Raw genomic sequence first — 451,509 nt, 5'->3', positions numbered from 1 at the left:
AAGATGCCGCCGATCCAGTCCGTGTACTGCGCGAGCAGCGGCTGGTTCAGGCCGAGCGATTCACGGAGCGCGTCGACCTCGGCGGGGGAGGCCTGGGTGCCGGCGATCAGTTGGGCCACGTCTCCCGGGAAGACCCGCAGAGTGAGGAAGATGAGCACGCTCGACACGAGGAGCCCTGCGATGAGCAGGGCTCCTCGGACGAGCGCATAGCGGATCACGAACGGGTGACCGCTCGCTACTTCTCAGCGGAGACGGTCACGCCGGCGAGGTTGATCCGGGAGTTGATCGAGTCCTCGGGGAAGCCGGCGACGATCGGGGCCACGGCCGTGATGGTCTCGCCGTTGTACAGCCAATCCGCCGCGTGGTCCTCCGACACGATGCGCGCGGCCTGCGCGAGCAGCTCGGCGGACTTGTCGGGATCCACCTCGGCCAGTGCCTTCGAGTACAGGTCCTGCACCTCGGCGTTGTCGTAGCCGAAGTAGTAGTCGGGGTTGGCGAAGTTGCCGAAGTCGCGCGGCTCGACGTGCAGCACGAAGCTGAGGTCGTAGTCCTTGTTCGTGTACACGTCTTCGAGCCAGGTCGGGAACTCGACCGAGTTGACCTCGAGGGAGACGCCGACCTTCTTGAAGTCGGAGATCAGCACCTTGGGCACCGTCGTCCCGTAGAACGCGGGAATCGTGAGCGTGAGCTCCAGGTCTTCCTGTCCCGCTTCGGCGAGCAGCTCCTTCGCCTTCTCCGGGTCGTACGAGATCACGTCCGACAGATCTTCGTAGCCGGGGTCGAGTTCGGGGATCGGGCCGAACAGCGTGGTACCGGCGCCGACCGCCTCGATGAGGGCGTCGTGGTCGATGGCCAGGCGGAGCGCCTCGCGCACGCGGACGTCGTCGAGGGGCGCCTTCTTGTTGTTGAACGCCAGCGTGGCCTTGTCGGTGGTGCGGCCCTTCGTCAGGGCGAACTCGCCGGAGTCCTCGAGCTGCGGCGCGAGGTTGGGATCGACGGCGGTGAGCACCTCGACGTCGCCGGCGAGGGCGGCATTGACGCCCGCCGTGAAGTCTGGGATGTACTGGAACTCGACCTGCGCGACGCCGGCCGGGTCGCCCCAGTAGTCGTCGTTGCGGGCGAAGGTGATGGTGCTGCCCTTGTTCCAGCGAGTCAGCGTGAACGGCCCGGTGCCGTTCTCGGCCGACTTCAGGTCGGTGGTGTCACCGGTCTTGAAGACCAGCCCCGCCGGACCCGTCAGGGCGAACAGGAAGTTCTGGTTCGGCTCGGTGAGCACGATCTGCACCGTGGTGGCATCCGGCGCCGTGATCGACGCGACCGCTGCGAAGTCGGCGTTCCCCTGCACGGTGGCGTCGGTGCGCACGGTCTCGTACGAGGAGACGACATCGGCGGAGGTGAGCGCGGTGCCGTCGTGGAAGAGGATGCCCTCGCCGAGGGTGAAGGTGTAGGTCAGCCCGTCGTCGGAGACTTCGTAGTCCGTGGCGAGTCGCCCTTCGATCTCGTTGTCCTGCGTGCGCGTGACAAGGCCCTCGTAGATGTTGTCGATGAGGATCTGTTCGAGAGCCGCACCGCTGGTGTGGCGGATGTCGAGGTTGGTGGGTTCGAGCACCAGTCCCACGTGCAGGGTCGCGTCGGGGTCGGGCTCACCGGTGCTCGCGGAGGGCCCGGGATCGGGGGAGCCCGCGCAGGCGCTGAGTATGACGGCGGTGGCCGCGAGCGCGGAGATCAGCGCGAGGCGTCGGGTGCGTCGGAACATGGGCGTTTCCTCTCGGTGCGGCAGTTGCTGTGTGCCGTTGTGTCGAGCCTAGAGTTGCGTGGCGGGGTGCGGGTCGGGTGTGGAACGGAACGTCACAATCCGCGAACGGCGGATGCTGTGGCGATGAGGGCGGCCAGCTCGACAGGTGCGGTCTCCTGCACGTTGTGCGTCGCGTCCAGGGTCACCACGCGGGCGGCGGGCACACGACGCTGGAGGTCTTCGGCATCGGCCTCGCTGACGAAACCGCGGGCGGCGCGGACCAGGGTGATCGGGGCGCTGACCCCGGACAGGTCGTCCCACCCGGTCTCGTGAAGGACCGAGGGGGCGGTGGGCGAACCGGGATCGTGCGCGGCGAGGGCCTGTGCGGCGAGGTGTGCGAAGTGGTGCTTCCACTCCACCCGCCCATCGGGCCGCACGCGGGTGTTGAGGAAGACACCGCGCTCGGTCTCGGGGCGGCTGCCGCCGAAGCCGAGCGACATCGCCTTGTCGACGAGTTCGTCCCGAGAGGCGAAGTCCGTGGGGCCGGCGTAGAACTCGCGCAGCGCGGCCGGCCCGGCGGTGACGTCGATCCCTGGCGTGATGTCGACGATCACGAGCTCGGAGACCAGATCGGGTCGGGAAGCGGCGAGGGCGGCGCCGGTGAGTCCGCCGAGCGACTGTCCGACGACGACCTGCGGCTGCGTCGCCCAGGCATCGAGTGCCGCGGCGACATCGCGTGCGAGGGTGCGCGGGGTGTAGTCGACGTCGTCGCGCCAGGAGGAGTCGCCGTGGCCGGCCAGGTCGATCGCGAGCAGCGGCAGCTGGAGCGCGAGCGAGGTCGTGTCCCACGTGTGCGCGTTCAGGCCCGCGCCGTGCAGCAGCGTGACCTGCGGCGCGTCTCCGCCGAACCGTAGGGCGCTCACGGAGCGTCCGTCGGCGAGGGGGAGGGTGAGGCGCTCCACTTCCGGGAGCGGAACGCCGAGCGCTTCGGCCTGTGCGGGAAGATAGCTGAACTCGCTGATGTCGATCGCCACGTGCATATTCTGCTCCACCCCAGCGACACAGAAGAAATGGCGGAGCATTCTGGCAACCATGCCCCCGTAGTTGATTGTGAACATGTTTATCAATCAATGCATCAGCATGTCACAGTGCATTTCCTTGCGTCGGGGTGGACAGAGGCCGGGAGGGTGGTCGCCGAATATCATGGAGTCATGAGTGAGACGCGAGTGCACCTGTCCAAGACCGAGCCGACCGCGTATCAGGCGCTCGATGCGTTCTCGAAGACCGTCGGGCAGATCTGCGCGGCGAACGGCATCGACGATCGCCTCAAAGAGATCGTCATGATCCACTGCTCGCAGCTCAACGGGTGCGCATACTGCGCCCGCATCCACGTCGACCGCGCCGTCGCCGCCGGCATCGACACCGACACGCTCACCCAGATCCCGACCTGGCGCGAGAGTGGCGTGTTCAGCGAGCGCGAGCGCGCGGCCCTCGAACTCGCTGAGGCGTTCACCTTCATCTCCGAAGACGGCGTGTCCGACGAGGTGTACGACCTGGTCGGCAGTGTCTTCACTGAGAAGGAGTACGCGGCGCTCAGCTGGGCATGCGTCTCCATCAACGCGTTCAACCGCGTCGTGATCGCCGGACGCTATCCAGTTCCCGCCCGGACTCCGCAGGCGCAGGCATGACGATCCTCGACGTCGACGGCGTCACCAACGTCCGCGATGTCGGCGGTATCCCGGCGTCCGGTGGCCGCATCCGCGCGGGAGTGCTGCTGCGGTCGGGTCAGCTCTCCGGCGCCACGACGAGCGGGGCCGCCGTGCTCCGTGCGAAGGTGCAGCACATCGTCGACCTCCGCGACGGCGAGGAGGTGGCGGCGGAGCCCACCGAGATCGAGGGGCCGGACACCACGCACCTCCCACTGTTCCTGGGGTCGGTGCGGTCGTTCTTCGAAGCCGACACGAGCCTCGACGACCTCTACCTGCATCTGCTGGAGGAGAGTGGGGAGCGCCTGGTCGAGGCGATCCGCATCATCTCCGCGGGCGCGCCCACGCTCGTGCACTGCACGGTCGGCAAGGACCGCACAGGCGTGACGGTGGCCCTCGCGCTGTCCGCCGTCGGCGCTGATCGTGAGGCCGTGATCGCCGACTACGCGCTCACGGAGTCGCAGCTGCCGGCGGAGCGCTCGCAGCGCATCGCCGCGTACCTCCGCGCCGAGCACCCCGAAGCGGTGCATGCGGTGGCCCTCGCGACGCAGTCGCCTGCTTCGGTGATGCGGAGTCTGCTGGAGCAGGTCGATGAGCGCTGGGGTTCCGCCGCGGGCTACCTGCGGGCAAACGGGATGACCGAGGCGGAGCTCGCCGCGTTGACCGCTGCGCTCGTCGAGCCGGCCGAGTAGCGCACAACGGGACCGCGCTCTTCCCGGCGGAGGCAAGGTTAGGCAAGCCTTCACTTGGTGTACGATGAAGGCATCATGAACACCTCGCTCGAGACTCGCAGCACGCGCGCAGCACGCCGCGCAGCACGTCAGCGCGCGCACCACCTGGTGACGGCCGACGAACAGTCCCTCACCGAGCTCGAGGTCTTCCTGACGACGCTGCCGCTGTGCGCGTCCGGCCGGATCTTCATCGAGGTGCCCTCGGTCGCCGACATCGGCGTGATCGAAGCTCCGGGGCGGATGACCGTCACGTGGCTCGCGCGTGAGCAGCGTTCCGGTGCTCCCGGCAGTGGCCGCGCCTGCGCACCCGGTCAGGCCCTGGCACGCGCGACCTGCGCGTGGGCCGACGAGATGATGTGCGACGACGAGATCGAGACGCGCGTCACGCTGCTCGGTGGCTACCTGGGCACCGCCGACATCGTCGAGCACCTGACGAGCGCGCTGCAGGTCTCGCCCGCACTCATCCACACCCCCGAGCGCTTCGGCCTGCTGCCCACCGTCCGCTGACCGCGCGAGCGCGGCGTCAGCGCGACCGGCGCACGTAGTTGCCGTCTTCCAGTCCCGCCTCGATCTCGAAGCGGTTGCGCAGCGGATCCCGGCCGGCGAACAGATAGAGCACCGGCATCAGGAAGCCGTAGCGGAGCCACTGCTCCTTGTGCACGGCTTCGTGACGCAGGACGGCATCGCTCGGGCGGGCGTCTCCGGTGAGGAAGCACCCGCCGACGCATACTCCACCACGGTTGAAGGTCCAGGTGGGCATGCCCCGGAAGATCCACAGCCCCGCCCGCCTCTCGACGGGGCCGGTGCTCCAGAGCGATCCCCAGAGCCACCCGACAGCCGTGCCCCAGGCGTAGCCGAGACGACTGATCGGCGAACGCAGGAGGAACGAGGGGATCCGGCGGTCGAAGCGTCGCCCCCGGGCGAGCGCGGCTTCGGCCTCAGGACGCCAGTCCGCCGCCGTGCTCATGCCACGGCTCCGACCAACCGGAGCAGCGCACCGAGGTCGTCGACCGCATCCGCCGGCGTTCGGGGCGCGAAGCCGGCGATCGTCGCGCCGGCCAGCGGGATCTCGGTGCGCAGCGCGCGGATGGCGGTGCTCAGAGCCGCGGGGGAGAGCCCGAACGGCACGGAGGAGGAGACGCCGGCGAAGTCGGAGGGGTCGAGCACATCCACGTCGATGTGGACCCAGACTCGCGACGCCCCGGTCGCTCTGACCGCGTCGAGCAGCGCATCGGGTCGTTCGAGGTCATCGACGGAGAGGTTCGTCAGGGCCCCAAGAGGGGCGGCCTCTGCGTCGTCGAGATTGCGCACGCCCACGGTGACCACCCGGTCGGCGCGGATCGCGGGGGAGAGGACGAGCTGCTCCTCGCCCTCGCCGAGCAGGGCGCGCAACGCCATTCCGGAGAAGGCTCCGGAAGGAGAGGTCTCGGGCGTGTGGAGGTCGGCGTGGGCGTCGCACCACACGACGGCGAGATCGTCGGTACCGCCCGGGAGCGCATCTATCGCGGCGACGGTGATGCTGCAGTCGCCGCCGATCACGACAGTGTCCGCGTCGATGTGCCCGTGGGTGAGTTCGCGTGTGCGCAGCAGCGCGCTCAGGCGGCGGACCCCGGTGCCGAGGGATTCCCCCGCCTCGACCGGCACTTCCAGCACGGTCGTCGCAGCCCGGGGAAGGTCTCCCGCGATGGCGGCAGCACCGTCGACGAGGAGCATCGCGCGCGGTGCGGGCGAGCCCTGCCACTGCGGGATGACGAGGAATCGCACCATGGGTGCCTCCGAGAAGAAGAGCGCGGATGTCCCGGGCGCAGGGCCCGGGACATCCGCTGGTGGTGTCAGTTGCCTTCGATGGCCTGACGGGGAGCGCTGCCGCCGGCCTTGAGCTCGGCGAGACGAGCCTCGACCTCGGTCAGTTCGCCGAGGTCTTCCAGGCTCTCGAACTGTGCGTCGAGGCTCGACGCCGCGAGCTCGATCTTGCCCTGAGCGATGGCCTCCTGGCGGCGGACCTTGTCTTCGAACCGGCCCAGCTCGCTGGTGGGGTCGAGCACGTTGATCGAGCCGACAGCGTCCTGCACCTTGGTCTGCGCCTCCGCGACCTTGGCGCGCGCGAGAAGCTCGCTGCGCTTGTTCTTGAGCTCGACGAGCTTGTCCTTCATGCCGTTGAGGCCGCTCTTGAGCTTGTCGACGATCTCGGTCTGGGCGGCGATCTGAGGCTCGGCGCCGGTGGCCTCGCGCTCGGCACTGATCTGGCGCTGCAGGGCGATCTTGGCGAGGTTGTCGAACTTGTCGGCGTCCGTGGCATCGCCGCTGTTGCGCATCTCGTCGGCCTTGCGGCTGGCGGCGAGGGCCTTGTTGCCCCACTCGGTCGCGGCCTGGACGTCTTCCTCGTGGTCACGCTCGAGGAGTCGCAGGTTGCCGATGGTCTCGGCGATCGCGGACTCGGCGTCGGCGATGCTGTTCGTGTAGTCGCGAACGAGCTGGTCGATCATCTTCTGCGGGTCTTCCGCGGAGTCCAGGAGGGAGTTGATGTTCGCGCGGACGAGGGTCGAGATACGTCCGAAGATGGACTGCTTGGTCATGCGTGGTTCCTTTCAGAGGGCGTCTTCGAGAGCTTGGCGTAAATGTCTGTGTGGCGGATCAGAAGCGTCTACCTCCGGATCGGCCGCTGCGGCCTCCACCGCCGCGGGATCCCCCGCCGCCGAAACCGGAGCTGCGGAAGCCGCCGCCCCCGGAGGAGCGCCAGCCGCTGCTGCTGCTTCGACGGGACGACCCGCCGCCACCGCCGGCGAGGAGGCCGCCGATGATGCCGCCGAGGATGTCCCCGCCGATTCCGGAACCGCCGGACGAGGAGTTGGATCCGCCGAACGGGCTGCCCCAGCCGCTGTCGTACCCGGGCGGGTTGTACGCCTGGACGTCGGATTGCGCGGCGGAAGTGGCCTGGCCGGCGAGGGCGAGTGCGCGGTTGGCCTCGGCCAGAGACGCCTCGGGGTCGGTGGCGCGCAGGTTCAACGCCTGGGTGAGACTGGCCTCGGCGTTGGCGAGTCGGGTTCGTGCGGTCGAACCGACGGTGCCGCGGCGGGTCTCGATGAACTCGCGTGCCGCACGGATCTCGGAATTCGCCTGTGCGAGGGTCTGCTCGAGCATCTGCTGCACGCGGCGCGAGCGCTCGACGCCTTCTCGGCCCTGGGCGATTGCCGCATCGATCTGGGCGTTCGCGGCGCTGAGCGCCTCGAGCACCCGCTGCGGATTGCGCTTCGTGCTGGCGAGGTCGGCCTGCGCCAGCTGGAGCTGCTGCGCGGTCGCGGAGGAGGCCGCCGCGATCGCACCGGTCGTGTCGGGCAGCTGCTGTGCCGCGGCGAGGTCGGCCTGCAGTTCCGTGACCAGTGCTTGCGACTGTGTCTCGATGGCGGCCAGTTCGGCGCCCAAGGTCGAGACCGCCTGGGCGAGCTGGCCGGCCTGTGCGACCGACTGCTCGGCGGTGCGGATCGCGAAGGCGGCCTCGCCGGATCGGCCGGCCGCGATCGCCTGGGCGGCCGCCTCGATCGAGCGGTCGGCCAGGTCGGCGCGCTCCTGTGCCTGCGCGGGGTTGTCGGCGACCGTGCTCAGGGCCGCCGGGTCGTACGTCGCCGACAGCGCGGACAGAGCCGGTGCGGCGGCGGCGAGGATCGGGGTCAGTGCCGCGCGTTCGCCGCGGACCCTCTCGAGTTCCTGCGGCGCATTCTGCTCGAGTTTGCGAAGGGCGTCGAAGGCCTCGGTGTTGTCGTCGAGCACATCGTCGATCTCTTCGGCGATCCGGATGATGCGGATGTGCCAGGCCCGACGGTCGTGGATCGTGTCCTCGATCTCGTCGTCGAGCTTCTGCTTGAGGTCGAAGGCCTCAGCGATCTTGGCCTTCGCCGCGTCGACGACGCGGGTGAACTCCTCGGTCGCGCCCTCGCCGAACTGTGCGACCGCGAAGCCGAGCTCCTCCTTGCTGGAGGTGATGGCGTCATCGGCCTGCACGAGTGCGAGCCCGGCCTGCGTCTCGACCTGCTCGTCGGTGAGGGTGGAGAACGGATCAGCGGGGTCGGGTGTCTCCGGCATCGCGCCGCGTCGGCGGATCTCGGCCTTGCGCCGCGCGCGTCGGACGAGCGCGACGATGAGCCAGATGAGCAGAGCGGCGGCGATGACGGCCACCACGATCAGCGTGACACGGAGCGCTCCGGCACCCCCGTCGCCCTGGATCTCGTCGGCGGCGAGAGTGATCGCCCCGACCCAGTCGCCGTCGGCGGCGAGCGGGACCATCTTGTCTTCGATGGCGTCGAGCTGGTCGAAGCTCACCGGCCCGTCGGGCGCCGCCGAGATGTAGTAGCTGCGGCCGTCCACCGCGATCGCGAGGAGATACTGCTCGCTGCCGAGGTTGTTGCTGTCGGCGACGGTGTCAGCCCATTTGACGTTGTCGCTCGGATTGGTGAAGTCGTCGACGAGCACCACGAACAGGTCGGCGTTCGAGTTGGCGGTCAGCTCCTCGAGCCTGGTCTCGACCGTGGCCTCTTCATCGGCGCTGAGCACGTCGGCCTGGTCGGTGACGTATCCGGAATCGAGGGTGAGCGGATCGGTGGCGGAGGCGACGGACGCGGTGAACGCTCCTGCCACGGCGGCCAGCGCGAGTGCGGCCAGCGTGAGCCACCGTTTCGTCATCGTGTTCCCTCCGACCGGCAGCCGAGCCCCATGCCATGAGTCTATGCACAGAGCCCGACACGCGACAGCACCAGCGGCGGGTTCGCCGTTCGCCCTCAGCGGAGGCACATACCCTGGAAGGCATGGACGACATGTACGGTTCGGATGTGCTGGCGACAGGCTGGCGCGACCGCGGCGCGAAGAAGGTGCCGCAGGTCGCGGCGGAGGCGGATCTGGTCGTCGAGGTCGCCGATGACGGTTTCTGCGGCGCGGTCACCCGCGTGCAGGGCGGCAACGTCGAGCTGGAGGACCGCGTCGGCCGTCGACGGCTGTTCCCGCTCGGCGGCGGGTTCCTCATACACGGCGCACCGGTGCGCCTCGTCGTGCCGGCGGCGAAGGGCCAGGGTCCGCGGCGCACCGCATCCGGATCGTTCGTCGTCGCGGATCAGCGCGCACGCGTCGCCCTGCCCAGCCGCATCCTCGTCGAGGGCAGGCACGATGCCGAGCTGGTGGAGAAGGTCTGGGGCGCCGATCTGCGTGTCGAGGGTGTGGTCGTCGAGTTCCTGCAGGGAGTCGACCTGCTCGACGACCTGCTGACCGCCGAGCCGCCCAGCGCCACCCGCAGGTACGGCGTGCTGGTGGACCACCTCGTGCCGGGTTCCAAGGAGACCAGGATCGCGCAGGCTATCGCGCGCGGCCCGCACGGCCGACACCTCCGCATCGTCGGGCACCCCTTCATCGACGTCTGGCAGTGCGTCACCCCGCGTGCCCTCGGCATCGCGAAGTGGCCGGAGATCCCGCGCGGGATCGAGTGGAAGGTCGGGATCTGTCGGGCCTTCGGGTGGCCCCATGAGACACAGGCCGACATCGCTCGCGCCTGGCAGCACATCCTCTCGAAGGTGACCACCTACCGGGACCTGGAACCCGCACTGCTCGGCCGTGTGGAGGAGCTCATCGACTTCGTCACGGCCCCGACGGGTTGAACGCCGCCACCGCGGACGCAGGGAGCGCGGGGCGCCGACGACTACCCTGGAATCATGCCCGAACCCCGTACCTTCCGAGACGAGCCGGTGTCGTTCGTACGCCGCAGCGGCCGGATGTCCGAGGCGCAGGAGCGCGCCTTCACCGAGCTCGGCCCGCACTACCTGCTCGACGTCCCGCGCGACGTCGCCTGGACCTCGGTGCACCCGGAGGCCCGCCTCGATCCCGCGACCGAGTACGGCCGTGCCGCCGACCTCTACGTGGAGATCGGCTCCGGGCAGGGACACGCGATCGTCGCGGCGGCCTCGTCCCGCCCCGATGATGACTTCCTCGCCGTCGAAGTCTTCCGCGCCGGCCTCGCGCGGACGATGCTCGATGCGGACAGGGAGGGCGCCCGCAACGTCCGGGTCGTCGAGGCGAACGCGCCGGAGGTGCTGTCGTCATACCTTCCCGAGGCTGCGGCCCGCGAGGTCTGGATCTTCTTCCCCGATCCGTGGCACAAGAAGAAGCACACCAAGCGGCGCCTGGTGCGGCCGGGTTTCGGTGACACCGCGGCGAGGGCGCTGAACGACGGCGGCCTGCTGCGTCTCGCGACCGACTGGGAGGACTACGCGCTGCAGATGCGCGAGGTGCTCGACGCCGAGCCGCTGTTCGAGCGCGCGTTCGACGGGGAGTGGGCTGAGCGCTTCGATGGCCGGGTGATGACCGCGTTCGAGCGCAAGGGCATCGCGAAGGGGCGCGACATCCGCGATCTGGTCTACCGGCGCAGGGCGCGCGCGTGACCGAGGTGCGGCGCGAGACGACGCTGCGCCTCGCCTTCGTGCCGGCGTTACTCGTCTGTGCCGCTGCCCCGGCGTTCTTCGTGCTGGAGATTCCGTGGCTGGGCTGGGCGCTGCTCGCCCTGGGGATCGTGATCGCCTGGCTGCTCGAACGCGGGCGGCCGGCTGAGGACCAGGTCGTGAGCATGGGCGCACGGCGGGAGACCGCGAGGGTGATCGGCGTGCATCGGCCGCCCTCGCTCACCAGGGACCTTTCCCTGATCGCCGTCGGTCTGCTGATCGTCAGCATCATCCCGCTCGCCGCAGAACTCGACAACCTCGCGATGCTGCGTTTCACGCTCGCGCTGGGTGGTGCGGTCGCTGTGCCTTACGTCATCTCCCGGTTCGTCTACCGCGACCGCGCCATCAGCTTCCCGTGGCGCACGCACCGTCGATGGGGTCGTCTGCAGTGGGGATGGCTGGTGGCGGTGCTGATCCTGGGATGGCTGATCCTGCCCTTCTACTTCATCACCAGCGGCGTCTACCAGAACTGGCCGGTCGTCGACACGCCCGAGCTCATCGCACGGCTGTTCGTCGGCGTCGGCGCTGTGGGCATCTGGGACGAGCTGTTCTTCATCTGCACGGTGTTCGCGCTGCTGCGTCGTCACTTTCCGAACCTGGTTGCGAACCTGCTGCAGGCGATCGTGTTCGTCTCGTTCCTCTGGGAGCTGGGATACCGCGAGTGGGGCCCGTTGTTGACGATCCCGTTCGCGCTCCTGCAGGGCTACATCTTCCTGCGCACCCATTCGCTCGCCTACGTCGTCACCGTGCACCTGCTGTTCGACGCCGTGGTGTTCGCGGTGCTCGTGCACGCGCACAACCCCGGGCTGCTGCCGATCTTCCTGGTCTGACAGAATCAGCACATGCTCATCGTCGGTCTCGTCCTCGCCGCAGCCGCCGCTGCGTTCCACGTCTTCATCTTCGCGCTCGAGTCGCTGCGGTGGACCGAGCCGGAGACGAGGAAGATCTTCGGCGTCGCCAGCGAGGCGGATGCCGTCACGATGAAGCAGCTGGCCTTCAACCAGGGCTTCTACAACCTCTTCCTCGCACTCACGACCCTGCTCGGTATCGGCCTCGTGATCGTCGGTTCGGCCACCGTCGGACTGACCCTGGTGTTCGCCGGCACTGCGATGATGCTCGCCGCCGCCCTGGTGCTCATCCTCTCGGACCGCGCGAAGGCGCGTGCCGCACTGATGCAGGGGACGCTTCCCCTGCTCGCCGTGGTCGTCACCGCGATCGGCGTCGCGATCGGCTGATCGCCGACCGACCGGGAGCCCGGAGCGGGGTGACACGCGCGCTTCCAGCCGCCACACTCGTTGCATGGTCGACTGGGTGCTGCACGTGGACATGGATCAGTTCATCGCCGCGGTCGAGGTGCTGCGCAGACCGGAGCTCGCCGGGATCCCGGTGATCGTGGGCGGACGCGGTGACCCCACGGAGCGCGCCGTCGTGTCGACCGCATCCTACGAGGCGCGCGCCTACGGCATCGGCTCGGGGATGCCTCTCAAGATCGCGGCACGCAAGGCTCCGAAGGACGCCGTCTTCCTGCCCGTGGACCAGGAAGCGTACGCGGTCGCCTCCGGCGAGGTGATGGCCGCGCTCCGGTCGCTGCCCGACGTGGTGCTCGAGGTCATCGGATGGGATGAGTGCTTCCTCGGCGTGACGACGGAGGACCCGGAGCGGATCGCCACCGCTGCACAGGCGGCCGTGCTGGCCGCGACGGAGCTGCACTGCTCCGTCGGCATCGGGGACAACAAGGTGCGTGCCAAGATCGCGACCGAGTTCGGAAAGCCGCGGGGGATCTTCCGGCTGACGGCGGATAACTGGTTCGAGGTGATGGGCGACAAGCCCACCCGTGACCTGTGGGGCGTCGGCTCCAAGGTGCAGAAGCGACTGGCCGCGCACGGGATCACGACGGTCCGAGAACTCGCGGACGCCGACGAGCAGGCGCTCGTCGCGGAGTTCGGTCCGCGGATGGGGGTCTGGTATCACGGGCTCGGCTCGGGCCAGGGGCCGAGTGTCGTCGACGACACCCCGTGGGTGGCACGCAGCCACAGCCGTGAGACCACCTACCAGCAGAACCTCACGACGACCGAGCAGGTCAACACCGCTGTCCGGGAACTCGCCGTTCAGGCCTTCGACGACTGCGCCGCCGAAGGAAGACCCGTCGTCCGCGCGCATCTCAAGGTGCGGTATGCGCCGTTCGAGACGAAGACGCTCGGGCGCAAGCTCTCTGCACCGACGACCGATCCGGAGGAATTCGTGGCGACCGCCCTCGCGCTCGCCGAGACCCTCGACTCTGAGCGGGAGGTCCGTCTCCTGGGCGTGCGAGCGGAGATGACGATGCCGGACGAGGGAGACGCGGCGGAGCGGACGCCGGTCCGAGGGAGGACCTGAGTCGGCGGCCGGGACGTGGCGCCGGGCCCGGGGGATCAGCCCCGGATGACGGCAGCCACCGCGCTCACCTCGATGAGCGCACCCGGAACACCGAGTCCGGCGACGAGAGCCGCCGTGACCAGAGGCGGTGCGCCTTCTCGCGCGAGCCTGGAGGCGACCGCCCCGTAGGCCGCGCGGAGGTCGGCGTCTTGATGGATCAGGACCGTCCAGCTGATCACGTCGTCGAGACCTGCGCCGGCGGACTCCAGCGCGATGCGGGCATTCTCGACGGCGCGCAGCGATTGCTCGGCGGCATCGGCGGAGACGATCGCCCCCGTGGAATCGACGCCGTTCTGGCCGCCGACGTAGATCGTGGTCGCGCCGGGTGGGACGACGGCGACGTGGCTGAAAGCAGGACTGACGACGAGCCCCGCGGGGCTGGCGAGTGTGATCTCCATGCCCATACTCTGCACCGGGGCTCCGACGTGCGGAACCCCGATGTCGAGGCGTGGATCAGAAGCGCAGCAGCACCTTTCCGATGCGTCCGGCGGTGTTGCTCGCCTGCACGGCTGCGCCGATGTCGGCGGCGTCGAAGATGCCGGCGACCGGAAGGGTCAGGGTGCCATCGCTGACGCGCTGGACCAGCTCGCCGAACAGTTCGCCCCGGGTTGCGGGGTCGAGGCTGGGCATGACCTTGCTGCCCCAGAAGCCCTTCACGGTTGCCTGCTTGAAGATGACGTCGGAAGAGGCGATCTCCATCGTGGGGGAGTTCATGGCACCGAAGGCCACGAGGGTACCGCCCTCGGCGAGGAGTGACAGCACGTCGCCCGCCGAAGACCCGCCGACGGAGTCGACTCCCGCGACGATCGGTGCGCCGCCGGTGATGCGTGCCACCTGCTCCCGCCAGTCGTCCTGATCCGTGGCGACGACGCCCTCGATGCCCTGGGTCCGGAGCTCTTCGATACCCGCCGTGCGGCGGACGAGTCCGAGGACGTTGATGCCGCGTGCGGCACCGAGCTGGGCGAGCATGCGGCCGACCGCGCCGTTCGCCGCGTTCTGCACGATCCACTCGCCCGGCTTCACGTCGAGGAAACGCAGCAGGGTGATCGTGCTGAACGGCATCGAGACCAGCTGCGCCGCATCCTCGTCCGAGAGTGCGTCGGGAACCGGGATCAGGCCGGCGGCGTTCGCGAGGAAGTACTCCGACCATGCGCCGAACGTGCCGCCCATCGCGACGCGCTGACCGACGGCGAGGTGTTCGACGCCCGAGCCGAGAGCATCGACGACGCCGAGCGCCTCGGTGCCCGACGCGGCCGGGAGGTCGGGCTTGAAGCCGTACGTTCCGCGGACGGTCCACAGGTCGTGGTTGTGGATGGGGGAGAGGAGCGTCCGAAGGCGAACCTGGCCAGCGCCGGGCTCGGGCAGGGGGCGGTCTTCGATCCGGAGGACCTGCTCGGGATCGCCGAACGTCGGGTGGATGAGTGCGCGCATGGGATTTCCTTTTCGGGTGGCGGGGTTCAGAGGGTGTCGTCCGCGGGTGCGGACTCGGCGAGACCTGCGGTGAGGCGCTGGAGCCGTTCGGTGATGTCGTGCAATTCACTGATGAGCTCGCGGCGACGGTCGTCGTCGCTCAGGCCGGCGGCTTCGGCGACCGCGCTGTGGATCGGGGCGACCTCGGAGCGAAGCGCCTGACCGCGCGCGGTGAGCTGTACCGTGACGACCCGCTCGTCCGCCGCGCCGCGGACCCGAGTGACGAGCCCTGCCTGTTCCAGGCGGCGCACGAGGGGCGAGAGCGTGCCGGAGTCGAGGCGCATCACCGCACCCAGCGAGCCGATGCTCTGCTCGCCCTCGATCCACAGTGCAGCCAGCACGAGGTACTGCGGGTAGGTGAGCCCCCAGGGCGCCAGAAGTGTGCGGTACGCCTGCGTGGTCGCGCGTGATGCGGAGTACAGCGAGAAGCACACCATCTCATCGGTCATGGCCATGCACTGAGTATTGCACGCCATTCAATTGTGCACAACTTAACTGGACGGTTCGATAGCTTGGAGGGCCACCCGGGCAGGGTGAGATGCGGTTCATGGCGAGTCTCCGCCGCAGTACGCTCGGCCAGACGATCACACGGAGGCAGGAGGATGCAGTGACCAGACCGTCCTGGCTGTTCAGCACGCTCGCGGGTTACCAGACCAGATGGGTCGTCCGAGACGTGGTCGCCGGACTCTCCGCCGGTGCCGTGGTGATCCCGCAGGCGATGGCGTACGCGACGATCGCGAACCTTCCCGTCCAGGTGGGCCTGTACACCTGCATCGTGCCGATGGTGGTCTATGCAGCCCTCGGAGGCAGCCGGGCGATGAGCGTCTCGACGACGTCGACGATCGCGACGCTGACTGCGACGACGCTCGTCTCCGCGGGGGTGGCGGCCGGTGCGGAGGACGCGATCGGCTCCCTGATGATGCTCACGCTGCTGGTCGGGGTGATACTGCTTCTCGCCCGGCTCGGCCGACTCGGCTCTCTCGTCGAGAACATCAGCGGCGCCACGGTGCTCGGACTCAAGATCGGCGTCGGCGCCACGGTGGCCGTCGGCCAGCTGCCGAAGCTGCTGGGGGAGACCTACAACTTCTCGGGGCACGGGTTCTTCCGATCGCTCGCCGCCGTCGGAGAGGCGTTCGGCAGCGTCAACTGGCCGACGGTCGCGCTGTCGGCAGGCTCAGTGGTGCTGCTGGTGGTGCTGAAGCGCTGGGCGCCGAAGGTCCCGGGGACACTCGTCGTCGTGGTCGGCGGCATCCTCCTGGTCTGGCTCGGCGGGATCGACCGACTCGGAGTGGGTCTCATCGCCGCCGTGCCGAGCGGACTGCCCGTCCCCGGATTGCCCGACCTGGCGCAGGTCACCGCGCTCGTTCCCGGTGCCCTCGCGATCGCCGTCATGGCCTTTCTCGAGTCCGCAGCCGTCGCCCGAAGCCTGCGCACCGCGGACGAACCGCAGATCGACAGCAACCAGGAACTCTTCGCGACCGGTGCGGCGAACACGGTCGGCTCGTTCTTCGGCACCATGCCCGCGGCGGGTGGTTTCTCGCAGAGCGCGGTGAACCAGAGTGCCGGGGCGCGATCCCAGCTGGCGACGGTCGTCACGGTCGTGCTCGCCATCCTGGTCGCCCTGTTCCTCGGCCCTGTCCTCAGTCTCATGCCCGAGGCCACCCTGGCCGCCATGGTCTTCGTCGCGGTTGCAGGGCTCATCAACGTCCCGGAGCTGGTGCGATGGGCTCGGATCAGCCGAGTCGACTTCTGGATCGCGCTGTCGGTCGCGATCATCGGGCTCACCGCGGGATTGTTGTCGGCCGTCGCCGTCGGCGTCGTGGTGACGCTGATCCTCGTGCTGCGCGAAGTGAACGTCCCGAAGCTCCGCGTGGTGGGAAGGATCGCCGGCGTGCTCGGCATCCACCTGGAGCGCGGGCTGTACACCGCGAATGCGCTGGTCAACGAGCGCAGGCTTCTCGAGATCGTCGACGGCGAGGAAGAGGAGGTCGCGGCTCTCGTGCTCGGGATGAGGCAGCAGGAGGTCATGACCATCACCGTGCTCGAGGCGCTCGAGAACCTCGACCGGGAGCTCGCGCAGCGCGACACGGAGCTTCACCTGGCCGCGCTCCCTGAACCGGCCGCCGCTGTCGCCGGACGCACTCCGTGGTTCACGGCGCTGCGCGCGGCCGGTCGCGTGCACGACACCGTGCGGGAGGGGATGGAGGCGGCCGCCACCGCCCATTGCCCAGAGGCGGCGGGAGGCGGCGTTCACCCTGGTGAAGTCGATGATGCACGCTGACGGCTGATCGAGCGGTGCCTAGGCTGAGCCGTGAGGGCGAATGGCGGGAGACCGCCGTCGGCGAACAAGGGGGACGGGCATGCGAAGAGGCATTCGGATCGCGTCGGCGAGGCGGTCGGGGTGGATGACCAGGCCGGCCTGACCTGGCAGTGGGCGAGGTTCGGTCTCGGTATCGCTTTCGCCCTGCCCGCCATGGTCGTCACTCCCTTCAGCCCGACGCTCGGTCTCGCTCTCGCCGTCGGTGTTCTTCCCGCGGCGGCGTTCCGGCTTCCGCCTCGGCGACGCGGTCGCGCGGTCATCCTCCTCGTCGGAGGTCTCAGTGCGATCGGGCTGCTCGTGGGTTCGCTGCTCGCCACCGTGCCCGCCGTCGCCGTCGTCGCGGTTTTCGGCGCGGCCGTGCTCGCGTGCATCAATGCGGTGCATGGGCGCCTGGCGCAGCTCGTGCTGATCCTCGTCCTGCCGATGATCGGCATCGGTCTGAGCTTCCCCTGGTCATCGGCAGCCGTCGGGCTCGCGGGAAGCATGGTGGCGGGATCGCTGTACGCGTGGCTCGTCTCCCTGCTCTGGCCGGAGCGAGATGGCCCGCCGCCGCCCGCAGCCCCTGTGCCGCGAGGTCGGGCGATGCTGGTCTACGGGCTCCTTCTCGGTGCCGCAGCTGCGATCGCCGCCGCTGTGGGCTTCCTCCTCGATCTGCAGCACGTCGGCTGGGCGACGGCGGCGGTGCTGCTGGTGATGCGTCCCGTGCGCGGGCAGCTCATATCGCGCAGCATCGGCCGGGCGATCTCGGTGCTTGTCGGTGCTTTCGCCGCCGCCGCTTTCGCAGTCCTCGCGCCGGGAGATCTCCTCATCGGCCTCGTTGCCGGCGTCGTGGTCGGTGCCCTGTGTGCTACCCAGGGGAGCCGCTGGTATGTGGCCCCGGGCTTCACGACGTTCATCGCCCTGACCTTCATCTTGGTGAACTCCACGGAGCAGCCCGGAGCACGCTTCCTCGAGCGGGCACTGGAGACGCTTCTCGGCGTCGGGCTGGCGCTCTTCTTCGGGGCAGCCGTGCCGTCTCTCCTGTCGTTGCTCGCTCTTCGACGGAGGTCGACCTCGGTCTAGACATTCGTCCTCTCGGAAGCGCTTGAGCCCTTATCTGCGCGGTGTCATACTGCGGATATCTGCTGGCCTGGCGTCGAACGATGGACCGGGGGGGTCCCATGACGGAGAGCATCGGCGACGACGATGCACCGAGGACGTTCGTCCCCGAGGCGGGCGAGGATGACGTCGCGCGTCCACGACTGCTCGACCGGCTCACGGCCGCAATGGACGAGCCCTGGACCTTGACGCTCGTCACCGCCCCGGCCGGAGCCGGCAAGACCAGGCTCCTCGCCCGCTGGGCGGAGATGATCGACGCGGAACCGGACACCGAGGTGGTGTGGGTCTCCTTCCAGCGCGGCGACCGTGAGCTCTCTCTCCTTCGCGCAGCGCTCGAACGGATCGCGGATGCGAGGCTTCGCGAGAGCCTGGCCACGGTTCCGCGAGCGGCGTCGGACGACTCGGCGCGCTCGCTCGCGCGGGTTCTGCGGGCAACGCCGCGACGGATCGTGATCGTCTTCGACGACGTCCACCTGATCGGGACACCCGAACTGGCCGACATGCTGTCGGCGTTCGTCCAGGCTGTCCCCGGCAATGCGCACGTCGTCCTCTCCGGGCGCGGCACGCGGCTGATCCGCGTGGCGCGGCGTCGTATCGCCGGAATCGCGCTCGAGCTCGACAACGCCGATCTGGCGTTCACCCCCGCCGAGGTGCGTTCCTTCTTCCGGGTCAACGGGATCACGGTCTCGCAGGGGGAGATCACGACGATTCTCCAGCGGACCGAGGGCTGGGCCGCGGGGCTCCGCCTCATGGTGCTCGCCGGGCTGCAGCACGCCGACATCACCGACAGACCTCTCCGCGGGGATGCGCCTGCGCTGGTCGACTACTTCCTCGAGGAAGTCTTCGCCGACCTGGATGAGGAGCTTCGCGAGTTCCTCCTCGTCACGTCCGTCCCGGAGGCGTTCTCGCTCGATCTCGCGTACCGGCTGTCTCCCGGTGCTCCCGCCGCGGCCCTCGTGGAGAGGCTCATCCAGCTCAGTGTGCTGATGGGCCGGCACGGTAGCGATCCCGTCTGGTACCACTATCACCCGCTGCTGCGGGAGTTCCTCGCCGCACGCCTGCGCGATCGGGGGCGGGCCGTCATCGACCACCTCGAGAAGGACACCGCCGAATGGTTCGCCGAGCAGCAGGAGCATCTTCCGGCGCTGCGACACGCCACGCAGAGCTCGGATCCGGCGTGTATCTCCGTGGTTCTGCGCCGGTGCGGGATGCAACTGATCCTGACGGGGCACGCCTGCGCCGTGATCGAGGCGATCGGGACGATGCCCGCTCCGCTGCGGTCGGACGCCGCGGTGCAGATGCTGGTCGCCGCCGCGGAACTCGCCCGCGGCGATGCCTCGGCGGCGGCAGCCGTCCTCGCGACGGTACGCGACCAGGACACGTCGCCGGCGACCCGTCAGTGGCTGACGGGACTCGATCTGCACACGGCCGTGCGCCGCGGAGGGATCACGGAAGCCCTCGCGCGGCTCGGGCGTGCGTTCGACACCGTCACGGGAGAGACCCAGCTCGACACGTATGCGTTCCTGCAGGCGGCGATGGGGGAGTTGTATGTCGGTCACCTGGACCGCGCCGAGCGCTATGCGCGCTCCGCTGCCGATCAGGCGCGAGCGGTCGACGCGATCACGGCGGAGCTCCAGGCATCCGCCGTCCTCAACACCAGCGCCCTCTTCCGAGGCAGGATGCGCGACGTTCTCGCCTCGGGGGCGCGACTGGACGCCCGATGGCGCGAACTCGGAATGCCGGACGATCCCTTCTACGAGGTGACCCGGGTGTGGCGGTACTGGGTCCCGTACGAACGTCTGCAGGCGGTCGACGCAGAGCAGACCTTCCGCGCGGCGGAGGCGATCATCCATTCGGGCTCCGAGCCGGCGATCTCGCGAGGTCTGCAAGGGCTGATGGCGCTGCTGAGCGCCGAAGCCGCCCCCGATCCGCATGAGGCGGCCGGCACGCTCCTCGAAACCCTCCTCCCTCGGGATGACATGCCGCTCCCTCCGCACTGGTATGCGATGCTGGGCGCCTTCGCCGTGCACGCGTTCGACCGCCTGGGCGAGCCGAATCTGCGGGACCAGTTCATCGCCGAGACCGAGCGCGCGTTCGGCACGAGTGGTGAACTGGTGGTCCTCCGCGCGATCGCGGCTCTGCACGACCATCGGCACGCGGTCGCACGCGAGACGCTCGCCCCCGTCCTCGACGGTTCGATGACGTGCGCGCTGCCGGCCTCGATGGTGGACGCCTGGCTGGTCGCTGCCGCGATCGACGTGCACACCGGTGACTCCGAGCGGGCCCAGGCCTCGCTCTCCCTGGCGCTGTCGCTGGCCGAGCCGGAGGAGCACGTCCGCCGTATCGCCGCGGCCGATCCCGCCGTGCTGCGTCTACTGGGCGCGCGCGCGACCGCCGGTACCCGGACACGCTTCGCCGACACCGTCCGGGAGCGGCTCGTCACGGCGGGACTGCTCATGGACGCGGAGCTCACGCATCGAGAACGCATCGTGCTGCTGGCGCTGAGCCGCAACGCGACGCTGCGTCAGATCGCGCAAGAGGAGTTCATCTCCCCGAACACCGTCAAGACCCACGTGCGCAACATCTACCGCAAGCTCGGCGTCTCGGACCGAGACAGCGTGACGGCGGCCGCGCACGCCCTCGGGATCGAGTAGCGCACGCGGCCGCCGTCGGGGCGGGAACCGCGTCAGTCGCGTGCCATGGCCGCTGCCAGATGTGCCTCGAGGTCGAGGTAGGCGTCGTCGGCGATGTCGAACACGACCTTCGTGATCTCGCCGCCGGCGAAGTCGAACCCGTAGCCGTACAGCGACGACACCGGGTCCGCGCTGTCGCGGCCGATCGTGAGCCCTTCGCCGCACAGGGAGAAGTGTCCGAGGACCGTGCGGATCTGCTTCTCGCCGACGACCTGGTCATCGATGTACAGCTTCACCGGGCCGACGCCTTCGCGGTGCTCGCCCATGCCCTCCTTCGTGAATTCGACCCCGATGATGTGCTTCCCCGACGTCGGCACGGGCGCGGAGACCCGATCCTCCGGAGGGATACCGAGGAAGTTGTACACGTAGTGCACCTGGCCGTCCTTCACGACGAGAGCGTGCCCGCCGAAGCGGGAGCCGTGCGCGAAGATGACGCCCTCCGTGTCGGGCGTGAACTCGACCTCGGCGGCGATCTTGTACGAGACGCCGTGCGTGTTCGCCGCAGACCTCTCCGGGACCTCGCTGGTGTTCGGGTAGTAGACGAACCGACCCGAGGGCGGAGCCGGCTGGTGGAACTCCATCCCGATGAACGTCTCGAAGTCCTTCGGGTTGCCGATGATCTGCAGGTCATTCAGCGGCAACACGTTGTTGGTCTTCGCCTCGTCCATCCAGAGCGCCTTGAGCTCTTCGAGCTTGTCGGGATGTTCCTCGGCGAGGTTCTTCGCCTCGGCCCGGTCGACGTCCGTGTGGTAGAGCTCCCACTCGTCCTTGTCGAAGTTGCTGATGCCGCTCATCGGACCGTGGACCGCGACGGCCTTCCAGCCCTCGTGCCAGATGCCGCGCTGGCCGAGCATCTCGTAGTACTGCGTCTGCTTCTGCGTCTGACCCTCCGGCTCGGCATCGAACGAGTACGCCATCGACACGCCGGACAGGGGCGTCTGCTCGACACCGTTGTAGACGTCGGGGAACTCCACCCCACAAGCCTCGAGGATCGTCGGGACGATGTCCGTCGAGTGGTGGTACTGATGGCGCACCTCACCGCGGGCCTTCATACCGGCGGGCCAGTGGATCACGAGCGGATCGCAGACGCCGCCCTGATAGGTGTAGCGCTTGAACATCTTGTAGGGCGTGGAGAACGCCGCGGCCCACCCGGTCGGGTAGTGGTTGTAGGTGTCGGGCGAGCCGAGCTTGTCGACGAGGCGAAGGTTCTCCGCCTCGTCGTCGGGGTAGCCACCGAAGATCTTGCCCTCGTTGACCGAGCCGTTCGGGCTGCCCTCGCCGGACGCGCCGTTGTCGGCGCAATACAGGATGAGCGTGTTGTCGAGCTGACCCGATTCTTCGAGGTAGTCGACGATGCGGCCGACCTGCGAATCCGTGTACTCGCTGAAGCCCGCGTAGACCTCCGCCATCCGGGAGAACATCGCCTTCTCCTCGGCATTCAGCGAGTCCCAGGGGCGCACCTCATCGGTCGGGTTGAAAGTGCCGTCGGCCATGGGGTTCAGCGCGGTCAGGTCGGTGTCGGCCGGAACGATGCCCTTCTCGACCATCCTGGCGAGAACCCAGTCGCGGTAGGCCTCGTAGCCGTCGTCGAACTGACCCTTGTACTTGTCGATGTACTCCTGCGGGGCGTGATGGGGAGCGTGGTTGGCCCCGGGGCAGAACCAGAGGTACCAGGGCTTGTCCGGCTCGGTCTGCTTGACGTCGCGGATCATCGTGAGCGCCTGATCGGCCAGATCCTTCGACAGGTGGTAGCCCTGCTCGGGGAGGTACGGCTGATCGATGTAGTGGTTATCCTCGGCCAGCGACGGATACCAGTTGTTGGTCTCGCCGCCAATGAAGCCGTAGAACCGGTCGTAGCCCTGTGCCAGCGGCCAGTGCTTCTTCGAGGCGCCGGCGGTCCACTCGTCGATCGGCACGTTGTGGTTCTTGCCGACCCAGAAAGTCGACCACCCCGCGTCGCGGAGCACGTGCGCCATGGTGACGTTCGACTCCGGGATGTGGGAGTTGTAACCCGGGAAACCCGTCGACGACTCGGAGATCGTGGCGAAGCCGTTGAGGTGGTGGTTGCGTCCGGTCAGGAACGTCGATCGCGTCGGCGAGCAGAGCGCGGTCGTGTGCCACTGCGAGTAGGTGAGGCCGTTCTGCGCGAGCCGATCCATGGTGGGCATGTTGATCCGCCCACCATACGGCGACCACGCCGCCATGCCGGTGTCGTCGTAAAGCACGACCAGGACGTTCGGTGCACCTGTCGGTGGCGTCGACGCCCGATAGGCGTCCCAATCCGCGACGGAGTCGCGCACGTCGAGTTCGATCTTGCCCTGGAAGTCGCGAGCCATCTGCTGGTTCCCTTCGCCTGTCGGAACGATGCCGTATCCGCACAGTACTGCGGCGTGATGGTTGTTGTCACCGGTGGAACGCGACGCTCATCCGGGTGATCCCCGTCACCTCGCAGCGAGGGACCCGTCGGGAGACGCTCCCCGTCACTCAGATCAGCGCCGCGAGCGCCTTCTGCAGCTGGAGAGCACCGATCACGAGGAGCAGAGCCGCGTTGAGCACGTGTGTGTTGCCGGCGATCCACGTGCGGACGCGGTCGAGCAGCGGCTGCGCGTCGCGGCCGCGCACGACGACGTACACGACGGGAAGAGCGATCGGGAGGGTGCCCACCACGACGAAGGCGGCTGCGACCCAGAGTCCCGCGGCCGGATCCACGTCGGACAGGGTGATGTCGACCGCGGCGAGGATGGCGCAGGACGCGTCGACCGGGTTCAGGACGAAGAGCCCGATGCCGAGGAGGAGCGTGCGCCCGGGGCGGAAAGACTCCACCGAATGCAGCCAGCCGGGGAGCTGGGGTGACGCGGCCACGACGTCGCGGGGCGTCGACGCCGCCGCCATCCGCTGGATGTGCACCCGGCCCTTCCGGTAAACCCAGACGGCGGAGGCGACGAGGAAGAGACCGACGAGAAGGCGGACGAGCGGCACCCACAGGGGCGGTTCGCCGCGTTGATGAACCTGGAGCACCGGGAACAGCCACAGGAAGAGCGCCATGAGTCCGGCGAGGCCGAGGAACCACCCGAGCAGATACGCGATCCCGTTGGCCCTGGCGTTCTGCGACAGCAGCACCGCGACGAGAGCCATGATCGCGAGCGGGCTCAGCACGACGCCGAGCGCGACCGGAATGAGATCCAGGATCAGTTCGCCCATCTCCGTGCCTCTCTTCCGTCTTCCCGTCCCGTGCGGTGACGGTTCTAGAAGCTCCCGATGCCTTTGCCGATCATCGATACTCCGATCACGAGCAGCAGCACGGCCATGATGACGGTGTTCTCCTTGGCGAGCCAGCCGCGCAGGGCGTCGAGCGGTCCGCGGAGGCGATCGGCGGCGAAGAGATAGCCGACCACGGGGACCAGGACGGTCGATGCGGCGATGAGCGTGTAGATGACGATCACGAGCACGACGGATCCGGCCGGAAGCGCCGCCGCGCCGATATCGGTGCCGGCGCCGGCCGCCATGATCAGGTTCTTCGGGTTCACCGCCGACAGCAGGAAGCCGAGCCCCAGGGCGACCGGGAAGGTGATCGTGTCGATGGCCTTCATCCACTTCGGCAGCGCGGCCTCTTCGCCGGCCTTCGGCCGCTTGCGCCATTGTCCGAATGCGAGGAGGAAGAGAAGCAGGCCGAGTACGAGCTGCACCACACCGCGGATCGGGTGAGAGATGTCGGGGTCGTCCTCGGGGAGGATCGACGACAGCAGCGTGAACACGGTGACCGCGACCACGATGCCGACGAGCCAGCCCAGGAGGAAACCGACGCTCGTGACACGTGCCCTCGGCGAGAGCAGCATGAGTATCGCGGCAATGATCGGTATCGGGCTGATCGCGACGCCGAGTGCAAGCGGAAGCATGTCTCCGATGACGGTGCCCATCACTGGCCTTCTCTCTCTGATTGCGGCGATCGCGGCGTGGTTCGGGTGAGATCGCTGATTGCGGCACGGTTGGTCGCGTAGACCTGCTCCGACACGAGGAGACCGAGGCCGGTGAGTCGGTGCAGCGTATTGGGACGGACCCGGCTGAACGCGAGCGAGACCGAGCGGGCGGCGAGCCACTCCTTGAGCGATGCGAACGATTCGGCGCCCGTGACGTCGACATCGGTCACGGCCTCCATGTCGACGACGAGGTGCTGGACGGCCCCGTCGCCCGCCGAACGGATGGCGTCCTTCACCGCGCTCGAGAAGACTGCTCCGTTCGCGAAGAAGAGCGGGGCGGCCAGGCGGATGACGATCACCCCCGGAGCGGTCACGGTTCCGGCGGGGGCGTCCTCGAGCAGGGACTCGCCCGGATCGCCGCTGGATTCGAGCACGTCGATGGCCGGATTGGAGGCGCGCCGCGCGATGTTGATGAGCGCGAGCACGAACGCGACCAGGATGCCGGGGATGGACCCGATGAACAGGGTGACGAGGAAGCACGTGGCGCCGATCAGGAATTCGAACCGGTCCTTGCGCCACAGATCGATGAAGTCACGGATCCCGAGGAGTGGGATGATCGCGACCCCGACGATGGCGCCGATGGCGGGCGACGGGATGTCCGCCAACAGAGCGGTGCCGAAGAGGAGGAGCAGGAGCGTTCCGACGGCGAGGATCAGGGCGGGGAACTGCGTCCGTGATCCGGCCTGGTCCATGGCCGCCGTGCGTGAGGTCGATGATCCGACGGCGAAGCTGCCCTGAGCCCCCGCGGCGACGTTGGCGATGCCGAACGCGAACAGGTCCCGGTTGGCATGGAACGGGTAGCCGTGCTTCTCGGAGTACGAGCGAGAGACGAGGAGTCCTTCCGCGGTGGTGACCAGCGTCAGCGCGATCGCGGACGGCACGAGCGCGAGCCAGAGCGACCAGTCGATCATCGGCCAGGTGAGCACGGGCGGGCCTGCGGGCACCTCGCCGAGCACGTCGACACCGCGTTGATCGAGACCCGTGAGGACGACCACGAGCGTCGTCGCCACGAGGACGATCAGCGCCCAGGGGACGGCGTGCAGGTACCTGCGCCCGAGCAGCAGGACAGCCACCGAGCAGACCGAGATCAAGACGGCCCAGCCGTTGAGGGTCGTGAAGCCTCCGATGAGGTCGGCGACCTTGCCCGTGAACTCCTTGCCGGAGTCGATCTTGACGCCGAGCATCTTGGCGACCTGGCTGACCATGATGTCCAGCGCGAGGCCGCCGACGAATCCGACCAGGATCGGCTTCGACAGGAAGTTCGCCAGGAATCCGAGCTTGAACACGGCGAGGAGCACGAACATGCCGCCGCAGATGATCGCCTGCGCGAGGGCGAGCGTCGCGTAGTCGGCGCTACCCGCAGCGGCGAGTCCACCGATCGAGGAGGCGACCAGCGCGGCGGCCGCCGCGTCGGGGGAGGCGACCAGCTGCCGGGAGGAGACGACGAGGGCGTACACGATCGTCGGCACGATCAGGGCATAGAGTCCCGCAGTCGGCGGGAGTCCTGCGATCTGCGCATATCCGATGTTCAGGGGGATGGCGATGGCGAGCAGCGTGACGCCGGCGGTCAGCTCCGTGACGAAGTTGCGCCTGGTCAGACCCGCGAGCGGACGTTGCACATCGTCTCCCTTCGGGAGCGCCCCGAACGAGCGCGTTCGCGTTCACGATCCCACCGCGTGGGTCGCTGCGCCCACGTCTCGGGCGCAACCTCCTCCGGGTGATTTACGGCGATCACGGCTGCCCTCCTGTCAGGCACGGCGGCCCCCACGTCGCCGGCGTCGTGTGCGCACGACGGGAAGCTGCTCGGGCTCAGGTTCCGGAGGTACGGCTGTGCGGTCTCCCGAAAGCCAGCGCACCCACGTCGCCTCGGGGTCTCCCTCGAAGACGAGAGCGCGTGCGAGCAGCGTGAGGGGGATGGAGAGGATCGCGCCGAGCGGCCCGATGATGAACGTCCAGAAGATGACCGAGAAGAAACTCAGCGTGAGGCTGAGGTCGACGGCGTCGCTGACGAACTTCGGCTGCACGAGCACCTGGAGCACCACGTTGACGACGCTGTATACCACGATGACGCCGAGCAGAAGCGGCCAGCCGCCGACCACGAAGGCGAGGATCGCCGGGGGGACGAGCCCGACGACGAAGCCGACGTTCGGGATGAAGTTCGTGACGAAAGCGAGGATCGCCCAGACCATCGGAGCCGGGATGCCCATCCACCACAGAGCCAGGCCGTCGATGACCGCGACGATCGCGCCGAACGTGGCATTGACGATGTAATAGCGCCGGACGCCGGAGTTGAGATGCGAGATCCGCGCGAGCACGGCGCCCTTGGTCGCGCCGAACAGAGCCGGTGCACGACCGTAGCGTGCCGCATCGATCGCCATGAAGATGATGTAGGCGCAGACGAAGAACAGGGCCGTCGCGACGCTGAGGACGGTGCCTCCGATGCTGCGCGCAACGCCGAGCAGCGTCTCCGGATCGAGGATCGAGGCCGCGGCGTCCGAGGCCTCCTCATCCAAGCCGAGCGTCTTCAGCCATCCCACCAACTCGGCGGCGGTGTTCTCCAGACCGCCCTGCGACACCAGGTCTGCGATGAGCCGGGCGAACTGCGTTCCGGCGAGCCAGAGCAGCGCGCCCATCGCCAGCAGTATCAGATACGCGACGACGATCACCGCGGTCGTGCTCGCCCACTGCGGCCAACCGTGCCGATCGAGCGGGCGGCGGAGCGGCTCGCAGATGACCACGATCACGATGGCGAGGGCGATCGGTCCGAACAGATCGCGTGCGAGATAAACACCGGCCAGCGTCACCACGCTCGCTGCAAGCAGAAGAAGCACGCGCAGGCTGGGGGAGAGCGAGCGGTCGGTGGCGCGCTCGGGCGCAGGCGAGGTCATCACGCGGCCAGCGTAGCCCCCGGTCGGATCGGCGCCCGGTCGCCTCGCGGGCGGCGACCCGGCGGCCCGGGCGCTCAGAACGGCTCCGGCGGCACGAGGGGCGGCACACCCTGCTGCGGAGTGACTACGGCCTGCAACCCGACCGCCTCGATCGCCTCGGCGACTCCGCGAACGGTGTCGGAGACCACCGCGCTGCCGTGCAGCGGGTGGTGCCAGATCTGGAGGGTGAGCGTCCAGCGAGTGGGTGAGATCGCGGCGATGCGCACGTTCGGATGCTCTCGTGCGTGCACGCCGTCGACACCGCTCGCCGCACCCGTGATGGTCGTGATCACCTCGTCCAGGTCGAGCCCAGCCGATCGCGCGATGCGGATGTCGACGTCGCTCCGGCGCGCGCCGTGACGCGAGTCGTTCACCAGGACCCCGGTGAGCAGCGCGGCGTTCGGCACGTGCACCGTGCGGCCGTCGACCGTCGTGAGGATGACCGAGCGACCGTTGAGCTCCTGCACGGTGCCTCGGATCACCCCGTCGGGGCCGTCGATGCCGATCTCCTCGCCGATCTTTACCGACTGGCGGGACTGGATCAGGACACCGGCAGCGAAGTTGTCCGCGACACCGCGAAGCACCAGCACCAGGACGATCCCGGCGATCACCGTCATCGCGAGCAGCGGCTGCACGTTCGCCCCGAGGAACGCCAGCCCGACTCCGATCCCGACCAGGAGCAGCCCGTACTGCGTGAAGCGCGCGGCCAGCTGCGACACGGAGTCGGAGATCCCCGGGGTCCGCGCCGCCAACTTCAGCACGCCCTTGCGAGCGAGCCGCGACAGCAGCCAGCCGATGAGTACCGACAGCAGCGCGAGCACGATCTGCCACCCCGACAGGCCCTCCGGGAACAGATCGCCCAGCGTCACGATCGCCGTCCGCTCGACGTCTGCCCCCGGCTCCTCGACCTCATCCGACAAGCATGCGCGACGCTACTCCTCGGTGCCCACGACACTCATCCTCAGCGGGTGAGCATCGCGCGTCACGCGCGCCGCAGGGCAGGACGGCCCGCTCGGGGAGTCCATCGAAGCACGCTTCGCGGAGCCGCATCGCCCCGAAGGGATGAGCCGCTCTCGCCGGTGGTTCAGCGGAGAAGGAGACTGAGCGCATGTCGTCGACGCCATCAGGACAGGACCTCCTCACGGAGGCCCGCTCGCGCGGGGCCACACGCGAGCGTGCTCGCGAGGCCATCGGGCTTCAGATCTCGATCTTCTCGTTCATCCTCGCAGCGCTCGTCGCACTGCCCGTCTTCCGGCTGCACGCCGCGCCCATCGCGGGTCCCGACTCGCTCGGACAGTTCGCGGCGCTGATGTCGGCGGTGACGGCGATCGTCGTCTTCGTCCTGGGACGCGTGATCGCGGCCGATCCCGCCCATCGGAAACGGCTCGGCGTGCTCGACATCGTCGACATCGCCGCCTTCGCCTTCGCCCACGCCATCATCGCCCTGCTCGGGTGGACCCTGGCAGCCACGATCGTCGAGGCGGGCCTCATCGGGGCCGTCGTGTACCCGGTGCCCGTGCTCATGTTGGCCGGTGCCGCAGCGGCCCTGACCGCGTACGTGACCTACTACTCCGCCACGCACCTCGACCTGCAGCTGCTGGCGACCGTGCTCGCCGTGTTCCTCGTGCTCGGGGTGCTGGCGAGCATGCTCACGGCGAGCGACCCGCAGTGGTGGAAGGAGAATCTGAGCGCCCTCGGCATGACCGACGACCTCTCCGCCCGTGCTTTCAACCTGACCCTGATCGTCGCGGGGATCCTCGTGACGACCCTCGCCCGTTACGCGACGAAGGGAATCCCGACGACCCACCCCCGCGGAGCGGCCTCGGTGCGCACGTGCCTCGTGATCGTCGGTATCTTCCTCGGTCTCGTGGGGGTGTTCCCCGTCGACGAGCACTTCGCCCTGCACACCGGTGTGGCTTCCGGAATGGTGGTGGCTTACGCGGTGCTCATCATCGCCGTCCGCCGGTGGGTGCCCGGCGTCTCTCGTACATTCCTGCTCGTCGGATACGTCTTCACGCTGCTTATCCTGCTGCTCTCGGTGTTCTTCGCCGTCGGCTATTACACCCTGACGGCGGTCGAACTGGTGGCGGGAACCGTGGTGTTCACCTGGATCATCCTGTTCATTCGCACCGCCGATGCGCTCAAGCGTGATGCGAGGAAGGGTGGGGAGGACTGAAAGATCACCCGGAGGATGCCCTTGAGAGCGGGTCGTCGACGCCACTAGCTTTGGTGCCATGTCGCCCCCCGTACGATCGACGACGCCGGGACCCACAGTGCGCTTCCGCCCACCGGGGCCCCAACCGGGTGCCATCCGCCGTGAACGGGTGAGCACCGCGATCGCCGATGCAGTGGCGATCGACCCACTGACGGTCATCAGTGCGCCGAGCGGTTTCGGCAAGACGACCGCGGTTTCCGACTGGGCATCGGGGCTCGAGCAGGTCGCCTGGCTCGGCCTCAGCTCCTTCGACTCCGACCCTTCGCGTCTGACGCAGGGCGTCGTGCATGCGCTGCTCGCCGGTGCCGAACGTGCGGGGCGTCCCCTCGCACTCGCGCGCGATCTGGATGACCCCGAGCACGCCTACCAGGAGATCTGCGGCGCCCTCGACGCTCTCGACGCCCCCGTGCACCTGATCGTCGACGACGCGCACCGCGCAGGGGAGTGCTGGCGCAGCGGGCTCCTCGGGATGCTCGCCGAGCAGGCGCCGGAGAATCTGAGGGTGGTGCTGGTCGGCACGACGCTGCTCGAGGTCACCCTCTCCCGGCATCGGATCACGCATCCCGATTCGTTCGTCGGAGCGGAGACCCTCAGCTTCACCGCCCCGGAGGTGGCGCTCCTCCACAAGGCGGGAGCGAGCGGGCTCGCCGCCGACACGATCTTCGCAGAGTCTCGGGGATGGCCGATCGCCGTCCGGCTCCTGATGATCGGCGGAGCGCGGCCGGACTCCCGCGCGCAGAGCGCGTCGAGCTTCCTCGGGACTTACGTGCGCGAGCATGTGCTGGCAGCGCTGCCCCCCGACATCGCCGACTTCGTGCTCGACGGCAGCGTCTGCGGCGAGCTGACTCCGGAACTCGCTGCCGCCGTGACCGCTCGTCAGGATGCCGCGGAGCTGCTGGAGACCTGCGTGCGGCTCGGTCTGTTCCTCGATCGGTTCGAGGGTCCGCACGGCGTCGTCTACCGATGGCACGCCTCGTTCGCCAAGCAGTGTGCCGACATCGTCGCGCTCGACACCGCCCGAGCTGCGGCCTGCCACCGTCGTGCCGCTATCGCGCTCGAGGCGACGGATCCCACCGCCTCGATCGCGCACTCCCTCCGCGCGGGGGATTCGGATACCGCGAGGAAGACCCTGCTGCACCGCTGGCTCGGGCTCGTGGTCGGCGCCCGCGCAGCAGAGGTCGAGCGCACCGCGACCGAGATGCTGCGACGCACACCCGACGATGCTCAGGTGCTCCTCGTCCGTGCCTGTGCGAGCGATGTGCTCGGCGACCACCGCGTCGCGCGCGAGCTCTTCCGGCGAGCAGAGGCGACGATCGGGCGGACAGGGAACGGGACCGAGCCCGCCGTACTGCAGATCGCCCGTCTGTTCATCGCCGACGAGCGCGACGAGGTCGCCGAGGCGAGTGCGAAGGTGCGCCGGATGCTGCTCGACGCGGATTCTACCGAGCTCGGAGATCGCGCGGCCCTCAACTACCTCCTCGGCTGGACCGAGATCCGGCACCGCGGCAATCCGATGATCCCGCTCGAGTACTTCTCGGCCGCCGCCAGGGAGGCACAGAGCTCCGATGACCGCGAACTCGCGAAACGGTCGCTCGGGCACCTGGCATTCGGGCAGACCTGGGCCGGACGCTTCATCGACGCGCGCGCATCGCTTGCGGCAGCACAGGACGAGGAGGATGTGAGCCTTCCCTGGAGCACCTATGCCGGAGGAAGCGCCGCGGCCGCCGCCGGGTACGTCGCGTACTGGTCGGGCGAGTTCGACGAGGCGACCCGGGCGTTCGGGGCGGTGATCTCCAACGGAAGCTCCGACCGCTCCTTCACGGGCGTGGCGCGGATGATGATCGCGTACACCGCGGCCGAGACCGGTGATGTCCCGGCATGCCGTCGTGCGGCGATCGGCGTTCAGGAGATCCCGCTCGAGGTCGTCCACGGCGTCTCGTGGCCGGCGTTCCGCGAGTCGTCCGTCGCCCTGCTGGAAGAGGCGGTCGGTCGGCATGATCGGGCGATGCGGATCGCCAGGAAGTACATCCACTGCCCTGATCTGCCCGTCGTGAACGTCGCGCTCGCCGGGCTGCTGCGCCGCGCCGGCGACTACCCGGCGGCACTGGAGATGCTGAGATCACTGCGGGCTTTCGGCGAGGTGTCGTATGTGAAGTCCGCGACGCTGATCACCGCCGCGGTCCTGCGTCGCCATGCCGGGCACCACGACGAGGCTCACGAGCTGTGCGAAGCGGCCGTCGCGGTCGCGTCCGGCGAGAACATCCGGCTGCCGTTCGGGCCTCGCGAGGCGGCGGTGCGCAAGCTGCTGGGCGAGCACGTGCACTTCGGTACGCAGTTCGAGGACTTCATCGGCCGGTGCCTCGCCAACGACGCCGCCGGCTCGCTGGTGGAGACGCTCTCGGAGCGAGAGCGCGATGTGTTCCAGCAATTGCAGACGGCACGCACACTGCACGAGATCGCAGGGGAGCTGGCCGTGTCGATCAACACGGTGAAGACCCACCAGCGCGCCATCTACCGCAAGCTCGGTGTCTCCTCTCGTCGAGAGGCTGTGCGGACGACGGTCTGACCCGCGGAGGGCGGTCGCTCGCTCGACGCGGTCTCGGTGCGAGTGGCGTCAGTCTTGGCGCAGCGCCGATGCGAGGACGGTGTTCGCGATCGCCGCAGGGATCGGCTGGGTTGCGAGGATGCGATCACCTCGTCGGTCGACATCGCGGGAGAATCGCTCGCTCCACGTCGGCTCGACGAGGATGAGCGCCGCGAGCGACCCGATCGGAAGACCCGAAGCGAAGTGACGGGCGTCCTCTTCGCAGACGAGGCCCGGGGTGTCCAGCCCGAGACCGGCGAGGGTGAACTCATCGGCGTCGATCTCGATGAGGCGCCAGTCCTCCACATCGAGCCGCCGGATGAGAAGGAAGTCCAAGAGGCGGATGGCGCCGCTCTCGACCTGCCGGAGCAGGGCCTCGAGGATATCGGGGCTGAGGCGGTCGTCCTCCAGGCGCACGACGACGAATTCGACGTCGCCGAGCGCCTCCAGAGTCATGTCGACCACCTCAGCCACGATGTCAGCTCAGTGCGCGCGTCTTGATGGCGGCGAACTCGTCGGGAGTGATGGTCCCCGCGGCAAGGAGCTTCGACGCCTTGTCGATCTCATCGCTGGGACTGGATCCGGCGACGCTGCGGATGTAGGAGTCGGCAGCGTGCTGCTGCTCCCGGTACGACGAGACGCTGCGTTCGCCCATTCCCTTGCCGCGTGCGATCAGGTAGACCAACGCCGTGAGGAAGGGGACGAAGATGAGGAAGATGATCCACACGGCCTTCCACCACCCGTTGAGAGCGTGATCGCGGAACAGGTCGGCCACGATGTTGAAGAGCACCATCAGGTAGGAGATGAACACGAAGACCCAGAAGAACCACCAGATGATGTCCCAGAAGCTTTCCCAAATGGACACTTCGGACCCCTTTCGTTGAGTTACTGCGTACGGTGATCGTGACAGTGCGACCATCGGCGTGGGAAAGCCGCTCACCCCTAGCGGGCGACCCCGTGTCGATCGGCGCCGCGACGGTCATCACGAACGGGTGAAGGGGGCGGGGCTTCCGTCGGCCTCCCCGCGTAGCGTGCCCCTCGTGGAAGCGAACCGGCAGGAGCACGACGCAGAAGACGGCGGGGGGCGGCGACGCTCCAGGATTCAGCTCGTGCTGCCGGCGAAGCCGCTGCTCTCCGGTTTCTCCATCGCCATCGGCGTCCTCTTCGCGATCGCCCTCGCCGCCACGATCGCCGGCATCTCGACGGTGCTGATCTCGATCTTCCTCGGCATGTTCCTGGCACTCGGACTCGATCCGGCCGTACGCGCCCTCGAGCGTCGGGGGATGAGCAGAGCGGCGGGCGTGACGATCGTCGCGATCATTTTTCTGGGGATCGTCGCGGTGATCCTCCTGGTTCTCGTGCCGGCGACCATCCGCCAGATCGCCGTGGCGATCGGGGCCGCACCGGAGACGATCGCCGCGATGCAGCAGAGCGAGTGGTATCGGGCGTTGGAGGCCGACCTCGGAGTCGACCTGTCGGCGGTCATCGCCGACAGTATCCGCTCACTCACGACGTTCTCCTCCTTCCTCGCGATCTCCGGAGGGGTGCTGAAAGCAGGATTCGGCGTCATCGGGGCCGTCTCGAGCTTCGTGATGGTCACCGTCCTCACGCTGTACTTCGTCTCCTCCCTGCAGAGCATCAAAGGGGCGCTCGCGAACCTCCTGCCGTTGTATCGGCGGGCCCGATTCGCCGGGGTCCTCGATGAGATCACGCAGTCCGTCGGGGGAGTGGTCGCCGGCGGCGTCACACTGTCTGCGATCAACGCGGGCGTCGTCTTCGTGATCCAGCTCGTGGTCGGCTCGTCGATACCCGCGGTGATGGCGATCGTCGCCTTCTTCGTGACGCTGGTGCCGATGATCGGCTCGTTGGTGTTCCTTGTCATCGGCGGCATCGCCACGCTGTTCGTCAGCCCGACGGCGGCCCTGGTCTTCGTGATCGCCTACCTCGTGTACATCCAGGTGGAGGCCTACGTCGTGACCCCGCGCATCATGGGGAAGGCGGCGGCCGTTCCCGGTGTGCTGGTGATCATCGGCGCGATGATCGGGGCCACCCTGCTGGGGCTGCTCGGAGCGCTCGTCGCGATCCCTCTGACGGCCTCGATCCTCATCGTCATCCGCCAGGTGTGGATCCCGCGCCAGAATCGCCAGACCGAGCCGCCGGACGGCGAAGTTCTCATCCGATAGGGGTGAGCGCGGCCATGACCTCGAGCGCGACGGTGCGAACATGGCGGCAGAGTCCCGGTACGTCGCCACCGTGAGAAAGGACAATCCATGAATGACTTCCGATTCGGCCCCGCCGAGTTCTACCTCGTCGGGTTCGAGGGCGAGCGTCCAGACCCGTCGACGTTCCGCGCGCTGACCGACCTCATCGACAGTGGGGTCGTGCGCCTGCTCGACTTCGTTCTGTTGTCGAAGTCGGCCGCCGGGGAGGTCGAGATCGTCGAACTCGACTCGGACGGCGGCTCACTCGGGCTCGATGACTTCGAGCCGCTCGCCGCTGGGCTCGCCGGCGAAGAAGACGTGGAGGCTCTGGCGGGTGCCCTCGCCCCCGGTCAGTCCGCTGCCGTCGTCGTCCTGGAGCTCGCCTTCGCCCGCACTCTCGCGCAGAACCTCGCCGCCTCCGGTGGTCAGGTGCTCCGCAGCGAGCGTGTGCCCGCCCCCGTCGTGAACGCCATGATGGACATCCTCGATCAGGAAGGTGAATGACATGCCCTTGAGAAGATTCGGTCGCCCGGGACTGATCGGACTGGCCGCCAGGACGGCGGTGGTCGCGGGAACGGCGTCGGCTGTCGGTGGTGCGATGTCCCGGCATCAGCAGGAGCGTGCGCAGGGGCAGTACGAGCAGCAGCAGTATGAGGCCGCGCAGCAGCAGGCGCAGGTCGACGCCGCGGCGCAGAATGCGGCCTCTCAGTACGCGGCCCCACCGGCCCCGGCGGGTGCGACGGGCGGAACAGACGATCTGATCGCGAAGCTGCAGCAGCTGGCGTCGCTGAAAGACGCAGGTGTGCTGTCCGAGACGGAGTTCGCTGCGGCGAAGCAGAAGCTCCTGAGCTGAGGGGAGCGATCGGCGGGGACGGACGCGTGTGATGCGACGCATAGAGGAGGAGAGCGAATGAGCGAACTGGATGATCTGCGAGCGCGGGTGCTGCTCCTCGAGCAGGAGAACCAGACGCTCAAGATCGAGACGCGCGAGAAGCCTCGTCGCCGACCCGTCGGCCGGAGCATCGTCGCCGGAATCGTGCTCGCCGTGGCGGTGCTGCTGGCACCGATCGCGGCGATGGGCACGTGGGCACGCCTGCAGCTCGTGGACGCCGATCGATTCGTCGCGACCTTCGCGCCCCTGGCCGAGGATCCCGACGTGCAGGACTTCATCGCCGCTCAGGCCAGCGCCGCGATCCAGGAGCAGGTCGACCTCACCGCCGTGGTCGGCGAGGTGTTCGATGGACTACGCGAGCTCGATCTCCCTCCGCGTGCGGCATCGGCGCTGACCCTCCTGGAGGCACCGGCGGCGAGCGGACTGACATCGCTCGTCGACGGGGTGATCCACGACGTCGTCGCCTCGGATCAGTTCGCCGACATCTGGGCGCAGTCGCTGCGTTTCACGCATGAGCGTGCGGTGGCGATCATGCAGAACAGCCCGGATACCGCTCTGCAGCTCGCGGACGACGGGGTGCTGTCGATCGACCTCGGGCTCGTCGTCGAGCGGGTCAAGTCCGTGCTGACGGAGCGTGGTGTCGGCTTCGCCGATCTGATCCCGGAGATCGACCGATCGATCCCGATCGCCCAGGCGGATGCTCTGGTGCTCGTCCGGACCATCTACCAGATCGCCGTCGCCGCGGGGTTCTGGCTGCCCTGGGTCGTACTCGGACTCGTGGTCGCCGGCATCCTGATCGCCCGCAACCGTTCGCGTGCGCTCTTCTGGACCAGTGCCGCGTTCGCGGTCGCCTTCCTGCTGCTCTCCGCAGGCATGGGGATCGGACGGACGTTCTTCATCGGGGCCGTGAGCCCGTCGATCATGACGTCGGCCGCCGCTCAGGCCCTGTTCGACGAGGTGACCTCGCTGCTGAGCTCGACGATCGTGGCACTGGCGATGGTCGGCGTGCTCATCGCGGTGTGGGCCTGGCTCGCCGGTTCGAGCCGCAGCGCCAGGGCCGCGCGCGGCATCCTCGACTCCGGCTTCTCCGCGGTACGCGGAACCTGGGAGCGACGCGGGTTCTCGACCGGACGATTCGGGCTCGCGGTCGAGAGGTTCCACGGCCCGATCGTCATCGTCGGGATGGCCCTCGCACTGCTCATCCTGATCGTGACACGACCCGTCTCATTCGGGAGCGTGATCGGCGTGACGATCGGGCTGATCGTGTTCATGATCCTGATCGAGCTGCTGCGGCGTCCGACCGCGGTGGCGGCTCCTCCGGAAGAGCCGGGGACGCCCGAGACGGATGGCGTGGGGATCGAGACCGCAGACCCGGAATCTCCGGTGGTCACCGCCGCTTCGTGAGTAGCCACACGGAGGATGCCCGGAGAGACGTGCTCTCCGGGCATCCTCCGTTGCGGTTCAGGCGCCGTCGACTTCTGAGGCGGCCTGGGGGAATACGGTCGCCCAATCGTCTCTGACGCTCACGACGGTGTACCCACTGTCATCGGCTGCCGCGAGCGCCTTCTCCGCACCCGCGTCGTAGGGCGCGTCGCCGCGGTCGGGGTCGTCGTGGTGGACCAGGATCGCGAAGCCGGGGCGCGGGCCCTTGCGGGCGAAGTCGAGCATGGCCGTGTCGCCGTTCGAGTTGCCCCCGGCGAACAACGGTCGCCGACCGATGCGGCTCCAGATACGCACCGGCTTCTCGGGCCCGTCGTCGAAGAATGCGAGGGATGACGAGTACTTCACGGTCGCGTCGGCGTCGTCCCAGGTGAGACCGAATGCCGAGCCCACGACGCGCTCCGGCGGGATGCCGTAGTTGGCCTGCGTCATGGGGCGCATGAAGTCGCGCTCGCCGCCCGACACGATGTAGCAGGTGAAGCCGTGCCCCTCCAGGTACCGGAGCAGCTCGACCATCGGCTGGTACACGGCGTCGGCGTACGGCCGCTTCAGGGCCGGATGCTGCGCCGTCCGATAGAACTCCCCGACGGAGAGCGCGTAGTCCTCCACACTCATCCCGTCGGTGAGCCCGACGAGCGCCTGGATGATGGTCTTCAGGTCGGAGTCGTCCCCGCTGTAGTGCTTGTCGATAGCCGTGCTCAGCCAGCCGAAGTCGCCGCTCACCGCGGCGAGGTACGGTTGTCGCTCCGCGAGTTCCGGCGAGCGTTCCGCGGCCGAGCGCCATTGCTCGACCACGTAGTGCAGTTGCGTGGGCATCGGCTTCTCGGACCACAGCGTGCCGTCGTTGTCGAACACGGCGATGCGCTCCTCGACAGGCACCGCATCCGGGCCCTCCGTGACAGAGGCGACGAAGGCCTCGATGGCTCTGCGCGTCGTGGTGTCGCGCCAGGAGGGGAGAGAACTGTGATCGGTCATGTCGGGTCCTCGCGTCTCGATGAGTGGGCGGCCATCGCCTCCAGGGTCGCACCCGCGGTGTCATCGCGCAGTCATCGGTCACCCGGTGGGGGCGATGCCGTCGACCGTAGGGCCGCGATGTGTACCTCCAGCCGGGTCACCGTCGGTCGAGGACCCGTACTGAATCATCGCGAGGCCGAATTCGCAAGGGGGTCACGTGTGGGAATGGCTCGACCTAGTGTGAAAGCGCCGCCACGGACCCGGCGGCGAAGCAGCCGGACGAGTCCAGGGAGTGACCATGAAGACGCTCATCACCCAGGTCGGAAGCTATCTGACCGGCGACGCGACGGCCGATGCGGTGGTGCAGTACTGGCTGGCATTGACGGAGGAGCGACGTAACGACGTCGTCGAGATCCCCGTCGTCGGCTCGGGTGGTGAGCGCTCGAATGTCCGCCTGGCGCTCGGAACGATGCTTCCCATCGCCGTGGTCGACGCGGGCCTCGCACCGGAGATCGATGACGACGAAGGCGCAGCGAGACGACTCCTCGCGCGTGCGCACGCACTGACACCGAAAGCCGGACCGGCGTTCGAGCCGGGCGAGGAGCCGGAGCAGCCCGACGGGTACGACTCATCCCTGATGTGACGATGCGGGTGACGTGATGAAGGAGGAGGAGAGAGATGGAATCGACACCGGAAGGCGTTTCTGACGGCGTGAAGCGAGTCGTCACGAGAGCGAAGAACGGCCAATGGGTGAACGAGGTCGAAGGTGCGCCTGATCTCTCGCGCAGCTACAGCAGCCGCGACGAGGCGATAGAGGAGGCGGACGCCCTCGCCCAGGTGCACGGCGTGACGCACGTCGTTCAAGACAGCGAGCCGACGGGAACGATCACCGACGGCGGTGGACCGGACGACGATGTGGCTGTCGTGGGGGAGAAGCCCCTCACCGGGGCGGGGACGGACACGACCGACGAGAACGGTTTCCCGCTGGAGAATCCCTCCGGCTGAACCGCCTGAAGCGAGTGCGTCCGGCGTCGACTCGTCCGCTCGGCGCCGCCACGCCCGCAACGACGAAACCCCGCCTGGATCAGGCGGGGTTTCGTCGTTGTGCAGTTGGTGTGTGTGCCCCCGACAGGAGTCGAACCTGCGACCTACGGTACCGGAAACCGGCGCTCTATCCACTGAGCTACGGAGGCGTACCGATCGACAATATCACTCGTCGGGGGTCGTCTCCGACCCACCGGCTTCGGTGACCGGCGCGGCGCGCAGCTCTTCGAGCGCTGCGGCGAGTTTCTCGGCCAGATACCGGTGCCCGTCGGTGGAGGGATGCTTGCGTCCGACCTCGACGTCGATCACGTCGAGATAGTTCTGCTCGGTGATCCAGCTCCGGGCGATGGGGGAGATGTACCACCAGCCGCGGGCTCCGGCGAGCTCGCCGAGATCTGTGTCGATGCGCGCGGTCGCAGCCCCGACCGGCAGCTCGTGCGGTGCCGGGCCCAGCACGACGATGACCGCATCCGGATATGTGGCGGCCAGGGCGTCCCACGCGGAGGTCACGGCCTCGCGGTAGCCCTCGACGCCCTGCGCCCGGTCGTTGATCGAGCCCTGGATGATCACGAGGTCGGGCGCGAGCGAGGGGTCGAGTGCCGCGATGCGCTCGCCGAAGGTCGGGCCGTCGAGGCCGGGCTTCAGATAACCGCTGCCGCGGACACCGTTCACGATCGTCTCGCCGTCGATCAGATCGGCCAGGAGGTACGCGTAGCCGAGCGTCGGGACGGTCGCCGCCGAGCCGTAGGTCCAGCTGTCTCCGAACACCAGCACGGTCGGGTGGTCCGGCAGTGTGAGGGGAGCCGGCGCGATGGCTTCGGAGGCCGCGCCGGCGGCCGCGACCGGGGCGCCGATGGGGGCGGCGGAGGGCGGCGATGTCCACGGCCGCCACATGCCGAGGACGCCTGCCGCGACGGCGAGGAGGAGTGCGATGGCGACCCCTGCGGTGCGCAGTCGACGACGGGTGGCGGGGGCCTTCATGGGTTGAGAGTAGATCACTGCGCGCCGATTGCGAATTCCGCGCGCCCCGCGCCGTCGGACGGCCTGTCCCCGACCCGTAAACTGAGGGGGCTATGAACCCCGAAACCCTCGCCGCCGCTGTCCTCGCCGTCCTCGCTCCGATCGCCGAGGAACGACGTCCCGGCGAGCCGCTCGGAGTCTCCGCAGCCGACATCGTGCTGGAGCGCCCGCGCAACCGTGACCACGGCGACTGGGCATCGAACATCGCCATGCGGCTCGCGAAGCCGTTCGGCACGAACCCGCGCGAACTCGCGCAGCAGATCGCCGACGGTCTCGCCGCTGTCGACGGCATCGCGAGCACCGAGGTCGCCGGTCCGGGGTTCATCAACATCCGTCTCGATGCCGCCGCCGCGGGCGCACTGGCGAAGGTCATCGTCGACGCCGGCACCGCCTACGGCACGAATGCGTCGCAGGAGGGAGTCAGCGTGAACGTCGAGTTCGTCTCCGCGAACCCGACCGGTCCTCTCCACATCGCGCACACCCGCTGGGCGGCGCTCGGCGACTCGATCGTGCGTCTGCTGTTGGCGAGCGGCGCGCATGCGGTGCGCGAGTACTACATCAACGACGCCGGCGCGCAGATGGACCGCTTCGCCGTCTCCATCCTCGCGGCTGCCAAGGGCGAGCCGACTCCCGAGGGCGGCTACCCCGGTGCGTACATCGCGACGCTCGCCGGCCGGGTGCTCGAGTCGCGTCCCGACCTGCTGCAGCTTCCCGAGAGCGAGCAGTCGTCCGTCGCGCTCGAGCTCGCCTACGAGTTCCAGCTCGCCGAGATCAAGAGTTCGCTCGATCGGTTCAACGTGCCGTTCGACGTCTGGTTCTCCGAGCGCACCCTGCACGCCAAGGATGCGTCCGGCACGAGCCTGATCGACCAGGCCGTCGACCGTCTGCGCCAGCAGGGGCACGTCTTCGATGAGGATGGCGCCGTGTGGGTGCGCACGACCGACTTCGGCGACGACAAGGACCGCGTGATCCGTCGCTCGAACGGCGAGTACACCTACTTCGCCGCCGACGCCGCGTACTACCTGAACAAGGGTGACCGCGGGTTCCAGAACAAGATCTACGTCCTCGGCGCCGACCACCACGGCTACGTGCACCGTCTGAAGGCGGTCGCGGGAGCAGCGGGTGAAGACCCGGAGAAGAACGTCCAGGTGCTGATCGGGCAGATGGTCTCGATCAACGGCGCCCGCCTCAGCAAGCGCGCCGGCAACATCATCGAGATGGACGACCTGCTCGACTGGCTGGGCACCGATGCGCTGCGGTACTCGCTGGAGCGGTCGCCCGCGGACTCGCCGCTCGACCTCGACCCCGAGCTGCTGCAGAAGCGCACGAACGACAACCCGGTCTTCTACGTGCAGTACGCCCACGCCCGCACGCACAACGTCGCACGGAACGCCGCCGACTCGGGTGTCGATCGCTCGGAGTTCGCCCCCGAGACGCTCACGCACGAATCCGAGGCCGCTCTGCTGGGCGCACTGCAGGAGTTCCCGCGCATCGTCGCTTTCGCCGCCGAGGTCCGCGAACCGCACCGTGTCGCCCGCTACCTCGAGGAGCTCGCCGGGCTCTACCACCGGTGGTACGACAACTGCCGTGTGATCCCGCAGGGGGACGACCCGATCGAGACTGTGCACCGCACGCGTCTGTGGCTGAACGACGCCGCCGGCCAGGTGTTCCGCAACGGTCTCGATCTCCTCGGAGTGAGCGCCCCCGAGCGCATGTGATGCGCGCGTCGCTCCGGTCGGGTACGGCAGGATGGCAGGCATGAGCGACGACAACCACACCCTGCCGTATCCGGACGCCTCGGCCGATCATCCGACGCTCGTGATCCCGGGGAACGTCGCCGATCAGCCTGCCGATGCTGCGCCGCGCACCCGCCGCCGCTGGCCGTGGGTGCTGCTCATCGTGGTGGTCGTGCTGGCACTGCTCGTGGTCGCCGCCGAGTTCATCGCCCGCGCGGTGCTCCCGGGGATCGTGCGGTCGATCGTCATCGAGCAGCTGGATCTCCCCGCCGACCAGCAGCTCGACGTGGAGACGCAGGGCCTGCTGCTCCCGCAGCTGATTGGCGGCTCCCTCGACACCCTGCACCTGTCGACGGACTCGGTGACGCTGGAGGGCATCACGGGCGCGGCCGACGTCACCGCGACCGGAGTTCCGCTGCGCGGCGGCGACCTCGGCGGAGCCGCCGGAACGATCCGCATCGATCAGGCGGAGTTCACCTCCCTGCTCGCCGGCGCCGAGCTGCCCGTCGAGACGGTCGAGTTCGCCGCGCCGAACGCGACGGTGAGCGGATCCTTCACCGTGTTCGGGGCGTCCGTGCCGCTCTCGCTGACGCTCACGCCCGGCGCGGTGGAGGGCGACCTGGAGCTCACGCCGGTCGCGGCGAGCATCGGCGGACTCGACATCGACCTCGACCAGGTCGGATCCACGCTGGGCTCGCTCGGCGAGAGCCTGACGCAACCGCAGCGGGTGTGCATCGCCGATCAGTTGCCGGCCGGGCTCACCCTCACCGGACTGGAGATCGTCGACGGTGCGGCCGTGATCGACATCGACGTGAACGGCGCGATCGTCACCGACGAGTCGCTCCAGGAGAAGGGCGTCTGCCCGAGCTGAACCGCTCGCGCAGCACTGTCATCCGCCGCGGGCCCCCTCGATGCGCTGCGCGAGCCATTCGGGTCGCTGCAGCGGGATACCGTGTCCGCAACCGTCGACGACCTCGAGCGTGCTGTGGGGGAGTGTGGCGTGCAGCGCCACGGCCGAGCGCCTCATGAGCTTCTTCTCTGCGGCTCCGACCAGGATCAGTGCGGACCCGGGGAATGTCGACCACCCGGCGGGCGGCACGAATCGCAGGTTCTCCTCGACCGAGGTGAGCAGCGTCTCCCGGGAAAGTGACGACGACGTCTGCAGGTAGTCGGCCATGTGCGACTCCGGTACGAAGAGCTCCCGGGCCTGCAGGCGCGCGAGGCTCTCGTTCTTCGCGAGCCCGGCGGTCGCGCCGAGGAGCGCCAGTGTCGGTCCGACCATGCGCAGAGGCACGGCCTGTGCGCTGATGACGACGGCTTGTTCGACGAGGTCGGGTCGCAGAGCCGCGAGCAGCACGGAGAGCTGCGCCCCGAGCGAGAAGCCGACGACCGTGGCCGGGCGGCCCTCGTCCTCGAGAATGCGCGCGAGCAGGTCGACGGTCGCGCGGTGGGAGGTGTAGTTCTCCGATGCACTGCGGCCATGACCCGGAAGGTCCGGCACCAGCACCCTCGCGTGAGGGGGCAGGTGGGCGCGCATCGGCTCCCACATCCATCCGGCGACGCCCCCGCCATGCAGGAGCAGCAATGGCGGCTCGGTGGTGGACCCGAAGGTGTCCAGGTGCATCATCGCTCCGTCTCGAAGGTCGCGGCCATCCGCCCGATGGTGTCGATCGTTCCCTCCAGCAGTGCGGGGTCGAGCGGGCCGAGCAGCCGTGCCGCCGACAGGAGTCCGATCGTCGTGCTCGACAGCGCCAGAGCGAGTGTGCGCGGATCGACATCTGCGACGATCAGGCCGCGCTCCTGCAGCTCGCGGAACCAGTCCACGACCCGCCGATGACGCTCGCGGTAGCGACCATCGGTCTCTTCCATCACGTGGGAGCCGAGGATGCCCCGATCGTCGAGGAACGCAGCGGTCATCAGCGGGTCGTCGAGCAGCGCCCGAGCCGTCGCCCGACAGGCGTCGCTGAGACGAGGATGGTCACCCAGCTCGCCGCGGACCCGGGCGGCCATGCGCATGTTGCCCTGCAGCAGCAGGGCGTCGAGGATGTCACGCTTGCCGGCGAACTCCAGGTACACGGCACCCTTGGCGATGCCGGCGCGCTCGGCGATCGTGGCGACGCTCATCGCGTCGAACCCGTGCGCGAGCACGAGTGCTCGGGCCGCATCGAGGATGCGCTCGCGTCGCTCAGGAACGCGTGGTCGAGGCATCATCCCTCCTCAGCTGCTCGAGCATCGCCGGGATGACGAGGTCGGGTCGGTCGCGCTGCACCCAGTGGCCGGCGCCGGGGATGGGTCGGAGCGAGCCGGACGGCAACAGTGCTGCCGCCGTCTCGATGCGAGCGAGGGGAACTCCGGTGTCACGATCGCCGTGCACCAGCAGCGTGGGTGTGCGGATGCCCGCAAGCTGATCGGTGTAGACCGTCCGCAGGCGATTCCACAGCACCTGATCGCGCTGCCACTGTCCGAACGTCTCCAGGCTCGATCCCCCGGCGGCTTCGGCGAGGACCGCATCGACGAGCTCAGGCGTGCGCGCCTCCGGGTTGCGTACGAGATCACGCAACCCGCGCTCCAGTGCGGAGCGGTTCCGTGCGTAGGAGCGGGTCATCGCGGCCAGTAGCCCGGAGCGCAGCAGGAGAAACGATGTCAGATGGGTGACCCGTCCGCGGAAGCCGTCGGCGAGGCGGGGCATCAAGCCGTAGCAGCCCAGCAGTACGGCGGTTCGAGCGCGGCCGGGCTGATCGAGCAGGTGTCCGACCGTCATCCCCCCGCCGAGGGAGAGCCCGGCGATCGCGTAGTCGGTGAGGTCGAGAGCGTCGACGAGCTCGCCGACGTGTCGGACGAGAAGCTCCTGAGTGAGTGGCCATGCGGTCCGGGGGCTGTGTCCGAAGCCGGGAAGGTCCGGCGCGACGACGCGGTGTCCTGCCTGTGCGAGGGCCGGTCCGACCTCGCCCCACGAGAGCTCGGCGCTGTCGGCTCCGCCGCCGTGCAGGAGCAGGACGGGAAGCCCGGTCTCGGCGGTCGGTCGCCACTCCAGGGCGGAGACGGTGGCGTGCGGAAGATCGATGATCGTGCGGCGGGCGTCCATGGCGTCCTCTCGTTGTGACCAGATTAGCTCCTCTGGTCACAACGAGGGTCGATACGGCTAGGCGGACTTCTCGGCGGACGCGGCCTCCTGCGCGGCACGCAGCTCCGCGGTGGCGACCTGGACGTCGACCTCGGCGCGCTGCAGACGCCGCTGGACGAAGGTCGTCGCCGCGAAGCGGGCGTGCACGCGGTCGGCCTTCTCCTCCTCGGCGGTCACGATGTACGCGCACGCGAACAGCATCACCTGCGCCGAGAAGTTCAACCAGATCAGCAGCGCGAGCAGCGAGGCGAAAGAGGCGAGAAGGGGGTTGCTCGTCGCTCCTCCCACGAACAATCCGGACAGCTCCTGCAGGACCAGCAGGCCCACGGCGCCGAGCAGTGCTCCCGACCAAAGTGACCGCCTTGACGGTCGTACCCCGGAGAGGAGGAGGAACACGCCGATGATGATCGCCGTGTCGAGAGCGAAGACGACGACGAGGGAGAGCAGGCGCACGGTCCAGGCCACGACCGGCGCATCGGCCGGCAACCCGAGCAGGTCTGCGATCCAGGAGACCCCCAACTGTCCGGCGAAGGTGACGGCCGCCGAGAGGACGAAGGCCAGGCCGATGCCGATCGCCAGCGCGAGGTTGCGGAGGATCACCCAGATCCAGAGGATGTCATCCTGCAGCGTGCCCGCGAGAACCCGCACGGCCGTGCGGAGCGACCCGATGGCACCGAGGGCCGCGCCGACGAGAGCGATCAGCGAGATGATCCCGGCGAGCGACAGGGACGCCGGAGCCTGGAGGTCCTTCGTCTTGATCACACCGTCCTCACCGATGAGCCCGGGCACGGCCGACTGTACGGCGTCGATGATCGCCTGCCATGCCACCGGGTTCCCGGCGAGCCACAGAGCCGCGATCGAGAAGCCCAGCAGCACCCCCGCGAACACGCTGAACAACGCACGGTAGGTGACGCTGTCGGCGAGCATCGGCCCGCGGCGCTCTGTGTACAACAGCGCCGCGCGCACCGGCCGGCGCGCGAGAGCCCACGCGATGACCGGTCCGGTGATGCGGGGGATCAGACCAGGACGCGCGGAGGAGTCTTTCGTCGTTTCAGTGTTCGCCACGCCCCCACCCTAGGAGGCGGAGACGGGCTGCCGCAGGGGCTTGACGCGGCGCGTCACCATGACCAGGGAGACGCGACCGGTGCCCTAGAATCGGGTCAACCTCGATGTGCGCGACCTGCCCGAGATCCTTCCCACGATTGGTGATCAGTGCTTCTCTCTGCCGATTCGCTCGCTCCGGAATGGCTCGCCGTGCCCGATGACGCGAACGACCTCGCCGACGGCGTCTGGCCGGCATCCGCAGTGCGCGATGCCGATGGGGTACTCGACATCGCCGGTGTCAGCGCCACCGCCCTCGCCCGCACCTATGGCACGCCGCTGCTCGTGCTCGACGAAGCTGAGGTGCGCGGTCGTGCGCGGCGGTTCCGGCTGGCCTTCGACCGTGCCGCCGCGGAGCACGCCACCACGGCCCAGGTGTACTACGCGGGTAAGGCGTTCCTCTGCACGACGGTCGCGCGCTGGGTGGTCGACGAAGGCCTGCGCGTCGACGTCTGCACCGGGGGAGAGCTGGCTGTGGCCCTCGCCGCCGGCGTCGCACCCGCATCGCTCGGGTTCCACGGCAACAACAAGTCCGTCTCCGAGGTCGAGCGTGCCGTCGAGGTCGGCGTCGGGACGATCATCGTCGACAGCGCCATCGAGATCGAACGGCTCGCGGCGATCATCGCCCGCACCGGCGCGACCCAGCGGGTGCTGGTCCGTGTCATCAGCGGCGTGCACGCCGAGACCCACGACTTCCTCGCCACGGCCCACGAGGACCAGAAGTTCGGCTTCCCGCTCCCGGAGGCCGAGACGGCGGTCGCCCGCATCCGCGAGATCCCGGGTCTGGTGTTCGCCGGGCTGCACTGCCACATCGGTTCGCAGATCTTCGGCGTCGCCGGCTTCCGCGAGTCCGCATCCCGCGTGCTCGATCTGCACGCCACGCTGCTCGACGGCGGTCCGGTCCCGCAGCTCAACCTCGGCGGCGGCTTCGGTATCGCCTACACGCGCGTCGACGACCCGACCCCGATCGAAGAGCTCGCGGATGCGATCGTCACCTCGGTCGCGGAGGGCTGCGCCGCACGCGGCATCCCCGTTCCCGCCCTGTCGTTCGAGCCGGGCCGTGCCATCGTCGGCACCGCGGGCGTCACGCTCTACGAAGTCGGCACGACCAAGGACGTGACCGTCGCGACGGGTGCCGTGCGCCGGTACGTGAGCGTCGACGGCGGCATGAGCGACAACGCGCGTCCTGCGCTGTACGGCGCCCAGTACTCGGCGCGCCTCGCCTCGCGCGCGGGATCCGGTGAGCCTCGCCTCAGCCGGGTCGTCGGCAAGCACTGCGAATCCGGCGACATCGTGGTCGACCACGAGTACCTGCCGGAGGATCTGGTGCCGGGCGACCTGCTCGCCGTGCCGACCACCGGTGCGTACTGCGTGCCGCTCGCGAGCAACTACAACCATGTACCGCGTCCGCCGGTGATCGCCGTGCGCGACGGACACTCGACGGTCATCGTCCGAGGCGAGACCGTCGACGACGTGCTGGCCCGTGACGCGGGCATCGACGGGGCGAAAGCCCCCGAGGGAGACCAATGACCCACCTCCGAAGGAGCAACCATGACTGAATACCGACGACTTCGTGTGGCACTGCTGGGTGCCGGAGCGGTCGGCTCGCAGGTCGCGGCGCTCCTGCTGCGCCACGGCGACGAGCTGGCCGACCGTGCCGGTGCCGAACTCGAGCTCGCCGGCATCGCCGTGCGCGACGTCGATGCGCCGCGTGACGTCGACCTGCCCAAGGAGCTCTTCACCACCGACGCCGAGACGCTGATCCTGGGCGCCGACATCGTGATCGAGCTCATCGGCGGCATCGAGCCGGCCCGCACAAGCATCCTGCAGGCGATCGGCTCCGGCGCCGACGTCGTCACGGCCAACAAGGCCCTCCTCGCCACGCACGGCCCCGAGCTGTTCGAGGCCGCCGACCGCGTGGGCGCGTCCGTCTACTACGAGGCCGCAGCCGCCGGCGCGATCCCCATCATCCGTCCGCTGCGCGACTCGCTCGCCGGCGACCGGGTGGTGCGCATCATGGGCATCGTGAACGGCACCACGAACTACATCCTGGACCGGATGGACTCCGAGGGCGCCGACTTCGCCGACGTGCTCGCCGACGCCCAGCGCCTGGGCTACGCCGAGGCCGACCCGACCGCCGACGTGGAGGGCTACGACGCCGCGCAGAAGGCCGCGATCCTCGCGAGCCTCGCGTTCCACACCGCCGTGCCGCTCGAAGCCGTCTACCGCGAGGGCATCATCTCGATCACCCCGTCGATGATCGAGGAGGCCCGTGCTGCGGGGTTCGTCATCAAGCTGCTCGCGGTGTGCGAGCGCATCGAGGCCAACGGCGCCGAATCGATCTCGGTGCGCGTGTACCCGGCGCTGGTGCCCAACTCGCACCCCCTCGCCTCCGTGCACGGAGCCAACAACGCGGTCTTCGTCGAGGCCGAGGCCGCCGGCTCCCTGATGTTCTACGGCGCGGGTGCGGGTGGCGTCCAGACCGCCTCCGCCGTGCTGGGCGACGTCGTCTCCGCAGCCCGCCGTCACATCGCCGGGGGCGTCGGAGTCGGCGAGTCGACCAGGGCCAACCTCCCGGTCGTCCCGATCGGACACGTCACCACCCGCTACCAGATCACCCTCGAGGTCGCGGATGCGCCGGGCGTGCTCGCCACGGTCGCCGGAATCCTCAGCGATGGCGGAGTCTCCGTCGCGACGGTCGTGCAGACCGTCGAGGGCGAGGACGAGCCGACCGCACGACTGATCATCGGCACGCACCGCGCGACGGAGCAGGCGCTCAGCGCCACGGTCGACGCTCTCGCCGACAGTGCGGTCGTCGCCCGAGTCGTCTCGGTGCTCCGGGTGGAAGGCGAGTGACGATGGCGTCAGCCCTCGCCCCCGTCGAGGGCAGCCCGGTCGAAGGCCGCACCGTCGAGGTGCGGGTGCCGGCCACGAGCGCGAACCTCGGCCCGGGATTCGACACGCTCGGCCTGGCGCTCAGCATCTACGACACCCTGCAGGTCACGGCACTGCCGGCTGGTGAACTCGAGATCGAGGTGACCGGTTCCGGTGCCGCCGAGATCCCGCGCGACGAGTCGAACCTCATCGTCCGCACGATCGCGTACGTGTTCGCGGATGCGGGGCGTCTGGTCCCCGGCCTGCGCATCATCGCTGAGAACGGCGTGCCGCACGGTCGCGGACTCGGCTCCTCGGGTGCCGCTGTCGCTGCCGGAGTGCTCGCGGCGAAGGGACTGCTCGACGGCGACGTCGAGATCGACGATGCCGACCTGCTCCGTCTCGCCACCGAGCTCGAAGGTCATCCCGACAACGTGGCCCCGGCACTGTTCGGCGGGCTGACGATCGCGTGGGTGGGGGAGCGCGGGCCGCAGCACAAGAAGCTGCTCGTGCACCGCGGCGTTTCGCCCCTCGTGCTCGTCCCCGCGTACACGATGTCGACCTCGCAGGCGCGTTCGCTGCAGCCTCCGCAGGTGTCCACGGCGGACGCGGTGTTCAATGTCTCCCGCTCGGCGCTGCTGATCGCGGCCCTGATGCAGAGCCCGGAGCTGCTCCTCGACGCGACCGCCGACCGGCTTCACCAGGACTACCGCGCCGAGGCGATGCCCGAGACGCAGCGGCTCGTGCAGGCGCTGCGCAAGGCGGGCTTCGCGGCCGTCGTCTCCGGCGCCGGCCCCAGTGTGCTCGTGCTGGCCGACGGGCCGGGCAGCCGTCAAGACGCGGTGGAACTGGCCGATCGAGTCACCGACACCCCGTGGGAGGCGCTCCTGCTCGCAGTCGACGTGCGTGGTGGTACAGTGGGGACTCGAGCGGAGGGCTCCACGTAACTACGTGAATCTGGCCCCATTGCAACTCTTGCAAGACCCGCACGCAAATCCCTGTGGCACAAGTGCCGAGGCTGGCTGGCGCCGAGCGTCAGCCCGTGCGATCGCGCGCAGCACCCGTTGTGTGCGTTCAACGCTCATTCCCCATGACATATAAGGGAGTACTCGTGGAGAACCTCTCCGAGACCCAGAACGACCAGTCCGCTTCGGTGTCCGAAGCACCCGCAACCGAGGCCGCACCGGCGCGCAAGCGTGCACCGCGTCGCGCCAGCACCGCCACCGCGGCCGCGAAGGCCGAGAAGGCCGAAGCAGCGAAGGCCGAGAAGCCCGCGTCGAAGACCGAGACCGCGTCTAAGACCGAAGCCGCGCCCGCCGAGGCGTCGGCCGAGACCACCGAGGCCGCGCCGAAGGCGAAGGCACCGCGTCGCAGCCGTGCCAAGAAGGCCGACGCCGAGGCCCCGGCAGCAGAAGCCGCTCCGGCAGAGACACCGGCCGCGGATGCCGCTCCGGCAGAAGCTGCGGCGGAGTCGGCACCCAAGTCGACCGGCCGCGGACGACGTGGCGCCCAGAAGACGGCAGCCCCCGAGGCCGAGGCCACGGATGCAGCGCCTGCTGCGGATGCCTCGTCTGACGCCGCCGGCGAGCCCGCCCAGAGCGGCAACGCACGGGGCCGCAACGCTCAGAACAACAACGCGCAGAACAACAACAACGCGCAGAAGAACGATGCGCAGAAGAACGACGCGCAGCACAACGACGCGCAGAACAGCAACAACGGCGACGACGACTCTGACGGTGGCGAGGAGCAGGGTGGCCGCGGTCGCAACCGCAGCCGCAGCCGCAACCGTGGACGTGGCCAGAACGGTGCCGCGCAGGAGCAGCAGGCACAGCCCGCGGCCGATGACGACCAGGCCGGCGGCAACAACCGCAACCGTCAGCGCAACAAGCGCCGCAGCGGTGTCCCGACCGATGAGTTCGACACCGAGATCGGCGAGGACGATGTCCTGATCCCGATCGCCGGCATCCTCGACGTGCTCGACAACTACGCCTTCGTGCGCACCACCGGCTACCTCGCCGGCCCCAGCGACGTGTACGTCTCGCTCGGCCAGGTGAAGAAGTACAACCTCCGCAAGGGCGACGCCGTCGTCGGCTCGATCAAGCAGCCCCGCGAGGGCGAGCAGCAGGGGCGCCAGAAGTACAACGCGCTGGTCAAGGTCGACTCGATCAACGGTCTGTCGGTCGACGACGCGGCCACGCGTGTGGAGTTCGGCAAGCTCACCCCGCTGTACCCGCAGGAGCGTCTGCGCATGGAGACGGCCCCCGAGAAGCTGACCCAGCGCATCATCGACCTGGTCGCCCCGGTCGGCAAGGGCCAGCGCGGTCTCATCGTCGCGCCGCCCAAGGCCGGCAAGACGATCGTCCTGCAGCAGATCGCGAACGCGATCGCGCAGAACAACCCCGAGGTCCACCTCATGGTCGTGCTCGTCGACGAGCGCCCCGAAGAGGTCACCGACATGGAGCGCTCGGTCAAGGGCGAGGTCATCGCCTCGACGTTCGATCGTCCGGCCGAAGACCACACCACGGTCGCCGAGCTCGCCATCGAGCGTGCGAAGCGCCTGGTCGAGCTCGGACGCGACGTCGTCGTGCTGCTCGACTCGATCACCCGCCTCGGCCGTGCGTACAACCTGGCTGCTCCGGCATCGGGCCGCGTGCTCTCCGGTGGCGTCGACGCGTCGGCGCTGTACCCGCCCAAGCGGTTCTTCGGCGCGGCGCGCAACATCGAGAACGGCGGATCCCTCACGATCCTCGCCACGGCGCTGGTCGAGACCGGCTCCAAGATGGACGAGGTCATCTTCGAGGAGTTCAAGGGCACCGGCAACAGCGAACTGCGTCTCTCCCGCGCCCTCGCCGACAAGCGCATCTTCCCGGCGGTCGACGTGAACGCGTCGAGCACCCGTCGCGAAGAGATGCTGCTCTCGGCCGACGAGGTCAAGATCACGTGGAAGCTGCGTCGTGCCCTCGCCGGCCTCGACCAGCAGCAGGCTCTCGAGGTCGTCCTCGGCAAGCTCAAGGAGACGAACTCGAACGTCGAGTTCCTCGTGCAGATGCAGAAGTCGATCCCGACGCTTCCCTCGGGCGCTCACGGGCACGACAACAACATCCGCTGAGCGGCTGAGCCGTGTTCGAGTCCGTCCAGACTCTGATCGACGAGCATCGCCGGGTGCAGGAGGAACTCTCCGACCCGGCGGTGCACGCCGACGCTGCCCGCGCCAAGCGCGTGAACCGTCGCTACGCCGAGCTGTCTCGCATCGTCGCCGCGTATGAAGCGTGGATCGCCGCGACCGATGATCTGGAGACCGCGCGCGAGTTCGCGCGGGAGGACGAGTCGATCGCGGCCGAGATCCCGGCGATGGAAGAAGAGCTGCAGTCCGCGCAGGAACGGCTGCGGCGTCTGCTGATCCCGCGCGACCCGGACGATGCCCGTGACGTGATCATGGAGATCAAGGCGGGGGAGGGCGGTGCGGAATCCGCGCTGTTCGCCGCCGACCTGCTGCGCATGTACATCCAGTACGCGGCGTCCAAGGGCTGGAAGACCGAGCTGCTCGAGCGGAACGAGTCCGACCTCGGCGGGTACAAGGACGTCCAGGTCGCCATCAAGGGATCCTCGTCCGACCCCGCGCAGGGCGTGTGGGCCCACCTCAAGTACGAGGGCGGCGTGCACCGCGTGCAGCGGGTGCCGGCGACGGAGTCCCAGGGGCGCATCCACACGTCGACCACCGGGGTGCTCGTGTTCCCCGAGGTCGACGAGCCCGAAGAGATTCACATCGACCAGAACGACCTCAAGATCGATGTGTTCCGCTCATCCGGTCCGGGTGGGCAGTCGGTGAACACGACCGATTCCGCCGTGCGCATCACTCACGTGCCGACCGGCATCGTCGTGTCGATGCAGAACGAGAAGTCCCAGCTGCAGAACCGTGAGGCGGGCATGCGTGTGCTGCGCGCCCGGCTGCTCGCGCGTCAGCAGGAGGAGCTCGACGCCGCGGCATCCGATGCCCGCCGATCGCAGATCCGAGGCATGGACCGTTCGGAGCGCATCCGCACCTACAACTTCCCCGAGAACCGGATCGCTGATCACCGCACCGGCTTCAAGGCGTACAACCTCGATCAGGTCATGGACGGAGCACTCGATCCGCTGATCGAGAGCGCGATCACGACCGACGAGGAAGCACGGCTCGCCGCGGTCGGGTCCGACTCCTGACAAGCCGCGCGAGCGCTATGCTCGGGCCGTGATCACACTTCTGTTCCGCGGCCTCATGTACGTCGTGTCGGCCGGTCTCGGCCTGATCGCCGCCGACCTCGCCCTCGACGGGTTCCAGATCGAGTGGGACAAGTGGTGGGGCTTCGTCATCTGCATCCTGATCTTCGCGATCCTGCAGAGCGTCCTCGCGCCGTGGGTGGGCAAGATGGCCACGCGCTACGCCCCCGTGCTCATGGGCGGCATCGGCATCTTCTCGACGCTGATCTCCCTCATCATCGTGGTGCTGCTGCCCATCGGCGGACTGCGCATCACTGATCTCACCGGCTGGCTTCTCGGCTCGGTCATCGTGTGGCTCATCACCGCGCTCGGCAGCGTCCTGCTTCCTCTCATCTTCCTTCGCAAGAAGGTGGAGGCCGTCAAGACCAAGCGCCGTTAGGCCGTTTCGGGTCGGCGTCGCTCAGATCGCGTAATCCGGCGCGGCGAGCAGCGCTCGGGTGTCTTCACCGGTGTGACGCTGGCGCGGCTTCGCCGGAACCCCGACGAGGATGCTATCCGCCGGAGCGTCACGGGTGACCACAGCGTTCGCGCCGATGACCGAACCGGGGCCGATGGTGATGGGGCCGAGGACCTTCGCACCGGCACCGACGGCCACTCCGTCGCCGAGGGTGGGGTGGCGTTTGCCGGAGGTGCGCGTCCGTCCGCCGAGAGTCACGCCGTGGTAGAGCATCACGTCGTCGCCGATCACGCTGGTCTCGCCGATCACGACACCCATACCGTGATCGATGAAGAACCGACGACCGATGTGTGCGCCGGGATGGATCTCGATCCCGGTCAGCCAGCGCGACAGCTGTGAGCCCGCGCGCGCGAGCAACCGCAGTCGACGTCGCCAGAGCGCGTGCGAGACGCGGTGCGCCCAGATGGCGTGGAGCCCCGGGTACAGCAGCGCGACCTCGACGGCGCTGCGTGCGGCGGGGTCACGAAGACGAGCCGCCGCGACGTCTTCGCGCATTCGTCCGATCATGCCCATCGACGTCTCAGTCTTCGCGCAGATCCTCGAACAGGGCGGTGGAGAGGTAGCGCTCACCGGTGTCCGGGATCACGACGACGATCGTCTTACCGTCGTTCTCAGGGCGCGCGGCGACCTTCAGCGCCGCAGCGACGGCCGCGCCGGAAGACATGCCGACGAGCAGCCCCTCCTTGGCGGCGAGCTCGCGGGCGACCCGCAGCGACTCGTCGAACTCCGCGGTCATGATCTCGTCGAGCACATCCCGGTCGAGCACGTCGGGGACGAAGTTCGGCCCGATTCCCTGGATCTTGTGCGGACCGGGGTGGCCCTCGCTGAGCACGGGGGAGTCCTTGGGTTCGACGGCGATGACCTGGACGCCGGGCTTCGCCGCCTTGAGCGCCTGTCCGGTCCCGGTCACCGTGCCGCCGGTGCCGACCCCGGCGATGAAGATGTCGACCGCGCCATCGGTGTCGCGGAGGATCTCCTGCGCCGTGGTCTCGCGGTGGATCTGGGGGTTGGCCGCGTTCTCGAACTGGCGGATCCAGATCGCGCCGGGCGTCTCCGAGACGATGCGCTTGGTCTCCTCGATGGCACCGCTCATACCCTTGGTGGGATCGGTGAGCACGATCTCCGCACCGAATGCCTTGAGCAGCACGCGGCGCTCCTTCGACATGGAGGCGGGCATCGTCAAGATGACCCGGTAACCGCGGGCGGCGCCGACCATCGCGAGGGCGATGCCGGTGTTGCCGCTCGTCGACTCCACGATCGTGCCACCGGGCTTCAGCTCGCCCGATGCCTCTGCCGCGTTGATCATGGCGATGCCGATGCGGTCCTTCACGCTCGATGCCGGGTTGTAGTACTCGAGCTTGGCGAGCACGGTGGCCCCGAGGCCCTCGGTCACGCGGTTCAGACGCACGAGCGGCGTGTTGCCGAAAGCGGTCGTGATGTCGGAGTGGATGCCGGGCATGAGGAGCCTTCCTGTGCGGGGTTCGCTGCCGGTCCAGCCTAGGGGAGGGCCCTATGGGCGGGGGCATTGTGACGGCCCAGCGCGCTCTACGCTGGAACCCATGTCCGACACCTCTCTCGCGGCCCTCGTGCGCGCCGCCGCTCAGCGCCTGGCCGACGTCGGCGTGCCTGATCCTCTGGTCGACGCGGAGCTGCTCGCGGGCCACGTCCTCGGTCGGCGACGCGGCGAAGTGCAGGCCGCGATCATCCGCGGCGACGACGTCGACGACGAGGCAGCGGGTGCGCTGGATGCTCTGGTGACGCGCCGTGCTGCGCGCGAGCCGCTGCAGCACATCACCGGGACCGCTCCTTTCCGTCACCTCGAGCTGGCGGTCGGGCCCGGGGTGTTCGTGCCGCGGCCGGAAACCGAGACGGTGGTGCAGTACGCGATCGACGCGCTGCTGAACTCCGCCGAGCCCGAGCCGATCGGCGTGGACCTCGGCACCGGCAGCGGAGCGATCGCCCTCGCGATGGCGACGGAGGTGCCGCACGCCCGCGTCTTCGCCGCCGAGCTGTCCGAGGATGCGCACGCGTGGGCGAGTCGGAACGTCGCCGGCGTCGACAACCTGACGCTCGTGCTGTCCGATCTGGGAGAGGCGTTCCCCGAGCTCGACGGCACAGCATCGGTCGTCATCTCGAACCCGCCCTATGTGCCGGATGCCGCGATTCCGCGCGATCCTGAGGTGCGACTCTTCGACCCCGCGATGGCGCTGTACGGGGGCGAGGACGGTCTCGACATCGTGCGAGTGCTCAGTTCTCGGGCGCTCGCGCTCCTGCACCCCGGTGGTCTTCTCGTCATCGAGCACGGCGAGCTGCAGGGGGAATCGATCAGGGACATCCTCGCCGCGGACGGCTGGCGCGCACCGGCGACGCATCGTGACCTCACCCTGCGGGACCGCACCACCACAGCCCTCAGGCCCTGATCAGCACCCTCTGAGCATCTGCCGCCCCCGCGCCGCATAGAATCGAACCGTCATGTCAACCATCTTCGACTGCCGCGATGACTCGCAGCTGCTCGCCGGCATGCGCCATGCGCGCCAGGCGATCGGCCGTGGCGAACTCATCGTCATGCCCACAGACACCGTGTACGGCGTCGCTGCCGACGCGTTCTCTCCCGCCGCCGTCCAGCGGCTGCTCGATGCGAAGGGGCGCGGCCGCGATCAGCCGCCGCCCGTTCTGATCGGTACGAAGGAGACGCTCGCCGCCCTGGCCGAGTCCGTCCCGGAACCGGTCGAACGTCTCATCGAGGCTTTCTGGCCCGGCGGTCTCACGATCGTGCTCCCCGCCCAGCCCTCTCTGGTGTGGGACCTCGGCGAGACGCTCGGGACCGTCGCGGTGCGGATGCCGGAGGGGCGTGTGGCACTGGAGCTGCTGGCCGAGACCGGACCGCTCGCCGTGTCCAGCGCCAATCTCACCGGCCAGCCCGCCGCGATCTCGGCATCGGACGCGGAGCAGATGCTGGGTGACAGCGTCGCCGTGTACCTCGCCGACGGTCTGAGCAAGGACGGCATCGCCTCCACCATCGTCGACGCCACGTCTCTGGTCCGCCGCGGTGCGGACGCCGAACCCGGCACTGTTCGCATCCTCCGAGACGGTGCGGTGACGCGCGAACAGCTGCAGGAGGTGCTCGGCGATCTGCTCGAAGCCGAGGAGCCGCAGGACGCGGAGCATGTGCATGCGGAGGAGCCGCAGGACGCGGATTCGTGAAGCAGTATCTCGCCACGGTCATCCTCACGGCAGCGATCACTTTCGCGCTGACCTGGGCGGTCTGGCGACTCAGCCTCCGGTTCAAGCTGTACCCCGGCATCCGCGAGCGAGACGTGCACACGACGCCGACCCCTCGCCTCGGCGGTGTGGCGATCTTCCTCGGCATCGCCGCCGCCTTCGGGTTCTCGGCGATCAATCCGTTCTTCCAGAGCATCTGGATCCCTCCGCAGACGATGTGGTCGATCCTGGGCGCCTCGCTCCTGATCGCGATCATCGGCGTGGTCGACGACCTCTGGGACATCGACTGGATGATCAAGCTCGGCGCGCAGTTCCTTGCCGCCGGACTCATCACCGTGGGCGGCGGACTGCAGATCCTGTCGTTGCCGTTCGGCGACCTCATCGTGGTATCCAGCTGGCTGAGCATCACGATCACCATGTTCGCGATCGTCATCGTGATGAACGCGGTGAACTTCATCGACGGACTCGACGGACTGGTCGCCGGGGTGTGTCTCATCTCGAACGGCGTGTTCTTCGCGTACTCCTACATCTTCACGCGTGACTCCGGAGCCTCGAGCTACTTCAACCTCTCCACTTTCCTCGCCGCGGTCCTGATCGGCGCCTGTCTCGGTTTCCTACCGCTGAACTGGAGTCCGGCGAAGCTGTTCATGGGCGACTCGGGTGCTCTGGTGATCGGCCTGCTGATGGCGACGTCGGCGATCTCCATCACCGGCCAGATGGATCCGTCGGCTCTGGACCCCGAGCGCCTCGGCCGCTCGCAGCTGATCGGTGCGTTCCTCCCGATCCTCCTGCCGCTGCTGGTCGTGCTGCTGCCGCTGCTCGATTTCGGTCTGGCCGTGCTCCGGCGCATGAGCGCCGGCCGATCTCCGTTCTCACCCGATCGCAAGCACCTCCATCACCGGATGCTGGACCTCGGCCACCGCGACCGCGACGCGGTCCTCATCTTCTACGCGTGGACCGCCGTCATCTCGCTCGCCGTCCTGCTGATGTACGTCGGTGCACGGGAGGACTGGCCCGGCCAGTACCTTCCCGGCGTCGGCTTCGGCGTGGTGGGCATCGCCGCCTGCCTCGTCGTCACCCTGAGCCCCACCCGCCGCAGGAAGAGCGCAGCGGCCGCCGACACCGACCCGACACCCGTGGAGTCCTGATGAGCCCGAGCCCCGTTTCCAGCACGCCGATCCTGCGTCGCACCCTCATCTGGTCGGCGGTCGCCACCGCGGCACTCGCGATCGTCGCCGGCGGTGTCGGCTACGCCGTCGCCGGGGGAGAGGGCCTCATCAGCGGGCTGCTGGGAGTGCTGCTGGCCGCCGTGTTCCTGGCGATCACCGGCATCAGCATCCTCATCGCCAACCGCTGGTACGGCGACCCGATCTACGTGCAGCTGTTCTTCGCCATCGTCCTGGGCGGCTGGCTCCTCAAGCTCGGACTGTTCGTCGTCGCGATGATCCTGCTCGCCGGCCAGCCCTGGCTGGAGCCGATGGTGTTCTTCCTCTCGATCGTGGCCGGCGTGCTCATGTCGCTCGCGATCGATGTGATCGTGCTCACCCGCATGCGACTGCCGAATGTGAGCGACACCACGCTGCCGACCGAGGTGCCAGAGGACCGCGCACCCGGCAACGCGAATCACATCGATGAAGGTCCCGTCGACGGCGGCCCGCGGTCTTAGGTGACCCTCAGATTCTGATACTGTTGAAACGTGCCCGCCGCTCGCCCGCGAGCGCTTGCGCTGTGTAGCACACCGACCATCGTCGCCCCGGTTTAGACCGGTGCCCCGAAGCTGGAGCCCGCGCTGTTTAATCTTGCTGCGACCCTGACCCCTCGACTTGCCTCCGACGGCGAGTTCCACGGCCCTTCGATCGACGATTTCTTCCCGGAGATCCTCTTCCACGTAGGCCCGATCCCCGTCAACCGGATCCACCTGGTCCAGTTGCTCGCGGTGATCGCCGTGGTTCTCATCCTCTGGCTCGGCACCCGCCGCATGAAGGTCGTCCCCGGACGCTTCCAGAGCCTGGTGGAGATGGGGCTCGGCTTCGTCCGCACCAACGTCGCCCACGACATGCTCGGGCGCAAGGACGGCGATCGCTTCCTGCCGATCCTCACCACCATCTTCTTCATGGTGCTGTTCATGAACATCACGGGCATCATCCCGTTCCTGAACATGCCGGGAACGGCGATCGTCGCGGTGCCGCTGACGCTCGCCGTGGTCAGTTACGTGACCTTCATCTACGCGGGCATCAAGCGCCACGGCCTCAAGTTCTTCAAGAACTCTCTGTTCCCGCAGGGCGTGCCGGTCGCCGCGATGCCGATCGTCGCGATCATCGAGCTCATCTCGACATTCATCCTGCGTCCGGTCACGCTGACGCTTCGTCTTCTCATGAACCTCGTCGTGGGGCACATGATCCTGGTCCTCGCGTTCTCCGCGACCCAGTTCTTCTTCTTCACCGCAGGCGGCGGCTGGGCCGCGCTCGGTGTCGGAACCCTCGCCTTCGGCGGCGCCTTCACTCTCTTCGAGATCCTGGTCGCCGTCCTCCAGGCATACGTCTTCACCGTCCTCACCGCGGTCTACATCCAGCTCGCGGTCGCAGAAGAGCACTGAGCGGGCAGGCATCAGCCTTCCCACCCAACGAAAGGAAAACCCCGTGGACGCTACTACGGTTCTCGCTGAAATCAACGGTCACCTCGGAGCTGTCGGCTACGGCCTCGCAGCCATCGGCCCGGCCATCGGCGTCGGCATCGTCGTCGGCAAGACCATCGAGGGCGTCGCCCGTCAGCCCGAGCTGGCCGGTCGTCTCCAGGTCCTCATGTGGATCGGTATCGCCTTCACCGAGGCGCTTGCGTTCGTCGGCATCGCCGTCGCATTCATCCCCTTCCCGTAATCCTCACCGACTTCTGAAGGAGACAGGATGCTGAACGCTCTTGTCACGAACCTCGCAGCAGAGGGTGAGCCGAACAACCCCCTCATCCCTGCGTGGTACGACATCATCTGGTCGGGCCTCTGGTTCATCGTCATCCTCATCGTGGTCTGGAAGGTCGCCCTTCCTCGGCTCACGAAGATGCTCGACGAGCGGTCCGCCGCCATCGAGGGCAACATCGCCAAGGCCGACGAGGCGCAGAAGCAGGCGGAGGCGGCACTCGAGGAGTACACGCGTCAGCTCGCTGAGGCGCGTACCGAGGCCGGAGAGATCCGCGAGGCCGCCCGCGAGGACGGCAAGAAGATCGTCGCCGAGGCGAAGGATGCCGCGTCCACCGAGGCCGCACGCATCACCGCCACCGCGCACACGCAGATCGAGGCTGAGCGGCAGACCGCTCTCGTCTCGCTGCGCAGCGAGGTCGGAACGCTCGCCATCGACCTCGCCGGCGGCGTGGTCGGCGAGACGCTCTCCGACGACGCACGTGCGACGGCTGTCGTCGACCGCTTCCTCGCCGACCTCGAGGCATCCGAGAAGGCGGCTCAGTAATGGGCAGCGCGACCACTCAGGCACTCGCGGCATCCATCAAGACGCTTGCCGCAGCGAAGGACGTCTCCCTCGACACCGCACGGGAGCTTCTCGCTGCCGCGCGTGCCGTGAGCGAGTCGTCCCAGCTGAGCGGCGCGCTTGCTGATGCTGCCGCTCCCGCCGAGGCGCGACAGTCCGTCGTCGCCGCGGTTTTCGGTGGGTTCTCTGCAGACGCTCTCAGCGTTCTGAAGACCGCTGTGGCGGAGCACTGGTCGAATGCCGGCGAGATGGTGGACGGTATCGAGGAACTCGCGATCCGCGCCGCCGCGATCGCGGAACCCGGCACGGACATCGAGGGAGAGCTGTTCAGCTTCTCCCGCGTGATCGCGGCCAACCCCGAGCTCGAGCTCGCCCTGGGCAGCAGCCTCGGGGGAGAAGACGCCAAGGGTGCTCTCGTCGAGCGCCTCCTGGCCGAAGGCTCCACGAGCGCTTCGTCGACGCTGATCATCACGTCGCTCGTGCGTCAGCCGCGTGAGCGCCGCGTACGGCGACTGCTGAACCGAGCGATGAGCATCGTCTCGAGCCAGCGTGGTCGTGTGGTCGCCACGGTGCACACCGCGGCCCCGCTCACCGACGCACAGCGCGCCCGTCTCAGCGACTCGCTTTCGCGTCGCTACGCCGGTCAGGTATCCCTCAACGTCGTCATCGACCCTGCCGTCGTCGGAGGTCTGCGCGTGCAGATCGCCGATGACGTCATCGACGGCAGCATCTCCGCACGACTCGCAGATCTTCGCCAGAAGCTCGCGGGCTAACACGACTTCGCGCGGGGAACCGCGCACCCAGATACAAAGGGAAGACAATGGCAGAACTATCGATCAGCCCCGACGTCATCCGTGACGCGCTGAAGGACTTCGCCGCAGCATACGAGCCCTCCGGGGCCGGGGCGACCGAGGTCGGCACCGTCATCGACGCCGCGGACGGAATCGCGCACGTCGAGGGACTGCCGGGCGTCATGGCCAACGAGCTCGTGATTTTCGCCGACGGCACCAAGGGCCTCGCGCAGAGCCTGAACGAGCACGAGATCGGTGTCGTCGTCCTCGGCGAGTTCACCGGTGTCCAGGCAGGTCAGGAAGTCACCCGCACCGGCGAGGTCCTCTCGGTCCCCGTCGGCGATGGCTACCTCGGCCGCGTGGTCGACCCGCTCGGCAACCCGATCGACGGCCTCGGCTCGATCGCCACCGAGAGCGTCCGCGCTCTCGAGCTGCAGGCGCCCGGCGTCATGCAGCGTAAGTCGGTGCACGAGCCGATGCAGACCGGCATCAAGGCCATCGACGCGATGATCCCGGTCGGCCGTGGTCAGCGTCAGCTGATCATCGGTGACCGCCAGACGGGTAAGACCGCCATCGCGATCGACACGATCATCAACCAGAAGGCCAACTGGGAGTCGGGCGACGTCAACAAGCAGGTCCGCTGCATCTACGTCGCCATCGGTCAGAAGGGCTCCACCATCGCTTCGGTGAAGGGTGCGCTCGAAGAGGCCGGTGCTCTGGAGTACACCACGATCGTGGCAGCTCCGGCATCCGACCCCGCCGGCTTCAAGTACCTGGCGCCGTACACCGGTTCCGCCATCGGTCAGCACTGGATGTACGGCGGCAAGCACGTCCTCATCATCTTCGACGACCTGTCGAAGCAGGCCGAGGCCTACCGTGCCGTGTCCCTGCTCCTTCGTCGTCCGCCGGGCCGCGAGGCATACCCGGGTGACGTCTTCTACCTGCACTCGCGTCTGCTCGAGCGTTGCGCGAAGCTGTCCGACGAGCTCGGCGCCGGTTCCATGACGGGTCTCCCGATCATCGAGACCAAGGCGAACGACGTCTCGGCGTACATCCCGACCAACGTGATCTCGATCACCGACGGCCAGATCTTCCTGCAGTCCGACCTCTTCAACGCCAACCAGCGTCCGGCGGTCGACGTGGGTATCTCGGTCTCGCGAGTCGGTGGCGACGCTCAGGTCAAGTCGATCAAGAAGGTCTCGGGAACGTTGAAGCTGGAGCTCGCGCAGTACCGCTCGCTCGAGGCCTTCGCGATGTTCGCATCCGACCTCGACGCGACGTCGCGTCGTCAGCTCTCCCGTGGTGCGCGTCTGACCGAGCTGCTCAAGCAGCCGCAGTACTCCCCGTACCCCGTCGAGGAGCAGGTCGTCTCGATCTGGGCAGGAACGAAGGGCAAGCTCGACACTCTCGAGGTCTCCGACGTTCTGCGTTTCGAGCGCGAACTCCTGGACTACCTGCGCCGCAACACTCAGGTTCTCGAGACCCTGCGCGACACCAACGTCCTCGACGACGACACGGTTGCAGAGCTCGAGAAGCACACGGACGCATTCATCCTGGAGTTCCAGGGTGGCAAGGGCGCCGGCATCGGCGCTCCCGGCCACGAGGAGCACGCTGCAGCCGAGGCTGAGGACGTCAACCAGGAGAAGATCGTCAAGGGTCGTCGCGCGTAACCGCGTGAGGTACTGACATATGGGCGCTCAACTCAGGGTCTACAAGCAGAAGATCTCTTCTGCTCAGACGACCAAGAAGATCACGAAGGCGATGGAACTCATCGCGGCTTCGCGCATCCAGAAGGCGATGGCACGCGTCAAAGCGTCCACACCCTTCGCGCGAGCCGTGACGAGGGCTGTTTCGGCCGTCGCGACGCACTCGAACGTGGATCACCCGCTGACCCGCGAGTCCGAGAACATCACCCGCTCCGCGGTCGTGATCTTCTCCTCGGACCGCGGTCTCGCCGGAGCCTTCAACTCGCAGATCCTCCGTGAGGGTCTCGAGGTGGCGGAGCTCCTGCGCGAGCAGGGCAAGGAGCCGGTCTTCTACCTCATCGGTCGCAAGGCCGTCGGATACTTCCAGTTCCGACGCCTCGCTGCCGCTGCGGAGTGGACCGGCGACACGGACACCCCGTCGTTCCACACCGCTGAGGAGATCTCCGCGACCCTGCTCGATTCCTTCTCCCGCGGGGGACAGGACGGCGGCGTCGACGAGATCCACCTCGTGTACAACCGTTTCGTCAGCATGATGACGCAGTCGCCCGAGTCCGTGCGTCTGCTCCCGCTGGAGATCACGGAAGCCGATGAGTCGGAGGCAGGTAACACCGTTTACCCGCTGTACGAGTTCGAGCCGGATGCCGAGACCGTTCTCGATGCGATCCTGCCGGTGTACATCCAGAGCCGCGTCTTCAACGCTCTCCTGCAGTCGTCTGCTGCCAAGCAGGCCGCGACGCAGAAGGCGATGAAGTCGGCCAGCGACAACGCCGACAAGCTCATCACCGACTACACCCGTCTGCGCAACAACGCGCGCCAGGCGGAGATCACGCAGCAGATCGCCGAGATCGTCGGCGGCGCCGACGCCCTCTCGAGCAAATAGACCATCAGGAAAGAGACGAAAATGACCCTCACCGCTCCGGCTGACCAGCCGGCGACCGCGGTCGTCGGGCGCGTCGCACGCGTCAACGGTCCGGTTGTCGACATCGAGTTCCCTCATGACTCGATCCCCGACATCTACAACGCGCTGAAGACCACGATCGCGATGGGCGAAGAGTCCACCGAGATCACGCTCGAGGTCGCACAGCACCTCGGCGACGACCTCGTCCGCGCCATCGCTCTGAACCCGACCGACGGCATCGTCCGCGGTCAGGAGGTCCGCGACACCGGTGAGGCCATCTCGGTCCCCGTCGGCGACGTGACCAAGGGCAAGGTGTTCAACGTCATCGGCGAGGTGCTCAACCTCGAGCCCGGTGAGACGATCGAGGTCACCGAGCGCTGGCCCATCCACCGCAAGGCGCCGAACTTCGACCAGCTCGAGTCCAAGACTCAGATGTTCGAGACCGGCATCAAGTCGATCGACCTTCTCACCCCGTACGTGCTGGGTGGAAAGATCGGTCTGTTCGGTGGCGCCGGTGTCGGCAAGACCGTTCTCATCCAGGAGATGATCCAGCGCGTCGCGCAGGACCACGGTGGTGTGTCGGTGTTCGCCGGTGTCGGTGAGCGCACCCGTGAGGGCAACGACCTCATCCACGAGATGGAAGAGGCGGGCGTCTTCGACAAGACCGCCCTCGTGTTCGGCCAGATGGACGAGCCGCCGGGAACGCGTCTGCGCGTCGCCCTGTCGGCCCTGACGATGGCGGAGTACTTCCGTGACGTGCAGAAGCAGGACGTGCTGCTCTTCATCGACAACATCTTCCGCTTCACGCAGGCCGGCTCCGAGGTCTCCACGCTGCTGGGCCGTATGCCCTCCGCTGTGGGTTACCAGCCGAACCTCGCCGACGAGATGGGTGTGCTCCAGGAGCGCATCACCTCGACGCGTGGTCACTCGATCACCTCGTTGCAGGCGATCTACGTGCCGGCCGATGACTACACCGACCCGGCTCCGGCGACCACGTTCGCCCACCTCGACGCGACGACCGAGCTCTCTCGTGAGATCGCCTCGAAGGGTCTGTACCCGGCCATCGACCCGCTGACCTCGACGTCGCGCATCATGGACCCCCGCTACTTGGGCGAGGACCACTACCGCGTCGCCACGACGGTCAAGCAGATCCTCCAGAAGAACAAGGAACTGCAGGAGATCATCGCCATCCTCGGTGTCGACGAGCTCTCCGAGGAAGACAAGATCGTCGTGTCGCGTGCACGTCGCATCCAACAGTTCCTCTCGCAGAACACCTACATGGCGAAGAAGTTCACCGGTGTCGAGGGTTCGACGGTCCCGCTCAAGGAGACCATCGAGTCCTTCGATGCGATCACGCGCGGTGACTTCGACCACGTCGCCGAGCAGGCCTTCTTCAACGTCGGTGGCATCTCCGACGTCGAAGAGCAGTGGGCGAAGATCCAGAAGGAGAACGGCTGACCATGGCGCTCCACGTCAGCCTCGTCTCCGCGGATGCGGAGGTCTGGACGGGAGAGGCGAGCCTTGTGGTCGCCAAGACCGTCGAGGGCGAGATCGGCTTCATGACCGGCCACGAGCCGGTGCTGGCCATCCTCGCTGAGGGCCAGGTCCGCATCACGCAGTCCGATGGCACGAAGGTGCTGGCCAACGCGCAGGACGGGTTCCTCTCCATGGAGGGCGACACCCTGACGATCGTCGCCGGCAACGCGGCTCTCATCGCCTAGCAGTTCCGTTTCGACGCGTCCGCCTCGGTACCCACTCGGGTCCCGAGGCGGACGCGTCTGCATTCACCGAGGTTCCATGAAGATCCTGCTTCCGCCGTCGGAGACGAAGCGCGAGGGCGGTCACGACGTCCCGCTCGACATCGCGTCCCTTTCGCTGCCGTCGCTGAGGGTGCATCGATCCGCCGTGCTGGACGCCCTCGTCGACCTCGCCGCCGACGAAGAGGTCTCGCGACGCGTGCTCAAGTTGAGCGACCGCCAGATGGGGGAGATCGCGCACAATCGTCGGCTGTGGACGGCGCCCACCATGCCGGCGGTCGATCGCTACACGGGTGTCCTCTTCGACGCTCTGGATGCGCGGGGTCTCTCCGCGGCATCGCGTCGCTGGCTGGGGGAGCACGTCTGGATCCACAGTGCACCTCTCGGACCGGTCGGCGCGCTGGACCCGGTACCCACCTATCGATTGGCCGCCGGGACGTCGCTGCCGCGGTTCCCTGCATTGAGGAAGCACTGGGCGGAACCCACGTCAGCGGCGATCGCGGAGGCGTCACCGTCGTTCGTGCTCGATCTGCGCAGTGAGGCGTATGTGGCGCTGGGTCCTGTGCCCGACACCGTGCCTTCCGCCTATGTCCGGGTCGTCACCGAGCACGGCCGGGCGCTGAACCACTTCAACAAGAAGTCAAAAGGGCTGCTCGTGCGCGCCCTGGCCGAAGATCGGCCACGCGTCGCCTCACTCCGCTCTCTTCGGCGCTGGGCCGAGAGCCGAGGCGTCGTACTGCGTGACACGGAGCAACCGAGTGTTCTGGAGCTCGTCGTCGCCGAGTGAGCACGCAAGTCCGTGCATGACCGCTTCCGCGTGGGTCTTTGCTCGCCTGTGGTGTCCCCGCTATGGTTATCACGCGGCGCGACCAGTGCCGCATATTGGATCCGGAGGGGACCATGTACGACTATTACGACACAGGCTCGTTGGCCGTTTTCGGCATCCTGATCGTCTTCGGCTTCATCTTCGCGATAGCGGGGTACGTTCTCTCATCGCTGTTCCTGATGAAGATCTTCGAGAAAGCCGGAGTCGAGGGCAAGTGGCGGGCGTGGGTTCCCGTCTACAACGCCATGATTCTCGCGAAGCTCGGTGACGTGTCCCCATGGGTCATGCTCGGCGCCATCGTGATCAACGTCATCCCGGTCCTGAACTACATCGCCTGGATCGCCTACGTCGCCGTCATCGTGATCGTCGCGTGGCGCGTGGGTCTCAAGCTGCAGAAGGACGCCGTCTGGATCCTCTTCGGCCTGATCCCCGGTATCGGTGCGCTGATCTGGCTCGGCATCAACGCTTTCGACAAGTCGCGGTGGAACCCGAACATCGTCCCCGCGCCGTGGGCGAACAACGGATTCCTCGGCGACAACACGGTCTGGCAGGGCATTCCGGTCCAGCCCAAGCCTGCCGCGTCGGCTCCGGGATACGGCGCACCGCAGGGGTACGCGCCTCCGGTACCTCAGGGCTACGCACCGCCGGCTCAGCCCGGCTACGCTCCGCCCGCGGGACCCGCGGCTCCCGCCACGGGTGCACCGGTGCCGCCGGTTCCGCCCACCACCCCGCCGGCACCTCCGGCAGCACCGCCGACCACTCCGCCTGCGCCGCCCACGGCACCGCCGGCTGCTCCGCCGGCACCGCCGAGCGATCCCACTCAGCCTCCGGCATGATGACCTGACACAGAGCCCTCGACTTCGGTCGGGGGCTCTGTGCTGTCCTGGCTGGCCACTGTTCCGACGCGCCCGCTAACGTGGAGGACATGGTCTTGTCTCAGCGCCGGGTCGGCGCTTCCGGTCTGCTCGTGTCAACCACCGGCCTCGGCTGCAACAACTTCGGTCGCGCGGGGACGGTGACCGAGACTCTCTCCGGAACGCGCGAGGTGATCGATGCGGCACTCGCGAACGGCATCACCTTCTTCGATACCGCCGACATGTACGGTGCGGTCGCCGGTGCGAGTGAGACGCTGATGGGTGAAGCCCTCGAGGGTCGCCGAGATCGCGTGGTGCTGGCCACGAAGTTCGGGCAGGAGCGCGACATGGGGTACGAGTTCCCCGCGGCACGTGGTTCCCGCCGCTACGTCCGGCGGGCGGTGGAGGAGTCGCTGCGACGCCTGCGCACCGACTGGATCGACCTGTACCAGCTGCATCTGCCTGACCCGGAGACGCCGATCGCCGAGACGACGGACGCCCTCGATGAACTCGTGCGCGAAGGAAAGATCCGCTACTACGGGCACTCGAACTTCACCGGATGGCAGATCGCCGAGGCGGAGTTCACGACCCGTGCGAGGTCTTCCGGCCGATTCATCTCTGCACAGAACCACTATTCCCTGCTCGCGCGCGCGGCCGAACGCGAGGTGCTGCCGGCCGTGGAGAGATACGAATTGGGTTTCTTCCCGTACTTCCCGCTGCACAACGGACTCCTCACCGGCAAGTTCACGCGTGAGGGGGGACCGGCCTCGAGCCGCATCATGTCGGCACGTCGCCATGTCTGGGAGAACGCGCCCTGGGATGCTATCGACGCGTTCCGCGGCTTCTGCGACGAGCGGGGCATCACGATGCTGGAGGCCTCCTTCGGCTGGCTCCTCTCGCGGCCGGCCGTCTCCAGTGTCATCGCCGGCGCGACGTCACGGGAGCAGGTCGAAGCGAACGCGGCGGCGGGCGATTCCTGGCGCCCGAGCGCCGAAGAGGAGAAGATCATCGACGACTTGTTCCCTCTGCCGGCCGACCCGGGCGCCCGAGTGTGATCGCGGTGCGGGGGAGTTCTACTACGATGTGTGAGTATCCTGCGGACGCCCGACCCGTCGCAGATCCATCGGAGGCAGCACGTGGCTGAGACGAAGACGCATCGCGTCACGGTTGCGCAGCGCCCATTGCTGCTGTCCTGGGCAGGGGTCACCGATCTCGGTCGTCGTCGGGAGACGAATCAGGATGCGTTCCTCGCCGAGTTCCCCCTGTTCGTCGTCGCAGACGGCATGGGCGGTCACGCCGGTGGAGAGATCGCGAGCCGCAGCACCGTCGAGCGACTCCAGGCCGTGGTCTCCGCGGGCGATGTCAACGGTCCTGCGATCGAGAAGGCGCTCGAACGGGCGGTGGGCGACATCGCCGACCACCCTGAGACGACCGACGAGGGCACCGGTACCACTCTCACCGGCGTCTTCTTCGCGAGCACGGGCGATCACGCCCAGTGGGTGGCTCTGAACATCGGGGATTCCCGCGTCTACCTTCTTCGCGATGACCGTCTCGTCCAGGTCACGACAGATCATTCCGTCGTGCAGGAGCTGATCACCGCGGGCAAGCTGAGCCCGGAAGAGGCCGAGGGGCACCCGTACAGCAACGTGATCACGAGGGCGGTGGGTGCGAGTGAACTCACGGCCCCGGACTACGTGACGATCGACGTACGCGCCGGCGACCGGTTCGTCATCTGCTCCGACGGGCTCACCAAGGAGCTCACCGATTACGGGATCCAGCACTTTCTCCGGGAGCACCGCGATCCGGGCCAGAGCGTGGATGCGATGCTCGCCGCCGCCTTGGAGAACGGCGGGCGTGACAACGTGACGCTCATCATCGTGCAGGTCGACGAAGAGGGCGACTCGTCCTCCCCAATCGAAGACACGACGGAGTAGCCGCTCGGCGCTGTGGACAGCGCCGTTCCCTCGAGAGGCATGCGATCCACTGGACGCATGGAAACCCTCCCGCTCGTGCTCCCTTCGGCGCCCGTACCCTCGCGCCGTGCCCCACTGCCTTTCATGGCGGCGATCGTGCCGATAGCCGCAGGGGTGGTGCTGTGGCTGGTCACCGGATCCGTGTTCGCACTGTGCTTCGCGGCGCTGGGACCGTTGATGATCGTGGCATCGCTCGCTGACGCGGCTCGCAACCGCCGACGCGAACGTCGGCGGGGCGCTGCACAGTCCGAGCAGGACTGGGCGGCGGCCGAGGCCGAGCTCGCACTCCGCCACCAGGAGGAGCGTGAGGCGCGGTGGCTGCGTCACCCAGATACCGCGGCGAGTCTCCTGCAGCCACCTCTCCGCGGCGTGGAGCCGCCGGATGGGGCGACCTCCCTCGTGGTGGGTGCCGGGAGTGCGCCGAGCGGAATCCGATGCAGCGGTGGCGAAGACGGTCGTGGTCGCGAGTTCCGCGAACGTTGTGGAGTGGTCGACGACGCCCCGATCGTCGTGCCGCTGGGCGGAGGAGTGTGTCTGCGCGGTGCGCGGCCGGTGATCCTCGCTGCGGCGCGCGCGCTCCTGCTGCAACTGAGTCTCCGCTTCAGCGCGGCGCAGCTGTCGCTCGTGGGCGCTGAACTCCGCGAGTGCGGGCTGAACGCGCTGCCGCATGCGCGGCGCGCGCGCAGGGGTGGCTTCCGGGTCGGGGTCGGCTCGGGCGAAGCGAACCGGATCGACGCGGATGCCTTGATCTGGCTGGCGTCGGCCGACGCCGAGGTTCCGGAAGGAATCACGACGGTGATCGACATCATCGAGCCAGGGTGTGCCCGGCTGCGCACCCCTCAGGGCACCGCCGTCGTCGCGGTCGAGTGCGTCTCCCTTGCACAAGCGGGGATCATCGCTCGCGAGCATGCGACGACGGGAGGCGAGATCGACGTGCTTCCGGACTCCGTGGCTCTGCACGACCTGGAGCAGCCGCAGCCCGGCAGCGGGCTGGCCGCCGCGATCGGTCGGAACGAGCGCGGACAGACGATCGTCGACATCGTCGAAGACGGTCCTCACGCCCTCGTGACCGGAACGACGGGCACCGGCAAGAGTGAGCTTCTGGTCAGTTGGGTCACGGCCATCGCCGCGGCCAACGGGCCGGACCGAGTGACATTCGTGCTTGCCGACTTCAAAGGGGGGACCGCATTCGAGCCGTTGCGCGGGCTGCGCCAGGTCGCAGCGGTGATCACGGATCTCGATGAGGACGGTGCTCGGAGAGGCGTTTCCAGTCTCACAGCCGAGCTTCGCCGTCGGGAGGGCGTTCTCGCCGACGCCGGCGCCAGAGACGTGCGAGAGGTCGGGATGCCGCGCTTGGTCATCGTCGTCGATGAGTTCGCGGCTCTGCTGGCGGAGCATCCCGATCTGGGGGCTGTCTTCACGGACGTCGCCGCACGGGGTCGTGCGCTGGGCATGCACCTCATCCTCGGCACACAGCGTGCTGCCGGTGTCGTGAGGGATGCGCTGGCGGCCAACTGTCCGCTCCGCGTCAGTCTGCGGGTCGGAGATGCTGCCGACAGCAGGCTCATGATCGGGACGGACGCCGCGGCGGAACTCCCCGGCGGAGCGGAGTCGCGGGGCCTCGCTCTCGTGCGCCGTCCGGCCGATCCCGAGCCGTCGGCGATCCGGATCGCGCTGACGAGTCCCGCGGATCTGCGAGCCGTCGGGCTGCGGTGGGCGGCGGCCGACCCGCCCCGCAGCCCGTGGCTCGCTGCTCTTCCCGCACGGATCCCGCTCACGGACCTCGTCGATTCTGGCGTGCCGGGTCCGGATGTCATCGTGCTCGGGCGTGCCGATGACCCCGCCCGCCAAGCTCAGCCACTCGAGCTGTTGCGCTGCGGACAGGATCGCGGAATCGTGCTGCTGGGCGCGCCGGGGTCAGGTCGCTCCACAGCGTTGCGTGCGCTGGCCGTACAGCGCCCTGATGCGTCGTGGGTGCCGAACGACCCCGAGGCGGCCTGGGACCTCCTCACCGCGTGGGTGTTGGGGAGTGAACGGATGCCGTCGCTCGTCCTCGGCGACGACGTCGACGGGGTCCTCTCGGCACTGCCACCCGAGTATGGTCAGCAATACGCGCAACGGTGGGAGCACCTTCTCCGTGCCCGTGCGGAGACGACCTTCGTGCTGGCGGTGAGCAGAGCGGCGGGACCGCTGGGACGCATGATCGACGCTCTGCCGCGACGGGCGCTGCTTCGGCAGCCGAGCAGAGTGGAACATCTCGCGGCCGGGGGAGAGGCCTCGTCCTTCATCCGCGACCGTTCCCCGGGGCGTGCCCACATCGGCGACCGCGAGGTGCAGCTGGCATGGGTCCCGGAAGGCGCGGGGGTTCCCCCTGCTCCCGTCACACCTCCGGACTGGGCGCCGTCGTGCGCGATCACCGCCGTCGTGACCGCCGGAGCTGCCTCGATCTCGGCGATGCTGCGTCAGGCGCATCCGGAGTCCGAGGTGATCGATGCCGGCGCGGAGCCGACGCAGCGCGACCGTCCCTGCCTCGTCGTGGGGGACGCGGAGGTGTGGCAGCGCAACTGGTCGTTATGGCAGCGCATCCGAGGGGAGGGGGAAGTGCTGATCCGTGCCGAGCAGCAGTCCGATCTCCGACAGCTTGCTGGCGTGCGGGAACTCCCGCCGTATGCGCGCACCCACGCCGGTCGGGCCTGGTCCCTGCGCGGTGCCGAAGCGCCGCGTCGCGTCGTCCTTCCGGAACTGTCTCCGCGATGAGCAGTGAGTATCGCGGCTCGGCTCGGGCGGACGGACGTGTTAAATACCCGCGCCGGGACGGATCGCACCGACGATCGAGCCGCCGCCCGAAACGGTGAGGGGAAGCGCCTCCGCCAGCATGGCGACCTCGGCGCTGCTCAGGCCCCCTGCGCGCTCGAGGAGCGTCGCTGCCACGATCGTCGAAGCGCGCGTCGCGCCGTCCAGCATCTTCAGCGCGACGGTCGTGCCGTTCGGGGCGACCATCACCATGACGCCCTCGGCTCCGTGTTTGGTGAAGACTCCGAGCTTCTCGATCGCGATCGTGTCGGGGCGGCCGGGCCCTTCGATCGTCCAGGGACTCTCCCGTACCGCTCGCACCAGCGAACCGGCGACGCGATGAAGGGCGAAGGGCGAGCGGTCGGAGGCGGTGCCGATGCGGTGGATGCCTCGCGCGAGGGCGGTGAGGGTCATCGCGTGGACAGGGGCTCCGCACCCGTCGATCGCCGTGTGGGCGACCTTCTCGCCCGTGAGACGCTCGACGACATCGCGAATGTGCACCTGCAGCGGATGTGACGGGTCGAGGTAGCCGGCGGTCGGCCAACCCGTCGCCACGCACGCACGCAGCATCGCAGCATGCTTTCCGGAGCAGTTCATCCGCACGCGCGTCGGCTCACCGTGCTCGCGGACGAGGTCATCGCGCGTCGCCGAATCAGTCGGCCAGGACGCCGGGCACGCCAGGTCGTCCTCGGTCAGCCCCCCTTCGGTGAGGATGTCGCGAACGACGGAGGCGTGCCGGTCCGTACCGACATGGCTCGCCGTGGAGATCGCGAGCTGTTCGCCCTCGAGCACCGCACCTGCCGTGATGCAGGCCACCGCCTGCAGGGGCTTGAGGCTCGAGCGGGGCAGGATCAACGCGTCGGGGTTGCCGTGGCGGGCGACGATGTCACCATCGGACGAGAGCACGATCGCTGCGCCGGCGTGACGCGATTCGACGAATCCACTCCGTTCGACGACGGCGAGTTCCACGGAATCCTGAACGGTGAGAGTCTCCAGCACCCGTCAACTCTAGCGCCGGGCACGCCATCGCTCACCTCGGGTCGGTGGCCCCTGGCAGACTGAAGACATGGCAGAGTCGACCCCCCGCGCCCTCGGCGAACATCACTACGCGCTCACCTCGGTCTGGACCGGAAACACCGGCACCGGGACCTCGGGCTACCGGGACTACCGCCGCGAAGTCACCATCGAAGTCGACGGCAAGCCGGAGCTGCTCGCATCGGCGGACAAGCCGTTCCGCGGCGATCCCTCGCGATGGAATCCGGAAGATCTCCTGCTCGCCTCGCTCTCGGAGTGCCACCTGCTCTCGTACCTGCACGCGTGCGTGACGGCCGGCGTGGTCGTCGTCTCCTACCGCGACGACGCGAGCGGGATGATGCGCGAAGACGGCAAGGGCGGTGGGGCGTTCGTCGAGGTGATGCTGCGGCCCGAGGTCGTCGTCGCGGACGCATCGATGATCGAGGCGGCCGAGCGCGCCCACGCGCAGGCGAACGAATGGTGCTTCATCGCGAACTCGATGAACTTCCCGGTGCGCCACGAGGCGACCGTCCGCGCCGTCGAGTGAGTCAGCGCGGCACGGGCGTCAACGGCGCTCGTGCGGCAGGGCCTGCTTGATCTTCTCGATCGTGCCCTGCGCAGGAGCCTCGTTGTAGGCTCCGGCGAGTTCCTGACCGGACAGACCGTGGATGGCTGCCATGATCTCGTCGGTCGCCAGGCGACGCGCACGCCCGCTGGTCGCAGGTCCGTGCGGCGACAGATCCAGCGGTGCGCCGAACCGGACCGTGATGCGCTCCTTGAGCGTCGGCACCTTCGCCCCGACCGGCATCACCTTGTCCGTCCCGATCAGCCCGACCGGCACGACGGGGGCGCCCGTCTGGAGGGCGAGGAACGCGACCCCGGTACGCCCCTTGTAGAGGCGGCCATCGGTGGAGCGCGTGCCCTCCGGGTAGAGCGCGACGGCGAGTCCCTCGTCGAGGAGCTGACGCTGCAGTTCGAGAGCATCCAGAGCCGCTTGGCCGGCACCGCGGCGCACAGGGATGGCACCGATCGACTCGAAGAAGGTCTTGCTCATCCAGCCCTGGAAGCCGGTGCCTTCGAAGTAGGTCGACTTCGCGAGGAAGTGCACGGGCCGGGGTGCGGCGACCGGGATCGCGATCGAGTCGATGAATGACAGGTGGTTGCTGGCGAAGATGACGGGCCCGGTCAGCGGAACGTTCTCGCGGCCCTCGATCTTCGGCCGGTACACGAGCCGCGCCAGCGGCGTGATGAGACTGCGTCCGAGTGTGTAGGCGAACCCGGCGTGACGGGGCTTGGCAGTCTCATCTGACGACGAGGATTCCTCTTCTGACGAGGATTCGGGCTCGACGGACTGCTCAGAGGTCATCAGAGCAGGTTACTCCCGGATCCATGCCGGCGTGGGAATGAAGGGTCGCGCCGTGCCTCCCAGCGGGGGCAAAGGGCTATACGGCAGGATGGAGGTTCCCACCCGCGATCCCGAGGTCTCACTGTGCGCAAGCGTCCGCTCATCGTTCTGTCCACCGTCGCCGCGGCGACTCTGCTGCTGGCAGGCTGCTCCGGCAGTTCCGCGCCGTCGAGCTCCGGTACGCCGAGCCCGACCGCGTCGAGTGCGTGCGCGCTGGACGCGCAGCCGGGGAAGACCTCCGATGCCGTGGTCGTCGAGGGCAAGGGAGCGGACACGAAGGTCACGGTCCCGGCCGATGCCGCGTTCGAGGGAGTCGAACGGACGGTCGTCTCCGCCGGCGATGGTGACGATGTCTTCGTCAACGACCTGGTCTCGGTCGAGTACCAGATCGTCGATGCGACGACGAACAAGGTGCTGGACTCGTCCGCCCGTGGTGAGGGGGGCGTGCTGCCTGTTCTTCTCGACACCAATCAGTCCTCGCTCTTCGTCGCCGCGCTCGAGTGCGAGCCGGTCGGCTCGCGCATAGTGCTCGCCCTTCCCGGCAGCGCTCTCGGCGAGGGCGCGAGCAGCGTGGTCGTGTACGCCGAGGCCGTCGAGCAGCTCCCCGAGGTGGCGACCGGCAAGGACGTCGACCCGACCCCGGGCATGCCGACCGTCAAGCTCGATGACAACGGCAAGCCCTCCGTCAAGATCCCCGACGGAGATGCACCGACCGAGACGAAGGTCGCCGTCCTCAAGCAGGGCGACGGACCCACGGTCGGCTCCGGCGACCTCGTGGTCGTGCAGTACCTGGGCGTCAAGTGGTCGGACGGCAAGGAGTTCGACTCCAGCTGGAGCCGCGACGCCGCGCCGACTCAGTTCCAGACCACGGGTGTGGTCGCGGGCTTCCAGAAGGCGCTCGAGGGACAGAAGGTCGGCTCTCAGGTCGTCGTCGTGATGCCGCCGTCGGATGGTTACGGGGCAACCGAGGGACACGAGCTCCAGAAGGAGAGCCTCGTCTTCGTCGTCGACATCCTCGCCACCACCCCGGTCCAGCAGTAGCAGCGGCGGCGTCGAGGGCGTGTCCTAGGCTGGCGTCATGCGTCGCATCATCGTCCTCGGCTCCACCGGCTCCATCGGCACCCAGGCGTTGGATGTCATCCGCGCCAATCCCCGTCGGTTCGAACTGGTCGGCCTCGCCGCCGGCTCGAACGCCGAGATGCTGGGTGAGCAGGCCGCGCAGTTCCAGGTCGAGGACACGGCGCTCGGTGCGGACGAGGCCGAGCAGCTCGTCCGCGATGTCGAGGCCGATGTCGTGCTCAACGCCATCACCGGCTCGATCGGACTCGGCTCGACTCTCGCGGCGCTGAAGGCAGGCCGCACGCTGGCCCTGGCGAACAAGGAGTCGTTGATCGTCGGCGGGGGCCTGGTTCTCGCCGCCGCCGCGCCCGGACAGATCGTCCCGGTGGACTCCGAGCACTCGGCGCTGGCGCAGGCCCTGCTCGCCGGCACTCACGCCGAGGTGCGCCGGCTCGTCGTGACGGCATCCGGCGGTCCGTTCCGTGGTCGCACGCGTGCAGAACTGTCCGATGTGACCCCCGCGGAGGCCCTCGCGCACCCGACATGGGACATGGGCCGTATGGTCACGACGAATTCGGCCACTCTCGTGAACAAAGGGCTCGAAGTCATCGAGGCGCACCTCTTGTTCGATGTCGCCTACGACGACATCGAGGTGGTCGTGCATCCGCAGTCCATCGTGCACTCGATGGTCGAGTTCATCGACGGCTCCACGATCGCCCAGGCCTCTCCGCCCGACATGCGACTCCCGATCTCGCTCGGTCTGGACTGGCCGCACCGCGTCGGAGGCGTCGGACGACCGCTCGACTGGACCACGGCGTCGTCCTGGACCTTCGAGCCGCTCGACGGCGAGGCCTTCCCCTCGGTCGCACTCGCGAAGGCCGTCGGTCGTGCGGGCGGCACTTTCCCCGCTGTCTACAACGCGGCGAACGAGCAGGCTGTCGACGCCTTCCACGAGGGTCGACTGTCGTTCCTCGGCATCGTCGACACGATCGCGCGCGTCGTCGACGCCCATGACGCACCCGACGCGCTCACCGTCGAGACCCTAGCCGCGGCCGAGTCCTGGGCGCGCACGACCGCAGATCGGATGATCGCGGCGAGCTGAGACGACGCCGGAGCGGCGTCTGCCGCCCCAGCCGACCGGGTCAGTCTTCGTCGGGGTACGGGACGGGCCAGCGGGGTTCGGGAACCGGCCAGCCTGCGGCGCGGAGAGCTCTGCGTGCCAGCTCGCGCGCCGAGTACGGCGTGCGCACCCCGCGGATGTCGCGGTAGTCCTGGTGGCCCGGGCCTGCCCAGAGGATGGCGTCGCCGTCGCCCACGAGTCCGACCGCGGTGATGATGGCGTTCTCGGGCGGCGAGGCCTCGTGGATCTCGGCATCCGGTCTCGCCGTGCGCGCGCCTTCGATGAGGGTCGCGCGGATGGAGGCCGGATCCTCGAAGCGCGGGTGATGGTCGGTGACGACGAGGATGTCGCTGCCCTCGACCGCGGTGCGCGCCATGTCGAACCGCTTGCTCGCGTCGCGGTCGCCGTCGGCGCCGAAGAGCATCAGCACCTTGCCCGGTGTCACGCGGCGCACAGCGGCGAGCGTCTTCTCGAACGCGTCGGGGGAGTGGCCGAAATCGACGAACACCGCAGGCCCGCGTTCCCCGGACACCAGCTGGGTACGGCCGGGGAGATAGGCGCGGATGCCTTCATCGCGGGCGAGAGCATCGACGATGCGCTGCCAGTCGTAGCCGCCCTCGAGGAGCATCACGATCGCGAGCGCGGCGTTCGCGGCCATGTGCGGGCCGATCACCGGAACCGTGGTCGTGAGGGAGCCTGCGGGGCCGGTCATCGTGAAAGTCGTGCCCGCCGCACGCTCGTCGTCGATGACGACGACCCAGTCCGCGGCGGCCGCCGCCTCGGGGTCGGCGGCGATCGAGGGCGTCCCCACCGTCACGACGGGGATCTCGGAGCGGTCGACCACGATCGCGCCGGACGGCGAGTCGAGGCAGATGACGCCGCGCTTGGCGCGGTCCGGCCGGAAGAGCGGGAGCTTCGCCTCGAAGTACTCCTCCATGTCGGCGTAGTCGTCGAGGTGATCGTGGCTGAGGTTGGTGAAGCCGGCGACGTCGAATCGGATCCCGTCGACCCGGTGGCGTGACAGAGCCTGAGCGCTGACCTCGACCGCGACGGCTTCGACCTCGCGCTCGCGCATCAGGGCCAGGAGCGCGTGCATCTCGGAGGCCTCGGGGGTCGTCAGCCGCGAGACGATGACTTCGCCGGCGATGTGACGTTCGGCGGTCGACGAGAGCCCGGTGACGACACCGATCTGGTCGAGGATGCCCTCGAGCAGGTGGGAGACGCTGGTCTTCCCGTTCGTTCCCGTCGTGGCGAAGAGTAGGGGAAGCGGATCATCCGCCCCTGTGCCGTACACCCAGGCGCTCAGGTCGCCGAGCACCGCTCTCGGGTCGTCGACCACGAGGATCGGCAGCCCCGCGGATCCGGCGATCGCAGCGCCGGGCTCGTCCGTGATGACGGCGACGGCGCCCTTCTCGGCCGCGGCGACGGCGAAATCCGCACCGTGCCTGTTGACGCCCAGGATCGCGACGAAGGCCTCGCCCGGACGAAGGTCCGCAGTGGCGAGTGTGATGCCGGAGAGGGCGATCCCGTCGATGTCGCCGCGCACACTGCGGGCGAAACGGGAAGCGAGTTCGGACAGCTCACGCCGGGGCGGGTTCGCGGGGCGGAGCACGGGAGGCAGGCTCGGTTGTTGTTCAATCGACATGTCGGATCCATGATCTCATGACGGCACGGTGAACACCTCTCCGCGGCACGACTCCTCGTGCGCCCGGGTGAGCGGGGCACGAGGAGTCGGACGGCGTCAGGCGCGGCGGCGGTAGGCGAGGACGGCGACGATCAGCGCGGCGATCCCGGCGACGAGTCCGCCGGCTCCGAGCGCGATCCCCAGCGGATCGGTCGTCGTCGTCGCCGCTGCCTCGTCGGTGGATCCGGCGGAGCCATGATCACCGTGCCCGTCGGTCGCGGCGTCGGTGACGGAGACCACCGGTGCCGGGGCGTCCAGGCTGTGCGGGTCCTCACCCTTCTCGGCGAGCTGGGTCCACTCGGTCGCGCCGTCGACGCACTCCTGCACGACGGGGAAGGCCAGCGTCTCCGGGGTGCTCTCGTCGAGCCCGACGGACATGCTCACCGCCCCGCGGAGATCGTTCGGTACGGGCGTCAGCGCGGTGTAGGTGACTGCGCTCACGAGGCCGTCGTCACCGCGCTCGACCGCGATGTTCCAGTCGCCGTCCATCGTCGGCGCCACGGAGGCGAGTCCGTCCGGCATCGTGATGCGGAGGGCCGTGGTGGGGGAGTTGTCGCATCCGTGCGAGAACGAGAAGGTGAGTACGCCATGGTCTCCGGCGGCGAGTTCATCGGGGCTGACGCCGACGTGCGCGCCCGCCATCGTCGGGGCGGCGAGGGCGAGGACGGCGCCACCGAGGATGCCGGCGGTGGCGAGGGCTGCGCGGTGGGTGCGGGTACGGGTGGTACGGGACATGAAGAATCTCCTGGTGCTCGAAAAAGCGGGCGCGCGACGACGGCGCACCCGGCGAGGGGGTTGTTCCGCCAGGACGGCGGCCGACTCCGGTGCGACGGATCCGTGTGGATCAGTCGCGGAAGAGCGCAGGAGGCCCGCGTCGGGGCACAGCAGCCGCGACGGCGGCATTGAAGGAAGGCAGGAGAGTGGAGCGCAGGCGGGGCGGTCGGCGGTGTTGTGCGGGCGCAGTTGCGGCGGCACGCCGGAACATCGCCTCGACCCACCGCACGATGCTCCCCAGGAGTGTCTCGCCGTGCCAGACCAGCACAGTGGTGAGCACGGCGGCGGCGAAGTGCGCGAGCAGCATCGTCGCGCTGAGGGACGTCTGCGAGGTCGCGGGCCCGAGCAGATCGAGATTCAGGTGGTGGGCGTGGCCGACGCCGCCGAGCGTGTCGGCGCCGGTCGGCGATCCCAGCGCCTGGAACAGCACATGAAACGCGGCCTGCGCGACGAAGACGGCGGATGCCACGCGACCGCGTGACTGTCTGGTCCCCACGAGCAGGGCCGAGAACGGTGTGAGCAGGGTCGCGACCGCGAGGATCAGCAGCGGATGCGGTGCGGCACCGCCGCCGAACGTGTGCGAGAGCGCGGCGAGCAGTGTCGCGACGGATGAGACGGCGGCGGCGCGTACGAGTCGCAGCTGCCGGGCATTCACGGTTCCACCCTAGCCGCGCCCGCGTCGTCGGGCGGATTCCTAGCTGGGGGCAGTAGCGTTGGCACGTGGAATTCCTGCTCTATCTGGGCGGCATCCTCTTCATGCTGATCGGCCTCGGCCTTTCGATCGGTCTGCACGAGGTCGGCCATCTCGTCCCCGCGAAGCTCTTCGGCGTGCGCGTCGGCCAGTACATGATCGGTTTCGGACCGCGTCTGTGGTCGAAGCGCATCGGCGAGACCGAGTACGGATTCAAGATGCTGCCGCTGGGTGGCTTCATCTCGATGTCCGGGATGTACCCGCCCTCGAAGAGCTCGGGCCCCGCATCCGGTCTCTTCCGGTCGCTCATCCAGGACGCCCGATCCGCCAACGACGAGACCATCGCCGACGGCGCGGAGGATCGCGTCTTCTACCGCCTGCCGGTGTGGAAGCGAGTGATCGTGATGCTCGGCGGGCCGGTGATGAACCTGCTGCTCGCGACCGTGATCTTCACGATCCTGCTTTCCGGGATCGGCCTCCAGCAGGGCACCACGACGATATCCGCGGTGAGTGAGTGCGTGGTGCCTTCCGCGTCCACGGCCACCGAGTGCTCGCCTGACGACCCTGAGTCTCCGGCTGCCGAGGCCGGAGTGCAGCCCGGCGACGTGATCCTCTCCGTCGACGGACAGCCGGTGTCGACGTTCGCCGATGCGACCGCCATCATTCAGGCCTCGCCGGGCGAAGTGCTGGATGTCGTCGTGCGCCGTGACGGCTCCGACGAGTCGCTGAGCCTGACTCCCATCGCCGCCGAACGCACGATCACGGACGCCAGCGGCCGGCCGCTGCAGGACGAGAACGGCGACCCGGTGGTGAAGGAGGTCGGCTACGCGGGGATGTACTCCCAGATGGGCTATATCCAGCAGCCGCTCTCGGCCGGACCGGAGATGGCGGTCGATTCCGCCGGACGCGTGGCGACCATGATCCTCAACCTCCCGGCGCGCCTGTGGGACATCGGCGCATCGGTGTTCGCGGGCGCGGACCGTGACCCGAACGGTCCGCTGAGCGTCGTGGGCGTCGGCCGACTCGCCGGAGAGGTCGCCTCCGTGGATGCGCCCGTCCTGGATCGATGGGCGGGTCTCCTGAGCCTGATGGGCATGCTCAACATCGCGCTGTTCGTCTTCAACCTGATACCGCTGCTTCCCCTCGACGGCGGCCACATCGTCGTCGCGCTCTGGGACGGCATCCGCAGGATTTGGGCGAAGATCTTCCGTCGACCGCCTCCGGCGCCGGTGGACGCCACGAGCCTCGTGCCTCTCACGGTGGTCGTCTCGGTGGTGCTCATCGCGATGGGTGCGCTCCTCCTGATCGCCGACATCGTGAAGCCGGTGTCCCTGTTCCAGTAGCCGGTCGCCGTGATCGGCGTCATGGGTGGCAGAGTGAAGCGTGGATCGACCGAACGCTCCCCGGAGGCACCCATGCACGGATACTCACTGCGACCATACGACCCCCAGTCCGAGGCGGAGATGGCGGAGCGTCTTCGTGACCCCGAGGCCTGGCAGCCGAACAACTGGTTCGGCTTCGGATACACCCAGGTGCCGCCGTTCGGGCCGCAGAGCCCGGGGCTGGGGATGATCACGCCGGACGGCGGTCGGATGCGTCTGGTGCGTGATCGCGCGACGATCGGCCAGGTGAGTTGGTTTCCCGGGTACGACTACGGTGGCTCTCCTCGTCATCGGGGCTGGGGGATCGGTCTCCTCGTGCTTCCGGAGCACCGCCGCACGCGCGCGGCGTCGAGTGGTCTGGTGCTGCTCATCGACTACCTGTTCTCGACGACCGCCACCCACCGGATCGAGGCGGCGACGGCGGCGACAGCAGCACCGAAGAACCCCTCGGCCCGTCCTGGCGGTATGTCGCGGGAGGGAATCGCGAGAAGCGCGCAGTGGCGCGACGGGCGCTGGAACGACGTGGTGATCTACGCCATCCTCCGCGAGGAGTGGGAGGCCGGCCGCGCCACGCAGACGAAGCGGGACGAGACCGCCGAGGGCAGCGCGCTTCGTTGACTCTCGGCGGGTGCCTGCGTACCGTGGCAGGGAAGAGCGGCGCAGTTGCCGCACAGTCAGTCGAAACGAAGGAGAGACGAAATGACGAGTATCGCTGATCTCAGGATCGCTGTTCGCGAAGCGTCGGACTCCGCAGCCTCGAACGACATCTCGTCGGGGCGGGAGACGATCGACGAGGCCATCTTCCGCAGTTTGGTCGGCCGTGACACCGAGGCGATCGACACGACCGTGTCCGCCACCGAGACCAACAACCCCCAGATGTGCACGACGATCATGGGGCCCACCTGCCAGAACAACACGGTGTGCAATTGCGCCGTCGGTCCGACATTCGCAGCGGAACCCGCTGCCCCGGTGACGTTCGGCTGGCGCGCCTAGCACCGGATGCCAGGCCCAACCCCCGCGGCGTGGGTCGAGGACATCGGGGACTCGGAACGCCATAACTGGCCCGTCCTGCTGATCTGGTCGCAGGTGAGCGACCTGTGCGAGGAGCTGTCCGAGCTCGAGCGCACATGTGACGTCCTTGCGGAGGGCGCATTGGTGGGCGCGTTCGCGAGCTCGTTCGTTTCGCAGGCGACGACGCTTCTCTCGCTGGCTGCGCAGGATGAGTACGAGCGGGTGAGTGGACGTTCCATCCCTGACGACGGCCGAGAGATGTGGAACGAGTTCGACGAGTCCGGGCACCGCTGGGCGGAGTTGATGGATCTCGGCGATCTCGTTCCGAGAGCGGAGCGGCTCGGAACCGTCTTCCGCCGCGCTGCGCGCCTGTTCGTCGACGATCTCCGTGCCGAACTCGCGTCGGGAACCTGGGCAGCGGAGTTGCTCGCTTCCGTGAGCCACCTGAAGGTCCTCGGAGACGTGCATCCGCGCGGAGCGGTCCTCGGCATCTATGCCGAGGGACGCCCGGTGCTGGTGTACAAGCCGCGCTCGCTCGCACCGGATGTGCTCATCGACGAGATCCTCGGCATCCTGGAGCTGCCCGATCCGCCGAGGATCCCGCGGACTCTCGATCGCGGGACGCACGGCTGGCAGGAGTACATCGTCTTCGAGAACGTGGAGACAGACCGGGAGCGTGCCGTCTACTACCGACGATTCGGTGCACTGATCGCGGTCGCGAGCGCCCTCGGCATGCAGGACCTCCACTACGAGAACGTGAAGTGCGCGCGGGGTGCGCCGTACGTCATCGACGCGGAGTGCGCGTTCGGTTCCGGGCTGTCCTCCTCGTCGCCGGCCGACGACGGGTACTTCGCCCGAAACGCCCCCAGCCTCCTCACGACGCTCCTCGTCCCCAACTGGGGCAAACGCTTCGAGGATGCCGATCCGTACGACGCGAGTGCCCTCGGTGCGTTCGCCGACCCTGCGCGGCAGGCGCAGGTGCGGAGGATCACGCGCCGAGACGGAGTGCTGCGCACATCGTACGAGCGGCTGCTCGAGCCTCAGGTGTTCGGGAGTCAGCCCCACATCGGCTCGACCCGCGCCCCGTTCGCCGATCATGTCGCCGATCTCGAGGAGGGCTTCGGCGACGCATCGGCTCGCCTGAGCGATCCGGAGGTGCAGGAGCGCATCATCACCGCCGTCGCACGCCGGGACGACCTGAGGTGCCGGATCCTCACGCGCTCCACGGCGTCGTTCGTCAGTCTGCTCCAGGTGAAGGCGCCGCACGGCGAGCGGACGGCCGGGGCCTCGCCTTCGAGCGCAGAGGTCGCGTGGATCCTGCAGGAAGAGGCACGGCAGCTCGATGACGGCTGCGTGCCCGTGTTCGAAGTCGATGTCGGGCGAGGTCGCCTCGAGTCGGGCACGGGGAACGCCCTGGAGACCGGACGCGACGTACTCGGCCTGTGGACCGAGCGCTTCCTCGCCCTCACGGACCGGGGCGCGGTGCCCGGTCAGGCCCACCTGCTGCGACGGAGTCTCGAGCTGGGCCTCGAGGATCCGGATTGGACGGTGGCCTCGACACCCCGGACCGTGCCACAGGACGTGCGACGGATGCCGAGCCCGGTTCCGATGATCGAGCAGATCGTCGACCGGCTCCGTGCGACCGCGCAGCGGACGGGCGATCATGTGTGGTGGGTCTCGTCGATTCAGCACTCTCCGAGTCGCCACGAGATCTTCGTGACGCGGAACGGCGTCTACGACGGACTGGCGGGGATCGTCCTCGCCGCCGGCGCTGCGGGTCTGGAGAGCCATCGGGCCGATGAGCTCTATCGTCTGACGAGCGCCTCGCTGCTGCGCGCGCTGGAGAGATTCGTCGAGAGCCGGGCACGATCGACGGATGAAGTGCTCTCGCTCGGACTGGGCGAGGGCCCACTCGGCGCGGCGCTCGCGTTGGGGGAGGCCGCCCGACTGCGCGACGACGCGGAGACGCTCGATCGGCTGGGCGTCGTGTCTGCGGCACTGGACGGCCTGTCTCCGAGCATGGCTTCCCCCGATCATCTCAACGGCGCCGCCGGTGTGGTGCTCGCTGCAGAGCGTCTCGGGGCGATTCGCGGCGCAGCTCCGTTGTCGCGACTCGGCTCGGCGGCTCGCGACCGGCTGGTCGAGATCGTCGCCACGACGCTGAGGAAGGGGCGTGCCGAGCCGGGCCTCGCCCACGGGCTGTCCGGGATCGTGCTCGCTCTTGCCGCTGAGGGCGACGATCCCGACGTGCGTGCGTTCGTGAGCGAGTGCTTCGACCTCGAGCAGACGCTCCTCGCAAAGGCGGAAGCTGCCGGGGACAGGGAGCAGGCGCAGAAGGCACTCTCCGGTTCATGGTGCTGGGGAGCGACCGGCCAGATCGAGTCACGGTTGCAGGTGGGGCATGAGTCGGGCATCGATGAACTGCGCGAGAGGATGGTGGGTTCTCCTCTCACGGGGACGTCTCTCTGTCACGGCAGCCTCGGCCGTGCGATCGTTCAGCAGTCAGCGCCGTACATCGACCGGTGGGGACGCCGTGATGCCGATCGAACGCGTCGTGAGGCGCTCGAGATGCTCATCCGCGATCCGCTCGGTGAGGTCGCCGAACCGGCGTACGCGAGCAGGGTCGGGCTGTTCACCGGGCTGTCCGGCAAGCTTCTCTATCTCGCGGCGCACCGCGACCGAGCCAGTGTGCGGCTGGCCTCCCTGTGCTACGAGCTCGGCTGACCGCTCAGGCGAAAGCGTGCGACACGAGGCGCTCGAGCGTGCGGATGCCGTCGCGCGAGAGGATCGACTCGAGATGTCCCTGTACGGATGCGAAGTGGGCACCGCGCAGAGCGAACACGTCGCCGGAGGCGGCGTCGGCCGAGACCTCCGCCGGCCCGACCGTCGTCGTCTCGGGGAGGACGCGTGCGGTGAACGTGTTGTAGAAGCCGATCGAGGCATTCTCCTCGAACACCGGGACGGACTTCTGCAGACCCTGATGCGGGGCGTCGAGCGGGGTCAGCGCCACACCGAGTCGGTGGGCGAGGATCTGGTGGCTGAGGCACACCGCCAGCAGCGGGGCTCCTGCATCGAGGCGACGGGCGACCACGTCGCGCATCCTGGCGATCCGGCGGTTCTGCAGATCCCGGGGATCCCCGGGGCCCGGGCCCGCGACGACGAGGTCGGCGGCATCGAGGTCGGCATCCTGCACCTCGCTCCATCCGGCGATGGTCACGGTGAGACCGAGGTGACGGAGCTGATGGGCGAGCATGGTCGTGAACCGGTCTTCCGCGTCCACGACCAGTGCGGTGCGTCCGACGAACGGGCCGGTGAACTCCTCGCCCTGCGGGTTCAGCCAGAATTCGGCGAGGCGCGCATTGCGTGAAGAGAGCAGCGCGGCGACCTGGGGATCATCGGCGAGAGCACGCTCCTCGGCCGGTGCATCGGCATCGCTGCGCGCCTCGGCCACGCGGTCCCGGTCGATGGCACCGATCGCACCCAGCACCCCTGCGGCCTTTCCATGGGTCTCGGAGACCTCTCCCTGCGGATCGGAGTGACGAACCAGGGTGGCACCGACGGGCACACTGAGCGCGCCGTCCTGCAGGTACACGGTGCGGATCAGGATCGGCGCATCGAGGTCGTGTCCGCCGTCCGCGTTCGGGGTGAACAGTGCGGCGACGCCCGAGTAGTATCCGCGAGGCTTCCGTTCGTGACGTCGGATCACGGCGCAGGCGTTCTGCATCGGGGACCCGGTCACGGTCGGTGCGAACATCGTCTCGCGCAGGATGTCGCGCGGGTCCAGGGTGCTGCGTCCGCGCAGCATGTACTCGGTGTGCGTGAGTCGCGACATCTCCTTCAGGTGCGGACCGGTGATCCGTCCACCGTCGGAGCACACGGCACTCATCATCTTCAGCTCTTCATCCACGACCATGAACAGCTCCTCGGTCTCCTTGGTGGAGGCGAGGAAGTCGATCAGGGTCTCTTTGGTGGCCCCGCCTGCGGGGTGACGGAACGTCCCGGAGATCGGATTCATCGTGACGACGCCCTCGCGGGCGACGACATGCGCCTCGGGGCTCGCGCCGACGGCGATGTGGCCGGGGGTGAAGACGGCGAACGTCCAGTACGCGCCGCGTTCGTGCGTGAGCAGGGCGCGGAACCAGGTCAGCGCCGCCGTCCGGTCGTCCATGTCGATGTCCGCGGTGAAGTCGCGCCGGATGACGAAGTTCGCGCCCTCGCCGCGACCGATCTCCTCCGCGATGACCTTCTCGACGATCGCCGCATACTCCGCATCCGCGATGTCGAACCCGTCGTCGTGCAGGGGGACGGGATCCGACGGGAGCGCCGCGAGCAGCTCCGAGGTCGGCAGGTGGAGATGCTCGTCGACGATGACGCATCGCAGCGGAGCGCCGTCGTCCTGGGCGACGAATCCGCGTTCGCGCACCTGACGATAGGGGACCATCGCGAAGATCTCGCGGGGGCCGCCGTCGATCGTGAGCGGGATGTCGGCGAGAAGCTCGACATCCACCACATCGCCGCTGAGCAGTTCGACGGTGTCGGCGCCGTCGCGGGCGATCAGGACGAAGGATGCCGCCGGGTCGGCGTTGAGCTCGGCGAGTCGTGAGAGGGTCATCGATGTCTCCTGTGCAAGGCTCCGGCTCGGCGCAACGAAAAAACCGCCCGGGAGGCGGTCTGGATTCGTGGGAACGCGAACACACCGCCTAGAAGGCGGGCCACCAGGTGAAGTTCGCGAGCATGGGGCCGAAACTACCACATCGCCGGTGCCGGCTTCGGCGCGATGACGTCACCAGATGCTTCCGCCGGGCTCCCCGACCTCAGCGTCGAGGGCATGGTCCACGACCAGGCGCACCGCACGTGCCAACTCCTCATCGGCAAGATGCGGGGCACCCGCCGGGACGGTGCCTGTCGACCACGGAAGATGTACGAATCCTGTCACCGTGCCGTCCGGGACGGCCCCCAGCGCGGTGTAGAGCACGTGATTGCACACGTAGGAACCCGCCGACAGCGAGAGCTGTGCCGGCAGCCCGTGTGTGGTCAGGACCCGGACCAGGTGCTTGACCGGAAGCGTCGCGAAGCGGGCGGCGGGACCATCGGGTTCGCAGGGCGCATCGAGGGGCTGGGCGCCGTCGTTGTCGGGGATGCGCGCGTCCATCAGGTTCACGCCGATGCGCTCCACCGCGATCTGCGGACGTCCGCCGGCGAGCCCGGTGGCGATGACGGCGTCGGGGGAGTGCCGGTCGATCAGCGCGCGGAGGCGTCGCGCGGAGGATTCGAACGCGACCGGCAGTGTCGCGACGATGAGCTCGTGCGGACCGTCGTAGTCGGCGGCGACGGTGTTCACTGCATCGGCCGAGGGGTTGCGCGCCGCGCCGTCGAAGGGCTCGAAGCCCGTGAGAAGAACGACCGCCATCCCTCCAGCGTAGGTGCGTCCGTCCAGCCCTCTTGCATCCTGGCGGCGTAGGCTTGGGGGGTGCCAGCAGTGAACCTCGGAATGCCGAAGATCCCCGAAGTCCTCGCCCCGCGCCGGAAATCTCGGCAGATCAAAGTGGGCAAGGTGCTCGTGGGCGGCAACGCTCCCGTCAGCGTGCAGTCGATGACGACCACGAAGACGACCGACATCAACGGGACGCTGCAGCAGATCGCCGAGCTCACGGCGTCCGGCTGCGAGATCGTGCGTGTCGCCGTGCCGCACCAGGACGACGCGGACGCCCTGAAGATCATCGCGATGAAGAGCCAGATCCCGGTGATCGCCGACATCCACTTCCAGCCGCGCTACATCTACTCCGCGATCGACGCCGGGTGCGGCGCCGTTCGCGTCAACCCGGGGAACATCCGCGAGTTCGACGGGAATGTCGGCAAGATCGCCGAAGCCGCGAAGGCGGCCGGCGTCTCGCTGCGCATCGGTGTGAACGCCGGATCGCTGGATCGTCGGATCCTCGCCAAGCACGGCAAGGCGACCGCCGAAGCGCTGGTGGAGAGCGCCGTCTGGGAGGCGTCGCTGTTCGAGGAGCACGACTTCCACGACTTCAAGATCTCGGTCAAGCACAACGACCCGATCGTGATGGTGAAGGCTTACCGTCAGCTCGCCGAGCGGGGCGACTGGCCGCTGCATCTCGGTGTGACCGAGGCGGGCCCCGCCTTCCAGGGCACGATCAAGAGCGCGACGGCGTTCGGCATCCTGCTCGGCGAGGGCATCGGCGACACCATCCGCGTGTCCCTCTCTGCTCCGCCCGCCGAAGAGGTCAAGGTCGGGCACCAGATCCTGCAGTCGCTCAACCTGCGAGAGCGCAAGCTCGAGATCGTGTCGTGCCCGTCATGCGGTCGCGCCCAGGTCGACGTGTACACGCTCGCGGAAGACGTCACCGAGGGGCTCAAGGACATGACCGTGCCGCTGCGCGTCGCCGTCATGGGATGCGTCGTCAACGGTCCCGGAGAAGCTCGCGAGGCCGACCTCGGCGTGGCGTCCGGCAACGGCAAGGGGCAGATCTTCGTCAAGGGCGAGGTCATCAAGACCGTGCCGGAAGCGGAGATCGTCGCGACCCTGATCGAAGAGGCGAACCGGATCGCCGCCGAGATGGGCCCGGAAGCACCCCTCGGCACCGCTCAGGTCGTCGCGGTCTGACCGCGGAGGAAAGCCATGTCGACGCCTACCATCGTGTCCTTCGCCGGCGGCGCCATCACCGGGGACGGTACGGTCACCCGGGTCGAGAGCGGCACTGACGGGACGGTCGTCGTCGTCGTCGACGCGACGCCGTTCCATCCTGTCGACCACACCTGGCCCGACCAGCCAGGTGATACCGGCACCCTCTCCTCAGACGACGTGACGATACCGGTCACCGAGGCGCTGATGGCTGCGGTCTCCGACGAGGGCGAGTTCGCCGTCGGAGGCGACATCCCCGTCAAGCGCGGTGCTGAGGGGTGGGCCTGGCTCGTGGCGCACCGGATCGACGGCGCGGCTCCCGCATGGCTGACCGACGGCTCGCGCGTGCGGCTGACCGTCGACGCCGCGCGACGCGCAGGCCTCAGCCGCGGTCACACAGCCTGCCACCTCGCCTCTCTTGCTCTGGATCTCGCTGTCGCCGACCTGTGGCGAAAGGATCCGGGTGAGGACGCGCTCGGGAATCCCGACTTCGAGGGGCGCGCCAATCAGTCCAGTCGCATCCACGAGGACGGGGCGGTGGATGAGTACCGTCTCGGCAAGAGCCTTCGCCGGGCCGGCTTCGACACCGAGACCTTCGCCGCGACCCTCGCCGATCGCGAGCAGCGGATCAACGCTCAGCTCGCCGCGTGGATCGCCGCAGGGGCCACCAGTCGGGTCGAGACGGAGGGGCCGACGATCGTCGATCGGCGTCGATGGCACTGCGCGCTCCCGGAAGGTGAGGCCGTGATCCTGTGCGGCGGCACCCATGTGCGGGCGCTGTCCGAGTTCTCCTCGATCTCGGTGTCGCTCGATCTGACCGACCCCCAGCTGCTCGTGATGACGACGACGGCGACGGCCGCCGTCTGACATCAGCGCACGAACTCGGTCGGCACCCGAACACGGGCGCGCGGCTGTGGCGGTGACGGGTTCAGAGAGCGAACTCCACCTCTCCGGCGGCGATGTCCGCACGAACGACGCGAAGCCGCACGACCTCGCCCGGCTTCGCACCGGGGGGAACCGGCGCTGTCGCCGTGACAGCCGGCTCAGCGATCTGGATCGACGCCCGCTCACCCCGAAGCTCGATCACGGTCGCATCGATCGTCGTCCCGACGAGCGGGGTGAGCAGTGCAGCCTCGACGGTGTTGATCGTGGCCGCGTTCAACCGAGACGCCCGCTGGCCGGATTCCTGCATGAGGGCGGGGAGCTCGTCGAGCGATCCTCGCACCCACTCCGGCACCGGTTCGCCGTTCGAAACGGCGAGGCAGATCGTGAGCGTCCAACGGTCGACGAGTCGGCGCAGGGGAGCGGTCGCGTGTGCATACGGGGCCGCGATCGCCGCCTGCACGGCATCCTTCGGAGGCGCTCCGTCGAACACGCGATAGCCTGCACCCCGGAACAGCGATGCCGCCGCCTCGAGCACCGGGAGGGTGATCGGGTCGCGGCGATCGAGTTCGCGAAGGTACTCGCCGTACGTGCCCGTCGTCCACGGGCGCCCGAGGGCCTCGGTCTGGTGGCGGAAGGTTTCGAAGGCCTCGGTATCCGGTTCCGGCATCGTGCGAAGGATCCCGATGCCGGCGTCGAGCATGAGTGATGCCGCCGCCATCCCGGTCATGAGCGAGAGCTGTGCGTTCCACTCCTCGACGGGGAGGGGGCTGCGGCGTTCGATGGCATACGTGCCATCCGGGGCGCGCACGACCTCTTCGTCTGGCAGGTTGAGGCTCGCCCCGCCCCGCAGTCGCTCCTGCTCGATGCGGAGGGCGCCGATCTCGGGCAGCAGCGACGCCGGTCCGTCTTCGCCCCCCTCGAGCGACTGCTGCGTTCCCACGTAGTCGAGTTGCGCGCGGGAGCGGATCAGTGCCCGCTCGAGCCGGAAATCCGTCACCGCGCCCGTGGGGTCGAGCAAGAACGTCCATACCAACGCGGGGCGATCGAGCCCGGCGAGGAGCGACGCGCGGTCCTCGCTCAGCACGGGCGGATGCAGGGGGATCCTGCCGTCCGCCGCGTACAGTGTCTGCCCACGACGACGAGCTTCGGCGTCCACTGCTCCGCCGGGGACGACGAACGCCGGAACGTCCGCGATCGCGTATCGAACGGTGTAACCGGATGCGGTGCGCTCCAGCTGGAACGCCTGATCGAGATCCCTCGAGCCCGCCGGATCCAGAGTCGCGAACGAGAGGTCCCGCAGATCCAGCGACGGCAGGGGCGGCGTGGCCCGCTCCGCTTCCGCGAGCACGGCGGGTGGGAATCCGACCGGCGCGTCGGCGGCTTCCCGCAGTCCGGCGAGGGCCGCGGCGAGCTCGGTCTGAGCGGCGGACGGAGAGACATGCGATCGGCGCTGCGGCATGGGTCCACACTAGGCGGCGCGACGGCGATCACCCCGGGCGCCACGGCGTTCCAGATGGTAAAATGTTACTGGAGGGGATCCAGGAATCCTCGATGAAGGAGAAGCTCATGAAGGCACTTGTTTTCCACGGTCCCGGTCGGAAGGCGTGGGAGGAGGTGCCGGATCCGACGATCCTGGTCGCGACCGACGCGATCGTCCGGATCGAGAGCACGACGATCTGCGGCACGGATCTCCACATCCTGAAAGGAGACGTCCCCGCCGTCGCGGACGGACGGATCCTGGGGCATGAGGGAGTCGGCGTCATCACCGAGGTCGGCGAGGCCGTGACCGGACTCGCGGTCGGGGACCGGGTGATCATCTCGTGCATCAGTGCGTGCGGCAAGTGCGACTTCTGTGTCGACGGTCTGCAGTCGCATTGCCTCGCGGCCGAGGGCACATCGGGTATCGGGTGGATCCTCGGGCACTTGATCGACGGGACCCAGGCCGAGTTGGTGAGGGTCCCGTTCGCGGAGACCTCCCTGCACAGGTTGCCCGAAGGACTCGCGCCCGAGACGGCGGTGCTCCTCAGCGACATCCTGCCCACCGGGCATGAGATCGGCGTGCAATACGGAGGGGTGGAAGCGGGCGACGTCGTCGCCGTCGTCGGCGCCGGGCCGGTCGGCCTCGCCGCTGTCATGACGGCTCAGCTCTACGGGCCGAGCAAAGTCATCGCGATCAATCTCGACGCCAATCGCGCAGAACTCGCGCTGCAGTTCGGTGCCACGCACGCCGTGGTCTCCTCGGACAGCGACTGGCGCGAACAGGTGATGGCGCTCACCGACGGACTCGGCGTCGACGTCGCGATCGAGGCGGTGGGAATTCCGCGGACGTGGGAGATGGTGGTGGAGATGGTCCGGCCGGGCGGTCATGTGGCGAACGTGGGCGTTCACGGTGCACCGGTGGAGTTCCCACTCGACCGGCTGTGGATTCAGAACCTCACGATCACGACGGGTCTCGTCAACGCGAACACCGCGCGGATGCTGACCGCACTCGTCGCGGAGCAGCGTATCGATCCGAGCGGCTTCGTCAGCCATCTGTTCGCGCTCGACGACATCGAGAGCGCATACGACACGTTCAGTCGTGCGGCGGAGACCAAGGCGCTCAAGGTGGTGCTCAACGCCTGATGCGTCGAACTCGGCCCGACCGTCCGTGTCCCGCGTTAGCGTGTAATCATGACGACTGCATCCAAGGCCCAGACCCTTGTCGGACTCTATGACGCTCCGGAGATCCTCCGGGTCGTGAACGTGTGGGATGTCGTGTCCGCGCGGGCGGTCGCCGCCCTCCCGGAGACGAAGGCGCTCGCCACCGCGGGGCACGGCATCGCCGCGTCCTTCGGCTACGACGACGGCGCGACCCCGCGCGAGATCATGATCGACATGGTGGGGCGGATCGCCGCTGCCGTGCAGGTGCCGGTCACGGCCGACCTCGACGACGGCTACGGCGACGCGGGCGAGACGACGCGTCTCGCCATCGGGGTCGGTGTCGTGGGTGCCAACGTCGAAGACCGCCTCAAGCCGTTGGACGAATCCGTCGCCGCCGTCGAGGCGATCGTCAAGGCGGCAGAGGCCGAAGGGGTTCCGTTCGCGCTCAACGCCCGCACCGACGCCTTCGTCCGCGCCGGCGCACGCCCGGTGCCGGAGAGCATCGCCGACGCGATCCAGCGTGGGCGGGCCTACCTCGACGCTGGGGCGACCGCCGTGTTCGTCCCCGGCATCCTCGACATGAACGTCACCCGTCAGCTCGTCGAGGGCATCGGAGAGCGCAAGGTCAGCGTGATCGGGATCCCCGGCGCTCTCGCCGCGTCGGAGTACGAGAAGCTCGGCGTCGCCCGGATCTCCTACGGTCCGCTTCCGCAGCGGGTCGCGCTCACCGCGCTGCAGGAGCTTGCGGCCGACCTGTACGCCGGCGGCGTCGTGCCGGCGAACCTCCCCGCGCTCAACTGACGGCGTCGAAGACGAGCGGCCACGGCTCAGTAGACTTGCTCCGTGGTCACTCGTCTTTCGAACTTCTTCCTCCGCACGCTCCGCGAAGACCCTGCAGGCGCAGAGGTCGCCAGCCACCGGCTGCTGATCCGGGCCGGATACATCCGCCCGCAGGCCGCCGGCATCTTCGCATGGCTGCCGCTGGGGCTTCGCGTCAAGGCGAAGATCGAGACGGTCATCCGCGACGAGATGGCTTCCGCCGGCGCGCAGGAGGTCCACTTCCCGGCGCTCATGCCGCGAGAGGCCTATGAGGCCAGCGGTCGCTGGGACGAGTACGGCGATCTGCTCTTCCGCCTGCAGGATCGCAAGGGCGGCGACTACCTCCTCGCGCCGACGCATGAAGAGGCGTTCACGCTGTTGGTGAAGGACCTGTACTCGTCGTACAAGGATCTGCCGCTCACGATCTACCAGATCCAGGACAAGTACCGCGACGAGGCGCGTCCCCGCGCCGGCCTGCTCCGTGGTCGCGAGTTCACGATGAAGGACGCCTACTCGTTCGATTCGTCGGATGAGGGCCTCGACGTGAGCTACCAGGCGCAGCGGGATGCCTACGAGCGCATCTTCCAGCGGCTCGGCCTCGAGTACGTCATCGTGCAGGCGGATGCCGGTGCGATGGGCGGGTCCCGCAGCGAGGAGTTCCTGCACCCGACCCCCGTCGGCGAAGACACCTTCGTGCGCAGCGCGGGCGGATACTCAGCGAACGTCGAGGCGTTCACCACTGCGGTTCCCGATGCGATCCCGTTCGACGAGAATGCCGCGCCGGTGATCTTCGATTCGCCGGACACTCCCACGATCGAGACGCTGGTCGCGCACAGCAACCGCGAGCTCGAGGGGGAGTACACGGCGGCCGACACGCTGAAGAACGTGGTGCTCGCCCTGACCCACCTGGACGGCACCCGCGAGCTCGTCATCGTCGGCGTCCCCGGCGACCGCGAGGTCGACGAGAAGCGCGCCGAGGTGGCGTTCGCACCCGCCGAGGTCGAGACGGCCACGGCGGACGATTTCGAGAACAATCCACTGCTGGTCAAGGGGTACATCGGCCCCTGGTCGCCGACCGGCGCGGTACTCGGCGAGGAGTCGGCCACCGGCATCCGTTATCTGGTCGACCCGCGCGTCAGCGAGGGCACGAGCTGGATCACCGGCGCGAACATCGATCAGAAGCACGCGCACTCGGTGGTCGCCGGTCGCGACTTCGCCGCCGACGGGATCGTGGAGATCGCGAACGTGCGTGCGGGCGATCCCGCCCCCGACGGCTCCGGCCCGGTCGAGCTCGCCCGGGGCATGGAGATCGGTCACGTCTTCCAGCTCGGCCGCAAGTACGCCGAGGCCCTGGGACTCAAGGTCTTGAACGAGAACGGCAAGCTCGTCACCGTCACGATGGGCTCGTACGGCATCGGCGTGACCCGCATCCTCGCGATCATCGCCGAGCTGAACAACGACGAGAAGGGCCTGATCTGGCCTGCTTCCGTCGCGCCGTTCGACGTGCAGGTCGTCGCCGCCGGCCGGGACCAGGTCGCGTTCGAGGTGGCAGAGGGACTCTCCACTCAGCTCAAGGCCGCTGGTCTCGACGTGCTCTACGACGACCGCCCGAAGGTCTCGCCCGGCGTGAAGTTCGGTGACGCCGAACTCGTCGGAGTGCCGAAGATCGTCATCGTCGGACGCGGGGCGGCCGAGGGTCAGGTCGAGCTGTGGGATCGCCGCACCGGCGACCGCGACACGGTCTCGGTGGAAGATGTCGTGGGGCGTCTCTCCGCTTCCTGAGAGTCCTCGCTTCCTGAGAGTCCACGGCCGCGTCGTCAGCAGACGATGTGGCCGTGGTTCATGATGTCGTCGTCCGGAGTGTCGCGGGTGACGAGCGACTTCAGGGCGCCGGCTGCCATTGCGAGCTTGCCCTTCGCCGGCTCCCAGAACTCCGTCACCTTCGGGGTGACCCGGAGGAGAGCGATGCCCGGCGTGTCCAGTCCATCCGCGAACCAGATCTCCAGCGAGCTCGAGTACAGCTCCTCCATCTTCGCGCGGTCGTGCATGATCTCGGCCGTGCCCGCCACGGACACGTAGCGCATGCCCTTGGCGTCGCAATAGGCGAGGCCCACGTCGTGGTGCCGTCGGGCCTCCTCGACCTTCTCCGTGTCCTCGGCGGTGAAGAACCAGATGTCGCCGGCGTCGTCCATCTGCCGGGTCGACATCGGCCGGCTGACGAGGTTGCCGTCGTCGTCCACCGTTGTCAGCATCGTGAAGTCGATGTCCTCCACGAGCTCGGCGACGCGGGCGAGGGCTTCGGGTCCTGTGATCTCTGTCATGTCATCAGAGTGCCGTGCGGGGCGGCGGAGGACACGGGCATTGACAGCGCGGCCGGGCAGTGCTCGCCACCGCACTGTCGGACGTCGACGCGATGCCCGGCGTTGCGGGCCGCGCTCTCGGCGCCGCGTGCCACGCTGGTGTCATGATCGACGAACCACTGCCCGAAGCCCTCAGCTCCGAGATCAACGCCGTCCTCGACGAGGCCGGGGTGCACGCCGACCGACGGCTGGTGATGCGGATGCTGCGCACGGCGATCCTGCTCGGCGAGGACGGCGCCGACCGCCTCGATCTGAAGATCGCCTCGGCGGCTCTGGCCGAGATGCGCGACGCCTTCCGTCTGTTCGCCCCGTTCCGCGGAGTCCCCAAGGTGACGGTCTTCGGTTCGGCCCGCACCCGGCAGGACGATCCGCTGTACCTCACCGCGCGCGATGTCGCCGCAGCGCTGGCGGGCGATGGCTGGATGGTCGTCACGGGCGCCGGCCCCGGCATCATGCAGGCCGCCTCCGAGGGCGCGGGCCCGGCACTTTCGCTCGGAGTCTCGATCCGCCTGCCGTTCGAAGAGAAGGCGAACGGCCTCGTCACGGGGCAGGATCACGTGGTCGCGATGAAGTACTTCTTCACCCGCAAGCTGATGCTCATCAAGGAATCGGCCGGGTTCATCTGCCTGCCCGGTGGATTCGGCACCCTGGACGAGATGTTCGAGCTGCTCACCCTCCAGCAGACCGGCAAGGCCGAGCCGACGCCGATCGTGCTCCTGGATCAGCCGGGCGGGACGTTCTGGCAGGGCCTCCGCAGCTTCATCGACGACCACCTCGCCCCGACCGGAGTCATCTCGGAAGGAGACTTCGATCGTGTCGTGATCACCGATTCCGTGGATGCCGCTCGGGCGGAGATCACCGGTTTCTGGCACAACTACGACTCGCTGCGATGGGTCGGCGATGCGCTCGTGCTGCGGCTGCGTGCCGAGCCGACGGATGCCGAGATCGATGCACTGAACGAGCAGTTCGCCCCGATGCTCTCCTCCGGGCGGATCGAGCGCACCGCACCCCGGCAGCCCGAGGTCGCCGACGACGACCTGCTGGAGCTACCGCGGCTGATACTCCGCCTCGATCAGCGTCAGGTCGGCAATCTGTTCCGGCTGATCGGCGCGATCAACGCGCTTCCTTCTGCTCCCGCTCGATGATGCCGGCTGCGAAGTCGCCGAGGTCGATCGCCCGGCCCAGGATCCGTTCCGCTGCCCGCTGCCCCGAGTAGTAGGCCGCACCGACAGTGGCGGGCTCGTCTCCCCAGGTGGCCTCACCCGCGAAGTGCAGGACTCCGTCGACGGGGCCGGCCAGGTCATCATGATCGTGATGGGTCGACCCCTGCGCGAGGTACGAGTATGAGCCGTTCGAGAACTCGTCGTCGCCCCAGTGTGTGACCCAGTGTGCCCGGGGCTCGCCGACCGCGTCGCCGTAGAGGGCACGGAGCGCGCGCACGACGTCGGCGACCACCTCCTCGTCTGGAAGCTCCTGCATGCGCCTCCCGAACGGTCCGGCGGCGAAGGTCAGCAGGGTCGGCAGCCCGCTGACGGCGGACACGTCGTACCAGGAATGCCAGTGCTCGCCGGCTTCGCCGAGCGCGCGCAGCACGTAGCTGTCCTCGTCCCAGAACCGCTGGTCGAACTGGATGAAGACCTTGTTGAAGATTCCCATCCCGAGACGTGAGAGAGGACCGGCCACGGCATCCGGCAGTGCCGGCTCGAACTCGATCGACCCTGCCTTGAGTACTCCCAACGGCACCGTCACGACGACCTGATCCGCGGTGAACGCCGTGTCGCCGGCATGGACGATCACTCCTCCGGTCGAGCGGATGATCTTCGTCACTGTCGTCTCGAAGCGGATGTCGAGGCCGGCGCCGATGCGTCGAGGCACCTCGTCGTATCCGCGCGGGAAGATCACCTCGTCGCCGTCTATCGCGTCTTCGTCGAGGCCGTGGGCGTCGAGGTCTCCGATCCAGGCTCCGCACTGCTCCTCGACCCGGTGGCGGAAGAATTCGCGGATGTCGTCGATGCGCTCCGGGGAGAGGCCGGAACGATCGAGCGCGCGCTCGGTCACATCCCGATAGGTGTCGTCGGGGGAGGAGGAGTCGATCTCGTCGAGGAGAAGTCGATCGACCGCGTCGACGTCGTCGATCCACTGGGCGGTGGCGTCGGCGCCCATGGCCCTTCCCTCTCCGTCGAAGTTCTCGATGGCTCGCCCGCCGACCTGGAAACTGCCCACCGTGTACTCGATCGTCGGAATCCGGAGCACCTGGACGAGATCCCACAACGGCGAACCATCGATCCCATGGATCCAGGAGGCGCCGCGATCCACGGGAAACCCCGCCTCCCGGTCGGTGTGCATACGCCCGCCGACGCGGTCGCGTCCTTCGAGGACCACGACCTGATGCCCGGCATCGGCGAGCATCCGGGCGGCTGTGACACCCGACATTCCCGCACCGATCACGATGGTGTCGAACGATCCCATCTGTCCTCCTCGACTTCCGGCGCGGAAAACTGCTGCCGTCGTGGCAGGGGCCGGTTGGCACAGGGTATCGTGGTACGGATGTCGCGCGTGCGAACAGGCGCGACGAGAGCTGAATAGAGAGGCCGTCATGGACATCGAACTGAGTCTTCTGCGAGGGATCGAGAAGGAGAAGGCGATCCCCTTCGACGAACTCGTCGCCATCATCGAGCAGGCGATCCTGACCGCGTACTCCAAGCATGTCTCCGACGACGGTGCGACGCCCGAGGGCGTCCGCGTGCACCTCGATCGCAAGACCGGGCATGTCGCGATCCTGCAGGTCGTCCGCGACGAGGAAGACGCCATCATCGGCGAAGAGGATGCGACCCCCGACGACTTCGGTCGCATCGCGGCCTTCGCTGCGAAGCAGGTCATCAGCCAGCGTCTGCGTGACATCGCGGACGACGTCGTGCTCGGTGACTTCAAGGACAAAGAGGGTGACATCGTCGCCGGTGTGATCCAGCAGGGGCCGAACCCGCGCATGATCCACGTCGACCTCGGCGCCGTCGAGGCGATCCTGCCCCCGGAGGAGCAGGTGCCCGGCGAGGAGTACACCCACGGATCGCGCCTGCGTGTGTACGTCACCAGCGTCGCCAAGGGGCTCAAGGGACCGCAGATCACGGTATCCCGCACCCACCCGGGGCTCGTCCGCAAGCTTTTCGCGCTCGAGGTGCCGGAGATCGCTGCCGGTCTCGTCGAGATCGTGGCCCTGGCTCGAGAGGCCGGTCACCGCACGAAGATCGCGGTCAAGGCGAACGACCCGTCGATCAACGCGAAGGGCGCCTGCATCGGGGAGCTCGGACGCCGCGTGCGCGCCGTGACGGAGGAGCTTGCGGGGGAGAAGATCGACATCGTCGACTACGACGCCGATCTGCCCACGTTCGTGGCACACGCGCTGTCGCCGGCGAAGGTCACGAGCGCCTTCGTGCTCGACGCGAGCACCAAAGCCGTCCGCGCGCTGGTGCCCGACTACCAGCTGTCACTCGCGATCGGCAAGGAGGGTCAGAACGCGCGTCTGGCCGCCAAGCTCACGGGCGCGAAGATCGACATCCAGCCGGACAGCGTCCTCGACTGACCGGCTCCGGCCTTCCGCCTCGCCCGGCGTGCGGGCGAGGCGGGGTGAAACGCAGGTGTAAGATGGAACCCGTACGAACGTGCGTCGGTTGTCGCACGCGTGCTCCCCGCACTGCCCTGCTCAGGGTGGTGGCCCAGAACGACACCCTCATCCCCGATGACCGTGCTGTCCTGCCGGGGCGCGGCGCGTGGGTCCATCCGACCCGGGAATGCATGGATGCCGCTCTGCGGCGCCGTGCATTCGGAAGAGCACTGCGCGTGTCCACTGAGCTGGACACGCGGACCTTCGAACAGCACCCACCAAGAAACAAAGGCTGAACAGCTATGGAAACAAAGTGAACGGCTCGAAATGAGACCCGTCCGCGACTAGTGGTCTGCCCTGTCTGGGTGGACCGACTCAGACAGGAGAATTGTGGCTGGTAAACCACGCGTACATGAGATCGCCGCCGAACTCGGCGTCGACAGCAAGGTCGCTCTTGCAAAGCTCAAAGAACTCGGTGAGTTCGTGAAGAGCCCCTCTTCGACCATCGAACCGCCGGTGGCGCGCAAGCTGCGCGCGGCGATCGAGGCCGACGGGTCGCTCAAGGGTGCGGCTGAGGCTGCCCCTGCGGCCAAGCCGGCTGCCGCCAAGTCGGCAGCGAAGCCGGGCGCCAAGCCCGCGCCCACCCCGGGTCCGAAGCCCGGTCCCAAGCCTGCCCCGGAGGCTCCGGCCCCCGAGGCGCCCGCGCCTGCTGCACCGGCGCCTGCCCCCGTGGCAGAGGCCCCTGCAGCAGCACCCGCGGAAGCATCCAAGCCCGCAGAGGGCGGCGCACCGACTCCCGGCGCCCCGCGTCCCGGCAACAACCCGTTCTCCTCCGCGCAGGGGATGGGTCAGCGCCCGGCCGGACCCCGTCCGGGCAACAACCCCTTCGCATCCGCGCAGGGCATGGGTCAGCGCCCGACGCCGGGCAACATCCCGCGTCCGCAGGCTCCGCGCCCCGGTGCGCCCCGTCCGGGTGCTCCGCGTCCCGGTTCGCCGCGTCCCGGCGCACCCCGTAGCGGCGGCGGCGGTCGTCCCGGCGCTCCGTTCCAGCAGCGTCCCGGCGGTCCCGGTCGTCCCGGCGGTGCCGGTGGACCCGGCGGTGCCGGCGGTCCTGGCGCACGTCCCGGTGGTGGCGGCGGTTTCGCCGGTCGTCCCGGTGGCGGTGGCGGTCGTGGCCGTGGTCCCGGCGGTGGTACCGCAGGTGCTTTCGGCAAGGGCGGCGGCAAGAGCAAGCAGCGCAAGTCGCGGCGGGCGAAGCGGCAAGAGTTCGAGATGCGGAGTGCTCCGGTCGTCGGTGGCGTCAACGTCACCCGCGGCAACGGAGAGGTCATCCGCATGCGCCGCGGCGCATCCATCTCGGACTTCGCCGACAAGATCGAGACGCTGACCGGCTACACGGTCCAGCCCGGAACCCTCGTCACCATCCTCTTCAACCTCGGCGAGATGGCCACGGCCACCGAGTCGCTGGATGAGGCGACGTTCGAGGTCCTGGGCGCTGAGCTCGGCTACAAGATCCAGATGGTCTCGCCCGAGGACGAGGACAAGGAGCTCCTCGAGGGCTTCGGTCTCGACCTCGAGGCCGAGCTGGAGGCGGAGAGCGAGGACGACCTCGAGATCCGTCCTCCGGTCGTGACCGTCATGGGCCACGTCGACCACGGTAAGACGCGACTGCTCGACGCGATCCGTCAGACCAACGTCATCGAGGGCGAAGCCGGCGGCATCACCCAGCACATCGGTGCCTACCAGGTCTGGACCGAGCACGAGGGCATCGAGCGGGCCATCACGTTCATCGACACCCCGGGTCACGAGGCGTTCACCGCCATGCGTGCCCGTGGTGCGCAGGTCACCGACCTCGCGATCCTCGTGGTCGCAGCCGACGACGGAATCATGCCGCAGACGGTCGAGGCGCTGAACCACGCCCAGGCGGCGAACGTGCCGATCGTGGTCGCGGTGAACAAGGTGGACAAGCCCGACGCCAACCCGTCGAAGGTGCGTCAGCAGCTCACGGAGTACGGTCTGGTCGCCGAGGAGTTCGGTGGCGACGTCATGTTCGTCGACGTCTCCGCTCGCGCCAACACGGGTATCCAGGAGCTCCTGGACGCTGTGCTGCTCACGGCCGACGCAGGTCTCGATCTGACCGCCAACCCGAACAAGGGTGCCCGCGGTGTCGCGATCGAGGCGAAGCTCGACAAGGGTCGCGGTTCTGTCGCCACCGTGCTGATCCAGTCCGGAACGCTCCGGATCGGTGACGCCATCGTGGCCGGAACGGCCTACGGTCGCGTGCGTGCCATGGCCGACGAGAACGGCGAGCAGGTCCTCGAGGCCTACCCGTCGCGTCCCGTGCAGGTGCAGGGTCTGAACTCCGTGCCGCGTGCCGGTGACGTCTTCATCGTCACCGAGGAAGACCGCATGGCCCGTCAGATCGCGGAGAAGCGTGAAGCAGTCGAGCGCAACGCCCAGCTGGCCAAGGCCCGCAAGCGCATCTCGCTCGAAGACTTCACCCGTGCTCTCGAAGACGGCAAGGTCGAGTCGCTCAACCTCATCATCAAGGGTGACGTCTCCGGTGCCGTCGAGGCGCTGGAGGAGTCGCTCCTCAAGATCGAGGTCGACGACTCGGTGCAGCTGCGCATCATCCACCGCGGCGTCGGTGCGATCACCGAGTCCGACGTGAACCTGGCGACGATCGACAACGCGATCATCGTGGGCTTCAACGTCCGCCCCGACACGAAGGCGCGCGAGCGCGCCGCCCGTGAAGGCGTGGACATCCGTTTCTACTCCGTCATCTACAACGCGATCGACGAGATCGAGAGCTCGCTCAAGGGCATGCTCAAGCCGGAGTACGAAGAGGTCCAGTCGGGTGTCGCCGAGATCCGCGAGGTGTTCCGCTCCTCGAAGTTCGGCAACATCGCCGGTGTCATCGTGCGATCGGGAACGATCACGCGAAACGCCAAGGCTCGTGTCATCCGCGACGGCGTCGTGCTGGCCGATGGTCTCGCCATCGAGTCGCTGCGTCGCTTCAAGGATGACGTCACCGAGGTCCGTACCGACTACGAGGCCGGTATCGGTCTCGGAAAGTACAACGACATCCAGATCGGCGACGAGATCGAGACGACCGAGCTCATCGAGAAGCCTCGCGGCTGATCAATTTCGAAACACCTTCGGGCGTCCTTCGCTCCCGCTCCTCCGGAGCGCGGAGAGGAGGACGCCCTGAGGGTTCCTGGACAGGGAGAGAACAATGGCAGGCGAACGACAGGCCCGACTCGCGGATCGTATCCGCGTGATCCTCGCCGAGCGGCTGGAGAAGGGGCTGCGCGATCCGCGCCTCGGCTTCGTCACCATCACCGACGTCCGTGTGACCGGTGACCTTCAGCACGCATCGGTGTTCTACACGGTGCTGGGCACGGAAGAAGAGCGCATCTCCAGCGGTGCTGCGCTCACCTCGGCGACCGGCATGCTGCGCAGCGAGGTCGGACGGCAGCTGAGCACCCGTCTGGTGCCCACGCTCGAGTTCATCCCGGATGCCCTCCCGGAGAACGCGGACCACATCGGTGCGCTGCTCCGCGAGGCGCAGCAGCGCGATGCCGACGTCGCGAAACTCGCGTCCTCCGCATCCCACGCCGGCGACACCGATCCGTACCGTACGGAGGACGACCCGGAGTGATCGCCGTTTGATACGCTCGGCTTCGCGGGAACGCTTCCGTGAATCTGGGGGAACGGCATCGAGGGTACGGGTACACAGGGGGCTCTCTTCGTCGCGCCCGCCGCGTTGGGCCTCTTGCTCGACGAGCTCCTGGAGGTCGACCTCGCCTGCGCGCCCCATGTGCTTGCCCGTCTCGCTGCCGAGCTGGACGCGGATTCTCCGACGATCCGCGAAGTCGCCGAGCGGCTGTCGGCGGATCAACGACATGGCTTACGCCCGCTACCCAGCCCGTTGCCGCTCGTGCCCTCGATCACACGGAGATTCGAGACGTTGCAGCTCGATGGCAGGGATCGCGAGCTGCTGACGGCGCTTTCGGTCTGCCTCGACGGTGGACTCGACGCCCTCCTCGAGTTCGATGGGAGGTCGGCGGCCGCGATCGCCGCCGCTCCGGTGGGGGAGCACGTACGTCTGCATGCCGGTCACTCGCGGTTCGCCGATCCCCGGCTCTCCATCTGGATCAGAGCCACCACGTGCACCGCAGTCACCGCCGGGGTCCACGAGCGGCTGAGCGTGATCTTCCGGCGTCGCGGAGACCGCGTGAGCGAGGATTGGCACCGCGCTCGCGCTTCCCTCGAGGCGGCTCCGGACAGCGCGGCCGAGTTGACAGTCATCGCGCGACAACTCAGCGAGGCCGGCCACCCCGAACGAGCACTGCTGCTCGCGAGAGAGGCGGCGGGGCACGCGGTGGGCGGCGCCCGCGACGAAGCGCATCTCGTCGCGGGGACTTCGGCCGTCGGCGCCGGTTTCGCCGCGGAAGCGGTGGCGTGGTTCAGCGGTCTGTACCCGCACGCGGCGGAGCATCGGCGGCTCAGGGGACTCGGTGGCCTGTTCGTCGCTCAGGCGTTCGAGCAGGGAGCAGTGCCGGAAGTGGACCCGCGAGTGCTGCGTCCGTGCACCGACGATGCCGCCGATTGGTTCCACTGGACGAAGGCCGCTGCTCTGGCCGCGGTGATGTGCGCCGAACGGGGCGATCGGCGCGGGATGCGCGTCTGGCTCGACGCCGTGCGGGAAGGCGCCACGCGAACAGGTGTCGAGCGTGAGCTCAGGGACCCCGTCGTCGCGCTGAGCTGGCTGATCGCGGGTGAACGCGACATCGACGCGACCGTAGGCTCCGGGCCGGTGACGGGAGGAATGCTGCGTGCGCTGCGGGCCGCGATGGACGGGGACATCGACCTGGGGCTGCGCGTGCTCGCGAGAGGCGGATCAGGGATGTCCGCGGAGGCGGATCCGTTCGTCCCGGGATTCGAGCACAGCCCCGTCGTCCAGTCGTATCGCGCGGTCGTCGAGGTTCTGCTGCTGGTGTGGCGCGGTGACATCGGCCTGGCGCGCGACCGGCTGATCCAGGCGGCACTCGTGCTGCCGCTGGCGTTGCCACTCGCCGGACTGGGTGTGGTGCTCGCCAGACGTCTCGACCTCGCCGTGCTCGGCGAACTCGGACCGTACGCCCGGTCGCTCACCGCGGGATTGCCGGCGGGCTCGAGGATCGACCGCCTCGTCGATCGCGGCATCCAGTCTTTCCTCGCCGGTTCGTTCGACGACGCCGCCGCCACCATCCGTCTCTGGGCCGACCTCGGATCGGCGCGGACCACCATGACGGTTCCCGCGCTCGACGAGCTGGCGCTCGATCCGGACGGACGCTCGACACCCGCGCCATCCATCGAGCCGCCGGAGATCGCTCTCGCGCAGAGTCTGCGCGTCCGGCTGGCGACGGCTGGGGATGGTCGCTGGCGTTCCGAGTGCGTCGAAGTGCGCGAGGAGGCGCGGACGCTCCGCTCCCCGTTCGCGCGCGCGAGGGTGGAGACGATGCTCGGCACCCAGTACGCCATCCGCGACGATCATGCCTCGGCTCGTATCCACCTGGAGCACGCCGAGAGGTTGTTCGAGCTGTGCGGTGCGACGGCGTGGGCGCGCACGATCCGCGGACGGCTGGACAGGCTGGACGCCAAGGAGGGGAGCATCGTTCCCACCGTCGATCCGCTGGCGGCGTGTCGAGCCGCATGGTCGCTGCAGCTGACCGCGCGCGAGCTGGAAGTCGCGATGTACGCCGTCGGCGGGGCGGCGAACCGTGACATCGCCGAGATGCTCAACTTCTCGGTCCGTACGGTGGAGGTGCACCTCGGCCGGGTCTTTACGAAGCTCGATGTCCGCAGTCGGGTCGAGCTGACGGTGCTGGCACATCGCACCGACCATCACCTCTGAGCTCGTCAGCGCGGCAGCGAGAGGGCCATCCCGTCGGCTTCGGCGAGGCCGTCGGCGATGAGCGAGTCGATCGCCCGGTCGCGCTGACGGGGATCCGGCCAGTCCGGGAGCACGAGGTCGAGCGGCACGGGTTCGGGGGAGCGGTCGCGCAGTAGCCGCAGCACGGCACCGCGTGCCTGTCGATCTGAGCCTTCGTAGGCGGCCTGGCGACGGCGTTCATCCCCGGTGTCCGGCCTGCCGGCTGCCAGCCACGCGCAGCTGTTGGCCAGGGGGCACTGCTCGCATCGCGGCGCCCGCGACGTGCACACGGTCGCGCCGAGCTCCATCATGGCGGCGTTGAACTCCGCGGCGTCGGCCAGCGAGTCGGGCAGGAGGGAGTCCATCAGCTCCAGGTCGCGCCGCGAGGGCGGTGCCGGCTGGGCCCGCCCCTGAACAGCCCTGGCCAGGACGCGCCGAGTGTTCGTGTCGACGACCGGGTGGCGGTCGCCGTAAGCGAAGACCGCGACCGCGCGGGCCGTGTAGTCGCCGATGCCGGAGAGGGCGAGGAGGGCCTCGACGTCGCGCGGCACGATCCCGCCGTGCCGCTCGGTGATCTCGACGGCGGCGCGGTGCAGCCAGAGCGCGCGCCGGGGGTATCCCAGATTCGCCCATTGGTTCACGACGTCCGCGGCCGAGGCAGAGGCCATCGCCGCCGGCGTGGGCCATCGGGCGAGCCACGCCTCGAGGTGGGGGACGACCCGGGAGACAGGTGTCTGCTGGAGCATGAACTCGCTCACCAGAACGCCCCAGGCGCCGAACTCGTCATGGAACTCGGTGCGGCGCCACGGCAGGTCGCGAGCGGTCGCGCGGTACCACGTCGGCAGGCGCGATACGACTTCGGAGGGGGCCTGCGGTCCGGGCATCCCTCCAGCGTACGTGAGCCGCGACCCGCGGCCGGTCGGCGATCCGCGGCGCGCCACCGGCGGCCCTTCCGGGCCGGGTGGCAGGCGCGTCGTCGGTAGGCTGGGGGGATGGTCTCGCCCGGCATCCTTCTCGTCGACAAGCCCGCTGGGCTGACCAGCCACGACGTGGTCGCCCGCACGCGGCGCGCGTTCGGCACACGGAAGGTCGGCCATGCGGGAACACTCGATCCGATGGCGACCGGACTCCTCGTCATCGGCATCGAAGGAGCCACCCGACTGCTCACCTACATCGTCGGCGCGGACAAGACCTATGAGGCGACGATCCGTCTCGGACAGACCACCGGGACCGACGACGCCGAGGGCGAGATCCTGACGACCGCCCAACCCGAGGCATGGAGCGCGGTCACGGATGCCGCGGTCGACGAGGGCATCCTGGCGTTGACCGGCGAGATCTCGCAGGTTCCCAGCTCGGTGTCCGCGATCAAGGTCGACGGACGGCGTGCATACGATCGCGTCCGTGCCGGCGAAGAGGTCGTGCTCGCCGCACGGAACGTCGTCGTCTCGCGCTTCGACGTATCGGAGCGGCGTCGGCAGGAGGGCTTTCTCGACCTCGATGTGATCGTCGACTGCTCGTCCGGAACGTACATCCGATCTCTCGCCCGCGACCTCGGTGCGGCACTCGGCGTCGGCGGGCACCTGACGGCCCTTCGGCGTACGAGAGTGGGGCCTTTTGTCGTGGGCGACGCGGTCGGAATCGACGGGCTCGAGGGAGCCCACACGCTGACTCCGGCGGACGCCGCCGGGCGGATCCTTCCCGTGCTCGAGGTGTCGGCCGATGAGGCGCGCGACCTCCGCCACGGAAAGCGGCTCCAGGGACAGGCCGGCCGCTTGGACGGCCCAGGCGCGGTCACGGCGGCCATCGACCCGGACGGCGCTCTGGTGGGCATCGTCGAGAAGCGCGGCGCCGACCTCAAGAGCGCCATGAACATGCCGGAGGCCGACCGATGATCCTGTGGTTCACGATCGCGCAGATCATCATCGCGGTCGCCGCCGGCGTCTTCTGCCTCGTCGCGGGTCTGCTCGGCAGACGGCCGAGTGACTTCAGCGTGGGTGCGCTTGCCCTCGTCGAGGTGCTGCTCGTCGTCCAGGTGATCGTCGCGATCGTCGCACCCCTCGCGGGAAACCCGCCGACGGGCGACCTGCTCGAGTACTGGGTCTACCTGGTGTCGGCGGTGCTCCTGCCCATCGGAGCCGTACTGTGGGCGCTCATGGAGCGCAGCCGGTGGAGCACGGTGATCCTGGGTGTGGCTGCGCTCGCGATCGCGATCATGCTGTGGCGCATGCAGGTCATCTGGACCGTCCAGATCGCGTGACGTGAGGCGTCGCGGCGGAGTCCGGTGCCCTCCCGCGGCTCTAGGATGGAATGCGCTATGAGCTCCACCGCCCCCTCCACTCGGATGACCGGAATCGGTCGCGTCCTCGTGATCGTCTACGCCGTCATGGCGCTGGCCGCCACAGGCCGCAGCTTCGTGCAGATCGTCCGGCGATTCGACGAGGCGCCGCTGGCGTATTCCCTCTCCGCACTCGCTGCCGTCGTCTATATCCTCGCGACCCTCGCGCTGGTGCTCGCCCGCAGGCGCGGGTGGTACACCGTCGCCTGGATCGCGATCGTCTTCGAACTGACAGGCGTTCTCGTCGTCGGGCTGCTGAGCATCCTGATGCCGGCACTGTTCCAGCACGAGACGGTGTGGTCGCTGTTCGGGCGCGGATACCTGTTCATCCCGCTGGTCCTCCCGGTGTTCGGAATCTGGTGGCTGCGCACGCACCGCCCCGTCGACGCCGTGATTCCGGCCGAGGTGCACGCGTGATCGTCTTCCGCAGCCCGGAGGAAGTACCGGCCGGGTTCGGACCGAGCGCCGTCGCGATCGGCAAGTTCGACGGCGTCCATGCCGGACACCGCGCCGTCATCGCGCGATTGAACGAGGCAGCCGCCGCCACCGGAAGTCGATCCGTGGCGGTGACCTTCGACCGCAACCCGTTGGCCACCATCCGTCCGGATCGGTGTCCCGAGAACGTCGTCACCGTCGACCGGAAGCTCGAGCTGCTGGGCGACCTCGGGATCGACGCGACCCTCGTGCTCACGTTCGACCAGGAGATGGCAGCCCGCAGCGCGGAGGACTTCGTCGTCGAGATCCTCGTCGGTGCCCTGCAGGTGTCGACGGTCCTGGTCGGCCAGGACTTCCGCTTCGGGCACGGAGGTGCGGGCACCCCCGAGCTGCTGCGCGAGCTCGGCCCCCGCTACGGCTTCTCCGTCGAGGTCGTCGACGACGTGTATCTTTCCGGCTCCACGCGGAGGGTCTCGTCCAGCTGGGTCCGCGAGCTGCTGATGGAGGGGGACGTCGCGTCGGCGGCCACCGTGCTCGGGCGTTATCCCGATGTCCGCGGCGAGGTCGTCCACGGCCTCAAGCGCGGACGGGAGCTGGGGTTCCCCACCGCCAACCTCTCGACGATCGTCGACGCCTTCGTTCCCGCCGACGGCGTGTACGCCGGGTGGCTCGTCGATCACGACACCGGCATCCGCCATCCGTCCGCGATCTCTGTCGGCACGAATCCGACCTTCGACGACGTTCTGGTGCGCCAGGTCGAGGCACACGTTCTCGGAGAGACCGGACTCGACCTGTACGGACACGACGTCACTGTCGAGTTCGTGGCGAGGTTGCGGGGCATGGTCGCCTTCGAGGGCATCGAGAAGCTGATGGAGCAGATGGGGGCGGACGTCACGGATGCCGCGCGGGCTCTCGGCATCACGACCGGATAGTCACCGTGCCGCCGCGTTCCCGGTCGTCGTTCGACGACTCGGCGTGGGTGATCTGCAGGACATCCGTCCGATGACATAGAATGGAGTCGGCTCCCGCCGATTCTCACGCTTCTCGCGTGCTTCGACGGGAAGACGACCCACTGTTCGTACGGTCCTGGCTCACGCCACACGCGGACAACGAGAACGGCCCGAGGCTTCATGGGGAAGCCCGAGCCTTCACGCTCAGGAGGAGCATGCCGACCACGGCAACCGCCACCACACGGCGCAAGAAGACGTCCCGTCGCGACGATGAGGCACCCCTCATCCCGATCCTCGCGCGCAAGGTGCGCGAGATCGAGGCGAAGTCGCAGCGGGGGAAGCTCGGTCCCACCAACCGGGTGAAGTTCCAGGTGATCGCGTTCCTGGTGCGCGAGGAGCGCGCCAGAGTGAAGGCCGACGCCGAGATCGGTGATCCCGCACGCGCTGAACTGCTGAAGCGGCTCGACGGTGTGGCCACGATCCTCGCGAAGACGGCCGCGCGCGACACGTCGCTCATCCAGCTGCTCGAGGCCGACCAGGCGACGTCGCCGGTGGCGAAGCGCATGCGACGCGACTGGCTCCTCGAATCGGGAGCGGAGCTCGCTCCCGAAGAGCTGATCATCGCCGACGCCGCACCCGTTCAGATCTCCACGGTCCCCGCGGCGATCGCCGAGCGACAGGTCACACCGCCGTCGGTCGAGTCTCGGCAGCTGGCGAACCCGTTCCTGGCTCCGGACCTGACGCCGCGACCGGCTGCGACGCCGCGACGCCGTCTCGACGGCTGGGAGCTCATGGGCCCGCTGTACAAGGCGTTCGAGACCGGTGCCGGCGGATCCGCCGCGTCGATGGATCTGCCGCCCGCGCCGGAGTACGACCACCTCTCGCCCAAGGGCCTCGAGGTCATGGTGCATCAGTCGCGGTTCCTGGAGGCCGTGAAGGCCGGGCACCGCAGCTTCCTCCTGGCAGACGAGCCCGGCCTCGGCAAGACGGCGCAGTCGGTGCTCGCGGCTTCGGTGGCCGGTGCCTACCCGCTGCTCGTCGTCGTGCCCAACGTCGTGAAGATGAACTGGGCGCGTGAGGTGGAGCGGTGGACGCCGCAGCGTCGCGCCACGGTCATCCAGGGCGACGGCACGGACATCGACGCGTTCGCCGACGTGTTCATCGTGAACTACGAGATCCTCGACCGGCACATGTCGTGGCTGGCCTCGATCGGTCTGCGCGGAATGGTCGTCGACGAGGCGCACTTCATCAAGAACCTCTCGTCGCAGCGCTCCCAGAACGTGCTCTCGCTGGCTGCTCAGGTGCGCGAGCGCACGCCGGGGCACGATCCCCTGATGCTCGCCCTCACCGGCACGCCGCTGATCAACGACGTCGAGGACTTCGACGCGATCTGGCGCTTCCTGGGGTGGACCACGGGCGAGAAGCCGGGTCCCGAGCTGATGGAGAAGCTCGATGCGACGGGGTTCACCCCGGCCGACAAGGCGTTCTACCCTGAGGCACGCGACGCCGTCATCTCGATGGGTATCGTCCGGCGCAAGAAGAAGGACGTCGCCGCCGATCTGCCGGACAAGCTGATCGCCGACCTGCCGGTGCAGCTCGACGACGAGTTCGGACGCAGCATCCGTCAGGCCGAGCGCGAACTCGGCGAGCGACTCGCGGCTCGGTATCGCCGCATCATCGAGGCCCGCGGAGACCGTGGACTGGCGCCCGGCGAAATCGACGAAGACATCATTCGTCTCGTCGCCCAGAACGAGCTCGAGGAGTCGAAGGCTGCGGGCACCGGGGGAGACAACGTCTTCACGATGGTCCGCCGAATCGGACAGGCCAAGGCACAGCTCGCGGCGGACTATGCCGCGCAGCTGCAGCGGTCTGTCGGGAAGGTCGTCTTCTTCGCGAAGCACATCGACGTCATGGACCGTGCCGAGGCGCACTTCGCCGCCGTGGGCATCCGGTCGGTGTCGATCCGCGGAGACCAGACCTCGACGACTCGCCAGCAGGCGATCGACGACTTCAACAGCGACCCTTCCGTGGGGATCGCGGTCTGCTCGCTCACCGCAGCCGGAGTCGGCCTGAACCTGCAGGCGGCGTCGAACGTCGTCCTCGCCGAGCTCTCGTGGACGGCGGCCGAGCAGACTCAGGCGATCGACCGTGTGCACCGCATCGGTCAGGACGAGCCCGTCACCGCCTGGCGCATCATCGCCGCGCACACGATCGACACCAAGATCGCGGAGTTGATCGACCAGAAGCAGGGCCTCGCAGCACGCGCGCTCGACGGTGAGGCCGTCGAGGAGTCGGCCGCAGAGCCGGTGCAGCTGGCGGCGTTGATGCACCTGCTGCGTCAGGCTCTGGGCGCGGCATAGGCGCGAAGAACGCCGATTCTTAACGTCGGTTTTGCCTCTTCGGCGTCCGAGATCAGGAAGTTCCTCGATATCGGCGGATCGCGGTGTCAAGATCGACGGTTTTCGTCGGCTTCGAATGGCGCCCGGGTACGCGGGGCGCTAGTGTCGATCGAAGGCAGCGTCGCCTCTTTCCCCCATCTCCCGAACGTCTGAAGGCACCAGCATGAAGATCGGCATCCTGACGAGCGGCGGCGACTGCCCCGGCCTCAACGCGGTCATCCGCGGCATCGTGCTCAAGGGCACCACCACGTACGACCTGGAGTTCGTCGGCATCCGTGACGGATGGCGCGGGCTGGTCGACGGCGACTTCATGCCGCTCACGCGTCACGAGGTGAAGGGCCTGTCCAAGGTCGGCGGCACGATCCTCGGCACCAGCCGCACGAACCCCTACGAGGGTGAGCGCGGGGGAGCGGAGAACATCGCCAAGACCCTCTACGGGCACAAGATCGACGGCATCATCGCGATCGGCGGCGAGGGCACGCTCGCCGCTGCCGACCGTCTCGCAAAGGACGGCATCAAGGTCATCGGGGTCCCCAAGACGATCGACAACGACCTGCAGGCGACGGACTATTCGTTCGGCTTCGACACGGCGGTGAACATCGCCACGGACGCGATGGACAGGCTCCGCACCACGGGCGACTCCCACCAGCGGTGCATGGTCGCCGAGGTCATGGGGCGTCATGTCGGCTGGATCGCCCTGCACGCCGGTATGGCCGCCGGCGCGCACGTGATCTGCATCCCCGAGGTGCCGATGTCGATCGACGACGTCACCGAGCTGGTGACCAGCGCCCACGACCGCGGCCGTGCGCCCCTGGTCGTCGTCTCCGAAGGCTTCAAGCTCCTCGGCATGGACGAGGCATACAGCGACAAGGGGCTCGACGCCTTCAACCGGCCCCGGCTGGGTGGCATCGGCGATCTGATCGCTCCCGAGATCGAGCGCATAACGGGCATCGAGACGCGCGCCACGATCCTTGGCCACATCCAGCGCGGCGGTTCCCCGTCGGCGTTCGACCGGGTCCTCGCGACGCGACTGGGACTGCACGCCGCGGACGCGCTCGTCGACGGCGCCTGGGGTCAGATGGTGGCGATGCAGGGCACCGACATCGTCCGGGTCCCGTTCGCCGACGCGCTGGGCGAGCTGAACACCGTTCCGCGCTACCGCTACGACGAGGCCGCCGCACTCTTCGGTTGAGCCTTCAGCTCCACGAAGCCCGCCCGTTCGAACGGGCGGGCTTCGTCGTCGCGTCTCAGACCTCGGCGAGGCCGAGCGTGTCGAGCAGCCAGGCGAGCTCGAAGGCGCGCTCGCGCCACGAGTTGTAGCGTCCGCTCACGCCGCCGTGTCCGGCGACCATCTCGCACTTGAGGAGCACGTCGGAGGCACCGGCCTCGCGCAGGCGTGCGACCCACTTCGCCGGTTCCACGTAGAGCACGCGGGTGTCATTGAGTGATGTCACCGCGAGGATTCGCGGGTAACGGACGCCGTCTCGGACGTTCTCGTACGGAGAGTACGACTTCATGTACTCGTACACGTCGGCATCGTGGAGAGGATCGCCCCATTCGTCCCACTCGATCACGGTCAGCGGCAGGGACGGGTCGAGGATCGTCGTCAATGCGTCCACGAACGGCACCCCCGCGAGGACTCCGGCGAAGAGTTCGGGCGCGAGGTTGGCGACCGCGCCCATCAGCAGGCCGCCGGCGCTGCCGCCCTCGGCGACCAGTCGGTTCGGCGTGGTCACGCCGGTCGCGACCAGGTGCTCGCCGCAGGAGACGAAGTCCGTGAAGGTGTTGCGCTTGCTGAGCAGCTTTCCGTCTTCGTACCACTGGCGGCCCATCTCGCCGCCGCCGCGCACGTGAGCGACCGCGAAGATCACGCCGCGATCGAGCTCCGAGAGCCGCGCGACCGAGAACCCGGGGTCGATCGAATGCTCGTAGGAACCGTAGCCGTAGAGATGCACGGGGCGTGCTTCCGCGCCGGGCTCGCCGAATGAGCGCTTCCACACGAGCGAGATCGGCACCCGCACCCCGTCTGATGCCGTCGCCCATTCGCGCCTCTGGCCATACTCATCCGGGTCGTACCCGCCGAGGACGGTCACCTGCTTGCGCAGGACCAGCTCGCGGTTCGACAGGTCGAGGTCGTATACCGTTCCGGGCGTGACGAACGACGTGTATCCGAGTCGCAGGAAGGGGGAGTGCCACTCGGGGTTCCCGCTCACTCCGGCTGAGTACAGCGGCTCGTCGAAGGGGATCTCGTCGACGGCGTTCGTGGTGTAGTCGAGAAGCCCGACGCGCTCGAGCCCTTCGCTGCGGTATTCGATCGTGGCGAAGTCGCGGAACGCATCCATGCCGAGCAGACGCCTGCCCGCCTCATGGGCGACGACCCGGCGCTGCTCGCCCTGGGGCTCGGATGCCGCCACCGAGACGAGCTCGAAGTCGAGGGCGCCGTCGTTGTGCAGGATGAAGAGCCGGTCCTCGCCGTCCACCACAGCGTGATCGATCGAGTACTCCACTCCCTCTCGGCGCGGCCAGACCAGGCGCGGTGCCGCGGTGAGGTCGCCGGTCAGGTCGACGAGGTACTCCTCGCTCGTGATGCTCGAACCGACGCCGATCACGAGGTAGCGGCGGCTGCGGGTGATCCCGGCGCCGAGCCAGAACTTCTCGTCGGGTTCGTGGAACAGCTGCACATCATCCGCGACCGGCGTACCGAGACGGTGCAGCCACAGGGTGTCGGGCCGCCAGGCCTCATCCCGCGTCGTGTAGAGAACCCCAGTGCCGTCCGGGGTGAAGAACGCGCCGCCGGTGTTCGGGATCTCGTCGTCGAGGGTTTCGCCCGAGACGAGGTCGCGCACGTGCACCGTATACAGCTCATCGCCCTCGAAGTCGGTCGACCACAGCAGCTTCGTCGCGTCGTCGGAGGTGTCGAAAGCCCCGAGCGAGAAGAACTCGTGCCCCTCGGCCTCGACATTCCCGTCGAGCAGGACGACCTCGCCGGGCACCGGCACGCCGGCCTCGAGCTTCGGGGGAGTCCAGTCGTCGTGCGCTGCTGCGGCCCGGCAATGGATGCCGTACTGCGCGCCCTCTTCGGTGCGGCTGTAGTACCACCAGTCGCCGCGTCGGGTGGGCACGGACAGATCGGTCTCCTGCACGCGGCTCTTGATCTCCTCGAAGAGTCGCTCGCGCAGATCGGCGAGGTGTGCCGTTTCGGCGTCGGTGTGGGCGTTCTCCGCCTCGAGGTGCGCGATGACCTCTGCGGAGTCCTTCGCCCGCATCCACTCGTACGGGTCGTCGAAGGTGTCACCGTGGTGCGTGCGGAGCGTGGAGCGGCGGGCAGCGAGAGGAGCGTCAGTCACCGTCCCACGCTATCCCAGGTCGAGTTGACCGGCACGGGGGAGGGTGGGAGGATTTAGCGGGGCCGGTTAACGGAAGTCAAACCCACGGTGAACTCTTCGTTCGTCACGTCGATCACGTCGACATCTCCTTCTTCCTCAAACGACCGAAAGCGAACGGTGGAAACCGCAGCCCTCATCGTCGTGCTTGTCATCGCGCTGGCACTCTTCTTCGACTTCACCAACGGCTTTCACGACACGGCGAATGCCATGGCGACGCCGATCGCCACGGGTGCGCTCAAGCCCAAGACCGCCGTCCTCCTCGCCGCCGTCCTGAACCTGGTGGGGGCATTCCTGTCCACCGAGGTGTCCAAGACGATCTCCGGTGGCATCATCCGTGAAGATGCGATCATCTCCGCGGGGGCGGATCTGTTCCTGTCCCTGATCTTCGCAGGCCTGATCGGCGCCATCACGTGGAACATGCTGACCTGGCTCCTCGGCCTTCCATCGAGCTCGTCGCACGCACTGTTCGGTGGCCTCATCGGCGCCACGCTCGTGGGGGCAGGGTTGGGCGCGATCGACTTCGGGATGGTGCTCTCGAAGATCGTGCTGCCGGCGCTCATCGCCCCCGTCACCGCAGGCCTCATCGCCTTCGCAGCGACGAAGATCGCCTACTCGATCACACGACGCTACGACAGCAAGCCCGACGGTCGCGACGGTTTCCGCTGGGGGCAGATCTTCACGTCCTCCCTGGTCGCCCTCGCGCACGGCACCAACGACGCGCAGAAGACGATGGGCGTCATCACCCTCGCGCTGATCACGATCGGCTGGCAGTCCGGCGTGCACCACGAACCGCAGCTCTGGGTGATCATCGCCTGCGCCTTCACGATCGCACTTGGCACGTACCTCGGCGGCTGGCGCATCATCCGGACCCTCGGTAGGGGACTCACCGATGTGAAGCCCGCACAGGGCTTCGCGGCGGAGAGCTCGACGGCAGCGACCATCCTGGCCTCCAGCGCCCTCGGCTTCGCCCTCTCGACCACGCAGGTGGCGTCGGGCTCTGTGATCGGCTCCGGCCTCGGTCGCAGGGGCTCCACGGTCCGCTGGCGGACGGCGGGTCGGATCGGCGTCGGCTGGCTGCTGACCCTCCCCGCAGCGGGAGCCGTCGGCGCTCTCGCCGCCCTTCTCGTCGTGTGGCTCGGAAACTGGGGAGTGGTGATCGACGCGGTCATCGCGGTGCTGATCATCCTCGGACTGTTCATGCGCTCGCGCCGCGACGCGGTCACGTCCGCGAATGCGATGAGCGACGTCGCCGAGTCGGGCATGGCCATCGAGCTTCCGGACATGCCGCCGCCGACGCGTCGTCAGCAGCGCATCCAGCAGGCCAAGGCCGAGGCGAAGGCCCGTGCCGAAGCCCGTGAGCAGGTGAAAGCTCAGGCGAAGAAGGATGCGCAGGCCAAGGCGAAGAAGAAGGCTCAGGCAAAGGCGAACGTCAAGGGCGCCAAGTCTGCCTCGTCGTCGAAGGACTCGGACGCGAATCGGAATGGGGACTCGGAATGAACGTCGTCATCGACTGGATCGCGTTCCTCCAGGTGTTCCTCGCCGCGCTCATCGGCGCGACAGCCATCGTCACCTTCTACGCCCTCGGTCTCCGTCTGCTGGTGCGCAGCGGTCGCGCCCCGGTGGTGAGCCCCGCCGAGTTCACGGATGCGATCACGGTGATCACGGAGAAGGAGCTCAAGCGCGCGGAGAAGCAGGCGGCGAAGGCGGCGCGCAAGAGCCCGCTCACCGAGGGGCAGAAGACCCTGGCGCTCTTCGGCGCGTACGGGTGCTTCGCGTTGTGCGCCGCCGCTGTGGTCGCCGGCATCCTGCTCCTCGTCATCGGGCACTGACCCGAGCGCGGCGTCTGCAGGTCGAACGCCGGCGCGGGGTCGCGGCCTAGGCTGTTGGCATGTTTGCAGGAACCGGAAACGTGTATGCCTTCGGCCGCCATGAGCCCGCGAGCCATGTGCTGATCCACATCAGTGATCCGCATTTCCTCGCCGAGGGAGCCCGGCTCGGCGGTCGGTACGACGTCGAGGCGAACTTCGCCCGAACGCTCGATGCGATCAAGGCCGTGCACCCGCATCCGTCGGCGATCGTCGTCACCGGCGACCTCGCCGATCTGGGTGAGCCCGATGCTTATCGTCGACTGAGGAACGCCGTCGAGCCGGTGGCGGACGAGCTGGACGCTCCGATCATCTGGGTCGCGGGCAACCACGACGAACGCCCGGCCCTGCGGGCAGGACTGCTCGACGCGGAGCCGACCGAAGACCCGGTGACGGGCATCTGGGACCTCGACGGGCTTCGCCTCATCGCTCTCGACACCAGCGTCCCCGGCTGGCATCACGGCGACGTCGATCAGGGGCAGCTGTCCTGGCTCGCCGATGCGCTCGCGGACCCTGCCCCTCACGGCACCCTGCTCGCGATGCATCATCCACCGCTCCCGAGTCATCTGCCGCTCTTCGACATCCTGGAGCTGCGGCATCAGGACGAGCTCGCAGAGGTCATCCGCGGGACCGACGTCCGCGGCGTCCTCGCCGGGCATCTGCACTACTCGTCGCAGGGCACGTTCGCCGGCGTCCCGGTGAGCGTCGCGTCAGCCACGTGCTACACGATGAACGTGGCGCGTCCGTCGGCCGAGGTGAACGGCATGGACGCAGCCCAGGCTTTCCAGCTCGTGCACGTGTATCCGCAGACGATCACGCACACGGTGGTGCCGGTGACCCAGGCCACGACCGGGGACTACTTCTCCGCGGAGTGGCTCGAGCGGATGGCGGCGCTCACGCCGGAGGAGCGACTCGAGGCGTTCTCCCGCAAGCCCGCCCGGTGAGCGGCGTAGACTGAGGGCATCCCCCACCTTTCTCACCCGCCACGACCCACGAGGATGTGACATGGCTTCTGCCGCGCCTACCCCGACCCGCACCGAGACCGATTCGCTCGGGAGCATGGAGATTCCCGTCGACGCGTACTGGGGGATCCACACCGCCCGCGCCGACGCGAACTTCCCGATCACGAAACGACCCATCTCGGTCTATCCGGACCTCGTGGTCGGCCTGGCGATGGTCAAGCAGGCGAGTGCGCGGGCGAACCGCGAGATCGGCGTGCTGGATCACGAGCGCGCCGACCTGATCGACCGTGCCGCGCAGCGCGTGATCGACGGCGAGTTCCACGAGCAGTTCACGGTGGGCGTCATCCAGGGCGGTGCCGGTACCTCGACGAACATGAACGCGAACGAGGTCATCACCAACATCGCGCTCGAGCTGGCCGGCCGCGAGAAGGGCGATTACACCTTCCTGTCGCCGATCGACCACACCAACCGCAGCCAGTCCACCAATGACGTGTATCCGACCGCAGTGAAGATCGGTCTGTCGCTGACGCTGCGCTCGCTGCTCGAGGAACTCGACCTGCTGCGGCTGTCGTTCCTCGGCAAGTCCCGCGAGTTCCACGACGTGCTGAAGGTCGGGCGCACCCAGTTGCAGGACGCCGTGCCGATGACCCTCGGGCAGGAGTTCAACGGCTTCGCCACGACCCTCGGCTACGACCACACGCGGCTCACCGAGAACGCGTCGCTCATGTTCGAGATCAACATGGGAGCCACCGCGATCGGCACCGGCATCACCACGCACCCCGGTTACGCACCCGCGGTGCTCAAGCACCTGCGGGAGATCACGCAGCTCGACCTGCGCACGGCCGGCGACCTCGTCGAGGCCACCAGCGACACCGGCTCGTTCATGTCGTTCTCCTCGACGCTCAAGCGCAATGCGATGAAGCTGTCGAAGATCTGCAACGACCTCCGTCTGCTCTCGTCCGGCCCGCAGGCGGGCTTCGGCGAGATCAACCTCCCGGCGATGCAGGCGGGATCCAGCATCATGCCCGGCAAGGTGAACCCGGTCATCCCCGAGGTCGTGAACCAGGTCGCGTTCGCCGTCGCGGGCGCCGATATGACGGTGACGATGGCCGCCGAGGCGGGCCAGCTCCAGCTGAACGCGTTCGAGCCGGTCATCGCGCACTCGATCTTCCAGTCGATCACGTGGATGCGCCAGGCGATGTGGACCCTGCGCGTCAACTGCGTCGACGGCATCACCGCCAACCGCGATCGTCTCGGCGCGATGGTCGGTGCATCGGTCGGCGTCATCACCGCACTGACTCCGTTCATCGGCTACGCGGCCGCTGCGGCGCTCGCGAAGACCGCTCTCCTGACGAACCGGAGCGTCGCGGACCTGGTCGTCGAAGCCGGTCTGATGTCGCGCGACGAGGTCGTCAAGCAGCTCTCGCCGGCGCGTCTCTCCGGGCTCGAGACGATCACCGCGGCGATCCCGGTGATCTCGCCGGAGGACCGCGTCGAGGTCTGACCCCCTGCGAACGTGAGAGGGGGATGGATGCCGCGGCATCCATCCCCCTCTTCGTGCGTCCGGCTTCTCAGTCGCTGATGCGGCAGTGCGTTGTGAGCTCGCCGATGCCGTCGATGCCGACGGTCACGGTGGAGTGGTCGCGCAGGAAGATCTGCGGATCCCGCGAGTACCCGGCGCCACCGGGGCTTCCCGTCGAGATGAGAGTGCCGGGCAGCAGCGTGAGGGACTGGGAGAGGTGAGCGATCAGTTTCGCGACGGAGCGCACCATCTGGTCCGTGCTGGCGTCCTGCACCGTGTGGCCGTCCACGACCGCCCAGATGTGCAGATCCTGCGGGTCGGAGATCTCATCCGCCGTCACCGCGAACGGTCCGGTCGGGGTGAACCCGTCGAACGACTTGCAGCGCGACCATTGCGCCTCGGAGAACTGGATGTTCCTGGCGGTGATGTCGTTCACCACGGTGTAGCCCCAGACATGCGACAGCGCATCCGCCTCGCTGACATCCTTGGCGGGGTTTCCGATGAGGACCCCGAGCTCGGCCTCGTAGTCGACGGCCTCGCTGAGAGACCGCGGCCAGGAAGTGGTCTGTTCGTGCCCGGTGAGCGAGTTCGGCCACAGCGTGAACACGGTCGGTGCGGCATCGGTCTTCAAGCCCAGCTCGCTGGAATGCGCCGCATAGTTGAGGCCCACTGCCAGCACGGCCGGGGGAGCGATCACGGCGGAGGAGAACGCCCAGTCGCCGAGCGGATGGCGGACGGCGTCGCCCTCGGCCAGCGCGGCACGCAGGCGCTCGAGCAGGGGGTCCCCTCCCTCGATCAGCTGCTGCAGCGTGGCAGGGGCGTCGTTCAGGAGATCAGAGACGAGGATGGCGTCCGAGTCCTGCACCACGGCCAGAACCGTGCGCGGGGAGTCAGGACGGCGCAGGTGAGCGAACCGCATGGTTCTACGCTACCGGCTGGCGGGCGACGAGCGGGTGGAGGAGTCCGCCATACCCGAGGCACCTCTCTTGTTCCCCATAAGCTTTGGCTATGAGTTTCGGAGGACCCCCGCCGCCGCAGCAGCCCTCGCCGTACATGCCGCCGCCCCCGCGGCAGCCGGCCTATGCCTCGCGTCTGGCTCAGCCGACACCGTACACACCTCCCGCGCCGGTCGCGCCGTCGCCGGCCGAATCGCTGCCTGCGCTGCCGGTGCCGACGCGCAAGGGGCGCACGATCTCCCTCTGGCTCTTCGGTTTCCTGGGCTTCCTGCTGCTCGCTCTGGTCGGCTACTTCGGGTGGGCGCTCGGTGTGTTCGCCTCCGTCGTCGGCCTGGTGCTCGCGCTCATCCCGCTGACCGTCGTGTTCCTCGGGGTCCGGATGATCGACCGCTGGGAGCCGGAGCCGAAGCGCCTCGTGTTCTTCGCGATCGCCTGGGGCGCGCTGGCGGCCGCAGGGCTCACTCTGCTCGTCGACGTGGGCCTGAAGATCCTGATCGGCCCCACCTCCGATGCCTTCACCGCGGTCGTGCAGGCGCCGATCGTCGAGGAGTTCTGGAAGGGCCTCGGGATCTTCCTCATCTTCCTGCTCGCCCGTCGTGCTTTCGACGGTCCGGTGGACGGTGTCGTGTACGGAGCGCTCGTGGGGGCGGGGTTCGCCTTCACCGAGAACATCCAGTACTTCGCGCTCAGCCTGATCGAGGGCGGCGGCGAGCAGCTCACCGTCACCTTCGCCGTGCGCGCGATCCTCTCTCCCTTCGCGCACGCCATGTTCACGGCGGTCACCGGCTTCGCGATCGGCCTGGTCGCGCGGCGACACGGATCCGCGAGTTCCGCGATCGGTGCCGGCCTGCTGGGCATGCTCGGAGCGGTTCTCCTGCACGCACTCTGGAACGGGTCCGCGACCTTCGCCGACTTCTTCGGGCTGTACTTCACCCTGCAGGTGCCGCTCTTCGTCGGCTTCATCCTCGGCATCGTCGCCCTCCGCCGTGAGGAGGCGCGTCTCACTCGCGCGCGCCTCGCCGAGTATGCGAACGCCGGATGGTTCACGCCCGAAGAGGTCACGATGCTCGCGACATCAAGTGGACGCAAGGCCGGTCTCACCTGGGCGCGAACTCTTCGCGGCGACCGGCGTCCGATCATGCGCGAGTTCATCAAGGATGCGACCGCGTTGGCCGCTGTCCGTCAGCGCGCGATCACGGGACGCGATCCGCTGGCCGTCGAGGACGAACGCGCGCTGCTGATCCGCACCCGTGCCGCCAGAGCCGCATTGTTGGCGTATTGAGCACGACATCGGGATACTCGTCCTGAGGAGGCGGTCGCGATGAGCACGTTCGTCCTGATCCACGGCGGGGGAGATGTCGGGTGGTCCTGGCATCTGGTCGCCGCGGAACTCGTGGCGCGCGGGCACGAGGTCTTCGCGCCCGATCTCCCCGCCGACGACGACTCCCTCACTCTCGAGGACTACGCGGACGCCGTGGTGGCAGAAGTGGGGCCGCGACGCGATGTCGTCGTGCTCGGCCACTCGTTCGGGGCCTTCACGGCGCCCCTGGTCGCCGAGCGACTGGCGGCCGACCTCCTGGTGCTGGCCGCCGGGATGATCCCGGCGCCCGGTGAGCCGCCGGAGCGGTGGTGGGCCGAGTCGGGCTATGTCGCCGCCGCCGAAGCGCAGGCGGCGATCGATGGCGGGCTGACGGGCAATGAGGACCCGTACGTGAGCTTTTACAACGATGTGCCGCGAGAGCTGGCCGACGAAGCACTGCGGCAGGAGCGCGCACATCCGTCCCCGGCGGCCATGGAGGCGCCGTGGCCTCTGGAGGAGTGGCCGGATGTGCCGACACGATTCATCGTGTTCGCGGACGATCGGTTCTTCCCGCCGAGGTTTCTCCGCTACCTCGCCCGAGAGCGGCTCGGGGTCGTCGCGGACGAGATCCCCGGCGGGCACTGCGCGATGCTGAGCAGGCCGGTCGAACTCGCGGAGCTGCTCGTCGGCTACCTGGATTGATCCCCGGAGCCCCTGTCGTGGCAAGACTCAGCGCCCGGTGCTGCGGCGATGCCTGCGAGTCTCCCGGGCGCTGAGTTGGTCTGTAATCAGGGTGCACCCGACCATGGAGGGTGTCAAGAGGCTGTTGCCGGTGCGTCTATCGAAGTGTTCGCTGTGAGCAGGTGCGATCGCGTTGACCCCTTCCGCGGGCTCGGGTTTGATGGAGGCATGACTGATCGCACAAAGCCTGAGTTCGATGCCCCCAGTGCCCCTGCTCCCGCGGAGCTCGTCATCCGCGACATCATCGAGGGTGACGGCGCCGAGGCGAAGCCCGGCGACACCGTGACCGTGCACTACGCCGGCGTCGAGTTCGACTCCGGCGAGGAGTTCGACTCGTCCTGGGGTCGCGGCGAGACCATCCAGTTCCCGCTGCGCGGCCTGATCCAGGGCTGGCAGGACGGCATCCCCGGGATGAAGGTCGGCGGACGCCGTGAACTGATCATCCCGCCGCACCTGGCCTACGGCCCGGTCGGCGGCGGCCACTTCCTCTCCGGAAAGACGCTGATCTTCATCATCGATCTCGTCGCTGTCGGCTGAGTCCGGACTGCACGCAGAGACGCCCTTCCTCCTCGGAGGAGGGGCGTCTCTGCTGTATATCGGAAGAACTTCCGCATTCAGGGGAATATATGCGAATGAATGTAAGTTGTCACAGAGGTCGCGGTGAACGCGGCCCCTGTCCGAAGCCGCATCAGCGGCCGATGTCTCCGGAGGAGAAACCATGACCAGCATCGACATTCCCGGCTACCGTCCCGGCACCTGGGTGCTCGACCCCTCGCACAGCGAGGTGACGTTCAGCGTCCGCCACATGATGATCTCCAAGGTGCGCGGCACCTTCGGCGTCAAGAACGCGACTCTGGTCGCGCCCGAGAACCCGCTCGAGGCCAAGGTCGAAGCCTCTGTCGACGTCACCTCGGTCGACACGAACGATGAGGGTCGCGACGCCCACCTGCGCTCCGCCGACTTCTTCGACACCGAGAACTTCCCGACGATGGAGTTCGTCTCCACCGGCGCGCGTGTCAAGGGCGACGAGCTGTTCGTCGACGGAGACCTCACCATCCGCGGCATCACCAAGCCGGTGAGTTTCGAGCTCGACTTCGGCGGCTTCGGCACCGACCCGTACGGCAACTACAAGGCGGGCGCTTCCGCCAAGGCCGTGATCAACCGCGAGGACTTCGGCCTCACCTGGAACGCTGCACTCGAGACCGGTGGCGTGCTCGTGGGCAAGGACATCACGATCAACCTCGACCTGCAGGGCGCGCTGCAGCAGGACTGACGCCGTCACGCAGTTCCTCGAACCCCGGGTCCGTCAGGGCTCGGGGTTCTCTGCGTCGTAGTCGTGGAATCGGCGGTTGCGGCGCGAGAGCATCGCGACGAGGGCGATCACCAGGACACCGCCGAGCAGGGGCGGGAACCACAGGGTGGTCAGCGTGGCGAGTGTGCCGGCGTACAGGGCTCCGACGCGCGGGCCGCCGGCGACGACCACCACGAAGAGGCCCTGCAGTCGTCCGCGCATCGCGTCCGGAACCGCCGCCTGCATCATCGTGTTGCGATAGATCGAGCTGACGTTGTCCGAGGCGCCCGACAACGCCAGCGCGACGCAGGCGGCGACGATCAGTCCGATGTGCGGAGCCGTCTCGCTGGCCGGCGATGAGAAGGCGCCGACGAGCAGTACGACGCCGAACAACAGGATCGATGCGCCGTACGCCTCGACCGCGCGCGCGATGCCGCGCCCGTGCCAGCGGTACTGCACGACGCGCCCCGAGAACAGGCTCGACGTGAACGTTCCGACGGCGACGGCCGCCGTGAGGATGCCGGTCGTCACGGCGCCGCCGCCCAAGAGGATGGTTCCGAGGGCCGGAAAGAGGACGAGGGGCTGCCCGAACGTCATCGCGATGATGTCGATGATGTACTGCATCCGGATGTTGCCCGCCCTGCGCAGGAAGCGCCAGCCGTCGACGAGTGACTCCAGGCCGGGACGGACGATCTCGCCCTCCGGTCGCAGGGTCGGAAGCGTCCACAGCCCGAGGAACATCGACAGCATCAGCACGACATCGATCGTGTAGGTCCAGCCGTAGCCGGTGAGAGCCACGAGCAGACCGGCCAGCGCGGGGCCCGCCATCACCGTGAGCCCGAAGGCGACGCCGTTGAGCGCGGATGCCGCGGCCAGCTGCTCACGAGGGATGAGACGCGGCACGATGGCGGTACGGGTGGCCATGCCCACGGAGTTCGCGGCGGAGTTGACGATGCTCAGCGCATAGAGCCACCAGATGGTCTCGGTGCCCGTCCAGGTGAGGGCGGCGAGCATGGCAGTGGATGCGAACGTGATAGTGGCCGCGATCAGAGCCACGCGACGTCGGTCGAATGCGTCCGCGAGCATCCCGCCGTACAGGCCGGCGAGGATCATCGGGATGAGTCCCGCGACCGCGATCATGGACACGGCGAATGTGCTCTCGGTGAGCACGAACACGTGCAGCATCACGGTGACGATCGTCAGCTGACCGCCGATGCCGGAGAGCGTCGATCCGATCCACATCCGTGCGAAGGCGGGACTGGTCTTCAGTGGAGTGAGGTCGATCAGGAGACCGCGTCGGCCGCTCACTCGTCGATCTTCTTCTGCACCGTTCGAGCCTAGTTGACCCCGGTCGAGCGCCCCTCTCGGCGTTGTCACGCGGGGGAGTCCTCGGCTGGTAGACTCTTCAGGTTGCCGTTTGATCGGCCGCGGATAAAGAGAGCCCACGTATCAGGCGTCGGGCGCCGCGCAACAAGCAGAGAGGGGATCGAATCTATGGCACTGGAAGCAGACGTCAAGAAGGCGATCATCGAAGAGTACGCGACGCACCCCGGTGACACCGGATCCCCCGAGGTGCAGGTCGCAATGCTGACGCAGCGCATCAAGGACCTCACCGAGCACCTCAAGGAGCACAAGCACGACCACCACTCGCGTCGTGGGCTGTTCCTGCTCGTGGGTCAGCGCCGTCGTCTGCTCGGCTACCTTCAGGACATCGACATCGCGCGCTACCGCTCGCTGATCGAGCGTCTCGGACTCCGCCGCTAAGGCACTGCGAACCTGCGTACAATCGCGCAGAACATTCTTGAGAAGGCCGCCCCACGGTGTGGGGCGGCCTTCGTCATGTTCGGGGGAGTGCGGGCACCTCGGCCGGCACCTGCAGATCGACCGGGCGGCAGCGGATCACGAACCCCACGACGACGGCGAGCGCCGCGGCACACACGATCATGAACACGAGGCTTGCCGTCCAGCCGGCGGTGAGGTCGTGCAGGACCCCGACGAGCAGGCTCCCTGCTCCGGCGAAGGCGTAGCCGACGCCCTGCGCGACAGCGGACAGCAAGCCCGCCGAGGCCTCGTTGGCGGCGAGCATCACGATGAGCGCGAGCGAGAGTCCGAACGTCGCGCTCTGCACGGCACCGAGCACGACGGTGATCGCGATGTACGACTCGTCGCCGGAGGCGAGCCAGATGAACGCCGCCAGCATCACGATGCCCAGGCCCGGACCGAACAGGCGCAGAACGCGGCGGCGTCGAGCGAGGATCGGCGCGATGAGCGTCGGCACGAGGCCCGCGATGCTGGTCAGTGCGAGCAGCCAGCCCGCGGTCTGCGCGTCCACGCCGCGATCACCGAGGATGCGGGGCAGCCACGAGGCCACCGCGAAGAACAGCATCGCCTGGAGGCCGAACATCGCCGTGATCAGGGCGACCGTCGATCGGGCCGACCGGGGCAGCGTCATCCGCGATGAGGAGGGTGAGGGAGCGTCGGTCCGCATGGCGACAGCGACCATGGCACCGGCGGCGATCAGCGCGGGGACGGCCCAGAGGCCGAGGGCCACGGCGGGTCCGCCGGTCGCTCTGCTCAGCGGCACCGTGAGGCCGGCTCCGAGCGCGGCACCCGCGCTGAAAGACATGCTGCTCAGCCCGATCCAGAGCCCGCCGGCCCGCAGCGACTTCAGGTACTGGGGAAGCAGCGTCCCCGCGGCCATGATCGACACCCCGGCGAGGAACGTTCCCGGGAGCATGCCGCCCGGGACGACGACCCTCAGCGTGAGCGCACCTGCGAGCGCGACCATGGCCCAGATCAGTGCTCTGGTCACACCGATGCGACGGGCCAGCAGCGGCCCGATCGGGGCGCTGACACCGAAGGCGATCACCGGCAGCGTCGCCAGCAGGTTCAACTGCACGGGAGCGAGGTCGAACGCCGCCCTGGTCGGCTCGAGCAGGGCGGCGACCGAAGTGATCGCCGGGCGGAGGTTGAGTCCGATCAGCAGGGCTGCGCCGAGCCCGACCGCCCGATCGCGGAACTGGCTGCCTCGTCGCTCAGAGCGCGAGGACACGAAGGCCATCGGCGACCACGCGGCCGTCGTGGATCACGAGTCGGTCGGTTCCCCGGTCCATCACCGCGCTGGTGGGCGTCTCGCCGTCGACGAGGAGCAGGTCGGCTCGGTCTCCCTCGGCCAGGCCGGGTCGATCGTCGATCCCGTTCAGGCGCGGCGAGGCGAGGGACATGATGCTGGCCCCGCCCATCGTCGCGACCGCGAGCGCCATCTCGATGTGGTCGTCGCGACGGAAACCGTTGGTGAAGGCCAACTGCCAGGTGCGGTCGAGCATGTCGGTGTTGCCATAGGGGCTCCAGTAGTCGCGCTGGCCGTCCTGACCGAGTCCGATCCGCACGCCCGCTTCGACGAGCTGCACCAGGGACAGGTGATTGCTGGTCGAGGGGGCGACGGTCGCCATCGAGATGTCGAGCTCAGCGAACTCCTCGATCAGGCGGCGGCTGGTGGCCTCGTTCACGGAGCCGAGCTCATAGGCGTGCGACATCGTCACCTTGCCCTGCATGCCGAGCGCGCGTGTGCGCTCCATCACGAGCTCGGTGCTGAACACACCGAGCGCTCCGGGCTCGTGCAGGTGGATGTCGACCTCGACCTGGTACTTCTCGGCGAGACCGAACACGATGTCCAGGTGCTTCGCGGGGTCGCGGTCGAGCTGCGACGGGTCGATTCCGCCGATCACGTCTGCGCCCTGCTTGAGAGACTCCTCCAGATACTCGACCGTGCCCTCTTCGCGGAGGATGCCCGCCTGGGGGAAGGTCATGACCTGGACGTCGGCGTGGGTGGCGAACTTCTCCTTCGCCGCGATCACCGCGTCGAACTTCTCGAGCTTGCAGTCGACGTCGACCTGCGCGTAAGAGCGCACGCGGGTCGTGCCCCGGGCGATCATGCGCTCGAGGGTGCCGGCCACCCGCGTGGGAAGGTCGACCTCGGCGTTGCGCCAGTTCTCGCGGTCGTTCATCATCATGCCCCAGACGCCGGGAGCGCCGGTGTGCTCGCGGAACGGCAGTCCGATCCGTGTCGAATCCAGGTGCACGTGTACATCGCTGAAGGAGGGCAGCAGAAGCCGCCCGCGTCCGTCGACGTCGTCGCCGGACGCCGGCGCCGCCTCGTGGGGGAGGATCCGGGTGATGCGCCCGTCCTCGATCAGGACATCAGAGGCGGAGCCGCCCCAGGGGCGCACGTCACGAATCAGCATGGACTTTCCTTTCTTCGGGGGAGCCGAGCCGTGACGCGAGGTCGGCGGCTTCAGCGAGATGATGGCACGCGGCGTCGCCGGTGGGAACCTGCTCCACGCACTGCCGGCGCCGGTCCTCGTCGAGGAGGGGCAGCACCGGGCATCGCGTGCGGAACACGCAGCCACTGGGCGGATTCGACGGGTGGGGGAGATCTCCGACGAGACGGATACGTCGGCTGCGGTCGGCGGTGGGATCGGGACTGGGAACGGAGGACAACAGCGACTGCGTGTACGGGTGCTGCGGAGCTCCGAAGACCGCGTCCCTGGTGCCGTGCTCCATGATGCGTCCGAGGTACATCACGGCGACCTCGTCGGCGAAGTGCTTCACGACGGACAGATCGTGCGCGATGAACACGTAGGAGATGCCGGTGTCGGCCTGGATGTCCTGCAGCAGGTTGATGACCTGCGCCTGCACCGAGACGTCGAGAGCGGAGACCGGCTCATCGCAGACCAGGACGTCGGGCTCCAACGCCAGTGCCCTGGCGATGCCGACGCGCTGCTTCTGTCCGCCCGAGAACTCGTGGGGGAAACGGTTGTAGTGCTCCGGCCGCAGCCCCACCCTGTCCATGAGAGCCGCGACGCGGTTCTTCATGCCCTCCTGGGGGGAGATGCCCTGGGCCTGGAGGGGAGCCGCGATCGCGGCGCCCACGCTCTGCCGCGGGTTCAGCGACGACGAAGGGTTCTGGAAAACCATCTGCACACGGCGCCGGAACTGCTGCAGGTCGGCTCCGCGGAGTTGCGACACGTCGGCACCGTCCAGCAGGATCCGCCCCGACGTCGGCGTGAGCAGACGCATCAGCAGTCGTCCGGTGGTGGACTTGCCGCAGCCGGATTCACCGACCAGCCCCAGTGTCGATCCGCGTTCGAGTGTGAAGGAGACGCCGTCCACGGCCTTCACCTGCGAGGAACCGCGCAGGAATCCCTTGCTGACGCTGAAATGCTTGGCGAGGTTCTCGACACTCAGCAGCGGTTCGCTCATCGGGCCACCTCCTGCAGGTCGAGCGCGGATGTCTGGATGTCGGCTTCCGCGAGGTGACAGCGTGCGCGGTGGTCCGAGCCGACGAGGGTGAGGGCGGGGCGCTCGGTGCGGCATCTGTCGTCGGGGACCAGGGCTGCCACGGGGCAGCGATCGGCGAAGAGGCAGCCCTGCGGGAGATCGAGCAGCGACGGCGGGAAGCCGGGGATGGGCGTGAGCCGCCCTGCTTCGTCGACCATCGAGGGCATCGATGCGAGCAGGCCCTGGGCATAGGGGTGCGCGGTGCGGAAGAACAGGTCGTGCACGTCGGCCTCTTCCACGCACTGGCCGCCGTACATGACGACGACCCGCTTGCAGACCTCGGCGACGACGCCCAGATCGTGCGTGACGAAGATCACGGCGGAGCCGGTCTCCGCCTGGAGCGATCCGATCAGATCGAGGATCTGCGCCTGCACGGTGACATCGAGCGCCGTGGTCGGCTCGTCGGCGATGAGCAGCTCCGGTTCGCAGATGAGCGCCATCGCGATCATCGCCCGCTGCCGCATACCGCCGGAGAACTCGTGCGGATAGGAGTCGTACCGCGCGACCGGGTCGGGGATGCCGACGCGGTTCAGCATCTCGATCGCCTGGGCCTTCGCGGCTTTCGCGCTCACCCTGTTGTGTACGCGATACGCCTCGGCGATCTGCCGACCCACCGTGTAGAAGGGGTGCATGGCCGAGAGCGGATCCTGGAAGATCATCCCGATCTTCCGTCCGCGGTAGGGGCGCATCTCGCTCTCGCTGAGCGGCACCAGATCGGTGCCGTCGAAGAGCACCTGTCCGGTGACTTTGGCGCTGGTCCCCTTGAGGAGCCCCATCAGGGTCTGACTGGTCACCGTCTTTCCGGAGCCGGATTCGCCGACGATGCCGACGGTCTCTCCGCGCTGCACGGTCAGGTCCATGCCGTTGACGGCATTGACCAGACCGTCGTCGGTGGGGAAGGTCACCCGCAGGTCGCGGATGTCGAGGATCGGCGTGGTCATCAGTTGACTCTCACTCTCGGGTCGACGCTCGCGTACACGAGGTCGACGATGACGTTCGCGGTGATGATGAAGAAGGCGGCGAGCATCGTGATCGCCATGGTGACCGGCAGGTCTCCCGAGGTGGCTGCCCGCACCGCGGTGAACCCGAGGCCGGGCACCGAGAAGATCTGCTCGGTCAGCACGGCACCGCCGAGCAGGGCACCGATGTCCAGGCCCAGCATCGTGATGATCGGAGTGATGCCGGCACGGACTCCGTGTCTCGTGATCCGTCCGGGGCTCAAACCCTTCGCCCGCGCGGTGCGCATGTAGTCCTCGCCGAAGGTCTCGATCATGTTGTTCCGCGTGATGCGGATGTACTGCGCGCTGAACAGGATGGCCAGCGCCACCCAGGGGAGCAGGTAGTTCGTGAACCATGCCCCGGGTCCGGCGGGGCCGAACGGGGAGGAGATCTGATTGCTCGTGAACGGCAGCCAGTGCAGTGCGCTCACGAACACGAGCAGGAGCAGCAGCCCGGTGACGGGGACGGGGAGCGAGACGCCGACGGATGCGGCTCCGACGATGATCTTGTCCGTCGCCCTGCCCTTGCGGAGGGCTGCGAGCAGTCCGAGGCCGACGCCGACCACGGTCCACAGCACGACAGCGCCGACGGCGATGGAGAGCGTATAGGGGAGTGCCCTGACGATGACGTCGGTGACGTTCTCGTTGGTCTGGAACGACTTGCCCAGGCAGGGCCAGGCGCAGACCTGCTCGGCGCCCGGCGCTCCGATGAGTCGCTCGCCGAAGAATCCACTGATGTAGGTGAAGTACTGCACCAGGAACGGCTTGTCCATGCCGAGGGCGACGCGTGCCTGGTCGATGCGTTCAGGGGTGCACTCCTGGCCGCAGGCGGCTGCCGCAGGGTCTGCGGGGCCGATCTGGAACAGGGCGAACGTCACGAAGCTCACGACGAGCAGGAGGATGACCAGCGCGGTCACGCGGCGGACGATGAATCCGAACATTGCTGTCCCGTACGGGGCCGACCGAACGAGCGGTCGGCCCCGTCCTTTCCGAAGGTGTGGTGTCGGCCGTTACTGCTCGACGCCGATGGTGGACAGATCGATGCTTCCGAAGAAGTACCCCACCTGGGCGTTGTGGATCTTCGAGCCCACGACGCTGTTGGTGAAGGTGCGGATGAGCGGCACGAGCGGGTACGACTCCATGGCCTCGTTGTAGAGCTCCGCCCAGCGCGTGTTCAGCTCTTCGGAGGTGCCGTTGGTGTTGCGCAGCTCGTACATGTCACCGGAGAGCTTCTCGTCGTAGAAGCGCGAGATGTTGCTGAAGCCGTACGTCGTTCCGTCCAGGCTCGGGCCGATGTTGGGGTCGACCGTTGTCCGGGTGGAGCCGGAAGCTGCACCGCCACACCAGCCGGCGCGGGCGAGGTCGGGCATCTCGTCGCTGGCGAGCACCGTGTAGTAGTTCGCGGCAGGGATCGGCACGAGCTGCAGGTCGATGCCGAGCTCGGTGAAGTTCTGCTGGAGCACGGTGCCGAGGTTCTTGTACCGGTCGATCGCGTTCGAGTAGCCGTACGTGAGCGAGGCGGGGACATCCTTGCCCTCGAGCAGCTTCTTGGCGGCCTCGAGCTGCGGGGCGCCGTCGATGTCGAGGTCGGTGGTCTCGGCGACGTAGCCGACCTGCGAGTCGTTCAGGTACGAGTTGGTGAGCTTGCCGAAGCGCGCACCGCCGTACTGCACCTGGATAGCCGCACGGTCCATCGCCAGGGCGAGCGCGTGACGCACGTCGGGGTCGGTGATGGTCTCGGTGTTGAAGTTCAGCACATCGGTGCAGCCGAGCAGTCCGGAGGCGGTGCGGTCGGCGACGGACGACTCGGTCAGGCGTGACGTGTCCGATGCCTGGAGGGCGCCGTTCGAGTCGAGTGTGATCGCGGTCGGGTCGGCATCCGAGATCAGCTGTTGGCTGATGGTCGCCTGCGCGGTCGAGAGCGAGAACGTGAACGTGTCCGGCAGGGCGGTGCGGTTCTCGTCGGTCGCGGGATCCCAGGAGGGGTTGCGCACGAGCTTCAGCTCCCGGCCGCGGTCGTAGCTCTCGATCATGTACGGGCCCGAGGAGATCGGGTGGTTCGTGTAGTCGAGCTTCGTGTCCTTCGCCTGCGGCACCGGCGCCGTGTTCGAGCGCGACACGAGGGCGGCGAAGTCGGGGTTCGGCTGCTTCAGATGGAAGATCACCGTGGTGTCGTCGGGGGTCTCGACGGCCGTCAGATCGCCGCCGCCCGAGTAGGGGCCCTTGTAGTCGTCGGCGTCGAGAGCGGAGTTCAACTCCTGCGGCGCCTGCGTGAAGACGTCGCGCGCGAACGTGCGGGCGATGCCGTACTTCACGTCGGCGGCGGTGATGGGCGTGCCGTCCTCGTACTTCAGACCGTCTTTGAGGGTGTACGTCCAGGTGAGGCCGTCTTCCGAGGCGGTGCCGGTGTCGGTTGCGAGGTCGCCGACGATCGTGGGCGGCTCTCCGGCCGTCTCCTTCGCCATCGTCAACGTGCGGTAGTAGAGCTGGCCGACGTTCGCGGTCTGCACGTAGTTGCTGTTGCCCGGGTCGAGGGTCATGAAGTCGCTCGACATCAGGACGTTGACGTTGCCGCCGGCCTCGTCGAAGCCCGGCTGCACGATGTGCGCGGCATACGGGTCCTTCGAGCCGGTGGGGGCGGATTGCCCGTTCTGTGCGGTGACGCTGGTGCAACCGGTGACGACCAGGGCGATGGCCACGGTCGCAGCGGCGAGCAGGGGACTGCGGTGTCTCATGACGCGTTCTCTTTCGGTGGGGGTCGGGTGTTCGGGGTCGGGAAGGTCAGCTGCGCGAGGCCTTGGGATCGAGCGCGTCGCGCACGGCGTCGCCGAGCAGGTTGAAGGCGAGCACGGTGATGATGAGCGCGGTGCCGGGGACGATGAGGAACCAGGGGTCGCTGAGGTACCAGTTGCCCGCCTGCGCGGCGTTGAGCATCTGCCCCCAGGACGGTGTCGGGTCCTTCACGCCCACACCGAGGAAGGACAGCGCGGCTTCGGCGGAGATGTTCGCGGGGATCATCATGGTCGCGTAGACGAGCACCACCCCGAGCACGTTCGGGATCACCTGACGGAAGATGATGGTCCGGTGCGAGGCCCCATAGGACTTCGCCGCCTCGATGTACTCCTGCTCGCGGATGCTGAGCACCTGGCCGCGCACGACTCTGGCCAGGTATGCCCAGCCGAAGAATCCGAGGATCAGCACGAGGGAGGCGATGGGGACGAAGCTGCCCTGGCCCAGGGGCGTGTCGCGCAGCCGGGACTGCAGGATCGGGGTGAGCGAGAGCACCAGGAGCAGGTGCGGGAAAGCGAGGAACAGGTCGATGATGCGGCTGATGACCATGTCGACCTTGCCGCCGAAGTAACCGGCCGCGGCCCCGAGCACGGTTCCGAGGACGACCGAGACCACGGTAGACAGCAGGGCGATCAGCAGCGAGACCTGGGCTCCGTACGCGATGCGCGCGAAGATGTCGCGTCCGAGTCCCGGCTCGACGCCGAGCCAGTGCTCCACCGAGGGATACATGTAGGCGGGGAGCGGCAGGCCGGGGGTGTTGAAGTTGTCGAGGACTTCCGGGCCGGTGTTCGTGGTGAACGGATCCTGCCCCTCGATCGCGACCAGTACCGGGGCGAGCAAAGCGAAGAGCACGATCGCCACGACGACCCCGAAGGAGACGAGGGCGACCGGACTCCGACGGATACGCAGCCAAGCCGTCCCGAGGAGCGAGCGTCCGGTCGCGATCTTCGGCGGCGCGGTGGGCAGCGCTTCCGTCTTCGGGGTCAGCGTCTGTGTGTCCGTCACGATCTTCCTTGATGGTCCGGGGAGCGGGTGCTCAGAATTGTATACCAGCACCTAGGCTCTTGGGATACCAAATTCAGAAGTCGCGGCAAGATGCCCTATTTCATGGAGAAATGAGAGTGCCTGGGTTGAGAAGGTCGGAGGTGTGGGATAGCTTTTGGATACCAAATCGCATCTCAGATCATCGGGGCTCTCATGCGCACACTCCTCACGGCCGACCATGTGCTGGCGTTCGACGGCACTTCTCACACGGAACTCCGGCAGGGGGCTGTGGTGGTCGAGGATGGCGTGATCGCCTACGTCGGTCCGGCCGGGGACGCGCCGTCTGGCGTCGACGAGCGCATCGATCTCGGCGAGAGCCTGCTCATGCCCGGACTCATCGATCTGGACGCGCTCACCGACATCGATCACCTGATCCTGGACGCGTGGGGCACCCGGGAGCAGGCCGCCCGACTGCAGTGGTCCGACGAGTACTTCGACCGTCGACGGCATGTCTTCGACGAGGACGAGCGCGCACGGATCCGGGAGATCGCGCTGGTGCAGCTCGCGCTGCACGGCATCACCTCGTTCATGCCGATCGCTTCGGAGGTGCACTCGGTCTGGGCGGAGTCTGCGGCCGATCTCCACCGGATGGCGTACTTCTCGCGGAGGCTCGGCCTGCGCGGATTCCTCGGTCCGTCCTATCGCTCGGGCGTGAACACCGTCACAGCGTCGGGCGAACGCGTCGTGCGGTTCGCTCCGGAGGAGGGTGAGGCCGGATTCGCCGACGCCGTCCGCTTCCACGACGAACTCGCAGCGCTCGACGATCCGCTGTTGACCCCGGTCTTCCTTCCCTGTCGCATCGAGACCCTGACTCCCGAGCTGCTCGCGGCGACGGGAGCGGCGGCGGCCGAGCGTGGTGCGATCGTCCGGCTGCACGCGCTGCAGGGGGAGGTCGAACGCGAGCTCATCCTCGATGCCCACGGCTGCACTCCGCTCGATTTGATCGAGGAGTCGGGACTGCTGAACGATCGCCTCCTCGTGCCGCACGGAGTGTTCCTCGACGTGAACCCGCGGGTGCACGGGGAAGACCGCGGCGACCTCGCCCGGCTGGTCGACGCCGGGGTGTCGATCGTGCATTGTCCGCTGACCAATGCGCGTTACGGCTCCGAGCTCGAGACGTTCCAGCGTTATCGCGACGCCGGGGTGAACATCGCCCTCGGTACGGATTCGTTCCCGCCCGACCTCATCCGCGGCATCGACACCGGGGTGTCGGTGGCGAAGGTGCAGAACGGCAGTCTGGCTGCCGGTGACCTCGCGGGTTATGTGGACGCGGTGACACTCGGAGGAGCTCGGGCTCTGCATCGCCCGGACCTCGGCCGGATCGCCGTCGGCGCCCAGGCCGACCTGACGGCGTTCCGGCTGGACGACGTGCGGATGGGCGCCGTCGATGACCCGCTGCGCACGCTCGTGCTGAACGGCACGGCGCGCGATGCGTGCCTGACGATGGTCGCCGGCCGGGTCGTCATGCGGGACGGGAAGATCGACGGAATCGACCTCGACGCGATCCGCGACGACACGCAGATCCTCTTCGCGAGGATGCGGAACGCCTACACTGGGCGCGACCATCGGAGCGGAACGACGGACGAACTCTTCCCTCCGGTCTTCCCCCGTCATGCCTGATGCCCCGAGAGGTTCCGCGATGAGTTCCGACAGCATGATCACCGACGGATCCGCCCTCGCCGAGCGGGTCTACCGCGGTGTGCTGCGCCGCATCATCGTCGGAGAGCTCACGCCGGGATCATGGCTGAAGGAACGGGATCTGTCGGAGCGGTTCGAGGTGTCCCGTGTGCCCGTCCGGCAGGCGCTCCAGCGGCTGGAGACGGACGGGTTCGTCATCACGACCCGCAACAAGGGGGCGAGTGTCACTCCGGTGACCAGGGCCGACGTCGAGGAGCTGTACGACGCGCGGCTGTGCATCGAACCCTATGCGACACGTCATGCGGCGCACCGTGTCCACTCGGGAGCGGCGAGTGCGGATCGGTTGCGCGAGCTCCTCGAGCGTGCGCTCACGCCGGGTGACACGGCCGAGCTGGGGGAGTCCAATCTCGGGTTCCACCTCGAGATCGTCCGCCTCTCCGGCAATCGCATCCTCGAGCGCAGTCTGCTGCCCATGCTCGGCCGGATGCAGTGGATCTTCGGCATCACGCACGCCACGCGGGAGCAGGAGCACGCGGTGGAGCACCAACAGCTGCTCGACGCCATCGTCGCCGGGCGCGGCGAGGTGGCGGCTGCGCAGGCCTACGCGCACATCGATCAGGGGCGCGAACCCATCATCGAAGCGCTCGCGCAGGCGCTCGACTGGTGACGACGGGTTGACCCCGCCCTTGCTTTCCGATAGGAAAGTAGAAGCTTTCCGTGTGGAAAGTGAAGGAGGTCCATCGTGGAGCAGAAGCCCATTCCCGGTCAGGACGCGCTCGTCCCGCCGGATGCCGATCTCGCGCAGCAGTATCTGGCTGCAGCTGATGCGGTGGCGGGGCGCCGCGACCGGGCGATCGACCGACGTGCGCTCGCCTGGCTCCAGATCCTCAATGCAGTGGTCACCGCGGCGTACCTCGTCGCGTTCGCGCTCGTCCTCCGGAACGACGATGTGATCGCCTCGCAGATGATCCTGTTCACCTTCCTGGTGTGGGGGCAGCTCGCGAGCGGCATGGCTCAGCGCAACGGGATGCAGTGGCGCATGACTCGTTCGCGGTGGCCGGTCATTTTGGGCGGAGGGGTGCTGCTGGCCGCTGCCGTCGTGATGTTCGGGCTTGTGTCACTGGACACCACGCTCCCCGTCGGCTGGGTGCTCCTGCCTGCCGGCATGGTTCTGCTCGGCATCGGCGGCTACGGGGTGGCGCAGCTCATCCGCGCGTCAGGTGATCCGCATCGTCCGCGGCCTGCCTGGACCCCGCTGCCCGTCGCCGTACGGTGGGGAACGGTCCTGGTCGGTGCCGCTCTCGGCGTGCTCACCATGCTGGCGGGGGCTCCCGACGACGTGCTCCGGAGCGTGATCACGCTGCTGGTGATGATGATGCTCCTCGCGTGGATCGTAGCCTTCAACACTCCGCTGGGGCTTCCCTCCGTCGGAGCCGCCTGGCGTTGGCCGCATGTCGCCACCTTCTTCGTCGCGGCGTGTATCCCCGCCGGCCTCGCGCTCGGGGAAGAGTCTCTCGGCGACCGAGGGGTGGCGGGACTTCTCGGGGGTGTCGTCGTGATCCTGCTCTTCGCCCTCGTCTCCTTCGTCCCCGGGCGGGAGAGCCGTGGCTGAGTCGGCCTCCCGGCCTCACCCGCGCACCCAGCTGGACGACAACTTCGCCTCGCCCATCCGGTTCTCCTTGATGGCGGCGCTGGGTGACGGGATGGAGCTCGACTTCCCGACGCTTCGGGAAGTCCTCCAGTGCGGTGACTCGCCGCTGAGCAAGGCCATCACGCATCTGCAGGCCGCTGACTACGTGTTCGCGCGCAAGGCGAACGTCGGTGGTCGCTCGCGCACCTGGGTCCGTTCGACGGCGACGGGTCGCGATGCCTTCGCTGCACACCTCCAGGCCCTGCGTGAGATCGTCGCTCTCGGCGGTGGGCAGGCGCTGTGAGTGTTCACTCAGGCGGGGGCATCCACGAGGTCGGCGTGGTGGATCGCCGCGACATCGGGGTGGGCGCGCAGGCGTGACTTGAGGGCGTTCTCGCCGTAGAGCGCGTGGATCGGGTTGCTCGGGTCCTTCGTGACACCCTTCGCCTCGGCCGCCAGCTCCGGCGGAAGCTCGATCAGCGGGAGGCGCTTGTCGAGGGCGGGGTTGAAGAAGAACGGGATCGAGATCCGGTCGTTCGGGGCCTTCGGCGACACGACCCGGTGGTTCGTCGCCTTGAGGTAGCCGCCGGTGGCGTACTCGAGCAGTTCGCCGATGTTCACGACGAAGGCGCCGGGCACCGGGGGAGCGTCGACCCAGGCGCCGTCGCGCTCGACCTGCAGGCCGCCCTTGCCCGGTTCGACCCAGAGGAGCGTGAGGACGCCCGAGTCCTTGTGCGCGCCGACGCCCTGCTGCGGCTCGGGCTCGTGTGTTCCCGGGTAGCGGACGATCTTGATCAGTGTCGAGGGCTCACCGAAGTGATCGTCGAAGTAGGTCTCGTCGGCTCCGAGCGTCTGCGCCCATTCCCGCAGCAACCGCCGGGCGACGTCGGACAGCGTCGCATGCCATTCGGCGACGACCTCCTGCAGCTCCGGCTGCGCCGCCGGCCACAGGTTGGGTCCGACGAGGCGGTTGAACGCCGGTCCGCCCTCGACGGGTTCGCGCTCGGGGCCGATATCGATCTGCTCGCGCCAGTCGACCTGTCCCTGTGTGCGTTCCCCGCCGATGCGGGTGTACCCGCGGAAGTGCGGGCTGTTGACGTTCTCGATGGCGAGTTTGTCCGCCTCCGGGAGCGCGAAGAAGTCGAGGGCCGCGCGGTGCAGCCGTGCTTCCAGCTCGGGGGAGATGCCCGTGCCCGTGAGATAGAAGAAGCCGACGTCGTGCGTCGCCGCCCTGAGGTCGTCGCGGAATCGCGCGGCGGCCTCCGGGCCTTCATCGAGCTGGGACAGGTCGAGGATCGGGAGCGAGAGTTCAGGCATGGACCGAGGGTATGTCGCCTTTCCGAGAGGGAGGGCGACTGTTGCGCCGCGTTACCGCCGGGTCGTCGTCTGCCGGCGGCAACGGTATTCCGGCATGATGTCACCGCGGTGCTAGAGTCTCGTAGGTAAGGGCTGCCTTACCTCAGTCGTCGCAACAGAAATCGTCTCCGTGCTCGCCACTTTTCTCATCGGCCTCCGTGAAGGTCTGGAAGCTGCGCTCGTCGTCGGCATCCTCGTCGCCTACCTCCGCCGTCTCGGCCGGAAGGACGCCCTGCCGAAGATGTGGGTCGGCGTCGGCCTCGCGATCGTCCTGGCCCTGGGCATCGGTGCCGTGCTCACCTTCGGCGCCTATGAGCTCACGTTCAAGGCGCAGGAGCTGATCGGCGGAGGGCTCTCGCTGCTCGCCGTCGCCATGGTCACGTGGATGATCTTCTGGATGCAGCGTGCCGGACGCACCATGAAGGCGACGCTCGAGGGCGGACTCGATCGCGCGCTCACCACCGGCGGGCTCTGGGCTCTCGTCGCGATCGGATTCGTCTCCGTCGCGCGGGAGGGTATCGAGACGACTCTGCTGCTGTGGTCGATGGTGCAGGCTTTCGGCGATGCGCCCTCCGCTCTGCTCGGTGCTCTGCTCGGCCTCGCCGCCGCCGTCATCATCGGCTGGCTCATCTCCCGCGGAGCCGTGAAGCTCGACCTCCGCCGCTTCTTCGCATGGACCGGCGGCTTCCTCGTCATCGTCGCGGCTGGTGTGCTCGCGTATGCCTTGATGGATCTCCAGGAGGCGGGCGCCCTGCCGGGCCCGTTCACCGCCGCGGCCCCGCTCGACCCGTCGACCGGGGCGGTCGCGATCGGGTGGATGGCTTTCCCGTTCGGCTGGGCCTTCGATGTGTCGTCGGCCATCGCTCCGAGCGGTCCGCTGGCGGCGGTGCTGCAGGCCACGGTCGGCTTCATGCCCGCGATGACCTGGCTGCAGGTCTCCGCCTGGACTCTCTACATCCTCATCGTCGGGTCGCTGTACGTCCGCGGTCTCCGCTCGCGCCGTGCTCCGAAGCCCCGCGCTTCGACCGAACCCGAATCCGACACGACCTCTCTCTCACCACAAGGAGCAGCATGACCACCTCTCACCGTGTCCTGGGGACACTCGCCGCCGCGGGCGCTGCGGTTCTCGTCCTGAGTGGCTGCGTCGCCAAGAGCGATGTCGCCGCCGATGCCGCGTTCGACGTCTCGTCGACCGATGGGGACTGCGCGGTCTCGGAGGCCACGGCGAAGAGCGGAACGCTGACGTTCGACGTGAAGAACGACACGGATCAGGTCTCGGAGTTCTATCTGCTGGCCGAGGACGGTCTGCGCATCGTCGGCGAGGTCGAGAACATCGCGCCCGCCGCGTCGCGCACCCTCACGGTCGTCGCACAGCCGGGGGACTACTTCACGCTCTGCAAGCCCGGCATACTCGGCGACGGCGTCGGCAAGGCGGCCTTCACCGTCACAGGCGACCGCGTCGCCGTCGACGGCCCCGATGCCGAGCAGAAGCAGAAGGCCGTCGACCTCTACGCCGCGTTCGTCAAGGACCAGGTCGGCCAGCTCGTCCCGGCCGTCGAGGAGTTCGTCGCGGCCTACGAATCGGGTGACGACGAGACCGCTCGCGAGCAGTTCCCGCTGACCCGCGCGTTCTACGAGCGCATCGAGCCGGTCGCCGAGGCGCTCGGGGATCTCGACCCGCGCATCGACTACCGCGAGGTCGACGCCGTGGCCGAGGGGCTGGACTGGACGGGCTTCCACCGCATCGAGAAGGACCTGTGGGTGCCGGCGGAGGACGCGCTGAACGCCGACGGCGAGACCCCGGCCCGGCAGGACTGGGCTCCGTCGACACCGGCAGAGCGGGCCGACTTCGGCGACCTGCTGCTCGCCGACGTGCAGGAGCTCTACGACTACGTGCACTCCGACGACTTCACGACGGCTCTCGACGATCAGGGCATCGGAGGCATCTCGAACGGCTCGATCGCGCTGCTCGACGAGGTCGCCACCGGCAAGATCTCGGGCGAGGAGGACTGGTGGTCGGGCACCGACCTCTACGACTTCGCCGCGAACGTCGAGGGCTCGAAGATGGCGTTCTCGCTCGTGCAGGACTTCGCCGCAGCTCAGGGTGACGACGGTGAGGCCCTCGTCGACGAGATCGAAGGCGGCTACGCCGCACTCGAGGAGTCTCTCGCCGCCCACGGCTCGCTGACCGACGGGTTCGTCGCCTATGCGGAGCTGACCGAAGACGACAAGCGCGAGTTCACCGACCTGATCAACGCACTGGCCGAGCCGCTCTCGCAGCTCACCAGTACCGTCCTCGACTGATCAGCGTCGAGCGGAATCGAACGGATACCATCACGGACGTGAACGAACCAGACGCGGGGGCCTCGCCCGACACCTCATCGACGGGTGATGCCTCCGCTCCGGGCGGGCTGAGCAGACGCGGACTCCTCGGCCTCGCCATAGGAGGTGGCGTGGCAGGGCTTGCGGTCGGCGCCGGCGCGGGCCTGACCGGAGGCGTGGCGCTCGGGCGCGCGCGCGCAGCGGAGGACGCGCATTCCGCCTACGAGTTCTTCGGCGCGCACCAGGCGGGCATCACCACGCCGGTGCAGGATCATCTGCACTTCGCGAGCTTCGACATGATGCCGCGCAGTGACCGCGATGACCTCATCTCCCTGTTGCAGGACTGGTCCTACGCCGCATCCCGCATGTCGCAGGGACTGGAGGTCAGCGCGAGTGGAGCGGTCGGCGGGCCGGGCGAGGCGCCGCCGGACGACACCGGCGAGGCCTTGGGGCTCCCGGCGGCCGGCCTCACGATCACCTTCGGGTTCGGGCCCGGCCTCTTCGAGAACGAAGACGGCGACCGCTACGGGATCGCCGCGCGGCGCCCGGCCGGGCTCGAACGGCTCCCGGCGTTCCTCGGCGACGATCTCGACCCGCAGGCGTCCCACGGAGATCTCTGCATCCAGGCGTGCGCCGACGACCCGCAGGTCGCGGTGCATGCGATCCGCAACCTCAGCCGCATCGCCTTCGGGCGTGCCCGCCTGCGCTGGTCGCAGCTGGGATTCGGCAAGACCTCGCGCACGACCGCCGCCCAGGCGACGCCCCGGAACCTCTTCGGCTTCAAAGACGGCACGGCGAACATCCTCGCCGACGACACCGAGGCGCTCACGGACCACGTCTGGGTGTCCGAGAAGGATGAGCCCGGCTGGCTCGCCGGTGGCTCCTACCTCGTCGCACGCAAGATCGCGATGCTGATCGAGACGTGGGACCGGGTGCGGCTCTCGGAGCAGGATGCGATCGTCGGACGGGATAAAGGGGAGGGCGCGCCGCTTTCGGGAGGGGACGAGTTCACCGCGCCCGACTTCCATGGCAAGGCCATCGACGCCAACAGTCACGTGAGCCTGGCGCATCCCGAGCAGAACGACGGTGTGCGGATCCTCCGGCGCGGCTACAACTACGTCGACGGCAACAACGCGCTCGGACGCCTCGACGCCGGACTCTTCTTCCTGTCGTACCAGCGCGACCCCGCGCAGTTCATCGCACTGCAGCGGCGGCTGTCGACCGATCTGATGAACGAGTACATCCGCCATGTCGGCTCCGGCATCTGGGCCGTGCCGCGCGGCGCGACCCCCGGGTCCTACGTGGGTGCGCAGCTGTTCGCCTGAGTGAGCTCAGGCTCCGCGTCGGGCGGTCTCGAGTATGTCGACCACCGTGGCGGCCATCTCGTCCGCACCGAAGTGGTCCGCAGCGGTGATGGTCACGACCGCGTCGTCGAGGAAGATGAGCAGCTGGCCGTGCGCGCCGTGCAGCCGCCACCCGCGCTCGGGGCCGCCCCAGCCGGCCAGGGCGTAGCGGTCGTAGCCGGGGTTCGGGCCGGCGACGACGCCGTTCTCGTGCATCGCGTCGATCCATCCCGACGACACCAGCTGCGTGCCCTGCCACCATCCGCGGTCGCGGATCAGCAGGCCGATCCGTGCCATCTCACTCGTTCGCAGCGGAAGCCCGCCGCCCGCTTCGATGCGCCCGTTCGGGCTGCGCGTCCACACCACATCATCGATGCCGAGCGGGCGGAACAGTCGGGCATCGAGGTAGTCGCCCACATCGCCGACTCGGGCGGAGAGGGCCGTCATGGCGGTGTAGGTGCTGGCGTTCGAGTACTGGAACACGCGTCCGCGCGATGGCCGACGCAGGAACTCACGGGCCAGGTCCGGCCAGTCCGTCATCAGCGTCTCCGACCAGGGCAGGTCGATGCCGCTCGACATCGTGAGCAGGTGTCGCAGGGTGACCTCGTCGACGCCCTCGCCGCGCTCGAACTCGGGCAGGTAGACGGTCACGGGCGCATCGAAGGAGATCGCGCCCTCATCGGCGGCGATCGCGGCCGCGAGCACGCACACGCCCTTGGCGACCGAATGCACATCCTCGCGCACATCGGGCGTCCAGCGGTGCTCCGCCTCGTCGGCTCCGATGCGCACGTGAAGCCCGTGCGCGCCGAAGCCGGACGTGGACACGGCCTCGACGATGCGGTCGCGGACGATCCGTCCGGCGGTCATCGCGGGTCTGTCCGGGGGCGTCGGGACCCGGTCGGATCGTTTCGGCGTCCTTCGCGTGACGTGAGGGCCGGGTCGGTGAAGAGCCAGCGCGGACGCGGCTCGACCAGGGGTCGGAACACCCGACGCACGGGTTTGGTGGCCAGGAGCAGCGCGACGACCACGGAGAGCGCTGTCACCAGCGGCAACCAGATCCATGTGGGCTCGAGGTCGCGCAGCACGCCGGTCTCACGGAACGGGTAGAGCACGAAGGAGTGAAGCAGGTACACGTACATCGTGTATTGACCGAATGTGGTCCACCAGTACGAGCCGCGGGGGATCAGGGCGAAGAAGGCGGCGCACAGGAGCACGGCCAACAGCATCAGGGCGATACGGATCGCACCGGCCCACCACTGCTCGCCGACCAGGTCGGAGTACGAGTCCTCGTAGAACAGCCAGTGGCGCAGATCCACGGCCTGCCAGAGCGGCAGCCAGTTCCACGCCGCCCAGCCCACTCCCGCGAAGAGCGCCACTGCGGCGGCCCGGATCCACCAGGGGCGGAAGTCGAGCAGCCGGAACCGATCGACGATGTCGTGCTCGCGCAGCCACCAGCCGAGTGCGAAGAACGGCAGGAGGCCGAGAGTGCGAGACAGCGAGAACGTGCTGTCGACATTCGGGAGGTAGCCGGAGCCGATCGAGATCACGACCGTCCACAGCAGTGGCCAGCGCAGCAGAGCGAGATAGGGCAGCACCAGTCGGAAGATGCCGAGTGCGAGCAGGAACCACAGCGTCCAGCTCGGTTTCGTGAAGTTCGGTGTCGCTTCGCCTTCGACGAGCCACTTGGTGAGCGTCCACAGCGTCTCGAAGATCACGTAGGGGAGGATGATGTCCGTGATCACCCGCGCCATCTGTGTCTTGGTGGGAGTGCCCGACTTGGAGAAGTAGCCGGAGATGATCGCGAACGCCGGCATGTGGAACGCGTACAGCGCCAGGTAGAAGGCGAAGGCGATGTCCGAGTCGTAGATGAGTCGCTGGATCGCATGCCCGAGCACGACGAGGACGATGCAGATGTACCGCGCGTTGTCCCAGAACGGCACGCGCCGTCGCTTTCGCGGGAGAGATCCTGTGGTGGGCCCTGAGATGTCCGCCCCGGTACTGCTCATCTTTCGAGGCTACAGCCCGGGAATAAAGTTGCTGTGAGCGCGTTGACACAGATGCATTCAAATGAATAGAAACGGATGCGAGTCATCCGGTTCGGAGAACACGGAGCAATCATGAGCGAGCAGTCAGGCGTGCAGGCGATGCAGTTCGGCATCATGTCGGTCAGCGACATCACCCGCGATCCCACCACGGGCATCACCCCCAGCGAGCAGGAGCGCATCAAGGCGACCACGGCGATCGCCGTGCACGCCGAAGAGGTCGGACTCGACGTCTTCGCGATCGGTGAGCACCACAACCCGCCGTTCTGGTCCTCCAGCCCCAGCACTTTCCTCGCGGCACTGGCCGCGCAGACCGAGCGCCTCATCGTCTCGACCTCGACGACGCTCATCACCACGAACGACCCGGTGCGCATCGCCGAGGAGTACGCGATGCTGCAGCACGTCTCCGACGGTCGCATGGACCTCATGCTCGGTCGCGGCAACACCGGACCGGTGTATCCCTGGTTCGGGCAGGACATCCGCCAGGGTCTCCCGCTTGCGATCGAGAACTACGCGCTGCTGCACAAGCTGTGGCGTGAAGACGTCGTCGACTGGGAGGGTAAGTTCCGCACCCCGCTGCAGGGCTTCACCTCGACACCGCGGCCGCTCGACGGCATCGCGCCGTTCGTGTGGCACGGGTCCATCCGCACCCCGGAGATCGCGGAGCAGGCCGCCTACTACGGCGACGGGTTCTTCGCGAACAACATCTTCTGGCCCAAGGAGCACTACCAGCGCCTCATCGAGCTGTACCGTCAGCGCTTCGAGCACTACGGTCACGGCACCAGGGAGCAGGCGATCGTCGGCCTCGGCGGTCAGGTGTTCATGGCGGCCAAGTCGCAGGACGCGGTGAACCAGTTCCGCCCGTACTTCGACAACGCGCCGGTGTACGGTCACGGTCCGAGCATGGAGGACTTCACCGAGATGACGCCGCTGACGGTCGGTTCGCCGCAGCAGGTCATCGACCGGTATGCGTCGATGCGCGAGTACTACGGCGACTACCAGCGCCAGCTCTTCCTGATCGACCACGCGGGGCTCCCGCTGAAGACGGTGCTGGAACAGCTCGACATCCTCGGTTCCGAGGTCGTGCCGGTGCTGCGCAAGGAACTCGCGAAGGACCGCCCGTCCGCCGTCCCGGACGCACCGACCCACGCCGCACGCGTGGCCGCGGAGTTCGGTGACGGTCCGACGCGCCAGGCTCGCCCCGGCGCGAACCGCGGTGACAACCTCACCGGCGACTCGCCGTACCAGGACAGCCCGGCACCCGCCGGTGCAGCGTTCGGGCTCGGCCGGAAGGAGGCGTGACATGACCACGCGTCGCATCGCCGTCGTCGCGGCGGGGCTCTCGAACCCGTCGTCCACCCGGATGCTCGCCGATCGACTGGCCGCCGAGACCGTGAAGGCCCTCGCGGAGCGCGACATCGAGGCCACCGTCGACGTGATCGAGCTGCGCGACTATGCGCACGACATCACGAACAACATGCTCACGGGGTTCGCACCGCAGGCGCTCGAGACCGCGATCAACACGGTGGTCTCCGCCGACGCGCTCATCGCCGTCACACCGATCTTCTCCACGAGCTACTCGGGACTGTTCAAGTCGTTCATCGATGTGCTGGATCCCGACGCGCTCACCGGGAAGCCGGTCCTGATCGGCGCGAACGCGGGAACCGCGCGGCACTCGCTGGCGATCGACTACGCGATCCGGCCGCTGTTCGCCTACCTGCACGCCGAGACCGTCTCGACGGGCGTGTTCGCGGCATCGAGCGACTGGGGAGACTCGGGTGACGACGTCGCCCCGCTCGCGAAGCGCGTGGAGAAGGGCGCACGGGAGCTCGCCGACACGATCGCGCGGAAGGAAGCGACCACGGTCGCAGACCCGTACGACCCGGCGACGTACCTGGGCGAAGGGCGCTCCTTCGGGCACATGCTCGGAGGCCTCGCGGGGGAGTGAGTGGCGCATGACGCCATCGACGATGTCCGAGGGGTATCGTACGGTGGCGTCATGCCCACACACCCCGCGATCGTCGCGCTCCAGGAACGATTCTCCGGCACGCTCCTCCTTCCCGATGACTCGGGTTACGACGCGGCTCGACAGCCGTGGAATCTCGCGATCGAGCAGCGGCCGGTCGCGGTCGCGACGCCCGCCGATGTCGACGACCTCCGCGCGCTGCTGAACGCGGCGCGGGAGTCGGGTGTGCGGCTCGCGATCCAGCCGAGTGGCCACGGAGCCTCGGGCTCTCTGTCCGGCGCCGTGCTGGTGCGGATGAGCGCGTTCGACGATCTGGAGATCGATCTCGACAGCGGCGTCGCGAGGGTAGGCAGCGGCGTGCGCTGGGGCGCGGTCGTCGAGGCGCTCGAAGGCGCCGGATGGGTCGCGCCGGCCGGCACCAGCCCCGTCGTGTGCGTCGCCGGGTACACACTGGGCGGTGGACACTCGTGGTTCAGCCGCACGGCGGGCCTCGGCTCCGACAATCTGCGCGCGGCGTGGGTGTTGCGCACGGACGGCACGCACGAGCGCGTCGATGACGAGGCCGACGCCGACCTCCTGTGGGCGCTGCGCGGGGCCGGCGGCCTCGTGGGCATCGTGACCGCACTCGAGATCGAACTCGTGCGGGCTCCCGCCGTCTGGGGGTCTAACCTCACCTTCGACGTCGCCGATGCGCCGACGGTCGTCCGAGCGGTCCGCGACCTGGCGTCTTCGGCGCCGTCGACGCTCAACGTGTTCGTGAACTCGATGCGGATGCCGGATGCGCCGCAGCTCCCCGAGCAGATCCGCGGGCGCAGCTTCCTCACGGTCCAGGCGCTGTCGACCGACGGGCCGCAGGATGAGCTGATCGACACGGTGCGCCGGGCCGGAGAGGTGCGCAGGGACATCACCGGCCCGACCTCGCCGGCGGCATTGGCCGCCGCATCGAACGAGCCGACGGATCCGACGCCCGGTCGCGGATCATCGATGGCGCTGAGCACGCTCGACGACGCGACCATCGACGCGCTCCTCGAGTTCCGCGAACTGCCCGAGCAGTGGCCGATCATGGGCATCGACATCCGCATGCTCGGTGGCGCCCTGGATACACCGCGACGACCGGGCTTCGCCTCTCTGGAGTCCGTGGGCTGGCTGCTGCACGCTCTCGTGCCAGTGATCCCCGGAGTGCCCGCCGAGCCGGGAGAGGCGAGTCTCGTGGCGTTCCGGGAGCTTTTGGCCCCGAACGAGGCCTCGCAGACTGTGGCGACCTTCCTCGAGCCGGAGCAGACGCTCGAGCGCTGCGGATCCGTCGACGAGATCGTCCGGATCCGGGAACTGCGTGCGCGGTTCGATCCCGACGCTCTGCTGCACGACGGGCGGCTGCCCCGCTGACGGTCAGACCTCGGGGCCGGTTCGCCGCTTCCAGCCGTACTCGGTCTCCGGTCGTCCGCGGTTCCCGTAACGTGCGGCCCGCGTGAGCACACCTTCGACGACCAGGTGTTCCAGATAGCGTCGCACGGCGACCCGGGACATGCCGAGCCGCTCGGCCGCCTCGCTCGCCGACAGCGGTCCGTCGGTGCGCAGTTGTGCGGTGACTCTGTCCAGCGAGGCCGCCGAGAGGCCCTTGGGAAGCGTGATCGTCCCGGTGGCGCGGCCGAGCAGTGCGTCGATCTCTGCCTGGGTGGCTTCGCCATCGGTGGTCCGCGCCTGCTCCCGATGCGCACGGTACTGTTCCATCCGCTCGCGGAACACCGCGAAGGGGAAGGGCTTGACGAGATACTGGAAGACGCCGAGCGCCGCCATCTGCCGTACGGATTCGGCGTCCCGCACACCGGTGATCGCGATCACATCCACCGCAGCGGAGCGCGCGCGAAGGGCCCGGAGCACATCGATGCCGGAGCCGTCCGGCATCGTGATGTCGAGCAGGACGAGGTCGAACGCGCCGGGATGCTCGATCAGGGCGGTCAGAGCGGCCCGGGCTCCCGTGCACTCGCCGGCGACGACGAACCCGTCGAGGCGGGCCACGTAGTCGCGGTGCAACTCGAGCGTCAGAGCGTCGTCGTCGACGATGAGTGCGCGGATCACGGCGTCGACCGCCGAGGTGCCGCTGCCGGGACGATGACCCGGAACGTGGTCGGTGCGTCGCTCACCGTCACCGAGCCGCCGGCACCGGTCACGACGGAACGGACGAGCGCCAGACCGATACCGCGGCCGTTCCCGTCGGCGGGTTTCGTGGAGTAACCCTGGTCGAAGATCCGCTCGCGCACGGCAGGAGGGATCCCGGGACCGCTGTCCGAGACCTCCAGCACGATCCCTGCGCCATCGTCGGCGGAGTGAGACCTGCACCCAGCGGTCGTCCGACTCGGCCGCGGCGTCCATGGCGTTGTCCACGAGGTTGCCCAGCACCGAGACGGCATCGACAGGAGACAACGGCGTGCGGGGCGTATCGGGCTCGATGTGCACCCGCCAGTCGATGCCGCGCTCCTTGGCCTGCGAGGCCTTGCCGAGGAGGAGCGCGCCGACGGCGGGATCCCCGTGGCGTCGCGCGGTCACCTGGTCCACGAGCGACTGGCTCTGTCGTGACGTCTCCGTGAGTATCTCGATCGCCTCATCGCGGCGTCCGAGCTCGAGCAGCGCGACCGCGGCGTGCATACGGTTCCCGTGCTCGTGCGTCTGCGCGCGCAGAGCCTCGCCCAGGGTGCGGATCGACTCGTACGACGACACCGCGTCGCGGAGTTGACCGGGTGGGAGGTCACCGGTGATGCGGCGGGTCACACGCCGCGCGATGATCGCGCCACCGACGCCGAGTGCGATGAGGGCGACCGTGATACCGAGCGTGAGAGGCAGGCGGCGGATCAGGGTGTCGGTGATGGATTCGGTTGTCACCCCGGCCGCGACCCAGCCGATCAGGTCTCCGTCCGGTGTGATGACCGGCGAGATCGTCCGTATGGAGGGACCGAGGGTTCCGGTGAACTCCTCCGTCAGTGTCTGGGGTGTCGCGGGGATCGTACCCAGGTAGATCCCGCCGATCTGGTCGGTATCGGGGTGGGTGATCCGCGTGCCGCCCGGGGTCATGACGGTGATGAAGTCAAGCCCGGCACCGGCGATCACCCCCAGGGAGTAGGGCTCGAGCACGCGGGTGGCCGCGTCATGATCGCTCGAGCGCAGGCCGTCGACGACGAGAGGGGAGGAGGCGAACGAGGCCGCGATGGCCGCCGTCACCCGCTCCGCTTCGGTGCGGATCGATCGCTGCGCCTCGGCGACGAGGAAGACCGCCACGAGGGCGCCGATCACGACCGCCGCGACGAGCAGCACGGCGAAGACGCGCGAAGCGGTGCTGCGGCCGCGGGAGGTGTGCGCCATCGCCTGCTCCGATCGTCGATGGTCAGGTGCCGTGACCAATACGACCACAACTCGTGTTGCAGCGGGAGGTGGATGACCGTGGGAACCGATCGGCGGCGCAGAAGCCGCCATTCGGACGAAGACGTCGACGATCGAGGAGGAAGCCATGGCGCTCACAACGGGATTCGCACTGCCGAAGTTCAACTGGCGACGAGGGAAGCACGCGTGGGACCGGCACACCTGGCTGTATATGTCCGTGCTGATCGCGGTCGTACTCGGCGCGATGGTCGGGCTCATCTGGCCGGAGGTGGGTCGAGGGTTCGAAGCGCTGGGCACGGGCTTCGTCGCCCTGATCAAGATGATGATCGCCCCGATCATCTTCTGCACGATCGTCGTGGGCGTCGGATCCATCGCCAAGGCGGCGACGGTCGGCAAGATCGGCGGGCTCGCTCTCCTCTACTTCATGGTGATGTCGACGTTCGCGCTGGCGATCGGCCTCGTCGTCGGGAACATCATCCACCCGGGCGCGGGGCTCGACATGGCGTCTTCGACGTATGACGCGGTCGAAGCGGAGGCCAAGACGACGCAGGAGTTCATCCTCGGCATCATCCCGACCACGTTCTTCTCGGCCTTCACGGGGGAGAGCGTGCTGCAGGTGCTGTTCATCGCACTGCTCGTCGGTTTCGCGCTGCAGGGACTCGGCGAGCGCGGCGCCCCCATCATGGAGGCGGTCAAGCAGTTGCAGAAGCTCGTCTTCCGCATCCTCGGGATGATCCTCTGGCTCGCACCGATCGGGGCGTTCGGAGCCATCGCCGCGGTGGTGGGCAAAACCGGTGTGGCGGCGATCTGGAGTCTCGGGACGCTGATGGTCGCGTTCTACATCACCTGCATCCTGTTCATCGTGGTGATCCTCGGTGTGATGCTGTGGGCGGTGACACGGGTGAACATCTTCGCCCTCATGAAGTACCTCGCACGGGAGTACCTGCTGATCGTCGGCACGTCTTCTTCGGAGTCCGCCCTCCCTCGCCTGATCGCGAAGATGGAGTTCGTCGGCGTGTCCAAGCCGGTCGTCGGCATCACGGTGCCGACCGGGTACTCGTTCAACCTCGACGGAACGGCCATCTACCTGACGATGGCGTCGCTGTTCATCGCCACGGGGATGGGGCAGCCGATGTCGATCGGCGAACAGATTGGGCTGCTGGTGTTCATGATCATCGCCAGCAAGGGGGCGGCCGGAGTGACCGGTGCGGGACTGGCGACACTCGCCGGGGGGCTGCAGGCGTATCGCCCCGATCTCGTCGACGGGGTGGGCGTAATCGTCGGCATCGACCGCTTCATGTCAGAAGGACGGGCTCTGACGAACTTCACCGGGAACGCCGTCGCGACTCTGCTGATCGGCACCTGGACCAAGCAGATCGACCGTGACCGCGTGCGGCGGGTGCTGAGCGGTGACCTCCCCTTCGACGAGTCCCTGCTCGACGGCGTCGACGCGCACGGTCATGAGAAGGCCCCACAAGGCGCAGACATGCAGGAACTGCGAGAGGCGGCCGTGACGGAGATGGCGGCGAAGGAGGAGCGGGCCAGGGCGCGCGCGGAACGCGGCTGACGAGAGGGGTGAGGGATGCGGGAGTCCGGGTGAACGGGCTCCCGCATCCGCGCGGTCAACCGCTCTTGCGTCGGAACTCGCGCCGGGTCTGCGGGGCGTTCGCACTGTGCACGGCGGAGTCGCCATCCAGGTGCGCCTCGCCCTGCCGGTGGTGCGCGTTCTTCTTCTCGAGCGCTTCCTTGAACTTGCGCTTCATCTCCTCAGAGGAGGAGGCGCCTTCTTCGGTGCTCATGCCCCGAGCCTAGAGCACCGGCTGCGGCGGGTCACCCTCTCGTGCCGCGCAGGACGCGATCGAGCAGCACTCCCAGACCCAGCGCGATGACGATAGAGACCGGGACGGCGATCAGTGGCCCGCCCGGCAGGATGGCGGCGACGGCGGCGCCCACGGCCGCCTGGTAGAGCGCCCAACCGGACCCGGCCAGTGCGACCAGGGCGAGGTACCGAGGTGGATGGATGCGCGAGGCCCCCGCCACGAGGTTGATCGCGAGTCGCGCGAAGGGCACGAAGCGGGCGGTGAAGAGAACGGTGGCTGTGCCCGTGTCCAGCCGGTGCCGTGCCCAACCCAGTGCCTGCTGCACACGAGGCGCCCTCATCCACCGCCACCGATCTATGCCCACGGTCCGGCCGATCAGGTAGCAGCACGCGTCTCCGACGGTCGCGGCTGCCGCGGCGCAGACGACGACCGCCCAGAGCGGCGGGGTTCCCGTGGTCACCGCCAGCGCCCCGAGCGCGGTCACTGCGATCTCGCCGGGCACGACGACGAAGAAGGCGTCCCCGAGCACGAGCAGACCCATCAGCGCCAGGCTCCAAGGCCCGGTGAGGGTTTCGGCGAGCAGATCCGTCGACACGTCGCCCACTGTGCCCGCAGACGGTGAACGGGAACCAAAGAGCGCATAGCCGGTGACCCGCCGTCCAGCATCCGGTGAACATCCGGTGCCGCAGGCCGTTTATGACGAGCGCGGGGTCGGAGCAGGGTCATCCTGAGGCTGTGAGAGTAGCGATCGTCACGGAGTCCTTCCTTCCGCACATGAACGGCGTCACCGGATCGGTGCTGCAGATCCTGAGACACCTCGAGCACCGGGGGCACGATGCCCACGTGATCGCCCCCGCCGCGGTCGGGATCCCCGGGGCGGTGCACGGAGTGTCGATCGAGGCGATCCCGAGCCTCGCGCTTCCGGGCTATCACAACGTCAGGGTCGGCACGTCTGGCGTCCCGCGCATCGCCGCGTCCCTGCGCAGCTTCCAGCCGGATGTCGTGCACCTCGCCTCGCCGTTCGCGCTCGGTTGGCGTGGGGTGCTCTCCGCCGAGCGGATCGGGGTCGCCAGCGTCGCCGCCTACCAGACCGACGTCGCGGCCTATACGGAGCGCTACGGGGTCGCCGCGGCGACCGGCATCGCCCAGACGCACATCGCGCGGCTGCACCGACGAGCGACGATGACACTCGCTCCCTCCGCGGACTCCGCGCAGCAGCTCGCCGCACTCGGCGTGGATCGCGTGCGCCACTGGGGAAGGGGCGTCGACGCGGAACGCTTCCAGCCGATGCGTCGGGACCCTGCGCTGCGTGCCGAGTGGAATGCGGATGTCGTGATCGGATACGTCGGCCGCCTCGCCCCGGAGAAGCAGGTCGAGGACCTCGCCGTACTCCGCGACCTCCCGGGTGCGCGCCTGGTGATCGTCGGAGACGGCCCCAGCAGAGCACGGCTGGAGGGGCTGCTCCCGGATGCCGTGTTCCTCGGCCACCTCGACGGGTCTGCGCTCGCCGCGGCCATGGCGTCGTTCGACGTCTTCGTGCACCCCGGGGAGAGCGAGACGTTCGGACAGACCCTGCAGGAGGCGCACGCCAGCGGGGTCCCGGTGATCGCGACCGGGCGCGGCGGGCCCCTCGACCTCGTTCGCATGGGCGTCGACGGATGGCTGTACCGCCCCGGCGACCTCGATGACCTGAGGATGCGAGTGGCCGATCTGGCAGGCGACGCGCGAAAGCGGCGGGCGTTCGGAGAAGCCGGTCGTGATGCAGTGCAGAGTCGCAGCTGGGCGAGCGTGTGCGATCAACTGCTCGGCCACTTCGAGGAGGCGCGGCTGCTGCAGCGGGTGGATGCGGCTTCGCGCGCTCGCCGCGTCACCCGGCCGGATTCCCCGCCGCCGGTCACCGCGCATCGCTGGCGCCGCTTCGTCGCGCTGGGGGATTCGCTCACCGAGGGACTCTGCGATCCCGCCCCGGATGGGGCCCTGCGCGGTTGGGCCGATCGGCTCGCATTGCTGCTCGCCGCGCGGGGAGGGCTCCACTATGCGAACCTCGCGATCAGGTCGAAGCGCGTGCGCGATGTGTGCGGTCGACAGCTGGAGCGTGCGCTCGAGCTGCATCCTGATCTCGTCTCGATCCTCATCGGAGCGAACGATCTCGTGAAGCATCGTGTCGACGTCGCAGCGCTCGCCGCGGAGGTGGAGCATGCCGTCGTGCGGCTGCGGGCGATCGGTGCGGATGTGCTGCTGGTCACGCCGTTCCTTCCGGGACGTCGGGCGGCGGCGATCTATACACGGCGCTTCGCCGCGTTCGCGACGGCGTTGGCAGGGGTCGCCGCGCGCACGGGAGCGATCCTGATCGACACGGATCTGCATCCTGCACTGGCCGAGCGGCCGAACTGGGGTGAGGACCTGGTGCATCTGAGCAGTCGTGGCCATCGTCTCCTCGCGTATCGAGCGGCCGAGATGCTGGGGGTGCCCGATGCGGATGCCCTGGGCATCCTGGACGCTGCCCTGCACGAGCACGAGCCGATCGGCGCGGGCGTGTGGTGGCGCCGACACGCCTTGCCCTGGGTCTGGCGCCGCCTGCACGGACGCGCGGCGGGCGACGGTCGCGCGGCGAAGCATGACGACTACGTGTATCTCGGGCGCTCATCCGCGGCGCGGTGGGCGAACGTCGGCTGACTCGCGTCGCGTTACCTCACCGCCGACGGCCGGGGCCGATCAGCGCCGACCCATGCCGTGGTACTGCCAGCCCGCTGCGCGCCAGGCCGCCGCGTCGAGGCAGTTGCGCCCGTCGATGATGATCCGTCCGCGAACCAGACCGCCGGCGTGCGCAGGGGAGAGGTCGCGGCGGTACTCGTCCCACTCGGTCACGATCACGACCGCATCCGCTTCCCGAAGCGCATCATTCCGGTCTCGCGCATAACCCAGCTGCGGATGGGCGGCGGCGGCATTGTCCAGCGCGGCGGGGTCGGTCACCACCACGTCCGCTCCGAGTCCGCGCAGGCGAACGGCGACGTCGAGGCCGGGGGAGTCGCGGATGTCGTCGCTGAACGGCTTGAACGCGGCGCCGAGAACGGCGATCCGGCGCCCGAACACGAGCCCGCCCAGCGCGTCCACGACGAGCTGCACGGCCCGCTCCCGGCGCCGGAGGTTGATAGCGTCCACCTCGTGGAGGAAGCCGACAGCTTCACCGCGACCCAGCTCCTCCGCACGCGCGGCGAATGCGCGGATGTCCTTCGGCAGGCATCCGCCGCCGAAGCCGATGCCGGCGCCGAGGTAGCGCCGACCGATCCGCGAGTCGTGGCCGAGAGCGTCGGCGAGCAGCGCCACGTCGGCGCCGGAAGCCTCGGCAATCTCCGCCATCGCGTTGATGAACGAGATCTTGGTCGCGAGAAAGGCGTTCGCGGCGCCCTTCACCAGTTCCGCCGTGGCGAGGTCGGTCACCAGGAACGGCGTCCCGGCCTCGACGGCCGCCGCGTAGACCTCGCGCAGCACCGCGACGCCGCGTTCACCGGCCGCGTCCGGCTCGGCGCCGACCACCAACCGGTCCGGGGTCAGCGTGTCGTGCACGGCCCAGCCCTCTCGAAGGAACTCGGGATTCCACACCACGGTCGCGCCGGAGTCGGCGACGCGGGTCGCGAGTCGTGCGGCGGTGCCGACCGGCACGGTCGACTTCCCCGCGATCACGTCGCCGGGGCGGAGGTGGGGGAGCAGCCCGTCGATCGCCGCATCGACGTATCGGAGGTCGGCGGCGTGACCGCCGGGGATCTGCGGCGTACCCACGGCGAGGAAGTGCACCTGCGCGCCGGCGGCATCCGCCATCCGATCACTGAACCGGAGCCGACCGGACTCCCGCCCCTCGGTGAGCAGCTCCGTCAGCTGTGGCTCGAAGAACGGTGCGGAGCCCGCGTTGAGCGCGGCCACCTTCCGCTCGTCGACGTCGATGCCGATGACGTCGTGTCCGATCGAGGCCATGGCGGCGGCGTGCACGGCACCGAGGTACCCGCAGCCGATCACTGACATGCGCATGGAGACAGCACAACGGACTCCCGCCACGGCACGGCATCCGCTCGGTGAACGTTCCGTGGCCGGCGCCTGTCCACTCCGCGCTGCTGCGGTGACGTGGGTTTTGCGACGTCCGCTGGTAGGGTGGACGAGGTTGACGTGTGTCAATCGCACAATCGAATATCGACTCATGGAGCGAGCGGCGGAGAAGCTGGTCCCCTGTGGTGGGTTCCTCGGCAGGACATGTCGGGTGGCTTTCTACTGGTGGCCAGCGCAGGCGACATTCGCGGGAGTGCCCGCGCGCCCGAACCCTTCCGTTCCGCTCCTTTGAACACGCTCGCGCGTCACATGGACTCGCGAGTCTAAACAAAGAAGGAGAGACCTCTTGGAAGGTCCTGAAATCACCGCCACCGAGGCCGTTCTCGACAACGGCCGCTTCGGCACCCGCACCATCCGCTTCGAGACCGGCCGCCTCGCGCAGCAGGCTCAGGGCGCAGTCGCCGCGTACCTCGACGGCGAGACCATGCTCCTCTCGGCCACCAGCGCAGGCAAGCACCCGCGCGAAGGCTTCGACTTCTTCCCGCTGACGGTCGACGTCGAGGAGCGCTCCTACGCCGCCGGCAAGATCCCCGGCTCGTTCTTCCGTCGCGAGGGCCGCCCCTCCACCGAGGCGATCCTCGTCTGCCGTCTGATCGACCGCCCGCTGCGCCCGTCGTTCGTCGACGGCCTGCGCAACGAGGTCCAGGTCGTCATCACCGTCATGTCGATCGCTCCGGGCGAGTTCTACGACGCTCTCGCGATCAACGCCGCGTCGGCGTCCACGCAGATCTCGGGTCTCCCGTTCTCGGGCCCGGTCGCCGGTGTGCGCCTCGCGTTCATCCCGGGCAACGGCCAGAACGATGACCAGTGGGTCGCGTTCCCGAACGCCGAGCAGGTGTCGGAGGCCGTGTTCGACCTGATCGTCGCCGGTCGTGTCGTCACCAAGGCCGATGGCACGGAAGACGTCGCCATCATGATGGTCGAGGCTGAGGCCACCGAGGGCAGCTGGAACCTGATCAAGGCCGGCGCCACGAAGCCGAACGAAGAGGTCGTGGCCCAGGGCCTCGAGGCCTCGAAGCCTTTCATCGCTCAGCTCGTCAAGGCTCAGGCCGAGCTCGCTGCGACCGCATCGAAGGAGCCGGGCGTCTACCCGGTCTTCCCGGCGTACAGCCAGGAGGTCTACGACTTCGTCGCCGGCCGCTCCTACGACGAGCTCGTCGGCGTCTACCAGATCGCCGACAAGGTCGAGCGTCAGACCGCTGACGACGCGATCAAGGACCGCGTCAAGGCCGAGCTCATCGAGGCCACCGAGGCGGGTTCGCTCCCGGCTGCGGCTCCGCTCGAGTTCTCCGCGGCGTACAAGTCGGTCACCAAGAAGATCGTCCGTGGTCGCATCCTCACCGAGGGCGCTCGCATCGACGGCCGTGGGCTCGCGGACATCCGCCCGCTCGACGCCGAGGTGCAGGTCATCCCGCGCGTGCACGGTTCCGCGGTCTTCCAGCGCGGCGAGACTCAGATCCTGGGTGTCACCACGCTGAACATGCTCAAGATGGAGCAGCAGATCGACTCGCTGTCGCCGGTCACGAGCAAGCGCTACATGCACCACTACAACTTCCCGCCCTACTCGACCGGTGAGACCGGCCGTGTCGGTTCGCCGAAGCGTCGCGAGATCGGGCACGGCTTCCTCGCCGAGCGCGCACTCGTGCCGGTGCTGCCGAGCCGCGAGGAGTTCCCCTACGCGATCCGTCAGGTGTCCGAGGCGCTGAGCTCCAACGGCTCGACGTCGATGGGCTCCGTGTGCGCGTCGACCCTGTCCCTGCTGAACGCGGGTGTGCCGCTGCGCGCCCCCGTCGCCGGTATCGCGATGGGCCTCGTCTCCGACGAGGTCAACGGTGAGACCCGCTACGCGGCGCTGACCGACATCCTCGGCGCGGAAGACGCTCTCGGTGACATGGACTTCAAGGTCGCGGGAACGAGTGACTTCGTCACGGCGATCCAGCTCGACACGAAGCTCGACGGCATCCCGACGTCGGTGCTCACGGGCGCGCTGACGCAGGCTCGCGAGGCTCGCCTGACGATCCTCAACGTCCTGAACGCTGCGATCGACGCACCTGACGAGATGGCGCCCACCGCGCCGCGCGTCATCAGCGTGCAGATCCCGGTCGACAAGATCGGCGAGCTGATCGGCCCGAAGGGCAAGACGATCAACGCGATCCAGGACGAGACGGGTGCTCAGATCTCCATCGAGGAGGACGGCACCGTCTACATCGGTGCGACCGACGGCCCCGCGGCCGAGGCCGCTCGCGCCCAGGTCAACGCGATCGCCAACCCCACCAACCCGGAGATCGGGGAGCAGTTCCTCGGCACCGTCGTGAAGATCGCCACCTTCGGTGCGTTCATCTCGCTGCTCCCGGGCAAGGACGGCCTGCTCCACGTCACCGAGGTGCGCAAGCTCGCCGGTGGCAAGCGTGTGGAGAACGTCGACGACGTGCTGTCGGTCGGTCAGAAGATCCTCGTCAAGATCACGAAGATCGACGACCGCGGCAAGCTTTCGCTCGAGCCTGTTCTCGACGATGCCGCCGCCGCTGAGGCAGCGCCCGCAGAAGACGCGGCCGCCGAGTAAGCGCAGAGATCGAACCGGAACCCGGGTCCGTCCGTCGAGGACGGGCCCGGGTTCCGGCGTTTCCGGTGTGATCAAATCGTTATCGGCCGTTTCCGCGCCGTTCCCCGGATTGGTCAGGGCGTTCGATGAATTCGCTTACCCTCGAAGTACGCACCGGGGGGTGCAGATCCAGCAGGTACGCAGGTCGGTACGCACCGATCGACGCGGGGGTGAGAGAGTATGCGGTTGTTCAGCGTAGGCGCAGGAGCGTCGGCCGATCGCGCCCCGCAGCATGCCGAGCACCCGTCCGCACCTATCCCCATCGTCGGACCGGGGGTAGGGGAGACGATCCGCGTCCCGCTCGGCGAGACCGGCTATGAGACCTTTCCGCTGATGCTGGGTGCCGCCGAGTTCGGCTGGAACGTCGACCTCGAGACCAGCCACGGCATCCTCGATCGCTACATGGAGTTCGGCGGCAACGCCATCCACACGGCCGACGGATTCTCCGGCGGACGCAGCGAGCACATCATCGGGCAGTGGCTGCGATCGCGCGGCCGGCGCGATCACGCGATGCTGAGCGTGCGCATCGGAGCCCACGCCGACAATCCGGGGCTGGGTTCCGTCAACCTCGTGCGTGCGGTCGAGGGGTCGCTGACACGGCTCGGGGTAGAGCGCATCGATGTGCTGTATCTCGACGCCACGCTCGACGCGACGACCAACCTCGAAGACACCTTGGCGACCGTCGAATGGCTGTCGGACGCGGGGAAGGTCGGTGCCGTCGGAGCCTTCGGCCTGTCGCCGGAGCGCCTCGTCGAGGCACGGATCCTCGCCTCGGCCGGTTATCCGCGCATCCAGGTGATCGATGCGCCGTACAACCTGATCCGTCGTCAGCCGTTCGAAGGCGACCTGCGCCTCGTCGCCGGCGCACAGAACCTCGCGGTCACCCCGTCGCACGCGCTCGAGCACGGTTTCCTCTCGGGGCGTCACCGCAACAAGGCCCTCACCTCACGGGGCGTGCGTGGCGAGCAGCTGCGCGGGCACCTGAATCGGCGGGGGATCAAGATCCTGCGCGCACTCGACCAGGTGGCTGAAGAACTGGCTGTGCCGGTGGCGGCGGTCTCGGTGGCCTGGCTGCTCGCTCAGCGCACGATCGCGGCACCGATCGTGAACACTTTCGCGACGGATCATGTCGACGAACTCATGCAGGGCGCCGGTGTTTCGCTCTCGCGGAGCCACGTCGCCGAGTTGACCCGGGCCGGTAACTGAGCATCGTCCCACCCGTGACATAGGGTGGGATCAAGGCCCGGCGGATGCTGGCGATGAAGCGAGCGAGTTGTGACGCACTACATATATCTGGTCAGACACGGTGAACATCAGGATGCAGAGCATGGTCTCGCCGACGGACCCCTTTCTCCTCGAGGGCAGCGTCAGGCGGAGCTGATCGCCGACCGGCTGTCCGGTCTCCCGCTCGACGCGGTCTGGCATTCGCCGTTGCTGCGCGCGAACGAGACGGCCCGAGCGATCGCTGCTCGTCTGCCGTCTGTCGACCCTGAGCCCACCGCACTGCTCTTCGACTGCGTCCCCACCGGGATGACCGAAGAGACTCCCGCAGTGTTCGAGCCCTTCTTCGGCTCGGTCACCGAAGCCGAGATCGAGGCGGGGCGCGCCCAGATGTCGGATGCCGTCGAGGAGTTTCTCGTGCGCAAGACCGGGGAGGTGCATGAGGTGCTGATCACACACAACTTCGTGATCTCGTGGTTCGTGCGCGAGGTGCTCGCAGCGCCTGAGTGGCGGTGGATGACGTTGAACCAGTCCCACTGCGGTCTGACGGTCATCGCGCAGAAGCAGGGGCGTCCGTGGACGCTTCTCACGCACAACGACACCGGGCATCTTCCGGTGGAGCTGCGAACGGGAATCCCCGACGCGCTTCTCGTCTGAGCTCTCGCTCCCGAACGGCGGAGACCGCCCGCGCGCCCCCGGCCGGACCGCGTCCCGCGAAATAGACTGGATGCATGACCACGCAGGTAGCCCTCGTCGGCGGAACCGGGAAGCTCGGCACGATCATCGGAGCGGTGATCGATGAGCTCGAAGGCTTCGAGGTGAGCCGTGTGCTGACCTCGTCGAGTGATCTCTCCGAACTGGACGGAGCCGATCTCGTCGTCGATGCCTCCACGCCCCAGGTCAGCATCGAGGTCGTCCGCGCCGCCGTCGAACGGGGCACCAACGTCCTCGTCGCGACGTCCGGGTGGTCCTCGGAGCGGATCGCCCTCGTGCGTCCGCTCGTCGAGGCTGCCGGCACCGGGGTCGTCTTCATCCCGAACTTCTCACTCGGCTCGGTACTCGGGTCGGCACTGGCTGCGGCCGCCGCCCCGTTCTTCGGCTCCGCCGAGATCGTCGAAGCACATCGCGAGACCAAGATCGATTCGCCGAGCGGCACGGCGGTGCGCACCGCCGAGCTCATCGCGGCCGCCCGTGCGGAGCAAGGTCCGGTCAGCGCTCCGCATGCGGATCAGCGTGCACGCGGTCAGCAGGTCGGCAGCGTGCCGATCCACTCGTTGCGGCGCCCCGGTGTCGTCGCCAAGCAGGAGGTCATTCTGTCGGGCCCCGGCGAGTCGCTGACCTTCACGCATGACACCACCGACTCGGCGCTCGCCTATGCGCCGGGGATCCGGCTCGCCGTCCCGTTCGCGGTTGAGGCGCGCGGTGTGATCGTCGGCCTGGAGAACATGATCGACATCGGCATCCGCTCGTGATGTCGCGGATCGGCGTCGGGCTGATGGCCGCGGCGCTGCTGGTCTATCTCGCGGTCGCCATCTGGCTGGCTGTGATGTTCATCTCAGTCGGCTCGCCGGTGTCGATCGGCATGGGCATCACGCTGCTGGTGCTGGCTCCGATCGGTGCCTGGGCGCTGGTGCGGGAGATGATGTTCGGCTTCGGCGCGGACCGCCTCGGGCGCCTGCTCGACGCGGAGGGCGGGATGCCTCCGGTGGAGACGGAACTAACCCCGAGCGGTCGCATCGCTCGAGCCGACGCTGATCCGCTCATCGCGCGATACACCGCCGAGGCCGATGCCGCCGACGATGACTGGCGTGCACGCTACCGACTGGGTGTCGTGCAGGATGCGGCCGGCCACCGGAAGGATGCCAGGGCCAGCATTCGCGAGGCGATCCGCCTCTCGCGTCGCTGACCCCGCATCATTCCTCAGGCGAGAGTCGCTTCGAGCGTGATCTCGATGCCCGCGAGGGCCTGCGACACCGGGCAGCCGGTCTTGGCGCCGGCCGCGATCTCCTGGAACGCCTCGGGCGTCAGGTTCGGGACCGTCGCGTTCACGTTCAGATGGCTGCCCGTGATGCCGACGCCCGGCTTGAAGGTGACCGAGGCCGTCGTGTTGACGCGCTCCGGCGGCGTGCCGTTCTCGGCGAGTGCGTGAGAGAGCGCCATGCTGAAGCACGAGGCGTGGGCCGCCGCGATGAGCTCCTCCGGGGTGGTCGTGGTGTCGCTGCCCTCGCTGCGCGCCTTCCAGTTGATCGGGAAGGTGCCGAGGTTCGACGACGAGAACGCGACCGTGCCCGATCCCTCCATGAGCGATCCGGTCCAGGTGCTGGCGGCTTCGCTGGTGACGGGCATGATTCCTCCGCTTCTCGGGCCCCGCTCGGTGTGCGGGGCACGTTGCGGCCAGCCTACCGAGGGGCCGGGCGGGACGGAACAGGAGTCAGGCAGCGGCGGCGCGACCGATGATGCCGGCCCTCTGCAGCAGGAGGTAGAGCTGGCAGCCGAGGCAGAAAGCGAAGGCGGCGTTCAGGAACGCGGCGATGAACGCGGCAGCGGTGGCGATCGGCAGCGCCCACGGTACGCCGAGGAGATGCAGCACAAGACCGATGCCGACGACGAACAGCCCCACTCCCTGGGAGAACCGGGGCGGGCGCGGGTCCTCGAGTGCGGTCGGCGCCGAGAGTCGCGGGCGCACCAGCGTGCGGAAGACGACGCTCCACGGCGTGGTCCGGGGCGAGACGACACCCCAAAGGAACAGGAGGGCGATCACGACCGTGAGCAGGAAGCCCGGGTCGAGCGCGCGCTGGGAGGGCGTCGACGAGGAGATCACAAAACCACCGGGCACGAAGGTGGAGTCCGTGAGCGGCTGATAGGCGAACCAGCCGAATGAGCCCGCACTGGCGGGTTCCGTCGATATCCCGATCAGTGCCAGGAACGTCGCGACGAACAGGAGCATCGCGGTGATCGAGGCGGCGAAGCGCGGACCACGGGGATCGATGCCTGCGGGTGTGCTCATGGGTGTGCTCCGGTCTTGGCGCCTCAGACGGCGGCGACGGCTTCTTTGAGGGCGTGCGGGTGCGGCACGCCATGGAATCGTGCGCGGACCGCGCCGGAATCGTCGACCAGGAAGGTTGTCGGCGTCTGCAGCACCTTGTATCGCGCGGAGAGATCGGGACGATGCGTCAGGTCCACCTCGACGTGCGCGAGCCCATCGTGACCGGATGCGTAGTCGCGGAGCAGGCGACGGACCTGCGGGCACCGCGCGCACATCTCGGTGCTGAACTGCACCAGGGTGGCGCGCGAGCCGAGTTCCGCCGAGGCGACATCCGCGGGATCGAATCGGAGCGTCCCGCCGTCGCGTCGCCGCCCGTCTCGACGTCGCAGGACGATGCCGACGATCGTCGCGAGCGCGAGAAGCGCCGCTGCGAATCCGAGGGCGAGGGCGGGCGACATGTGTCGAGGCTACGTGCTCCACAGAGGTACCGAGGCCGATGTTTCCGAGCGTGACGAACCCCGATCCCGCCGCGGTGGATCCGCCCGTGACCGGGGGCGGGAAGGTATCGTGGCTGTCATGAGTGCAGCCGTCCCGACGCCCTATGAAGACCTGCTCCGCGATGTGCTGGAGACCGGGACGCACAAGTCGGATCGGACGGGGACGGGGACCACGAGTGTTTTCGGCCGACAGATCCGCTTCGACCTGGCGAAGGGGTTCCCGCTCATCACCACGAAGCGCGTGCACTTCAAGTCCATCGCCTACGAGCTGCTCTGGTTCCTGCAGGGCGACTCCAACGTCGGCTGGCTGCGGGAGCACGGCGTCACGATCTGGGACGAGTGGGCGGACGAGTCGGGCGACCTGGGACCGGTCTACGGTGTGCAGTGGCGGTCATGGCCGACGCCCGACGGCGGCAGCATCGACCAGCTCTCCGAGGTGATCGAGCAGATCCGTCGTTCCCCCGATTCGCGCAGGCTCATCGTGTCGGCGTGGAACCCGGCCGACATCCCCGACATGGCGCTCGCTCCCTGCCACGCGCTCTTCCAGTTCTACGTCGCGGACGGCAGACTCTCGTGCCAGCTGTACCAGCGCAGCGCGGATATGTTCCTCGGGGTGCCGTTCAACATCGCCTCCTACGCCCTGCTCACGATGATGATCGCGCAGCAGGTGGGCCTCGAGCCCGGTGAATTCGTCTGGACGGGCGGCGACTGCCACGTCTACGACAACCATGTCGAGCAGGTGCGCGAGCAGCTGAGCCGTGAGCCGTTCGAGTATCCGACGCTCCGTTTCGCCCGCAAGCCCGAGTCGATCCTCGACTACCGGTACGAGGACTTCGTCGTGGAGGACTACCAGCATCACGCGCCGATCCGCGCGGCGGTGGCGGTATGACCTGGGTCGGGCTCATCTGGGCCGAAGCCCACGGCGGCGTGATCGGCGCCGCGGGGGGCATGCCCTGGCACGTGCCCGAAGACCTCGCGCATTTCAAGGAAGTCACTCTCGGGGCCCCGGTGGTGATGGGGCGCAAGACCTGGGACTCGCTTCCGGAGCGCTTCCGTCCGCTCGCCGGCCGCGACAACATCGTGGTGACCCGTCAGCAGGACTGGCCGGAGGAGGGTGCCCGCCGCGCCGCCACCGTCGCCGAAGCCGTCCGCGGCCTGGACCGGGTGTGGATCATCGGCGGCGCGGAGATCTTCCGCCAGGTGATCGGGGATGCCGACCGGCTCGAAGTCACCGAGCTCGATCTCGATGTCGACGGTGACGCCTACGCGCCGGCCAAGACCGGGTGGCGACTCGTCGACGAGGGGGAGTGGCAGACCTCGCGCACCGGCACCCGCTACCGCTTCCTCGGATACGAGCGCTGATGCCCACCGCTCTGATCACCGGCGCAAGCGCCGGACTGGGGGCAGAGTTCGCCCGCCAGCTCGCCCGCCGCCGCGCCGATCTCATCCTCGTCGCACGTTCCGAGGCCGCGCTGGAGCAGCTGGCGGCCGAGCTGCGCAGCGAGTACGGGGTGGCAGTCGAGGTGCTCCCCGCCGACCTGGTGGACGAAGCGGGGGTCGAGAGCGTCGCTGAACGGCTGCGCGACACCGCGGATCCGGTCGATCTGCTCGTGAACAACGCCGGATTCGGGTTGCCGCTCCGCTTCGCCGACAACGACATCGATGATGAGGTACGGCATCTCCGGGTGCACGTCGAGGCGTCGATGCGTCTCATGCACGCCGCTCTGCAGTCCATGCGTGGACGAGGCGGGCGCATCATCAACGTGGCCTCCGTCGCCGGCTTCATCTCCCGCTCGACCTATTCGGCGTGCAAGTCGTGGCTGATCGGCTTCAGTCGGTGGGCGAACGCGGAGTATGCGCGCGACGGAGTCAGCGTCACCGCCCTCTGCCCCGGATTCACGCACACCTCGTTCCACGAGCGGATGGGACTCGCCGTGGGCGAGGAGGGCGTGCCCGCCTTCATGTGGTTGGACGCCCGCGACGTGGTCCGTGCGGGGCTGCGCGATGCGGCCCGGGGCAGGTCCGTGTCCATCCCGTCGCTGCGATACAAGGCGATCGTGGCTTTGACGCGTGTGCTGCCGAGCTCGCTGACGTCGGGCGTCGCCCGTCGCGGCCGCGTCTGACGAGCGTCACCGCGTCCGCATGACCGCGACCCGAACCGATACGCTGGGTCTATGACGCACTCGGGCAACCCTTTCGGACAGGTTCTCGTCGCGCTCGTCACTCCGATGACAGCCGACGGTGAAGTCGATTGGCCCGCCGTCGAGAAGCACATCGATGACGTGATCACCGCGGGAGCGGACGGCATCGTCGTGACGGGAACGACCGGCGAGACCTCGACCCTGACGGACCCCGAGAAGCTCAAGCTCGTCGAGGTCGGCAAGTCCGTATCGGCGGGCCGCGCCAGGATCATCACCGGCGGTGGCTCCAACGAGACCGCGCACGCCATCGAGCTCTACAAGGCCAGCGAGAAGGCCGGCGCCGACGGCATCATGATCGTCACGCCGTACTACAACAAGCCGACACAGGCCGGCATCCTCACGCACTTCCGCCTGGTCGCCGACGCGACCGACCTTCCGGTGATCCTCTACGACATCCCGGGGCGCACCGGTGTGCCGATCAAGTACGAGACGATCCTGCGCCTCGCGAAGCACCCGAACATCCTCGCGGTGAAGGACGCCAAGGGCGACTTCTCCGAGGTGAGCCGCGTGCTCAACCAGACCGATCTGATGTACTTCTCCGGCGACGACGCCAATGTGCTGCCGCACCTCGCGATCGGCGCCACCGGCCTCATCGGCGTGACGGCGAACGTCGCCGCCGCGCCGTATCGTACGATCATCGACGCGGTGAACGCGGGTGACCTGGCCACGGCGACAGCCGAGCACAAGCGGCTCGAGCCGCTCGTGCGCGCTGTCATGACGCACGTCCCAGGAACGGTCGCTGCCAAGTACATCCTGCACGGGCTCGGCCGCATCTCGAGCCCGCGCGTCCGTCTGCCCCTGGTCGGTCCCGAGGAATGGGAGGCCGCGCTCATCGAGGATGAACTCGACCTCGTCAAGAACGTTCCCGGAGCCGACTTCTCGAACTTCCGACCCGACCGCAACGCGGCTGCGGGTGGTGCCCTGCCGAAGGTGCACGGCACGACGCGCTGAGCCGCGTCCCCACGAACGAACGGACGCGTGGAGTGTCCGACTGAGGAGACAGCATGTCCATTCCCCTGGTAGAACCGGCCGCTCTCGCTGAAGGGACGCTGCGGGTCATCCCGATCGGCGGTCTCGGCGAGATCGGTCGCAACATGACCGCGTTCGAGTACGACGGCAAGATCCTGATCGTCGACTGCGGCGTGCTCTTCCCCGAGGAACACCAGCCGGGCGTCGATCTGATCCTGCCCGACTTCGAGCCGATCCGTGATCGCCTCGACGACATCGTTGGCGTCGTGCTCACTCACGGCCACGAGGACCACATCGGTGCCGTTCCGTATCTGCTGCGTCTGAAGAGCGACATCCCGCTGATCGGTTCGGGGCTCACGCTCGCGCTGGTCGAAGCGAAGCTCAAGGAGCACCGCATCAAGGCTTTCACTCTCACAGTGAAGGAGGGCGAGCAGGAAAGAGTCGGACCCTTCGATCTCGAGTTCGTCGCGGTGAACCACTCGATCCCCGACGCTCTGGCCGTCGCCATCCGGACCCCGGCCGGCATGGTGCTCGCCACGGGTGACTTCAAGATGGACCAGCTGCCGCTGGACGGCCGCATCACCGACCTGCGCGCGTTCGCCCGCCTCGGCGAGGAGGGCGTCGACCTGTTCCTCGTGGACTCGACGAATGCCGACGTCCCCGGCTTCACTCCCACCGAGCGTTCCATCGGTCCGGTTCTCGACCAGGTCATCGCCAAGGCACCGCGCCGCGTGATCGTCGCGAGCTTCTCCAGCCACGTCCACCGTGTGCAGCAGGTCATCGACGCCGCGTACTCCAACGGTCGCCGCGTCGCATTCCTCGGCCGCAGCATGGTGCGGAACATGACCATCGCCGAGCAGCTCGGCTATCTGAAGGTGCCCGACGGGGTCCTCATCGACTTCAAGAAGGCGCGCGATCTCCCGGACGAGAAGATCGTCTACATGTCGACCGGTTCCCAGGGTGAGCCGATGGCGGTGCTCAGTCGCATGGCGAACATGGACCACGCGATCGAGATCAGCGAGGGCGACACCGTCATCCTCGCCTCCAGCCTCATCCCGGGCAACGAGAACGCCGTCTACCGCGTGATTGACGGCTTGACCAAGCTCGGCGCCAACGTCGTGCACAAGGCCAACGCGAAGGTGCATGTCTCCGGACATGCCGCCGCCGGAGAGTTGATCTACTGCTACAACATCCTGAAGCCGAAGAACGTCCTTCCGGTGCACGGCGAGTACCGACACCTCATCGCGAACGCCAAGCTCGCGCAGGAAACCGGCGTCCCTGAGGCGAACACGATCATCGCCTCCAACGGCACCGTGATTGATCTCAAGGACGGCGTGGCGAGCGTCGTAGGCCAGCTGGATCTCGGGTTCGTCTACGTCGACGGCTCCTCGGTCGGAGCGATCACCGATGCCGACCTCAAGGATCGACGCATCCTCGCCGAGGAGGGATTCATCTCTGTGATCGTCGTCGTGGATGCCGCGACCGGCCGCATCATCTCCGGTCCCGAGATCCACGCGCGTGGTGTCGCCGAAGATGACTCCGTGTTCGATGACGTCGCGCCGAAGATCGTCGCGGCGCTCAAGGAGGCGGCGGGCAACGGCGTGCGCGACACCCACTCGCTGTCGCAGGTCGTGCGACGCACGATCGGGCGCTGGGTGAACCAGCGGCTGCGTCGTCGTCCGATGATCGTCCCGCTCGTCATCGAAGCGTGACGGCCGCCCGGTATTCACGGTTGGCCGTCATCCCGGCGTAACACCCCGGTTCTATGCTCACGTCATGGACAGGGGCATTGCCCTTCGCAGGGCGGCGCAGACGGATGCGATGTTCCTCGGCGACATGCTCGTCGAGGCCGCCAACTGGCGCGCCGGGGGAGTGCGCCCGAGACACGAGGTGCTGACGTCGGCGGATCATCGACGCTATCTCGCGGGATGGAAGCGGATGTCCGACGACGGTCTTGTCGCCACCAGCGACGATGACATCCCGGTCGGCGCTGCCTGGTATCGGGTCCTGCCGCAGAACGCCCCGGGACTCGGCTTCATCGGAGCCGCTGTCCCCGAGCTGATCATCGGCGTGCACCCGCTCTGGCGGGCTCGGGGGGTGGGACGATCTCTGTTGCGCGGCATAGTGCAGCTCGCCGGCGCAGAGGGGCATGCAAGGATCAGCCTGAGCGTCGAGCGTGACAACTTCGCCCGCAATCTGTATCGCGCCGAGGGATTCGCCATTGTCGGGGAGGGTGAGACCCGAGACACGATGGCGCGTCGCACCAGGTAGCCGCCTCCGCGAGGATCGACGGAAAGCCGCGTCATTACGCGGAGATGTCGGCTGTTGGACGTAACGTGAGAGCATGGCCAGGAGTACCACGAAGACAGAGCGCGCGTCGACCAGCGCACCGTCGCGCCCCAAGCGGCAGACGGCTCCCAAGGCCCAGCCCGCACCGAAGAAGTACATCGACGAGGCAGACAAGCCTCCGGTGGCAGTCCGGGCCTGGATCGGACTCGCCCACGGCGTCGGCGGGCTCTTCCGTGCCTTCGGGCCTGAGGCGCTGGAGAAGGACGACCGCCGCGACGGCTTCCCGTTCCTCCTCGTGCTGCTCGCGGCTCTCGGCGCCGTGAACGAGTGGGTCTTCATCGGCAACGAAGTGGCCGAGAACATCAGTGCCTACTCCGTGGGGCTGCTCGTCGGCAGAGTGGCGTTCATCATGCCCCTGCTTCTGCTGGTGCTGGCCGGTTGGCTGTTCCGCCACCCCGCGTCGGTTCACGACAACGGACGCATCGGCTTCGGTTTCGGCCTGTTCGTGATCTCCCTGGCAGGTTTCTGCCATGTCGCCGGAGGACAGCCACAGCCCCAGCCGAACATCACGGCGTTGAACACGGGGGGCGGGTTGCTCGGGTGGTTGGTGGGGCAGCCGCTGACTTACCTCACGAATATCCCTGCCTACATCGTGCTCGCGTTGCTGACCGCACTCAGCATCCTGATCCTCACCAAGACACCGCCGAACCGCATCGGTCGGCGCCTCGGCGATCTCTACGCCTGGATGTTCGACGCCGAGCGTCCGGAAAAGCCCGCCAAAGACGCCGCCGCAATCGATGAGGCCGACAAGGTCGACGACCCCGACGTGCTGCCCTGGTGGCGACGCAACAAGACGGGTCGGGAAGAAGACCCTGACGAGGGCACTCTCGGCTCCGACGACATCACGGCGCTGCTCACGACCTCCGACCCGACTCCGGCCTACGACCAGGCGGTCGTCGTCGAGAATCCCTATGACGCCGCCACCGAGGTGCTGTCCGAGGTTCGCTCGGTCGCGGATTCGCTCGCCGAGCAGCAGACCACGGCGCTCCTCGACGATTCCTCCGACACGGGCGAAGCACCGGAGCTTCCCGGCCTCGACGGCTTCGGTACAGACGGTCCGGGCGACCGGGGTCCGCAGGCTCCCGTGACCCCGTACATCCTGCCTTCTCCCGGCCTCCTCGTCGAAGGGCCGCCGCCGGTTCTTCGCTCCGAGGCCACCGACAAGGTGATCGAGCAGATCACCAGCGTGCTGACGCAGTTCAAGGTCGACGCGAAGGTCACCGGCTTCTCGCGCGGGCCGACCGTCACGCAGTACGAGGTCGAGGTCGGTCACGGCGTCAAGGTCGAGAAGATCCTGCAGCTGAGCAACAACTTCGCCTACGCCGTGGCCTCGAACGATGTCCGCATCCTCTCGCCGATCCCCGGCAAGAGCGCGATCGGCATCGAGATCCCGAACGCCGACAAGGAGATGGTCGCGCTCGGCGACGTCCTCCGGTCGCCGGCCGCGCAGAAGAGCACACACCCGATGACCATCGGCGTCGGCAAAGACGTCGGTGGCAACATCGTCATCGCGAACCTCGCGAAGATGCCGCACCTCCTGGTTGCCGGTTCCACCGGTTCCGGTAAGTCGAGCTTCGTGAACTCCATGATCACGAGCCTGCTGATGCGCGCTCGCCCCGCTGACGTGCGCATGGTCCTGATCGACCCGAAACGTGTCGAGCTCACCAGCTACGCCGGCGTCCCGCACCTCATCACGCCCATCATCACGAACCCGAAGAAGGCGGCCGAGGCGCTGCAGTGGGTCGTGAAGGAGATGGACATGCGGTACGACGACCTCGCGTCGTTCGGCTTCCGTCACATCGACGACTTCAACCGTGCCGTGCGCGCCGGCGAGGTCGAGCTGCCTGTGGGCAGCGAACGTGTTCTCAAGCCGTACCCGTACCTCCTGGTCGTGGTCGATGAGCTGGCCGACCTCATGATGGTCGCCCCTCGCGACGTGGAGGACTCGATCGTCCGCATCACGCAGCTCGCTCGTGCTTCCGGCATCCACCTGGTCCTCGCGACGCAGCGCCCCAGCGTCGATGTGGTCACCGGGCTCATCAAGGCCAACGTCCCTTCGCGGCTGGCGTTCGCCGTCACCAGCGTCACCGACAGCCGCGTCATCCTCGACAGCCCCGGTGCCGACAAGCTGATCGGGCAGGGTGACGCCCTGTTCTCCCCGATGGGATCGTCGAAGCCGTTCCGTCTGCAAGGTGCGTGGGTCGACGAGAAGGAGATCGACGCCGTCGTCAAGCACGTCACCCGTCAGGCGCGTCCGGACTACCGTCCCGACGTCCAGGAGGCGATGGAGCCGACGAAGAAGAAGGAAGTCGACGAAGACATCGGCGACGACCTCGAGCTGCTGCTCGCTGCCGCCGAGCTCATCGTCTCGTCCCAGTTCGGTTCGACGTCGATGCTCCAGCGAAAGCTGCGTGTCGGCTTCGCCAAGGCGGGTCGCCTCATGGACCTTCTGGAATCGCGCGAGATCGTCGGGCCCTCCGAGGGCTCCAAGGCCCGAGATGTGCTGGCCACGGCCGAGCAGCTCCCGCAGGTGATGGCGAAGCTGCGGGGGGACGACGCTCCCGCGTCCTCCCCGTCTCCGGCTACTCCTCCGGTTCCGCCGATGCCGCAGACGCATGATCCGATCGCCGCTCAGTACGAAGGACTCCCCGAGGTGGAGGCCGAGGGTGGCGACGAAGACGCCTGGGGCCTGACGGGGCGCGACTGATGGCTATTCCTCGGCAGCTGCCCAACGCCATCACGGTCGCGCGTATCCCGCTGGCGGTCATCTTCTTCGTGCTGCTGCTCCTGGGTGGCACCTACGGTCTCCCCGAGCCCGGCCTCCGCTGGGCGGCCGCCATCATCTTCATCGTCGGAATCTCCACCGACTGGGTCGACGGATACCTCGCCCGCAAGTACGACATCGTCAGCGACTTCGGCAAACTCTGGGACCCGATCGCCGACAAGATGCTCACCGGAGCGGGCTTCATCGGCCTCGCGATCCTCGGGGAGGTCAGCTGGTGGATCGTCGCGGTCATCCTCGTCCGCGAGTGGGGGATCACGATCCACCGTCTGATGGTCGCGAGCGAGCACGTCGTCGCGGCTGCCTGGATGGGCAAGATCAAGACGGCTTTCCAGGGCGTCGCGCTCGGCTGGGCGCTGCTTCCCCTGAACGTCCTCATCGGGCTCGAAGCCTGGACGATCATCACGTTCATCCTGATGCTCATCGTGCTCGTCCTCACGGTGGCGAGCGGCATCGACTACATCGTCGCGCAGGTACGCGGGTCGCGCCAGAAGCGGGCATGAGCGACGCGGGCGCCGCCGCACTGCTGTCGGCTCTAAATCAGCGCGGCTGGTCTCTGGGCGTCGCGGAGTCGCTCACGGGCGGCGCGTTGTGTGCCGAGATCGTATCCGTTCCGGGCGCTTCCGCGGTCCTGCTCGGCGGCGTCGTGGCGTATGCGACCCCGGTCAAGGCGACGGTGCTCGGAGTGGACGCCGAGCTCCTCGCCGCCGAGGGGCCGGTTCATCCGCAGGTCGCCCTGCAGATGGCTGACGGTGTGCGCCGCGTGGTGAGCGTGAACGGCGTCGCGGCGGATGTCGGTGTGTCGACGACCGGGATCGCGGGGCCGGATTCCCCCGACGGCCAGCCGGTGGGAACGGTGCACATCGGGATCGTGACGCCAGACGGCTCCTCGGCGAAGGCGCTGCACCTGCAGGGTGACCGTGATTCGATCCGTGCGCAGACGGTGAACGCGGCTCTTCGGGTGTTGCTTGAGTTCGTCCTGGAATAGTGGCGGTCCGATGTCGGTTATTACCGATGTGCTCACATTCAAACCACAGAGTGCAGGGGTAGATTTCGAGCAGGCCAGGAGTACTAGACTGGCTGTCTCATCGGGGGAAACCTCGAACGATCACACGGGGAGGAGGTTCCGATGATTCTTGTTCGACAGGAAATCGGCGATGTGCTGAGGGACTTCCGTCTGCAGAAGGGGCGCACGCTCCGGCAGGTCGCAAGCAAGGCGTCGGTGGCGCTCGGCTATCTCAGTGAGGTCGAGCGGGGGCAGAAGGAGGCGTCGAGCGAGATCCTCGCATCCGTCGCCGATGCTCTCGACGTCCCCATCTCGACGATCATGCGTGAGGTCGGGGACCGCATCTCTGTTCTCGAGGGTATTCAGGTCTTCCCGGATGTCGTTCCGGACGACCTCGTGGCGTCGATCGAACCCCAGCTCTCGCTGCACTGAGCGTCGGCGTGCGGGTGAGCGATGCGTCGTAGCGAGTTCCTTCGCGCGGTCGACACCGAATTCCAGGCGCGGGCCTCTTCGTTGGTGAACGACCTCGGGCTTTCGGCCTTGCGTGGCCGTACGGCGCTCGAGGCTCTGGACGACGGAACTCCGCCGCGGGAGATCTGGCTTGCGTTGTGTGCAGAGATGGATGTTCCGGAGAACCGACGACACGGCGTCGGACGGCAGGAGCCGCGGGGGCGTTGAGTCCCAGGGGATGTCCGCAGGTTACGGCACACAGTGTGTAGCGATCGGCGTGTCGTCGAAGATCTGTTCGAAGCGGGCGTAGTCTTCTGCACAAGTGGTTCAGGCAATCTGTTCTCCACGGTATGTGAGCTCTCCGCGTCGATGTCGGTGGCCTCTCCTACGGTGGAAACAAGCCGAAGAGCCATTACGCCTTGTCGGAGAGTTCCTCCCAGCCGGGAGAGCCGCGACAGCCTACAGGCGGCACCACGCGCGCAGAAGGAGCAGACCATGCCATCACCCGCCGACCGCGAGAAGTCCCTCGAGACCGCACTCGCTCAGATCGACCGTCAGTTCGGAAAGGGCTCGGTCATGCGGCTGGGCAGCGATGAGCGCGCCCCCGTGGCCGTCATCCCCACCGGCTCCATCGCCCTTGACGTCGCCCTCGGCGTCGGAGGTCTCCCGCGTGGCCGTATCGTCGAAATCTACGGACCGGAGTCCTCGGGTAAGACGACGCTGACACTGCATGCGATCGCGAATGCCCAGCGTGGCGGTGGCATCGCAGCCTTCATCGATGCCGAGCACGCGCTCGACCCCGACTACGCGGCGAAGCTCGGCGTCGATATCGACGCGCTTCTCGTCTCCCAGCCCGACACCGGTGAGCAGGCGCTCGAGATCGCCGACATGCTCGTGCGCTCGGGTGCCATCGACCTCATCGTCATCGACTCCGTCGCGGCGCTCGTGCCTCGTGCCGAGATCGAGGGCGAGATGGGTGACTCGCACGTGGGTCTGCAGGCGCGACTCATGTCGCAGGCGCTGCGCAAGCTCACCGGTGGTCTGAGCCAGACGAACACCACCATGATCTTCATCAACCAGCTGCGCGAGAAGATCGGTGTCTTCTTCGGCTCGCCCGAGACCACCGCCGGCGGTAAGGCGCTGAAGTTCTACGCCTCTGTCCGCATGGACATCCGCCGTATCGAGACGCTGAAGGACGGCACCGACGCGGTGGGAAACCGCACCAGGGTCAAGGTCGTGAAGAACAAGATGGCCCCGCCCTTCAAGCAGGCGGAGTTCGACATCCTTTACGGTGTCGGCATCTCTCGCGAGGGCAGCCTGATCGACTTCGGTGTCGAACATGCCATCGTCAAGAAGTCGGGCTCGTGGTACACCTACGATGGCGACCAGCTGGGTCAGGGCAAGGAGAACGCACGGACGTTCCTGCTTAACAACCCCGATGTCGCGCTGGCGATCGAGACGCAGATCAAGCAGAAGCTCGGCATCGGCGGACCGGCGGCCGTGCCTGCTGCGGCAGACGAGCTCGCTGAGCGTCGTCCGGCCTGATGAATGACACACGTGGGGGCGATCCGGATCGGATCGCCCCCATCATTCCCCTTTTCGGTCGCGCCGCGAAGGATGTCGACCCGGTTTCGATCAGTCCGGGAACGGACGACGACATCTCCGGCGACCGGTCGGATCGCTCCGACGGTGCAGATCTGTGGCGGCCCACGTGGGGTGCGGGTGCATCGCCCGCCGAAAGTGCAGCGGAGTCCGGGAGCCCGAGTGACCGTCATCCCGCCCGTGGGGCGTCAGCCAGATCCGGTTCGCCGGCATCGAGATCCGCCCCCCGGCTTCATGCGCTCGGGGCACCGCCCGCATCGCAGGGCGATACTGCGGATCCGAGTGTGCCGGACGAAGCTCGGAGTGCGGCCGAGGAGTCGCTCGTAAGAAAACTGCGGACGCGATCTCTCTCCATCTCCGAAGCACGTCAGGCTCTGCGAGGGCACGGGCTCGAGAACGGCGTGATAGACGAAGTGATCGAAGACTTCTGTCGTCGTGCCTACCTCGACGATGCTGCACTCGCCAGCGCTCTGGTGACGTCCGGTGTCGAACGGAAGGGGCAGGGGAGAGTCGCCCTCGCTCGTACGCTGGCTCAACGAGGCATTCCTCGAGACGTGGTCGACGCTGCACTCGACGAACTGCCGGATGACGACGATGAGCGCGCCCTCGAATTCGCCCGCACCAAGGCGCGTTCCTTGAGCCGACTCGACAATGACACGGCGCTCCGGCGTCTGGTGGGGCAGCTCTCTCGCCGTGGCTACAACGGGTCCGTCGCGATGAAGGCGGCCAAGCAGGCACTGCGGGAGACTGGCCCGAGTGCGTCGAGCTCGGGCGTCCGATTCGTCGATTCGGACTGAGCAAGCGACGCAGCAACCGCATCCGCACGGCTCGTAGAATGGGTTGATCATGACTATTCCGCGCAGCGAACCGACGATCATCAGCGCCTCGTCCGCAGCCGTCGACGAAGACGGACGCCAGCGATCGTACGAGGTTCGTACTTTCGGGTGCCAGATGAACGTGCACGACTCCGAACGGCTCTCCGGATCGCTGGAAAGCGCCGGCTACGTCCGTGCACTCGACGGCGCCGAGGCCGACGTGGTGATCATCAACACCTGCGCGGTGCGCGACAACGCCGCCGGAAAGCTCTACGGCACCCTCGGACATCTCGCCTCCGTCAAGCGTCGTAAAGAAGGTATGCAGATCGCGGTCGGCGGCTGCCTGGCCCAGATGGACAAGCAGGCAGTTCTCGACAAGGCGCCCTGGGTGGACGTCGTGTTCGGCACGCACAACATGGGGTCGCTGCCCGGGCTGCTGGAGCGTGCACGTCACAACGGCGATGCGGAGCTGGAGATCCTCGAGTCGCTCGAGGTGTTCCCGTCGACGCTTCCGACGAAGCGCGACTCGGCGCACAGCGGATGGGTGTCGATCTCGGTCGGCTGCAACAACACGTGCACGTTCTGCATCGTCCCGAGTCTGCGTGGCAAGGAGAAGGACCGGCGTCCCGGCGACATCCTCAACGAGATCCGCCTCCTCGTCGAAGACGGCGCCATCGAGGTCACTCTCCTCGGCCAGAACGTGAATTCGTACGGCGTCGAGTTCGGCGACCGACAGGCGTTCGGAAAGCTGCTGCGCGCCGCCGGCGAAATCGAGGGACTGGAGCGCATCCGCTTCACGAGTCCGCACCCTGCCGCGTTCACCGATGACGTGATCGACGCCATGGCCGAGACCCCGAGCGTGATGCCGCAGTTGCACATGCCGCTGCAGTCCGGCAGCGATCGCATCCTCAAAGCGATGCGGCGGTCGTACCGCAGCGAGCGTTTCCTCGGGATCCTCGATCGTGTCCGTGCGCGAATCCCGAACGCCTCGATCACGACCGACATCATCGTCGGTTTCCCGGGCGAAACGGACGAGGACTTCGAAGACACGATGCGCGTCGTCGAGCAATCCCGCTTCTCCGGAGCCTTCACCTTCCAGTACTCGATCCGTGAGGGCACGCCCGCGGCGACGATGGAGGGTCAGGTTCCGAAGGAGATCGTCCAGGAGCGTTACAACCGTCTGATCGCACTCCAGGAGCGAATCTCTCTGGAAGAGAACCAGAAGCAGGTCGGACGCCAGATCGAGGTGCTCGTCTCGACCGGTGAAGGCAAGAAAGACGCCGAGACGCACCGCCTCACCGGCCGCGCCGAAGACAACCGTCTGGTTCACTTCGAGGTCACCGCCGGCTCGGACCTGCCGAGGCCTGGCGACGTCGTGACTGTCAGAGTGACGCATGCCGCGCCTTTCCACTTGCTTGCCGACGATCCGACCGGGGCTCCGCTGCGGATCCGCCGGACGCGCGGGGGCGATGCCTGGGATCGCTCGCAGGCGGAATCGTGCGCGGTGCCGACTCCGGCGTCCGACGGCGGCCCGCGCGCCGTATCCCTCGGTCTGCCGACCCTTCGCGTCGGAGTGTGAGCGAACCGCGCCTCTGGGCGATAGTCGGGGCCACAGGAACCGGGAAGAGCGACCTGGCGCTTGACCTGGCGGAGGCGCTTCGTGCTCGCGGCAATCCGGCCGAGATCGTGAACGCCGACGCCATGCAGCTCTATCGCGGGATGGACATCGGCACAGCGAAGCTCCCTGTCGAGGACCGTCGCGGGATCCCCCACCACCTCTTCGATGTTCGTGAAGTCGATCAGGAAGCGGCGGTCGCTTGGTACCAGCCCGCAGCACGAGACGCGATCGACGCGATTCACCGACGCGGAGGCGATGCGATTCTGGTGGGCGGCTCCGGCCTCTATGTGTCGAGTGTCGTCTACGAGTTCAACTTTCCGCCGCGAGACCCCGAGATCCGTGCACGCCTGGAAGCAGAGCTGGAGTCGCACGGATTGAGCGTTCTCCTCGATCGGCTCCGAGCGGAGGATCCGGCAGCAGCGGCGAAGGTCGACCCGCGTAATAGCCGACGGGTCATCCGCGCCCTCGAGGTGCTCGCGCAGGGGAGCAATACGCACGGCGCGTCCCTGCCGGAGAAGCCCGTACTGTGGCATCGGCGCACGAGACTGATCGGCCTGCGTGTCGAACGCTCGGCGCTGGTCGCCCGTCTGGATCAACGCGTCGAGCGGATGTGGGAGGCCGGGATGCTGGCCGAAGTCGCCGAACTGCGGCAGAAGGGTCTCGAGCGGGGCGCCACGGCCTCCAGAGCGATCGGGTACGCGCAGGCGCTTGGCCAGCTGGACGGCACTCTCACTGCGGTGGAAGCCATCGCCGAGACACAGGCGCTCACACGCCGCTACGCCCGACGGCAGGTGTCGTGGTTCAAGCGGTACCCCGACCTGGAGTGGTGGGATGCTCCGGCGGATGCGGAGGCACTCCTGGCTGAGTGAGCCGGTGCGCCGCGACTGACCTCGTCGCGATGTCGGTGGCCGGTGCGAAGCTCACGGTATGGCCACGCATTTCTTCACCGCATCCAGCCTTGACGGATTCATCGCGACCGACGAGCACTCGCTCGACTGGTTGCTCACGCAAGACGTCGATCCCGACGGGCCGATGGGCTATAACGCCTTCGAGAAGAATATCGGCGCGCTGGCGATGGGTTCGTCGACCTACGAATGGGTGATGAAGCACGAAGAAGGACGATGGGGCTACAGTCAGCCCACCTGGGTGTTCACGCACCGCGAGATCCCGCTCCCCGAGGGCGCCGATGTGCAGCTGACACAAAGCGACGTGCGGAGCGTGCACGCCGACATGCTCGCGGCCGCCGCAGATCAGGACATCTGGATCGTCGGCGGGGGAGACCTCGCCGGTCAGTTCGCAGACGCGGGCCTCCTGGATGAGGTGTGGATTCAGTACGCACCGGTGACCCTGGGGTCCGGCGCACCGCTGCTTCCGCGACGGCTCGACCTCGAACTTCTCGAGGTCGCGCGAAACCGCAACTTCCTTTGCGGTCGCTACGCCATCGTGTCGGCCGGAGCCGCGGACTGATTTCGTCGATCGCTTCCGCGGCGGGATGCGGGGCGTCTCCGTGGTATGGCCACGCTCTCTAGACTGGGGAGCATGGTCGCATTCACCAAGGGTCACGGCACGGGCAACGACTTCATCATCATCGCCGACCCCGACGGGGCGCTCGATCTCACGGTGGAGCAGGTCGCGGTGCTGTGCGACCGCCATTTCGGGATCGGTGCGGACGGCATCCTCCGGGTCGTGCGGTCGGCCTCCATCGCCGACGGTGCTGCAGCGCTGGCGGAGGAGCCCGCGGCCGAGTGGTTCATGGACTATCGCAACGCCGATGGGTCGATCGCGGAGATGTGCGGCAACGGCATCCGAGTCTTCGCGCACTATCTCGTACGGGCAGGTCTCGCGACCATCGAACCAGGAGCGACACTTCCGATCGGCACCCGTGCCGGTGTGCGCGATGTGACCCGAGGCGCCACGGGGTATCAGGTCGACCTCGGTCTGTGGAAGCTCTCCGGCGACGACCCGCTGGTGCGCGTCGATGGATTGCCGGTCACGCGTCCTGGTCTCGGAATCGATGTGGGCAATCCGCACGTGATCGTCGCGATCGCGTCGGAGCATGAGCTCGGCTTGCTCGACCTGCACCGCGCGCCGGAACTCGATCCCGTTCTGCCGGCCGGTGCCAACGTCGAGTTCGTCGTTCCGGGCGAGCCGCTGGTTCGTGACGGAGTCGGGCACGTGCGCATGCGCGTGTTCGAGCGCGGCGTCGGTGAAACCCTCAGCTGTGGAACCGGTGTGGCTGCCACCGCCCTCGCCGTACGCTACTGGGCAGGGGAGAACGCGCCGAACAACTGGCAGGTCGAGGTCCCAGGGGGGACGCTCGGAGTGCGGATGTTCCCGGCGGAAGACGGGGAGCACGTCGCCCTGTCGGGTCCGGCTCAACTCGTCTTCAGCGGAGAGATCGAACTGCTCTGACCGAAGCCGGATGGCGTCATCGTCGCCGGGGGCGGCCGCTCCGGATCGAAGCGGTCAGAGCCCGGACAGTGCGATCGGCTCGGTCGGCGGCGTTCCGTGCTTGCGTACCTTGAGGATGCGGTAGCCCTTGCCTGTGGCGGTGCGGAAGACGCTGTATCCGGGCTGGAACGTGGAACCGATCCAGCGCTGCAGCGAATCGGCGCCGAGATTGCGCTGGACCACGAGCCAGGCATCGCTGCGTTCGTCGAGCCTCGGTATCCACCGCTCGAGCAGCCCGTGCAGTTCGTTCTTGCCGACGCGGATGGGCGGATTCGAACGGATCGTGCGGAACGAGACGTGCTCGGGAACATCGTCGGGTAGAGATGCGTTGACATTGGTGAGCCCGAGGGACGCGGCGTTGCGGCGCACCAGATCGAGGGCTCGCTCATTCACATCGACGGCCCAGATCGTCGCATGCGGAGCGGCGAGGGCCATCGAGATGCTGACGGGACCCCAGCCGCTGCCGAGGTCGAGAAGATTGCCTCCCGGGGGAACCGGGGGCATGTTGGCGAGAAGCACTGCAGTGCCGGCATCCAGCCGATCCGGGCTGAAGACGCCACCGGCGGTGGTGACTTCCAGCTCTCGGCCTGCGAGTGATACACGGATCCTGCGCAGATTCTCGGGGCTTGCCGGGGCCGCAGTGAAGTAGTGGTCTGACCCCATACGGTGAGCGTACCGGACAGCGCGGGCTAAGGTTAAGGCTCGCTACAAAACCCCCAGAGACAAGGAACGGATGACGGATACCACGACACCCTCCAACGGCGACGAGACGGTCGATCGCGTGCTCGCGAACGCAGAGAAGCGCTCCGACGTGCACGTGTTCGGGGCAGCGCAGGCGCTGCAGGACGAGTCGACCGCTGCGCACACCAGCACGGACGGGGCTCAATGGGATCTCGAAGACCGTCACGCCCTTCGTCGCGTCGGTGGACTCTCGACAGAGCTCGAGGACGTCACCGAGGTCGAGTACCGACAGCTTCGCTTGGAGAACGTCGTCCTCGTCGGTGTATACCCGCAGGGTGCGCAGGAGGATGCCGAGAACTCGCTGCGTGAGCTCGCCGCACTGGCGGAGACCGCGGGTGCCGTCGTGCTCGATGGCGTCCTGCAGCGTCGCCCCCACCCGGATGCTGCCACGTATCTCGGGCGCGGCAAGGCGCAGGAGCTCAAGGACATCGTCGCTGCCGTCGGAGCCGATACAGTCATCGCCGATACCGAACTCGCGCCGAGCCAGCGACGCGCGCTCGAGGATGTCGTGAAGGTGAAGGTCATCGACCGCACGACCGTGATCCTCGACATCTTCAGCCAGCACGCGAAGAGCAGGGAGGGCAAGGCGCAGGTCGAGCTCGCCCAGCTCGAGTATCTGCTCCCTCGTCTTCGCGGCTGGGGTGACTCCATGAGTCGCCAGGCCGGTGGCCAGGTCGGCGCCGGTGGTGCGGGCATGGGATCCCGTGGCCCCGGTGAGACCAAGATCGAGCTCGATCGGCGACGGATCCGCACCAAGATGGCGCTCCTCCGTCGGCAGATCCGTGACTTCGGACCGGCTCGTGAAGCGAAGCGTGCGGAGCGCAAACGCAACACCATCCCCTCGGTGGCGATCGCCGGCTACACCAACGCAGGCAAGTCGAGTCTGCTCAATGCGCTCACCAGTGCCGGCGTCCTGGTCGAGAACGCGCTGTTCGCGACGTTGGACGCGACCGTGCGCCGTTCGGAGACCGAAGACGGCCGTGTCTACACGCTGACCGACACCGTCGGTTTCGTCCGCAACCTCCCGCATCAGCTCGTCGAGGCCTTCCGCTCGACGTTGGAGGAGGTCGGAGAGGCGGACGTGGTGCTTCACGTCGTCGATGCGTCGCACCCCGATCCGGCCGGGCAGCTGCAGACGGTGCGCGACGTACTCGGCGATGTCGGCGTGCGAGATCTGCCCGAGATCGTCGTCTTCAACAAGGCTGACCTGATCGATGACGACGAGCGCCTGGTGCTCCGCGGTCTGCAGCCGCATGCGCACTTCGTGTCGTCGCGGTCCGGTGAGGGAATCGCCGAGCTGCGTGCCGTCATCGAGGAAGCCCTCCCGAAGCCCGCGATCGAGATCCACGCGGTGATCCCCTATGACCGCGGTGACCTCGTGGCAGCCATCCATGAGACGGGGATGCTCCTCGAGGTGGAGCATCGAGAGGCGGGCACCGCTGTGCACGCACGGGTGTCCGAACGCCTCGCGGCAGAACTCGCGCCCTTCACCGTCGAAGGCTGACGGGCTCAGCGGGCGAGGAAGCGCGCCTCGACCGTCGCGGAGATGATGATCTCCTCCGGCTCGTATTCCATGGCCGGGGCTGCGTCGGCGGCGAATGCGACGCCTCCGCGGGCCTTCATCATCGGTGCACCCGGCATCGGCTGTCCGCTCGAGATGAGGCCGACATCGGCGATCTCGAGCGGCGTGACCTCATCGAGTCCGAGAGCCCCGGCATACGCCTTGGCGCGAGTCACGGCGACGCTGACGGCCTCGGCGGCCACCTCGCGCTCCGCCTGCGTTCGGGTCACAGGGGTGAGGTGCCAGTCCACCCAGCCCACTTCGACGCCGTCCCAGGGCGAGACGTCCGAAACCCATGTCGACAGCTCCGATGCCTCTGCGAACGTCGCCGTGAAGTCGATGCTCGCGTAGTACACGGGGGCGAGGCGCTTCCCGTCGTTGTTCCAGGGACGCTCGGCTCGCACGGAGAGTCGTTTGCTGGTCCAGTCGACGACGCTGCCCACGTCAGCCCGCTCGGTGATGCTGCCGCGCACGGGCTCGGCCAACCGCATCACGTGCTCGACGACCGTCGTGCGCTCCGAGCCCTCCGCCCGCACGCTGACCCGGATGGTGGCGCGCTCCGGCGCGATGCGCGCCTCGTGTTCGCCGCGGACTGTGACGGTGACTTCGCTCATGCGCCGACTCTACGCCAGCACTCCGGGCACCTGCGGAATGGCGGAGAGCCGGTGAACGTTGTAGTGTGTGATGCTCGGGTGTTCGTCGCCCGGGATGGTAATTCCACAGTGTGACAGCGGCTCCTTCGAGAGAAGGACCACGGGGCTGATCGGTTTCGACAGCGCCTGTGAATCCACGAGAAGCGGGCCGAGGATGCAGAGTTATCTCGTTAACGCTCTCTGCAAAAAAATAGTTGCCGAAACCAAGCGCAACGACTTCGCCCTCGCTGCATAAGCGAGCCCGATAGTCCGTCAGGCCGTATGTGATTCCGATACGGATCCTGGCGTCATTTAGGAATCTTGCTGCGTGATGGCGTCTGGACGTCACGTGGGACTCTTCCCAGGCTGGGCTTGTCGACTTAGGTGTCTGTGACAAAGGTCGGAGCCGAGTAGAACGTCTTCACAGACTGCGCCCGGAGAAGGCGTGGAGACTCAGCGTTGGACGGGGGTTCGATTCCCCCCAGCTCCACCAGGTCGCTGTCACTGAAAAGAAGCCCCGTGCACTCCTACCAGGAGGTCACGGGGCTTCTTCGTGTGCGGACCCGAGTGTCACTCCACCGTCTGCGTGTAGGGCACCGTCAGCACGGCATCCGCATACTCGGGCGCGGAGAACCGGATCGTGATGATGCCGTCCCAGAAGGCGCTCCCTGCGTTCGGCGTCTCCGCTCCGTACATGAACCCTTCGTCCTGGTCACCCAGGTAGGTCGAAACGGTCGGCACCGTCGCGGTGCCCGCCGCGACGATGGCGCCGAAGACGAAGGTGTTGTACAGCTGGTCGTCGGCAGCACCCTGCAGGATGGTCCAGCCGCTGATGCCCCCGTCCTGAGTGGGAGAACCGCCGTCGTAGAGGTAAAGCCCCTGCGCGCCGGCGTTCGCACCGGTGCCCTGCCAGGTGATGGTCGCCGTGACCTGCGTCGGTGCGGCGGTCGCGGGCGAAAGGGCGAGCTGACCGCTCAGCGTGAACGTGGAACTCCATTGGGGTCCGGTGAAGGCGAGTGCCACTCCACTGGCGTCGATCGCGCCTCCGCTCGCCGCGTGGGCCGGCGTGGCCACGGTGAGGGCGATAACGGGTACCGACCATGCCGCGGCACCGATGACGGTGCGGCGGGAGATCGGGGGACGCGCGGGGAGAGGGCGTTCGTCGAGCACGGAGCATCCTTCGGGGAGAGATGAAGCGGTCCGACAGCAGAAGGCCTCGGTGCGTGCAAGAGATTAGCAGAGGCAAGCAGACGAGGAAGCGCGAAAGACCTCCACTGGTTTCGACGGGGGACCTATATTGAGGTCTGTGGAATCGACCCCCGAAACTGTCGCGACCGGTCTCACCCGAGCGGAGGTCGCCGAACGTGTTGCGGACGGGAAGACGAACGCGTTCGTGGCGGACACGAGCCGCAGCGCATGGAGCATCGTGCGGGCGAACGTCTTCACGCTGTTCAATGGCATCGTCTTCGCGTGCTTCTTCATCCTCTTCCTGGTCGGGCGGTGGCAGGATGCGCTCTTCGGGCTCGCCGCCTTCGCGAACGCCATCATCGGCTGTGTTCAGGAGTTCCGAGCGAAGTCTGCTCTCGACCGCCTGGCGCTGATGAATGCGCCCCGCGCCCTGGTGCTCAGGGAGGGCGCAGAGGCGGCAATCGCCCCCACCGAGGTCGTCCTCGACGACGTGCTGGTCCTGCGCGCCGGCGAGCAGGTGCCGGCCGACGCCCGAATACTCACGGCGCGCGGGCTGCAGATCGATGAGTCGATGCTCACCGGCGAGTCCGACCCGGTGGAGAAGCAGCCGGGCGACGAGGCGCTCTCCGGAGCCGTTGTTGTCGCGGGGGAGGGCACCGCGCAGGCGACGCGTGTGGGCGCCGACTCGTATGCCAACCACTTCGCGGGCGAAGCGAAGCGTTTCTCGCTCGTCTCCAGCGAGCTCCGCTCGTCGGTGAACCGGGTCCTGAAGTGGGTGAGCTGGGTGATCGGACCGGTGGGGCTGCTCGTCCTGAACGCGCAGATCATCGTCACGGGCGGGTACGCCACCGTGTTCTCCAGCGGCGCCTGGGTCCAGGCCGTCGTGAACACGATCGCCGCGTTGACGGCGATGATCCCCCTCGGACTGGTGCTCATGACGAGCATCGCATTCGCCGTCGGTGCGTCGAAACTGGCGCGCAGGCAGGTTCTGGTGAATGAGCTGCCCGCGGTCGAAGGGCTCGCCCGGGTCGACGTCGTGTGTCTCGACAAGACCGGCACCCTCACCGTGGGGGAGATCGGGTTCGACGAAGCCCACGGACTCGCCGGCCTCACATCGGAGCGTGCGGAGGCGGCAGCGGCGGCGCTCGGCTGGTACGCCGCGTCTCCGGATGCGAACGCCACGGCGCGCTCGATGCGAGCGGCGTATCCGGCCGCGTCTCCGCTCACGGTCGCGGAGTACATCCCCTTCTCGTCCGTGCGCAAGTGGAGCGCGGTCTCCTTCGACGAGATCGCCGGTACCTGGGTGATGGGTGCACCGGAAATGGTGTTCGGCGATGCCGCGACATCGGACGAGACCGAACTCGGACGCACGGTCACCGCCCTCGCAGAGACCGGCCGTCGCACACTGGTCCTCGGTCACTCGGAATCGGCGCTGTCCGAGGCTGATGTGGATGCCGAGCGGCTTCCGGGTGGTGTGGCCGCGGCCATCGTCCTCACCTTCCGCGAGCAGGTGCGCCCCGACGCCGCACAGACCCTCGAGTACTTCGCCCGGCAGGATGTCGGGATCCGGATCATCTCGGGTGACAACCCGCGCACGGTCGCGGCGATCGCGCGTGAGGTGGGAGTGGACGTCACCGAGGGTTTCGATGCACGTCGTCTTCCTGACGATGACGCCGAACTGGCAGACGTGCTCGAGACGCACACGGTGTTCGGACGCGTCTCACCCGAGCAGAAGAAGCGCATGGTCTCGGCCCTACAGAGCCGCGGGCACACCGTGGCGATGACCGGAGACGGCGTCAATGATGCCCTCGCGATCAAGGCCGCCGACATCGGTATCGCGATGAACTCGGGCGCGCCGGCTACGAAGGCGGTGGCGCGGCTGGTGCTGCTCGACGGGCAGTTCTCGCACCTGCCCGATGTCGTGGCGGAAGGACGTCAGGTCATCGCGAACATCGAACGCGTCTCGATGCTCTTCCTGAACAAGACCGTGTACGCCACACTTCTCGCGATCATCTTCGGGGTGTTCGTGCTCGAGTTCCCGTTCCTCCCGCGTCAGCTCTCCATCACCGACGGCCTCACGATCGGCATCCCGGCGTTCTTCCTCGCGCTCATGCCCAACGCGGCACGCTATGTGCCCGGATTCCTCCGGCGATCGTTGAGCTTCGCCATTCCCTCGGGGATCATCGTGGCGCTCGGTCTCACGTGGTTCACCTTCGTCGCGCGCGGGCTCGACGCGCACGAGGAGCAGCTGCGCACCGGAGCGACCGTCATCCTCGCCGTCGTCGGCATCTGGGTGCTGGCCGTGCTCGCCCGCCCCCTCAACCGCTTCAAGGTGCTGGTCGTGGGTGCGATGTTCATCCTTCTCATCGCCGTGTTCTCGCTTCCCCTCGCGCGACAGTTCTTCGTCCTCGTCGATCCGGGGGAAGACCTCGCGATCGCGCTCACGGGGATCACGATCGTCATGATCGCGGCGATCGAGGTCGTGCGCATCGTGCATCGTCGGCTCGTCCTGAGAGAGGAGCCGGCCTCGGCGCCCGCGCGAGCACCCGAGCCGGGCATCGGAGCCGATCGTGGCCTGGCGACGGTCATCACGACCACGGTCGCCGTGCTCTCCTACGTGTTCGGAATCCTCGCCACGGGCTTCGGCATCCTGGTCTTCCTCGGACGTTACGACCCGGACGTGAGCGCCTCCGCGTTCTCGCTCACGGGCGCGGCCATCGCGCTGTTCGGTCTTCTCGTGTTCGCGGTCGCGGCCGGTATCCGCCGGGGCAGTGGTCTCTCGCGGCTGTTGCTCACGATCTTCCTCGGGGTCGTGATCGCACTCAGCGCGATCGTGCTCGTCTTCGGAGATCGGTGGGACTGGGGAGCAGCCGTCACTGCCGTGGTCGCTGCCCTGATCGTCGTCCTGCTTTGGACCCCACCGGTCGCCCGGGGATTCCGGCCCGTCCTCGAGAGTTCGATGGGGAGCGCGGCACCGTAGTGACGTCGTGGCCTCGAGCGGCGCTCAGCCGGTCCATTCGACGAGGATCAGTCCTTGACGCGTGTCGGCGAAACGCACCCAGCCGTCGCCGAACAGATAGGTCATCCCGTAGCCGTCCTCATCGAGACCCATCGCGTACCGCGGATCCTCTGTGACGTACACGCCGTCCGCGCCTGCTTCCCGCTTCCACCCCTCGGCAAGCAGACCCTCCTGAGCCTGAGTGGCTTCCTCCGTGCTCAGAGCCGCCCACCCGTAGAGCTGGCCGTGGTCGGACGCAACGCTGTAATCGGCCCAGAAGCACAGCAGCCCGTCGGTGAGCTCCACCCCGCCGACGACGAACTCCTTCGACTGGGCGGTCCATCCCATATCCGTGAACACAGAAACCGTTCCCGCCGAGATCATGGATTCGCAGGTGAGCTCGGCGGGGGCCTCCGGGACGCTCGAGTTCACCGGCGCGGGGCTCGGTGCCGGGCTTGGAGCGACGGCATCCGATGTGGGTGAGCCCTGCGGCTCCGCAGGTGCTCCGCACGCCGTCAGGGCGACGAGAAGCACCAGGGCGCCTGCTGCGGCGGAGATGATGCGGAGGGTCATCCTGTGCCTCGTGGTTCGGATCAGTCGTGCATGAGCTTCAGGAACTCATCGTGGAGCGTGCCGTTGGTGGCGAGTGTCGAGCGCGCCGATATCGTCTCGGCTCCGTCGGCGGCGGTCATCCGCCCTCCGGCCTCCCGGATGATCGGCACGGCCGCGGCGATGTCGTATTCCTTGACGTCGAATTCGGCGACCATGTCGATCCGTCCCTCGGCGAGAAGCATGTAGGAGTACACATCTCCGTAGGCGCGATCCCGCCAGACGCGTGCCGCGACCCTGAGCAGACTGTCGAGCCGTCCCGCGTCGGACCACTGCGCGATGCTCTGGAAGCTCACGCTGGCATCGTCGAGCGATGACACGGCGGACACCTGGAGTCGGCGGGGATCGCCCTCGGTGGCCGTCCAGGAGCCTTCGCCGGTGGCTCCCCACCAGCGTCTGCCGAGTGCCGGCATGCTGACGACACCGACCTGGGGAACGCCATCGATCGCCAGGGCGATCATCGTGCCCCACAGGGGAACGCCGCGGAGGAAGTTGGCCGTGCCATCGATCGGGTCGATGATCCACTGGCGATGCGTGCCGCCCTGCGCGCCGAACTCCTCACCGAAGATGCCATCGTCGGGTCGTTCGGTCTCGAGGATGGTGCGGATCGCACGCTCCGTCGCGAGGTCGGCGTCGGTGACATGCGAGTTGTCGGCCTTGGTCGAGATCTCGAGGTCGGCCGCATCGAAACGCGGGAGCGACTGGGCGTCGGCGGCGTCGGCGAGGCGGAGCGCGAGGGCGATATCGCTGCGCAGGTCGTCAGTGTGAGGGGAGGCGGTCACGCTCTCAGGATAGTCGGCCGAATAGCGGGCGCTGAGGGCCGAAGGGCCATGTTTCCGCGCGCGACGGAGACCGGCACGCCCGGGCCCGCCTCGATTTCGCATGGGGCCGGTCGGCTGGTAATGTAATTCCTCGGTCGGGGTTATCCCGGGCCACGCACCTCTAGCTCAATCGGCAGAGCAACTGACTCTTAATCAGTGGGTTCTCGGTTCAAGTCCGAGGGGGTGCACGGATCAGCCTCAGAAACTCTCGCCAGTTTCTGGGGCTTTTCTGCTTTCTTGTGCACGCGGTCCGCTTGTCGATCCGGATAGCCCCGCGAAGTCCGGGTTTCTGAGGACTTTCAGAGAATGCCGCTATACCGCGTAATGGGCTCTTGTCGACGCCGTCTCTCACACGGGGACAACCGCGTCATCGCCGTCGGATGCGTCGCTGCGAAGCAGCACGGCCGAGGCGGTGGGGCTTCGACAAGGAACTGGGGAACACCGTGTACAGAAGTAATCGGCGCGCGCGATCGCGCCGCACATCCATCACGCTCGTCGCCGCCGCTGCGGCGGCACTCACCGCTGTGGTGACGGGCATGGGCGCCACCGCGGCCACCGCTGCCGAGTACGACCATCCGGCGGCCATCGATCCCGCCTCGATCACGGTGACCACCGTGGATGGCGATGAGACTCTGGCGCAGTTCGATCAGGTGCGCGTGGGCGCGGACTGGTCGGTGCCGGATGGCGCTCTCGGCGGCGAGACGTTCGGGTTGACGCTTCCGAGCCAATTCGCTCGCTCCGGCTTGACATTCTCGGTCCCCTCGACCGAGGACCCGACGGAGATCGTCGCCGAGTGCGCCGTCAGCAGCGACGCGGCACCGGTCGTGACCTGCACCCTCACCGACTACGTGAACGGCCGCACCGGCGTGAACGGCTCGCTGTGGTTCCTCGCCAGCGCGGACGAGCAGAGCACGGAAACGACTCTGGAGTTCGTCATCGACGGCAAGACCACCCGGGTCGAGACCCCCGGGGGTGGGATCACGCCTGTGGCGCCGCTGCCCACGGAACCTCAGAAGGTGTCGTGGCAGACGGACGACGGCAACATCGCGTGGCAGATCGAGCTTCCGGGGTCCAGCTTTCCCGGGGTCGAGTCGATCATCGTCGACGACGTGCTGACCGCACCGAACAGCGAGGTCGCCGAGCACCACAACGAAGACGGTCAACTCGTGGTCTGGAGCACCGACGCCGACCAGCAGGACTACCGGACGATCACGAACTGGGCGGGTGCGTGGAACGAGGACGGCACGGCGTTCCATCTCGAGATCCCTGGTGCGATCGATCCCGCGCGGATGTACTTCGTCAAGTACTTCACGGTACCGAGCACTCAGGCGGACGGGACCTCATTCAGCAATGTCGCCAACGTCAACGGAGTGGTGCTGCAGGACCGAGAGGTATGGCAGGTCACGGGTGGCGGCACCGGAGACGGAACCGCCACCGGTGCGTTCACCCTGACCAAGGCTGTGGGCGGCTCCGGAGCGACGGATGTGCCGGCCGACGCCGAGTACACGGTCCGCTACAGCTACGGCGACCCGGCGGTCGAGAAGACCATCGCCGTGATCGCAGGAGCGACGACCGCTCCCGTTCGCCTCCCCGCCGGCACCGTTGTCACGCTCGAGGAGCTGACCCCGCCGGCCATCGACGGCATCGAATGGGGTGCGCCGATGTTCTCGGGCACCGGAGTGCGCGCGACCGCAGACGGCGGGGCACAGATCACCGTCTACGGGGGTTCGACGCTCGCGATCACGCTCACCAACACCGCGACGGCGAAGCCGCCGGTGGTGCCGCCGGCCACGCCTCCCACGCCGGAGACTCCCGCGACGCCGCCGACGGATGTGACGCCTCCGACGGAGCTGCCGTTGACCGCCGGTTCCCTCGCCACGACCGGTGGCGATGTGCCGGCGGTCATGCTCTGGGGCGCCGGTGGCGCGCTTCTGCTCGGCGTCGCGCTCACCACTCTGGCCGCCGTACGCGCTCGACGACGCGAGACCCAGGGCTGATCCGGGCACTGGGGTCGATGTCGTCGGAGCAGAAGCTCCGCGGCGTCGGCCCCGCGGCGGTGGTGGGGAGTCACGCGGCTGCAGACCGCCTCCGTAGGTCGTGGGTCAGCCTCAAGCCACGGCGATGACCGTGCCTCCGGTGATGAGTCGCAGCTGGTCGAACGTGAGCGGCATGACGGTGTGCGGGTGGCCGGCTGCCGCCCACAGCTCGTCGTGGCGCTGGAGCGCGTCGTCGAGGAAGGTGCGCAGCGGGGTCGGATGTCCGACCGGTGCGACGCCGCCGATGGCCTGGCCGGTGGCCGCGCGGACGACGGACGCCGGTGCCATCGATACTTCGCGCGCGCCGATGCTGGCGGTGAGCACGGCGAGTTCCGCCCGGTGGCCGCCGCTGGTCATGACGAGAACCGGCTCTCCGTCGGCGATGAACACGAGGCTGTTGGCGATAGCGGCGACGTCGCATCCGATCGCCGCGGCCGCGGCCGCGGCGGTGCGCGCCGAGTCCGGCAGGACGCGGATGGTGGTGTCGACCCCTGCATCCACAAGGTGCTGCTGCACGAGTCTGCTGCGCTCGGGAAGGGGCGTTTCTTCGCTCATCGCCCCACGATATCGGAGGGGGATGTCGGTGCCGGATCGGGCGTCAGCGGCCGATCCGGCACCGACATGACGCCTCAGGCGGCGTCGCCCACGAGGATCGCCGCGGCATCCTCAGCGGCGGCGTCTTCAGGCTCGTCGTCGATGTGCGCGAGCACGCGCCGGCCGAGGAACACCGTCAGCGCTGCGATGAGGACAGACGCCGCCGCGAACAGGTACGGCACTGTCGCGTTGAACGCGTGCCACAGGAGCGCCGCGATCGGAGGAGCCATCGCGCCACCGAGGAAACGCACCGCGGAGTAGGCGGAGGAAGCGACGGAGCGGGGGAGGTCCGTGGCCTCCATGACCGCTTCGGTCAGCACGGTGTTCATCACGCCGAGCAGCAGACCGCCGATGACGATGCAGGTGACGAGGGCGGCCGCGTTCCCGACCACGAGCCCGGCGGCGACGAGGTCGAGTGCGAGCAGAGGGAGCACCACGAGGATGATCCGCGTGCGCGGCATGCGGCGCATCAGCACCGGCGCCACCCAGACGCTCGTGACCGCGAGAGCGACCCCCCAGCCGAAGAATGTGAACCCGATTCCCATTGCGCCGAAGCCCAGGGGGAACGGCGAGAACGCCAGCAGCACGAAGAAGCCGATGTTGTAGAACAGTGCGGCGACCGCGAGGATCGCGAGGGCGGGGCGTCGGAGCGCCGAGAACGGGGCGGAGAAGGGCACCGGTACCCGCTTCTCGCCCGGTCCGCGCAAGAGCACGAGCACGGCGACGAAGGCGATCGCCATCAGCACGACGACGCCGAAGAACGGGCCGCGCCAGCTCTGCTCGCCGAGGAGGCCGCCGAGCAGGGGGCCGACAGCGATGCCGAGGCCGAGTGCCGCTTCATACAGGATGATCGCGGCGCTGCTCCCGCCGGATGCCGACCCGACGATCGTCGCGAGGGCGGTCGAGATGAACAGTGCATTGCCGAGTCCCCAGCCGGCACGGAAGCCGATGACGGCATCGACGCTGCCGCTCAGAGCACACAGGAGGGCGAAGACGACGATGAGCGCGAGCCCGATGAGCAGGGTGGCCTTGGCGCCGATGCGGCTGGAGATCCAGCTGGTCACCAGCATGGCGAGGCCGGTCACCAACAGGTAGCTGGTGAAGAGGAGTTCGGTCTCCACCGGCGACGCCTGGAGCGACTCCGCGATCGCGGGGAGGATCGGATCGACGAGTCCGATGCCCATGAAGGCGACGACGCATGCGAAGGCGACGGCCCAGACCTGCGCCGGCTGCTTCCACACCGAGGGGGTGGCGGTGTTGTTCACCGAGATTCTCCTGTTCGTTCCGTGGCGGTGTGCGCAGCGAGGATCTCCGCCGCGCGGGTGAGAGCGGACCAGTCGTCGTCGTTCAGCGCGGCGAACCGCGGCGCGAGGATCTCGCGGAACTCTGCGCGCCAGGCAGCGACGGCGGCAGCGCCCTGAGAGGTGATGTCGACGACGGTCGCTCGCGAATCGTCCGGGTCGGGGGAGCGGAGCACGAGCCCCTCACGCTCCAGCATGCCGAGGAGGCGGGTCATGCCGGGCTGAGTGGTGCGCGCTGCGGCGGCCAGCTCGCCCACGCGCCTGGCACCCTCCTGCTCGAGGAGGCTCAGCACCCGCCACTGCGCGGCGGGCGCGTCGTTGCCGGCATCCTGCGCCGCGATGCGGCCCAGAGCGTAGCCGGAGAGCACCAGTGATGCGACGACATCCGAACGATTCATACCATCGAGTATATACCGGATGGTATGTACTTACTTCTAACGTCGGGCGTTCGCTATCCGCGCCGAGAGCTGATGGGCGTGCGCCAACAGGGTTCGACCCAGCTCCGCCATCCGATCCGGACCGAAGCGGAACTCGACTCCGGTCAGACTGAGCGCCCACTCCGGGCGTCCGGATCGATCGAAGACCGCGGCGCCGATGCCCCAGCTGCCCTCGACGATCAAGCCGGGGTTGACGGCGTATCCGCGTTCCTTGGTCTCGGCCAATCGGGTGCGCAGCGCGCGGGGGCGGTGTGTGGGCCCCCACGCGCTCTCGAGGTCGGGGTGCCGCTCCAGATACGTGTCCACATCATGGTCAGGAAGGAATGCCAGGATCGCCAGACCAGCGCTCGCGACGCCGAGAGGAAACCGCACACCCTCGCTCAGGACGAAGGAGCGGATGGGGAAGGAGCCTTCTTCCCGAAGCAGGCACACCGTCTCATCCGCTCGCCGCACGGAGAAGAACGCGCTCTCCTCGGTCTTGACCGCGAGCGACCGGACGATGTCCCGCGCGAGGGCGGTCACATCGTAGCGCGCAGCAGCGACCGATCCCATGAGAAACAGCTCGGGGCCGGGCATCCAGCGGGTGCTGTCCTCGTCGCGGTCGACGAGCCCCTCGAGTTTGAGTGCACTGAGCAAGCGATGGGCGGTCGAGCGTGACAGCTCGGCAGCACGTGCGAGATCTTGGAGGGAGGCGCCGTCCGCACCGGCGGCCGTCACGAGCCGGAGCAGGCGCGCGGCCCGAGCGATGGCCTGTGCACCGGGGACGGAGCGCGCGGTCGATTCCATATCGTGGACGCTATCTCCGTATCTGCCCACATGGCAAGACCCGACGGTTGCGCCACGGACCGAAGAGCGGATGCTGGAGTGAGGCACGATTTCGAAGGAGCAGACGTGATCGACAAGCAATGGGACTCGGCAGCGCACGCCGTGTCCGACATCCCGGACGGAGCCTCGCTGGCGGTCGGTGGGTTCGGGTTGTCCGGCAACCCGATCGCGCTCATCGAAGCCCTGCTGGAGCAGGGCACGAAAGACCTCAGCGTCGTGAGCAACAACTGCGGGGTCGACGACTGGGGACTCGGGGTCCTGCTCGGCGCGCAGCGCATCCGCAAGATGACGTCGTCGTACGTGGGGGAGAACAAGGAGTTCGAGCGTCAGTTCCTGAGCGGCGAACTCGAGCTCGAACTCACGCCGCAGGGCACGCTGGCCGAAAAGCTCCGGGCCGGGGGATCGGGGATCGCGGCCTTCTACACGCAGACGGGTGTCGGCACCCAGGTCGCAGAAGGCGGGCTGCCCCGCCGGTACAACGCGGACGGCACGATCGCCGTCGCCTCCCCGGTGAAGGACGTCCGAACGTTCGAGGTCGATGGCTCGCCGGCGGACTTCGTGCTGGAGGAGGCGATCACCACGGACTTCTCGCTCGTGCACGCTTCCCGCGGCGATCGCCACGGGAACCTCGTCTTCAACAAGGCGGCGCGCAACTTCAACCCGCTGGCCGCGATGGCCGGACGCATCTGTATCGCTCAGGTCGAACAGCTCGTGGAGCCGGGCGACCTCGATCCGGACGGCATCCATCTTCCCGGTGTCTTCGTGCATCGCATCGTCGAGGTGGGCAGGGACATCCCCAAGCGCATCGAGCGACGCACCGTCGCCGTGGAAGGAGCCTGAAATGGCACTCACACGAGACCAGATGGCGGCCCGCGCGGCAGCCGAGCTGGAGGACGGTTCCTACGTCAACCTCGGAATCGGCTTGCCGACGCTCGTTCCGAACCACGTGTCGAGCGACATCACGGTGGTGCTCCAATCTGAGAACGGGATTCTCGGCGTCGGGCCCTATCCGCACGAGGACGCCGTGGACCCCGACCTCATCAACGCGGGCAAAGAGACGGTCACGACCCTGCCCGGTGCGGCGTTCTTCGACTCGGCCACCAGCTTCGGGATGATCCGCGGCGGCAAGATCGACGCCGCGATCCTCGGCGCGATGCAGGTCTCGACGAGCGGTGATCTCGCGAACTGGATGATCCCGGGCAAGATGGTGAAGGGTCCCGGCGGTGCCATGGATCTCGTGCACGGTGCCGCTCGGGTGATCGTTCTGATGGAGCACGTGGCCAGGGACGGATCGCCCAAGATCGTGGACGAGTGCTCGCTGCCGCTGACCGGTCGCGGCGTGGTAGACCGGATCATCACGGACCTGGCCGTCATCGACGTCACCCCCGAGGGGCTGACGCTCGTCGAGACAGCCCCCGGAGTGAGCGTGGACGAGGTCATCGCCGCCACCCAGCCGACGCTCACCATCCATCCGGATCTCCTCCACGAAAGGACCTCGCACCATGACTGACAACGACATCGTCATCGTCGCCGCCGCCCGGACCCCGCAGGGGCGACTGAAAGGCCAGCTGGCGGCCTTCACCGCTCCTCAACTCGGATCCTTCGCGATCCGGGGCGCGCTGGAGCAGGGCTCCGTCGACCCCGGAGATGTCGACGCGGTGATCGTCGGACAGGTGCTGGCGGCAGGCTCCGGCCAGAATGCTGCTCGGCAGGCAGCGATCGGCGCCGGGATCGGCTGGGACGTTCCCGCCCACTCCGTGAACAAGGTGTGTCTGTCGGGCTTGACCGCGATCATCGACGCCGCCCGGATGATCCGTACCGGCGACGCGTCCGTCGTCGTCGCCGCCGGGATGGAGTCGATGACGCGGGCACCGCACATGCTGATGGGGTCCCGCGACGGTTGGACATACGGCAGCGTCGAGGTGCTCGATCACATGGCCTACGACGGTCTGACCGACGCCTACGACCGGGAGAGCATGGGCGCGTCGACGGAGCGCCACAACGAGCGATACGAGCTCACTCGGGAGGCGCAGGATCGCGTGGCCGCACTGTCGCATCAACGAGCGGCCGCGGCGCAGGAAGCGGGAGTGTTCGAGGCCGAGATCGTCGCCGTCGCCGTGCCCCAGCGCCGGGGCGAGCCGGTTCGCGTGACGAAGGATGAAGGTGTGCGCCCCGATACCACCGTCGAAACTCTCGGCGGTCTGCGGGCGGCCTTCGCGGAGGGCGGATCGATCACGGCGGGGAACTCGTCACAGATCTCCGACGGCGCATCGGCCGTGGTCATCACGACGCGGCGCGCGGCCGAAACCAAGGGCTGGTCGGTACTTGCCACCGTCGGCGCCAGCGGCCAGACAGCCGGTCCCGACAACTCGTTGCAGGCCCAGCCGGCGCGCGCGATCGAGCGCGCGTGCGAGAAGCAGGGCATCGCCCCCTCGGACCTCGATCTCGTGGAGATCAACGAGGCGTTCGGTGCGGTCGTGGCCCGCTCGCAGGTCGAGCTCGGGTTGGACGAGGCCATCGTGAACATCCACGGCGGAGGGATCGCGATCGGGCACCCGATCGGCGCATCCGGTAACCGACTCGTGGTGCACGCCGTTCACGAGCTCGCGCGTCGCGGAGGGGGAACGGCCGCCGTCGGGCTGTGCGGCGGTGGCGGTCAGGGCGAGGCGCTGATCCTCACACGGTGAACGATGCGCTCGGGGCGCACGGTGTCAGTGCCGTGCGTCCTTGGCGTGATCCTGAGTGTCGGCGAGGGCCTTCTGCGAGCGGAACTGGAGTCGCTGAGCCTTCTTCGCCTTCTTGACCGACTGCGGCGAGTCGGCGTCGACGAGCACCCCGCGTCGCTCGCGGTTCATGTCGATCACCGCGCCGACGGCGAGCGCCATCGTGATGCCCCAGCTCAGCCAGGACAGCAGGGAGCGCCAGGTGATCGGCTGCTCGCGGGTGCCGCGTAGCAGCGAGACCCCTGCAGAGATCGCAGCGACGAGTCCGGTGCTGAAGAGGTAGCGCATGCCCCCACGCTACCTTCCCGCACCCCAGGTCGTACCGAGCCTTGACAAGCCCTCCCTGATCCTGTCAGGGGAGTATGTCGTGAAAGACAGACGGAGCGCCCGTAGATCGGGCGTTCCGGCGTAGAACGAGGCGCCGGGCACGTACGCGACATCGTTGGCCAGGGCGCGTCCGAGCGATTCGGCGGCATCCATACCCTCAGGCAGCCGTGCCCAGACGAACATGCCGCCGTCGGGACGGTTCCAGGTGCTGCCGGTCGGCAGAACGGTGGGCAGGGCGTCGAGCATCGCGTCGCGCCGGGCGGAGTAGGCCTCACGGATGCGGGTGAGCGCGGGCTCCCCACGACCCGAGAGGAGGTAGTGGGCAGCTGCGGCCTGGTCGATGGTGGAGGTGTGGAGGTCGGCGGCCTGCTTCGCGATCGTCACAGCGGGGCGGATATCAGGGGTCGTGCGGATCCATCCGATGCGCAGTCCCGGGGCGATCACTTTCGAGAAGCTGCCGAGGCCGATCACGTGCTCCGGTGCGAGCTCGGCCAGTGAGGGGAGGGCCTCACCCGAATACCGCAGTTGGCGGTAGGGCTCGTCCTCGACGATGCGGAACCCCCGCCGCTGCGCGATGGCGGCGATGTGCCGACGGGCATCGAGTCCGTGCGTGCGTCCGGTGGGATTCTGGAAGGTGGGGACCGTATAGAGGAACTTCGGGCTGTGCTCGGCGGCCAGCCGGTCCAGTGCTTCGAGATCCAGCTCGTCGCCGTCATAGGGGACGCCGATGACCCGCGCCCCGGCCAGCGCGAAGGTCTGCAGGGCCGCGAGGTAGCACGGTTCCTCGACCAGGATCGTGTCGCCGGGATCGAGAAGCGTCGTCGAGATCAGGCCGAGCCCCTGCTGCGAACCCGTCGTGATGATGAGGTCGGATGCCGCGGTGGGCAATCCGTCCGCCGAGTAGCGCCGGGCGACTTCCTCCCGGAGCCGGGTGTCTCCCTCGGATGTGGAGTACTGGAGCACAGCGGGGGAGTCGAGGACCGCGTCGAACGCCGCCCGGATGCCGACGACGTCGAACAGCTCGGGCGCGGGGAGACCGCCGGCGAACGAGATGACCTCCGGGCGCTCGGTCAGCGCGAGAAGGTCGCGCACCGGCGAGGTCTTGGCGTTTCCTGCGCGCTGCGAACGCGGAGGGAGGGTGAGTGCGGCGGCAGCGGCATGCGGGGCAGTGGTCAACGGAGGTTCTTCCTCGGAGGAGTGAGTGCGGGGACAGCGGTGCGGCGGTGTCGCCCAGGATAGACCCGTCTCGAACTTGCTCGTCGTGGTCTCCTCCCGGCTGCTTCCCGGGCGCATCCGCTATCCTGGGGTCGTCGCGGCTCGCCCGCGGCCGCACAAACCGTGTATCTACCGGCCGTCGGCATCCCCGGCGGACAGCGGCGGCACCCGACATCGCGTCTTTGACGCGCGAGAGCCATGACACGCGCATCAGCACCCCCGCAGATCACCGAGCCGAGCCCGAGCCTTCTCCGTCTCGCCGGATTCCCCTACTTCCTCATCGCCTTCATCGCGCGACTTCCGTTCGCCATGATGGTCGTCGGCGTCCTGACCGTCGTCGTCTCGGCCCGCGGCTCGCTCTCGCTGGGTGGGCTCACATCGGCCGCTGTCGGTCTGGGAACGGCGTGCTTCGGCCCCCTTCTCGGCGCCGCCGCCGACCGGTTCGGCCAGCGGGTGGTCCTGGTCGTGCTCGCACTGGCCAACGGCGCGATGCTCCTGCTCTTCACCTTCGTGGTCTACGGGGAAGCCGCAGACGGCTTCGTGCTGTTGGCGGCGGTCGGGATCGGCGCCACAGCACCGCAGGTCGCGCCGCTCTCGCGCTCACGTCTGGTCACGATCATCGCCGATCGGATGCCGGAGGCGCGTCGCGCGAAGACCGTCTCCGGGACGATGGCCTACGAGTCCGCGGCGGATGAGACCGTCTTCGTCTTCGGCCCCTTCCTGGTCGGCATCCTGGCGTCCGCATTCGCGCCCTGGGCCCCGTTGGTGGGCGCCGCCGTGCTCACCGTCGTCTTCGTCGGCGCGTTCGCGCTGCACCCCAGCGGACGTCACGTGTCGCAGGACCGCGACGCCGACGGCAGGGCCCCGTCAGCGGTCTCGGAGCTGTTCCGGCCGCAGCTGCTCATCGTCGTCCTCGGCATCCTGGGCGTCGGGATCTTCTTCGGGACGATGCTGACGTCGCTGACGTCGTTCATGGCGGACCGCGGTGCGCCCGAGCAGGCCGGACTGCTCTACGGCGTGATGGGCGTCGGGTCGGCGGTGCTCGCGCTGGGCGTCGCCTGGCTTCCTCCGTCGTTCTCGATGCGCGCACGGTGGCTCGTCTTCTCCGGCATCCTGCTGGCTGGAACACTCCTGCTCGGCCTCGTCGACTCGCCCGGCACGATGATGCTGGCGCTGGCGATCATGGGAATCGGGATCGGACCCACCCTGGTCACGCAATACAGCTTCGGTGCCGCCCGCAGCCCGCGTGGACGTTCGGCGACGGTGATGACGATGCTGGGCTCCGGCGTCGTGGTCGGGCAGTCGATCGGTGCGGCAGTGGCCGGCGAGATCGCCGAGAACGTCGGAACATCCGCCGCACTCCTGCTGCCGATGATCGCCGCGTTCATCGCCTTCGGAGCGGGAGTGGCGAACTGGGTTCTCAGCGGCGAGAGGCGAGGTCGTTCGACGGTGACCGCCTGACCTCGGGCGACGGTATTCCGTGATCCTGGGTAGGTTGGATTCCATCGTTGATGTGAGGAGTCCCACTTGACCGCCGCAGATTTCGTCGTCGTCGCCAACCGCCTGCCGGTCGACCGGGTGGAGGGACCTGGCGGCGAGGAAGTCTGGCGCACGTCTCCCGGTGGGCTCGTCGCCGCGCTCGAGCCGATGATGCGCAACGTGCACGGCGCCTGGGTGGGCTGGGCAGGGCAGGCGGACGTCGAGCTGACGCCGTTCGAAGCCGGTGGTATCGAACTGGTGCCGGTCGCGCTGAGCGCGGAGGAGATCGCGGAGTACTACGAGGGCTTCGCCAACGACACGATCTGGCCGCTGTACCACGACGTGATCGCGCCGCCGCAGTACCACCGCGAATGGTGGGACGCATACGTCCGGGTCAACCGTCGGTTCGCGGAAGCAGCCGCCGCTGCCGTGGCGGAGGAGGGCACTGTCTGGGTGCACGACTACCAGCTGCAGCTCGTCCCGCAGATGGTGCGCGAACTGCGTCCGGACGTGACGATCGGCTATTTCCACCACATCCCGTTCCCGGCTCATGGCCTCTACGCCCAGCTGCCGTGGCGCGATCAGGTGCTGCGCGGGCTGCTCGGTGCCGACGTCATCGGCTTCCAGCGTGCTCAGGACGCCACGTACTTCCTCACGGCGGTGCGCCGCCGGCTCCGCTACGACGTCAAGGGACCGAACGTCTCGGTCCCCGACGGGGAGGGGACCCGCACGGCACTGGCCCGGGCATTCCCGATCTCCATCGACACGACGCCCTACCTCGAGCTCGCGGCCCGCGAAGACATTCGCGCGCGTGCCGCCGAGATCCGGGCAAGCCTCGGCAACCCGAAGCGCATCCTGCTCGGCGTCGATCGACTCGACTACACCAAGGGCATCCGCCACCGCATCAAGGCCTACGGGGAGCTGCTCGCGGAAGGGCGACTCAACGTCGAAGACGTCACGCTCGTGCAGGTCGCGAGTCCGAGCCGGGAGCGCGTCGACGCGTACGTCCATCTGCGTGACGAGATCGAGCTCGCCGTCAGCCGAATCAACGGCGACACGGACACGATGGGCCACTCCGCCATCCGGTATCTGCACCAGGGCTATCCACGCGAGGAGATGGTCGCGCTCTACCTGGCTGCCGACGTGATGCTGGTGACCGCACTTCGGGACGGCATGAACCTCGTCGCCAAGGAATACGTCGCCAGTCGAGTGGACGATCGCGGAGTCCTCGTGCTCAGTGAGTTCACCGGCGCGGCGGACGAGCTGCGGCAGGCGGTGCGGGTCAACCCGCACGACATCGAAGGGCTCAAGGACGCGATCATGACCGCGGTGGAGATGCCCCCGGCCGAGCAGGGTCGGCGCATGAGATCACTGCGCCGCCGTGTGCTGGACAACGATGTGAACGCCTGGTCCTCCTCGTTCCTCGCTGCGCTGTCCGAGGCCCGCGGACGCTGAGCGCCCGCGGGGCCGCGATACTGGGAAAGAACCCCCCTGCGATTGGAGAACCTGTGACGCGCCCCTGGATCCCCGGAACCGATGACGACGACCTGAGCGCCCTGGCGGCTACTCCGCGCCTGGTCGTGGCCCTCGACTTCGACGGCACCGCCTCCCCGCTCGTGCCCGACCCGATGGCCGCGCGCGCACTGCCGGAGGTCGCCGTGCAGGTGGAGCGACTCGCATCGCTTCCCGACACCGTCGTGGCCTACGTCTCCGGGCGCAGCATGCACGACCTGCGCGTCATCACCGAACACACCGACGATTCCGCGATCGCCCTGGCGGGCTCGCACGGCGCGCAGTACTGGTTCCCCGGCGAGGGAGACGCCGAGATCGCGGGCGACATCACCGAGGACGGCTCGCGTGAAGAGCTGTGGGCAGCCGCGAAGCCGATCATCGAGCGCTACGAAGGTGCCGAGTTCGAGCCCAAGACCTTCGGCATGGGCGTGCACACCCGCCGCGCGGACCGCGAGTCCGAAGGGCGCGTTTTCGCCGAGATCGACGCCCTCGTCGCCGAGCGCTTCCCGCACTGGCGCCGCCGAGCCGGACACCGCGTGCTGGAGTTCTCCTCGCGCGCAGAGGGCAAGGACGCGGCGATGACGGCGCTCCGCGAGCGCTTCGACGCCACCGGAATCCTGTTCGCCGGCGACGATGTCACCGACGAGGACGCGATGCGCGTGCTGGAACCCGGTGACCTCGGGGTGCGGGTCGGCCCGGGGGAGAGCGCCGCGGTGCTTCGTGTGGACACTCCACAACAGATCGCCGCGCTTCTGGAGGCGCTGGCGGACGCCCGCACCTCTGCGCAGCAATAGACTTCCGTCATGTCCTCGCATGATCCCTCCAATAGCGCGCCCATCGACATCAAGCCCCGCAGCCGCGTCGTCACCGACGGCATCGAGGCCACGACCTCCCGAGGCATGCTCCGTGCCGTCGGGATGGGAGACGCCGACTGGGACAAACCGCAGATCGGCATCGCGTCCAGCTGGAACGAGATCACGCCCTGCAACCTGAGCCTCGACCGGCTCGCGCAGGGTGCCAAGGAGGGCGTGCACTCCGGTGGCGGCTACCCGCTGCAGTTCGGCACGATCTCCGTCTCGGACGGCATCTCCATGGGCCACGAGGGGATGCACTTCTCGCTGGTGTCCCGTGAGGTCATCGCCGACTCCGTCGAGACCGTGATGATGGCCGAGCGCCTCGACGGCTCCGTCCTGCTCGCCGGGTGCGACAAGTCGATCCCGGGCATGCTCATGGCGAGCGCCCGCCTCGACCTGTCGAGCGTGTTCCTCTACGCCGGCTCGATCGCGCCGGGGTGGGTCAAGCTCTCCGACGGCACCGAGAAGGACGTCACGATCATCGACTCGTTCGAGGCGGTCGGTGCGTGCCGTGCCGGTCTCATGAGCGAAGAGGACCTCAAGCGCATCGAGTGTGCGATCGCCCCGGGTGAGGGTGCCTGCGGCGGTATGTACACCGCCAACACGATGGCGTCCGTCGCCGAGGCGCTCGGACTCAGCCTCCCGGGTTCCGCCGCGCCGCCCGCCGCAGACCGTCGGCGCGACTACTTCGCCCACCGCTCGGGCGAGGCCGTCGTGAACCTGCTCCGTCAGGGCATCACGACGCGCGACATCCTCACCAAGGAGGCGTTCGAGAACGCGATCGCCCTGGCGATGGCGCTCGGCGGCTCCACGAACGTCGTGCTCCACCTGCTGGCGATCGCCCGCGAGGCCGACGTCGACCTGAGCCTGCACGACTTCAACCGCATCGGCGACAAGGTTCCCCACGTCGCCGACATGAAGCCGTTCGGCAAGTACGTCATGAACGACGTCGACCGTCACGGCGGCATCCCCGTGATCATGAAGGCGATGCTCGACGAGGGGCTCCTGCACGGTGACGCACTCACCGTCACGGGCAAGACGCTCGCCGAGAACCTCGCCGACCTCGACCCGCAGCCGATCGACGGCGAGGTCATCCACACGTTCGACAACCCGATCCACGCGACGGGCGGGCTCACGATCCTGCACGGTTCGCTGGCTCCCGAGGGCGCAGTCGTCAAGACGGCCGGCTTCGACGCCGCCGTGTTCGAGGGCCCCGCCCGCGTGTTCGAGCGCGAGCGCGCCGCCATGGACGCCGTCGCCGAGGGCGAGATCGAGCCCGGCACCGTCATCGTCATCCGCTACGAAGGCCCCAAGGGCGGGCCGGGTATGCGTGAGATGCTCGCCATCACCGCGGCCATCAAGGGCGCGGGACTCGGAAAAGATGTACTACTCTTGACGGACGGACGATTCTCAGGCGGCACAACCGGCCTGTGCATCGGCCACATAGCACCCGAAGCGGTGGACGCAGGTCCCATCGCCTTCGTGCGCGATGGTGATCTGATACGGGTCGATATCGCAGCTCGCTCTCTCGATCTACTCGTCGACGACGCAGAGCTCGCCTCCCGCCGTTCCGGCTGGGAGCCGCTTCCCCCGCGCTACACCCGAGGCGTTCTTGCCAAGTACTCGCGCCTCGTGCGGTCCGCCGCCGAGGGAGCGACCACCGGCTGACCCGGACGCTCCGGCATCCGGTGTCCTCCACAGATCATCAGAAGGAAAGTCATGACTGCTGACTCCGCCCCGGCTGTGCCGAGGCCGCCCGCCCGTCAATCCTCTGCTCCGGAGATCACCGGCGCCGAGGCCGTCGTCCGCTCGCTCGAGCTGCTCGGCGTCACCGACGTCTTCGGCCTTCCCGGCGGAGCGATCCTTCCCGTGTACGACCCGCTGATGGATGCCAAGGACCTGCGCCACATCCTGGTGCGGCACGAGCAGGGAGCCGGTCACGCGGCCGAGGGGTACGCCTCCGCGTCCGGCAAGGTGGGCGTGTGCATCGCGACCTCCGGCCCGGGTGCGACGAACCTCGTCACCGCGATCGCCGACGCCTACATGGACTCGGTGCCGATGCTGGCCATCACCGGTCAGGTGTTCTCGACGCTGATGGGGACCGACGCCTTCCAGGAGGCCGACATCGTGGGCATCACGATGCCGATCACGAAGCACTCGTTCCTGGTGAAGGACGCGGCCGACATCCCGGGCGCGATCGCGGCGGCGTATGAGATCGCCGGCACAGGTCGCCCCGGTCCCGTGCTGGTCGACATCACCAAGGATGCGCAGCAGGCGACGGCGCCGTTCGTGTGGCCGCCCAAGATCGATCTCCCCGGCTACCGTCCGGTGACCAAGGCGCACGGCAAGCAGATCCAGGCCGCAGCCACCCTGCTCGCCGAGGCCAAGAAGCCGGTGCTGTACGTCGGCGGCGGAGTGATCCGTGGCAAGGCGTCGGCCGAGCTCCTCGAGCTCGCGGAGTCCACGGGGGCGCCGGTCGTCACCACGCTGATGGCCCGCGGCGCCTTCCCCGACTCGCACCCGCAGCACCTCGGCATGCCGGGGATGCACGGCACGGTCCCGGCCGTGCTGGCGCTGCAGGAGGCCGACCTGCTGGTGTCGCTCGGCGCACGGTTCGACGACCGCGTGACGGGCAAGGCGGCGCTCTTCGCCCCGAACGCCAAGGTCGTGCACGTCGACATCGATCCCGCGGAGATCTCGAAGATCCGCACCGCGGATGTGCCGATCGTGGGAGATGTCCGCGACGTGCTGACCGACCTGGATGCCGCGTTCCGCGGTGCGACGGCCAGCGCGAAGCCGGACATCGAGGAGTGGTGGTCGTACCTCGATGGCCTCCGCACCGAGTTCCCGCTCGGCTACGCGCCGACGACCGACGGGCTCCTCGCTCCGCAGTACGTGATCCAGCGCATCGGCGAGCTCACCGGTCCCGAGGGCATCTTCGCCTCGGGTGTCGGCCAGCACCAGATGTGGGCGGCGCAGTTCATCAAGTACGAGCGCCCCAACGCCTGGTTGAACTCCGGCGGCGCCGGCACCATGGGCTACTCGGTGCCCGCGGCGATGGGCGCGAAGGTCGCAGAGCCGGAGCGTCATGTCTGGGCGATCGATGGCGACGGTTGCTTCCAGATGACCAATCAGGAGCTCGCGACCTGCACGATCAACAACATCCCGATCAAGGTCGCGATCATCAACAACTCCTCGCTGGGCATGGTGCGCCAGTGGCAGACCCTGTTCTACGACGGCCGCCACTCCAACACCGACCTCAACACCGGGCACGGCACTGTCCGCATCCCCGACTTCGTGAAGCTCGCCGAGGCCTACGGCTGCCTCGCGATCCGCGTGGAGAAAGAGGAAGAGGTGGACGCCGCCATCAAGCTCGCGCTCGAGACGAACGACCGCCCCGTGGTGATCGACTTCGTCGTCAGCGCCGACTCCATGGTGTGGCCGATGGTCCCGCAGGGAGTCAGCAACAGCTACGTCCAGTACGCCCGCGAACACGCGCCCGAATTCGATGAGGAGGTCTGAGCCATGTCGACCCACGTGCTGAGCCTGCTGGTGGAGAACACCCCCGGCCTTCTCACCCGCGTCGCGGGCCTCTTCGCCCGCCGCGGCTTCAACATCGATTCGCTCGCCGTCGGCGTGACGGAGGTGCCCGGGATCTCCCGCATCACGGTCGTCGTCGACGTCGACGAGCTGCCGCTCGAGCAGGTCACGAAGCAGCTCAACAAGCTGATCAACGTGATCAAGATCGTCGAGCTCGATTTCTCGACGTCGGTGCAGCGCGAGCACATGCTCGTGAAGGTGCGCACCGACAACGCCACGCGCTCGAACGTGATCGAGGTGGTGAACCTCTTCCGCGCATCGGTGGTGGACTACGCCTCGGATGCGCTCGTGATCGAGGTGACCGGCGACAAGGGCAAGGTCGACGCCATGCTCCGCGCGCTGGAGCCCTTCGGCATCAAGGAGATCGCGCAGTCGGGTCTTCTCGCCATCGGGCGCGGCGGCAAGAGCATCACCGAGCGCGTCCTGCGCGGCTGACCACACCGATCAACACAGTCTTCGCCGCTCCCGGAGTGGGCGAATCCCGACGAAACGCAAAGAACAAGGAGAAACACACAGTGAGCACCGAGATCTTCTACGACGCCGACGCAGACCTGTCCCTGATCCAGGGCAAGAAGGTCGCGATCGTCGGCTACGGCTCGCAGGGCCACGCCCACGCGCAGAACCTGCGCGACTCGGGCGTCGAGGTCGCCATCGCGCTGAAGGAGGGCTCCAAGTCCGCCGCGAAGGCCGAAGAGGCCGGCTTCCCCGTGAAGACCGTCGCCGAGGCCACCGAGTGGGCCGACGTCATCATGATCCTCGCGCCGGACCAGCACCAGCGCATCATCTACAGCGAGTCCATCGCGCCGAACCTCACGGCCGGCAAGACGGTCGCCTTCGCACACGGCTTCAACATCCGCTTCGGCTACATCGACGCGCCCGAGGGTGTCGACGTGATCCTCGTCGCCCCGAAGGCGCCGGGCCACACGGTTCGTCGCGAGTTCGTCGCCGGCCGCGGCATCCCGGACATCATCGCCGTCGAGCAGGATGCTTCGGGCCACGCCTGGGACCTCGCCCTCTCGTACGCGAAGGCCATCGGCGGCACCCGCGCCGGCGTCATCAAGACGACCTTCACCGAAGAGACCGAGACCGACCTGTTCGGCGAGCAGGCCGTGCTCTGCGGTGGCGTGAGCCACCTGGTGCAGGCGGGCTTCGAGACGCTGACCGAGGCGGGCTACCAGCCGCAGATCGCGTACTTCGAGGTGCTGCACGAGCTCAAGCTCATCGTCGACCTGATGTGGGAGGGCGGCATCGCCAAGCAGCGCTGGTCGATCTCCGACACCGCCGAGTTCGGCGACTACGTCTCGGGCCCGCGAGTCATCGACGAGCGTGTCAAGGAGAGCATGCAGGGCGTGCTGGCCGACATCCAGTCGGGCGCCTTCGCGAAGCGCTTCATCGACGATCAGGACAACGGGGCCGAGGAGTTCCTGGCGCTGCGCGCCAAGGAGGAGCAGCACCCGATCGAGGTCACCGGCAAGGAGCTGCGTTCGCTCTTCGCGTGGAAGCAGCAGGACGAGGACTACGTCGATGGCAGCGCTGCGCGCTGATCTGAGTCAAGCCTGACCTGAGTCAGCAAAGAACGGGCGTCCCCTCGGGGGCGCCCGTTCTTTCGTTCCTCTCCCGGCGGGTCAGAGCCGGGTGAGCTCCTCGAGGATCTCGATCACGTGCCGGTAGGGGCGGCCGGTGGCCCTGGTCATCCCGATCTCGCACGTGCGGTTCGCCGAGACGAACGCATCGAAGCTGCCGCGCTCATCCTCCGCGGCAGCGATCTCGGCGGACTCCTGCGCGGTCGCACTGGCGGTGAGTTCCGGATGCAGCATCCCGCGGTCACCGGCGAACGCGCAGCAGCCCCAGCCCTCCGGGATGAACACGTCGTCGGCGACGGCGGCTGCGATCTCGGTGAGAGCGCCCGTCGCCCCGAGGGCGGTCGTCGAGCACGTCGGGTGCACAGCCACCGTCGGGAGCTTCGCCGGCACGGTCAGCCTCGGCAACACCTCACGGGCGACGTAGGTGGTCGCATCCTCGATCCGGAGCCCGGCGTACTTCGGATTCTTCGCCACGGACTGCGCGAGCATCACGTCGAGGCCCTCGGTGCAGGATGCGGCGTCGCACACCACGGGGAGCTCTCCCTGGCAACTCGCCTCCCAGAGGGAATCCAGTACCCGGTCGGACATGAGCCGGTAACCGTCGAGGTGGCCCTTGGATTTCCAGGGCGTGCCGCAGCAGAGGCCGCCGTTCTCCTCCGGGATCACCAGGGGGATCCCGGCGCGGTCCAACAGCTCACGCAGCGCGTCCCTCGATCCCTGGCCCTCGCCCTCCGCGCCGAACATCGTGCCGATGCACGCGCCGAAGAACACGACCTGCGCATCGCTCGGGGCCGCGGGGCGCGGAGGCTTCGACCCGCCCCGGGGGAGTCCCGCGTCGTAGAGCGGGAGCGTGTCGGCACCCAGAACGGCGCGTCCCACTTGGGTCACGCCGCGGACCAGCGGAGCCGGGAGCGCGTCGGCGACTGTGAGGGCGACGCCGCCGGCCCGGGTGACCGTGCTCCAGTGCTTCGCCGCCGTGCCCCAGAGGGCACCCTCGACCGCGTTCGACTGCTCGGCCCGCAGCCGACGAACCAGGTCGCCGGTGTTGATGTCGACCGGGCACGCCACGCCGCACATGCCGTCGACGGCGCAGGTCTGCACGCCGTCGTAGTCGTAGTCCTTCTGCAGGTCCCGCAGCAGCTCGGTGTCGCCCTGCTCTTCGGCCCAGGCCATGTCACGACGGATCACGATGCGCTGGCGCGGGGTGAGCGTGATGCTCTTGCTCGGACACGTCGGCTCGCAGTACCCGCACTCGACGCAGCGATCGACCTCGTTCTCGACTGTGGGAACGCGTTTGAGGTCGTGCAGGTACGAATCGGGGTCGTCGGAGAGGACGACGCCGGGGTTGAGGATGCCGTCGGGATCGAGCAGGCGCTTGATCTCCCACATCATCTCGGTCAACTCGTCGCCGTACTGGCGGCGCACGAACGGCGCCATGATGCGACCGGTTCCGTGCTCGGCCTTCAGCGAACCCTGCTGGGACAGCACGAGGTCGACCAGGTCGTCGGTGAACCGGCGGTAGCGGGCGACGCTGTCGGCGTCGTCGAAGCGCTCGTTGAGCAGGAAGTGGACGTTGCCGTCCTTCGCATGCCCGAAGATGACGGAACCCTCATACCCGTGCTCGGCGAACAGCTCGATCAGACGCTCACAGGTCGCGAGCAGGCGGGGGACGGGCACGACGATGTCTTCGAGCAGAGCGGTCGTGCCGGAGGGACGGGCACCGGCCACTGCCGTGTAGAGACCCTTGCGCACATGCCACAGCGCGGCCCGCTCGGCAGCGTCCGTCGTGAGTCGGGGCGCCACGGCCAAGGGCAGCGCCTCGAAGTGCGCCTGGGCGGCGGAACTCGCCGCGGTGAGGGACGCGGTATCGGAGGCGTGGACTTCGACGAGGAGCGCCGCATGCCCCTGGACGTCGATCTCCGCGATCGCTGCCGGGACATCGCTCAGCCCCTGTGCGACGCGCAGCGATGCGGCATCCATCAGCTCGATCGTCGCGAGGCCGAGACGCGTCAGGTCGGGGAGCGCGGTCATGGCGGCCGACAGCGTCTCGAACACCAGCAGACCGGTCGCGATCGCCGGACGCACCTCGATCGTGCGGAACCGTGCCTCGGCGACGAACGCGAGGGTGCCTTCGGACCCGATGATGAGGTGCTCGAGGATGCGCACCGGATCATCGAAGTCGAGCAGGGCGTTGAGACCATAGCCCATGGTGTTCTTCATCGAGAACTGCTGCCGGAGGAAGGCGACGCGCTCTGGCGCAGCGAGCAGCCGGGCGCGCAGCGCGAGGAGCCCGTCGGCGATCGCCGGTTCGGCGGCGCGCAGCAGCTCGTTCGCGTCCGGGCGTCCGGTGTCGAGGATCGTCCCGCTCGGGAGCACGATCGTCATCGATTCGATGGTCTGGTAGGAGTTCTCGGTGATGCCGCAGGCCATGCCGCTGGAGTTGTTCGCCACGACCCCGCCGATCGTGCACGCGATCTCACTCGCCGGGTCGGGGCCGAGCTTGCGGCGGTGGCGTGTCAGACGCGTGTTGACCTGCCGAACCGTGGCTCCGGGGCCGACGCGGACGAAGGCGCCGTCGTCTTCCACGCGGATGTCGCGGAAGTGACTGCGCGTGTCGACGAGGATGTCGCCGCTGACGCTCTGCCCCGAGAGGCTCGTCCCGCCGGAGCGGAAGGTCATCGTGCGTCCCGCCGCACGCACAGCGCCGAACGCACGGGCGACGCCCTCGGCATCCGCGGGGGAGAGCACCGCATCCGGGATGAGCAGATAGTGCGAGGCGTCGTGAGCGCGGGCGAACCGGTCGATGGAACGGGAGTGGACCTCGGTCGTGGGGCCGAGAAGTTCGGGGTCCAGCGGTTCGGCGAGTGTGGTCGGCACGGTGCTCCTCTGCTCCGTCGAAAGATTGTCAGACAAGTGTACCGACGGTGGCGCGTTTCGTTAGACTATCCGCATGACCACGACCTCGGACGCGCCGCTGGGTGTCGTCGGCGTGGTCGACGCCGTCACCGCTCAGCTGCGCGGACGCATCCTCCGTGGCGAGATCGGCTCCGGTGCGCCGCTCACGGAGGCGGCGGTGTCGCAGACGTTCGGCGTGGCCCGGCCGAGTGCGAAGGCGGCCATCGAACAGCTCGTCGCCACCGGACTCCTGGTGCGCACCGCTCACCGAAGCGCACGAGTGGTCGGGATCGACTCCGACACCGTGCGCGACGTGTACCGCACACGCGTGCGGCTGGAGAGCGCGGCGCTGCGCGAACTCGCCGTGACCAGGAGTGTTCCTGACGCCGCCCGCGACGCCAACGCCGAGATCCTCGCGATGCCCGCCGGCCCCGACCCGGCCACCGTCGACCCCGATCTGCGCTTCCATACCGCGCTCATCGACGCGCTCCGGAGTGAGCGGACCGGTCGGATGTACCGCAGCGTCCTCGACGAGGTGCGGCTGTGCATGGCGCAGGTGCAGGGTCGCCGGCTGCTCGATGCCGCGGTGATCGCGGCCGAGCACGCCGACATCCTCGACGCGGTCGAGTCAGGGGAGGGCGAGCGTGCTGCTGCCCTTCTCGATGCGCATCTCTCGTCGGCCGAGGAGAGGCTCGTCGAAGCGCTCGACGCCGACTAGCGACCGGAGATCGTCACTCGGCCGGTACCTCGTCGACGACGATGGGTGCTTCCGTGGAATCGGCCCATTCGGGTGCGGGCAGGACGGTGTCCACCTGCCCGGCCTGGATCGCCCGCAGCGCCTCGGTGATCTCCTCGTCGTTCTCGGGAACGGGAAGGTCGCACGCACGTAGCTCGGAGGCGAACTGCAGCGTCAGCCGATTCTTGCCCGCTTCCACGGCCTGGGCCGTCGTGCCGGTGATGATCTCGCTTCCGGTCTGGATCGCCGAGACCTCATCGCAGACGTGGTACACCTTGCCGCCCTCGACCCACACGACCTCGTCCTTGCCGAGCAGTTGGATCACGGCGGACTGATCGGCCGTGTACTGCTCGACCGACGGCGGAGCGAAGTCGACGCCGAGGACGACGGCGAGAGCCGCGAGGGCGACACCGACGATGCCGGCCGTCGTCTTCTGGCCCTTGTCCATGTCCTTGTTGAGGAAGATCAGGATGACGAGCGGGAGGAAGGCGACGATCGCGATGATCGCGCCGAGCTGGTTCTGCACGAAGAACCGCACCTTGTCGGACTTGCGCGCGGGGTCGAGGCGGTTCGCCTTCTTCCAGAGCACGGATCCGGTGATCGAGAGTGCAGCGATCACGACGAGCAGCACGAGGAGGGCGATGAAAGCCCACTGCGGGAACGTCGCCGTCACGCCGTGCTCCTCGAGGAGTCCGGTGTCGGGGTTGCGGAGGAGCTGTCCGTCCTCGCCGACGTAGACGCGCTGGCGCAACAGCCAGAAGATGCCGACGGCTTCGCCGATGATCGCGACGGCCCAGAGCACGGCGGCGATCCAGCGGAAACGTGTGGCCTTCGCCTTCGCCTCGGGAGTGGGGACCCATCCGGCGGGCGGCTCGGTGTTCGTGCTGCTCGCCGCAGGCGGCTCGACGTCGGCGTTCTTGTTGTCGCTGTCGGCCACGGTGCTCCCCTTTTCCCTCCGATGCCCGCCGTACCGGCTGAAGGCAACCCCGAGCATAGTGGACGGGGTGTCCTACTCTGGGGAGATGACTTCCGATTCCGACGACGCCCTCAACTGGGAGGGCGACGATGCCGCGGCGCCGCAGGATCGCGCCCTTCCGCACGGCTGGAACGCCGTGGGCAGAGGAAGCGAAGAGGTGGGGACGGTCGAGGACGACGGCACCGTCACCCCTGCGGTGCTCGACGAGCCGGCGGGGCTGAGCACTCCGATGCTGCTGATCCTCGGAATCGTGGGCGGCGTGTATCTGCTTTACACGATCGGCTGGGTCGTCGGCGGATTGCGTCTCAAGCCGCTGGCATCGTTCCTCGTCGACGACGCGATGTTCCTGCCGTGGTTCGTGCTGGCGATCGCGGCGCCGGCGCTGTGGTTCCTCGCGACCTGGGTCCTGACGCGCGGCAAGGCGGCATGGGTCCGCGTCGCCGTGCTGCTGGCGGGCGTGGTCCTCCTCGTCCCCTGGCCCTTCGTCACCGTGGGGGTGATCGGATCGTGAGTGCGTCTTCCGCTCCTCAGCAGGTCTCCGCGGGTTCGCCGCGCTGGCTCGTCGGACTCGTCATCGGGCTCGCGGGGCTGTTCTACGCCTACGCGGTGTGGAACGCCGTCGCACACCTGATCACGATGGCGCAGACCGGATTGACCGGGGGTGGATGGGCGACCCTCCTGTTCGGCGTCGCCTTTCCCGCCATCGTCTTCGCCTTCGCCTACGTGATCGGCCGACGACGCAATGTCGGAGAGCTCGCGCTGGTGTTCCTCGCGGGGCTCGGCATCGTCGCGGTCTTCTGGATGAGCCTCATCGCGCTCAGCCTCACGATGCCGAGCGCCTGAGCCGCGCACGGTCACACGGCACGGAGGGCGTCGAGCGCTCGGGTAGAGTTGACGCGATCGCGCCCCCATGGTGTGCGGCGCATCGGCCACTCCCGCCTGCCGCGCTGCCCCGAAGGATCCACTGTGCCGAAGCCCGTCGTGCTCATCGCCGAAGTACTCTCTCCCGCCACCATCGAGGCCCTGGGCCCCGACTTCGACGTCCGCAACGTCGACGGCACCGACCGCGAGGCGCTGTTCGCGGCGCTGGCGGATGCCGATGCCGTGCTGGTCCGCTCGGCGACCCGCATCGATGAGGAAGCGCTCACGCACGCGCCGAAGCTCAAGGTCGTCGCCCGCGCCGGAGTCGGCCTCGACAACGTCGACATCAAGGCGGCCACGGCTGCCGGCGTCATGGTCGTCAACGCGCCGACCTCCAACATCGTGTCGGCCGCCGAGCTCACGGTCGGTCACATCCTGAGCCTCGCCCGCCGCATCCCCGCCGCGCACGCCTCGCTCTCCGCTGGCGCGTGGAAGCGCAGCTCCTTCACGGGAGCCGAACTCTTCGAGAAGACGGTCGGCATCGTCGGCCTCGGTCGCATCGGTGCGCTCGTCGCCGCGCGCCTCGCGGCTTTCGACATGCGTGTCGTCGCCTACGACCCCTACGTCACCTCGGCGCGCGCCCAGCAGCTCGGCGTGCAGCTCCTCTCGCTCGATGAGCTCGTCGCCGAGTCGGACTTCCTGACGATCCACATGCCGAAGACGCCGGAGACCACCGGCATGATCGGCGCCGAGCAGTTCAAGGCCATGAAGCCGACCGCTTTCGTCGTGAACGTGGCCCGCGGCGGACTGATCGACGAGGAGGCGCTGCACACCGCGCTCGTTGCCGGTGAGATCGCTGGCGCAGGTCTCGACGTCTTCACGACGGAGCCCCCCGCAGAGGGTGGAACCGCTCGTCCGCTGCTCGAGCTTCCCAACGTGGTCGTCACCCCGCACCTCGGTGCGAGCACCGAAGAGGCGCAGGAGAAGGCCGGCGTCTCGGTCGCCCGCTCCGTGCGTCTCGCGCTCGGCGGCGACCTGGTGCCCGACGCGGTCAACGTCGCCGGCGGCGTCATCGACCCCTACGTGCGCCCCGGCATCTCGCTGGTCGAGAAGCTCGGTCAGATCTTCGCGTCATTGGCGACCTCGCCGCTCACGAGCCTCGACGTCGAGGTGCACGGTGAGCTCAACGACTACGACGTGAGCGTGCTCAAGCTCGCCGCTCTCAAGGGCGTCTTCACGAACATCGTCAGCGAGACCGTCTCCTACGTCAACGCGCCGCTCCTCGCCGACCAGCGCGGCATCGCCGTGCGCCTGCTCAAGGATGATGTGAGCGACGAGTACCGCAACGTGATCACGCTCGCCGGAGCGCTGTCGGACGGGTCCCAGCTGTCGGTGTCCGGCACGCTCACGGGCCCGAAGCAGGCCGAGAAGCTGATCGGCATCAACGACCACGCGCTCGAGCTGCCGATCGAGAAGCACCACGTCGTCATGCTGTACACCGACCGTCCCGGCATCGTCGCGGTCTACGGTCAGAAGTTCGGCGAGGCGGGTATCAACATCGCCGGCATGCAGATCGCCCGCAAAGCGGCCGGCGCGCAGGCGCTCAGCGTGTTGACGCTGGACTCCCCGGTGTCCGACGACCTGCTCGACGACGTACGCGACGCGATCGACGCCGACCTGTTCCGTCAGATCGAGATCACCGAGGTCTGACCGGCGGCTGCAGACAAGAGGGCGGGAGCGTGATGCTCCCGCCCTCTTGCGTCGCTCGGTGCGGTCAGGCCGTCGCCTTCAGGACCAGCGCGATCAGTTCGGCGAGCTCGTCACTGCGGGGGACCAGCCGCTCGGGTCCGTGCGCGTCGAGCGAGTTGTTGAAGTAGAGCCCGTCGCTGACCAGCATCACGAGGTCGAGGCTCGCCGTGTCCCGCACGTGCGGGCGGATCGTCTCGGCCCACCGCCGTCGCGTCTCGCGGAGCATGTCGGCCGCCGGGGCCGATCCGCCCTGCGTGAGTCGGGTCGCGGCGATGAGCGCTCGATCCAGCGCGTCGTCCTCCATCACGGATGTGCGCACGTAGTAGGCGACGGGGCCTTCTTCGGCGGTGGTCATCCGTTCCAGATCCAGTGTCGTGAGTCGGTCGAGGCGCTCCATCAGCCCGGCTTCGAGGTCATCCTTCGAGCCGAAGTGGTAGAGGAGTCCGCCTTTGGACACCCCCGCGGCCTTGGCCGTCGCGTCGAGCGTCGCCGCTCGTTCGCCGTCTTCGATGAGGATCGCTTCGAAGGCGTCGAGCACCTTCTCGCGGGCGAGGGGAGGTCGGGGCATCGTGGATCCTCTGCACAGGGGAGCGGCGGGAATTCTGTTACTATACCATCCGGACGGTTCACTAACGATGCCGCCAAGATTGTGAGAGGTGTTCCATGACCCGTACTGCGTCGATCCCGACGACAGAGACGGATGCTCCCCGCGTCGGAGCCCGCGGCTGGGCGGCGCTCGTCGTCCTCATGCTGCCGGTGCTGCTGGTGTCGGTGGACAACACGGTGCTGAGCTTCGCGCTCCCTGAGATCTCCATCGCGCTCGCTCCCACGGGGGCCGAGCAGCTGTGGATCATCGACGTGTACCCCCTGGTGCTGGCGGGCTTGCTGGTGACGATGGGCACGCTCGGCGACCGCTTCGGCCGCCGGAAGATGCTGCTGATCGGTGCGACCGGCTTCGCCGCCGTGTCGGCTCTCGCCGCCTTCGCGCCGACGGCCGGGCTGCTCATCGCCGCCCGTGCGCTCCTCGGTTTCTTCGGCGCCATGCTGATGCCGTCGACCCTCTCGCTGCTGCGCTCGATCTTCCAGAACCGCGACCAGCGCCGCATGGCGATCGCGGTGTGGGCGTCGGCGTTCTCCGCCGGGTCCGCCCTCGGCCCGATCGTGGGCGGGTTCCTCCTCGAGCACTTCGCCTGGGGGTCGGTGTTCCTCATCGCCGTCCCCGTGCTCATCCCGCTCCTGGTCGCGGCACCCCTGCTCGTCCCCGAGAGCCGCGACCCGAACCCGGGGCGCATCGACCTGATCAGCATCGCGCTCTCGATGGCGACCATGATCCCCGTGGTCTACGCGATCAAGTCGCTGGCTGTCGACGGACCGAGCCTCACCGCCGGCGCGTGGGCTCTGCTCGGCTTCGGTATGGGCTACCTGTTCGTCCGGCGTCAGCTGCGCTCCCGGTCGCCGATGCTCGACATGGCGCTGTTCCGCCGTGGCTCGTTCTCCGGGGCGATCCTGGTGAACCTGCTCAGCGTCGTCGCGCTCGTCGGCTTCCTCTACTTCGTGTCGCAGCACCTGCAACTGGTGCTTGGACTGTCGCCGATGATGGCGGGCCTGGCGCTCGTGCCCGGCATGCTCGCGATGATCGTCGCCGGCCTCTCGGTCGTGCCCGTTTCGCGCCGCGTGCCGCCGCACATCGTCATTCCGGTCGGGCTCGCGTTCTCGGTCGCCGGCTATCTGATCGTGGCCTTCACGACGCACGAGCACGGGGTACTCCCGCTCGTGATCGCGTTCGTCGTGCTCGGCATCGGCATCGGTGCGGCCGAGACGATCTCGAACGAGCTGATCCTCTCCAGCGCCCCCGCGGCGAAGGCGGGTGCGGCGAGTGCGGTCTCCGAGACGGCGTACGAACTCGGCGCCGTGCTCGGCACCGCGGTGCTGGGCGGCATCATCACCGCGTTCTACCGCGGCGCGCTCGTGCTTCCGGAAGGCCTGCCGGCCGATGTGGCGCACGCGGCGGGGGAGACCCTCGCCGGCGCGTACACCGCGGCGCAGGAGCTTCCGGCTGCGCTCGGCACGGCACTGTGGGACGCCGCGGCCGCCGCGTTCGGCTCCGGCGTGATGGTGACGTCGCTGATCGGCGCGGGCCTCGTGGTCCTCGCCGGTGTCATCGCGGCCGTCACACTGCGCAAAGCCCCCTCGCACTGACCAGTACGCTGGGAGGACCGGCCCGCTCGACCCCGTCGGGCCCGGCCGGTCCATCCCCGTGCAGTGCGCAAGGAGTGTCATGTCGCGTGTCGTGAAGCTGGCCGTCATCCCCGGTGACGGCATCGGTCCCGAGGTCATCGCCGAGGCGGAGAAGGTGCTCGACGCCGTCACCGCGTCCAGCGGTGTGGTCTTCGACAAGACCCGTTTCTCGCTGGGTGCCGGGCGCTTCCTCGAGACCGGCGACACCCTCACCGACGACGACCTCGCATCGATCGCCGCGAACGATGCGATCCTGCTCGGTGCGGTCGGAGGCACGCCGGGCGACCCGCGTCTGAAGGATGCGAACATCGAGCGGGGACTGCTGCTGAAGCTGCGCTTCACGCTCGACCACTACGTGAACCTGCGTCCGTCGAAGCTCTTCGCGGGCGCGCCCGGCCCCCTGGCGGATCCGGGCGAGATCGACTTCGTCGTGGTCCGCGAGGGCACGGAAGGCCCGTACGTCGGCAACGGCGGCGCCATCCGCAAGGGCACGCCGCAGGAGGTCGCGAACGAGACCTCGGTGAACACGGCCTTCGGCGTGGAGCGCGTCGTGCGCTACGCCTTCGAGTTCGCCGAGCGCCGTCGGAAGAAGCTGACGCTCGTACACAAGACCAACGTTCTCGTGCACGCGGGCGGCATCTGGCAGCGCATCGTCAATGAGGTCGCCGCCGAGCACCCCGACGTGGCCGTCGACTACCTGCACGTCGACGCGGCCACGATCTTCCTGGTCACCGACCCCTCGCGCTTCGACGTGATCGTCACCGACAACCTGTTCGGCGACATCCTCACCGACCTCGCCGGAGCCGTGACCGGCGGTATCGGACTCGCCGCCTCCGGGAACATCAACCCCGACGGCGCGTTCCCGTCGATGTTCGAGCCCGTGCACGGTTCGGCGCCCGACATCGCGGGCCAGCAGAAGGCCGACCCGACTGCCGCGATCCTCTCGATCGCGCTGCTGCTCGACCACCTCGGTCTCACCGAGGAATCCGCACGCGTGAGCGCGGCGGTCGAGGCCGACATCGCCGCCCGCACCGGCGTGCGCACCACCGCGGAGATCGGCTCCGCGATCACTGCACGCCTCTGATCGCAGGCGTAGGCTGAACGGGCGCGAGGATGCGCCCACCCACGAGGAATGGATGATGAGATGACGACCATCGATGCAGAGGCGACCGTGGCTCCCCTGGAGTTCCTCGTCATGAAGAACCTGAACGCGGCTTCGCCCGCGCGACTGGCCGAAGTGCTCGAGAATCCGGGCTTCGGCGTGGTCTTCACCGATCACATGGTCGACATCTGCTGGTCGACCAAGGGCGGGTGGCACCGTCCGCGCGTGCAGCCGTACGGTCCGATCCCGCTCGACCCCGCGGCATCCGTCCTGCACTACGCGCAGGAGATCTTCGAGGGCATCAAGGCCTACCGTCACGCCGACGGTTCTATCCACACGTTCCGCCCCGACCGCAACGCCGCGCGCCTGCAGGCCAGCGCCCGCCGTCTCGCGCTGCCGGAACTGCCGACCGAGTACTTCATCCAGTCGCTGCGCGAACTCATCGCCGTCGACGGCCGCTGGGTGCCGACCGGTGCGGACCAGAGCCTGTACCTGCGGCCGTTCATGTTCGCCAAGGAGGCCTTCCTCGGAGTCCGTGCCGCGCAGAAAGTCGCTTACTACGTCATCGCCAGCCCGGCCGGCGCCTATTTCACCGGCGGCGTCAAGCCGGTGCGCATCTGGCTCTCCGAGGAATACGCCCGCGCGGGCAAGGGCGGCACCGGCAAGGCCAAGACCGGCGGCAACTACGCATCGAGCCTCCTCGCACAGAGCGAGGCCAGCGCGAAGGGCTGTGACCAGGTCGTCTTCCTCAACGAGAAGCGCGACGTCGAAGAGCTCGGCGGGATGAATGTCGTCTTCGTCTTCAAGGACGGCCGCGTGGTGACACCGGAGTCGGACAGCATCCTCGAGGGCATCACGCGCGACTCGCTGCTGCAGCTCGCGGAGGACCGCGGCTACACGGTCGAGAAGCGTCCGATCTCGATCGACGAGTGGCGTGAAGGCGTGGCATCCGGCGACATCGTCGAGGTTTTCGCGTGCGGCACGGCGGCGGTCGTGACCCCGATCGGCGCCCTCGTCGGCGACGGTTTCGACGAGCCGCAGCCGCTGGGCGAGCTCGCCCTGTCGCTGCGTGAGGAGCTCACCGACATCCAGTACGGCCGCCGCGAGGACAAGCACGGCTGGCTGCTGCGTCTCGACGCCTGAGCCGCGGGAGCGCTCGGTAGGCTGGATCCCATGAAGATCGCCCGGTTCAGCCACGACGAAGCCATCATGTACGGGATCATCGACGAGCGCGAGCTCGTGGTGCTCGCCGGAGACCCGATGTTCACCGGGTACGAGACCACCGGCGCGCGTGTGCCGCTCGCGGATGCTGCTCTGCTCGCCCCGGTGATCCCGCGGTCGAAGGTGGTCTGCGTCGGCAAGAACTACCACGATCACGCCGCCGAGATGGGGGGAGTGGCTCCCGAGGAGCCGCTGCTCTTCCTGAAGCCCAACACCTCGGTGATCGGCCCCGGCGACGCGATCGTGCGCCCGACTCTCTCCGAGCGCACCGAGTACGAGGGCGAGCTCGTCGTGGTGATCGGCAAGATCGCGAAGAACGTGAAGGCCGAGAACGCGCTCGACTACGTGCTGGGCTACACGATCGGGAACGACGTGACGGCGCGCGACCTGCAGCGCAAGGACGGCCAGTGGTCCCGGGCGAAGGGCTTCGACACGTTCTGCCCGCTCGGACCGGTGATCGAGACCGACTTCGACCCGGCGAACGCGACGATCGAGACGCGGGTGAACGGCGAGGTGCGACAGCACGCACCGCTCACCGACATGATCCACTCCGTGCCGGCGATCATCGAGTACGCCTCCGCCGTGTTCACCCTGCTGCCCGGTGATGTGATCATGACGGGGACGCCGGCCGGTGTCGGCACGTTCGAAGCGGGCGACGTGGTCGAGGTCGAGATCTCGGGACTGGGAATCCTGCGCAACAGCGTGCGCGACGCCGTACCCGCGTCATGACCGACGTCGCCCTGACGGCGGCGCAGCAGGCGGCTGTCCAGCGGCGTACCGTGCTGGTGCTGTCGTTCGGGCAGGTGCTCGGCGGCATCGCCTTCGGAGCCACGGTGTCACTCGGCGCCCTTCTTGCGGCGGACATCTCGGGGAACGATGCGCTCTCCGGACTGGCTACGGCGTCGGTCACGCTGGGAGCGGCCGCGTGCGCGATCCCGCTCGCGCGTCTCGCCGCGCGCCTCGGGCGTCGTCGGGCGCTCACCCTCGGCAACCTCTTCGCTCTGGTCGGCATCGCGGTCGTCATCCTTGCCGCCTCCCTGCGCGTGTTCCCCCTGCTACTCGCCGGCATCCTGATGATCGGCGCCGGCAACGCGGGAAACCTGCAGTCCCGGTTCGCGGCGACCGACTTGGCGGCACCTCAGCATCGTGGCCGTGATCTCTCGATCGTCGTCTGGTCGACGACCATCGGCGGCGTCGCGGGGCCCCTGCTCCTCGGTCCCGGAGAGATCGTGGGGCAGGCGGTCGGCATGCCGCCGCAGACCGGTTCCTATCTCTTCTCCTTCGTCGCGCAGTGTGCGGCGCTGGTGCTGTACATCGTCGCGCTCCGACCCGACCCGCTGCTCGCCGCGCAGCGTCTCGCGAAGGTGGCGGCGGCGACGACCGGGGCCGTGGTGCTCGACCGCCCTCGCGTGGCGCGCTACGCGATCTTCGCGGTCGCCGGATCCCACGTGGTGATGGCGTCCGTGATGGCGATGACCCCGGTGCACCTGTCGCACATGGCGCACGGTGCGCATGGCATGGCGCCCACTCCGGCCGATGTGTCCGCGCTCGTGGGTATCACGATAGCCCTCCACGTCGGCGGCATGTATGCCCTGTCGCCCGTGTTCGGCGTGCTTGCCGATCGCTGGGGGCGACTGCGCGTGGTGCTGCTCGGCCAGGTGCTGCTCGCCGGTGCGCTGGCGTTCGCCGTCTTCACGGGCACGGAGGCGTGGGGCGTGATGGTCGCGCTCATCCTGCTGGGGCTGGGCTGGAGTGCGGCGACCGTCGCCGGTGCCGCACTGCTCACGGAGGCATCCGCACCAGAGCTGCGCACCCGCAGGCAGGGCCGCAGCGACTCCCTGATGAGCCTTTCGGCGGCAGCCGGATCGGTGCTGGCCGGGATCGTCCTCGCGAACTTCCAGTACGCGGGGCTCGGCGTGGCCGCGTTCATCCTGGTGATCGCGATCGTGGCCCTGTCTCCGCTGGCTCGCTCCGGCACCCGATGAAGGACTGGGCCGGGGTCGGCGAGGCATACGCCGCCTCTTTTGCGGACCTCTGCGCCGGAACATTCCCCGTGATGCGTGATGCTCTGGGCGCGCCTGGCGACCGCAGCCTGCTCGATGTCGGTGCCGGCGACGGCACACTCGCCGCGGCATGGTCGGCGGCGAGGTGGAGCGTCACCGCCTGCGAGCCGGAGGCATCGATGCGCGCAGTCTCGCGACGGCGGCATCCTGCGATCGAACCGCTCGACGGCGCACTGCCTGATCTGCCTTTCGACGACGACACATTCGATGTCGTCGTCGCGAACTTCGTGCTGAATCACGTCGCATCGCCGCGCGCATCGGCCGCCGAGCTGCGTCGAGTGAGCCGTGGCATGGTCGTGGCGACCACCTGGACGATGTCGCCCTCCTGGCTCTGGGCCGAGATCACGGAGCGTGCCGGACTGGAGCCGTTCGTGGGCACGAAGCTCCCCGCCGCGGAGGACTTCGAACGGACGCCCGACGGATTCGCACGGATGCTGCGGGATGCGGGTCTGGAGCGTGTCACCGTCGCCGAGCATCGGTGGACCTGGAACGCGCGGCCGGAAGTGCTCTGGCTATCGGTCGAGGCGGGGTCGCCGGCGCGGGCGCCCTGTATGCCGGACTGGGCGCGGACGATCGGCGACGTTTCCGCGCGGCGTTCGACCTCGTCGTCGAGGAGCGGCGCACGGGTGGCGTGCTGCCCCTCGAGCACCGGGCGGCGATAGCCGTGGGCGCAGCCGTCTGAGCGGCCATCGACCGCCAGCGGGGATGACCTCGTCCCCGTAGAATCGAAGGGCTATGGCTACCCCTCACCCCCTCACCACGACTGTCAGTGGTGCCGACGTCCGCGTCCGCTTCTGCCCATCACCGACCGGGCTGCCGCATGTCGGCATGGTCCGCACGGCGCTCTACAACTGGGCGTACGCACGCCACAACGGCGGGAAGATGGTGTTCCGGATCGAGGACACCGACGCGGCCCGCGACAGTGAGGAGAGCTTCCGTCAGCTCGTCGATGCGCTCACCTGGCTCAAGATCGACTGGGACGAGGGCGTCGAAGTCGGCGGGCCGCATGCTCCCTACCGGCAGTCCGAGCGTCACGACATCTACCGCGGCGTGATCGACAAGCTCATCGCCACCGGAGCGCTGTACGAGAGCTACTCCACGGCAGAGGAGATCGACGCGCGCAACGAGGCCGCCGGCCGCGCCAAGCAGCTCGGCTACGACAACTTCGACCGCGACCTCACCGATGAACAGAAGGCGGCGTTCCGCGCCGAGGGGCGCCAGCCCGCCCTGCGCCTGCGTGTGCCCGACGAGGACGTCACCTACGTCGACCTCATCCGCGGCGAGGTCACGTTCCCCGCCGGCTCGTTCCCCGACTTCGTGGTCGTGCGACCGAACGGCGTGCCGCTGTACACCTTCGTGAATCCCGTCGACGACGCGCTCATGGGCATCACCCACGTCCTCCGCGGCGAAGACCTCATGCCGTCGACCGCGCGCCAGCTCTCGCTGTACGCGGCGCTGATCGACGCCGGTGTCACGACGTTCGTGCCGCGCTTCGCGCACATGCCGCTCGTGCTGGGCGAGACCGGCAACAAGAAGCTCTCCAAGCGCGACCCGCAGGCCGACCTGTTCCTGCACCGCGACCGCGGCTTCATCCCCGAGGGTCTGCTGAACTACCTCGCGCTCCTCGGCTGGTCGATCGGCCCCGACCGCGACGTGTTCTCTCTGGACGAGTTCACCGCGGCGTTCGACATCGAGAACGTCAATCCGAACCCGGCACGCTTCGACCAGAAGAAGGCGGAGTCGATCAACGGCGACCACATCCGGATGCTGGGGGAGAAGGACTTCGCCGAGCGGACGATCCCGTATCTCGCGGCCGCAGGCCTCTTCGACGAGCCCACGCATGAGCAGCTCGTGATGGCCTTCCGGGTCGCACCGCTCGTGCAGGAGAGGGTGCAGCTGCTGGGAGAGGTCCCCGGTATGGTCGGCTTCCTGTTCGAGGACGAGGTGTCCTACGCCGAAGACGCCCTCAAGGGTCTGCCGGCGAATGCTGCAGAGGTCCTCGATGCGTGCGTCAGCGCTCTCGAGCCCGTGGAGGATTTCGTGCCCGAGAAGATCCAGGAAGCGCTGGCCACGGCGCTCGTCGAGAAGCTGGAGCTCAAGCCGCGGATCGCTTACGGACCGCCGCGGGTCGCCATCACCGGCCGTCGGATCTCGCCGCCGCTGTTCGAGTCGATGGAGCTGCTCGGCAAGGATGAGTCGCTGCGTCGCCTGCGGTCGCTCTCGGCATTCCTCGCGAACTGAGGCGCGACGCGCCCGAGCGGCGCCGCGCACCGGTGGTTTTGGTGTTCCGCCGTCGCTCGGGTAAGCTTGAATCTCGGTGCGAGGCTCCGGTTTCGCCCTTGGGGTATGGTGTAATTGGCAACACGGCGGTTTCTGGTTCCGTTGTTCTTGGTTCGAGTCCAGGTACCCCAGCAAGACGAAAACCCCCGCTCAGGCGGGGGTTTCGTCGTTTCCGGGTTCGATTCCGACGGTGCGGCGATGTGTCACATGAGCAGTCGCAGTGGTTCTTCGATCATGTGGCCGAGGGTCCTCAGGAACTGTGCACCGAGAGCACCATCGATGATGCGGTGGTCCGCGGTGAGGGTGAAGCTGATCCGTTGACGCACGACCACAATTTCGTCGGCGAGTACGAGCTCATCCCGGATCCCACCCACGGCGAGGATGGCGCCCTGGGGAGGGTTGACGATCGCCGTGAAGTGCTCGACGCCGTACATCCCGAGGTTGCTGACCGTGAAGGTCCCACCCGTCATGTCCGCCGCCTCGAGGCGACGCTCGGCGGCACGGGCCGCGAAGTCACGCGTGCGCGCGGCGATGGTGGTGATGGTCGCTGCGTCCGGGGCGCGCAGCACCGGGACGACGAGCCCGGCGGGGGCGGCCATGGCGATGCCGATGTTCACATCACGGTGCAACAGGGTGGCGCCACCGCCTTCCGGTGAGTACGAGGCGTTGATCTCGGGGTGGGCACGGAGGGCCGACGCTGCGGCCTTGACGACGAGGTCGTTGATGCTCACGCGCTGCTCGGCCGCTGCGACGGTCTCGTTGAGGCGCGCGCGCAGCGCGAGGAGCTCTCCCACATCCGCCGAGGACGTGACGGTGAACGTCGGGATCGCGCCGGCCTCGGTCATCCTCGCGGCGATCGTCCGGCGGGTCGCGTCGAAGGCAACGAGATCTCCGGCAGCGGTGTCGTGTCGGGGTGTTGAATCGAGATCCGACACGGCTGCGGAGCCGCGCGGCGCCCCTTCGATCAGATCATCGAGGTCGGCGCGGACGATTCGTCCTCCGGGCCCGGTTCCCGGCACCGCGGAAAGATCGATCCCTCGCTCTCTGGCGATGCGACGGACGAGTGGCGTCGCCGCGGTGCGGGAGCTCTCCACGGGCGCGGAATCCTGCGTGGTGATCGTCGGCGCGGGAACGGACGCCGCGGGTCGTTCCTGATCCGGCACCGCCGCGACGACCTGCGGAGGAGGGGTGCCGTTGCCGTCATCGAGACGGGCGATCGGCGTACCGATGGCGACGTTCTCGCCCTCGGGGACCAGGATCTCGGCGAGCACGCCCGCGTCGTACGCCTCCTGCTCCATGAGCGCTTTGTCGGTCTCGATCTCCAGGAGGAGATCTCCGGGGGCGACCGCGTCTCCTGGTTTCTTGTGCCAGGTGGCGATGGCGCCCTCCGGCATGGTGTCGGAGAGGCGGGGCATGAGGATGTCGATCATGTGTCCTTCTTCGGTCTCAGCGGCGCCGGGCAACGGCGTCGAGGGTTTCGCGGATGGCCGTGACGGCGTCTTCCACAGAGGGCATCGCGGCGTTCTCGAGTGTCTTCGCGTAGGGCATCGGCACTTCCGCCATGGCCACCCGACGGACGGGCGCATCCAACCAGTCGAACGCACCGTCGCTGATGGTCGCGGCGATCTCTGCGCCGATGCCGTACGTGAGCCAGTCATCCTCCAGGGTCACGGCGCAGTTGGTCTTGCGCACCGACTCGACGATGGTCTCCCGGTCGAGGGGGCGCAGACTGCGGAGGTCGACCACTTCGACGTCGATGCCCTCGGCGGCCAGGATCTCGGCGGCCTGCAGGGCGACGACCGCCATCCGCGAGTACGCGACGACCGTGATGTCGCTGCCTTCGCGGGTGACCGCGGCTCGCCCGATCTGTGCGGGAGCGAGATCGTCGGGGACCTCGCCGGTGGTGTTGTAGAGCGCGAGGTTCTCGAGCACGAGCACGGGATCGTCGTCCTGGATGGCGGCGAGCAGGAGTGCTTTCGCGTCAGCGGGAGTCGCCGGTGCGACGACCTTCATGCCCGGGACGAAGGCGTAGTACAACTCCACGTTCTGTGAATGCGTGGCACCGAGCTGCTGTCCGCCACCGCCTGGCGTGCGGATCACGATGGGCACGCTGGCCTGGCCGCCGAACATGCCGTAGATCTTCGCGGCGTGATTGACGATCTGATCCAAGGCGAGCAGTGAGAAGTTGATGGTCATGATCTCGACGACGGGACGCAGGCCGACCATGGCCGCACCGATCGCGGCGCCGGTGAACCCCTCTTCGGCGATCGGCGTATCGCGCACGCGTTTCGGTCCGAACTCCTCCAGAAGGCCCGCCGTGATCTTGTACGACCCCTCGAAGTGCCCGATCTCCTCGCCGATGAGGAAGACGTCGTCGTCGCGCGACATCTCGCTGCGGAGAGCGTCTTGCAGTGCCTGGCGGTAGGTGATGATGCTCATCGGCGGGCCTCGGCCCCGGAGTGGGCCAACGGCCTCGGTGGTGCAGGGAAGAGAGCCTCGCCGGGAAGCCGTCGGGAGTCGTTCACCACGGGCGTGGCGTACGTGTAGTCGAAGAGGGTCGAGACATCCGGGTGGGGGCTCGCGTCGGCGAACGCGGCGGCGGCGGTGACCTCCGCGGTGACGTCGGCATCGATCGCCGCGACCTCATCGGCGTCGAGGACGCCGCGTTCGCGCAAGGTGGCCGCGAAGGCGGCGACGGGATCCGCGGCCCGTGCGGCTGCGGACTCCTCGGGGGACCTGTAGCGGGCAGGGTCGACGACGGAGTGCCCCTTCATGCGGCCGGTCATCGCCTCCAGGAGGAAGGGGCGTCCCGCTCGGGCACTGGCGAGCGCATCCCGTGCTGCATCGAGAACGGCCAGCGGATCGCTGCCGTCGACCCGGACGGAATCCATCCGATACGACGCGGCGCGCTTGTGCAGCTCGGGTTCCGCTGAGGATTGTTCGACGGTCGTCCCCATTCCCAGGCCGTTGTTGTTCACGACGTACACGATCGGCAGCCCCCACAGCGCGGCGATGTTGAGCGATTCGTGGAACGCGCCGATATTGGTCGTTCCGTCACCCATGAGGCACACGACGGCCTCGCTTCCGCCGCGGTAGTCGATCGCGAGCGCGGTACCGGTGGCGAGGGGAACCTGCCCGACGACGATTCCGTAGCCGCCCATGAATCGGACACCCGGATCGAACATGTGCATCGATCCACCCCAACCGCGGGAGACGCCGTCGGTTCGTCCGTAGAGTTCCGCCATTGCGCGCTCGGGGGAGATGCCCCGGGCGAGCGCATACCCGTGCTCGCGATAGTTGGCGTAGACGTAGTCGGTCGGCTCCAGCGCTGCCATCAGGCCGACGACCGTCGCCTCCTCGCCCAGGTTGAGGTGGCAGTACCCGCCGATCTTCGCTTCGGTGTAGGAGCGTGCGGCACGCTCTTCGAACCGGCGGATCGTCACCATCTGGCGATAGAGCGCCCGCAGATCGGTGTCGGACGGACCCGCGGGAACCGGAACGGGGCTCGCGGTCCTCGGCGGGCGGGCCTTGCGGGGGCGGGCGGCTGTGGGCATGCGTGTTCTCCTTCTTGCCGTGTGTGGATGCGGGGACGGGCGCATTCATGAATGACACGTTCTGCGTATCATTCGTGTATCGAGCATAGTTGATCCGTGGAGGAGGAGGACGAAGTGAACGAAGTCGAGAGCGGTCCGCCCCGCCGGAAACGAGGTCGTCCCACCGTCGATGAGCGCGTTCAGCGACGCGACGACATCATCGATGCCGCGGTCCGGCTTTTCGTCCGCGACGGGTTCGAGCAGGTGACGCTCGACGACATCGCCGCCGAGGCCCACGTGACGAAACGGACGATCTACGGATACATCGGGGATCGCACGGACATCTTCCTCGCCGCTGTCGAGCGTCTCCGCGAGCAAACACTGCATCCGGGTCACCAGGTGGACGAGTCCCTCGCGCACGTGGCGGAAGGAGTCGTCCTGACTTTGCACTCAGACGAAGCGGTCGGCCTGCATCGGCTCATGATCGCGGAGGCTCGCCGATTCCCGGAACTCGCCCGGCGCTTCTACGAGGAAGGCCCGCAGAGCTACATCGCCGCACTGCAGCGCCTGATGCCCGATCATGACCGCGCCCGCGCCGAGGCGCTGTTCGAGCTGCTGCTGGGGGAGCCCCACCGCCGGCGTCTGCTCGGTCTGCGCGACGCGCCCGATGCGGCAGCGGCACGTGCACAGGCGAAGGCTGCTCTGGCCGCCGTCGGACTCGCGTTCGGCGATCCGGACACGCGGGGCTGACCCCGCCGCCGCGGGGCCGACATCCATCGAACGGACGAGGCCGGCGGCTTTCGTACGCAATAAGCTCCGAGCATGGCCCTCGAGTCTCTCTTCCTCCGTCTCGACCGGATCGCGGGCGGGCGGCAGGCCGGCGTCGCGATCAGTGAGGCCGACCGCACTCACCCCAAGACCGTGCGAGCGTTCACGTGGATCCTCTGGCTTCTCGTCGTCGAACTCGTGATCGGGGTGGGGGCCGTCATCGTCGCGCTGCTGCTGGCGGTCGACGGGGAGTCCGTCTCGTTCGCCGTCTGGATGCGAACGCTGGTCGTCCTCGCGATGACCGCGACGCTGTTCTACTTCGCCTGGCGTGCGCAGCACGGCTGGCGATGGGCCTATCAGCGCCTGAGACTGTTCGCGCAGATCTTTCCCGTCATCACGCTCGTGATGGCCGCCATCCCCGGCCTCTACCCGCTCTGGATGGTGTCCGAGCAGATCGTCTTCAGCCTGATCATGATCGGCATCGCCGACTTCCTCACGAGCGATCACATGCGCCGTACCTTTGCACGACCCCCGGCCGACGTCGGATAGCACGGCGGGGCGCGCGACGCCACTCCCTACCGCTGCCCTTCGGAGACCGGCATCCTCGACGGAGACGATTTCAGGGGAGGATCACGAATGGCCAGACTGGTTCGAGTCGCACCGGATGAGGATCCGGGATTCCGGCGGGTTCGCGCGGGGTCGGGGTTCCGGTATGTCGATCCGGCCGGCGAGACCGCACCGGAGGCGGATCGCGAGCGCATCGGCGATCTGGTCATCCCGCCCGCATGGCATGACGTGTGGATCGCGGCGGATCCGCTCGCGCACATCCAGGCGGTGGGGATCGACGGCGCGGGACGCAAGCAGTACCTGTACCACCCGCTGTGGCGCGTGAGCCGTGATCGCCGCAAGTTCGTGCGAGCACTCGACCTCGCGGCCGCTCTGCCCAGCGCCAGAGCTCAGGTGACCAGGGCGCTCAAGGAAGAAGGACAGACCAAGGAGCGCGCTCTGGCGATCGCGTTCCGACTGCTCGACGACGCGGCGCTCCGCATCGGCTCCGAGCGATACCTCGTGCGGCACGGCAGCCGTGGGCTCACGACCCTTCGTCGGCGGGACGTGCGCGTGTCCGGCAGCGATGTGGCGTTGTCCTTCCCCGCGAAGAGTGGCCGCACCGCCTCGATCGAGATCACCGACGAGTCGCTCGCCGACGCGCTGACCGATTTCGCCGCAGGGAAGTCAGGAGCCTTCCTTCTGGCCTATCGCCGCGGTCGTCGCCGCGTGCGCATCACTCCCGCCGAGGTCAACACGTACCTCCGCGAGGTGACGGGGGCGTCTTTCACGGCCAAGGACTTCCGTACCCTGCACGGGACCGTCATCGCGGCCGATGCACTCGCGCGGATCGGCGAGCTCGACCGTCGCAAAGATCGGGACCAGGCCGAGCGACTCGCCGTGCAGGCCGCCGCGACCGCGCTCGGGAACACGACGGCCGTCGCGCGCGGCAGCTACATCGATCCGCGGGTCTTCCGCCAGTACGCACGGGGACGCACGCTGGACCTCTCGGTGACGCCGGAGACGGCCATCCGACGGCTCCTGGGCGGGCCGGAGATCTCGAAGAACGTCAACCGGCGAGCTGCAGCCAGACGACAGCGATGAGCATTGGGATGAGTGGTGTGGCCACTGCGGCGATCACCGGCCACCACCGTGCACGGGAGTCCACGGTCCGAGCGCGCTCGGTGAGGGTGTCGCCTTCGCGGCGGTAGGACTGCGGGTCGAGCGGAGCGGCGGCCTCATCGCGGTACAGCAGCGTCCGTCGTCCGAACCGATCGTGCAGCGCGGCGATCACGGTGAGGAACCCGCGGAGCTCGCTCTCGTCTGTGAGGTCGACGGCGGGGAGGTACAGGTGCAGTGTGCTGTCGACGATCTCCAGATCGAGGTCGGCGCTCTCATCGAGAAGGATCGCCATCAGATCAGGCGTGAGCACATACAGCGCGTCGGTCTCGTAACCGGGCGGGACGGACACCTCGAACACATCGCTGAAGTTGCCCTCCAACCGCAGCTGCGAGCGGCCGGTCGGTCGTCGCGGAAGCACACTGAGCGCTCCACCGCCCCGACGCGAGCGGAGCGTGATCCTCGGCGCTTCCGACGGGAGGGGGATACGCACGGCGCGCACGGTGTGCGTGGTCGCTCCCTCGCGGTCGCCGACGACGAAGATGCGCTCGACGCTGTCGAACGGGAGGCTGGTGCGGAGTGCATCGAGATGGTCCTGCGCGGTGCGGCTCCCACGGTCTATCTGCTCGTCGATGGATCCGCCCCAGATACGGTCGCCGATGTCTGCGCGGTACGTCCACCCGAGCGCCTGCGCGATGGCTTCGAGGTTCGCGCGTCGCCGTCGATGCTGCACGACTGCGATGGTCGAGGTGGCGACGAGTACAGCGCCCGCGACGATCGTCGCCAGCTGTGCGAGGAGCAGGGCGGCACCTTCGAGCCCGAAACCCACAGGCAGCAGATAGAACGCGACGCCGGCGGCGATCGCCAGATAGGCCGCCGACGCGGCGATCAGTCGGAAACCGCCCCGCACGGGGGTTCCTGCGTGCGGGGCGGGCGTCGGTTCCGAGTGCGCGAGCACCGTCAGGGCTTGTAGACGATGGCGATGTTCAGCTGGCCGTTGTCGCGCGCCCACGCGAGCCAGCGCGGTTCGTTCAGCCCGTTGAGACGCTGGATCGGGATGACGTAGATGCCCTGATCGATCCGGCTCAGCGCGCGGAACTCCGGCTTCTTCGAGATCCAGATGGTGCCCCCGCCGTCCCACGGCTCGAGGCACGAGTACACATACCCGTGCTCGCGGAGGTTGATCCGGTCGGTCAGGCTCTCGGCCTGCTGTCGGAGCTCGGCGACGACGTCGGCGGGCACCGTGCCATCCAGGGTGAACGCGGCGACGTCGTATACGTTGCCCTCACCGAAGTCCCGCGTCGTGAGGATGGTCAGTTCCGTGACCCCCTTGTCGGAGGTGCGGGTCCACAGCGCGTGCGAGTTCTTCGCACGCTTGTTCATCAGGAACCCGCCGAAGTTCACCTTCTGGAACGAGAAGTCGTCGAGCTTCGCGGCGATCTCTGCGCGTGTCGTCATGGGGGAGTGTCTCCTTGTCCGGGAGGTCGGGCGGCCTCTCCGTCGAGCGAGCCTAGATGCCCGCCACCGGGCGCCGTCGGACCCCGAACGAGCCCGAACGACGCGCCGGCCGAGCGCCCCCGCAGCCTGCCATAGGCTCGACTCATGCCAGCTCCGCGCACCCTCGACGAGCTCTGCAGCGGGCTGGGGCGGATGCGCGCGGATGCCGGATCCCCCTCGTACGCGGAGATCGCACGGCGCATCGGACGGCTGCGCGGGGGAGCGGAACCGCCGAAGGTCACGGTCTACGACTGCTTCCGTCCCGGTCGACGACGCGTGGACGATCGGCTCGTCGGAGACATTGTCCGGGCGCTCGGCGGGGAGAGGGCCGAATCGGAACGCTGGAGCGAGACGGCGCGCGTGCTCAACGGCGAGCGATCCGGAGTGCACATCGAGGTGACGCATGCTCCGCGGAACGCTCCCGGTGCGGAGATCGGTCGCGAGGCGCTGTTGGCCTCTGTGCCGGCGGCGGATGTCCTGGTTCTCACCGGGCTGCCGGGCGCAGGGAAGAGCACCTTCGCCTCCGCACTGGTCGGCAGGGACTCCGTGCTCACGGTGCAGTTGCGCGAATCCGAGTCGGACCGCCCGCGCGCCGACCCCATCGACATCCTGCGGCGTATGCTCGGCGCGCTCGGAGTCCGTTCGCTGCCCTACGAGCTGCCCCGCCTGCGCGAGACCTTGCAGACCACCGCGCGCGGTACGACCGTGATCGCGGAAGACGCGGGTGATGCCCGGCGCCTCGCCGCACTGATCGTCCCCGGGGTGCGGTACGTCGTGACCTCCCGGGTCGACCTCGCCGATCTGGAGCAGCGTGTGCGACCGCAGTCGCTCACCATCGCTCGTGTCGTCGTTCCGCCGATGACGGACACCGACGCGCAACGGCTCCTCGCGCATCTCATCACGGTCGAGGGGACGGCGGCGCCTCTGTCCACCTCGGAGATCGACGTCGGTGCAGCTGCGCTCCAGCGCATCGTGGCCGTGGGAGGCGGTCTCCCGCTCGACCTCGTGATGCTCGCGGGGATCGTCCGTGAGCACGAGGGCTGGTCGTTCCAGGATCTCGCCTCGCGTTTCGAACATGAGCCGCGTGATGCGCGGATCCGTCCCGTGCTCGAAGCCGCCACCCGCTCGTTGTCGCAGAGTGAGGCCGATCTGCTGGCGGACGCTGCGCTGTTGGACAGGGACATCGACGCGGAGGTGCTGCTCGCTGCCGGCGGTCCGTCAGCGGAAGCCGATCTGCAGCGCCTTCATGGTCGCCATCTCGTCGAACTCCGCGACGGACGCGTGCAGATCCATGCCACGGTGTTCGCGTTCGCCGCGGAGAGATCACGCTCGCTTCGACCCTCTTCGGAGCGCCGGACATTCGTGCGCACAGCAGCGGCCGCGGTGCTCGAGCGGATCCGCTCCGATCCGGACTACGCGGCGCGGGAGGTGGTGACCGTGCTCGCCGTCGCCGCGGCGGCTCGAGAGCATGCCGCCGATTCCGCGGTCGAACAGCTCGCCATCGAAGCGCACCCCGGGCTCTCCCGGTGGTCGATGTGGAACGAGTCGCTGCGCCTGCACGACCTCGCAGCGCGCGGAGAGGGACTCGACCTCGTGCCGGAGATCGCCCTGGGCGTCGCGCACTGCGCTGAGAAGCTCGGGCGCCTGGACGAAGCGCTGATCACGCTGCATCGGGTGCGACGCAGCGCCACCGGGGTGTCACTCGCGCGCACGTGGAATCAGATCGGCAACGTCCAACGGTGGATGAGCCATCTCGAAGAGGCGCTGCGGTCGTACGAGCTCGCGATCGGACACGCGCGGGCTGCGGGGGATCGGATCGTGGAGGGGCGGGCGACGGGCAATCATGCCGATACGCTGCGCATCCTCGCCCGCTACCCGGAGGCACGCGACCGTTACGCGGTGGCTCTGACGATGGCGCGGGAACAGGGCGACGATCTCAACGTCGCGGTCGTTCGCGGCAACCGGGCGCTGCTCCTCCTGGCGATCGGCCAGCTCGACGACGCGGCCGTCGAGCTGCAGGGGCTGCTCGACGAGTCGAGCGTCGACTCGCTTCCGTTCGTGCGCAGGACCTTGGCACTGGTGGCGGAGGCGACGGGAGACGACGTGCGCGCTCGCGAGCTGTGCGCGACCGCGAGGCAGACCCTGCGGACAGCGGGGGAGTTCGCGACCTCGGCGGACCTCGACCTGCTGGAAGCGCGGCTGGACGGGCGCGCCGGCGACCTCGTGAGAGCGCGAGCCGCCGCCGAACGAACCCTGCGCGAGGCGGAACGCGCCGGCTCGCCCCTGATCGCGACCGAGGCGGCGAACTCACTGGCCGAGATACTGGTGCGCGCCGCGGCGATCGACTCGAGCGCAGCCCGCCCGCTCCTCGACGATGCGGCACGGCACGCCGAGGAAGCACGCAGCATTGCCGAGGCGACCGGAGATCGTGCGGAGGTGGCGCGCAGCGACGGCGTCCTCTCGTCGATCGCGGCTGTGCGGGGCGATGAGGCGTCGGCTGAGGCACTCGCGGCGGCCTCGGCGCAGCTCTACGCGGAGATCGGCCATCGCCTGCGCAACGAGTGAGGCGTGAAGGTGGGGCCGTCTGCGTCTCGTCCGGATGCCAGGATGGAGGAATGGACACCGCCAACCTCACCCGGGAGGAGACCGCCGCGCGATCCGCTGCGGTCACCCTGCACCGCATCCGTGTCGAACTCGATCTGACGGGGGCGCCCGAGCGGGCGCGCACCGGGTTCCCGACCGTGACGACGCTCGAGTTCGATGCCACGGCGGAGACGACCTGGCTCGACTTCATCGGCGAAGAGGTGCGCCGCGTCGAGGTGAACGGTGTCGACCAGGATGTCGTGTGGGACGGAGCCCGGATCACGCTCGCCGGTCTCGCCTCCTCGAACGTGGTGCGCGTCGAGGCGGTCGGGGCGTACAGCCGCTCCGGCGAGGGACTGCACCGCTTCCACGACCCCGCCGATGACGAGACGTACCTGTACACGCAGTACGAACCCGCCGATTCGCGTCGAGTCATGGCGTGTTTCGAACAGCCCGACATGAAGGCCGAGTACACCTTCGTCGTCGATTCCCCCTCCGAGTGGGAGGTGCTCTCCAACCAGACCGCGGCGCACACCGACCTCGGCGTCGGGGTGCAGCGGGTGGCGTTCGCCCCGACCCTGCCGATCTCGAGCTACATCACCGCGGTCGCCGCCGGCCCCTACACGCGTGTCGAGGGCGAGTGGCGGCGCGACGAGCAGCAGGTCAGCCTCGGCGTCTTCGTCCGCCGGTCGCTGGCGCCCTACCTGGAGGCCGACGAGATCCTCGACGTCACCCGGCAGGGACTCGACTTCTTCACCGACGCCTTCGCCTACCCGTACCCGTGGGGCAAGTACGACCAGATCTTCGTGCCGGAGTACAACCTCGGTGCGATGGAGAACCCCGGTCTCGTGACGTTCACGGAGTCGTATCTCTCCCGCGGCGCGGCGACGGAAGCGCAGCGCGCCGCACGGGCGAACACGATCCTGCACGAGATGGCCCACATGTGGTTCGGCGATCTCGTCACGATGACCTGGTGGGATGACCTGTGGCTCAAGGAGTCGTTCGCCGACTACATGGGTGCGCACGCCTCCGCGGTCGCCACCCGATTCCATGACGCCTGGGTGAAGTTCGCCGCGAGCCGCAAGGCTTGGGCGTATCAGCAGGATCAGCTGCCCACGACGCATCCGATCGTGGCGGACATCACCGACCTCGAGGCGGCGAAGCTGAACTTCGACGGGATCACCTACGCCAAGGGCGCCGCGGTCCTCAAGCAGCTGGTCGCCTTCGTCGGCGATGACGCGTTCTTCGAGGGTGCTCGGCGCTACTTCGCTGCGAATGCGTTCGGGAACACCACGCTCGACGACTTCCTGGTGCAGCTCAGCGCCGTCTCCGGCCGCGACATGAGCGACTGGTCGGCGGCATGGCTGCAGACTTCCGGTGTGTCGACGCTGTGGACCGAGACGGATGGCGACGGTCGGAGCTTCCTCGTCCAGACCGATCCGCGTCCGCACCGACTGCGCATCGGCCTGTACGAGCGCCTGGACGGGCGCGTCGTCCGTCGCGAGCAGCAGGAACTCGACCTGATCGGCGAGCGGACCCCGCTAGATCTGCCCGATGCCGATCTGGTGCTCCTGAACGACGACGACCTCACGTATGCCAAGGCGCGGCTCGACGAGCGGTCGCTGCGCACGGTCGAGGAGTCGCTGTCCGAGATCGAGGAGCCGCTGGCGCGGGCACTGGTGTGGTCGTCGCTGTGGAACGCCACGAGGGACGGTGAGCTCGATGCGGCGCGGTACGTGGCGATCGTGCGTACGCACGGCCCCGCGGAGTCCAACATCGGGCTGCTGGCGGGTGTCCTCGCGAACGCCGCGTACGCCATCCGGCACTTCGTGGCGGATGCGGACCGTGCTGCGGAGCAGCGCGGCTGGACGGATACCGTGTGGAGCGCGCTGCAGGCCGCCGACGCCGGCAGCGACGCGCAGCTGTCGTGGGCGCGGGCTCTCGCGACCGCATCGGCATACGACGACGTGCACCACGAGCACGTGCGCGCCCTCCTCGACGGTGACGTGCCCGCGGGTCTCGTGGTCGACCCGGATCTGCGCTGGCACCTGCTGACGGCACTCGTCACGACCGGGCACGCCGACCTCGCCGACATCAGCGCCGAGCAGGACCGCGACGACACGGGCAGCGGACGCACGGCAGCGCGACGCGCACGGGCGTCGCGGCCCGACGCCGCCGTGCGGCGCGAGGCCTGGGAGACCGCCTGGACCGACCTCACGCTGAGCAACGATCACCTCGACGCCGAGATCGACGGATTCCGTGCCGGTGGGCGCCGTGATCTGACCGAGGTCTTCGATGCGGAGTACTTCGCGCGGATTGCGGGAGTCTGGGGTGACCGCAGTATCGAGATCGCGCGTCGGCTGGTCCTCGGGTTCTTCCCCGCGGCCGATTCGCTGAGTGCCGTCGACGCCTGGATCGCCGAGAACGCGGGGGCGCCCGCGGCGCTGCGGCGGCTCGTCGTCGAGCAGCGCGACCATCTGGAACGCGATCTCCGTGTGCGCGCCGCTCAGGGCGCTAGCCACCGCGACTAAGCGGGAGCGACCTGCATCCCCATGACCGTGCGCACGATCCACGGGTGCGCACGGTCATCGTCGATGTGGGTCATCCCGAGATTCTCCGCGACGCCGCGAGAGGCGTCGTTGGCGGGATGGATGATGGCGGTGAGCAGCGTCGGCGCGAACTCCCGAGCGACGAGCTCGACGCACGCGCGCGCGGCCTCGGTCGCGTACCCCCGGCGCTGCATCGACCGGCGCACCTGATAGCCGACCTCCCGCACCGGATCGCCGTTCACGGACTGCCAGGTCAGACCGCAGTCGCCGACGAACTCGCCGCCGCGCGTCTCGATGATCCACAGTCCGTGGCCGTGCTTCCGATAGCTCTCCTGCATGCGCGCGATCCACTCGGCGCTCTCGGCGCGGCTCTTGGGCGCCGGATAGAACGCCATCACCTCCGGGTCGCCGAGCAGATCGGCCATCAGGTCCAGGTCGTCCTCCGTCATCTCCCGGAAGACGAGTCGCTCGGTCGGCGGAGGGAGGAGGCGTCGTACCGCGCCGCTCACAGATCGAGCGATTCGCCGGGCTCCAGAACGAAGAACTCGCCGCCGCCCTGCTCGGTCGCCCACTGCAGCCGCTGGCGGTGCATGTTCTTCCCGATAACCGAGAGCGTCATGTCGTGGGTGCCGAAGGCGCGACGCGGCGCGACAGCGAGCACATAGTCCATCGCCTCGCCGATCTTCAGCCAGGGCGCTCCGAGCGGAGCAGCGAGCGTGCCGACCGCGACCCCCTCCGGAACCGCGTAGGAATCGCCGGGGTAGTAGAGCTCGTCGTTCACCAGCACGCCGACGTTCTCGACGACGGGCAGCGACGAGTGGATGACCTCGTGCGTGCCGCCGAAGAACCGGAGCGAGAAGCCGCCGATCTCGACGGTTTCGCCGGGGGAGACCACGGTGATGTCGTACCCCTCCGCCGCCCGGGCAACTCCGGACGGCGCGAAGATCGGCGTGCCCGGCGCCGCGCGCAGGAGCCGGTCGAAGTGATCGGAGGTCCAGTGGTCGGGGTGCTCGTGGGTGATCACGATCGCGACCAGGCCGTCGAGATCCACCAGCGGTGCGGTGAAGGAACCCGGATCGATCAGCAGGGTCTTCCCGCCGGCATCGAGGCGGAGGGCGGCATGTTCGAACTTGGTAACGCGCATGAGACGAGTCAACTCCTTCAACAGGTGCACGGCAAACGGATTCTGCGCGCCACGCCCGGGAGTCAGGTCGGGGTGGCGTCGATTTGGCGGACCGAGAAACGCCATGGCATACTTGAACGGTTGTCGCGCGACGGAAACGTCCGCCAGACGGCCCCATCGTATAGCGGCCTAGTACGCTGCCCTCTCACGGCGGTAACGCGGGTTCGAATCCCGCTGGGGTCACACAACATGAGAAAGCCTCCGGTTCGCCGGGGGCTTTCTTGCTTTTCGCACCCGGTTCACGGAGTGGACGCCTTTGTGAACCACAACGCCGCGCCCGTTCCGACGGCGGCCGCTGCAGCGAGCGGGAAGTCGAGTCCGTACGCGGTGATCGCGATGATCGGCGTGACGAAGACCACGACGGCAGCGACCGTGACCGCCGTCGATGGGCGGCGCGGCACGCCGAATCGTGGCACTCTCTCGAACCGACCGAGCCACAGGGAGAGCAGCCATACGGCAGCCAGTACGACCACGAAGAACAGGGGTCGCGTCCACCACCACAGCGGACTTCCCGGCGACGGCAACGGCAACGGCAGGAGGAGCTCGATGCCGACGAGCACCATGATCATCGGGAGATGCCAGAGGTAGATCGTCATCAGCCGCGACCCGATGAGGAAGACAGTTCCCTGCGCCGCTCTGGTGCGCATGATGGCGGTCAGAGGGCGGTGCAGGATGGTCAGCGCCGCGGTCTGGATCACCGCGAGGACAGCCATCGTGGCTGTCGGCGGCCACTGGTTGCCGAGCATGCTCTGCGTGTAGCCGCCGAGAGAGACGAGAGCCCACAGGGCCACGTACCCGCCCGCGATCATCAGCACGAGCTGCCACCAGGTGCGGAGTGCGAACCAGCCGTCATAGAGGAAGAATCCGACCTGCTGTGCGAACAGCCACGCGAACAGGATGTTCGGGATGCCGGAGAGTTCCTGGCCGAGGCCATACCCCGTGGGAGGAAGGGGGGCGATGCCCAGGACGCCGCCGACGAAGAGGAACCGGAAGGCATCGACGGCCAGAGCCGTGGCGAACAGGATCAGCAGGATCCACGCACCGTGTCGCTCGTGGAGCCGCATCATCGCCGGTGCCAGTGCCTGCGCGATCATGTAGGCGGCGAGGAACCACAGCGGCGACCCGACGCCGATCGCGATGGTGTCCACGAGTGCCGGATCGACGCCGAGCACCCGTGCCGCGCCGAGGACGATCGTGAAGAAGACGAAGAGCGGGAGGGCAGGGCGGGCGAGGCGTGCCAGTCGTACGCGCACGAAGGTGTCTGCGCTCTCGCGACGAGCGACTGCTGATCGCCATCCGGCTCGTGCGGCGTATCCGCCGACCACGAAGAATAGCGGCATGATGTTCGCGATCCAGGAGGCGGCGGTGAACCACGACTGGGTCTCGACGGTCTTCTCGATCAGGAGCGACCCGTCCGATTCCCGCCCGACCCCGGTGAAGAGGACATGCACGAACACGACGAGCAGCACGCAGGCGACGCGGACCAGGTCGAGAGTGAGGTCGCGGCCGACCGGCACAGCGCGTGACCGGAGATCGATGGCGGCTCTGCTCATGGCAACGACTCTAACCGCCGGCGGATCGGTGCCCGCTCGGGCGGCGGGAGTCAGATCTGGTCGGGACCGGCTTCTTCCGCTACCGACGAGGGTGCGGATCGACGGTTCCGGCGCGCTCGACGGATCAGCCACACGATCAGTACGACGACACCGACGACCGCGAGCCAGGGGAGGACGAAGCCCAGTGCGATGACGAGGGCGTTGAGCGATACGACGAGGCCGTTCCATCCGGCGAGCAGGCCGTCGGCGAACCCGGCGGGATCGGCGGTGGTGGCCGTCGTCGCTCTGGTGAGTTGCACCTGAAGCGAGGACATCGCTACCTGATCCTGCAGGGACTCGAGCTGCTGCTCATACGACTCGAGCTGCGCCTGTCGGTCGGTCAGCGCGACCTCGGCCTCGATCAGCTCGGAGACGCTGCCCGACTGCGCCATCAGCTCGGTGAGACGGTCGACGGACGCGCGCGTCGAGTCGACGCGCGCCTGAAGATCGATCGACACCGAGGACACGTCCTGCTTCGACGTCGACGACGAGAGGACGTCACCGGTCTCTCCGAGCGCGGCGATCACCTCCGGCAGATCTGCGGAGGGCACGCGGATGCTGATCCAGCCGTACGCCGAGTCGGCGGGAGCCGGTTCGGACGTGCCGTCGATGGCGACGGACTTCCCGATCTCGGTGCTCTCCACGTAGCCGTCGTGCTCCTCGGCGAGGTTCGCGATCGCCGAAGCGGCGTCCGCGATGCTCTTCACCTGGACGGTCGCCTGGGCGGTCGCGATGATCTCCCGATCGCCCTCGCTGCTGTCGGCGCCGGCGATGGTGGAGTCGGAGATGCTCCCGGGGAGCGATTCGGGTGCTGAGTCGGACATCTGATCCGGCGATGACGACGAGGAATCCATCGAGACGCCGCCCGGCAAGCTCAGCCCCTCGGCCGTCGATGTCGCGGTGCCACCGACCGCGCCGAGGATCGGGGGCGTCACGAGGACGCCGACGACGAAGGCCGCGGCGATGCCGCCGCCCGTGAGCCAGCGGCGGCGGCGTTTCCTGGCACGCTCGGCCTGCGGATGCGCAGGGGAGCGTTCTGCGGCGATCTCGGTGAACACGGCGGTCTCGATGCGGGCGATGGTGTCGTCCGACAGCACCGGCAGCTCGCTGCGGGGATTCTGGTCGTTCATGCGTCTCTCACTTCCTTCACGGCGCCGCGCAACCGGGTGCGCACTCGGGAGAGACGATTGCGGACGACCGCGTGCGTGATGCCCAATTCCTCGGCCGCGGCCTGATACGCGTAGCCCTCGGACGCGCACAGGCGGAAGATCTCGCGGTCGAGATCGTTCAGGGTCCCCACCTCGACGGCGATCCGGGCGGCGAGCTCGGCCGTGATGACCTGTTCCTCGACGCTGATCGTGTCGGGCAACAGGGTCTCGTCGACGGCCTCGGCGGTGTGCGCCTGATCGCGGCGGCGCTGGCGCAACCGGTTCGCGGCCTGGAAGCGGCAGATCGTGGCCAGCCAGGGCAGGATCGACTCGCCCTGGAGCTCGAGAGCGGGGAGCTTGCGCCAGGCGACGACGAACGTCTCCTGGGTGACGTCCTCCGCGTCGGCGGGCGACGCCAGGATGCCCTGGGCGATCCAGTAGACCGGCCGCACGTGTGCGCGGTACAGCTCGCGGAAGGCGCTCTCGTCGCCGGCCGCGGCCTGCGCCGCCCATTTCTGATCACTCGTCTGCACGGGCATCCTGATTCCGTTCGGTGTCTCTCACCAGGGAAGTGTCGATCGCTGCCTCATCGTCTCAGATCCGGTCGCCGTATTCGTCTCGATCGCTGTTCCCCGCGGTGCCGCGGCTCCGGTAGCATTGCCCGGGCGAGAGGGAGTATCCCGGATCCGCGCGTAACGTCATCACGAGCACCGTCATCGCTGCTCCGGGCGCGCGACGCACATCTGTGCGGGGGAGAGACTTTCGACTGATTCCCGACCCCTCCGCGAAAGGCCTGTGCGCCCCTTGGAAATCCCCGTCTGGTTCGAGATCACCTCGATGGTCGTCCTCACGATCATCCTGATCGCCGACCTGCTCCTCATCCGGCTGCGGCCGCACATCCCCTCGACGAAGGAGTCCACCCTGTGGGTGGTCTTCTACGTGGGTCTCGCACTGCTCTTCGCCGTGCTCCTGGGCAACGTCGGCGGCTGGCAGAACGCCGGCGACTTCATCACCGGCTGGGCACTGGAATACAGCCTGTCGATCGACAACCTGTTCGTCTTCGTCCTGATCATGGCCCAGTTCGCGGTGCCGCGGCGCCTGCAGCAGCAGGTCCTCATGGTCGGCATCATCATCGCGCTGATCCTGCGCGGCCTCTTCATCCTCGCCGGCGTCGCGATCGTCGAGAACTTCTCGCCGATCTTCTACATCTTCGGCGCATTCCTCATCTGGACGGCGATCCGTCAGGCGATGCCCGACGGTGACCATGAGGGTGAGGTCAAGCGCGAGAACTTCATCGTGCGCCTGCTCCGTCGTCGCGTCGACATCAGTGAGGAGTACGACGGATCGAAGATCCGCACCACGGTGGACGGCAAGCGCATGTGGACGCCCATGGTGATCGTCTTCATCACGATCGGCGTCACCGACCTCATCTTCGCGATCGACTCGATCCCCGCGATCTTCGAGATCACCACGAACGGATTCCTCGTCTTCGCGGCCAACATCTTCGCGCTCATGGGGCTGCGCCAGCTCTACTTCCTGCTGGGTGACCTGCTCGATCGCCTCCGTTACCTGCACTACGGCATCGCGGTGATCCTCGGCTTCATCGGCATCAAGCTGATCCTGCACGCGCTGCACGTCAATGAGCTGCCGTTCATCAACGGCGGTCAGCACGTCGAGTGGGTGCCCGACATCAGCAACATGGTCTCGCTCGGCGTGATCCTCGCTTCGATGACCATCGCGACGGTCGCGAGCCTCATCGCCTCCTCGCATGACAAGCGCGCGGAGAAGAAGGCAGCGCTCAGCGAGTAGTCCCGCAGGCGACCTGCGCGCCTCAGAACGCGCGCAGGTTCGCCTGCAGACCGCCGTCCACGTACTCCCGGCGGAGAATGCCGCGGCGGCGCAGGACGGGCACGAGTTCGTCGAGCGTGCGATGCAGGGTGACCGGATGGAAGTCGCCCCAGAGCAGCACGCCGTCGTTGCCCCACTCGCCGAGCTCTTCGATCAGGTCGGCGAACTCCTCGGCCGTTCCGACGAAGCCGGAGCGGTCCGTGATCCGGCCTGTGCGGGCGAGCGCCGTCAGATGGGCGCGCAGCGGGGCATCCTCGCCGCGGTCTCCGATCAGGCGCTGGATGCTCCCGCGCGAGACGTGGGCGCCGAAGATCGAGAGGTCGAGCGCCTTGTCGAGGTCGAGCGACGTGAGGTCGGTCTCGAGGTCGCTGGACTGCTTGCGGGCGATCTGCACCAGCGCGGCGTCGTCGGGATGGGCGGATGCGGCGACGATGCGGTCCGCCTCCTCGCTCGATGACGTGATCACGGGCTGGATGGCGAACAGGATCTTGATGTCCTCGGGCTGCCGCCCGTTCGCGATCGCCGCCTCGTGCACCCGGGCACGGTAGTCGCGCACGGACTTCTCGTTCAGCGGAGCCAGCGCGAGCTGCACATCGGAGTTCGCGCCGGCGAACCCGAGTCCGCGGCCGGAGCCGCCGGGGGAGACGATCGCGGGATCCCCGTCCGTGAACGGGAGCGCGTTGAGGGGGCCGTCGAATGCGAAGTGCTCGCCCCGGTGCCGGACGGGCTGCAGCTTCGTACCGTCGGCGTAGACCCCGGTCTCGCGGTCGGCGACGAGTGCGCCGTCGTCCCAGCTGTGCCACAGTGCGCGGATTCCGGCGAGCCAGTCCTCCGCGCGGTCATACGCCTCGTCGTGACCGAGCTGCGGCGCGTCCGAGAAGTGTCGTGCGCTCCCGGTGTCGGTGACCACGTTGAGACCCAGCCGATGCCCGCTCAGATGCTGCAGCGTCGCGAACTGGCGCGCCGCGGTGTACGGGAGATACGCCGCCGGGTTCACCGTCGGCACGACGCCCAGATGCCTCGTCGCCTGGAAGAGATACGGAGCGAGCAGGAGCGGATCGTGCTTGGGGCCGCCGAAGGCGTGACGGACCCGCAGATCGATCGTCGACGGCGACCCCAACGACGGCGCGTCCTCGATGATGACCAGGTCGAAGCCCGCCTGCTCCAGGGTGCGGGCAGCGTCCTGGTACACCTCAGGGCGCGTCCAGTCGTAGTCCCAGTCGAGTGACGGATAGCCCCAGCCCTGCGGCCCGAAACCGCGCGCCAGGAACCAGCCGAAGTGCTGGGGTCGGCTCACGCGACCGTCTCCCGCACGGCGTTCAGCACCTGCGAGAGGTCGGCGACGAGATCCTCGACGTCTTCGATGCCGATCGATACCCGCAGCGTGCCGGGGTGCACGCCCAGGATCTCGCGCTCTTCGTCCGTGCGCTGCGCGTGACTCGTGGTCGCCGGATGCAGCACCAGGGAGCGGACATCTCCGATGTGGGTCATGTGCGTGAAGACCTGCACGCCCTCGACGAACCGTCGTGCGGCGGGCAATCGGCCCCGCAGGGTGAAGGTGAAGATCGACCCCGATCCGCCCTCGAGGTAGCGGGAGCCGATCTCATGGTCGGGATGCGAGGGGAGCCCGACGTAGTCCACGCTCTCGACCGCGTCGTGCTGTTCCAACCACTGCGCGATCTGGAGCGCGTTGCGGGACTGCCGCTCGACGCGGAGGCTGAGTGTCTCCACGCCTTGGCCGATCAGGAAGGCGTTGAGCGGAGACGGGGACGCGCCGAATCGCGGCGCCACCGACTCACGCGCGTAGGCGATGCGTGCGCGCCCGCCGTGGCGAGCGAAGACGCTGGGAGCGTCGCCCCGCCCCGGCAGCACGAGGTGCGGCGCATTGTGGCCCGCGTGCTCGGCGTCGAAGCGGCCGTCGTCGACGATCACGCCGCCGAGAACGGATCCGTGTCCGGCGAGGAATTTCGACGCGGAGTGGACGACGATCGCCGCGCCGTGCTCGATCGGACGCAGCAGGGCCGGGGTCGCCAGGGTGTTGTCCACGATCAGCGGGATCGCGAACTCGTCGGCGATGTCGCTGATGGCACGGATGTCGAGCACGTCGTTGCGCGCGTTCGCCACGGACTCGGCGAACACCGCGCGGGTGTTCGGGCGGATCGCCGCCCGCCAGGCATCCGGATCGGCGATGTCTTCGACGAAAGTCGTCTCGATGTCGAGGCGCGCCAGGTTGTCGAGGAAGAGCCCTCGGGTGCCCTCATAGATGTGGGTGGAGGAGACGATGTGGTCGCCGGCCCCCACGACGGTGAGCAGGGCGGTCACGACTGCCGCCTGTCCGCTCGCGACCAGCACCGCGTCCGCGCCGGACTCCAGGGCTGCGAGCTGACGCTCCACGGCTCGCACCGTCGGGTTGCCCGTGCGCGTGTATCCGAAGCCGGCCCCGGTGCTGAAGTGGTCGGCCGCGTGGTCGAAGTCGTCGAACTCGAACCCCGCCGTCAGATAGATGGGCGTCGCGCGCGAGGACGCCGTCTCACGGGTTCTCGCCGCGTGGACCGCACGGGTGGCGAAGCGGGCGGTGTCGACGGTCATGCGGTGCCTCTCGGTCGTTCGGGTGCTCAACAGAGTGTCATGACGGGTCGGAGCGTGTCCGAGCGGTGGTAATCTGACGTCATGCGGACCGTGCTCCTTCTTCTTAGCGGCCGCGACGAGACCTCGATCTGAGCCCCTCCTCGTCGCGGAGTCCATCGTGGGCCGAACCGCCAGCCACAGGAGACACGCAATGACCACCCCCGCAAACGGTGCCGATTCCGCACGCCGCCGGACCCTCGCCGAGAAGGTCTGGGACGACCACCTGGTCGTCAAGGGCGAGAACGGCGAGCCGGACCTCATCTACATCGACCTGCACCTCGTGCACGAGGTCACAAGTCCGCAGGCGTTCGACGGCCTCCGCAGCGAGGGGCGGCCGCTGCGCCGCCTCGACCTGACGATCGCGACCGAGGACCACAACACCCCGACGCTGGAGATCCACAAGCCGATCGCCGATCTCACCAGCCGCACGCAGATCGAGACCCTGCGCCGCAACGCCGCGGAGTTCGGGGTGCGTCTGCACTCGCTCGGCGATGCGGAGCAGGGCATCGTGCACGTCGTCGGGCCCCAGCTCGGGCTCACGATGCCCGGCATCACGGTGGTCTGCGGCGACTCGCACACCTCGACGCACGGGGCGTTCGGAGCGATGGCGTTCGGCATCGGCACCAGCGAGGTCGAGCACGTCATGGCCACGCAGACACTGCCGCTGAAGCCGTTCAAGACCATGGCGATCAACGTCGAGGGGACTCTGCGCGACGGCGTCACCGCGAAGGACATCATCCTCGCCGTGATCGCGAAGATCGGCACCGGCGGCGGTCAGGGCTACGTGCTCGAGTATCGCGGCAGCGCCATCCGCGCCCTCTCCATGGAGGGGCGCATGACGATCTGCAACATGTCGATCGAAGCCGGAGCGCGGGCCGGGATGGTGGCCCCCGACGAGACCACCTTCGCCTACCTCGAGGGCCGTCCGCACGCGCCCAAGGGGCAGGACTGGGAAGAGGCCGTGGCCTACTGGCGCACCCTGCCGACCGACGAGGGCGCGACCTTCGACGCCGAGGTCTTCATCGACGCCGACGAACTCGAGCCGTTCGTGACCTGGGGCACCAACCCCGGTCAGGGCAGCTCGCTGTCGTCCTCGGTGCCGAACCCCGCCGAGATCGTCGATCCCAACGAGCGGGCTGCCGCAGAACGCGCGCTGGAGTACATGGACCTCACGCCGGGGACGCCTCTCAAAGAGGTGCCGGTCGACGCCGTGTTCATGGGCTCCTGCACCAACAGCCGCATCGAGGACCTGCGCGCCTTCGCATCGATCATCCAGGGCAAGAAGAAGGCCGACGGCGTGCGCGTCATGGTCGTCCCCGGGTCGGCGCGCGTGCGCCTGGAGGCCGAGGCCGAGGGCCTCGACAAGGTCATCAAGGACTTCGGGGCGGAATGGCGCTTCGCCGGATGCTCGATGTGTCTGGGCATGAACCCCGACCAGCTCGCACCGGGGGAGCGCTGTGCGTCCACGTCGAACCGGAACTTCGAAGGACGACAGGGCAAGGGAGGGCGCACGCACCTCGTGTCGCCGCTCGTCGCCGCCGCGACCGCGATCCGCGGCACGCTGTCCAGCCCCAGCGACCTGACGGAAGGGATCTGACCCATGGAGAAGTTCATCACGCACACGGGCATCGCGGCACCGCTGAAGCGCTCGAACGTCGACACCGACCAGATCATCCCCGCCGTCTTCCTGAAGCGTGTCACGAAGACGGGTTTCGAAGACGCGCTGTTCCACGGCTGGCGGCAGGACCCCGAGTTCGTGCTCAACCAGCCGGAATTCCAGGGCGCGTCGATCCTCGTCGCCGGTTCGGACTTCGGCACCGGATCCAGCCGTGAGCACGCCGTGTGGGCGTTGCGCGACTTCGGATTCACCGTGGTCCTCAGCCCGCGCTTCGCCGACATCTTCCGGGGCAACTCGGGCAAGCAGGGCCTTCTCGCCGCGACGATCTCGGAAGAGGATCTCGAGCGGATCTGGGCGGAGATCGACCGGAATCCCGGGGCACAGATGACGGTCGACCTCGAGGCGCGCAGCGCGTCGATCGGTGACGTCCAGGCCGAGATCGGGATCGACGATTACACTAGATGGCGGCTCCTCGAAGGGCTCGATGACATCGGGCTCACGCTGCGCAACGAAGACAAGATCGCGCAGTTCGAGGCCCGTCGCGAGTCGTGGCGGCCCCGAACCCTTCCCGTTCAGTAGACGGTGGGGGCGGGGGAGCCCAGGGGCAACCCGCCCCCGAAATCCGTAAATGAAGTGAGGCTCCGAATGACGACACCTGTGCGCGACGCTCTCCCGGACGGAGTCCCTGCACTCACCGGAGACGTCCTCGCCATTCGAGGCGGACGCCCGCTTCGCGGTCGCGTCGACGTCAAGGGGGCGAAGAACCTGGCGACCAAGGCCATGGTCGCCTCGCTCCTCGGCGAGACCGTGAGCACCCTGCGCGATGTGCCGGCGATCAGCGATGTCGCCGTCGTGCGCTCACTGCTCGAGGTGCATGGCGTGCGCGTCAGCGAGGGCGATGAGCCCGGCTCGCTCATCTTCGACCCGAGCGATGTGGAGTCCGCCCACTTCGAGGAGATCGACGCCCACGCCGGCGCCTCCCGCATTCCGATCCTCTTCTGCGGGCCGCTCCTGCACCGTCTCGGTCAGGCGTTCATCCCCGACCTCGGCGGATGCCGTATCGGCGACCGCCCCATCGACTTCCACCTGGACGCGCTGCGCAAGTTCGGCGCCATCGTCGAGAAGCTCCCCAGCGGGATCCGCCTCTCCACGGGCGGAAGCCGCCTGCACGGGGCGAACATCCACCTCCCGTACCCGAGTGTCGGCGCGACCGAGCAGGTGCTCCTCACCGCTGTCCGCGCCGAGGGCGTCACGGAGCTCCGCAATGCCGCCATCGAGCCGGAGATCATGGACCTGATCGCGGTCCTCCAGAAGATGGGCGCGATCATCTCCTACGAGCCCAACCGCGTCATCGTCATCGAGGGCGTCGAGAAGCTCCGCGGCTACGACCACCGGTCGATCTTCGACCGCAACGAGGCGGCCTCATGGGCATCCGCGGCTCTGGCCACCGACGGCGAGATCTTCGTCGGCGGTGCCAAGCAGCAGGAGATGCTGACGTTCCTCAACATCTTCCGCAAGGCGGGCGGCTGGTTCGACATCCAGGAAGACGGCATCCTCTTCCGTCGTGACGGCGATATCAAGCCCGTCGTCATCGAGACCGATGTGCACCCCGGCTTCATGACCGACTGGCAGCAGCCTCTCGTGGTCGCGCTGACGCAGGCGCACGGCCGAAGCGTCGTGCACGAGACCGTGTACGAGAACCGGATGGGCTTCACCGACGCGCTGGTCAAGATGGGCGCCGACATCGTCGTGCACCCGCGCGGTCTGCAGGACGGACCCCGCCGCGTTCCCCGCCGCGACCTCGAGCAGGCCGCCGTCATCACGGGCCCGACGCCGCTGCACGGTGCGGACATCGTGGTTCCCGACCTCCGCGGCGGCTACAGCCACGTCATCGCGGCGCTGACGGCCACGGGCGAGTCGAAGGTCTCGGGTGTCGACATCCTCAGCCGTGGATACGAGAAGTTCCTCGCCAAGCTCGACGCGCTCGGCGCCGACTTCGACGTCATCCGGTGACCCGGATGGCACGGCGGTCGGCGGAGACGACCCGGCCGAGCGTCTTCTGGCCGCTCGCCGCACTGGTGATCCCGCCGGTCGCGCTGATCGCGAAGATCCGTGTCTCCGGCGGTGAGAAGCTCCCGCAGGAGGGGTCGTTCATCCTCGCGCCGAATCACTACTCGGAGTTCGATCCGCTCATCGTGGCGGTTGCCGTGTGGCGGATCGGGCGTGCGCCGCGGTTCATGGCCAAGGAGAGTCTCTTCAAGGTCCCTGTTCTCGGCTGGTTCCTGCGCCGTACGGGCATGATCCCGGTGGCCCGCACTTCGTCTGCGGCTTCTGCGCGGCAGACGATGAAGCAGTCCGAAGAGCTGGTGGAGCACGGTCGCGGAGTGATCGTGTATCCCGAGGGCACCCTCACGCGTGATCCCGATCTGTGGCCGATGCGCGGCAAGTCCGGCGCGGTGCGTCTGGCCCTCGCCGACGGCATCCCGCTGATCCCGATGGCGCAGTGGGGCACCCAGGAGATCATGGGGCGCTACCAGAAGGGCCTCAGCTTCTGGCCGCTGCGCAAGCCGGTCCGGGTGCTGGTCGGCGATCCGGTGGACGTCTCCGATCTGCGCGGACGCGCGGGGGAGCCCGCGGCGCTGAACGAGGCGACGAACCGCCTGATGAACGCGATCACGGCCTTGCTCGAGGAGTTGCGCGGAGAGAAGGCGCCCGCCGAGCGCTGGAATCCCGCAAGCCATGGGCAGAAGGAGACCGGACGCCTTGACTCCTAAGAGAACAGCGCCCGTCGGTCCGCGCGCCACCGTCATCGGCGCCGGCAGCTGGGGGACGACCTTCGGCAAGATCCTCGCAGACGGCGGCGCCCAGGTGACGATGTGGGCCCGGAGAGCCGAGCTTGCCCAGGAGATCAACGAGGCCAAGCGCAACTCCCGGTACCTGCCGGGCATCAACCTCCCGCGCACGATGGCGGCCACGCATGAGCTCGCGACGTCGCTCGAGGGCGTCGAACAGGTCTACCTGTCGGTGCCGAGCCAGTCGCTCCGCGAGAACTTGAAGGCAGTGCGCCCACTGCTCGCCGACAGCGACGCGAAGATCATCAGTCTGATGAAGGGCGTCGAGCGCGGCACCGGGTTGCGCATGAGCCAGGTGATCCAGCAGGAGCTCCGGTGCGACCCCGACCGCATCGCCGTCGCGTCCGGTCCGAACCTCGCGCTCGAGATCGCCCGCGAACAGCCGACCGCTGCCGTGATCTCGTCACGCAGTCGGGAGACCGCGGAGATCGTCGCGCGTGCCGCGCGGAACAGCTACTTCCGCACGTTCGTGAACACCGATGTGATCGGCACCGAGTTCGGGGGAGTGCTCAAGAACCTGATCGCGGTCGCCATCGGCATCGTCGACGGCGTCGGCTACGGCGAGAACACCAAGGCGTCGATCATCACGCGAGGTCTGGTCGAGATGACGGACTTCGCGGTGGCCAACGGCGCGCACCCGGAGACACTCCAGGGCCTCGCCGGCCTCGGCGACCTGATCGCCACCTGCCAGTCGCCGCTGAGCCGCAACAACACGGCCGGGCGCCTGCTCGGCCAGGGATACAGCTTCCAGGACGTCGTGAAGCAGATGCAGCAGACGGCGGAGGGGCTCGCCTCGGTCGCGCCGATCCTGCAGCTCGCTCGCGAGGCCGAGGTAGACATGCCCATCGTCGAGCAGGTGAAGATGGTGCTCGACGGCAAGATGGATCCGAGAGACATCGCACCCCACCTGACTACGGACGACGACACCCCGCAGGGTGAGAGGACCAACCATGGACAAGCAGACGGTGGTGGTGCTCTTCGGCGGGCGCTCCAGCGAGCATTCGATCAGTTCCGCAACGGCGGGGGGCGTGCTGGGCGCGATTGATCGCGACCGCTACTCCGTGATCCCGGTGGGGATCACCCGCGAGGGGGCCTTCGTCCTGGAAGACGATGATCCCGCGAAGTTCCCGCTGGATGCCGCACACCTTCCCGAGGTCGTCGACAACGGCACGCGCGTGCTGTGGCCCGAGACGGGTGGCGACCGCACGCTGCGCGTCGTCCAGGTCGACGGATCGATCGTCGGTCTCGGCGCCGTCGACGTCGTACTCCCGATCCTGCACGGGCAGCATGGCGAGGACGGCACCATCCAGGGGTTCTTCGACACGCTCGAGGTGCCTTACGCCGGTGGCGGGGTCCTCGACTCCGCGCTGTGCATGGACAAGCACTTCATGAAGATCGCCCTCGAGGCGGCCGGCATCTCGGTGGCGCCCTGGGTGACCGTGCGTCGCACGGACTGGGAGCGGGATGCGGCAGACATCCGCGCCCGCGCGGCCGCCCTCGGTCTGCCGCTGTTCGTGAAGCCTGCTCGTGCGGGCTCGAGCGTCGGCGTCTCCAAGGTCGAGGTGGCCGACGAACTCGATGCCGCACTGGCCGTGGCGTTCGCCGAAGACGACAAGGTGCTCATCGAGACCGGGGTGAGCGGCCGGGAGATCGAGGTCGCCGTTCTCGAGACGGCGGAAGGGGTGCGCGCTTCCCTTCCCGGGGAGGTCATCCTCACCTCGCGTGGGTTCTACGACTTCGAGGGCAAGTACCTCGGCGGTGACGGTGTCGACGTCGTCTGCCCGGCAGAGGTGACCGATGCCGAGACGGCCGCGATCCAGGAGGCCGGCCTCCGCGCGTTCGAGGCCGTCGACGGCCGGGGGCTCGCCCGCGTCGACATGTTCCTGACCCCCGAGGGCACCCTCGTCGTCAACGAGCTCAACACGATGCCGGGCTTCACCCCGATCTCGATGTTCCCGAAGTGCTGGGTGGCATCCGGCCTGAGCTACGGCGAACTGATCACCGAGCTTGTCGAGGCGGGTCTGCGCCGCTGACGCCGGCCCACCCGCCTGCGGTCAGCTCGCGGGGAATTCGACGCGGTCGGTGCACTTCGCCGTCGCCGGCGCCAGTCCGGACTGGATGCTCGTGGAGATCGAGTCCACGATGGACTGGAAGTCGATCTGCTCACCCCGACGGATGTTGACCTCGACCGCGGGCTCGCGCCCGTAGGTGACCAGGCGCTGCCGCTCCTCCTCCTGCTCGAGGACCAGCCAGTCGACGCCGCCGAGCGTGGTGCAGACGAGTGCGGAAGGGGCCGGCGGCTCGACACCGCAGCGCAGGGCGACGGTGGTGGGCTCTCCCCATGCGCCGGTGGCCTGGGCGTCCGTCCACACCCGGTCGAACCCGGCGACACTGTCCGGCAGCAACACCGAGACCGAGGCGCACGCCGGATCGTTCGCGTCTTCGGCCGGTTCGAGGTGCACGGTCGTGGAGCATCCGGCGAGGGCAGCGGAGAGGATCACCGCGCCTGCGAGGGCAGCGAGGCGACGGGAACGAGGCATGCTTCCAGGCTACCTTTGACAGCATGCCCTCCCGACCCGAAGCCGATGATCCGCGCCTGGGCGATGTCTCCGAAGGACGCATCCTGCAGGCGATCCTGAGCCGCACCGCACCGGGCGCGCATACCCTGATCGGGCCGGGGGACGATGCCGCCGTGATCGCGACGCCCTCGGGCAGCGTGGTCGCGACGACCGACACACTCGTTCACGGGCCGGACTTCCGCCTCGCGTGGTCCAGCGGCTATGACCTCGGGTGGAAGGCCGCGGCCGTGAACCTTGCGGACGTCGCCGCGATGGGCGCGCGCCCGACCGCTCTGCTCGTCGCCCTGGCCGTTCCCCGGGATCTGCGTCTCTCCTTCGTCGAGCGTCTCGCTGACGGCTTCCGCGAGGCATGTGCCGCATTGGCGCCGGGCTGCGCGGTGGTGGGCGGTGACCTGACGGTGTCCGATGTGCTGACCATCGCGGTGACAGCGCTCGGAGATCTCGAAGGTCGCGCTCCGGTCACCCGCAGCGGCGCCCGTCCCGGAGACGTCGTCGCCGTCGCCGGCGAGTTGGGCAACGCGGCACACGGACTCGCCGTGCTGTTCGGTCGTTTCCGTGACGGCGATGCCCCCGTGCCGGTCGATGTCGCGAAGCTGGCCGCGGGGGAGTCCGCTGCGCTGGCCGCCCAGTTGCGCCCGTCGCCCCCGATCGGTCTCGGCGCCGTGGCGGCGACGGTCGGTGCGACCGCGATGATGGACATCTCCGACGGACTCGCTCTCGACGCCCGTCGGATGGCCGCGGCGTCGGGGGTCACCATCGCTCTCGACCGCGCCGCGCTGGGCTCGGATCCGGAGCGTGCGATCGCCGGCGGAGAAGACCACGCGCTGCTCGCCACTTTCCCCGAAGGAATGCTCCCGCCGGGGTTCCGCGTGATCGGACGGGTCATTCCGAGCGGAGACGAGGATCTGCTGTGCGACGGCCTTCCCGTCGACATCAGCGGATGGGATCCCTATCGGGACTGGGACTCGGTCTCGGGCTGATCGTCCGCTGACGAACTCTCGTCGGTCGCAGGCTCCGCCCACCACAGCGTGGTGTCGCCGTAGCCCTTCTCCCGGAACAGCTCCAGACCCGCGGCGCCGAAGTCGGGAGGAGTGGAGCGGCGCGCGCGTTCGACGACGACGACCGCGTCTGCGGAGAGCAGCGGGGCGAGGGCGACGAGGTCGGCTGTCATGGCCGCATCGTCGAGATCGTAGGGCGGGTCGGTGAAGACGAGGTCGAAGGGCCCGGCCGCGCGCTGCAGGAAAGTATGGACTGCGCCCTCGTGCACCCGACCGGCCGACAGGCCTCCGGCCTTGGCGACGACGGCGGCGTTGCGGCGGACGATGCCTGCCGCCTGCCGGCCTCGCTCGACGAGATCCACGCTGGCGGCGCCCCTGCTCAGCGCCTCGAGGCCCAGGGCGCCGGAACCGGCATACAGGTCGAGAACGCGCGCGCCGTCGATGGCGCTCAGCGCCTCCAGTGCGCCGAAGAGCGATTCCCGCACCCGGTCGCTGGTCGGTCGCGTGCCGACACCCGGCACTTCCAGGCGTGCGCCTCTGGCGGCGCCTGCGATGATCCTCGTCACCACTTCACGATACGACAGCCCGGGTGCCGGCGGTGTCGGTCGCGTTCCCTAGACTCGGAGCATGTCGCTCACGCTCGATTCCTCGTTGGAGGATGCGCTCGGTGCGGCGTCTGCCAAGACGCTCGGACGAGCTTTCGGCATGCAGAACGTGGGCGACCTGCTCTCGCACTATCCGCGTCGCTACGCCGATCCGGGCGAGCTGACGCCGATCCGCGACCTCCCCCTCGGCGAGACGGTGACCATCGTCGCCGAGGTCCTGTCCTCGAGCTTCCGACGGATGCGCAATCGGCCGGGCGCGATGGTCGACGTGGTCATCGGCGATGGAATCGGACGGATGTCCCTCACGTTCTTCGCGAAGAACGTCGGTGCGGCGGAATGGCGTTCCAAAGACCTCGCGGTCGGCCGCCGCGGAGTCTTCTCCGGCAAGGTGGGGGAGTTCAACGGCGTCACGCAGTTCGCGCATCCCGAGTACGAGCTGTTCGACGATGAGGATTCCGCCCGGCGCAGCGCGGATGCGCGTGCGGCGGTTCCGATCCCGATCTACCCGGCGACCTCGGCGATCCAGACGTGGCAGATCGCCCGCCTCATCGGACGGGTGCTGGACGATCTCGTCGAGGTGCCCGACCCGTTGACGGCCGAGATCAGGGAGCGCGAGGAGCTGCTCACGGCCGACGAGGCGCTGGAGCGGATCCATCGCCCACGCACGCGCAACGACATCGATCCGGCCGTTCGCACCCTGCGGATGCACGAAGCGCTCACATTGCAGACTGCGCTCCTGCAGCAGCGTGACGCGGTGCGCGCGCTCTCCGCCACGTCGCGGCCCGCGGCGCAGGGAGGCCTCCTCGAGCGGTTCGACGCCGCGATGCCGTACACGCTCACGCCCGATCAGGAGACCGTCGGGGCGCAGATCGCCGCTGACCTCGTCGGGTCGTGGCCGATGAACCGGCTCGTCCAGGGTGAGGTCGGTTCCGGAAAGACGCTGGTGGCGCTGCGGGCGATGCTGCAGGTGGCCGAGAGCGGCGGGCAGGCGGCGCTGATCGCACCGACCGAGGTGCTGGCCGGACAGCACCTGCGCTCGATCGCCAAGATGCTCGGCCCCGATCTCGCGCCGCTGCTCATGCCGACGCTGCTCACCGGCCAGCTTCCGGCCGCGGAGCGACGAAAGGCGGCGCTCCGGGTCGCCTCGGGGCAGGCGCTCATCGTCGTCGGCACGCATGCGCTGCTGGGCGAGAAGACGACCTTCGCCGACCTCGGCCTCGTCGTGGTCGACGAGCAGCACCGGTTCGGGGTCGAACAGCGGGAGGCGCTCCGCGCGAAGGGGTCGAGCCCGCACGCGCTGGTGCTCACGGCGACGCCCATCCCGCGAACCGTGGCGATGACGGTGTTCGGCGACCTCGACACCTCCGTCATCCGCACGATGCCGGCCGGACGTGCGGGCATCGAGTCGTTCGTCGCCCCGCTGGCCGAGCACCCCGGATGGTTCAACCGCGTCTGGGAGCGCGCCGCAGAGGAGATCGCCCAGGGGCGTCAGGTGTTCGCGGTCTGCGCCGCGATCGACACGACGAAGAAGACCGCTGAGGCGGCTGAGCCCTCCGCGTTGGTCCCCGAGGGCGCGTCCGGTCCCCGGTGGGGTGTGGTGCAGCTCGACGAGGCTCTCGCGACCCATCCCACCCTCGGCGGGATCCGTCGCGCCGTGCTGCATGGTCGGATGCCGTCGGACGAGAAGGATGCCGTCATGCAGGCCTTCGCTCGCGGCGAGATCGACCTGCTGCTGGCCACTACCGTGATCGAGGTCGGCGTGGACGTTCCCAACGCCTCCACGATGATCGTGCTCGACGCCGATCGCTTCGGTGTCTCCCAGCTGCACCAACTGCGCGGACGGGTGGGCCGAGGAGGCGTTCCCGGACTCTGCCTGCTGGTCACCGAGGCGGAATCCGGTTCCCTCGCGCGAGACCGAGTCGACGCCGTCGCGGCGACGCTTGACGGGTTCGCCCTCGCCGAGGTCGATCTCGAGCTGCGGGGCGAGGGCGATGTGCTCGGTGCCGCACAGGCAGGCGTCCGCTCGTCGCTCAAACTGCTGCGTGTCGTCAAGGATGCAGCGCTCATCACGCGTGCCCGCGAGGTGGCCGAGACGATCCTCACCGACGACCCGACGCTCCAGCAGCACCCTGGTCTTCGTGAGGCCATCGCACGGCGGGTGACCGATGAAGATCGGGCGGCCCTCGCGAAGAACTGAGCTCCGTTCCTGCCCTAGGCTGGTGGCATGAGCAGCCGGATCGCCGTCGTCCCGGGTTCCTTCGATCCGCCGACCCTGGGTCATCTCGATGTGATCCGCCGGGCCGCAGCCCTCTATGACGAACTGCACGTGCTGGTGGTGCACAACCCCGGCAAAGAGGCGATGCTCCCGATCGCGCAGCGGCTTTCCCTCCTCGAGCGTTCGATCGCCGAAGACGGCATGCCGGGCAACATCGTGATCGGTTCATGGAGCATGGGACTGCTCGTGGACTATGCCCGCGATGTCGACGCCGGGGTCCTCGTGAAGGGCATCCGTTCGCAGATCGATGTCGCCTACGAATCCCCGATGGCGATCGTCAACCGCCACCTCGCCGGCATCGAGACCGTGTTCCTCCTGCCGGATCCGTCGCACGCGATGGTCTCGAGCTCGCTGGTGCGCCAGGTCGCATCGCTCGGCGGCGACGTCACACCGTTCGTCCCGCCTGCGGTGGCCGACTTCCTCGACACCGGCGGACGCGGGATCTGAGTCCTCCTGGAGGGTGACGGTCAGCCCGGCCGCAGGTGCAGCCGAGTAGCATGGAACCGTGCGCTCTCGAATGAACGGCCCTTTCGTGCTCCCCGTCCGTGACATCGTCCGACGTCCGGGAGAGATGCGTGAACACGAGTTCACCGTGGCTCTCAAAGAGACGTGGGGGGAGGGGATCGTCACCTTCGACGCAGGCTCGGACATCGATCTCGATGTGCGTCTGGAGTCGGTCCACGAGGGCATTCTGGTCTCCGGAACAGCCGACGCGGAGTACGTCGGCGTGTGCGGCAGATGCCTGATCGACATCGCCCGGCCCGTCGAAGTCGAGTTCCAGGAGCTTTTCGCGTATCCTGGTGAGGAAGAAACTGACTTCGAGGTTCAAGACGACCACGTGGATCTTGAAACTCTCGTCAGGGATGCGGCCGTATTGTCGCTTCCTTTTCAGCCGGTGTGTCAGCCGGATTGCCCGGGTCTCGACCCGAAAACGGGTGAACGACTGGCCGTGAGCACCGGAACGGAGCAGGTGGCTCCCATCGATCCTCGGTGGAGCGCGCTCCAGAACATCACAGACCAAGACGGCGCGGAAGAATCTCGTGCCGCCGAGAAAGAAGAGAGCTAGTCATGGCTGGTAACCCCCCGAAGCGCAAGGTTTCCCGTTCGAACACCCGGTCGCGTCGCGCGCAGTGGAAGGCGGCTCCCGTCGCCCTCGTGAAGACCATCGAGAACGGTGAGGTCGTCTACAGCCGTCCCCACCAGGCGAAGGTCGTCACCGACTCGCAGGGCACCGAGCTCTTCCTCGAGTACAAGGGCCGCAAGGTCGCCGACGTCTGAGTCGCGTACCGTGACGGAGGTCCCCGGGGGGACGAGACCTCTCCCAGATAAGCTCCGCGTCGATATCGACGCGGAGCTTCTGGAGTTGGCCCTCACCCACCGCTCCTACGCGTATGAGCACGGCGGGATCCCGCACAACGAGCGCTTGGAGTTCCTCGGCGACTCGGTGTTGGGTCAGGCCGTGACGGTGATGCTCTTCACCACGCACCCCGACCTCGACGAGGGCGAGCTGGCGAAGCGGCGTGCGAGCGTCGTGTCCACCGTCGCTCTCGCGGAGGTGGCTCGGGGCATCGACCTCGGCAGCCATCTGCTGCTGGGGCGCGGTGAGGAGCAGACCGGCGGTCGCGACAAGGACTCGATCCTGGCGGACACGATGGAAGCCGTGATCGGTGCCACGTATCTGTCGGCCGGTCCTGAGGCTGCCACCGCGCTCGTGCTGCGTCTGACGGAGCCACTGCTCGCCGATCCGGAGCGCTACGGCGCGGCCATGGACCCGAAGACCAGTCTGCAGGAGCTCGCTGCCCGTGTCGGCGCGACCCCGCCGCAGTATTCGGTCGAGGCGAGCGGCCCGGATCACGACCGCCGGTTCATCGCGACGGTGTCGGTCGGCGACGTCAGCATGACCGGCCGCGGCAGCAGTAAGAAGACCGCAGAGATGGCGGCGGCCCTCAGCGCTTGGCGCACTCTCAGCGAGCGTGCCTGAGCTTCCCGAGGTCGAGGTCGTCCGCGCGGGCCTCGCACCGGCTGCGGTCGGATCGGTCATCACCTCGGTGAGCGTTTTCGACGAGCGTGCGCTCACGCGGCACGTCGCCGGGGCCGCGGACTTCGTCGGCAGGCTCGAAGGCCGAACCTTCACCGCCGCATCCCGCCGGGGCAAGTTCCTCTGGCTCCCTCTCGACGACGAGGATTCCGCGCTGATCGCGCACCTCGGTATGAGTGGTCAGATGCTGCTGCGGGCGCCGAATGCCGACGCGGAACGTCATGAACGGATCCGCATCGGCGTCGAGCATCCCGTGCACGGCGAGCTGGCGATCGTGTTCGCGGACCAGCGCACTTTCGGCTCGCTCGCCGTCGATGCGCTGATCGATGACGACGGATCGCGGATCCCCACCCAGGTCGCGCACATCGGCCGCGATCCTCTCGATCCCTCCTTCGATGATCGCGCCTTCCGTGTCGCGCTCGCACGGAGGGGAAGCGCGATCAAGCGTGTTCTCCTCGACCAGGGCGTCGTGAGCGGGATCGGCAACATCTACGCCGACGAGTCTCTCTGGGCTGCACGCATCCATCCGGAGACACTTGCCGACCATCTGTCCACGCAGGCTGTGCGCCGACTGTTGGCGGAGGTGCGGCTCGTGCTCGCGAAGGCCCTCGCGGAGGGCGGAACCAGCTTCGACGCGCAGTACGTCAACGTCAACGGTCAGGCGGGCTACTTCGCCCACTCTCTCAACGCGTACGGCCGGCAGGGAAAGCCGTGTCCGCGCTGCGGAACGGCGATCGTACGTGAGAGCTTCATGAACAGGGGATCGCACTTCTGCCCGTCCTGCCAGCGACGCCGCTGACCTGCACCGGGACGAGCAGGTCAGCGGGGTCGCGGCCGGTCATGCGGTCTGGAACGCTCCCTGCAGCAGCGGACGCGTGGCCCACGTGGTCGCCCAGACGATCCCGATCCCCACACCGACCACCGCCGCGATCGTGAGGAGCGAGAGCGGCGCCGTGATCAGTGCGATGCCGAGCAGGGGGATCACGAGGACGGCCGCGACCAGTGCCGAGCCGATCGCCGTGATCAGCAGCGGGGACATGATCGCACGTCTCCGGGCACGGTCCACGGTCTCCAGCGGCATGCCCAGGTGGTGGAGGCTGCGGTGCAGTTCGCGCTGGTCGAGCACGTCGGACGCCTGGTTCACGCCGACGGATGCCGCCACCATGAGGAACGACCCGATCAGGGTGATGACGAGACCCGTGCGGATATCGGTGGCCAGGGCGATGTCGGCCGCGGCCGCCTCCGATCCGGTCATCACGTTCATCAGGGCCACGCCCGTTCCGGCGAAGACGGCCATGAAGCTCGCCATCGCGATGCCACCGACCTGCCGCCACGCGGCTTTGGGAGAATCCAGGACCACGCGCGCTGCGAGCAGCCGCTCCGGCTGTTCGGCCCGGCGAAGCTGTCGCGATGCCGACACCTTGAGGACCCACGGGCCCACGACGTTGAGCACCGCGAGCGCGGCACCGAACAGTCCGGCGAGCACGACGATGGTGGTGACCAGCCCGCCGATGGACGGGAAGACCTTGATGAGCACGACAGCGATCGCGATGGTGCCCGCGGCGATCAATGCGCGGATCCAGTGCACGTTGGTTGTCGTGGCACGGGTGCGGACGCCGAGGGGCGAGATCACCACGCGACGGAGCCCGACGACCGCACTCGCCGATGCGAGGAAGAGGACGCCGGCGAGCACCACGGCGATCTGCAGTGGAGGAAGAACGACCGCACCGAAGCCGAGTGCCTCACCACGGAACGGAATCAGGCCGATGAGCGGACTCAATGCGACGTGTCCGACCACGCCGGCGAGGGCTCCTGCAGCGGCGACGAGAACGGACTCGGTGACGGTGGCGACCGTGACGCCGGCAGGGGAGACCCCGAGCAGCCGGAGAGTCGAGAGGCGCTCGTCACGACGGCGTGCGGAGAGTCGCGCCGCTGCCCCGCCGAGAGACATCAGCGGGACGACCAGGAGGACGAGGGCGATGGCGGCGAGCGCCTGATAGATCGGAGCCTCCGGATCGGTCCAGGCCCAGAACGACTGGGCGCCTCCGATCACGGTCAGCACCAGCGTGGTCACCACGCCGAAGGCGACGACGGGGAGGGCGAGGACGCTGTTCTGCCCGGGCGCCGGGCGCAGCAGCAGAGCGAGGACGTTGCGGTTCACGCCGTCACCGCCGAGGAGACGATGCGGCCATCGCGGACGGCGAGGGTGCGAGTGCAGCGACCGGCCACCTCGGGGTCATGGGTGACCACGACGAGAGTGCGGCCCTGGCTCGTGGTGGACCACAGCAGGGCGTCCATGACCTCGGAGGACGTGTGCGAGTCGAGTGCACCGGTCGGCTCATCGGCGAAGACGAGCTCCGCGCCCGTGGCCTGCGCGCGAGCGATGGCGACGCGCTGCGCCTGACCGCCGGAGAGCTCGCCGATCCGGCGATCCTCCATGCCCGCGAGACCGAGGGCGGCGAGCCAGGAGGCCGCATGCTGGATGGCATCCTGGCGCCGGATGCCGTTGATCATCGAAGCGAGGGCGACGTTCTCCACCGCCGTCAGCTCCGGGATCAGCAGGCCCTGCTGGAAGACGAAGCCGAACCGCTCGCGGCGCAGGCGGGAGCGTGCGGACTCGTTGAGCGCGGTGACCTCGATGGGGGCGCCTTCTGCCGGGCGGAAGAGGACGCTGCCCGCATCGGGTGCGGTGATTCCCGCCAGCACGTGCAGCAGGGTCGTCTTTCCGGAGCCCGAGGCGCCCATGATCGCAACGGACTCACCACGGTTGATGGCGAGATCGACTCCGGCGAGGGCGCGTGTCATCCCGAAGGTCTTGGTCAGGGCATGGGCTTCGATCACGGGGATGTTCATGTTTCCACTCTCGTCAGCCGGCCGGCCGGTGTCGTCGATCCGGCGGATGACGGAGCGGGCCCGACCTCATCCCGAAGAATGAGATCGGGCCCGCACGAGCATCAGAGCTTCTTCTGCCACCCCCCGGCGTACGAGACCGCGCGGAAGCCGATCTTCTCGTTGATGCTGAGCATGGGACGGTTCTCCTCCGCGTTGAACGTGGAGACGACGGGCGACTCCGGCATCAACTCCTGCCACCGCAGAAGGTTCGCGCACTTCACGATCGTCCCGAGCCGATGACCGCGGTGGTCCTTCGACACCAGGGTGCCGTACTGATGGGTGACACCCGTGTGATCTGTCCCGATCAGCAGCTCGTTATAGGCGACGATGTCGCCGGTCGGGACGTGCTGCACGACGGAGACCGAGACGACGCGCCCGGAGTCGATGATCCGTGCATCCCGCCGCGCGACGCGATCCGCGTCCCACACCTCGGCGACGAAGTCCATCTCGCCGCTCGGGGCGTCTGTCGACAGGCGTGCGAGGATGCCGGCGTATGCGGCCCGCAGTTCCGGCGGCGTCGGCAGCATCCACTCCACCGTCCGGTACTCCGAACCGGCATGAGCGTTCGCCTCCGCCAGCGCCGTGCGCAGGAGCGCCGGGTCGGAGTGCAGATCGAACTCGCTGTTCCGCTCGACCTGCTCGAGCGTGTATCCGGCGGATTCCGCCAGATCGCTCAGGGGTGTGGCGGGCACGCGACCCCACTCCGTCCGCGGCACGAGCATACGCTCGGCCTGCTCCGGCCGGTGCAGGCTCCACAGCTGCAGCACAGTGCGACCGCGTGACCTTGCCTCCTCCTCGGCGCGCGCGAGCAGCGCATTCTCGATGCCGTGACCCCAGTGCGCCTCCGGCACCAGCATGTCGATCTCGCCGGCATTCGCCTCCTCCTCCTGTGCGAAGGAGATCGTCGCCATGCCGACGATCTCGCCGTCGATACGGGCGACGAAGCCGCGGTCCAGCGAGTCGGTGTCGTCCTGCCAGCCGGGCAGAACCTGCGCCGCTTCCAGCGCGAGGCCCGGAAGCCCGACCTGCTCGTCGCAGATCTGGCGGTTGAGTTCTCCGTACGCCCGGAACTCCGCCGCGGTGTCGTCATCGATCGAGGTCGGGACGATCAACGGCGTGATCGTCGGTTCAGCGATGGTCATGTCAGGTCCTTACTGGTGTGGATTCACGGGAGATGCGGGACTCGGCGTCCCTCGGGCGACGGGATCAGCGGATTCCGCGCTGCAGGGCGAAGGCCGTGAGGACGCCCAGCTCGTGTTCGGCGCGGCGGCGCTGCTCGGAGATCAGCAGCTCCGCCGACTCGATGTGCACGGTGCGACGCTGCCGACGCGGGCGCTGAGACCGTTGGAGCAGCCAGAGGCCGATCCGGAGAGAGAGGCGATCCGTGAGGGCTAGGCGGCGGAGCTCGTCGTCGCGGGGGATCTGGAAGACCTCGCGGTCCTCGGTATCGGGCGGGTGGGCAGTGTTGCGGCGCAACGTGGTGTTCACGAGAAAGTCCTTCGAAAGAGAAGTGGGAGTGCGGGTGCAGAAGACGTCGCACCTCGGTGGCGAGCGAGGCCGCCAGGGGTGCGGAGGATGGCGGCACTTCGGAGCCGCGAATCGCGGATGCCGAAGGGCGGCGAGATCCATGATCCGGATGCGGATCAGAGAGTGGGGCGCGGGTGCACCGACGGGAGAGGGCCCACTACGGGCCGTGATTCTCGGGGTGCGCTGCTACGAGAGCGCGCTGATGCGGACGCCGGCGGTTACCGAGAACGCAGGGCGCAGCGCAGAGTGCGCGGGCGCGGCAAGGCCAGTGGCCTGTGCGTTGAGCTGAATCATCATCATCGGTAACCTCCTTTCGTGCGTCGATCCGGAGGACACGGTAGCGAACTCCGTCGGGCAGCGTCAAGCATTTCCCTCTCGCTCGGCGTGTCGCCGAGCGGTACCGGTTCGAGGAACGTCCGCGCGGGATGACGGCCGAGGCCCGGGATTCCGGTAGCGTAGCGGCGTGATTCTCCCCGGACGAGCGGTGCCCGCATGCATCTGAAGAGCCTGACGCTCAAAGGGTTCAAGTCGTTCGCGCAGCCGACGAGCTTCGTCTTCGAACCCGGTGTGACCTGCATCGTCGGCCCCAACGGATCGGGCAAGTCGAACGTCGTCGATGGCCTCGCCTGGGTGATGGGCGAGCAGGGCGCGAAGACGCTCCGCGGCGGCAAGATGGAGGACGTCATCTTCGCGGGGACTTCGACGCGTGGCCCTCTGGGACGCGCCGAAGTGAAGCTGACGATCGACAATGCCGACGGCGCCCTCCCGATCGAGTTCGCCGAGGTGACGATCAGCCGCACGCTGTTCCGCAACGGGTCGAGTGAGTATGCGATCAACGGCGAGGGATGCCGGCTCCTCGATGTGCAGGAGTTGCTCAGTGACTCCGGTCTGGGCCGCGAGATGCACGTCATCGTCGGGCAGGGGCGCCTCGACACGGTGCTCCAGGCGTCTCCCGAGGACCGCCGCGGTTTCATCGAAGAGGCTGCGGGGATCCTCAAGCATCGCCGTCGCAAGGAGAAGACCCTTCGCAAGCTCGATGCGATGGAGGCGAATCTCACGCGTCTCAGCGACCTGGCGGGGGAGATCCGCCGTCAGCTCAAGCCACTCGGTCGCCAGGCCGAGATCGCGCGCGAGGCGCAGACGATCGCTGCCGTGGTGCGTGATGCGAAGGCGCGGATCTTCGCTGATGACGTCGTCGCGCTGCGCACGGCCCTCGCCGACCACACCCGCACGGAGCATGAACGCCACACGGAGCGGCTGGTCCTGTCCGACCAGGCCGAGACGGTGCGAGCGAGCATCGCGCGGCTCGAACAGGATCAGAACTCGGTCGCCGTCGATCAGGCCCGCAGCGTGGCCTTCGGGCTGGAGCAGGTGCAGGAGCGGATGCGCGGGCTCTACACGCTCGCGAATCAGCGCCTGGCGCTGCTCGGCTCGGAAGACGACGATGCCGCCGTCACCGCCGTCACCGTGACGCAGAGCACCATCGACGAGGCGAAGGAGGAGATCGACGTGATCTCCGCCGGTCTCGGCGACGCGCAGGATGCCGCCGCATCAGCGAGTCGTGACGTCGTGCATGCCAGAGCAGAGCTCGACACGCTCGATGTGGACATCGCGGAGCAGAGCGCATTGGTGTCGGAGTACGACATGCGGCTCTCGACCCTGCGCGGCACCGCGGATGCCGCAGCCTCCGCTCTCGCCGCTGTGCGAGGGGCGGTGCTTCGGCAGGAGAATGCCCTCGAAGCGGCGAACGCGCGCAGGCGCGAGGCTGCCGAGGCGCTCGAGGCGATCGACGATGCCGAGGCGCCCGAGGGCACCGCCGTCGAACACGCCGCCGCCTACGACAGCGCGCAGCGGGCCTCGACGGCCGCCGAGGCCGAGCGGGAGACTCTCCGTGAGCGACTGCATGCGGCCGAGCGCGAGGTCGACTCGCTGACTGCGAAGGCTGCGGCGCTGAGCAGTGCCCTGGCTCTGTCGGGCGGCGCCGCCGAGATCGTCAAGGCGGGTGGCAAGGGCGTTCGCGGTCTTGTCGGAGACGCCGTGCAGGTCCGGGCCGGCTATGAAGCGGCGATCGCCGCCGTCCTCGGTCCGCTCGCAGAAGGCGTGCTCATCGACACCGCTGCCGACGCGTTCGCGCAGGCGGCAGAGGCTGCCGAGAACCGCAGGGGAGTCGTCGACTTCGTCGTCGCCGACGCGCTCCGTCCGGACCCGGTCGCCGCTCCGATAGAGGGCGTCACACCCGCGGTCGAGACCGTGACGGCCCCCGACGGGGTGTTGGGCATCCTCTCGCACGTTCTGATCGCCGACGATCTGGGTTCCGCGCGTGTCGCGCGCACCGCGCTCGACGCCGCCGGGGACACCTCGACCACCATCGTGACCGTCGGCGGAGACGTGATCACCGCCCAGACGCTGCGCACCGGCTCCGGAGGCGAACGATCCCGACTCGAGCTCGCGGCGGAGCGGGATGCGGCTGCCGAGCGGCTGGCCGAGATCCAGGTCGTGGTGGACTCGCTCCGCGAGGCGCGTGAGGAAGCGAACGAGGCGGTCGAGACTACCAGGCGGCAGGCCAAGGAGGCGCTCCGCGCACTGCGCGAACACGATGCAGCCCTTGCCACTCACGCCGAGCAGGTGAACCGGGTCACCGTCCGCCACGAATCCGCGGTGGCCGAATGCGAGCGACTCGAGACCGGCCTCGCCCAGGCGCAGGCCGCCGTGTCCGATGCGGAGGCGAAGGCGGAAGCCACCAAGGCTGCGCTGGACGAGGCGATCGCGGCTCCGCGCCCGGTCCTCGACGCCTCTGCGCGAGACGAGCTGCTCGAAACGCTCGAGCTGGCCCGTGAGGGCGAGGTGCGGGCCAGACTGGAGATCGAGACCCTGCGTGAACGCGTGCGTGCGGCTCAGGCCCTGGTCACGAGTCTCGAACGGCAGCGCGAGCAGGAGCGCGACGCCGCGGCCGAGGCAGCAAGGCGAGCGGTGATCCGTCGGGCTCAGCGGGAAGCGGCTTCGGGAGTCGCGGAGGAACTGCCGCGGGTCCTCGACTCCCTCGACCGATCGGTCGCCGAGGCGCGCGTCGCCCTCGCCGAAGCGGAGGCCGCGCGTTCGGCGCAGAACGAGGAGCTCGTCGGGCTCCGTGCCCAGGAGACGTCGCTGCGGGAACGTCTCGGGGGGTTGACCGAGAGCGTGCACGGCCTCGAACTGCAGATCCACGAAAAGAAGCTGCACCTCAACAGCCTCCTCGAGCGCGTGTCATCCGAGCTCTCCCTCGACGAAGATATTCTTGTTGCGGAATATGCACCTGATCAGCTGGTTCCCCGTGATCCGGGCGTGGAGCCCGCCGCCGACGAGTTGCTCGATGACACCGCCATCCCGTTCGATCGCCGCATCCAGCAGCGCCGCCTGGCCGACGCCGAGCGGAAGCTCGCACAGCTCGGACGCGTCAACCCGCTGGCGCTCGAGGAGTTCGCCGCGCTCGAGCAGCGCCACGCCTTCCTCACCGAGCAGCTGGCCGATCTCACCCAGACGCGGCAGGACCTCCTGACGATCATCGCCGACCTCGACGAGCGCATGCAGACAATCTTCGCGAGCGCCTTCGAGGACACGAAGGAGGCGTTCGGTCAGGTGTTCCCACTGCTGTTCCCCGGTGGCACGGGGAGCATCTCGCTCACAGACCCGGAGAACATGCTGACGACCGGCATCGAGGTGTCGGTGCGTCCGGTCGGTAAGAAGATCGAACGGCTCTCGCTGCTCTCCGGTGGTGAGCGTTCGCTAGCAGCGGTCGCCCTGCTCGTGGCGATCTTCAAGGCGCGGCCGAGCCCGTTCTACATCCTCGATGAGGTCGAGGCTGCACTCGATGACGCGAACCTGGGACGCCTGCTCACCGTGTTCGAGCAGCTGCGCGAGAGCTCGCAGCTGTTGATCATCACGCACCAAAAGCGCACGATGGAGATCGCCGACGCTCTCTACGGTGTCTCAATGCGCCAGGACGGCGTGTCCGCGGTCGTCGGCCAGCGCGTGGGGGACCGGGCCGCAGCTGCCGTCTGACCCGCTCTGCTCGGGACGGCGTGGTCCGGCCCGCGCTACCCGTAGGCTGGAGGAATGGCGGAGAAGTCCTGGTCTCTCGGTCGCGCACTGCGCGGCATGTTCGTCAAGCCCACCATCGATGAGACGACGTGGGAGGACCTCGAGACGGCGCTGATCACAGCTGACTTCGGGCCCGACATCAGCGAGCGCGTCGTCGAGGAGCTGCGGGCCAAGGTCGACAGGTACCGTACGACCGATCCTCGTGACCTCCAGCGCATGCTGCGCGAGACCCTCGAAGAGCACTTCGCGAAGTTCGACACGACGCTCAAGCTCACCGAGCGTCCGGCCGTCGTGCTGGTCGTCGGCGTGAACGGCGTTGGCAAGACGACCACCATCGGCAAGTTCACCAAGTTCCTCCGCGGCTATCAGCGCAGTGTCGTCGTCGGTGCAGCCGACACGTTCCGCGCAGCGGCAGTCGATCAGCTCGCGACCTGGGCGCAGCGCGGGGGAGCGGCGATCGTCCGTCCGCAGCAGGAGGGCCAGGATCCTGCATCCGTCGCCTTCCAGACCGTCGAGTACGCCAAGCGCGAAGGTATCGAGATCGCGATCATCGACACCGCCGGCCGCCTGCACACCAAGGGCGGGCTCATGGATGAGCTCACCAAGGTGCGCCGTGTCATCGAGAAGCAGGCGCCCATCAGCGAGGTGCTGCTGGTCCTCGATGCCACGACGGGCCAGAACGGCGTGATGCAGGCCGAGGCGTTCCTGGAGCACGCGGGCGTCACGGGGCTCGTCCTGACCAAGCTCGACGGTTCCGCGAAGGGCGGGTTCGTGCTTGCGGTGCAAGAGCGCACCGGCATCCCCGTGAAGCTGCTCGGGCAGGGCGAGGGGATCGACGATCTCACCGGATTCACCCCCCATGTGTTCGTCCAGTCGTTGGTCGGTTGATGACGGGACTACCGCAGTGAGCACGAGGCTGGTTTCATAGCGTTATGGCGATCGAACACGACTACTTCGGACTCCTGTCCTCGGGCCCCGACGGCTCGATCTTCTGGTCGGAGACCGTCGAGCTCGGTGACCAGAGCGTCACCGTGGATCTGACTGCTCCGGATCAGGACGACGTGTCCGCGGACGCGCTGGACATCGCAGCGGGTCTCATCGCCGGACTCGAGAACGTCGACGACACCGCCCGCCGGGGCATGCTCGCCGAGGTCGATGACCGCACCAGCGAGGTGACCGAGTACATCCTCCAGCAGCAGGAGGCCTACGGCGACGATCTCCCCGAGGTCCTCGTGGACGTGTCAGGGGATGCGGCCGTGGACATCATCCGCTCGCTGCGCCTGATGAGCATGACCATCCTCGCCGACGAGCACGGCGGCTCAGAGCCCTTCGCCGTCCTCGAGTACGCCCTGGACGACAGCTCATCCGACGACGTCCTCCTCGTGAACCTCGGCTCGGACGGCACCGTGCAGTCGGTGATGAGCGCCGACTGAGCCACCGCCCCGGGATGCACCCGGGACGGCGGTCGATCAGACGGCCTGAGCGAACCCGAGGTCGGCGCTCTCGGCGATGTGCGACAGGTGGTCGGGGATCTCGCGTCCCTTGGACACCATCGACTGGGCCCACAGGCGCCCCGCACGGTACGACGACCGCACCAGAGGACCTGCCAGTACACCGAGGAAGCCGATCCGCTCCGCCTCTTCCTTGAACTCGACGAATTCCGCCGGCTTCACCCATCGCGCAACGGGCAGATGACGAGGTGTGGGGCGTAGGTACTGCGTGATCGTGATGATGTCGCATCCGGCATCGTGCAGATCGTTCAGCGCCTGGACGACCTCTTCCGGCTCCTCTCCCATGCCGAGGATCAGGTTCGACTTCGTGATCAGTCCGGCGTCGCGCGCCTGGGTGAGAACGTTCAGTGAGCGCTCGTAGCGGAACGCGGGACGGATGCGCTTGAAGATGCGGGGGACCGTCTCCACGTTGTGGGCGAACACCTCGGGGCGGGCGTCGAAGATCTGGCCCAGGAAAGCGGGGTCGGCGTTGTGTTCGTTCGCGAGGAGCTCGACCCCCGTGTTCGGGTTGAGCTCATGGATCTTCCGCACGGTCTCCGCGTTGAGCCACGCGCCGGTGTCGGGCAGATCGTCGCGAGCCACGCTCGTCACCGTGGCGTAGCGCAGGTTCATCCGTGCCACGCTCTCGGCGACGCGCCGGGGCTCGTCGGTGTCGTACGCATCGGGCTTTCCCGTGTCGATCTGGCAGAAGTCGCATCGACGGGTGCACTGGGAGCCGCCGATGAGGAACGTCGCCTCGCGATCCTCCCAGCACTCGTAGATGTTCGGACAGCCCGCCTCCTGGCACACCGTGTGCAGGTCCTCGCTCTTGACGAGGGAATGGAGGGCGGTGTACTCCGGGCCCATCTTCGCCTTGGTCTTGATCCACTCCGGCTTGCGCTCGATCGGGGTCTCCGCGTTCCGGATCTCGAGACGGAGGAGCTTGCGGCCATCGGGGGCGGCGGTCATGCGGGGACTCCTGTCAGTTCGGTGCGACCGTATTCGGTGACGAAGGCCTGGGTCACCGCATCGACGAGATCGAGCGGGGAGACGGCGGCGCCGACGACCTCGCTCGCGGTCGTGACGCCGGCGTCTGTGATGCCGCACGGGACGATGTCGCGGAATCCGGCGAGTGTGTTGTCGCAGTTGATCGCGAAGCCGTGCATCGTCACCCCCTGCTGCACCCGCACGCCGATCGCCGCGACCTTGTCCTCGGAGAGCGGGCGCCGCACCCACACTCCGCTTCGACCGTCGACCTGATAGCCCTCGATCCCGAACGGTTTCAGGACTTCGATGAGGAGGCGCTCCAGCCGACGCACATGCGCGACGACGTCGATGGGCTCGATCAGCCGCACGATCGGATACCCCACCAGCTGCCCCGGGCCGTGCCAGGTGATCTTGCCCCCTCGGTCCACATCGATCACCGGGGTGCCGTCTTGCGGACGCTCGTGCGGCTCGGTGCGCTTGCCCGCCGTGTAGACGGCCTCGTGTTCGAGGAGGATCAGCGTGTCAGGGCGGAGGCCCGCGACCACGTCGGCATGGACACGTCTCTGCAGCTCCCACCCTTCGATGTACGACACAGGCGTCGGAGCGAACCCCGGAGTGAGGATCTCGAGCATCACGCTCTCCTTCTCAAGTTAATTGGACTGAGGGCAACAATACTCCTTCTGCGGTTGCCCGGTGCCGGCGCTTCGCGTCGCGGTAGCGTGAGGGCATGAGTTCCACCGGCAGAGCAGGACGCCCGAAGGCGTCTTCGCGAGAGACTCTCGCGGAGGCGGCGTGCGAGCTCTTCCTGGAGCGTGGGTACGACGCGACGTCGGTCGCGGACATCACCCAGCGAGCCGGAGTGAGCAGATCGAGCTTCTTCAACTACTTCACATCGAAGAGCGACGTGCTGTGGTCGGGCATGGACGAGCGCATCGGCGAAGCGATCCGGTCGCTCAGCGGCCTGGCGAGCGGGGCATCCGGAGAGACGGTGCGCCGGATCCTGCTGCTCGTCGTGCACGGTTTCGAACCGGATCCGCTCGCCCTCGCGCTCCGCAACGCCGCGGCAATGGGATTGCAGGATGAGCTCGTGAGGGACACGGGCCTCCGTCTGGCACGGCTTTCCGATGCTGTTGCTGTCGCAGCGCGGAGTGCCGGTATCGACGTCATTCGTGCCGACATCGTCGGAGCGGCCTACGCCGCTGCCGTGCTTTCGGCGCTGCGCGTCTGGGCTGAGCAGGGGGCGGGGCGAGGAACGCCGGAGGCCGTGTTGCACGAGGCGCTCGGCGTGATCAACGACCTCCCCTGGAAAGAATGATCGCCGCGGACGAAACGTCGTGAACCGGACAGGTCATGAGTGAACCCACCCCTGAGGAGGAACTCATGATTCGAGACCAGTTGGACGAGCTGCTGGATGCGTCGGCACCGCCGCCCGCGACGATCCGGTCCGTCGACACGCGTGCGATGCTCGCCGAAGCGAGAACCGTCGCGAGGCCGCGGCGGAGGGGCCGCCGAGCAGCGGTGCTGAGTGGAGCGCTGGGCCTCCTGCTCGTCGGCGGTGCGGGCATCGCGACCGCGTCGTCAGACTGGCTCTGGGGGTCAGGGCTGGAGGATCCCGACCGAAGCTACACGTACACGTCGCCCACCTGGGGAGAATGCGAGATCCGCTACAGCGGTTGGGATACCCACAACCCGGTCACCCAGCTCCAGGTCAACCGGATCATCGACGACTGGTTCGCGAACACGGATGTCGAAGCGGCCGCGGAACCGTATGTGGCGGAGCAGCTCGCCGCCGTCGAGGCTGACCTGGCTGCGTCGGAGGAGACAGCCACGGATCCGCGGTAGCCTGACTTGAACGCGTGGCGAGCGCACGATCAGGCCCTCTCCATGGCGCTGTACGAGGAGCTGAAGGCCAACGGGATAGACACCGGTCGCGGTGACCTGGCAGGCACTGATTCGCACAGCCAGCTCCACTGCGAAGGGGAGGACTGGGGCGGCGAGGGGGGTGCATCGTGACCCGTCACCCGGAGGATGCGTTGCTCCTCGCGGCCTTTGAGGCGAACGCGTCGGATCTACTCGCGTACCTCTCGCGACGAGTCGGCCCCGACGACGCTGCAGATCTCCTGAGCGAGACCATGGTCGTCGCGTGGCGCCGTGTTCGTCGACTGCCTGAGGATTCCGAGTGTGCACGGATGTGGTTGTTCGGCGTTGCACGCGGAACGCTGCTCAATCATTCGCGCGGGGAGCGGCGGCGCTGGGCGCTGGCGGACCGCATTCGTTCTCACGTCTCGCAGGAGCTTTCGACGGCCCCTGCCGACGCGGGCGCAGAGGTACGCGATGCGATCTCGCGTCTCGACCCGGACCTCGCCGAACTCGTCCGCCTGGTGCACTGGGACGGTTTCTCCCTGACCGACGCGGCAGAACTGCTGGGGGTTCCCGCGTCGACGGTGCGGGGGCGCTACCAGAGGGCGAAGGCCGACCTCCGTGCCGCGCTGAGCGTGGAGGCTCCACTCGCGTAGAATCGACAGCACCATGGCTACCTTTGGCACGCTCTCCGATCGACTCACCGAGACCTTCCGCAATCTGCGCACGAAGGGAAAGCTCACTGCTGCCGATGTCGACGGCACAGTGCGCGAGATCCGTCGCGCACTGCTCGACGCCGACGTCGCACTCGTCGTCGTCAAGGAGTTCACCGCGAAGGTGCGCGAACGCGCCCTCGGTGACGAGGTCAACAAGGCGCTGAACCCCGCGCAGCAGGTCGTCCAGATCGTCAACGAGGAACTGGTGCAGATCCTCGGCGGCGAGCAGCGGCGCCTGCAGTTCGCGAAGACCGCACCGACCGTCATCATGCTCGCGGGCCTGCAGGGTTCCGGTAAGACGACCTTCGCGGGCAAGCTCGCGAAGCAGCTCGAGGGGGAGGGCCACACGCCTCTCCTGGTGGCCGCCGACCTCCAGCGCCCGAACGCCGTCAACCAGCTGCAGGTGGTGGCCGAGCAGGCAGGTGCCGCAGTCTACGCGCCCGAGCCCGGCAACGGTGTCGGCGATCCCGTGAAGGTCTCGCGCGAGGGTGTCGAGTACGCGCGTCGTCAGCAGCACGACGTCGTGATCATCGACACGGCGGGCCGACTCGGCGTCGATGCCGAGCTCATGAAGCAGGCCGCCGACATCCGCAAGGCCGTGGACCCCGATGAGGTCCTGTTCGTCATCGACGCGATGATCGGTCAAGATGCGGTGAACACGGCGAAGGCCTTCCAAGAGGGCGTGGACTTCACCGGCGTCGTCCTCTCCAAGCTCGACGGCGACGCCCGCGGTGGTGCGGCGCTGTCGGTGGCCTCGGTCACCGGCCGCCCCATCATCTTCGCCTCGACAGGCGAGCGCCTCGAAGACCTCGAGCCGTTCCACCCCGACCGCATGGCGAGCCGCATCCTCGACCTCGGCGACATCCTGACGCTCATCGAGCAGGCTCAGCAGGCCTTCGACGAGGACGAGGCCATGAAGATGGCCGAGAAGCTCGCCACCGAGGCATTCACCCTCGAAGACTTCCTCGAGCAGCTTCAGCAGATGAAGAAGATGGGCTCGATGAAGAAGATGCTCGGGATGCTTCCGGGCATGGGGCAGATGAAGCAGCAGCTCGAAGACTTCGACGAGCGTGAGATCGACCGCACCGAGGCCATCATCCGCTCGATGACCCCGGGGGAGCGTCGCAACCCCAAGGTCCTCAACGGTTCGCGGCGTCTGCGCATTGCGCGCGGTTCCGGCATGACCGTCACTGACGTGAACCAGCTGGTGCAGCGTTTCGAGCAGGCGGCGAAGATGATGAAGACCGTGGCCCGCGGTGGCACGCCCAACATTCCCGGAATGGGAGCGGTGCCCGGCATGGGGCGGCCCGGCGCATCCTCGAAGCGTGGCAAGAAGGCGAAGTCCTCGGGTGGCTCGCGTTCGGGCAACCCAGCGAAGCGCGCGGCGGAGAACGCCGGAATCACCGCGACCTCGACGCCGACCGGTTCGGGCTTCGGCCTCGGTGGCGGAGCCGGCCAGGCGCCGAGCGAAGCCGAACTCGCCGAGATCCAGAAGCTGTTCGGCAAGGGCTGAACCGCGCTTAGCGCGGAGCGGCCAGGGCGACGGATGACGTCTGCCGCGATCGCCTGGCGTCTGCGGCCGGCGGCCGGGCGACGATCTGTCCGAGGATGAGCGCGCCGATCGTGAGGGTCAGGCCGATCGCCTGGACAACCGTGAAGCGCTCACCCGCGACCAGCACACCCAGGATCGTCGCGACGATGGGGGAGAGCAGTGCGAGTAGGCCCGGCGCGATCACCGGGAGCTGCTGGATGCCGCGGAACCACAGCGTGTACGCGACGATGCCGCCGGCGGTGCCGAGCCACAGGTAGCCGAGCGCGGCACCCCCGTCGATCTCGGCGGGTACGCCTTCGACCGCGAGTGTGAGCGGGAGGAGCAGCAGGCCTCCCGCCGACAGCTGCCATCCGGCGTACGCGACGGGACCGACTCGGTCAGGCCGTCCCCAGCGTTTGGTGAGGATCATCCCCGCTCCGGTGGCGGTGACGCCTCCGACCGCAGCCAGCACACCCCAGAAGTCGAGTTCCGCGGCCGGCCCCAGGACGACGAGCGCCACGCCGCCGGCTCCGATGACTGCCGCCGCTGCGGTGAGGGGTCTGATCCTCTCCTGCAGGACGAGGGCGCCGAGTATCAGCACGATGAGCGGTTGAGCTCCCGCAACAGCAGCGGCGACTCCGCCGGGAAGCCGCTCGGCCGCCAGGAACAGGAGGGGGAAGAAGGCGCCGATGTTGAGCGCGCCGAGCACGAAGGACTTCCACCACCACGACCCGTGGGGCAGTCGTCGGCTGATGAGCACGGCTAGCAGCCCGGCCGGGAGGGCGCGAAGCAGGCCGGCGAAGAGTGGATGGCCCGGCGGAAGCAGCTCGGTGGTGACGAGGTACGTCGTTCCCCAGGCGATGGGGGCGAGTGCGGTCAGCAGCACGAGCGTCAGGCGGTTCATGGTTCCAGCGTGCTCCCCGCGCTGACATGAGTCCAACGCATGTTTGTCACGTTATCCATGAAGTGTCATCATGAACGAATGGAACTCCAGCAGCTCCGATACGTCGTCGAGGTAGCGGAGACCTCCAGCTTCACTCGGGCCGCCGAACGCTGCTTCGTCACGCAATCGGCGTTGAGCCATCAGATCGCCGCTCTCGAGCGCGAACTCGGTCAGCGCCTCTTCGTGAGGTCGAGCCGCAGCGTCCGACTGAGCGAGGCGGGGGAGGCGTTCCTCGGACATGCACGGACCGCGCTCCGGGCGGCGGAGCAGGCGCGGGAGGGAGCAGCCGCGGCGGTGGGGGTGGTGACCGGCACGCTCCGGATCGGCGTCATCCCGACGGTGACCGCCGTCGACATCCCCGCGGTGCTCGTCGCGTACCGCGCCGCGCATCCGCTCGCGCGAGTCGAGCTGCAGGTGGGGAACAGCGACGTGCTGATTACCCGCCTGCGTCGCGGCGACCTCGATGTCGCCCTTCTCGGTCTCCGCGAAGGGACTCAGCCGCTGGGTGTGGCTTCGCGCGTCCTGTCGCGGGACCGGCTGGTGGCAGCGCTCCCTCGTGGGCACGAGCTGTCCGAGACCGGTGTGGTGACACTGCACGACCTCGCCGGTGCGACGTTCGCTGACTTTCCGGCGGGCACCTCGGGGCGCGCACAGAGTGATGCCGCCTTCGCCTCCGCAGAACTGTCGCGGGATGTCGCCTTCGAGGCGGACTCCGCCACCCTCCTCCTCGGTCTGGTCGCAGCCGGCCTGGCGGTGACTCTGCTCGCGCCGGGGACGATCGAACGCTCTGCGGCGGATGTCGCGACCGCCGAGGTCCGCGACGGTCCCGTACGCGTCGAGCACCTGGCATGGGATCTCGCGGCACCGCGGAACGTGGCGAGGGCCTTCCTCGCCGTCATCGATGACGTCGTCCCCGCGGGCGCGAAAACGGGCCCGGAGGAGAACTCCGGGCCCGCTTCCCTGTGACGTCAGATCACTTCACGTCTTCGTCGACCCAGTCCATCGACTTCGTGACGGCCTTGCGCCAGAGGCGCAGCTGACGGTCACGCTCCGCGTCCTCCATCGAGGGCTCCCAGCGCTTGTCCTCCTGCCAGTTCGCGGATAGGTCGTCCAGGCCGTTCCAGAATCCGACGGCGAGACCAGCCGCGTATGCCGCGCCGAGTGCGGTGGTCTCGGCGACCACCGGACGCACGACCGGAACGCCGAGCACATCGGCCTGGAACTGCATGAGCGCGTCGTTCGCGACCATGCCACCATCGACCTTGAGCTCGGTCAGGTCCACACCAGCGTCCGCGTTGACCGCATCCAGCACGTCGCGGGTCTGGAAGGCCACGGCCTCCAGCGCGGCGCGCGCGATGTGGTTCTTGTTCGCGTAGCGGGTGAGGCCCACGATCGCGCCACGGGCGTCCGAGCGCCAGTACGGCGCGAACAGACCCGAGAACGCCGGGACGATGTACACGCCGCCGTTGTCCTCGACCTGCTCGGCCAGCTTCTCGACCTCGGGGGCCGAGGAGATGATGCCGAGCTGGTCACGCAGCCACTGGATGAGGGACCCGGTGACGGCGATGGAGCCCTCCAGCGCGTAATGCGTCGGTCCGTCGCCGAGCTTGTAACCCACAGTGGTGAGCAGCCCGTTCTTCGAGTGGACGATCTCCTCGCCCGTGTTGAAGATCAGGAAGCAACCCGTTCCGTAGGTGTTCTTGCTCTCGCCGGTCTGGAACGCGGCCTGCCCGAACGTCGCCGCCTGCTGGTCGCCCAGGATGCCGGCGATCGGCGTCTCGCGCAGCAGCGACGAGCTCTCGGCGGTGCCGTAAACCTCGGACGAGGAGCGGATCTCCGGCATCATCGAGCGCGGCACGCCGAACGCCTCGAGGATGTCGTCGCGCCACTCGAGCGTCTCGAGGTCCATGAACATCGTGCGGGAGGCATTCGTGACATCCGTGACGTGCACGCCGCCATCGGCTCCACCGGTGAGGTTCCAGAGGACCCAGCTGTCGGTGGTGCCGAAGATCAGGTCGCCCGCCTCCGCCTTCTCGCGCGCACCCTCGACGTTCTCGAGGATCCAGGCGATCTTGGTGCCGGAGAAGTACGTCGCCAACGGGAGGCCGACGACCGGCTTGAACCGCTCGACGCCGCCGTCAGCCGCCAGGCGGTCGACGATGTCCTGCGTGCGGGTGTCCTGCCAGACGATCGCGTTGTAGGCCGGCTTCCCGGTCTTCTTGTCCCACACGACGGCGGTCTCGCGCTGGTTCGTGATGCCGACTGCCGCGATGTCGTGACGCGTCAGGTCGGCGCGGCCGAGGGCCAGCCCGATGACCTCCTGCACGTTGCGCCAGATCTCGGCGGCGTCGTGCTCGACCCAACCGGCCTTCGGGAGGATCTGTTCGTGCTCCTTCTGTCCGGTCGCGACGATGCTGCCCTTCTTGTCGAAGATGATCGCGCGGCTCGACGTCGTTCCCTGGTCGATGGCGATGATGTAGTCAGCCACTTGTGCTCTCCTTTGAATTCAGTGCGATGGGATGTGCGTCAGCCGGCGAGGCCGAGCAGCACGGGTGCGGCGAGGGCGGCGATCACACCACCGATGAGGGGCCCGACGACGGGTACCCACGAGTAGGACCAGTCGCTGGCGCCCTTGCCCTTGATCGGCAGGATCGCGTGAGCGATGCGCGGACCGAGGTCACGGGCGGGGTTGATCGCGTAGCCGGTCGGACCACCGAGCGACGCGCCGATTCCGACCACGAGCAGCGCCACCGGCAGCGCGGTGAGCGGCCCGAGGCCTCCAGGCACGCCGACCTCGATGTCGCCGTAGTCGGCGAACGCGAAGATGCCGAACACGAGCACGAAGGTGCCGATGATCTCGGTGACGAGGTTCCACCCGTACGAGCGGATGGCGGGGCCGGTCGAGAAGACGCCGAGCTTGTTGGCGGCCTCCGGCTCCTCATCGAAGTGCTGCTTGTAGGCGAGCCAGACGACGATCGCACCGAGGATGGCGCCGACGAGTTCCGCCGCCGTGGCGGTGAGGAACATCACGACGCTGATCTTGCCGGCGACCATGAGGCCGATGCCGACTGCGGGGTTGAGGATCGCACCGGAGTACGCGGAGACGAGCACACCGGCGAAGACCGCGAGGCCCCATCCCCAGTTGACCATCAGGAAGCCGCCGCCGAAGCCCTTGTTCTTCGCAAGGGCCACGTTGGCGACCACACCACAACCGAGGAGGACCAGCATCGCTGTACCGACCAACTCCGAGAGGAAGTAGAGACCGAGATTCACATCAGCCATGTCTTCTTTGACCTTTCTTGTGTGTCGAGGCCCCTCTGCCCCGACACTTTATGGGGTTGCACCGCGAGGAGGGCGGCAGTCCGAAGTCCTGTCAGCCGCGGGTGCGGGAGCGGATATCGAGTCCGTGTCGTTCGTTCAGCAATTGGCGGGTCTGGTCGAGTTCGGCGTCGTGGCGCGCGCGGTCCCAGCCGAGCATCGGAGCGAGCGCGTCGGCGATCTCATCGAGCACCTCGGCGTTCGCGTTCCCGATGAAGGCGATGCTGGTGCGGCGGAGCACGATGTCCTCGAGGCGCGCCACCATCTCGTTCTGCACCATCCACTCGAGTTCCCGCGTGGAGAGGTCGCCGCCCGCGAGGGGAGAATCCGGTCCCTGCTCGACATACGCCCACACATCGGCTGCGCGGGTTCCATAACGCGCGAGCAGCTGGTCGGCACGTGCTCCGGCACCGGGCAGGTTCTCCTGGACCCAGATGCGGCGTGCCTTCTCGGTGCGCGGGAATTCTCGGCCGCCACCGATTGCCCGTCCTGCGGTGGAGACGGTCCTGGTGCGATCGATCAGGCCCAGCACGACGTCGGAGAGCGATTCGCCGAGCGCACGGAACGTCGTCCACTTGCCGCCGACGAGGCTGACGAGGGGAACGGCGCCCTTCTCGTCGACCTCGATGCGGTAGTCACGGGAGACGAATCCGGGGGCGGTGTCCTCGTGGCGCGGCAGCGGTCGGATTCCGGAGAACTTGTAGACGATCTGATCGCGGGCGACCGGAATCGTCGGGAAGACGTGGTGGATCAGTTCGAAGAAGTAGTCGACCTCTTCCTCGGTGCACACCGGGACCTCGCGCGGGTCGGCGTCGATGTCGGTGGTGCCGACGAGCACTCGCCCCTTGAGCGGGTAGATGAGAACGATGCGGCCGTCGGAATGCTCGAAGAAGATCTCCCTGCCCTGCGTCGCCTCCAGCAGTTCGGGGTGGTCGAGCACGATGTGCGAGCCCTTGGTTCCGCCCATGAACCGGGTGTCCTCGCCGAGCGCATCGTTCGTGAGGTCCGTCCAGGGGCCGGACGCGTTGACCACGACATCGGCGTGAACGCGGAAGTCGGTGCCGCTCTCGCGATCGCGGAGGACCACCTCATCGCCCTCGCGCGCGATCGCCTCGACGTAGTTGAGCGCGTGTGCTTCGGGGTGTGCTGCGCGACCGTCCTGGAGCACGTCGAGCGCGAGACGCTCGGGGTCGTGCATCGACGCGTCGTAGTAGGTCGCCGTGTACTTGATGTTCGGGTCGAGCGACGGCAGTTCGGCGAGCGACTTCTTCCGACCGAGGAAGCGGTGTCGGGGCACCATTCCGCCGTCACGCGAGAACGTGTCGTAGATCGTCAGGCCGACCTTGATCAGGAACGCGCCGCGTTCCTGGGGCTTGCCGCTCTTGTGCGTCAGGAATCGGAGGGGAGCGGACAGGATGCCGGAGAAGGTGGAGTAGATCGGGATGGTCGTCTGCAGCGGCTTCACGTAGTGAGGGGCGATCTTGAGCAGTCCGTTGCGCTCCTCGACGGACTCGCGCACGAGCCGGAATTCGCCGTTCTCGAGATAGCGGATCCCGCCGTGGATCATGTGGCTCGATGCTGCGGATGCGCCCGATGCGAAGTCGCCGCGCTCGACGAGCACGACATCGACACCTTGGAGCGCCAGGTCGCGGAACGTGGAGATGCCGTTGATCCCGCCACCGATGACGAGCACCTTGGTGCGTCCGGATTCGCGGACGGCGCGAACCTCTGCGCGCTCCGCTGACGAGTGTGTGGAATCGATCATCGTCGACCCTCTCTTCCTTACTTGCCAACCAGCATCGACCTGTGTGGCATCCCGCGCAAGCCCACTGCACATATGTGCAAGGATCGAGGGTGAGGAGGTCACGATGGCCGGTCAGAGCGCGGAAACCCGCGATAGCAAGCTGATCGCGGCGCTCACGGCCGCGCAGCTCTACTACATGCAGGACAAGACGATGGAGGTGATCGCGCAGGAGCTCGGTACCTCCCGCTCCTCGGTCTCACGCCTCTTGAGCTTCGCGCGGGAGAGCGGCCTCGTCGACATCCGCATCAACTCGCCGCTGGAGCGGCTCGGCATGCTCGAACAGCGCATCCGCGACCGGCACCGCGTGGCCGCACACGTTGTTCCCATGCCCGAGATCCTCAGCGAGGTGGAACGTCTCGAGCGCGTCGCGCTCACGGCCGGCCGCCTGCTGTCCCAGTTCGTCGACTCCAACATGATCATCGGTGTGGCCTGGGGATCGACGATCAGTGCGGTGAGCCGCGGCCTCACGCAGAAGGAGACGCACAACACGACCTTCGTCCAGCTCAACGGGGCCGGCAACACCCAGACCACAGGCGTGGAGTACTCCAGCGACATCCTGCAGCGGTTCGGCAGCGCCTTCGGTGCGCAGGTGCAGCAGTTCCCCGTGCCCGCGTTCTTCGACGATCCCGCCACCCGTGAGGCGATGTGGCGCGAGCGCAGCACCCGCCGAGTGCTCGATCTGCAGGCGAAGATGGACGTCGCGGTCTTCAGCCTGGGGTCTCCGGCTGCTGAGGTTCCGAGTCGCGTGTACGTCGGCGGATATCTCGGACGCGACGACTACCGCAGCCTGCGCGAGGACCACGCGATCGGCGACGTCGCCACGGTGTTCTTCCGATCCGACGGATCCTGGCGGGATATCCGCGTGAACGCCCGGGCGACCGGACCGGGACTCGACCGCCTGCGCCGCGTTCCTCGTCGGATATGCGTCGTGTCGGGCGTCCCGAAGCTGGTCAGCCTCCGGGCCGCCCTCTCCGCAGGGCTCATCACCGACGTCGTCCTGGATGAAGGACTCGCCCGGCGTCTCGTCGAGGACTGAGTCGACCGCCGACAGAGGTCGTGGCTACGCGCCTTCTGTCGACGCCTCGGGTCCGGAGCGGAACTCGCGGATGAGGTGCTGCACGACGGCGGTGAGATCTCCGGCGGTGGCATTCGCGATCACGAGCTGACGCTCGTAACTGGCCCCGTTCTCGAGAGTGACGGCGTTGTTGCCGAACTCCCGGACGCAGCCGAGCTCCACGGCCACGGGTGCGAGCTCTTCCAGGACTTCGGCGAGGTGTTCACGCACGGGACGCTGCGTTCCGGCGGCATCGACGATGACGCGTGCGTCGAGTCCGTACCGCGCCGCGCGCCATTTGTTCTCCCGGTGGAACCACGCAGGGAGCTCGGGAAGGGTCCGTCCTTCGTCGAGCTGACGGGAGAAGTGCTCGACGAGCACCTGAACGAGCGCCGCGACCGACGCGAGCTCCGGCAGCGTCGACAGGCCGTCGCAGGCTCGCACCTCGATGGTTCCCCATCGCGGAGCGGGACGGATGTCCCAGCGCACCTCCGTGGCGTCCGCCATCACGCCGGTGCGGACCATGTCGTCGAGATACGACTCGTATTGTGCCCAGTCGCGTAGCGGCCAGGGGAGTCCGGCCGTCGGCAGCTGTTGGAACACCAGGGCGCGGTTCGAGGCGTAGCCGGTGCGCTCACCCGCCCAGAACGGACTCGACGCCGACAGCGCCTGCAGATGGGGGAGGTATGCCGAGAGCGCGTTGATGATGGGGAAGACCTTGCGCTGGTCCTCCACGCCGATGTGCACGTGGATTCCCCAGATCATCATGTTGCGACCCCACCACTGAGTGCGCTCGATCAGGGTGTGATACCGCGACTTGTCGGTGACCTCCTGATCGAACCACTGCGCGAACGGGTGGCTGCCGGCCGACAGCAGTTCGATGCCCGCCGGGTCGGTCGCGGTGCGCACGGCGGTGATGGCGTTCGCGATGTCGTCGACGGCGTGCGCGACGGAATCGCCGATCCCGCTCGTGACTTCGATCGTGTTCGTGAGCAGCTCACCTGTGACGGTATGGCGCTCACCCTCGCTCTCGGCTTCGAGCGCCGCGAGCAGTTCCGGGGCGCGTCCGACGAGGTCACCGCTCACGGGGTCCGCGAGCATGATCTCCCATTCGAGGCCGACGGTGGATCGGGCGGAAGAGGCGAACTCGAGCTTCACCCGCACAGTCTGACATGCGGGCGACACGACACGACAACGGCCGTTTCGCCACGTTTCGCGCCGGGCGCGAGGATCTGGCAGAATAGAGGGTCGGACGACCTGCTCGACCCTCTATCCAGCAGGTGTCCACACTCATTTGAGCTTCCGCCGGGTGTGCACCCCACTCTCCAGGCGATCAGTTCGTTTCCTTCCACACAATTCAGGAGAATCGTGGCTGTCAAGATTCGTCTCAAGCGCCTGGGCAAGATCCGTGCGCCGTACTACCGCATCGTCGTCGCCGACTCGAAGACCAAGCGCGATGGTCGCGTGATCGAGGAGATCGGCAAGTACCACCCCACCGAGGAGCCCTCGTTCATCGAGGTCGACTCCGAGCGTGCGCAGTACTGGCTCTCCGTCGGCGCACAGCCGACCGAGCAGGTCGCCGCCATCCTCAAGATCACGGGCGACTGGGGCAAGTTCAAGGGCGACGCCGACGCGAAGTCCACCCTCAAGGTGAAGGAGCCCAAGGCTCCCTTCGAGATCGACGCATCCAAGAAGTCCGTCGTCAAGCCCAAGGTCGAGAAGAAGGTGGAGGTCCCCGCTGAGGAGGCTCCCGCCGCGGCCGACGCGGAAGCCGCTCAGGCTCCCGCCGCCGACGCAGAGTAATCCGCCGTGCTCGCCGCCGCGCTCGAACACATCGTCAAGGGGATCGTCGATCACCCGGAGGATGTCCGTATCAATGAATCCACATCGCCGCGAGGCGATCTCCTCGAGGTGCGCGTGCACCCCGATGACCGTGGACGCGTGATCGGGCGCGGCGGCCGCACAGCCAAGGCCCTTCGCACCCTCGTCAGCGCGCTCGCTGACGGGCGTCGGGTCCGCGTCGATGTCGCGGACGACTGACGTGGTGCCGAAGGACCGTAACCAGGGCAAGAATCAGCTGCGCGTCGGGCGCCTCGTGAAGGCGCACGGCCTCAAAGGCGGGCTCAAGCTCGAGCTGTACACCGACAATCCGGCTGGTCGTTTCACCCCCGGTGCCGGTTTCACGGTGCAGGTGCCCGAGGCATCGCCGTGGCACGGCAAGGACATCACCGTTCGCGAATACCGCTTGATGAACGGGAATCCGGTCGTCTTCTTCGAAGATGTCGATGATCGAGAAGCCGCCGAGAGTCTCGTCAAGGCGATCCTCTGGATCGATCAGGACGTCGATGAGGTCGAGGACGACGCCTGGTTCGATCACCAGCTCGTGGGGCTCGACGTCGTTCGCGATGATGCGGTCGTCGGCCGGGTCATCCGTGTCGAGCACTTCCCGGCGCAGGATCTGCTCATCGTGAAGTCCGCCGACACCGAGGTGATGGTGCCCTTCGTGGCCGCCATCGTCCCCACCGTCGACGTCGCGGCCGGTCGTCTGATCGTGACGCCGCCGCCCGGACTCTTCGAGGACCTCCCCGACGCCGGGGACGCCGAGCAGCCGTCGGGCGCGGACGCCGAAGCCTCTGAGTGACCGCTGATACGGTTCCCCCGTGCGCATCGACGTCCTCTCCATCTTCCCGTCCTACTTCGACGGTCTGACACTCTCCCTCCTCGGGAAGGCGCAGCACGCCGGCATCATCGACCTTCGCGTGCACGACCTCCGTGCCTGGACGTCCGATCGTCACAACACGGTCGACGACACCCCCTACGGTGGTGGCGCCGGCATGGTGATGAAGCCGGAGCCGTGGGGACTCGCTCTCGATGAGGTCACCGCTCGTTCGGAAACGGCGGCGGATGCCGAGCGGCCGACCATCATCTTCCCTTCGCCCGCAGGCGAGGTCTTCACGCAGAAGACCGCACGGTCGCTGGCGACCCGCGAGCACCTCGTCTTCGGCTGCGGGCGTTACGAGGGCATCGATGAACGCGTCTTCGAGTACGCCGCCGACCTCGGCGAGGTGCGCCTCATCAGCCTCGGGGACTACGTCCTCAACGGGGGCGAGGTCGCCACGATGGCGATGATCGAGGCGATCGGGAGGCTCATCCCCGGTGTCGTCGGCAACCCGGAGAGTCTTGTCGAGGAGTCGCATGAGGACGGTCTCCTGGAGTACCCGTCGTACACGAAGCCCGCTTCGTGGCGCGAGCGGTCGGTCCCGGACATCCTGCTGAGCGGCAACCACGGGGCGATCGCCGCCTGGCGCCGCGAGCAGCAGTTCGAGCGCACCAGGAAGCGCCGCCCTGATCTCCTCCAGGACGACGAGATCTCGCAGCCCTGACCGAGATCGACGCCGGACCGCGATGTCAGAGCATGCGCTCTGACCGGCCATCGATCTCGAAGACCACGCCGTGCGGGTGTCTCAGGCCGAGGGCGTTCGACGCATCGAGTCCTCGTAGCTGCGCACGCAGCATCCGGCCGATCATCTCGTGGCTCACGAGCAGCGGCGTCCCCTCGGAAGCCCATCCGCAGCTGCTGAGGGCCTTTCGCGCTCGCGACCTGGCCTGCGCATAGCTCTCACCGCCGGGGAATGCCCACCCGTAGCGATTGGCGGCGCGCTCCTCTCTGGCCGTCGGATACGCCGCGTCGATCTCGTCCCAGGTCATGCCCGCCAGCGTGCCGTGATCGAGATCGGCGAGTTCCGGCACCTCGATCACCTCGGCTCCGAGCCGGTCGGCGATGACCACGGCGGTCTGCATCGCTCTGCCGAGTGGGCTGGAGCACACCGTGAGCACGCCGGCGCCACCGAGGCGGTCGGCGATCGCATGGGCTTGGGCGATGCCTTCGTCGGTGAGGGGAGAGTCGAGCTGGCCCTGCAAGCGGTGTTCGATGTTCCACACGGTCTGCCCATGCCGAGCGAGGAGGAGACGCTCCGGCACGTGGCGGTCCTGCGGAATCATGGACTCAGGATGGCATACGCCCTCGCGTTTCGGCTCCTGGTGCCGGTCAGTCCACGCCGAGGAAGGACCGGTCGGTCAGGATGATGGGCCCGTCTTCGGTGATCGCGATGGTGTGCTCCGAGTGGGCGCCACGGGAACCGTCAGCGCTGCGCAGAGTCCATCCGTCCGGATCGGTGACCAGCTCATCGGTCGTCGCGAGAAGCCAGGGCTCGAGTGCGAGGACCAAGCCGGCTCTCAGGGGAAAGCCTCGGCCGGCGCGCCCGTCGTTCGGGACGTGCGGGTCGCCGTGCATCGTGCGTCCCACCCCGTGCCCGCCGAAGTCGGTGTTGATCGAGTAGCCCTCGCCGTGCGCGACGGCGGCGACCGCCGCAGAGATGTCGCCGATGCGGTTTCCGACCGTCGCGGAGTCGATCGCGGCGGTCAAGGCGCGTTCGGTGGTGTCGATGAGTCGAAGATCTTCTTCACGAGCCGCGCCGACCACGAACGACACCGCCGAGTCGGCGACCCAGCCGTCGACCGATACCGCGAAGTCGAGGGTCACGAGGTCGCCGTCACGCAGTGTGTAGTCATGGGGGAGACCGTGCAGCACGGCGTCGTTGACGGAGGTGCAGATCACCTTGCCGAACGGACTCGCTCCGAACGAGGGGTGATAGTCGATGTAGCAGGACTCTGCCCCGGCCTTGCGGATCATGTCATGTGCGCGGCGATCGATCGAGAGGAGATTTGTCCCGACCTTCGTCTCGTCACGCAGGGTCGCCAGCGTCTCGGCCACGAATCGTCCTGCGGCGCGCATCTCATCGATCTCGGCAGGGGTGCGCAGTTCGATCATCGGGTTTCCTCTCGTCGTCTCCATTCTCCCTGATCCGGCGCGGCCGGTTCTCCGACCGCTCTCAGCGAACACCGGGCCACTGGGGCGGGCGTCGTCGTACGATCTGAGCATGTGGTTGCGACAGGCCTTCTTCCGCTGGCTCCTCCCGGCGGCGTTCCTCCTGCCGCTCTGGCTGCTGATCGGCTGGGGGGTCTTCCAGGGCGGCTGGTCCATCCTCTGGGTGCTGCTCATCGCGATGCCGTCCGTCTTCGTCGGGCAGCTCGTTCTCACGCTCCTGACGCGCTCGCGCCCGTCCGTTCGCATCGAGCGGGCCCTGTCGTGGTGGGACGTCGCCGGTTTCACGATCTGGAACGGGCTCACCATCGCCGTCGGCTTCTTCATCGACGGGGCTTTCCCGTGGTTGCTGACCGGCGCGATCGTCGCCGGCATCGCCCTGATCTGGTTGCAGCTGTGGCAGCTGTGGAACGAGGCGAAGGGGAGCGGGACTCGACTGCGCGAGACCATCACCTGGTCCACGATCCCGACCGTCGACGAACCGGCTCCTCCGACACGAGCACACGAGATCATCGTGGTGCGGGAGACCGACGGTCGCGACTGAGGCCATCGTTTTGGCCGGTCGCGGCATCCATGGCAGAATGGGTGTTTGTGCTGTGACCGGCTCTGCCACAGGGGAGCCCGCGGACGTTCACCGTTCCGTACAGCTCACTCCCTTCTTGTTCCTTTGAAAACATGCATGCGACCTGTGGCGGGTGCAGAGAGAGATGATCATGCAGATCCTCGACGCCGTCGACGCGGCTTCCCTTCGTTCGGACATCCCGGACTTCTTCCCCGGTGACACCGTCAAGGTTCACGTCAACATCACCGAGGGCACCCGCTCTCGTATCCAGGTCTTCCAGGGCGTCGTCATCGGCCGTCAGGGCGACAGCGTGCGCGAGACCTTCACGGTCCGCAAGATCAGCTTCCAGGTGGGCGTCGAGCGTACCTTCCCGGTGCACTCCCCGGTGATCGACCACATCGAGGTCGTCACCCGCGGTGACGTGCGTCGCGCCAAGCTCTACTACCTCCGCCAGCTCCGTGGCAAGAAGGCGAAGATCAAGGAGAAGCGCGACCGCTGAGTCGCAGGTTCTCCACAGCACCCCAGGACACGATGTCCTGGGGTGCTGTGTTCTGTCCCCGGTGTGCGAACCTATATCTGGTCGCGCCAGAGCGGTGTATGACTTGAGAAGGAACCTGATGACTGATTCGCCGGCCGCGCGCACTTCCAGACGACGCGGTTTCCTGGTCTTCCTTCGTGACGTGCTGGTGATCATCGTGATCGCCGCCCTCGTGTCCTTCGTTGTCAAGAGCTTCGTCGTGAGGTCTTTCTACATCCCGTCGGCGTCGATGGAGCGAACGCTTCTGGTGAAGGATCGGATCCTCGTCGATGAGCTCACCCCTCGGTGGACCGACTATGAGCGCGGCGACGTGGTCGTCTTCAAAGATCCGGGCGGCTGGCTCGACCCGCAGCCGCAGACCCCCGCCCAACCCCCGCTCGTGCAGGCGGTCGATTGGGTGCTGAACTTCGTGGGTATCTCCGCGACGGACGCGCAGGATCACCTCGTGAAGCGCGTGATCGGGTTGCCCGGCGATCATGTCGTGTGCTGCAACGCCCTCGGCCAGATCACTATCAACGGGGCCCCGATCGACGAACTCAGCTACCTGAATCTCCCCGAGGGCGACACCGCTGCCTCGAACGAGCCGTTCGACGTCGTCGTTCCCGAGGACTCGGTCTGGCTGCTGGGCGACAACCGCGATCGTTCGCGTGACGCGCGCGCACATCAGGACCTCCCCAGCGGCGGATTCGTCCCCATGGAGAACATCGTCGGAAAGGCCTTCCTGACGACGTGGCCGCTCGATCGGTTGGGTCCCATCGATGGGCATCACGACACGTTCAACGGAGTTCCGGACGCCGAATGACCGTGATCACCCCCAAGCTGACCCTGGAACGCAAACTCCTGGGGGAGTGCGGCGTGATCATCGCGCTCGATGAGGTGGGCCGAGGAGCACTTGCCGGCCCCGTCGCCGTCGGCGCGGCGATGATGGATGCTGCAGGCGCGCGACGACGAGTGCCGGAAGGTCTGCGTGACTCCAAGCTCGTGACGGAGAAGCGTCGTCCCGACGTCGCGGCACGCGCCGCGGCGTGGGTGCAGGCCTCCGCCGTCGGCTGGGCGAGTGCCGAGGAAGTCGACCAGGTCGGCATCATGCGTGCCCTCGGGCTCGCCGCATCGCGCGCTGTGACGGCGATCGCCGCCCAGGGGGCTGTGATGGACGAGGCGCTCATTCTGCTCGACGGGAACCACGACTACGTCTCACGAGTGCATTCGTCGCCGTTGCGCGTGAGACCCGTCATCAAGGCCGACCGCGACTGCGCCTCCGTGTCTGCAGCCTCCGTGATCGCGAAGGTCGCCCGCGACGCGTACATGGCCGAACTCCACGACAGCCATCCTGCATATCAGTGGAACCGCAACAAGGGCTACGCGAGCCCCGAACACCGCGATGCCATCCGGAGCAACGGACTTTCTCCATTCCACCGTGCATCGTGGGCCATCACCGACGCCCCCACCCTGTTCTGATACAGACCTGCACCAGCCGGCGATGCCGCGCCTCGTGCGCCGCGACTCTAGGATGGAGTCATCATGGATGAGGAAGCCTTCGACGACTACGACCGCGAGCTCGAACTGGCACTGTTCCGGGAGTACCGGGATGTGGTGTCGCAGTTCCAGTACGTCGTCGAGACCGAACGCCGCTTCTACCTCGCGAACGAGGTCAACGTCGTCCGCCGCGACACCGAGCACGATTTCTACTTCGAGATCTCGATGAGCGATGTGTGGGTGTGGGACATCTACCGGGCCGATCGCTTCGTCAAGGCCGTGCGCGTGCTCACGTTCAAGGACGTGAACGTCGAGGAGCTTCAGCGTCGAGAGTTCGAACTCCCGCAGGAGCTGTCGCTCGACGGGGAGTGATATCGGCGGCCCCGCGTGGGCCGCGGCGCTGTTCCTGCACACGAGGTCGAATCCTCACGTAATCCCCACCTCAGCGTGAGGGTGTGCCCGCGGCGCACAGTCAATCGGGCTGAACGTGATGCTGAGGGTATGGCAGCGAAAGATGACCTCGGCAGAGCGGGAGAAGAGCGCGCGGCGCAGCACCTGATGGGCAGCGGATACACCGTGCTCGACAGGAACTGGCGATGTTCGCAAGGGGAGATCGACATTGTCGCCGCGGTGGGCGATCAGCTGGCGATGATCGAGGTGAAGACGAGACGCACGGCAGCGTTCGGGCACCCGTTCGAGGCCGTCGATCGACGAAAGCGCCGTCGGCTCTGGCAGCTTGCGCAAGCCTGGGTCGCCGCGCATCCCGACGCGGCTCGTGGGCGCGCGGTGAGGCTCGAAGTCATCGGGATCATCGGTGCGGACCCGTTCGTGGGATCGCTCGAGCATCTCGTGGGCATCGCATGACCACAGCGCGGACGTGGGCCGTCGCCCTGAGCGGAGTCGACGGTCATCTCGTCGAAGTCGAAGCCGACCTGTCGAACCAGACACCCGAGTTCCGGATCATCGGGTTGCCCGACAAGTCGCTGGCGGAGGCCGTGCAAAGGGTCCACAACGCGTGCAAGAACGCCGGGCTCGACCTGCCTCGACGGCGGCTCACAGTGAACCTCTCTCCGGCCAGCCTTCCCAAACACGGAGCGGGGTTCGACCTCGGGATCGCCGTGGCCGCTCTGGCCGCCGGCGGATCGATCGAACCGCGCGCGATCGCCGCCACGGTTCACGTCGGCGAACTCGGGCTCGACGGTCGGATCCGACCTGTCCCGGGTGTGCTCCCCGCCGTGTTCGCTGCCGCACGCGCCGGGTTCGAGAGGGTGATCGTTCCTCATGCCAATGAAGCGGAGGCGAGACTGGTCCCCGGAATCCATGTGCGTGCTGCCGCTTCCCTCGCCGAGGTCGCGGTGTGGCATGGCGCCGATGTCGAAGCGCCCGAGGTCGAGGCCGTCGACACGGCGTCGGCGGCGGTCGGCGAGCCTTCCGAACTGGACCTGTCCGACGTCGTCGGGCAGGAAGAGGCCGTCGAGGCGCTCATCGTCGCCGCTGCAGGTGGACATCATTTGCTCCTGAGCGGGCCTCCGGGCGCAGGCAAGACGATGCTCGCTCGACGACTTCCCGGAATCATGCCGCCACTTGGCGACCTGGAGGCACTCGAGGTCGCATCGATACTCTCGCTCAACGGGGATCGCGTCGCGACGCTTGGTCGGACGCCGCCGCTGGAGGCCCCGCACCACAGCGCGTCCGTTGCGGCGTTGGTCGGTGGAGGGTCGCGCGCAGCTCGGCCAGGGGCGATCGCGCGGGCGCATTGCGGTGTGCTGTTCCTCGACGAGGCCGCGGAGTTCTCTCGTGTTGCTCTTGACGCGCTGCGCCAGCCGCTCGAGTCGGGAGTCATCGAGGTGCATCGAGCGGGGTTCACCGCCCGTTTTCCTGCGAAGTTCCAGCTGCTGCTCGCCATGAATCCGTGTCCGTGCGGGAATCATGGCGTGAGGGGTGCCGAGTGTGTGTGTCCACCCATGGCGATCCGACGGTACTCGACCCGACTGTCCGGACCGCTCCGCGACCGGATAGACATCGACCTGCACGTGGCCCGGGTCGCCGCGTCGTGCGCGACGGACGAGCGGAGGGCAAGGACGACGACTGCCCAGGCACGGGCGCGCGTCGTCGCGGCGAGCGAGCGTGCGGTCCAGCGGTGGAAGAGCACGCCGTGGCGGCGCAACGCCGACGTCCCCGGCACCTGGCTTCGCCAGGGGGCCCTTCGGCTCTCTGCGGCGACCAGGTCGCCACTCGATCGTGCGCTGGAACGCGGATCGCTGACGTTGCGGGGCTATGACCGAGTGCTCAGGGTGCATTAGATCGGTTCAGGACATACTTAGTGCATGACACGCGCAGCGCTGTACCTACGGCAGAGTCTCGACCGTGACGGCCGTTCGGAAGGCATCGACCGACAGCGGGCGCGGTGTCGTGCGCTCGTCGAGTCGCGGGGATGGGAGATCTCGGGGGAGTACGTCGATAATGACGTCTCGGCCTCGAAGCCTCGCGGCAAGGGCACCGCCTGGCATCGGCTCATCGAAGACTCGAAAGCCGGACGGGTGGACGTCGTCGTCGCCGTCGATCAGGACCGCATCCTCCGCGGCATCCGCGATCTCGTCGCGCTTATGGACGTCGGCGCGAAGATCACGACTGTCGACGGAGAGATCGACCTCGCGACCGCTGACGGCGAATTTCGGGCGACTCTCGCGGCAGGGCTCGCCCGTTTCGAGGTGCAGCGCAAGAGCGAGCGGCAGAAGCGCGCGAACGCGCACCGCCGCGAGAAGCTCCTCCCGGCCGGCGGGCGACGTGCCTTCGGATACACGAGGCTCGCGGCGGGAGCGTCACCGGAATGGCCGAAGCGGGTCGGCGGCGACGGGCAGGAATGGCCGGACTACGGACACGAGCCCTTCGAGCCCGAGGCGACCGCAGTGCGACGCGGGTACGCGATGCTGCTCGCCGGGACGCCCCTTCGCTCGATCGCGCGGACATGGAACGCTGACGGCCTCACCACGACGGCAGGGAAGCCGTTCGAGTCGTACAGCGTGCGGAACGTGCTCGCGAACCCCCGGAACGCTGGACTCGTGGCGCCGCCGCGCTCCTCGGGCGACGGCCAGAGCGCACAACAGAACCTCCGCCTCGTCGATCTCCCGGTCGGATCATGGGAGCCGCTCGTCACCCCGGAGACGTGGGCGGCCGCACGTGACCTCCTCGCCGACCCCGTGCGACGCAGCAACCCCGGCGCGCTCCCGAAGAGCCTCCTCTCGGGAATCGCCCGCTGTGGGGTGTGTGGCAGCGCGATGAAGGCGGGCGTCATCCGCGACATTCGGTCGTATCGCTGCTCCGAGTCGCCGCACCTGTCCCGCAAGCGCGACGACGCTGACCACTTCGTCACGCACATCGTTCTCGACCGCCTCGCGCGACCGGACGCCGCCGAGATTCTCCGCCGTAGCGATGCGCCGAACGTGGCAGAGCTCCGGGCGACCATGCTTGCGAAGCAACAGGGCGAGGCGAACGTTCTGGCGCTCGTGGCCGGCGGACACACGACGCTCGCGAAGGCCGAGGCGATGCTTCGGGATCTCCGGGCCGAGATGACCGCCCTAGAAGCACAGATGAGCGACGCCGGACGGGTCGACGTGCTCGGCGACGTGATCGCCCACGCTGAGGGGGCGGGCGACGGGTACGAGGCGCGGTGGGCTGCCGTGGCGGAGGCGTGGCAAGCGCTCGACGTCGACCGTCAGCGTGCGATCGTGCGGACGCTCATGTCGATCGAGATGCGCTCACCGGGCAAGGGCTCACGCGCTCCCCGCGATGTGGCCGGGCGACTCGCTCACACCGAAGCAACCCTCGCGATCACCTGGCACTGAACGCTACGCTCGGCGCATGTTCGAACTAGGCGAATCAGTCACCACGCCCGACGGTGCCAACGGGCGAATCACCGCTCCGCAAGACGGGGGACGCTTTCACTACTACACGTTGGGCTCGGGCGAGCAGAACATCTCGGTATACGAGGTGCTGGTCGACGGCAGGGTCGAGCGGTGGACCGAGGCCGCTCTCATCGAGGCCGGCGAGATGATCAAGGTCGGCGGGCACTAGGTCACCCCTTGAGTGTGTGCTTCGGCTCGCGTTGATTGGCAGAGCGTAACTACGGCGAGAAGACGCGGGGGATAAGGGCGATGCTTCGGCAGCGTCATCCGCGCGCGACGCTTATTCGTTCCGCGCTCGCTCTATAGCGGGATTCGCCCTCCACGGCTAACACAATGCGCTCCGCGCTCACGAGATAAGGGCGACGCCGTAACCGATGTAACCGTTGTAACCGTTCCTGCGGGGAGAAGGGGAGGGGTCCGCGCTCTCTCCCTCTTCTTCTTTCTTAGGGAAGGGGGTAACAGTAGGCACACGGTGACAACCCGCTACCTGACACGCCTCCGCACTCCCGAGACTCGGTTACATCGGTTACATCGGCCAACTTCCGCGGAATGACGCGGATCCCCGGGACGCCGCCGCGGTTACACATCGGTTACGACCGGTTACACACGGTGCCGACCAGTCGAGATTGTCCCCGAGTCAGACACGCCCCGTCTTAGCCGGTGGCAGGCTCCGGGCGTGGTATTGTCGCTGGCACGGGCTCCTCGGAGTCCGATGGGACAGAAGGGCAACACCGCCCCGGACACAGCCGCGATGGCAATCAACCTCACTCTGAGGGATTGCCATCATGCGTACCAGCGCCCCACTCCTGCCGCTTTCCGAAGACGAACGCGCCGTCATCGTCGGCGTCGTCAATGACGCTCCTCCTCTCCGCCCTTCCACGGTCGCCGAGCTCGCTGCCCTTCTCGGGGGTGGACGATGACCGACGAGACGCCTCAGACGCCGCCGCCGGCTTCGTTCCGCTCGCGGTCCCTCGGTGGCCTTCGCGCCGCCGCGAATATGACGCCCCAAGAGCGTTCGGACCGCGCGAAGCGGGCGCGTGCCGTCCAGCTTCAGCGCGAGGATGCCAGGCGCGCCGAGGCCGGTCTTCCCCCGCGCAAGCGGCGGGCACCCGAGCCGTCCGCCGAAGACCTCGATCCGTGGCTTGAGAAGGTCGACGAGTTGTTCCCTGGACGCGAGTGGGGTCGCGAGGAGCGCCGCCGTCAGGCGATCGTGCTCGCTCGTACCGCCGCTGCCGAAGCGGCGTCCGAGTCGATGAAGCGGCGCGACTCGTGAGCGCCCTCGATCGCGCTCTCGCAGCGCAGCGGCTCGGCTGGCACGTCATGGTGTGCGGTGCGGACAAGCGCCCCCTGACGGCTCACGGCCTCAAGGACGCGAGCACGTCGAAGAAGACGATTCGCGCGTGGTTCGAGAAGTACCCCGACGCCCTGCCCGCTGTCGTCGCCGGTCCCTCCGGGCTCGCAATCGGCGACTTCGACGTCAAGGGCGGGAAGGACGGCCTCGCGACTCTCACACGCCTGGGGCACGAGCTCCCGGCCACCTGGACGCAGCGCACGCCCTCGGGCGGCGCACACTCCTTCTACGCCGCGCCCGAGGGTGTCGAGCTCCCGAACGGTAGCGCGGATCTCTTCGAGCGGGGGAGCGGCATCGATCGCCGCACGGGGGAGTCGTACGCGGTTCTGTACGAGATGCCGCCCGCATCCCTCGCCGAGCTCTCCGCGGCTCCCGATTGGCTCGTCACCGTGGGGGAGCGCACCCGCACGGCTGACAGCGCGCCGGATGCGAGCGTCGAGAGGTTCCGCGCCTGACGCCTGGCAAGCCCTCCAAGGCCGTCAAGAAGGCGGCGGGGCGCTTCTGGCCGCGGGACATGTCGCACTCCGATCTGCTCGAAGGCGTCGCCGCTCTCGTGCAACTCGGCCAGGCCGGCGCACCCGGCGTCGGGAAGGCGCTCGACGAGGCACGGGCGACGTACACGGACGGATGGGGAGCCGACTACGAGGCGGCCTTCGACAAGGCGCTCGCGGGCAGCGTGCGCCGCTTCGGCCTCCCCCTTCCCACGATCCCGATGACCAAGGCCGAGAAGAAGGCAATCCGCGAGCGTCACGCTGAGCCGGCGACGCTCCCGCTCTCGGAAGGCGCCGCGGTACTCGCCGAGACGCGCGCGCAGATTCGTCGGTTCGTTGCCCTCCCCACCGAGTGGCACGAGGCCGCTGTCGCTCTATGGGCCGTGCACACGCATCTCGTGGGCCGCTTTGACTCGACTCCTCGAATGGTGTTCGCGAGTCCGGAGCCGGGCAGCGGCAAGACGCGGGCGCTCGAAGTTCTCGCGAAGCTCGCGCACGACCCCGTCGAGACGATGAACACGACGACCGCTTTCCTGGCACGTCGCATCGATGCCGGCGACGAGCCGCCGACGATCCTCTTCGACGAGTTCGACACCCTCTTCGGAACCCGCGCCCGCGACTCGCAAGCCGAAGAGCTTCGCGGGATCTTCAACAGTGGCCATCGTCGAGGGGCGAGCTACAGTCGCGCAGCGACGCGCGGGAAAGAGGTCGTGCTCGAAGAGTTCGCCACCTTCGCGCCCGTAGCTATGGCCGGGCTCGGAGAGCTTCCCGACACGATCCGCACCCGAGCGATCATCGTGCCGATGCGCCGCCGCGCCCGCTCGGAGGCAGTCGAGCCCTACAGGGAGCGCGAGAACGGCCGAGAGCTCGAAGTCACGCGTGACCGTATCGCAGCATGGGCGCGCACCGCTTCCCGCAAGATCGGCAACCCGTGGCCGGAGATGCCCGACGGGATCGCCGATCGCGACGCCGACGTCTGGGAGCCGCTGATCGCGGTTGCCGACGCAGTCGGCGGCGACTGGCCGAAGCTCGCCCGAGACGCCGCTCTCGTCATCGTCCGCGACGCACACGACCGCCCTGCATCGCTCGGCATCCGTCTACTCGCCGACATACGCCGCATCTTCGACAAGAGCGCCGAGAAGCGCATGCGCTCGACGGAGCTCCTGCACGAGCTCATCGGGCTCGACGACGCACCTTGGAGCGACCTCGGCGGGCGCGGCCCTATCGACTCGCGTTTCCTTGGTCGCACGTTCGACGGCTACGGCATCCCTCCCGCCCGAGCGATCCGCTTCGGCGCGGCCGTCGGAGTGGCGAAGGGCTGGGACCGATCCGAGTTCGCCGATGCGTGGATGCGCTACCTCCCTGATTTCCCGCCTGAGGGCGGCACCGTGCTCACTGATTCCGAACCGAACCCCTCCAAGAAAGGCAAGTCATCATGACCGTTTCCTACAACCTCCACTCCCGTGATGGATCGCAGATGATGCTCACGCTCCCGGACCCTTCGCGCATTCCGATTCCGGCTGTGCGCGAGGCGGTCGAGAAGTTCGCGAAGCGTGCCGCGCAGCACCGCGATGCGCGGGCGGCACTCTCTGCGGCCGATGCCGTCGTGCACGGTATCCGCGGTGAGATCGACGAAGAAGCCGCGGACGCGGCCGAGGACGGTGGCGCGGTCCCGGCGAAGAAGCTCGTCAAGAAGCTCCGTGCCGCGCAGGATGCATACGAGGAAGCGAAGATCGAGTTCGATGCCCGAGACTCGGCGCTCCGCAAGGCGCACATCCAGGTCGTCGACACGATCCGTCACCACGCACCGGCATGGCGCGCGGAGGCGATGAGCAAGGCCGACGCGAGCATCCTCCGGGTGACGTCGGCGCGCGAAATGCTCCGGAAGTCCGGCGTCGATCTCGACGAGTCGCTCTCGACCCTCGGGCTCCTCGACCGGCTGACGACCGGTCTTCGCGTTCAGGGACTCGCCGAGCCGCGGATCGATAGCGTTCCCGTGCTCGTCGCCGTGGACCGCTCCGGCATGCACGTGAGCCAGGCGCTCGACGACATCGGGAGCGCGATCGGGGAGGCGATGGAAACCCTCGATGTGCAGCGCGGCGCGGCGAAGTCGAAGCCCGACGTCGTCGTTCCGGTGCCAGGCGAGGATCAGGTCGACGAGACGGCGGCCGACCTCGGCGACCTCTCGATCGGTGCTGACGATGAGTAAGAAGCTGGAACGCGCCGCGGCGGTCGCCGAGATCGAAGCGGACCGCGCCGTCGAGCGAGCCCTCCGTGCAGTCGTGATGCGCCGCGAGGGCTCCTCGTGGGGCGATATCGCCGAGAGACTCGGAGTCTCGCAGATCGAGGCGCAGGAGCTCGCCAGGGTCGCATACGCCCGGCTCGGCGAGGCGGAAGCCGATCACCTTCGTACCGAGGTCGAAGACCGCATCGACGGCGTCGTCCGCAAGGCTCACGTCGACCTCGCTCTCTGCCAGTCACAGGGGGAGCGGACGGCGATCTATCGCGTACTCCTCGCGGCCGAGGCGCAGCGGGCGCGGCTCCTTGGGCTGAATCTTCGAGCGGAAGGGGAGGATCATGCCGCTTAGGCGCACACCCCGAGCCAAGCGGGAGACGCGCGAAGCCCGAGCGCTCCGGGAGGCGGTCGCCGCCGATACCGCCGCGATGCTCGCCCGGATTCCTGACGACGGCAAGTCGAAGGCCGAGCGGACGCGTGCGGACGCAAAGGCAGGGCGGCGGTTTGATCGCGTCATGACGAAGGCTCGGGCGAAGTGGGACGCGGCGTCGCCCGAGTGGCGGCAGCGCCAGGGCGCGAAGATCCTCGCCGATGATCGGCGTCGCGACCAGGCGGCAACCCTCCCGGCGGACGGCGGTCGCGAGATCTACGCGGTGTACAAGCTCTCCGACGATGGGAGAAGGCGCCGTGCCAAGAAGAGCGCGAGCACCCCGTCGAGCGCCATCCTCCACACGACGAACACGAGGGCGGTCACGGCTGACGCCGTGCGCCCCGCTCCCGTCGTGAAAGCCGAGCCTGTGGCCGAAGCGACGCCCGAGCCTTCACGGAAGCGCAGACGCCGTCCCGCGGGCTTCATCGGCTACATCGACGCGCGGCTCATCGACGAGGACGAGTGGGAGGACTGACCATGAGTGCAATCCGGGAAGCCCAAGCCTCGCTCGCGTTCGCCGAGCGAGAGAGGGAGGAGGCGTACGCCGTGTGGCGGGCAGCGCATCGCGCCTACTTCGACGCTGACATGCGCACCCTGCACGCTCGGCTCGACCTCGAAGACGCCCTCGCCGACGCAGCACGACCGATTGAAAGGCATGACCATGACTGACAAGACCGCTTCCGAACTCGCCGCCGAGCAACTCGGCTTCGGGGAGACCGACCCTCACGACGAGATGATCGGCGAAGTCGACGCGTTGCTCGCCAAGCGCGGCGAGTGGAGCGAGGAAGACCGCGCGACAGCCCGTGCAACCCTCGACCGCGCGAAGGCGCTTCCTCCTCGCAAGCCCATCCCGGCATCCGAGCCGGCGAAGCCTCGACCGGCGACAGCATCCGAACTCGCCGCCGAGCAACTCAAGGGGCAGCATGAGTCCGCTCACCGCCAGTCGAGGGGGTGGAGGTAATGCGTAGCTCGCGTCAGGGCGCCATACCCTCCGACCTCGGCGGGCTCATCGATCTCCTTCGCGACTACGAAGACCGGATCCAGAAGCTCGAAGCGCCGTCCGGCGAGACGCTCAACGCGACGGTGCCGAGGCTGACAAAGGTTGTTGCCGATCTCTCGATTCTCGTTAACAACATCGAGGCGACGCTCACGGCATTCATCGAGAACGACGTGAATGACATCGTCGATGCGCGGATTGCGATCGCTCTCGCCTCCTACTTCGCGGGGTCGGTGTCGATCGGCGGCGAGCTCCTCGTGAACGGTGCCGTGCAAGTCCCGGGCGCTCGGGCGACGGACCTCTCGACAGCCGAAGACCGCGTGACGGCGTGGATCGGTGGAGATGGACGCCTAGGGCACACCGCCTGACAGACCCTCGGCGAATTCGCACGCCGAGAAGTGCCGCTTCCATGACAGCGGCAGAAGGCCGGGGAGGTCCCGATCCCCGGCCTTCATCCTTGCGGTCAGTCGCGTTCCACGTTTCCGAGTGACCATCCGGTGACATCCCGCAGGGCGCCGCGCCAAAGGGGTAGATCAAGGTACACGGAGCCCGAGAAGACGCGAACGTCTCGCATGTGGATGTAGCGCTTCGCATTGAGTGGCAATCCGGCGGCGTCGCGTTCGTTTTCAACCGCCGCGTACTTCAGGGCGCTAGCGGCCCAGGCATCAGTAAGCGCGGTCATCGCGGGCGCGGGGGAATCCTGGAAGGTTTTCGCCAGCAGGTCGATGTATTCCTCGATGCCGATCACCAAGCCGGAGATGCTGGCGCCGTTCGACTGAATCGTCAGGCCGATGCCAGATCCGGGCGCCGTAAAGAGCCGGACAAGGTCGTCGAGCATCCAATCCTTCGGGGGCGTTTCGTCAAGGAAGTAGCTGTCATTGGGTGCCTCTGGAGCAGTAGTCGGCTCGGTAGCGGCGGGTTCGGTCATCATCGATCCTTTCAATCGGTCTCAACGTAGGGGATCGGCGATGGGTATGGGAACTCCTCGAACTACATACGACTTAGCTCCATTTGCTTGTCGCGTGGACCATGGCCGACCTGGCAGGCATCGACCGACCCGGGCCTGAGGAGATAGGCCGTGCGCTGCATCTGAGGAGAGGGCTGTGATGATGATGGACGAACTGCTCGACGACTCCGAGACCATCGCAGCGGTCCGTCGGATCCACCCGGGTGATGCCCTCGCGGAGTGCGTGGCACGCGCGGCATGGAGCGTGATCGCCGAGCCCGGTGACGCCGTTGCAGGGGCGCTGATCGGGACCTTGGGCGCGGCTGAAGCACTTTCGGCGGCGCTGGGAGATGCCCTGTCGTTGATGTCCGCAGGCGCCGCGAGCGGACAGGCTTCTCGGGCGCTGACAGAGGCGAGAGCACGATGGCGCCCTCGCGCGGATCCCCGCGCTGTGCGGCAGGCCCTCCGCAGCGCGCTCGAGGTCGGAGCGCGGCTGGTCATCCCCGGCGACGCGCATTGGCCGGTGAGCCTCGATGATCTCGGGCCTCATGCGCCAAGTGCACTGTGGGTGCGCGGGCACGTCGATCTTCTCGTGCGGAACCCACGGGTGTCGATGGTCGGGGCGCGGGCCGCCAGCAGCTATGGCGAACACGTCGCCGCGGAGCTCAGCGGGGATCTCGCCGCGGGGGGAGCGGTGATCGTCTCCGGCGGCGCATACGGAATCGATGGCGCTGTACATCGCGCTGCCCTCGGTGCAGGCGGAGCGACCGTGGCCTTCCTCGCCGGCGGAGTCGACCGCGCCTACCCGATCGGTCATCAGAGGCTCCTGCAGCAGATCGCGGTCGAAGGGGCTGTGGTGAGCGAACCGCCGTGCGGAACGGCTCCGACCAAGTGGCGCTTCCTGGCTCGGAACCGACTGATTGCCGCGCTCGGGCAGGCGACCGTGGTGGTCGAAGCGGGTTGGCGCAGCGGCTCGTTGAACACCGCGGGTCACGCAGCGACGCTGGGGCGTCCGCTCGGTGCGGTTCCCGGACCGGTGACGTCGGCATCTTCCGCAGGGTGCCACCGGCTGCTCCGGGAGTACGACGCGCAGTGCGTCACCTCGGCACGAGAGGTGCGAGAGCTGTGGGGGCCGATCGAACAACCGCCGGCCGAGCGCGAAGAGCACGATCCGAATCGCACCCGAGTCCTCGATGCCCTGAGCACGAGGTCGAGGCTCTCGGTCGAGGAGATCGCCCGAAGGTCGGGCTTGTCGCCGGATCGAGTGCGCTCATGCCTCGGGTTGCTGCACCTGGAAGGGGATGTCGCGCTCGACGAAAGGGGGTGGCACCGGGCGCACACATCACGGACCGGGTGAGAGGTATCCGCAGAGACCTCGGCGAGGCTGAAGAGGGGACGCGACGTACAGCGGCAAGCTGAAGCCATGGATCTCACGGTCGCCACCGAGGCGTTCGTCGGCCACCTGGAGCGGGTGCGTCGACTCTCGCCCGCGACCGCGAAGGCATACAGGTCGGACCTTCGAGACCTCCAGGCGTCGGCAGGTGGCATCACGCTCGAAGAAGTCGATCTCGAGGTGCTCAGAGACTGGCTCTGGCATGCCACCCAGCGGGGCGATGCGAGATCCACACTCGCGCGGCGGGCTGCGGCCGCTCGGTCCTTCTTCGGCTGGGCGCACGAGCACGAGCTCGTGTCCCACGACCCGAGCCTGCGGCTGATCGCACCGAAGAAGGGACGCACACTGCCCACAGTGGCGTCCCGCGAGGCGATGTCGGGCTTGCTCGATGCTCATCGCGACGCGGCCGGGACGGGAGATCCGATCGCCTTGCGCGACCACGCGATACTCGAGCTGCTCTATGGTTCCGGCATCCGTGTCGCAGAACTGTGCGGGCTGGATATCGACGACCTCGACCTCGACCGAGGCACGGCCCGCGTGCTCGGGAAGGGGGCCAAGGAACGGGTCGTCCCCTACGGTGCTCCGGCGAGGGATGCGCTGGAGGCTTATCTCCGTCGCGGCCGACCGGTCCTGGTGGCGAGGGCGCGCACCTTCTCATCCGCTGTGATGCTGGGGAGTCGCGGCGCCCGGATCGGCCCACGAGCGGTCTACGAGCTTGTCGCCCGCGTGCTGGCACCGGTGGTCGGCACCGAGACCATCGGCCCGCACGCCCTTCGTCACACGGCTGCCACCCACCTTCTCGACGGCGGTGCAGACCTGAGGGCTGTCCAGGAGATACTCGGTCACGCCAGCCTCGGCACGACCCAGATATACACGCACGTCTCGGCCGAACGCCTGACCGCGACCTATCGACTGGCGCATCCCCGGGCGTGATGTCGGAGGGCGGCGTGCTCGAGCCGCTGGCACCGTGGTCGGGCAGGCCCTGGGGTCACAGAGACTCGCAGCAGGGGAGCAGGATGGCCCGCGGGAGATCGCCGAAGAGAAGCATCGGATTGATGTACGAGCCGTCTCTTCGTACGCCGAGGTACAGAGCGCCCGCCGCGGTGTGACCGCCCGCGTCGACGAGTCCGATTTCCTGCCCGACCGACACCGCGTCGCCCGGGTCGAGCGTCGTTCGGAGCGGCTCGAAGGTGCTGACGAGGCCGTCTGCGTGCTCGATCGTCAGGAGCGGGCGGTCCACGACGGTCCCGCGGAAGGCCACAGTGCCGTCCGCGGGGGCTGTGACCGCCGCGTGGATCGAAGCGCCCAGATCTACGCCACGATGACCGGCACCGTACGCGTGCGCCGGCGCCCTGAACGGCTCGACGACCTCTCGCGAGCCGGCGAGCGGCCATCGCCAGCGCGGTATGTCCGCGGTGTCACCCGAGGTGGCCGAGGCGCCGGGAGCGTACAGGGCGAGCGCGACGAGCACGGCGATGGCCGTGCCGGAAGCCGCTCGGAGCAGAATGCGCATGAGGGGAGTGTGACGTCTCTTCCGAGCGGTCGGACGGCCGTCTCGGCGCCGTCGGCGGACCGCGTGGACGACTTCGGTGGGGAGCTGCCGGTGCAGGGTGAGTGACGTCGTTGCTTCCTGTATGCTGGGGGAGCACCTCGATATCGGGGTGACTACGCGTGCCCAAAGCGATTCAGATCGCGGCATCCACTCCCACAGGTCCTGTTCCTCGAACAGGCGGGCGTGGGCCGGGCACCAGGAAGTCCGATCATCCGGTCGGCTTGCAACCTCAACGGCGCAGAAACGCGCCAGAACCAGGAGACGACCATGGCTGTGGTCACCATCCGCCAGCTGCTCGACAGCGGCGTGCACTTCGGACACCAGACGCGTCGGTGGAACCCGAAGGTCAAGCGCTTCATCCTCACCGAGCGCAGCGGCATCCACATCATCGACCTCCAGCAGTCGCTCGGCTACATCGACAAGGCCTACGACTTCGTCAAGGAGACCGTCGCTCACGGTGGCACGATCCTCTTCGTCGGCACCAAGAAGCAGGCGCAGGAGATCCTCGCCGAGCAGGCGACGCGCGTCGGCCAGCCCTTCGTGAACCAGCGGTGGCTCGGTGGACTCCTCACCAACTTCCAGACGATCTCCAAGCGTCTCGCACGCATGAAGGAGCTCGAGGAGCTCGACTACGAGACCCCGGCGAACAGCGGCTTCACGAAGAAGGAGCTGCTTCTCAAGAAGCGCGAGCTCGACAAGCTGCACAAGTCGCTCGGCGGTATCCGCAACCTCACCAAGACGCCGTCGGCCATCTGGGTCGTCGACGCCAAGCGCGAGCACCTCGCCATCGATGAGGCCAAGAAGCTCGGCATCCCGGTGATCGGTATCCTCGACACCAACGCTGACCCGGACGACTTCCAGTACCCGATCCCCGGCAACGACGACGCGATCCGCTCCGTCTCGCTGCTGACCCGCATCATCGCCGACGCCGCGGCCGAGGGCCTGCAGCAGAAGCACAACCCGGAGACGGGTGACGCCGAGCCGCTCGCCGACTGGGAGAAGGAGCTCCTCGAGACCCCCGCCCCGGAGGTCCAGGAGTCGGCCGACGCCGCCGAGGTCGTGACCTCGGAAGACGAGGCCGCCGTCGTCGGGACGCCTGCTGCTGACGAGACCGCTGCCGACGAGGCCGGTGCTGAGGCACACGACGAGGCGATCGCCGCCGCTTCCGGTGAGGAGACCGCTGAGGTCGCCGCCGCCGAGGCTGCCGACGCCAAGTAATCCCCTCGTTCACACACACCTAACGAAGCAAGGAGCCACCACACATGGCCAACTTCACCATCGCTGACCTCAAGGCGCTGCGTGAGCAGCTCGGCACGGGAATGGTCGACACCAAGAAGGCGCTCGAGGAGGCTGACGGAGACGTCGCGAAGGCCACCGAGATCCTGCGTCTCAAGGGTGCGAAGGGCAACGCGAAGCGCGCTGACCGTTCGACCAGCGAGGGACTGATCGTCGCTCGCGAGCAGGATGGCGCCGTGACGCTCATCGAGCTCGCATGCGAGACCGACTTCGTCGCGAAGAACGAGCGCTTCATCGCGCTGGCCGACAAGGTCGCCGACGCTGCAGCAGCGGTCAAGGCCGATTCCGTCGACGCCGCCCTCGCCGCATCCGCCGGCGACAAGAGCGTCGAGCAGGTCATCTCCGAAGAGGCCGCGATCATCGGCGAGAAGGTCGAACTGCGCCGCGTGCGCACGATCTCGGGCGACAAGGTCGAGGTCTACCTGCACCGCACGAGCAAGGATCTGCCGCCGCAGATCGGTGTCGTCGTCGCCTACTCGGGCGATGACGCCGAGACCGCGCGCAGCATCGCGCAGCACATCTCCTTCGCGAACCCGTCGTACCTGTCCCGCGAGGACGTGCCGGCGGACGCGGTCGAGAAGGAGCGCGAGATCGTCACCGAGATCTCTCGTAACGAGGGCAAGCCGGAAGCGGCTCTCCCGAAGATCGTCGAGGGCCGTGTTTCTGCGTTCATCAAGCAGGTCGCCCTGCTCGAGCAGGACTACGCCAAGGACAACAAGCTCTCTGTCGCCCAGGTGGCGAAGGACGCCGGTATCACCGTGACGGACTTCGCGCGCTTCAAGGTCGGCGCGTAGCAAGGTCGAAGGGGTTCGGATCGCCAAGATCCGAACCCCTTCTTCATGCCCACGAGGCACTATCTTGAATCGGGACGAGAGGACACCCACCATGACTGAACGCACCGGACGCCGACGCGTCCTTCTCAAGCTCTCCGGAGAGGCCTTCGGAGCGGGGCAGCTGGGTGTCAGCCCCGATGTGGTTTCGCAGATCGCCCGCGACATCGCCGCGGCCGTCGATCGGGTCGAGGTCGCGATCGTCGTCGGCGGAGGCAACTTCTTCCGTGGCGCGGAGCTCAGCCAGCGCGGCATGGACAGAGGTCGCGCCGACTACATGGGCATGCTGGGCACGGTCATGAACGCCCTCGCCCTCCAGGACTTCCTCGAGCAGGCCGGAGCCGCCACCCGCGTGCAGTCGGCCATCTCGATGACACAGGTCGCCGAGCCGTACATCCCGCGTCGCGCCGAGCGTCATCTCGAGAAGGGCCGCGTGGTCATCTTCGGCGCCGGCGCAGGCCTCCCGTACTTCTCCACGGACACCGTCGCCGCGCAGCGTGCGCTCGAGATCGGCGCGGACGAGGTCCTCGTCGCCAAGAACGGCGTCGACGCGATCTACACCGCCGACCCGAACAAGCACGCCGACGCGGAGCGCATCGAGCGCGTCACGTATCGTGATGCGCTGCAGCGTGGCCTCAAGGTCGTCGACTCGACCGCCTTCAGCCTGTGTATGGACAACAGCATGGACATGCGCGTGTTCGGCATGGAGCCCGCAGGCAACGTGACCCGCGCGTTGCTCGGCGAGCCGATCGGAACCCTCGTCACCGCCTGAGCGTGTGACACGGCGGAGACGACTTCGCCCGATAGAATTTGCAGAACACCCCGACGATAGGAGCCACCGTGATCGCGGACGTCCTCGCTGAAACCACCACTCGTATGAACCGGGCGGTCGAAGCTGCCAAGGAGGACTTCTCCACGGTGCGCACCGGTCGTGCGAACCCGCAGATGTTCCAGAAGGTCCTCGTGGACTACTACGGCACGCCGACCCCGATCGCCCAGCTCGCATCGCTGGCGAACCAGGAAGCACGAACGCTCATCATCACGCCGTACGACAAGTCGGCGCTGAAGGCGATCGAGCAGGCGATCCGCGACATGCCGAACCTCGGAGTCAACCCCACGAACGACGGCAACCTCGTCCGCGTGACGATGCCCGAGCTCACGGCGGAGCGTCGCAAGGAGTACGTCAAGCTCGTCAAGACCAAGGCCGAGGACGCGAAGGTCCATGTCCGTGGCATCCGCCGCAAGGCGAAGGACGAGCTCGACGCGCTCAAGAGCGAGCTCGGCGAGGACGAGATCGCTCGCGGCGAGAAGGAGCTGGACGGCCTGACGCGTCAGCACGTCGACCTCATCGACGACGCGCTGAAGCGCAAAGAGGCCGAACTCCTCGAGGTGTAGTCGGCATGTCTGACGAAACGCGAGACGCTGAGGAGGGCATGCCGCCGACGCGTCGAGAGGCGCGTGACGGTGTGCCGCCCGACGGCGTCCCGCTCGCGGACACAGCCTTCCCGACGTTCGATGCGGAAGCCATTCCGCCTCGTCCACCGCTGCCGGAGTCCGCTGTCGGAGGGACCCCTGCCGTGGGCAGGCCACTCGACACAGCCGACCACAACGCGATCCGCGAGCAGTGGCGGGCAGCGCGGGACGAGCTCGAGAACCACGTCTCCCATGCGCGCGATCAGATCGACCAGGCGAACGAGCGGATCAAGCAGCGCACGGGGCGAGACCTGGTTCTCGCGATTCTGATCGGTCTCGCTTTCGGTGCGGCGCTGCTCGGATCCCTGCTCTTCATCAAGGCACTGTTCGTGCCGTTCGCTCTCGCCGCGGCGCTGCTGGGGGTGTATGAGCTCTCTCGGGCTCTGCGGGCCTCCGGCCGACGGGTCGATGTCATACCGCAGCTGGTTGCGGGCGCTTTCCTGGTGCTCTCGGCCTACTTCGCGGAGCCGTGGCTGTCCTGGGTCATGCTCTTCGTGGCCGTCGCCTTCGTCATCGTGTGGCGACTCATCGCGCAGATGGTGGCGAAAGACGGCCGCACTTACGGCGACGTTCTCGCGGATGCGGTGATCAGCGGTTTCGTCCAGGTCTACGTGCCGTTCCTCGCCGGCGTCGCCCTCATCCTCCTCGAGCAGGAGGGCGGCCAGTGGTGGGTTCTCAGCTTCATCGCCATCGCGGTCGCCGCCGACACGGGTGCGTATGCGGCTGGTCTCGCTTTCGGACGCCACCCGATGGCCCCGAAGATCAGCCCCAAGAAGACATGGGAGGGGTTCGGCGGCGCCGTCCTCGCCTCCCTGGTCGCCGGCGTACTGCTGGCTATCTTCCTTCTCGAGCTGCCCTGGTGGGCGGGTCTGATCTTCGGCGCGTCGATCCTGCTGTCGGCGACGCTGGGCGACCTCGGCGAGTCCATGCTCAAGCGTGATCTCGGCATCAAAGACATGAGCTCGTGGCTTCCCGGACACGGCGGTCTTCTCGATCGACTCGACAGCATCCTGCCCTCGACGATTCCGGCGCTCTGCCTCTACTTCCTCCTCTCTCCCTGGGTGGTGCTGTGATGAACGAAGACCAGATCGCCGAACGGACGGCGGACGCTCCGCCGGCGTTCGCTCTGACATCCGGTCGTGAGCGGGGCTACCACCGCGCTGCTGTCGACACCTTCCTCGCATCTGCTCGACGAGCGTTCGAGACCGGTGCCGACGAATTGGGCGCCGACGACGTACGCGCGGCATCCTTTCCGCTCGTCAAAGGCGGCTACGTCGTGGCCGATGTCGACGCGGCCCTCGGTCGCGTGGAAGACGCCTTCGCCGCGCGTGAGCGGGAGCGCGTGGTGCGAGCGCAGGGTGCCGAAGTGTGGGTCGAGCAGGCGAGAGCAGACGCGCAGACCATCCTGGACCACCTGGCCCGACCTCGCCGCCGGCGCTTCGCGCGCACCGGGGTTCTCACGTTCGGCTACCGCATCGACGAGGTCGATCACGTCTCGACCAGGATCGTCCGCTACCTTCGCGACGGAGACCCGCTCTCCGCGGAGCAGCTGCGTTCCGCCGCGTTTCGCATGCAGCGGGGGGGCTACCGCGAGGAGCAGGTCGACGCGCTCCTCGATGCCACGATCGACGTCATTCTCGCCGTTCGCTGAGTTCCTGATGGTCGACTCAGGTGCCTTTGCGTAGACTGTCCTTCATCGTGAACTCCCGAAACGACATGAACCCCGAACGACGCGACCTTTCGCTGGTGCCCGCAGCGACGGTCAGATCCGCGCGCACGGGCACTCGCCGATGGTCTCGCCGTCGTGGTGTCGTCAGCGTGTTCAGCGCCCTCGCCGTCGTCGGATTCGCGGGAGCGCTCGTGGCACCGACCGGCGTCGCACTGGCGGAGCCCGTGCAGTCCGACACTCCCGACTCGGCCTACTCGCTCGCTCTCGCCGACACGCAGAATCTCACGGTCACGGTCAGCGGCGCAGCCATCACGCCGGTCGAACGCGGCACGTTCGAGGTGTACGTGAAGCCGAAGCCCAAGCCGAAGCCCACGCCGGCAGCCCCTGCCGCCACGGGTTCGCAGGGTGGATCTTCCGGCGGCACTCTGCCTCCGTATTCAGGGGGCGGTGCGCCTGCGGACTGGATGGCCGCTGCCGGCATCGCGCAGAGCGATTGGCAGTACGTCGACTACATCGTGTCGCGCGAGAGCGGTTGGAACCCGAACGCCACGAACTCATCCTCGGGCGCATGCGGCCTGGTTCAGGCGCTGCCCTGCAGCAAGGTTCCCGGTAACGGCTACGACCCGGTGGACAACCTGAGGTGGGCCACCGGCTACGCCACAGGGCGGTATGGCAGCTGGGCCGGAGCGTACAGCTTCTGGACGAACAACCACTGGTGGTGAGCAGGAGCGATGCCTCGCTCACGCCGACGCCCTCCTGCGCGCCCTGAAGCCGACGACTCGTTCGATCGGATGCTCGCCGGCTGGAAGCGCTCGGAGACCCGCCGTGGCAGCGAGTGGACCGTGCAGCCGGTGTCGTCCGCTCAGGCGCAGAAAGAATACGTCTGCCCCGGCTGTTCGCGGCCGATCGTCGCGGGAACTGCGCACCTGGTCGTCTGGCGGGCTGACGGCGTCTTGGGCGATGCTGCAGATCTCGCCGCGCGGCGGCATTGGCACACACACTGTTGGAGGATGGCGTGAGCATGGAGATTCGAGGACCGCTGGAGCTCCCCGCTCAGCGTGAAGACATCGAGCTGACGACTGCAGACGGTCTCACGCTGGTGGGCGAACTCTCCATGCCGGAGCATGCGTCGCCGGTGGCGACGCTCGTGACTCTGCATCCGCTGCCCACCGCGGGGGGTTTCATGGACTCGCACATCATCCGCAAGGCGGCTGCGCGGCTTCCTGCGCTCGCTGACCTGGCGGTCCTGAGGTTCAACACACGAGGGACCACGTCGCCCCGCGGCACGAGCGACGGCGCGTTCGACGGGGGCGCGGCGGAGCAGTTCGATGTGGCGGCGGCCATCGGCTTCGTCCGGGACCGGGCGCTCCCGCGCCCGTGGCTCCTCGGCTGGTCCTTCGGCACCGAACTGGCGCTCAAGTACGGTCGCGACCACGACATCGCGGGGACCATTCTGCTGTCTCCGCCGTTGCATCGCGCGACGGAAGCCGAGGTCGCTGCCTGGGCAGAGAGCGAAGTCCCGCTCGTCGTGCTGGTGCCGGAGTTGGACGACTACCTGCGTCCGGAGGAAGCACGCGAACGCTTCGCCTCGATTCCGCATGCCCGATTGATCGCGGTCGAGGGCGGTAAGCACCTGTGGGTCGGCGAGACGCAGACGCGGCGCGTGCTCACCGAGATCGTGGCAGCGGTGAACCCGTCGGCACTGCCACTGGCCACGCACTGGCCGCCGACGGATTGATGGAGCCCCAAGGCTCCGGCTCTCAGAGCTCGTTCATGCGCGGGATGAGCACCTGCCGATAGATGATCAGGATGCTCGCGGCAACGGGGATCGCGATGAGCGCACCCAACAGCCCGAGCAGGCTGCCACCGGCGAGAGCCGCAACGACGACCACTGCTCCGGGGACGGCGACCGCGCGGCTCATTATGCGCGGCGAGATCACGTACGCCTCGATCTGCATGTAGACGAGGTAGTAGATGGCCGCGGCAATCGCGATCCCCGGGGACCCGAGCCCGGGGATGAGACACACGAGGACGATGATCGTGGAACCGGTCAAGGTCCCGACGAGCGGGATCAGTGAGAAGAAGAAGGCGATGATCGCGAGGACCGCCGGGAACGGCGCATCGATGATCGAGAGGTAGATGGCGCTGAGGACGCCGTTGATCACGCCCTGAGTCACCTGCCCCATGACGTAATACCCCACGGAATCGGTGATCTGCTCCGACAGGTCGATGAAGCGGTCGCGCTTCGACGACGGGGCGAGCTGGTAGACAGCGCGCTTGAGCGACGGCGTCGAGGCGGTCAGGTAGATCGTCAGGATGAGGACGATGAACGCACCGAACAGTCCGCTGAGCACGGCGCCGCTGGCGACGAGGACGCCCTGGCCGATGGACCCGCCGATCTCGGCGAGGTTCGTCGTCAACCAGTCCGTGACATAGGTGAAGACATCATCGACGAGCAGGTTCGGGAAGGTGTCCTGCATCCACTCCTTGAGATCGGGGATCAGGTTTCCTCGCGACACGATGGCCGAGATCTGGGCGATGAGCTGGGAGATCTGATCCACGAGCACGGGGAGGATGATCAGCACGATCCCGCTGAAGATCGCGAGGACCGCGAGGATCGTCACCAGCACGGCGAGCCACCGAGGGAGCCTGCGACGTTCCAGGAAGGACACGAGCGGATCGAGGCCCAGACTCAGGAACAGCGCCGTGCCGACGTAGAGCAGGACGCTCGAAAGTGTCTGCACGCTGTTGATCAGGAGGATCCCCAGCCCCACGCCGAGCGTCGCCACGAGGGCGGTGCGGAACGGATTGTGGATCTTCATGCGACGACTCCTCGAAACGGCTGCAGCAAGGTTATCCAGACGTCGAGCAACGTCGCGCGCGACGTGCCGGTTCAGCCGGCACTGCACGTGTACGTGGGCAACACTCAGCTGATTTCGCTAGTCTGAAATGTCGAGTGTTGCGTCGCGGGCAGGTGCCGGTGATGCGTGAGGAGACTATTCGTGCGTTTCGTATGGGCCGTGGTGGCCTTCGTGCTTGCCGCCGTGCTGATCGGGGCGGGGATCGCCCAGCGCACCTTCGTGGGGCCCGACTCGCAGCAGACGCAAGTCGAGATCGATGAGCCCGCGCCGTTCGTCCTCCTGGACGGAGACGTCCTCCGGACGAATCCTGGCGTGCAGACGCTGATCGTGCGCGGTCAGGGCGACATCTTCGGCAGCTATGGCAGGACAGCCGACATGGAGGCCTGGCTCGCGGATTCCGACTACAACCACGTCACGGTGGACGACGACGGCGGCTTCGCTGTCGAGCACGTGTCGGCGGCAGAGGCTTCAGACGAGACCGACGGCGGCGAAGGTACCGCCGAGGGGGGCGATCCGGCGACGGGCCGCGATCCGCGGGGCTCCGACCTGTGGCTGGACTCCTTCCAGAAGGAGAATCGCCTCGTCGCGGACAACATGCAGCTTCCCGAGGGGACGAGCATGCTGGTGGCCTATGACGGCACGGAAGACGCTCCCGATGACATCGTCGTCTCCTGGCCGCTCGACACGACCACACCGCTGGCGGGACCGCTGATGGTGGCCGGCGGTATCGTCCTGCTGATCGGACTCGTCCTGTACGTGCTCGGTATCCGCCACCAGCGTCGTGGACGCGGGCCGCGCCGCAAGGGCCCGGGCCCGCTTCCGGCGACCGAACCGATCGACATCGCGGTGCTTCCTCCGGAGGAGCGCGCGGCGATCGAAGGCTCGCTGGAAACGCCGACGTCTGCGGAACGCACCCCCTCGGTGGATGCTCCGGAAACTGAGACCGAAGACGCGGAGATCGTGGACCCCGAGGAGAACGATTCGAAGACGTCGATGCGGGCCGAGACCCCCGCGCGTCGTCGCCGGCTGCTGGCGATTCCCGCACTCGGGTTGACCGCTCTCCTCGCTGCCGGCTGCTCAGCCGATTCCTGGCCGCAGTTTGGCGATGCCTCTGCATCGCCTTCCCCGAGCCCGACCGTCATCGCTCCGGACAACCAGAAGCCGCCGGCGGTGACGGAGGCACAGGCCAAGCGCATCCTCCAAACCGCCTCGGAGACCTTGGTGGAGGCCGACACCGCAATGGACGTCGACCTCGCGGGGACGCGTCTCGAAGGTCCTGCCCTCGCCGCGCGGACCACCGAATACGCCCTACGCGCGAAGATCGCGGACAAGGCCCTTCCGGCGGCGATCCCGACCGACGACGTCGAGGTCGTGCTTCCGGAGGCGACCGATGTCTGGCCGCGAACTGTTCTCGTGCTCTCGAAGAGCAAGGGCGACGACACTGTGCCGCCCGTGCTGCTGACGATGACCCAGGCGGACCCCTGGTCGAACTACAAGATCAGCAACATGGCCGAGATGGCGGCGGATGCCGTGTTCCCCGAGGTCGCCGCGACCTGGCTCGGAACCTCACTCGTCCCCGCTGACTCCGCCTTCCTCACCATCCCTCCGGCGGAACTCGCACCAGCCTTCGCCGACGTGGTGGACGCGGGGGAGAAGAGCGAGTTCTACGGTCAGTTCGACGACCTCGCGCTGACGCTGGCGCAGTCCCTCACCGACAGCCGCCAGGTCATCGTGCAGGGGCTGGCAGACAAGGGAGCGGCCAAGACGTCCAAGGTGGCATTCGACATGGCGCCCACGACCGACGCGCCGATCTCGATGACCACGCTCGACAGCGGTGCGATCGTCGCGGTCTCTCTGACCGATACCGAGACGGTGACGCCGACGTCGTCGGACGTGGTGATCCGATTCGGAGACAACGCAGAGGCCAAGGCCCTGACGGGCGCGACGGAATCGGCGAAGGGCGTCGAGACGACCTATGAGTTCCAGCTGTTCTTCTCGGTCCCCGCTCAGGGGTCGACGGAGCAGATCAGGCTCCTGGCTGTGCACCAGGACCTCTTGTCCGTGAAAGTGATCAAATGAGTGAAATCTCTCCGGCCGCGCTGCGCGGCGCGGTCGACCTGTCCAGCCTCCGCAACCGGCCGGCGACGCCGCCCGAGGGGGCTCCAGCCCCCGGTGCGGTCGATGTCGTCGTCGATGCGACCGACGAGACGTTCGGGCAGATCCTCGAACTCTCGCGCACGGTTCCCGTCGTCGTGGATCTGTGGGCCGAGTGGTGTGGACCGTGCAAGCAGCTGAGTCCGATCATCGAGAAGGTCACTCGTGAGCTCGGCGGCCGGGTGCTGCTCGCCAAGGTCGATGTCGACGCGAACCCGCAGCTCGCGCAGAGCTTCCGCGCGCAGTCGATCCCGATGGTGGTGGCGCTGATCGCCGGGCAGCCCGTGCCGATGTTCACCGGTGCGGTGCCGGAGCAGCAGGTGCGCGATGTCTTCGCCCAGCTGCTGCAGGTGGCAGCGCAGAACGGTGTCACCGGGTCGCTCTCGGTCGACGCGGATGCCGATGCCGAGGCGTCGTCGACGCCGGAGGAGCCGGAGCTTCCTCCGCTGCACGCCGAGGCGTTCGCCGCGATCGAGGCGGGAGACTATTCCGCCGCGATCCGCGCGTACGAGAAGGCCCTCGCCGAGAATCCGCGCGATGAGGAGGCGATCGCGGGTCTCGGTCAGGTGCGTCTGCTCGATCGTGTGCAGGGACTCGACTTGCAGGCGGCACGCGCGGCGGCTGCCGAGGGGCCCCTCGACGTCCAGGCGCAGTTCGACGTGGCAGACCTCGATCTGGCCGGCGGTCATGTCGACGACGCCTTCGCGCGACTGCTCGACCTGTTCGCCCAGCTGCCGTCCGACCAGCGCACCCCGGTACGGGAACGGCTGATCGAGCTGTTCGGCCTCATCGGGACCAGCGACCCGCGAGTGGTGGCCGCCAGGAACCGGCTTTCTTCGCTCCTGTTCTAGCCGTCGGAGGTTCCGGCGCGCGTCCCCGTCATCCGTGGCTCACGGTAGGCACGTGCGGGTCCGGCTGGTGGCGTAGCCACAGAGTGGACAGCGCAGGAAGGGTCATCGTCGCGGTCGGGGCGCTATCGTCCTCACCGGCGGCGAAGACCATGCCCAGGTTCCCCGAACCTCGTCCGCCGTACTCGGCGGCGTCGGTGTTGAGCACTTCCTGCCAGACACCGTCCTGCGGAAGCGCGAGTCGATATCCCGCACGCTCGACCCCGGCGAAGTTGCTCACGACGACGAGGCGTCCGCCGTGGGCATCCCGCCGCTCGAAGGCGATCACGGTCGGATCCCAGCTGGGCGCACCGAGGCGGTGGAAAGACGATCCGTCGTTGTCCCGCGCCCACAGGGGGGATTGGGATCTGTAGGCGCGGTTCATCGCGCCGACGAAGTCCTGCAGCTGCGCGTGCGACGGCTGGTCGAGGAGCCACCAATCCAGCTCACGCCCTTCGGACCACTCGGCGAGCTGACCGAACTCCTGGCCCATGAACAGGAGCTTCTTCCCGGGGTGCCCCCACATGTAGGCGAGGTACGCGCGGACGTTCGCGAGCTTGTGCCAGTGGTCGCCGGGCATCTTCGCCATCAGGCTGCCCTTGCCGTGCACGACTTCGTCGTGACTGATCGGCAGCAGGTAGTTCTCGCCGAAGGCGTAGACGAAGGAGAAGGTCATCTCGCCCTCGTGGTGCGCGCGGTACATCGGGTCGCGAGAGATGTACTGGAGCGAGTCGTTCATCCAGCCCATGTTCCACTTGAAACCGAACCCCAGGCCGGCGTGGTCGGTGGGTGCGGTGACGCCGGGGAAGCTGGTCGACTCCTCGGCGATCATCATGATCCCCGGGTGCAGTCGGTAGGCCGTGGCGTTCACCTCCTGCAAGAACCGGATCGCCTCGAGATTCTCCCGGCCACCGTGGATGTTCGGTTCCCATTCGCCGGCTTCGCGGGAGTAGTCGAGGTAGAGCATCGACGCGACCGCGTCGACGCGCAGCCCGTCGACATGGAACTCCCTGAACCAGTACAGCGCATTGGCCACGAGGAATCCCCGAACCTCCGGACGCCCGTAGTCGAAGATGAGCGTGCCCCAGTCCTGGTGCTCGCCGCGGCGGGGATCGGGGTGCTCGTACAGCGGCTGGCCGTCGAAGCGCGCCAGAGCGAAGGCGTCTTTCGGGAAGTGCCCGGGAACCCAGTCCATGATCACGCCGATGCCGGCCTGGTGCAGCCGATCGATCAGATATCTCAGGTCGTCCGGGGTACCGAACCGGCTCGTGGGCGCGTAGTAGCCGCTGACCTGGTACCCCCAGGAACCCCCGAACGGGTGCTCCGCCAACGGCATGAACTCGACATGGGTGAATCCGGCATCCGTGACGTGCTGGATCAGCGGCTCGGCGATGTCCCGGTACCCGAGGCCCTCACGCCAGGAGCCGACGTGGATCTCGTAGACCGACAGCGGCTGCGCGACGGCGTGGGTCGCCGCACGACGGGTCATCCATGCGCCGTCCGCCCACTCGTACGAGGACGAGGTCACGACGGACGCCGTGTTCGGCGGCACCTCGGCGGCGAGCGCCATCGGGTCGGCTTTGAGTATCCAGGCGCCGTCGCGGGTGCGGAGCTGATACTTGTACCGCGTGCCCAGGGGGAGGTCGGGGATGAAGAGCTCCCAGACTCCGCTCACGCCCATCGAGCGCATGGCGTGGGCGTCGCCGTTCCAGTCGTTGTGGTCGCCGACGACCCGCACGGCTGTGGCATTGGGAGCCCAGACGGCGAACGCGACGCCCTGCTCGCCGTCCCACGTGCGCGGGTGCGCACCCAGCGCCTCCCAGAGGCGTTCATGCCGCCCCTCGGCGATCAGATGGAGGTCGAGGTCTCCAAGGGTCGGACGGTGTCGATACGGATCGCCGGAGAGCGTCTCCTCGTGATCCGCGTACCGCGTGGCCAACCGATAGGGGAGAGGGGGACCGACGTGCTGCGCCTCCCAGATTCCCTGCGCCACGTGCGCGAGCTCGAGTCGACTGCCGTCGCCGAACACCGCTGCCACCCCGGCGGCGAGCGGCCGTCGGGCGCGGATGACGGTGACCGTGCGGTCGGCCGCGTCTTTGTGGGAGTGCGCGCCGAGGACGGCGTGCGGATCGTGGTGCGTGGCCGAGGAGATCGCCTCCCACTCAGTGGATGCGGCGACATCTTCTGTGTAGCTCATGCTCGCTCCCTCACCTTCAGGATGTGCACCGGCTCGGCGAAGGCGTCGAGCCGCACGTAGTTGTGATCGTTCCAGGTCCAGACGGCTCCGGTGAGCAGGTCCTCGACCTCGAATGGATCGCCGAGCGGAATGCCCCATTGGGTGCTGTCGAGGTGCACGGTCGTCTCGCGTACGGAGTGCGGGTCGACGTTCGCCACCACGATGACGGTGTCCGCGCGTCCGCTACCGGTGAACGGCGCGGGGAGGTGCTTGCTGTACACGAGGACGGCATCGTCGTCGCTCCAGTGCGCCCGGAAGTTCCTGAGTTGCCGGAGTGCGGGGTGAGCCGCGCGGATCTCGTTGAGCCGCCGCAGCAGGGGAGCGAGCGATTCGCCGCGGGCCTCCGCGCCCGACCAGTCGCGGAACTTGAACTCGTACTTCTCATTGTCGATGTTCTCTTCGGAGCCCGGCCGTGCCACGTTCTCGAAGAGCTCGTAGCCGGCGTACACCCCGTACACGGGCCCTGCCGTGGCGGCGATGCAGGCTCGGATTCGGTATGCCGCACGACCGCCGAACTGCAGGTACTCGGTCAGGATGTCATGCGTGTTCACGAAGAGGTTGGGCCTCATGTAGTCGGAGGTCTCCTGCGACACGGAGGTGAGGAATTCCTCCAGCTCGCTCTTGGTGTTCCGCCACGTGAAGTAGCTGTAGCTCTGCTGGAATCCGACGGCGGCCAGGGCGCGCATGACGGCGGGGCGGGTGAAGGCTTCGGCGAGGAAGATCACGTCCGGATCCACGGTGTTGATCTCACGGATCAACCACTCCCAGAACTGCAGGGGTTTGGTGTGGGGGTTGTCGACCCGGAAGATCTTCACCCCCTGAGTCACCCAGTGCCGCACGAGCCGTAACATCTCGGCTGCGATACCCTCGGGATCGTTGTCGAAGTTGAGCGGGTAGATGTCCTGGTACTTCTTCGGCGGGTTCTCGGCATACGCGATGGTGCCGTCGGGGAGGGTCGTGAACCATTCGGGATGCTCGCTCACCCAGGGGTGGTCCGGGGACGCCTGGAGCGCGAGGTCGAGTGCGACCTCGAGACCGTTTCCCTGAGCCGCGCGCACGAAGGCGCGGAAGTCGGCGGCGGATCCCAGGTCGGGGTGGATCGCGTCGTGGCCGCCGTCGGTGGAGCCGATCGCATACGGGGACCCAGGATCGCCGGGCTCTGCGGTGAGGGTGTTGTTGCGCCCCTTGCGGTTGGTGGTCCCGATCGGGTGGATCGGAACCAGGTAGACCACGTCGAAACCCATCGCGGCGACCTCCGGCAGACGCTTGGTCGCCGTGCGGAACGTCCCGCTCTTCACCGTGCCGTCCTTGAGCCGCTTGGCCCCCTCGGATCGCGGGAAGAACTCGTACCAGGCACCGACGCCAGCCGCGCGACGGTCCACGTTGAGCGTGTGCTGCTCGGTGGCGGAGCGCAGGGTCGTCAGGGGACGGGCCCGGAAGATGTCGGCCAGACCGGCATCGGTGGACAGCGCGAACGCCGTCGCGCCGCCCCCACTCTCCAGCGACCCGGCGTCCGCGAGCAGACGCTTCCGCTGCGCGGCGGGGCGATCCTTCTCCGTGGCGGCCCTCGTGAGTAACTCTGCTCCGAGCGCGGCCATCACCGGTACATCGACACCGGCAGCGACCTTCAGTTCCGCGGCGTGAGCCCAGGTCGCGAAGTCGTCGGAGAAGGCTTCGAACCGGTAGCGCCACGCACCCTGCTCGTCGAGCGCGATCTCGGCCGACCATCGGTCCGTGCCGTCTTGCCGGGCGGTCAGCCGGTGCAGGCTCTCCTCGCCCGACGGCGACGTGAGGCGCACATGCACACCGATGATGTCGTGCCCTTCGCGGAACGAGACCACGGTGAACGGGACGACCTCGCCCACGAACGCCTTCGGTGCGAAGCCGCCGGGCACTGCGGGGGTCGGATCGAGCAGCGGGATGCGGGTGGAGCGAAGCGAGCCCGGCACGTCCGCATCGCCGAAGGCGCGCGTCGGGATCTGAGCGGGGCTCCGAAGAGCCGAGGACCGAGTACCAGCACGTGCAGCCACATCCCGAATGTACCGCGCCGACGTGGTCGCGGGTAGCGCGCCGCGTGGTGCGTCGGGAGCCGGGCTCATTCGACGCGGAACAGCCTCATCGACGTCCCGGACACTGGTAGCACATCGCCGGGCGCGAAGACCTCCCCCTCGTCGGAAGGGCGCTCCCGAGCGCTCGACCACAGGGACACGAAGCGGACCGCGCCTTCGATCTCGTCGGGCAGACGCACGTCGATGGGGGACTCCGTTCCGTGCACGATGAGCAGGATGCGGTTCTCGGCCTCGGTGTCGGGGGTGGAGGCGGCGACGTACTGGAGCGTCCTGTTCCCGGGGTCTGCCCACTGCCCCTGCTCCATCGTCTCGCCGTTCTGGTCGTACCAGTCCATGACCGAGGCGTTCGGGATGTGCTCACCGAGCCGCGCGTAGCGGCTGGGGCGCAGCGCCGGGTTCTCCTGCCGCAATCGGATCAGGCGGGTGACATGTGCACGGAGGTCGTCCTGCCAGGGTTCGAAATCCCATGCGAGCCAGGTGAGAGCGGAGTCCTGAGCGTAGGCGTTGTTGTTGCCGCGCTGAGTGCGTCCGACCTCGTCACCTGCGGTGAGCATCGGGATCCCGGCCGAGAGGAGCAGCGTCCCGAGAAGGTTGCGCATGGCCTTGCGTCGCGCGGCGAGGATCGTCGGGTCGTCGGTCGGGCCCTCGACACCGTGGTTGAACGCGCGGTTCATGTCGGCACCGTCGCGGTTCTGCTCGCCGTTCGCCTCATTGTGCTTGACGTCGTACGAGACGAGGTCGTGCAGAGTGAAGCCGTCGTGCGCCGTGACGAAGTTCACGCTGGCGAGCGGACCCCGGTCTTCGCTGAACGTGTTCGAGGATCCGGCGAGTCGGGTCGCGAACCCGCCGATGCCCACCGGGGCGGAGGCCCGGCGGGCATAGTCGATGTCGCTGAGCCAGAAGTTGCGGACGCGGTCGCGGTAGCGGTCGTTCCACTCGTGCCATCCCGACGGGAAGTTACCCGTCTGCCACCCGCCGAGGCCGACATCCCAGGGCTCGGCGATGAGCTTGGTGTCGGCGAGGATCGGATCGTCCGCGATGGCCTGCAGGAGCGGATGCTCAGGCGTGTAGGTGTGGGCGCCGTCGCGGGCGATCGCGGTGGCGAGGTCGAAGCGGAAACCGTCGATCTGCATCTCCTGCGCCCAGTAGCGGAGGGAGTCGAGAACGAGTCTGGCCCCGGCGTCGGTCGACGTGTCGAGCGTGTTGCCGCACCCGGTGGTATCGACGTAGACGCCGGACTCGTCCTGCCGGTAGTAGCTGGCGTTGTCGATGCCGCGCAGGCTCGAGCGGGGACCGCCGATGCCCTCCTCGGAGGTGTGGTTGTATACGACGTCGAGGATCACTTCGAGCCCGGCCTCGTGCAGCAGCCGCACCATTCCCTTGAACTCGGCGAGGACGGCCTCCGGCCCCTCTTTGCGCGCGTCCTCGGTCGCGTAGGCGGTGTGCGGGGTGAAGAAGTTCAGGGTGTTGTAGCCCCAGTAGTTGGTGAGTCCGCGTTCGAGAAGTCGCGGCTCCGGCACGAAGGCGTGCACGGGGAGCAACTCGATGGACGTGATGCCCAGCGAGTGGAAGTACTCGATCATCGCGGGATGGGCGAGGCCCGCATAGGTGCCGTGCAGCGCGGGCGGCACATCGGGGTGACGCTTGGTGAGTCCCTTGAGATGCCCCTCGTAGATCACCGTGCGGTCGAGGGGGATACGCGGCTTCCGGGAGTCGCCCCAGTCGAAGCCGTCGACGATGACGACCGAACGCCACTCCTCGTATCCGTCGCCCTGGGCGAGACCGCGCGCGTACGGGTCCAGCAGCAGGGTCTCCGGGTTGAAGGTGTTCCCGGGGCCGTGGGGTCCGCCGACGCGTACGGCATAGCGGACGCCGGGCTGCAGCAGCTCCGTGGTGATCTCCCAGATTCCTCCGGCCAGCCGTTCGAGCGGAACCTCGTCGGTCGCCCAGTCCAGGTCGGTGGCATCGAACACGACCAGCTCGATCGACGAGGCGTTCTGCGACCAGACGCGCAGGGTGCCGACGCCGTCGTGCAGACGGACGCCGAGGTTGTCGAGGGTGGTGCCGCCGGGCACGGTGATGTCTCGGGACGCGGGCATGAGTACACACTAGGCGCGATGTGTTGCAGTCTCATGTCAGGGCGGACCGGGTTCCACGGACGAAGACCCGGCAGGGTTGGTTTCGCGAGAGAATCGAAGGATGCGGCACTATCTCGACCATGCGGCGACCACGCCTCTGCGCCCCGAAGCGCGCGACGCCTGGCTGGCCGCCACGGAGACCGTCGGCAACGCATCGTCCACGCACGGCGCCGGCCAGGACGCCCGCCGCCTGCTCGAGGAGTCCCGCGAGCGGGTCGCCGCGGTGCTCGACGCCGACCCGATCGAGATCGTGTTCACCTCGGGGGGCACCGAGTCGATCAACCTGGCACTGCAGGGGCTGTGGCGGGCACGCCCCGCCGGCACGACCGCGATCGTCATGCCCGAGGCCGAGCACCACGCCACCATGGACACCGTGGCCGCGCTCGTGGAAGATGGCGCCGAGCTTCGCCGGGTGCCGGTGACCGCACAGGCGCGGATCGCGCCGGAGCAGTTCGCTCCGCGGCTTCCGGGCGCCGCTCTCGCCACCGCGCTCGTCGCGAACAATGAGGCGGGCACGATCAACGACGCCGAGGGGCTGTCCATCGCCGCCGCGACGGCGGGCGTGGCACTGCATCTCGATGCCGTGGCGGCCCTCGGACATGTGCCGCTGTCTTTCCGCGATCTGAGGGGAGACGCCGCCGGGGGAGTCGGACTCGTGGCCATGAGCCTCGCCGGGCACAAGATCGCGGCGCCCGTCGGCGTCGGGGTTCTCGTCGCTGCACGCACGGCCCGCGTGACCGCGCTGCTCCGCGGCGGCGCGCAGCAGCGCGGGCTCCGCGCCGGAACCCAGGACGTCGCGGGTGCGGCGGCATTCGCCACCGCGCTCGAGCTCGCCGAGATCGAGCGGACGGGGGAGGCGGCGCGACTGCGTGCACTGCGCGACCGTCTCATCTCGGGCATACGTTCCGCCGTCCCGGAAGCCGAGCTTCTGGGCGATCCGATGGACCGCTTGCCGGGCAACGCGCATGTGCTCTTTCCCGGTGCGGTGGGGGAGAGTCTGCTGTTCCTCCTCGACGTCGCCGGGGTCGCGGCGTCGACCGGATCGGCGTGCCAGGCGGGCGTCGCCGAGCCGTCGCACGTCGTGATGGCGATGGGGCGGAGCGAACGAGATGCGCGCAGCGTGCTGCGGTTCTCGCTCGGTCGGACGTCGACGGACGAGGATGTCGAGGCGGTGCTCGCCGCGATCGGCGATGCCTATGCACGGGCATCCGGCGCCGGCACAGGCGCACGCTCGTAGACTGTTCCCATGCGGATTCTTGCGGCGATGAGTGGCGGCGTCGACTCCGCCGTCGCGGCAGCCAGAGCCGTGGAGGCGGGGCACGATGTGGTCGGCGTGCACCTGGCACTCTCCAGAGCCGGTGGAACGCTCCGCACGGGCAGTCGCGGGTGCTGCACCATCGAGGATGCACTCGACGCCCGCCGGGCCGCCGATCTGCTCGGCATCCCCTTCTACGTGTGGGACTTCTCCGAGCGTTTCCGCGACGACGTCATCGAAGACTTCATCTCCGAGTACCAGGCCGGACGCACGCCCAACCCCTGCATGCGGTGCAACGAGAAGATCAAGTTCGCGGCCCTTCTGGAGCGCGCGATCGAGCTCGGCTTCGACGCCGTGTGCACCGGGCACTACGCCACGCTCGTGAACGGTGCTGACGGACTGGAGCTGCACCGTGCCTCGGACAATGCCAAGGATCAGTCCTACGTCCTCGGCGTGCTGACCGCTGAGCAGCTCGCACACACCTACTTCCCGCTCGGGTCCACTCCCTCGAAGGCGATCGTTCGCGCCGAGGCGGCAGCACGCGGCCTGACCGTCGCCCAGAAGCCGGACAGCCACGACATCTGCTTCATCCCCGACGGGGACACCCGTGGGTGGCTCGCCGAGAAGGTCGGCACCGCTACGGGCGAGATCGTCGATCGCAGCGGGGAAGTCGTCGGATCGCACGAGGGGGCACACTCCTTCACGGTGGGACAGCGACGCGGGCTCAAGCTCGGTGTGCCTGCGGCGGACGGCAAGCCTCGATTCGTGCTCGAAGTCCGACCGGTGTCGAACACCGTCGTCGTCGGGCCCAAGGAGGCTCTCGCGATCGCGGAGATCGCGGGGGAGCGGTTCAGCTGGGCCGGGGCCGCGCCGACGGAGACCTCCTTCGAGTGCCACGTGCAGATCCGCGCGCACTCCGAGCCGGTCGCTGCACGTGCGATCGTCTCGGATGACGGGGTCCGGGTGACGCCCGAGGTCCCGCTCGACGGCGTCGCGCCGGGACAGACCGCCGTGCTCTACGTCGGCACGCGGGTGCTCGGGCAGTTCACGATCGACACCACGGTGTCGGCCGTCCCTGTCGGCGCGTAGACCTCTCCGGTGTCGGTACCCGCTCGTAGACTGGCGGGGTGCCGGAGAACATCTCGCTGGAAGCCGCCCGAACCGAAGCCGACGAGCTGACCGCTCGCATCCTCGAGGCCAAAGAGGCCTACTACGGCCGCGACGCCTCGGTCGTCGATGACTTCACCTACGACGGGTGGATGCATCGGCTCGAAGAGTTGGAGCGGCTGCACCCCGAGCTGCAGGGGCAGGACTCGCCCACCCAGATGGTCGGAGCGGCCGAGGCGACCGGCCTTGCGACGATCGAGCACGCCGAGCGCATGCTCAGCCTCGACAACGTCTTCTCCGTCGACGAGCTGCGGGAGTGGGCCGCGAAGACCAAGGCTGCCGCCGGGCGCGAGGTGGCGTGGCTCACCGAGCTGAAGATCGACGGGCTCGCGATCAACCTCCGCTACGAGAACGGCGTGCTCACCTCTGCCGCTACTCGCGGCGACGGCCGCGTCGGCGAGATCGTGACGGAGAACGCCCTCCGTCTGCCGGAGATCCCGCAACGCCTGAGCGGCGAGGGTCATCCCGCGATCGTCGAAGTGCGTGGCGAGGTGTTCATCCCTGTCGCTGCCTTCGAGCGCCTCAACGCCGCGCAGGCCGCCTTCCGCGACCGTGCCTTCGCCGACGCCCTCGCACGCTGGGAGGCCCGAGGAGGCGCCAAGAAGGCGTTCGACGAGGAGAAGGCGCAGACCGCGGCCGCCCGGCGCTTCCCCTCTTTCGCGAATCCGCGCAACGCCGCCAGTGGCGGGCTCCGCCAGCAGATCGACAAGAAGAACGGGCTCGAGCTCGAGGCCGGGCTGCTGCGCATCGAGTCGCTCGCACTCTACGTGCACGGCGTCGGCGCCTGGACGAACCCTCCTGTCGCCGCGCAGAGCGAGGTGTACGACCTGCTCTCCGAGTGGGGTCTGCCCACGAGCCCGCACACGAAGGTGTGCCGGACGATCGACGAGGTGGTGTCCTTCGTCGAGTACTTCGGCGAGCACCGTCACGACATCGAGCATGAGCTCGACGGCATCGTGGTCAAGGTCGACGAGCTCGAACTGCACGACGAACTCGGCGCGACGAGCCGAGCACCCCGCTGGGCCATCGCCTACAAGTACCCGCCCGAAGAGGTCCAGACCAAGCTCCTCGACATCGTCGTATCGGTGGGACGCACGGGGCGAGCCACGCCGTTCGCCGTCATGGCACCCGCGCACGTCGCCGGTTCCGTGGTCCGCCAGGCCACGCTGCACAACAAGGATGTGGTCAAGGCCAAGGGCGTGCTGATCGGCGACACCGTCGTGCTGCGCAAGGCCGGCGACGTGATCCCTGAGGTTCTCGGCCCTGTGGTCGAAAAGCGCGACGGCAGCGAGCGGGAGTTCGTGATGCCGGTCGAGTGCCCGGAATGCGGTACACCGCTGCGCGCGATGAAGGAGGGCGATATCGACCTCCGGTGCCCGAACGCGCGTTCGTGTCCTGCTCAGGTCCGTGGCCGTGTCGAGCACATCGGGTCCCGCGGCGCCCTCGACGTGGAAGCGCTCGGCGAGGTGACCGCTGCGGCGCTGACCCAGCCGACCTCACCGGCTGTGCCCCCGCTCGAGACCGAGGCCGGGCTGTTCGCGCTCACGCTCGAAGAACTCGTTCCCATCGAACTGTTCGTGCGGGATTCCGAGACCGGGCTTCCGAAGGAGGACGAGGACGGGATCGTCAAGACGCGCGCACCCTTCCGACGCAACCCCACCGCAGCCGAGAAGAAGTCGGGGCTCGAGGGACCTCAGCCGTCCTCACAGGCGCTCACGCTGCTCGCCGAGCTCGAGAAGGCGAAGACCAAGGACCTCTGGCGACTGCTGGTGTCGCTGAACATCCGCCACGTCGGCCCCGTCGCCGCCCGGGCACTCGCGCAGTGGTTCGGCTCTCTCGATGCGATCCGTGCCGCATCGCGAGACGAACTTGCCGCCGTCGAGGGCGTGGGTGGCATCATCGCCGACTCCCTGCTCGCCTGGTTCGACGTCGATTGGCATCAGGAGATCGTGCAGCAGTGGGCCGACGCGGGTGTGCAGTGGTCCACACCCGGTCATCCCGGCCCGGGTGCGGCGGTAGCTGCCGGCGGTGTGCTCGAAGGGATCACGGTGGTCGCCACCGGATCGCTCGACGGATACACCCGCGATGGCGCGCAGGAGGCGATCATCAACGCGGGCGGTAAGGCTGCTTCCAGCGTGTCGAAGAAGACCGATTTCGTCGCAGCCGGTCCGGGCGCGGGCTCGAAGCTTGCAAAGGCCGAGGACCTCGGTATCCGCATCCTCGACGCGGCACAGTTCCACATCCTCGTGACAGAGGGGCCGGCCGCGCTCCCGCCCGCGAGCGACGGGTCGTGAAGCGGTACGGGCCTCTGATCGTCGTCCCGGATGCTCTGGCGATCGGCGACCCCGGGCGGCACCACCTTCGACTCACTCCGCAGGCGGTGATCATCCGTCAGGGAGCCGAAGGTCACGGGATCGTGCCGTGGGACGGCGTAGAGGGGATCGATCTCGATGTGCCGACGACGCGGTTTCGGCTGCCCGGACTCCTCGGAACGGTGCTGCTCGGTGCGCTGACGGCGGCGATGCTGAGCGACCCCGGCATCGATCCCGACGATGGAGCGGTGACCCTCACGGTGGATGGCGAGATGACGACGCTGCCTCTGAGCCGCCATCACGTCGGCGGGTACTGGCGGCCGACGGTGACGGGTGCGCATCGATTGATCGCGCACCTCATCGCGAATCCCGAACAGCGCGCTTTGTTGGCGCACCCGGAGCCGCTGATCGATGTCGCGGCGCAGCTCGCGCGCGGAACGGGATAGTCCGAACCGCGCGCGATGCGGCGTCAGTTCTTGTGGCGGGGCTTGCGGAACGGCTTCTCTTCGCGGCTGTCGCGAGCCGGTCGCTCGTCGCGGTCGCGACGCTCGAAGCGGTCTCCTCCGTCGGGGCTACCTTCGCGCGGGCTGCTGCGCCTGGCGCCGGGGCCACGGTCGGGCTTGATCTCGATCAGACGACCCGAAATGCGCGTGTCGCGCAGCTTCTCGAGCACCGTGGGGCTGAGGTTGGACGGCAGTTCCACGGTGGAGAAATCAGGTCGGATGTTGATCACGCCGAAATCGTCACGGCCGAGACCGCCCTCGTTCGCCAGCGCGCCGACGATCTGGCGCGGCTCGACGCGGTGACGGCGGCCTACCTCGATGCGATATGCGGTGTAGTCGCCACGTCCACGACGCTCGGTGCGGGGTTCACGAGCGTCCCTGGTTCCGCGCGCTCCACCCTCGCGGGGCGGACGGTTGTCGGCTTCGACGGCCTTGGAGAGCCGATCGTCGGCGGGGTCGAGCAGCAACGGGGTGTCGCCCTGCGAGACGATCGCGAGCGCCGCCGCGACATCGGCCTCCGGAACGTCGTGATTGCGCACGTAGTGGGAGATCACGTCGCGGAACTTCTCGATACGGGCGGTGTCGCCCAGCGCGGCGGTGATCGCGTCGTCGAACCGCGCGAGTCGCGTGGTGTTTACGTCATCGGTGGTCGGCAGCTGCATCTGGGCGGGCTGCTGGCGCGTGGCCTTCTCGATGTGCTTCAGCAGGTAGCGCTCGCGCGGCGTGATGAAGCTGATCGCGTCGCCGGTGCGTCCCGCGCGGCCGGTGCGGCCGATGCGGTGGACATAGGACTCGGTGTCGGTGGGGATGTCGAAGTTGATGACGTGGCTGATGCGCTCGACGTCGAGACCGCGGGCGGCCACGTCGGTCGCGACGAGGATGTCGAGCTTGCCGTCCTTGAGCTGGTTGACGCTGCGCTCGCGCTGCACCTGGGGCACGTCGCCGTTGATCGCGGCTGCGGAGTATCCGCGGGCACGCAGCTTCTCGGCCAGCGTCTCGGTCTCGTTCTTGGTACGGACGAACACGATCATGCCGTCGAAGTTCTCGACCTCGAGGATGCGGGTCAGCGCATCGACCTTCTGCGCGTACGAGACCACGAGGTAGCGCTGCGTGATGTTCGTGCCGGTGGCGGTCTTGGACTTGATGCTGATCTCTTCCGGCTCACGCAGGTACTTCTGCGCGAGACGGCGGATCTGCGGCGGCATGGTCGCCGAGAACAGCGCGACCTGCTTCTCCTCGGGGGTCTGCGCGAGGATCTGCTCCACGTCTTCCGCGAAGCCCATCTTCAGCATCTCGTCGGCCTCGTCGAGTACCAGATACTTCAACTCGGACAGGTCGAGCGTGCCCTTGGCGAGGTGGTCCATGATGCGGCCGGGCGTACCGACGATCACGTGGACACCGCGGCGCAGTGCGGACAGCTGCACACCGTAGCCCTGTCCGCCGTAGACGGGAAGGACGTGGACGCCCTTCATCTTCGAGGCATAGGACTCGAAGGCCTCGCACACCTGCAGAGCGAGTTCGCGTGTCGGTGCCAGCACGAGAGCCTGCGGGATCTTCTGCGAGACATCGAGGCGTTCGAGAACGGGAAGCGCGAAAGCGGCGGTCTTTCCTGTTCCGGTCTGCGCCTGCCCGACGACGTCGCGGCCGGCGAGAAGCGTGGGAATGGTGGCCGCCTGGATGGGCGACGGGGTCTCGTATCCGAGATCCTTGATGGCTTTGAGGACGGGCCCGGTGATGCCGAGCTCCTCGAATCCGGGGGTCGCGGGGGATTCCGCGGGGGCGTCGGTCAGCACTGCATCTTCAGGGGTCACTTCCCAAGGGTAGCGCGCCGGCGCGCTCCGCGCCTGTGAGGGCGTCCTCAAACGCCGGTGTTCAGCGAGACGAGCTTTTCCTTGACCTGGCGTCGGAGCACCTTGCCGATCAGTGACTTCGGCAGCTCGTCGACCACGAAGATACGGCGCGGGACCTTGTAGGGAGTGAGGATACTGCGGGCGAACTCGCGGATCGCCTCGACGTCGACATCGGTCCCGGCATCCACCACGATGGCCGCGACGACCTCCTCTCCGGAGTGCTCGCTCGGCAGGCCGACGACCGCGGCATCCGCCACCTGTGGATGCTGGCGCAGCGCATTCTCGACCTCGGTGGGAGCGACGTTGAAGCCGCCCGTGATGATGAGCTCCTTGATGCGATCGACGATGCGCACGAAGCCGGCGTCGTCGATCGTGACGATGTCACCGGTCCGGTACCAGCCGTCGACGAAGACGGCTTCGGTCTCCTCCGGCTTTCCGTAGTACCCCGAGAACACCTGCGGGCCACGCACGACGAGTTCACCGGCCGATCCGTCCGGCACGTCCTGGCTCGGGTTCTCCGGATCCACCACGCGGCATTCGGTCCCGGGCAGGGGAAGCCCGACCGTGCCGGGCACGCGGTTGTCCGCGACCGGGTTCGCCATCAGGACGGGGGAGCACTCGCTCAGCCCGTAGCCCTCGACGAGGTAGCCGTGGGTGGCCTTTTCGAAGGGGACGACCAGCTCATGCGGCAGTGCCATGGCGCCGGAGATCGCGACCTCGATGCCGTCGAGTGACACGCCCTTCTCCTTCGCCGCGGCGAGGAGGCGATCCGCGATGGGGGGAACAAGCGGGAGGAACGTCGCGGGGTGCTTCTTGACGACGTCGAGCACGAGATCGGGGTCGAATTTGGGGAAAAGTACGAGTCGGGCGCCCATCGACATCGCGAATGTAAGGCACAGCGTGAGGCCGTAGGCATGGAACATGGGCAGCACGGCGTACACGACGCAGCCCTTGCCTCGCTGGATCGAGGGCACCCACGCCCTGGACTGCGCGGCGTTGGCGAGCAGATTGCGGTGTGTGAGCGCTGCCCCCTTCGGCGTTCCCGTGGTGCCGGAGGTGTACTGGATGATCGCGAGGTCGTCGGTGCTCGGCTTCGGATGCGACGCCGGGAGCGGGGCGGAGGCGAGGAGCGAATCCCAGACGACCGTGCTGCGGACCTTGTCGGTCAGAGCGGCGCGCGATTCACGGGCCTTCGCGACGGGGAGCCTGAGCGCGAATCGGGTGAGGAACGGCATGGCACGAGTCACGTCGACGGAGATGAGGTTCGTGACGGCCAGATCCGCCGGGAACTCCTGCACCGTCGAGACGACCTTGTTCCACACGATCGCGTGCTTCGCGCCGTGATCCTCGAACTGCTTGCGGAGTTCGCGCGGCGTGTAGAGCGGGTTGTGCTCCACGACGATGGCGCCGAGGCGGAGTACCGCGTAGAACGCGACGATGTGCTGCGGGCAGTTCGGCAGCACGATGGCTACCGGGTCACCCGCGCGGACCCCGAGGTCGCGAAGGCCTGCTGCGGCGTGCTCGATCGCTGCTTGCAACTGGGCGTATGTCGTCTCACGGCCGAAGAACTGGAGGGCGGGGGCTTCCGGGTAGTCGCGCGCCGAAGCGGCCACGATGTCGACGAGCGAGCCGTCCACGGGCGGAAGGTCCTCGGGGACTCCTGCGGCATAGCTGGCGATCCACGGGCGAGGGGGCTGGAACGTGCTCACCCGCCCAGCATATGTCGAGCGACTCGTGGGGCAGGGGAGTTCGGAACGCGCCAACTAGACTGGAGGGGTGTCTGAAATCACCCCTGAACTCGTGCGCCATCTCGGTGTGCTCGCACGCATCCAGCTGAACGACGACGAGGTGTCGCGGCTCACGGGCCAGCTCGACGCGATCGTCGACAACATCGCGAAGGTCTCGGAGGTCGCGACAGATGATGTCGTCGCGACGAGCCACCCGATTCCGCTGAGCAATGTCTTCCGACCGGATGTGGTCGGCGAGACGCTCACACACGAGCAGGTGTTGCAGAACGCTCCGGATGCCGCCGACGGCCGCTTCCGCGTCACCGCGATCCTGGGAGAAGAGCAGTGAGCGACATCATCAGGCTGGACGCGGCGGATCTCGCCGCGAAGCTTGCCGCGCGCGAGGTCTCGAGCGTCGAGGCGACGCAGGCGCACCTCGACCGCATCGCTGCCGTTGACGGCGACGTCCACGCGTTCCTGCACGTCAACGAGGGAGCACTCGGTGCCGCTGCTGCGATCGATGCCCGTCGCGCCGCCGGTGAGGAGCTGGGCCCGCTCGCGGGTGTTCCGCTCGCGATCAAGGACGTGCTCGTCACGACCGATCAGCCGACGACCAGCGGCTCGCGCATCCTGGAAGGCTATCGCTCGCCGTATGACGCCACCGTGGTCGCGCGTTCGCGCGCCGCGGGCATGATCCCGCTCGGCAAGACCAACATGGACGAATTCGCGATGGGTTCCTCCACCGAGCACTCGGCGTACGGCCCCACGCACAACCCGTGGGATCTCGATCGCATCCCCGGTGGATCCGGCGGTGGCTCCGCCGCTGCTGTCGCCGCATTCGAGGCGCCTCTGGCGCTCGGATCCGACACGGGTGGCTCGATCCGTCAGCCCGCTCACGTCACGGGAACGGTGGGCGTCAAGCCGACGTACGGCGGCGTGAGCCGATACGGCGCGATCGCCCTCGCGTCCAGCCTCGACCAGGTCGGTCCGGTCTCCCGGACCGTCCTCGACTCGGGGCTGCTGCACGACGCCATCGCCGGCCACGACCCGAAGGACTCGACGTCCCTGCGCGAGGAGTGGCCGTCGTTCGCCCAGGCCGCGCGTGAAGGTGCACGCGGAGATGTGCTCAAGGGACTCAAAGTCGGCGTCATCCGAGAGCTGCCGGACAGCGGTTTCCAGCCCGGGGTCGCGGCATCGTTCCGGAGCGCTCTCGCGCTCATGGAAGCACAGGGAGCGGAGATCGTCGAGATCGGCGCCCCGCACTTCGAATACGGAGTCGCCGCGTACTACCTGATCCTCCCCGCCGAGGCGTCGAGCAACCTGGCGAAGTTCGACTCCGTGCGGTTCGGCCTGCGGGTCACGCCCGCCGGCAACCCGACGGTCGAGGACGTTATGTCCGCGACGCGCGATGCCGGCTTCGGCGACGAGGTCAAGCGTCGCATCATCCTCGGTACGTATGCCCTGTCGGCCGGATACTACGACGCGTATTACGGCAGCGCGCAGAAGGTCCGCACGCTCATCCAGCAGGACTTCGCTAACGCGTTCGCCGAGGTCGACGTCATCGCGACCCCGTCGGCGCCCACCACGGCGTTCAAGCTCGGCGAGAAGATCGACGACCCGCTGCAGATGTACCTCAACGACATCACGACGATCCCGGTGAACCTCGCCGGGGTCCCCGGCATCTCCATCCCGAGCGGCTTGGCGGACGACGACGGGCTGCCCGTCGGTATCCAGTTCATCGCGCCGGCACGCGAGGATGCGCGTCTCTACAAGGTCGGCGCCGCTCTCGAGACGCTGCTCGTCGACTCATGGGGTGCGCCGCTGCTCACCCGTGCCCCGCAGCTCGCAGGAGGGAACCGCTGATGGCCACCGCCAAGCTCATGGACTTCGACAAGGCGCTCGAGCTGTTCGAGCCCGTCCTCGGTTTCGAGGTGCACGTCGAGCTGAACACCAACACGAAGATGTTCTCCGACGCGCCGAACCCGGCGAACGAGGCGTATCACGCCGCCGAGCCGAACACTCTGATCGCGCCGGTCGATCTCGGCCTTCCCGGCTCTCTTCCGGTCGTCAACGAGACCGCGATCCGCTCGTCGATCAGCCTCGGTCTCGCGCTCGGCTGCTCGATCGCCGAGTCGAGCCGGTTCGCCCGCAAGAACTACTTCTACCCGGACCTCGGCAAGAACTATCAGATCTCGCAGTTCGACGAGCCCATCGCGTACGAGGGCTCCGTCGAGGTGGAGCTCGAGGACGGCACGCTCATCACGATCCCGATCGAGCGCGCGCACATGGAAGAGGACGCCGGCAAGCTCACCCACATGGGCGGAGCGACCGGGCGCATCCAGGGCGCGGAGTACTCGCTGGTCGACTACAACCGTGCCGGTGTGCCGCTGGTCGAGATCGTGACGAACATCATCTATGGCACCGAGCACCGCGCCCCAGAGGTCGCCAAGGCCTACGTGCAGGCGATCCGCGACATCGTTCGGGGACTCGGTATCTCGGAGGCACGCCTGGAGCGCGGCAACCTGCGCTGCGACGCGAACGTCTCGCTGCGTCCACGTGGCACGGACAAGCTCGGCACCCGTACGGAGACGAAGAACGTCAACTCGATGCGCTCGGTCGAGCGTGCCGTGAAGTACGAGATCCAGCGACAGGCGCAGATCCTCGCCGACGGCGGCACGATCACGCAGGAGACGCGGCACTGGCACGAGGACACCGGCACCACTTCGCCCGGACGTCCGAAGTCGGACGCCGACGACTACCGCTACTTCCCGGAGCCCGATCTGCTGCCCGTGGAGCCCGCCGCCGAGTTGATCGAAGAGTTGCGCGCCGCACTCCCGGAGCAGCCCGTCGCGCGTCGTCGTCGTCTCATGACGGAGTGGGGTTTCACGGATCTTGAGTTCCAGGACGTCCGCAACGGCGGTCTCCTCGAGGTCGTCGAGGCGACGATCGCCGCCGGCGCGACGCCGGCCACCGCCCGTAAGTGGTGGACCGGCGAGATCAGCCGCGTCGCGAACACGCAGGAGAAGGAAGCGACCCACCTGATCAGCCCGGAGAACGTCGCCGCGCTGCAGAAGCTCGTCGATGCGGGAACGCTCACCGACAAGCTCGCTCGTCAGGTGCTCGAAGGTGTCATCGCCGGCGAGGGCACGCCGCAGGAAGTCGTCGACGCCCGCGGGCTCGCGGTCGTTTCGGACGACGGCGCGTTGATCGCCGCGATCGATGAGGCACTGGCCGCGCAGCCCGATGTGATGGCGAAGATCAAGGACGGCAAGGTGCAGGCTGCCGGCGCCGTGATCGGTGCCGTCATGAAGGCGATGAAGGGCCAGGCGGACGCCGCCCGGGTCCGTGAGCTCATTCTCGAGCGCGCTGCACAGTAGCGCGCCACCCCGGGCTTCGTGTCCGAGGCCCGGGGGAGAATGGTCGTATGGGACACGGTGACGGCAGAGGGCGGATCGTCTCGTCCGCCGACGCCGACGACACCGGGACGCGCATCCTCCATGTCGACATGGATGCGTTCTATGCCGCCGTCGAGGTGCTCGATGACCCCTCCCTCCGTGGTCTGCCGCTCATCATCGGGGCACCGGATGGCCGCTCGGTCGTGTCGAGCGCTTCCTACGAGGCCCGTCGCTACGGGGTCCGTGCCGCGATGCCCGTGTCGCAAGCGCTCCGACTGTGTCCTTCGGCCCGCATCGTGCCGCCGCACTTCCACCGATATCAGGAGGTCTCTCGGCAGGTGATGGCGATCTTCGAGTCGTTCACACCGCTCGTCGAGCCGCTGTCGGTCGACGAGGCATTCCTCGATGTGCAGGGAGTGCGCCGTCTCTGGGGGAGCCCCTCGCGCATCGCGGAGTTGATCCGGCAACGAGTGCTCGACGAGGTCGGCATCACCTGCAGCGTGGGCGTGGCGGCGACGAAGCATGTGGCGAAGATGGCGTCGACGATCTCTAAGCCCGACGGCATGCTCGTCGTCGCCGCCCAGGACACGCTCGACTTCCTCGCGCCGAGACCGGTTCGTGCGATGTGGGGCGTTGGGCCGAAGGCAGCGGAGGCGCTCGAGGCGCGGGGCATCCGCACGGTGCAGGATGTTCGCGAGGCGCCACGAGAGATGATCGAGCGTGCAGTCGGCCCCGCCCTGAGTGGGCGTCTCACCGAGCTCGCGATGGGACAGGATCCGCGTGCCGTCGACACCGAGCGCGTGGAGAAGAGCATCGGTCATGAGGAGACATTCGACACGGACATCCGGGATCGGGAGTTTCTCCGTGCGGAGCTCCTGCGACTCGCCGATCGCGTCGCCGCGAGGCTGCGGCGTGCCGACTGGGAGACGGCAACCGTCGCGATCAAGATCCGATTCGACGACTTCCGCACCCTGAGTCGCTCCGTGACCCTGAGCGAGCCCACCGCGGTCGGTCAACGGATCGGCGAGGCCGCCCAGACGCTGTTCGAGCAGATCGATCGGAGGGACCCCGTGCGGCTCGTCGGCGTCCGAGCGGAGAACCTCCGCCCAGCCGGCGGTGGCGGCCTCGGGCTCTGGGACGACGATGAGGGTTGGCGCAAGGTCGAGGGAGCGGTCGACGAGGCCGTGGCACGGTTCGGCTCCGCGACGATCAGCCGCGCGCGACACATCGGGCGCGCCGATGGCCGAGGCGCTGCGCAACACCCGAAGGCGCATGGCCTGGATTGATCTCACGCGCGCCCTGTTCCTCGGCTACCGTGGAGACATGCCGAACATCGCACTGGAACTCGGAAAGCAAGCAGCGTCCTTCGGCGTGAAGAGCGCGTACGGAGAACCTCAGGACGTCGACGGGGTCAGCATCACTCCTGTCGCATTCACGTACTCCGGATTCGGCGGCGGCAGCGGAGACGGGGCCGAAGGCGGGGGAGGGGGCGGTGTTTCCGTTCCTGTCGGGGTGTATGTCCGGCGAGAAGAGGGTCTCCGTTTCGAGCCCAACATCGTCACGCTTCTCCTCGTGGCAGTGCCGTTCGTCTGGGTCACCGGGCGGGCATTCGTGCGCATCATCCGTGCCCTCAAGAAGTGAAGATCCCGTCGCGACGGCCCTGGAGCGCGCTGCGACCCTGATCGAACAGGACGTCCGCGCGCTGGCGGCCGCAAATCCTGTCGTCCTGATCGACGGCGGCAGCGGTGCGGGCAAGTCCTCCCTTGCCGCACGACTCGTGCGGCGCTGGCCGGTGCTCGGTCCCGTGCAGCTCGTCGCGCTCGACTCGATATACCCCGGCTGGGACGGGCTCGACGACGGAGCTGAACGCGCGCTCGAGTGGATCCTGCGTCCGCACGGTCGCGGATACCTCGGCACATGGCGTCGCTGGGACTGGGAGGCGGAGACCGAGGCCGAGAGCCACGCGGTCGACCCGGCCCTCGGCGTCATCATCGAGGGCAGCGGAATCCTGCGGCCAGCGACAGCCGGTCTCGCCGATGTCAGGATCTGGGTGGAATCCGCGGAGGAGTCGCGGAAGACCCGCGCGCTGAATCGTGACGGCGACACGTACCGTCCGCACTGGGACCGCTGGGCCGCTCAGGAACGCCGTCACATCGATCGGGACGATCCTCGCGCTCTCGCCACGCGGATCGTCGAGGTTCCGTAGGTCGGTCAGACGTTCGGGGCGGATTCTGCCTCATCGGCGGCCTGGATGATCAGTTCCAGTCGATAGCCGACCCATTCGTAGACGTCGTGGCGGCCGTCCTCGCCGGTCTCGTCGTCAGATGTGATCCCGAGTCTCGTGGCGATGACGAGACGGATCGCGGTGAGGGTTCGAAGCCAGGAGTCGAGGCTCTCGAGGGTGATGAGGATCTCTCTCACTTCGAGCGCATCTTCTTCGGTGAGCGCGTCGATGCCCGCGGGGTACTCATCCAAAGCCGCGCGGACCCTGCGCGCGTCGGCGAGGCGACGATCGAGGAGATCATCCCGTGCGGCATCGGCGAACTCGGCCGCGGCGTCCGAGTCTTCGGGATAGGGATTCGGCGTCAGCCGGTCGATGGCCGGATCACCCGTGCCCCGTGACTCGCTGACGAGTTCGATGAAGTCTTCGACGAGCCGGGCGAGGTGGAACTCCTCGATCACGGTGATGGGCATCACGATGATGTCGTCGCTCACAGCGGCGCCTTCCTGACGGTGGCCCAGAGCCCGAAGTCGTGCATGGCCTGCGCATGTACTTCCATGGTCTCGCGCGGGCCGGTGGCGACGATCGCGTGTCCGTCGTTGTGTACAGCGAGCATCAGAGCGGTGGCATGGTCGAGCGAGTACCCGAAGTACGTCCGGAACACGCGGACCACGTAACTCATGAGGTTCACGGGGTCGTTCCACACCACGACCTGCCAGGGCTCGAGCGGTGCTGCGCTGAGGTCTGTGATCTCGTCGAGTTCGGGGTGTGCCGACGGCGCCGTCATGCCCAGCCCATCTCGTGGAGCTGCTCATCATCGATGCCGTAGAAGTGAGCGATCTCGTGAACCAGGGTCGTATGGATCTCGTCACGGAGCTCGTGCTCGGTCTCGCACTGGGCGAGATGCGGCTCACGGTAGAGGACGATCCGGTCCGGAAGTTCGCCCATCCCGTATTGCGTGCGCTCGGTGAGCGCCAGACCGTCGTACAGGCCGAGCAGATCCAGGCTGCCGTCCTCGGGTCGGTCCTCCACGACGAACACGACGTTCTCCAGGCCCTCGACCATGTCATCGGGCAGGAGATCGAGCTCGTCGATCACCAGTTCTTCGAAGGCCGCGGCATCCATGTCCATCCTGTCCAGCCTAGAGGCGCGCAGGCCCCGGCGCCGGATCAGTGCAGAAGGACGAGCACGCCGGCCACGGCGATGAACAGTACGCCGAACACCAGGTTGAGGATGCGTTGGCCGCGCACGGATCTGGTGAGTCGCCGGAACGGGCGGGCGGCGGCCGCGAAGAACCCCCACATGACGATCACATCGACCACGATCACCGTGGCGATCAGCGTGAGGTACTGCGGCACAGGAGGCTCGTCGAGTCGGATGAACTGCGGGATGAACGCCAGGAAGAACACGATCGCCTTGGGGTTGAGGAGATTGACCCAGAATCCTCGGCGGATCATGGACCAGTGACTCTCACGCGAGTCGATCGGCACCGGCGCGTCATCCAGGGCGCCTACGGGTTTCGTGAGGATCAGACGAATGCCGAGGAACACGAGATAGGCCGCCCCGGCGTACCGGATGGCGTTGAACAGGAACTCCGAGCGCGAGACGAGAAGGCCGACCCCGGCGGCGACGATAGCCACGTGCACGATCAAAGCGATCTGCTGCCCGATGATTCCCCAGATCGAGCGCTTCCACCCCTGGTTCAGCGCATTCGACATCGTATTGATGGCGCCTGCTCCCGGGGTGAAGCTGATGACCACCGATGCGGTGAGCAGAGAGAACCAGACCGCGAGCGACACCATGTGAGTCTATGGCTTCTGTGCGGTCGGCCCGTTGCCACGGAGACGCGAAGAAGGCCCGAACCATGCGGTTCAGGCCTTCTTCCTGAGGGTGAGTAACGGGACTCGAACCCGCGACATCCGGCACCACAAGCCAGCGCTCTACCAGCTGAGCTATACCCACCATGTGCCCGCCGGAGCAGGCAACCATACGAGTCTATTACATGTTCGGAGTGAACTCGGACACCGTGCGAGCGGCGATCTCGCGCGCCTCATCGCTCGAGGGGCCGGGCTCGTCGACGAAGACGGCTTCGCGGTAGTAGCGGAGTTCGCGGATCGACTCCAGGATGTCGGCCAGCGCTCGGTGTCCGCCGTCTTTCGTCGGTGCCTGGAAGAAGACGCGCGGGTACCACCGCCGTGAGAGCTCCTTGATGCTCGAGACGTCGACGTTCCGGTAGTGCAGCCACTGGTCCACCTGCGGCATGTACTTCGCAAGGAACATCCTGTCGGTGCCGATCGTGTTGCCGGCGAGGGGCGCCTTGCGTTCGAGGGGCACGAAGCGCTTGATGTACGCGACCGTCTGCGCCTCCGCCTCTTCGAGGGAGATGCCGTTGGGGATCTCCTGGATGAGTCCGGAGGTCTCGTGCATCTTCGTGACGAAATCGTTCATGTGATCGAGTGCCGCAGCGCCGGGGCGGATCACCACCTGGAAACCCGGATCGATGGGGTTGAGCTCGAAATCGGTGATGACGACAGCGATCTCCACGAGCTCATCGACCGCGAGATCGAGGCCCGTCATCTCGCAGTCGATCCATACGAGGCGGTCGTTCTCGGACGCAGATACCATGCCGCCATCCTATCGACGGCCCCGACATCGCCGGTCGGGATGCCGTTCCACGCGCACTGGCGGGTCCGCGATACTCTAGTAGAGTGCGCCTCCGTAGCTCAGGGGATAGAGCAGGAGCCTTCTAATCTCTTGGTCGCAGGTTCGAATCCTGCCGGGGGCACCTTCATCCGATCCGCGCCGGACGGCACTCGATTTCTTCGCGACGAGTGGATCGATCGGCGGGGAGCGGGCCTGTTGACCTCAGCAGTATCGAAGCGCGGCGACCGCGTCATCCACACGCCAGAATTCTCCGACGACGCGAAAGACCCCGGTTGCGAGGTGCAGGCGCTCGGCACGATAGCGGACTCCGAGCGGGTCGGAGACGATGCGCAGGTGGCCGAGGACATGTTCCCGTCGGTCCTGCACCCGCCAGAGGTGATCCGCGGCGCGGACGAGATGCTCGCGGGGAGAAGAGAGCCGGGGCGTCGCATAGGGGACGTCGGGGAGAGAGGTGGTCAAGCTTTCGGACATCGGAACTCCTTTCGCGATTCGAAGCTATGACCGACCACCGACATTCGCTGTCCGTAGCGACACGCGCTGTGATCTGCTCTTTCTGCACCGAAAGGCGGTCGCGAGAACTGTCCACGCTTCGCGCGTTCCGGGGCGGTGGCCGGGTCTGGTGCAGGCCAGGCTGGGGCGATCCGGACGAGCTCCGCTCCGGTCAACGAAAGGACAGCACATGATCGACATGGTCACCATCGTGGGAAGAGTCGCCACGGATCCGACTCAGAGTCAGACCGGGGGAGGCGTGCCCGTCACGAACTTCCGTCTCGCGAGTACCCACCGTCGTTTCGACCCCGCCACGCAGGAGTGGACGGATGCCGGGACCAACTGGTTCTCGGTGGCTGCGTTCCGGAACCTCGGCGAGAATGCCAAGGCGTCGTTGCGCACCGGCGACAGCGTGATCGTCACCGGGCGGCTTAAGATCCGCAACTGGGAGAGCAACGGCAAGCACGGCACGAGCGTCGACATCGATGCGGACACCATCGGGCATGACCTGCGGTGGGGCACGACGGCTTATCGGCCGCAGTCGCGTCCGGCCGCGGCCGGACCCTCCGCGACGCCGAATGCAGAGGGCAGCAGCCCAGAGGAATCGGTGGACGATGACTCCGGGTCGGAGCAGGTCCTGCATGATTCCGAGCCGCTGGACCTGTCGTGGGCTGCGCCTACCTCGAGCGCGGGCGCCATGTCCTGACGGTCGTCCCGGCCCCGTGCTCGATCCAGGTGTGCGGGGCGCCGGCGGCGCGGAGGTCCAGATTGCCAGGCCACGTAGACTCGGCGTGTGCTTCGTCGTTCGGTCCTCTCGTCGCCGCGCGCGGCCGGTGCCCTCGTGGCTTCCATCGCCGCGCTCCTGCTGCTTTCCGCCTGCGCACCGGCTCCAGGCCCGTCTGCCTCACCCACGGCTGTGGCGTCGCCGACGCCCGGGACGACGACTCCCGCGGAACCGACACTCGTACCCGACGGCACCGCCGAGGAGAACCTCCCGTTCTTCACCGCGGTAGCCGAACGCGTCTGGGCAACGGATCAGCGGGGGGCCGGGCGGGCGTACATCGATGCTCTGGTCACGGCAGAATTCGAGCGGAGCGCGATGCAGGTGACCCAGGATCAGTCCACGGTGGGTAACCCTGCGGAGAGCCTGCAGTTCTCGGTGCGCTGGGGTGACAGCGAATGTCTCGTCGGTCAGGTGGGCCCGTCCACCGGGCGTGTCGTCACAGTCGTCATGCCGCAACTCGCCGAGGGGCGCTGCCTCGTCGGGACCACACGTGCGATCGACTGGTGACACGCGGCGGCTCCGGAAGGATGGAGTGTCGATGTTCGACGCCAACAGAAGGAGCGGTTTTCGGTGGCTGAGTAGATCTAGCGTGCGCTACTTCAAGATGGCGATGTCTTTCGGTAGGGTTCCCGCATGGGGAGACCGGTAACGAAGCCGTCCGCGAGTCAGCTAGAGAAACTTGCCGCCCACGCCAAAGAGTGCGGCGTTGAAGCGACGATAGCGTCCGAGGATGAGATCGAGGACGAAGAGATCGATCGTTGGGTCGAGCTCGAGTTTCGTAACGGGCGAGCGAAGAGGCGCCTTCGCATCTACGAAGATGAAGCCCACATTCTGCTGTCCACAGCATTGGACAGCGTCTTCTTCGTAGGTGACTACATGGCCTTTGCTGACCAGAGTTCTAACTTTATTGAGGCGGCCGTGGTGCACAACGGACCGGGGATGATTTCGCGAACTCCTCAACTCGCGAGAATCCCGGGCGCCAAATTGATCTACGACGAAGACACGGGCGACGGCCGGCGCTGGGTGAAGGACGCAGCAGTCGGAGTGGAGAAGGGGAACCACAAGCTCCTGCTCACCTCTGCGTCGGAAGTCGGCAGCGTACTCCTCGGACGTATGAATCGTCGGAGCACCGTTCTCCGCATCGAAGGCTACTCCGTTGACCAACACGATGACAGCCTTCGGTTGCTCGAGAGGCTCTCCGGATCACTCTTCTTCGATATTGACGTCATGTATGGCGTGCCCATGACACTTCGAAAGAAGCGGGCAAGCCGGGGGCGAGACGCTCACAGCAAGTCGAGAAAGGAGCCATCGTTTCCTTCAAGCGAGTACGCTCCGGAATCACTAGCTCTGTATCAGTACGGGCGGTCTGCGCAGGGGCTCCCTCTGCTCGAATTTCTCGCCTATTACCAGTCGATCGAGTTCTTCTTCCCAGCGTTTGCACACTCCGAAACATCCGCCGCGATGCGCACAGAATTGATGAACCCGAGATTCAACCCGTCGAGCGACAACGATATCTCGAGGCTGATCCAGCTAGCCGCGCCGGCAGTACGCGCCGGCGTCGGCGAGCGGGAGCAGTTGCGGGCTACATTGCGTGCGGCGACGAGTCGAGAAGGTGTCCGAGAAGCAATCAAGCGAATCGAAGAGGGCGGGAATACAAGTCTGATTGCCAAGAACGGTGGTATCGGAGGTACCGAGGCGCTGCGTCCGGCCGCAGAGGACATCCGAGAGCAGATCGCTGATCGGTTTTACACCATCCGCTGTCGTATCGTGCACACCAAACAAGACGGAGGCCGCAACGGCGAAGAGCTTCTCCTCCCAACCAGCGAGGAGGCAAGTCGGCTCGTTGGGGACACCGCGCTACTTCGATATGTGGCACAGCAAGCAATCTTCAGCCAAGGAACACGACGCCCCGACTAGGTCCGCGCAGCGGCGCAGCGCGGCTCAGCGTTGCGGCGATGTGCACTGTCAGTAGCTCCGTGCGCCCTGTCAGTAGGCTCCTGGTCAGGAATTCCGCGCCATGCCGGCGGCATGGCGACAGGTTCGAGGGTGGTGAGCAAATGTGCTCGATGGTGAGGCCGAGTGGATCCGCCACGATCTATCTCGTCGCGAATCGTAGTTGCCCTCCTCGCTTGTAACTCAGATAGTCGTCGCTCGGACGCACCGCTGGCGTGTGTTGATGGCTAACGGAGTTTCATGGCAGATCTGACCGTAGAGAACGTGGGTGACGCTCAGGCGTACCTCGCGGAAGCAATCCGAACGACCGACAGCACGCCGGAGTCGATGCTCGATCGCTTCATCGAGATTCGACCAGGTGTTCAGCGCGAGTTGCTTGCAAAGACGAACCATCTGCTCACCGGGCGGCGAGGGGTCGGAAAGTCGACTTTGCTCTTTCGAGCGCGTGTCTCGCTGCGCGCGGAGGATATCCCCGTCGTGTCGATCGACATGGAGTCGTTCAAGCACCGCGCGTACCCGGACGTTCTGATCGAGATAGTGCTCAGAGTTCTGTCGGAAACGACTGCCTTGGTGCGCCCTGCCAAGTGGTGGGCGCGGCTCTCCCTGTTCCGGACTCTGCGGCCGCTCTTTACGGAACTCAATCAGATCCTCGGCGATCCGTTGGTTGTGCAGAATCAGGTATCGCGTGAGCGTTCTAAGTCGCGGGACGGGAGCATCGGCGGCGGCGTTGAGATTCCGGCGGATGTCCTCAAGCTATCGATGTCTTTCAAGGCGCGTCGGGTGAAGTCGGCAGGGTCTGCGCAACACGGATCGAACGAACTGACGAAGGATGAGCGCATTCGGTCCTTGATCCCCCAGCTGAACATGGCGTTCCGGCGGCTTATTGCCGAGTCCAGCGCAGCGCATGGCCTGATCTTCTTGGACGACTTCTACTATGTTGCGCAGTCTGATCAAGCGATGGTACTTGACTTTATTCATCGCTCGGTCAAGGGATCCGGCTTCTACTTGAAGGTGGGCGGCCTAGGCACGCGGCTGCAACCGTTCAAGGACGGCGACCCGCCAATCGGCATGCAGATCGGCCACGACATATCGAGGCTCGCGTTGGATGTCAACCTGACCGATTTCAATACTGCAAAACGCTTCCTTGAGCAGGTCGTGGAGGGCATTCTGTCGCCCCTCAACGTGAGCATTGCTAGCCTCCTAACTGAGGCGGCAAGAGACCGCATGGTCCTCGCCTCCGGCGGTGCTGTCGCTCGTGACTACATCACGTTGCTCAAGGGAGCACTCGAGAAGACGATCGAGCGGCTTTCGCAGGATGGAACTCTCGTGAGCTCCGATGTAGTCAGGGTACGAACAGCAGACGTGCAAAAGACTATGAGCCAATTGACCGTTATGCGGGAAGAGGACTCGTTTCAGGTCGATGCGCTGTCCGATGCGGATGCACTGAGGGAACGGTGGCGTGACATCTCACGGTTCACCAAGGAAGCCGATACCGTCTTTATTCTTGTACCCCAGGCGGTATTAGATGACCGCCGAATTGGGCGAGAAATCAATCAGCTCGAGCAACTTCGCCTCCTCCACGGTATCCGTGAAACCACGGCCAACTCGGTGAAGTGGAAGGGCCGGCCGATGGTGGCGTACATGACCGATCTCGGGGCCGCAGCTCAACAGCGACTGCGCGTAGAGATCCCTCCTTTCTGGAAGAACACCGAGGAGAGCGACAAACTTCGGCGGGCGAGCTGGGTGTACTCGCCTGACCTTGCCCCGCCCGCCGAAAACCCGTAGGGAGTACCTGCGTCGGACGTGCCCAGATAGTCAGCTCGCGGGCAGTGGAGCGTCACTAGCTCTCGCGGCGGTGGTTCGTCGGCGCGAGTAGGCTAGAGATAGCTTCCCGAGCGCTGGAGACCGCCGCGCTCGTTCATTCAGGGTCAGCAAAGGTGTTTAAACGGTATGGCTGAGTACATCTACTCGATGGTGCGTGCGCGTAAGGCAGTGGGCGAGAAGCTCATCCTCGACGACGTCACCATGGCGTTCCTTCCCGGAGCCAAGATCGGCATGGTCGGTCCGAACGGCGCCGGAAAGTCGACGATCCTCAAGATCATGGCCGGTCTCGACACTCCGTCCAACGGCGAGGCGAAGCTCTCGCCGGGCTACTCGGTCGGCATTCTGATGCAGGAGCCGGAGCTCGACGAGTCCAAGACGGTGATCGAGAACATCCAGGACGGCATCGCCATCAAGCCGAAGGTGGACCGTTTCAACGAGATCTCGCTGCTGATGGCCGAGCCCGACGCCGACTTCGACGCCCTGCTCGCGGAGATGGGCACGCTGCAGGAAGAGATCGACGCAGCCGACGGCTGGGACCTCGACTCGCAGCTCGATCAGGCGATGGATGCTCTGCGGACGCCCCCGGCCGACGCGGCGATCGCGCCGCTCTCCGGTGGAGAGAAGCGTCGTGTCGCGCTCGCGAAGCTGCTCCTGCAGAAGCCCGACCTCCTGCTCCTCGACGAGCCCACCAACCACCTCGACGCCGAGAGCGTGCTCTGGCTCGAGCAGCACCTGCAGGCGTACAAGGGTGCCGTGATCGCGATCACCCACGACCGGTACTTCCTCGACCACGTCGCCGAGTGGATCGCCGAAGTCGACCGCGGTCGCCTCATCGGTTACGAGGGCAACTACTCGACCTATCTGGAGAAGAAGGGCGAACGCCTCGAGGTCCAGGGCAAAAAGGACGCCAAGCTGGCCAAGCGCCTCAAGGAGGAGCTGGAGTGGGTCCGCTCCAGCGCGAAGGGCCGACAGACCAAGTCGAAGGCCCGCCTCGCGCGCTACGAGGAGATGGCTTCGGAGGCGGAGCGGACGAGGAAGCTGGACTTCGACGAGATCCAGATCCCCGCAGGCCCGCGTCTGGGTGGCATCGTCATCGACGCCAAGAAGCTGCAGAAGGGCTTCGACGGTCGCGTCCTGATCGACGGCCTGAGCTTCAACCTCCCGCCGAACGGCATCGTCGGCGTGATCGGACCCAACGGTGTGGGTAAGACCACGCTCTTCAAGACGATCGTGGGTCTGGAGCCGCTCGACGGGGGAGACCTGAAGATCGGTGAGACGGTCAAGATCAGCTACGTCGACCAGTCGCGTTCCAACATCGATCCGAACAAGACGCTGTGGGAGGTCGTCTCCGACGGCCTGGACTACATCACCGTCGGCAAGACCGAGATCCCGTCCCGTGCTTACGTGTCGAAGTTCGGCTTCAAGGGCCCGGACCAGCAGAAGAAGGCCGGTGTGCTCTCCGGAGGTGAGCGCAACCGCCTGAACCTCGCGCTGACGCTCAAGGAGGGCGGCAACCTGCTGCTCCTCGATGAGCCGACAAACGACCTCGACGTCGAGACTCTCAGCTCGCTCGAGAACGCCCTGCTCGAGTTCCCCGGTTGTGCGGTGGTGATCACTCACGACCGGTGGTTCCTCGACCGCATCGCGACGCACATCCTCGCCTACGAGGGCACCGACGAGAAGCCCGGCCAGTGGTACTGGTTCGAGGGTAACTTCGAGGCGTACGAGGAGAACAAGATCGAGCGCCTCGGCCCCGACGCCGCGAAGCCGCACCGCTCGACCCACCGCAAGCTGACGCGCGACTGAGGCCGAGATGTCCGCTTCGCCGGGGCCGCGTCTGCACATCCCGATCCACCTCCGCTGGGGTGATCTGGATGCGTTCAACCACGTCAACAACACTTCGATGCTGAAGCTGCTCGAAGAGGCTCGTGTCAGAGCCTTCTGGCGTGCCGGCCCCGGCGAGGAGGCACCATCGACGGCGGTGCTCGACTCCGGCATCGACGAGGGCATACTGACCCTCATCGCGCGCCAGGAGATCGAGTACCTCGCGCCCGTGCCGTATCAGCGACGTCCGCTCGAGGTGCAGATGTGGTTTGGCAAGCTCGGCGGCTCGAGCGTCGAAGTCTGCTACGAGGTGCACAACGACCCCAGTGCGGAACCGCGACAGATCTACGCCCGATCGACCGCGATCATCGTGCTGGTCGACGCTCAGACCGGGCGTCCCACCCGACTCACGCAGGAGATGCGCGACGCCTGGGAGCCGTACGTGGGCGCGTCGATCGAGTACTCCCACCGCTGACGTGCCGTTCACAGTGGATGACGCTGGGAACGGCCTCTAGGGCGACTCTTCGGGAACGCGGATCATGATCTCCTGCGCGACGCTCGCGACCAGCGCGCCATCGCGCGTGTAGATGCGTCCTGTGGCGAGTCCACGCCCCCCGCGCGCATTCGGCGACTCCTGCACGTAGAGCAGCCACTCGTCGACCCGCGCCGGGCGGTGCCACCACATCGCATGATCGAGGCTCGCGACCTTCAGACCCGGAAGCGCCCAGTAGACGCCGTGGGCCCGCAGAATCGACTCCTGGATCGTCATGTCGCTGAGGTAGGCGAGAGCCGCTCGGTGCAGGCGCTGGTCGTCGGGGAGCGGGGCACGCAATCGCATCCACACGGCTTGACGGGGCACTTGTGCCTCTTCGCTGGGCAGATACATCGGAGAGTCGACGTGCCGGACATCGGCCGCCCGTTCACTGAGCATCCGCGTGGTGCCTTCCGGCAGCCCGTGGACACGCTCCTCATCCGGGGTGAGCTCGTCGGGGTCGGGAATGTCCGCCGGCATCGGCTCGGCATGCTCCACGCCGGGATCGGCGTCCTGGAACGAGGCGATCATCGAGAAGATCGGCACGCCGTTCTGGTATGCCTGGGTCCGCCTGGTCGAGAACGATCGGCCGTCGTGGATACGATCCACCGCGATCGTGATTCCCTGGCTCGCATCCCCGGGACGCAGGAAGTACCCGTGCATCGAGTGCACTGCGCGGTCCTCGGGAAGCGTCCGCTCCGCGGCGAGCAGAGCCTGAGCGAGCACCTGGCCCCCGTAGATGCGGCCGCTGGGCATCGGATGCGAGGAGCCGGTGAAGATGTCCTCTGTGGTGCGAGCCTGAGCCGCGTCGAGATCGAGGACCTCGAGAAGTCGCTCGACGGTCTGGATGGCGTGCTGGTCCGCGCTCATGTGTTCCTCTCCGCGACCCCACATGCCGCACCGTTGGTAGTTTAGAACGCGTGCCTCATCACCTCCTCCTCGCCGACCCCGACACCGCGAAGGATGTTCTGACCTTCGTCGGTCGAGCGACCAGGATCACCGACGAAGGGGTGCGCCTGCAGGCGGCGAACGGTGTGCTCGCGCTGACCACCGCCGTACTCGCACCGCAGGGTCTGTTCGACCAGACGCCGACCGTCCTGGCGATGCGCATCGTGCATGCCGACCCAGAGCTCGAGTGCGACATCGTCGTCGATCAGCTCTCGAAGACGGACGACGCCGAAAGACTGACTCTCCCGGAAACGGGTCTCTCTCCGGCCTGGGCTGGCATCGCCCCACCTCGAAGCGCGTGGGCGACGGAGGCGACGCTGGTAGCTTCCGTGATCGCGCAGCGTGCCCAGTGGGGGATCTCAGCCGTCGCACGGGGGGCGGGTCCTGGCTCAGGCGAAGAAGCGGTCCGCGCACTCCGCGCCGCGATCTGGGGTGAACCCGATGAGGATCTGGGAGGGCTGCCCCGAGGCGCAGCATTCGCCGCCGATGCGATGGGCTTCATCTCCGGCGAAGAGCAGGTCCAGATCTCGCGATCCGGCAGGTGGACGCGTCTCACCTTCCGTCGCGGACATGTTCTGGTGCGTGGTCCCGTGGCCACCGGGCTGACGGGCATCCGTTCCACCGGCTCCGCCGTCTAGTCGCCGCGCGCGGATTCTCCCCGCGCTCGGTTTCGAACCGTCTTCGTCAGCCCGCGGCTGCGGCTGCGCGGCCGGCGGCTCTGCCGGAGAACAGGCATCCTCCGAGGAAGGTGCCTTCGAGCGCGCGATAGCCGTGAACTCCACCACCGCCGAAACCGCTCGCCTCACCCGCGGCGTAGAGTCCGGGGATCGGGTCTCCGTTCGCATCGAGGGCACGGCCTTCGAGGTCGGTGTTGATCCCGCCGAGCGACTTGCGCGTGAGGACGTGGAGTTTGACCGCCACCAGCGGCCCGGCGCTCGGGTCCTGCAGGCGATGTGGTGCTGCGGTGCGGATCAGCTTGTCGCCGCGATAACCACGCATGGAACGAAGCATGCCGATCTGCGCATCCTTCGTGAAGTCGTTGTCCATCTCTCGATCTCGGGCGACAACCTCGCGGCGGACATTGTCGACGTCGAGGAACTCGCCGCCGGGGTGGCGCTGCATCTGCTCGAGCAGCGACTCGAGGTCGTTCTCGACGATGAAGTCCTCACCCTCATCGAGGAAGGACTGCACCGGTCCGGTCGGCCCTTTGGCGAGTCTCGACTTCAGCAGCAGCTGGACGTCTTTGCCGGTGAGGTCGGGATTCTGCTCGCTCCCCGAGAGCGCGAACTCCTTCTCGACGATCTGCCGCGAGGTGACGAACCAGGAGTGATCGTGACCGGTGGTCCGCAGGTGCTCGAGGGTCCCCAGCGTGTCGAACCCGGGGAACAGCGGCACCGGGAGGCGCTTGCCCGTCGCATCCAGCCAGAGCGATGACGGCCCAGGGAGGATCCGGATGCCGTGAGACGGCCAGACCGGGTCCCAGTTCGTGATGCCCTCGACGTAGTGCCACATCCGGTCGCCGTTGATGAACCGCGCACCGGCGGCCGCGCTCACGCTGTACATGGATCCGTCGACATAGGCGGGTACTCCCGTGAGCATGTGCTCGGGGGGAGTACCGAGGCGTTCGGGCCACGCAGCGCGTACGAGGTTGTGGTTCCCACCGATGCCGCCCGAGGACACGATGGTCGCCCCGGCTGCGATCTCGAACTCGCCGACGATCTCGCGCGACGACACCGCACCACGCAATGCGCCCGACGAGGCGAGCACGTTTCCGCGCGCACCGGTGACCGCGCCGTCGGTCACCACGAGTTCGGAGACCCGATGCCGCGGGAGGACCGTCAGGCGTCCGTCCTGCTCGCCCTGCTCGATGGCGGCGGCGAACGGAGCCACGATGCCGGGCCCTGTGCCCCAGGTGATGTGGAATCGCGGAACCGAGTTGCCCGGTCCGATGGCGCCGTAGCCGCCGCGTTCCGCCCAGCCCACGACGGGGAAGAACCCGACGCCGCGCTCGCGCAGCCACGAGCGCTTCTCTCCGGCTGCGAACTGCAGGTAGGCCTCTGCCCAGCGCCTCGGCCATTCGTCTTCTGGCCGGTCGAACCCGGCGTTGCCGAACCAGTCCTGGGTCGCGAGCTCGAGGGAGTCCTTGATCCCGAGCCGCCGCTGTTCGGGGGAGTCGATGAAGAAGAGCCCGCCGAACGACCACCAGGCCTGACCGCCGAGGTTCGTCCGCGGCTCCTGGTCCACCAGGATGACGCGACGGCCAGCGTCGAGAGCCTCGGAGGCGGCGACGAGTCCGGCCAGCCCCCATCCGATCACCAGAACATCTGTGGACAGGGGCTTCGTCGTCATGAGTTCTCCGTTGATTCCTGACGTGATCGGGTTTCGAGCGTGGGGCGACCGCCGGGAGCGGCCCCGATCCCCGAAGGCTCGAATGTGTTCACCATGGCATACGCAGCCCGCTCCAGGTAGTCCCAGAGCGTCGCTTCGTGCAGAGGAGACAACTGCGCCTCGTCCACGGCGGTCCGCATGTGACGAAGCCAACGATCGCGTGCGTCGGCATCGATGTGGAACGGCATGTGCCGCATCCGCAGTCGGGGATGCCCACGCGTGTCGCCGTACGTCGTCGGACCGCCCCAGTACTGCTCGAGGAACATGCGGAGCCGGTCTTCGGCGGGGCCGAGGTCTTCCTCCGGATACATCGGCTTCATCACGGGATCGAGGGCGACCTCGCGGTAGAACACCGACACGATCTTCGTGAACGTGTCATGCCCGCCGATCTCGTCGTAGAACGTCACTTCTGGGGACTCCCGTCGTCGTTCGGCTTCTTGCGGCGCCAGATTCCACGGTCGGGGATCACCGGCACGCCGGTCACCGCGTTCGGTCGCGTCCGGGGAGGATTCGCGCCTCGTACCCGGCGGGCGCCATCGAGCCCCGTCGGCACGACATCGACCATGCGTGGCACGCTGATCTCCTTCTCGAGGAGCGCGGCGCGCAGGCGGCGGCGCAGCTCCTGTGCCACGTCGTCCTTCGCGTTGGCGCGTGCCTTGATCACGATGCGGACGACGAGAGCGTCACCGTCGATCGACTCCAGCCCCCAGAGTTCCGGCTTCTCGATTATGCGCGTGCGCCACTTCGGGTCTTTCGCCAGCCCCTGCGCGGTCTCGAGCATGACGTGCTCGACCTGCTCGAGGTCGGAGTCGGCCGGGACGCCGAGGTCGATGATCGACCGCGCCCATCCTTGCGACATGTTGCCGATGTGGGTGACCTCGCCGTTTCGCACGTACCAGAGGGTGCCGTTGACGTCGCGCACTTGGGTGATACGAACGCTGACGTACTCCACGACACCGCTCGCGAGTCCGAGGTCGACGACGTCACCGATGCCGATCTGGTCCTCGGCCACGAGGAACATGCCGTTGAGCACGTCCTTGACGATGTTCTGTGCGCCGAAACCGAGACCGGCGCCGACCGCCGCAGTGAGCAGGGTCAGCGACCCCAGCAGGCTTTGGTCGAGGGCGTTCACGATGAGCACGATCGCGATGACCACGAGCATCACGTTGACGATGTTCTGCAAGATGGTGCCGAGCGTGCGGGTGCGCTGGACTAGTCGCATATCGGCGAGCGGCGACCGCTCCAGCGCCTGGGTGTCATCGACCGATGCTTTGCTCTTCGCGCTGTCGACGATGCGGTGGACGACCCGTCGGATGACCAGGCGCAGGATGAGCCCGATCACCACACAGCTGGCGATGATGATCGCGACGGTGAGGGCCTTCATACCGACGTGGCTCAGCCATTCGAGCAGGTTCGTCACCCAGTCGGGAAGGGGGGTTTCCACGGGAGGATCGTTGACATCGAAGGGGAGCATCATCAGTCACGATCCTAGCGAGCGGGCCTCTGTGCGGGCTGGATGGATGCGCCGTACGAAAACGGAGACCATCCACGTCCGCTATGGCGTGTCCGTGCTGGACACTCCGAGAGCGAGGTGGGTGGTCTCCGTTTCGAGAGACTCCCGGTGGGAGTTGACGCGGGGCGCTCAGTCCTCCGCGTCGCGTGCCTGTGCAGCGAGTGCGCGCTCGACGTCGGCGAGGTTCTCGAGTACCAGGCGTCGGAGTGCAGGCGCGGCGTCCTGGTTGGTGGCCAGCCAGGAGCGCGTCGCGTCACGGAGCGCAGCATCGGCGAGAGCCGTCGGGAAGAGTCCGACGATCAGGTACTGGGCGATCTGGTAGGTGCGAGTGTCCCAGATGGGGAGCAGCATGTCGAAGTAGGCGGGGACGAACTCGCCCAGCACTGCGGCGCCGGCAGGATGCGTGAAACCGAGCGCGGCGGAGCGGACGATCGTGTTCGGGGCATCGTCGCGCTCGATGAGCGAAGCCCATGCCGCCTTCTTGGAGGCCGAGTCGGGCAGAGACGCCCGCGCCTGAGCGGCGAATTCCCCGCCCTTGGCGGTGTTGTCCGCCGCCAGAGCGGCATCGATGGCCGCGGCATCGGTGGCACCGATGGTGGCGAGACCCACGAGCAGCTGCCAGTTCAGGTCTGCGTCGATCTCCAGACCGTGAAGCGTGTCCTCACCGGAACGCAGACGGCCCACGATTCCCGCGTGGTCCTGGGTCACCAGGGCGTTCGCGAAGGCGGTGACGAACTGCAGCTGGCTGTCGCTGCCCGGCTCGGCCGACTCCGCCAGGCTCCACAGCCCGTCGGCGACCTTGAGGCGTGCCGTCTCGCGCTCAGCCGGAGCGACGTAGAGCGTGGCGGCCGTCCGCAGCTGAGCGAGTGTGGTGCGCACGGTCGTCGACTCGGTTTCCCGGCCGATGTTCCCGAGCACGAGGTCGATGTAGGCGGAGGCCGCCGTCTCCGCATCCCGCGTCTGATCCCACGCGGCACCCCAGACCAGCGAGCGGGCGAGCGGATCGTGGATGTCGGCCAGGTGCGCGATCGCGGTGGCGAGCGACTTCTCGTCGAGCCGGATCTTCGCGTACGCGAGGTCCTCGTCGTTGAGCAGCACGAGGTCGGGGCGGGCGATGCCCTGCAGCTCCGGCACCTCGGTGCGGTCGCCGTCGACGTCGACCTCGAGGTAGTGCGTGCGCGTGAGTGAACCGTCCGCCAGCGTGTAGAAGCCGATGCCCAGACGGTGGGGTCGGATGGTCGGGTAGTCCGCGGGGGCCGTCTGCGTGATGGCGAAGCGCGAGATCGTGCCGTCATGGTTCTCGGCGATGACCGGCTCGAGCGTGTTGACGCCGGCCGTCTCGAGCCACTTCTTGGACCAGGTGGTGAGGTCACGACCACTGGTGGCCTCGAGCTCCGAGAGCAGGTCGCTCAGCTCGGTGTTGCCCCAGGAGTGCTTCTGGAAGTACTGCGAGACACCGGCGAAGAACGCCTCGATGCCGACCCAGGCCGCGAGCTGCTTCAGGACCGAGCCGCCCTTGGCGTAGGTGATGCCGTCGAAGTTGACCTGCACGTCTTCGAGGTCGTTGATCTCTGCGACGATCGGGTGGGTGGAAGGCAACTGATCCTGGCGGTACGCCCAGGTCTTCTCCATGGCGTTGAACGTCGTCCACGCCTCCGTCCACTCGGTGGCCTCGGCGGTGGCGATGGTCGACGCCCACTCGGCGAACGATTCGTTGAGCCAGAGGTCGTTCCACCACTTCATGGTGACGAGGTCGCCGAACCACATGTGTGCGAGCTCGTGGAGGATCGTGACGACGCGGCGCTCCTTGACGGCGTCGGTCACCTTGCTGCGGAAGACATAGGTCTCGGTGAACGTCACCGCTCCTGCGTTCTCCATCGCGCCGGCGTTGAACTCCGGGACGAACAGCTGGTCGTACTTGGCGAACGGGTACGGAACCCCGAACTTCGACTCGTAGTAGGCGAAACCCTCGCGGGTCTTGTCGAAGATGTAGTCGGCATCGAGGTGCTGCCACAGGCTCTTGCGTCCGTAGACGCCGAGGGGGATCACCCGACCCGACGCGCTGGTGAGCTCCGAGAACGTGGACTCGTACGGTCCGGCGACGAGAGCGGTGATGTACGAGGAGATGCGCGGGGTCGGCTCGAAGCCCCAGGTCGCCGTCGAGTCGTCGTCGTGCACGATGGGCTCTGGCGTGGGCGAGTTGGAGATGACCTTCCATGAGGCCGGGGCGGTCACGGTGAACTGGAACGTCGCCTTGAGGTCGGGCTGCTCGAACACGGCGAACACGCGACGCGAGTCCGGGACCTCGAACTGCGAGTAGAGGTAGACCTCTTCGTCGACCGGGTCGACGAAGAGGTGCAGGCCTTCGCCGGTGTTCGTGTAGAGGCAGTCGGCATCGACGACCAGCACGTTCTCGGCCTGCAGCCCGGTGAGGGCGATGCGCGAGTCGGCGAACACCTCGTTCGGATCGAGCTGTTCGCCGTTGAGCGAGATCTCACGCACGTCGCGCGCGATCAGATCGATGAAGCTGAAGCTCTCCGGCGTCGCGGTGAAGCGCACCACGCTGCGGGAGCCGAAGACCTCGGCACCCTTGGTCAGATCGAGGGCGACTTCATAGGACTGAGTGTCGATGACGTCGCGGCGCTCCTGCGCTTCGATACGGGTGAGGTTCTCTCCAGGCACAGCTGTACTCCCAGGGGTGAGGGGATGTCACCGGGGTGGGCGCAGTTGGCGCCGACGGCAACCCTGACAGCCTACGCCAGTGCGGCGACTGCCTCCTCGCATCGAAGTCGGGAACGGAGCGGGATAGAAACGGTGCGGTGGGACCCCCGTGGTCCGTCGAGGTGAAAGGATGGAGGGGTGACTGCGATCGAGCCGAATGCCGTTCCCTTTGCCTCGCCTGCTGCCGCCGGCGGTGCGCCCTTCGTGACCACGCCGGTCGCCTATGACGCGATCCTCCTCGCGGGGTTCGGTGGTCCAGAGGGCCAGGAAGACGTCATCCCGTTCCTGCGAAACGTGACCCGTGGCCGAGGAATCCCCGACGAACGGCTCGAGGAGGTCGCGCATCACTATCGGCACTTCGGCGGGGTGAGCCCGATCAACGGACAGAACCGCGTGCTGAAGCAAGCACTCGAGGCCGCCCTCGCCGCGCGCGGGATCATGCTCCCCGTCTACTGGGGCAACCGCAACTGGGCCCCGTATCTCGAAGAGGTGGTGACCGAGGCCTCGACCAATGGTCACAACACGCTGCTGGCGTTCGCCACCAGTGCCTACAGCTCCTTCTCCAGCTGCCGTCAGTACCGCGAGGACTTCGCTCGCATCCTGGAGGAGACCGGACTGGGTGAAACCGTGACGATCGACAAGATCCGACCTTTCTACGACCACCCCGGTTTCGTGGAGGCATTCGAGACCGGAGTCCGCGAGGCTGTCGAGGGCTTCTTGGCCGACGGCGTCGCGGCGGCGGACATCCAGATCTTGTTCTCCACGCACAGCATCCCGACGGCCGACGCTGAGCGCTCCGGCGCGCGAGACATCGACTGGGGAGAGGGAGGCGCGTACGCCGCGCAGCATCTCGCCGTGGCTGCCTGGGTCATGGATCGGGTTCGCCAGACGGTTCCCGCAGCGGCCGACGTCTCGTGGGAGCTCGTCTACCAGTCCCGGTCCGGTCCCGCTTCGCAACCGTGGCTCGAGCCCGACGTGTGCGATGTGATCGGTGAGCTGCCCGACCGAGGACGCAAGGCAGTGGCGGTCGTCCCCGTCGGCTTCATGAGCGATCATATGGAGGTCCTGTGGGACCTCGACACCGAGGCGGCTGAGGCCGCGGAAGAGGCCGGACTCGCCTTCACCCGCACCCCCACGCCCGGCGTGTCACCGGCATTCGTCGACGGCATCGTCGACCTGATCCAGGAACGACTCCAGGGTCGCCCCAATGAGGAGCGTGCCCATGTCACCTCACTCCCCGGCGGCTTCGACGTCTGCCGGCCAGGGTGCTGCGAGAACATTCGGGCGGGCTTCAAGCCCGCCGCCGCCGGCGTCGCCCCATGACCCCGGAGTCGACCATCGCCGCTTCTAGGATGGAAGTCATGCGCATCCACATCGCCACCGACCATGCGGGACTCGACTTCTCCACCCAGCTGCAGGAGCACCTGCGCGCCGCGGGGCATGAGGTCGTCGATCATGGCCCGATCGAGTACGACGCGGTCGACGACTATCCGGCGTTCTGCATCCGCGCGGCTCAGGCGGTCATCGCCGACCAGCGCGACGGTGTCGACGCTCTCGGCGTCGTCTTCGGCGGTTCGGGGAACGGTGAGCAGATCGCAGCAAACAAGGTCGAGGGGGTGCGGGCCGCTCTGGTGTGGAACCTCTCGACGGCCGAGCTCGCCCGTGAGCACAACGACGCGAACGTCATCTCGATCGGTGCCCGGCAACACTCCTTCGAAGAAGTGACCTCGTTCATCGATCGGTTCATCCAGACACCTTTCTCGGGTGATGAGCGCCACGTGCGACGGATCGGGCAGATCGCGGACTTCGAGCGCGACGGGTCCCTGCTGCCGGATCCCCGGGCCTGACATGCCCGAGGGTCACTCCGTTCACCGGATCGCGCGGCAGTTCGATCGCAACTTCGTCGGCAAGACCCTGAGCGCGTCCAGCCCGCAGGGCCGGTTCGCCGAGGGGGCAGCGGTTCTCGATGGACGTACGGCCGTGAGTGTGCAGGCCGTGGGCAAACAGATGTTCCTCGAGACGGAGGGCGACCTCTGGCTGCGTGTGCACCTCGGTCTCTACGGCGCCTGGGACTTCGCCGGCGAGATCATCGTCGATCCGACCATCGCTTCGGCCAACGGGCGGATGGGGCAGACGAACCAGCGCGGCACCCTGCTCGACGAGGCCATCCTCGATGACGCCGGTGAGAACTCTCTCGCATCCATCGGGGCGCCACGGCGCACGAGGGTGCATGTGCGCATGTCGGAGCAGACGAAGGGCCTCGCCGACGAGGGACTCGAATGGCCGCCTCCGGTCGTCGGACAGGTGCGTCTGCGCCTCATGACCGACATCACCGCCGCCGACCTGCGCGGTCCGACGGCGTGCGTGCTGCAGACGCCGGAGGAGATGCTGGCAACGATCGCCAAGCTCGGGCCCGACCCGCTGGTCGGAGATCCGGTCGAGAACGAGGAGCGGTTCGTCCGGGCGGTCGGGAAGAAGTCGACGGTCATCGCGCTGCTGCTGATGGACCAGTCCGTCGTAAGCGGGATCGGCAATGTGTACCGCGCCGAGATGCTCTATCGGCAGCGGTTGAACCCCCACACTCCGGGCCGAGACGTCCCGGAGGAGGTCGTGCGCGCGCTCTGGCACGACTGGGTGCGGCTCCTGGCGATCGGCGTCGAGACGGGCCAGATGATGACGATGGACGGTCTCACCGCCGAGGACTACCGCGCAGCGATGGCGAACCGCGACGACCGGCACTGGGTCTACCACCGGGCGGGGCTGCCGTGCCGGGTCTGCGGCACGGAGATCGCGCTCGAGGAGATCGGCGCCCGCAAGCTCTATTGGTGCCCGCGCTGCCAGGCGTGACGGGCTCCGTGGCCCCGCATCCGTTCTAGGCTGAACGCATGCGACAGAATCCGAGCTTCACGCTCGCCGACGTGGCCGAGATCCGTCGGGTGATCGAGATGAACCCCTGGGCGACGATCATGAGTGCCGGGGACGACGGTCTCGTCGCTTCGCACTACGCGGTGGTCCTGGACGAGACGCGCGACGACCTCACCATCGTCGGGCACGTCGGACGCCCGGACGACCTCATCCACGGCATGGGGGAGCGCGAACTCCTCGTCGTGATCCAGGGGCCGCACGGCTACGTTTCGCCCGGCTGGTACGGCGACGTGCAGGCGGTGCCGACGTGGAATTACACCGCCGTGCACCTCGCCGGGGTGCCGGAGATACTCTCCGACGAAGAGAACCTCGTCGTGCTGGATCAACTCGTCGCACGATTCGAGTCGCGGATGCCGGAGCCGAAGCTGATGTGGGAGCGTCCGAACGATCCCGCCTACGTGGAACGGCTCGCGTCGGGAACGGTTGGATTCCGCTTGAGCCCGAGTCGCGTCGTCGCCAAGCGGAAGCTGAGCCAGAACAAGTCGCCGGACACGATCGAGACGGTGATCGCCGCGCTCACGGCAGACGGACCTTACGCGAACCCGGCTCTGGCCGCGGAGATGCGGCGCGCACAGGACGCGCGCCGGGGAGGGCAAAAGCAGTGACGGAACGCGGAGCTGCCATCGGCACGATCACGGCCGCACGGATCGCAGGGCCGGGTCGCGAGTTCTTGGTCGACGACGAGCCGGTCGACATCTTCATCGGGGATGGCCACATCGTCGATATCGCCCCGACCGGATCGCTGCCGGCGCAGGGCGAGGTTCTCGACGCCGAGGGCGCGTGGGCTATTCCCGGGCTCTGGGACAACCATGTCCACACCGTTCAGTGGGCGCTGACGTCGGAGCGCGCGCCGCTCGGTCACGCGGATTCGGCCGCAGCCGCAGCCGCGGCGATGAGTGGCATCGACGCGCTGACGGACGGCCGCCGCGTCGGCACGGGGTTCCGCGATGCGCTGTGGGCCGATCGGCCGTCGATCGAGCTTCTGGATGCCGCGACCGGCGCGGTGCCCACGTACCTGATCAACGCCGATGTCCACAGCGTCTGGCTGAACACTGCTGCACTCACCCGCGAGGGCTTCCGAAGTGACGACGGGATGTTGCGGGAGACAGATGCCTTCGAGATCTCCCGACGTCTGAATGCCGTCGACGCCGCGCACGGTGACCGTGCCATGTCTCGTGCCGGCGAGCAGGCCGCTGCACGAGGCGTCACCGGCCTCGTCGATTTCGACATGGCGTGGAGCGCAGAGGCATGGCCGAGACGCGTGCAGGCGGGATTCGCATCGCATCGTGTCGAGTTCGCGATGTACCCGTTCGACCTCGATCGAGCCATCACGGCCGGGTTGCGGACAGGAGAGCTCCGGGAGGAGTCCGGTGCGCCTGTCGCCGGACGCGGACTCATCCACGTCGGGCCACTCAAGATCATCACCGACGGGTCGCTGGGAACGCGTACGGCCGCTTGCTCGCACGCCTACCCCGGCGATCCTGACAACTTCGGGATGCTGACGGTGCCGTCGAACGAGCTCGTGGAGCTCCTGACCCGGGCGACCGGAGCGGGACTGGGCGTCGCCGTGCATGCGATCGGAGACCGGGCGATCACGTCGGCGCTGGATGCGTTCACGACCACGGGCGCTGTCGGCTCGATCGAGCACGTGCAGCTCGTGCGGCACACCGACCTGGCTCGGTTCGCGCGTCTCGGCGTCGTCGCCAGCGTGCAGCCGCAGCATGCCGTCGATGACCGCGATCTAGTAGACCGTCACTGGCGCGAGCAGACGGCCATCGGCTATCCACTGGCATCTCTGCAGGCTGCCGGAGCACAGCTGCGTTTCGGCTCGGACGCTCCCGTGGCTGAGCTCGATCCGTGGCACGCGATCTCTGCTGCCGTTTCGCGCACCGACGACGATCGAGCGCCCTGGCATCCGGAGGAGCGGCTCCCTCTCGACCGGGCGCTCGAAGCCAGTGTGCGTTCCGCACTACGACCCGGCGAGCCGGCGGACATCGTCCTCTGCGGGCGCGATCCGCGGACGGCGACCGGGGAGGCTCTGCGGTCGATGCCCGTTCTCGCGACCGTGCTGGCGGGACACGCCACCTTCGCGGGCTGACAGGTCTGATCGCATGACGAAGGGGTGACTCTCGGAGATCCGAGTGCCACCCCTTTGTCGTAGGTCAGGCGTCTTCTGCGATCAGGCGGCGATGTGCGAGACCAGGAACCAGCGGTCCTTCTCGAGGCCGCGCTGAATCTCGATGGCCACATCCTGGCTCGTCAGGTCGACCTCGTCGAGCCCCTCGACGGCGGCCTTGACGTCGACCAGAATCGCGTCGATGTCGGCGATCACGGCGCGGATCAGCTCGTCCGACTGGGTGAAGCCCGCGGGAACCGTGGTCGCACCGGCCTTCTCAGCCACTGCGCTCACACGCGCGTCGATCGGCAGCCCAAGGGCGACGATCCGCTCGGCGGCGGTGTCGGCGAAGTCGCCGGCGTGCGCGACGATCGTGTCGAGAAGCTCGTGGACGCCGACGAAGTTGGCGCCACGGACGTGCCAGTGCGCCTGCTTGCCGTTGACGGTCAGCGCCTGGAGGCCGAGCACCACAGGGGAGAGGAACTGGGCCGCCCCTGCAGCCACGGTCGGGTCGATGGCGGTGGTGGAAACGGTCTGTGCCTTGCTCATCTTGTGCTCCTCCGAAGGGAAATCGCGTATCTGATGTATGCAACGCTACTCAGGCTCAGACATTCCGCAAGCAAGCTGAGGCTCGGCTCACTTCCGCATGATTCCGCGGGCATTCGGGTAGCCTCACCTCATGAGCATCGCTGCCGGAGCTTCCGTCCTCGCCCTGCCGAACCGCAGTCCCTCCATCGATGACACGGTGTTCGTCGCGGATGGCGCCCGCATCGTCGGGGAGGTCTCGCTCGCGGCCGGCGCGAGCGTCTGGTACAACGCCGTGCTGCGCGGTGACTCCGCAGGGATCTTCATCGGCCGGGACTCGAACGTGCAGGACAACGTCTCGGTGCACGTCGATTCCGGCCACCCCGTGTTTGTCGGCGCCAAGGTGTCCATCGGTCACAATGCCGTCGTGCACGGTTGCACGATCGGCGATGGGACGCTCATCGGCATGGGTGCCGTGATCCTCAGCGGAGCGAGGATCGGCGCCGGGTGCCTGATCGCGGGCGGTGCGGTGGTGCTCGGCGAGACGGAGATCCCGGCCGGTTCGCTCGTGGCCGGTGTCCCCGCGAGGGTGCGCCGCACACTCAGCGAGGACGAGCGATCGCGTCTGATCGCGAACGCTGACACGTACCTCGACCACTCGCGCACCCACGCCGAGGCGACGCAGGCCTGAACGTGCCGACCGATAGGCTGGGGCGAGTACGGGGCGGTGGCCAAGCTGGTTAAGGCAGTGGGCTCATAACCCAACGATCGCGGGTTCAAGTCCCGCCCGCCCTACTCGTCGCCATCAGCAGCTTGTGAGTCGCCACGGGTGAGGAATAGCCGACAGGTGTGGCTCGTGACGAACGGCTCGAGGAGCTTCACCTCGAGCGGGCCGTCACTGTGCCGGAGGACATCACGCACCAATTGAGCGTGAACACCGCAGACGAGCTCCTGATCCGCGTCGAGCAGGTCATGATAGCGACACGGGGTGAGGTCGAACCGTAGCGTCTCCTCATCGACGACGGGGCTCAGGCCGGCATCATCGAGATGCTCGTAGAGCACGTCGACCTGACGCAACGCGTCGGCCTCGAGCCCGTGCGATGATTCACGCGACATCGCACGCAGCATGCGCCCCCGCGAGACTGCGCCTTCGACGCGTGCACGCGCCACGGTGCTCGACTCGGCGTCGCGAACAGGGTGAAACACCACCGGCGGCCGGCCGCGTCTGCCCAGCACCAGTGTTTCGCTGCGGATCAGCCCTTCGTCTTCGAGGACCCGAACATGATCCCGCACGGTGTTGAGGGGGATTCCGCTGTGCTCCGCCAGCTCACCTGCGGAGCGGCCCGGCGTCTGTTGGATGGCGTGGAGCAACTGGAGCCGACGGGGTTGTGTCAGCCCGCGAAAGTCATGGGCGCGGCGGGGCATGTGCCGAGAGTAGACGGGGAGGAGACCGTGCGTCCTCTGTTCGACCGGAAATAAACCGGTAGAACAGAATGCGATGTTCGCGACGACTCGGGATGGTGGAACAAACATCACGAGAAGGGCGGAAAGCCATGGGGCTCACACCAGAATCCGAGGCCATCGTTCGGGCGACCGCCGGTGTCGTCGCAGAGCATGCCGACGAGATCACCACTCTGTTCTACCGCGAGATGTTCGCGGTACACCCCGAACTGCTCCGAGTGTTCAACCGTGCGAATCAGGCGATCGGAGAGCAGCCGAAGGCTCTGGCGGCATCGATTGTCGCATTCGCCGTGCAGCTGATCGATCCCGAGGCGCCCGACTTCGCACCCGTGATGCGTCGCATCGCGCACAAGCATGTCTCACTGGGGATCAAGGCACGCCAGTACACGATCGTCGGTCATCACCTCCTCGATGCGGTCGGAACCGTGCTCGGCGACGCCGTCACGCCGGATGTCAGGGCTGCGTGGGACGAGGTGTACTGGCTCTTCGGGTGCTCGCTGATCGCCGAGGAGGCGAAACTCTACGCACTCGGCGGCACGGATCCCGAGCGTCCCTGGCGGAAGCACCGCGTGGTGGAACGGGTGGAGGAATCGGCTGACGTCGTGTCGCTGGTGCTCGCGCCCGTCTCCGGAGATGTCGCAACCCATCGCGCGGGGCAGTTTGTGACCATCGCCGTCGATCTGCCGGACGGTTCGCGTCAACCCCGCCAGTACACGATCTCGTCCGGGCCCCGCGGCGATTCGCTGCGTGTGACGATCAAGCGCGTGCGCGGAGGGGGAGACACGCCTGACGGTCAGGTTTCGACGTGGCTGCATGAGAACGCGCGTCCGGGAACGCTGCTCGACGTATCGCAACCTGCCGGCGACGTCATCGTGGACGACTCAGACAACCCGCTCGTCCTGGTGTCTGCCGGTATCGGAATCACCCCGGTCGCCGCGATCATCGACGACCTCTCCCGCCGCTTCCCGGCGCGTACCGTGCGGCTGTTCCATGCCGATCGCTCGCACGACACCCACGCACTGTACGCATCGTTGCGCAGGCAGGTGCTGGCCATGGACGATGCCCGTGCGCAGAACTGGTACCGGGAAGACGCGGGAACCGCGCCGACTCTCCGACCCGCGTTCGCGGGGCGGATGGACCTCGCCACCATCGAGCTGCCGGACGATGCCGACGTCTTCATGTGCGGACCACTGGATTTCATGCGCACGTGTCGATCGACGCTCCTGGCACGCGGCATCCCGCCGGAGCGGATCTCGTATGAGGTGTTCGGGCCGGATCTCTGGGCGCAGCAGCCGACGGCCGCGGCCGCCTGATCGTCGACCCGGAATAGGTCCGAGCGAGAACGAGGCCGCTGTCAAGCCCCTCCCTGGCGCTCTCCTCGGGCGAGATCCTTCCCACGTGCGGCATGGCGCCGCAGAACGGGAGGCACCATGAGCATCGGCAGCGGAATCGCGCTCTTCGTGATCGGAGCGATCCTCGTCTTCGCGGTGAACGTCGACATCCAATGGGTCGACCTCGACATGGTCGGGTACATCCTGATGGGTGCCGGCGTCGTCATCTTCCTCATCGGCATCGTGCTGCTCGCGCGGCGGCGTCGGACGGAGACCGTCTCGCGCACATTCGTCGACCCCGCGACGGGCGAACCCACGACTCGCCGATCCGTCAGCTCCAGCGGCGACGACGCAGTGTGAACGCTGCGGATGGTCTCCGACGATCCCGGTCGTCGGAGACCATCACTCCGCAGGGCTGCTCTCGAGATGCTCCTCGATGAGTGTGATGCCTCCGCTGGAACTCGCCGAGTGCGCGAGTTCCTCGATCCATTTCCGGCTCAGGTCCGGCGACTCCGGCTCCTGGAAGACGAACCGGAGCGGGATCGATGGGTGGAGCCAGAGCGTCGAGCGCCCAGGAGCGTCGCCCTCCGGGTGCCGCCATGAGAGCGTGAAGCTCTCGTTGCGACGCAGCTTGGTGGCGATGACGACTTTCAGGTGTGCGAGTGCGCGATCGTCGATCTGGATCGGGGTCTGTGCGTCGCCGTAGTACAGGCTCCCCATCAGCGAACGAACATCGCGATGGGACGGGGGGCAGGGATCATGCGACTCCTCGACGGCGTGGCCACGGACCGAGAGGCTCCGGGTAATCGAACTCTAGCCAACGACGCCAGCACGCACCGTACCGGGGTCACGAACCGCCGCAGAATGCGAACAGACTCTTCGCCCGGTGTCACACCGAGAGCACTGACGGTGGTGTGCCGAAGGCCTGCTGGTACGCCGTGGCGAAGCGGGACGAGTGGTTGAAGCCCCAGCGGCGGGCGACTTCGCCCACCGAGCGCCCGTCGCCGCTCTGGAGGTCTCTGCGTGCCCCCTCGAGTCGCGCCCGGCGGAGAGCTTGCGCGGGAGTGATGTCGAGGGCTCGCCGGAACGCGTACTGGAGCCCTCTCGTGGAGATGTAGGCAGCGGCTGCGACATCGTCGACCGTGATGGGCAGGTGCGCGTTCTCGTCGATATAGGCAAGGGCCCTGCGGACGGCGATCGGAGCCCCGGCCCGCTGGGCGGGGCGGCGCAGGGCCTCAGAGAAGGTCGTGGGGAACGCGGAGAGGGTCATCATCAGCGCATGGCGTTCGAGTTCGGCGGCGATCAGCGGATCGGAGCCCGAGAGGGCGAGTGCCTGGTCGACGTACGCGAACATCGACTCCCAGCGCCGCGCGTCGACGACTGAATGCGGCGCGAGTCCGGTCGTGCGCAGCGTCAGAGTGTCATCGCCGGTCAACCGTCGTGCCCGCTCTTCGGCTACGGGTCGATCGAAGACGAGAGCTCGGACGTCGGCCGACCGGTCCCACTTCGCCTCCACTCTGGTGCCGTCGGTGATCCACGGCGCTGCCGAAACCAAGCTGTTGCGCGCGGACCAGACGCGCGCATCCGGGGCGTCGACACGGCACACCAGGATCTGGTCGAGTGGTTCCGCCGTCGAATGCACTTGCGCCGCGAGCCGGTAGTTCACGAGCGTGACGCTGCGGAGCTCTTCGGACCGCCAGTCGAATCGGAATCGCCGAGGGTCGGCATCCTGAAGTGCTGCAGAGGGAACGAACTGCTGCCACGTGGACTCGACCTGCTCGATGTCGGTGGACGTGAACTGCATGGGTGCTCCTTGTTCCTCGCGCCGGGATCCCACTCGACGGCGCCTCTCTGGAGCGTAGCTCAGTGTGTCGACTACAGCGCACCTACGCTCGGGCGGGGGTTCGGCTCCCTCACTCCGCGGCGGTTCGCGTCGATCGCACCGGCCAGCTGCCGTCGATCGACTCCTCCGGATCGAGTCGGCCGATGCTCACGAAGTACTCCGTGAGGCTGGCAGCCTGCGAACGTGCCCACCCGATCTGACTCGTGTGCAGCTCTGCCGAGGTGGCGGGGAGGGCGAAGCGACGAGCGAGGGCTTGCGCCACGCGACCGGCGGCGATCGCATCCGCAGATGCCTCATGCGCACCTTCGAGCACGACCGCGTAATGGGCTGCGACCACTTCGAGTGTGCGTCGCCCACGGCGGTATCGGTCGTATGCCTTGTCGATCACGAGAGGATCGATGACGGGGGAGGGATCGGTCAGAGGGACGATTCCATGCCGGGCGGCCTCGTGCGCGAGCAGCGAGAAGTCGTATGCGGCGTTGTAGGCGACCACCGGCACGTTCTGCTCCAGCAGCGACCGCAGGGCCGCGGTGACCTCTGTGACGACTTCGGGCGACGGCCGTCCCTCCGCCCGAGCGTGTTCCGTGGTGATGCCGTGCACTGCAGTCGCACCCTCCGGAATCGGGACCCCTGGATCGGCGAGCCACGTGCGGGACGCGATCTGGCGTCCTGCGGCATCGAGGACACCGACGTACGCGGTGACCACGCGATCCGACTCGACATCGACGCCGGTCGTCTCCAGATCGAACACTCCGACACGGGTGAGCCACGCAGGAAGCGGGGGACCGGATGGCATGCCTTCACGCTATGCGCGGCCGCAGACATCCAGGAGAAGGCGCACGGCGACTCGTAGACTCGGAGCATGACCGTGCCTTCCCCCTATGCGGACCGCCTTCGTCGACTCCCCGTGCAGCGCCACGAGATCGAGGTGCGTGGAGCGACAACGGCGTACTGGGTCTACGGGCCGGAGAACGCGGAGACGACGGTAATCGCGGTGCATGGTTTCCGGGGTGATCATCACGGGCTCGAACCTGTGCTGGCGTACCTCCCCGAGGTGCGTGTGGTTGCGCCTGATCTTCCCGGGTTCGGCGAGTCGGCGCCCCTGCCCGGGCGCAGGCACGACCTGGACGAGTACGCCGGCTGGCTCGCCGACTTCGCAGCGGCGGTCGCTCCCGGCGCCGTCATCCTGGGCCACTCCTTCGGATCGATCGTGACCGCAGCGGCAGTCTCCCGAGGGCTGCGGACCCCGCGCCTGATCCTGCTGAACCCGATCGGGGCGCCGGCGCTGGAAGGACCGAAGGGGCTCATGACCCGCTTGGCCGTCTTCTACTACGCTCTCGGCGCCCGCCTTCCGGAGAGACTCGGCACGGCGCTGCTGCGCAACCGCATCATCGTCCGAGTGATGAGCGTCACGATGGCGAAGACCAGGGATTCCGCGCTCCGTCGTTTCATCCACGACCAGCACGACACATACTTCTCTCGGTTCTCGGACCGGGATGTGCTCCGAGACGCCTTCGTCGCGAGTGTCTCGCACGACGTCCGCGAATTCGCTCGCGAGATCGATGTTCCGACCCTGCTCGTCGCAGCAGAGCGTGACGACATCACTCCGATCGAGGCAGAACGGAAGCTGGCGGCACTGATCCCCGACGCGACACTCGTGGAGATCGCCGACGTGGGGCACCTCATCCACTACGAGACGCCGGCCGAGGCGGCGGGAGCCGTTCGTCGGTTCCTCAGGATTCCCGTCGCGCGAGGCCGATAAGACCGGCGACCCGGAACGGGATGACCTCGCCCATCGCGAGTGAAGTCTCCGTGCGCTCGACGCCTTCGATGGAGAGGATGCGGGCGTCGGTGTCGAAGAGATGTCGAGCGTCTCGGCACGCGACTCGGGCGAGCAGGTCGATCGAGCCGCTCAGACCGTGCGCCTGCACGACTTCGGGGATCCGCGCGAGTTCATTGATGATGCGGGGCAGCTCGGTCTGCCGGACGCCGATGCTCACGAACGCCTGCAGGGGGAAGCCCAGCACGTCCGGAGAGAAGGACCGCTCGTAGGAGAGGAAGATCCCGCTCTGCTCGAGGCGCGCCATCCGCGCCTGGATCGTGTTGCGGGAGAGCCCGAGATTCTCCGCCAGCGCGACGATGGTGATCCTCGGATCGTCGGCGAGGGCGGCGAGAAGCTCGAGATCGATGCGGTCCAGTCCTGGCATAGTGCCAAACCCTAGCAGTCGTAGTTCCCATCAAATTGAGCAACATGCTCAAGCGTCGCGAGAATGCTTGAGCGAGGTGTTCAGCAGACGTACTCTCAGAGCATGTCGGTGATGACGCCGGCATCAGCGTGCGGAGCCTCACGAGGGCCGCCGACGAGGAGGACGACGATGTCACCGCAGATCACCCCCATCGCAGACACAGCCCAGGATCTCGAGCTCTCAGAGCGCATCCTGGACCCGGACGGTCACCGGGTCTCGAACCCTCGGCTGGATCCGTTCGTCGCCGACGTCGATGCCGCGCAGCTGCGATCCCTGCTGAGGGACATGGTCATCCTCCGTCGCATCGACGCCGAGGGCGTCGCGCTTCAGCGGCAGGGCCAGCTGGGGCTCTGGGCTCCGTGTCAGGGACAAGAGGCGACGCAGATCGGAACCGCCCGGGCACTCGCCCCTGAGGACTACGTGTTCCCCAGCTACCGGGAGACCGGGGTCATCTACGCCCGTGGCGCCCAACCGGGCGACTATGTGCGCATGTGGCGCGGAGAAGAGGGCGCCGCGTACGACCCCGCAGCGCTGGGGGTCGCGCCTCTGCAGATCATCATCGGCGCACAGACCCTGCACGCGGTGGGCTACGCCCTGGGCATCCAACGCGACGGTGCCGACGAGGTCGCGGTGACGTACTTCGGAGACGGGGCGACGAGCCAGGGCGATGTCAACGAGGCGATGATCTTCGCGGCGTCCTACCAGGCGCCGGTGGTCTTCGTGTGCCAGAACAACCATTGGGCGATCTCCGAGCCGGTCGCCGTGCAGTCGCAGTACCCGATCGCGGGGCGCGCTCCGGGATTCGGGATTCCGAGCCTCCGGGTCGACGGCAACGACGTGCTCGCGTGCATGGCCGCCATGCGCTGGGCGTTGCAGCATGCGCGCTCCGGCAAGGGTCCGGCGTACATCGAAGCCGTGACCTATCGCATGGGGCCGCACACCACGGCCGACGATCCGACGCGCTATCGCGACGCGGAGGAGCTCGAGTCCTGGCGACGACGCGATCCGATCGCGCGGCTCGAGGCGCACCTCCGGGCCGGCGGCGAGCTCACAGACGAGCACGAGGCCGAAACTCAGGCCGCTGCCGACCTCGTCGCGAAGGAGATGCGGGCGGCATGCCTCGGAATGGTCACGCGTCCGCCGCTCGCCGTCTTCGACGGCGTCTACGCCGAGCCCCACACCGGCCTCGAGCGTCAGCGCAGCGAGTATGCCGCGTACCTGGCTTCCTTCGAGAGCGAGGCGTGAACATGACGGAGCTCACCCTCGGAAAGGCCCTCGGTGCCGGCCTGCGGCAGGCGATGCGCGACGATGACAAGGTCGTGCTCCTGGGCGAGGACATCGGCAAGCTCGGCGGTGTCTTCAGGATCACGGACGGGCTTCTCGACGAGTTCGGGGCAGCCAGAGTGATCGACACGCCGCTCGCCGAGTCCGGCATCGTCGGCATGGCCGTGGGCCTCGCCTTCCGCGGGTATCGTCCGGTCGTCGAGATCCAGTTCGACGGTTTCGTCTACCCCGCCTTCGACCAGATCGTCGCCCAGGTGGCCAAGCTGCACTATCGCACGCAGGGGCGTGTGAAGATGCCGATCACGATTCGAATCCCCTGGGCGGGAGGAATCGGCGCAGCCGAGCATCACTCCGAGTCTCCGGAGGCGTACTTCGTGCATACGGCGGGCATCCGGGTGATCGCAGTGTCGAACCCGGAAGACGCGTACCGGAGCCTGCGCCAGGCGATCGCATCCGATGATCCCGTGGTCTTCTTCGAGCCGAAGCGGCTGTACCACCACAAGGGAGACGTCGATCTCGAGGATCCTCTCGCAGACGCACCGCCGATGGGACTGGCACGCGTCGTGCGCACCGGGACCGATGCGACTCTGATCACCTACGGTGCGATGGTCTCCACCGCGCTGCAGGCTGCGGAGGCCGCGGAGGACGAGGGGATATCGCTGGAGATCATCGATCTGCGATCCCTCTCGCCCGTCGACTACGACTCGGTCGCCGCGTCGGTGCGGAAGACCGGACGAGTGGTCGTCGCCCATGAAGCGTCCCGCGAGGCCGGTGTCGCGGCCGAGGTGATCGCGAGCATCACGGAACGCTGCTTCGAGTATCTCGAGTCCGCACCGCTACGGGTCACCGGCCACGATGTGCCCTACCCGCCGGCGAAGCTCGAGAAGTATCACCTTCCGGACCTCGACCGACTCCTGGATGCGGTCGACCGAGTCCTCGATCGGCCGAACAGCCTGACAGGAGCAGAGGCATGATCGCGGAGTTCCGTCTTCCGGACCTCGGAGAGGGGCTGGCCGAGGCCGAGGTCGTGCAATGGCTGGTCGCTCCGGGGGACTCGGTCGCCCTGAACCAGACACTGGCCGAGGTCGAGACCGCGAAGGCCGTGGTTGAGTTGCCGTCGCCGTACGAAGGCACGGTGGCGACCCTGCACGCCGAAGCCGGCGAGACCGTCGCCGTGGGGGCCGCGCTGATCGACTTCGAGGTCGTCGGTGACGAGGAGACCGCTCCCGCGCCGGTGCCGGAATCGACGGAGAAGACGCAGCCGAACCTCGTCGGATACGGGGCCGCGCCCACCTCCACCGGACGACCTGCCCGTCGCGCACGCCGCACCGGGGCAGCACCAGCGGTGGTCGACACCTCCGTGCTCGAAGCCGCGCCGCACGACGCCACACCGTCCGCCGCGGTCGACTCCGTGGTGGAGCGACCGCGCTCGACACCGCCGGTCCGCGCGCACGCGAAGCGTCTCGGGATCGACCTGGTCCTCGTGGCCGCAGAGGTCGGAGATCGGCTGATCACACGCGCTGACGTCGATGGCTACGCCGAGCGGGTCGGAGTCCGCGGCCCAGCCTCAAGCGTCGTTCACACCGACCCAGTGTCGTCGTTCACCCCCGCGGTTCCCGGAGATGGAGCGCGCGAGACCCGCATCCCGATTCGCGGGGTCCGCAAGCACACGGCCGCGGCCATGGTGCAGAGCGCTTTCACGGCCCCTCATGTGACCGTCTTCCACACGGTGGACGTGACGGCGACCATGGATCTGCTGGCCGGACTCCGTGCGGACCGCTCCCTCGACGCGCATCGGATCGGACCGCTGGCGGTCGTGGCGAAGGCTGTGTGTCTCGCTCTGGGGCGCACCCCGGGGCTCAACTCCCGTTGGGACGAGGCCGCCGGTGAGATCGTCCAGCACCACTATGTCGACCTGGGGATCGCGGCCGCGACGGATCGTGGGCTCATCGTCCCGATGATCCGCGACGCGGAGCGGCTGACACTAATCGAACTGGCTGATGCCGTGCGGACTCTCGCCGAGGTCGCACGTTCGGGGAAGACCTCTCCGGCGGAACTCGCCGGAGGCACCTTCTCGATCTCGAACATCGGGGTGTTCGGTGTCGATGCCGGCACGCCCATCCTTCCACCCGGACAGTCCGGGATCCTCGCGGTCGGCGCGGTGCGTCGTCAGCCCTGGGAGTTCCGAGGAGAGATCGCCCTCCGTCAGATGATGACGCTCAGCCTCTCGTTCGACCACCGGCTCGTCGACGGCGCGGAAGGCGCGCGATTCCTCAAGGACGTCGCGGACCTCCTTGAGGAACCGGGTCGGGCGATGCTGCTCAGGTAGTCGCGCGAAGCGCGGCGTCCGCCATCGCGACCAGCACGGTCGCGGTGGCGGAATGCCGCCGTGCGGCCGCCCGCGTGCTGTGCGGCGTGGAGTTGATGAGGCCGAAGCAGGCTTGGACGCGAAGGCGCAGCTCTTCCTGATCCGCTCCGCTGTCGCCCGCGGGATGCAGGGGGGCGAGAGCATCCATCCAGAGCTCGATGTAGGCACGCTGCAGACGGCGGACGGCAGCTCGATCCGCTTCGGACAGATAGGCGACGTCGCGGTCCTGCACCTGGATGACCTCGGCATTCCCGAGCGCGAAATCGACATGGAACGCGATCAGCTCGCGCATCCGCTCATCGGGGGTCGGCGTGCTCTCCACCACCCGCCGCCCGCCGTTGATCAAGTCCTCGCTCACCTTGACGAGCACCGCGCCCAGCAATGCCTGTTTGCCGGCGAAGTGCCGGTAGACCGCCGGGCCGGACACGCCCACGGCGGCGCCGATGTCTTCGAGGCTCACGCCGCTGTATCCGCGCGCGGCGAAGAGCCGCGCGGCGGCCTGCAGGATCGCATCGGACCGTTCGGCCTTGGCGCGGTCTCGGGCGGTGACCGGGCTTGTCATCTCAGTTAATCCTCGCTAACCTGAATCAACGGGTTAGTGCACACTAACCGAATATGCATGCACCGCGCCAGGGCGTCGCCCGCGCGGACGTGAGTCGAGGAGGACATCACGATGCCCGCAACGCAGGAGTCCCTGGCGCAGGAGCTGCGGGAGCGCCTCACGGTCGCCGCCCGCGGGGGACCGGCCGCATCCCGTGAACGCCATGTGTCTCGGGGCAAGCTGTTGCCGCGAGATCGGGTCGCGCGGGTTCTCGACGAGGGCAGCCCGTTTCTCGAGGTCGCCCCCCTCGCAGCCGACGGCCTCTACGGAGGCGAGGCTCCCGGTGCCGGAGTCATCGCCGGTATCGGCCTCGTGCACGGCCGCCACGTCATGGTGATCTGCAATGACGCGACGGTCAAGGGCGGCACATACTTCCCGCTCACGGTCAAGAAGCACCTGCGCGCACAGGAGATCGCTCTCGAGAACAAGCTGCCGTGTCTGTACCTGGTCGATTCGGGAGGCGCATTCCTCCCGAAGCAGGATGAGGTGTTCCCCGATCGCGAGCATTTCGGGCGGATCTTCTTCAATCAGGCGCGGATGTCGGCCGAGGGGATTCCTCAGCTGGCGGCGGTACTCGGATCCTGCACCGCCGGCGGCGCGTACGTGCCCGCGATGAGCGACGAGACGGTCATCGTGCGCGGTCAGGGAACGATCTTCCTCGGCGGGCCGCCGCTGGTGAAAGCAGCGATCGGCGAGGTCGTGACCGCCGAAGAACTGGGCGGGGGAGAGCTGCACGCACGCCGGAGCGGTGTCGTCGACCATCTCGCGGAAGACGACGAGCACGCGCTCGAGATCCTGCGCGACATCGTCGCCACTCTTCCCGCTCCTGCGGCACCCGCATGGGAGGTCCTGAGCAGCCGCCCGCCATCCGAGCTGTCTAGTCTGTACGACGCCGTTCCCGTCGACGTGAACGCCGTGTACGACGTGCACGAGGTCATCTCGCGCCTCATCGACGGTGACACGTTCCTCGAGTTCAAGCCCGAGTACGGCACCACGCTGGTCACGGGATTCGCCCGACTCCACGGGCACCCCGTGGGCATCGTCGCGAACAATGGCGTGCTGTTCAGCGAATCCGCACTCAAGGGAGCGCACTTCATCGAACTGTGCGATCAGCGCGGGATCCCCCTGTTGTTCCTGCAGAACATCACGGGGTTCATGGTGGGCTCCGATGCCGAGGCGGGGGGAATCGCCAAGGACGGCGCGAAGATGGTCACGGCCGTGGCGAGCACGAGGGTGCCGAAACTCACCGTCATCATCGGGGGCTCGTTCGGCGCCGGCAACTACTCGATGTGCGGACGGGCGTACTCGCCGCGATTCCTCTGGACCTGGCCGGCGAGCCGCATCTCCGTGATGGGCGGAACACAGGCGGCATCCGTCCTCGCCACGGTCAAGGAAGACCAGTTGTCCGCGCGTGGCGAGTCGTGGAGCACCGAGGAGCGTGGCGAGTTCGAAGCACCCATCCGCGAGCAGTACGAGCGCCAGGGCGAGCCCTATTACGCCACGGCACGGCTGTGGGACGACGGCATCGTCGATCCCGCGCAGACCCGCGACCTGCTCGGGCTCGCGCTCGACGTCGTCGCCCGCAGTCCGCTGCCCGAACCGCGCTTCGGCGTCTTCCGGATGTGAGTGCCATGTCATCACCGACCGTTTCCTTCCACACCGTCCTCGTCGCCAATCGTGGCGAGATCGCCCGTCGAGTCATCCGCACCCTCCGCAACCTCGGGATCCGCAGCGTCGCCGTGTACAGCGACGCGGATGCGTCGGCGCCTCACGTCCGCGAAGCGGATCTGGCCGTACGGATCGGTCCTGCTCCTGCCGTCGAGTCCTACCTCGACATCGATGCGGTGATCGCCGCCGCCCGCAGCACCGGTGCACGGGCGATCCATCCCGGCTACGGGTTCCTCTCCGAGAGCGTCGGCCTCGCCGAGGCCTGCGCCGAGAGCGGCATCGTCTTCATCGGCCCCTCCGTCGATGCTCTGCAGATCATGGGAGACAAGGCCCGCGCCCGCGAGCATGTGCTGCGCCACGGAGTTCCGGTGGTCCCGGGCTTCGATGCCAAAGGCCTGTCCGACCACGAGATCGCCGAGGAGGCGGAGAACGTCGGCTACCCGTTGCTCGTCAAGCCCAGCGCGGGCGGTGGGGGAAAGGGCATGGAGGTCGTGACCGATCCCGCGGGGCTGCGCGGAGCGCTCGCCTCGGCTCGTCGGGTGGCGTCTGCGGCTTTCGGAGATGACTCGCTCATCCTCGAGCGTCTGATCCGTCGACCACGGCACATCGAGGTGCAGGTCTTCGGCGATGCCCACGGCACGGTCATCGCCCTCGGCGAGCGCGAGTGCACGCTGCAGCGTCGCCATCAGAAGGTCATCGAGGAGGCGCCGTCGGCGGGCATTCCCGCGCACACGAGGGAGCGGCTGCTCGAGGCGGCCGTTCTGGCAGCGGAGAGCGTCGAGTACGTCGGCGCCGGCACGGTCGAGTTCCTCATCGACGCCGACGCGCCGGACGAGGTCTTCTTTATCGAGATGAACACGCGACTCCAGGTGGAGCATCCCGTCACCGAGGAGGTCACCGGGCTGGATCTCGTCTCGCTCCAACTGCGAGTGGCCGACGGGCTTCCGCTGGACGTCACGCCGCGGTTGCGCGGCCATGCGGTCGAAGCGCGCGTGTACGCCGAGTCACCCGAGCGCGGCTTTCTGCCCTCCACGGGTACGGTCCTCCTGTTCGACCCGCCGCCCGGAGTGCGCGTGGATTCGGCGATCGAGACGGGGAGCGAGGTCACCGGTTTCTACGACCCGATGATCGCGAAGGTCGTCTCGTTCGCCGATGATCGTGAAGCCGCCCTCGCGCGCGTCGATGAGGCACTCGCACGAATGGTGGTCTTGGGCGTCGACACGAACATCGCCTTCCTGCGGACCCTCTGCCGACACGAGAGAGTGGTCGCGGGTGATCTCGACACCGGACTCATCGAGACGCTGCTGCCCTGGAAAGCGGAACGCCCGTCGCCCGCGCAGTTGGCTGCGGCGAGGAAGGTGTCGGCCACCGGAGCAGGGGAACCGCTGCGGACCACCGCGCTGTGGCGGGAGCGTCCAGGCTGGAGGCTGGGTGCCGCGGCCGTACCGGAGGCGACGTTCGCGGCCCTCACCGATGACGACGAAGAGGTTGAACTCGGCGCGGGGGAAGGGTCCGCCCCGCACGGGGTGGTGTATGCCGAGATGGACGCCGATGGCGCGGTCTGGGTGTCGGAGAGGGGCCGCACGGTGCGTCTGCGCCCGCTCGACAGGCGGCGCAGGACGCTTCATCGTCTCGCGCAGCGCGAAGCAGGATCGGCGAGGACCGAGCCTGAGGGGCGAGCGCCCATGCCGGGCAGCGTCGTTGCCGTGCTGGTTGCGAACGGGGATGCGGTCTCGGCCGGCGACCCACTCGTCGCGATCGAGGCGATGAAGATGGAGCACCAGGTGCTGGCACCCCGCGATGGCGTGGTGCACCTGCTGGTCGCGGTGGGCGATCAGGTGCGGCGTGACCAACCGGTCGCCCGCGTGACGACGGAGGAGAGTTGAACATGGAAGACCTGTCCGAGGAGGAGCGCGAGCTCGCCGCGATGGTGCGGGAGTTCGCGGACACGGTGGTCGCGCCGCAGTCGTATGAGGCCGACCGCACGCACACACTGTCGATGGACGTCGTCTCGCAGATGGGCGATCTCGGCCTGTTCGGTCTGCCGTTCCCCGAGGAGTACGGCGGTCAGGGCGGTGACTACATGGCGCTCGGCATCGCGATCGAGGCCCTGGGGCGGGTGGACCAGTCGATCGCGATCACACTCGAAGCCGGGGTGAGCCTCGGTGCCATGCCGATCTACCGCTTCGGTACCGAAGAGCAGCGGCAGGAGTTCCTTCCCGATCTGCTCGCGGGGCGGGCGCTGGCGGGCTTCGGCCTCACCGAACCGGAAGCCGGCAGTGACGCCGGCGCGACCAGGACCACCGCACGCCTCGAGGGCGACGAGTGGGTCATCGACGGCTCCAAGCAGTTCATCACCAACTCGGGCACCCCGATCACCCGCTTCGTCACGGTGACCGCCGTGACCGGGAACGAGAACGGGCGCAAGGAGATCTCCACGATCATCGTCCCGAACGGCACACCCGGTTTCACGGTCGAAGCTCCCTACGACAAGGTCGGTTGGAACGCCTCGGACACCCACCCCCTGACGTTCGAGGGGGCGAGGGTTCCTGCCGCGAACCTGTTGGGGGAGCGGGGGAGCGGCTTCCGGAGCTTCCTCAGCATCCTCGACGAAGGCCGCATCGCGATCGCCGCGCTCTCGACCGGAGCGGCCGAGGGCTGTCTGGAGGCCGCCGTCGAGTATGCAAAGAGCCGGACGATCTTCGGGGCGGCGCTGAGCACACGCCAGAATGCGCAGTTCACCCTGGCCCGCATGCGGGCGCGTGTTCACACCGCACGGCTCGCCTGGCATCACGCGGCGCGGCTGCGGGATGCGGGGAAGCCGTTCGCGGAGGCTGCAGCGATCGCCAAGCTGGTGGGCGGGGAGGCAGCGATGGACAACGCCAGAGACGCCACCCAGATCTTCGGGGGCAACGGCTTCATGAACGAATTCCCGGTCGCTCGCCACTACCGCGACTCGAAGATCCTCGAGATCGGCGAGGGCACCACCGAGGTCCAGCTGCTGGTCATCGCGCGCGGACTCGGACTCGCCGGGTAGCGTGGCCCCATGCGCCGTACCGAGCGACGAACGGAGTCGAAGTGACCACGCACGACATCCTCCAGAGGGGTCTGTATTACGAGGAGTTCATGGTCGATGCCCGTTACCTGCACCGCCCAGGCCGCACGGCGACCGAGGCCGACAACGTGCTGTTCACGACGCTCACCATGAACACGCAGGCGCTGCACCTCGACGCCGCGTTCGCCGATGCGCAGGACCCGTTCCGTGCGCGGCTGATGAATTCGATGTGGACGCTGTCGACGATGGTCGGCGCCTCTGTCGCGCAGCTGACGCAGGGCACACTGGTCGCACAGCTCGGGTTCGGCGACATCGTCTTCCCGCACCCGCTGTTCGCCGGCGACACCCTTTATACCGAGAGCGTCATCGTCGACAAGCGGCTGTCGTCCTCACGTCCGGGCCAGGGCATCGTGAAGATCGCGCACACCGGACGCAATCAGGACGACACGGTCGTGGCGACCGCGGTGCGGTCCGTCCTCGTCCACTGCCTCTCGGAAGGACTCGACAAGTGACTTTCGCTCTCGGGCCGGCCCTTCTGTTCTGCCCCGCGGATCGACCGGAGCGCTTCCGCAAGGCGCTGGACCGGGCGGACGCGATCATCCTCGACCTCGAAGATGCCGTCCTCCCCGAGGGGAAGGCCGTGGCGCGCCGAAATGTGATCGATGCAGACATCGACGCCGCGCGGGTCATCGTGCGCGTGAACGCGCCAGGCACCGAAGCGTTCACGGCCGATCTCGACGCACTCGCCGCGACGGACTTCCACACGGTGATGGTGGCGAAGACAGAGAGCGCCGAGAGCCTCGATGCGTTCGACCAGCGGTACTCGCTGATCGCGCTGTGCGAGACCGCGCGCGGCATCCATGCGGCCGACCGGATCGCCGCGCACCCCCGGGTGACCGCGATGATGTGGGGCGCAGAGGATCTCGTGGCCTCTCTCGGCGGAACCTCATCACGGAATACGGAGGGTGGCTATCGCGATATCGCCCGGTACGCCCGTGCTCGTGTCCTCCTCGAGTCCGGCGCGCACGGCAAAGCGGCCATCGACGCGGTGCACATCGACATCGACGACGCCGAGGGGCTGCAGCGCGAGGCGATGGACGCCGCCGCCTCGGGGTTCCAAGCCACGGCCTGCATCCATCCGAACCAGGTGACGGCGATCAGGGCTGCGTATCGGCCGGACGACCATGCGGTGTCCTGGGCGCGGGCGGTGCTCGCGGCTGCGGCCACGGAGCGCGGCGTGTTCCGCTTCGAGGGGCGCATGATCGACGAACCGGTGCTCCGGCACGCGCGATCGGTCGTCTCCCGCGTCAGCTGATCAGACGACCTGCGACTCCTCGAGGAGTCGCAGGTAGCCGGGCGCCGCGACGAAGCGGTGTGCGGACCCGTTGCGCAGAACCTCGCCGTCGCGGGGGAGCGTCCCACCGGAGACGTGATCGATCACGGCGCGGATCACGCCGCCGTGTGCCACCACGAGGACCGATTCCGCCTGCGGGGCCGAGCGACGTCGCGCTTCACGGGCGATCGCGTGGAGCGCAGCGATGGCACGCTCGCCGACCTGCTCCAGGGACTCCGCCCCCGGCACCTCGGCGTGCCAGTCGCCGTACGTCGAGATGTAGTCCTCGACCTGCAGGCCCTCACCGTCGCCGAACTCGCGTTCCCGGATGTCGGGGACCACGCCGACGACCTCGAGCCCGAGCCGGTCGGCGATGATCTCGGCCGTCTCCTTGGCGCGCAGCAGCGGACTGGTGTAGACCGCGTGATGCGTGCTGGCGGCGAGGTTCTCGGCCGCCCTCCGCGCATCTTCTCGCCCGGTCTCGTTCAACGGGATGTCGGTCGAGCCCTGGATTCGTCGAGCGAGGTTCCAATCGGTCTGGCCATGGCGGATGAGGGTGAGGTGGGTCACGAGAGCAGTTCCTGGAGTGCGGGGAGCACGTCGCTGGTGCCGGCGGCGATGGTGACATCAGCCCAGGCATCCGCACGCGTCGGCTCGCGGTTGACGATGATCAGAGGGATGTTGCGGCGTCTGGCGCGCTCGACCAGCCGCACGCCCGAGTTCACGACCAGTGAGGAGCCGGCGACGATGAGGGCGGAGCTGGAGCGCAGCAGCGACTCCGCAGCGCGGAACCGGTCCAGCGGGACGTACTCGCCGAAGAAGACGACGTCGGGTTTCAGCATTCCGCCGCACACCGTGCACACCGGCACGATGAAACCCTCGGTGGATTCGGGGAGGACGTCGCCGTCGGGACCGAGCGCCACGTTCTCCGGAATGGTGATCCAAGGGTTTTGCTCCTCGATCTGCACCGCGATGTCGCGGCGGTCGAAGACCTGACCGCACTGCAGGCAGAAGACGCGACGCATCGTGCCGTGCACTTCGATCACATGCGAGCTCCCGGCGCGCAGATGGAGCCCGTCGACGTTCTGGGTGATGACGCCCGAGACGTTCCCCGCGGCCTCGAGCTGTGCGAGAGCGAGGTGTCCTGCGTTGGGTTCCGCGCGCGCGAACGCACGCCAGCCGAGGTGGCCGCCGACCCAGTAGCGTCGTCGCGCTGCCTCGTCGCCCAGGTACGTCTGGATCGTCATCGGGTCGCTGCGGGTTCTGGCACCCTCTCCGCGATACGCGGGTATGCCCGAGTCGGTGGAGATGCCGGCGCCGGTCAAGAGGGCGATGCGCCTGCCACGCAGCAACTCGACGGCGTGGGAGATGGCGGCCGACAGCTCGGCGGTGTTCGAGACGCTCACAGGACCTCCTCGAGCGAGTCTACGACGTGGAGCGGGGACCGGCCTCGTGGCGCAGGTCGTGTGCAGCGCCCGGGAGCCGTCGGAGCGGAGGTGCGAGCAGTGGCAGAGTGGGACGCATGCGACTGGTGCCTGTGACCGATGCCGACGATCCGCGCCTCGACGACTACCGCGGGCTCACCGACACCGCGCTGCGCACCATCCGTGAACCGGCGGGCGGGCTGTACATCGCGGAGTCGACGAAGGTCATCGCCCGTGCGGTGGCAGCCGGGCATCGTCCGCGCTCTGTGCTGGTGCAGGAGCGCCGCGTGGGGGACATCCGTGGAATCGTCGGCGATCTCGACGTGCCCGTGTACGTCGTCCCGGACGATGTGGCGGAATCGGTGACCGGCTTCGCCGTACACCGTGGAACGATCGCGTCGATGCACCGACCGGAGCTGCCGACGGTTCGAGACGTGATCGACGGCGCCTCCGTCGTCCTGATCCTCGAGAACATCGGCGATCACACGAACGTCGGTGCCGCGTTCCGTGCGGCGGCCGGTCTCGGCGCCGATGCCGTTCTGGTGTCGCCGGGTGGTGCCGATCCGCTGTATCGGCGCAGCGTGCGCGTGAGCATGGGGACGGTCTTCCAGGTCCCGTGGACGCGGATCACCGATTGGGATGCTGCCGTCGCAGACCTTCATGCCGCGCGTTTCGACATCGCGGCGCTGGCGCTGCGCGACGATGCGGTGACACTCGACGCCTACGTCGCCGACCGCCCCGAGCGCGTCGCCCTCGTCATGGGCTCGGAGGGCGACGGTCTCTCCCGCACGGTGATCGACAGCGCCGACACCGTCGTCACGATCCCGATGTCCGGCGGCGTCGACTCGCTGAACGTCGCCTCCGCAGCAGCCGTGGCGCTGTGGGCAGTGAAGGGCTGAGAAGCTTCAGTCGCGCTCCGGGAAGATGACCGGCGAGGGATCAGGACGCTTCGCCGCCAGGTTGTCGCCCGACGACTGGTGCCGCAGACGACGCAGAACCCAGGGCATCAGGTGCTCGCGGGCCCACCCGAGGTCCTCCGATCGCGCCTCGCGCCACGTCCGCAGCGGGTACGGCTCGGGCTGCATGGCCTCGAGATCGTTCGGGACGTTCAGCGCACGGAGCGCCATGCGTGCGACCTCGTGGTGGCCGAGGGCGTTGAAGTGCAGCCGATCGTCGTCGAAGAACCGCATGTCCTGGACGACCTTGAGGGCCCACTGATCCGCGACGATGCAGTCGTGACGCTCCGCGATCGCCCGGACGTTCTCGTTGTAGATGGCGACCTTTCCGCGGAAGGCACGGAACACCGGAGTGAAACCCGTGTCGATGCCGGTGAACAGGAGGACGGCCGCTCCAGTGGACGCGAGGCGTGCCACGGCATCCTCGAGCTGACTCGCGATGGCGTCGGGGTCGGTGCCCGGGCGGATCACGTCGTTTCCCCCGGCGCAGATCGAGACGAGGTCGGGACGCAGCGCGACGGCCGGTTCGATCTGGTCTGCGACGATCTGCGCGATGAGCTTCCCGCGGACGGCGAGATTCGCGTAGGCGAAGTCGTCCACCTGGGCGGCGAGCACCTCTGCCACCCGGTCGGCCCAGCCGCGGTGGCTGCCGGGGTGCGCCGGATCCGGGTCGCCGATGCCCTCCGTGAACGAGTCTCCGACGGCGACGAAGCGTCGCCACGGGTGAGCGGTCTCGTTGGGCATGTACGGGGTCCGAGTCGAATCCTGGTCGGTCATCCAGCTCTCCTTCGCGAACGTCTGCCCGGGCGGCGGTGGCCGCAGCGCAGTGACCGAGCCTACCCGCACGCGCCGGCCCGAGGGAGGGGCGCGCGCGAGAAGTGCGGCACGTGCGACAGTGTCCGCAGCACCGATTATCGTGGACTCGATGCTCTCTCCGTCCTTTCCCCAGCGTGCCCCTTGGGGAACCGCAAGCAAGCTGCGCGCCTGGCAACAGGAGGCGCTGGAACAGTACTTCGAAGCCGATCAGCGAGACTTCCTCGTCGCGGCGACCCCTGGCGCAGGCAAGACCACCTTCGCCCTCACCCTCGCCGTCGAACTCATGCGCATCGGCGAGGTGAACCGCATCATCGTGGTGGCGCCGACCGAGCACCTCAAGACGCAGTGGGCGGATGCCGCGGCGCGCGTGCACATCCGGCTCGACCCGCGATTCCGCAACAGCGACTGGGCGCCCGCACGTCACTACCACGGTGCCGTCGTCACCTACGCGCAGGTGGCTGCGAAGTCGTCCGTGCATCGGCATCTGACGGAGGATGCCAAAACGCTCGTGGTGCTCGACGAGGTCCACCATGGGGGAGATGCCCTGAGCTGGGGTGACGCCATCCGCGACGCCTACGGCCCCGCGAAGCGGCGCCTGCTGCTGTCGGGAACGCCGTTCCGCAGCGATACGGCGCCGATCCCGTTCGTGGAGTACCACCCCGACGAATCCGGGGCTCGCGTCTCGCGCACCGATTACAACTACGGCTACGGTCGAGCCCTGGCCGACGGGGTCGTGCGTCCCGTGCTCTTCCACATGTACGCGGGCAAGATGCGCTGGCGCACCACCACCGGCGACGAACTCGAGACGCACCTCGGGCAGGACAACACGAAGGATGTGACGTCCCAGGCCTGGCGCACGGCGCTCGATCCCGAAGGCGAGTGGATGCCGGCCGTGCTGTCGGCCGCAGATCGCCGCCTCACCGAGATCCGCCACCATGTGCCGGATGCCGGTGGCCTCGTGCTGGCCACCGATCAGACGGTGGCACGGGCGTACGCCAAGATCCTGCACAGCATCACCGGGCAGCAGCCGACGATCGTGCTCTCCGATGACGCGACGGCTTCCGAGCGGATCGAGAAGTTCAGCGCGAACGACTCCCGCTGGATGGTCGCGGTCCGCATGGTGTCAGAGGGTGTCGACGTGCCGCGTCTCGCCGTCGGCGTGTATGCCACGTCGTCCTCCACTCCACTCTTCTTCGCCCAGGCGATCGGCCGATTCGTGCGGGCCCGTCGTCGTGGCGAGGCCGCCAGCGTGTTCCTGCCGCAGGTGCCCGTGCTCATGGGCCTGGCGAACGAGATGGACAAGCAGCGCGACCATGCGCTCGACCGGCAGTCGAAGGAAGAAGACGGACTCGACGATTCCCTGCTCGAGAGTGCCAACCGCGAGGAGGAGACCTCGGATGCCCTGACGCAGGAGTTCAGCTACCAGGCGCTCTCCTCGGTCGCGCACTTCGACCGCGTCGTCTTCGAAGGCCAGGAGTTCGGACAGCTGGCCGAGCCCGGCACCCCCGAGGAGGAGGAGTTCATCGGTTTCCCCGGCCTCCTCGAGCCCGAGCACGTGCACGAGCTGCTCATGCAGCGCCAGACCCGACAGTCGCGGCTGCGAGAGGTGCGCGAGGCCTCTGCCGGTCCGACCGAGACGACGACGCTTCCTCCGCCCCTCCATCGCACGCTCAAGGAGCAGCGGCAGCTCTTGAACAGTCTGGTGGGCCTCTACGCCCGGCAGAGGGGTGAGCCGCACGGCGCGGTGCATGCCGAGCTCCGGCGCATCTGCGGAGGACCGGCAGTGGCGCAGGCGACCGTGACGCAGCTGCAGTCGCGCATCGAAGTCCTGCGCAAGCGCGTGCGCTCCTGATCCGACCTCGACGGCTCCGCTCCGGAGCGCTGCTTCGGATCCCCGAAATGCTGTCAATCCGCGTCTGAGCGGGGTGTCGTCGAGACTCCACGGCTAGCGTTGAACGGTTGCCCGCGCACCGGGCACCGTCACATCTGGAGGATCCATGACAGCCCCCGCTGCCGCCGACCCGACCCCCGCCGATCGCCGGCGCTGGGCGCGCTACCTGGTCGAGGAGCGCGCCGAAGGCGCCGTGTACCAGAGACTCGCGGCGCGCCGCTCGGGGGAGGAACGTGAGATCCTCCTGAGGCTCGCAGACGCCGAACGCCGCCATGAGCAGCATTGGCTCGACCTTCTCGGGGCAGAGCCCGCACGGCTGCCGCGTGCCGGCGTCCGGTCGCGGTTGCTCGGCTGGATGGCGGGCCGCTTCGGGTCGATCTTCGTGCTCGCGCTCGCTCAGAGTGCCGAGGCTCGTTCGCCCTACGACTCCGAGCAGTATGCGACTCCCGCGATGCGCGCGGACGAGAAGGTGCACTACGAGGTCGTCCGCGGACTCGCTGCGCGGGGACGCAGGCGCCTGTCCGGATCGTTCCGCGCTGCCGTGTTCGGTGCCAACGACGGCCTCGTGAGCAACCTCGCGCTGGTGCTCGGCATCGGTGCGACCGGGGTCAGTTCGGGCTTCGTCCTCTTCAGCGGCATCGCAGGACTGCTGGCGGGCGCGCTGTCGATGGGTGCGGGGGAGTTCGTGTCGGTGCGTTCGCAGCGCGAGTTGCTCGCGGCGACCGAGGCGAATGAGGACGCCCATGCCGCTGCCGGCGATCTCGACATCGACGAGAACGAACTCGCGCTCGTGTATCGGGCGCGCGGCATGGACCAGGAGGAGTCGCTGTCGCGCGCGCGACGGATCGTCTCGGCTGCGCAGGCGGGGGTCAGCCGCGCGGCAACGGGTCCGGTGAACATCCAGTCCGGAGACGATCACGAGATCGTCGGGAGCGACTGGACGGCGGCGATCTCGAGCTTCCTGCTGTTCGCCTCCGGAGCGATCATTCCGGTCCTGCCCTGGATCTTCGGCCTCCAGGGCACGACGGCGATCATCGTCGCCTTGATTCTGGTCGGCATCGCGCTGCTGAGCACGGGCGCGATGGTGGGCGTGCTCTCGGGCGGCCCGCCCCTGCGCCGCGCCCTCCGTCAGCTCGCGATCGGCTTCGGCGCCGCCGCCATCACGTACGTGCTCGGCCTGGTGTTCGGTGTCGGCACAGCCTGATGGGCGTGCGCGGACTCACCCCACCACCCGATTGATCGCGGGGACCGTGTATCGGCGGTCGAGAACGGCAGGGTCGGGTTCGTACATCCGCATCACCGGCCGGAAGTCTCCGGCCGGTGCGGGAAGCCAGTTGGCCGCCGCCGTCGCATCTTCGGGTCGTTCATGGCTGATCGTGATGGTGAGAGCGCCTTCCGCATCGCGGACCAGGCCCGGGGTCCTGTCGCCGATGGAGTACCGCGCGATGGGATTCTCCACCAGGTAGAACTCCGGAACGGAGTACATCGTCAACGACCAGAAGGCGGACACGGGCGGCTCGGGGTCCAGACGCAGCGTGTATGTCCGGGCACCGGTGAGCTGTTCTCCGCGGTCGTCGACGTACGTCATGATGTACGCCGCTTCGTAGGGGTGGTTGCCCCATAGACCGCCGAGTGCGGCAGCTGCGCGTTCGGCGATTCGCAGTTCGGGGTCGGTCATCTTGAAGCGGTCGTCATCCAGGGCACCGACCTCGAAGTAGTCGAGGTTGTAGTCGAAGGCGTGGAAGGTGAGCTTCCACCCGTTCTCTTCCGGGCTGGAGCCGTGCGTCAGGATCGTATGGAGGGTCTCCTTGGCGGCGTCCATGTCGCCGACCAGGCGCGCGGCGTCGGAGAGCGGCATCGACGCATAGGGTGATGCGCCCCGCACAGCGATCCCCGTCGAGGCGAGCGAGTCCTGAAGCGGCCGATCACGCTGTGCGGGTGGGAACTGCTGCGACCAGACGCGGAGTTTCTCGAGGAAGAGCGCGCTCTCCGGCGCGTCGGGATCCGGGACGGCGAGGCCTGCAGGAACGGCATCAGGATCTCGCGGCGTCAGCGTCGTGGCGTCCTGGAGTGCGTGTACTTCGGGGAGCTCGTGATCACCGCTCACTGCCCAGCGTCCGACTATCGAGGCGATCGTCGTCGGGAATCGGATCACGACCGTATCTCCGGCGTCGCCGGTCCAGGACGGCGGGACGAGGAGGAACGTCCCCGCGCCCGTTCCGGTCGCGCGATGTCCGACGTAGGCGAAGTTGTTCGTCCATGCGTCGACGAACTGGAGGACGTAATAGCGGCCAGCAGTGTCAGGGACCTGCAGCTCGACCGGGCCGACACTGAGGTCGACCTGCGCCATCGAATACAGCGTGTCGTTGTTGATCGTGACGAACGTGTCTGCCGGCCCTGCGAGCGTCCGAGCGTGGCTGAAGGTGTTGAACCGGGCGGCGGGGTTGGCGCCGACCCCGGTGGTCGTGTAGCGCGTGACCTGATCGAGGTTGAACACGAGCGGGAAACCGTAAAGGTAGGCCTGGGTGATCGTCGAACGATCGGCATCGAGGGCTGTCATGCGGATCAGGCTATCCAGAGCCGTTCGCGTGCAGGGGGAGGAGATCATCCCCCTCGGATGAAGTCACTCGTACGTTGCCTCGCGTCGCCTGCGGACAACGAAGAAGGCCCCGGATCCAGGGGATCCGGGGCCTTCTTCTTCCTGTGCGCGGAGGGGGACTTGAACCCCCACGCCCTTACGGGCACTACGACCTCAACGTAGCGCGTCTACCATTCCGCCACCCGCGCAGGTTTTGGATGATCGTTGCCGACCGAAGAATGACATTACCACGTTCCCCGCGGCCTCTCGAACCGAGCGGTACGCCCGGGCGTGGCACGCGGTTTCGATAGCCTGGAGCACATGACCGATCCCTCTCTTCCCGAGGTCGTGCGCATCGCCAGCGACCTCATCCGCTTCGACACATCCAACTTCGGCGGAGGGAATGCGAAGGGCGAGCGCGAGGCCGCGGAGTACGTGGGCGCCTACCTCGCGGAGCTCGGGCTCGATGTCGAGTACTACGAGCCGATCGCCCGCCGGACCAACGTGATGGCTCGTGTCCCCGGCCGTGACCGAAGCAAACCCGCACTCGTCGTTCACGGTCATCTCGACGTCGTGCCGGCGATGGCCGACGACTGGAGCGTCGATCCGTTCGCCGGCCTCGTCCAGGACGGGATGCTGTGGGGTCGCGGTGCCGTGGACATGAAGAACATGAACGCCATGATCCTCACCTCCGTCGCCGAGATCCTGCGGGCGGGGGAGCAGCCGGAGCGCGACCTCATCCTGGCGTTCTTCGCCGATGAGGAGAACGGCGGCGTCGAAGGTTCGGCTCTCGTCGTCCAGAACCGCCCGGAGTGGTTCGAAGGGGCGACGGCCGCGATCAGCGAGGTCGGGGGTTACTCGATCACTGTCGATGACCGACGTGCGTACCTGCTGCAGGTCGGCGAGAAGGCGCTGATCTGGATACGTCTGGTGGCGAAGGGGCGCGCGGGCCACGGCAGCCGCCTGCACGATGACAATGCCGTGACGAAGCTCGCGGAGGCCGTCGCGGCGATCGGGCGCACGCGCTGGCCGATCCGTCTGACGCCGACGACCACGGCACTGCTGGAGGGACTCAGCGCATTGAGCGGGCGCAGTGCCGACGACCCCGATGCCCTCGCCGCTGCCGCTGGCCCCGCGGAGGCGTTCCTGAGGTCGTCGTTCCGGACCACCACGAATCCCACGGCTCTGACCGCCGGATACAAGCACAACGTGATCCCGGAGCGTGCCGAGGCACTCATCGACGTCCGCGTGATCCCGGGCACGGAAGATGACGTTCTGGCCGAGCTGCAGCAGATCGTCGGCGATGAGATCGTCATCGAGACCGTTGTCCGTGACATCGGTATGGAGACACCGTTCGAGGGCGAGCTCGTCGAGGCGATGGTGGCCAGCATCGGCCGCCATGACCCCGGCGTGCCGGTGATCCCCTACCTCCTGGGCGCCGGCACCGACAACAAGGCGCTGGCCTACCTGGGCATCACCGGGTACGGCTTCGCGCCGTTGAAGCTCCCCGCCGACTTGGACTTCACAGGCATGTTCCACGGAGTCGATGAGCGAGTACCCGTAGAATCGCTTGTCTTCGGCCAGCGGGTGCTGGCCGATCTGCTGCGCACGTACTGAGCGCTGCGCGCTCCGTGCCTCTCTGAACTGAAAGCTCTCCATGCACCTGCTCGAAGCACTGATCCTGGGCATCGTCCAGGGACTCACCGAGTTCCTCCCGATCTCCTCCAGCGCCCATCTGCGTATCCTCGGCACGTTCCTGCCGTCGGGCGAGGACCCGGGTGCGGCCTTCACCGCGATCACGCAGATCGGTACCGAGGCCGCGGTCGTCGTGTTCTTCTGGCGTGACATCGTGCGGATCATCGGCCAGTGGTTCCGCTCACTCGTCGGAAAAGCTCCGCGCAATGATCCCGATGCGCGGATGGGCTGGATGATCATCATCGGCAGCATCCCGATCGTGGTTCTCGGGCTGCTCTTCCAGGACCAGATCGAGACGGTGCTCCGGTCGATGTGGATCGTCGCGATCATGCTCATCGTCTTCGGCATCCTGCTCGGCGTCGCCGATTACGTCGGGGCGAAGCGCCGCAACCTCGACGATCTGACCTACCCGCACGGCATCGCTTTCGGCTTCGCACAGGCGCTGGCGCTGATCCCGGGCGTCTCCCGCTCGGGCGGCACCATCACGATGGGCCTCTTCCTCGGTTACGAGCGCGCCGCCGCCGCCCGCTACGCCTTCCTGCTCGCGATCCCGGCGGTGTTCGGCAGCGGTTTCTATCAGGTGTTCAAGAGCTGGGACGAGCCATCGTTCTTCTCGTTCGGCGACACGCTCGCGGCGACGGGTATCGCTTTCGTGGTCGCACTCGGCGTCATCGCGTTCTTCATGAACTGGATCTCGAAGCGCAGCTTCCTGCCGTTCGTGATCTACCGGATCCTGCTCGGCTCGGTCCTCCTGGTCCTGCTCGGCACCGGGGTGATCGCAGCCTGATCCGGCCTCAGCGCTTGCGGTCTCCTGGACCGTCGTCGCGACGGCGGAGATACCGCTCGAACGCCTGCGCGATCGCATCGCCGGACGCCTCGGGGGAGTCCCACGTGTCGCGCGTGCGCTCGAGCTGACGGATGTACTCGGCCATGTCTTCGTCCTCCGACGCGGCCGCATCGATCGAGGCCTCCCAGGCCGCGGCCTCGGTCCGCAGCGTCTGCCGATCCACGTCGGCGCCGGTCAGCTCTTCGAGCCGGTCGAGGAGGGCGAGAGTCACCTTGGGCGAAGGCGTCGCAGACGCGACGTAGTGCGGCACGCTGGCCCACAGGCTGGCTGTGGGGATCCCCGCGTTCTCTGCGAAGTGCTCGATGACGGAGAGGATGCCGACCGGCCCCTCGTAGAGCGAACGCTCCAGATCGTGCGCTTCGCGGACCTGCTCGTTCTGGCTGGACGCGAAGATGGAGATCGGCCGCGTGTGCGGGACGTCCGAGAGCATCGCGCCGAGGGTGACGAGTCCGGTGATGTCATCGCGCAGAGCCACATCGATGAACTCCGAGGCGAACGACTGCCAGGTGCGGGCCGGCTCAGCGCCGGTCAGCAGCCAGAACTCGGGTCCGGGACCGGGATCGCGCGGACGCCAGAGCCCCGCCTCCGGCCACGTCAGCTGGCGCCGGCCCTCACCGTCCATCCGGCTCGACGGTCGCGTGTACTGGTAGTCGAAGTACAGTTCGGGATCGACGGAGTGCACGAGATCGTAGTCCGACGACGCGCGCAGCGCTTCGATGGCGCCGCTCGCCGCTTCACCGGCATCGTTCCAGCCGTCGAAGGCCGCGATGACGATGCGCTGACCGAGAACATCCATCGAGGGCTCCCTTCGAGATCGTGGACGAGATCCTTCCAGGCTAGTCCGCGACGGCGGGATGCGGGCGGTACCCCGGCTAGCATGGGTTCAGTGAGTAGAAAGCCCAGCGCGGTCCTGTGGGACATGGATGGAACGCTCGTCGACACCGAACCGTATTGGATGGCGGCCGAGACGGCACTGGTCGAATCCTTCGGCGGGTCCTGGAGCCACGAGGATGCGCTGCAGCTCGTCGGAAGCGGTCTGCTCGACAGCGCGGTGATCCTGCAGCGGGCCGGCGTCGCGATGGAGGCCCAGGCGATCGTCGACCATCTGACAGACGCGGTGCAGGACTCGCTCCGCACCAGCGGCGTACCGTTCCGCCCGGGAGCTCGCGAACTGCTCCGCGACCTGCGGAGCGCGGGAATTCCGACGGGGCTCGTGACGATGTCGCTGCGGAGGATGGCACTGAGCGTGGTCGGTCTGATCGATTTCGAGGCGTTCGACCTTGTCGTGGCCGGGGACGATGTGGACAACCCCAAGCCGCACCCCGAGCCCTACCTGCAGGCAGCGGCACTCCTCGACGTCGACATCACCAACGTGATCGTCATCGAGGACTCTCCGACCGGCGTCCGCGCCGGACTCGCTTCGGGTGCGCTGACGCTCGCGGTGCCACATATCGTCCCGCTCGACCATCTCGGCGCGCACCAGCTGTGGCCGACACTCGCCGGCAGGAGCGCCGGCGATCTTAACGATCTCTTCGACAGCATCAACGTCGCGACAGGAGCTTCCTGATGACCGAAAGCCGCGTACCGAGGCCTAGTGGTCCGTTCCGACCGGGCGATCGAGTGCAGCTGACCGGCCCGAAGGGTCGCCTGCACACGGTGACGCTCCGCGAGGACGGGGAGCTGCACACGCACCAGGGCGTGCTGCGCCATCGCGACCTGATCGGCCTTCCCGACGGCTCGGTCGTGGCCAACAGCTCCGGACACGACTATCTGGCGCTCCGTCCCCTGTTGAGAGACTTCGCGATGTCGATGCCGCGGGGCGCGGCGATCGTGTACCCGAAGGATGCGGCGCAGATCGTGATGCAGGCCGACATCTTCCCGGGCGCGACGGTCGTCGAGGCCGGGGTCGGTTCGGGAGCGCTCTCCCTCTCACTCCTGCGGGCCGTCGGGCCGGTAGGAAACCTGATCTCGTTCGAACGCCGCGAGGACTTCGCCGACGTCGCCCGCGGCAACGTCGAGACGTTCTTCGGCGAGCACCCCGAGACCTGGCGCGTCGTCGTGGGCGACCTCGTCGAGTCGCTCCCGAACGAGGTGCAGGCCGGCGCCGTCGACCGGGTGGTGCTGGACATGCTCGCCCCCTGGGAATGCATGGACGCCGTGGCCGATGCGCTCACTCCCGGAGGCGTGGTCCTCTGCTACGTGGCTACGGCGACCCAGCTCTCGCGCGTCGCGGAGTACATCCGTGGCACGGGACTCTTCACCGATCCCGATGCCTCCGAGACCATGGTCCGCGGGTGGCACGTCGAAGGCCTCGCGGTGCGCCCCGATCACCGGATGGTCGCACACACGGGGTTCCTTCTCACCGCTCGACGGCTCGCACCGGGCGCGATCGCGCCATCGGTCAAGCGACGCGCTTCCAAGAGCAGCTACGGCGACGAGGATGTCGAGGCGTGGACGCCCGGCGCCGTCGGCGACCGCGAGATCAGTGACAAGAACCTGCGCAAGCGGGCGCGGGAAGCCGAGAAGGCTGCCGAAGGGGCACGCCTTGCTGCGGCGTCGCGCGATTCCGGGCACGCGACGGAATAGACTGGAGCGCGTGCGTAAAACGTCCGCCGTTCTGGCCACACTCAGCCTCGCCGTCCTCGCCCTGACCGGGTGCACAGCAGCGGGACCCGACGGCGGCGACGCCTGCGACCGCGGGGCCGGGTCGAACGAGATCCGTGACGCCGTCACCGTGGAAGGCGACGTCGGATCGGCTCCGGACGTCAGCGTGTTCAGCCCGCTGCACCTCAAGGAGACCGCCTTCGCCGACACGACAGTGGGCGACGGCCGGCAGATCCTCGACAACACGCAGGCCCTCGTGGTGGAGCTCTCGATCTTCAGCGGTGAGACCGGCAAGCAGGTCTACGCGACGTCGTACGACGAGGCCAAGGGACAGGTCTCCACGGCCGACTACTGGGCGACGCAGTCGCCCGGACTCGAGTCGGTGTTCGAGTGCGCGACGGCGGGATCCCGGATCGTCGCGGCCCTCACGCCGGAAGATTTCGGCGCCAACAACCTGGAGGGTTTCGGTCTCGCGGCCGACGACAACGCGGTGTTCGTCATCGACGTGGTCGATGTGTTCCTCTCCCGGGCCGAGGGTTCCCTCCAGTTCAACGATGCGAAGGGCATGCCGACGGTGGTGCGAGCCCCCGATGGCACACCCGGCGTCATCATTCCCGACAGCGCAGCGCCGACGGAGCAGGTCGTGCAGACTCTCATCAAGGGAGACGGCGAAGAGGTCGAAGCGGGCCAGATCCCGCTTCTGAACGTGATGGCCGTGGGCTGGGATGACAAGAAGGTCATCAACAGCACGTGGGGCCAGGGACCGACAGGCGACCTCTCGACCTCGGCTCCCAGCGTCGCAGAGGCCATCGTCGGCAAGACCGTGGGCTCGCAGCTGCTCGTCGTCACGCCCTCCGGCGACGGCGGCCCTGCCGTCGCCTACGTCGTCGACATCCTGGGCGCAGTCACGGCGCCGACGCAGTGATGGCCAGCCGGATCCCCGCGGAGGAACGCCTCACGAATCTCGTCGTGGCGCTGATGGCCACGGAGATCGGGCTGACCAAGCAGCAGATCCTCGACAACGTGTCCGGATATCGGCAGCGGGCGGATGCGGGTACACGCTCCGACGCGCTGGAGAAGATGTTCGAGCGGGACAAGGACGAGCTGCGCACCCTCGGCGTGCCGATCGAGACGATCGGGGACGCCGCCGATCCGAACGACCTCCGTGAAGCGAGATACCGTATTCCGCAAGCGGAGTATGACCTGCCCAGTGACATCGAGTTCTCCGCCGCCGAAATGGCCGTGCTGCAGCTGGCAGGCAGCGTCTGGAGTGCGGAGTCCGTCTCGGGTGATGCGCAGTCGGGCGTGCGCAAGATCCGCGCGTTGGGCATCGACGGTGACGAGCCGATCATCGGCTTCGCCCCGCGGATCACTGCCCGCGATGCCGCGTTCGCCCCGCTCCAGGACGCGATCGAGCGGTGCCGTGTCGTCGCCTTCGACTACTTGAAACCGGGAGAGGATGCGCCTCGGCGGCGGCGGATCCGCCCCCTGGCCCTGGTCGACTACGAGGCCCGATGGCACGTGTTCGGCGTTGACGTGGATGTCGAGGAGGACAGGATGTTCCTGCTCAGCCGTATCGTCGGCGACGTCAAGGTGAACACGACGACCTTCGACTCCGCGCTCCGAAACGGGGCGGGGGAGCGGGCGCTCTCCGGGCTCGAACGCGTCGCTGCTGCGAACTCCGCTCTGCTGGAGGTCACGCCTGGCACCGAAGCCGCTCTTCGCCTGGGCCGACGTGCCTCTTCGGCGCCGCAGGGGATCCGCGTCCCGTTCGTCGACCTGCACATCTTCGCCGATGAGCTCGCCTCCTACGGGCCCGAGGTGCGGGTGGTCGAACCTGTCGCTTTGCGTGACGCGGTCATCGACCGGCTGCGGGCGGTCGTCGAGGCGCACACAGATCAGGGGAAGGCCTCATGAGCGCGAAATCCAAGCCGCTGCTCGCGGCCGACCGCGTCCGCCTCTACCTCACTCTCGTGCCGTACCTGCTCGAGCACGGCCAGGTGTCCCTCGCCGAGGCGGCCGAGGAGTTCGGCGTGACGCCGCAGGAGATGCGCGGCATGGTCGAGAAGCTGACGGTGATCGGCCTCCCCGGTGAGTCCGGTTACTGGCAGCAGCCGCAGGAGATGTTCGACATCAACTGGGACCTGCTCGACCTCGAGGATGTCATCGAGATCACCAACGATGTGGCCCTGCGTCGGGTCCCGCGCTTCACTGCGCGGGAGGCGGCAGCGCTGCTCGCCGGACTGCAGATGGTCGCGGCGGTGCCGGCTGTCTCGGACTCGGGTCTCGTCGCCGGCCTCATCTCGAAGTTGTCCCGCGGAGCAGCCGATGCTCCCGCCGAGGTCGTCGTCGCCCCGAGCGCCGTCGACGAGGTCCGCGAAGCTGTCGCGCGAGGTCTGCATGAGGGCGTCGCGATCGCTTTCACCTACCAGGCTCCGGATGCCGCACCGACGACCAGAACCGTCGATCCGATGCAGATCCTCATCACGAACGGCCAGTGGTACCTGCAGGGATGGTGCCACATGAGGCAGGCGATGCGGACGTTCCATCTCGACCGTGTCAGCGCACCGACCCTCACCGACATCCCGATCACCCACGGCGGTGAACACGTTCCTGAGGCCTTCGCCGGTCTCGACGACGAACGCGAGGTCACCGTGCGGGTGCCGGAGCGCCTCGCGCCCCTGTTGAGCGGCTTCGTTCCCACCGGGCAGCCCGATGTGGTCGACGGCGCGGTGACCACAACATTGCACCTCGCCGATCCCCGTGGGGTCAAGCGGCTGGCCGGGAGGTTCGGCGGTGCGATGGAGGTTCGGGAGCCGGCCATCGCCCGATCCGCGACGAGGGACTGGGCCGCATCGGGACTCGCGCTGTATCGCCGCCCCGATGCCGAGCATTGATCTGTAGACTGAACCGAACGCTCATCGACGACGGGAATCCTTACATGTTCGCTGGAATGCAAGGCTGGCACCTTCTGATCGTGCTCGCCGTGATCCTCCTTCTGTTCGGTGCCGCCAAGCTGCCGGCTCTGGCGAAGAGCATGGGCCAGTCCGCCCGCGTCTTCAAGGGTGAGATGAAGGCGATGAAGGAAGAGGACGGACCTCGCGCCGACTCGACCATCGCCGACCCCACGTCGGTCAAGGACTCGGGCGCAGACCCTGAGATTCCGCCTCGCTCCTGACCGGCCGTGGCAGCTATCGAACCGACCGTGATGCCGAAGGCGGATCGGGATCGGCGGATGTCGCTCGGCGCGCATCTCGTCGAACTGCGCAAGCGTCTGATGTACGCGGCGCTCGCTCTGGTCGTGGGCATGGTCGTGGCGTTCATCGTCGCCGACCCGGTCATCCACTTCATCACAGAGCCCATCCGCATCATCACCGAGAAGCGCGGTGATGATTTCAGCGCGCTCAACTTCGGCACGGTGACGGCCGCGTTCGACATGCGCATGCGGATCGCCTTCTCGATCGGCCTCTTCATCTCGGCGCCGGTCTGGCTGTGGCAGGTGTGGGCTTTCATCATGCCCGGCCTGACCCGTAAGGAGATCAAGTACACAGTCGGCTTCGTCGTCGCTGCCGTCCCGCTGTTCTTCGCCGGGTGCTACCTGGGCGTGATGATCATGCCGCATGTGATCGAGCTCATGTGGAGCTTCACGCCCGACGGCGCGACGAACTTCTACTACGCGCAGGAGTATTACGACTTCGTCTTCAAGCTGATGATCGTCATCGGGGTCTCGTTCGTGCTGCCGGTCTTCCTCGTCGCGCTGAACCTGGCCGGTGTCATGTCGGGCAGGGCGATCCTCAAGGGCTGGCGCATCGCCATCATCATCGCGACGGTGTTCGCCGCGCTCGCGACGCCGGCCGCCGATGTGGTCAGCATGCTGATGCTCGCCGGAATCCTGATCGTCCTCTTCTTCGCCGCAGCAGGGCTCTCTCTCCTGTTCGACCGGCGCAAGCGCAAGCGCAACGAGGCGACCGGGCTGTTGCCGGACGCGGTATGAGCTCGCCCTCCGAGCGGTACGCGCAGGCCCAGCAGGCAGCGGAGCACCCGGAGTCCTCGGCGTTCGCGGCACTGCAGAAGTTCGAGCTGGATCCGTTCCAGGTCGCGGGATGCCATGCTCTGGAGAACGGCCGCAGTGTGCTGGTGGCCGCACCGACGGGGGCAGGGAAGACGATCGTCGGGGAGTTCGCGATCCACCTCGCGATGCGGACCGCGAGCGACAAGGCGTTCTACACCACGCCGATGAAGGCCCTCTCGAACCAGAAGTTCCGTGAGCTGGTCGAGGTTTATGGGGCGGATCAGGTCGGTCTGCTCACCGGTGACACCAACATCAACGGCAACGCGCGCATCGTGGTGATGACCACCGAGGTCCTGCGCAACATGATCTACGCCGACTCCGCCGCGCTCCGCGACCTGCGCTACGTGATCATGGACGAAGTCCACTACCTCGCCGATCGTTTCCGCGGAGCGGTGTGGGAAGAGGTCATCATCCACCTGCCTCAGCGGGTGCGACTGGTCTCGCTGAGCGCCACGGTCTCCAATGCCGAGGAGTTCGGCGACTGGCTCGACACGGTCCGTGGCGACACCGACGTCATCGTCTCCGAGATCAGGCCCGTCCCCCTGGAGCAGCACGTTCTCGTCCGCGATGACCTGCTTCCGCTGTTCGACGATCGTGCGGGTCTCGCGACCGCGCAGGTGAACCAGGAGTTGATGCGCATTCGCTCGTCGACCGGGTCGAACTACGACAACAACCGGCAGGCGCAGTCGTATCGCAGTGACCGTCATGCCGGACGCCAGGCCAAGCGTCCACCGCGGGGCGGACGGCGGCCCGTGCGCGCCGCCAACGCCCGCCGGATCGAGCGGATGGATCGTCCGGACGTCGTGCACCTCCTCGAGCGCGCGAACCTGCTCCCGGCGATCTTCTTCATCTTCAGTCGAGTGGGCTGCGACGCCGCGGTCCAGCAGGTGCGGCGCTCCGGTCTTCGGCTGACTTCCGCCGAGGAACGAGCGGAGATCCGGGCCCTCGTGGAGGACCGGACCCGTACTCTCCAGGACGAAGACCTCGACGTGCTCGGCTACTGGGAGTGGCTCGACAACCTCGAGCGCGGCGTCGCCTCGCACCACGCGGGTCTGCTGCCGGCCTTCAAGGAAGTCGTCGAGGAGCTGTACCGACGCAAACTCGTGAAAGTCGTCTTCGCGACGGAGACCCTGGCTCTCGGCATCAACATGCCCGCCCGTACGGTCGTTCTCGAGAAGATGGAGAAGTTCAACGGCGAGGCCAGGGTCGCGATCACCTCGGGGGAGTACACCCAGCTCACCGGTCGAGCTGGAAGGCGCGGGATCGACGTCGAGGGCCATGCGGTCGTGCAGTGGACCGAGGGCATGGATCCGCAGGCCGTCGCCGCGCTGGCATCGCGCCGCACGTACCCGCTGAATTCGAGCTTCCGCCCCACGTACAACATGGCCGTGAACCTGATCGACATGTTCGGCAAGGCCAGGGCCCGCGAGATCCTCGAGTCTTCGTTCGCTCAGTTCCAGGCGGATCGCGCTGTCGTCGGACTGGCGCGCCAGGTGCGAGAAGCCGAAGCGTCGCTGGCGGGCTACCAGAGTTCGATGGCGTGCGAGCACGGGGACTTTCCCGAGTACGCCGCCATCCGTCGAGAGCTCAGCGATCTCGAGAAGAAGAACCGTCAGGATTCTCAAGCGCCGAGGGCATCGCGCGACAAGCGGATGAAGCGCATCCAGACGCTGCGCACGCAGATGCAGCGCCACCCCTGCCATCGCTGCCCGGATCGGGAAGCCCACGCGCGCTGGGCGGAACGTTACTGGAAGCTCAAGCGCCAGACCGACCGCATCCGGCGTCAGATCGAGACCCGCACCGGAACGGTGGCGCGCGTGTTCGATCGGGTCGTCGAGGTACTCGAGACTCTGGATTACCTCACGGAGGTCGACGGCGAGACCACGTTGACGGAGGCCGGGCGCACGATGCGTCGCATATACGGAGAGCGCGATCTCCTCGTTGCTGAGTCGCTGCGCCAGGGACTCTGGGCGGGCCTCGATGCCCCCTCGCTGGCGGCGATGGCATGCTGCCTCGTGAATGAACCGCGTCGTGACGAGGCGAACTCGGGGGAGCGGGGCCTCCCACGTGGCGCATTCCGAACGGCATGGGAGAAGACGACGACCCTCTGGGCCGAGCTCGACGACCTCGAACAGGATCATCGTCTGCCGGGCAGTGAACCGCTCGCCGCCGGGCTCGCCGGTGCGATGCACGCCTGGGCTCGCGGGGGAATGCTCGATCGGGTGCTGATCGATGCCGACATGGCCGCGGGAGACTTCGTGCGCTGGGCGAAGCAGACGATCGACCTCCTCGATCAGTTGTCGATCGTGGCCGAGGATGCCGCTGTCGCGCGCACCGCACGCAGCGCCCTCGACGGTGTGCGTCGCGGCATCGTCGCCTATTCGTCGATGTGATGATGGCGACGACGTCCGCGAATACCGCTGTGCCCGAGCGGGCGCTGCTGCCCCTGTGGGCAGCAGCGCCCACCGCCGCGCTCGGGGCTCTGCTGATGAACCTCGCCTATCCGGGCGCCGCGGTATGGGCGCTCGCATTCCCCGCCACAGCTCTCGTGCTCGTGTCCCTGATCGGCCGGCGCTTCGGCGGAGCACTTCTGGTCGGTCTGGTCTACGGCATCCTGTTCTTCGCTCTTCTGGTCTCCTGGACGTCCCGCTACCTCGGGCCGATTCCGTGGGCCGCGCTCAGCGTCGTCGAAGGTGGTCTCACCGCCATCGCGCTCGTGCCCATCGCACTCGCCTACAGATGGCTTCCTCGCGCCTTCCCCGGCGCTGCAGGGCGCATTCTGGGGCTTCCCACGGTCGTCGCGTCCCTGTGGGTCGGGCGTGAGCTCTTCGTCGGCTCCTGGCCGTACGGAGGCTTCCCGTGGGCGCGGATCGGGATGAGCCAGGCCGAGAGCCCCCTCGCGCCCATCTCGTCATGGCTCGGCGTGAGTGGACTCAGCTTCGTGATGGTGCTGCTCGTCGCGGTGCTGATCGAGATCGTCCGGCTGCGCGGATGGCGTCGTCCGCTGGCACTGCTGGTGCCGGCAGCGCTGGTGGTCGTTATGCTCTTCACTCCGCTGTTCCCGACCACGACTTCGGGGTCGATGAGGATCGCGGCGGTTCAGGGCAACGGACCGACCGGGTATTTCGACGAACGCGAACCGTTCTCCGTGATCCAGGCCCAGACCGACGCGACAGCGCCCCTCTACGGAGAGGACGTCGATCTCGTGGTGTGGCCGGAGGGTTCTCTCGACGCAGATCCGTTCGAGAATGCGGCGATCGCCCGGAGGATGACTCTGGTGTCGAACCGTATCGATGCGCCGCTGCTGGCGAATGCGCCGACGGCGAGGGACGACCTCTACTTCAACACCTCGATGCTGTGGACCGCTGACGGCACAGCCACGCAGACGCACGACAAGCGGCACCCCGTTCCCTTCGGCGAGTACGTGCCTGATCGCGCGTTCTACAACGCGCTGGCTCCCGATCTGATCGGCCCAATCCAGCGGGAGTACACGCCGGGGTCGAACCCGCCGATCGTCGAGGTCGATGGAGTGCCGATCGGGCTCGCGATCTGCTTCGACGTCATCTACGACGATGTGATCCGGGAGGGGCTGAACGACGGCGCCGAGGTACTGGTCTTCCAGACCAACAACGCCGACTTCCGAGGCACCGACGAGAATCTGCAGCAGCTGTCCTTCGCCAGGATGCGTGCCATCGAGACGGGGCGCAGCGTCGTGAACGTGTCGACCGTCGGCACCAGCCAGGTCATCAGGGCCGACGGGTCGACCGTGGCCAGTCTGGACGCAGGAGAGGCCGGAGCGCTGCTCGAAGATGTCGAGCTTCGTTCCGGCCTCACGGCGGGGGTTGTCCTGGGCCCCTGGATCCAGCAATTCCTGCTGTGGGGCGGTCTCGGCGCGCTGCTCCTCGGGTGGTGGCGCGCCCGGGGGCGTTAAGCCCCGATCTTCTCGCGGGTCGGGTCTTCTCCGGCGCCGCGACGTGCGCGGATGAAGGCGAGTCGCTCTTCCAGCAACTCTTCGAGCTCCGCACGGGTACGGCGCTCCAACAGCATGTCCCAGTGGGTGCGAGCGGCCTTCTCGTCGGTCACTTCGAGTGTGACGGCCTGGCCGTCGACGTTCAGGCGTGCTTCGGCACCGCAGGCGCGGCACTCCCAGGTCTGGGGCGGTTCGGCGTCGGCCGCGAACATCAGGTTCGTGACGTGGCCGCAGGTGTCACAGGTGTAGGTGGTCTCACGGCGCTCCATGAAAACGACGCCCTCTTCGCTCTGTAGGCTCTGGGCGCCGAGTCGGATGCCGCGCAGGCTGCGATCTGCCATTTTGTGGTCCTCTCGTCGCTGTCAGGTATAACGCTCCAGCCTGTGCGCTTCATCCACGCGGGCGGCTTCTCGGCGCGATTCACAGCTGAATCTCAGCGGCGGAGGTTATGGGGCGCGTCGGGTCCTAGCGTTCGGAGAGGGTCCGGAGGGCGACGTCAGCGCGATCCGAGACGATCCCGTCGACTCCTGCGGCAACGAGACGACGCATGTCGGCGGAATCGTTGACCGTCCACACATGTATCTCCACACTGCGTCGGTGGGCGGCACGGACGAGGGCAGGGGTGAGCACGGTGAGCACTCCGTGTCGCTCGGGGATCTGGAGCGCGTCGATTCCTTGGAGGACACGTGCGGGGGAGAGCCGGAGCGCGGACAGCGCGCGCAGCGCCGCGATCGTGCGGCTTCCGCCCGATGTCGCAGGCCGAAGCGAGGCGCCCGCCCGCAGTACGGACGAGACGGCTGCGCGGCGGTTCGCGTCTGAGAAACTCGTGATGAGCACGCGGTGGGTGTGTTCGACCAGAATCGGGCCGAGCGGGTCGACGGCCGCCGGTGTCTTCACATCGATGTTGAAGCGCACGTCGGGAAAAGAATCAAGTGCTTCCGCAACCGTGAGCAGCCCGCCGTGGGCGGAGAAGATCTCGCGCAGTTCCCGCGTGCGCACGTCGCGCACTGCTCGTGTGTCGCCGACGAGTCGTTCGAGGGTCGAGTCATGGAACAGCACCACATCGCCATCCGCTGAGACCTGGCAGTCGGTCTCGACATACTCGGCGCCTGCCGCGTGTGCGGCGGCGAAGGCTGCAGCAGAGTTCTCCCAGACGCCCGAATCCTCGCCCTCCGCAGTGACCAGACCGCGGTGAGCGAGGACTCGAGGATGCCGCGCCTTCGTGAAGTACGGGTGTGTCACGCGCCGGGAAGCGTGTTCGTCGGGCCCTGACCCGGCTTCGGCGTGAACGCGCTGCCGATGCCCTTGAGAGCCTCGGTGAGTTCACTCGGGATGATCCACAGCTTGTTGGACTGTCCCTCACTGATCTTCGGCAGCATCTGGAGGTACTGGTAGGCCAGGAGCTTGTCGTCGGGCGCACCCTGGTGGATGGCGGTGAAGACGTTGTGGATCGCCTCGGCCTCACCCTGCGCACGGAGGACAGCGGCCTGCTTGTCTCCCTCGGCTCGGAGGATCTCGGCCTGGCGAGCACCTTCCGCCTCGAGGATCGCCGACTGCTTGGTGCCCTCCGCCGTCAGGATCGCCGCGCGACGGTCACGCTCGGCGCGCATCTGCTTCTCCATGGAGTCCTGGATGGAGATGGGAGGATCGATCGCCTTGAGCTCGACTCGGCCCACGCGGATGCCCCACTTGCCGGTCGCCTCATCGAGCACCACCCGGAGCTGACCGTTGATGTTGTCACGGCTGGTGAGGGCTTCCTCGAGGTTGAGACCACCGACGACGTTTCGCAGCGTCGTCGTGGTGAGCTGCTCGACCGCACCGAGGTAGTTGGCGATCTCATACGTCGCAGCCCGCGCATCCGTCACCTGGAAGTACACGACCGTGTCGATCGAGACGACCAGGTTGTCCTCGGTGATGACCGGCTGCGGCGGGAACGAGACGACCTGCTCGCGCATGTCGATCAGCGGCCGGAGACGGTCGATGAAGGGGACGAGGATGTTGAGTCCGGGGGTGAGGGTCTTGTGATAGCGGCCGAGGCGCTCGACGACGCCGGCGGTCGCCTGCGGGATGATCCGGATGGCACGCGCGACGGTGACCACCACGAAGATGATCACGGCGATGGCGAGGATCCAGCCGATCGCTGCGGGAATGAACGATGCGTCGTCCACGGGTTCTCCTAGTCGTTGACGGGTCGGACGATGGCGGTTGCGCCGTTGATCGCGCTCACGGCGACCGGGGCTCCCGGGGGGATGGCGACCGAGGTGGCGGTGCGCGCGGTCCAGGTGTCGCCGTTCGCAAGCTTGGCCTGGCCGGAGATCTGCGTGATCTCGACCAGTGCGATGCCGCGCAGATCGACGAGCGCATCCACATTGGACTTGGTCGGGTCTTCGCCGCGCCGCAGGCGCTTGAGCAACGGCGGTCGGAGGAAGAGGATGAACATCGCCGCCGCCGCGGCCGCGATGATCACCTGCACCCAGACCGGGACGCCGAGCAGGTCTGTCACCAGTCCGACGACACCGCCGAAGCTGAGCATGAGGAACGTGAAGTCCAACGAGAGCATCTCGATGACGAGGAACACGGCGATCAGGACCAGCCAGCCGATCCAAGCCCATTGGTCGATGAACGTGACGAATGTCGTGAAGTTGTCCATGCGGCCTCCTTTGTGGTCAACGTATCACGCGGGCGACCGCCGATCCGGGCGCCACAGCGCTCCCTTGATAGTGTGAGTGGGCCGTGCGATCACGGCCTTTTCGCGCATCATGAGGAGTCACCGTGACCGACGTTCTTCCCGCAGGTTCCCTCGACGGCAAGGTGGCGCTCGTCACCGGCTCATCACGCGGGATCGGCGCCGACACCGTCCGCTACCTCGCCGAGGCCGGCGCCGATGTCGTCATCAACTTCCGCAACAAGGCGCCGCGGGCCGAGAAGCTCGCCGCCCAGCTGCGCGAGCTCGGTCGTCGGGCGCTCGTGGTGGGGGCCGACCTCACCGATCCCGCATCCGTGGCCGAGATGTTCGACGCGATCCGCGCGGAGTACGGACGCCTCGACGTGCTCGTGCTCAACGCTTCCGGCGGCATGGAGTCGGGGATGGCCGAGGATTACGCGCTCACCCTCAATCGCGACGCGCAGCTCAACGTCCTGAACGCGGCGACCCCTCTTCTCGGCGACGGGGCGCGGGTCGTGTTCGTCACCAGCCACCAGGCGCACTTCATCCGGACGACGCCGACCATGCCGGAGTACGAGCCGGTCGCGCTGTCGAAGCGAGCGGGCGAAGATGCGCTCCGCGAACTCATCCCCGCCCTCGCCGAGAAGGGGGTCGGCTTCACCGTCGTCTCCGGCGACATGATCGAGGGCACGATCACCGCCACGCTGCTGGAGCGGGCGAACCCGGGCGCGATCGCCGAGCGCCGTGAATCGGCCGGCAAGCTCTACAACGTCTCCGAGTTCGCGGCCGAGGTCGCCAAGGCCGCGGTGGACCCGGTGCCCGCCGACAACACTCGGCTCGTCGGTGACGTGAGCGCGTTCGTCGCCGAGTAGCCGCAGACGAGAATCGGCCCCGCTCTGCTGACGCAGGACGGGGCCGATTCGGCGATGGGGGAGACGTCAGCTGACGGGCTCTCCCTGGACGGCGGCGACGTACTCCTTCTCATCCTTGCCGAGCGTGATGGCACGCACGATCTGGATGATTCCGAGCACGATCAGCGAGATGCCGAGCAGCAGCCAGAAGGCGAATCCGGCGATCAGCGGCGAGAACAGCACGATGATTCCGGCGACGATGCTGAGGATGGCGTACAGGACGGTCCATACCCGCGAGCCGTCGCTGCCGAGGAGCGTCAGGGCGACGACGCCGTCGACGATCCAGCTGACACCGATGAAGATCACCACGACGAAGGCCAGGGTGGCCGCAGCGGCGCTCAGGTTGAAGAACGCGATGACGCCGGCGATGACGTAGAGCAGGCCGAGGACGATGTGTCCCACGCGGGCCCATCCGCCCTTCGCGCCCGAGAAGATTCCGAGGCCGATGTAGACCAGACCAGCGATCACCAGGTAGGACGCGAAGATCGCCGTCACGATGACAGCGGACTTCACCGGCCAGACCAGGAGGACGATTCCGGCGATGAGAGCGAGCACGCCCGCTACGGCCAGCGAGACACGGATCGACTTGAACAGTGACTTCGCCTGGGTGAGTGGTTCAGACATGGTGGGGACCCCTTTCTGAGAAGTTCCTGTGAGGATGCCCCCTCAGGGTAGCGCTCTCGCGGGCGGACGTGGGGGATCCTCTGCCAGCCGTGTTGCTCCAAGTCATCGCGGGACTCGGAGCGTCATGACAGGATCGACGGGTGACAGGCCCGGATGACACGCGTGTGCGCGAGCTCATCGTGATGCGCAAGGTCAGAGATCGGATCGACCGGGAGTACGCGAAACCCCTCGATGTGGAGGCGCTCGCGCGGGGCGTGCACATGTCGGCGGGTCATCTCAGCCGGTGCTTCCGGGAGGCATACGGCGAGTCGCCCTACTCCTACCTGATGACGCGCCGGATCGAACGCGCGATGGCACTGCTGCGACGCGGAGACCTCACGGTGACGGAGGTGTGCTTCGAGGTGGGGTGCTCGTCGCTCGGAACCTTCAGCACGCGATTCTCGGAGCTGGTGGGTGTCCCACCCAGCGTGTACCGTGAACGCGCCGCGAACGTCGAGGGAATTCCCTCGTTCCAGGCGAAGCAGGTCACCAGACCGATCAGGAATCAAGAAGCACCGCGTACCGACACGCACCTAACGTGAAGACCATGAAGATCAGCATCCACTACGCCTTCCTTCCCCACACCGACGCCGAGGCCGCCCTGGCCTTCTACCGGGACGCCCTCGGGTTCGAGGTGCGCAACGACGTCGGCTACGACGGTCTCCGCTGGCTCACGGTCGGTCCCGAGGGACAGCCGGAGACCTCGATCGTGCTGCATCCGCCGGCAACCGACCCGGGAATCACGGAAACAGAGCGCCAGACGATACTCGAACTCATCGCCAAGGGCAGCTACGCGGCACTGACCCTCGCGAGCGATGACGTCGACGACCTGTTCGCCCGCCTCGTCGACAGCGGCGCCGACGTCGTGCAGGAGCCGATGGATCAGCCGTACGGCGTGCGGGACTGCGCGTTCCGCGACCCCGCGGGCAACCTGCTGCGTATCAATCAGGCCGCCTGAACACTCACCGATTCACGAAGGACGCAGATGACCGACGACCAGCACCCCGCGGACACCCATGACCTGATCCGCGTGCAGGGCGCGCGCGAGAACAATCTGAAGGACGTGAGTGTCGACATCCCGAAGCGACGGCTGACGGTCTTCACCGGAGTGTCAGGGTCGGGGAAGAGCTCGCTCGTCTTCGACACCATCGCCGCGGAGTCCCGGCGCATGATCGATGAGACCTACAGCGCGTTCGTGCAGGGGTTCATGCCGTCGGTACCCCGCCCGGACGTCGACATCCTCGAGGGGCTGACCACGGCGATCATCGTCGACCAGGAGCGACTCGGCGCCAACCCGCGGTCGACCGTCGGCACCGTCACAGATGCGAACGCGATGCTCCGCATCCTGTTCAGCAAGCTCGGCCAGCCGTACATCGGTGGGCCGACGGCCTTCTCCTTCAACATCCCGACCCAGAAGGCCAGTGGGGTGATGACCGGGCCCGGCGGAGAGAAGAAGATCGTGAAGGATGCGATCTACCTCGGGGGCATGTGCCCGCGGTGCGAGGGCAGGGGAGCGGTGTCCGACCTCGACCTGGCGCAGATCGTCGATGAGTCGAAGTCGCTCGACGAGGGCGCGATCATGGTGCCGGGATACACCGCTGACGGCTGGATGGTGAAGGGCTTCTCCCAGTCGGGGTTCTATCCGGCAGACAAACCGATCGCGCAGTTCACCGAGAAGCAGCGTCATCTCTTCCTCTACGGCGAAGTCACGAAGGTGAAGATCTCGGGCATCAACATGACCTACGAGGGTCTGATCCCGAAGATCACGAAGGCGATGCTCTCGAAGGACCTCGATGCGTTGCAGCCGCATATCCGCGCCTTCGTCGAGCGCGTAGCGACCTTCGCGGTGTGCCCCGAGTGCGACGGAACGCGGCTGACGGAGGGCGCGCGTTCCTCGAAGATCGAGGGCATCAGCATCGCCGATGCCTGCCGGATGCAGGTCACGGATCTGGCGGCCTGGGTCCGGGGACTCGACCTTCCGGGGGCGGGGCCGCTGCTTCAGGCGCTCAGTGCGAATCTGGACGCGTTCGTGACGCTCGGCCTGGGGTATCTCAGTCTGGAACGGCCGTCGGGCACGCTGTCCGGGGGAGAGGCGCAGCGGATCAAGATGCTGCGCCACCTCGGCTCTTCCTTGACCGACATCACCTATGTGTTCGACGAGCCGACCATCGGCCTGCACCCGCACGACATCCAGCGCATGAACGGACTGCTGCTCCAGCTGCGCGACAAGGGCAACACCGTCCTGGTGGTCGAGCACAAGCCGGAGACCATCGTGATCGGTGATCATGTCGTCGATCTGGGTCCGGGCGCGGGAAGTGCCGGTGGAGAGATCTGCTTCGAAGGCACGGTCGAGGGATTGAAGGCGAGCGGCACCAAGACGGGAGACCACCTCGATGACCGGGCGCAGCTGAAGGATGCTGTGCGGTCGGCCTCGGGGGCGATCGAGGTGCGCGGCGCCACGGCGAACAATCTACAGAACGTCGACGTCGACATCCCCACCGGTGTCCTCACGGTCGTGACCGGTGTCGCCGGGTCGGGAAAGAGTTCGCTCATCCACGGCTCGGTATCGAAGCGCGACGGCGTCGTGGCGATCGATCAGGCCGCGATCAAGGGCTCCCGGCGGAGCAACCCGGCGACGTACACGGGGCTGCTCGAGCCGATCAGAAAGGCGTTCGCGAAGGCCAACGGTGTGAAGCCCGCCCTGTTCAGTGCCAACTCCGAGGGAGCCTGCCCCTCGTGCAAGGGCGCGGGTGTCATCATCACCGAGCTCGGATTCATGGACACGATCGAGACCCCGTGCGAGGACTGCGGCGGCAAGCGCTTCCAGGCGGGCGTGTTGGAGTACAAGCTCGCCGGAAAGGACATCACCGAGGTTCTCGACCTGCCGGTCGCTGAGGCACGCGTCTTCTTCGGGGAGGGGGAGGCCAAGCTCTCCGCAGCCACCGCGATCCTCGGCCGTATGGAAGACGTGGGGCTCGGCTACCTGTCGCTCGGACAGCCGCTGTCCACGCTGTCGGGCGGTGAACGCCAGCGGATCAAGCTCGCGATCCAGATGGGGGAGAAGGGCGACGTCTACGTGCTCGACGAGCCGACGACCGGCCTGCACCTCGCGGATGTCGACAAGATCCTCGGACTACTGGATCGACTCGTCGACTCGGGGAAGACCGTCATCGTGATCGAGCACCACCAGGCGGTCATGGCGCATGCCGATTGGATCATCGACATCGGCCCTGGCGCCGGCCACGACGGTGGACGGGTCGTCTTCGAGGGAACGCCGAACGATCTGGTATCCCAGAAGTCGACCGTGACGGGGGAGCACCTCGCGGAGTACGTCGGCGCCTGAGCCGATCAACGCTCAGGGCGGTCAGGTTCGCGGAACCGCGCCCCGCCAGGTCTCGATCGCGGTCCGCGTCTCACGATCGAGGCCGGCTTCCGCGAACCAGTCGTCGATGCGAAGGTTCTCGTACATGTCGCGGAACGCCGAATCGGGTGTGTGTCCGAAACGGCCGAGTATCTGGTGTCTTTCCTCGACCTCGAATGACCGTTCATGCAGGATTGTCATCCGTTCGGCGTTCGCGAAGGAAGCCATGTAGTCGCTCACGGCGGCATCACTGGTGACGTCGAGCGTACGGAGGAGCACCGCGGCGACGAGCCCTGTTCTGTCCCACCCGGCCGAGCAGTGGAAGAGGATCCCTCCGTCGTCGGCCGACGCCATTGCGGTGAGCACCTCAGCGAGTCGGTGAGGTAGCTCTTGCAGATGAGCCAGGTAGTAGAGCGGCGTTCCCCACCGCCCGTCCGCTTGATAGGTGCTCCAGAAGCCGATGTCGTCGCCGTCGAGGTCGACGCGAACCTGAGCGAGGCGAGAGGGCACCTGGCCGCTGGTCTCATCAGGGCGACGGAGATCGATGACGGTTCGCACGCCGTAGGCGAGGAGAGCCTCCCACCCGGACGCGTCGACCTCGTCGAGACGTTCGGCACGAATGAAGACGCCAGGGGGCGTGGCTGTTCCGTCGGCACGCTCGAGCCCGCCGAGATCGCGTGCATTGGCCAAACCGTTGATGCTGAGGGCGGGCTTCATGCTTCCCATCCTCGCACCGGCCCGGTCTGTCATCCTCTACGACGAACCCTGCGCGCGATCAGGAGAAGGGCACCCGTCAGCAGTGTGCCGACGCCGATCAGAATCAGGGGAGTGGCATCAGCACCGGTGACGGCGAGTGAGCCGTCCTGTCCTGCCGGGAGATTCGGCGTGCCTCGATCATCCGGCGTGCCAGGGCTCACGGGCGTATCGGGGACCGACGGCGGGTCAGTGGGAGGAGCCAGCGACACGGGGTTCTCCAAGCCGATCACGACCGTGTCGTCGGAGATCGTGAACGTCGCTGTGCCATCGCGGTTGTCTGTGACCCCGGTACCGGTGTACACGGGCGTTCCGTAGGTGACGCCATCGCCAGCCGCGGAAGCCTCAGAGAGGGTGACGATAGTGCCCACGGGCAGGTCGACGAGTCCATCGGTCGCGCCATCCGTGAGCCCGAACTCACCGGTCGTCGCGGCTCCGGCGGCGATGAACGAGTAATCGATCGTGTACTGAGCCCCATCGACCGCATTCGCGCCGTTCCCGCTCACGGTCTTGGTCACATCAAACCCACCGAGGCCGTCGCCGTCCCCGTCGCCTCCGGACGCGACGTACGTGACGGGGCTTGCGGTGACGGTACGACCGGCGACCGTCATGGTGTTGCCGAAAGTCTCGCCATCGTGGACGCCGGAAGGAAAGTCCATCACGGTGATGAACTGGTAGACGCGATCAGCGCTGGTCACCGGTTCGTTGAAGGTCACCGCGAAGGTGTGTGAGGCCGCATCCGCGACGATGGAGTAGGTCCCCGCGCCTGTGCCGTTTGAAACGGGGTGCCAGACGTCGTCCCCCCAGTCCGAGTCGAGAGTCCAGCGCGCGGAGGTCGCCGCCGGATCGAACGTGAGCTCCTCGTCGTACTCATCGACGATCGTCACAGGTTGGCCGTCGGCCGACGCCAGGAACTCGGCCGGGATGTTCAGAGCCCACGTCATGGACTCTCCGTCGAAGTTGACGGAGCCCCATTTCTCCGGACTCTGGGGGAGACCGGCAGCGTTGTCGCCCACGCCGCCGGGAGTGGACATGTCGAACGTCGTGCCGTCGCCTGCGGTGAAGACGACCGCCTCCTCATCGACGACCGATGTGAAACGTGCCTGGAAGTGCAGCGAACCACTCACGTTCGCGTGGGTCTCGACGTAATCGCCGAGTGTGCAGAAGAAGGACGCGGACGAGACGACGCAGCTTCCGACCTCAGCTCCGTCGTCGTCCCGCAGCGCGAAGGACGCCGCATATCCGGACATCGAATCGGGAAATTCGAGAGTGAAGGTGTCGCCCGCCATCGCGGTGTCGTCCACCGCCCAGGTCGATTCCACCGTGTACGGCGTATCCGTCACGAGTGGTGGCGCGTTCACGATCTGGACGCCGGTGATCGCCGTCACGGGCGCCGCAGTCGCGGTAGCGGTGGCGAAGAGCGCCGGCGTGCTGGCCACGAGGATCGTCACCAGACCCAGGACGAGCCTGCGAGCGATGCGGTGTCCTCTTGTCACGCTTGCCGTTCGAGAGTTCATCGGTGTCCTTCGCTCGAGGGGATCGTCTGGTTTGTTGCAGTGCTCAGCACTGTATCGCGTAACATTGTACACATGACGACATTCATGCTTTGCATGAGGACGTGCTCAGCGGGCACCAGGCGTTGCGCTGTGGAGCGCGGGCGCGGGTGGATCGAGGTCAGAGATCCGGATGAACGGTGGCGATGCTGCGACAACAAGCCGAGAAGTCGACAAGCCGACATTGATGCCCGGCTCTGCCTGTGGGCCGACGAGACGCGCGAGCCACGAGCCCCGATATCCGGGTGTGGGATGGTTGAGCGTGTGCGCGCTGAGCGCGCCATCGGTGGTCGAGTTTCCTCGCGTACCGACCGAGTGACAATTAGCCGATAATGCACATTATGTCAGTTCGGAATGAGGCACGACGGCGGAGCCCTCCTCCGGACATCACGAAGGGGGCGTGACGATCACGACGTGCGTGCAGCCACGCGCGAACTATTGCGCGGACCAGACTCCGAGCTCGTTGCCGGTGGGGTCGGAGAAGTGCAGGCGTCGTCCGCCGGGGAACGCGTACGGGTCTTGCAGAATCGTGCCACCCGCGGTGACGATGCCGCTCATCGTGGCGTCGAGGTCGTCCGAGTAGAGCAGTACCAGTGGGCCTCCGACAGGACGCGGCTCGTCGGCGAGCAGGAGTCCACCGACCTCGCTGCCGTCACCTCGCGGCGACACGATGCCCGCGTAACCCGGTCCGTAGTCATTGAAGCTCCAACCGAACGCCTCGGCGAAGAATCGCTTCGACGCTTCGAGATCGGTGACGACGAGTTCGACGTAGTCGAGTGCGTGGTGCAGAGGGGAACTGGTCATGGCGTCACGCTAGTCGGCACCTCGGACATCGGCCGCGGGCGGGGCGTCGCTGTCGCAGGGGTAGCGTTGGTACGTGCCGCAGGTCCCCCACTCCCCCGTGTCCACACCAGGATTTCGTGCATGGATCATCTGGTCCGTCGGCGTCGCGGCCTATGTGCTGTCCATCACGAACCGCACCTCCCTCGGTGCTGTCGGAGTGGAGGCGGCTGACCGGTTCGATGCGGATGCGTCGACACTCGCCCTATTCGCTGTCGTGCAACTCGCGGTCTACGGAGGGATGCAGATTCCGATCGGTGTCCTTCTCGACCGCTTCGGTTCTCGCCCGATCATGACGATCGGCATGCTGCTCATGGCCGCGGGGCAGCTCACCATGGCCCTCTCCCCCAGCATCGGCATCGCGATCTTCGCGCGGGTTCTGCTCGGTGCGGGCGACGCAGCCATCTTCCCTGCGGTGCTGCGACTCGTCGCGACCTGGTTCCCTGCGCAGCGGGGTCCGATCATGGTTCAGTTCACCGGGATCATCGGGCAGACCGGCCAACTGATCGCCCTGGTCCCGCTCGCCGCACTGCTGCATGCGACGACGTGGAGCATCACCTTCGGCAGCATCGCCGGGCTCGGAGTGCTGTTCACCATCTTGGTGGCGCTCGTCATCCGCAACCACCCGGCCGAGCGCGGCGCCGATGTCACCGTGAACACTGACACCGGCGTTGTCCGGGTCGTCACTTCTGCGATCGACACGGGCGTCGGCATCCGCGCGGCCTGGGCTCATCCGGGCACGCGCCTCGCCTTCTGGTCTCATTTCACGACGCCGTTCGCGGGCACCGCGTTCGTCCTGCTGTGGGGAATGCCGTTCCTCACCGCTGCCGAAGGCCTCGATGCCGCACATGCTGCGGGGATCATTTCGGTATATGTCATTTCTGGCATGCTTCTCGGGCCTATCATCGGTGACCTCTCCCGGCGGTTGCCCAACCACCGCTCGCTCGCGCTCGTCCTCCCCGCCGTCGGCGTGCAGATGGCCGCCTGGATCACCGTCATCGCGCTGCCTGACACCGCACCCATCTGGATGCTCTACGTTCTCGCGGTCGCACTCGCGACGGGCGGCCCCGCATCGATGATCGCTTTCGATCACGCCCGCACCCACAATCCGAGTCACCGGCTGAGCACGGCGACAGGGGTCACGAACGCCGGCGGGTTCATCGCGGCTCTCATCGCGATCTTCCTGATCGGACTCGCCCTCGACCTGCAGGGCGCCGGAACTCCCGAGACCTACACGCTCGAAGCCTTCCGTCTCGCCTTCCTCATGCCGATCCCGCTGTGGATCATCGGCACGGCCTTCATCCTCATCGAGCGCAAGCGCACGCGCATCCGGATGGGGCTCGATCCCGATCGTCGTCGCTGATCTCACCCCTGGCGAGCCCTCATAGGATGAGGCATGCTCTCCGGTTACACGTTCTCCGCCGACTCGACCCGCATCGACCGAACTCGCGTGCACCGCTGGCTCAGCGAGCAGGCGTACTGGGCGATCGGCCGTGCGCGGGACGTCCAGGAGGCTGCGATCGACGGCTCACGTAACTACGGTGTGTGGGACGCGAACGGCGACCAGGTGGCCTACGCCCGGGTCGTGACGGATGGCGCCACCTTCGCCTGGCTGTGCGATGTGTTCGTCGACGAGGACGCCCGCGGCGAAGGCCTCGGGAAGATGTTGGTCGAGGGCGTGATCGCCGATCTCCAGCCGCTGCCCGTCAGCCGCATACTTCTCGCGACGTCCACCGCACACGGGCTCTATGCCCAGTACGGCTTCGCCGTGCCGGACGACCCGAAGCGCTACATGGTGAAGCAGATGACGCAGCACTGAGGCGGCAGCGGGACACGGCCGTCACCGCCCGCGCGGCGTCCACCCGGAAGGCAAGGGGCCACCCTGTACCGCACGTTCCCGGTCTGCCTGAGCCGACCACCCCTGCGCCTGCCCCGGAGTTTCGAAAGCACCCCGCGCGATCCGGAGGCCCACGTCATCGTGATGCATGCGCGGGGCTCCCCCACGACGAACCGATGCGCGAACGCTCCATGCGTCGTCGGCGAAACCTCCGCCGCGGAACACGCGATAGTCGTCGTAACGGGCGGGGTCAAGCAGATCCCAGCACCACTCCCAGACGTTGCCGAGCGTGTCGAAGAGACCGTTGAGGTTCGGGAGCTTGCCCCCGATGTCCTGTGGAGAAGACACACCATCAGCACTCGTCCACGCGGCGTCGGCGAGGGGCGCATAATGTGGACCGGTCGAGCCGGCGCGGCACGCGTACTCCCATTCCGCCTCGGTCGGCAGGCGGTAACCGTCTGCAGTGGTATCCCAGGTCACGTCCTCGCCATCGAACAGGTACACCCGATCCAGGCCCTCCCACTCCGACGCGGCATTGCAGAAGTGCACGGCCCGAAGCCACGAGAGATCGGAGGCCGGGCGCCGCGGGTGCCGCATCGGGACGTCGAGGACGTCCGCGAGCTGTTCCTCGGTGAGCGGGTAGACACCGATCTCGAACGGTTCGAGTTCGACCACGCGATGCTCTCTACGACGTGCATCATTCAACGTCACGACGCCCGCGGGGATGCGGGCCAGCTCGAGGTCGCTCACACGCCTGCCCGACGCATCCAGGCGGGTCTCACGAGGGAACCCGTTCGACCCAGGTCGGGTACTTCGCGGCACGGCCGTCACCGGACGAGGTCCGCGTGACGCGCCGTCGCACCCAGGGGCCGACGAACTCGCGGTAGTAGGCCAGACCAGATGGACCGGCGCCCAGGCGATCACTCGGCGCCCACCAGGTCTCCGGTGGCTCGAAACCCAGCGCCTGGAGCACGCGGGCAGCCACGCGGTGATGCCCGGCCGCGTTCATGTGCAGTCGATCGTCGGCCCAGTATGCGCCTCGGGAGAGCTCCCGATCCGGCCAGTTGAGAGCGCGGATGACGTCGGGGCGCTCTTCGATCCGCCGGATCACCGCGTCGGAGAGCAGATCGCCTCGACGCTGCACCAGCGATCCCATCGGAAGCTGGCCGCTGGGGTTCGCGCCGGAGAGAAGGATCATGGTCACACCCTCCTCGTCGCACCGGCGCAGCACCCGGCTGAACGCATCCGCAATGTGCTCGACGTCGGTACGAGGGCGCAGCATGTCGTTGCCGCCCCCGTTGAACGAGAGGTGCGTCGGACGCAGAGCGAGCGCCGGCTCGAGCTGTTGTTCGACGATAGGCCAGGCCAGCTTGCCGCGGATGGCGAGATTCGCATACTGGATGGGGTGCCCGGCGGCGTCAGCCCAGCCCTGCGCCGCGAGATCGGCCCAGCCGCGCTCCTGCCCGTTCGGGAGAACGTCGCCGACGCCCTCTGTGAACGAGTCTCCGATAGCCACGAAGCGCACATCTGCCATCGTCCCAGCCTATTGCGGCCCGACGACACGACGGTCGCTTCGGGGTGCCCCGCGTCGTCACCTGTCGTCGAGAGCCTGGCCGCCGCGGTCGACGAGGCCCCACGCCGCGGCGGCCGCACCGAGGAAGCAGGCGCCGAACACCGCGAAGAGCAAGGGGGCTCCCCCGGCGAGAAGAAGCGCGGGAACCGACAGCGGCGCCACGATCGAGGCGATACGACCGATCCCGGCTGCCCACCCCGCCCCGGTCCCCCGCAGAGACGTGGGATAGATCTCCGGCGTCACCGCGTAAAGCGCGCCCCAGGCGCCGAGGTTGAAGAAAGACAGCGCCATTCCCGCGCCGATTATCGCGCCCTCGGTGGACGCCGTACCGAAGATCACGGCCGACACGGCCGAACCCACCAGGAAGACCGAGAGGGTCAGACGTCTCCCCCAGACCTCGATCAGCCAGGCCGCGACCGCGTATCCGGGGAGCTGGGCAAGCGTGATGATGAGGGTGAAGCCGAAGGACTTGACGAGGTCGAAGCCCGCATCCACGAGGATGCTGGGGATCCAGATGAACGCGCCGTAATAGGCGAAGTTCACCCCGAGCCAGACAATCCACAGGCACAGCGTCCGCAGTCGGAACTCGCGGTTCCACAGGGTCGCGAGTCGTGCGCGCGCGGTGATCGCGATCGCTCGAGAGGGCGGCTCCTTCCGGATGGCCGGTGCGGAGAGGACGCCGGCATCCGCCTCGAACGCCGACACGATGCGATCCGCTTCTGCGATGCGACCCCGGGAGGCGAGCCAACGCGGGGATTCGGGCATCCGCCACCGGACGAACAGCGCGTAGATCGCGGGGATGGCGCCGAGCGCGAAGGCCCATCGCCACCCGTCGTCGGAGGCGGGGATGACGAGGAACCCGATCACCGCCGCGGCGGTCCAGCCGAGTGCCCAGAAAGCCTCCAGCACGACGATCAACCGACCCCGGATACGTGCGGGAGCGAACTCGCTCACATAGGTCGACGCGACCGGGAGCTCGGCACCGAGGCCCAGACCGACCAGGAACCGCAGGACGAGAAGGGCAGCGAGTCCGCCGACGAGCGCGCTCGCTCCCGTCGCGACCCCGTACACGAGCAACGTGAGCGCGAACACCTGCCGTCGTCCGAAGCGATCCGCGAGGAGCCCGCCGAGGGTGGCGCCGATCGCCATGCCGACGAAACCGATCGACGCGATCCAGCCGGCATCGCTCTTGCTGAGATCCCACTGCTGCGTGAGCGCCGCGAGGATGAACGAGATGAGGCCGACGTCCATCGCGTCCAGCGCCCATCCGAGGCCGGATCCGGTGAGGAGGCGGAAGTGACGACGCGTGAACGGGAGGACGTCCAGGCGCTCAGCGAGCGACGCGCGGCTCGGCAGGGCGGTGTTGGCCATGCTCCTCATCGTAGAGCCGCGACAACCCCGCCCCGCCTCGGATGACGCCTAGGCGCGGTCGGCGAGGATCCTGCGGACCCGCGGGATGACTTCGGTGCCGTACAGCTCGATGCTGCGCATCATCGACTCGTGCGAGAGAGTGCCGGTCGCGTACTTCAGATCGAAGCGGCCCAGACCGAGAGTGGTGATCGTGTCGGCGATCTTCGCCGCGACGCGGTCCGGGGAGCCGGCGTAGATCGCGCCCTCCGGTCCGACGTCGTTCTGGAACCGCGCGCGGCTGTACGCGGGCCATCCGCGCTCTCGCCCGATCGTGTTGTTCATCGCCTCGAAGCCGGAGTATGCGGCATCCCAGGCTTCGGCGTCGGTCTCGCCGATGTGCCCCGGCGAGTGCACCGAGATCGGGGGCGATGTCGTCCCGAACGAGGCGACCGAACGGTGGTAGAGATCGACGAACGGCTTGAAACGGTGCGCCGGGCCCCCGATGATCGCCAGCATCAGACCGAGACCGTGGCGGGCGACCCGCACGACCGACTCCGGGCTACCGCCGACGCCGACCCAGGTGCGCAGGCCGTTCTCGGTCTTCGGGAAGACATTCGCGTTCTCGAGGGAAGCGCGCATGGTGCCGGACCATGTGACCGGCTCCTCCTTGAGCAGCTCGACGAAGAGCTCGAGCTTCTGCTCGAACAGGGCGTCGTAGTCACGCAGGTCGTAGCCGAAGAGCGGGAAGGACTCGATGAAGGAGCCGCGTCCGAGGACGACTTCGGCCCGCCCGTTCGAGAGCGCATCGAGCGTCGAGAACCGCTCGAACACCCGCACCGGGTCATCGGACGACAGCACAGTGACCGCTGTGCCGAGTCGGATGTGCTCGGTGCGCGCGGCGATGGCGGCGAGCACCATCTCCGGCGCGGAGACGGCGAACTCCGTGCGGTGGTGCTCCCCCACCCCGAAGAAGTTCACACCGACGGTGTCGGCGAGTTCCGCCTGCGCCACGATGTTGCGGATCGTCTGCGCCCCGGTGAGGAGCTCTCCGTCCGCGCCCCTCGTGATGTCGCCGAAGGTGTCCAGCCCGAATTCGATGCTCATGTCACGCCTTTCTATTCACATGAATGAACACGGATTGGCCAAGCGGCATTCCCGTCAGCGTGGCAGCAGAGCCGTGCGCAGCGTGTCGAGGCCGACGCCGCCGATGTCGAGCGCCCTCTTGTGGAAATCCTTGAACGAGAACGCGTCGCCCTCGGAGGCACGGACGCCGTCGCGAACCTGCTCCCAGATGCGCTGTCCGACCTTGTACGAAGGCGCCTGCCCCGGCCAGCCGAGGTACCGGTTGACCTCGAACTGCACGAACTGATCGGACATGTTCACGTTGTGGCGCATGAAGTCGAGCGCGTAGTCCGCGTCCCAGACGCCGGTACCGTCGAGGCGGGGCTTGCCGAGGTGCACGCCGATGTCGAGGACGACCCGGGCCGCACGCATCCGCTGCCCATCGAGCATGCCGAGACGGTCGGCCGGATCGTCGAGGTAGCCGAGCTGCTCCATCAGACGCTCTGCGTAGAGGGCCCAGCCCTCGGCATGCCCCGAGGTGCCGGCGAGCAGACGGCGCCAGGAGTTGAGCTCCGCGCGGTTGTAGACGGCCTGCGCGATCTGGAGGTGGTGACCGGGCACGCCCTCATGGAAGACCGTGGTGAGTTCGCGCCAGGTGTCGAACTCCGTGACGCCCTCGGGCACGGACCACCACATGCGACCGGGACGCGAGAAGTCGTCCGTCGGGCCGGTGTAGTAGATCCCACCCTCCTGCGTGGGGGCGATCATGCACTCCAGGGTGCGAATCGCCTCGGGGATGTCGAAGTGCGAGGCACCGAGCTCGGCGACCGCACGGTCGCTGGTCTCCTGCATCCACTTCTGCAGCGCATCCGTGCCGATGAGCTTGCGAGTGGGGTCGGCCTCGAGATGAGCAACGGCTTCTTCGACCGAGGCTCCAGGAAGAATCTCGTTCGCGATCGCGGTCTGCTCGGCAACCATGCGTGCGAGCTCTTCCCGACCCCATTCGTACGTCTCGTCGAGATCGATCGTCGCACCGAGGAACCGGCGCGAGTTGAGCGCGTACAGCTCGCGACCGACGGCATCGACGTCTCCGGCCGCGGGGGCGAGCTCCTCGGCCAGGAAGCGACGCAGCTCGTCGTAGGCGACCCGTGCGGCGGCGGAGTTGTCGGCGAGCGTACGAGCCAGGGACGCGGGGAGCTGGCCCTCGTCGGGGTCGGCTTCGGCCACGAAGGCGGCGAAGAACCCGTCATCGGCGGTGTAGCGATCGATCTGGGTGGCGACTTCGACCACCTGACGACGTGCGGGCATGATGCCCTCGGCGATGCCGGTGCGAAGCGTCTCGACGTAGCCGCGGAGCGCGCCGGGGACGGCGGCCAGGCGAATCGCGACCACGTCCCAATCCTCGACCGTCGATGTCGGCATCAGGTCGAACGCCGAACGCACATCCTGCGCGGCCGAGGCGATGACGTTGAGGTCGCGGAGATGCCACTTGGCGTCGTGGAGCTCGAGGTCCAGGCGGAGTTCCGCGCTGAGATCGGTCTTGGTGACCTCGTCGATCGCGTCGACCGGCGTGAGGGCAGACAGCTTGTCGAGGGTCGACCGGGTCGCCTCGGCGATCTCCTCATGTCCGGCCGGGCTCAGGTCGCCGAAACGATCGTTCACCTCATCGCGGCCGATATAGGTGCCGAGCGTGGGCGCCAGAACCGCGATCTTGTCGACCCATTCATCGGCGACGGCGTCGATGGCGGAGGGGGTGCGGGGAGCTGAAGTCATAACTGCCAGCCTAATCCCCGACCCCCTCCCACCGCCGGAGGTCAGTGCGCGGCTTCGTTCCAGTCGCGACCACGGCCGACCTGCACGTCGAGCGGCACGGTCAGCTCGGCTGCGTCTCCCATGCGCGAGCGGACGATGCGCTCGGTAGCATCCCACTCCCCCGGAGCGACTTCGACCACGAGCTCATCGTGGATCTGCAGCAGCACCCGCGAGGAGAGCTGTTCGGACCGCAGATCGTCGTGGATGTGCAGCAGCGCGATCTTCATGATGTCGGCCGCACTGCCCTGGATCGGCGCGTTGAGAGCTGCACGCTCGGCGTTCTCTCGCAGCACCCTGTTCGGGCTCGCGAGGTCGGGGAACGGACGGCGGCGGCCGAAGATCGTCTCGGTGTAGCCGACCTCCTTGGCCTTCATCACCGAGGCGCGCAGGTAGTCGCGCACCGCGCCGAAACGGGCGAAGTACTCGACCATGAGCTGCTTGGCCTCGGACTGCTCGATGCGCAGCTGCTTGGAGAGCCCGAACGCCGAGAGGCCGTAGACCAGGCCGTACGACATCGCCTTGACCTTCGTGCGCATGGCCGGCGTCACATCGCTCGGGTCGACGCCGAAGACCCGTGCACCCACGAAACGGTGCAGGTCTTCACCGCTGTTGAACGCCTCGATCAGCCCTTCGTCGCCTGACAGGTGCGCCATGATGCGCATCTCGATCTGCGAGTAGTCGGCGGTGAGGAGAGCTTCGTAACCCTCGCCGACCTCGAACGCACTGCGGATGCGGCGGGATTCCTCGGTGCGCACCGGGATGTTCTGCAGGTTGGGGTCGGTACTGGAGAGCCGTCCGGTCTGACTTCCGGTCTGCACATACGTCGTGTGGACGCGGTGGTCGTCGCCGATCGCCGTGTCGAGCGATTCGATGATCTGACGGAGCTTTGTGGCTTCGCGGTGCTGCAGCAGCAGGCTCAGGAAGGGATGCGGGTGGCTTTCCTGCAGGTCGGCGAGGACCGCGGCATCCGTCGAGTACCCCGTCTTCGTCTTGCGCGTCTTCGGGAGCTGGAGGTCTTCGAACAGGACCTCCTGCAGCTGTTTGGGCGAGCCGAGGTTGAACTCACGTCCGACCACGGAGAACGCCTCTTGGGCGAGCCCCTCGGCGCGCGTGGCGAGCTCGCCGGAGAAGGTCGAGAGCACCTCGTGGGAGACCGCCACGCCGGCGACCTCCATATCGGCCAGGGTGAGGAGAGTCGGCAGCTCGATGTCGACCAGGACCGTGCCCACCGACTCCGGGATGTCTTCCCGCAGCGCATCGGCGACGCGAAGGGCGAACCAGGCCTCCTGCGACGGCGTCGCCCCCTCGGTCTCGGGCACGAGCTGGGACGGGTCGGCTTCGGGCAGCTTCTCGCCCAGGTAGCGCTCGACCAAGTCGGCGAGCGTCTTGTCAGGGAAGCTGGGGCGCAGCAGCCAGCCGGCGAGACTCGTGTCGTACGACAGGCCGCGGAGACGGATGTCCTGACGGATCAGCGCCTTGACCTGCGGCTTCGCGTCGTGGAGCATCTTCGGCGCGTCGGATTCGATCCATTCGCGCAGGGCTTCGGCGGCGGTGTCCGTCCAGTCGGCCTCGCGCAGCTCGGTCAGCGTGGCCGCGCCGATGCGCACCGGGACGCCGCCCTGGGTGGCGACGCGGAGGGAGACATCGCCGTCCTGCGCTGCGGCCCAGGCAGCGAGATCGGCGGGCGCGACCTCGGACGGGACGGGAAGGACGACGACGGAGGCTGGATCGTCGGCGACTTCGCCCGCTCCGACGGCCTCGAACACCCGAGGCAGGAGCGTGCGGAACTCCAGACGGGCGAAGATGTCGCGCACGGCCTGCGCGTCGATCGGTGCGACCTCGAGGTCAGCCGGTCCGACCGGAAGCTCGACATCGGTAAGCAGACGGTTGAGCTTGCGGTTGCGGCGCACGTCTTCGATGTGATCGCGGAGATTTCCGCCGACCACGCCCTTGATCTCATCGGCTCGCGCGATCAGCTCGTCGAGTGACCCGAACTGCGTGAGCCACTTGACCGCGGTCTTCTCGCCGACCTTCGGCACGCCGGGCAGGTTGTCGCTGGTCTCGCCGACGAGTGCCGCGATGTCGGGGTACTGCTCGGGCCGGACCCCGTAACGCTCCTGGACGGTCGTCGGGTCGTAGCGCTTGAGTTGGGAGACGCCCTGCACCGACGGGTAGAGCAGCGTGACATCGTCGTTGACGAGCTGGATGGTGTCGCGGTCGCCCGAGACGACGAGGACATCGAAGCCCTGTTCCGCGCCCTGGGACGCGAGCGTCGCGAGGATGTCGTCGGCCTCGATCCCCTCTTTCGTGAGGACCGGGATCGACATGGCGGCGAGGCAGTCCTGCAGCAGCGGGATCTGTCCCTTGAACTCCTGCGGCGACTCGGAGCGCGTGGCCTTGTATTCCGGATACTCATCGGTGCGGAACGAGTGACGCGAGGTGTCGAAGGCGATGGCCAGGTGCGTCGGCTGCTCGGCTTTGATGAGGTTCACCAGCATCGACAGGAACCCGTAGATACCGTTCGTGTGCTGGTTGTCCTTGGTCGTGAAGTTCTCGACCGGAAGGGCGAAGAAGGCACGATAGGCGAGCGAATGGCCGTCGACGACCATGAGGGTAGGCTTTGCGGAGTCCGTCACCCTGTCAGCCTAACGAGGACGACAGACACCCGCTGAGGAGGATGCATGAGCGACGTCGCAACGAGCGAAGGACTCGACTGGGCCACGGCCCGCGGGATGGGTGCTCTGGCCGAGAAGATGGGCATGGAGTTCGTCGAGTTCAGCGTCGAACGCTGCGTCGCGACGATGCCCGTCGAGGGCAACACGCAGCCCGTCGGGCTCATGCACGGCGGCGCGTACGTGGTGCTCGGAGAATCGCTCGGCTCGATGGCCGCGAACCTCCACGCCGGCGCCGGTCGGCTGGCGGTCGGCGTCGACATCAACGCCACTCACACGCGCTCGGCGACCTCCGGGGTCGTGACCGGGGTGTGCACGCCCGTTCATCTGGGGCGAAGCATCACCGTCCACGAGATCGTCGTGACCGATGATCAGGGTCGGCGCTGCTCGACGATCCGCATCACCAACATGATCAAGGACGTTCCCGCAGAGCGCTGAGCGGCTCCTCCAGCAGTCGCTGGAACAGCACGTGATCCTGCCACTCCCCCGCGATGCGGAGATACTTCGGAGCCAGTCCGATGCGCGCGAAGCCGTTTCCGAGGAGAACACGCTGGGATCCGGTGTTGTGCAGCAGTGTCGCGGCCTGCATCCGGTGGAGACGCAACTCCGTGCGCGAGTACTCCAGGATCTGTGACACCGCGCGGGTCGCGAGTCCGCGGTGCTGCCTCGCGACGTCGACCCAATAGCCGAGGTCGGCACTCCAAAACGCACCACGGACGATGTTGTTGATGTTCATCCGTCCACGGATCTCACCGTCTTCGGACTCGATCACGAAACGGATGCTGCGGCCGGACGCGGCGTCGGTAACGCACTCCTGAGCGTGACGCTCCTGGGAGTCGATCGTGAAGAAGGACTCGTCACGAGTCGGCTCCCACGGAGCGAGGTGCTCCCGGTTCGACAGGTACGCCCTCGAGAGCGCTGCACCGTCACCGATACGGACGGGCCGCAGGATGTGCTCGCCATCGAGCCGGATGACTCCGGCGCTCACCGCTACTTCTTGGGGGCGAGCTGCTCGATGATCGCCTTGGCGACGTCCTGCATGGTCAGACGACGGTCCATGGACGCCTTCTGGATCCAGCGGAACGCCTCAGGCTCGCTCAGACCCATCTTCTCGTTGAGCAGGCCCTTGGCCCGGTCGACGAGCTTGCGGGTCTCGAAGCGCTCGACCATGTCGGCGACCTCGGCCTCGAGCGTGATGATCTGCTCGTGGCGGGCGAGGGCGATCTCGATCGCGGGAAGGAGGTCGTTCGGCGTGAACGGCTTCACGACGTAGGCGAGTGCGCCTGCTTCGCTCGCCCGCTCGACGAGCTCCTTCTGACTGAACGCCGTGAGGAGGACCACCGGCGCGATGTTGCCCTTGTGCAGCTTCTCGGCGGCGCTGATGCCGTCGAGCTGAGGCATCTTCACGTCCATGATGACCAGGTCGGGGCGCAGCTCGGTCGCGAGCGCGACCGCGGTCTCGCCGTCACCGGCCTCACCGACGACATCGAAGCCGTTGTCGCGGAGGATCTCGACGATGTCGAGGCGGATCAGCGACTCATCCTCGGCGACGACGACGCGTCGCGGGGCGGATGACGTGGGCTGCTCGGCCTGCTCTTCTTGCTCTGTCACAGAACCATTCTAGTGGAGTGGTCGGTGAGCGGGCTGTAGGTGCTCGGCGCGGAGGATCGCGCCTCTCCCCTGCGCTAAAGTCGTAGACGCGACACACGAGCCGGCGTGGCGGAATGGCAGACGCGGAGCACTCAAAATGCTTTGTCCGAAAGGGCGTGTGGGTTCGAGTCCCACCGCCGGCACACGAATCGCGGTCGAGACCGCTGAATCACTCGCACAGCCTCAGATCGACCTCGTGTCCCGGGCCTGCGGACGCGATGACCGGAGGGGACTGCGATGAACTGGCCCGATGACGAAGTGGTCACTCGCCCTCAGCCGGTCGAACTCCATCCCGGCTGGGGCTGGGGTCTGCTGCTCGTTCCCGCGGCCGTGGGACTCGCCGCTCTCGGCGTGTTCCTGTACCGCTCGCTGGGTTCGGGGGCGGGACTCCTGATCGGAATCGCGCTCATCGCCTGGGCAGCATCCTTGGTGATGCCGTTCTTCGTCATCGCCTGGTATGCGGTGCAGGCGACGTGGAAGGCATCGCGCGAAGCGCGGGGACAGACCTTCGCCGCACCGTCGCGGGCCCTCCGGGGCATCGGCTTCCACATCCGCTGGAGTCACGGTGCACGGCGCTTGATGTTCAATCCCGCGTCCTATGACGGACGCGACCTACCGATGCTCGTCGCCGGTCGGGTCGTCCACGGTGTCGCGATCGGGATCCTCGTTTTCGCGGGGCTGATCGCCGCGTTCCTGTCTTTCACCTCACGCTGAGGCGGCTACTCAGCCAGCACGGCCAGTTCGGCCAGGACCCGAGGATGCGCGAGGATCCGAAAGTGCCCGCCGGTCTCGAGTCGTACGTTCTTGGCCCCGGCCAGCTCGCTCCCCTCCGGGATGTGGGGATCGAACGCCGCATAGATCGACACGATCCGTTCATTGACCGTGAGCTGCCGGGCGATGTCCACGATCGATGGGTCGTCGGGCGAGAAGGCGCGCAGGGTGCGCGACAGCATCAGACGGGCGTAGCGCGAGCCGCCGAACGGTGTCGCGATCGCCAGCATCGAGCGCACCCGCTCCCCCGCCGGGCCGGTCATGACGAGCTTGCCGGCGAGCCCTCCCTTGCTGTGTGCGACCAGGATCACGTCGGTGAGCCCTTGGCGCTCCAGGAACTCCGCGACAGCCGCCGCGATGTCGGCCACCGGACGCTCGTTCCGACGAAGCGTGTCGACGATGTGGATGGCGTGGCCGCGCGCGTGCATCTGCTCCACGAGGGGCTGCATGAACTTCCAGGTCTCGTACACACCCGGAAGCACGACGATGTGCACAGCGCTCCCTGAGGCGAAGGTCGCGGCGTCGGTGCGGTCGAACGTCGCGCGCAGCTGCCAGTAGCCCGCGTACGCGTAGTCGGCCAGCCACCAGCCCGCGTTCCTCAGCACGCCGATGACATGCTCCTCGGCAGACGGCTTCGACTCATGAGGGAAAAACTACCCGACCGCACGACAGAGGGGGCGAGACCGAAGTCTCGCCCCCTCTGGATGCTGAGTGTCAGACGCCGGCCTTGTAGATCGGGGCTGCACCGCGGATCGCATCGCCGACCTTGTGCACGCGAAGGTCGTTCGTCGATCCGATGATTCCGGGAGGGGAACCGGAGATCACGACGACCTTGTCCCCTTCCTCAGCGAGTCCGTTGCCGAGCAGATACTCGTCGACCTGGTGATACATCAGGTCGGTGTGCTGCACCATGTCGACCAGAGTCGAGCGGATGCCCCACGTGAGCGCCATACGACGGCGGATGTCGGGCTCGGGCGTGAACGCGATCATCGGGATGCGCGAGCGCAGGCGCGAGAGGCGACGAGCGGAGTCACCCGACTGCGTGAACACGCAGAGGAACTTCGCGTCGACGAACTCGGCGACCTCGAGGGCGGCCAGAGTGATCGCACCACCCTGGGTGCGGGGCTTGGCCGTGAGCGGCGCGATGCGCTCCAGGCCGTGCTCCTCGGTCGACTCGATGATGCGAGCCATGGTCTCGACCACGACGACCGGGTAGTCGCCGACGCTGGTCTCACCGGAGAGCATGACCGCGTCTGCACCGTCGAGCACGGCGTTCGCGACGTCTGAGGTCTCGGCGCGCGTCGGCACGGGGCTGTTGATCATCGACTCGAGCATCTGCGTCGCGACGATGACGGGCTTCGCCATACGGCGGGCGATCTCGACGGCGCGCTTCTGCACGATCGGCACGGCCTCGAGCGGAAGCTCGACACCCAGGTCGCCTCGGGCGACCATGATCGAATCGAATGCGTCGACGATCTCTTCGAGTGCGTCGACGGCCTGCGGCTTCTCGACCTTGGCGATGACGGGGACGCGAACGCCCTCTTCCGCCATGATCTCGTGCACGCGAGTGACATCGGAGGCGTTGCGCACGAACGACAGGGCGATCAGATCGGCGCCGATGCGCAGACCCCAACGCAGGTCGTCCTCGTCCTTCTCGCTCAATGCGGGGACGTTCACGGCGACACCGGGCAGGTTGATGCCCTTGTTGTTGGATACGGCGCCCGCGACGATGACCTTCGTGGTGACGGTCACACCGTCGGTCTCGACGACCTCGACACGGACCTTGCCGTCGTCGATGAGGAGGAAGTCACCGGGCTTGACGTCCTGCGGGAGGCCCTTGAAGGTCGTTCCGCAGATGTCCTTGTTGCCGATGATGTCTTCGGTGGTGATCTTGAAGATGTCGCCCTTGGCGAGCTCGTACGGGCCGTTCTCGAATTTGCCGAGACGGATCTTCGGTCCCTGCAGATCGACGAGGATGGCGACCGGGCGACCGGCGTCCTCTGCGGCACGACGCACGTTGGCGTAGTTGTTCTCGTGCACGGAGTAGTCACCGTGGCTGAGGTTCAGTCGAGCGACGTCCACCCCCGCATCGATCAGTGCACGCACCGTCTCATAGGTGGAGGTGGCGGGGCCCAGGGTGGCGACGATTTTCGCGCGTCTCAAAGATTTCTCCAGGGTAGAAGTGGGGGAAGGTAAATCAGGCGACGGTGCCGGCCTCAGCCTACGCGGGCTGGAGACCGATCGCGACATCGCTCGGGCGCACCGGCTCGGGAAGAACCGTGGTGCCCATCAGGAACCGATCGACGTTCGCGGCGGCCGCGCGGCCCTCGGCGATGGCCCAGACGATGAGCGACTGTCCACGGCCGGCGTCGCCGGCGACGAACACGCCGGGAACCGTCGACTCGTAGCCGTTGTCGCGACGGAAGGCGCCACGGTCGGTGACCTGCGGGAGCGTCTCCTCGGTGTAGCCGTCCTGCTCAGGGCCGGTGAACCCCATGGCGATGAGGATCAGGTCGGCCGGGATCTCGCGCTCGGTGCCGCTCTTGGGCACGCGACGACCGTCGATGTACTCGGTCTCGGCCACCCGCAGCGCACGGACCTCGCCGACCTCGTTGCCGAGGAACTCGACGGTCGACGCGAGGAACACCCGCTCGCCGCCCTCTTCGTGCGCAGAGGAGACCTCGAACAGGGTCGGCATCATCGGCCACGGCTGGTGGTCGGGACGCGCGTCGCCCGGCTGCTTGCCGATCGCGAGGTTGGTGACGCTCAGCGCGCCCTGACGGTGTGCGGTGCCGATGCAGTCTGCGCCGGTGTCGCCGCCGCCGATGACGATGACATGCTTGCCTTCGGCGCTGATCTGGTCGGGGACCTTGTCGCCGGCGACCACGTGGTTGGACTCGACCAGGTACTCCATGGCGAAGTGGACCCCGTCGAGGTCGCGTCCGGGGATGGCGAGATCACGCGGCACCGTCGAACCGGTCGCGATGACGACCGCGTCGTAGCGCGCACGCAGGTCGGGCCAGGAGATGTCCTTGCCGATCTCGACGCCCGCGCGGAAGCGGGTGCCCTCCTCCTGCATCTGGCGAAGGCGCGACTCGAGCTGCGACTTCTCCATCTTGAAGTCCGGGATCCCGTAGCGCAGCAGACCGCCGATGCGGTCGTCGCGCTCGAAGACCGCGACGGTGTGGCCGGCACGCGTGAGCTGCTGGGCGGCGGCGAGACCCGCGGGCCCCGATCCGACGACCGCGACGGTCTTGCCGGTCAGGCGCTCCGGCGGCTCCGCCTCGACCCACCCCTTGGCGAAGGCCTCGTCGATGATCGAGACCTCGATCTGCTTGATGGTCACGGCGGGCTGGTTGATGCCGAGCACGCACGAGCTCTCGCACGGTGCGGGGCACAGACGACCGGTGAACTCCGGGAAGTTGTTCGTGGCGTGGAGCCGCTCGATCGCCTCGCGACCCTCGCCACGCCACGTCAGGTCGTTCCACTCGGGGATCAGGTTGCCGAGCGGGCAGCCCTGATGGCAGAACGGCACACCGCAGTCCATGCAGCGACCGGCCTGACGACGCAGGACCTGCTTGTCGCCGGGCTCGTAGACCTCTTTCCAGTCCATGATGCGCACGGGCACGGGACGACGTGCGGGAAGCTCCCGCTCGGTCACCTTCAGAAAGCCTTTGGGGTCAGCCACCGGTCACCTCCAGGATGCGGTTCCACACGATGTCGCCGTCGGGGTCGATCCCCTCGGCCAGCGCCTCCTCGCGCATGCTCCGCACGGCGGCGAAGTCACGAGGCAGCACCTTCACGAACTCGGCAGCGGTCTCCTCGAAACTCTCGAGAAGCGCGGACGCTCGCGGCGAGGCCGTGCGTTCGACGTGCGCGACCAGCAGGCTGCGCAGTACCTCGAGGTCGGCGCGGTCGAGCGGTTCGAGCAGAAGCTCCCCGCTGCCGAGCGACTGGGCGTTCACTTTGCTCGTGTCGAGCGCGTGCACGTACGCCACTCCCCCGGACATGCCGGCACCGAAGTTGCGTCCGGTCGATCCGAGGATCACGGCGAGCCCGCCGGTCATGTACTCCAGCGCGTGGTCGCCCACACCCTCGACGACCGCGGTCGCGCCCGAGTTGCGGACGAGGAAGCGCTCACCCACGACACCGGAGATGAACATCGTCCCCGAAGTCGCGCCGTAGCCGATCACGTTGCCGGCGATCACGTTCTCATGCGGAGCGATCGCAGAACCGCGCGGCGGACGGATGGTGATGTCGCCACCCGAGAGTCCCTTGCCGACGTAGTCGTTCGCGTCGCCCTCGAGGCGCAGCACGATCCCCGGCGGGAGGAAAGCACCGAGCGACTGTCCTGCGGTGCCGTGCAGCGTCACGTCGATGGTGCCCTCGGGCAGACCCGCGGCGCCGTGCCGCGAAGTCACCTGATGGCCCAGCATCGTGCCGACGGCGCGCTCGGTGTTGGCGATCGGCAGCTCGACCACGACGGGTTCGCCGTTGAGCAGTGCGCCCTTGGCGATGTCGATCAGCTGCACGTCGAAGTGCTTCTCGAGCTCGTGATCCTGCGTGCGACCGCTGCGACGCGGCTCGCCCGCCGGGAACACTGGACCTTCGAGAACGGGGGTGAGGTCGAGTCCGTCGGCCTTCCAGTGCTCGACCGCGGCGTTGACCTCGATGAGGTCGGCGCGGCCGACGATCTCGTCGATCGAGCGGTAGCCGAGCTCCGCGAGGAGTTCACGCACCTCTTCGGCGATGAACTCCATGAAGTTGACGACGAACTCCGGCTTGCCCGTGAACCGCTCGCGCAGCACCGGATTCTGTGTCGCGACGCCCACGGGGCAGGTGTCGAGGTGGCAGACGCGCATCATGATGCAGCCGCTGACGACGAGCGGAGCCGTGGCGAAGCCGAACTCCTCCGCACCCAGCAGCGCGCCGATGATGACGTCACGGCCGGTCTTGAGCTGACCGTCGACCTGCACCACCACGCGGTCGCGCATGCCGTTGAGCATGAGTGTCTGCTGTGTCTCGGCGAGACCGAGCTCCCACGGCGTTCCCGCGTGCTTGAGCGAGTTCAGGGGGCTCGCACCCGTTCCGCCGTCGTGGCCGGAGACCAGGATGACGTCGCTGAGCGCCTTGGCCACGCCGGCCGACACCGCGCCGATACCCGACTGGCTCACGAGCTTCGTGTGGATGCGCGCCTCGGGGTTCGCCCGCTTCAGGTCGAAGATGAGCTGCTTGAGGTCTTCGATCGAGTAGATGTCGTGGTGCGGCGGCGGGGAGATGAGTCCGACGCCGGCCGTCGCATGACGGGTGCGCGCCACCCACGGGTACACCTTGGTCGGCGGCAGCTGACCGCCCTCGCCGGGCTTGGCGCCCTGGGCGAGCTTGATCTGGATGTCGTCGGCCTCGGTGAGGTACAGGCTGGTCACTCCGAAGCGTCCGGAGGCCACCTGCTTGATCGAGCTGCGGCGCTCGGGATCGACGAGACGGTCGGGGTCTTCGCCGCCCTCGCCCGTGTTCGACTTCGCGCCGATGCTGTTCATCGCGATCGCGAGCGTCTCGTGCGCCTCACGGGAGATCGAGCCATAGCTCATCGCGCCCGTCGAGAAGCGCTTGACAATGGCGGACACCGGCTCGACCTCGTCCAGCGGGACGGGCTTGCGTGTGCCGGTGCGCAGCTGGAACAGACCGCGCAGCGTCTTCAGCTCGGCCGCCTGATCGTCGACGAGCTTCGTGTACTCACGGAAGATGTCGTAGCGCCGGGTGCGGGTCGAGTGCTGCAGCTTGAACACCGTCTCCGGGTTGAACAGGTGCGGGGAACCGTCACGCCGCCACTGGTACTCACCGCCGGTCCAAAGCCGCTCGTGCGCACGCGCAGCAGCATCCTCGGGATAGGCGTAGTCGTGACGCGCCTGGTTCTCGGCGAAGACCTGCTCGATGCCGATGCCGCCGAGCTTGGACTCGGTGCGCGTGAAGTAGGCGTCGATGAACTCCTGGCTGAGTCCGACCGCCTCGAACACCTGGGCGCCCGCGTACGACGACACCGTGGAGATGCCCATCTTCGACATGATCTTGAGCACGCCCTTGCCGAGCGCGTAGATCAGGTTCTTGACGGCCTTCTCCGGCGAGATCCCGGTGATGTAGCCGGTGCGCACCAGGTGCTCGACCGTCTCCATCGCGAGGTACGGGTTGACGGCGGAGGCGCCGTAACCGATCAGGGTCGCGACGTGATGAACCTCGCGAACGTCACCGGCTTCGACGATGAGACCGACCTTCATGCGGTTCTCGCGCCGGATGAGGTGGTGGTGGATCGCCGAGACCATGAGCAGCGACGGGATGGGAGTGAGGTCCTTGTTCGAGTCACGGTCGGACAGGATGATGAACTCGGCACCGTTCGCGATCGCCTCGTCGACCTCGGCGCACATCTCCGTGAGACGGTCCTGCAGCGTCTGGGGGCCGGCGTCGAAGTGGTACAGACCGCGAATGGTCGCGCTCGACCGACCGGGCATGGCCTTGTCGATGTGGCGGATCTTCGCGAGCTCATCGTTGTCGATCACCGGGAAGTCGAGCGACACGGTGCGCGTGTGCTCCGGACCCCAGGAGAGCAGGTTGCTCTCGGGGCCGAGGCCCAGCTTGAGGCTCGTGACGACCTCTTCACGAATCGAGTCGAGCGGCGGGTTCGTGACCTGGGCGAACTGCTGCGTGAAGTAGTCGAACAGCAGGCGCGGACGCTTGCTGAGCACCGCGATCGGCGTGTCCGAGCCCATCGCGCCGAGAGGCTCGACACCGGTCTGCCCCATCGGGGTGAGGAGGATGCGGACCTCTTCCTCGGTGTATCCGAACGTGCGCTGACGACGGGTGATCGATGCGGGCGGGTGCACGATGTGCTCGCGCTCGGGCAGCTCGGCGAGCCGCACGGCGCCGGCATCCAGCCACTCCTGCCACGGGTGCATCGTGGCGAGATCGTGCTTGATCTCGCTGTCTTCGACGATGCGACGCTGCGAGGTGTCGACGAGGAACATCTTCCCCGGCTGCAGGCGTCCGCGACGCTTGATGCGCTCGGGCTCGAACTGCAGCACACCGGTCTCGGAACCGATCACGACCAGGCCGTCGGTCGTCTCGGTCCAGCGTCCGGGACGCAGACCGTTGCGGTCGAGCGTGGCGCCGACGAGCGTGCCGTCGGTGAAGATGAGGGCGGCCGGACCGTCCCACGGCTCCATCTGGTTGGAGTGGTACTCGTAGAACGAGCGCAGCTCCGGCGTGATGTCGGCCTGCTTCTCGTACGCCTCGGGAACCATCATCATGATGGCGTGCGGCAGACTGCGCCCGGTCAGGGTCAGCAGCTCGAGCACCTCGTCGAACGACGCGGAGTCGCTGGCGCCGTCGGTGCAGATCGGAAGCAGCGGCTGGATGTCGCCGAGAAGCTCGGACTCGAGCTGCGACTGGCGGGCGCGCATCCAGTTGCGGTTTCCGCCGACCGTGTTGATCTCGCCGTTGTGGGCGAGCATGCGCAGAGGCTGCGCGAGCGGCCACGACGGGAAGGTGTTCGTGGAGTAGCGGGAATGCACGACGGCCAGCTCCGAGGCGAAGCGCTCGTCCTGCAAGTCGGGGTAGAACGGTTCGAGCTGCAGCGTCGTGACCATGCCCTTGTACCCGAGGGTGCGGGCCGAGAGCGAGACGAAGTAGGCGCCGAGCTCGTGTCCGGCGCGCTTGCGCAGCCGGTAGGCGACGCGGTCGAGGGCGATGCCCGTCAGAGGGGCATCGGTGTGGGTCGCTCCGCCGGCGCTGACGAACAGCTGCTCGAAGGCAGGACGCGCCTCATCGGCGAGCTTGCCGAGGTTCTCGTTGGCGGTGGGGACCTCGCGCCAGCCGAGGACGCGAAGTCCCTCGGAGCGGGCGATCTTCTCGATCCCGGCTTTCTGCTGGCGGCGCTCGCTCGAATCGCGAGGCAGGAAGGCCAGTCCAGCGGCGTACTCCCCCACGGGCGGCAGTTCGAAGCCGACGACTGCGCGGAGGAATGCATCGGGCATCTGCGTCAGGATGCCGGCGCCGTCCCCGGTGCCCGCATCGGAGCCGATGGCTCCGCGGTGCTCCAGGTTGCGCAGGGCCTCGAGGGCCAACGCGATGATGTCGTGCCCGGCTTCGCCGCGCAGGGTCGCGACCATGGCGAGGCCGCAGGCGTCTTTTTCGAACGCCGGGTTGTACATGCCCTGCTTCGGGGGGTAGGCGCCGGACGCGCCGTAGGGTGGCTGGAAATACACCAGTTACCGTCCTCAGATCTTCAGTGAAACCCGGGGACGACGTCGGCCCGCTCGTTCAGTGCAATGGTTCTCCCGCCACGAGGTGGCGTTGTTATCGGGAGCCGTTCTCGCTCGTGGGAGCAGTGCTTGTGGCAGTGGCTCCTGCGGTGACTTCCTCGGTCGGAGGCTCGCTCACGTCCACGAAGTCAGAGGGATTGTTCTGCGATTGTACATCAGCGTCGGCGTCGGTCTTCTCGCGTCCCGGCTGGTACGGCGAGGGCTCGAGACCGGGGTGACGACGCGTCTGCACGACGAGGATCACCAGCCCGACGACGACGCCGATGATCGCTGCCCAGACGTTGCTGCGCAGGCCCAGGATGATCTCGCTCGGATCGATGCGGATCGACTCCCAGACGATGCGGCCCGCGCTGTACCAGATGAGGTAGATCGCGAACAGGCGTCCCCACTGGAAGAACAGCTTGCGGCCGAGCCACAGGAGCACCAGTACGCCCAGGCCGTTCCAGATCACCTCGTAGAGGAAGGTCGGGTGGAACAGGGTGCCCTCGGGCAGACCGGCAGGGAATGCCGAGTTCGTCGACTCGATCTCCAGCCCCCACGGCAGGTCGGTGGGAAGGCCGAAGAGCTCGTGGTTGAACCAGTTGCCGAAGCGGCCCATGGCCTGAGCGAGCAGCAGACCGGGCGCCAGCGCGTCGGCGAACGTCCAGAAGCGGATGCCCGTCCATCGGCAGCCGAGGTACGCGCCGATCGCGCCGCCAATCAGAGCGCCGAAGATCGCGATCCCGCCCTCCCAGATGGCCCACACCGAACCGGGCTCGAACGGGTTCCAGGTGTTCCTGCCCTCGCCGAAGTAGAAGTTCGGGTGGGTGAGCACGTGGAAGATTCGGGCACCGATGATGGCCAGCGGCACGGCGAGGATCGAGATGTCGATCACGACCCACGGCTCCGCTCCGCGCTTGGTCAGGCGGTAGTTGGTCAGCAGCGTCGCCGCGATGATGCCCGCGATGATGCACAGCGCGTAGAAGTGGATCCGTACGGGTCCGAGGTCGATGTACGACACCGGAGGGCTCGGGATGCTGGCGAGCACGTTGGTGACGGTGCTGGGGAACGCGAGTGACATGAGTGCGATTCTAGTTCTCGGTATCGGGGCGCGCCGACGCGGTGCCGGCTGCCAGGTTTCGGGTGACCTCGCCGAGGGCGGGGACGCCGCCGTCACGGAGAGCGCGGACCAGTGCGGTCCCGACGATGGCGCCGTCGGCGTACTCCGACACACCGGCGATCTGTTCGGCGGTGGAGATGCCGATGCCCACGCACGCGCGGTGCGCCCCGTGTGCGCGGAGGCGGCCGACCAGGGTGCGGGCGGCGCGGTCGAGTTCGGCGCGCTCCCCCGTGATGCCCATGGTCGAGACCGTGTAGACGAAACCGGTGGACGACTTCACCACGAGGTCGAGCCGCTCGTCGGACGAGGTGGGGGCTGCGAGGAACACCCGATCGAGACCGGTCCGCTCACTGGCGGCGATCCACTCCCCTGCCGCGTCGGGCGTGATGTCGGGGGTGATGAGCCCCGCACCGCCTGCGGCGAGCAGGTCGTCGGCGTAGCGGTCGACGCCGTACTGCATGACCGGGTTCCAGTACGTCATCACGAGGACGGGCACGTCGGTGGCTGCGGTGATCGCACGGATCGCCGTGAACAGATCGGCCATCCGGAACCCCGCGGCGAGAGCCGTGGTGGTCGCCTCCTGGATGATCGCGCCGTCCATCACCGGGTCGCTGTACGGCGGGCCCAGCTCGATGATGTCGACGCCGTTCTCGGCCAGGGCGATGGCGGCCTGGATGCTCGTCTCGAGGTCGGGGAAACCGACCGGCAGATATCCGACGAAGGCGCTGCGACCGGCGTCCTGTGCGCGCTGGATCGCCTGTTCGACGCGACTCATAGCTGCGGCTCCCCCTTCGAGGCCGTGTCTTCGGCCTCGCTCTCCTCGGCGACGTCGTGCGCGAGCGCGGCTTCGTCGTACAGCGCGAAGTAGCGTGCGGCGGTGTCCATGTCCTTGTCGCCGCGGCCGGAGAGACAGATCGCGATGAGCCCATCCGGGCCCAGCTCGCGTCCGATGCGCAGAGCGCCGGCGAGAGCATGGGCCGACTCGATGGCCGGGATGATGCCCTCGGTGCGGCTGAGCAGCCGCAGCGCCTGCATCGCCTCGTCATCGGTGGCCGGGATGTACTCGGCGCGCCCGATGTCGGCGAGCCACGAGTGCTCCGGACCGACGCCCGGATAGTCGAGTCCGGCGGAGATGGAGTGCGACTCGATGGTCTGACCGTCTTCGTTCTGGAGCACGTACGTCTTGGCGCCGTGCAGCACACCGGGGCGCCCGCGCTCGATCGAGGCCGCGTGCTTCTCGGTGTCGACGCCGTCACCGGCTGCCTCCACGCCGTAGAGCTTGACGCCCTCGTCGTCGAGGAACGCGTCGAACATGCCGATGGCGTTGGATCCGCCACCCACACAGGCGACGACCGCATCCGGGAGCCGACCGACCTCGTCGAGCAGTTGCGCGCGGGCCTCTTCGCCGATGATCTTCTGGAAGTCGCGGACCATCGCCGGGAACGGGTGCGGACCGGCGGCGGTGCCGAAGATGTAGTTGGTCGTCGCGACCGACGCCACCCAGTCGCGGTAGGCGTCGTTGATCGCGTCCTTGAGCGTGCGCGAACCCGAGGTGACCGGGATGACCTCCGCGCCGAGAAGACGCATACGGGCGACGTTGAGCGCCTGACGCTCGGTGTCGACCTCGCCCATGTAGATCGTGCAGTCCAGACCGAACAGTGCTGCGGCGGTCGCCGTAGCGACACCGTGCTGTCCCGCACCGGTCTCGGCGATCACGCGGGTCTTGCCGAGGCGCTTCGTGAGCAGCGCCTGGCCGAGCACGTTGTTGATCTTGTGCGACCCCGTGTGGTTCAGGTCTTCACGCTTGAGGAAGACGCGCGCACCCCCGGCGTGCTCTGCGAACCGCGGCACCTCGGTGATGGCCGAGGGGCGGCCCGCATACGAGCTCAGGAGGTGTGCGAGCTCATCCCGGAAGGCCGGGTCGACGATCGCCTCCTCGTACGCGACGGTCAGCTCGTCGATCGCGGCGATGAGCGACTCGGGCATGAAGCGCCCGCCGAACTCGCCGAAGAAGGGGCCGTGCTGGTCGCGCAGGCTCATCATGCCTCCAGGAAACTCTTGAGGGTGGCGACGGGATCGCCGGTCACGAGCGCCTCGCCGATCAGGACGACGTCGGCGCCGGCGGAGCGGTAGTGCACCACATCGGCGGGCGTGAGCACCGCGGATTCGGCGATCTTGACCGCGGTCGTCGGGATGCGGTCGACCAGGCGTCCGAACAGGTCGCGGTCGAGCTCGAGGGTCTTCAGATCGCGTGCGTTCACACCGATCAGCGGGGCGCCCAGGTCGATCGCGGCCTCGAGCTCGTCGGCCGAATGCGTCTCGACGAGAGGCGTCATGCCCAGCTCGCCGATGAAGCCGAACAGATCCCGAAGGACATCGGGTTCGAGACCGGCGACGATCAGCAGCACCAGATCGGCGCCCGCGGCTCGAGCCTCGAGCACCTGATAGCGGGTGGCGATGAAGTCCTTGCGCAACACCGGCAGCGACACGCGGGCCGTGACGGCCTCGAGGTCGGCCAGGCTGCCGCCGAAGCGACGCTCCTCCGTGAGCACGCTGATCGCCGAGGCTCCGCCCGTCTCATACAGAGATGCCTGCAGAGCAGGGTCGGGGATCTCGGCGAGTGCGCCACGCGACGGGCTCGCTCGCTTGACCTCGGCGATGATCTTGACGCGATCGGCGGGGGCGAGGAACGAGAGTGCGTCCTTGGCGGCCGGGCGCGCGAGCGCCGCGCGTTCGACCGCATCCAGCGGGCGCGACAGAGCACGACGCTCAGCGTCTGCGACTGCGCCGGCCGTCAGGTCGGCGAGCACCATTAGTGCGCCTTCGGAGCGTACTTCGGACCCTTCACGCCGTAACCGGCCCTGGCGAGCACCCAACCCGCGATCGCACCGATCGGGACGAGCACCAGCGAGATCATGACGAGCACCGGCTGCTCGAAGCAGAACGCGACTGTGGCGGCGGCGACGCCGACCAGCATGATGACCACGGCGGTCCAGGCTGCAGGCGAGTGTCCGTGGCCGGGATCGGCGATCGGGTTGGTCATGTTCTCCTCCGGGGGACGACGTGCAGTTCGGAATCAGTCTATCGGGGTCAACGCGTCGGATCGGTTCCTCGGGACAGGTCGTCCCAGGAATCGACCGCGTCCACGGGCCCGTCGTGCGCGGCTTCGACGTGGTCGGTGCGATACCGTCGGCCGCCCGCCTTCCAGCCGCGCCAGGTCGTGAGGACCACCACCGATGCAGCGAGCAGGATCACCCATCCGACGAGGGCGATGTACGGCCACGCCGACGGCACGATGCTCGTGACGACCTCGTGGACCGCGCCCCCACCGGCGAGACCGGTGACCTCGGTCACGGTCGCGGCGACGGCGTCGAAAGGCTCGGTGAGCAGGAGCTGGATCGTCGACCAGCCGAGGAACAGCGCCGTCGCTGCCGCGAGCACGCCGAAGACGAGGCGCACGACCTTGCCGGAGATGGCGAGGGCCGCACCGAGGGCGAGCACCGCCAGGCTGAGCGGAGCGAGCAGTACCAGGGCGGAGGCTCCCGGAACCAGGATCGCCTCGCCGGCATCCGCACGCTCCACCGTCAACCACGTCTGGGTCGACGAGATGATGCCGATCGCACCGGCGAGCAGGAAGCCGGAGACGGAGAGCGAGCGACCGCGCTGTGCGAAGCTCATGCCTGATCCGTTCCCGTGGTGGCCTCGAGATCGGTGGTGTCGAAACAGGTGCGCGTGCCGGTGTGGCAGGCGGGGCCGGTCTGGGCGACCAGGAGCAGGATGGCATCGCCGTCGCAGTCGAGGCGCGCCTCGTGCACCACCTGGATGTGGCCCGACGTGTCGCCCTTACGCCAGTACTCCTGGCGAGACCGGGACCAGTAGGTCGCCCGCCCCGAAGTCAGCGTGCGCCGCAGCGCCTCGGCGTCGACCCACGCGAGCATCAGCACCTCATACGTGTCGAACTGCTGCACGATCACGGGCGCCAGTCCGTCTGCATTGAAGGCGACCTGCGCGATGCGGTCTTCCACGGAGGTCATCGAACCACCACACCCTCTGCGCGCAGGGCGTCTTTGACGTCACCGACGGTGAGTGCACCCGTGTGGAAGACGCTCGCCGCGAGCACGGCATCGGCTCCGGCTTTGATGGCCGGCGCGAAATCGGACACCTGACCGGCGCCGCCCGACGCGATCACCGGCACGGACGCGGCTTCTCGCATGAGTCGTACGAGCTCGAGGTCGAACCCGTCGCGCGTGCCGTCGGCATCGATCGAGTTGACCAGCAGTTCACCCGCGCCCCGCTCGACGGCCTCTCGCGCCCAGGCGACCGCGTCGAGGGTGGTCTGCGTGCGACCACCGTGCGTCGTGACGACGAAGCCGGAGGGCGTGGTCGGCGCGCGCTTCACGTCGAGCGACAGGACGAGCACCTGTGCGCCGAAGCGGTCCGCGATCTCGCCGATCAACTCGGGGCGTGCGATGGCAGCCGAGTTGACCCCCACCTTGTCGGCGCCGACCGAGAGCAGCCGGGCGACGTCTTCGGCGCTACGCACTCCCCCGCCGACCGTCAGCGGCACGAACACCTGCTCGGCGGTGCGCTGCACGACGTCGTAGGTCGTGGCTCGGGCATCGACCGTGGCGGTCACATCGAGGAACGTGATCTCGTCGGCACCCTGGGCCGCATAGTGCCTGGCGAGTTCGACCGGGTCGCCCATGTCGCGCAGATTCTCGAAGTTCACACCCTTGACCACACGGCCTTCGGCCACATCCAGACACGGGATGACACGGCTGGCGAGAGTCATCAGAGCCTCGCGTTGTGGATGGCGGTGACCAGGATGGCGCGAGCGCCGAGCGCATAGAGCGCATCCATGACCGGGTTGACCCGCGTGCGCGCGACCATGACGCGTACGGCCACCCATTCCGGGTCGCGCAGCGGTGAGACGGTCGGCGACTCGACGCCACCGGCGATCTTCACGGCCTCATCGAGGAGAGCGACCGGCAGGTCGTAGTCGATCATCACGAAACGGCGAGCGACCATGACGCCGCGAAGCCGGCGCAGGAGCGTCTCGGCGCCCTCGGCATCGGCGGGACCGGCGATGAGCACGGCCTCCGACTGCAGGATGACCGGACCGAAGACCTCGAGCCCGGCCTGGCGGAGTGTGGTCCCCGTCTCGACGACATCGGCGACCGCGTCGGCCACACCGAGGCGGACGGCCGACTCGACCGCTCCGTCGAGCGGAACGAGGTCGACCGCGATGTCGCGCTCGTCGAGGAACGCGTCGACCAGCCCCGGGTAGGAGGTGGCGATGCGAAGTCCGTCGAGCTCGGCCACGTCGGTGTAGCGGCCGGTGGGCGCCGCGAAGCGGAACGTGGATCCCGCGAAGCCGAGCGCCTCGATCTCGCGGGCACCGGGCATCCGCGCGTCGAGCAGCAGGTCGCGGCCCGTGATGCCCACATCGATCGCGCCGGAGCCGACGTAGGTCGCGATGTCCTTGGGGCGGAGGAAGAAGAACTCGACGTCGTTCTCGGCGTCGATGACATGGAGGGTCTTGGGGTCACGGCGACCGGCATAACCCGCTTCGGCGAGCAAGTCGGCGGCGGTCTCGGAGAGCGAGCCCTTGTTGGGAACGGCGATGCGCAGCATGGAGTGCTTTCAGTTCGAGAGGAGAGGAACGGAGCGCATCACAGATGTCGGTAGACGTCCTGCAGGCTGAGACCCTTCGCGAGCATCATCACCTGGACGTGATAAAGGAGCTGCGAGATCTCCTCGGCGGCGGCCTCATCGGACTCGTACTCCGACGCCATCCACACCTCGGCGGCCTCTTCGACGATCTTCTTGCCGATCGTGTGCACGCCGCCGTCGAGCTCGGCGACCGTGCCCGATCCTTCGGGACGGGTCTCGGCCTTGACGCTGAGCTCGGCGAACAGCTCGTCGAAAGTCTTCACGATTCCAGGCTACCGGCTCGGGCGAGGTCTCTCAGCCGGGTGACGGCCGCTTCGACGTCGTCGGCGCCGTACACGGCCGAACCTGCCACGAAGGTGTCTGCGCCGGCAGCGGCCGCGTACTCGATCGTGCTATCCGAGATGCCGCCGTCGACCTGGAGCCAGACGGAGGAGCCGCGCCGACGCGCCTCGTCGGCGAGGGATCGGAGCTTCGGCATCGTCTCGGGCATGAAGCTCTGTCCGCCGAACCCGGGCTCGACCGTCATCACGAGGATCTGATCGAACTCGTCGAGCACGTCGAACAGCGAGTCGACCGGGGTCCCCGGCTTCACCGCGACGCCGGCCCGGGAGCCGATGTCGCGCAGCCGACGGGCGAGAGTCACCGGATCGGCGGCGGCCTCGAGGTGGAACGTGACGCTCGCCGCGCCGATCTCGGCGTATTCGGGTGCCCAGCGCTCCGGGTCGGTGATCATCAGGTGCACGTCGAGCGGGATCGGGCTGGTCGCCTGGATGCGCTCGACCATCTGCGGCCCGAACGTCAGATTGGGCACGAAGTGGTTGTCCATCACGTCGACATGCGCGAAGTCCGCTGTCGCGATGCGGGCGAGATCCGCCTGCATGTTCACGAAGTCGGCGGCGAGGATGCTGGGGTTGATGCGCGGTGCGCGAGGCAGGTCCACGGTCCTAGTCTTCCTTCCCTGTGGTGATGACGGCTGCGGAGCGCTGCAGGAGCGCGAGGAACATCGCGTCGGTGCCGTGGCGATGCGGCCAGAGCTGTGCGCTGCCGGAACCGGAGCGCCCCTCGGTCGCGAGGTCGATCGGCGACCGCGAGACGTCGGCGATCGCTGCGCGCGCATCGAGCTCGACGATGTCGGTGCGCCCGCGCAGCACCTCCTGCACGACGCCCGTGGTCTCGGCGAGGTGGGGCGAGCATGTGACGTACGCGACGATCCCGCCCGGGGCGAGCGCGTCGAGCGCGGCGGAGAGCAGCTCCAGCTGGAGCGGAACGAGCTCGGCGACATCGGCGGGCGACTTGCGCCACCGAGCCTCGGGCCGGCGACGCAGCGCCCCCAGCCCCGTGCACGGCGCGTCCACGAGGATCCGATCGAACTCGCCGGCACGAGAGGACGCGAGCTCGCGACCATCCTGCTCGTGCACCACGATCTCGCCGGGGACGGCACGGAGCGCCTTGCGCACCAGGCGCGCGCGGACGGGGACGACCTCGTTCGCCTCGAGGATCACGTCTTCCTGGAGCGCGATGGCCGCCAGGAGCGCGGTCTTCCCGCCGGGACCTGCGCAGAGATCGAGCCAGCGCTCCCCCACCGCGATCGGCGAGACGCCGGCCAGCGCGAGCGCGACGAGCTGGGAGCCCTCGTCCTGCACCCGAACCGTGCCTCCCGAGGCCTCGACCGACAGACGCGGATCGCCACCGGGAGATGCGTACGCCGTCGGCGCGTAAGGCAGACGGGGCTCCCCGGGCTCCGCGAGGCCGGGGAGAGCGACGAGCGTCACGTCGGGTGAGGCATTGTCGGCCTCGAGGAGGGCGTCCAGTTCGGTGTCACGTCCTTCTGCGGCGAGAGCACGACGCAGAGCACGGATGACCCAGACCGGGTGCGCAGAACGCAGCGCCAGGCGCTCGTCATCGGAGCGGGCCTGCTCTTCGATGCGCTCCTGCCAGGTCTCCGCCGAATCCCGGGTGATGCGGCGCAGAACCGCATTCGCGAAACTCGACGCCCCCCGACCGGATTCGATGGCGACGAGGTTCACGGACTCGTTCACCGCGGCGTGCGAGGCGACACGTGTCGCGAGAAGCTGGTGCACCGCGAGCCGGAGCGCATCGAGAACGGCCGGGTCGATGCGGTCGGGCGCGCGATCGGCCGCCGAAGCGATGATCGCGTCATAGGTCCCGAGCCGTCGCAGGGTGCCGTAGGTCAGCTCGGTCGCGAGCGCCGCGTCCTGAGGCGTGAGCCTCGCCTCGGCGATGGCCGAAGGGAGCACGAGGTTCGCGTAGGCGTCGGTCTCGGAGACCGCGCGCAGCACGTCGTAGGCCACCCGTCTCGCGGGCTGCACGGTACGAGCGGGACCGCGCTGACCGCCGCGATGCCCCTCAGCCGAGCCTTGGGCGCCCCGCGGTCGGCCGTTCGACGGCGTGCTTCGACGGTTCCGTCGCTCGTCGCTCATGATCCGGCCACCAGCTCGTCTCCCCCGCGCAGACCGCGCCACCAGTCGACCGCGTTCATCGCTCCCTTGCCCGCAGGCTGCACCCTCGTGACGGCGAGTGCCCCGGTGCCCGTGCCGATGTGCAGAGCCGCCTTGGTACCCCGGAGACGCCCGGCAGGCAGCGATTCGGCATCCGGAGCCGGAACCGCCTCGAGAACCTTGAGGGGCTGACCGGCGACGGTGGTGTGCGCTCCAGGCTCGGGGGTCACGCCGCGGAACCGGGCGAAGACGACCTCGAGGGGCTGGTTCCAGTCGAGCAGTCCGTCGGCGAGCGTGAGCTTGGCGGCGAAGGTCGGCTCACCTTCCTGCGGAAGTGCCCGCGCCGTGCCGTCCGCGATCGCGGAGACCACGTCTGCCGTGAGCTCCGCGCCGTCGAGCGCGAGTGCCTCGAGCGCCTCGCCTGCGGTCGCCGTCTCGGGAACATCGATCTCCCGCATCGCGAACACGTCGCCCGCATCGAGCTCTGCGACGAGCTGGAACACACTTGCCCCGAGAGCACGATCTCCCGCGATGAGCGCACGCTGCACCGGAGCGGCGCCTCGCCATGCCGGCAGCAGCGAGAAGTGGAGGTTGATCCACCCGGCCTTCGGGGTGGAGAGCAGCGGCTCGCGCACCAGCCCGCCGTACGCGACGATCACACCCAGCTCGACCTGCAGCGCCGAGATCTCGGCCGTCGCGGCGTCGTCGAGCCGCGCGGTCTTGATCACGGGGAGCCCGAGCTCGAGGGCGGCCTGGGCGACCGGAGACGGTGTCAGCACCCGCCGTCTCCCGAGCGGGGCATCGGGCCGCGTCACGACGGCGGCGATGTCGTGCGAGGTCGCGAGACGTCGCAGGGTGGGCACTGCGGCAGCGGGTGTGCCGGCGAAGACGAGGCGCATGAAGGTTCTCCGGAAGGGTCAGAGCTCTGGTTCGAGGATATCGAGGCGGACGGAGAGCGTGCTCTTGGTCGCACGCCCCTTTCTGCGGCGGCCGCTCACCGCTTCGGCGACGACGGCGGCGCGCAGGGCGGTCGCCACGCGGGAACCGGAGCCGTAGTCGAACCTCACGAGGGCGCGTACGCGAGGCGGGACGTCGTCGGACTCGACGGGCACGGGGCCGAGTACCGCGTCTGCGGGCAGGGTGAGTTCGGTGAGTGCAGCGAGAGCACTCGCGACCGTCGGAACCGAGCCCTGGACCAGGGCGACCCTGGTCGTCGGTGGCATATGCAGCGGCGCCCTGCTCTCCAGCTCCGACCGGGCGTGGCCCGCCTGGTTCCAGGTCGCGAACGCCTTCGCGGCGGCCCCGTTGACCCCGACCAGATGGATGGGCGCGCCGGGTGCGGCCAGCGCGGCCGCGTTCGACCACCAGCGAAGGCATGACTCCGCGACGCGAAGATCGGGCGCCTGCAGCATGCGGGGGCCGTCGAGCAGCACGACGGCACGGTATCCGCTCTCGGCGATCGGCTCCGCGCCGCGGGTGGCGACCACCAGCGCCGGCTTGTCCGGCACTCGTTCGACCGGGTGCGCACTGTCTGCGACGATCACCCGCACGCCAGGGAACGCCCGACCGAGCTCGTCGGCGGTGCGCTCGCTCCCCGAGGAAGCGAGTCGCAGCTTGGTGGAGGAGCACGCAGGGCACGCCCAGGCGCTGGATGCCCGACCGCACCATCCGCACACCGGCACAGCGCCACGGTGCTTCGCGCCGAGTGGACCGCCGCAGTGGGGGCACCGCGCCGGTGCCCGGCACTCGGCGCAGACGAGTGAGGGAGAGAACCCGGGTCGGGAGACCTGCACGAGCACCGGCCCTTCCGCAGCAGCAGTGCGCGCGGCGAGGAAAGCGGAGGACGGCATCCGCTGGGCCGTCGGCTGCTCCATCTCCTGCGGTGTGCTGAGCACGACGCGAGGAAGCACACGGCGTGCCGCCCTCACATCCTGCAGCCAGCCGAGAACCACGAGACGCTCCACGTCGGTGGTGCGGGTGTGCCCGGCGAAGAGCAGCGCCGAGCCCTCGAGCTCCTGCCGAAGGAGCGCGGCGTCGCGGGCGTTCACATACGGGGCCAGTGGCTCCCCCAGGAGAGGATCGCCGTCGTCCCAGATCGCGACCAGCCCGGCAACGACCGGGGAGTACACGGCCGAGCGGTTGCCCACCACGATGCACGGCGCGTCCTCGAGCGTGCGCAGGAATCCGCGGTAGCGGTCGGGGTTCGTCTGCCGGGAGTCGTGGCGCACGACCGCTCCGGCGGGCACGAGAGCGTCGAGCGCAGCGAGGAGCCTGTCGAGATCACGGCTGTCGGGGACGACGATGATCGACGACTTCCCCGCCGCGAGCATCCGGGCTGCGGAAGATGCCAGCAGTCGCGCCCACGCCTGCACGCCGTCGACGAGTTGAGGAATCGCCTCCACGGCGGCGCGTCCGCCCGCGTCGAGCACGGCACCGAGCCCGTCATAGAGTCCGACGGTGCCCTCGGCCACCGCGAGTGCCTCCGGGTCCGGCATCTCGGCGGGCGCATCGGCGGTCCAGGCCTTCTCGACACGCACCTGACGCTTGGGGATCACCAGGCGCAGCACGTCGGACGCCGAACCGGCTGCCCGGTCGGCCACCCGGCGCGCGAGGGTGTGCAGACGTTCGGGCAGGACCGGGACCTCCGACACGACGCTCTCCACTTCGGAGAGCGGACGGTCGGCGTCGTCTTCTGTGCCGATCTCGACGACGTAGCCGTCGATCACACGCCCGGCGGTGCGCAGCGGCACGCGGACCCGGACTCCGAGCGGTACGTCGCCCAGTTCCGCAGGGAGGGCGTAGTCGAAGAGCCGATCGAGTTGAGGCAGCGGGGAATCGAGGAGCACGCGCGCGATGCGCCGGCTCTCCGGAGGCATCAGGACCGCGGTCCCATCAGAGGCCGGCAGCGCGGCGCAGCTCTTCGACGCGGTCGGTGCGCTCCCACGTGAAATCGGGGAGTTCTCGCCCGAAGTGGCCGTACGCGGCCGTCTGGGCGTAGATCGGACGCAGCAGATCGAGCTGCTCGATGATCGCCTGCGGACGCAGATCGAACACCGAGGTGATCGCCTGCGTGATGACCTCGTCGGACACCTTGCCGGTGCCGAAGGTCTCGACGTAGAGACCGACCGGACGTGCGACGCCGATCGCATAGGCGATCTGCACCTCGAGGCGGTCTGCGAGCCCCGCCGCCACCGCGTTCTTCGCCACCCATCGGGTCGCGTAGGCACCGGAGCGGTCGACCTTCGACGGGTCCTTTCCGCTGAAGGCTCCCCCGCCGTGGCGGGAGGCTCCGCCGTACGTGTCGATGATGATCTTGCGGCCGGTGAGCCCGGCGTCTCCCTTGGGGCCACCGGTCACGAAGGGGCCGGCCGGGTTGATGTAGAGGGTGACATCGTCGAGGTCGAGACCGGTCGTCGCCAGCACGGGGTCGATCACATGCTCACGAACCTGCGCCTGCAGGTCTTCCTGCGAGATGTCGGGGTGGTGCTGTGTCGAGACCACGACGGCGTCGACCGACTTCGGGGTGAAGCCGTCGTAGCCGAGGGTCACCTGGGTCTTGCCGTCGGGGCGGAGGAACGGCAGCACACCGGAGCGGCGCACTTCCGTCAACCGCTCGGCGAGCCGGTGCGCGGTCCACGCGGCCATCGGCATGAGCTGCGGGGTCTCATTCGTCGCGAAGCCGAACATGATGCCCTGGTCGCCGGCGCCGAGGGCGTCGAGCGGATCGACCGAGGATCCGTCGCGGTGCTCCTGAGCGCTGTCGACGCCGTGCGCGATGTCGGTCGACTGCTCGCCCACCGACACGCTGACACCGCAGGAGTCACCGTCGAAGCCGGTCTCGCTGGAGGTGTAGCCGATGCCGTTCACGACCTGGCGGACGATCGTGGGGATGTCGACGTAGGCCTCGGTGCGGATCTCGCCGGCGACGTGCACGAGGCCCGTCGTGACGAGCGTCTCCACCGCGACGCGGGAGTCTCTGTCCTTGGCGATGAGCCCGTCGAGGATGCTGTCCGAGATCTGATCGCAGATCTTGTCCGGATGCCCCTCGGTGACGGACTCGGACGTGAACAGACGCAGGGCGCTCATCGAAACTCCAGAACGGGACGGACAGAGGGAGGGTGTTGCACCCATTCTGGACCGCGCCTCCGACAGAAGGGAGGCGCGGCCTCGAATATCACTCTGCGTGACGCAGGCGGAGCTTGTCCTCGTTGATCTCGTGCAGCGCGATGGTGAGCGGCTTGTCCTCGACGGAGGAGTCGACCAGCGGACCCACGTTGTCGAACAGGTTGCCCTCGTGCAGGTCGGAGTAGTAGTCGTTGATCTGGCGCGCGCGCTTGGCGGCGTAGATCACGAGCTCGTACTTGGAGTCGACGCGGTCGAGCAGGTTGTCGATGGGGGGATCGATGATGCCGTTGTTGTGTCCGGCCATGGTGAGACCTCCTGGTCAGGCGACGGGATCGTCGCGAAGTCGGTGCGAAATGGCGCGCGAAGACGCTCAGCGCGCAGAGCTTGAAGACAATTCTACGACCTCGCGGGCCGCCGTGGCGACGTCCTCGTTCACGATGAGGTGATCGAACTCGTTCTGCGCGGCGAGTTCACCCTTGGCGGTGCGCAGTCGGCGGGCGCGTTCCTCGGCATCCTCGGTGCCGCGGCCGACCAGTCGATGCACCAATTCGTCCCAGCTCGGAGGCAGCAGGAAGATGAGCGTCGCGGCCGGTTCTGCGGCGCGCACCTGACGAGCGCCCTGCAGGTCGATCTCGAGCAGAACCGTCTTGCCGGCAGCCAGAGCCTCGTCGATGGGCCCCCGTGGCGTGCCGTAGCGCGACTTGTTGTGGACCACGGCGTGCTCGAGGAGTTCCCCGTCGGCGATCAGCCGATCGAACTCGGCGTCGTCCACGAAGTAGTAGTGGACGCCGTCGATCTCACCGGGGCGCGGCGGCCGTGTGGTCGCCGACACCGAGAGGTGGATCTCCGGATTGTGCTCTCGGATGTGCGCGGCCACGGTGCCCTTGCCGACCGCGGTGGGGCCGGCGAGCACGAGCAGTCGACTCCGCGCCCCTCGCGCGCTCGGCACGGGGAAGCGCGTGTCGAGCCATTCCTCCAGCACCCGGCGCTGACGAGCTCCGAGACCACCGAGGCGCTTGACCGGAGAGATCTGCAGCTCCTCCAGCACGCGGTCGCGCTTGCCGGCACCGATCGCGGGGAGAGCGAGGAGGAAGTCGGTGATGCGCATCGACCCCTCGACCGAGTCGGCATCCTCCGTGGCGCGGTGCAGCACGGTCTGCGGGGTCACCACCCGCATCGTGAGGTCGCGCTTGACCGAAGCCCGCGCGCGACGGCGTTCGACGGCACGGCGCGCCGCGGCAGCCCTGTCGACTTCGGGAACCGTGCGCTGCGCCTCAGACACCGGCCACCTCGCGGTACTCGGTGGCGCGAGCGGTGATCGCCTCGGCCAGATCCGCGGGACCTGCCGAGAGGATGCTGCGGCTCTCGCTCGCGATCACAGAGTCCGACATGCGGCCGAAGCGGTGAGGGAGGTCGGCCGGCGTGGCACCCTGGGCGCCGAAGCCGGGAGCGAGGATGGGAGCTGCCGGTGCGAAGGGTTCGATCCCGGCCAGGGTCCAGTCGACGGTCGCGCCGATGACGAAGCCGAGGCTCCCCCACTCCCCTGCCGCCGACTCTGCGGCGTTGCGCGCAGAGACCTCGGTGATGACCGCAGCCGACACCGTCGCGCCGGTCGCGCCGGTGGAGCGCTGCAGGCCTTCGGCCTCGGGGTTGCTGGTCGCGGCGAGCACGAACAGCCCCTTACCGTTTTCGGCAGCCAGGGCGAACGCCCCGTCGAGAGCTCCGACGCCGAGGAACGGATTGACCGTGAGCGCGTCGGCTTCCAGGGGCGAACCCGGAGCCAGCCACGCACGCGCGTAGTCGTCCATCGTGGAACCGATGTCCCCCCGCTTGGCGTCGGCGATCACGATGAGCCCGGCGGCGCGTGCCGCCGCGAGAACGTCTTCGAGTGCGGCGATGCCCTGCGAACCGAAGCGCTCGAAGAACGAGACCTGCGGTTTCACGATGCCCACCCGCCCGGAAGCGGCCTCGACCGTGCGCAGACCGAACTCACGCACGCCCTGTGCGTCGTCGCTCAGCCCCCACGCCGCGAGCAGCGCGGCGTGGGGGTCGATGCCGACGCAGAGCGGTCCGCGTGCGTGCAGCGCCGCTCGGACCCGCTCGCCGAAGCGTTCGCTCACAGTGCCGCCTTCCGCTCCAGCGCGTACTCCTGGAGGCTCTTGACCTGGAAGCCCTCGTGGGCGGCATCCATTCCACTCACGGCCGCGCCGAGCACGGCCATGGTCGTGAACAGGGCCTTGTCTGCGGCGACCGCCGCCGCGCGGATCTCATACCCGTCGGCACGGGCCGCCCCGCCGGACGGGGTGTTCACGACGATGTCGATCGCTCCCTCGTTGATGAGGTCGACGATGTTCTTCGCGCCGGATTCCTGCGTCGCACTGTACTTCTCGACGACGGTCACGGCGATGCCGTTGCGGGAGAGGATCTCGGCGGTGCCCTCGGTCGCGACGATCGTGAAGCCCAGCTGCTGCAGACGGTGCGCGGGGAGGATCACGGCGCGCTTGTCCGAGTCGGCGACCGAGATGAACACGGTGCCCGAGGTGGGCATGCCGCCGTACGCCGCCGCCTGACTCTTCGCGAAGGCCGTCGGGAAGTCGCGATCGATACCCATGACCTCGCCCGTCGAACGCATCTCCGGGCCGAGGATGGAGTCGACGGTCTTGCCGTCGGCCGTGCGGAACCGCTTGAACGGGAGCACGGCTTCCTTGACCGACACCGGGGCATCGAGGGGCACGCGGGATCCGTCCTGCTCGGGCAGCATGCCCTCGGCGCGCAGCTCGGCGATCGTGGAACCGGTCATCACGCGGCTCGCGGCCTTGGCCATCGGGATGCCGAGAGCCTTGGAGACGAAGGGCACGGTGCGGCTGGCGCGGGGGTTCGCCTCGATGACGTAGAGCACGCCGGCGCTGATGGCGAACTGCACGTTCAGCAGTCCGCGTACGCCGACGCCCTTCGCGATGGCCAGAGTGGCCTCGCGCACCCGGTCAACGTCGGTACGGCCGAGCGAGACCGGCGGCAGCGTGCAGCTCGAGTCGCCCGAGTGGATACCGGCCTCTTCGAGGTGCTCCATGACGCCGCCGATGTACAGATCGGTGCCGTCGTAGAGCGCGTCCACATCGAGCTCGATCGCGTCGTCGAGGAAGCGGTCGACCAGGAGCGGCTTGCCCTCCTCGATGATGACCTCGCCCGCGGTGCGCACGAAGTAGTCGCGCAGCGATGCGGTGTCGTAGACGATCTCCATGCCGCGGCCACCGAGGACGAAGCTCGGGCGCACCAGCACCGGGTAGCCGATCTCCTCGGCGATGCGCACGGCGCCCTCGACGTCGATCGCCGTGCCGTTGCGCGGTGCGACGAGCCCCGCCTCATCGAGCAGACGGGAGAAGAGCTCGCGCTCCTCGGCCAGGTCGATCGCCTCGGGGCTGGTGCCGAGAACCGTGTATCCGGCGGCCTCGATGCCCTTTGCGAGCCCGAGCGGCGTCTGGCCGCCGAGCTGGCACACCACTCCGAGGATGGTTCCGCTCGCCGCCTCGGCGTCGAGCACCTCCAGCACGTCTTCGAGCGTCAGCGGTTCGAAGTACAGGCGGTCGGAGGTGTCGTAGTCGGTCGACACGGTCTCCGGGTTGCAGTTGACCATGACGGTCTCGAAGCCGGCGTCCGACAGCGCGAACGAGGCGTGCACGCACGAGTAGTCGAACTCGACGCCCTGCCCGATGCGGTTCGGCCCGGAGCCGATGATGACGACCTTGGTCCGGTCGGACGGGGCCACCTCGGTCTCGAAGTCGTAGCTCGAGTAGTGGTAGGGCGTGAGAGCCGGGAATTCGCCGGCGCAGGTGTCGACCGTCTTGTAGACCGGGCGGATGCCGAGGCCGTGGCGGACGCCGCGCACCTCCGCCTCCTTCGTGCCGCGGATCTCGGCGAGCTGCGCGTCGGAGAAGCCGTGCTCCTTGGCGTACCGGAGGGTCGCGGCGTCGAGCTCGGGAGCCGTGCGCACGATCTCGGCGACCTCGTTGATCAGCACGATCTGGTCGAGGAACCACGGGTCGATAGCCGTCGCGTCGAATGCCTGCTCGATGGTCGCGCCCTTGCGCAGCGCCTGCTGCAGCGTCACGATCCGGCCGTCGGTCGGGATCTTCGAGATCTCGAGGAGCTCCTCGACCGAGCGCTCCTCGGCGCCCCAGTGGAAGCTCGATCCGCGCTTCTCCAGCGAGCGGAGTGCCTTCTGCAGAGCGGTCGCGTAGTTGCGGCCGATCGCCATCGCCTCGCCGACCGACTTCATGGTCGTGGTGAGGGTGGCGTCGGCGGCCGGGAACTTCTCGAACGCGAAGCGCGGCACCTTGACCACGACGTAGTCGAGAGTGGGCTCGAAGCTCGCCGGCGTCACGCCGGTGATGTCGTTCGGGATCTCGTCGAGGCGGTAGCCGAGTGCGAGCTTGGCAGCGAGCTTCGCGATCGGGAATCCGGTCGCCTTCGAGGCGAGGGCGCTCGAGCGCGAGACGCGCGGGTTCATCTCGATGACGATGATGCGGCCGTTCGACGGGTCGACCGCGAACTGGATGTTGCAGCCACCGGTGTCGACGCCGACGGCGCGGATGATGTCGATGCCGATGTCGCGCATCTTCTGGTACTCGCGGTCGGTGAGCGTCAGCGCGGGTGCGACCGTGATCGAATCGCCCGTGTGCACGCCGACCGGGTCGACGTTCTCGATCGAGCAGACCACGACCGTGTTGTCGGCCGTGTCGCGCATGAGCTCGAGCTCGTACTCCTTCCAGCCGAGGATCGACTCCTCCAGGAGTACCTCGGTGGTGGGCGAGTCGCGCAGGCCCGCACCGGCGATGCGACGCAGGTCGTTCTCGTCGTAAGCGAAGCCGGAACCCAGGCCGCCCATCGTGAAGCTCGGGCGGACCACGAGCGGGTAGCCGAGTTCGTCGGCGGCCGCCAGGACCTCGTCCATCGTGTGGGCGATGCGGGAGTCCGCCACGTCGGCACCGGCGTCGAGGACCAGCTGCTTGAAGATCTGCCGATCCTCGCCCTTGTTGATAGCCTCGAAGCTGGCGCCGATGAGCTCGACGTCGTACTTCTCCAGGATGCCGTGGTTGTGCAGCTCGATCGCCGCGTTCAGCGCGGTCTGGCCGCCGAGGGTCGGCAGGATCGCGTCGGGGCGCTCCTTCGCGATGATCGTCTCGATGACCTGCCACGTGATCGGCTCGATGTAGGTCGCGTCGGCGAAGTCGGGGTCGGTCATGATGGTCGCCGGGTTGGAGTTGACCAGGATGACCCGGACGCCCTCTTCACGGAGCACGCGGCACGCCTGGGTGCCGGAGTAGTCGAACTCGCAGGCCTGACCGATGACGATCGGGCCGGAGCCGATGACGAGGACGGAGTTGATGTCGTCGCGCTTGGGCATTACTTGGAGTCCTTCTGGCTTGCGATGACCAGGTCGCGGAACCTGTCGAAGAGGTAGTTGGCGTCGTGCGGGCCGGCCGCCGCCTCGGGGTGGTACTGCACCGAGAAGGCCGGGATGTCGAGGGCGCGGAGGCCCTCGACGACGTTGTCGTTGAGGCCGACATGGCTGACCTCGACCTTGCCGTAGCCGTTCGGGCTGTCGAACGAGCCCTCCAGGGGCGCCTCGACCGCGAAGCCGTGGTTGTGGGCCGTGATCTCGACCTTGCCGGTCTGCTTGTCGAGCACCGGCTGGTTGATGCCGCGGTGGCCGAAGGGCAGCTTGTAGGTGCCGAGGCCGAGCGCGCGACCGAGCAGCTGGTTGCCGAAGCAGATGCCGAAGAACGGGAGGCCGTCATCGAGCACCGAGCGGAGCAGCTCGACGTGGTCGCCGGAGGCCGCAGGGTCGCCGGGGCCGTTCGAGTAGAAGACCGCGACGGGGTCGATCGCCCGGATCTCGTCGATCGTCACGTCCTGCGGGAGCACGTGCACCTCGAAGCCGCGCGCGGCGAGGTTGTCGATCGTTGCCTGCTTCACGCCGAGGTCGAGCACGGCGAGGTTGCCGATCCGGTCCCCCATCGCCGTGGTGATGGTCACGACGTCGACCGAGACCTCGGCGGAGAGGTTGCGCCCCGCCATCTCGGGCGCTTCGCGGACGATGCGCACCTGCTCCTCTGGGTCGAGGTCGGCATCAGCACCGGAGAAGATCCCGCCGCGCATGGAGCCGGCCGAGCGGATGTGGCGGGTGATCGAACGCGTGTCGATACCGCTGATGCCCACGACGCCGTCCTCGACGAGCACGTCGTCGAGCGACGCGTTCGCGCGCCAGTTCGACACGACGCGCGAGGGGTCGCGCACGATGTAGCCGGCGACCCAGATGCGGCGGGATTCCGCGTCTTCGTCGTTCATGCCGGTGTTGCCGATGTGAGGTGCCGTCTGCAGGACGATCTGACCCGCGTACGAGGGGTCGGTGATCGTCTCCTGGTATCCGGACATGCCGGTCGCGAAGACGACCTCACCCAGGGTGCGGCCGCGGGCACCGTATGCGCGTCCGGTGTGGCGGGTGCCGTCTTCCAGCACGAGGACGGCGGGATCGGGGAGCTGAGCCGCAGGGGCCTGTCCGGGGGGTGTCGAGAGTGTCATGACGTTGCTCCAGTGTCGGGGGCGGCGGGGACGAGCCGCTGCAGGTCGGAGATGAGATTCCGCGGGTCGCCGGTGGCGAGCCGCAGGTAGCTGTCGACGATCGTGTCGTCGTCGATGTTCCAGGCGATGCGCACGAGGCCGCCGGGCTCGACGACCCGGTCGATCGTGACCGTGGCGCGGTCGACGGCGACGAGCCGGGCGTTCGCGAGGAACACCGTCGGCGCGCCGTCGAGGCAGAGGGCGATGCCGCGATCCGTGAGGGCGAGTTCGCCGCGGGCCCGGTACGCGAGGGGCGACACCGCCAGACGCTCGAGCGGCTGCTCGTGCCGTGTGGTCGACACGTACAGCACCTCGTCGCGGCGGGAGACCTCCGCATGCTCCGGAACCCCCAGCGGGGCCGTGAACACGGAATCGCGGCGGATTCGTCGTCGCCAGGCGAAGAGCATGGTGAGCAGTACCAGGAGCGCGACCGCGATCGTGATCGCGACAGCGAGGTCCCGAGCGCTCATGCGCCGAGCTCCTCGACGACGCTGCCGCCGTCGACGGTGAGGACGCCCCCGTGGATCGTATACTCGACCCGTCCGGGAAGAGCCCTGCCGAGGTACGGCGAGTTCACACTGCGGCCGTGCAGATCGGCTTCGGTGAAGACGCCGTCGACGGAGGCGTCGTAGAGCGTGATCTGGGCGGGCTGACCGACCTCGAGCGGAGTGCCGTGACCGGCGAGGCTGCCGATACGCGCCGGCGTCGCGCTCATCACCCGTGCGACATCGGACCACTCCAGCAGCCCGGTCTGCACCATCGACTGGTGCACGACGCGCAGTGCGCTCTCGAGGCCCACCATGCCGTTCGCGGCGGCCTGCCACTCGCACGCCTTGTGCTCGCTCGGGTGCGGGGCGTGATCGGTGGCCACGATGTCGATGGTGCCGTCGGCGAGCCCCTCGCGCACGGCGAGCACATCCTCTTCCCGGCGCAGGGGCGGGTTGACCTTGTACCGCGCGTCGTATCCGCGCACGAGCTCGTCGGTCAGCAGCAGGTGATGAGGGGTGACCTCGGCCGTGACATCGATTCCGCGTTTCTTGGCCCAGCGGATGATGTCCACCGACCCTGCGGTCGAGAGGTGGCACACGTGCAGGCGCGAGCCGACGTGCTCCGCGAGCAGCACGTCGCGGGCGATGATCGACTCCTCGGCGACGGCGGGCCAGCCGGCAAGACCGAGCTCCGCCGAGACCGTGCCCTCGTTCATCTGCGCACCCTCGGTGAGGCGGGGATCCTGCGCGTGCTGCGCGATGACGCCCCCGAAGGACTTCACATACTCGAGCGCGCGGCGCATGATCAGCGGGTCGAACACGCAGAAGCCGTCGTCGCTGAAGACGCGGACCTGCGCGCGGGACGTCGCCATGGCGCCCAGCTCGGCGAGACGCTCGCCCTTCTGGCCGACCGTGACCGCGCCGATGGGCTGCACGGTGGCGTAGCCGGCGGCTTCGCCGAGGGCGAGCTCCTGCTCGACCACGCCGGCGGTGTCGGCGACCGGCGAGGTGTTGGGCATGGCGAAGACGGCCGTGAAGCCGCCGGCGGCTGCAGACCTCGTGCCGGTGAGGATAGTCTCGGAGGCTTCGTAGCCCGGCTCCCGCAGATGCGTGTGGAGGTCGACGAGACCGGGGAGCGCGACGAGTCCCGCTGCGTCCACGACGCGTGCACCGGTCCGGCTCAGTCCGCTGCCGATCTCGGCGATCCGGCCGTCCTCGATGATGATGTCGGCGCTCTCGGCACCGAGAAGCTGCGCACCGGTGATGACGAGGGTCTCGTTCACAGGTCTCCCCCTCGTTCGTCGTCTCGTTCTCCTGCCAGCAGCAGGTACAGCACCGCCATACGGACGGAAACCCCGTTCGTGACCTGTTCCAGCACCGTCGAACGGGGGGAATCGGCTGCTTCCGAAGAGATCTCCAGTCCCCGGTTCATGGGTCCGGGGTGCATCACAATGCTACCGCCCGGAAGAGCCGCCACACGCCGCGCGTCCAGGCCCCAGCGTCGGGAATACTCCCGCTCAGTCGGGAAATACGCGGCGTTCATCCGTTCCAGCTGGATGCGCAGCATCATCACCGCGTCCGGCTCCTCCGCCAGCGCCTGATCGAGGTCGTACACGACGCGGACCGGCCAGAGCGAGACGTTCTGGGGAACCAGCGTCGGTGGAGCCACCAGCGTGACTTCGGCACCGAGCGTGGTGAGCAGCCAGACGTTCGAGCGCGCGACCCGTGAGTGCAGGACGTCGCCCACGATCACGACGCGCATTCCGCTCAGGTCCTGGCCGCGGCTGTCGGCGCCGAACCGACGCTTGCGGATGGTGAAGGCGTCGAGCAGAGCCTGGGTCGGATGCTCATGGGTGCCGTCGCCGGCGTTCACGACCCCGGCCGAGATCCACCCGCTGGTCGCGAGGGTCTGCGGTGCACCGGAGCCCGGGTGACGGACCACGACCGCGTCGGCGCCGATCGCCTCGAGCGTCTGCGCGGTGTCCTTCAGGCTCTCGCCCTTCGAGACGCTGGAGCCCTTCGCGGCGAAGTTGATGACGTCGGCGGAGAGTCGCTTGGCGGCGGCTTCGAACGAGATGCGCGTACGCGTCGAGTCCTCGAAGAAGAGGTTCACGACCGTCTTGCCGCGCAGGGTCGGAAGCTTCTTGACCTCACGGGACTGCGTGTCGGACATGTCCTCGGCGACATCGAGGATGCGCAGGGCCGTGGTCCTGTCGAGAGTGCGGGTGTCGAGGAGGTGTCTCATTCGCCGATCGTCACCTCTTCGGCCCCGTCGTTCTCGAGGAGGCGCACGTTGACCCGCTCGGTGCGGGCGGAGGGGATATTCTTGCCGATGAAGTCCGGCCGGATCGGAAGCTCACGGTGCCCGCGGTCGACGAGGATCGCGAGGCGCACGACCGCGGGGCGTCCGATGGACTGGATCGCGTCGAGAGCGGCGCGGATGCTGCGGCCGGAGAAGAGCACGTCGTCGACGAGCACGACGGTCTTGCCGTCGATGCCGCCGACCGGGATCTCGGTCGGCTGCGGAGAACGCGTGGGATGCTTGGCGAGGTCATCACGGAACAGCGTGACATCGAGCGATCCGACCGGGACGGACTGCTGCGCGATCTCGCTGATCAGCAGGCCGAGGCGGTGAGCGAGAGTGACGCCGCGGGTCGGGATGCCCAGCAGGACGAGATTCTCGGCGCCTCGATTGGATTCGAGGATCTCGTGCGCGATACGGGTCAGCGCTCGTGAGATGTCGGCTTCGTGCAGCACAGTGCGCATGCTCATCGGCCGCTCCCTTCTCCGCCTCACAGGACGGTGTTAAAGGTTGCTTGTCATGCCAGTGTATCGGAGCGATGAGGCTCCCGAGGGTCAGCTGGCCTCTTGCAGCACCGGGTCGGTGACGTCGTCGATCTTCGACGAACGGATCGCGTGACCTGCGGTGGAAAGGCAGCGCCCGGTCTTCAGATCCCACTTCCAGTCGTGCATGCTGCACGTGAGGATGCCGTCTTCGTCGACCGTGCCGGTGCGGGTGAGGTCTGCGCGCAGGTGCGGGCAGCGACGCTGAACGACCCAATCGCCGATCTCGGTGTCTTCGGTCTGGTCGGTCTGCTCCTGGTACCAGTTCTCGACGTACTCGATGCGGTCGACCGAGAGGCACTTGAGGAACGTGGTGAGGAACTCGTTGAACTTGCCGCTGCGGCCGACGGAGAACTGCATCGAGAGGAAGATCGAGTTCGACCAGTCGATCTCGTGGTCGACGATGTTGGTCGACACCAGATCGGCGGGGATGGTGTACCAGTACACGCACTCCTCGCCCGCGTACTCGCGGACCTTCGCGCGCGGGAAGTCCACGACCATGTCGAGTTCGCCGATGCGGAAGCGCACGCAGCCACCGACGCCGAGCCGGATCGTGCGGGACTTCTTCAGCAGCGGCTCCCACCACGTCTTGATGGCTTCGAGCATCTCCGCGGGCGGGATGATCTCGGCGCGAGAGGCCTCCTCATCGTGGATCTCCTGCTGTCGGCTCGCGCGCTGCTCCTCGAGGTAGTCCCACTTCTCATCGAAGATGTGCGCGATCTCGGCCTCGGTGTAGAGAGTCTGCTCGCTGGTGACCGCTCCCCCGTCGACCGTGACCACGGTGCCGGGGATGAAGAGCTGGCCGTCGTACTGCGGCGCGAGCTCCTTCATGTGCGCGAGGAACTGCTTCTGATCCGTGAAGATCGACTCGCCGTTCTTGCCGAGCCCGTTGAAGTCGAACAGGTCGTCGCGGAGGAACATGGGCGGGCCGGCCATCGGGAAGACGTGCGGGGCATCGACCTTCTCGATGTAGTACATGGCGCGCTTGTTCTGCGCCTCGCGCTTGAGCCGAGCGAAGTTCTGCTTGGCATCCAGCGGCAGGTCGTAGACCATGGGCCACCAGATAGCTCCGGAGACCTGCGTGAAGTACGCGTCGGGCTTGCCGAAATCGAGCAGCTTCTCGAGGTCGAGCGGGTGCGAGTCGTTCTGGTTGAGCACCGAGCCGGTACCGTCGTCGACGCTCAGGGAGGAGTCGCCGATCGGACCGTCGCTGGGCGCGCGCAGCGGTGTGATCATCATCTTGAGCTCACCGCGCTCGATGACCCGACCCGCGGGTGCGTAGGTGATGTTCGTGTAGCCGAGCGCGCGGATGTCCTTCTCGAGGTCATCGGTCGGGTACTCCGGAAGAAGCACCTCGATGTCCTTGCGGATGTAGCGCTCGAGCAGCTTCGGGTCGAAGTGGTCGCGGTGGCGGTGCGAGATCCAGAGGAAGTCGGCCTCACGCCCGAAACGCTCCCAGTCGAGCCCTCGGTTGTCGGGGAACGGGAACCAGGATCCGTAGAAAGAAGGCCCGAGGACCGGGTCGCAGATGATGTTCCCGCCCAAGGTCTCGATGAACATCCCGGCGTGGCCGAGTCCCGTGATCCGCATTGCATTCCTCCCGAAAGTGAACCGTTCGATTGTACCGAGGGCTCCCTGTGGGCCCGGTCGACCTCGCCGTGAGTATTCCGGTCAGGCGTCGAAGAACCCGCGGCGGCCTCACCGACACATCGCCGCGCGAGGCCGCCGTGCCACACTTCAGGCGTTGGAGCCGTGGGGGTATCGCAGGCAGGCCGCTCCGATGACCAACAAGGTGATGAGCGCTGCCAATGCGACTATCAGGAGAGCAGTGGCGCCTACGGATCCGGTGATCGTCACGGCCGGAGCATATTCCCGTCCGGCAGCGCCGCGAAACGTCGCGATAAATGGAATCGCGATCGTCGTCCCGCCGCCGAACGCCACGGCCGCGCATAGCATCCATCCAACGAGCACGATCCCGACCGAGATGAGGAGTGAATGGAGAACGACCAGGCAATAGCCAACCATCGACGAAGCCGAGCCGCGCATTCCGATCGCCCCTTCAGCGCTCGTCATCGTACGCACCTGGCAGTGAAGCCATTCTTCGTGGACAGCTCGGGATACTTCCCCATCGCCCGGCACGTGTTCCACCAGCTGACAACGATCCACGTAGCGACACCGAGTACCGCCGCGGCAACGACGATCATCGCAATCGTCGTCACGACGATGACGACCAGGGGGAGAGGATCGGCAACGACGGGGTACGCCACGTCGCTGAGCTCCTGATGCTTGACGATCTGCGTCAAGGTCGTTCCCTCGACGATGTAATGCGTTGGTACTGCCTCGCCATTGGCGTCGCGGGCCCAAGCCGGCTCAAAGACCACCTTGGTCACACCTTGCGCGTCAATGATCAGCGCCCCGCCTTCGTCGGTCGCCACGAGCCTGTGCCCTGCGGGAATCGACAGGCCATACGCGTAAGACTCGGACGCCAGTTCATTCTCGATGACCGAGAGGAGCTGTACGCCTCCCTCCGTCGGAACGACGGCGTTGGAGCTCTCACCGCCAGAGGCAAACGCGACGGCGCCGTTCTCTAGCGTGCTGGCGGGGGCTGAGGTTGCTGCATTGGGGAGAGATATCCCGAGCGAGAACTCCCCTACGGTCATGGAAACGCCATCTCTGGCATTGGCCGGGATGATCACGTCCAGATAGCCGTCGCTCATCACAGGATTGGCATTGTCCTGCGCTGGCGACTGGGAGCCGACGGGGTGCTGGAGCAAACCTTCACCCAGGTTGCCGAGAGCGCTTGCGACTGCCTGATCCTCCTCACCATATGAGGACGTACCTTCCTCGGCGAGAGCCGGTGTGGCCGTCACCATTGTTGCAGCCAACGCTCCCGCGATGATGATTCCTACTGTCCGGTTCGTTCTCATGTGCATCTCCAAGCCTCCTCTACTTGATCCCCGCTAACCGGTAACACGCTAGCTGTGTACGGGTTGCGACTCTTGCGCACCGAACTTCCCGTAGATGCGCCCCACCCACCCCGTCCGGCTTGAGCTGTCCAAACGACGTGCCCGCGCTCGTCCTCCTTCGAACCTCGCGGCGAGAGACAGGTCAGGCGTCGAACAGCCCGCGGATGTCTTCGGCGGAGAGGGACTGCGCGAACAGTGCCTCGTCGTCCAGCACCGCCGTGAACAGACGCGCCTTCCGACGCTGGAGTTCGAGCACCTTCTCCTCGATCGTGCCCGTGGCGATCATGCGGTAGACGAACACCTGGTTGTCCTGACCGATGCGGTGCGTGCGGTCCACGGCCTGCGCCTCGGCGGCCGGGTTCCACCAGGGATCGAGCAGGAACACGTAGTCGGCCTCGGTGAGGGTGAGTCCGAATCCGCCGGCCTTCAGGCTGATGAGGAACACCGGCTGCTCCCCCGACGTGAAGCCTTCGACCACCTTCTGGCGGTGCCGCGTCGAACCGTCGAGATGCGCATACGGGATGCCTGCGGCTTCGAGGCGCGCCGCGGCCATGTCGAGGAACGACGTGAACTGGCTGAACACCAGAGCCCGATGCCCCTCCGCCTGCAGCTCGATCACGCGCTCGAGCAGAACATCGAGCTTGCGGGATCCGATCTTCGCGTCTTCGGGATCGATCAGTCCGGGAGCCAGGCTGAGCATGCGCATCAGTGTCAGAGAGCGGAACACGATGAAGCGGTTGCGGTCGAGGTCTTCCAGCAGTCCCAGCACCTTCTGCCGCTCGCGCTGCAGAACGACCTCGTAGAGCGCCCGGTGGGAGGAACTCAGCTCGACCTCGAGGATCTGCTCCTGTTTCGCCGGCAGCTCCGGTGCTACCAGCTCCTTCGTGCGGCGCAGCAGGAGTGGGCGGATGCGGCGGCGCAGCCGTTCGAGCCGGCGCTGCCGATAGGCCCCGCCCTCCTCGTTCTCGGGGACCTTGCCCTGCTCGATCGGCTGGATGTAGTCCTCGCGGAACTTCCGGGCAGAGGCGAAGAGGCCCGGAGCCGTCAGCTTGAGCAGTGCCCACAGCTCGCTGAGGCTGTTCTCCATCGGCGTTCCGGTGACCGCGAAGGTGACGTCGGCGGGGAAAGTCGCGACCGCACGGTGCAGCTTGGTCTCGGGGTTCTTCACGAACTGGGCCTCGTCGAGGATGAGTCCGGCCCACTCGACACCGGCGTACGAGTCTTCGTCGAGCCGTGCGACGGCATAGGTCGTGATCACGAGGTCGATGTCACCCAGCGAGGATGCCAGCGGTGGCCCCTGTGTGCTCGCCCGGACCAGCACGCGCAGCGCCGGCGCGAATCGTGCGGCCTCGCCGCGCCAGGTCGCGAGGACAGACGTGGGCACGACGACGAGGAACGGTCGCCGCTCACCCGCTTCGCGTGCGTGCATGATGAGCGCCAGCAGCTGCAGCGTCTTGCCGAGGCCCATGTCGTCGGCGAGGATGCCGCCGAGGCGGTGCGCCCAGAGGAAGGCGAGCCAGTCCAGACCCTCTTTCTGATAGGGGCGGAGTTCGGCCGTGATTCCCTGCGGCACCGCGACCGCCGGTACGGAGCTCGCCCGACGCAGCCCGTCGGCCGTCGCCCGCCATGTCACGGCGGGAAGAGCCTCGTCGGCGAGATCCTCGAACTCCTCCCACAGGTCAGTCTGGTGTCGGCTGATCCGCGGACCGGCTTCCCACTCCTCGAGGTCGCCGGCCTCGTCGATCAGCTCGCGGAGGCGGTCCAGCGCCCGGTGATTCAGAGAGAAATAGCCGCCGTCGGAGAGGAGGAGCTTCTTCTTCCCCTTGCTGAGTGCGGTGAAGAGCGGTCCGAACGGGATGGTCCGGCCGTCGATCTT

At 67.8% G+C, this 451,509-nt stretch carries 431 protein-coding genes, 9 tRNA genes, 1 other RNA gene and 3 pseudogenes (2 of these 444 cut by a window edge); 261 read left to right on the top strand and 183 right to left on the bottom strand.

Annotated elements, in window-relative coordinates:
* The 3 genes from J7E45_RS02750 to J7E45_RS02740 form a co-directional block, all read right to left on the bottom strand.
* Positions 1-218, bottom strand: partial view of an ABC transporter permease gene (locus tag J7E45_RS02750; RefSeq protein WP_215066921.1) — the 5' portion only. 733 nt of this gene lie to the left of the window's left edge; only the first 218 of its 951 coding nucleotides appear in the window; it begins with the start codon at positions 216-218; the stop codon falls past the left edge of the window.
* A 17-nt stretch (positions 219-235) separates the two neighbouring features.
* Positions 236-1,756, bottom strand: a complete 1,521-nt coding sequence (locus J7E45_RS02745) for an ABC transporter substrate-binding protein (RefSeq protein WP_091033832.1) — start codon at positions 1,754-1,756, stop codon at positions 236-238.
* A 92-nt stretch (positions 1,757-1,848) separates the two neighbouring features.
* Positions 1,849-2,775, bottom strand: a complete 927-nt coding sequence (locus tag J7E45_RS02740) for an alpha/beta fold hydrolase (protein WP_091033829.1) — start codon at positions 2,773-2,775, stop codon at positions 1,849-1,851.
* 171 nt (positions 2,776-2,946) lie between these two features.
* Here J7E45_RS02740 and J7E45_RS02735 point away from each other — a divergent pair, with 171 nt between their 5' ends.
* From J7E45_RS02735 to J7E45_RS02725, 3 genes are all read left to right on the top strand, one after another.
* The gene (locus tag J7E45_RS02735; RefSeq protein ID WP_029261916.1) at positions 2,947-3,423 is read left to right on the top strand and encodes a carboxymuconolactone decarboxylase family protein; all 477 of its coding nucleotides are present in this window, start codon (positions 2,947-2,949) and stop codon (positions 3,421-3,423) included.
* Positions 3,420-4,133 carry a tyrosine-protein phosphatase gene (locus J7E45_RS02730; protein WP_215066919.1) on the top strand — a complete coding sequence of 238 codons (714 nt, stop codon included), beginning with the start codon at positions 3,420-3,422 and terminating at the stop codon, positions 4,131-4,133. Before J7E45_RS02735 ends, J7E45_RS02730 begins: the two co-directional genes overlap by 4 nt.
* Positions 4,134-4,208: 75 nt before the next feature.
* The gene (locus J7E45_RS02725) at positions 4,209-4,679 is read left to right on the top strand and encodes an SIP domain-containing protein (protein ID WP_215066917.1); all 471 of its coding nucleotides are present in this window, start codon (positions 4,209-4,211) and stop codon (positions 4,677-4,679) included.
* 16 nt (positions 4,680-4,695) lie between these two features.
* On the opposite strand, the gene J7E45_RS02720 is transcribed toward J7E45_RS02725, so the two are convergent.
* The 4 genes from J7E45_RS02720 to J7E45_RS02705 all read right to left on the bottom strand — a co-directional run bounded on the left by J7E45_RS02720 (position 4,696) and on the right by J7E45_RS02705 (position 8,849).
* Positions 4,696-5,139 carry a Fe-S oxidoreductase gene (locus tag J7E45_RS02720; RefSeq protein WP_215066915.1) on the bottom strand — a complete coding sequence of 148 codons (444 nt, stop codon included), beginning with the start codon at positions 5,137-5,139 and terminating at the stop codon, positions 4,696-4,698.
* A complete protein-coding gene (locus tag J7E45_RS02715) occupies positions 5,136-5,939 on the bottom strand; it encodes an arginase family protein (protein ID WP_091033823.1) in 804 nt (267 codons plus the stop codon). The genes J7E45_RS02720 and J7E45_RS02715 overlap by 4 nt, the downstream gene beginning before the upstream one ends.
* Before the next feature lie 65 nt (positions 5,940-6,004).
* Positions 6,005-6,748 (bottom strand): PspA/IM30 family protein, encoded by a 744-nt coding sequence (locus J7E45_RS02710; RefSeq protein WP_091033820.1) that lies wholly within the window; start codon positions 6,746-6,748, stop codon positions 6,005-6,007.
* A gap of 58 nt (positions 6,749-6,806) precedes the next feature.
* On the bottom strand, positions 6,807-8,849 hold the full coding sequence (locus J7E45_RS02705; protein ID WP_215066913.1) for a TPM domain-containing protein: 2,043 nt from the start codon (positions 8,847-8,849) through the stop codon (positions 6,807-6,809).
* Positions 8,850-8,971: 122 nt separating this feature from the next.
* On the opposite strand from J7E45_RS02705, the gene J7E45_RS02700 reads away from it, so the two are divergent.
* The 5 genes from J7E45_RS02700 (at position 8,972) to J7E45_RS02680 (ending at position 13,024) form a co-directional block, all read left to right on the top strand.
* A complete protein-coding gene (locus J7E45_RS02700) occupies positions 8,972-9,811 on the top strand; it encodes a DUF3097 domain-containing protein (protein ID WP_215066911.1) in 840 nt (279 codons plus the stop codon).
* A 54-nt stretch (positions 9,812-9,865) separates the two neighbouring features.
* Positions 9,866-10,591: a tRNA (guanosine(46)-N7)-methyltransferase TrmB gene (gene trmB / locus J7E45_RS02695; RefSeq protein ID WP_091033812.1), complete on the top strand. Its 726-nt coding sequence runs from the start codon at positions 9,866-9,868 to the stop codon at positions 10,589-10,591.
* Positions 10,588-11,478, top strand: coding sequence for a CPBP family intramembrane glutamic endopeptidase (locus J7E45_RS02690; RefSeq protein WP_167633226.1), 891 nt, complete (start codon positions 10,588-10,590; stop codon positions 11,476-11,478). The genes trmB and J7E45_RS02690 overlap by 4 nt, the downstream gene beginning before the upstream one ends.
* A 12-nt stretch (positions 11,479-11,490) precedes the next feature.
* Positions 11,491-11,883: a DUF1304 domain-containing protein gene (locus J7E45_RS02685; RefSeq protein ID WP_105709705.1), complete on the top strand. Its 393-nt coding sequence runs from the start codon at positions 11,491-11,493 to the stop codon at positions 11,881-11,883.
* Positions 11,884-11,947: 64 nt separating this feature from the next.
* Positions 11,948-13,024, top strand: a complete 1,077-nt coding sequence (locus J7E45_RS02680) for a DNA polymerase IV (RefSeq protein ID WP_215066909.1) — start codon at positions 11,948-11,950, stop codon at positions 13,022-13,024.
* Positions 13,025-13,059: 35 nt separating this feature from the next.
* Here the strand turns inward: J7E45_RS02680 and J7E45_RS02675 are convergent, their stop codons facing one another.
* From J7E45_RS02675 to J7E45_RS02665, 3 genes are read right to left on the bottom strand one after another with little or no spacing between them, the layout of a single operon-like run.
* Complete coding sequence (locus J7E45_RS02675; RefSeq protein WP_091033802.1) at positions 13,060-13,461, bottom strand: RidA family protein; 402 nt, start codon at positions 13,459-13,461, stop codon at positions 13,060-13,062.
* A gap of 55 nt (positions 13,462-13,516) precedes the next feature.
* Positions 13,517-14,494, bottom strand: a complete 978-nt coding sequence (locus J7E45_RS02670) for a zinc-binding dehydrogenase (protein ID WP_215066907.1) — start codon at positions 14,492-14,494, stop codon at positions 13,517-13,519.
* A 26-nt stretch (positions 14,495-14,520) separates the two neighbouring features.
* Positions 14,521-14,988 carry a MarR family winged helix-turn-helix transcriptional regulator gene (locus J7E45_RS02665; RefSeq protein WP_251053354.1) on the bottom strand — a complete coding sequence of 156 codons (468 nt, stop codon included), beginning with the start codon at positions 14,986-14,988 and terminating at the stop codon, positions 14,521-14,523.
* A 152-nt stretch (positions 14,989-15,140) separates the two neighbouring features.
* On the opposite strand from J7E45_RS02665, the gene J7E45_RS02660 reads away from it, so the two are divergent.
* From J7E45_RS02660 to J7E45_RS02650, 3 genes are all read left to right on the top strand, one after another.
* Positions 15,141-16,814, top strand: a complete 1,674-nt coding sequence (locus J7E45_RS02660; protein ID WP_308162038.1) for a SulP family inorganic anion transporter — start codon at positions 15,141-15,143, stop codon at positions 16,812-16,814.
* A 120-nt stretch (positions 16,815-16,934) separates the two neighbouring features.
* A complete protein-coding gene (locus tag J7E45_RS02655) occupies positions 16,935-17,915 on the top strand; it encodes an FUSC family protein (RefSeq protein ID WP_308162037.1) in 981 nt (326 codons plus the stop codon).
* A gap of 98 nt (positions 17,916-18,013) precedes the next feature.
* The gene (locus J7E45_RS02650) at positions 18,014-20,605 is read left to right on the top strand and encodes a LuxR C-terminal-related transcriptional regulator (protein ID WP_215066905.1); all 2,592 of its coding nucleotides are present in this window, start codon (positions 18,014-18,016) and stop codon (positions 20,603-20,605) included.
* 32 nt (positions 20,606-20,637) lie between these two features.
* Here the strand turns inward: J7E45_RS02650 and J7E45_RS02645 are convergent, their stop codons facing one another.
* The 6 genes from J7E45_RS02645 to J7E45_RS02620 form a co-directional block, all read right to left on the bottom strand.
* Complete coding sequence (locus J7E45_RS02645) at positions 20,638-22,980, bottom strand: arylsulfatase (RefSeq protein WP_215066903.1); 2,343 nt, start codon at positions 22,978-22,980, stop codon at positions 20,638-20,640.
* A 148-nt stretch (positions 22,981-23,128) separates the two neighbouring features.
* Positions 23,129-23,845 (bottom strand): GAP family protein, encoded by a 717-nt coding sequence (locus tag J7E45_RS02640; protein WP_215066901.1) that lies wholly within the window; start codon positions 23,843-23,845, stop codon positions 23,129-23,131.
* A 44-nt stretch (positions 23,846-23,889) separates the two neighbouring features.
* Positions 23,890-24,561: a GAP family protein gene (locus tag J7E45_RS02635; protein WP_091033788.1), complete on the bottom strand. Its 672-nt coding sequence runs from the start codon at positions 24,559-24,561 to the stop codon at positions 23,890-23,892.
* Positions 24,561-26,240, bottom strand: a complete 1,680-nt coding sequence (locus J7E45_RS02630; RefSeq protein WP_215066899.1) for a SulP family inorganic anion transporter — start codon at positions 26,238-26,240, stop codon at positions 24,561-24,563. Before J7E45_RS02630 ends, J7E45_RS02635 begins: the two co-directional genes overlap by 1 nt.
* Positions 26,241-26,369: 129 nt before the next feature.
* On the bottom strand, positions 26,370-27,509 hold the full coding sequence (locus J7E45_RS02625; protein ID WP_215067286.1) for an AI-2E family transporter: 1,140 nt from the start codon (positions 27,507-27,509) through the stop codon (positions 26,370-26,372).
* A gap of 74 nt (positions 27,510-27,583) precedes the next feature.
* On the bottom strand, positions 27,584-28,468 hold the full coding sequence (locus J7E45_RS02620) for a mechanosensitive ion channel family protein (RefSeq protein ID WP_215066897.1): 885 nt from the start codon (positions 28,466-28,468) through the stop codon (positions 27,584-27,586).
* A gap of 188 nt (positions 28,469-28,656) precedes the next feature.
* Between J7E45_RS02620 and J7E45_RS02615 the strand changes: the two genes are divergently transcribed.
* Entirely contained in the window at positions 28,657-29,724 is a 1,068-nt protein-coding gene (locus tag J7E45_RS02615) for a DUF998 domain-containing protein (RefSeq protein WP_215066895.1), read from the top strand.
* A 148-nt stretch (positions 29,725-29,872) separates the two neighbouring features.
* Positions 29,873-32,329, top strand: coding sequence for a LuxR C-terminal-related transcriptional regulator (locus J7E45_RS02610; protein ID WP_215066893.1), 2,457 nt, complete (start codon positions 29,873-29,875; stop codon positions 32,327-32,329).
* A gap of 48 nt (positions 32,330-32,377) precedes the next feature.
* Here the strand turns inward: J7E45_RS02610 and J7E45_RS02605 are convergent, their stop codons facing one another.
* The gene (locus J7E45_RS02605; RefSeq protein WP_215066888.1) at positions 32,378-32,821 is read right to left on the bottom strand and encodes a DUF6325 family protein; all 444 of its coding nucleotides are present in this window, start codon (positions 32,819-32,821) and stop codon (positions 32,378-32,380) included.
* A 4-nt stretch (positions 32,822-32,825) separates the two neighbouring features.
* Positions 32,826-33,212, bottom strand: coding sequence for a hypothetical protein (locus tag J7E45_RS02600; RefSeq protein WP_215066886.1), 387 nt, complete (start codon positions 33,210-33,212; stop codon positions 32,826-32,828).
* Positions 33,213-33,387: 175 nt separating this feature from the next.
* Between J7E45_RS02600 and J7E45_RS02595 the strand changes: the two genes are divergently transcribed.
* From J7E45_RS02595 to J7E45_RS02580, 4 genes are all read left to right on the top strand, one after another.
* The gene (locus J7E45_RS02595; RefSeq protein WP_215066884.1) at positions 33,388-34,530 is read left to right on the top strand and encodes an AI-2E family transporter; all 1,143 of its coding nucleotides are present in this window, start codon (positions 33,388-33,390) and stop codon (positions 34,528-34,530) included.
* 87 nt (positions 34,531-34,617) lie between these two features.
* Positions 34,618-35,052: a DUF6325 family protein gene (locus J7E45_RS02590; RefSeq protein WP_215066882.1), complete on the top strand. Its 435-nt coding sequence runs from the start codon at positions 34,618-34,620 to the stop codon at positions 35,050-35,052.
* A gap of 1 nt (position 35,053) precedes the next feature.
* Positions 35,054-35,401, top strand: a complete 348-nt coding sequence (locus J7E45_RS02585) for an SHOCT domain-containing protein (protein WP_215066880.1) — start codon at positions 35,054-35,056, stop codon at positions 35,399-35,401.
* A 57-nt stretch (positions 35,402-35,458) separates the two neighbouring features.
* On the top strand, positions 35,459-36,844 hold the full coding sequence (locus J7E45_RS02580; protein WP_215066878.1) for a hypothetical protein: 1,386 nt from the start codon (positions 35,459-35,461) through the stop codon (positions 36,842-36,844).
* Between the two features lie 57 nt (positions 36,845-36,901).
* On the opposite strand, the gene J7E45_RS02575 is transcribed toward J7E45_RS02580, so the two are convergent.
* A complete protein-coding gene (locus J7E45_RS02575; protein WP_215066876.1) occupies positions 36,902-37,855 on the bottom strand; it encodes an HAD family hydrolase in 954 nt (317 codons plus the stop codon).
* Between the two features lie 277 nt (positions 37,856-38,132).
* Here J7E45_RS02575 and J7E45_RS02570 point away from each other — a divergent pair, with 277 nt between their 5' ends.
* A complete protein-coding gene (locus J7E45_RS02570; RefSeq protein WP_215066874.1) occupies positions 38,133-38,477 on the top strand; it encodes a hypothetical protein in 345 nt (114 codons plus the stop codon).
* A 35-nt stretch (positions 38,478-38,512) separates the two neighbouring features.
* Positions 38,513-38,839: a DUF2188 domain-containing protein gene (locus tag J7E45_RS02565; protein WP_215066872.1), complete on the top strand. Its 327-nt coding sequence runs from the start codon at positions 38,513-38,515 to the stop codon at positions 38,837-38,839.
* 115 nt (positions 38,840-38,954) lie between these two features.
* Here the strand turns inward: J7E45_RS02565 and J7E45_RS02560 are convergent.
* Together J7E45_RS02560 and J7E45_RS02555 are read right to left on the bottom strand one after the other, a co-directional pair.
* Positions 38,955-39,027 (bottom strand) — tRNA-Arg (locus J7E45_RS02560).
* A gap of 16 nt (positions 39,028-39,043) precedes the next feature.
* Positions 39,044-39,859 (bottom strand): SGNH/GDSL hydrolase family protein, encoded by an 816-nt coding sequence (locus J7E45_RS02555; RefSeq protein WP_251053353.1) that lies wholly within the window; start codon positions 39,857-39,859, stop codon positions 39,044-39,046.
* A gap of 92 nt (positions 39,860-39,951) precedes the next feature.
* On the opposite strand from J7E45_RS02555, the gene argS reads away from it, so the two are divergent.
* Positions 39,952-41,616 carry an arginine--tRNA ligase gene (gene argS, locus J7E45_RS02550; RefSeq protein ID WP_215066870.1) on the top strand — a complete coding sequence of 555 codons (1,665 nt, stop codon included), beginning with the start codon at positions 39,952-39,954 and terminating at the stop codon, positions 41,614-41,616.
* A 40-nt stretch (positions 41,617-41,656) separates the two neighbouring features.
* Positions 41,657-42,505, top strand: coding sequence for a DUF2993 domain-containing protein (locus J7E45_RS02545; protein ID WP_215066868.1), 849 nt, complete (start codon positions 41,657-41,659; stop codon positions 42,503-42,505).
* Positions 42,506-42,523: 18 nt separating this feature from the next.
* Here the strand turns inward: J7E45_RS02545 and J7E45_RS02540 are convergent, their stop codons facing one another.
* From J7E45_RS02540 to J7E45_RS02525, 4 genes are read right to left on the bottom strand one after another with little or no spacing between them, the layout of a single operon-like run.
* Positions 42,524-43,261 (bottom strand): alpha/beta fold hydrolase, encoded by a 738-nt coding sequence (locus J7E45_RS02540; protein WP_251053352.1) that lies wholly within the window; start codon positions 43,259-43,261, stop codon positions 42,524-42,526.
* Positions 43,258-43,842 (bottom strand): TetR/AcrR family transcriptional regulator, encoded by a 585-nt coding sequence (locus tag J7E45_RS02535; protein ID WP_215066866.1) that lies wholly within the window; start codon positions 43,840-43,842, stop codon positions 43,258-43,260. Before J7E45_RS02535 ends, J7E45_RS02540 begins: the two co-directional genes overlap by 4 nt.
* Complete coding sequence (locus J7E45_RS02530; protein ID WP_215066864.1) at positions 43,820-44,719, bottom strand: alpha/beta fold hydrolase; 900 nt, start codon at positions 44,717-44,719, stop codon at positions 43,820-43,822. The genes J7E45_RS02535 and J7E45_RS02530 overlap by 23 nt, the downstream gene beginning before the upstream one ends.
* Positions 44,720-44,776: 57 nt before the next feature.
* On the bottom strand, positions 44,777-45,823 hold the full coding sequence (locus J7E45_RS02525; RefSeq protein ID WP_167633209.1) for a YihY/virulence factor BrkB family protein: 1,047 nt from the start codon (positions 45,821-45,823) through the stop codon (positions 44,777-44,779).
* Between the two features lie 147 nt (positions 45,824-45,970).
* Here J7E45_RS02525 and lysA point away from each other — a divergent pair, with 147 nt between their 5' ends.
* From lysA to J7E45_RS02495, 6 genes are all read left to right on the top strand, one after another.
* Entirely contained in the window at positions 45,971-47,389 is a 1,419-nt protein-coding gene (gene lysA / locus J7E45_RS02520; protein ID WP_215066862.1) for a diaminopimelate decarboxylase, read from the top strand.
* Between the two features lie 21 nt (positions 47,390-47,410).
* Entirely contained in the window at positions 47,411-48,715 is a 1,305-nt protein-coding gene (locus tag J7E45_RS02515; RefSeq protein WP_215066860.1) for a homoserine dehydrogenase, read from the top strand.
* Between the two features lie 2 nt (positions 48,716-48,717).
* Entirely contained in the window at positions 48,718-49,680 is a 963-nt protein-coding gene (gene thrB / locus J7E45_RS02510; protein WP_215066857.1) for a homoserine kinase, read from the top strand.
* Positions 49,681-49,823: 143 nt separating this feature from the next.
* Positions 49,824-51,842, top strand: coding sequence for a transcription termination factor Rho (gene rho / locus J7E45_RS02505; protein ID WP_251053351.1), 2,019 nt, complete (start codon positions 49,824-49,826; stop codon positions 51,840-51,842).
* An 11-nt stretch (positions 51,843-51,853) separates the two neighbouring features.
* Entirely contained in the window at positions 51,854-52,933 is a 1,080-nt protein-coding gene (prfA, locus tag J7E45_RS02500; RefSeq protein WP_091033724.1) for a peptide chain release factor 1, read from the top strand.
* Between the two features lie 28 nt (positions 52,934-52,961).
* A complete protein-coding gene (locus J7E45_RS02495; protein WP_091033721.1) occupies positions 52,962-53,369 on the top strand; it encodes a phage holin family protein in 408 nt (135 codons plus the stop codon).
* Positions 53,370-53,390: 21 nt separating this feature from the next.
* Here J7E45_RS02495 and epsC read toward each other — a convergent pair whose 3' ends face one another.
* Both epsC and cysK read right to left on the bottom strand, forming a co-directional pair.
* Positions 53,391-53,960, bottom strand: a complete 570-nt coding sequence (gene epsC, locus J7E45_RS02490) for a serine O-acetyltransferase EpsC (protein WP_215066855.1) — start codon at positions 53,958-53,960, stop codon at positions 53,391-53,393.
* 7 nt (positions 53,961-53,967) lie between these two features.
* Complete coding sequence (gene cysK / locus J7E45_RS02485) at positions 53,968-54,906, bottom strand: cysteine synthase A (protein WP_167633205.1); 939 nt, start codon at positions 54,904-54,906, stop codon at positions 53,968-53,970.
* Between the two features lie 100 nt (positions 54,907-55,006).
* On the opposite strand from cysK, the gene prmC reads away from it, so the two are divergent.
* The 17 genes from prmC to J7E45_RS02400 all read left to right on the top strand — a co-directional run bounded on the left by prmC (position 55,007) and on the right by J7E45_RS02400 (position 71,707).
* Complete coding sequence (prmC, locus tag J7E45_RS02480) at positions 55,007-55,867, top strand: peptide chain release factor N(5)-glutamine methyltransferase (protein ID WP_091033715.1); 861 nt, start codon at positions 55,007-55,009, stop codon at positions 55,865-55,867.
* A 52-nt stretch (positions 55,868-55,919) separates the two neighbouring features.
* Positions 55,920-56,651: an L-threonylcarbamoyladenylate synthase gene (locus tag J7E45_RS02475; protein WP_091033712.1), complete on the top strand. Its 732-nt coding sequence runs from the start codon at positions 55,920-55,922 to the stop codon at positions 56,649-56,651.
* A complete protein-coding gene (locus tag J7E45_RS02470; RefSeq protein WP_029261866.1) occupies positions 56,648-57,817 on the top strand; it encodes an MraY family glycosyltransferase in 1,170 nt (389 codons plus the stop codon). Before J7E45_RS02475 ends, J7E45_RS02470 begins: the two co-directional genes overlap by 4 nt.
* Positions 57,817-58,335, top strand: coding sequence for a hypothetical protein (locus J7E45_RS02465; RefSeq protein WP_091033711.1), 519 nt, complete (start codon positions 57,817-57,819; stop codon positions 58,333-58,335). The genes J7E45_RS02470 and J7E45_RS02465 overlap by 1 nt, the downstream gene beginning before the upstream one ends.
* A 210-nt stretch (positions 58,336-58,545) precedes the next feature.
* Positions 58,546-59,265: a F0F1 ATP synthase subunit A gene (atpB, locus tag J7E45_RS02460; protein ID WP_258134098.1), complete on the top strand. Its 720-nt coding sequence runs from the start codon at positions 58,546-58,548 to the stop codon at positions 59,263-59,265.
* A 43-nt stretch (positions 59,266-59,308) separates the two neighbouring features.
* A complete protein-coding gene (gene atpE / locus J7E45_RS02455; protein ID WP_017830994.1) occupies positions 59,309-59,545 on the top strand; it encodes an ATP synthase F0 subunit C in 237 nt (78 codons plus the stop codon).
* 27 nt (positions 59,546-59,572) lie between these two features.
* On the top strand, positions 59,573-60,127 hold the full coding sequence (locus J7E45_RS02450; protein WP_029261863.1) for a F0F1 ATP synthase subunit B: 555 nt from the start codon (positions 59,573-59,575) through the stop codon (positions 60,125-60,127).
* Entirely contained in the window at positions 60,127-60,918 is a 792-nt protein-coding gene (locus J7E45_RS02445; RefSeq protein WP_215066853.1) for a F0F1 ATP synthase subunit delta, read from the top strand. The genes J7E45_RS02450 and J7E45_RS02445 overlap by 1 nt, the downstream gene beginning before the upstream one ends.
* A 47-nt stretch (positions 60,919-60,965) precedes the next feature.
* The gene (atpA, locus tag J7E45_RS02440) at positions 60,966-62,606 is read left to right on the top strand and encodes a F0F1 ATP synthase subunit alpha (protein WP_091033706.1); all 1,641 of its coding nucleotides are present in this window, start codon (positions 60,966-60,968) and stop codon (positions 62,604-62,606) included.
* Positions 62,607-62,625: 19 nt separating this feature from the next.
* On the top strand, positions 62,626-63,522 hold the full coding sequence (locus J7E45_RS02435; protein WP_029261860.1) for a F0F1 ATP synthase subunit gamma: 897 nt from the start codon (positions 62,626-62,628) through the stop codon (positions 63,520-63,522).
* A gap of 21 nt (positions 63,523-63,543) precedes the next feature.
* Positions 63,544-64,998: a F0F1 ATP synthase subunit beta gene (atpD, locus tag J7E45_RS02430; protein WP_017830989.1), complete on the top strand. Its 1,455-nt coding sequence runs from the start codon at positions 63,544-63,546 to the stop codon at positions 64,996-64,998.
* Positions 64,999-65,000: 2 nt separating this feature from the next.
* A complete protein-coding gene (locus J7E45_RS02425) occupies positions 65,001-65,261 on the top strand; it encodes a F0F1 ATP synthase subunit epsilon (protein WP_017830988.1) in 261 nt (86 codons plus the stop codon).
* Positions 65,262-65,337: 76 nt separating this feature from the next.
* Positions 65,338-66,084: a peroxide stress protein YaaA gene (locus J7E45_RS02420; protein WP_215066851.1), complete on the top strand. Its 747-nt coding sequence runs from the start codon at positions 65,338-65,340 to the stop codon at positions 66,082-66,084.
* A 113-nt stretch (positions 66,085-66,197) separates the two neighbouring features.
* A complete protein-coding gene (locus J7E45_RS02415; RefSeq protein ID WP_215066849.1) occupies positions 66,198-66,959 on the top strand; it encodes a large exoprotein in 762 nt (253 codons plus the stop codon).
* 89 nt (positions 66,960-67,048) lie between these two features.
* Positions 67,049-68,032, top strand: a complete 984-nt coding sequence (locus J7E45_RS02410; protein WP_091033701.1) for an aldo/keto reductase — start codon at positions 67,049-67,051, stop codon at positions 68,030-68,032.
* 81 nt (positions 68,033-68,113) lie between these two features.
* Complete coding sequence (locus J7E45_RS02405; protein WP_215066847.1) at positions 68,114-68,911, top strand: PP2C family serine/threonine-protein phosphatase; 798 nt, start codon at positions 68,114-68,116, stop codon at positions 68,909-68,911.
* 57 nt (positions 68,912-68,968) lie between these two features.
* Positions 68,969-71,707, top strand: coding sequence for an FtsK/SpoIIIE domain-containing protein (locus tag J7E45_RS02400; RefSeq protein ID WP_215066845.1), 2,739 nt, complete (start codon positions 68,969-68,971; stop codon positions 71,705-71,707).
* A gap of 39 nt (positions 71,708-71,746) precedes the next feature.
* Here J7E45_RS02400 and J7E45_RS02395 read toward each other — a convergent pair whose 3' ends face one another.
* Positions 71,747-72,742, bottom strand: a complete 996-nt coding sequence (locus J7E45_RS02395) for an asparaginase (protein WP_091033694.1) — start codon at positions 72,740-72,742, stop codon at positions 71,747-71,749.
* Positions 72,743-72,809: 67 nt separating this feature from the next.
* Here J7E45_RS02395 and J7E45_RS02390 point away from each other — a divergent pair, with 67 nt between their 5' ends.
* Positions 72,810-73,304 carry an OsmC family protein gene (locus J7E45_RS02390; protein ID WP_029261852.1) on the top strand — a complete coding sequence of 165 codons (495 nt, stop codon included), beginning with the start codon at positions 72,810-72,812 and terminating at the stop codon, positions 73,302-73,304.
* Positions 73,305-73,322: 18 nt separating this feature from the next.
* Here J7E45_RS02390 and J7E45_RS02385 read toward each other — a convergent pair whose 3' ends face one another.
* The gene (locus J7E45_RS02385; RefSeq protein WP_091033691.1) at positions 73,323-74,123 is read right to left on the bottom strand and encodes a 1-acyl-sn-glycerol-3-phosphate acyltransferase; all 801 of its coding nucleotides are present in this window, start codon (positions 74,121-74,123) and stop codon (positions 73,323-73,325) included.
* A 123-nt stretch (positions 74,124-74,246) separates the two neighbouring features.
* Here J7E45_RS02385 and J7E45_RS02380 point away from each other — a divergent pair, with 123 nt between their 5' ends.
* On the top strand, positions 74,247-75,203 hold the full coding sequence (locus tag J7E45_RS02380) for an FKBP-type peptidyl-prolyl cis-trans isomerase (RefSeq protein ID WP_215066843.1): 957 nt from the start codon (positions 74,247-74,249) through the stop codon (positions 75,201-75,203).
* Positions 75,204-75,240: 37 nt separating this feature from the next.
* Positions 75,241-76,323 carry a 1-deoxy-D-xylulose-5-phosphate reductoisomerase gene (dxr, locus tag J7E45_RS02375; RefSeq protein ID WP_215066841.1) on the top strand — a complete coding sequence of 361 codons (1,083 nt, stop codon included), beginning with the start codon at positions 75,241-75,243 and terminating at the stop codon, positions 76,321-76,323.
* A 40-nt stretch (positions 76,324-76,363) separates the two neighbouring features.
* Here the strand turns inward: dxr and J7E45_RS02370 are convergent, their stop codons facing one another.
* From J7E45_RS02370 to J7E45_RS02360, 3 genes are all read right to left on the bottom strand, one after another.
* Positions 76,364-77,986 (bottom strand): Mur ligase family protein, encoded by a 1,623-nt coding sequence (locus J7E45_RS02370; protein WP_205828792.1) that lies wholly within the window; start codon positions 77,984-77,986, stop codon positions 76,364-76,366.
* A gap of 96 nt (positions 77,987-78,082) precedes the next feature.
* Entirely contained in the window at positions 78,083-78,760 is a 678-nt protein-coding gene (locus tag J7E45_RS02365; RefSeq protein WP_215066839.1) for a YcnI family protein, read from the bottom strand.
* Positions 78,761-78,869: 109 nt separating this feature from the next.
* Complete coding sequence (locus tag J7E45_RS02360; protein ID WP_215066837.1) at positions 78,870-79,454, bottom strand: hypothetical protein; 585 nt, start codon at positions 79,452-79,454, stop codon at positions 78,870-78,872.
* 65 nt (positions 79,455-79,519) lie between these two features.
* Between J7E45_RS02360 and J7E45_RS02355 the strand changes: the two genes are divergently transcribed.
* The 4 genes from J7E45_RS02355 (at position 79,520) to J7E45_RS02340 (ending at position 84,607) form a co-directional block, all read left to right on the top strand.
* Positions 79,520-80,833: an RIP metalloprotease gene (locus J7E45_RS02355; protein ID WP_215066835.1), complete on the top strand. Its 1,314-nt coding sequence runs from the start codon at positions 79,520-79,522 to the stop codon at positions 80,831-80,833.
* 72 nt (positions 80,834-80,905) lie between these two features.
* On the top strand, positions 80,906-81,490 hold the full coding sequence (locus J7E45_RS02350) for a GNAT family N-acetyltransferase (RefSeq protein WP_167633195.1): 585 nt from the start codon (positions 80,906-80,908) through the stop codon (positions 81,488-81,490).
* An 81-nt stretch (positions 81,491-81,571) separates the two neighbouring features.
* The gene (locus J7E45_RS02345; RefSeq protein ID WP_029263682.1) at positions 81,572-81,865 is read left to right on the top strand and encodes a hypothetical protein; all 294 of its coding nucleotides are present in this window, start codon (positions 81,572-81,574) and stop codon (positions 81,863-81,865) included.
* Between the two features lie 6 nt (positions 81,866-81,871).
* Entirely contained in the window at positions 81,872-84,607 is a 2,736-nt protein-coding gene (locus J7E45_RS02340) for a DUF4135 domain-containing protein (protein ID WP_215066833.1), read from the top strand.
* A 4-nt stretch (positions 84,608-84,611) separates the two neighbouring features.
* On the opposite strand, the gene J7E45_RS02335 is transcribed toward J7E45_RS02340, so the two are convergent.
* Both J7E45_RS02335 and J7E45_RS02330 read right to left on the bottom strand, forming a co-directional pair.
* The gene (locus J7E45_RS02335) at positions 84,612-86,495 is read right to left on the bottom strand and encodes a chorismate-binding protein (protein ID WP_215066831.1); all 1,884 of its coding nucleotides are present in this window, start codon (positions 86,493-86,495) and stop codon (positions 84,612-84,614) included.
* Positions 86,496-86,666: 171 nt separating this feature from the next.
* Positions 86,667-87,293: a pyroglutamyl-peptidase I gene (locus tag J7E45_RS02330; RefSeq protein WP_215066829.1), complete on the bottom strand. Its 627-nt coding sequence runs from the start codon at positions 87,291-87,293 to the stop codon at positions 86,667-86,669.
* 60 nt (positions 87,294-87,353) lie between these two features.
* Between J7E45_RS02330 and ispG the strand changes: the two genes are divergently transcribed.
* Both ispG and J7E45_RS02320 read left to right on the top strand, forming a co-directional pair.
* Entirely contained in the window at positions 87,354-88,505 is a 1,152-nt protein-coding gene (ispG, locus tag J7E45_RS02325) for a flavodoxin-dependent (E)-4-hydroxy-3-methylbut-2-enyl-diphosphate synthase (protein WP_215066828.1), read from the top strand.
* 15 nt (positions 88,506-88,520) lie between these two features.
* Entirely contained in the window at positions 88,521-89,390 is an 870-nt protein-coding gene (locus J7E45_RS02320) for a hypothetical protein (protein ID WP_215066826.1), read from the top strand.
* A gap of 61 nt (positions 89,391-89,451) precedes the next feature.
* Here J7E45_RS02320 and J7E45_RS02315 read toward each other — a convergent pair whose 3' ends face one another.
* Positions 89,452-90,867: an RNB domain-containing ribonuclease gene (locus J7E45_RS02315; protein WP_215066824.1), complete on the bottom strand. Its 1,416-nt coding sequence runs from the start codon at positions 90,865-90,867 to the stop codon at positions 89,452-89,454.
* 107 nt (positions 90,868-90,974) lie between these two features.
* Between J7E45_RS02315 and J7E45_RS02310 the strand changes: the two genes are divergently transcribed.
* From J7E45_RS02310 to J7E45_RS02300, 3 genes are read left to right on the top strand one after another with little or no spacing between them, the layout of a single operon-like run.
* Positions 90,975-92,030: a zinc-dependent alcohol dehydrogenase family protein gene (locus J7E45_RS02310; protein WP_215066821.1), complete on the top strand. Its 1,056-nt coding sequence runs from the start codon at positions 90,975-90,977 to the stop codon at positions 92,028-92,030.
* Positions 92,031-92,078: 48 nt separating this feature from the next.
* The gene (locus J7E45_RS02305; protein WP_167633191.1) at positions 92,079-92,849 is read left to right on the top strand and encodes an isocitrate lyase/phosphoenolpyruvate mutase family protein; all 771 of its coding nucleotides are present in this window, start codon (positions 92,079-92,081) and stop codon (positions 92,847-92,849) included.
* Between the two features lie 42 nt (positions 92,850-92,891).
* On the top strand, positions 92,892-94,649 hold the full coding sequence (locus J7E45_RS02300) for a proline--tRNA ligase (protein ID WP_215066813.1): 1,758 nt from the start codon (positions 92,892-92,894) through the stop codon (positions 94,647-94,649).
* A gap of 35 nt (positions 94,650-94,684) precedes the next feature.
* On the opposite strand, the gene J7E45_RS02295 is transcribed toward J7E45_RS02300, so the two are convergent.
* Positions 94,685-95,188: a pyridoxamine 5'-phosphate oxidase family protein gene (locus J7E45_RS02295; RefSeq protein ID WP_215066811.1), complete on the bottom strand. Its 504-nt coding sequence runs from the start codon at positions 95,186-95,188 to the stop codon at positions 94,685-94,687.
* 143 nt (positions 95,189-95,331) lie between these two features.
* On the opposite strand from J7E45_RS02295, the gene J7E45_RS02290 reads away from it, so the two are divergent.
* Entirely contained in the window at positions 95,332-96,372 is a 1,041-nt protein-coding gene (locus J7E45_RS02290; RefSeq protein ID WP_167633189.1) for a TIGR00730 family Rossman fold protein, read from the top strand.
* Here the strand turns inward: J7E45_RS02290 and J7E45_RS02285 are convergent.
* On the bottom strand, positions 96,341-97,696 hold the full coding sequence (locus J7E45_RS02285; protein WP_215066809.1) for an FAD-dependent oxidoreductase: 1,356 nt from the start codon (positions 97,694-97,696) through the stop codon (positions 96,341-96,343). The two genes, J7E45_RS02290 and J7E45_RS02285, sit on opposite strands and share 32 nt — an antisense overlap.
* Before the next feature lie 127 nt (positions 97,697-97,823).
* Between J7E45_RS02285 and nusA the strand changes: the two genes are divergently transcribed.
* From nusA to J7E45_RS02260, 5 genes are all read left to right on the top strand, one after another.
* Positions 97,824-98,807: a transcription termination factor NusA gene (nusA, locus tag J7E45_RS02280; RefSeq protein WP_091033646.1), complete on the top strand. Its 984-nt coding sequence runs from the start codon at positions 97,824-97,826 to the stop codon at positions 98,805-98,807.
* A gap of 62 nt (positions 98,808-98,869) precedes the next feature.
* Positions 98,870-99,124: a YlxR family protein gene (locus tag J7E45_RS02275; protein WP_081859939.1), complete on the top strand. Its 255-nt coding sequence runs from the start codon at positions 98,870-98,872 to the stop codon at positions 99,122-99,124.
* Between the two features lie 94 nt (positions 99,125-99,218).
* Entirely contained in the window at positions 99,219-101,969 is a 2,751-nt protein-coding gene (gene infB / locus J7E45_RS02270; protein ID WP_091033643.1) for a translation initiation factor IF-2, read from the top strand.
* A gap of 94 nt (positions 101,970-102,063) precedes the next feature.
* A complete protein-coding gene (gene rbfA / locus J7E45_RS02265) occupies positions 102,064-102,489 on the top strand; it encodes a 30S ribosome-binding factor RbfA (protein ID WP_029263667.1) in 426 nt (141 codons plus the stop codon).
* Positions 102,490-102,798: 309 nt separating this feature from the next.
* Positions 102,799-104,727, top strand: a complete 1,929-nt coding sequence (locus J7E45_RS02260; RefSeq protein WP_215066806.1) for a helix-turn-helix transcriptional regulator — start codon at positions 102,799-102,801, stop codon at positions 104,725-104,727.
* A 5-nt stretch (positions 104,728-104,732) separates the two neighbouring features.
* Here J7E45_RS02260 and J7E45_RS02255 read toward each other — a convergent pair whose 3' ends face one another.
* Positions 104,733-105,629 (bottom strand): A/G-specific adenine glycosylase, encoded by an 897-nt coding sequence (locus J7E45_RS02255; RefSeq protein ID WP_215066804.1) that lies wholly within the window; start codon positions 105,627-105,629, stop codon positions 104,733-104,735.
* Positions 105,630-105,737: 108 nt separating this feature from the next.
* On the opposite strand from J7E45_RS02255, the gene truB reads away from it, so the two are divergent.
* From truB to J7E45_RS02225, 6 genes are all read left to right on the top strand, one after another.
* Positions 105,738-106,637 (top strand): tRNA pseudouridine(55) synthase TruB, encoded by a 900-nt coding sequence (truB, locus tag J7E45_RS02250; RefSeq protein ID WP_215066802.1) that lies wholly within the window; start codon positions 105,738-105,740, stop codon positions 106,635-106,637.
* Positions 106,634-107,002: a hypothetical protein gene (locus J7E45_RS02245; RefSeq protein ID WP_091033627.1), complete on the top strand. Its 369-nt coding sequence runs from the start codon at positions 106,634-106,636 to the stop codon at positions 107,000-107,002. The genes truB and J7E45_RS02245 overlap by 4 nt, the downstream gene beginning before the upstream one ends.
* Positions 107,003-107,059: 57 nt before the next feature.
* A complete protein-coding gene (locus J7E45_RS02240) occupies positions 107,060-107,497 on the top strand; it encodes a hypothetical protein (protein WP_237682347.1) in 438 nt (145 codons plus the stop codon).
* Positions 107,494-108,447 carry a bifunctional riboflavin kinase/FAD synthetase gene (locus J7E45_RS02235; RefSeq protein ID WP_215066800.1) on the top strand — a complete coding sequence of 318 codons (954 nt, stop codon included), beginning with the start codon at positions 107,494-107,496 and terminating at the stop codon, positions 108,445-108,447. The genes J7E45_RS02240 and J7E45_RS02235 overlap by 4 nt, the downstream gene beginning before the upstream one ends.
* A gap of 233 nt (positions 108,448-108,680) precedes the next feature.
* Positions 108,681-110,825 carry a DEAD/DEAH box helicase gene (locus J7E45_RS02230; protein WP_091033620.1) on the top strand — a complete coding sequence of 715 codons (2,145 nt, stop codon included), beginning with the start codon at positions 108,681-108,683 and terminating at the stop codon, positions 110,823-110,825.
* 202 nt (positions 110,826-111,027) lie between these two features.
* On the top strand, positions 111,028-112,056 hold the full coding sequence (locus tag J7E45_RS02225) for a 6-phosphofructokinase (RefSeq protein WP_091033617.1): 1,029 nt from the start codon (positions 111,028-111,030) through the stop codon (positions 112,054-112,056).
* Positions 112,057-112,111: 55 nt separating this feature from the next.
* Here the strand turns inward: J7E45_RS02225 and J7E45_RS02220 are convergent, their stop codons facing one another.
* Positions 112,112-114,211 (bottom strand): S9 family peptidase, encoded by a 2,100-nt coding sequence (locus J7E45_RS02220; protein WP_215066798.1) that lies wholly within the window; start codon positions 114,209-114,211, stop codon positions 112,112-112,114.
* Positions 114,212-114,367: 156 nt separating this feature from the next.
* Here J7E45_RS02220 and J7E45_RS02215 point away from each other — a divergent pair, with 156 nt between their 5' ends.
* The 4 genes from J7E45_RS02215 (at position 114,368) to J7E45_RS02200 (ending at position 118,581) form a co-directional block, all read left to right on the top strand.
* Positions 114,368-115,747 carry an inorganic phosphate transporter gene (locus tag J7E45_RS02215; protein ID WP_215066796.1) on the top strand — a complete coding sequence of 460 codons (1,380 nt, stop codon included), beginning with the start codon at positions 114,368-114,370 and terminating at the stop codon, positions 115,745-115,747.
* Positions 115,744-116,079, top strand: a complete 336-nt coding sequence (locus tag J7E45_RS02210) for a peptidase (RefSeq protein ID WP_167633180.1) — start codon at positions 115,744-115,746, stop codon at positions 116,077-116,079. Before J7E45_RS02215 ends, J7E45_RS02210 begins: the two co-directional genes overlap by 4 nt.
* Positions 116,080-116,138: 59 nt before the next feature.
* Complete coding sequence (locus tag J7E45_RS02205) at positions 116,139-117,059, top strand: phosphodiesterase (protein ID WP_215066794.1); 921 nt, start codon at positions 116,139-116,141, stop codon at positions 117,057-117,059.
* A gap of 61 nt (positions 117,060-117,120) precedes the next feature.
* A complete protein-coding gene (locus J7E45_RS02200; RefSeq protein WP_215066792.1) occupies positions 117,121-118,581 on the top strand; it encodes an aspartate ammonia-lyase in 1,461 nt (486 codons plus the stop codon).
* 67 nt (positions 118,582-118,648) lie between these two features.
* On the opposite strand, the gene J7E45_RS02195 is transcribed toward J7E45_RS02200, so the two are convergent.
* On the bottom strand, positions 118,649-119,518 hold the full coding sequence (locus J7E45_RS02195; RefSeq protein ID WP_091033598.1) for a fumarylacetoacetate hydrolase family protein: 870 nt from the start codon (positions 119,516-119,518) through the stop codon (positions 118,649-118,651).
* Between the two features lie 89 nt (positions 119,519-119,607).
* Here J7E45_RS02195 and J7E45_RS02190 point away from each other — a divergent pair, with 89 nt between their 5' ends.
* The 4 genes from J7E45_RS02190 to J7E45_RS02175 all read left to right on the top strand — a co-directional run bounded on the left by J7E45_RS02190 (position 119,608) and on the right by J7E45_RS02175 (position 122,869).
* The gene (locus tag J7E45_RS02190) at positions 119,608-120,837 is read left to right on the top strand and encodes a PrsW family intramembrane metalloprotease (RefSeq protein ID WP_251053350.1); all 1,230 of its coding nucleotides are present in this window, start codon (positions 119,608-119,610) and stop codon (positions 120,835-120,837) included.
* Positions 120,838-120,876: 39 nt separating this feature from the next.
* Complete coding sequence (locus J7E45_RS02185) at positions 120,877-121,557, top strand: alpha/beta hydrolase (protein WP_215066790.1); 681 nt, start codon at positions 120,877-120,879, stop codon at positions 121,555-121,557.
* A 207-nt stretch (positions 121,558-121,764) separates the two neighbouring features.
* Complete coding sequence (locus tag J7E45_RS02180) at positions 121,765-122,133, top strand: FKBP-type peptidyl-prolyl cis-trans isomerase (protein WP_029263650.1); 369 nt, start codon at positions 121,765-121,767, stop codon at positions 122,131-122,133.
* Positions 122,134-122,314: 181 nt separating this feature from the next.
* Positions 122,315-122,869 carry a YceI family protein gene (locus J7E45_RS02175; protein ID WP_167633178.1) on the top strand — a complete coding sequence of 185 codons (555 nt, stop codon included), beginning with the start codon at positions 122,315-122,317 and terminating at the stop codon, positions 122,867-122,869.
* A 33-nt stretch (positions 122,870-122,902) separates the two neighbouring features.
* Here J7E45_RS02175 and J7E45_RS02170 read toward each other — a convergent pair whose 3' ends face one another.
* Positions 122,903-124,195 (bottom strand): MFS transporter, encoded by a 1,293-nt coding sequence (locus J7E45_RS02170; RefSeq protein ID WP_215066788.1) that lies wholly within the window; start codon positions 124,193-124,195, stop codon positions 122,903-122,905.
* Positions 124,196-124,381: 186 nt separating this feature from the next.
* Between J7E45_RS02170 and rpsO the strand changes: the two genes are divergently transcribed.
* Positions 124,382-124,651, top strand: coding sequence for a 30S ribosomal protein S15 (gene rpsO, locus J7E45_RS02165; RefSeq protein ID WP_017830938.1), 270 nt, complete (start codon positions 124,382-124,384; stop codon positions 124,649-124,651).
* 73 nt (positions 124,652-124,724) lie between these two features.
* Here rpsO and J7E45_RS02160 read toward each other — a convergent pair whose 3' ends face one another.
* From J7E45_RS02160 to J7E45_RS02130, 7 genes are all read right to left on the bottom strand, one after another.
* Positions 124,725-125,939, bottom strand: a complete 1,215-nt coding sequence (locus tag J7E45_RS02160; RefSeq protein WP_215066786.1) for an MFS transporter — start codon at positions 125,937-125,939, stop codon at positions 124,725-124,727.
* Positions 125,923-127,131: an amidohydrolase gene (locus J7E45_RS02155; protein ID WP_215066784.1), complete on the bottom strand. Its 1,209-nt coding sequence runs from the start codon at positions 127,129-127,131 to the stop codon at positions 125,923-125,925. Before J7E45_RS02155 ends, J7E45_RS02160 begins: the two co-directional genes overlap by 17 nt.
* Positions 127,118-128,149, bottom strand: coding sequence for a dipeptide ABC transporter ATP-binding protein (locus J7E45_RS02150; protein WP_215066782.1), 1,032 nt, complete (start codon positions 128,147-128,149; stop codon positions 127,118-127,120). The genes J7E45_RS02155 and J7E45_RS02150 overlap by 14 nt, the downstream gene beginning before the upstream one ends.
* Positions 128,146-129,168, bottom strand: coding sequence for an ABC transporter ATP-binding protein (locus J7E45_RS02145; protein WP_167633175.1), 1,023 nt, complete (start codon positions 129,166-129,168; stop codon positions 128,146-128,148). The genes J7E45_RS02150 and J7E45_RS02145 overlap by 4 nt, the downstream gene beginning before the upstream one ends.
* Positions 129,168-130,166: an ABC transporter permease gene (locus tag J7E45_RS02140; RefSeq protein WP_091033576.1), complete on the bottom strand. Its 999-nt coding sequence runs from the start codon at positions 130,164-130,166 to the stop codon at positions 129,168-129,170. Before J7E45_RS02140 ends, J7E45_RS02145 begins: the two co-directional genes overlap by 1 nt.
* 69 nt (positions 130,167-130,235) lie before the next feature.
* On the bottom strand, positions 130,236-131,960 hold the full coding sequence (locus tag J7E45_RS02135; RefSeq protein ID WP_215066780.1) for an ABC transporter substrate-binding protein: 1,725 nt from the start codon (positions 131,958-131,960) through the stop codon (positions 130,236-130,238).
* A gap of 46 nt (positions 131,961-132,006) precedes the next feature.
* Complete coding sequence (locus tag J7E45_RS02130) at positions 132,007-133,020, bottom strand: ABC transporter permease (protein WP_244175991.1); 1,014 nt, start codon at positions 133,018-133,020, stop codon at positions 132,007-132,009.
* Positions 133,021-133,212: 192 nt separating this feature from the next.
* On the opposite strand from J7E45_RS02130, the gene J7E45_RS02125 reads away from it, so the two are divergent.
* From J7E45_RS02125 to J7E45_RS02110, 4 genes are all read left to right on the top strand, one after another.
* A complete protein-coding gene (locus J7E45_RS02125) occupies positions 133,213-134,679 on the top strand; it encodes a chlorohydrolase family protein (protein WP_215066778.1) in 1,467 nt (488 codons plus the stop codon).
* A gap of 19 nt (positions 134,680-134,698) precedes the next feature.
* Complete coding sequence (locus J7E45_RS02120; protein ID WP_215066776.1) at positions 134,699-135,364, top strand: GntR family transcriptional regulator; 666 nt, start codon at positions 134,699-134,701, stop codon at positions 135,362-135,364.
* Between the two features lie 75 nt (positions 135,365-135,439).
* On the top strand, positions 135,440-136,309 hold the full coding sequence (locus tag J7E45_RS02115; RefSeq protein ID WP_215066774.1) for a hypothetical protein: 870 nt from the start codon (positions 135,440-135,442) through the stop codon (positions 136,307-136,309).
* Entirely contained in the window at positions 136,302-136,631 is a 330-nt protein-coding gene (locus J7E45_RS02110) for a transcriptional regulator (protein WP_091033559.1), read from the top strand. The genes J7E45_RS02115 and J7E45_RS02110 overlap by 8 nt, the downstream gene beginning before the upstream one ends.
* 8 nt (positions 136,632-136,639) lie before the next feature.
* Here J7E45_RS02110 and J7E45_RS02105 read toward each other — a convergent pair whose 3' ends face one another.
* On the bottom strand, positions 136,640-137,644 hold the full coding sequence (locus J7E45_RS02105; RefSeq protein ID WP_215066772.1) for an isopenicillin N synthase family oxygenase: 1,005 nt from the start codon (positions 137,642-137,644) through the stop codon (positions 136,640-136,642).
* A gap of 169 nt (positions 137,645-137,813) precedes the next feature.
* On the opposite strand from J7E45_RS02105, the gene efeU reads away from it, so the two are divergent.
* The 3 genes from efeU to efeB are packed head-to-tail and all read left to right on the top strand — an operon-like array spanning position 137,814 to position 141,330.
* Positions 137,814-138,758 carry an iron uptake transporter permease EfeU gene (gene efeU / locus J7E45_RS02100; protein ID WP_091033554.1) on the top strand — a complete coding sequence of 315 codons (945 nt, stop codon included), beginning with the start codon at positions 137,814-137,816 and terminating at the stop codon, positions 138,756-138,758.
* The gene (gene efeO, locus J7E45_RS02095; RefSeq protein ID WP_215066770.1) at positions 138,755-139,987 is read left to right on the top strand and encodes an iron uptake system protein EfeO; all 1,233 of its coding nucleotides are present in this window, start codon (positions 138,755-138,757) and stop codon (positions 139,985-139,987) included. The genes efeU and efeO overlap by 4 nt, the downstream gene beginning before the upstream one ends.
* 38 nt (positions 139,988-140,025) lie before the next feature.
* Positions 140,026-141,330: an iron uptake transporter deferrochelatase/peroxidase subunit gene (efeB, locus tag J7E45_RS02090; protein WP_215066768.1), complete on the top strand. Its 1,305-nt coding sequence runs from the start codon at positions 140,026-140,028 to the stop codon at positions 141,328-141,330.
* Positions 141,331-141,336: 6 nt separating this feature from the next.
* On the opposite strand, the gene J7E45_RS02085 is transcribed toward efeB, so the two are convergent.
* Both J7E45_RS02085 and J7E45_RS02080 read right to left on the bottom strand, forming a co-directional pair.
* Positions 141,337-142,215 (bottom strand): serine hydrolase domain-containing protein, encoded by an 879-nt coding sequence (locus J7E45_RS02085; protein WP_215066766.1) that lies wholly within the window; start codon positions 142,213-142,215, stop codon positions 141,337-141,339.
* Entirely contained in the window at positions 142,212-143,354 is a 1,143-nt protein-coding gene (locus J7E45_RS02080) for an acyltransferase family protein (RefSeq protein ID WP_215066765.1), read from the bottom strand. The genes J7E45_RS02085 and J7E45_RS02080 overlap by 4 nt, the downstream gene beginning before the upstream one ends.
* Before the next feature lie 111 nt (positions 143,355-143,465).
* Here J7E45_RS02080 and J7E45_RS02075 point away from each other — a divergent pair, with 111 nt between their 5' ends.
* Genes J7E45_RS02075 through J7E45_RS02065 form a run of 3 tightly spaced genes read left to right on the top strand, consistent with a single transcriptional unit; the run spans position 143,466 to position 146,742 of the window.
* Positions 143,466-144,692 (top strand): LLM class flavin-dependent oxidoreductase, encoded by a 1,227-nt coding sequence (locus J7E45_RS02075; protein WP_215066763.1) that lies wholly within the window; start codon positions 143,466-143,468, stop codon positions 144,690-144,692.
* A 1-nt stretch (position 144,693) separates the two neighbouring features.
* Positions 144,694-145,338, top strand: coding sequence for an FMN reductase (locus J7E45_RS02070; RefSeq protein ID WP_091033542.1), 645 nt, complete (start codon positions 144,694-144,696; stop codon positions 145,336-145,338).
* Positions 145,339-145,389: 51 nt separating this feature from the next.
* The gene (locus J7E45_RS02065; RefSeq protein ID WP_215066761.1) at positions 145,390-146,742 is read left to right on the top strand and encodes an FAD-binding oxidoreductase; all 1,353 of its coding nucleotides are present in this window, start codon (positions 145,390-145,392) and stop codon (positions 146,740-146,742) included.
* A 3-nt stretch (positions 146,743-146,745) separates the two neighbouring features.
* On the opposite strand, the gene J7E45_RS18240 is transcribed toward J7E45_RS02065, so the two are convergent.
* The 4 genes and pseudogenes from J7E45_RS18240 to J7E45_RS17860 all read right to left on the bottom strand — a co-directional run.
* Positions 146,746-147,087, bottom strand: coding sequence for a helix-turn-helix domain-containing protein (locus tag J7E45_RS18240; protein WP_374225443.1), 342 nt, complete (start codon positions 147,085-147,087; stop codon positions 146,746-146,748).
* Between the two features lie 12 nt (positions 147,088-147,099).
* Positions 147,100-147,411 (bottom strand): annotated as a pseudogene (locus J7E45_RS18235) (response regulator); the annotation flags it as partial.
* A 20-nt stretch (positions 147,412-147,431) separates the two neighbouring features.
* Positions 147,432-147,767 carry a sensor histidine kinase gene (locus J7E45_RS17865; protein WP_251053419.1) on the bottom strand — a complete coding sequence of 112 codons (336 nt, stop codon included), beginning with the start codon at positions 147,765-147,767 and terminating at the stop codon, positions 147,432-147,434.
* A gap of 499 nt (positions 147,768-148,266) precedes the next feature.
* Positions 148,267-148,713 (bottom strand): annotated as a pseudogene (locus J7E45_RS17860) (ATPase); the annotation flags it as partial.
* Positions 148,714-148,858: 145 nt separating this feature from the next.
* On the opposite strand from J7E45_RS17860, the gene J7E45_RS02050 reads away from it, so the two are divergent.
* Positions 148,859-150,298, top strand: coding sequence for a cation:dicarboxylate symporter family transporter (locus tag J7E45_RS02050; RefSeq protein ID WP_285228961.1), 1,440 nt, complete (start codon positions 148,859-148,861; stop codon positions 150,296-150,298).
* A gap of 55 nt (positions 150,299-150,353) precedes the next feature.
* Here J7E45_RS02050 and J7E45_RS02045 read toward each other — a convergent pair whose 3' ends face one another.
* Together J7E45_RS02045 and J7E45_RS02040 are read right to left on the bottom strand one after the other, a co-directional pair.
* Positions 150,354-150,530 carry a DUF5302 domain-containing protein gene (locus tag J7E45_RS02045; protein ID WP_017830923.1) on the bottom strand — a complete coding sequence of 59 codons (177 nt, stop codon included), beginning with the start codon at positions 150,528-150,530 and terminating at the stop codon, positions 150,354-150,356.
* A 31-nt stretch (positions 150,531-150,561) separates the two neighbouring features.
* A complete protein-coding gene (locus tag J7E45_RS02040; RefSeq protein WP_308162029.1) occupies positions 150,562-151,146 on the bottom strand; it encodes a VTT domain-containing protein in 585 nt (194 codons plus the stop codon).
* Between the two features lie 140 nt (positions 151,147-151,286).
* Between J7E45_RS02040 and J7E45_RS02035 the strand changes: the two genes are divergently transcribed.
* The gene (locus J7E45_RS02035) at positions 151,287-153,227 is read left to right on the top strand and encodes a GDSL-type esterase/lipase family protein (protein WP_215066758.1); all 1,941 of its coding nucleotides are present in this window, start codon (positions 151,287-151,289) and stop codon (positions 153,225-153,227) included.
* A gap of 39 nt (positions 153,228-153,266) precedes the next feature.
* On the opposite strand, the gene J7E45_RS02030 is transcribed toward J7E45_RS02035, so the two are convergent.
* Positions 153,267-154,577, bottom strand: coding sequence for a UDP-glucose/GDP-mannose dehydrogenase family protein (locus J7E45_RS02030; RefSeq protein WP_215066756.1), 1,311 nt, complete (start codon positions 154,575-154,577; stop codon positions 153,267-153,269).
* A 361-nt stretch (positions 154,578-154,938) separates the two neighbouring features.
* Between J7E45_RS02030 and J7E45_RS02025 the strand changes: the two genes are divergently transcribed.
* From J7E45_RS02025 to J7E45_RS02005, 5 genes are all read left to right on the top strand, one after another.
* A complete protein-coding gene (locus J7E45_RS02025) occupies positions 154,939-157,215 on the top strand; it encodes a polyribonucleotide nucleotidyltransferase (RefSeq protein WP_215066755.1) in 2,277 nt (758 codons plus the stop codon).
* Positions 157,216-157,434: 219 nt separating this feature from the next.
* Complete coding sequence (locus J7E45_RS02020; protein ID WP_215066753.1) at positions 157,435-158,460, top strand: aldo/keto reductase; 1,026 nt, start codon at positions 157,435-157,437, stop codon at positions 158,458-158,460.
* Positions 158,461-158,529: 69 nt separating this feature from the next.
* Positions 158,530-159,132, top strand: coding sequence for a histidine phosphatase family protein (locus tag J7E45_RS02015; RefSeq protein ID WP_029263620.1), 603 nt, complete (start codon positions 158,530-158,532; stop codon positions 159,130-159,132).
* Positions 159,133-159,206: 74 nt separating this feature from the next.
* Complete coding sequence (gene dapB / locus J7E45_RS02010) at positions 159,207-159,947, top strand: 4-hydroxy-tetrahydrodipicolinate reductase (protein ID WP_091033521.1); 741 nt, start codon at positions 159,207-159,209, stop codon at positions 159,945-159,947.
* Positions 159,947-160,381 carry a hypothetical protein gene (locus J7E45_RS02005; protein WP_091033519.1) on the top strand — a complete coding sequence of 145 codons (435 nt, stop codon included), beginning with the start codon at positions 159,947-159,949 and terminating at the stop codon, positions 160,379-160,381. Before dapB ends, J7E45_RS02005 begins: the two co-directional genes overlap by 1 nt.
* Positions 160,382-160,395: 14 nt before the next feature.
* Here the strand turns inward: J7E45_RS02005 and J7E45_RS02000 are convergent, their stop codons facing one another.
* From J7E45_RS02000 to J7E45_RS01990, 3 genes are all read right to left on the bottom strand, one after another.
* On the bottom strand, positions 160,396-160,821 hold the full coding sequence (locus J7E45_RS02000; protein ID WP_029263617.1) for an OsmC family peroxiredoxin: 426 nt from the start codon (positions 160,819-160,821) through the stop codon (positions 160,396-160,398).
* An 85-nt stretch (positions 160,822-160,906) separates the two neighbouring features.
* Positions 160,907-161,482 (bottom strand): DUF4395 domain-containing protein, encoded by a 576-nt coding sequence (locus J7E45_RS01995; protein ID WP_215066751.1) that lies wholly within the window; start codon positions 161,480-161,482, stop codon positions 160,907-160,909.
* Between the two features lie 23 nt (positions 161,483-161,505).
* The gene (locus J7E45_RS01990) at positions 161,506-161,919 is read right to left on the bottom strand and encodes a thioredoxin family protein (RefSeq protein ID WP_091033514.1); all 414 of its coding nucleotides are present in this window, start codon (positions 161,917-161,919) and stop codon (positions 161,506-161,508) included.
* A gap of 118 nt (positions 161,920-162,037) precedes the next feature.
* Between J7E45_RS01990 and J7E45_RS01985 the strand changes: the two genes are divergently transcribed.
* The 17 genes from J7E45_RS01985 to dapF all read left to right on the top strand — a co-directional run bounded on the left by J7E45_RS01985 (position 162,038) and on the right by dapF (position 178,162).
* A complete protein-coding gene (locus J7E45_RS01985; protein WP_215066749.1) occupies positions 162,038-162,847 on the top strand; it encodes a thymidylate synthase in 810 nt (269 codons plus the stop codon).
* A complete protein-coding gene (locus J7E45_RS01980; protein WP_215066747.1) occupies positions 162,844-163,320 on the top strand; it encodes a dihydrofolate reductase in 477 nt (158 codons plus the stop codon). Before J7E45_RS01985 ends, J7E45_RS01980 begins: the two co-directional genes overlap by 4 nt.
* A complete protein-coding gene (locus J7E45_RS01975; RefSeq protein WP_215066745.1) occupies positions 163,320-164,081 on the top strand; it encodes an SDR family oxidoreductase in 762 nt (253 codons plus the stop codon). The genes J7E45_RS01980 and J7E45_RS01975 overlap by 1 nt, the downstream gene beginning before the upstream one ends.
* Before the next feature lie 51 nt (positions 164,082-164,132).
* Positions 164,133-165,110 (top strand): 4-hydroxy-tetrahydrodipicolinate synthase, encoded by a 978-nt coding sequence (gene dapA / locus J7E45_RS01970; protein ID WP_215066743.1) that lies wholly within the window; start codon positions 164,133-164,135, stop codon positions 165,108-165,110.
* A gap of 53 nt (positions 165,111-165,163) precedes the next feature.
* Positions 165,164-166,840 carry a ribonuclease J gene (locus tag J7E45_RS01965; RefSeq protein ID WP_091033505.1) on the top strand — a complete coding sequence of 559 codons (1,677 nt, stop codon included), beginning with the start codon at positions 165,164-165,166 and terminating at the stop codon, positions 166,838-166,840.
* Between the two features lie 64 nt (positions 166,841-166,904).
* A complete protein-coding gene (locus tag J7E45_RS01960) occupies positions 166,905-167,399 on the top strand; it encodes a GNAT family N-acetyltransferase (protein ID WP_091033502.1) in 495 nt (164 codons plus the stop codon).
* Positions 167,400-167,472: 73 nt separating this feature from the next.
* A complete protein-coding gene (locus J7E45_RS01955; protein ID WP_091033500.1) occupies positions 167,473-170,184 on the top strand; it encodes a DNA translocase FtsK in 2,712 nt (903 codons plus the stop codon).
* A complete protein-coding gene (gene pgsA, locus J7E45_RS01950) occupies positions 170,184-170,762 on the top strand; it encodes a CDP-diacylglycerol--glycerol-3-phosphate 3-phosphatidyltransferase (RefSeq protein ID WP_215066742.1) in 579 nt (192 codons plus the stop codon). The genes J7E45_RS01955 and pgsA overlap by 1 nt, the downstream gene beginning before the upstream one ends.
* Complete coding sequence (locus tag J7E45_RS01945) at positions 170,759-171,247, top strand: nicotinamide-nucleotide amidohydrolase family protein (RefSeq protein ID WP_215066740.1); 489 nt, start codon at positions 170,759-170,761, stop codon at positions 171,245-171,247. The genes pgsA and J7E45_RS01945 overlap by 4 nt, the downstream gene beginning before the upstream one ends.
* A gap of 141 nt (positions 171,248-171,388) precedes the next feature.
* Positions 171,389-171,697 (top strand): helix-turn-helix domain-containing protein, encoded by a 309-nt coding sequence (locus J7E45_RS01940; protein WP_017830901.1) that lies wholly within the window; start codon positions 171,389-171,391, stop codon positions 171,695-171,697.
* Positions 171,698-171,718: 21 nt separating this feature from the next.
* Complete coding sequence (locus tag J7E45_RS01935; protein ID WP_091033493.1) at positions 171,719-171,943, top strand: DUF3046 domain-containing protein; 225 nt, start codon at positions 171,719-171,721, stop codon at positions 171,941-171,943.
* A 267-nt stretch (positions 171,944-172,210) separates the two neighbouring features.
* Positions 172,211-173,260: a recombinase RecA gene (recA, locus tag J7E45_RS01930; protein ID WP_091033490.1), complete on the top strand. Its 1,050-nt coding sequence runs from the start codon at positions 172,211-172,213 to the stop codon at positions 173,258-173,260.
* Positions 173,260-174,114 (top strand): regulatory protein RecX, encoded by an 855-nt coding sequence (locus J7E45_RS01925; protein WP_215066738.1) that lies wholly within the window; start codon positions 173,260-173,262, stop codon positions 174,112-174,114. Before recA ends, J7E45_RS01925 begins: the two co-directional genes overlap by 1 nt.
* A 49-nt stretch (positions 174,115-174,163) precedes the next feature.
* Positions 174,164-175,711, top strand: a complete 1,548-nt coding sequence (gene miaB / locus J7E45_RS01920; protein WP_215066736.1) for a tRNA (N6-isopentenyl adenosine(37)-C2)-methylthiotransferase MiaB — start codon at positions 174,164-174,166, stop codon at positions 175,709-175,711.
* Positions 175,708-176,619 (top strand): tRNA (adenosine(37)-N6)-dimethylallyltransferase MiaA, encoded by a 912-nt coding sequence (gene miaA / locus J7E45_RS01915; RefSeq protein WP_215066734.1) that lies wholly within the window; start codon positions 175,708-175,710, stop codon positions 176,617-176,619. Before miaB ends, miaA begins: the two co-directional genes overlap by 4 nt.
* 58 nt (positions 176,620-176,677) lie before the next feature.
* Positions 176,678-177,217 (top strand): dihydrofolate reductase family protein, encoded by a 540-nt coding sequence (locus J7E45_RS01910; RefSeq protein WP_215066732.1) that lies wholly within the window; start codon positions 176,678-176,680, stop codon positions 177,215-177,217.
* Between the two features lie 72 nt (positions 177,218-177,289).
* Positions 177,290-178,162 (top strand): diaminopimelate epimerase, encoded by an 873-nt coding sequence (gene dapF / locus J7E45_RS01905; protein ID WP_374225439.1) that lies wholly within the window; start codon positions 177,290-177,292, stop codon positions 178,160-178,162.
* Between the two features lie 54 nt (positions 178,163-178,216).
* On the opposite strand, the gene J7E45_RS01900 is transcribed toward dapF, so the two are convergent.
* Positions 178,217-178,864 (bottom strand): class I SAM-dependent methyltransferase, encoded by a 648-nt coding sequence (locus tag J7E45_RS01900; RefSeq protein ID WP_091033475.1) that lies wholly within the window; start codon positions 178,862-178,864, stop codon positions 178,217-178,219.
* Positions 178,865-179,159: 295 nt separating this feature from the next.
* Here J7E45_RS01900 and hflX point away from each other — a divergent pair.
* Positions 179,160-180,446, top strand: a pseudogene (hflX, locus tag J7E45_RS01895) (GTPase HflX); the annotation flags it as partial.
* Positions 180,447-180,451: 5 nt separating this feature from the next.
* Here the strand turns inward: hflX and J7E45_RS01890 are convergent.
* Positions 180,452-181,117 (bottom strand): SIMPL domain-containing protein, encoded by a 666-nt coding sequence (locus J7E45_RS01890; RefSeq protein ID WP_215066728.1) that lies wholly within the window; start codon positions 181,115-181,117, stop codon positions 180,452-180,454.
* Positions 181,118-181,258: 141 nt separating this feature from the next.
* On the opposite strand from J7E45_RS01890, the gene ssrA reads away from it, so the two are divergent.
* Positions 181,259-181,628, top strand: a transfer-messenger RNA (tmRNA) gene (ssrA, locus tag J7E45_RS01885).
* Positions 181,629-181,705: 77 nt separating this feature from the next.
* Here ssrA and J7E45_RS01880 read toward each other — a convergent pair.
* On the bottom strand, positions 181,706-182,305 hold the full coding sequence (locus tag J7E45_RS01880) for a hypothetical protein (protein WP_215066726.1): 600 nt from the start codon (positions 182,303-182,305) through the stop codon (positions 181,706-181,708).
* Positions 182,306-182,441: 136 nt separating this feature from the next.
* Between J7E45_RS01880 and J7E45_RS01875 the strand changes: the two genes are divergently transcribed.
* Positions 182,442-185,303, top strand: a complete 2,862-nt coding sequence (locus tag J7E45_RS01875) for an HAD-IC family P-type ATPase (RefSeq protein ID WP_308162027.1) — start codon at positions 182,442-182,444, stop codon at positions 185,301-185,303.
* Between the two features lie 24 nt (positions 185,304-185,327).
* Here J7E45_RS01875 and J7E45_RS01870 read toward each other — a convergent pair whose 3' ends face one another.
* Complete coding sequence (locus J7E45_RS01870; RefSeq protein WP_215066724.1) at positions 185,328-185,894, bottom strand: hypothetical protein; 567 nt, start codon at positions 185,892-185,894, stop codon at positions 185,328-185,330.
* A 20-nt stretch (positions 185,895-185,914) separates the two neighbouring features.
* A complete protein-coding gene (locus J7E45_RS01865) occupies positions 185,915-186,712 on the bottom strand; it encodes an inositol monophosphatase family protein (protein WP_308162026.1) in 798 nt (265 codons plus the stop codon).
* A 154-nt stretch (positions 186,713-186,866) separates the two neighbouring features.
* Between J7E45_RS01865 and J7E45_RS01860 the strand changes: the two genes are divergently transcribed.
* Together J7E45_RS01860 and J7E45_RS01855 are read left to right on the top strand one after the other, a co-directional pair.
* A tRNA-Lys gene (locus J7E45_RS01860) sits at positions 186,867-186,939 on the top strand.
* Between the two features lie 255 nt (positions 186,940-187,194).
* Positions 187,195-188,748, top strand: coding sequence for a DUF5979 domain-containing protein (locus J7E45_RS01855; RefSeq protein ID WP_215066720.1), 1,554 nt, complete (start codon positions 187,195-187,197; stop codon positions 188,746-188,748).
* 111 nt (positions 188,749-188,859) lie between these two features.
* On the opposite strand, the gene J7E45_RS01850 is transcribed toward J7E45_RS01855, so the two are convergent.
* From J7E45_RS01850 to J7E45_RS01835, 4 genes are all read right to left on the bottom strand, one after another.
* On the bottom strand, positions 188,860-189,342 hold the full coding sequence (locus J7E45_RS01850; protein ID WP_167633156.1) for a YbaK/EbsC family protein: 483 nt from the start codon (positions 189,340-189,342) through the stop codon (positions 188,860-188,862).
* Between the two features lie 74 nt (positions 189,343-189,416).
* Positions 189,417-190,646 (bottom strand): MFS transporter, encoded by a 1,230-nt coding sequence (locus tag J7E45_RS01845; protein ID WP_215066718.1) that lies wholly within the window; start codon positions 190,644-190,646, stop codon positions 189,417-189,419.
* A complete protein-coding gene (locus tag J7E45_RS01840) occupies positions 190,643-191,080 on the bottom strand; it encodes a MarR family winged helix-turn-helix transcriptional regulator (RefSeq protein WP_167633154.1) in 438 nt (145 codons plus the stop codon). Before J7E45_RS01840 ends, J7E45_RS01845 begins: the two co-directional genes overlap by 4 nt.
* A 36-nt stretch (positions 191,081-191,116) precedes the next feature.
* Complete coding sequence (locus J7E45_RS01835; RefSeq protein WP_091033453.1) at positions 191,117-191,905, bottom strand: IclR family transcriptional regulator; 789 nt, start codon at positions 191,903-191,905, stop codon at positions 191,117-191,119.
* A gap of 105 nt (positions 191,906-192,010) precedes the next feature.
* Between J7E45_RS01835 and J7E45_RS01830 the strand changes: the two genes are divergently transcribed.
* Genes J7E45_RS01830 through J7E45_RS01820 form a run of 3 tightly spaced genes read left to right on the top strand, consistent with a single transcriptional unit; the run spans position 192,011 to position 194,631 of the window.
* Complete coding sequence (locus J7E45_RS01830) at positions 192,011-192,784, top strand: CoA transferase subunit A (RefSeq protein WP_215066716.1); 774 nt, start codon at positions 192,011-192,013, stop codon at positions 192,782-192,784.
* 1 nt (position 192,785) lies between these two features.
* Complete coding sequence (locus J7E45_RS01825; protein WP_205828788.1) at positions 192,786-193,454, top strand: CoA transferase subunit B; 669 nt, start codon at positions 192,786-192,788, stop codon at positions 193,452-193,454.
* A complete protein-coding gene (locus J7E45_RS01820; protein WP_215066714.1) occupies positions 193,447-194,631 on the top strand; it encodes an acetyl-CoA C-acetyltransferase in 1,185 nt (394 codons plus the stop codon). The genes J7E45_RS01825 and J7E45_RS01820 overlap by 8 nt, the downstream gene beginning before the upstream one ends.
* Before the next feature lie 24 nt (positions 194,632-194,655).
* Here J7E45_RS01820 and J7E45_RS01815 read toward each other — a convergent pair whose 3' ends face one another.
* Positions 194,656-194,955 (bottom strand): hypothetical protein, encoded by a 300-nt coding sequence (locus J7E45_RS01815; protein WP_029263584.1) that lies wholly within the window; start codon positions 194,953-194,955, stop codon positions 194,656-194,658.
* 9 nt (positions 194,956-194,964) lie between these two features.
* On the bottom strand, positions 194,965-196,170 hold the full coding sequence (locus tag J7E45_RS01810) for a PLP-dependent aminotransferase family protein (RefSeq protein WP_251053346.1): 1,206 nt from the start codon (positions 196,168-196,170) through the stop codon (positions 194,965-194,967).
* A gap of 237 nt (positions 196,171-196,407) precedes the next feature.
* Here J7E45_RS01810 and J7E45_RS01805 point away from each other — a divergent pair, with 237 nt between their 5' ends.
* The 7 genes from J7E45_RS01805 (at position 196,408) to ilvC (ending at position 205,198) form a co-directional block, all read left to right on the top strand.
* Positions 196,408-197,670, top strand: coding sequence for an MFS transporter (locus tag J7E45_RS01805; RefSeq protein ID WP_215066712.1), 1,263 nt, complete (start codon positions 196,408-196,410; stop codon positions 197,668-197,670).
* Positions 197,671-197,736: 66 nt separating this feature from the next.
* Positions 197,737-199,143, top strand: a complete 1,407-nt coding sequence (locus J7E45_RS01800; RefSeq protein WP_215066710.1) for a trehalose-6-phosphate synthase — start codon at positions 197,737-197,739, stop codon at positions 199,141-199,143.
* A gap of 53 nt (positions 199,144-199,196) precedes the next feature.
* A complete protein-coding gene (gene otsB / locus J7E45_RS01795) occupies positions 199,197-199,994 on the top strand; it encodes a trehalose-phosphatase (protein ID WP_215066709.1) in 798 nt (265 codons plus the stop codon).
* A 9-nt stretch (positions 199,995-200,003) separates the two neighbouring features.
* Positions 200,004-201,722: a dihydroxy-acid dehydratase gene (gene ilvD / locus J7E45_RS01790; RefSeq protein ID WP_215066707.1), complete on the top strand. Its 1,719-nt coding sequence runs from the start codon at positions 200,004-200,006 to the stop codon at positions 201,720-201,722.
* Between the two features lie 51 nt (positions 201,723-201,773).
* Positions 201,774-203,576, top strand: coding sequence for an acetolactate synthase large subunit (locus tag J7E45_RS01785; protein ID WP_215066705.1), 1,803 nt, complete (start codon positions 201,774-201,776; stop codon positions 203,574-203,576).
* A gap of 3 nt (positions 203,577-203,579) precedes the next feature.
* Positions 203,580-204,089, top strand: coding sequence for an acetolactate synthase small subunit (gene ilvN / locus J7E45_RS01780; RefSeq protein WP_091027442.1), 510 nt, complete (start codon positions 203,580-203,582; stop codon positions 204,087-204,089).
* A gap of 80 nt (positions 204,090-204,169) precedes the next feature.
* Positions 204,170-205,198 (top strand): ketol-acid reductoisomerase, encoded by a 1,029-nt coding sequence (ilvC, locus tag J7E45_RS01775; RefSeq protein ID WP_215066703.1) that lies wholly within the window; start codon positions 204,170-204,172, stop codon positions 205,196-205,198.
* 81 nt (positions 205,199-205,279) lie between these two features.
* Here the strand turns inward: ilvC and J7E45_RS01770 are convergent, their stop codons facing one another.
* A complete protein-coding gene (locus J7E45_RS01770) occupies positions 205,280-208,114 on the bottom strand; it encodes an FAD-binding and (Fe-S)-binding domain-containing protein (RefSeq protein WP_215066700.1) in 2,835 nt (944 codons plus the stop codon).
* Positions 208,115-208,187: 73 nt separating this feature from the next.
* On the opposite strand from J7E45_RS01770, the gene J7E45_RS01765 reads away from it, so the two are divergent.
* The gene (locus tag J7E45_RS01765) at positions 208,188-208,850 is read left to right on the top strand and encodes a GntR family transcriptional regulator (RefSeq protein ID WP_167635385.1); all 663 of its coding nucleotides are present in this window, start codon (positions 208,188-208,190) and stop codon (positions 208,848-208,850) included.
* 13 nt (positions 208,851-208,863) lie between these two features.
* Here J7E45_RS01765 and J7E45_RS01760 read toward each other — a convergent pair whose 3' ends face one another.
* Entirely contained in the window at positions 208,864-209,805 is a 942-nt protein-coding gene (locus J7E45_RS01760; RefSeq protein ID WP_091027435.1) for a hypothetical protein, read from the bottom strand.
* 85 nt (positions 209,806-209,890) lie between these two features.
* Between J7E45_RS01760 and J7E45_RS01755 the strand changes: the two genes are divergently transcribed.
* From J7E45_RS01755 to serA, 3 genes are all read left to right on the top strand, one after another.
* The gene (locus tag J7E45_RS01755) at positions 209,891-210,355 is read left to right on the top strand and encodes a hypothetical protein (RefSeq protein WP_091027433.1); all 465 of its coding nucleotides are present in this window, start codon (positions 209,891-209,893) and stop codon (positions 210,353-210,355) included.
* A complete protein-coding gene (locus tag J7E45_RS01750) occupies positions 210,352-210,687 on the top strand; it encodes a hypothetical protein (protein WP_215066698.1) in 336 nt (111 codons plus the stop codon). Before J7E45_RS01755 ends, J7E45_RS01750 begins: the two co-directional genes overlap by 4 nt.
* A gap of 123 nt (positions 210,688-210,810) precedes the next feature.
* Positions 210,811-212,415 carry a phosphoglycerate dehydrogenase gene (serA, locus tag J7E45_RS01745; RefSeq protein WP_215066696.1) on the top strand — a complete coding sequence of 535 codons (1,605 nt, stop codon included), beginning with the start codon at positions 210,811-210,813 and terminating at the stop codon, positions 212,413-212,415.
* Between the two features lie 64 nt (positions 212,416-212,479).
* Here the strand turns inward: serA and J7E45_RS01740 are convergent, their stop codons facing one another.
* On the bottom strand, positions 212,480-213,022 hold the full coding sequence (locus tag J7E45_RS01740) for a TetR/AcrR family transcriptional regulator (protein ID WP_091027426.1): 543 nt from the start codon (positions 213,020-213,022) through the stop codon (positions 212,480-212,482).
* Between the two features lie 95 nt (positions 213,023-213,117).
* Between J7E45_RS01740 and J7E45_RS01735 the strand changes: the two genes are divergently transcribed.
* From J7E45_RS01735 to J7E45_RS01700, 8 genes are all read left to right on the top strand, one after another.
* Positions 213,118-214,653 carry an MFS transporter gene (locus J7E45_RS01735; protein WP_091027425.1) on the top strand — a complete coding sequence of 512 codons (1,536 nt, stop codon included), beginning with the start codon at positions 213,118-213,120 and terminating at the stop codon, positions 214,651-214,653.
* Positions 214,654-214,732: 79 nt separating this feature from the next.
* On the top strand, positions 214,733-215,776 hold the full coding sequence (locus tag J7E45_RS01730; RefSeq protein WP_215066694.1) for a 3-isopropylmalate dehydrogenase: 1,044 nt from the start codon (positions 214,733-214,735) through the stop codon (positions 215,774-215,776).
* Between the two features lie 60 nt (positions 215,777-215,836).
* The gene (locus J7E45_RS01725) at positions 215,837-216,937 is read left to right on the top strand and encodes a branched-chain amino acid aminotransferase (RefSeq protein ID WP_091027448.1); all 1,101 of its coding nucleotides are present in this window, start codon (positions 215,837-215,839) and stop codon (positions 216,935-216,937) included.
* Positions 216,938-216,967: 30 nt separating this feature from the next.
* Entirely contained in the window at positions 216,968-217,744 is a 777-nt protein-coding gene (locus J7E45_RS01720) for a fumarylacetoacetate hydrolase family protein (RefSeq protein WP_091027422.1), read from the top strand.
* Complete coding sequence (locus tag J7E45_RS01715) at positions 217,741-219,000, top strand: MFS transporter (RefSeq protein WP_215066692.1); 1,260 nt, start codon at positions 217,741-217,743, stop codon at positions 218,998-219,000. Before J7E45_RS01720 ends, J7E45_RS01715 begins: the two co-directional genes overlap by 4 nt.
* A gap of 71 nt (positions 219,001-219,071) precedes the next feature.
* Positions 219,072-219,740, top strand: coding sequence for a class I SAM-dependent methyltransferase (locus J7E45_RS01710; protein ID WP_251053345.1), 669 nt, complete (start codon positions 219,072-219,074; stop codon positions 219,738-219,740).
* Between the two features lie 73 nt (positions 219,741-219,813).
* Positions 219,814-221,319 carry a glutamate--tRNA ligase gene (gene gltX, locus J7E45_RS01705; RefSeq protein WP_167635378.1) on the top strand — a complete coding sequence of 502 codons (1,506 nt, stop codon included), beginning with the start codon at positions 219,814-219,816 and terminating at the stop codon, positions 221,317-221,319.
* A 99-nt stretch (positions 221,320-221,418) separates the two neighbouring features.
* Positions 221,419-221,490 (top strand) — tRNA-Gln (locus J7E45_RS01700).
* A 71-nt stretch (positions 221,491-221,561) separates the two neighbouring features.
* Here the strand turns inward: J7E45_RS01700 and J7E45_RS01695 are convergent.
* From J7E45_RS01695 to pdhA (J7E45_RS01685), 3 genes are read right to left on the bottom strand one after another with little or no spacing between them, the layout of a single operon-like run.
* Complete coding sequence (locus J7E45_RS01695; protein WP_215066690.1) at positions 221,562-222,788, bottom strand: dihydrolipoamide acetyltransferase family protein; 1,227 nt, start codon at positions 222,786-222,788, stop codon at positions 221,562-221,564.
* Positions 222,789-222,804: 16 nt separating this feature from the next.
* The gene (locus tag J7E45_RS01690; protein WP_091027408.1) at positions 222,805-223,797 is read right to left on the bottom strand and encodes an alpha-ketoacid dehydrogenase subunit beta; all 993 of its coding nucleotides are present in this window, start codon (positions 223,795-223,797) and stop codon (positions 222,805-222,807) included.
* On the bottom strand, positions 223,794-224,912 hold the full coding sequence (gene pdhA, locus J7E45_RS01685; protein ID WP_251053344.1) for a pyruvate dehydrogenase (acetyl-transferring) E1 component subunit alpha: 1,119 nt from the start codon (positions 224,910-224,912) through the stop codon (positions 223,794-223,796). The genes J7E45_RS01690 and pdhA (J7E45_RS01685) overlap by 4 nt, the downstream gene beginning before the upstream one ends.
* 114 nt (positions 224,913-225,026) lie before the next feature.
* Between pdhA (J7E45_RS01685) and J7E45_RS18140 the strand changes: the two genes are divergently transcribed.
* The 3 genes from J7E45_RS18140 to J7E45_RS01670 all read left to right on the top strand — a co-directional run bounded on the left by J7E45_RS18140 (position 225,027) and on the right by J7E45_RS01670 (position 227,309).
* Positions 225,027-225,641: a TetR/AcrR family transcriptional regulator gene (locus J7E45_RS18140; protein WP_091037571.1), complete on the top strand. Its 615-nt coding sequence runs from the start codon at positions 225,027-225,029 to the stop codon at positions 225,639-225,641.
* A 72-nt stretch (positions 225,642-225,713) separates the two neighbouring features.
* Positions 225,714-226,208 (top strand): hypothetical protein, encoded by a 495-nt coding sequence (locus tag J7E45_RS01675; protein WP_215066686.1) that lies wholly within the window; start codon positions 225,714-225,716, stop codon positions 226,206-226,208.
* An 87-nt stretch (positions 226,209-226,295) separates the two neighbouring features.
* Complete coding sequence (locus tag J7E45_RS01670) at positions 226,296-227,309, top strand: DNA topoisomerase IB (protein ID WP_215066684.1); 1,014 nt, start codon at positions 226,296-226,298, stop codon at positions 227,307-227,309.
* Here J7E45_RS01670 and J7E45_RS01665 read toward each other — a convergent pair.
* Positions 227,275-228,234, bottom strand: coding sequence for a hypothetical protein (locus J7E45_RS01665; RefSeq protein ID WP_215066682.1), 960 nt, complete (start codon positions 228,232-228,234; stop codon positions 227,275-227,277). The genes J7E45_RS01670 and J7E45_RS01665 overlap by 35 nt on opposite strands.
* A 50-nt stretch (positions 228,235-228,284) precedes the next feature.
* Positions 228,285-228,782: a hypothetical protein gene (locus J7E45_RS01660; RefSeq protein WP_029263558.1), complete on the bottom strand. Its 498-nt coding sequence runs from the start codon at positions 228,780-228,782 to the stop codon at positions 228,285-228,287.
* Positions 228,783-228,926: 144 nt separating this feature from the next.
* On the opposite strand from J7E45_RS01660, the gene J7E45_RS01655 reads away from it, so the two are divergent.
* Complete coding sequence (locus J7E45_RS01655; protein WP_215066680.1) at positions 228,927-231,386, top strand: tetratricopeptide repeat protein; 2,460 nt, start codon at positions 228,927-228,929, stop codon at positions 231,384-231,386.
* A 50-nt stretch (positions 231,387-231,436) separates the two neighbouring features.
* A complete protein-coding gene (pepN, locus tag J7E45_RS01650; RefSeq protein ID WP_215066678.1) occupies positions 231,437-233,935 on the top strand; it encodes an aminopeptidase N in 2,499 nt (832 codons plus the stop codon).
* Here the strand turns inward: pepN (J7E45_RS01650) and J7E45_RS01645 are convergent.
* Both J7E45_RS01645 and J7E45_RS01640 read right to left on the bottom strand, forming a co-directional pair.
* The gene (locus tag J7E45_RS01645) at positions 233,932-234,462 is read right to left on the bottom strand and encodes a GNAT family N-acetyltransferase (RefSeq protein ID WP_279627359.1); all 531 of its coding nucleotides are present in this window, start codon (positions 234,460-234,462) and stop codon (positions 233,932-233,934) included. The genes pepN (J7E45_RS01650) and J7E45_RS01645 overlap by 4 nt on opposite strands.
* Positions 234,459-235,097: an MBL fold metallo-hydrolase gene (locus J7E45_RS01640; protein WP_091035992.1), complete on the bottom strand. Its 639-nt coding sequence runs from the start codon at positions 235,095-235,097 to the stop codon at positions 234,459-234,461. The genes J7E45_RS01645 and J7E45_RS01640 overlap by 4 nt, the downstream gene beginning before the upstream one ends.
* A gap of 149 nt (positions 235,098-235,246) precedes the next feature.
* On the opposite strand from J7E45_RS01640, the gene J7E45_RS01635 reads away from it, so the two are divergent.
* Positions 235,247-235,319, top strand: a tRNA-Glu gene (locus tag J7E45_RS01635).
* A 56-nt stretch (positions 235,320-235,375) separates the two neighbouring features.
* Here J7E45_RS01635 and J7E45_RS01630 read toward each other — a convergent pair.
* Genes J7E45_RS01630 through J7E45_RS01620 form a run of 3 tightly spaced genes read right to left on the bottom strand, consistent with a single transcriptional unit; the run spans position 235,376 to position 238,415 of the window.
* Positions 235,376-236,689, bottom strand: a complete 1,314-nt coding sequence (locus J7E45_RS01630; RefSeq protein WP_215066676.1) for an acyltransferase — start codon at positions 236,687-236,689, stop codon at positions 235,376-235,378.
* A gap of 50 nt (positions 236,690-236,739) precedes the next feature.
* Positions 236,740-237,858 carry a DUF4349 domain-containing protein gene (locus J7E45_RS01625; RefSeq protein ID WP_215066674.1) on the bottom strand — a complete coding sequence of 373 codons (1,119 nt, stop codon included), beginning with the start codon at positions 237,856-237,858 and terminating at the stop codon, positions 236,740-236,742.
* A complete protein-coding gene (locus tag J7E45_RS01620) occupies positions 237,855-238,415 on the bottom strand; it encodes an RNA polymerase sigma factor (protein ID WP_091036000.1) in 561 nt (186 codons plus the stop codon). The genes J7E45_RS01625 and J7E45_RS01620 overlap by 4 nt, the downstream gene beginning before the upstream one ends.
* 265 nt (positions 238,416-238,680) lie before the next feature.
* Between J7E45_RS01620 and J7E45_RS01615 the strand changes: the two genes are divergently transcribed.
* A complete protein-coding gene (locus tag J7E45_RS01615) occupies positions 238,681-239,685 on the top strand; it encodes a TerC/Alx family metal homeostasis membrane protein (protein ID WP_215066671.1) in 1,005 nt (334 codons plus the stop codon).
* 22 nt (positions 239,686-239,707) lie between these two features.
* Here the strand turns inward: J7E45_RS01615 and J7E45_RS01610 are convergent, their stop codons facing one another.
* Positions 239,708-241,021: an LLM class flavin-dependent oxidoreductase gene (locus tag J7E45_RS01610; RefSeq protein WP_215066669.1), complete on the bottom strand. Its 1,314-nt coding sequence runs from the start codon at positions 241,019-241,021 to the stop codon at positions 239,708-239,710.
* Positions 241,018-242,313 (bottom strand): PLP-dependent transferase, encoded by a 1,296-nt coding sequence (locus J7E45_RS01605; RefSeq protein WP_215066667.1) that lies wholly within the window; start codon positions 242,311-242,313, stop codon positions 241,018-241,020. Before J7E45_RS01605 ends, J7E45_RS01610 begins: the two co-directional genes overlap by 4 nt.
* A gap of 190 nt (positions 242,314-242,503) precedes the next feature.
* Here J7E45_RS01605 and leuC point away from each other — a divergent pair, with 190 nt between their 5' ends.
* The 6 genes from leuC to J7E45_RS01575 all read left to right on the top strand — a co-directional run bounded on the left by leuC (position 242,504) and on the right by J7E45_RS01575 (position 248,855).
* Positions 242,504-243,949, top strand: coding sequence for a 3-isopropylmalate dehydratase large subunit (gene leuC / locus J7E45_RS01600; RefSeq protein WP_167633404.1), 1,446 nt, complete (start codon positions 242,504-242,506; stop codon positions 243,947-243,949).
* Positions 243,950-243,952: 3 nt separating this feature from the next.
* Positions 243,953-244,549 (top strand): 3-isopropylmalate dehydratase small subunit, encoded by a 597-nt coding sequence (leuD, locus tag J7E45_RS01595; RefSeq protein ID WP_091036015.1) that lies wholly within the window; start codon positions 243,953-243,955, stop codon positions 244,547-244,549.
* A gap of 66 nt (positions 244,550-244,615) precedes the next feature.
* Positions 244,616-245,983, top strand: a complete 1,368-nt coding sequence (murA, locus tag J7E45_RS01590) for a UDP-N-acetylglucosamine 1-carboxyvinyltransferase (protein ID WP_215066665.1) — start codon at positions 244,616-244,618, stop codon at positions 245,981-245,983.
* 5 nt (positions 245,984-245,988) lie between these two features.
* A complete protein-coding gene (locus J7E45_RS01585; protein ID WP_251053343.1) occupies positions 245,989-246,744 on the top strand; it encodes a lysophospholipid acyltransferase family protein in 756 nt (251 codons plus the stop codon).
* Complete coding sequence (locus J7E45_RS01580) at positions 246,710-247,867, top strand: NAD(P)H-dependent glycerol-3-phosphate dehydrogenase (protein ID WP_374225437.1); 1,158 nt, start codon at positions 246,710-246,712, stop codon at positions 247,865-247,867. Before J7E45_RS01585 ends, J7E45_RS01580 begins: the two co-directional genes overlap by 35 nt.
* Positions 247,773-248,855 carry a D-alanine--D-alanine ligase family protein gene (locus J7E45_RS01575; protein ID WP_215066661.1) on the top strand — a complete coding sequence of 361 codons (1,083 nt, stop codon included), beginning with the start codon at positions 247,773-247,775 and terminating at the stop codon, positions 248,853-248,855. Before J7E45_RS01580 ends, J7E45_RS01575 begins: the two co-directional genes overlap by 95 nt.
* 21 nt (positions 248,856-248,876) lie before the next feature.
* On the opposite strand, the gene J7E45_RS01570 is transcribed toward J7E45_RS01575, so the two are convergent.
* The gene (locus J7E45_RS01570) at positions 248,877-249,362 is read right to left on the bottom strand and encodes a DUF3515 family protein (protein ID WP_215066659.1); all 486 of its coding nucleotides are present in this window, start codon (positions 249,360-249,362) and stop codon (positions 248,877-248,879) included.
* Positions 249,363-249,385: 23 nt separating this feature from the next.
* On the opposite strand from J7E45_RS01570, the gene thiL reads away from it, so the two are divergent.
* On the top strand, positions 249,386-250,381 hold the full coding sequence (gene thiL, locus J7E45_RS01565; RefSeq protein WP_091036029.1) for a thiamine-phosphate kinase: 996 nt from the start codon (positions 249,386-249,388) through the stop codon (positions 250,379-250,381).
* Here thiL and rsmD read toward each other — a convergent pair.
* On the bottom strand, positions 250,351-250,965 hold the full coding sequence (gene rsmD, locus J7E45_RS01560; protein ID WP_215066657.1) for a 16S rRNA (guanine(966)-N(2))-methyltransferase RsmD: 615 nt from the start codon (positions 250,963-250,965) through the stop codon (positions 250,351-250,353). The two genes, thiL and rsmD, sit on opposite strands and share 31 nt — an antisense overlap.
* 61 nt (positions 250,966-251,026) lie before the next feature.
* Here rsmD and J7E45_RS01555 point away from each other — a divergent pair, with 61 nt between their 5' ends.
* The 6 genes from J7E45_RS01555 (at position 251,027) to mutM (ending at position 256,116) form a co-directional block, all read left to right on the top strand.
* Complete coding sequence (locus J7E45_RS01555; RefSeq protein ID WP_215066655.1) at positions 251,027-253,201, top strand: ATP-dependent DNA helicase RecG; 2,175 nt, start codon at positions 251,027-251,029, stop codon at positions 253,199-253,201.
* 27 nt (positions 253,202-253,228) lie between these two features.
* A complete protein-coding gene (gene coaD, locus J7E45_RS01550) occupies positions 253,229-253,726 on the top strand; it encodes a pantetheine-phosphate adenylyltransferase (RefSeq protein ID WP_091036031.1) in 498 nt (165 codons plus the stop codon).
* Between the two features lie 70 nt (positions 253,727-253,796).
* Entirely contained in the window at positions 253,797-254,345 is a 549-nt protein-coding gene (locus J7E45_RS01545) for a DUF177 domain-containing protein (RefSeq protein WP_091036034.1), read from the top strand.
* Between the two features lie 2 nt (positions 254,346-254,347).
* Positions 254,348-254,557: a 50S ribosomal protein L32 gene (rpmF, locus tag J7E45_RS01540; protein WP_091036036.1), complete on the top strand. Its 210-nt coding sequence runs from the start codon at positions 254,348-254,350 to the stop codon at positions 254,555-254,557.
* Between the two features lie 10 nt (positions 254,558-254,567).
* A complete protein-coding gene (gene rnc, locus J7E45_RS01535; RefSeq protein WP_091036039.1) occupies positions 254,568-255,260 on the top strand; it encodes a ribonuclease III in 693 nt (230 codons plus the stop codon).
* Positions 255,253-256,116: a bifunctional DNA-formamidopyrimidine glycosylase/DNA-(apurinic or apyrimidinic site) lyase gene (gene mutM, locus J7E45_RS01530; protein WP_215066653.1), complete on the top strand. Its 864-nt coding sequence runs from the start codon at positions 255,253-255,255 to the stop codon at positions 256,114-256,116. Before rnc ends, mutM begins: the two co-directional genes overlap by 8 nt.
* A 39-nt stretch (positions 256,117-256,155) precedes the next feature.
* Here mutM and J7E45_RS01525 read toward each other — a convergent pair whose 3' ends face one another.
* The 4 genes from J7E45_RS01525 to J7E45_RS01510 form a co-directional block, all read right to left on the bottom strand.
* Positions 256,156-257,478 carry an FtsX-like permease family protein gene (locus J7E45_RS01525; protein WP_215066651.1) on the bottom strand — a complete coding sequence of 441 codons (1,323 nt, stop codon included), beginning with the start codon at positions 257,476-257,478 and terminating at the stop codon, positions 256,156-256,158.
* Complete coding sequence (locus J7E45_RS01520) at positions 257,475-258,170, bottom strand: ABC transporter ATP-binding protein (RefSeq protein WP_091036047.1); 696 nt, start codon at positions 258,168-258,170, stop codon at positions 257,475-257,477. Before J7E45_RS01520 ends, J7E45_RS01525 begins: the two co-directional genes overlap by 4 nt.
* A 101-nt stretch (positions 258,171-258,271) precedes the next feature.
* Positions 258,272-259,351: a GNAT family N-acetyltransferase gene (locus tag J7E45_RS01515; RefSeq protein ID WP_215066649.1), complete on the bottom strand. Its 1,080-nt coding sequence runs from the start codon at positions 259,349-259,351 to the stop codon at positions 258,272-258,274.
* Positions 259,352-259,415: 64 nt separating this feature from the next.
* Positions 259,416-259,697 (bottom strand): hypothetical protein, encoded by a 282-nt coding sequence (locus J7E45_RS01510; protein WP_091036053.1) that lies wholly within the window; start codon positions 259,695-259,697, stop codon positions 259,416-259,418.
* Between the two features lie 531 nt (positions 259,698-260,228).
* Here J7E45_RS01510 and smc point away from each other — a divergent pair.
* The 3 genes from smc to J7E45_RS01495 are packed head-to-tail and all read left to right on the top strand — an operon-like array spanning position 260,229 to position 265,246.
* Entirely contained in the window at positions 260,229-263,774 is a 3,546-nt protein-coding gene (gene smc / locus J7E45_RS01505) for a chromosome segregation protein SMC (RefSeq protein WP_215066647.1), read from the top strand.
* A gap of 54 nt (positions 263,775-263,828) precedes the next feature.
* A complete protein-coding gene (ftsY, locus tag J7E45_RS01500) occupies positions 263,829-264,701 on the top strand; it encodes a signal recognition particle-docking protein FtsY (protein WP_091036058.1) in 873 nt (290 codons plus the stop codon).
* A 44-nt stretch (positions 264,702-264,745) separates the two neighbouring features.
* Positions 264,746-265,246 carry a DUF2004 domain-containing protein gene (locus tag J7E45_RS01495; protein ID WP_029263525.1) on the top strand — a complete coding sequence of 167 codons (501 nt, stop codon included), beginning with the start codon at positions 264,746-264,748 and terminating at the stop codon, positions 265,244-265,246.
* Between the two features lie 36 nt (positions 265,247-265,282).
* Here the strand turns inward: J7E45_RS01495 and lipA are convergent, their stop codons facing one another.
* Positions 265,283-266,272, bottom strand: coding sequence for a lipoyl synthase (gene lipA / locus J7E45_RS01490; protein ID WP_091036062.1), 990 nt, complete (start codon positions 266,270-266,272; stop codon positions 265,283-265,285).
* Positions 266,269-266,922, bottom strand: a complete 654-nt coding sequence (gene lipB / locus J7E45_RS01485; protein WP_215066645.1) for a lipoyl(octanoyl) transferase LipB — start codon at positions 266,920-266,922, stop codon at positions 266,269-266,271. The genes lipA and lipB overlap by 4 nt, the downstream gene beginning before the upstream one ends.
* Positions 266,923-267,017: 95 nt before the next feature.
* On the opposite strand from lipB, the gene J7E45_RS01480 reads away from it, so the two are divergent.
* The 4 genes from J7E45_RS01480 to ffh all read left to right on the top strand — a co-directional run bounded on the left by J7E45_RS01480 (position 267,018) and on the right by ffh (position 270,379).
* The gene (locus J7E45_RS01480) at positions 267,018-267,605 is read left to right on the top strand and encodes a TetR/AcrR family transcriptional regulator (RefSeq protein WP_215066643.1); all 588 of its coding nucleotides are present in this window, start codon (positions 267,018-267,020) and stop codon (positions 267,603-267,605) included.
* Between the two features lie 65 nt (positions 267,606-267,670).
* The gene (locus tag J7E45_RS01475; protein ID WP_215066641.1) at positions 267,671-268,132 is read left to right on the top strand and encodes a hypothetical protein; all 462 of its coding nucleotides are present in this window, start codon (positions 267,671-267,673) and stop codon (positions 268,130-268,132) included.
* 167 nt (positions 268,133-268,299) lie between these two features.
* Positions 268,300-268,806: an RNA polymerase sigma factor gene (locus J7E45_RS01470; protein WP_091036075.1), complete on the top strand. Its 507-nt coding sequence runs from the start codon at positions 268,300-268,302 to the stop codon at positions 268,804-268,806.
* A 13-nt stretch (positions 268,807-268,819) separates the two neighbouring features.
* A complete protein-coding gene (gene ffh, locus J7E45_RS01465; RefSeq protein ID WP_091036078.1) occupies positions 268,820-270,379 on the top strand; it encodes a signal recognition particle protein in 1,560 nt (519 codons plus the stop codon).
* 7 nt (positions 270,380-270,386) lie between these two features.
* On the opposite strand, the gene J7E45_RS01460 is transcribed toward ffh, so the two are convergent.
* Positions 270,387-271,301 carry an EamA family transporter gene (locus J7E45_RS01460; RefSeq protein WP_167633420.1) on the bottom strand — a complete coding sequence of 305 codons (915 nt, stop codon included), beginning with the start codon at positions 271,299-271,301 and terminating at the stop codon, positions 270,387-270,389.
* Between the two features lie 78 nt (positions 271,302-271,379).
* On the opposite strand from J7E45_RS01460, the gene J7E45_RS01455 reads away from it, so the two are divergent.
* Complete coding sequence (locus tag J7E45_RS01455) at positions 271,380-272,306, top strand: LysR substrate-binding domain-containing protein (RefSeq protein ID WP_091036082.1); 927 nt, start codon at positions 271,380-271,382, stop codon at positions 272,304-272,306.
* 7 nt (positions 272,307-272,313) lie between these two features.
* Here the strand turns inward: J7E45_RS01455 and glpK are convergent, their stop codons facing one another.
* The 3 genes from glpK to J7E45_RS01440 all read right to left on the bottom strand — a co-directional run bounded on the left by glpK (position 272,314) and on the right by J7E45_RS01440 (position 276,423).
* Positions 272,314-273,828, bottom strand: a complete 1,515-nt coding sequence (glpK, locus tag J7E45_RS01450) for a glycerol kinase GlpK (RefSeq protein ID WP_091036084.1) — start codon at positions 273,826-273,828, stop codon at positions 272,314-272,316.
* Between the two features lie 38 nt (positions 273,829-273,866).
* Positions 273,867-274,622, bottom strand: a complete 756-nt coding sequence (locus tag J7E45_RS01445) for an MIP/aquaporin family protein (RefSeq protein WP_091036087.1) — start codon at positions 274,620-274,622, stop codon at positions 273,867-273,869.
* Between the two features lie 91 nt (positions 274,623-274,713).
* On the bottom strand, positions 274,714-276,423 hold the full coding sequence (locus J7E45_RS01440; protein WP_215066639.1) for a glycerol-3-phosphate dehydrogenase/oxidase: 1,710 nt from the start codon (positions 276,421-276,423) through the stop codon (positions 274,714-274,716).
* Positions 276,424-276,526: 103 nt separating this feature from the next.
* Here J7E45_RS01440 and J7E45_RS01435 point away from each other — a divergent pair, with 103 nt between their 5' ends.
* Complete coding sequence (locus J7E45_RS01435; RefSeq protein ID WP_029263513.1) at positions 276,527-277,498, top strand: sugar-binding transcriptional regulator; 972 nt, start codon at positions 276,527-276,529, stop codon at positions 277,496-277,498.
* Between the two features lie 24 nt (positions 277,499-277,522).
* Here the strand turns inward: J7E45_RS01435 and J7E45_RS01430 are convergent, their stop codons facing one another.
* The gene (locus tag J7E45_RS01430) at positions 277,523-278,674 is read right to left on the bottom strand and encodes a glutamate--cysteine ligase (RefSeq protein WP_167633422.1); all 1,152 of its coding nucleotides are present in this window, start codon (positions 278,672-278,674) and stop codon (positions 277,523-277,525) included.
* A gap of 210 nt (positions 278,675-278,884) precedes the next feature.
* On the opposite strand from J7E45_RS01430, the gene rpsP reads away from it, so the two are divergent.
* Genes rpsP through trmD form a run of 4 tightly spaced genes read left to right on the top strand, consistent with a single transcriptional unit; the run spans position 278,885 to position 280,899 of the window.
* Positions 278,885-279,319 (top strand): 30S ribosomal protein S16, encoded by a 435-nt coding sequence (rpsP, locus tag J7E45_RS01425; protein WP_215066637.1) that lies wholly within the window; start codon positions 278,885-278,887, stop codon positions 279,317-279,319.
* A gap of 6 nt (positions 279,320-279,325) precedes the next feature.
* Entirely contained in the window at positions 279,326-279,556 is a 231-nt protein-coding gene (locus J7E45_RS01420; protein ID WP_017830729.1) for an RNA-binding protein, read from the top strand.
* A complete protein-coding gene (gene rimM / locus J7E45_RS01415) occupies positions 279,540-280,157 on the top strand; it encodes a ribosome maturation factor RimM (RefSeq protein WP_091036099.1) in 618 nt (205 codons plus the stop codon). Before J7E45_RS01420 ends, rimM begins: the two co-directional genes overlap by 17 nt.
* A 19-nt stretch (positions 280,158-280,176) precedes the next feature.
* The gene (trmD, locus tag J7E45_RS01410; protein WP_215066634.1) at positions 280,177-280,899 is read left to right on the top strand and encodes a tRNA (guanosine(37)-N1)-methyltransferase TrmD; all 723 of its coding nucleotides are present in this window, start codon (positions 280,177-280,179) and stop codon (positions 280,897-280,899) included.
* Between the two features lie 25 nt (positions 280,900-280,924).
* Here the strand turns inward: trmD and J7E45_RS01405 are convergent, their stop codons facing one another.
* Both J7E45_RS01405 and map read right to left on the bottom strand, forming a co-directional pair.
* On the bottom strand, positions 280,925-281,518 hold the full coding sequence (locus tag J7E45_RS01405) for a histidine phosphatase family protein (RefSeq protein ID WP_251053342.1): 594 nt from the start codon (positions 281,516-281,518) through the stop codon (positions 280,925-280,927).
* Positions 281,519-281,564: 46 nt separating this feature from the next.
* Positions 281,565-282,347, bottom strand: a complete 783-nt coding sequence (map, locus tag J7E45_RS01400; RefSeq protein ID WP_215066633.1) for a type I methionyl aminopeptidase — start codon at positions 282,345-282,347, stop codon at positions 281,565-281,567.
* Between the two features lie 109 nt (positions 282,348-282,456).
* Between map and J7E45_RS01395 the strand changes: the two genes are divergently transcribed.
* From J7E45_RS01395 to J7E45_RS01310, 18 genes are all read left to right on the top strand, one after another.
* On the top strand, positions 282,457-282,945 hold the full coding sequence (locus J7E45_RS01395; protein ID WP_215066632.1) for an MFS transporter permease: 489 nt from the start codon (positions 282,457-282,459) through the stop codon (positions 282,943-282,945).
* A 169-nt stretch (positions 282,946-283,114) separates the two neighbouring features.
* Positions 283,115-283,462 carry a 50S ribosomal protein L19 gene (gene rplS, locus J7E45_RS01390; RefSeq protein WP_091037582.1) on the top strand — a complete coding sequence of 116 codons (348 nt, stop codon included), beginning with the start codon at positions 283,115-283,117 and terminating at the stop codon, positions 283,460-283,462.
* A gap of 118 nt (positions 283,463-283,580) precedes the next feature.
* Entirely contained in the window at positions 283,581-284,303 is a 723-nt protein-coding gene (gene lepB / locus J7E45_RS01385; RefSeq protein WP_091036107.1) for a signal peptidase I, read from the top strand.
* Positions 284,300-284,959 (top strand): ribonuclease HII, encoded by a 660-nt coding sequence (locus J7E45_RS01380; protein WP_215066631.1) that lies wholly within the window; start codon positions 284,300-284,302, stop codon positions 284,957-284,959. Before lepB ends, J7E45_RS01380 begins: the two co-directional genes overlap by 4 nt.
* Positions 284,960-285,022: 63 nt before the next feature.
* Complete coding sequence (locus tag J7E45_RS01375; protein WP_017204525.1) at positions 285,023-285,349, top strand: DUF2469 family protein; 327 nt, start codon at positions 285,023-285,025, stop codon at positions 285,347-285,349.
* 129 nt (positions 285,350-285,478) lie between these two features.
* Positions 285,479-285,841: a YraN family protein gene (locus tag J7E45_RS01370; protein WP_215066630.1), complete on the top strand. Its 363-nt coding sequence runs from the start codon at positions 285,479-285,481 to the stop codon at positions 285,839-285,841.
* Complete coding sequence (locus J7E45_RS01365) at positions 285,838-287,280, top strand: YifB family Mg chelatase-like AAA ATPase (protein WP_215066629.1); 1,443 nt, start codon at positions 285,838-285,840, stop codon at positions 287,278-287,280. Before J7E45_RS01370 ends, J7E45_RS01365 begins: the two co-directional genes overlap by 4 nt.
* A 24-nt stretch (positions 287,281-287,304) precedes the next feature.
* Positions 287,305-288,822, top strand: a complete 1,518-nt coding sequence (locus J7E45_RS01360) for a recombinase family protein (RefSeq protein WP_215066628.1) — start codon at positions 287,305-287,307, stop codon at positions 288,820-288,822.
* A gap of 16 nt (positions 288,823-288,838) precedes the next feature.
* Positions 288,839-289,051: a hypothetical protein gene (locus tag J7E45_RS01355; RefSeq protein ID WP_215066626.1), complete on the top strand. Its 213-nt coding sequence runs from the start codon at positions 288,839-288,841 to the stop codon at positions 289,049-289,051.
* A gap of 747 nt (positions 289,052-289,798) precedes the next feature.
* Positions 289,799-290,155, top strand: a complete 357-nt coding sequence (locus tag J7E45_RS01350) for a hypothetical protein (protein ID WP_215066624.1) — start codon at positions 289,799-289,801, stop codon at positions 290,153-290,155.
* Complete coding sequence (locus J7E45_RS01345) at positions 290,152-290,688, top strand: bifunctional DNA primase/polymerase (RefSeq protein ID WP_215066622.1); 537 nt, start codon at positions 290,152-290,154, stop codon at positions 290,686-290,688. The genes J7E45_RS01350 and J7E45_RS01345 overlap by 4 nt, the downstream gene beginning before the upstream one ends.
* A 59-nt stretch (positions 290,689-290,747) precedes the next feature.
* Positions 290,748-292,163 (top strand): DUF3631 domain-containing protein, encoded by a 1,416-nt coding sequence (locus J7E45_RS01340; RefSeq protein ID WP_215066620.1) that lies wholly within the window; start codon positions 290,748-290,750, stop codon positions 292,161-292,163.
* Positions 292,160-292,933: a hypothetical protein gene (locus tag J7E45_RS01335; RefSeq protein ID WP_215066618.1), complete on the top strand. Its 774-nt coding sequence runs from the start codon at positions 292,160-292,162 to the stop codon at positions 292,931-292,933. Before J7E45_RS01340 ends, J7E45_RS01335 begins: the two co-directional genes overlap by 4 nt.
* Positions 292,926-293,312: a hypothetical protein gene (locus J7E45_RS01330; protein WP_215066616.1), complete on the top strand. Its 387-nt coding sequence runs from the start codon at positions 292,926-292,928 to the stop codon at positions 293,310-293,312. Before J7E45_RS01335 ends, J7E45_RS01330 begins: the two co-directional genes overlap by 8 nt.
* The gene (locus J7E45_RS01325) at positions 293,302-293,865 is read left to right on the top strand and encodes a hypothetical protein (RefSeq protein WP_215066614.1); all 564 of its coding nucleotides are present in this window, start codon (positions 293,302-293,304) and stop codon (positions 293,863-293,865) included. The genes J7E45_RS01330 and J7E45_RS01325 overlap by 11 nt, the downstream gene beginning before the upstream one ends.
* A gap of 2 nt (positions 293,866-293,867) precedes the next feature.
* Positions 293,868-294,059: a hypothetical protein gene (locus J7E45_RS01320; protein ID WP_215066612.1), complete on the top strand. Its 192-nt coding sequence runs from the start codon at positions 293,868-293,870 to the stop codon at positions 294,057-294,059.
* Positions 294,052-294,351 (top strand): hypothetical protein, encoded by a 300-nt coding sequence (locus J7E45_RS01315; RefSeq protein ID WP_215066610.1) that lies wholly within the window; start codon positions 294,052-294,054, stop codon positions 294,349-294,351. Before J7E45_RS01320 ends, J7E45_RS01315 begins: the two co-directional genes overlap by 8 nt.
* The gene (locus J7E45_RS01310) at positions 294,351-294,755 is read left to right on the top strand and encodes a hypothetical protein (RefSeq protein WP_215066608.1); all 405 of its coding nucleotides are present in this window, start codon (positions 294,351-294,353) and stop codon (positions 294,753-294,755) included. Before J7E45_RS01315 ends, J7E45_RS01310 begins: the two co-directional genes overlap by 1 nt.
* 95 nt (positions 294,756-294,850) lie before the next feature.
* Here the strand turns inward: J7E45_RS01310 and J7E45_RS01305 are convergent, their stop codons facing one another.
* A complete protein-coding gene (locus J7E45_RS01305; RefSeq protein ID WP_215066606.1) occupies positions 294,851-295,315 on the bottom strand; it encodes a hypothetical protein in 465 nt (154 codons plus the stop codon).
* Positions 295,316-295,493: 178 nt separating this feature from the next.
* Between J7E45_RS01305 and dprA the strand changes: the two genes are divergently transcribed.
* Complete coding sequence (dprA, locus tag J7E45_RS01300) at positions 295,494-296,690, top strand: DNA-processing protein DprA (RefSeq protein WP_308162055.1); 1,197 nt, start codon at positions 295,494-295,496, stop codon at positions 296,688-296,690.
* A 66-nt stretch (positions 296,691-296,756) separates the two neighbouring features.
* Positions 296,757-297,659 carry a tyrosine recombinase XerC gene (locus tag J7E45_RS01295; protein WP_215066604.1) on the top strand — a complete coding sequence of 301 codons (903 nt, stop codon included), beginning with the start codon at positions 296,757-296,759 and terminating at the stop codon, positions 297,657-297,659.
* A 55-nt stretch (positions 297,660-297,714) separates the two neighbouring features.
* Here the strand turns inward: J7E45_RS01295 and J7E45_RS01290 are convergent, their stop codons facing one another.
* Positions 297,715-298,239 (bottom strand): M23 family metallopeptidase, encoded by a 525-nt coding sequence (locus J7E45_RS01290; protein ID WP_215066602.1) that lies wholly within the window; start codon positions 298,237-298,239, stop codon positions 297,715-297,717.
* 306 nt (positions 298,240-298,545) lie between these two features.
* Here J7E45_RS01290 and rpsB point away from each other — a divergent pair, with 306 nt between their 5' ends.
* From rpsB to J7E45_RS01250, 9 genes are all read left to right on the top strand, one after another.
* Complete coding sequence (gene rpsB / locus J7E45_RS01285) at positions 298,546-299,496, top strand: 30S ribosomal protein S2 (protein WP_215066600.1); 951 nt, start codon at positions 298,546-298,548, stop codon at positions 299,494-299,496.
* 44 nt (positions 299,497-299,540) lie between these two features.
* On the top strand, positions 299,541-300,368 hold the full coding sequence (gene tsf, locus J7E45_RS01280; protein WP_091036126.1) for a translation elongation factor Ts: 828 nt from the start codon (positions 299,541-299,543) through the stop codon (positions 300,366-300,368).
* 91 nt (positions 300,369-300,459) lie between these two features.
* Positions 300,460-301,176 carry a UMP kinase gene (gene pyrH, locus J7E45_RS01275; RefSeq protein WP_017830711.1) on the top strand — a complete coding sequence of 239 codons (717 nt, stop codon included), beginning with the start codon at positions 300,460-300,462 and terminating at the stop codon, positions 301,174-301,176.
* Positions 301,177-301,244: 68 nt separating this feature from the next.
* On the top strand, positions 301,245-301,799 hold the full coding sequence (gene frr / locus J7E45_RS01270) for a ribosome recycling factor (RefSeq protein ID WP_029263480.1): 555 nt from the start codon (positions 301,245-301,247) through the stop codon (positions 301,797-301,799).
* Positions 301,800-301,804: 5 nt separating this feature from the next.
* Entirely contained in the window at positions 301,805-302,950 is a 1,146-nt protein-coding gene (locus J7E45_RS01265) for a phosphatidate cytidylyltransferase (RefSeq protein WP_215066598.1), read from the top strand.
* Complete coding sequence (locus J7E45_RS01260; protein WP_091036131.1) at positions 302,950-303,528, top strand: DivIVA domain-containing protein; 579 nt, start codon at positions 302,950-302,952, stop codon at positions 303,526-303,528. Before J7E45_RS01265 ends, J7E45_RS01260 begins: the two co-directional genes overlap by 1 nt.
* Before the next feature lie 47 nt (positions 303,529-303,575).
* The gene (locus J7E45_RS01255) at positions 303,576-304,268 is read left to right on the top strand and encodes a transglycosylase SLT domain-containing protein (RefSeq protein ID WP_308162020.1); all 693 of its coding nucleotides are present in this window, start codon (positions 303,576-303,578) and stop codon (positions 304,266-304,268) included.
* A gap of 9 nt (positions 304,269-304,277) precedes the next feature.
* Positions 304,278-304,565: a hypothetical protein gene (locus J7E45_RS17850; RefSeq protein ID WP_251053341.1), complete on the top strand. Its 288-nt coding sequence runs from the start codon at positions 304,278-304,280 to the stop codon at positions 304,563-304,565.
* 2 nt (positions 304,566-304,567) lie between these two features.
* Positions 304,568-305,284, top strand: a complete 717-nt coding sequence (locus J7E45_RS01250) for an alpha/beta hydrolase (protein WP_215067259.1) — start codon at positions 304,568-304,570, stop codon at positions 305,282-305,284.
* Positions 305,285-305,306: 22 nt separating this feature from the next.
* Here J7E45_RS01250 and J7E45_RS01245 read toward each other — a convergent pair whose 3' ends face one another.
* Complete coding sequence (locus tag J7E45_RS01245; protein ID WP_167633433.1) at positions 305,307-306,368, bottom strand: AI-2E family transporter; 1,062 nt, start codon at positions 306,366-306,368, stop codon at positions 305,307-305,309.
* Positions 306,369-306,548: 180 nt separating this feature from the next.
* On the opposite strand from J7E45_RS01245, the gene J7E45_RS01240 reads away from it, so the two are divergent.
* Together J7E45_RS01240 and J7E45_RS01235 are read left to right on the top strand one after the other, a co-directional pair.
* Positions 306,549-308,486, top strand: a complete 1,938-nt coding sequence (locus J7E45_RS01240) for a glycosyl transferase (protein WP_215066596.1) — start codon at positions 306,549-306,551, stop codon at positions 308,484-308,486.
* Positions 308,483-309,412, top strand: coding sequence for a tetratricopeptide repeat protein (locus J7E45_RS01235; protein ID WP_215066594.1), 930 nt, complete (start codon positions 308,483-308,485; stop codon positions 309,410-309,412). The genes J7E45_RS01240 and J7E45_RS01235 overlap by 4 nt, the downstream gene beginning before the upstream one ends.
* 28 nt (positions 309,413-309,440) lie before the next feature.
* Here the strand turns inward: J7E45_RS01235 and glgB are convergent, their stop codons facing one another.
* The 3 genes from glgB to glgX are packed head-to-tail and all read right to left on the bottom strand — an operon-like array spanning position 309,441 to position 315,852.
* Positions 309,441-311,645, bottom strand: coding sequence for a 1,4-alpha-glucan branching protein GlgB (glgB, locus tag J7E45_RS01230; protein WP_215066592.1), 2,205 nt, complete (start codon positions 311,643-311,645; stop codon positions 309,441-309,443).
* Positions 311,642-313,783 carry an alpha-1,4-glucan--maltose-1-phosphate maltosyltransferase gene (locus J7E45_RS01225; RefSeq protein WP_215066590.1) on the bottom strand — a complete coding sequence of 714 codons (2,142 nt, stop codon included), beginning with the start codon at positions 313,781-313,783 and terminating at the stop codon, positions 311,642-311,644. The genes glgB and J7E45_RS01225 overlap by 4 nt, the downstream gene beginning before the upstream one ends.
* The gene (gene glgX / locus J7E45_RS01220; RefSeq protein ID WP_215066588.1) at positions 313,780-315,852 is read right to left on the bottom strand and encodes a glycogen debranching protein GlgX; all 2,073 of its coding nucleotides are present in this window, start codon (positions 315,850-315,852) and stop codon (positions 313,780-313,782) included. The genes J7E45_RS01225 and glgX overlap by 4 nt, the downstream gene beginning before the upstream one ends.
* A 100-nt stretch (positions 315,853-315,952) precedes the next feature.
* Here glgX and J7E45_RS01215 point away from each other — a divergent pair, with 100 nt between their 5' ends.
* Genes J7E45_RS01215 through J7E45_RS01200 form a run of 4 tightly spaced genes read left to right on the top strand, consistent with a single transcriptional unit; the run spans position 315,953 to position 321,071 of the window.
* Positions 315,953-317,128 carry a cysteine desulfurase family protein gene (locus J7E45_RS01215; RefSeq protein WP_215066586.1) on the top strand — a complete coding sequence of 392 codons (1,176 nt, stop codon included), beginning with the start codon at positions 315,953-315,955 and terminating at the stop codon, positions 317,126-317,128.
* 9 nt (positions 317,129-317,137) lie between these two features.
* Positions 317,138-318,235: a tRNA 2-thiouridine(34) synthase MnmA gene (mnmA, locus tag J7E45_RS01210; RefSeq protein WP_215066584.1), complete on the top strand. Its 1,098-nt coding sequence runs from the start codon at positions 317,138-317,140 to the stop codon at positions 318,233-318,235.
* Between the two features lie 38 nt (positions 318,236-318,273).
* Positions 318,274-320,607, top strand: a complete 2,334-nt coding sequence (gene ligA / locus J7E45_RS01205; RefSeq protein ID WP_215066582.1) for an NAD-dependent DNA ligase LigA — start codon at positions 318,274-318,276, stop codon at positions 320,605-320,607.
* Positions 320,604-321,071 carry a hypothetical protein gene (locus J7E45_RS01200; RefSeq protein ID WP_215066580.1) on the top strand — a complete coding sequence of 156 codons (468 nt, stop codon included), beginning with the start codon at positions 320,604-320,606 and terminating at the stop codon, positions 321,069-321,071. Before ligA ends, J7E45_RS01200 begins: the two co-directional genes overlap by 4 nt.
* Positions 321,072-321,094: 23 nt before the next feature.
* Here the strand turns inward: J7E45_RS01200 and J7E45_RS01195 are convergent, their stop codons facing one another.
* Together J7E45_RS01195 and J7E45_RS01190 are read right to left on the bottom strand one after the other, a co-directional pair.
* The gene (locus J7E45_RS01195) at positions 321,095-322,939 is read right to left on the bottom strand and encodes a DEAD/DEAH box helicase (RefSeq protein ID WP_374225436.1); all 1,845 of its coding nucleotides are present in this window, start codon (positions 322,937-322,939) and stop codon (positions 321,095-321,097) included.
* 47 nt (positions 322,940-322,986) lie between these two features.
* The gene (locus J7E45_RS01190; RefSeq protein ID WP_167633441.1) at positions 322,987-324,687 is read right to left on the bottom strand and encodes a long-chain-fatty-acid--CoA ligase; all 1,701 of its coding nucleotides are present in this window, start codon (positions 324,685-324,687) and stop codon (positions 322,987-322,989) included.
* Positions 324,688-324,754: 67 nt separating this feature from the next.
* Between J7E45_RS01190 and gatC the strand changes: the two genes are divergently transcribed.
* From gatC to J7E45_RS01160, 6 genes are read left to right on the top strand one after another with little or no spacing between them, the layout of a single operon-like run.
* Positions 324,755-325,054 (top strand): Asp-tRNA(Asn)/Glu-tRNA(Gln) amidotransferase subunit GatC, encoded by a 300-nt coding sequence (gene gatC / locus J7E45_RS01185; protein ID WP_028501947.1) that lies wholly within the window; start codon positions 324,755-324,757, stop codon positions 325,052-325,054.
* Positions 325,051-326,568: an Asp-tRNA(Asn)/Glu-tRNA(Gln) amidotransferase subunit GatA gene (gene gatA / locus J7E45_RS01180; RefSeq protein ID WP_215066578.1), complete on the top strand. Its 1,518-nt coding sequence runs from the start codon at positions 325,051-325,053 to the stop codon at positions 326,566-326,568. Before gatC ends, gatA begins: the two co-directional genes overlap by 4 nt.
* The gene (gene gatB, locus J7E45_RS01175) at positions 326,568-328,082 is read left to right on the top strand and encodes an Asp-tRNA(Asn)/Glu-tRNA(Gln) amidotransferase subunit GatB (protein WP_215066576.1); all 1,515 of its coding nucleotides are present in this window, start codon (positions 326,568-326,570) and stop codon (positions 328,080-328,082) included. The genes gatA and gatB overlap by 1 nt, the downstream gene beginning before the upstream one ends.
* Positions 328,083-328,129: 47 nt before the next feature.
* Positions 328,130-329,386 (top strand): DNA polymerase IV, encoded by a 1,257-nt coding sequence (gene dinB / locus J7E45_RS01170; RefSeq protein ID WP_091036170.1) that lies wholly within the window; start codon positions 328,130-328,132, stop codon positions 329,384-329,386.
* Positions 329,387-329,423: 37 nt separating this feature from the next.
* A complete protein-coding gene (locus J7E45_RS01165; RefSeq protein ID WP_215067255.1) occupies positions 329,424-329,741 on the top strand; it encodes a hypothetical protein in 318 nt (105 codons plus the stop codon).
* A complete protein-coding gene (locus J7E45_RS01160; RefSeq protein WP_091036172.1) occupies positions 329,725-330,306 on the top strand; it encodes a hypothetical protein in 582 nt (193 codons plus the stop codon). Before J7E45_RS01165 ends, J7E45_RS01160 begins: the two co-directional genes overlap by 17 nt.
* A gap of 5 nt (positions 330,307-330,311) precedes the next feature.
* Here the strand turns inward: J7E45_RS01160 and J7E45_RS01155 are convergent, their stop codons facing one another.
* From J7E45_RS01155 to orn, 6 genes are all read right to left on the bottom strand, one after another.
* Entirely contained in the window at positions 330,312-330,815 is a 504-nt protein-coding gene (locus J7E45_RS01155) for a DUF2017 family protein (protein ID WP_215066574.1), read from the bottom strand.
* Complete coding sequence (gene clpS / locus J7E45_RS01150) at positions 330,812-331,108, bottom strand: ATP-dependent Clp protease adapter ClpS (protein WP_215066572.1); 297 nt, start codon at positions 331,106-331,108, stop codon at positions 330,812-330,814. The genes J7E45_RS01155 and clpS overlap by 4 nt, the downstream gene beginning before the upstream one ends.
* A complete protein-coding gene (locus tag J7E45_RS01145) occupies positions 331,105-331,452 on the bottom strand; it encodes a metallopeptidase family protein (protein ID WP_091036179.1) in 348 nt (115 codons plus the stop codon). Before J7E45_RS01145 ends, clpS begins: the two co-directional genes overlap by 4 nt.
* Positions 331,453-331,490: 38 nt before the next feature.
* Positions 331,491-332,120 (bottom strand): LysE family transporter, encoded by a 630-nt coding sequence (locus J7E45_RS01140; protein ID WP_208617701.1) that lies wholly within the window; start codon positions 332,118-332,120, stop codon positions 331,491-331,493.
* Positions 332,121-332,210: 90 nt separating this feature from the next.
* A tRNA-His gene (locus J7E45_RS01135) sits at positions 332,211-332,283 on the bottom strand.
* Positions 332,284-332,319: 36 nt separating this feature from the next.
* Positions 332,320-332,946 (bottom strand): oligoribonuclease, encoded by a 627-nt coding sequence (orn, locus tag J7E45_RS01130; RefSeq protein WP_091036184.1) that lies wholly within the window; start codon positions 332,944-332,946, stop codon positions 332,320-332,322.
* Between the two features lie 87 nt (positions 332,947-333,033).
* On the opposite strand from orn, the gene J7E45_RS01125 reads away from it, so the two are divergent.
* A tRNA-Arg gene (locus J7E45_RS01125) sits at positions 333,034-333,106 on the top strand.
* 80 nt (positions 333,107-333,186) lie between these two features.
* Here J7E45_RS01125 and J7E45_RS01120 read toward each other — a convergent pair.
* Positions 333,187-333,456, bottom strand: coding sequence for a hypothetical protein (locus J7E45_RS01120; protein ID WP_091036188.1), 270 nt, complete (start codon positions 333,454-333,456; stop codon positions 333,187-333,189).
* Between the two features lie 208 nt (positions 333,457-333,664).
* Here J7E45_RS01120 and J7E45_RS01115 point away from each other — a divergent pair, with 208 nt between their 5' ends.
* The 6 genes from J7E45_RS01115 (at position 333,665) to J7E45_RS01090 (ending at position 340,334) form a co-directional block, all read left to right on the top strand.
* Positions 333,665-334,180 (top strand): single-stranded DNA-binding protein, encoded by a 516-nt coding sequence (locus J7E45_RS01115; RefSeq protein WP_251053340.1) that lies wholly within the window; start codon positions 333,665-333,667, stop codon positions 334,178-334,180.
* An 87-nt stretch (positions 334,181-334,267) separates the two neighbouring features.
* Positions 334,268-334,765, top strand: a complete 498-nt coding sequence (locus J7E45_RS01110) for a hypothetical protein (protein ID WP_215066570.1) — start codon at positions 334,268-334,270, stop codon at positions 334,763-334,765.
* 126 nt (positions 334,766-334,891) lie between these two features.
* Complete coding sequence (locus J7E45_RS01105; RefSeq protein ID WP_215066568.1) at positions 334,892-336,175, top strand: hypothetical protein; 1,284 nt, start codon at positions 334,892-334,894, stop codon at positions 336,173-336,175.
* Between the two features lie 276 nt (positions 336,176-336,451).
* Positions 336,452-337,996, top strand: a complete 1,545-nt coding sequence (locus tag J7E45_RS01100) for a hypothetical protein (RefSeq protein ID WP_215066566.1) — start codon at positions 336,452-336,454, stop codon at positions 337,994-337,996.
* Between the two features lie 165 nt (positions 337,997-338,161).
* Positions 338,162-339,841, top strand: a complete 1,680-nt coding sequence (gene ettA / locus J7E45_RS01095) for an energy-dependent translational throttle protein EttA (protein ID WP_091036191.1) — start codon at positions 338,162-338,164, stop codon at positions 339,839-339,841.
* 7 nt (positions 339,842-339,848) lie between these two features.
* Positions 339,849-340,334, top strand: coding sequence for a thioesterase family protein (locus J7E45_RS01090; RefSeq protein ID WP_091036194.1), 486 nt, complete (start codon positions 339,849-339,851; stop codon positions 340,332-340,334).
* 36 nt (positions 340,335-340,370) lie between these two features.
* Here the strand turns inward: J7E45_RS01090 and J7E45_RS01085 are convergent, their stop codons facing one another.
* On the bottom strand, positions 340,371-341,261 hold the full coding sequence (locus J7E45_RS01085) for an acyl-CoA thioesterase II (protein ID WP_215066564.1): 891 nt from the start codon (positions 341,259-341,261) through the stop codon (positions 340,371-340,373).
* A 50-nt stretch (positions 341,262-341,311) separates the two neighbouring features.
* Between J7E45_RS01085 and J7E45_RS01080 the strand changes: the two genes are divergently transcribed.
* Positions 341,312-341,977 (top strand): hypothetical protein, encoded by a 666-nt coding sequence (locus J7E45_RS01080; RefSeq protein ID WP_215066562.1) that lies wholly within the window; start codon positions 341,312-341,314, stop codon positions 341,975-341,977.
* 46 nt (positions 341,978-342,023) lie between these two features.
* On the opposite strand, the gene J7E45_RS01075 is transcribed toward J7E45_RS01080, so the two are convergent.
* The 4 genes from J7E45_RS01075 to pepN (J7E45_RS01060) all read right to left on the bottom strand — a co-directional run bounded on the left by J7E45_RS01075 (position 342,024) and on the right by pepN (J7E45_RS01060) (position 347,922).
* Complete coding sequence (locus tag J7E45_RS01075) at positions 342,024-343,688, bottom strand: FAD-binding dehydrogenase (RefSeq protein ID WP_215066560.1); 1,665 nt, start codon at positions 343,686-343,688, stop codon at positions 342,024-342,026.
* The gene (locus J7E45_RS01070; protein WP_215066558.1) at positions 343,685-344,134 is read right to left on the bottom strand and encodes a globin; all 450 of its coding nucleotides are present in this window, start codon (positions 344,132-344,134) and stop codon (positions 343,685-343,687) included. Before J7E45_RS01070 ends, J7E45_RS01075 begins: the two co-directional genes overlap by 4 nt.
* A complete protein-coding gene (locus J7E45_RS01065) occupies positions 344,131-345,204 on the bottom strand; it encodes a mechanosensitive ion channel family protein (protein ID WP_215066556.1) in 1,074 nt (357 codons plus the stop codon). Before J7E45_RS01065 ends, J7E45_RS01070 begins: the two co-directional genes overlap by 4 nt.
* Before the next feature lie 165 nt (positions 345,205-345,369).
* Complete coding sequence (pepN, locus tag J7E45_RS01060; RefSeq protein ID WP_215066553.1) at positions 345,370-347,922, bottom strand: aminopeptidase N; 2,553 nt, start codon at positions 347,920-347,922, stop codon at positions 345,370-345,372.
* Positions 347,923-348,099: 177 nt separating this feature from the next.
* Between pepN (J7E45_RS01060) and J7E45_RS01055 the strand changes: the two genes are divergently transcribed.
* The 5 genes from J7E45_RS01055 to J7E45_RS01035 are packed head-to-tail and all read left to right on the top strand — an operon-like array spanning position 348,100 to position 352,984.
* The gene (locus J7E45_RS01055) at positions 348,100-349,284 is read left to right on the top strand and encodes a ferrochelatase (RefSeq protein ID WP_215066551.1); all 1,185 of its coding nucleotides are present in this window, start codon (positions 348,100-348,102) and stop codon (positions 349,282-349,284) included.
* A 38-nt stretch (positions 349,285-349,322) separates the two neighbouring features.
* Entirely contained in the window at positions 349,323-349,808 is a 486-nt protein-coding gene (locus tag J7E45_RS01050; RefSeq protein ID WP_215066549.1) for a ribose-5-phosphate isomerase, read from the top strand.
* Between the two features lies 1 nt (position 349,809).
* Positions 349,810-350,808 (top strand): DNA-formamidopyrimidine glycosylase family protein, encoded by a 999-nt coding sequence (locus J7E45_RS01045; RefSeq protein WP_215066548.1) that lies wholly within the window; start codon positions 349,810-349,812, stop codon positions 350,806-350,808.
* A gap of 38 nt (positions 350,809-350,846) precedes the next feature.
* Positions 350,847-351,491 carry an FMN-binding negative transcriptional regulator gene (locus J7E45_RS01040; RefSeq protein ID WP_215066545.1) on the top strand — a complete coding sequence of 215 codons (645 nt, stop codon included), beginning with the start codon at positions 350,847-350,849 and terminating at the stop codon, positions 351,489-351,491.
* Complete coding sequence (locus J7E45_RS01035; protein WP_215066543.1) at positions 351,488-352,984, top strand: amidohydrolase; 1,497 nt, start codon at positions 351,488-351,490, stop codon at positions 352,982-352,984. Before J7E45_RS01040 ends, J7E45_RS01035 begins: the two co-directional genes overlap by 4 nt.
* Before the next feature lie 81 nt (positions 352,985-353,065).
* Here the strand turns inward: J7E45_RS01035 and J7E45_RS01030 are convergent, their stop codons facing one another.
* Positions 353,066-353,551, bottom strand: a complete 486-nt coding sequence (locus J7E45_RS01030) for a Dps family protein (RefSeq protein ID WP_029263436.1) — start codon at positions 353,549-353,551, stop codon at positions 353,066-353,068.
* 130 nt (positions 353,552-353,681) lie between these two features.
* On the opposite strand from J7E45_RS01030, the gene J7E45_RS01025 reads away from it, so the two are divergent.
* Together J7E45_RS01025 and J7E45_RS01020 are read left to right on the top strand one after the other, a co-directional pair.
* Positions 353,682-354,218 (top strand): gamma carbonic anhydrase family protein, encoded by a 537-nt coding sequence (locus J7E45_RS01025; protein WP_215066541.1) that lies wholly within the window; start codon positions 353,682-353,684, stop codon positions 354,216-354,218.
* A gap of 30 nt (positions 354,219-354,248) precedes the next feature.
* Positions 354,249-354,322 (top strand) — tRNA-Ile (locus tag J7E45_RS01020).
* Here the strand turns inward: J7E45_RS01020 and J7E45_RS01015 are convergent.
* On the bottom strand, positions 354,320-354,952 hold the full coding sequence (locus J7E45_RS01015; RefSeq protein WP_167381651.1) for a helix-turn-helix domain-containing protein: 633 nt from the start codon (positions 354,950-354,952) through the stop codon (positions 354,320-354,322). The two genes, J7E45_RS01020 and J7E45_RS01015, sit on opposite strands and share 3 nt — an antisense overlap.
* A gap of 128 nt (positions 354,953-355,080) precedes the next feature.
* Between J7E45_RS01015 and J7E45_RS01010 the strand changes: the two genes are divergently transcribed.
* A complete protein-coding gene (locus J7E45_RS01010) occupies positions 355,081-356,301 on the top strand; it encodes a globin domain-containing protein (protein ID WP_215066539.1) in 1,221 nt (406 codons plus the stop codon).
* 117 nt (positions 356,302-356,418) lie between these two features.
* Positions 356,419-356,679 carry a DUF6458 family protein gene (locus tag J7E45_RS01005; protein WP_029263432.1) on the top strand — a complete coding sequence of 87 codons (261 nt, stop codon included), beginning with the start codon at positions 356,419-356,421 and terminating at the stop codon, positions 356,677-356,679.
* A 42-nt stretch (positions 356,680-356,721) separates the two neighbouring features.
* On the opposite strand, the gene J7E45_RS01000 is transcribed toward J7E45_RS01005, so the two are convergent.
* From J7E45_RS01000 to J7E45_RS00990, 3 genes are all read right to left on the bottom strand, one after another.
* Positions 356,722-357,039 (bottom strand): hypothetical protein, encoded by a 318-nt coding sequence (locus J7E45_RS01000; protein ID WP_091036234.1) that lies wholly within the window; start codon positions 357,037-357,039, stop codon positions 356,722-356,724.
* Between the two features lie 169 nt (positions 357,040-357,208).
* The gene (locus tag J7E45_RS00995) at positions 357,209-358,123 is read right to left on the bottom strand and encodes a helix-turn-helix transcriptional regulator (RefSeq protein ID WP_215066536.1); all 915 of its coding nucleotides are present in this window, start codon (positions 358,121-358,123) and stop codon (positions 357,209-357,211) included.
* A 109-nt stretch (positions 358,124-358,232) separates the two neighbouring features.
* On the bottom strand, positions 358,233-358,958 hold the full coding sequence (locus tag J7E45_RS00990; protein WP_215066534.1) for a 3'-5' exonuclease: 726 nt from the start codon (positions 358,956-358,958) through the stop codon (positions 358,233-358,235).
* Positions 358,959-359,024: 66 nt separating this feature from the next.
* Here J7E45_RS00990 and J7E45_RS00985 point away from each other — a divergent pair, with 66 nt between their 5' ends.
* A complete protein-coding gene (locus tag J7E45_RS00985) occupies positions 359,025-359,924 on the top strand; it encodes an alpha/beta fold hydrolase (RefSeq protein ID WP_215066532.1) in 900 nt (299 codons plus the stop codon).
* Here J7E45_RS00985 and J7E45_RS00980 read toward each other — a convergent pair.
* Positions 359,896-360,369 (bottom strand): Lrp/AsnC family transcriptional regulator, encoded by a 474-nt coding sequence (locus tag J7E45_RS00980; protein WP_091036247.1) that lies wholly within the window; start codon positions 360,367-360,369, stop codon positions 359,896-359,898. The two genes, J7E45_RS00985 and J7E45_RS00980, sit on opposite strands and share 29 nt — an antisense overlap.
* Before the next feature lie 168 nt (positions 360,370-360,537).
* Here J7E45_RS00980 and pdhA (J7E45_RS00975) point away from each other — a divergent pair, with 168 nt between their 5' ends.
* From pdhA (J7E45_RS00975) to J7E45_RS00965, 3 genes are read left to right on the top strand one after another with little or no spacing between them, the layout of a single operon-like run.
* Entirely contained in the window at positions 360,538-361,653 is a 1,116-nt protein-coding gene (gene pdhA / locus J7E45_RS00975; protein ID WP_215066530.1) for a pyruvate dehydrogenase (acetyl-transferring) E1 component subunit alpha, read from the top strand.
* A gap of 2 nt (positions 361,654-361,655) precedes the next feature.
* Complete coding sequence (locus tag J7E45_RS00970) at positions 361,656-362,666, top strand: alpha-ketoacid dehydrogenase subunit beta (protein WP_251053339.1); 1,011 nt, start codon at positions 361,656-361,658, stop codon at positions 362,664-362,666.
* Entirely contained in the window at positions 362,663-364,021 is a 1,359-nt protein-coding gene (locus tag J7E45_RS00965) for a dihydrolipoamide acetyltransferase family protein (RefSeq protein ID WP_215066526.1), read from the top strand. Before J7E45_RS00970 ends, J7E45_RS00965 begins: the two co-directional genes overlap by 4 nt.
* Here the strand turns inward: J7E45_RS00965 and J7E45_RS00960 are convergent.
* Entirely contained in the window at positions 364,014-364,622 is a 609-nt protein-coding gene (locus J7E45_RS00960; RefSeq protein ID WP_215066524.1) for a TetR/AcrR family transcriptional regulator, read from the bottom strand. The genes J7E45_RS00965 and J7E45_RS00960 overlap by 8 nt on opposite strands.
* Positions 364,623-364,733: 111 nt before the next feature.
* Between J7E45_RS00960 and J7E45_RS00955 the strand changes: the two genes are divergently transcribed.
* From J7E45_RS00955 to J7E45_RS00935, 5 genes are read left to right on the top strand one after another with little or no spacing between them, the layout of a single operon-like run.
* Positions 364,734-366,287, top strand: coding sequence for a carboxyl transferase domain-containing protein (locus J7E45_RS00955; RefSeq protein ID WP_215066521.1), 1,554 nt, complete (start codon positions 364,734-364,736; stop codon positions 366,285-366,287).
* Between the two features lie 5 nt (positions 366,288-366,292).
* Complete coding sequence (locus J7E45_RS00950) at positions 366,293-368,215, top strand: biotin carboxylase N-terminal domain-containing protein (protein ID WP_215066519.1); 1,923 nt, start codon at positions 366,293-366,295, stop codon at positions 368,213-368,215.
* A 2-nt stretch (positions 368,216-368,217) separates the two neighbouring features.
* The gene (locus J7E45_RS00945; protein WP_091036265.1) at positions 368,218-369,366 is read left to right on the top strand and encodes an acyl-CoA dehydrogenase family protein; all 1,149 of its coding nucleotides are present in this window, start codon (positions 368,218-368,220) and stop codon (positions 369,364-369,366) included.
* Between the two features lie 41 nt (positions 369,367-369,407).
* Positions 369,408-369,896 carry a MaoC family dehydratase gene (locus J7E45_RS00940; RefSeq protein ID WP_091036267.1) on the top strand — a complete coding sequence of 163 codons (489 nt, stop codon included), beginning with the start codon at positions 369,408-369,410 and terminating at the stop codon, positions 369,894-369,896.
* Positions 369,893-370,699, top strand: a complete 807-nt coding sequence (locus J7E45_RS00935) for a CoA ester lyase (RefSeq protein WP_091036270.1) — start codon at positions 369,893-369,895, stop codon at positions 370,697-370,699. Before J7E45_RS00940 ends, J7E45_RS00935 begins: the two co-directional genes overlap by 4 nt.
* On the opposite strand, the gene J7E45_RS00930 is transcribed toward J7E45_RS00935, so the two are convergent.
* Together J7E45_RS00930 and J7E45_RS00925 are read right to left on the bottom strand one after the other, a co-directional pair.
* A complete protein-coding gene (locus J7E45_RS00930; protein WP_091036272.1) occupies positions 370,700-371,287 on the bottom strand; it encodes a histidine phosphatase family protein in 588 nt (195 codons plus the stop codon).
* Positions 371,284-372,123 (bottom strand): Sir2 family NAD-dependent protein deacetylase, encoded by an 840-nt coding sequence (locus tag J7E45_RS00925; protein ID WP_215066517.1) that lies wholly within the window; start codon positions 372,121-372,123, stop codon positions 371,284-371,286. The genes J7E45_RS00930 and J7E45_RS00925 overlap by 4 nt, the downstream gene beginning before the upstream one ends.
* A 116-nt stretch (positions 372,124-372,239) precedes the next feature.
* On the opposite strand from J7E45_RS00925, the gene J7E45_RS00920 reads away from it, so the two are divergent.
* On the top strand, positions 372,240-373,040 hold the full coding sequence (locus tag J7E45_RS00920; RefSeq protein ID WP_215066514.1) for an RNA methyltransferase: 801 nt from the start codon (positions 372,240-372,242) through the stop codon (positions 373,038-373,040).
* A gap of 6 nt (positions 373,041-373,046) precedes the next feature.
* Here the strand turns inward: J7E45_RS00920 and J7E45_RS00915 are convergent, their stop codons facing one another.
* Complete coding sequence (locus J7E45_RS00915) at positions 373,047-373,874, bottom strand: SGNH/GDSL hydrolase family protein (protein ID WP_167633482.1); 828 nt, start codon at positions 373,872-373,874, stop codon at positions 373,047-373,049.
* A 148-nt stretch (positions 373,875-374,022) separates the two neighbouring features.
* Here J7E45_RS00915 and J7E45_RS00910 point away from each other — a divergent pair, with 148 nt between their 5' ends.
* Both J7E45_RS00910 and J7E45_RS00905 read left to right on the top strand, forming a co-directional pair.
* Positions 374,023-375,765 (top strand): DEAD/DEAH box helicase, encoded by a 1,743-nt coding sequence (locus tag J7E45_RS00910; RefSeq protein WP_091037598.1) that lies wholly within the window; start codon positions 374,023-374,025, stop codon positions 375,763-375,765.
* A 145-nt stretch (positions 375,766-375,910) separates the two neighbouring features.
* Positions 375,911-377,008 (top strand): VIT1/CCC1 family protein, encoded by a 1,098-nt coding sequence (locus J7E45_RS00905; protein WP_091036285.1) that lies wholly within the window; start codon positions 375,911-375,913, stop codon positions 377,006-377,008.
* Positions 377,009-377,023: 15 nt separating this feature from the next.
* Here the strand turns inward: J7E45_RS00905 and J7E45_RS00900 are convergent, their stop codons facing one another.
* Both J7E45_RS00900 and J7E45_RS00895 read right to left on the bottom strand, forming a co-directional pair.
* Positions 377,024-378,364 carry a DUF1254 domain-containing protein gene (locus J7E45_RS00900; RefSeq protein WP_215066512.1) on the bottom strand — a complete coding sequence of 447 codons (1,341 nt, stop codon included), beginning with the start codon at positions 378,362-378,364 and terminating at the stop codon, positions 377,024-377,026.
* A gap of 144 nt (positions 378,365-378,508) precedes the next feature.
* Positions 378,509-378,591: transfer RNA gene (locus tag J7E45_RS00895), tRNA-Leu, on the bottom strand.
* Between the two features lie 112 nt (positions 378,592-378,703).
* On the opposite strand from J7E45_RS00895, the gene J7E45_RS00890 reads away from it, so the two are divergent.
* Together J7E45_RS00890 and J7E45_RS00885 are read left to right on the top strand one after the other, a co-directional pair.
* Entirely contained in the window at positions 378,704-379,999 is a 1,296-nt protein-coding gene (locus J7E45_RS00890; protein WP_215066510.1) for a M20/M25/M40 family metallo-hydrolase, read from the top strand.
* A gap of 40 nt (positions 380,000-380,039) precedes the next feature.
* A complete protein-coding gene (locus tag J7E45_RS00885; RefSeq protein ID WP_215066509.1) occupies positions 380,040-380,864 on the top strand; it encodes an undecaprenyl-diphosphate phosphatase in 825 nt (274 codons plus the stop codon).
* Positions 380,865-380,871: 7 nt separating this feature from the next.
* Here the strand turns inward: J7E45_RS00885 and J7E45_RS00880 are convergent, their stop codons facing one another.
* A complete protein-coding gene (locus tag J7E45_RS00880) occupies positions 380,872-381,720 on the bottom strand; it encodes a PAC2 family protein (RefSeq protein ID WP_091036297.1) in 849 nt (282 codons plus the stop codon).
* A gap of 81 nt (positions 381,721-381,801) precedes the next feature.
* Between J7E45_RS00880 and J7E45_RS00875 the strand changes: the two genes are divergently transcribed.
* From J7E45_RS00875 to lnt, 9 genes are read left to right on the top strand one after another with little or no spacing between them, the layout of a single operon-like run.
* A complete protein-coding gene (locus J7E45_RS00875; protein ID WP_374225435.1) occupies positions 381,802-382,491 on the top strand; it encodes an HAD family hydrolase in 690 nt (229 codons plus the stop codon).
* A complete protein-coding gene (locus tag J7E45_RS00870) occupies positions 382,491-383,510 on the top strand; it encodes a tRNA (adenine-N1)-methyltransferase (RefSeq protein WP_215066507.1) in 1,020 nt (339 codons plus the stop codon). Before J7E45_RS00875 ends, J7E45_RS00870 begins: the two co-directional genes overlap by 1 nt.
* A 10-nt stretch (positions 383,511-383,520) precedes the next feature.
* Positions 383,521-384,453 carry a hypothetical protein gene (locus J7E45_RS00865; protein ID WP_215066505.1) on the top strand — a complete coding sequence of 311 codons (933 nt, stop codon included), beginning with the start codon at positions 383,521-383,523 and terminating at the stop codon, positions 384,451-384,453.
* Positions 384,453-385,445 carry a YafY family protein gene (locus tag J7E45_RS00860; protein ID WP_215066503.1) on the top strand — a complete coding sequence of 331 codons (993 nt, stop codon included), beginning with the start codon at positions 384,453-384,455 and terminating at the stop codon, positions 385,443-385,445. The genes J7E45_RS00865 and J7E45_RS00860 overlap by 1 nt, the downstream gene beginning before the upstream one ends.
* Positions 385,442-386,425 carry a YafY family protein gene (locus tag J7E45_RS00855; protein ID WP_091036312.1) on the top strand — a complete coding sequence of 328 codons (984 nt, stop codon included), beginning with the start codon at positions 385,442-385,444 and terminating at the stop codon, positions 386,423-386,425. Before J7E45_RS00860 ends, J7E45_RS00855 begins: the two co-directional genes overlap by 4 nt.
* 44 nt (positions 386,426-386,469) lie before the next feature.
* Positions 386,470-386,706 carry a twin-arginine translocase TatA/TatE family subunit gene (gene tatA / locus J7E45_RS00850; protein WP_215066501.1) on the top strand — a complete coding sequence of 79 codons (237 nt, stop codon included), beginning with the start codon at positions 386,470-386,472 and terminating at the stop codon, positions 386,704-386,706.
* Between the two features lie 57 nt (positions 386,707-386,763).
* Positions 386,764-387,522 carry a twin-arginine translocase subunit TatC gene (gene tatC, locus J7E45_RS00845; RefSeq protein WP_091037601.1) on the top strand — a complete coding sequence of 253 codons (759 nt, stop codon included), beginning with the start codon at positions 386,764-386,766 and terminating at the stop codon, positions 387,520-387,522.
* Positions 387,519-389,993 carry an RNA helicase gene (locus tag J7E45_RS00840; RefSeq protein ID WP_215066499.1) on the top strand — a complete coding sequence of 825 codons (2,475 nt, stop codon included), beginning with the start codon at positions 387,519-387,521 and terminating at the stop codon, positions 389,991-389,993. The genes tatC and J7E45_RS00840 overlap by 4 nt, the downstream gene beginning before the upstream one ends.
* Positions 389,994-389,995: 2 nt before the next feature.
* Positions 389,996-391,531, top strand: coding sequence for an apolipoprotein N-acyltransferase (gene lnt, locus J7E45_RS00835; protein WP_215066497.1), 1,536 nt, complete (start codon positions 389,996-389,998; stop codon positions 391,529-391,531).
* Here the strand turns inward: lnt and J7E45_RS00830 are convergent.
* The 4 genes from J7E45_RS00830 to J7E45_RS00815 form a co-directional block, all read right to left on the bottom strand.
* On the bottom strand, positions 391,528-391,911 hold the full coding sequence (locus J7E45_RS00830; protein ID WP_091036323.1) for an RNA polymerase-binding protein RbpA: 384 nt from the start codon (positions 391,909-391,911) through the stop codon (positions 391,528-391,530). The two genes, lnt and J7E45_RS00830, sit on opposite strands and share 4 nt — an antisense overlap.
* Before the next feature lie 124 nt (positions 391,912-392,035).
* Positions 392,036-392,812, bottom strand: a complete 777-nt coding sequence (locus J7E45_RS00825; protein ID WP_215066495.1) for a glycerophosphodiester phosphodiesterase family protein — start codon at positions 392,810-392,812, stop codon at positions 392,036-392,038.
* Complete coding sequence (locus tag J7E45_RS00820; RefSeq protein ID WP_167633499.1) at positions 392,809-393,738, bottom strand: SPFH domain-containing protein; 930 nt, start codon at positions 393,736-393,738, stop codon at positions 392,809-392,811. The genes J7E45_RS00825 and J7E45_RS00820 overlap by 4 nt, the downstream gene beginning before the upstream one ends.
* Before the next feature lie 8 nt (positions 393,739-393,746).
* A complete protein-coding gene (locus J7E45_RS00815) occupies positions 393,747-394,220 on the bottom strand; it encodes an NfeD family protein (protein WP_215066493.1) in 474 nt (157 codons plus the stop codon).
* A gap of 122 nt (positions 394,221-394,342) precedes the next feature.
* Between J7E45_RS00815 and J7E45_RS00810 the strand changes: the two genes are divergently transcribed.
* The gene (locus J7E45_RS00810; RefSeq protein WP_215066490.1) at positions 394,343-395,107 is read left to right on the top strand and encodes an SDR family oxidoreductase; all 765 of its coding nucleotides are present in this window, start codon (positions 394,343-394,345) and stop codon (positions 395,105-395,107) included.
* 66 nt (positions 395,108-395,173) lie between these two features.
* On the opposite strand, the gene J7E45_RS00805 is transcribed toward J7E45_RS00810, so the two are convergent.
* Positions 395,174-395,770, bottom strand: a complete 597-nt coding sequence (locus J7E45_RS00805; RefSeq protein WP_215066488.1) for an HdeD family acid-resistance protein — start codon at positions 395,768-395,770, stop codon at positions 395,174-395,176.
* 182 nt (positions 395,771-395,952) lie between these two features.
* On the opposite strand from J7E45_RS00805, the gene J7E45_RS00800 reads away from it, so the two are divergent.
* Genes J7E45_RS00800 through J7E45_RS00790 form a run of 3 tightly spaced genes read left to right on the top strand, consistent with a single transcriptional unit; the run spans position 395,953 to position 399,152 of the window.
* The gene (locus J7E45_RS00800) at positions 395,953-396,351 is read left to right on the top strand and encodes a helix-turn-helix transcriptional regulator (RefSeq protein ID WP_091037608.1); all 399 of its coding nucleotides are present in this window, start codon (positions 395,953-395,955) and stop codon (positions 396,349-396,351) included.
* 5 nt (positions 396,352-396,356) lie between these two features.
* Complete coding sequence (locus J7E45_RS00795) at positions 396,357-396,767, top strand: VOC family protein (protein WP_091037611.1); 411 nt, start codon at positions 396,357-396,359, stop codon at positions 396,765-396,767.
* A 27-nt stretch (positions 396,768-396,794) separates the two neighbouring features.
* The gene (locus J7E45_RS00790) at positions 396,795-399,152 is read left to right on the top strand and encodes an excinuclease ABC subunit UvrA (protein ID WP_215066484.1); all 2,358 of its coding nucleotides are present in this window, start codon (positions 396,795-396,797) and stop codon (positions 399,150-399,152) included.
* A 21-nt stretch (positions 399,153-399,173) separates the two neighbouring features.
* Here J7E45_RS00790 and J7E45_RS00785 read toward each other — a convergent pair whose 3' ends face one another.
* The 3 genes from J7E45_RS00785 to J7E45_RS00775 all read right to left on the bottom strand — a co-directional run bounded on the left by J7E45_RS00785 (position 399,174) and on the right by J7E45_RS00775 (position 402,280).
* Positions 399,174-399,887 carry a tyrosine-protein phosphatase gene (locus J7E45_RS00785; RefSeq protein WP_167633505.1) on the bottom strand — a complete coding sequence of 238 codons (714 nt, stop codon included), beginning with the start codon at positions 399,885-399,887 and terminating at the stop codon, positions 399,174-399,176.
* A 29-nt stretch (positions 399,888-399,916) separates the two neighbouring features.
* Positions 399,917-401,419, bottom strand: coding sequence for an Ig-like domain-containing protein (locus tag J7E45_RS00780; RefSeq protein WP_215066482.1), 1,503 nt, complete (start codon positions 401,417-401,419; stop codon positions 399,917-399,919).
* Positions 401,420-401,911: 492 nt separating this feature from the next.
* The gene (locus J7E45_RS00775; protein ID WP_215066480.1) at positions 401,912-402,280 is read right to left on the bottom strand and encodes a VOC family protein; all 369 of its coding nucleotides are present in this window, start codon (positions 402,278-402,280) and stop codon (positions 401,912-401,914) included.
* A 73-nt stretch (positions 402,281-402,353) separates the two neighbouring features.
* Between J7E45_RS00775 and J7E45_RS00770 the strand changes: the two genes are divergently transcribed.
* Positions 402,354-403,679 (top strand): nitrate/nitrite transporter, encoded by a 1,326-nt coding sequence (locus J7E45_RS00770; protein WP_091036349.1) that lies wholly within the window; start codon positions 402,354-402,356, stop codon positions 403,677-403,679.
* 33 nt (positions 403,680-403,712) lie between these two features.
* A complete protein-coding gene (locus tag J7E45_RS00765) occupies positions 403,713-404,135 on the top strand; it encodes a GNAT family N-acetyltransferase (protein WP_091036351.1) in 423 nt (140 codons plus the stop codon).
* 21 nt (positions 404,136-404,156) lie between these two features.
* On the opposite strand, the gene J7E45_RS00760 is transcribed toward J7E45_RS00765, so the two are convergent.
* The 6 genes from J7E45_RS00760 to polA are packed head-to-tail and all read right to left on the bottom strand — an operon-like array spanning position 404,157 to position 412,586.
* On the bottom strand, positions 404,157-404,903 hold the full coding sequence (locus J7E45_RS00760) for a formylglycine-generating enzyme family protein (RefSeq protein WP_215066478.1): 747 nt from the start codon (positions 404,901-404,903) through the stop codon (positions 404,157-404,159).
* Positions 404,904-404,931: 28 nt separating this feature from the next.
* A complete protein-coding gene (locus J7E45_RS00755) occupies positions 404,932-405,687 on the bottom strand; it encodes an SGNH/GDSL hydrolase family protein (RefSeq protein ID WP_215066476.1) in 756 nt (251 codons plus the stop codon).
* Positions 405,688-405,744: 57 nt separating this feature from the next.
* Positions 405,745-407,097, bottom strand: coding sequence for an MFS transporter (locus J7E45_RS00750; protein WP_215066474.1), 1,353 nt, complete (start codon positions 407,095-407,097; stop codon positions 405,745-405,747).
* 48 nt (positions 407,098-407,145) lie between these two features.
* Positions 407,146-408,180 carry an LLM class flavin-dependent oxidoreductase gene (locus tag J7E45_RS00745; protein ID WP_215066473.1) on the bottom strand — a complete coding sequence of 345 codons (1,035 nt, stop codon included), beginning with the start codon at positions 408,178-408,180 and terminating at the stop codon, positions 407,146-407,148.
* A 54-nt stretch (positions 408,181-408,234) separates the two neighbouring features.
* Positions 408,235-409,911, bottom strand: a complete 1,677-nt coding sequence (locus J7E45_RS00740; protein ID WP_215066472.1) for a DUF885 domain-containing protein — start codon at positions 409,909-409,911, stop codon at positions 408,235-408,237.
* Between the two features lie 41 nt (positions 409,912-409,952).
* Entirely contained in the window at positions 409,953-412,586 is a 2,634-nt protein-coding gene (gene polA, locus J7E45_RS00735) for a DNA polymerase I (protein WP_215066471.1), read from the bottom strand.
* 45 nt (positions 412,587-412,631) lie between these two features.
* Here polA and J7E45_RS00730 point away from each other — a divergent pair, with 45 nt between their 5' ends.
* On the top strand, positions 412,632-413,060 hold the full coding sequence (locus tag J7E45_RS00730; RefSeq protein WP_091036371.1) for a hotdog fold thioesterase: 429 nt from the start codon (positions 412,632-412,634) through the stop codon (positions 413,058-413,060).
* On the opposite strand, the gene J7E45_RS00725 is transcribed toward J7E45_RS00730, so the two are convergent.
* Both J7E45_RS00725 and J7E45_RS00720 read right to left on the bottom strand, forming a co-directional pair.
* Positions 413,035-413,610, bottom strand: a complete 576-nt coding sequence (locus tag J7E45_RS00725; RefSeq protein WP_215066470.1) for a GNAT family N-acetyltransferase — start codon at positions 413,608-413,610, stop codon at positions 413,035-413,037. The two genes, J7E45_RS00730 and J7E45_RS00725, sit on opposite strands and share 26 nt — an antisense overlap.
* A 2-nt stretch (positions 413,611-413,612) precedes the next feature.
* Positions 413,613-414,233 carry an ANTAR domain-containing response regulator gene (locus J7E45_RS00720; protein WP_017830602.1) on the bottom strand — a complete coding sequence of 207 codons (621 nt, stop codon included), beginning with the start codon at positions 414,231-414,233 and terminating at the stop codon, positions 413,613-413,615.
* 99 nt (positions 414,234-414,332) lie between these two features.
* Between J7E45_RS00720 and J7E45_RS00715 the strand changes: the two genes are divergently transcribed.
* Positions 414,333-414,415 (top strand) — tRNA-Leu (locus J7E45_RS00715).
* A 94-nt stretch (positions 414,416-414,509) separates the two neighbouring features.
* Positions 414,510-414,986, top strand: a complete 477-nt coding sequence (locus tag J7E45_RS00710; RefSeq protein ID WP_215066468.1) for a hypothetical protein — start codon at positions 414,510-414,512, stop codon at positions 414,984-414,986.
* A 5-nt stretch (positions 414,987-414,991) separates the two neighbouring features.
* Here the strand turns inward: J7E45_RS00710 and J7E45_RS00705 are convergent, their stop codons facing one another.
* The 32 genes from J7E45_RS00705 to J7E45_RS00550 all read right to left on the bottom strand — a co-directional run.
* A complete protein-coding gene (locus J7E45_RS00705; RefSeq protein WP_308162013.1) occupies positions 414,992-415,648 on the bottom strand; it encodes an alpha/beta hydrolase in 657 nt (218 codons plus the stop codon).
* Between the two features lie 109 nt (positions 415,649-415,757).
* Positions 415,758-417,206 carry a pyruvate kinase gene (pyk, locus tag J7E45_RS00700; RefSeq protein ID WP_215066466.1) on the bottom strand — a complete coding sequence of 483 codons (1,449 nt, stop codon included), beginning with the start codon at positions 417,204-417,206 and terminating at the stop codon, positions 415,758-415,760.
* A 58-nt stretch (positions 417,207-417,264) separates the two neighbouring features.
* Positions 417,265-418,731, bottom strand: coding sequence for a glutamate synthase subunit beta (locus J7E45_RS00695; RefSeq protein WP_091036385.1), 1,467 nt, complete (start codon positions 418,729-418,731; stop codon positions 417,265-417,267).
* A complete protein-coding gene (gene gltB / locus J7E45_RS00690) occupies positions 418,724-423,247 on the bottom strand; it encodes a glutamate synthase large subunit (RefSeq protein WP_091036388.1) in 4,524 nt (1,507 codons plus the stop codon). Before gltB ends, J7E45_RS00695 begins: the two co-directional genes overlap by 8 nt.
* 145 nt (positions 423,248-423,392) lie before the next feature.
* Positions 423,393-424,418, bottom strand: a complete 1,026-nt coding sequence (gene lgt, locus J7E45_RS00685; RefSeq protein ID WP_091036390.1) for a prolipoprotein diacylglyceryl transferase — start codon at positions 424,416-424,418, stop codon at positions 423,393-423,395.
* A 10-nt stretch (positions 424,419-424,428) separates the two neighbouring features.
* Positions 424,429-425,232, bottom strand: coding sequence for a tryptophan synthase subunit alpha (gene trpA, locus J7E45_RS00680; RefSeq protein WP_215066463.1), 804 nt, complete (start codon positions 425,230-425,232; stop codon positions 424,429-424,431).
* Entirely contained in the window at positions 425,229-426,497 is a 1,269-nt protein-coding gene (gene trpB / locus J7E45_RS00675; RefSeq protein WP_215067249.1) for a tryptophan synthase subunit beta, read from the bottom strand. The genes trpA and trpB overlap by 4 nt, the downstream gene beginning before the upstream one ends.
* Entirely contained in the window at positions 426,497-427,267 is a 771-nt protein-coding gene (gene trpC, locus J7E45_RS00670; protein WP_029263368.1) for an indole-3-glycerol phosphate synthase TrpC, read from the bottom strand. The genes trpB and trpC overlap by 1 nt, the downstream gene beginning before the upstream one ends.
* Before the next feature lie 2 nt (positions 427,268-427,269).
* On the bottom strand, positions 427,270-427,500 hold the full coding sequence (locus tag J7E45_RS00665; RefSeq protein WP_029263367.1) for an HGxxPAAW family protein: 231 nt from the start codon (positions 427,498-427,500) through the stop codon (positions 427,270-427,272).
* 47 nt (positions 427,501-427,547) lie between these two features.
* A complete protein-coding gene (locus tag J7E45_RS00660) occupies positions 427,548-428,135 on the bottom strand; it encodes a Trp biosynthesis-associated membrane protein (RefSeq protein WP_215066461.1) in 588 nt (195 codons plus the stop codon).
* Complete coding sequence (gene hisI, locus J7E45_RS00655) at positions 428,132-428,491, bottom strand: phosphoribosyl-AMP cyclohydrolase (protein WP_215066459.1); 360 nt, start codon at positions 428,489-428,491, stop codon at positions 428,132-428,134. The genes J7E45_RS00660 and hisI overlap by 4 nt, the downstream gene beginning before the upstream one ends.
* The gene (gene hisF, locus J7E45_RS00650; RefSeq protein WP_091036408.1) at positions 428,488-429,249 is read right to left on the bottom strand and encodes an imidazole glycerol phosphate synthase subunit HisF; all 762 of its coding nucleotides are present in this window, start codon (positions 429,247-429,249) and stop codon (positions 428,488-428,490) included. Before hisF ends, hisI begins: the two co-directional genes overlap by 4 nt.
* A complete protein-coding gene (gene hisG / locus J7E45_RS00645; RefSeq protein WP_215066457.1) occupies positions 429,249-430,091 on the bottom strand; it encodes an ATP phosphoribosyltransferase in 843 nt (280 codons plus the stop codon). Before hisG ends, hisF begins: the two co-directional genes overlap by 1 nt.
* A gap of 38 nt (positions 430,092-430,129) precedes the next feature.
* A complete protein-coding gene (locus tag J7E45_RS00640; RefSeq protein ID WP_017202142.1) occupies positions 430,130-430,393 on the bottom strand; it encodes a phosphoribosyl-ATP diphosphatase in 264 nt (87 codons plus the stop codon).
* The gene (rpe, locus tag J7E45_RS00635) at positions 430,390-431,070 is read right to left on the bottom strand and encodes a ribulose-phosphate 3-epimerase (RefSeq protein WP_167633526.1); all 681 of its coding nucleotides are present in this window, start codon (positions 431,068-431,070) and stop codon (positions 430,390-430,392) included. Before rpe ends, J7E45_RS00640 begins: the two co-directional genes overlap by 4 nt.
* Positions 431,071-431,074: 4 nt before the next feature.
* Positions 431,075-432,571 carry an RsmB/NOP family class I SAM-dependent RNA methyltransferase gene (locus tag J7E45_RS00630; protein WP_251053338.1) on the bottom strand — a complete coding sequence of 499 codons (1,497 nt, stop codon included), beginning with the start codon at positions 432,569-432,571 and terminating at the stop codon, positions 431,075-431,077.
* A complete protein-coding gene (fmt, locus tag J7E45_RS00625) occupies positions 432,568-433,488 on the bottom strand; it encodes a methionyl-tRNA formyltransferase (RefSeq protein ID WP_215066453.1) in 921 nt (306 codons plus the stop codon). The genes J7E45_RS00630 and fmt overlap by 4 nt, the downstream gene beginning before the upstream one ends.
* An 18-nt stretch (positions 433,489-433,506) precedes the next feature.
* Positions 433,507-435,465 carry a primosomal protein N' gene (locus J7E45_RS00620; protein WP_215066451.1) on the bottom strand — a complete coding sequence of 653 codons (1,959 nt, stop codon included), beginning with the start codon at positions 435,463-435,465 and terminating at the stop codon, positions 433,507-433,509.
* 16 nt (positions 435,466-435,481) lie between these two features.
* Complete coding sequence (metK, locus tag J7E45_RS00615; RefSeq protein WP_215066449.1) at positions 435,482-436,675, bottom strand: methionine adenosyltransferase; 1,194 nt, start codon at positions 436,673-436,675, stop codon at positions 435,482-435,484.
* An 88-nt stretch (positions 436,676-436,763) separates the two neighbouring features.
* Positions 436,764-437,018, bottom strand: a complete 255-nt coding sequence (gene rpoZ / locus J7E45_RS00610) for a DNA-directed RNA polymerase subunit omega (protein ID WP_017204385.1) — start codon at positions 437,016-437,018, stop codon at positions 436,764-436,766.
* Positions 437,019-437,084: 66 nt separating this feature from the next.
* Positions 437,085-437,996 carry a guanylate kinase gene (gmk, locus tag J7E45_RS00605; protein ID WP_215066447.1) on the bottom strand — a complete coding sequence of 304 codons (912 nt, stop codon included), beginning with the start codon at positions 437,994-437,996 and terminating at the stop codon, positions 437,085-437,087.
* Complete coding sequence (gene pyrF / locus J7E45_RS00600; protein ID WP_215066445.1) at positions 437,989-438,834, bottom strand: orotidine-5'-phosphate decarboxylase; 846 nt, start codon at positions 438,832-438,834, stop codon at positions 437,989-437,991. Before pyrF ends, gmk begins: the two co-directional genes overlap by 8 nt.
* Positions 438,831-442,118, bottom strand: a complete 3,288-nt coding sequence (gene carB / locus J7E45_RS00595) for a carbamoyl-phosphate synthase large subunit (protein WP_215066443.1) — start codon at positions 442,116-442,118, stop codon at positions 438,831-438,833. Before carB ends, pyrF begins: the two co-directional genes overlap by 4 nt.
* Positions 442,118-443,296 (bottom strand): glutamine-hydrolyzing carbamoyl-phosphate synthase small subunit, encoded by a 1,179-nt coding sequence (carA, locus tag J7E45_RS00590; RefSeq protein WP_091036437.1) that lies wholly within the window; start codon positions 443,294-443,296, stop codon positions 442,118-442,120. Before carA ends, carB begins: the two co-directional genes overlap by 1 nt.
* Positions 443,293-443,805 carry a hypothetical protein gene (locus J7E45_RS00585; RefSeq protein WP_091036439.1) on the bottom strand — a complete coding sequence of 171 codons (513 nt, stop codon included), beginning with the start codon at positions 443,803-443,805 and terminating at the stop codon, positions 443,293-443,295. The genes carA and J7E45_RS00585 overlap by 4 nt, the downstream gene beginning before the upstream one ends.
* Positions 443,802-445,106, bottom strand: coding sequence for a dihydroorotase (locus J7E45_RS00580; RefSeq protein ID WP_215066441.1), 1,305 nt, complete (start codon positions 445,104-445,106; stop codon positions 443,802-443,804). The genes J7E45_RS00585 and J7E45_RS00580 overlap by 4 nt, the downstream gene beginning before the upstream one ends.
* Positions 445,103-446,068 carry an aspartate carbamoyltransferase catalytic subunit gene (locus tag J7E45_RS00575; protein WP_091036443.1) on the bottom strand — a complete coding sequence of 322 codons (966 nt, stop codon included), beginning with the start codon at positions 446,066-446,068 and terminating at the stop codon, positions 445,103-445,105. The genes J7E45_RS00580 and J7E45_RS00575 overlap by 4 nt, the downstream gene beginning before the upstream one ends.
* Positions 446,065-446,595: a bifunctional pyr operon transcriptional regulator/uracil phosphoribosyltransferase PyrR gene (pyrR, locus tag J7E45_RS00570; protein ID WP_029263350.1), complete on the bottom strand. Its 531-nt coding sequence runs from the start codon at positions 446,593-446,595 to the stop codon at positions 446,065-446,067. The genes J7E45_RS00575 and pyrR overlap by 4 nt, the downstream gene beginning before the upstream one ends.
* An 84-nt stretch (positions 446,596-446,679) precedes the next feature.
* On the bottom strand, positions 446,680-448,257 hold the full coding sequence (locus J7E45_RS00565; protein WP_091036446.1) for a Rieske 2Fe-2S domain-containing protein: 1,578 nt from the start codon (positions 448,255-448,257) through the stop codon (positions 446,680-446,682).
* A 147-nt stretch (positions 448,258-448,404) separates the two neighbouring features.
* On the bottom strand, positions 448,405-448,740 hold the full coding sequence (locus tag J7E45_RS00560) for a hypothetical protein (protein ID WP_215066439.1): 336 nt from the start codon (positions 448,738-448,740) through the stop codon (positions 448,405-448,407).
* Positions 448,737-449,594, bottom strand: a complete 858-nt coding sequence (locus J7E45_RS00555) for a hypothetical protein (RefSeq protein ID WP_215066437.1) — start codon at positions 449,592-449,594, stop codon at positions 448,737-448,739. The genes J7E45_RS00560 and J7E45_RS00555 overlap by 4 nt, the downstream gene beginning before the upstream one ends.
* A gap of 181 nt (positions 449,595-449,775) precedes the next feature.
* Positions 449,776-451,509: the 3' portion of a DEAD/DEAH box helicase gene (locus tag J7E45_RS00550; RefSeq protein ID WP_215066435.1), read on the bottom strand. 1,224 nt of this gene lie beyond the right edge of the window; 1,734 of the gene's 2,958 nt are visible here — the last part of the coding sequence; its start codon lies off the right edge, out of view; its stop codon occupies positions 449,776-449,778.

It is taken from the genome of Microbacterium sp. ISL-59, assembly GCF_018613945.1.
Taxonomy (GTDB): domain Bacteria; phylum Actinomycetota; class Actinomycetes; order Actinomycetales; family Microbacteriaceae; genus Microbacterium; species Microbacterium oxydans_B.
This window is presented reverse-complemented; position numbering and strand designations above follow the sequence as displayed.

Bases quoted from the DNA above. Each gene is read 5' to 3' on its own strand.
- J7E45_RS02745 (WP_091033832.1), bottom strand. From the start codon at position 1,756: ATGTTCCGACGCACCCGACGCCTCGCGCTGATCTCCGCGCTCGCGGCC.
- J7E45_RS02740 (WP_091033829.1), bottom strand. From the start codon at position 2,775: ATGCACGTGGCGATCGACATCAGCGAGTTCAGCTATCTTCCCGCACAG.
- J7E45_RS02735 (WP_029261916.1), top strand. From the start codon at position 2,947: ATGAGTGAGACGCGAGTGCACCTGTCCAAGACCGAGCCGACCGCGTAT.
- J7E45_RS02730 (WP_215066919.1), top strand. From the start codon at position 3,420: ATGACGATCCTCGACGTCGACGGCGTCACCAACGTCCGCGATGTCGGC.
- J7E45_RS02725 (WP_215066917.1), top strand. From the start codon at position 4,209: ATGAACACCTCGCTCGAGACTCGCAGCACGCGCGCAGCACGCCGCGCA.
- J7E45_RS02720 (WP_215066915.1), bottom strand. From the start codon at position 5,139: ATGAGCACGGCGGCGGACTGGCGTCCTGAGGCCGAAGCCGCGCTCGCC.
- J7E45_RS02715 (WP_091033823.1), bottom strand. From the start codon at position 5,939: ATGGTGCGATTCCTCGTCATCCCGCAGTGGCAGGGCTCGCCCGCACCG.
- J7E45_RS02710 (WP_091033820.1), bottom strand. From the start codon at position 6,748: ATGACCAAGCAGTCCATCTTCGGACGTATCTCGACCCTCGTCCGCGCG.
- J7E45_RS02705 (WP_215066913.1), bottom strand. From the start codon at position 8,849: ATGACGAAACGGTGGCTCACGCTGGCCGCACTCGCGCTGGCCGCCGTG.
- J7E45_RS02700 (WP_215066911.1), top strand. From the start codon at position 8,972: ATGGACGACATGTACGGTTCGGATGTGCTGGCGACAGGCTGGCGCGAC.
- trmB (WP_091033812.1), top strand. From the start codon at position 9,866: ATGCCCGAACCCCGTACCTTCCGAGACGAGCCGGTGTCGTTCGTACGC.
- J7E45_RS02685 (WP_105709705.1), top strand. From the start codon at position 11,491: ATGCTCATCGTCGGTCTCGTCCTCGCCGCAGCCGCCGCTGCGTTCCAC.
- J7E45_RS02680 (WP_215066909.1), top strand. From the start codon at position 11,948: ATGGTCGACTGGGTGCTGCACGTGGACATGGATCAGTTCATCGCCGCG.
- J7E45_RS02675 (WP_091033802.1), bottom strand. From the start codon at position 13,461: ATGGAGATCACACTCGCCAGCCCCGCGGGGCTCGTCGTCAGTCCTGCT.
- J7E45_RS02670 (WP_215066907.1), bottom strand. From the start codon at position 14,494: ATGCGCGCACTCATCCACCCGACGTTCGGCGATCCCGAGCAGGTCCTC.
- J7E45_RS02665 (WP_251053354.1), bottom strand. From the start codon at position 14,988: ATGGCCATGACCGATGAGATGGTGTGCTTCTCGCTGTACTCCGCATCA.
- J7E45_RS02650 (WP_215066905.1), top strand. From the start codon at position 18,014: ATGACGGAGAGCATCGGCGACGACGATGCACCGAGGACGTTCGTCCCC.
- J7E45_RS02645 (WP_215066903.1), bottom strand. From the start codon at position 22,980: ATGGCTCGCGACTTCCAGGGCAAGATCGAACTCGACGTGCGCGACTCC.
- J7E45_RS02640 (WP_215066901.1), bottom strand. From the start codon at position 23,845: ATGGGCGAACTGATCCTGGATCTCATTCCGGTCGCGCTCGGCGTCGTG.
- J7E45_RS02635 (WP_091033788.1), bottom strand. From the start codon at position 24,561: ATGGGCACCGTCATCGGAGACATGCTTCCGCTTGCACTCGGCGTCGCG.
- J7E45_RS02625 (WP_215067286.1), bottom strand. From the start codon at position 27,509: ATGACCTCGCCTGCGCCCGAGCGCGCCACCGACCGCTCGCTCTCCCCC.
- J7E45_RS02615 (WP_215066895.1), top strand. From the start codon at position 28,657: ATGTCGTCGACGCCATCAGGACAGGACCTCCTCACGGAGGCCCGCTCG.
- J7E45_RS02590 (WP_215066882.1), top strand. From the start codon at position 34,618: ATGAATGACTTCCGATTCGGCCCCGCCGAGTTCTACCTCGTCGGGTTC.
- J7E45_RS02585 (WP_215066880.1), top strand. From the start codon at position 35,054: ATGCCCTTGAGAAGATTCGGTCGCCCGGGACTGATCGGACTGGCCGCC.
- J7E45_RS02580 (WP_215066878.1), top strand. From the start codon at position 35,459: ATGAGCGAACTGGATGATCTGCGAGCGCGGGTGCTGCTCCTCGAGCAG.
- J7E45_RS02575 (WP_215066876.1), bottom strand. From the start codon at position 37,855: ATGACCGATCACAGTTCTCTCCCCTCCTGGCGCGACACCACGACGCGC.
- J7E45_RS02570 (WP_215066874.1), top strand. From the start codon at position 38,133: ATGAAGACGCTCATCACCCAGGTCGGAAGCTATCTGACCGGCGACGCG.
- J7E45_RS02565 (WP_215066872.1), top strand. From the start codon at position 38,513: ATGGAATCGACACCGGAAGGCGTTTCTGACGGCGTGAAGCGAGTCGTC.
- J7E45_RS02555 (WP_251053353.1), bottom strand. From the start codon at position 39,859: ATGAAGGCCCCCGCCACCCGTCGTCGACTGCGCACCGCAGGGGTCGCC.
- argS (WP_215066870.1), top strand. From the start codon at position 39,952: ATGAACCCCGAAACCCTCGCCGCCGCTGTCCTCGCCGTCCTCGCTCCG.
- J7E45_RS02545 (WP_215066868.1), top strand. From the start codon at position 41,657: ATGAGCGACGACAACCACACCCTGCCGTATCCGGACGCCTCGGCCGAT.
- J7E45_RS02540 (WP_251053352.1), bottom strand. From the start codon at position 43,261: ATGATGCACCTGGACACCTTCGGGTCCACCACCGAGCCGCCATTGCTG.
- J7E45_RS02535 (WP_215066866.1), bottom strand. From the start codon at position 43,842: ATGCCTCGACCACGCGTTCCTGAGCGACGCGAGCGCATCCTCGATGCG.
- J7E45_RS02530 (WP_215066864.1), bottom strand. From the start codon at position 44,719: ATGGACGCCCGCCGCACGATCATCGATCTTCCGCACGCCACCGTCTCC.
- J7E45_RS02515 (WP_215066860.1), top strand. From the start codon at position 47,411: ATGACTGAATACCGACGACTTCGTGTGGCACTGCTGGGTGCCGGAGCG.
- thrB (WP_215066857.1), top strand. From the start codon at position 48,718: ATGGCGTCAGCCCTCGCCCCCGTCGAGGGCAGCCCGGTCGAAGGCCGC.
- rho (WP_251053351.1), top strand. From the start codon at position 49,824: ATGACATATAAGGGAGTACTCGTGGAGAACCTCTCCGAGACCCAGAAC.
- epsC (WP_215066855.1), bottom strand. From the start codon at position 53,960: ATGGGCATGATCGGACGAATGCGCGAAGACGTCGCGGCGGCTCGTCTT.
- cysK (WP_167633205.1), bottom strand. From the start codon at position 54,906: ATGCCCGGCATCCACTCCGACATCACGACCGCTTTCGGCAACACGCCG.
- prmC (WP_091033715.1), top strand. From the start codon at position 55,007: ATGTCCGACACCTCTCTCGCGGCCCTCGTGCGCGCCGCCGCTCAGCGC.
- J7E45_RS02475 (WP_091033712.1), top strand. From the start codon at position 55,920: ATGTCAACCATCTTCGACTGCCGCGATGACTCGCAGCTGCTCGCCGGC.
- J7E45_RS02465 (WP_091033711.1), top strand. From the start codon at position 57,817: ATGAGCCCGAGCCCCGTTTCCAGCACGCCGATCCTGCGTCGCACCCTC.
- J7E45_RS02450 (WP_029261863.1), top strand. From the start codon at position 59,573: ATGCTGAACGCTCTTGTCACGAACCTCGCAGCAGAGGGTGAGCCGAAC.
- J7E45_RS02445 (WP_215066853.1), top strand. From the start codon at position 60,127: ATGGGCAGCGCGACCACTCAGGCACTCGCGGCATCCATCAAGACGCTT.
- atpA (WP_091033706.1), top strand. From the start codon at position 60,966: ATGGCAGAACTATCGATCAGCCCCGACGTCATCCGTGACGCGCTGAAG.
- J7E45_RS02435 (WP_029261860.1), top strand. From the start codon at position 62,626: ATGGGCGCTCAACTCAGGGTCTACAAGCAGAAGATCTCTTCTGCTCAG.
- atpD (WP_017830989.1), top strand. From the start codon at position 63,544: ATGACCCTCACCGCTCCGGCTGACCAGCCGGCGACCGCGGTCGTCGGG.
- J7E45_RS02425 (WP_017830988.1), top strand. From the start codon at position 65,001: ATGGCGCTCCACGTCAGCCTCGTCTCCGCGGATGCGGAGGTCTGGACG.
- J7E45_RS02420 (WP_215066851.1), top strand. From the start codon at position 65,338: ATGAAGATCCTGCTTCCGCCGTCGGAGACGAAGCGCGAGGGCGGTCAC.
- J7E45_RS02415 (WP_215066849.1), top strand. From the start codon at position 66,198: ATGTACGACTATTACGACACAGGCTCGTTGGCCGTTTTCGGCATCCTG.
- J7E45_RS02410 (WP_091033701.1), top strand. From the start codon at position 67,049: ATGGTCTTGTCTCAGCGCCGGGTCGGCGCTTCCGGTCTGCTCGTGTCA.
- J7E45_RS02400 (WP_215066845.1), top strand. From the start codon at position 68,969: ATGGAAACCCTCCCGCTCGTGCTCCCTTCGGCGCCCGTACCCTCGCGC.
- J7E45_RS02390 (WP_029261852.1), top strand. From the start codon at position 72,810: ATGGCAGAGTCGACCCCCCGCGCCCTCGGCGAACATCACTACGCGCTC.
- J7E45_RS02385 (WP_091033691.1), bottom strand. From the start codon at position 74,123: ATGACCTCTGAGCAGTCCGTCGAGCCCGAATCCTCGTCAGAAGAGGAA.
- dxr (WP_215066841.1), top strand. From the start codon at position 75,241: ATGCGTCGCATCATCGTCCTCGGCTCCACCGGCTCCATCGGCACCCAG.
- J7E45_RS02370 (WP_205828792.1), bottom strand. From the start codon at position 77,986: ATGTCGATTGAACAACAACCGAGCCTGCCTCCCGTGCTCCGCCCCGCG.
- J7E45_RS02365 (WP_215066839.1), bottom strand. From the start codon at position 78,760: ATGTCCCGTACCACCCGTACCCGCACCCACCGCGCAGCCCTCGCCACC.
- J7E45_RS02350 (WP_167633195.1), top strand. From the start codon at position 80,906: ATGCACGGATACTCACTGCGACCATACGACCCCCAGTCCGAGGCGGAG.
- J7E45_RS02345 (WP_029263682.1), top strand. From the start codon at position 81,572: ATGACGAGTATCGCTGATCTCAGGATCGCTGTTCGCGAAGCGTCGGAC.
- J7E45_RS02340 (WP_215066833.1), top strand. From the start codon at position 81,872: ATGCCAGGCCCAACCCCCGCGGCGTGGGTCGAGGACATCGGGGACTCG.
- J7E45_RS02335 (WP_215066831.1), bottom strand. From the start codon at position 86,495: ATGACCCTCTCACGACTCGCCGAGCTCAACGCCGACCCGGCGGCATCC.
- J7E45_RS02330 (WP_215066829.1), bottom strand. From the start codon at position 87,293: ATGGCGGTCGTTCTTCTCACGGGCTTCGAGCCCTTCGACGGCGCGGCG.
- J7E45_RS02320 (WP_215066826.1), top strand. From the start codon at position 88,521: ATGTCGACGCCTACCATCGTGTCCTTCGCCGGCGGCGCCATCACCGGG.
- J7E45_RS02315 (WP_215066824.1), bottom strand. From the start codon at position 90,867: ATGCCGCAGCGCCGATCGCATGTCTCTCCGTCCGCCGCTCAGACCGAG.
- J7E45_RS02310 (WP_215066821.1), top strand. From the start codon at position 90,975: ATGAAGGCACTTGTTTTCCACGGTCCCGGTCGGAAGGCGTGGGAGGAG.
- J7E45_RS02305 (WP_167633191.1), top strand. From the start codon at position 92,079: ATGACGACTGCATCCAAGGCCCAGACCCTTGTCGGACTCTATGACGCT.
- J7E45_RS02295 (WP_215066811.1), bottom strand. From the start codon at position 95,188: ATGACAGAGATCACAGGACCCGAAGCCCTCGCCCGCGTCGCCGAGCTC.
- J7E45_RS02290 (WP_167633189.1), top strand. From the start codon at position 95,332: ATGATCGACGAACCACTGCCCGAAGCCCTCAGCTCCGAGATCAACGCC.
- J7E45_RS02285 (WP_215066809.1), bottom strand. From the start codon at position 97,696: ATGGGATCGTTCGACACCATCGTGATCGGTGCGGGAATGTCGGGTGTC.
- nusA (WP_091033646.1), top strand. From the start codon at position 97,824: ATGGACATCGAACTGAGTCTTCTGCGAGGGATCGAGAAGGAGAAGGCG.
- J7E45_RS02275 (WP_081859939.1), top strand. From the start codon at position 98,870: ATGGAACCCGTACGAACGTGCGTCGGTTGTCGCACGCGTGCTCCCCGC.
- rbfA (WP_029263667.1), top strand. From the start codon at position 102,064: ATGGCAGGCGAACGACAGGCCCGACTCGCGGATCGTATCCGCGTGATC.
- J7E45_RS02255 (WP_215066804.1), bottom strand. From the start codon at position 105,629: ATGCCCGGACCGCAGGCCCCCTCCGAAGTCGTATCGCGCCTGCCGACG.
- truB (WP_215066802.1), top strand. From the start codon at position 105,738: ATGGTCTCGCCCGGCATCCTTCTCGTCGACAAGCCCGCTGGGCTGACC.
- J7E45_RS02245 (WP_091033627.1), top strand. From the start codon at position 106,634: ATGATCCTGTGGTTCACGATCGCGCAGATCATCATCGCGGTCGCCGCC.
- J7E45_RS02240 (WP_237682347.1), top strand. From the start codon at position 107,060: ATGAGCTCCACCGCCCCCTCCACTCGGATGACCGGAATCGGTCGCGTC.
- J7E45_RS02230 (WP_091033620.1), top strand. From the start codon at position 108,681: ATGCCGACCACGGCAACCGCCACCACACGGCGCAAGAAGACGTCCCGT.
- J7E45_RS02225 (WP_091033617.1), top strand. From the start codon at position 111,028: ATGAAGATCGGCATCCTGACGAGCGGCGGCGACTGCCCCGGCCTCAAC.
- J7E45_RS02210 (WP_167633180.1), top strand. From the start codon at position 115,744: ATGAACGTCGTCATCGACTGGATCGCGTTCCTCCAGGTGTTCCTCGCC.
- J7E45_RS02205 (WP_215066794.1), top strand. From the start codon at position 116,139: ATGTTTGCAGGAACCGGAAACGTGTATGCCTTCGGCCGCCATGAGCCC.
- J7E45_RS02200 (WP_215066792.1), top strand. From the start codon at position 117,121: ATGGCTTCTGCCGCGCCTACCCCGACCCGCACCGAGACCGATTCGCTC.
- J7E45_RS02195 (WP_091033598.1), bottom strand. From the start codon at position 119,518: ATGCGGTTCGCTCACCTGCGCCGTCCTGACTCCCCGCGCACGGTTCTG.
- J7E45_RS02190 (WP_251053350.1), top strand. From the start codon at position 119,608: ATGAGTTTCGGAGGACCCCCGCCGCCGCAGCAGCCCTCGCCGTACATG.
- J7E45_RS02185 (WP_215066790.1), top strand. From the start codon at position 120,877: ATGAGCACGTTCGTCCTGATCCACGGCGGGGGAGATGTCGGGTGGTCC.
- J7E45_RS02180 (WP_029263650.1), top strand. From the start codon at position 121,765: ATGACTGATCGCACAAAGCCTGAGTTCGATGCCCCCAGTGCCCCTGCT.
- J7E45_RS02175 (WP_167633178.1), top strand. From the start codon at position 122,315: ATGACCAGCATCGACATTCCCGGCTACCGTCCCGGCACCTGGGTGCTC.
- rpsO (WP_017830938.1), top strand. From the start codon at position 124,382: ATGGCACTGGAAGCAGACGTCAAGAAGGCGATCATCGAAGAGTACGCG.
- J7E45_RS02155 (WP_215066784.1), bottom strand. From the start codon at position 127,131: ATGCTGATTCGTGACGTGCGCCCCTGGGGCGGCTCCGCCTCTGATGTC.
- J7E45_RS02150 (WP_215066782.1), bottom strand. From the start codon at position 128,149: ATGAGCGAACCGCTGCTGAGTGTCGAGAACCTCGCCAAGCATTTCAGC.
- J7E45_RS02145 (WP_167633175.1), bottom strand. From the start codon at position 129,168: ATGACCACGCCGATCCTCGACATCCGCGACCTGCGGGTGACCTTCCCC.
- J7E45_RS02140 (WP_091033576.1), bottom strand. From the start codon at position 130,166: ATGTTCGGATTCATCGTCCGCCGCGTGACCGCGCTGGTCATCCTCCTG.
- J7E45_RS02135 (WP_215066780.1), bottom strand. From the start codon at position 131,960: ATGAGACACCGCAGTCCCCTGCTCGCCGCTGCGACCGTGGCCATCGCC.
- J7E45_RS02125 (WP_215066778.1), top strand. From the start codon at position 133,213: ATGCGCACACTCCTCACGGCCGACCATGTGCTGGCGTTCGACGGCACT.
- J7E45_RS02120 (WP_215066776.1), top strand. From the start codon at position 134,699: ATGAGTTCCGACAGCATGATCACCGACGGATCCGCCCTCGCCGAGCGG.
- J7E45_RS02105 (WP_215066772.1), bottom strand. From the start codon at position 137,644: ATGCCTGAACTCTCGCTCCCGATCCTCGACCTGTCCCAGCTCGATGAA.
- efeO (WP_215066770.1), top strand. From the start codon at position 138,755: ATGACCACCTCTCACCGTGTCCTGGGGACACTCGCCGCCGCGGGCGCT.
- J7E45_RS02085 (WP_215066766.1), bottom strand. From the start codon at position 142,215: ATGACCGCCGGACGGATCGTCCGCGACCGCATCGTCGAGGCCGTGTCC.
- J7E45_RS02080 (WP_215066765.1), bottom strand. From the start codon at position 143,354: ATGAGCAGTACCGGGGCGGACATCTCAGGGCCCACCACAGGATCTCTC.
- J7E45_RS02075 (WP_215066763.1), top strand. From the start codon at position 143,466: ATGAGCGAGCAGTCAGGCGTGCAGGCGATGCAGTTCGGCATCATGTCG.
- J7E45_RS02070 (WP_091033542.1), top strand. From the start codon at position 144,694: ATGACCACGCGTCGCATCGCCGTCGTCGCGGCGGGGCTCTCGAACCCG.
- J7E45_RS02065 (WP_215066761.1), top strand. From the start codon at position 145,390: ATGCCCACACACCCCGCGATCGTCGCGCTCCAGGAACGATTCTCCGGC.
- J7E45_RS18240 (WP_374225443.1), bottom strand. From the start codon at position 147,087: ATGGAACAGTACCGTGCGCATCGGGAGCAGGCGCGGACCACCGATGGC.
- J7E45_RS17865 (WP_251053419.1), bottom strand. From the start codon at position 147,767: ATGCCGTCTCGGTGCTGGGCAACCTCGTGGACAACGCCATGGACGCCG.
- J7E45_RS02050 (WP_285228961.1), top strand. From the start codon at position 148,859: ATGGCGCTCACAACGGGATTCGCACTGCCGAAGTTCAACTGGCGACGA.
- J7E45_RS02045 (WP_017830923.1), bottom strand. From the start codon at position 150,530: ATGAGCACCGAAGAAGGCGCCTCCTCCTCTGAGGAGATGAAGCGCAAG.
- J7E45_RS02030 (WP_215066756.1), bottom strand. From the start codon at position 154,577: ATGCGCATGTCAGTGATCGGCTGCGGGTACCTCGGTGCCGTGCACGCC.
- J7E45_RS02020 (WP_215066753.1), top strand. From the start codon at position 157,435: ATGCGGTTGTTCAGCGTAGGCGCAGGAGCGTCGGCCGATCGCGCCCCG.
- dapB (WP_091033521.1), top strand. From the start codon at position 159,207: ATGACCACGCAGGTAGCCCTCGTCGGCGGAACCGGGAAGCTCGGCACG.
- J7E45_RS02005 (WP_091033519.1), top strand. From the start codon at position 159,947: ATGTCGCGGATCGGCGTCGGGCTGATGGCCGCGGCGCTGCTGGTCTAT.
- J7E45_RS02000 (WP_029263617.1), bottom strand. From the start codon at position 160,821: ATGCCCGTCACCAGCGAAGCCGCCAGCACCTGGACCGGATCGCTCATG.
- J7E45_RS01995 (WP_215066751.1), bottom strand. From the start codon at position 161,482: ATGAGCACACCCGCAGGCATCGATCCCCGTGGTCCGCGCTTCGCCGCC.
- J7E45_RS01990 (WP_091033514.1), bottom strand. From the start codon at position 161,919: ATGTCGCCCGCCCTCGCCCTCGGATTCGCAGCGGCGCTTCTCGCGCTC.
- J7E45_RS01985 (WP_215066749.1), top strand. From the start codon at position 162,038: ATGAGTGCAGCCGTCCCGACGCCCTATGAAGACCTGCTCCGCGATGTG.
- J7E45_RS01980 (WP_215066747.1), top strand. From the start codon at position 162,844: ATGACCTGGGTCGGGCTCATCTGGGCCGAAGCCCACGGCGGCGTGATC.
- J7E45_RS01975 (WP_215066745.1), top strand. From the start codon at position 163,320: ATGCCCACCGCTCTGATCACCGGCGCAAGCGCCGGACTGGGGGCAGAG.
- dapA (WP_215066743.1), top strand. From the start codon at position 164,133: ATGACGCACTCGGGCAACCCTTTCGGACAGGTTCTCGTCGCGCTCGTC.
- J7E45_RS01965 (WP_091033505.1), top strand. From the start codon at position 165,164: ATGTCCATTCCCCTGGTAGAACCGGCCGCTCTCGCTGAAGGGACGCTG.
- J7E45_RS01960 (WP_091033502.1), top strand. From the start codon at position 166,905: ATGGACAGGGGCATTGCCCTTCGCAGGGCGGCGCAGACGGATGCGATG.
- J7E45_RS01955 (WP_091033500.1), top strand. From the start codon at position 167,473: ATGGCCAGGAGTACCACGAAGACAGAGCGCGCGTCGACCAGCGCACCG.
- pgsA (WP_215066742.1), top strand. From the start codon at position 170,184: ATGGCTATTCCTCGGCAGCTGCCCAACGCCATCACGGTCGCGCGTATC.
- J7E45_RS01945 (WP_215066740.1), top strand. From the start codon at position 170,759: ATGAGCGACGCGGGCGCCGCCGCACTGCTGTCGGCTCTAAATCAGCGC.
- J7E45_RS01940 (WP_017830901.1), top strand. From the start codon at position 171,389: ATGATTCTTGTTCGACAGGAAATCGGCGATGTGCTGAGGGACTTCCGT.
- J7E45_RS01935 (WP_091033493.1), top strand. From the start codon at position 171,719: ATGCGTCGTAGCGAGTTCCTTCGCGCGGTCGACACCGAATTCCAGGCG.
- recA (WP_091033490.1), top strand. From the start codon at position 172,211: ATGCCATCACCCGCCGACCGCGAGAAGTCCCTCGAGACCGCACTCGCT.
- J7E45_RS01925 (WP_215066738.1), top strand. From the start codon at position 173,260: ATGAATGACACACGTGGGGGCGATCCGGATCGGATCGCCCCCATCATT.
- miaB (WP_215066736.1), top strand. From the start codon at position 174,164: ATGACTATTCCGCGCAGCGAACCGACGATCATCAGCGCCTCGTCCGCA.
- J7E45_RS01910 (WP_215066732.1), top strand. From the start codon at position 176,678: ATGGCCACGCATTTCTTCACCGCATCCAGCCTTGACGGATTCATCGCG.
- dapF (WP_374225439.1), top strand. From the start codon at position 177,290: ATGGTCGCATTCACCAAGGGTCACGGCACGGGCAACGACTTCATCATC.
- J7E45_RS01900 (WP_091033475.1), bottom strand. From the start codon at position 178,864: ATGGGGTCAGACCACTACTTCACTGCGGCCCCGGCAAGCCCCGAGAAT.
- J7E45_RS01890 (WP_215066728.1), bottom strand. From the start codon at position 181,117: ATGAGCGAAGTCACCGTCACAGTCCGCGGCGAACACGAGGCGCGCATC.
- J7E45_RS01870 (WP_215066724.1), bottom strand. From the start codon at position 185,894: ATGACCCTCCGCATCATCTCCGCCGCAGCAGGCGCCCTGGTGCTTCTC.
- J7E45_RS01850 (WP_167633156.1), bottom strand. From the start codon at position 189,342: ATGAGCGAAGAAACGCCCCTTCCCGAGCGCAGCAGACTCGTGCAGCAG.
- J7E45_RS01840 (WP_167633154.1), bottom strand. From the start codon at position 191,080: ATGAATCGTTCGGATGTCGTCGCATCACTGGTGCTCTCCGGCTACGCT.
- J7E45_RS01835 (WP_091033453.1), bottom strand. From the start codon at position 191,905: ATGGAATCGACCGCGCGCTCCGTCCCCGGTGCACAGGCCATCGCTCGG.
- J7E45_RS01825 (WP_205828788.1), top strand. From the start codon at position 192,786: ATGGCACTCACACGAGACCAGATGGCGGCCCGCGCGGCAGCCGAGCTG.
- J7E45_RS01820 (WP_215066714.1), top strand. From the start codon at position 193,447: ATGACTGACAACGACATCGTCATCGTCGCCGCCGCCCGGACCCCGCAG.
- J7E45_RS01815 (WP_029263584.1), bottom strand. From the start codon at position 194,955: ATGCGCTACCTCTTCAGCACCGGACTCGTCGCTGCGATCTCTGCAGGG.
- J7E45_RS01805 (WP_215066712.1), top strand. From the start codon at position 196,408: ATGACACGCGCATCAGCACCCCCGCAGATCACCGAGCCGAGCCCGAGC.
- ilvD (WP_215066707.1), top strand. From the start codon at position 200,004: ATGTCCTCGCATGATCCCTCCAATAGCGCGCCCATCGACATCAAGCCC.
- J7E45_RS01785 (WP_215066705.1), top strand. From the start codon at position 201,774: ATGACTGCTGACTCCGCCCCGGCTGTGCCGAGGCCGCCCGCCCGTCAA.
- ilvN (WP_091027442.1), top strand. From the start codon at position 203,580: ATGTCGACCCACGTGCTGAGCCTGCTGGTGGAGAACACCCCCGGCCTT.
- J7E45_RS01765 (WP_167635385.1), top strand. From the start codon at position 208,188: ATGACCACGACCTCGGACGCGCCGCTGGGTGTCGTCGGCGTGGTCGAC.
- J7E45_RS01755 (WP_091027433.1), top strand. From the start codon at position 209,891: ATGACTTCCGATTCCGACGACGCCCTCAACTGGGAGGGCGACGATGCC.
- J7E45_RS01740 (WP_091027426.1), bottom strand. From the start codon at position 213,022: ATGCCCCGACCTCCCCTCGCCCGCGAGAAGGTGCTCGACGCCTTCGAA.
- J7E45_RS01735 (WP_091027425.1), top strand. From the start codon at position 213,118: ATGACCCGTACTGCGTCGATCCCGACGACAGAGACGGATGCTCCCCGC.
- J7E45_RS01730 (WP_215066694.1), top strand. From the start codon at position 214,733: ATGTCGCGTGTCGTGAAGCTGGCCGTCATCCCCGGTGACGGCATCGGT.
- J7E45_RS01725 (WP_091027448.1), top strand. From the start codon at position 215,837: ATGACGACCATCGATGCAGAGGCGACCGTGGCTCCCCTGGAGTTCCTC.
- J7E45_RS01720 (WP_091027422.1), top strand. From the start codon at position 216,968: ATGAAGATCGCCCGGTTCAGCCACGACGAAGCCATCATGTACGGGATC.
- J7E45_RS01715 (WP_215066692.1), top strand. From the start codon at position 217,741: ATGACCGACGTCGCCCTGACGGCGGCGCAGCAGGCGGCTGTCCAGCGG.
- J7E45_RS01710 (WP_251053345.1), top strand. From the start codon at position 219,072: ATGCGTGATGCTCTGGGCGCGCCTGGCGACCGCAGCCTGCTCGATGTC.
- gltX (WP_167635378.1), top strand. From the start codon at position 219,814: ATGGCTACCCCTCACCCCCTCACCACGACTGTCAGTGGTGCCGACGTC.
- J7E45_RS01695 (WP_215066690.1), bottom strand. From the start codon at position 222,788: ATGATCGACATCCTCATGCCCCGCCTCTCCGACACCATGCCGGAGGGC.
- J7E45_RS01690 (WP_091027408.1), bottom strand. From the start codon at position 223,797: ATGAGCATCATCACCTACCGCCAGGCACTGCAAGACGCTCTCCGCAGC.
- pdhA (WP_251053344.1), bottom strand. From the start codon at position 224,912: ATGCCCACAGCCGCCCGCCCCCGCAAGGCCCGCCCGCCGAGGACCGCG.
- J7E45_RS01675 (WP_215066686.1), top strand. From the start codon at position 225,714: ATGGCCCTCGAGTCTCTCTTCCTCCGTCTCGACCGGATCGCGGGCGGG.
- J7E45_RS01670 (WP_215066684.1), top strand. From the start codon at position 226,296: ATGGCCAGACTGGTTCGAGTCGCACCGGATGAGGATCCGGGATTCCGG.
- J7E45_RS01660 (WP_029263558.1), bottom strand. From the start codon at position 228,782: ATGACGACACGCGCAGAGATCGCCGCGAAGCTCGACGACTTCTCGTTC.
- J7E45_RS01655 (WP_215066680.1), top strand. From the start codon at position 228,927: ATGCCAGCTCCGCGCACCCTCGACGAGCTCTGCAGCGGGCTGGGGCGG.
- pepN (WP_215066678.1), top strand. From the start codon at position 231,437: ATGGACACCGCCAACCTCACCCGGGAGGAGACCGCCGCGCGATCCGCT.
- J7E45_RS01640 (WP_091035992.1), bottom strand. From the start codon at position 235,097: ATGCGCGTTACCAAGTTCGAACATGCCGCCCTCCGCCTCGATGCCGGC.
- J7E45_RS01630 (WP_215066676.1), bottom strand. From the start codon at position 236,689: ATGAGCAGAGCCGCCATCGATCTCCGGTCACGCGCTGTGCCGGTCGGC.
- J7E45_RS01625 (WP_215066674.1), bottom strand. From the start codon at position 237,858: ATGAACGACCAGAATCCCCGCAGCGAGCTGCCGGTGCTGTCGGACGAC.
- J7E45_RS01620 (WP_091036000.1), bottom strand. From the start codon at position 238,415: ATGCCCGTGCAGACGAGTGATCAGAAATGGGCGGCGCAGGCCGCGGCC.
- J7E45_RS01605 (WP_215066667.1), bottom strand. From the start codon at position 242,313: ATGACCGTCGACACCGCCCGCTTCGCCACCCGTGCGGTCCACGCGGCG.
- leuC (WP_167633404.1), top strand. From the start codon at position 242,504: ATGACCACCCCCGCAAACGGTGCCGATTCCGCACGCCGCCGGACCCTC.
- leuD (WP_091036015.1), top strand. From the start codon at position 243,953: ATGGAGAAGTTCATCACGCACACGGGCATCGCGGCACCGCTGAAGCGC.
- murA (WP_215066665.1), top strand. From the start codon at position 244,616: ATGACGACACCTGTGCGCGACGCTCTCCCGGACGGAGTCCCTGCACTC.
- J7E45_RS01585 (WP_251053343.1), top strand. From the start codon at position 245,989: ATGGCACGGCGGTCGGCGGAGACGACCCGGCCGAGCGTCTTCTGGCCG.
- J7E45_RS01580 (WP_374225437.1), top strand. From the start codon at position 246,710: ATGGGCAGAAGGAGACCGGACGCCTTGACTCCTAAGAGAACAGCGCCC.
- J7E45_RS01575 (WP_215066661.1), top strand. From the start codon at position 247,773: ATGGACAAGCAGACGGTGGTGGTGCTCTTCGGCGGGCGCTCCAGCGAG.
- J7E45_RS01570 (WP_215066659.1), bottom strand. From the start codon at position 249,362: ATGCCTCGTTCCCGTCGCCTCGCTGCCCTCGCAGGCGCGGTGATCCTC.
- thiL (WP_091036029.1), top strand. From the start codon at position 249,386: ATGCCCTCCCGACCCGAAGCCGATGATCCGCGCCTGGGCGATGTCTCC.
- J7E45_RS01555 (WP_215066655.1), top strand. From the start codon at position 251,027: ATGTCGCTCACGCTCGATTCCTCGTTGGAGGATGCGCTCGGTGCGGCG.
- coaD (WP_091036031.1), top strand. From the start codon at position 253,229: ATGAGCAGCCGGATCGCCGTCGTCCCGGGTTCCTTCGATCCGCCGACC.
- J7E45_RS01545 (WP_091036034.1), top strand. From the start codon at position 253,797: ATGAACGGCCCTTTCGTGCTCCCCGTCCGTGACATCGTCCGACGTCCG.
- rpmF (WP_091036036.1), top strand. From the start codon at position 254,348: ATGGCTGGTAACCCCCCGAAGCGCAAGGTTTCCCGTTCGAACACCCGG.
- J7E45_RS01520 (WP_091036047.1), bottom strand. From the start codon at position 258,170: ATGAACATCCCCGTGATCGAAGCCCATGCCCTGACCAAGACCTTCGGG.
- J7E45_RS01515 (WP_215066649.1), bottom strand. From the start codon at position 259,351: ATGACCATCGCTGAACCGACGATCACGCCGTTGATCGTCCCGACCTCG.
- smc (WP_215066647.1), top strand. From the start codon at position 260,229: ATGCATCTGAAGAGCCTGACGCTCAAAGGGTTCAAGTCGTTCGCGCAG.
- ftsY (WP_091036058.1), top strand. From the start codon at position 263,829: ATGGCGGAGAAGTCCTGGTCTCTCGGTCGCGCACTGCGCGGCATGTTC.
- J7E45_RS01495 (WP_029263525.1), top strand. From the start codon at position 264,746: ATGGCGATCGAACACGACTACTTCGGACTCCTGTCCTCGGGCCCCGAC.
- lipA (WP_091036062.1), bottom strand. From the start codon at position 266,272: ATGACCGCCGCCCCCGATGGCCGCAAGCTCCTCCGTCTCGAGATCCGG.
- lipB (WP_215066645.1), bottom strand. From the start codon at position 266,922: ATGCTCGAGATCCTCACTCCGGGGTTCGCTCCGACGCCTGTGTCGTAC.
- J7E45_RS01480 (WP_215066643.1), top strand. From the start codon at position 267,018: ATGAGTTCCACCGGCAGAGCAGGACGCCCGAAGGCGTCTTCGCGAGAG.
- J7E45_RS01475 (WP_215066641.1), top strand. From the start codon at position 267,671: ATGATTCGAGACCAGTTGGACGAGCTGCTGGATGCGTCGGCACCGCCG.
- ffh (WP_091036078.1), top strand. From the start codon at position 268,820: ATGGCTACCTTTGGCACGCTCTCCGATCGACTCACCGAGACCTTCCGC.
- J7E45_RS01460 (WP_167633420.1), bottom strand. From the start codon at position 271,301: ATGAACCGCCTGACGCTCGTGCTGCTGACCGCACTCGCCCCCATCGCC.
- J7E45_RS01455 (WP_091036082.1), top strand. From the start codon at position 271,380: ATGGAACTCCAGCAGCTCCGATACGTCGTCGAGGTAGCGGAGACCTCC.
- J7E45_RS01445 (WP_091036087.1), bottom strand. From the start codon at position 274,622: ATGGCTGATGTGAATCTCGGTCTCTACTTCCTCTCGGAGTTGGTCGGT.
- J7E45_RS01440 (WP_215066639.1), bottom strand. From the start codon at position 276,423: ATGATCGATTCCACACACTCGTCAGCGGAGCGCGCAGAGGTTCGCGCC.
- J7E45_RS01435 (WP_029263513.1), top strand. From the start codon at position 276,527: ATGGCCGGTCAGAGCGCGGAAACCCGCGATAGCAAGCTGATCGCGGCG.
- rimM (WP_091036099.1), top strand. From the start codon at position 279,540: ATGTCGCGGACGACTGACGTGGTGCCGAAGGACCGTAACCAGGGCAAG.
- J7E45_RS01405 (WP_251053342.1), bottom strand. From the start codon at position 281,518: ATGATTCCGCAGGACCGCCACGTGCCGGAGCGTCTCCTCCTCGCTCGG.
- map (WP_215066633.1), bottom strand. From the start codon at position 282,347: ATGATCGAACTGCGCACCCCTGCCGAGATCGATGAGATGCGCGCCGCA.
- J7E45_RS01395 (WP_215066632.1), top strand. From the start codon at position 282,457: ATGTGGTTGCGACAGGCCTTCTTCCGCTGGCTCCTCCCGGCGGCGTTC.
- rplS (WP_091037582.1), top strand. From the start codon at position 283,115: ATGCAGATCCTCGACGCCGTCGACGCGGCTTCCCTTCGTTCGGACATC.
- lepB (WP_091036107.1), top strand. From the start codon at position 283,581: ATGACTGATTCGCCGGCCGCGCGCACTTCCAGACGACGCGGTTTCCTG.
- J7E45_RS01380 (WP_215066631.1), top strand. From the start codon at position 284,300: ATGACCGTGATCACCCCCAAGCTGACCCTGGAACGCAAACTCCTGGGG.
- J7E45_RS01375 (WP_017204525.1), top strand. From the start codon at position 285,023: ATGGATGAGGAAGCCTTCGACGACTACGACCGCGAGCTCGAACTGGCA.
- J7E45_RS01370 (WP_215066630.1), top strand. From the start codon at position 285,479: ATGGCAGCGAAAGATGACCTCGGCAGAGCGGGAGAAGAGCGCGCGGCG.
- J7E45_RS01365 (WP_215066629.1), top strand. From the start codon at position 285,838: ATGACCACAGCGCGGACGTGGGCCGTCGCCCTGAGCGGAGTCGACGGT.
- J7E45_RS01360 (WP_215066628.1), top strand. From the start codon at position 287,305: ATGACACGCGCAGCGCTGTACCTACGGCAGAGTCTCGACCGTGACGGC.
- J7E45_RS01355 (WP_215066626.1), top strand. From the start codon at position 288,839: ATGTTCGAACTAGGCGAATCAGTCACCACGCCCGACGGTGCCAACGGG.
- J7E45_RS01350 (WP_215066624.1), top strand. From the start codon at position 289,799: ATGACCGACGAGACGCCTCAGACGCCGCCGCCGGCTTCGTTCCGCTCG.
- J7E45_RS01340 (WP_215066620.1), top strand. From the start codon at position 290,748: ATGTCGCACTCCGATCTGCTCGAAGGCGTCGCCGCTCTCGTGCAACTC.
- J7E45_RS01335 (WP_215066618.1), top strand. From the start codon at position 292,160: ATGACCGTTTCCTACAACCTCCACTCCCGTGATGGATCGCAGATGATG.
- J7E45_RS01330 (WP_215066616.1), top strand. From the start codon at position 292,926: ATGAGTAAGAAGCTGGAACGCGCCGCGGCGGTCGCCGAGATCGAAGCG.
- J7E45_RS01325 (WP_215066614.1), top strand. From the start codon at position 293,302: ATGCCGCTTAGGCGCACACCCCGAGCCAAGCGGGAGACGCGCGAAGCC.
- J7E45_RS01320 (WP_215066612.1), top strand. From the start codon at position 293,868: ATGAGTGCAATCCGGGAAGCCCAAGCCTCGCTCGCGTTCGCCGAGCGA.
- J7E45_RS01315 (WP_215066610.1), top strand. From the start codon at position 294,052: ATGACTGACAAGACCGCTTCCGAACTCGCCGCCGAGCAACTCGGCTTC.
- J7E45_RS01310 (WP_215066608.1), top strand. From the start codon at position 294,351: ATGCGTAGCTCGCGTCAGGGCGCCATACCCTCCGACCTCGGCGGGCTC.
- J7E45_RS01305 (WP_215066606.1), bottom strand. From the start codon at position 295,315: ATGACCGAACCCGCCGCTACCGAGCCGACTACTGCTCCAGAGGCACCC.
- dprA (WP_308162055.1), top strand. From the start codon at position 295,494: ATGATGATGGACGAACTGCTCGACGACTCCGAGACCATCGCAGCGGTC.
- J7E45_RS01295 (WP_215066604.1), top strand. From the start codon at position 296,757: ATGGATCTCACGGTCGCCACCGAGGCGTTCGTCGGCCACCTGGAGCGG.
- J7E45_RS01290 (WP_215066602.1), bottom strand. From the start codon at position 298,239: ATGCGCATTCTGCTCCGAGCGGCTTCCGGCACGGCCATCGCCGTGCTC.
- rpsB (WP_215066600.1), top strand. From the start codon at position 298,546: ATGGCTGTGGTCACCATCCGCCAGCTGCTCGACAGCGGCGTGCACTTC.
- tsf (WP_091036126.1), top strand. From the start codon at position 299,541: ATGGCCAACTTCACCATCGCTGACCTCAAGGCGCTGCGTGAGCAGCTC.
- pyrH (WP_017830711.1), top strand. From the start codon at position 300,460: ATGACTGAACGCACCGGACGCCGACGCGTCCTTCTCAAGCTCTCCGGA.
- J7E45_RS01265 (WP_215066598.1), top strand. From the start codon at position 301,805: ATGTCTGACGAAACGCGAGACGCTGAGGAGGGCATGCCGCCGACGCGT.
- J7E45_RS01260 (WP_091036131.1), top strand. From the start codon at position 302,950: ATGAACGAAGACCAGATCGCCGAACGGACGGCGGACGCTCCGCCGGCG.
- J7E45_RS17850 (WP_251053341.1), top strand. From the start codon at position 304,278: ATGCCTCGCTCACGCCGACGCCCTCCTGCGCGCCCTGAAGCCGACGAC.
- J7E45_RS01250 (WP_215067259.1), top strand. From the start codon at position 304,568: ATGGAGATTCGAGGACCGCTGGAGCTCCCCGCTCAGCGTGAAGACATC.
- J7E45_RS01245 (WP_167633433.1), bottom strand. From the start codon at position 306,368: ATGAAGATCCACAATCCGTTCCGCACCGCCCTCGTGGCGACGCTCGGC.
- J7E45_RS01235 (WP_215066594.1), top strand. From the start codon at position 308,483: ATGAGTGAAATCTCTCCGGCCGCGCTGCGCGGCGCGGTCGACCTGTCC.
- glgB (WP_215066592.1), bottom strand. From the start codon at position 311,645: ATGAGCTACACAGAAGATGTCGCCGCATCCACTGAGTGGGAGGCGATC.
- J7E45_RS01225 (WP_215066590.1), bottom strand. From the start codon at position 313,783: ATGAGCCCGGCTCCCGACGCACCACGCGGCGCGCTACCCGCGACCACG.
- glgX (WP_215066588.1), bottom strand. From the start codon at position 315,852: ATGCCCGCGTCCCGAGACATCACCGTGCCCGGCGGCACCACCCTCGAC.
- J7E45_RS01215 (WP_215066586.1), top strand. From the start codon at position 315,953: ATGCGGCACTATCTCGACCATGCGGCGACCACGCCTCTGCGCCCCGAA.
- mnmA (WP_215066584.1), top strand. From the start codon at position 317,138: ATGCGGATTCTTGCGGCGATGAGTGGCGGCGTCGACTCCGCCGTCGCG.
- gatB (WP_215066576.1), top strand. From the start codon at position 326,568: ATGGCCACCGCCAAGCTCATGGACTTCGACAAGGCGCTCGAGCTGTTC.
- dinB (WP_091036170.1), top strand. From the start codon at position 328,130: ATGGGACACGGTGACGGCAGAGGGCGGATCGTCTCGTCCGCCGACGCC.
- J7E45_RS01165 (WP_215067255.1), top strand. From the start codon at position 329,424: ATGCCGAACATCGCACTGGAACTCGGAAAGCAAGCAGCGTCCTTCGGC.
- clpS (WP_215066572.1), bottom strand. From the start codon at position 331,108: ATGACGGCGCCGTCGGCACACCCCGAACTCGACGAGATCACAGACCTC.
- J7E45_RS01145 (WP_091036179.1), bottom strand. From the start codon at position 331,452: ATGGACATGGATGCCGCGGCCTTCGAAGAACTGGTGATCGACGAGCTC.
- orn (WP_091036184.1), bottom strand. From the start codon at position 332,946: ATGGTATCTGCGTCCGAGAACGACCGCCTCGTATGGATCGACTGCGAG.
- J7E45_RS01120 (WP_091036188.1), bottom strand. From the start codon at position 333,456: ATGTCCGAAAGCTTGACCACCTCTCTCCCCGACGTCCCCTATGCGACG.
- J7E45_RS01115 (WP_251053340.1), top strand. From the start codon at position 333,665: ATGATCGACATGGTCACCATCGTGGGAAGAGTCGCCACGGATCCGACT.
- J7E45_RS01105 (WP_215066568.1), top strand. From the start codon at position 334,892: ATGGGGAGACCGGTAACGAAGCCGTCCGCGAGTCAGCTAGAGAAACTT.
- J7E45_RS01100 (WP_215066566.1), top strand. From the start codon at position 336,452: ATGGCAGATCTGACCGTAGAGAACGTGGGTGACGCTCAGGCGTACCTC.
- ettA (WP_091036191.1), top strand. From the start codon at position 338,162: ATGGCTGAGTACATCTACTCGATGGTGCGTGCGCGTAAGGCAGTGGGC.
- J7E45_RS01090 (WP_091036194.1), top strand. From the start codon at position 339,849: ATGTCCGCTTCGCCGGGGCCGCGTCTGCACATCCCGATCCACCTCCGC.
- J7E45_RS01085 (WP_215066564.1), bottom strand. From the start codon at position 341,261: ATGAGCGCGGACCAGCACGCCATCCAGACCGTCGAGCGACTTCTCGAG.
- J7E45_RS01075 (WP_215066560.1), bottom strand. From the start codon at position 343,688: ATGACGACGAAGCCCCTGTCCACAGATGTTCTGGTGATCGGATGGGGG.
- J7E45_RS01065 (WP_215066556.1), bottom strand. From the start codon at position 345,204: ATGATGCTCCCCTTCGATGTCAACGATCCTCCCGTGGAAACCCCCCTT.
- J7E45_RS01050 (WP_215066549.1), top strand. From the start codon at position 349,323: ATGCGCATCCACATCGCCACCGACCATGCGGGACTCGACTTCTCCACC.
- J7E45_RS01045 (WP_215066548.1), top strand. From the start codon at position 349,810: ATGCCCGAGGGTCACTCCGTTCACCGGATCGCGCGGCAGTTCGATCGC.
- J7E45_RS01040 (WP_215066545.1), top strand. From the start codon at position 350,847: ATGCGACAGAATCCGAGCTTCACGCTCGCCGACGTGGCCGAGATCCGT.
- J7E45_RS01030 (WP_029263436.1), bottom strand. From the start codon at position 353,551: ATGAGCAAGGCACAGACCGTTTCCACCACCGCCATCGACCCGACCGTG.
- J7E45_RS01025 (WP_215066541.1), top strand. From the start codon at position 353,682: ATGAGCATCGCTGCCGGAGCTTCCGTCCTCGCCCTGCCGAACCGCAGT.
- J7E45_RS01015 (WP_167381651.1), bottom strand. From the start codon at position 354,952: ATGCCCCGCCGCGCCCATGACTTTCGCGGGCTGACACAACCCCGTCGG.
- J7E45_RS01010 (WP_215066539.1), top strand. From the start codon at position 355,081: ATGGGGCTCACACCAGAATCCGAGGCCATCGTTCGGGCGACCGCCGGT.
- J7E45_RS01005 (WP_029263432.1), top strand. From the start codon at position 356,419: ATGAGCATCGGCAGCGGAATCGCGCTCTTCGTGATCGGAGCGATCCTC.
- J7E45_RS01000 (WP_091036234.1), bottom strand. From the start codon at position 357,039: ATGGGGAGCCTGTACTACGGCGACGCACAGACCCCGATCCAGATCGAC.
- J7E45_RS00995 (WP_215066536.1), bottom strand. From the start codon at position 358,123: ATGCAGTTCACGTCCACCGACATCGAGCAGGTCGAGTCCACGTGGCAG.
- J7E45_RS00990 (WP_215066534.1), bottom strand. From the start codon at position 358,958: ATGCCATCCGGTCCCCCGCTTCCTGCGTGGCTCACCCGTGTCGGAGTG.
- J7E45_RS00985 (WP_215066532.1), top strand. From the start codon at position 359,025: ATGACCGTGCCTTCCCCCTATGCGGACCGCCTTCGTCGACTCCCCGTG.
- J7E45_RS00980 (WP_091036247.1), bottom strand. From the start codon at position 360,369: ATGCCAGGACTGGACCGCATCGATCTCGAGCTTCTCGCCGCCCTCGCC.
- pdhA (WP_215066530.1), top strand. From the start codon at position 360,538: ATGTCACCGCAGATCACCCCCATCGCAGACACAGCCCAGGATCTCGAG.
- J7E45_RS00970 (WP_251053339.1), top strand. From the start codon at position 361,656: ATGACGGAGCTCACCCTCGGAAAGGCCCTCGGTGCCGGCCTGCGGCAG.
- J7E45_RS00965 (WP_215066526.1), top strand. From the start codon at position 362,663: ATGATCGCGGAGTTCCGTCTTCCGGACCTCGGAGAGGGGCTGGCCGAG.
- J7E45_RS00960 (WP_215066524.1), bottom strand. From the start codon at position 364,622: ATGACAAGCCCGGTCACCGCCCGAGACCGCGCCAAGGCCGAACGGTCC.
- J7E45_RS00955 (WP_215066521.1), top strand. From the start codon at position 364,734: ATGCCCGCAACGCAGGAGTCCCTGGCGCAGGAGCTGCGGGAGCGCCTC.
- J7E45_RS00950 (WP_215066519.1), top strand. From the start codon at position 366,293: ATGTCATCACCGACCGTTTCCTTCCACACCGTCCTCGTCGCCAATCGT.
- J7E45_RS00945 (WP_091036265.1), top strand. From the start codon at position 368,218: ATGGAAGACCTGTCCGAGGAGGAGCGCGAGCTCGCCGCGATGGTGCGG.
- J7E45_RS00920 (WP_215066514.1), top strand. From the start codon at position 372,240: ATGCGACTGGTGCCTGTGACCGATGCCGACGATCCGCGCCTCGACGAC.
- J7E45_RS00915 (WP_167633482.1), bottom strand. From the start codon at position 373,874: ATGACCGACCAGGATTCGACTCGGACCCCGTACATGCCCAACGAGACC.
- J7E45_RS00910 (WP_091037598.1), top strand. From the start codon at position 374,023: ATGCTCTCTCCGTCCTTTCCCCAGCGTGCCCCTTGGGGAACCGCAAGC.
- J7E45_RS00905 (WP_091036285.1), top strand. From the start codon at position 375,911: ATGACAGCCCCCGCTGCCGCCGACCCGACCCCCGCCGATCGCCGGCGC.
- J7E45_RS00900 (WP_215066512.1), bottom strand. From the start codon at position 378,364: ATGACAGCCCTCGATGCCGATCGTTCGACGATCACCCAGGCCTACCTT.
- J7E45_RS00890 (WP_215066510.1), top strand. From the start codon at position 378,704: ATGACCGATCCCTCTCTTCCCGAGGTCGTGCGCATCGCCAGCGACCTC.
- J7E45_RS00885 (WP_215066509.1), top strand. From the start codon at position 380,040: ATGCACCTGCTCGAAGCACTGATCCTGGGCATCGTCCAGGGACTCACC.
- J7E45_RS00880 (WP_091036297.1), bottom strand. From the start codon at position 381,720: ATGGATGTTCTCGGTCAGCGCATCGTCATCGCGGCCTTCGACGGCTGG.
- J7E45_RS00875 (WP_374225435.1), top strand. From the start codon at position 381,802: ATGGGTTCAGTGAGTAGAAAGCCCAGCGCGGTCCTGTGGGACATGGAT.
- J7E45_RS00870 (WP_215066507.1), top strand. From the start codon at position 382,491: ATGACCGAAAGCCGCGTACCGAGGCCTAGTGGTCCGTTCCGACCGGGC.
- J7E45_RS00860 (WP_215066503.1), top strand. From the start codon at position 384,453: ATGGCCAGCCGGATCCCCGCGGAGGAACGCCTCACGAATCTCGTCGTG.
- J7E45_RS00855 (WP_091036312.1), top strand. From the start codon at position 385,442: ATGAGCGCGAAATCCAAGCCGCTGCTCGCGGCCGACCGCGTCCGCCTC.
- tatA (WP_215066501.1), top strand. From the start codon at position 386,470: ATGTTCGCTGGAATGCAAGGCTGGCACCTTCTGATCGTGCTCGCCGTG.
- tatC (WP_091037601.1), top strand. From the start codon at position 386,764: ATGTCGCTCGGCGCGCATCTCGTCGAACTGCGCAAGCGTCTGATGTAC.
- J7E45_RS00840 (WP_215066499.1), top strand. From the start codon at position 387,519: ATGAGCTCGCCCTCCGAGCGGTACGCGCAGGCCCAGCAGGCAGCGGAG.
- lnt (WP_215066497.1), top strand. From the start codon at position 389,996: ATGGCGACGACGTCCGCGAATACCGCTGTGCCCGAGCGGGCGCTGCTG.
- J7E45_RS00830 (WP_091036323.1), bottom strand. From the start codon at position 391,911: ATGGCAGATCGCAGCCTGCGCGGCATCCGACTCGGCGCCCAGAGCCTA.
- J7E45_RS00815 (WP_215066493.1), bottom strand. From the start codon at position 394,220: ATGGACAACTTCACGACATTCGTCACGTTCATCGACCAATGGGCTTGG.
- J7E45_RS00805 (WP_215066488.1), bottom strand. From the start codon at position 395,770: ATGTCTGAACCACTCACCCAGGCGAAGTCACTGTTCAAGTCGATCCGT.
- J7E45_RS00800 (WP_091037608.1), top strand. From the start codon at position 395,953: ATGCGCAAGGTCAGAGATCGGATCGACCGGGAGTACGCGAAACCCCTC.
- J7E45_RS00795 (WP_091037611.1), top strand. From the start codon at position 396,357: ATGAAGATCAGCATCCACTACGCCTTCCTTCCCCACACCGACGCCGAG.
- J7E45_RS00790 (WP_215066484.1), top strand. From the start codon at position 396,795: ATGACCGACGACCAGCACCCCGCGGACACCCATGACCTGATCCGCGTG.
- J7E45_RS00785 (WP_167633505.1), bottom strand. From the start codon at position 399,887: ATGAAGCCCGCCCTCAGCATCAACGGTTTGGCCAATGCACGCGATCTC.
- J7E45_RS00775 (WP_215066480.1), bottom strand. From the start codon at position 402,280: ATGACCAGTTCCCCTCTGCACCACGCACTCGACTACGTCGAACTCGTC.
- J7E45_RS00765 (WP_091036351.1), top strand. From the start codon at position 403,713: ATGCTCTCCGGTTACACGTTCTCCGCCGACTCGACCCGCATCGACCGA.
- J7E45_RS00755 (WP_215066476.1), bottom strand. From the start codon at position 405,687: ATGGCAGATGTGCGCTTCGTGGCTATCGGAGACTCGTTCACAGAGGGC.
- J7E45_RS00750 (WP_215066474.1), bottom strand. From the start codon at position 407,097: ATGGCCAACACCGCCCTGCCGAGCCGCGCGTCGCTCGCTGAGCGCCTG.
- J7E45_RS00745 (WP_215066473.1), bottom strand. From the start codon at position 408,180: ATGAGCATCGAATTCGGGCTGGACACCTTCGGCGACATCACGAGGGGC.
- J7E45_RS00740 (WP_215066472.1), bottom strand. From the start codon at position 409,911: ATGACTTCAGCTCCCCGCACCCCCTCCGCCATCGACGCCGTCGCCGAT.
- J7E45_RS00730 (WP_091036371.1), top strand. From the start codon at position 412,632: ATGAGCGACGTCGCAACGAGCGAAGGACTCGACTGGGCCACGGCCCGC.
- J7E45_RS00710 (WP_215066468.1), top strand. From the start codon at position 414,510: ATGAACTGGCCCGATGACGAAGTGGTCACTCGCCCTCAGCCGGTCGAA.
- gltB (WP_091036388.1), bottom strand. From the start codon at position 423,247: ATGTACAACCCGGCGTTCGAAAAAGACGCCTGCGGCCTCGCCATGGTC.
- lgt (WP_091036390.1), bottom strand. From the start codon at position 424,418: ATGTCACTCGCGTTCCCCAGCACCGTCACCAACGTGCTCGCCAGCATC.
- trpA (WP_215066463.1), bottom strand. From the start codon at position 425,232: ATGAGTCGCGTCGAACAGGCGATCCAGCGCGCACAGGACGCCGGTCGC.
- trpB (WP_215067249.1), bottom strand. From the start codon at position 426,497: ATGAGCCTGCGCGACCAGCACGGCCCCTTCTTCGGCGAGTTCGGCGGG.
- J7E45_RS00665 (WP_029263367.1), bottom strand. From the start codon at position 427,500: ATGACCAACCCGATCGCCGATCCCGGCCACGGACACTCGCCTGCAGCC.
- J7E45_RS00660 (WP_215066461.1), bottom strand. From the start codon at position 428,135: ATGAGCTTCGCACAGCGCGGTCGCTCGCTCTCCGTCTCCGGCTTCCTG.
- hisI (WP_215066459.1), bottom strand. From the start codon at position 428,491: ATGACCTCCGTGGAAGACCGCATCGCGCAGGTCGCCTTCAATGCAGAC.
- hisF (WP_091036408.1), bottom strand. From the start codon at position 429,249: ATGACTCTCGCCAGCCGTGTCATCCCGTGTCTGGATGTGGCCGAAGGC.
- hisG (WP_215066457.1), bottom strand. From the start codon at position 430,091: ATGCTGCGCATCGCCGTTCCCAACAAGGGCTCGCTCTCCGAGACCGCC.
- J7E45_RS00630 (WP_251053338.1), bottom strand. From the start codon at position 432,571: ATGAGCGACGAGCGACGGAACCGTCGAAGCACGCCGTCGAACGGCCGA.
- fmt (WP_215066453.1), bottom strand. From the start codon at position 433,488: ATGCGCCTCGTCTTCGCCGGCACACCCGCTGCCGCAGTGCCCACCCTG.
- J7E45_RS00620 (WP_215066451.1), bottom strand. From the start codon at position 435,465: ATGCCTCCGGAGAGCCGGCGCATCGCGCGCGTGCTCCTCGATTCCCCG.
- metK (WP_215066449.1), bottom strand. From the start codon at position 436,675: ATGAGCGCCCTGCGTCTGTTCACGTCCGAGTCCGTCACCGAGGGGCAT.
- rpoZ (WP_017204385.1), bottom strand. From the start codon at position 437,018: ATGGCCGGACACAACAACGGCATCATCGATCCCCCCATCGACAACCTG.
- carB (WP_215066443.1), bottom strand. From the start codon at position 442,118: ATGCCCAAGCGCGACGACATCAACTCCGTCCTCGTCATCGGCTCCGGC.
- carA (WP_091036437.1), bottom strand. From the start codon at position 443,296: ATGACACTCTCGACACCCCCCGGACAGGCCCCTGCGGCTCAGCTCCCC.
- J7E45_RS00585 (WP_091036439.1), bottom strand. From the start codon at position 443,805: ATGAGCGCTCGGGACCTCGCTGTCGCGATCACGATCGCGGTCGCGCTC.
- J7E45_RS00575 (WP_091036443.1), bottom strand. From the start codon at position 446,068: ATGAGACACCTCCTCGACACCCGCACTCTCGACAGGACCACGGCCCTG.
- pyrR (WP_029263350.1), bottom strand. From the start codon at position 446,595: ATGAGCATGCGCACTGTGCTGCACGAAGCCGACATCTCACGAGCGCTG.
- J7E45_RS00565 (WP_091036446.1), bottom strand. From the start codon at position 448,257: ATGCGGATCACGGGACTCGGCCACGCCGGGATGTTCATCGAGACCTTG.
- J7E45_RS00560 (WP_215066439.1), bottom strand. From the start codon at position 448,740: ATGACGAGCGCTGAAGGGGCGATCGGAATGCGCGGCTCGGCTTCGTCG.
- J7E45_RS00555 (WP_215066437.1), bottom strand. From the start codon at position 449,594: ATGAGAACGAACCGGACAGTAGGAATCATCATCGCGGGAGCGTTGGCT.